Below are 452022 nucleotides of genomic sequence, written 5' to 3'. Positions count from 1 at the left end.
GGGGCCTGGGTGTTGGCGGTGGACGGCGCGTGCCAGTCCGTGGCGGGTGCCGCCGCGTGGGTGTGGTGGGCGGCGAGCGAGGTGAGGAACTGGCGGTGGCCGCCGTGGTCGCGGCGCAGGGTGGGCTGGGCGGTGACGGGCGGCAGGACGGTGTCGAGGATCGCCGGGACGAGGATCGGGTGCGGGCTGGCCTCGATGAACGCGGTGTGGTTCGCGGCGAGCGCCGTCAGGGTCGGGTGGAACTGGACCGGGTTGGCGAGGTTGTCGTACCAGTAGGCGGCGTCAAGGGTGGTGGTGTCCTCGACGAGTTCGCCGGTCAGCGTCGAGTGGAACGGAATGGCGGCCTGTTGGGGCGTGACGGCGCCGAGGTCGCTGAGGAGCCGGGCGCGCAGGGCGTGCATGTGCGGCGTGTGCGAGGCGTAGTCGACCGCGATCATCCGCGCGTCGATGTTCTCCGCCGCGCAGTGCGCGACGAGCGCCTCGGCCGACGGCGTCGTTCCGGCGACGATGGTGTGCTGGGGGCCGTTGAGCGCGGCGACGTGGAGGTCGCCGGTGAGGTCGAGGCGCGTGATGAGCGCCTGCGCGTCGGCGCTGCTGAGGGGGACGGACACCATGCGGCCGCTGTCGGTGATCGTCGTGAGGGCCTGGGCGCGCTTGGTGACGATCCGGGCGGCGTCATCGAGGGTGAGCGCCCCCGCGATGTGGGCGGCGGCGATCTCGCCCTGGCTGTGGCCGATGACGGCGTCGGGGCGGATGCCGTGGTGTTCCCACAGGCGCGCGAGAGCCACCATCAAGGCGAACAGCGTCGGCTGGATGACGTCGGCGGCGGTGGGGAGTTCGGGCGCGGCCAGGACGTCGTGCAGGTCCCAGCCGGTGTACGGCCGGAGCGCCTGGGCGCACTCGTCGATCGCGGCGGCGAACACCGGGGATTCGGCGATGAGCTGGACGCCCATCCCCGCCCACTGCGAGCCCTGGCCGGGGAACACGAACACCGTCCCGCCACCGCTCGGCAACGCCTCCGGGCCGAGGACCAGCGACCGGTGCGGCGTCCCGGCGGCCAGGGCGGCGAGGGTGGCCGACATCTCCGCGCGGTCGTCCCGGCCGGTGACGATCACGGCCCGGTGGTCGAACAGCGTCCGTCCGGCGAGGGGCGCGGCCAGGTCGGCCGGAACCAGCTCCGGGTCTGCGGCCAACCGGGCGTCGAGCCGGACGGCGGCCTCGCGCAGCGCCTCGGGCGTCGTCGCCGACAGCGGCAACGCGACGGCGGGCGTGCGCGGCTCGGCGGCCGGGACGTCTTCGGTGGGCGCGGGTGGCTCCTCCAGGATGAGGTGCGCGTTCGTCCCGCTGATGCCGAACGACGACACGGCGGCCCGGCGGGGGTGCCCGGTCTCCGGCCACGGCCGCGCCCGGTCGAGCAGCGCGACGTTCCCGGCGCTCCAGTCGACGTGCGGGGACGGCTCGTCCAGGTTCAGCGACTCCGGCAGCAGCCCGTGCCGCATCGCCTGCACCATCTTGATCACGCCCGCGACGCCGGCCGCCGCCTGGGCGTGCCCGATGTTCGACTTGATCGACCCGAGATGGAGCGGCAGGTCGGCCGGGTGCTGGCGGCCGTAGGTGTTGAGCAGGGCCTGCGCCTCGATCGGGTCGCCGAGCCGGGTGCCGGTGCCGTGCGCCTCGACGGCGTCCACCTGGTCGGCGGTGAGCCGGGCGTTCGCGAGCGCCAGCTCGATCACGCGCTGCTGGGACGGCCCGTTCGGGGCGGCGAGCCCGTTGCTCGCGCCGTCCTGGTTGACGGCCGAACCCTTGATGACCGACAGGACCCGGTGGCCGTTGCGCTGCGCGTCGCTGAGGCGCTCCAGCAGGAGGAGGCCGACGCCCTCGCCCCAGCCGGTGCCGTCGGCGGCGGCGGCGAACGGCTTGCAGCGACCGTCGGGAGCCAGGCCGCGCTGACGGCTGAAGTCCACGAACGGGGTCGGCGCGGCCATGATCGTCACGCCGCCCGCGAGCGCCATCGTGCACTCGCCCGACCGCAGCGAGTGCGCCGCGAGATGCATCGCGACCAGCGACGACGAGCAGGCCGTGTCGATCGTCACGGCCGGGCCCTCGAACCCGAACGTGTACGCGACCCGGCCCGACGCGACGCTGTTGCTGATGCCCGTCGACAGGTAGCCCTGGATCTCCTCGGGCGTCTCGATCAGCAGATGGGACCCGTAGTGGCTGGACAGCACGCCCGTGAACACCCCGACGCTCTGCCCGCGCAGCCGGGACGGGTCGAAGCCCGCGCTCTCCACCGTCTCCCAGGCCGTCTCCAGCAGGAGCCGCTGCTGCGGGTCCATCGCCAGGGCCTCGCGCGGGCTGATGCCGAAGAACGCCGCGTCGAACGTGTCGGCGTCGTGCAGGAAACCGCCCAGCCGGGTGTAGGTCGTGCCCGGATGGTCGGGATCGGGGTCGTACAGGTCGGTCGCCCAGCCGCGGTTCGTCGGGAACTCCGAGATCCCGTCCCGTCCTTCGGCCACCAGGTCCCACAGGTCGTCGGCCGAACGCACGTCGCCGGGGAACCGGCAGGCCATGCCGACGATCGCGATCGGCTCGTACTTCTCCGCCTCGACCTCACGGACGCGCTGCCGGGTGCGGCGCAGGTCGGCCGTCACGCGCTTCAGATAGTCCCGGATCTTCTCTTCGTTGGACATGGGGATTCCTCACGTGAAGGCGGGTCAGGAGAGGCCGAGCTCGTTCTCGATGACGTCGAAGATCTCGTCGTCGGTGGCGGAGGCGAGATCGCCGCCCGCGTCGTCGTCCGGCGCGTCGTCGGCGCCGGTCCACTTCCACAGCAGGGCTTCGAGCCGCGCCGTGACGGCGGACCGGTCCGCGTCGTCGGCGGGCACCTCCGCCAGCGCCGCGTCCAGGCCGTCCAGCTCGGCGAGAATCCCGGGCACCGAGCCCGCCGTGGGCGGCGCGAGTTGGGTGAGGAGTTGTGCGGCGAGCGCGGTGGGGGTGGGGTGGTCGAAGATCAGGGTGGGCGGGAGGCGGAGCTGTGTGGCGTTGTTGAGGCGGTTGCGCAGTTCGACGGCGGTGAGGGAGTCGAAGCCCAGGTCCTTGAACGGTTTGTCCGGGGCGATCGTGTGCGGCGCGGGATGGCCGAGGACCGCTGCGGCGTGCGACTGGACCAGGCCGAGGACGTGCCCGCGCTGCCGGTCCGCGGTGAGCCCGGACAGCTTCGCGGTGAGGTCGTCGGCCGCCGCGGCGCCTCCGCCGGACGCGGCGGAGACGGCGGTCCGGAGGGCCGCCGGGGCGAGGCCGCGCAGGAGGGGAGACGGGTGGTGCGCGGTCGTGGTCGCCGTGATGGGCGTGGCGACGGTGTGGGGTTCGTTGAGGCGGAGCGCGGTGTCGAGGAGTTCGAGGCCGTGCGCGTCGCTGAGCGGCGTGACGCCACTGCGGCGGAGCCGGGCGAGGTCGGTCTCGGTGAGGCCGGCGGTCATCCCGCTGGCCTGCTCCCAGAGCCCCCAGGCGATGGACGTCGCCGGTCGGTTCTGGGTGTGGCGGAGGTGGGCGAGCGCGTCGAGGTAGGCGTTGGCGGCGGCGTAGTTGGCCTGTCCCGGGTTGCCGAGTGTCCCTGCTGCGGAGGAGAAGAGGACGAAGGCGTCCAGGTCCTCGGTCTGCCGGTGCAGGTTCCAGGCCGCGTCCACCTTGGGACGGAACACCGTCGCGAGGTGCTCGGGCGTCTGGCCTTCGAGCGGCGCGTCCCGCAGGACTCCCGCGGCGTGGATGACGACCCGCAGCGGACGCTCGTCGGGGATCGTGGCGAGGAGGCCGGCGAGGGCGTCGGGGTCGGCGGTGTCGCACGCGGCGATGGTGACCTGCGCGCCGAGGCCTTCCAGCCTGGTCTTCAGCTCTTGCGCCCCCGGGGCCTGCGGACCCTTCCTGCTGACCAGGAGCAGATGGCGGGCGGGGTGCCGGGTCGCCAGGTGCTCCGCGACGAGGGAGCCGAGCGTGCCGGTGCCGCCGGTGATCAGCACGGTTCCGGGCCTCGCGGGCTGCGGGAGGCTGAGCGTGACCTTGCCGATGTGCTGGGCCTGCGAGAGCGTCCGGATGGCCTGCCGCGTCCGCGTGACGGGGTGGCTCGTGCAGGGCAGCGGGGTGAGGGTGCGCCGGTCGAAGTGGGTGCGGAGGAGCGTGAAGAGTTCCTGCACGCGGGCGGTGTCGGCGTCGATGATGTCGAAGGGCTGGTAGTGGATGTGGGGGTGGTGGGCGAGTTGCTGGGGGGTGCGGATGTCGGTCTTGCCCATTTCCACGAAGTGGCCGTGGGGGTTGAGGAGGCGGAGTGAGACGTCGATGTGTTCGTTGGCGAGGCTGTTGAGGACGATGTCGATGCCGTCGGGCGCGGTCTGACGGAACTGCTGTTCGTAGTCGGTGGCGCGGCTGTTGGCGATGTGGTCGTCGTCAAGGCCGAATTCGCGCAGGACGGGCCATTTGCGGGGGCTGGCGGTGGCGTAGATCTCGGCGCCGTGGAGTCGTGCGATCTGGAGCGCGGCCTGCCCGACACCGCCTGTCGCGGTGTGGATGAGGACTTTCTGGCCCTTCTTGAGGCCGCCGAGTGTCACGAGTCCGTAGTAGGCGGTGAGGAACGCGACGGGGATGGTGGCGGCCTGCGGGAACGTCCAGTCGTCGGGGATCTTCATGACCAGGCGGTGGTCGGTCGTCGCGACCGGCCCGATCCCGCCGCGCGAGAACATCCCGGTCACCCGGTCGCCCGGTTCGAGGGCCGTCACGTTCGCCCCGACCTCGATGACCGTTCCGGCCTCCTCGCCGCCGATCGGCGCCTTGGCGTTCACCATCCCCAGCGACACCAGGACGTCGCGGAAGTTCAGGCCGCCCGCGTGGGTGCGGATCCGGACGTCGTCCGGCCCGAGCGGCTCCTCGGGCGGGTCGGTCGGGGCCAGGGCGATGTCGTCCAGCGATCCGGTGCGGCCCGTGGTCACCAACTGCCAGCCGGAGTCGCCGGGCGGGATCAGGAACTCCTCGCGGCTGTTCGCCAGCCGCGCCTGGAACAGCGAGCCGTCGCGGGTTGCGAGCTGCGGCTCGTCGAGCGACCGGGCCGTGGCCAGGGCGCGCGGGAGCGCGTCGAGTTCCAGCCTGTCGACGTCCAGCAGGCGGAACCGTCCCGGGTGCTCGTTCTGCGCGCTGCGGGCCATGCCCCAGACCGCGGCCTGGGCGAGCGACGACTCGTCACCGTCGCCGGGAAGAACCTGGGCGCGCTGCGTGACCAGCGTGAGCGTGCTGTCGGAGAGCCGCTCGTCGGCCGCCCAGTCCTGGAGCAGCCGCAGCGCCGCGGCGGCCGTCGCCGTCACGCGCTCGGGGCAGCCGCAGCCGTCGCCGTGCGCGCAGGTGGCGGCGAACAGCGATGGGAGCGCGACCACCTCGGCGGGGGCGGTGCCGTCGAGGGCGGCGGCGAACTCGGCGAACCCGGCGTGGGACGTCGCCTCGGCGCCCTCGGGAGGCGTTCCGAGGAAGACCGCGTCCTCGACGGGTTCCGGCTCGGCGTCCGGCACCGGATGCCACGCCAGGTGGAAGAGGTCCGGCGCGGCCGGCGCATCGTCGGTGAGGTCGCCGGTCAGCGGACGCAGCGTGAGTTCCTCGACGGTCAGGACCGGCTGCCCGGCCGGGTCCGCGGCGTGCAGGCTGACCGTGTCGGGCCGCAGCGGGACGAGCGTGACGCGGAGGGTGTCGGCCCCGGTCGCGTGGAGCCGGACGCCGGTCCAGGAGAACGGCAGGCTGATCCCGCTGCCGTCCTGGTCGGTCGCCAGTGCGTGGAGGGCGGCGTCCAGGAGCGCGGGGTGGAGTCCGTAGTCGGTGGTGGAGGTGCCGGGCGGGAGCTGGACGTGCGCGTGCAGGGTCGTGTCGTCGCGGTGGAGTTCGCGGAGGTTCTGGAACGCGGGTCCGTAGGTGTAGCCCTGGTCGGCGAGGCGCTCGTAGAGGCCCGTGATGTCGACGGACACGCCATTCTCGGGCGCGGGCGGCTTCGTGGTGGCCGTTTCGGGAGCCAGGACGCCGGTCGCGTGCGTGATCCACGTGGATGCGTCGCTGTCCGGGCGGGAATGGACGGAGAAGGCGCGGCGTCCGTCCTCTCCCGGCGCGTCCACGGCCACATGGACCGTCCGCGCGGCGGTGAGCGTCAGCGGGGCCTGGAGCGTCAGCTCCTCGACGGCGGGGCAGCCGGTGGCGTGCCCGGCGTGGAGGGCGAGGTCGAGGAAGGCGGTGCCGGGGAGCAGCGGCGTGCCGTGGACGGCGTGGTCGGCGAGCCACGGCTGCGTTTCCCGGGTGAGGCGTGCCGTGGCCTGCCAGCGTCCGTCGGGCAGCAGGGCCTCGGTCGTCAGCAGCGCGTGGTCGGCCGGGCTCAGTCCCAGTTCCGTGGCGTCGCCCGCGCCGCCGGGCGGGGCGTCGAGCCAGTAGCGGGTGCGCTGGAACGGGTAGGTCGGCGGCGGGTCCCCGAGGCTGGACTTCGGGTTCGTCCATTCGACGCGCTTGCGGGTGCCGGCGTGCACCTGGGCCACGGCGGCGAGGAACGCGATGCCGTCGGGACGCCGGTGGTCGAGGACGGGCCGGACGGTCGCGTCGTCGAGGATCTGGTGGGTGAGCGTGGTGAGCGTCGGGCGGGGGCCGAGTTCGAGGTAGAGGGCGGGGTTGTGGGTGGTGTGGAGGTGGGTGAGGCCGTCGTGGAAGCGGACCGCGTTCCTGATCTGGTCGGTCCAGTAGGCGGGGTTGCTGAGTTGTTCGTCGGTCGCTGTGCGTCCGGTGAGGTTGGAGATGATCGGGATGGTGGTCGGGTGGTAGGTGAGGCTTTCGGCGACCTTCTGGAACTCGTCGAGCATGGGCTCCATGAGGGACGAGTGGAAGGCGTGGCTCACGACGAGTCGCTGGTGTTTGATTCCGTGCTCGTCCAGGACCGTGGCGAACTCTTCGAGGGCGTCGAGGTCACCGGACAGGACGGTCGCGGTGGGGGAGTTGACGGCGGCGACGGTGACGTCGTCGGGGAGCGGCGGCAGGTCGGCTTCGGGCGCGTGGACGGTGAGCATTCCGCCGCCGGGTGGGAGCGCGCTCATCAGGCGTCCGCGTGTGGCGATGAGGGTTGTGGCGTCGGTGAGGGTCCAGAGCCCGGCGAGGTGGGCGGCGGTGAGTTCGCCGAGGGAGTGCCCGATGAGGACGTCGGGTGTGATGCCGTGGTGCCGCAGGAGGTGGTGGAGGGCGACCTGCACGGTGAACAGGGCTGGTTGGGCGTAGGCGGTGTCGTTGATCAGGTCGTTGCCGGACAGGATTACGTCCTTGAGGGACGCGTCCAGGTGCGGGTCGAAGGCGGCGCAGACGGTGTCGAAGGCTTCAGCGAAAACGGGTGAGGTGTCGTAGAGGCCGCGTCCCATGCCGGGCATCTGGCTGCCCTGCCCGCTGAGCAGGTAGACGAGCCCGCCGTCCCGGACCTCGCCGGTGACCAGCGCAGGGTCGGGGTCACCGGCCGCGAGAGCGGCGAGGGCGCGTCCGAGTGCTTCCCGGTCGTCCCCGTCGGCGACGACGACGGCGCGCCGGTCGAACAGCGTCCGCGCGGCCAGGGGCGCGGCGAGTGCGGCGGGCGTCGCGTCCGGGTGCGCGGCGAGATGGGCGCCGAGGCGTGCGCCGACGGCCCGCAGCGCCTCGGGGGTCCGCGCCGACAGCGGCAGCGCGACCGGACCGCCGACGCCGCCGTCCGCGTCCGGCTCGGCTTTGGGTGGCGCTTCCAGGATGACGTGGGCGTTGGTCCCGCTGATCCCGAAGGACGACACGGCGGCCCGGCGCGGACGTCCGGTCTCCGGCCACGGCGTCGGCTCCACGAGCAGGGCGACGTGCCCCGCGCTCCAGTCGACGTGCGGGGACGGAGCGTCCACGTGCAAGGTCTTGGGGAGGACGCCGTGGCGCATCGCCTCGACCATCTTGATGATGCCCGCGACCCCGGCCGCCGCTTGGGTATGCCCGATGTTGGATTTGATGGACCCCAGGTAGGCCGGACGGTCGGACGTGTGGTGGCGTCCGTAGGTGCCGAGAAGGGCCTGCGCCTCGATCGGGTCGCCGAGCTTGGTGCCAGTGCCATGCGCCTCGACAGCGTCAACCTCGTCGGCGGTGAGCCCCGCGCTAGCGAGGGCCTGCTCGATGACGCGCTGCTGGGACGGCCCGTTGGGCGCCGAGAGCTGGCTGGTCGTCCCGTCCTGGTTGATCGCCGACCCGCGGACGATCGCGAGGACCCGGTGGCCGAGCCGCTCGGCGTCCGACAAACGTTCGAGCAGGACGAGCCCGACGCCCTCGCCCCAGCCCGTCCCGTCGGCGGCGGCGGCGAAGGACTTGCAGCGACCGTCCGCCGCCAGCCCGCGCTGCCTGCTGAACTCCAGGAACACCGAAGGCGTCGCCATCACGGTGACACCGCCCGCCAGCGCCATCTCGCACTCACCGGCCCGCAGCGCCCGCGCGGCCAGGTGCAGGGCGACGAGCGACGACGAACAGGCCGTGTCGACCGTCACCGCTGGCCCGTGGAACCCGAAAGCGTGCGCGATCCGTCCCGAAGCGACACTTCCGGCACTGCCCTGCCCGAGATACCCCTCCATCTCGGCGGGCGGCCGGACGATCCGCGCTCCGTAGTCGTGGTACATCACACCCACGAACACCCCGGTACTGCTATTACGAAGCCCACGAGGGTCGAGGCCGGCGCTCTCCGCGGCCTCCCAGGAGGCCTCCAGCAGAAGACGCTGCTGCGGGTCCATGGAAAGAGCCTCACGCGGATTGATCCCGAAGAACTCGGCGTCGAACTCGCCGGCCTCGTGCAGAAACCCACCGTGCCGCGCATAACTGGTATGAGGCACTTCAGGATCGGGATCATAAAGGGTGTCGACGTTCCACCCGCGGTCCTCGGGAAATTCCGACACCGCGTCCCGGCCGGCGGCGGCGAGCTCCCAAAGCTCCCCCGGCGAGGCGACACCGCCGGGATACCGGCAGGCCATGCCCACGATGGCGATGGGCTCGGACTTCTCCGACTCCAGCGCGCGCACCTGCTCCCGCGCATGGTAGAGGTCGTTGGTAGCCCGCCGAAGGTATTCGCGGAGCTTGTCCTCATGAGGCATGTGAATTTCCCCAAACGCAGCGCAAAAATACTCCTTCGGGGATCGTAAGGCCGTCCTCTTACAGGGCGCTTTGCCTGTACTAAAGCCCCCGAAAAACCACGAGCCCCCGCCTCCAAAACCCCCGAACGCCCAGGACCCCACCGCCGCCCCACGCATCCCCGCCGTACGCCCGGAGAAAGCCGCCCACCAAACACGCGCTACAGCACAATCCCCAACGCCCAATGAAGTACTGAAGTCAAAGGAAGCGGACCAAACCCGAGCGACTCAAGCAAACGAACCAACAAACCAAATCCGCTTTGTCAAACGAAGCGCACAGCCCTTACGAACACCCCGCAAACCCAAAAAGAACTCCCCGTCCCAGCCCGCGCGTCCCTCACAAGGACCGGCCCACGAACGAAAACCCCGCGCCTTCGCCCCTCCGGCCACACCCCGGTTCGCCGCCACAACGTCCAGTCGCCCGCGGGTCCGTGACACCAGAACGCCGCGTCGCTCACCGCAGCCCGACGTGCTCGCGCGAGATGCCCACGACGATCACCCACCCGCCGACCACCAAGCTGGCCGCGCCACGCCCCCCAGCGTCCCCAGCGCCCCCGCCCGACGGCCGCGACACCCGTCCGCCCGCGCCCCGCCCGTGAATGCGAGATCGCCATCTCCTCGGCCGCCGGCCGCCCGCCCGCCCGCCCGTCCGGCCGGCCGTCCGGCCGCCGATCGGCCCGCCCGCCGCACGCCCGCCGCCCGCGCTCTGCCCGTGAAACCGAGACCGCCGTGTGCTCGGCCGTCGGGCGTCCGCCCGCCCGCCGCGACGCCCGTCTGCCCGCGCCGTGCACGCGGATCCGAGACCGCCGTCTCCTCGGCCGTCCATCCGCCCGCCGCCTGCGTCATGCGCGTGGGTCCGAGACCGCCGTGTGTTCGGCCGTCGGCCGTCCATCCGCCCGCCGCGACGCCCGCCGAAACCCGGAACATCGTGTCGCTCGCCGTGCCTCCAGGTGCTTCCGCGACGCCTGCGATAGGCCCCTGACCTGGCGGGATGCGGGTTCTCCGTGGCGGGCGTTCCGCGGCTCGACGTGGTGAGCCGCGAACTCACATGGCCGGTCACGCGTGCCGCCCTCTCAAAGATCGGGTGCGGAGGTCGAAACAGAACCCTGACCTGCCGCCCCCCGCTGCCGCGGGGACGCTGTGGACACGCTGACTCGCCAGGCGACGAACCTGCCATCGGGCTACACTCTTCGCTGCTGTGTCGGGCCGGACTCCACAGACCCCCGGCCCCTCGCGAGCTGCTGCGAAGATTGCGAGAGCGATACAGTGTGCGATAGCAGGATCACTAGCGGATGATCATGCTGGATGGCGGGCTGGTGAAGAGTCGCCCGGTGGCAGGGGGATTCACCGGAAGTGAGCGCATAAGTGTCTGCAGAGGACCTCGAGAAGTACGAGACCGAGATGGAGCTGCAGCTCTACCGGGAGTACCGCGACGTGGTGGGCTTGTTCAGCTACGTCGTCGAGACGGAACGCCGCTTCTACCTCACCAACTCGGTCGACCTCCAGGTCCGGGACACCGAAAACGGCGAGGTCTTCTTCGAGGTAGCGATGCAGGACGCCTGGGTATGGGACATGTACCGCCCGGCACGCTTCGTCAAGAACGTCCGAGTAGTCACCTTCAAGGACGTCAACGTCGAAGAAATCGCCAAGAGCGACTTCGAACTCCCGTCCACCGACTGACCCGCCGCCATCACCCGAACCCACCCCACCCCAGGCCGCCCCGCGTCCCACTCCAGCCCAAGCCCAGGCCGTCCCGCGCCCACGCCGTCCCGCGCCTAGGCCGTTCCCGTGCTCAGACCGCCCGTGTCGGCCCGTCCTGGAGCCGTTCTCGCGCTCAGGCCCTCTCCGCGCCCCCACGGTCCCGCTGGCCGACGTCGGTCCGTGCCCGCGACGAACCGTGCCCACGACGATGACCCCGCGCTCAGGCTGTTCCGGCGCGAACGCCCCCCGGCGTCGGGCCGTGCCGCCACGGTCCTGCGTCCCCGCCGGCCGGTGTCAGGCCGCGCCCACACAGTCTTGCGTCCTCGCCGGCTGGCGTCGGGCCGCGCCCAGCTTGGCCGCGCCCGAGACGATGACCCCGCGCTCAGGCCGTTCCCGCGCAAAGGACGCCGAGTGGCGTAAGGGCCGCCCGGTGTCAGGCCGCGCCCACATGGTCCCGCGTCCCCGTCGGTCGGCGTCGGCCCGTGTCCGCGTCGGCCCGCCCCAGGCCGTTCCGGCCGTTCCGGCCGCTCAGGACGCCCGGCGCGGGTCGCGCCACGTGGTCTCGTGTCCGCCGCGCGGCCCGTGGACCCGTGCCCAGCCCGTCGTGCCGGTCGGCACGCGGTGCCGCAGCACGTAGCCGGGCACGTGCCGTGGGGCGGTGTCGGCCCGCGTGCGCGTCGGCCCGCCCCAGGCCGTTCCCGTGCCCGCGCCGACCCATGCTCAGGACGTTCCGGCCGCTCAGGCCAGCCCGCGTCGGGCTGCGCCAGCACGGTCCCGTGCCCCCGCCAGCCGACGTCGGTCCGCGCCCGCGTCGGCTCGCGCCCAAGCGTGCCCGTGCCCGCGTCGGCCTGTGCTCAGGCCGTTCCGGTGCAAAGACCGCCTGGCGTGGCGCAAAGGCCGCTCGGCGCCGGGCCGCGCCCACACGGTCCCGAGCCCCGGCCAGCCAACGTCGGTCCGTGTCCGCGTCGGCCCGCCCTAGGCCGTTCCTGTGCCTGCGTTGGCCCGTGCTCAGGACGTTCGGCGCTTAGGCCGCCCCGCGTCGGGCCGCGCCCACACTGTCCTGCGTCCCCATCGGCCAGTGTCGCGGGTCCGCGTCTGCGTCGGCCCGCCCCCAGGCTTGCCCGCGCCCGCGACGACCCGAGCTCAAGACGTTCCGACCGCTCAGGCCACCCGGCGTCGGGCCACGCCCGCGGTCCCGCGTCCCCGCCAGCCGGCGTCGGCCCGCGTGCGCGTTGGCGCGCCCCCAGGCTGTTCCCGTGCCCGCGCTGGCCCGTGCCCAGGACGTTCGGCGCTCGGGCCGCCCCGCGCCGAAGGCTTGCTGCGTTAGCGACGACCAGCGCTTAGGCCGGTTCCAGCGCTCAGGCCGCTCCGCATCGGGCCGCGCCCGCACGGTCCCGTGCCCCCGTCGGTCGGCGTCGTCGGCGCCTTGTCCGCGTCGGCCCGCCCCCAGGCCGTTCCCGTGCCCGCACCGACCCATGCTCAGGCCGTTCCGACCGCTCAGGCCGCCCGGCGCCGGGCCGCGCCCACGCGGTCCCGTGTCCGCCGCGCAGCCCGTGGACCTGCGCCCAGCCCGTCATGCCGACCGGCACGCGGTGCCGCAGCACGTAGCCGGGGCACGTGCCGTCGGCCGGTGTCGGCCCGCGTGCGCGTCGGCCCGCCCCAGGCCGTTCCCGTGCCCGCGCTGGCCCGTGCTCAGGACGTTCCGGGGCTCAGGCCGCCCCGCGTCGGCCCACACCCCAGGCTTGCCCGCGTTCGCGACGACCAGCGTTAGGCCTTCCGTCGCTCAGGCCGTTCCGGCGCAAACGTCGCCCGGCGTCAGGCTGCGCCCGCACGGACCTACGTCCCCGTCGGCTGGCGTGGGTCCGTGTCCGCGTTGGCCCGCGCGCCAGGCTTGCCCGCGCCCGTGACGACACGTGCTCAGGCCGACCCACGTGACGGCGGCCAACGCTGCTGGCCTCCACTCGGCGCACGGCGACGACTGCCGGACCATCTCGAGCTGAGAACTTCGTCGTAATGCTCTCGTACGTGAGCCTGCTGGGGGCGGTCGGGCGGCGAACTGTCGCGGGTTGAGCGGGAGAGTTCTCGCATTCTGAGGACGGGGACGCTCGGGGTGGGTGATGCGGCTGATGATGAGCGGCGCGCTGGTCATGCGTGGACTGCGGGACATGGGTGGCTTTCTTTGGTTCGTGGTGAGCGGGCGGGATGGGTTGGAGTTGCGGGCGGTCAGGAGCGGTCTTTGGCGAGGGCGGTGAGGCGCCAGCCTCCGGGTGTTCGTTCGACGAAGCCGCCTGCGGCGAGGAGGCCGAGTTTTGCGTTGACGGCGGTCAGGTCGAGGCCCGCGCGTGCGGCGAGTTGGGCGGGGCCTGCGGCGCCGCGGGCGGGCAGGGATTCGAGGACCGTTCGTGTCATCGGGTCCAGACGGTCGCGGGGGAGGACCGGGTCGCGCGGTGGGGGAGCCAGGTCGGCGCCGAGACGGCCGAGGGCCTCGATCACCTCTTCGGGGCGCGTGACGAGCAGCGCGGGCGGCGAATCGCGCAGCAGGCGGTGGCAGCCTTCGGACGCGCCTGACGTCACCGGGCCTGGGACGGCCATCACCTCGCGGCCGAGGCGTCGCGCCCAGGATGCGGTGTTCAGTGCTCCGCTCCGCCAGGCCGCCTCGACCACGACTGTGCCGCGCGTGAGCGCCGCGATGACCCGGTTGCGGACTAGGAACCTCGATCTGCGCGGCGTCGTTCCGGGTGGTGACTCGCTCACCAGCAGGCCACGGCTCGCGAGTTCGGCGAACAGTCCTTCGTGCGAGGCCGGATAGGGGACGTCCACGCCGTTGGCGAGGACCGCGAGCGTTGATCCGTCGGCGGCGAGTGCGCCGCGGTGCGCTGCCGCGTCGATGCCCATCGCGCCGCCGGAGACGATCGTCCAGTCCTTCTCGGCGAGCCGCGCGGCGAGTTCGGCGGCGATGCGCGTCCCGTAGGGCGTGGACGCGCGGGCGCCGACCATCGCGACCGACCGCAGGCACCCGTTGCGAAGGTCGCTGGGGCCGCGCAGCCAGAGCGCGTAGGGACGTTCGTCGCCGAGATCCTCCAGCGTCGTCGGCCACTCCGGATCGCCGGGACACACCAACCGGACGCCGAGCTGTTCGGCGATCGTCAGGTCCGCCTCGGTGTCCACGGTCGGCAGGCGACGGCGCCAGTGTTCGAGCCGTGTCACCGCCTTGTGCTTCTCCTCGCGGGTCTGCGCGATGCCGTCCGGGAGCGTCCCGTCGCGGATCGTCGCGAGCGCGCCCGGCGGTCCGCTCCAGTCGATGAGGCGGTTGAGCAGGCGGTCGCCGGGCTCGGCGAGGGCCGTCAGCGCGGCTCGTGCGATGCGCTCGTTCATGTGCCCTGTCCCATCCGTAGTGCCAGTGCTCCGCCGACGTCGTCGGCGTCGGGTTCGTCGCGGTCCGCCAGGTCCGCGATCGTCCAGGCGACGCGCAGGACCCGGTCCATGCCGCGTGCGCTGAGGCTTCCGTTCTGCAGCGCGTCGTCGATCGCGCGCATGGCGTCGGCGGACGGCGTGAAGCGGCGCCGCAGTTCGGGGCCCGGGATCTCGGAGTTCGAGCGCCATGGGGTGTCCGCGAGGCGTTTGGCGGTCCGGTCCCGTGCCGCCGCCACGCGTTCGGCGACCACGTCGCTGCTCTCGGCGAAGTCCAGGTCGTAGCGCAGTTCGGCGCGGCTCGCGGGCGAGAGTTCCAGTTTCAGGTCGACACGGTCCAGTAGCGGCCCCGACAACCGCGATTGGTACTTGCGGCGCAGCGCGGGAGCGCAGGTGCAGTCACGTCGGTTCGCCGCCGCGCACGGGCACGGGTTGGCCGCCAGGATCATCGTGAACCGGGCCGGGAACCGTGCCGTCCCTTCCGCTCGGGCGATCCGCACCTCGCCGTCCTCCAGCGGTTGCCGCAGGACGTCGAGGACGCCTTGCTTGAACTCCGCAGCCTCGTCGATGAACAGGACGCCGCGGTGCGCGAGGGACGCGGCTCCCGGCTGGAGAGACCGGCCGGACCCGCCGCCCACGAGCGCGGGCTCGCTCGCGGTGTGGTGCGGTGCGTGGAACGGCGGATGGGTGATCAGCGGTTGTCCGGGCGGCAGGGTGCCCGCCACGGAATGGATCGCCGTCACCTCCAGCGCGGCGTCCTGTTCCAGCGGCGGGAGGAGGGTCGGCAGCCGTTCGGCCAGCATGGTCTTCCCGCAGCCCGGCGGGCCGGAGAAGTAGAGATGATGGCCGCCCGCGGCGCTGATCTCCAGGGCGCGGCGTCCCTCGGCCTGACCCCGGACGTCCGCGAGGTCCACCCTCGGACGCCGATCGGGCGGACGCGCCGGCATGCCGTTCGGGACGGCCGGGAACGGCTCCGCCTCCTCGGGAGGCGGCGGTTCGTCCCGCAGGACGGCGAGCAGGCCGCGCAGCGTCTGCGCCCCGATGACCTCCAGGTCCGGCACCAGCTCCGCCTCGGCCTGGTTCGCCTTCGGCACGACGGCGGTGCGGCAACCGGCCTTCGTGGCGACCAGCAGAGCGGGCAGGATGCCCGGGACGGGGCGGACGCGGCCGTCGAGCCCCAACTCACCGATGACGACGAGTCCCGCGCATGAGCGCGGCGGAACCGCTTCGGCTGCGGCGAGCAGCACCAGCGCGATCGCCAGATCGAAAAGCGATCCCCGTTTCGGCATGCTCGCGGGGAAAAGGGACACTGTCACATGCCGGTTGGGCCATTCCTCGCCCGAGTTGAAGATCGCGGCGCGGACGCGGTCGCGGGACTCGCTCAGCGCGGTGTCGGGCAGGCCGACGAGATGCATGCCGGGGATGCCGCTCGTGATCGCGGCTTCGACGTCCACGACGAACCCCTCGACTCCGAGGAGGGACACCGATCGTGTTCTGGCGAGCGTCATGAGAACTCCTTGATCTTGAAGAGGGAAGCGGCGAGCTTGATCGAGACAGCCGCACAGGCAGACGGGTGGGCACGCGCAGGGCACCACGCGGAGCTGCGGTGCGCGTACCGGTCTCGTGGCAGACCGCGAATCCGCCCGCACGTGACCTACGGTGCGGTTCACACACGTGACCCCGCACGTGACCTCCGCACGTGGATCCACGTGGATCCGCGCGCTGGCTCCATGCGGTGGACTCGCTGAACCTCCCGCGTGGCTCAGGCGCGGCGAGTTGCGCTTGCACGTCGGTCGCGGACGAGGACCACGCGCGTGGGCCGGCGCGCGGACTGTGTGCGTGGGCTCCTGTGCGTGTTCCGTGCGTGGGCTTTCTGCGTGGGATTGGCGCGTGGTGGACATGGCGCTTGTGCGGCCGACTCAAGGCTGAGGGCGGTCTTGGTCCGTGCTTGGTGTCGGACCGCGGTGTGGGTCCTCGTGCACGCGGGGGTTGTCAGGGAGGCATGGCCGCGGGCTGGTTCGGACCGTCGTGGGGCGGGACGGGCGGGCGCATCAGCAGACCTCCTGGATGTGGTCGATCAGGAAGCCGTCGTCGTCCGCGCACAGCAGGCCGAGGACGTCGATCCGTACTTGTGTGATGGGCACCTGGTGCTCGGCGGCCCAGCGCTGGGTCAGGCGGCGCAGCCGTTCGGCCTTGCCGGCCGTGATCGCTTCCAGCGGGTGGCCGAAGCGCGCTCCGCTGCGCGTCTTCACCTCGCAGACCACGTAACGCCGCCCGTCGTGGGCGATGATGTCCAGCTCGCCCTCCGCGCACCGCCAGTTGCGGTCGAGGATGGTCCAGCCGAGGCGCGTCAGGTGCCGCATGGCGGCGATCTCGCCGCGTGCCCCCAGAACGTGCGCGGCGTTGGTCTTCGTTGACATCGCTCTCACCTCCGCCATCGACCCTTCCGAATCCAGTGCGCCGTCTCGAATAGAAAGTGGTTCTGGGGACAACTCGGCCCCAGGGTGGTTGAATTCGCGGCATATGGGTGGGTTTGGGTGTCGAGTGTCGTGCGGCATTCGGCAGGACGGCGGGGGAGCGGCGTCGGCGCTTGCAATCGGCGGCGAGAAAGATCAGCGTGGCCCTGTGACGACCGACGACGAGCCTGGACCGCTGTACCGAGAGCTGCGGGAGTTCGAGCGCCATCTCCGCTCGGAGCGCGGACTGTCGCCGCACACGCTCCGCGCGTACCTCGGCGACCTTCGCGACCTCGCCCGGCACGCCGACACGGTGGGGCTCGGCGGCCCGGACGAACTCGGTGTGGCCGTCCTGCGCGCCTGGCTCGCGCGGCAGCATGCCGACGGGATGTCCCGGGCGACGCTCGCGCGGCGGACGGCGGCCGTGCGCGCGTTCACCCGCTTCCTGCACCGGAAGGGTGTTCTCGCGGAAGATCCGGGCGTGCTGCTCGGTACACCGCGCCTGAATCGGGATCTGCCTTCGGTCCTGTCGCAGGACCAGGCCGCGCACCTTCTGGACACGGTGGAGGCTGAAGGGCCGCAAGGGTCGCGAGACCTTGCTGTCTTGGAGGTCTTCTATGCGACCGGCGTCCGTGTGAGCGAACTGTGCGGCATGGACATCGGCGACCTCGACACCGGCCGCAGAACCGTGCGTGTCATCGGCAAGGGCGACAAGGAGCGGACGGTCCCGATCGCGGAGACCGCCGTCCAGGCCGTGGAGGAATGGCTGCGCGCGGGACGTCCCGTCCTCGCCACCGAGCAGAGCGGCAACGCGCTGTTCCTTGGAGCGCGCGGCGGAAGGCTCCATGCGTCGATCGCACGGCGGATCGTCCACGCCCGGATCGCGGCGGCCGGCGACGTCCCCGATCTCGGTCCGCACGGCCTGCGGCACAGCGCCGCGACGCACCTGTTGGAGGGCGGAGCCGATCTGCGGAGCGTCCAGGAGATCCTCGGGCACTCGTCGCTCCGGACGACCCAGCTCTATACGCAGGTGTCCGTCGAACGTCTCAAGAAGGTTCACCGGCAAGCCCACCCGAGGGGCGCGGCGGACTCGTGATCGTCCCGCTGACCTGCGCGGGCTCGTCCAAGCTCCGTGCGCTGGCGGACTTACGCAGCGCCCTGCGCCCGAACGGGCCGAAGGGCTGTCGTCCTCGCAGGCCGCCGGGGCTTGCGCGGGAGCCCGCTACGGCGAACCGACAGCGCAGCCGGTGCGCGCATCGCCCGCCGTGCCGGTCGGTTGCCGCTGTTTTCGGTTAGCTGCGCTGTTGGCGCGACCTTGCCGACCTCCCTTCTCGTTTGCGTTGAGTGCTGGACGTGGCTAGATCGCGTCGTTGCGGCCGTGCGAGGAGACGACCGCCGCCGCGCCGCCTCCAGACGTCCGCCCGTGTAGTCACGTGCCCAGCACGTACGGGCGAGGGCGCGGCGAGGTCAGCGGGCCCGGCGCAGGCGCCGTTCGCGGGCCAGGTCGATGACCTGCGCGGGCGCGCGCCGCCGGACGAACGTCGCCCGAAGCCGCACCTGCCGCCACAGGAACAGCAGAACGAACGCCAGCAGCATCCCCGTCACCAAGGCGCCCCCGGTCGTCGCCGCGCGCAGCCCGGACCGAGCGGGACGCGAGGCCACAACGGCGTCCGGCGTCGGCGGCGCCGACCAGCGCGGAAGAAGACGCACCCGCCGCTGCACCAGGTCGAGCGGATTCAGGTAGACCGCCCCACGCCGCAACCCCCAGTGCAGGCAGGCCAGTGCGCAATGCGGCGGCAACGCGTCCTCGACCACGCCGATCCGCGACCCCGCCGAGACGACACCGCCCACCCGCACCGACGGGACGACCGGCAGATACGTCGTCCGCAACGTCCCATGGTTGATCGCGACGACGCCGCGCCCGGCGAGCCGCCCCGCGTAGGAGACCCGTCCCGCCCCGGCCGCGAACACCGGCAGACCGGGACGCGCCGCCAGATCGACCCCCCGATGCCCGGCGCCCCACGGGACGGCGGGCGGCGCGAACCCCCGGACGACCGCGGGAGCCGGCGGACCGAGCGGCCACCGCCACCCCCCGCCGTCGGCACCGGAGCCGGGCGACGCGGTCAGCAGGACCAGGAAGAACAACGCGAACGAAGTCATGAGGCCGAGCCTGCCGAGCCGCCCCACGCCCCCGCCACCGGTCGGCCGATCTGTGGATAACCCGCCTCCCGACCCGGCTGATTCCACTCGCACGGCGCTCATCCCATAGAATCGAGATACGGCTGCGTGGGTCCAGACCCGGGCGGCCGAATCCACGCGCTCACACGTCACCTGGTTCCGAGAGCCGGTGGGGTGCGATCCCTCGGTCCGCCCAGCGCGGTGGGGTCGTGCCGGAGCGCAGACCTAACCGAACCGCCCGGGAGAACGACCCGGGCCTCAGGAAGGAACAACGGGACATGGCACCCGTCGTCACGATGCGGCAGCTCCTGGAGAGCGGCGTTCACTTCGGCCACCAGACGCGTCGGTGGAACCCGAAGATGAAGCGCTTCATCCTCACTGAGCGCAACGGCATCTACATCATCGACCTGCAGCAGTCGCTGTCCTACATCGACCGCGCCTTCGAGTTCGTCAAGGCCACGGTCGCGCACGGCGGCACGATCCTGTTCGTCGGCACGAAGAAGCAGGCCCAGGAGGCCATCGCCGAGCAGGCCGCGCGGGTCGGGATGCCCTACGTCAACCAGCGCTGGCTGGGCGGCATGCTCACCAACTTCTCCACCGTCCACAAGCGGCTCACGCGGCTCAAGGAGCTGGAGGAGATCGACTACGACGACGTGGCCGGCTCCGGCATGACCAAGAAGGAGCTCCTCGGCCTTCGCCGCGAGAAGGACAAGCTGGAGCGCACCCTCGGCGGTATCCGCGACATGGCCAAGGTGCCGAGCGCCGTCTGGATCGTGGACACCAAGAAGGAGCACATCGCGGTCAACGAGGCCAAGAAGCTCGGCATCCCGGTCGTCGCGATCCTGGACACCAACTGCGACCCCGACGAGGTCGACTACCCGATCCCCGGCAACGACGACGCGATCCGCAGCGTCAGCATGCTGACCCGGGTGGTCGCCGACGCCGTCGCCGACGGTCTCATCGCCCGCGCGGGCGCCGCTACCGGCGGCGACGAGAAGCCCGCCGAGGCCGGGGCCGCCGCCGAGCCGCTCACCGAGTGGGAGCGCGACCTGCTGGAGAACAAGGAGCAGGCCCCCGCCGAGCAGCCGGCCGAGCAGCCGGCCGCCGAGGCCGAGGCCCCCGCCGCCCCGGCCGAGACCGAGACCGAGGCCGCCCCGGCTGAGGCCGCGGCCGAGGTCGAGACCGAGCAGCCCGCCGAGCCGGCCGCCGACGGCGCCGCCGAGCAGGCCTGACGACACGCGGTCCCCGGGAGCGATCCCGGGGACCGGTCGCCCACAGTCTTTCCACCACACAGAGACGAAAGAACGATGGCTGACTTCACCGCCGCCGACGTCAAGCGGCTCCGCGAACTGACCGGCTCCGGCATGATGGCCTGTAAAAACGCTCTCACCGAGGCCGAGGGCGACTTCGACAAGGCCGTCGAGATCCTGCGTCTCAAGGGCGCCAAGGACGTCGGCAAGCGTGCCGAGCGCACCGCCGCCAACGGCCTCATCGCGCAGTACTTCCAGGGCCAGGGCGACGGCGCCCTCCTGGAGATCAAGTGCGAGACCGACTTCGTCGCCAAGAACGCCGAGTTCATCGCGCTGGCCGACCGGCTCGTCGAGTTCGCGTCCACCAGCGGCGTCGCGGACGCGGCGGCCCTGCTGGCCGCCGAGATCGAGCCCGGCAAGACCGTCGAGGCCCTGGTCCAGGAGGCCAGCGCCAAGATCGGCGAGAAGCTGGAGATCGGCCGCCTCGCGCACTACAAGGGCGCGTACGTGGCGAGCTACCTGCACAAGTCCGACCCGTCCCTGCCGCCGACCACCGGTGTGCTGGTCGAGCTGGACAAGGAGAACGCCGAGGTCGCCAAGGACGTCGCGCAGCAGGTCGCCGCGATGTCGCCGAAGTACCTCACCCGGGACGACATCCCGGCCGAGGCGATCGAGAAGGAGCGGGCGCTCGCCGAGCAGCTCACCCGCGACGAGGGCAAGCCCGAGCAGGCGATCCCCAAGATCGTCGAGGGTCGGGTCAACGCCTACTTCCGCGACTTCGTCCTGCTGGAGCAGGCGTTCGTCAAGGACGGCAAGAAGACCATTGCCAAGGTTCTGGACGAGGCGGGCGTCAACGTCGTCCGTTTCGCCCGCTTCAAGGTCGGCCAGGCCTAGGTCCCCGAGTAACCGGGACCGATTTTTTCAGAACGCGACAGGGAGGCCGCCGACGTGCCGGAGAAGACCACCACTGACACGGCGGCGGCCTCGCCGTCCGCCCATGCCCCGCGTGCGGGCTGGAAGCGCGTTCTGCTGAAGCTGTCCGGCGAGGCGTTCGCCGGGGGGGACCCGCTCGGCATCGACCCGGCGGTCGTCCAGCACGTCGCCGAGGCCGTCGCCGAGGCCGTCCGGGACGGCGTGCAGGTGGCGGTGGTGTGCGGCGGCGGCAACATGTTCCGCGGCGCGCAGCTCGCCGAACGCGGCATGGACCGGGGCCGCGGCGACTACATGGGCATGATCGGCACCGTGATCAACTGCCTGGCGCTGCAGGACTTCCTGGAGAAGCTGGGCCTCGACACCCGCGTCCAGACGGCGATCACGATGAGTCAGGTCGCCGAGCCGTACATCCCGCGCCGCGCGATGCGCCACCTGGAGAAGGGCCGCGTCGTGATCTTCGGCGCGGGCCTCGGCCAGCCGTTCTTCTCCACCGACACCACCGCCGCGCAGCGCGCGCTGGAGATCGGCGCGGACGCGGTGCTCAAGGCGACGCAGGTGGACGGCGTGTACGACGCGGACCCGCGGAAGAATCCGGACGCGGTCAAGTTCGACCGGCTGGACTACGGTGAAGTCCTGCAGCGGGGCCTGAAGGTCATGGACGCCACGGCCATCAGCCTGTGCATGGACAACGCGCTTCCCATCGTCGTGTTCGATCTGATGGGGCAGGGCAACATCGTCCGGGCCGTTCGCGGTGAGAAGATCGGCACACTGGTCAGCCCGGCGGACGGCTGACCGCGTACGAGCGGGACATAAACGGACGACCAAGGTGAACCGGGAGTCGAAGTGATCGACGAGACCCTCCTCGAAGCCGAGGAGAAGATGGAGAAGGCGGTCGCGGTCGCCAAGGAGGACTTCCAGACCATCCGCACCGGACGCGTCACCCCCGCCATGTTCAACAAGATCACCGCGGAGTACTACGGCACGCCGACGCCGGTCAACCAGCTCGCGTCGTTCACGCTGCCCGAACCGCGGATGGTCGTCGTCCAGGTCTTCGACAAGTCGTCGTCCGCAGCGGTCGAGCGGGCGATCCGCGACAGCGACCTCGGTGTGAACCCGACCAATGACGGCAACGTCATCCGCGTCGTCTTCCCCGAGCTGTCGGAGGAGCGCCGGCGCGAGTTCATCAAGGTCGCGGGGACCAAGGCCGAGGACGCGAAGGTGTCCGTCCGCAACATCCGGCGGCGCGCCAAGGACACGCTGGAGAAGCTCGCCAAGGACGGCGAGGCCGGCGAGGACGACGTCCGTCGCGCGGAGAAGGAGCTCGACGACGCGACGCAGCGGTACGTGGCGCAGATCGACGAGCTTCTGGAGCACAAGAAGGCCGAGCTGCTCGAAGTCTGATGGACGTCGACAAGACCGGTGACCTTGTGACCACCCCTGCCGGGCCGGACGACGGAGCCGAGGCGCCCGCGCCGAAGAAGGGCGGGGGGCGGAACCTCCCGATCGCGTTCGTGGTCGGGATCTCCCTCGGCGCGCTCGTCCTGGTCTCCCTCTACACCGTGAAGGAGATCTTCCTCGCGGTGATGATCGTGTTCCTGTGCCTCGGGGCGCGGGAACTGGCCGACGCCCTCAAAGCGCGCGAGATCCAGGTGCCGTTCCCGCCGATCGTGGCGGGAATGGCGGCCTCGCCGCTGGCCGCGTACTTCTGGGACGCGAAAGGGCTGGTGGCGGTCGTCGCGCTCACCGTCCTCGCGGTGATGATCGCGCGGATGCTCGCGGGCAGCGACGGCTACGTCCGGGACATGACGGCCGGTGTGTTCGTGACCGGTTATCTGGTGCTGATGGGCGGGATCGTCGCGCTGCTGATGCGGCCCGACGACGGCGACCACCGGATCGTCATCTTCATCGCCACGACCGTCGCGAGCGACATCGGCGGGTACTTCGCGGGCACCTATCTCGGACGGCACAAGCTCGCGCCGAGGATCAGCCCGAAGAAGACCTGGGAGGGCGTCAGCGGCTCGGCGCTGACCTGCATGCTCGTCGCGACGTGGCTGATGTGGTGGTTGCTGGACGACCACCGGGTATGGCCGGGCGTGCTGGTCGGGCTCGCCGCCGTCGTCACCGCGACCGTCGGCGACCTCATGGAGTCGGTGATCAAGCGCGATCTCGGCATCAAGGACATGGGCAATCTGCTGCCGGGCCACGGCGGCGTCATGGACCGGCTGGACTCGCTGATCGCGACCGCGCCCGTCGTGTGGCTGCTGCTGGAGCTGTTCGTCCCGGCCTGATTTCTGTGGCCTTCGCGTCAGTACTTTCCGGCGGTCAGGAGACGATCCAGGACCGTCCCTGCTGGGCGAGACGGCGGATCAGCGCCTCCGAGCCCTCGCTCTTGGCGTAGCGGTGCTCCTCCCCGGTGATGGGGACGAGCCACAGCCACCGGACCGGGTCGCCGTCGAACGACAGGCCCGTCAGGCCGGGCGGGACGGGTCCGGCGAGGCGGCTCGGGTCGTCCAGGAGCAGGACGCCCTCCCAGGCCGTGTCCTCGCCGCCGAGCGGGAATGTCCGGGCCTCGTGGTACCACTTGACCACGTCGCCCGGGGCGAACCACGTCACCGAGCGCCACGGGTACTGCGCCAGCCACGGGAAGATGCTGCCCGCACGCCGGGCCGGTAGGGAGGTCGCCACCGCCAGCTCGATGCGCGCGTGCGGGGAGACGTCGTCCTCGTACAGCTCGATCGTGGGCATCCGCTGCCGGCTCATCCCGACGGTGCTCAGCACGGCGTGGTCGCGGTCGTGCTGCGGGGGACGCTCGCTGAGCCCGACCGTGGGGGCGGCGCCGCCGGTGAGCCCGCGTCCGACGTCGTGCCAGTAGTGCCCGCCGGGGCCGAGGCGCTGCAGGAGGTGGCCGAGCACCGACTGCTGGAAGTCGGCCCAGGACTCGTCGGACGCCACGTCGTCCCAGTGCCGCCGGGCCCGCTCGATCCTGACCTCGAACGCGTCGATCTCGTCGCTCAGCGGGAACGCGTAGGGGCTCTGCGCGGTCGCGCCGCGGCTGTAGCCGGGGATGCCGCGGCCGATGTCGGACCAGCCGGGGATGACGAACAGGGGCGCGCCGTCCTCCAGCACCGCGACACCGTCGCCCTCCTCGAACCAGACGACGTCCAGGTCGTCGCCGACGAGCGGGCCGCGTCCGGCGCGGGACCGGATGTGCGTGGCGGGCATGAGCGGGGCGAACCCGGCGTCGAGGCGGACCTGGTCGGGGCCCGCGGGGGCCTCCTCGTGGTTGGCCACCCAGACCGCGCCGACCACTTTGTCCTGCTTGTCCAGGAGGGACGCCGAGGTGACGATCCCGTCGCTCTCGATCACGAGACGACGGGCGCCGTACGGGCTGGTCTCCGTCCGGACGGCCCCCGCTTCGGCGCGCCGCGCCGAAGCGGTTCCCCTGCGCAATACCGACATGATCGAGACCTTAGCCCGCCCGGGGGCCCGTACGTGCCGGAACGTGCCCGGTCCCGGCCGCCGGCATGCCCGTTCGCGGCGGGGCGGGCGATGGCGCGGGCATCGGCGCGCGTTTGCGACACTGGACGGACCATGTCTTCCCTCACCGAACCCTCCGGCGGGTCCGCCACGCCCGCGAAGACCCCGGCCAAGCTGGTGTTCGCCGCGCCCCGGCGGGCCAAGCCGCCGCGGCACCTCGCCGACCTCAGCCTCGCCGAGCGCCGCGCGGCCGTCGCCGAACTCGGCGAGAAGCCGTTCCGCGCGGACCAGCTCTCGCGGCACTACTTCGCGCGCCTGGTGAACGACCCGGCCGAGATGACCGATCTCCCGGCGGACGCGCGGGAACGGCTCACCGGCGAGCTGCTGCCGCCGCTGCTGGACTCCGTCCGGGAACTGGCCTGCGACGACGGCCGCACGCTCAAGACGGTGTGGAAGGCGTTCGACGGCGTTCTGTTCGAGTCCGTCCTGATGCGCTACCCGGACCGGGCCACGATGTGCGTCTCCTCGCAGGCCGGATGCGGGATGAACTGCCCGTTCTGCGCGACGGGCCAGGCCGGGTTGACCCGCAACCTGTCCACCGCCGAGATCGTGGAGCAGGTGGCGGCGGGGGCGCGGGCGCTCGCGCGCGGACGCGTGGCGGGCGGTCCTGGACGCGTCTCCAACATCGTCTTCATGGGGATGGGCGAGCCGCTGGCGAACTACAAGGCCGTGCTCGGCGCGGTCCGGCGCATCACCGACCCGGCGCCCGCGGGCCTCGGGATCTCCCAGCGGTCGGTGACGGTGTCGACGGTCGGGCTCGTCCCGGCGATCGAGAAGCTGGCAGCCGAGGACCTGTCGGTCCGGCTCGCGGTCTCGCTGCACGCGCCGGACGACGAGCTGCGCGACGACCTCGTGCCGATCAACAACCGCTGGAAGGTCGCCGAGGTGCTCGACGCCGCGTGGGCGTACGCCGAGCGCAGCGGACGGCGGGTGTCGATCGAGTACGCGCTGATCAAGGACGTGAACGACCAGGCGTGGCGCGCGGACCTGCTCGGACGGCTGCTGCGCGGGCATCTCGTCCACGTCAACCTGATCCCGCTGAACCCGACGCCCGGGTCGAAGTGGACGGCGTCGCGCCCGGAGGACGAGCGCGAGTTCGTCCGCCGGCTCGAAGCGCACGGCGTCGCGGTCACGGTCCGCGACACGCGCGGACGGGAGATCGACGGGGCCTGCGGGCAGCTCGCCGCGCAGTCGGGGTGAGGCATCGGCCGCCGGTTCTGTCGCGTCACTGGCCGGATCCGGCCAGCCTAAAATCGGTGACGGAGACCTTGAAGAATTGTCAACATGCCCAAAGCGAGGCCTGTTCTCCCAGGTCGCGGGCCATGTGACGAATCTCGTTCGGTGGCCGTCCGGGCCTTCGGGGGCCGGTGAAAACGCCGTGCCGGAGTCGTTCGCATGCGATCCGCGTGTAACGCCTCACAGATCGTGGGTCCGCCCATGAACCTCCGCCGCCGAGATCCGTGAGTTCGCTTGCACGGGTGGTCCGCGTCACGCAAGGCTGTTCCCGTCGCCCGCTCGGACGACGGAAAGTGGTGTACGGGGCCACCGCTGAATCAGGCGAACACTGCTGAGGAGCCGGATGACGGCGATAGCGAGAAAGCGCCTGCCTGTGGTGATGCGCGGTTACGACCGCGCCCAGGTCGACGCTTTCATGGAGCGGATCACCCGTGCGCTGCGGGGCGAGAGGACCATGGCCGCCGACGAGGTGCGCGCGGCCCGGTTCGACGTCGTCGTGCGCGGATACGACCGGCGCGCGGTCGAAGCGCTGCTCGTGGAGTGCGCGACGGAACTGCGCGGCGGGCAGCCCGTGGGTACCGGTCGGCCGCGGCGCGCCGTGATCGAACCGGCCTCGCTGGCGAAGTGGATCCACAACATTCGGTTCACGGGCCATCGGGTGCGCGGCGGTTACGACGTGCGCGAGGTGGACGCGTTCCTCGACCGGGTCATCGCCGGGTTGCAGGGGGCGAAGCCTCCGCTGTCCCCGCGCGACGTGCGGGAGACGAAGTTCCCGGCCGTCCGGTTGCTGCCGAGCTACGACGAGCAGGAGGTCGACCGCTTCCTGGTGCAGCTCGCGGACGCGCTGGAGACTCACTGAAGTTATCCACAGCTTCAACGGACGCTTGGCGGCGCGTGCTCCGCTGCTGAACGCTGAGTGGCATGGACCACATCACCGCTCAGCGACGGCGGCTCGGCCGCCTGTTCTCCCTGCATCTCGTCCCCGAGGTCGTGGCGATCGTCCTGTCCCTGGCGCGGCCCGCGCTGCGGCTCCGCGCCGGGGCGGGGACGGCCGTGCGGCTCGGCGGCGCGCCGTCCCTGCCGCCCGGGGTGCCTCCGCCGGTGGCGGACGGGCGTCCGCTCGACCACCTCGCGACCCTCGACTGCGCCGCACTGGCATCGGTCGCAGTTCTGCCGGGTCTGCCGGCGAAAGGGTCGGCGTCCTTCTACTTCCGGGGGGCGCCGCCCCGTCCGTGGGGGCGTCCGGACGAACGCGACGGCTGGCGCGTCCTCACCGGAGCCCCGGCCGTGCGGGACGAAGCACCCGCACCGGGACTCGCGTTCGGCGTCATGCCGTTCCTGTCGCTGCCTTCACCCCGCGAGCTGCTCGTCCGCAGCCTGGATACCGTCTATGTGGGCTTCGCGCCTGTCTACGAGGAACTGCACAGGGCGTGGCACCGCAGCCTTTGGTACGACGAGCCCGCGCACCAGCTCGGCGGCTGGCCGAGCCTGGTCGAGGACAGCGGCTTCCTGCGCCGTCCGGACGACCCCGGCGACCGGCAGCTCCTTCTGCAGCTCGACAGCGACCCGCGCCTGGGCTGGTTCTGGGGCGAGCCCGGACGCCTGTTCTTCCACAACGACCCGAACGAGGCCCTCGCCGATGCGTGGCTGACCGTCCAGTCCGACTACAACCCGCGTCCCCACCGCCCCCGCGGCCGAAAGAAGACCGCACGCTGAACCCACCCAGTACACAACCCTCGGACCCGCACCCTCCGACCCGCGCCCACCGAGCCGTGCCGTCCGAGTCGCACTCTCTGAACCGCGTCCTCACCCGCCAACCTCACCCGCCAACCTCACCCGCCAACCTCACCCGCCAACCTCACCCGCCAACCTCACCCGCCAACCTCACCCGCCAACCTCGCGCTGTCCAAGCCAGCCAGGCCCGCCAGTACCGGCCGTGCGTGTGAAGTCCGCCGATGCCCAGGGTCGAAAGGTTGTCCGCTTGGTGGGTTGGTGGACGTGGGTGCGGGTGGGTGGTCGGGGGAGTGGGTGCGGGTTGGGGTGGGTGTGGCTGGTCGGTGTCTCCCCGTGTCGGCGGGGTTCGGCTACGGTGGTAGTCCACGGATCATGACGAGGATGCCGCCACCGTGAATCTGCAAGAGATGATCGTTTACCGGGACTCCCGGTCGCGGGTCATCGACAAGTATCTGATGTCGTATGAGGGTCGGGTCATCGCGGTGCGCAAGCATCCGGCGGTGCTCTTGCCTGCCGCGTCCGGTGCGGTGGGGTCGTTGTTGGCCTGTGCTGCGGTGTCGGCGTTCACTGGGTTCTGGCTCGTGTGGTGGTTGTGGTTGTTGTCGCTCGGGCACCTTGTGTGGCGTGTTCTCGGCTGGTCGATCGACTTCTTTCTCGTTACCGAGCATCGGGTCATGGCCGTTTCGGGGATTTTCAATCGGAACGTTGGCATGGCTCCGCTCAGCAAGGTCACCGACATCACGTTGGAACGGACGCCGCTCGGACGCATCCTCGGGTACGGGGACTTCGTCTTGGAAACCGCTGGGCAGTGGCAGGCGCTCAAGGCGGTTGGGTATGTCCCTTATCCCGAGCAGCTCTATCTCGAAGTGTCTTCAGTGATCTTCGGTGCGGTGGACGGCTCGCCGGACTGATCGTCCTTCCCCCGGGCGGGCGCGGGTACCGCCGCCGCGGGCGGCCAGGCCGCCGCCCGGTGCCGGGATGATGGTTGTGGCGCGGGTGCCCTCTCATGAGGCGGCACGCCTTCGCCGGGGCTTCGCCCGGCTGGGTGGGCAGGATTTTGGGGTAAAGCGATTCGGTATTGCGTCCGGCCGAATCTATGACGTTCGCTCTGGCGGCGGGGTCGCCTGGGGGAGTTCGGCTACGGGTTCGTCGTGAGAAAGACCGTGAATGGGGCGTGGGTCGTTTCTTCGCCGGTTGGTGCGGCGGTGACGGCCTGGGCGTGGAGATCGCGTTCAGCACGGTCCAGAGCGGTACAGAGAATGAACTCGGGTACCGTCCACCCGAGGAGAGCGGCGGCCTCGCTGAGCACCACATGTTGTTCGGCGGAGAGGCGGAACTCGACGGACTCGTCGGGGTGGAGAGCGGGAACCGACTCGGACATGGCCGGTCTCCTTCCTGGCAGCACCAAAATACGACGGGCGAATGACAGGAGCCATCCCCCGCCAGGACACCGTGCGGCGATTCAAGGGATACGTGCGTGACCGGTTCGCTGACCGCCGGATCGTGTGCCTGCGGGAGCTGCCGTTCTCGTCCTTCCCCGTGCCGCCGATGGCTTCGGCACTGCCTTCCCCGTCATGCCGCCGTCATGCGCGTTTCCCCGTCCTGACAACGTTCGGCGTGCTCGCCGAGATCCCGTCCCGCTTCGACTGTTCCTCGCCCGGCGTCCGGTCGCGGCGGCGGCTCGGCGCGCACGTCGCGTCAGCCTGGAGCGCATGCATTGCCATGCTCCGATCGGGGCCGGGCTTACCGGGGCGGCTGGGCGCTGAGCGACGGGTGGGGGCAGGCTCGCGGGTGATGCGGGTGATGCGGGTGATGCGGGTGATGCGGGTGATGCGGGTGATGCGGGTGGGGCGTGGGGTTATGGCTGGTTCAGCGCGGTGCTCAGGCGCTCGGCGTACTCGGCGGCCTCGGCTTCGGACGCGTACTTGTGGCGAGGCCAGAAGAAGCCGCGCAGGCCGTCTTTCGGGTTGCGCGGGACGACGTGGACGTGGAGGTGCGGGACGCTCTGGCTGATGCGGTTGTTGGCGGCGACGAACGATCCCGCGGCGCCGAGGGCCGTTTCCATCGCGGCGGCAAGCATTCGCGCATGCGTGAAGAAGGGGCCGATCTCGGTCTCGGGGAGGTCGACCAGCGTCTCGTAGTGCGTGCGCGGGACCAGGAGCGTGTGCCCTTTGAACAGGGGGCGTGTGTCCAGGAACGCGACCGCGTCGGGCGCGTCCAGTACTCGGTGCGCCGGCCGCTCTCCCCGGATGATCTCGCAGAACACACAACCGCTCATGAGCTGGATTCTCCGCCTTCGCGCGCTCCGCCGCCTGTCTCCACGCCGGACGAGTGCGGCTGCGGAAACCCGTCCGGTCGGAGCGGCGCTCGTTCGAGTCGCGGATGAGGCGTTCGCCGATGTGAGCTTGATGATCCGCTTACGCGGACGTCGATAGCGTCCCGGGACCATGCGCCTCGATGACGTCGGCTTCCGCTACCACCGGCGCGGTCCGTGGATTCTTCGTGATGTGACGCTCGAACTGGCTCCGGGACGGGTCGTCGAGGTGACCGGCGTCAATGGCGCGGGCAAATCGACCTTCCTCCGCTTGGTGGCAGGGCTGCGGCGGCCACGGCGTGGAAGGGTGACCGGACGTCCTCGGCGCGTCGGTTACGCGCCGGAGCGGTTTCCCGTCGCCCAGCCGTTCACCGTCCGGGCCTATCTGACGCACATGGCCGCTTTGCGCAAGCGGCGTGACGACGTCATCGGCGCATGGTCCGAACGGCTGGGGTTCGCTCATCTTCTCGATGTCCGGCTGCCCGAGCTGTCGAAGGGCAGTGCCCAGAAGGTCGGGCTCGCGCAAGCCCTGCTCCACGAGCCCGACCTGCTGATCCTCGACGAGCCGTTCGCCGGGCTCGACGCGAGGACCCGGGACGAGCTGCCCGCGCTGGTCGCCGAGCGGGCCGCCGACGGCGCGACCGTCGTCATCAGCGATCACCAGGGCGTGCTCGGCCCGATCCGCGATCGCGACCGTCTCCTGGTGGCCGATCGGACGATCCGCGTCCTTGACGCGGCCGAGAAGGCAGGGGAACCCGGGCGGGCTTCGCGTGGAGAACGGTACGCACGGCTCGAAGTGACCGTCGAAGAGGCACAGGCGGAGACTGTTGAAGAGGGTCTGCGTGCGGCGGGTCATCGAGTCCGGAGACTGTCGTGATCGCGCTCGTCCGGTTCGTCCTGCACGGTTATGTGCGGTCGTCGCGCGTCCTCTACGCGCTGGTCCCGGCGCTGCTGCTCGTGCTCGTCGTGCTCACGCAGGGGCCGTCCGGTCCGGACGGCCTTCGCCTGGCGACCGGGGGACTCGGCGACGTGCCGGCCTTCCTGTTCCCGCTCTGGGCCTGGACGGCGCGCACACTCATCGACACCCAGCCGGACGGGCAACGCGACCTGGCGGCCCTCGCCGTCCGCCGCCGCCACGTCGCCGATCTGGCGGCGGCCCTGCTCGCCAACCTCGTCCTCGGCGTCCTCGTGCTCGTCGTGCCGATGGCACAGGCGCGGAACGCGGGCGTGCCGGTCCCGGTCATGCTCACCGGGCTGGGCCTGGCGGCGCTGGCGTGCGCGGCGGCGACCGCTCTCGGGGCGTGGACGGCCCGCGTCATGATTCCCAGTCCGGCGGCCGGGCTGGTGAGCCTTCTGGGGCTGCTCACCGCCGCCGTCCTGCTGGGGCTCGGCCCGCTGCGCCGGCTCGCCGTCCCCCTGCTCGCCTGGGAGAAGGCCGCCCATGACGGCACCGAGGCGTTCACGCACGCGTTCCCCGGGATCGCGCTGCATCTCGTCCTGTGGACGGCCGCAGTCGCCGGTTCCTATCTGGTCGCCGTCCGCACGCGTCCATGAGTGCGGGCAGCTGGTCTTGTGCGGGCGGGGGGCGGGACGGAAGATGGGCGCATGAACGGCGCGCAGGAGTCGTTGCCGCGCGGCGCCCGGGGGTCCGGCGGCGAGTTCGTTCCCGACGTCACCGGCCGTCCGGTCTGGCGGTTGCTCCTGCGCGGGCTCGGCGTCTACCTGCCGGGCTGGCGACCGCCCGCCGGGGCCGTGCGGGTGCCCGACGGCGGTCCGGGCCCGCCCGCGTTCCTCGCCGACGACGCCGGGTTCGGCGTGCAGCTCGCGCGGCGGGCGCGCGGCCTGGAGCCGGATCGCGAGATCTACGTGCGGGGACGCGAGGATCCGAGCTTCGGGATCGTCATCGCGGGCCCCGCCGAGGCCGCCGGGACGCGCATCGTGGACGCCGCGGCGCTCGTCCGGTTCGCGCGGCGCCTCACGTTCGAGGAACTCGTCCGCGCCGACGACGCCGACTCGGTGCCGTACGCGGTGCGGGCCGCGCGAGCGGTGGAGAACGTCGTCCTGCTGGACCGGGCGGCGGGGATCGGGTTGTGCGCGGAGGTCGACGGACGGACGGGCGCCGCGTCGTGTCCGGTGTTCGTCCGGATCGGGCCGCCGCACGACCGGACGGTGCGCGCCTACGCCCTCGCGCCCCAGGCCGTCAGGTCCCACACCTGATGCGGCGGCAGGAGCCGTAGGCGCTGCGCGGCGGCGGCCGGGTCGAAGTACAGCTCGTCGTTCTCCAGCTCCAAACCCTGGTCGGGCGTCAGGACGGCGCACAGCAGCTCCTCGCGCGTCCGGACGGTCAGCAGCGGCCCGATCTGCGCGACCGCGCCGGTGCATTCGAACACCGTGCGCAGCAGGGCCTTGAGCGACGCCTCGTCCTCGGGGGCGCGGGCCAGCCCGGCGGGACGCGCGCCCGAGCGCAGGTCCGCGCCGGTCGAGATCAGCAGCGCCGTGAACGTTCCACCGAGGTCCTCGACGCGGCGTCCGCCGAAGAAGTAGCGGCGGCGCGCGGCGTTGTCGGCGCGGAACCGGATCTCCAGCCCGCTCGCCCGGACGGCCCGTTCGTACACCTCGGCGAGGATGTCGCGGACCTGGTCGTCGCGGGTCCAGAGCCGTCCGGTGGCGCGGACGGGCACGGCGGCGGGCGTGCGGCCGGTGACCGCGCCCGCGACGGCGTCGTCCAGTTCGCCCTCGGTGAGGCGGAGGAGTTCGGCGACGACGTCCTCGACCTCCTCCAGCGTGCGGGTGAGCGTGCGCTGGAGGTCGAGGATCTCGCCGCCGCCCCGGGCGAGGTCGGCGAGCCGGTCCAGCGCGGTGTCGACCTTGCCCTCGACGGCGCCGGTCCCGGCACGGTCCAGCGCGCGCACGGCGCCCTCCACCTCGCCGAGCTTGCGGCGCAGCGCGGCGAGCGTGACGCGCTGCTGCTCCAGGTCGTGCATCCGGCCCGCCTGCGCGCGGACGTACGCCTCGGCCTGCCGGACGAGTCCGGCCAGTTCGGCGACCTGCCCGGCGGTGTCGTCGACGCGCGAGCCCAGGCCGGGCAGGAGGTCGCGCTGGACCTTCGCCAGCTCCGCCGAGAGCCGCTCCCCGACGGTCGCGAGCGCGTCGTTCTGCCGGGTGACCTGGTCCTGGAGGGCGTCGATGCGCCGGACGTACGCGCGTTCGCGGTCGCGGCCCTGCCGTCCGGCGTACAGCTCCAAGGCCCCGACCGCGACGCACATCATCACCAGGACGATGGTCGTCATGCCGCTCCCTCGGAACCCGGATGATGCTCGCGACGCTAACGATCTTGAGTGACGTCCGGTACTTACGGAACGGCCTGATAACAGTGACCGTTTAGTCGAAAAGGTCCGTGGTATCAGTCGCAGCCCTCGAACTGCGGCACCGTCGTCGTCGCCCGCAGCCCGACCGGACCGAACCAAGTCCGCAGCAGGCGCGCGGCCGTGCCGTCCTGGTACATCGTCGTGATCGCCTTGTTGACGGCCTCGCAGCCGTCGATGTCCGCGCTGTTCAGCCCGACGCCGTACGGCTCCTCGGAAATCGGTGCGCCGACGATCCGCAGCGGCGTGCCCCCGTCGCGGGCCGCCTGCGCGGCGAGCCCGGCGAGGATGAGGTCGTCGGTGGAGACCGCGTCCAGTTCCCCGGACCGCAGCTTGCCCAGGCACTCGCCGTAGGTGTCGGCGCGGACGGACACGGCGGGCACGCCGCGCTCGCGCGTCACGCGCGGGAACGACACCGAGCCGGGCACCTCGCACAGCCGCCGGCCCTTGAGGTCCCGGACGTTCCGGATGCCGCTCTCGTCCTTGCGGACCAGAATGTCCTGGTGCGCCACGTAGTACGGCCCGCCGAAGAGCACCTTCGTCTTGCGCTCCGGTGTGATCGAGTAGCTGGCCACGACCATGTCCACCGCGCCCGACCGCAGCAGGCTCTCGCGGGTCGCGGACGTGACGGGCTTGAACGTCACCGTCCCGACGCCGAGGCGCCGCGCGATCTGCCGGGCGACATCGACGTCGAAGCCGCTGTAGGTGCCGCCGGTGCGCAGGCCGAGGCCCGGCTGGTCGGGGTTGACGCCGACGACCAGCGCGTCCTTGCGGGTGATCGAGTCGCCGTCGGCGCCCGCCACCGCGCAACCGGCGGTGGCGAGCGCGGCACCCGCCGCCAGGACGAGCGCCGTGATCCGCATCTGTCTCCTCCGCAAGGTCGTCACCGGTACTCCGCCAGCCGGGGCCGCACGCCCGCGAGGACGAGCGCCACGATCACCAGGCCCGCGACGGGCAGCCCGGCGTCCCAGTGCCGGGTGCCGCCGTCGCCGTCGCGGACGGCGTCGTCGAACGCCGTCCGGTGGATCCCGATCAGTTTCACCAAAGCCCGGTCGTACGTCGCGAAGTCGCCCGACGACGAGCCCGCCGCCGCGTCGAGCCGCGCCCGGACGGCCTCGTCCCGGCGGCCCGCCGCGACGAGGTCCCGGATGCGGCGGTCGTCGGCCTGGTAGGCCTTGTAGGTCGTCAGCACCGCGCCGAACGCCGCGTCCTGGCCGGGGACGCCGCGCCGCGCGGCCTCCGCGCCGAGGAAGCCGAGGAACCCGGTCCGCGCCGCCTGCCGCTGCACGGCCTGGTTGTAGGCGGCGAGGTTGCCCGCCTTCAGGTACAGGACGGACTGCGCCTTCGTCATGTACTGCTGCTCGTAGGTGTCGGCGCGCTCGGGGTCCAGGAGGAAGCGCGTCTGGTCGGCGTTGGCGCTGTTGCCGATCGCGCGCGCCCGCGACAGCGCGAGGACGGAGTCGAACCCGTCCACCTTGGCGCGCCGCAGGTCGGCGGCCTGGCCGGACAGCACGGCCGCGGCCGTCCCGGTGAGCGCGAGCGCGACGAGCGTCGCGAGCGCCAGCGCCGGGTTGAGCAGCCGCCGGAACCGGCGCGTGAGGAACACCTGAAGGACGACCAGCAGCGCCACCAGCAGCAGGCCCGTCACGACGACCGCGACGATCCCGGCGCGGACGGCCGCGCGCTCGTCCTCGTAGGTGTGCCGGACGAGCGTGCCGTCGTCCAGCGTCAGGTTGTAGGCCTTCGGCAGGACGTCCAGCTTCATCAGGTCGGTGGCCTGCCGGTACAGGTCGAGGACGCGCGACGACGGCGGCCCGGCGGTGTGCCCGGCCTGCCGGTCCAGCAGCAGCGCCTGCCCGGCGATCCGCTCGTACGCGCCGAGCGACATCACGACGGCCTGCGCGGTCGCGGCCTCGGACGGCTCGTCGGCGAGCTTGGCGGCCTGCAACAGCGCCGCCGCCGCCTTCGCGCGGTCCTGGTCGTAGCGGGCGAGGGCCTGGTCGCGGGTGACGCCGAGCCCCTGCGACCCGCCGATGAGCAGCGCCGTCGCGAGCTGGGCGTCCATGTCGGTGAGCTGGAAGTACAGGTCGCTGGTCGCGACGACCTGCGGTCCCGCGTCGTGCCCGATGACGCGCATGCCGTGCCGCGCGTCGGACACGGCGATCCACGTCGCCGCGAGCGTCGCGGCCAGCGCGACCACGACGAGCGCGGCGAGCGCGCGGATCCGCGCGGCGGCGGTGCGCGGCGCGAACCGGCGCGGCCCGGGACGGCGGCGCGGCTCCTGCCGGGTCGGGGGTGCCTGCTGGACGGCCGTCATCGGATCTCCCGGAGCGTGATCGTGGTCCAGGCGCCCACATGGATGCGGTCGCCGTCGCCGACCGGGACCTCGGCGTGGAACGGGACGGGGTCGGCCGATCCGTTCACGCAGGTCCGGTTCGTGGAACCCCGGTCGACGAGCGTCCAGCCGCCGGGCCGGGCGAGCAGCACCGCGTGCCGGCGGGACACGCCGGGGTCGCCGGGCGGCTCGCGCAGGTCGATCTCGGGGGTGTCGGAGCCGCCGCGCCGTCCGATGCGGACCTCGGGGCCGGTCAGCGGGATCGTCCGCTCCGGCGCGTGGGACGGGAACGCGAGGCCGCCGGTGTCGGGGCCGTCCCCGGCGCGGACGGTCGCGAAGTAGGCGGGGTCGGCGGCGACGACCGCGACCCAGCCGGCGGTGCGGGTGGGCGCGCCGCGTCCGGTCGCGAAGTCGTAGCCGCACGCCTCGCAGAACCGGTCCACGCCGGGCGTGCCGCAGTCCGGGCAGACGGGGGCCCGTGCGGGGGCGGCGCCGATCAGCTCGCCGCAGACGTCGCAGTAGTCGGCGGCGGCGGAGGTGTGACCGGCGGGGCAGACCGCCATCAGGCCCCGCCGCCGCGCGTCCGCACGGTCTTGGTGGACCGCGTGTCGAGCGACATCTCGTCGGCCTTGTCGACGTCGCGCTTCAGCCGGACGGTGCCGGTCGCGGCGTCCTCCACGTCCACGACCTTGCGCAGCAGCGCGGTGATCGGGTCGTTGCCGGCCTCGTCGGCGAGCTGGACGGCCCGGCCGAGCCGCGCCGTGGCGGTGGCGAGGTCGCCCTCCTCGCGGGCGCGCAGCCCCTGCTGGATGACGTCGGCGAGTTCGGCCTGGCCGGTGTAGTGGGCGACGCGCGGGTTGATGCGGGTGGACTCGGCCTCGTCGTCCGTCCACGCGGCGAGGACGTTCCCGGACGCGAGCACCTTCTCCTCCTGTCCGGCGCCGCCCGGCACGACGAGCTTCACCCACGCCGCGCGCAGTTCCTTGCCGACCTCGTTCGGGGCCACCTCGACGCAGACGTGGTAGTCGCGGCTCTCCGCGCCCCACGCGCCGAGCGGGTAGTCGCCCGCCTGCGGTCCGGACGGGACGCGCCGCCCGGTCAGGTCCTCCACCGACGGCATGACCTGCTTGACGAACGTCAGCGTCGCGGTCTGGGGCGTCCACACGCGCAGCAGGACGTCCGCGACGGCCTTGCCCATCGCCGCCTCGGTCATCGCCTGGAAGTCGGCGACCAGGTCCTGCGGGTCGGCGACGATGTCCACGCTCCCGAGCAGCGCCGACGCGACGCGGCGCAGCTCGGCGACCTTCCAGTCGGTGCCGACGCCCCGGCAGTCGCAGACGAACCGCCCGCCGCAGCGGAACAGGACGGCGTCCAGCTCCTCGTCCGTCTCGTGCTGGTTCTTGCCGTCGGTGAGCAGGATCGCGTGCCGGACGCCGTCCTGGTGGGCGTCGAACAGCTCGTCCGCGAGCCGCAGCCAGGAACCGATCGCCGTCCCACCGAACGCCTTCAGCTTGCGCAGGGCGGCGCGGGCCTTCGCGCGGGTCGCCTCACTGGCTTTCACCAGCTCGTTCGTCGCCGGGTACACCATGCGCGCGGTGTCGTTCCCCGCGACGATGGCGAAGTGCACGCCGTCGCGCAGCGTGTCCACGGCCGCGACCGCCGCGTCCACGGCCGACCGCAGCTTGGTCGCCGGGTACGCCATCGACCCGGACGTGTCGATGATGATCACCTCGGCGGCGGCCCCGGACGGCGCGGCCACCGCCCCGCCGCTCGCCTCCACCGACACGATCGCGTGGACCCGCGTCCCGCCCGCCGGGAGGTACTTGTTCTGGTCGACACTGATGTCGAACCGCGGCTCGCTCATGGGGCACCCGCTCCGTTCCTGGCGGTGACCGGCAGCAGGGTCACCGTGATGTTGTCGCGTCCGCCGGCCTCCAGCGCGTGCCGGACGAGCGTCCGGGCCGCCTCCAGCGGCGCGGCGTCGCCCGCGACGGCCGCGAGCCCGTCCGCCGCCGGGAAGTAGTTCCAGAGGCCGTCGCTGCACACGAGGACGGTCCCGGGCCGGTCGACGGCGAACGTCCGCACGTGCGGGGTGACCTGCTCGGCGTCCGCGCCGAGCCAGCCGGTGATCACATGGGCGTTCGGGTGCGCCTCGGCCTCGGCCTCGGTCAGCGCGCCGCGCGCCACCATGATCGCGGCCCACGAGTCGTCGTCGGTGAGCTGCCGGGACGGCCCGAGCACGTCGTCCCCGGCCGTCCCGCCGCCGGAGGCGAGCCAGTAGGCGCGGCTGTCGCCGACCCAGCCGACCGTCACCGTGCCGGGGCCGGTCACCGCCGACACGTAGGTGCACGACGGCGCCTCGTGCGGCGACGGGGCGAGCGCCGCGACGGCCTCGGCGGCGCGCAGCACGGCGGCGTGCGTCGCGGCCTCGGGGTCCTCGCCCGCCGCCAGCCGCGCGGCGAGCGCCGCCGACCCCGCCTCGGCGGCGGCCCGCGACGCCCGGTCGGGGTCGGGGGACGAGCCCACGCCGTCGCACACCACCGCCGCGAACCCGCCAGGTGACGGCACCAGCGTCAGGTAGTCCTCGTTGCGGCTGTGCCGGCGGCCCCGGTCGCTCACGCCCGCCGCGCCCGGCACCTCGACCTCGAAGTGGTCGCGCGCGGCGGGCTGTTTCAGCCCGCACACGCCGCAGTAGCCGTCGGCGTCCACGGCCGTGGCGGCGCAGCCCGCGCACGCCGGTGCGGTCGGCGCCGGGGGCGCCGCCGCGCCGCCCAGCCGGTGCCCGCACGCCTCGCAGAACTCGTCGCCGGAGTAGACGACCTCCGCGCAGGCGGGACAGAGCGCGTCCGCCGTCTTGCCCATGCCCTGTTCCTCCGTCACAGCAGCGTCCTCGGCCGGACCGCGTTGGCGGCGTCGATCAGCCCGCGCCGGTCCTCGCGGTCGCGGGTGTGCCGGGCGAGCGCCCGGTAGGTCTCCTCCAGGCGGCGGCGCAGCGGCTGCTCGGCCAGCGGCACGCCGAGCACCGAACCCTGCGCCGTCCCGCCGCGCCGGACGGTGCCGAGCGCGGCCTCCAGGACCTCGGCGGCGAGCCGGTCGCGGCGCCGCTCGTCCAGGTCCAGCGCGGCGAGCCGGTCGCCCGCGCCGATGAGCTCGGCGGGCGCGGGCTCGCCCTCGGGCCGTCCGCGCACGGCCGTCGCGACCGCCGCCGCCTGCGCGTGGACGTGCCGGATCGACGTGCGCGGCACCGAGTCCAGCACCGCGACCGCCGACGTCCGGTCGCCCGCCCGCAGGTAGACGCGGGCGAGGCCGAACGCGGCGTTGATATGGCCCTGATCGGTGCGCCACACCAGGTCGTAGAGGCGGGCGGCCTCGCGCGGCGCCGAGACCTCGCGGCAGTAGGCGAGCGCGATCTTCGGCGCGGCCTCGCCCGGCACCAGCCCGTAGAGCCGGTCGAAGCGCGGCTCGGCCTCGGCGAGCCGGCCCGCCGCCAGCAGCGCGACGGCCCGGTACCACTCGATGCGCCAGTCGCCGGGCAGCTCGTCGGCGACCTCGTCCAGGGCCGTCCACGCGCCCGCCGCGTCGCCCAGCTCGATCTTCACGCGGGCCAGCGTCAGCCGCACCTCGGGCGTCTGCCGGGGCGCCGCCGCGACGGCCGCCGCGAGCTGCGCGGGTTCGAGCGCGGTCAGGCCCGCGAGGAAACCGGCCGCCGGGTCCGCGCCGTCCACCAGCGGGACGGGCAGCGCGGCGGCGGCCTCGGCGGGCGCGACCGGCGGCAGCGCCGTCCCCGCGTCGCCCTCGGTGCCCGGCACCGTCCGCTCCGGGCCGAACAGCCCGGACGGCGCCGGACGCGGCCGGCCGTCCTCCACCGCCAGCACCTCGCGCAGCACGCCGGTGAGCTGCTCGGCCATCTCGGCGGCGTCCTGGAATCGCTCGGCCGGGTCGCGGTGCGTCGCGCGGCGCAGGAACCGGTCGAACGACTCGTGCCGCACCAGCAGCGGGACCTCCGCCCGCGCGGGAAGGCTCGTCGCGTACTTCCCGGTGTAGCCGCGGAAGGGGAAGCTGAGCACCGCGAGCGTCCGCCCGACGGTGTAGAGGTCGGACGTGACCGACGGCCCGACGTCGGAGATCTCCGGCGCCTGGTAGCCGACCGTCCCGTAGATCGCGCTGACCTGGTCGTCCACGCGCCGGACGCCGCCGAGGTCGATCAGCCGGAGCTGCTCCTCGGACTGGATGACGTTGTCGGGCTTGAAGTCGCAGTACAGCAGGCCCTGCGCGTGCAGGTACCCGAACGCCTGGAGCACTTCGAGCGCGTAGGCGATGGCCTGGCCGAGCGGGAGCGCGTCGGCGCCGGTCGCGCGCGTCGCCGACAGGATCTCCTTCAGCGACCGGCCGCCGACGTACTCCATGACGATGTAGCCGTCGCCCGCGTGCTGCACGAAGTTGTAGATCTTGACGATGTTGGGGTGCTCGACCTCGGCGAGGAACGCGCGCTCGGCCGCCGCCGCGGCCAGCGAGTCGACGTCGCCGGTGTCCAGCAGGCCCTTCAGCACCACCCACCGGTCGCTGACGTTGCGGTCCTTGGCGAGGTAGATCCAGCCGAGCCCGCCGTGCGCGAGGCAGCCGAGCACCTCGTACTGCCCGCCGACCAGGTCGCCCGCCACGAGCTTCGGCGTGAACGAGAACCGCGTCCCGCACTTCGGGCAGAAGCCCTCGGCGCGGCCGGGCCGGTCGCCGCGCCCCCGGCCGACCGGCTCGCCGCAGTTGCCGCAGAACCGCTTGTTCTCGGCGACCTCGGCGTCCGCGAGCACCGCCGTGGACGGGTCGCGGTAGGGGACGCGCGGCACCTCCACCAGGCCCGCGCCGAGCATCCCGCGCCGTCCGGACGACCGCGACGACCCGGTCCGCGCGCTGCCCGTCCGCACCGAGCCGGTGCCCCGGCTGCCCCGGGACGCGCCGCTCGCGGGCGCGCTGGCCACGGTCGGCGGCGCGGGCTCGGAGCCCTGGCCGGGCGGCATGCCGCAGACGTCGCAGTAGCCGTCGGTGATCGTCCCCGCGCAGCCCGGCACCGTGCAGCGCGGCGCGCCGGACGGGGCGGACCGCGTGGTCGGCGGCGCCGGAGTGCCGGAGGAAGGAGGCATACCGCATATGACGCAGTAACCGTCCTCAATGTTGCCCGGACAGCCCGGCTGGGTGCAGCGACTCAACGATCCGATCCCTTCGCCCGCGCGGAGACGGCCTCCTGATAGCCCGACAGCGCCACCGTCGCCCGCCGCAGGTCGCACGGCGCCGACCACAGCAGCTCCCGGGTCCGTGCGTACCGTCCGGCGAGGTCGGCGTCCTCGGCGTGGCCGAGCCTGGCCGCCTTCATCCGGTACGCCTCCAGCCGTCCGCGCAGCTCGTCGCGGCGCTCGGTGAGCCCGGCGGCCAGGTCGCGGGCCTCGCGGACGCGGCGCAGCGCGTCGGCGGCGGCGTCCTCCAACTCGGCGACGCGGTCGGTCAGCGCGCGCCAGCGGCCCGCCGCGCCGAGCCCCCGGACGGCCGCGCACCGGTCGGCGAGCGCGGCGGCCAGCGCCGGGACGTCGGGCGGCGGCGGCGCGGAGATCCTGGTGAGCACGTCGGCGCGGGTGCGGCGGGCGTCGTCCTCCTCGGCGCGGACGAGCGCGACCGCGTCGTCCAGCGCGGCGAGCCGGGCCGCCGCCTCGGCGCGCATCCGGACGGCGGCGCGCAGCCGGTCGCGCAATGCGGCGAGGTCGGCGCCCAGCCGGTCCAGCTCCGGGGGCGCCGTCGCCAGCGGGTCGGCGCGGACGGTCGCGGCGACGCGGTCCAGCTCGCCGGTCAGCCGCGCGGCCTCGGGGTCGCCGCCCAACTCGGCGGCCAGCGTGCCGACCTCGCGCCGCGCGGCCTCGGCGCGCTCCAGCGCGGGCAGCAGCGCCGACCACGCGCCGTCCACCGCCGCGACGCGCCGGACGACGTCCTCGTACAGCGCGGTCATCCGCTCGACGACGGCCGCCAGGGTGAGCGGGGGCGGGGGAGCGGCGAGCAGCGTCCGGTCGGCGAGCGGGACCTCGTGCTCGGGCGGCGCGACGGACGGCCCGGTCAGCAGCCGCGTCAGCTCGGCCAGCTCGGCGCGTCCCGGACGGCCGTGCCGGGCGCGCAGGTCCTCGGTGGCGCGCAGCGTCCGCGTGTACCGGTCGAACCAGTCCCACAGCTCGGCGGCGCGGGCGCGAATCTCCTCGCGCGCGAGGGCGGTCGCGCCGGTGACGGACGCTCCGGTCAGCAGCCGGTAACCGGGCTGCGCCTCCAGGTCCAGCAGGGCCGCGCTCACCCGGTCGCGCTCGTCGCGCTGGACGCGCAGGGCGTCGTCCACGGCGTCGCGGTCCAGGGGCGGGCGCGCGGCGGCCTCACTCACGCGACACACCCCCGTCGAACCCCGTCATCCGCAGATTTGCGGATTTTAGGGGGTCAGTGTCCCGTACGGCCGTGATCTGCTCAAGTAGGCCGTCCGTGCCCTGGGAAATGTCAGTACTCGAACATATAATCGAACCATGGCGAACGTTGCGACGCACCCCTCCGACCCGGCCGCCCGCCGGGTGAACGACAACGCGCTCACCGCCGCCGAGATCGCCTCGCTGGCGCTCTCCCTGGCCCACCTCGGCGCCGGCCCGCAGGCCGCGACCGCGCGCCGCGCCCTGCGCGCCCTCCTCGACGCCGAGGACGGCTTCGACGCGGTCGCCGCCGAGACCCTCGACACCCTCACGACGGCGCAGGACGCGGCCACGGCCGACCGCGCCCGCGTCATCGCCTCGGCCATCACCGAGCACCGCGTCGTCCGGCTCTGCTACGGCGACGCGGGCGCGAACGTCACGATCCGCGAGGTCGAGCCGGTGACGTGCCTCGTCCACCGCGACCACTGGTACCTGGTCGGGTGGTGCCGGATGCGGCGCGGCATCCGCGCGTTCCGGTTCGACCGGATCCTCGCGGTCGAGTCCACCGGGCTGCCCGCCCGGCCGCGCCGCGCCGACCACTACCTGCCGTTCCAGGGCCGCCGGGCGGCCTGACGGACTGCCGAGCCCCGGCCCGCGCGGGCCGGGGCTCCGCGGTCAGAGCAGGCCGGCGTACTGGCCGCCGTCCACCTGGATCGAGGCGCCGGTGACGAACGCGGCCTGCCGCGAGCACAGGTAGGCGACGAACGCGCCGAAGTCCTCCGGCGAGCCGGTCGTCCGCGTCGGCACCTCGCGGGCCGCCGCCTCCAGGTCGCCGTCCCAGAGCTGCCGCAGGCGGTCGGTCGCGTGCAGGCCCGGCTGGAGCGAGTTCACCGTGACGCCGTCGGCCGCGACCTCCCGCGCGAGTGTCTTCAGGAACGCCGTCGCCCCGGCCCGCGCCGTGTTGGACAGGATGAGGTTCGGGTTCGGCTGGCGCACCGCCACCGACGTGATCGCCACGATCCGGCCCCAGCCGCGCTCGCGCATCTCCGGGACGGCCGCGTGGCACATCGCGACCGTCGACATCAGGTTGAGGTCGAGGGCCGCGCGGTAGGCGTCCACGGGCGTCGCGGCGAAGCCGCCGGGGGGCGGGCCGCCCGCGTTGGTGACGAGGACGTCCACGCCGCCGAGCGCCGCGCGCGCCGCGGCCACGAACGCGGTCGCGCCCTCCGGGGTGCCGACGTCGGCGACGATCGGGTGGGCGTCCGGGCCGAGTTCGGCCGCCGCCGCGGTGATCCGGGCCTCGTCCCGGCCGCAGATCGCCACCCGGGCGCCCTCGGCGAGCAGCGCCCGCGCGCTGCCCAGCCCGAGTCCGCCCGACGCCGCCGCGACCGCCGCGCGGCGGCCGTTCAGTCCGAGATCCATGCCGGCCCGTCCCTTCGGAGATCGTTCCGAAATCCTAGGGGACGGCCTGATCAGCGCCGGAAGCGCGGCCGGGTGAATGCGTGTCAATTCACAAGTGGACTAAACTCTCAAAACTGGACAAATTTCGTTCACTCACGGTCCGTGGCGATGGGTCGACGCGCTGTGAAAATGCCCTGTTCGCCGGGTTTCTGAAGAATGTTTACCGTTGTTGGTTTTTGTCGTTAATCGTTGTCTTCATGGTATCGACAAATCATCGCCACGGCCATTGACTGGCCCTGTGTCGGGCGACACAATCTGATTGTTCCAATTAAATGTGGCGAAAAAGATAAAGGGTCGTTCCGGCCCGCCGCAGGGGAGCCTGTTATGACCGCAGACGAGCACGCCGCGGAGGTCGAGGCACTCCGTCGCCGCTTCCCCGGATGGGCCGTCTGGTACGGCCCCTACACGGGCCACTGGTGGGCGCTGCCGCCGCGCGGGAGCGCCGACCGGACGTTCGTGGAGGCCACGACCCCGCAGCACCTCATCGCCAGGATCGAAGGGACCGCGTCCACGGCAAGCCCGGTGGACCGGCCCCGCACACCGGACGCGCAGGTCCCGGCGCGTCCCCCCGCAGACCCCCGACGGGACGAGCGGCGCCCCTCGAACCTCCTCCGCATCGAGGGCGTCACACCGCCGCCGTCTCCTCGGGTCCCGGTGGTCGCGTGGCCGGGCGGCACCGAGAGGTGACCGCCGTTCCCCACCTCGCCACCGCCGCCGGATAGCCGTCACGGCCCGGGGCCGGGCACCCGCAGCGTTCCCCCTCCAGCGCACGGAACGCGGCGCGGACGCCGGCACCCACCGTCCACCCGGGCCGTGACGGCCGCTTCATAAAGGGCGCACCCGATAAAGGGTGCGCGGGGTGCCGGAAAATGCGTCCGGAACGGTCCTTTTCCGCTTTTTCCCGGGTCATCGGCGCCCTTCTGTCCGGCATTTCGGTCGGACCGGGTCGCGGGGCCGCCGGAACCGCCCGAGCCGGAAGACGCTACGCTGCGCCGATGGGGCCGGATCGACGCGGGGGATCCGGGGGACGGATCGGGAGCGACATGCGGCTGAAGGTCGGGCCGGGGGCCGCGCGCGGGACCCGCCGGACGGGCGCGGCGGCGGGGCTGGCCGCGCTGGTCCTGGCGCTCGGCGGATGCGGCGGCGGCGAGGGGCACAAGGCCGAGGCCGCGCCCGTCGCCGGAACGGTCGGCGGCGGCGAGGGCGAGCTGAACCTCGTCGTGCTGCCCGGCGACATCGAGAACGGCGGCACCGACCGCCGCGTCGACTGGGTCACCCCCTTCCAGGAGCGGACGGGCTGCACGGTGAGCTGGCGCACCGCCCGCGACGCCCAGGAGATGACCGACCTCGTGAGCAACCCGGCGCGGCGCTACGACGGCGTCCTCGCCCCGCCCGAGGTCGCGGGACGGCTCGTCGCGGGCCGCCAGGTCGCGCCGGTCAACACCGACCTCGTGGACGGCTACAAGAAGCTCGAACCGAAGCTGCGGAACCTGCTGCGCCAGGACGGGAAGGTCTACGGCGTCCCCTACACGTGGGGCTCCAACGTCCTGATGTACGACGCGCGGACCGTGGCGCCGCCGTCGAGCTGGGGCGCGGTGTACGACCCGGACCAGGCGCGGCGGTACGCGGGACGGCTCGTCATGCGCGACACCCCGCTCAGCGTCGCCGACGTCGCGCTGTACCTGAAGCAGCACGACCGCAAGCTGAAGATCAAGGACGTGTACTCGCTGTCGCCCCGGCAGCTCGCGGCGGTGCGGGGGATCCTGGCCAAGCAGCGGCCGAGCGTCCGCGCGTACTGGAAGACCCCGGCGTCGGCCGTGTCGGCGTTCGCGGCGGACGGCGCGGTGCTCGGCGTCGGGTCGCCCTACCAGGCGGACGTCCTCGGACGCGCCGGGCACGGCGTCCGCACGACCGACCCGGCCGAGGGCGTGACCGGCTGGGCGACCGCGTGGATGGTCGGCGCCCGCGCGGCGCACCCGAACTGCATGTACGAGTGGCTGCGGTGGACGGCGACGCCGGACGTCCAGCAGCAGGTCGCCGAGTGGTCCGGCGTCGCGCCCGCCAACCCGCAGGCGTGCTCGGGGGAGCGCGCCAAGTCCGGCTTCTGCGTCGCCTACCGCGTCGGGGACCGAGGCCGGCTCGACCGCATCGTCTTCGCCCGCACGCCCACGGCCGTCTGCGGCGGCGGCCCCGACAAGGGCGAGCGCAAGTGCACGGACTACATCGAGTGGACGCGCGTCTGGATCGAGGCCACCAAGCTGGGTTGATCGAAGTCCCGGCCTGCTGCGCTCGCGGACGGCTCAGGTCGGCTCTGAACGACCACGGGTCCCAGGGAAAGCAGTGCGGGCTCCGGCGAAGCCGGTCCCGTAGGACCGGCGAGCGCCGGAGCCCGCCTCGGCACGACCGGCCGCCCCCAGCCGGTGTACCGCACGGGTGGTCCCGGGCCTCCCCCCGAATGCCCGGGTCACCCTTCTTCCAGGAAAGTCCGCTGACCGCGTACGGTCACCGTCCGCCGCGCGACCGCCCGCCGCGTTCGCCGGGACGGACCGGCACCCGGCCCGCCGCGACGGACGGCCCGTCGGGGCCGCGGTCGGGGCGCCGGACGGTGAGGCCGGGCAGCATGGTCGCGCACTCGTCGCACGCGTAGACCCCGCCGCCGCCGGGGACGTGGCCCACGCGCACGCGCGGCCGCGGCCAGCGCTTGCGGCAGACGACGCAGGCGTCGCCGTGGCGCTGCGCGGCGTCCAGCCCGGTCGGGTCGAACCCCGGTTCGTGCGATGCGACCATCTGTCCCCTCCTCTCGCCGTCGCTGTCAGTGGTTTCCTTTATATGTCGCCCCAAGTGTTACCTCTGTTACGGCCCGTACAAGGTCCGGCAAAGTCCACGGTCGCGGGCGGCGGGCCGCACGGCGGGACAACGGCCGGTGACGTGCACGACAATGGGCACCGTGACGCCTCCTACCGACTTCAGCGCCGACCGCACCGCCGGCATCACCCCCTTGCCGCACGACGGCCCCCGCCGCACGCCCCGCGACGTCGTCGTGCTCGGCTCGACCGGCTCCATCGGCACCCAGGCCCTCGACGTGATCCGCCGCAACCCCGACCGGTTCCGCGTCGTCGCGCTGGCGGCGGGCGGCGGCCGGGTGGACCTGCTCGCCGAGCAGGCGCTGGAGTTCCGCCCGGACGTGGTGGCGGTCGCGCGGGCGTCCGCCGCCCAGGATCTCCAGCTCGCGTTCTACGCGGCGGCGAGCAAGGGCGGCTACGCGACCGGCGACCATCCGATCCCGAAGATCGTCGCCGGGCCGGACGCGGTCGCCGAGGCCGCGACGCTGCCGTGCGACGTCGTGCTGAACGGCGTGACCGGCGCGCTCGGGCTCGCGTCCACGCTCGCCGCGCTGGACGCCGGACGGACGCTCGCGCTCGCCAACAAGGAGTCCCTGATCGTCGGCGGCCCGCTGGTGAAGCAGCGTGCGCGCCCCGGGCAGATCGTCCCGGTGGACTCCGAGCACTCGGCGCTCGCGCAGTGCCTGCGCGGCGGCCGGGCCGAGGAGGTGCGGCGGCTCGTCCTGACGGCGAGCGGCGGCCCGTTCCGCGGCCGGACGCGCGCCGAACTGGCCGGGGTCACGCCGGACGAGGCGCTGAACCACCCGACCTGGGACATGGGCCCGGTCGTGACGATCAACTCGGCGACGCTGGTCAACAAGGGCCTGGAGGTCATCGAGGCGCACCTGCTTTTCGACGTCCCGATGGACCGCATCGGCGTGATGGTCCACCCGCAGTCGGTGATCCACTCGATGGTGGAGTTCACGGACGGGTCCACGCTCGCCCAGACCAGCCCGCCCGACATGCGGCTGCCGATCGCCCTCGGCCTGGACTGGCCCGACCGCGTCCCCGACGCCGCGCCGTCCCTGGACTGGACGGCCGCGCACACCTGGGAGCTGTTCCCGCTGGACGACGAGGCGTTCCCCGCGGTGGCGCTCGCGCGGCGCGCGGGCGGGCTCGGCGGGACGTTCCCGGCCGTCTACAACGCGTCCAACGAGGTGTGCGTGGAGGCGTTCCGCGCGGGACGGCTGCCGTTCACCGGGATAGTCGACACCATCGCGCGGGTAGTGGAGGAGCATGAGGCCGGGCGGACGGGCGCGGAACCGTCGCCCTCGCTGGACGACGTGCTCGCCGCCGACGCCTGGGCGCGGACCCGGGCCGGGGAGCTGACCGGGGCGGGCTGACCGGACGCCGCGCCGTCGGTCCCACGACGGAGGAGGCCCGATGGCCTACTTCTCGGGCGCGGTGGCGTTCGTTGTGGCGCTGCTCGCGACCGTCATGCTGCACGAGGGCGGCCACCTGCTGACCGCCAAGCGGTTCGGGATGAAGGCCACGCAGTACTTCGTGGGCTTCGGGCCGACGCTGTGGTCGTGGCGGCGCGGGGAGACCGAGTACGGCGTGAAGGCGATCCCGCTCGGCGGGTTCGTCCGGATCGTCGGGTACACGCCGCTCGAGGACGTCCCGCCGGAGGACCGGGACCGCGCGTTCTTCCGGCAGCCGCCGGGGCGCCGGGTGATCGTCATCGGCGCGGGCGTCGTCGTGAACTTCGTGTTCGCGTTCGTGCTGCTCATGGTGATGGCGATGACGGTCGGCGTCCGCGATCCCGGTACGGCGACCGCCACGGCCGACGCGATCAGCACGTGCGTGCCCGCCGACCTGTCGGGGAAGTGCGGGCCGGGGCGTCCGCCGTCGCCGGCGCTGGCGGCGGGGATGCGGGCGGGGGACCGGGTCGTCCGGTTCGGCGGACGGCCCGTGGCGGACTGGACGGACCTGCGCGACGCCATCGGCGACGCGCGGCCGGGGCAGACCGTGCCCGTGGTGGTGCAGCGGCCGGGCGCCGGGACGCTGACGCTGCGTCCCCGGCTCGCGGCGGTCGCGGGCGCGCCGTTCCTCGGCATGTCGGCGCGCGTCGTCGGCGCGGGCTGGGACCGGCGCGGACCGCTCGGCGCGGCGGAGTTCGCGGCGGACGCCGTCGGCGGCACCGTCCGGGCGATGGGCACGGCCCTCGCCGACCTGCCGAACGCGCTCCCGCGCCTGTTCTCGCCCGAGCGGGCGCGGACGCCGGGCGGCCAGGTCGGCAGCGTGGTCGGCGCGACGCAGGCGTCCGGGCAGATCTTCTCCGCGCACGGCTCGTGGCGGGAGAAGATCGCGCTCTACCTGTCGCTGGTCGTGTCGGTGAACCTCTTCCTCGGCGCGCTGAACGTCGTCCCGCTGCTGCCGCTGGACGGCGGGCACCTCGCGGTCGTCGCTTACGAGCGGATCCGCGCCGCCGTGAACCGCGCGCGGGGACGGCCCGACTCCGGGACGGTCGACCTGCGCCGCATCATGCCGCTGACGTATCTGGCGGTCATCGTGCTGGTGGGGCTCGGGGTACTGCTGATCATCGCGGACGTCGTGAATCCGCTGGCGGTGCCAGGGTGACCCTAAGGGACCGTAATCGGTCACTGTACGTTTCTGTGATGTCACCCCATTGGTCGGACGTCCGCGTCATGTCACGTCGGCGGGGAGCTTAGGGTTGAAGGGGCGAGCGGAGGAGAGGGATGAGCGTTTCACTGGGTATTCCGACGGTGCGCGGCGAGAGCGGGGGCACGAAAGAGCCTTCGGTTCCGCGTCGCGCGTCCCGTCAGATCATGGTCGGCAGCGTGCCGGTGGGCGGTGACGCCCCGGTCTCGGTGCAGTCCATGACCACGACGCTGACCGCCGACGTCAACAGCACGCTCCAGCAGATCGCGGAGCTGACCGCGTCCGGCTGCCAGATCGTCCGCGTCGCGGTCCCGTCGCAGGACGACGCGGACGCGCTCCCGGCCATCGCGCGCAAGTCGCCGATCCCGGTGATCGCCGACATCCACTTCCAGCCCAAGTACGTGTTCGCCGCGATCGAGGCGGGCTGCGCGGCCGTCCGGGTGAACCCGGGCAACATCAAGAAGTTCGACGACAAGGTCGGCGAGATCGCGCGGGCCGCGCGCGACGCGGGCGTCCCGATCCGCATCGGCGTGAACGCCGGCTCGCTGGACAAGCGGCTGCTGGAGAAGTACGGCAAGGCGACGCCCGAGGCGCTGGTGGAGTCCGCGCTGTGGGAGTGCTCGCTGTTCGAGGAGCACGACTTCCGCGACATCAAGATCTCGGTGAAGCACAACGACCCGGTCGTGATGATCGAGGCGTACCGGCAGCTCGCCGCCGCCTGCGACTACCCGCTGCACCTCGGCGTGACCGAGGCGGGCCCGGCTTTCCAGGGGACGATCAAGTCGGCCGTCGCGTTCGGCGCGCTGCTGTCGCAGGGCATCGGCGACACGATCCGCGTGTCGCTGTCGGCGCCGCCGGTCGAAGAGGTCAAGGTCGGCACGCAGATCCTCGAATCGCTCGGGCTGCGCCAGCGCGGGCTGGAGATCGTGTCGTGCCCGTCGTGCGGACGCGCCCAGGTGGACGTCTACACGCTCGCCGAAGAGGTGTCGGCCGGGCTCAAGGGCTTCCCGGTGCCGCTGCGCGTCGCGGTGATGGGCTGCGTGGTGAACGGTCCGGGCGAGGCGCGCGAGGCCGACCTCGGGGTCGCGTCCGGCAACGGCAAGGGCCAGATCTTCGTGCGCGGCGAGGTCGTCAAGACCGTCCCGGAGGCGCAGATCGTGGAGACGCTCATCGAAGAGGCGATGCGCATCGCCGAGGAGATGGGCATCGAGGTCGGCGAGGACGGTTCGGTGTCGGGTCCCGGCGCGGAGGTGACCGTGGGCTGATCCGCCCGCCGTCGCACCGCAGGTCCGGAACGTTCCGCCGTTCCGAGCCAGAGGCGGGCTTCGAGTGCCCTGCGGGACCGGCTTCGCCGAAGCCCGCGGTGCTCTCTCAGGGGGACACCCCTGAGACCCCTCGGCGCAGGCTCCGGTGTCATCGTCCGCAACGGACGATGACACCGGAGCCTTTGGTGTTTCCGCAGGTCGCGCTGCCCGGCCCCCGGGTCCGCCCGGGGGCCGTTTCGGTGGAATCCGGGTTCGCGGCTCACGGTACGGACTCGGTCGGGTCACGATCCCGCATCCCTTCGTTCCGGCCTCTGCCGCCACAAATGCCGGAATGACAAGGATCCTCCCGGAATGCGCATCGAGGTCCCTTCGCTCGGGGGCCGCGCAGGAGGAGGATTCGTGAAGAAGTTCGTCAGCGCCGCAGCGGTGGCGGGACTGAGCCTCACCGGGCTCGCCGGCGCCGCCGCGTCCCCCGCCCTGGCGGCTCCGGGCGGCGAACCGGCGGCCGGGCTCGCCTGGCACCCGTGCTCCGCGGACATCGTCGCCGCCGTCAAGCCGTACGACGCGCTGAGCAAGGTGAAGGTCTCCGAGACCATCCGCTGCGCGGAGCTGAAGGTCCCCCTGGACTACTCCCGTCCGAACGGCACCACGATCACGATCGAGGTGACCCGGACGCCGCACACCGGGTCCGGCCCGGCCAAGGGCGACCTCGTCGTCAACCCCGGCGGTCCCGGCGGCAGCGGCGCCCCCTTCGGCGCCCGCGTGTTCGCGCAGAACTCCCCGGCCATGCAGGCCGCCTACAACGTCATCGGGTTCGACCCGCGCGGCGTCGGCAGCAGCGTCCCCGCGCTGAGCTGCGACCCCGAGACCTACAACGCGCCGCGTCCGGCGTACGGGACCGGGGACCCCAAGTCGGTCGACGTCTGGCTGAAGCGGTCCAAGGACTACGCGGCCAAGTGCGCGGCGGCCGACAAGATCGGGCTGCTCGACCACGTCACGACGATCGACTCGGCGCGCGACGTGGAGTCGATCCGCAAGGCGCTCGGCAACAAGAAGCTCGACTACTACGGCGCGTCCTACGGGACGTACCTCGGCGCTGTCTACGCCACCCTGTACCCCGACAAGGTCGGCAAGATGGTGATGGACGGCGTCGTCGGCCCGAAGGGCGTCTGGTACCAGGCGAACCTCGACCAGGACGTCGCGTTCGACAAGAACATCGACTACTACTTCGGCTGGATCGCCAAGTACGACGCGATCTACCACCTGGGCGCGACCCAGGCCGAGGTGCGCGCGTTCTACTACGGCCTGCGCAAGAAGCTCGCGACCGACCCCGTCGAGCAGACGCTCGACGGCCAGGAGGTCGCGGTCGGACCCGACGAGCTGGACGACGTCGTCCAGAACGCGGCCTACCGGCGCAGCCAGGCCGTGTGGGGCACGTACGCGGCGGGCCTCGCGGCCTACAAGGCGGGCGACCTGGAGACGTTCGCCGGGACGTTCGGCGCGGGCACGACCGGCGGCGCGGACGACAACGGCTGGGCGATGTACCTCGCCACGCAGTGCACCGACGTCCAGTGGCCGCTGGACTGGAAGAAGTGGCAGCGCGACAACGACCGCATCAACCGCAGGCACCCGTTCCTGACGTGGAGCAACGCGTGGTTCAACGCGCCGTGCCTCACGTGGCGGGGCAAGGCGCGGACGCCCGTGGACATCGGCAAGGTCCGGAACTTCCCCGAGAACATCCTCATGTTCGAGGCGACGGACGACGCGGCGACCCCGTACGCGGGCGCGCTGGACATGCAGCGGCGGCTGCCGGACGCGCGGCTGGTCGTCCAGGACGGCGACCGCACGCACTGCATCGTCCACCGGGGCTCGGCGGCCGTGGACGCCTACTTCGACGCCTACTTCCTGACCGGGAAGCGGCCGGAGCGGCGGACCGTGCACGTGCCGCAGCTCGGTGACCCGGTGCCGCCGGGCGCGACGGCGGCGGCCAGGACGGCGGCGAAGACGGCGACGCTCCCGCCGAAGCTGGACGTCCTGCGCTGACGCGTCACGAGTCAGGGCCCCGGGTCATCCCGGGGCCCTGAAACGTTTCCGAAGATCACAGAGTTTCACGAAGTTCGTCACGATTGCGCATCGCTTGCCGCAGGACCCCCCGGGTGAACTGCCCAACTCGCCACAATCCTCTCGGTTTGCGCACTATCAGCGTCCGCGGCGCGCCCGGCCCCCGCTCGTCCCGGGCGCCCGCCGACAAGGGGGTTTCGTGAAAAGGCTCGTAGTGATCACCGCCGCCGCGGCGGTCGCGGTGGGCGGCCCGGCCGCCGTCGCCACCGCCGCCGCGCCCGCGGGCGCCCCGGCCCAGGCCGGGAAGGTGGCGTGGTCGGCCTGTCCGACCGACGTGACGGGCGGCTCCTACCTGAAGAACGCCGAGTGCGGCCAGGTGAGCGTCCCGCTCGATTACCGGAAGCCGAACGGGAAGAAGATCTCCGTCGCGGTGTCGCGTGTGAAGCACACGGCGAAGGACTACCAGGGCGTCCTGCTCGGCAACCCCGGCGGACCGGGCGGCGCCGGGCTGTACCTGTCCGGCGGGCTCGCGGCCTGGCTGCCGCCCGAGGTCGCCGCCAAGTACGACATCATCGGCTTCGACCCGCGCGGCGTCGAGTCGAGCAAGCCCGCGCTGTCGTGCGTGCCGAACTACTCCGACCCCGTCCGGCCGGACTACGTGCCGTCCGGCGCCAAGGACGAGAAGGTCTGGCTCGCCCGGTCGAAGAAGTACGCGGACGCGTGCGCGAAGAAGTACGGCTGGCTGCTGCCGTACATGCGGACGACCGACGCCGCGCAGGACATCGACGCGATCCGCGCGGCCCTCGGCGCCAAGCAGATCAGCTACTACGGCTTCTCCTACGGCACCTACCTCGGCTCCACCTACGCCACGCTGTTCCCGACGCACGTCAAGCGCATGGTGCTCGACGGCAACGTGGACACGCGCGAGGTCTGGTACAAGGGCCAGCTCAGCCAGAACGTCGCGTTCGAGCGCAACATGAAGCTCTGGTGGAGCTGGATCGCCAAGTACGACTCGATCTACCACCTGGGCGCGTCCGAGAAGGCCGTCGAGAAGAAGTACTACGCGATCCGCGCGGCGGCGAAGAAGAGCCCGATCGGCAAGAAGATCGGCCCGGACGAGCTGGACGACACCGTCCTCAGCGCCGGCTACAACACCGGGTACTACATCCCGTTCGCCGAGGCGCTGTCGGCGTGGGCGACCAAGAAGGACCCCGCCCCGCTGCTGGACTGGCTGTCGGAGGGCGGCGGCGACAACGGCTTCGCGGTCTACAACGCCGTCCAGGCCGTGGACGCCCCGTGGCCCGCGAGCTGGAAGACCTGGCATGACGACGCCACGCGCCAGTACGCGTCGGGCATCCGGTTCAACTCGTGGTCGAACACCTGGTTCAACGCGCCGATCCACTTCTGGCACGTCCAGGGCAAGAAGACATTCCCGGTCGGGTCGAAGAAGGCCCCGTCGATGCTGCTCGTGCAGTCCACGCTGGACGCGGCCACCCCGTACCCGGGCGGCCCGCAGATGCGCTCGCTGTTCCCGGCGGCGCGGCTCATCGCCGAGAAGGGCGGCAAGACCCACGCGAACACGCTGAACGGCAACGCCTGCCTCGACGACCGCGTCGCCGCCTACCTCACCAACGGCAGCCTCCCGGCGCGCAAGCCGGGCCGGACCGCCGACCTCGTCTGCGCGGCGCTGCCCGCGCTGAACGACCCGGTGCCGGGCGCGACGGCCAAGGCCGCCGTCGCCGACCTGCCGAGCAAGAACCTGCTCATCGGACGTCCGTAAGTTCCACGGCGCGGGCCGGTCACGGGATTCCGTGACCGGCCTGCTCTGTTTCCTTCGCATCTGTCGCGAATCGCGGGACTCGTCGCCTGTCCGGGACGCCGGACCGTCCACCGGTAGAAATCGACGGGTGCTGACCACCCTCGGCAAGGGCGCCCTCGGGGGCGCCGCCGCCTGCCTCGCCGCCGCCACCCTCACCTCCAGCCTCCCGGCCCGGGAGGGCACGGCCGCCGCCGGCGCCCCGCCCGCCGTGGCGTGGGCGCCGTGCCCGAACCAGGACCCCGTCGAGGGGACGCGGCTGCGCGGCCTCGACTGCGGGACGCTCCGGGTGCCGCTCGACCACGCCCGTCCCGGCGGCACGATGATCACGCTGGCGCTGACCCGGCTCCGGCACACCGCCGCGCGGAGCCAGGGCGTCGTCCTGCTCAACCGGGGCGGGCCCGGCGCGCACGGCCGCGACATGCCCGCCGACTTCCGCGTCGCGTTCGCGCCCGACGTCGTCGCGGCCTACGACTGGATCGGCTTCGACCCGCGCGGCGTCGGCGCGAGCCGGCCCGCGCTCGTCTGCGACACGTCCTACCTGAACCCCGGCAGGCCGCGCGCGGACACGCGTCCGGCGAGCACGGCCGAGGAGAACGCCTGGCGCGCCCGCGCCCGCGCCTACGCGCGCGACTGCGGGCGCCGGTACGCGCGCTACCTCCCGCACCTCGGCACGGCCGACTGGGTCGGCGACATGGACGCGATCCGGGCCGCGCTCGGCGCGTCCCGCGTCAACTACTTCGGCTACTCCTACGGCAGCTACCTCGGCGCGGTGTACGCGTCGCGCTACCCCGGACGGGTCGGGCGCTTCGTCCTGGACAGCGTCGTCAAGCCGAGCGGCGTCTGGTACGCCGACAACCTCGGGCAGAACGTCGCGTTCGAGAAGCGGATCCGGCAGTACTTCGCGTGGATCGCCCGCAACCGGAGCGTCTACCGCCTCGGCGGGGACGCCGAGGCCGTCCGGGCGTCCTACGAGAAGGCGCGGGCGCGGCTGAAGGCGCGGCCCGCGTTCGGGCTCGTCGGGCCGTCGGAGCTGGACGACCTGTTCCTCAACGACGGCTACACCCAGACCACCTGGAGCCGCCACGCGCACGCCCTGGCGGACTACCTGCGCGGCGACACCTCCGGGCTGCGGCGCGAGTGGAAGCCGCCGTCCCGGCTCGACCAGAACAACTTCGCCGTCTACACCGCCACGCAGTGCCGCGACGCGGCGTGGCCGCGCGACTGGCGCGTCTGGCACCGCGACAGCGTCCGGCAGTTCCGGCAGGGCTACCGGTTCGAGACGTGGGGCAACACCTGGTACAACGCGCCCTGCGCCTACTGGCCGCTCACCGGGGGGCCCGCGCCGGCGGTCGGCGGGACGGCGGCGCCGCTGCTCGTCCAGGCGTCCGACGACGCCGCGACGCCCTACGACGGCGCCGTCGAGACGCACGAGCGGTTCCCGAACTCGCGGCTGCTCGTCCAGGCGGGCGGCGGCGACCACGGCGTCACGCTCGGCGGCGACCGGTGCGTGGACGGCGTCGTGGCGGCCTACCTGCGCGACGGCACGCTGCCCCCGGCCGGGCCCGGCGTGGACGCCACCTGCACGGCGGGCCCGCCGCCCGCCGCGAGCCGGGCCGTCGCGCACTGACGATCGCCGACGTCATAGGCTTGACGTCGTGGTCATGACAGCGCTGAGGCCGCACGCGCCTCGGTTCCACCGGAGCCGGTGACGATGCGGATGCTGGGGTCGCCGCCGGTGCGGCTCCTCGACGACCGGTACCGCGACGACGTGCTCGCGCTGCTGGACGCCGACCCGGTCGCGAACGTGTTCGTCGGGTCGCGCGTCCACGCGGCCGGACTGGACCCGCGGCGCCTCGGCGCGCAGATGTGGGGCTACCTGCGCGAAGGGCGGCTCACGGCGGTCTGCTACGCGGGCGCCAACCTCATCCCGGTGAACGCCGGGGCCGCGGCCGTCCGGGCGTTCGCCGAGCGCGCCCACGCGCAGGGGCGCCGCTGCTCGTCCATCGTCGGGCCGGTGGACGCGGTCGGGGAGATGTGGGAGATCCTCGGGCCGTACTGGGGGCCGGCGCGGGCCGTCCGGGCGGCGCAGCCGGTGATGGCGACGTCCAGCCCGCCCCCGGTGCCGGGGGACCCCGCGCTGCGCCGGGTCACGATGGACGACTTCGACCTCGTCTACCCGGCCTGCGTGAAGATGTTCACCGAGGAGGTGGGCGTCTCCCCGAACGTCGGCGACGGCGGCGTGCTGTACCGGGCGCGGGTCGCCGAGCTGATCCGCGCGGGCCGCGCGTTCGCCCGGATCGAGGACGGCCGCGTCATGTTCAAGGCCGAGATCGGCGCCGTGACCCCGCGCGCGTGCCAGGTGCAGGGCGTGTGGGTGCCGCCCGAGCTGCGCGGACGCGGCCTGTCGGTCGCGGGCATGGCGGCGCTCGTCGAGGAGGCGCTGCGGACCGTCGCGCCGACCGTCTCGCTGTACGTCAACGACTACAACACGCGGGCGCGGGCCGCGTACCGCCGCGTCGGGCTGCGCGAGACCGGCACTTTCATGTCCGTTCTGTTCTGATCGGGGTAACGTCCGGGCGTGGACTTCCCCGCAGCACTGCGCGTCGCCGTCCACGAGTCCGGGCTCACCCTGGAGCGCATCCGGCACCGGCTGGCCCGGCGCGGCCTGACGGTGAGCGTCGCGACGCTCAGCCACTGGCAGCGCGGACGCACCCGGCCCCGGTCCCGGGCGGTCGTCGCCGCGCTGGAGGAGATCCTCGCGGTGGAGCCGGGCACGCTCACGGCCCGGCTGGACGACCCGGCCCCCGACTCGGCCGGGCTCTGGCCGGATCCGGACGGCTACACCCGGCTCGTCGCGCAGTTCGACCGGTCCGGCGACCGGCGCCTCGAGCGGCTGAGCGTCCACGACGTCCACCGGCTCGGCCCCGACCGGCGCGCCGCCGGGCTGACCGTGCGCGAGGTGCTGCGCTCCACCGGCGATGACGTGGACCGCGTCGTCTGCGTCCATCCCGTTCCCGCGGCGGGCGCCGAGCTGACCGGGCTGCGGTACTGCCGGCCGGGACGGGTCCGGGACGCGGGCGGCCTGCTCGGCTTCGAGCTGATCTTCGACCGGGTGCTCGGGCCGGGCGAGACCGCCGTCGTGGAGTACGGGCTGCGCCCCGCCGACCCGCGTCGGCGCGGCGGGACGGCGCGGCGCTACCGGCGCGTGTTCCCCCGGCCCGTCCGCGACTACCTCGCGATCGTCCAGTTCGACCCGGCGGTGCTGCCCGCCCGCTGCTACGGCTTCACCGCCGCCGACGGGCGCGCCCGGCACCCGCTCGGCGAGCTGTGGGTCGGGACGTCCGGCAGCGCCCACCTCGCGCTCGCCGACGTCCGGCGGGGGAGCGCCGGGCTGGAGTGGGAATGGGATTGACCGCATTCGCTTGGTTTCCGCAGGCCGCCGACTTACAGTGAGTGTCGACCGAGCAAGATCAGAAGTCAGGGGCCGTCGGGGGCCGGCCGGATTGGATCCGGAGGCCGAAGATGCACGCCACCAGCGAGCACGACCTGTCGCACGACCTGTCGCAGGCCCTGCGGCACGGCCCGTTCAACGCGGCGCTGCACGCCGCGATCCAGGCGCGCGGGCTCAGCCTGGAGGCCGTCCGGCGCCGGCTGGCCGCCGAGGGCGTCGCGATCAGCCTGTCCACGCTCAGCTACTGGCAGCGCGGCCGGACCCGTCCGGAGCGGTCGGACTCGCTGCGCGCGGTGCGCGGCCTGGAGACCATCCTCGACCTGCCGCGCCACTCGCTGGTGACGCTGCTGCGGCCGGTGCCCGAACGCAGCACGGGCGTGTGGCGGTCGCTGGAGGAACTGTGCCCCGAGCCGGTCGTCCGGGACCTGCTGGACGAGATCGGCGACCGGGGCGACCGCGGCGTCACCGGCCTCAGCCTGCACGACCAGTACACCCTCGGCCGCGACCGGCAGCTCGCCGAGAACCGCACCCGCGTCGTGTTCCAGGCCCAGCAGCGCGGCGTGGACCGGTGGGTCGCCGTCTACCACCACCCGCACGGGGCCGTCCCGTCGTCGCGGTGGGCGCGCGGCTGCCGGTTCGGGCGCGTCCGCGTGGACGAGACCAGCGGCCTCATCGCCGCCGAGCTGCTGTTCGACCGGGCGCTGCGGCGCGGCGAGACCTACCTGCTGGAGTACGGGTTCGGGTTCGAGGAGACCGGGCCGCCGATCACCGAGGAGGGGCGCGGCTTCCACACCCCGCAGCACGAGTACCTGATCGAGGTGCGGTTCCATCCGGCGATGCTGCCCGCCCGCTGCTACCGGAGCTGGCGGCCCGACGGGCAGTCGGACCTGCGCGACGACGCGGAGCTGCGGCTGTCGAGCTACCGCAGCGTCCACTTCATCGAATTCGGGATGCCTGCCGGGTACCACGGCATCCGCTGGGAGTGGGACTGAGTCACCGGACGAGCCGCGCCACCAGCCGGTCCAGCTCGGCGGCCGGGTCGTCGGTGAGGCCCGCGTGGACGGGTCCGGGCTGGACGACGGTGCTGCGCGGGGCCGTCAGCCAGCGGAACCGCGCGCCGGGGGGCTCGGCGGCGGCCTGCCCGGCCGCGTCGCCGCCGCGGCAGAGGGCGTCCACGCCGTCCAGCGAGCGGCGGACGGCGCCGAGGTCCAGGTCCGGGTCCAGGGCGCGCAGCCGGTCCCGGTCGGGTTCGGCGCGGCACGCGAGGTAGTCCAGCGCGCGGCAGTACAGGACGACGCCGACGTTGACGCCCTCGCCGCGCTCCTGGCACGGCACGACGCGCAGCGCCGCGTACTCGAAGACGGTGCTCACGCCGGACCCCCGAGCCGTCCCGGACGGTTCGCGCCGCGCCGGGGCGCCGTCCGGGGCCGGTTCGCGGCGGCGTCCAGGGACGGCAGCCATGTTCGGGGCTCGGCGGCGCGTTTCAGCAGGATCTCGACGTAGGCGTCGCGGACGGCGCCGGGTCCGTCGAAGCCGGGTTCGCCGTCCAGCCACGCGTCCGGGACGAGCGCCACGACGTCGCGCAGCAGGTCCTCGGTGATCTGCGGGGCGAACTCGGCCTCGGCCGCCGCCAGCTCGGTCGCGCGGGGCGCGAGGACGTGGTCGTCCACGTCGTAGGGGCCGCTGAACAACCGCGCCGCGTTCGCCCACGCGTGGTGGAAGATGAGGCTCGCGCCGTGGTCGATGAGCCAGACGTCGCCGTGCCAGACGAGCAGGTTCGGGTTGCGCCAGCTCCGGTCCACGTTGCCGATGAACGCGTCGAACCACAGCACCCGGGACGCGAACGCGGCGTCGACCTCCCAGCCGAGCGGGTCGAACCCGAACGAGCGCGGCAGGTAGTCCACGCCGAGGTTCCAGCCGGTGCTGGCCTTGAGCAGGTCCTGGACGTCGGGGTCGGGCTCGTGCCGTCCGATCAGCGGATCGAGGTCGATGACGACGAGGCGCGGCACGCGCAGGCCCAGCCGGCGGCCCAGCTCGCCCGCGACCACCTCGGCGACCAGCGCCTTGCGGCCCTGCCCGGCGCCGTGGAACTTCATCACATAGGTGCCGAGGTCGTCGGCCTCGACGATGCCGGGCAGCGATCCGCCCTCGCGCAGGGGCGTCACGTACCGGACAGCGGTCACGAGCGGCAGCACGCCTGCACGCTATCGTGCGGCGCGTGGAAGCCGCCGAGCTGGTCGATCTGTCGGTCCCGCTGCGCACGGGGATGCCGGTGTACCCGGGCGATCCGGAGGTGGCGGTCGCGTCGGCGCTGACCGTCGCTCGCGACGGCGTCAACGTGCAGCGGCTGCACCTCGGCTCGCAGTCCGGGACGCACGTGGACGCGCCGTTCCACATCGACGACGCGCTGCCCCGGCTCGACCAGCTCCCGCTGGAGCGGTTCGCGGGCCCGGCGGAGGTGCTGGACGCGCGCGGCCGGGAGCCCCGCGCGCCGATCGGCCCGGAGGCGCTGCCCGCCGGGCTGCGGCCGGGCGTCGTGCTGCTCGTGCTGACGGGCTGGTCGGAGCACTGGGGGACCGGGCGTTACCTCGCGCACCCCTATCTGGCGCCGGAGACGGCCGAGGCGATCGTCGCGGCGGGCGTCCGGACGGTCGGGATCGACGCGCTGAGCGTCGACCGCACCCCGCCGCCCGGCGACGACTCCTTCGACCTCGCCGCGCACCGCGTCCTGTGCGGCGCGGGCGCGGTGATCGCCGAGAACCTGACCCGGGTGGAACGGGTCGCGGTCGCGCGGGCGGCGGGCCGCAGCGCCGAGGCGCTGCTGTTCCCGCTGAGCCTGGCCGCCGACGGGTCCCCCGTCCGCGCCGTCGCCCGGCTCAGCGGATCATCCGGAAGCAGGTGAAGGTGGGGATGCGCCAGTACTCGCCGCGGCCCGCCTTCACCGCCGCGAGGATGAGGAAGACGTACTGCGCGATGACGTGGAAGAGGAACAGCGGGATGAGGGGGAGAAGCAGCAGGGGCGCGTCCAGCACGATCGCCAGCGGGATCAGGATGAGCAGCGGGACGAGGAGCTGGATCGTGACCGTGAGCCCGTAGTTCAGGGCCTGCGCGGCGTGGAAGCGGACGAAGCCGGACTCGCGGCGCTTGACGAAGTAGATGACGAGCGGCGCGATGAAGCCCATGACGAGCGAGCCGATGTAGACGCCGAGGGCCCAGTTGACGTCGTCGCCCGCGACCGTGCCGCGCGGGCCGCCGGGGTTGCCGGGCGGCCCGTAGCCGTACCGGGGGTCGTAGCCCTGCGGGGAGCCGTAGGAGTACCAGGGCGGGGGAGTGCCGCCGGGCGGCGGTTCGGCGTCGTGCACGGTGGGGTCCTTCCACAAGGGGACATGTCCGACGATCGTGGCATAACGTGCCAGCATGGCGACCGTTCTGGTGGTGGAGGACGACGCGGACGTCCGAGCCGCCCTCATCCGTGAACTGACCGCGCGCGGCCACGCGGTCCGCAGCGCCGGGACGGCGGTGGACGCGCTGCGCGAGGTCGCCGGGAGCCCGCCGGACGTGGTCGTGCTCGATCTCGGCCTGCCCGACCTGGACGGCGGCGCGGCGCTGCGGATGCTGCGCGGCGTGTCCGACGTGCCGGTCGTCGTCGCGACCGCCCGCGACGACGAGCCCGAGATGGTGCGGCTGCTGAATGCGGGCGCCGACGACTACCTCGTCAAGCCGTTCTCCGCCGAGCACCTGGTCGCGCGGCTGGCCGCCGTGCTGCGCCGCGCCGGCCGCCCCGGCGCCGCCGCCGACCTGCGCGTCGGCGGCCTGCTGCTGCGCCCCGACCGGCGGGAGGCGTCGCTGGACGGCGTCCCGCTCGAACTGACCCGCCGCGAGTACGACCTGCTGGCGTACCTGGCGGCCCGGCCCGGACGGGTCGTCGCGCGCCGCGAACTGCTCGCCGAGGTGTGGCGGCAGACCTACGGCGGCGACCAGACGATCGACGTCCACCTGTCGTGGCTGCGCCGCAAGCTCGGCGAGACCGCCGCCGCGCCGCGCTACCTGCACACCGTGCGCGGCGTCGGGGTGCGGCTGGCGGCGCCCGCGTCATGAGGCGGACGCTCGTCCTGGTCTCGCTCGCCGTCACGTCGATGGTGGCGCTGGCGTTCCTCATCCCGCTGGCGCTGACCGTCCGGGAGATCGCGCGGGACCGGGCGCTCGCCGACGCGGTGCGGGAGGCGGGGGAACTGCGCCGTCCGGTCGCGGCGGCCTGGTCGGGCGGCACCGGGACCGCCGACCGCGCCGCCCTGGCCCGCGCCGTCGCCGGGACGCGGGCGGGCGCGGCGCGGCACGCGGTCGTCCATCTGCCGGGCGGCCGGACGGTCCCCGGCGGTGTGCCCGGACGCGCCGGGGCCGCGCCGCTGGACGCGGTCGTCCGGACGGGCGTCGCCGACACCGTCCGGGTGCGCGGCGGTTACGCGGTGCTGGACCCGGTATGGCTCCCCGACGGCCGCACCGCCGTGGTCGAGGTGTTCGTCCCGGCGGGGACGGCTTCGCAGGGCGTCCCGGCGGCCTGGCTGGTGATCACGGCGGTCGCGGTGGCGCTGGTCGCCGGGTCCGTCGCGGTCGCCGACCGGCTCGGCCGCCGGATGATCCGCTCCACCCGGCGGCTCGCGGGCGCCGCGACCGCGTTCGGGGCGGGCGAGCTCGGCGTCCGCGTCGACCCCGACGGCCCGCCCGAGGTGGTCGAGGCCGCGCTGGCGTTCAACGCGATGGCCGACCAGGTCGTCCGGCTGCTCGCCGCCGAACGCGAGATGGCCGCCGACCTGTCGCACCGGCTGCGCACCCCGCTCGCCGCGCTGCGCCTCAACGCCGAGGCGCTCGGGGACGGCCCGGACGCCGCCCGCGCCCGCGCGTCGGTGGACCGGGTGGAGCGGGAGGTGGACGAGGTGATCCGGGCCGTCCGGCGGCCCACCGCGCGCGGGAACTGCGACGCGGCGGCCGTGCTGCGCGACCGCGTGGCGTTCTGGTCGGTGCTCGCCGAGGACGAGGGCCGGCCGCTCGCGCTGACCGGCGCGCCCGGTCCCGCGCCCGTCCCGCTGCCCGCCGCCGAGCTGGCCGCCGCCGTGGACGCCCTGCTCGGCAACGTCTTCCGGCACACCCCGGAGGGCACGGCCTGCGCGGTCGCGCTCGCGCACGGACCCGGCGGCGTCGCGATCACGGTCGCCGACGGCGGCCCCGGCATCGCCGACCCGGGCGCGGCGCTGCGGCGCGGCGCCAGCGGCGGCGGCTCCACCGGCCTCGGCCTGGACATCGCCCGCCGCGCCGCCGCCGCGACCGGCGGGCGGCTGGCCGTCGAGCGGTCCGCGCTCGGCGGCGCGCAGGTGCGGCTGGCGCTGCGGACCGGGTCGGTCGCGGCGCGGCGGCCCGGACGCTGGACGGCGTTTTGGGGAAGACATGGGCATGACCGTCCTTCGGGCGGGACACCCCAGCACATGTGAACCCACGCGCTCGCGGCCTGGTCGCGCTGCTGGCGGCCGGTGCCGTCCTCGTCGTCGGCTGGCCGCTGCTGAGCCGCGCGCTCGGCTCGTCCGCCGAGCCGCTGCGCGACGGGTCCCGCCTGACGCTCGGCTCCGGGACGACCGAGGCGCGCTTCGCGGTCGGCCCCGGCTGGTCGCTGCGCAAGTCCGGCAGCGACCCGGCCCAGTCCTACAAGCTGGAGCGGGCGGGGACCGACCTCGCGATCTCGCTCGTCGCGCCGCCCGCCGGGACGAGCCCCGGGCAGCTCTGGGAGGGGCTGCGCGACGTCGTGCGGATCGGCGATCCCGACGCGCGGCTCGGCGTCCCGCGTCCGTACCGGGACGGGCTGAGCGGCCCGCTGCAGGTCGGCGCCGACCTCGGCTCCGCGACCGTCCTGCCGCACCCCGACGGGACGGCGGCCGTCGAGGCGACCGTGCTCGGCGGGTCCCCGGACGACCTGGACGCCGCCGCGCGGGTCGTCGGGTCGCTGCGCTTCACCGGGACCGCGCGGTGACCGCGCCCGCCGTGCCGCTGCGGCGCGCGTCCCGGCCGGACGGGGTGTCGGTCGTCGCGCACGTCGCGTTCGGCGTCCTCGCGGCGGCGGGCCTGGTCGCGCTCTGGTCGCTGTACGCCGGGGCGATCACGGTGTTCCCCGGCGCGTTCGTGCTGGGCGTGGTGCTCCAGGGCGCGGTCGCGATGATCGGGTTCACGCTGCTGCGGCGGCTGCGGCCGATCCACGCGCCGCCGTTCGGGACGTCCCTGGCCGCGCTCGTGTGGGGCGCGACGGCGGCGAGCGGCGCGTCGGTGACCGCCAACGACGGCCTGCTCGCGGTGTGGGCGAAGGTCGGGTCGCTCGGCTTCTCGTCGGCGTGGGGCGCGGCGCTGTCGGCCCCGCTGAACGAGGAGCTGCTGAAGGCGGCGGGGATCGCGCTGCTCGCGCTCGCCGTCCCGCACGTCGTGCGCGGCCCGGTGGACGGCATGATCTTCGGCGCGCTGGCCGGGCTCGGGTTCCAGGCCGCCGAGAACGTGATCTACGGGCTCCAGGCGGTGCCGTTCGGCGGCGGCGTGGACCAGGGGGCGGCGGTCGTCCAGTCGTTCCTCGGCCGTGTGCTGATCACCGGGCTCGGCTCGCACTGGACGATGTCGGCCGTCGCGGGCGCGGGCGTCGGCTACGCGCTCATCGGGCGCCGCTGGACGGGCGCGGGCCTGATCCTCGCCGCGATCGCGATGCACTGGCTGTTCGACGCGCCGTTCCTGGCCTTCCTCGGCGGGACGGTCGCGAAGGTCGCCGTGAACTTCGTCGCGGCGGTCGTGCTGTACTTCGCCGTCCGGCACGGGTACCGGGTCCACGCGCGCCGGGTGCTGCCGCCGGAGGAGAGCGGGTCGCTGATCTCGCGCGGCGCGCGGCGGCGGGCGCGGCGGGAGACGCCGCCGGGGCCGGTCCGCGCCCGGCTGGTCGCCTACCAGGAGTGGCGGCTCGCGCAGATCGACCGGACGCGGCCGGGCCGCCGGCACGCCGTCGTCTAGCGGCCGATCGCGTCGCCGAGCAGCAGCCGGACCGCGTCGGCGGTGCCCGCCGCGCCCTCGCCGGTGGCCAGGCGGCGGACCGCGAGCCCGTAGAGCAGCGCGACGACGGCGGGCGCGTGCCGCTGCGGCTCGGCGACGCCGAGCGCGGTGAGGACGGCGGTGGCGAGCCGGTCGTAGGCGGCGACCGAGCGGGCCGAGGTCTCGCGGACGGCCGGGTCGCGCGCGGCGTGCAGGTGCAGTTCGAGGTTGGCGATCTGCTCGGGGCCGGTGGCGAACTCGACGATCGCCCTCTCGACCTCCTCGGCGGCCTGCGCGGGGTCGGCGCCGCTCGCGCGCAACTGCTCGACGCGGGCGCGGATGCGCTCGATCTCGTCGTCCACGAACGTCCGCAGCGCCTCGCGCAGCAGGTCGGACTGGCTCGGGAAGTGGTAGGTCAGCGAGCCGAGCGACACCCCGGCGGCGCGGGCGACCGCGCGGTTGGTCACGGCGCCGACGCCCTGCTCGCCGATGAGGCGGAGCGCCGAGGCGAGGATGCGGTCGCGGGGCTTCACCCGGCCAGTCTTCCATTCGCGTCTCGCCCCGGTCTATCGTTCGTACGAACGAACGACACGGGAGGGCGTATGGACGGGCTGGGCCTGGCCGCGCAGGCGGAACTGCTCGATCGGGGCGAGGTGTCGGCGAAGGAGCTGGTCACGGCGTCGCTGGAGCGCATCGACGCGCTGGCGGGGCTCGGCGCGTTCCGGGTCGTCCGCGAGCGCGCCGCCGCCGAGGCCGAGGAGGCCGACCGGCGGCGCGCCGGCGGCGAACGGCTCCCGCTGCTCGGCGTCCCGGTCGCGGTCAAGGACGACACCGACGTCGCGGGCGAGACGACCCCGTTCGCGATCCGCGCCGACCACCGGCCGAAGACCGAGGACGCCGAACTCGTCCGCCGGCTCCGCGCCGCCGGGGCGATCATCGTCGGGAAGACGACCACCTGCGAGGTCGGGCTCTGGCCGTTCAGCGAGTCGCCCGGCTTCGGGGCGGCCCGCAACCCGTGGAACCCCGACTATTCGCCGGGCGGCTCGTCCGGCGGGTCGGCGGCGGCGGTCGCGGCCGGGATGGTGCCCGCCGCCGTCGGCTCGGACGGCGCCGGGTCCGTCCGCATCCCCGCCGCCTGGACGCACCTCGTCGGCATCAAGCCGCAGCGCGGGCGCGTGTCCGGCTTCCCGCACCGCGAGCAGTTCCACGGCATCACCGTCCACGGGCCGCTGGCGCGCAGCGTCGAGGACGCGGCGCTGCTGCTGGACGTCCTGACCGGCAGCCGTCCCGAGGACGTCCACCGCCTCGACCCGCCGGCCGCGCCGTTCGCCGCCGCCGCGCGCCGCGACCCCGGACGGCTGCGCGTCGCGGTGTCGTTCAAGACCGCGTTCGGCGTCAGCGGGAGGCTGGACCCGCAGATCCGGGCGGCCGTCGAGCGGATCGCGCGGCGCCTCGCCGACCTCGGCCACGCGGTGTTCCCCGCCGACCCCGACTACGGGCTGATCGGGCTCGGGCTCGTCCCGCGCGGCACGGCGGGCGCGGCGGACTGGCTGGACGGCCTCACCGGCGCCCGCCCCGAGGCCCGCACCGCCGCCGAGGCGCGCCTGGGCCGGGTCGTCGGCCGCCGCATGCTCCCGCTCGCGCGGCGGCTCGACCCGTCGTTCCGGCGGCGCGCGGGACGGATCTTCCGGTACGCCGACGTCGTCCTCACCCCGACGACCGCGCAGCTCCCGCTGAAGGTCGGCGCGTTCGACGGCGCGGGCTACCGGCGGACGCAGTCGGGCGTCGCGGCGGCGTGCCCGTACGCGTGGCCGTGGAACGTCCTCGGCTGGCCCGGCGTGAACGTCCCGGCCGGGCTCAGCGACACCGGGCTGCCGATCGGCGCGCAGCTCCTCGGCCCCGACTCCGGCGAGGCGCTGCTGATCGCGCTCGCCGGGCAGCTCGAACGCGCCGAGGGCTGGACGGCGCTGCGTCCGCCCGACTCAGCGCAGCGCGTCGCGTGACAGCCGGTCGGCGCGCCGCGTCGTCTCGGGCAGCCGGTACTCGGGCGTGAGCGCGAGCGTCAGCGCGCACGCGGTGTCCAGGTCCATCCGGTGGCCGACGGACACGAACACCGGCTTGACGCCGTCCCGCGTGCGCAGGACGCGGCCGACCTCGGCGCCGTCCAGCAGCAGCGGCCCGCTGTCGCCGCGCCGCTCGCCCGGCGGCTCCCACTCGCCGACGAACGCGGTCTTCGCGACGCCGAACGCGGGCAGCCCGGTGAGCACGCCGACATGGCACGCCAGCCCGAACCGGCGCGGATGGGCGAGCCCGTAGCCGTCGCAGACCAGGACGTCCGGTGCCGCCGGGAGGCCGCGCAGCGCGTCGAGCAGCGCGGGCAGCTCGCGGAACGCGAACAGGCCCGGCACGTAGGGGAAGGCGGCCGTCCCGGTCGCGACGGACGACGCGACGACCTCCAGCGTCGCCGTCGCCAGCACCACGGCCGCCGCCGCGAGCGGGGCGCCGGTGTCGTGGCCGTCGCCCGCGTAGGACACGTCCAGCCCGGCGACCGTCGCGGGGCGGCGCGGCCCGGGGCCGCGCAGGTCGAGACGGGGGCGCAGCGCGTCCTGGACGGCCTCGGCCTCGGCGGGCGTGCGCGGCCACCCCGGCGGCTCGGCGATCTCCATGCCCCGGGACGTTACGCGAGCGCGGCGTACGCGGCGTCCAGCAGCGCGACCGCGCGCGGGTCCCCGGCGAGCTGCGGGCCCATCCGGTTCGGCAGGTAGGCGAACGCCAGCCCGGCCGCCGGGTCGCCGAGCCCGAGCGAGCCGCCCGCGCCGGGGTGCCCGAACGCCGTCGCGCGGCCCGCCGCCGGGACCGGCAGCATCGTCGCGGGACGCATGTAGCCGAGGCCGAACGACGAGTCCACGACGAGCGTCCGGTCCGGGCCGTGGGCGCGCGGGCGCAGCGCCTCGGCGAGCGTGTCCGGCTTGAGGATCCGCCCGGCGGACAGGTCGCGGTAGAACGCGGCCAGCGACCGCGCCGTCGCGGTCATGCCCGCCGACGGCCAGCCCGCCCGCAGCACGACCGGGTTGTTGAAGCCGCCCTTGCCGGGCATCGGCGCGCTGAGCGCCCGCACGAACATGCTCTCCGGATCGGTCATCGCTTTGCGCAGCTCGGCGAGGATCTCCGGGTCGTCGGTCGGGACGACGGGTCCCGCGTTCTGCTCGCCGCCCGGCGCGAGCCGCGCGGCCCGCGCGATGACGTCGTCCGGGGCGCCGACCCACAGGTCCAGGTCCCCGGCGAACTCGCGCCGCGCGTACGCGCCGACCGGCACCCCGGCGACCCGGCGGACGATCTCCCCGGCCAGCCAGCCGAAGGTGAGCGGGTGGTAGCCGTGGGCCGTGCCGGGCGTCCACTCGGGCTCCTGCGCCGCGAGGATCGCCGACGCGGCGTCGGCGTCGGCGGCCTCCTCGGCGCCCACCGGACGCGCGAACGCGGGCAGGCCGTCCTGGTGCGACAGCAGGTGCGCGGCGGTCGTGCCCTCCTTGCCGCGCTGCCCGTACTCCGGCCACCACGCCGTCACCGGGCCGTCCAGGTCGACGCCGCCGCGCTCGGCCAGGTGCAGCGCGGCCGTCGCCGTGACGGCCTTGGTGCACGAGAACGCGAAGCAGGGCGTCGACTCCTCCCAGGGGCGGCCGGTGCGCCGGTCCGCGCTGCCTCCCCACAGGTCCACGACCTTGCGGTCGCCCACGTAGACGGCGACGGCCGCGCCCAGCTCGCGGCCCGCCGCGAAGTTGCGCTCGAAGGCGTCCCGCACCGTCGCGAAGGCCGGATCGCAGAACCCTGTGACTGGCGACATGTCCGGTCCGTCCTCTCTGGAGGGTCGAAACCGAATCATGCTCGATCGGCGTCCGCCGGGACGACGCGGGGTCGGCTCAGAGATGCCCGAGCCGTCCGGCGGGCTCGGGCTCGGGGACGGGCGCGACGTGCCCCGGCCGCGTCCGCCCGAACTCCAGCGCGAGCAGCGCCGCCGCGACCGGCACGAGATCGGTCCAGGCGCGGAACAGCACGCAGCGCGGCTGATAGTCCGGCCGGAACTTGCGGTTGAACAGGAACAGCGACTCCACCGCGATCCACGGGTCCAGCAGGTGGATCGCCCTGTACCCGGCGCGCTCCAGCGGGTTTCGATCCTCGGTCTCCAGCAGCGTGCGGAACGCCGCGAAGTTCAGCGACACGACGTCCAGGCCCCGGTCGGCCGCGTACGCGAGGGTCTCGGCGATCAGCCGCTCGTTGACGCCGTTCGGGCCGCCGGGCCGCCGCCGCATCGCGTCCAGGCTGAGCGCGTTCCCGGCGCGGGCGTAGCGCTGGAAGCCGACCGGCTCGCCCGCGCGGTCGTAGGCGACGGCGACGACCGTGCCGGGGTGGCGGCCGGTCAGCAGCTCGTCCAGGTTCATCGAGAAGCCGCGCTCGGCGGCGCCGCCGAGGGACGAGCGGGCGACGTCCAGCAGCTTCCCGCGCAGCCCGGGGGACAGGTCCCGCTCGGCCAGCACCTCGGTCGTGACGCCCGCGTTCACCGACCGCTGGACGGCTTGGCGGACGTTGCGCATCCGCCGTCCGGTCAGCGCGAACCCGGCGGGCCGCAGCAGCACCTCGTCGCCGACGCCGATGGCGCGCAGGCCGTCCCACGCGGGGACCAGTTCGGGACGCGCGCCGAGCACCGCCGGACGCCAGCCCGACGTCCGGCACAGCTCCAGGAACGCCGCGATCGCCGCGCGGTGCGACGCGGGGTCGCCGACCGGGTCGCCGCCCGCCGCCGCGATGCCGAACAGCACGCGGTAACCGATCGCGGCGCGGCCGTCCGGGCTGAAGACGTAGGACTTGTCGCGGCGCAGCGCGAACGGCGCGAGCGTGTCGGACCCCGAGTGCGCGACGAGCAGCGCGACGCGGCGGCGTTCGGCGTCGTCGCCGGGCGCGGGAGCCGGGTCGGGCGCGAGCAGGGTCAGGACGAGCGCGAGCAGCCCGGCCCCGCCGAGCGTCGCGAGGACGCCCGGCAGCCAGTCCGCGCCCTCGATGTGCGCGCCGGTCGCGCCGAGCCCGGACGCCAGGTCGCGGCCCACGCTCCCGACCGCGACGCCGCCGACCAGCACCGCGCCGAGGGCCGTGCCGACGATGAGCGCGCCGCCGACGACCGCCGCCGTCCGGACCCGCGCCGGGTGCGGACGCACCGGATAGTCGGCGCGCCGCAGCCACAGCGCCACCAGGACGGCGGCGAGCAGCGGGCCGCGCCACGGCGCGTCGTCCCCGGCGAGCACCGCGACGAGTCCGAGACCGATCAGGGCGAGCACGCCGGCGAGCGCGGCGCGGCGGCGCAGCAGGATCCCGCGCGCGACGAGCAGCAGCGCGAGCGCGAGGACGACGGCGTGCGCGGGCGCCAGCGGCTCCCCGGTGACCAGCACCGACGCCCGGCGCAGCCAGCCGGGCGAGTCCGGGACGGCCGGGACGGCGAGGAGGACGGCGACCGTTCCCGTCCCCGCCCCGGCGGGCCAGACCGGTCCGGGCGGCTTCGCACGCTCCACCAGAGACACCTCCGACCGGCGCAACCGTGATCCCCGGGAACTCATTCCCCGTTTCGTACGTTAAGTCGCGCTCGCGGCGGCCGCTACGGTGATCCCATGAGCGGTTTCAGGCATGTGGTCGTGTTCCGGTGGAACGAGGGGACGACGGTCGAGCAGCAGGAGGATCTGGCGCGGCGGCTGCGCGCGCTCCCGGACGCGATCCCGGAGATCGCCGCGTACTCCGTCGGGCTGGACGCGGGCGTCAACGCGGCCAGCTACGACTTCGCGGTCGTCGCGGACTTCGCCGACCGGGACGCCTACCTCGTGTACCGGGACCACCCGGTCCACCGGGCGATCCTCGACGAGTTCGTCGCGCCGATCACGAAGGACCGCGCGGCCGTCCAGTTCGCGTTCTGACCGCGCCCGGCCGAGCGCCCGGCGCGCGGGCGCTCAGCCGAGCGCCCGCGCGTTCAGGATCGCGTCGCGCAGCGTCTGCGGCGCGGCGGCCTCCAGCAGCCGTGAGCCCCCGCCCAGCGGGACGAGCGCCCACCACGACCGGGTGGCCTTGCCGTACCAGACGCGGACGCCAGGGAACTGATCCTGCAGCCCGCGCACCGCCGCCGCCGTGGCGGCGGCGGTCGGCTCTTCGTCCAGACCTGCGGTGTCCCGCTCAGCCGTCATGTCGCCTCCCCCGTGTGCTCCTAGGTAACAGCGTTATCCGGACCCGAAACGTCACCGGTGTTCGGCGAAATGTGACGAACGACACGATCTCATCCCGAGCCCGCCCGTGCAGGCAGGACGCCGCGAAAAGCGGCGAAACAGCAGGAGAACGACGGTGTGCGGGACCGGCCGGACGGCTCGGGGCGCCTGTCCGTGCGCCCGTCAGCGTGCACGGACGCCGTCGAGGACGATCCCGAGATGGTGCTCGGCGAGCCGCGCGGCGTCCGTCCGCTCGTCCCGGCCGGCCCAGCGCACCGCCGCCCGCACCGCGTCGCGGATCATCCGGTGGGTCAGCCCGGGGTCGAGGTCGGCGCGGAACAGCCCGTCGCGCTGGCCCCGGCGGATCGTGTCGACCCACAGCGCCTCGATCTCGGCCTCCGACCGCGCGACGTAGGCGAACCGCGCAGTGCTCCGCAGGTGGTTCCAGTCGTTCTGCAGCACGGTGATCGCCGCGCGGTGCGGCTCCAGCGACGCGAACGCCGCGTGGACGAGCGCGGTGAGCGTCGCGCGGGCGTCCTCGCCCGCCTCCACGGCCGCGCGCGACGCCGCCGTGGTCTCCGCGAAGTACGCCGTCAGCAGCTCGTCCACGATCGACTCCTTGGAGTCGAAGTGGTGGTAGAGGCTGCCGGACAGGATCCCGGCCTCCTTGGCGATGTCGCGGACCGTCGTGGCCTGGAAGCCCTTCTCGGCGAAGAGGCCGGCCGCGAGGCGCACGAGGTGCTCGCGGCGGCGCGAGGCCAGGGCCGCGTCGCCGCGTCCCCGGCGGCGCCGCGCCGTGCCGGGACGCCCGGAGTTCGCAGTGGTCACCCGCGCCATTATGCCGGGGCATACCGGGCGCTTCGCTTGCTTCAGTGACCGGCCTCGCGGGCTCGGCGTCAGGGCTCGGCGGGCGGGTCGACGGGGAGCGGGAGGTCGCCGCCCGCCTCCGCCGCCGCGGCCAGCCGCTCGCGCAGCGCCCGCACCAGCGCGTCGCCCTGCTCGGTCAGCCGCTCGATGGCCGGGATCGCCAGCTCGTCGCGCGTCGCGTCGGCGAGCAGCGCGTCGTACTCGTGCGCGTCCCGGGTCAGCGCCTCCAGCCGGTGCTGCGCGCGCAGCGCATCGTCCGCCGCGACGGCCCGCTCGGCGTAGCGCTCCAGCGCCTCCACGCGGCGCGTCACCGCCCCGACCGACTGGTCCAGCTTCTCGCGCAGCGGACGCAGCGCCGCCTCGACCTCGGGGAACTCGTCCTCGACGGTGTCGGCGTCGCGCGCCGTCCGCAGCCGCGCCTGCCGGGCGAGGATCTGCGCGATCTCCCACTCCTGCCGGGGCAGCGTCACCGCGTTGTCGATCGCGTCGAGCAGCCCCTCCCGGTGCACCTCGGCGGTCAGGACGGTGTCGATCGCCCGCTGCGCCCGCGCCAGCAGCGCCAGCGCCGGGGCGTCCAGGTCCTCGGGGACGACGTACCGGTCCCGCCGCCGGTCCAGTTCGCGGGCGCGGCGGGCGTCCAGCGTCACGCCCGGCACGATCGCCCACAGCAGGACCGCGACCAGCGCCAGCGGCACCAGCCACGCGCCGAGCAGCGCCGCCGCCCCGGCGCCGAGCGCGAGCAGCGCCAGCGGCCCGAACCACACCAGCGGGCGCCCGCGCCGCACGATGCGGTCCAGGTCCGCGCGCAGCGTCGGGTCCGCGACCGGACGCGCCTCGCCCGGCAGCGCCCGCGCCGGAAGCCCGAGCGGGGCGCCCACCCGCTCCCAGTCCGACGCGACGTGCGTCTCGAACGCGAAGTCGGTGGGGGAGATCTCGACCTCGGCCGGGCCCGGCGGCAGCGGCCACGACCCGACCGGCTCCCCGCCGCCCGGCCCGGTGAACCGCACCCACCAGCCGCCCTTGGCCTCCGTGCACCGGTACCGGCCGGGCGCGACGTCGATCCCGACGAAGAACGTCCCGATGCCCGGCACCGTCTCCCCGGGCGCCGTCGCCGTCATGCCCGGCCCCCGGCCGGGTCGCCTGCTCGCGTCATCCGCCGCCCCCTCCGGAAGGCCCGTTGTCGCGCGCTGTCTCCGCCATTGTCCATCTCCGGGACGTACGGTCGCGGTTTCCGCCCCGTCCGTCCGGCGTGGCGCCGCTCACCGGGGGTGGAATACTCGCCCCGTGCGACCCGAACACGACCCCCGCGACGACCCGCCGTGGGCGATGCAGCTCGTCGTCCGCGTGGAGAAGGCGGACCCGCCCGGCCACGACGCGGTGTGCGCCGCCGCCGCGACGGCCGTCGCGCGGCTGCTCACCGACCCGCGCGCCGCCGCGCCGGACGGGGAGTGGCACGCGGCCGTCGCCGAGTGGGAGGCGCGGCGGATCCGCAAGGTCACCCGGCGGGCGCGCGGCGTCCGCTGGCCGCAGGCGCAGGAGTTGCCGGGCGTGACGGTGGTGTGCGGCGGCGCGGAGGTCCGCGCGTTCGTGCCGTCGCCGGTCGCCGACGTGCCGCCCGCGCTGGCGAAGCTCCAGGTGGCGGGGCTGGACCTGGAAGTCGGGGACGAGCCGCCCGTCCCGCCTGCGCCCTACGCGGCGATCGCTTTGAACCCCGGCGTGACGATCACGACGGGGAAGGCGGCGGCGCAGTGCGGGCACGCCGCCCAGCTCCTGCTGCGCGCGTTGCCCGGACGGAAACTGCGGGCCTGGACGGACGCGGGGACGCGCGTGCGCGTCGTCCACGGCGTCCCGTGGGAGACGTGCGTGAAGCGCTCGGCCGTGGCCGTCCGGGACGGCGGGTTCACCGAGGTCGCGCCCGGCACGATGACGGCCGTCGCCTGGCTGGAGACCTGACGGTCAGGGCTGCTCCGGCGGGTCGAGCAGCGTCTCGTCGGGGGACCGGCGCGGCGGCAGCGCCTGCGGACGGGTCGGCGCGGGGTCGTTGGACGGCAGCGGATGCGGCATCGTCCGGTCCTCCGGCGCGGGCGCGGGCGCGGGCTCGGGTCGCTGCTGGCGCCACTTGTTCATCGCGGCGAGCGCGAGTTCCTGCGTGCGGCCGGGCAGCACCGGCAGCGGCTGCTGCCCCGACGACCCGGCGGCGCGGGCCTTCACGCTGAGGCTGTAGGAGACGGCCAGCACCGCCGCGAACCCCGCCAGGTAGACCAGGTGCAGGCCGAGCGCGAGCCACTTGCCGTGGACCACGTCCAGCGCCGCGAACACGCCGTACCCGGCGGCCCAGGCGGCGAGCGCGGGCAGGAACCACACGTCGCGGCGGCGGGCCAGCGCGGCGGCGGCCACGAGGACGAGCGCGAACTGCACCGCCTTCACCGCGACCAGCGCGGGCAGCCCGAGACCGGACCCGACGTAGGCGCCGAGGTCGGCGCGGCGTCCGGCGACGTCCAGCGCGGTCGTCGCCAGGGTTGCGATGCCGAACGCCGCGAGGAAGACGCCGACCGGGTAGTGGAAGCGGTGCCAGTTCGCCGTGTCCTCGCGGGCCGGCGCCGGGGGCGCGGCGTCGGCGGGCGGCTCGGGGTAGGCCGGGGCCTCGGGGTAGGCGGGCGGCGCGGCGGCGGGCCGCGCCGGCAGCGGCTGGTCGGGCCGGGTCCAGTCCTGGTTCCCGCCGGCGCCCACGGTCATCGTGCCCCCATCCTCCGTGTACGTCAGTACGCGCAACTTACCGCGAACCGCATCGAATCGAATGCCTCGTCTCGGCCAGATCGGGCGAACCGGCTGCCGACCCGCCGCTGACCTGCCGGAAGTGCTTGCGTGGAGCCCGGCCAGGGGGGAGGCTGAGCCGTTGTCGGGCCATGCGGATTCCACAGGAGCGACAAGGGATGACGCCTGACGAAACGGGAACAGCCGCGCTGCTCAAGTCGCGGATGGAGTATCTGGAGATGCTGGGCGCCGAGCTGGCCGGGCGCGGGTTCCGCGTGCGGATCACGCTGCCCCGGGACCAGGCGCCGAGCCTGCACGTCACCAATCCGGACGCGTCGGCCCTCTCGGAGAACATTCTCGCGGAGGAAGGGCCGGACGGCTGGTGGTTCTGGTGGTCGTGGGCGGAGCGCATCGCGCCCGCGGCCGACGTGACCGTCGCGGCCGAACGGGTCGCGCTGGTGCTCGCCGTCCAGTGAACGACGTGGTCATGCAGCGACGCTCCGGTCCGTCCCGGGACGGGAGCTGCATGATCACGGTCGCCGAACGTCCCCGCTGACCCCCCGCCCCGGCCGCCGTCCGGATCCGGCAATCGTTGGCTTCGCGAACATATGCGAGGTCTCCCACCCATCGCCCCACCCGGCCCGGTCATGCCCGCACGCGACGTACTGTGACGGGCGTACGACCTCTTCGCCCAGGTGACGGGCCTGTTACTGGATTGTTACTGCCGACAACAAATTGGTCGGTTCGACCTCTGGCAATCCGCCGACGGGCGACATAAGTTGCCGGGTACAACATTCGGTCGCTGTGATCTCGATCACCGGCCGGTCCCACCCCTCCGGCCTTCGCGGCCGCCCCCAGAAAGGACCCGGGATCATGCGCAAGGGGATCCTCGGTTTCGCGGCCGTCTCCGTGGCCGCCGCCCTCTCGCTCACCGCGTGCGGCGACGACAAGGGCTCCGGCTCCGGATCGGACGCCGCTGCCAAGGGCAAGATCGGCGTGATCCTGCCCGACACCAAGTCGTCCGTCCGCTACGAGAGCTTCGACCGCCCGCTGCTGGAGAAGGCGTTCAAGGCCGCCGGCGTCAAGTACGACATCCAGAACGCCGAAGGCTCGACGCAGCGCTTCCAGACGATCGCCGACCAGATGATCACCAGTGGCGTGACCGTCCTGCTCGTGGACGGCCTGGACTCCAACTCCGCCGCCGCCGTCGAGCGCAAGGCGCAGTCGCAGGGCGTCAAGACGATCGACTACGACCGGCTCACCCTCGGCGGCGTCGCCGACTACTACGTCTCGTTCGACAGCGTGAAGGTCGGCGAGGAACTCGCCAAGGGCCTCCAGAAGTGCCTCGGCGACAAGAAGGCCAACATCGCCTACCTCAACGGCGCGGCCACCGACAACAACGCGACGCTGTTCGCCCAGGGCGCCCACAACATCCTGGACAAGGTGCCGAACTACACCAAGGTCGCCGAGCAGGCCGTCCCCGACTGGGACAACCAGAAGGCCGCGACGATCTTCGAGCAGATCTTCACCCAGCAGGGCGGCAAGATCGACGGCGTGCTGGCCGCCAACGACGGCCTCGGCAACTCGGCCATCTCGATCCTGAAGAAGAACGGCGAGGCCGGCAAGGTCCCGGTGACCGGCCAGGACGCGAGCCTCCAGGGCCTGCAGAACATCCTCGACGGCACGCAGTGCATGACCGTCTACAAGCCCGTCAACCAGGAGGCCGACGCCGCCGCCAAGCTGGCGCTGTCGCTGCTGAAGGGCGAGAAGGCCGCGACCAACAGCACGATCAACGACCCGCAGGGCAAGCGCGACGTCCCGTCGGTGTTCATCCCCGTGATCCCCACCTTCAAGGACGGGGTCAAGAAGGTCGTGGACGACGGCTTCGTCAACAAGGCCGACCTGTGCAAGGGCGCCTACGCCAAGAAGTGCGCCGACGCCGGGATCCAGTGACCCCACCCCCGCGCCGGTGAGCGCGCCCGCCCGCGCTCACCGGTGACGACCCCCGCCCGGCCTCGCGGCGGACCCCTCCGCCGAGGGGTCCGCCCGGGGCCACCGGACCGCAAGGAGGATCCGTGGCAGAGAACGGCGAACCCGTCCTGCGCCTGGCCGGAGTGAACAAGAGCTTCGGGCCGGTCCACGTGCTCCACGACGTGGACTTCACGCTGCGCCAGGGCGAGGTGATGGCCCTCGTCGGCGACAACGGCGCGGGCAAGTCCACCCTGATCAAGTGCATCGCGGGCATTCACCCGATCGACGGCGGCACCGTCGAGTTCGACGGCCGCCCGGTCCGGATCGACAGCCCGCGCGACGCCGCCGACCTCGGCATCGAGGTGGTTTACCAGGACCTCGCGCTGGCCGACAATCTCGACATCGTCCAGAACATGTTCCTCGGCCGCGAGCGCACGCGGGGCCTGGTCCTCGACGAGGACTCGATGGAGCAGGCCGCGCGCGAGACGCTCGCGCGCCTGTCGGTCCGGACCGTGAAGTCGGTCCGGCAGCAGGTCGCGAGCCTGTCGGGCGGGCAGCGGCAGACCGTCGCCATCGCCAAGGCCGCCCTGTGGGACTCCAAGGTCGTCATCCTGGACGAGCCCACCGCCGCGCTCGGCGTCGCGCAGACCCGGCAGGTCCTCGACCTCGTCCGGCGGCTCGCCGACACCGGCCACGCCGTCGCGCTCATCTCGCACAACATGATCGACGTGTTCGAGGTGGCCGACCGGATCACCGCGCTCTACCTCGGCCGCGTCGCGGCGGAGGTGCGGCGCGAGGACGTCACGACCGGGCAGGTCGTGGAGCTGATCACCGCGGGTCGGTCGGGCGACATCGGACTCGCCCCGGCCACCGCCGCAGAGACCATCTGATGGGGGACGCGATGTCCACTGACCTCCCTGCGAGCAAGGGGCCCGGCGTGAAGCTCGCCGACTCCGACTTCGCGGCCGACCACCGCACGGCCGACGTGCGGTCCGCCGTCGGCGACTACTGGCTGCGGGTGCGCTCCGGCGACCTCGGCGCCATCCCGGCCATCCTCGGCCTCGCCGGGCTGATCGTCCTGTTCACCGCGCTGCGGCCCGACACGTTCCTCAGCAAGGGCAACATCGCGAACCTGTCCACGCAGGCGCTGCCGGTGACGATCCTCGCGATGGGCCTGGTCTTCGTCCTGCTGCTCGGCGAGATCGACCTGTCGGCGGGCGTCGCGAGCGGCGTGTGCGCGGCCGTGATGGCCAAGCTCATCGTGGACTCCGGGCAGCCCTGGTACGTCGCGGTGATCGCGGCCATCGCCATCGGCATCGTCATCGGGACGGTGCTCGGCTGGCTGATCGCGGTGGTGCGGATTCCATCGTTCGTCGTCAGCCTCGCGTTCTTCCTCGGCCTCCAGGGCATCACGCTGCGGCTGATCGGCGAGGGCGGCACGGTGCCCGTCCACGACGACGTGATCGTCGCGCTCGCCAACAAGAACATGCCGCTCTGGCTCGGCTGGACGGCGGCCGTCGTGTGCGCCGTCGGCTACGCCGCGACGCAGCTCCGGCGCTGGCAGCGGCAGCGGTCGCGCGGCCTGGCGGCCAGCCCGGTCGAACTGGTCGCGGCGCGGGTCGCGGTGGTCGCAGTCGTGCTGCTGGCCGGGACGTACCTGCTCAGCCTGGACCGCGCGCCGAGCCCGCTCGTCACGCTGGCCGGGGTGCCGTGGGGCGTGCCGCTCGTGGCCGTCCTGCTGATCATCTGCACGTTCGTGCTCGGCCGGACGTCGTTCGGGCGCCACATCTACGCAGTCGGCGGCAACGCCGAGGCCGCCCGCCGCGCGGGCATCAACGTGACCCGGATCAAGATCTCGGTGTTCATGATCTCCTCGGCGCTCGCGGCGGTCAGCGGCATCGTCGCGGCGTCCCGGCTGAACTCGGTCGCCACCGACTCCGGCGGCGGGAACACGCTGCTCTACGCGGTCGGCGCGGCCGTCATCGGCGGGACGAGCCTGTTCGGCGGACGCGGCCGGGCCCGCGACGCCGTCCTCGGCGGCCTCGTCATCGCGATCATCGACAACGGGCTCGGGCTGCTCGGGACGAAGGCCTACCTCAACTTCCTCATCACGGGAGTCGTCCTGCTGCTCGCGGCCAGCATCGACGCCACCGCGCGCCGGCGCCGCTCGTCCACGGGACGGTGACGCGGGCCGCCAGGTTCGGGGACGGATCAGCCCGATCCGTCCCCGAACCGCCCGATGCTAGGCTCACCGGCCAGGATCGTGCGGCACGGTGGGAGCCCCTCGGAATGTCACACGCAACGGCGGTGCGACCCGTCCTGGACCTGCGCGGCATCGACAAGAGCTTCGGGCCGGTGCGGGTGCTGCACGACGTCGCGCTCACCGCCTACCCGGGCGAGGTCACCGCGCTCGTCGGCGACAACGGCGCGGGCAAGACCACGCTCGTCAAGGGGATCGGCGGCGTCCACGGGTTCGACGCGGGGGAGTACCGGTTCAACGGCGAGCCCGTCCGGCCGCGCAGCCCCCGCGACGCCGCCGCGCTCGGGATCGAGGTCGTCCACCAGGACCTCGCGCTCTGCGAGAACCTCGACGTCGTCGAGAACATGTTCCTCGGCCGGGAGCGCAGCAACGGCCTCGCGCTGGACGAGACGGCGATGGAGGAGGCCGCGCGGCGGACGCTCGCGAGCCTGTCGGTCCGGACGGTCGGGTCGGTGCGCCGCCGGGTGTCGGAGCTGTCGGGCGGGCAGCGGCAGACCGTCGCGATCGCCCGCGCGGTGCTGTGGGACAGCCGCCTCGTCGTGCTGGACGAGCCCGCCGCCGCGCTCGGCGTCGCGCAGACGCAGCAGGTGCTGGAACTCGTCCGGCGGCTCGCCGACAAGGGCCTCGCGGTCGTGCTCGTCTCGCACAACATGAACGACGTGTTCGCCGTCTCCGACCGGATCGTCGCGCTGTACCTCGGCCGGACGGCCGCGCAGGTCCGCACCGCCGACGTCACGCACCGGCAGGTCGTCGAGCTGATCACCTCCGGGCGCACCGGGGACCTCGGGCTGCCGGCATGAAGGCCGGGCCGTCGCCGGAGGAGATCCGCCGGCACAACCTCGGGACGCTGCTGCGGTTCGTCCACCTGCGCGGGCCCGCGTCGCGCGCCGTCCTCGCCGAGTCGCTGGGTCTGAACCGCAGCACGATCATGGCGCTGACGGCCGACCTGACGGCCGCCGGGCTGGTGCGCGAGGAGCTGCCGCGCCGACCCGGGCGCCGCGCCGGACGCCCGTCGCTCGTCGTGCGGCCCGAGTCCACCCGCGTGTACGTGCTGGCCTTCGACATCGGCGTGGACCGGCTGTCGGTCGCGCGCGTCGGGCTCGGCGGGACGGTCCTGGACCGCCGCAGCGCCGACCTCCCGCGCGGCCCCGTCGACCCCGCCGAGCTGGTGACCGCGCTCGCCGGGGCGGCCCGGACGCTCGTCCGCAAGGCGGGCCGGGACGCGGTGTGCGTCGGCGCCGGGGTCGCGTTCCCCGGCATCGTCCGCCGGTCCGACGACCGGGTCGTGTTCGGCCCCAACATCAAGCTGTACGACGTCGCGCTCGGCGAGATGCTCGCCCGCCGCCTCGCGCTCGGCGTGCCCGTGACGGTCGGCAACGACGCCGACCTCGGCGCGCTCGCCGAGCAGCTCCGCGGCGCGGGCGTCGGCTGCGAGAACATCGTCTACCTGCACGGCGACGTCGGCATCGGCGGCGGGATCATCGTCGGCGGGCGGCTGCTCGGCGGCGAGGAGGGCTTCGGCGGCGAGATCGGCCACATGATCGTCAACCCGGGCGGCCGGGCGTGCGCGTGCGGTTCGCGCGGCTGCCTGGACAGCGAGGTGGGGGAGCGGACGCTCCTGGACTACGCGGGCCGGGTGCAGCCCGACGGCCAGTCGGGGCGCGACGCCGTCCGCGCGGTCGTGGACGCCGCCGACCGGGGCGACGTCACCGCCCGCGAGGCCCTGCACCGCGTCGGGACGTGGCTGGGCTTCGCGGTCGCCAACCTCGTCAACGTGTTCAACCCCGGCATGGTGATCTTCGGCGGGACGCTGCGGGACGTCTACCTCGGCTCGGCCGCCCAGGTCCGCAGCATGGTCGCGACGGGCGCGCTGGCCGCCCCGCGCGACCGCGTGAAGCTGCGCACCGCCGAACTCGGCGACGACGCGACGCTCACCGGCGCGGCCGAGTTCGCGTTCGCCGACGTGCTCGCCGACCCGCTCCAGGTCCTCGCGCGGCTGCGGGAGCCCGAGGAGACGGCGCCCGTCCCCTGAGTCAGCCGGCGAACCCGCCGTAGCCGCCCCGGTAGAAGATCAGCGGGGTGCCGTCGTGGTGCCGGTCCAGCTCCAGGACGCGCGCGACGACGATCACGTGGTCGCCCGCGACGTGCTCCTGCTCCACCGCGCACTCGATCCAGGCGATGGCGCCGTCGATGACCGGGCTGCCGCCGGGGGCGCCGTCCCAGGTCAGCCCGTCGAACTTGTCGGCGCCGCGCGCGGCGAGCTGGCGGCAGACGTGCTCCTGCCGGTCGCTCAGGATGTTGACGCAGACCGTCGGCGCCGCGCGCAGCTTCGGCCACGTCGAGCTGGTGTGCGCGACGCAGAACGCGACGAGCGGCGGGTCCAGCGACACCGAGGTGAACGCGTTGGCGGCCAGCCCGGTCGGACGGTCCGTCGCGGGGTCCACGCCGGTGATCGCGACCACGCCGGTCGCGAACCGGCCGAGGATCGCCCGGAACCGCGCCTGGTCGATCGCGGTCACCGAGGCCTCCGTCCGGTCGCCGCGGCCGGGCGCGTCGCTCGCCGTCGCCGCCGTCCCGCCGTCGGCCATGTCGCTGCCCTCTTTCCCTCGTCGGCCCGTGCCCGGACGTGCGGGCGGTCCGTCGCCGGTGTCCGTCGTGACCATTGAAGCTTGACCATCTAAACCGGTCTTTCACCGGGTTCCTTACCGGTATGCCGGAATATGGGACCAAAGTCGCGGTCCGTCCTCGGTCCAACGGCCGAGGCGGGTCAAGGACGACGGACGTCCGCCGAGGTCGCGACGGGTACGCAGAGGTGCGCGCGGCCGAGGTCGGCGAGCGCCGCGCACAACGCCTGGGCGGCGCGTCCGGACACGGCCCGCACCCGCGCGGGCACGCGCGGCCCTTCGTGCAGGACGAACCACGCCGCCCACCCGATCGCGACGATCGCCCAGTAGGACGCGACCCGGTAGACGGCGACGGCCGCGGCGGCGGGCGCCAGCGTCGCCCCGAGCGCCACCAGCGACGCCGCCATGCTGCTCTCGATCGCGCCGAGCCCGCCCGGCAGGATCGGCAGGACGCTGCCCGCCGCCTGCGCCGCGAAGTAGACGATCGTCGCGGCCTCCGGCGTCACCGGGACGTCCACCGCGCGGGCCGCCGCGTACAGCGCGAGGATGTCGAACGCCCAGTTCAGGAGCGCGAGGACGAGCAATGCGCCCCAGTCGTAGCGGGTGGGCCGCAGCATCTGGAACCCGTCGCGCAGCCGGGCCGCCCAGGGCGCGACGCGGCGGTGGGACGTCGCGGCGCGCCAGACCCGTCCGGCGAGCGCGGCGAGCAGCGCGCGCGACCGGGGCCGCCACAGCGCGAGCCCCACGCCGGCCGCGCCCGCGCCGATCCCGGCCAGGCCCATGAGGGCGAACGCGCGGGCGTGCGGCTCGGCGACCAGCGCGGCCAGGCCGATGAGCGTGTAGGCGGACGTGGTGACGATCCCGCCGAGGATGATGACGGCGGTGGCCAGCCGCGCGGGCGCCCCGCCCCGCCGGAACTGGTGGAACGTGTAGACGACGCTGACCGCCGGTCCCGCCGGGAGCGTCGTCGACAGCGCGTTGCCCGCGTAGGTGATGGCCGCCGCGCGGCGCAGCGAGATCCGCAGGCCGCCGATCCGCAGCATCCGCCGCTGGAGCCGGGCGAACATCCCCATCGACGCGAGCGACGCGGCGACCACGACGAGCAGCCAGCCGGGCCGGGCGCGGGTCGCGGCCGTCCAGGTCGCGCCGACGTCGGGCAGCTCCTCGTAGACGAACGGCAGCGCGGCGATCAGGCCCGCGATCATCGTCCAGTGCAGGACGCGCGTGAACCGCGACGTCCGGCGCCGGGCCACGGGAGCGTCGGTCAAAGGCGGGGTGGCCGTCAGTGTCGTTTCGGTCATGGTCCGGTCACCTCGCAAGCTCGCCCGACGACGGCAACCCCTGTCGGTATCTGGTCATTCCCGTTCGGCGGTCAAGAAACCGTCACGTTCGGGGCGGCCGGGACGTGCTGTAGCTCACGTTGTCAGCGGGCTGACAGAGGCGGCCCGGATCTCGCGCGTCCGGCACAGGGCCGGTCCCGGGGCCGGTGCGTAGCGTGGGCGGCCCCGTCCCCTCGATCGGAGTCGCCGCCATGCCGACGCTCAGCCGCGACCGCGGCCTCACGCGCGCCGACCACGAGCGCATCGCCGCGGAGCTGGACGCGCTGCGCCGCGAGGTGACCGCGTCGCTCGGCGCCCGGGACGCCGCCTACATCCGGCGGCTCATCGCCGTCCAGCGCGGCCTGGACGCGGCGGGCCGCGTGCTCCTGCTCGCCGGACGCCGCCGTCCGCTGTGGATCGCCGGGACGGCCGCACTGACGGTCGCCAAGATCCTGGAGAACATGGAGATCGGGCACAACGTCATGCACGGCCAGTGGGACTGGATGCGCGACCCGAAGATCCACTCCACGACGTGGGAGTGGGACGCGGTGTGCCCGTCGTCGCAGTGGAAGCACTCGCACAACGTCGTCCACCACACCTACACCAACGTGCTCGGCAAGGACCGCGACGTCGGTTACACGATCCTGCGCGTCACGCCCGAGCAGGAATGGCACCCGGCCCATCTCGCGCAGCCGCTCTACAACGTCCTGCTGGCGCTGACGTACGAGTACGGGATCGCCGTCTACGACCTCGACCCCGACGCCGTCGAGGCGGGGGAGAAATCGCCGGAGGAGTTCGACCGCCAGGTCCACGAGATCAAGCGCAAGCTCGGCCGCCAGGCCGCCAAGGACTACCTGGTGTTCCCGCTGCTGGCGGGCCGGGGGTTCGTGCCCGCGCTGCTCGGGACGCTCACCGCGAACGTCCTGCGCAACGTCTGGGCGCACACGATCATCTTCTGCGGGCACTTCCCGGGCGACGTCGCGGTGTTCCCCGAGGAGCGGCTGGCGGACGAGACCAAGGGCGAGTGGTACGTCCGGCAGCTCACCGGCTCGTCCAACATCGAGGGCGGACGGCTGTTCCACATCCTCAACGGCAACCTCGGCTACCAGATCGAGCACCACCTCTTCCCGGACATGCCGAGCAACCGGCTCGCCGAGATCGCGCCGCGCGTGCGGGCGCTGTGCGGCAAGTACGACCTCCCGTACAACACCGGACGGCTGTCCCGGCAGGTCGCGAGCACCTGGGCGAAGATCATCCGGCTGTCGGCGCCGCCGCCGGGCGCGTGGCGGGCCCGGCGCGGAAAATAAGGGGAGACGCCGGGGGCGCCCGGGTTACCATCCGGGCGTGGCGATCGAAGCGGTGATCTTTGACTGGGGCGGCACGCTCACCCCGTGGCACGACGTCGACGTGGGGGCCCTGTGGCACGGCGTCTGCGCGTCCTCCGGCATCTCGGCCGAGCGGCTGGCGGAGGTCGCGGCGCGGCTGCACGCCGCCGAGGACGAGGTCTGGCGGCGCGCCCAGTCCGAGCACCGCAGCGGCACGCTGGACGAGGTGTTCGCGCTCGCCGGCGTCGAGCCGACCGAGGCCCTGCTCGCCGCCGACTACGACGCCTGGACGCCGCACACCTTCATCGACCCGGCCGCCCCGCCGCTGCTGCGCGCCCTGCGCGAGCGCGGCATCCGCGTCGGCATCCTGTCCAACACGCTCCGGTCCCGCGACTGGCACGAGCGGGTCTTCGAGCGCGACGGCGTCCTGTCGCTGATCGACGGAGCCGTCTACAGCAGCGAGATCCCCTACACCAAGCCGCACCGCGAGGCGTTCCAGGCCGCGCTGGACGCGGTCGGCGGGCCCGACCCGGCGGCGTGCGTGTTCGTCGGCGACCGCCCGTACGAGGACGTCCACGGCTCCCAGCAGCTCGGCATGCGCGGGGTGCTCGTCCCGCACAGCAGCGTCCCCGCCTGGGACTGCACGCCGGACGCGGTCATCGCCGAGCTGGGCGAGCTGCTCGGCCACATCGACCGCTGGTCGGCCTGACCCGCGTCAGGCCGTCACGTCCGGGCCGTCCGCGCGCGGCCGGCCCGCGACCCGCATCAGCTCCTCGACCTTCGCCGCGACCCGCGCCAGGTCCGCCCGCGCCACCGACGCGGCGGCCCGCGCGGCGAGCGCCTGGCGCCGCGCCTCGTCCCGTTCCGACCGGAGCCGGGCGATCTGCGCCTGGTAGGCGTCGCGCAGTTCGTCGAGCGCGCGTGCCTCTCCCATCACCATGCCGTGGTCCCTCCCCCGAAGTCCCTTCCTCCGACATTAACTCGCGGTGGGGACCGCGCGGTTCCCGGCCCGCCGCGCGGGACGCAGGCTTTGCGGGCGGCGGATCGGCGGGACGGCGCGCGGCACGGGCTCGTCCCTTTTTCCGAGAAATGCGACCGAAAGGCCCGGCCGACGGCGAAGCGCCGCGTCCGGAAACGCGGCGCATCGTCATTCCGTAATTTCGGTCAGAGGCAGAAGAGGCAATGGACGACCGCTTCTTCCGACTTTTTGGCCGCGTGCGTCGCGATGGCCTGGAGGGCGTCGGTGAGCGTGACCGGGGTGCCCAGTTCGATCACGGCCACGATTTCCCGGGACTCGGCGTGGACGATACCGCTCTTGAACGCCTTTTTCGGGTCCGCCGTCAGCTCCAGCTCGGGCTGCTGCTTGTTCGGCCCGTTCCACAGGGCGCGCTGCGGGTTCCGCTCCAGGACGGCGCTCGCGTCCGCGTGGGTCGGGTCCGTCAGCGCGCTCTGGAGCTTGAACGCCTCGGCCGAGTCCATCCCCACGCCGAACTTCTGGTAGAACCGGACGCTGACGCCCTGCGGAATCGTCGTCTTCTTGTCCCACTTCGGCTCGCCGTGCGAAGAAATGATGTAGGTCCCCATGCTGGTCTCCCGTCCTCGGCGACCGGCGACACGGCTCCCTGCGCGCGCCCGGTCGTCTGCGAGTATCCCCGCGCCCCTGTGCCCCGGCAATATGCCCGGAGGCTTTTTTCGTGAAAAAGGACGGACGATCTTTCTTCGGGTGCCGTCGTAACACCGTGCGAATAGCGCGTCAATGGCCGGAAAAGGCCGCGCGGTCAGGCGTCGGGCTCGCCGCCCGGCTGCGGCCGCGGCGCGAGCGACGCGGGCGGCAGCCCCGGGAACGCCCCCGTGGGCGGCGCCGTCGTGCCCGCGACCCGACGCCAGCGCACCGCGCGCCGCACCGCCTCCTGCATGGCGCCCGCCCCGAACGTCCGCACGGAGGCGTCGGCGGCGCCCGCCAGGCCCGCGTACCCGGCGACCACGCCGTCCTCCAGCAGCGCCGCGAGCCGCGCCGCCGACGTCGCCGACGTGGGTTTCGCGGGGAGCGCGTAGGCCGGGGCGGCGGCGGGCACCCGCGCCCCGAGCGCCGTGAGCCGCGCCGTCAGGGCGTCCCGCGCCGCGCGGTGGGCGTTCCACGCCGCGACCGCCGTGCCGCGCGCGGGACCGCTCAGCCGCGCGCCGAGCACGCCGTAGCCGTAGACCGCCGCGTGCTCGGCCTCCAGCGCCGCGCCCAGCTCGTCCGCGAGGCTCACGCCGGGCTCCCGAGCACGGCCGCGTGGCCCGCCTCGCACGCGCCGATCGACGCCAGCACCTGCGCCAGGCCCGGATCGGCCCGCGCCACCTCGGCCAGCCGGTCCCGCGCGGCCCGCGCCTCCGCCGCGCGCAGCTCCGCCAGCACCCGCGACCGTCCGGACGGCACGGTCGCCGGGGACGGCGACGGCACGGCCCCGCCCTCGCCCGCCCGGCTCCCCGAGCCCGGCACGTACAGCTTCCGGAGCGCCGCGAGATGGGCGCGGTGATGGTCGAGCACCGGGTCCAGGCGCGCGGCGGGCAGCGCGCCCGCCGTCCGCGCCGCCTCGTACAGCGCCACGAGGTCCTGCTCGGCCGCGATCGCGCCGACGAGCACCGTCACCTCCGCCCGGACCGCCGCCGGACGCTCGGGCTCGCGCGGCGCGCAGGCCGCCAGCGGCAGCGCCAGCCCGGCGCCGAGCACCGCGCGGCGGGCCACCGGGACACTCGCGTGCGGCACGGTTTCCCCTCGTCGGGCGGGTACGGGAGCGGCCCGGGGCGCTGCGCCGCCCGGACCGTCCCCAGCATTCCACACCCGCCGCGCCGGGGACGCGCCCGAAAGACCGACGGGGTCTCGGCGGGTCGATAGTCTTGACGGGCCGGTCACGACCGGCCCAGTGACACAAGTGAACGCCCGACGGACTTGAGGAGGTCCCATGAGCGCCCCTTCCGGCGACGACCGCGCTCAGCGGGGCCGCGGCGGAGGCCGTCCCACCCGGGACGAGGCCGCCGCCGAGATCACCCGCCTGCTGGAGCCCGCGGTCACGGCCGCGGGCTTCGATCTGGAGGAGGTGGACGTCCGGCCCGCCGGGCGCCGCCGGCTGGTCCGCGTCGTCGTGGACGCCGACGGCGGCGTCGCGCTCGACGACGTCGCCGAGCTCAGCCGCACCGCCTCCGAAGCGCTCGACGCGTCCGGCGTCATGGGCGCCTCCGCGTACGTGCTGGAGGTGACCTCGCCCGGCGTGGACCGTCCCCTCACCGAGCCCCGGCACTGGCGCCGCGCGGCCGGGCGCCTCGTCGTCGCGCCGCTCACCGACGGCGGCCAGGTCGAGGGGCGGGTGGTGAGCGCCGACGACGCGTCGGTCGTCCTCGACGTCGTCCCCGCCCGCAAGGGCGCCGCCCCCGCCCGCCGTGAGTTCGCCTACGCGGCGCTCGGCCGGGGCCGGGTCCAGGTGGAGTTCCGCCGCACGGACGAACCGGACGAGCCGGACGACCCCGCGGGCGAGGCCGCCGCAACGCGTTCTCCGGCCGAGCCGGACTAGAGGGGGAATCTCGTGGACATCGACATGACCGCCCTGCGGAGCCTGGAGAGCGAGAAGGACATCTCGCTCGAGGTGGCCGTCAAGGCGATCGAGGACGCCCTGCTGATCGCCTACCACCGCACCGAGGGCGCCGCCCCGCGCGCCCGCGTCGCGCTGGACCGGGCGACCGGGCACGTCACCGTGTGGGCGACGGAGCAGGACGACGAAGGCCAGGCCGTCCGGGAGTACGACGACACGCCGACCGGCTTCGGGCGCATCGCGGCGACGACGGCCAAGCAGGTCATCCTGCAGCGGCTGCGCGACGCCGAGGACGAGCTGACGTTCGGCGAGTACGCGGGCCGGGAGGGCGACATCGTCTCCGGCGTCATCCAGCAGGGCAAGGACCCGCGCAACGTGCTGGTCGACCTCGGCCGCATCGAGGCGATCCTCCAGCCGCAGGAGCAGGTGCCCGGCGAGCGGTACGAGCACGGCGAGCGGCTGCGCGCCTACGTCGTGCAGGTCCGCAAGGGCCACCGCGGGCCGTCCGTGCAGCTCTCGCGGACGCACCCGAACCTGGTGCGCAAGCTGTTCGCGCTGGAGGTGCCCGAGATCGCCGACGGGACGGTCGAGATCTCGGCCATCGCCCGCGAGGCCGGCCACCGCACCAAGATCGCGGTCCGGTCCCGCAAGGCGGGCGTGAACGCCAAGGGGGCCTGCATCGGCCCGCTCGGCAGCCGCGTCCGCAACGTGATGGCCGAACTGCACGGTGAGAAGATCGACATCGTGGACTGGTCGGACGACCCGGCGGAGCTGGTCGGCAACGCGCTGTCGCCCGCCCGCGTGTCGGCCGTGCAGGTCGTGGACGCGGACGCGCGGGTCGCCCGCGTGATCGTGCCGGACTACCAGCTCTCCCTGGCCATCGGCAAGGAGGGCCAGAACGCCCGGCTCGCCGCCCGGCTCACCGGCTGGCGGATCGACATCCGCGCCGACACCGAGGCGCCGGACGACGGCGGGACGGCATCCGACACGCCCGACACATCCGGCGCATCCGACACGGGCGTCGAACCAGGCGAAACGCGATCAACGACATCGGGAGACCATGCGACAGGTCCCGCCGACGCCTCGGCGCGGTAGACTCGACTCACGTGGCCGTGCGGTCCCGCAGCGTACCTGCGTGGGCTGCCGGGCACGCACGGCCAAAACCGAGCTGTTGCGCCTGGTGGTGGTCGAGGACGGCATCGTCCCCGACGTCCACGGGCGGCTGCCGGGACGGGGCGCACATCTGCACCCCGCCCTGGAGTGCCTCGAACTCGCCGAGCGGCGACGGGCCTTCCCCCGGGCGTTCCGCCTGGCGGGGCCCCTCGACGCCGGTCCGGTTCGGGCCCGGCTTGCGGCGACCGCCGCACGGCAGCAGGATGGCTGATCGAAAGTTCCCCGCGCTCGCGGGGTGTTCCGCGACGTCTAGCCGGAAGCAGGTCGAGATTGCGATGAGCACTCGATGAGCACGCCGCTATGAGTACGGCAAGGTAACGACGGTCCGGAGGCCCCACCCCCGGACCAGTAGGGAGTGCAGTGGCCAAGGTCCGGGTATACGAGCTCGCCAAGGAGTTCGGTGTCGAGAGCAAGGTCGTCATGGCCAAGCTCCAGGAGATGGGCGAGTTCGTACGTTCGGCGTCCTCCACGATCGAGGCGCCGGTCGTCCGCAGACTGACAGAAGCTTTCAACACGTCCTCCGGCAAGTCCGGAGCGAAGCCGGCCGGGAAGCGACCGCAGGGTCCGCGCCCGGCCGCACCGCGCCCCGGCCCGCCCGCCGCGGGCGGCGGCGGTGGCGAGGGAGCACGTCCGGCGCCGCGCCCGGCGCCCCGTCCGGCCGGTCCGTCCGGCCCGGCGGCCCCGTCCGGCGGCGCGCCCGCGCCCAAGCCGGGTCCGGCGGGCGGCGCCCGTCCGGGTCCGGCGCGTCCGGTGCCGCCCGCGCCGGGCATGCCGGCGACCCCGGCCGCGGCGGCCGGTCCGCCGGCGGCCCCGGAGGCGCCGGAGACCCCGGCGGCCCCGCCCGCGCAGACCCGCCCGAGCGGCGGCGAGCGCGGTGGTGAGCGCGGCGGTGACCGCGGCGGCGCTGCGGCGCCCGGCGGTCCGAAGCCGGGCCCGCGCAGCCCGAAGCCGGGTCCGCGGCCCAGCCCGCGTCCGGCGGGCGAGCGCGGTCGCGGCGGCGGTGCCCCGCGTCCGGGCAACAACCCGTTCAGCTCGACCAACACCGGGATGGGCCAGGCGCCCAAGCCCGGTCCGCGTCCCGGCCCCCGGCCCGCTCCGGGCGGTGAGCGGCCCGGCGCCGAGCGCGCCGGCGGTCCGCGTCCCGCGGCCGGTCGCGGTCCCGGCGGTCCCGGCGCGGGCGGTCCGCGTCCGGGCGGTCCCCGGCCGAGCCCCGGCGGCATGCCGCCGCGTCCGGCGGGCGGTCCGCGGCCGAGCCCGATGAACATGCCGTCCTCGCGGCCCGCGGGCGCCCCCGGGCGCGGTGCGGGCGGTCCCGGCGGCGGCGGTCGCGGCCCCGGCGGCGGCGGTCGTCCCGGTGGCGGCGGTGGCGGCGGCGGTCGTCCCGGTGGCGGCGGTCGTCCCGGCGGTGGCGGCGGCTTCGGCGGCGCCCGCGCGGGTGCGGGCGGCGGCGGTGGCGGTCGTCCCGGCGGCTTCGGCGGGCCCCGGCCCGGCGGCGGCGGTCGCGGTCGCGGCGGCACCCAGGGCGCCTTCGGGCGTCCCGGCGGACGCCCGACGCGGGGCCGCAAGTCGAAGAAGCAGCGGCGCCAGGAGTTCGACAACATGCAGGCGCCCGCGGCCGGAGGCATCTCCGCGCCGCGCGGCAACGGCAGGGCGATCCGGCTCCCGCAGGGCGCCACGCTGACCGACTTCGCCGAGCGGGTGGGCGCCAACCCGGCGTCGCTCGTCGCGATCATGATGCACCTCGGCAAGATGGTCACCGCGACGCAGTCGGTCGACACCGACGACCTGCAGTTGCTCGGGGCCGAGCTGGACTTCGAGGTCCAGGTCGTCAGCCCCGAGGACGAGGACCGCGCGCTGCTGGAGTCGTTCGACATCGAGTACGGCGAGGACGAGGGCGGCGAGGAGCACCTCGCGGCGCGTCCGCCGGTCGTCACGGTCATGGGTCACGTCGACCACGGCAAGACGCGGCTGCTGGACGCCATCCGCAACGCCAACGTCGTCGCGGGCGAGGCCGGCGGCATCACCCAGCACATCGGCGCCTACCAGGTCGAGACCGAGGTGGACGGCGAGGAGCGCAAGATCACCTTCATCGACACCCCGGGTCACGAGGCGTTCACCGCCATGCGCGCCCGCGGTGCCGACACCACCGACCTGGTGGTGCTGGTGGTCGCGGCCGACGACGGCGTGAAGCCGCAGACCACCGAGGCGATCGACCACGCCACGGCGGCCGGCGTGCCGATCGTCGTGGCCGTCAACAAGATCGACAAGGAGGGTGCGGACCCGCAGCGCGTGCGGGCCCAGCTCACCGAGTACGGCCTGGTGGCGGAGGAGTTCGGCGGCGACACCCAGTTCGTCGACGTGTCCGCCCGCGAGGGCATCAACATCGACGGCCTGCTGGAGTCGATCGTCCTCACCGCCGACGCGGCGCTGGACCTGAAGGCCAACCCCGACATGCCCGCCCAGGGTTCCGCCATCGAGGCGCACCTGGACAAGGGCCGGGGCGCGGTCGCGACGGTCCTGGTGCAGCGCGGCACGCTGCGGGTCGGCGACTCGATCGTCTGCGGCGTGGCGCACGGCCGCGTCCGGGCGATGCTGGACGAGAACGGCAACAACCTGGAGGAGGCCGGTCCGTCGCGTCCGGTGCTCGTCCTCGGTCTGACGGCCGTTCCCGGCGCGGGCGACAACTTCCTGGTCGTCGACGACGACCGGGTCGCCCGGCAGATCGCCGACAAGCGGACCGCGCGCAAGCGCAACGCCGAACTGCTGCGCAGCCGCAAGAGCAGCTCGCTGGAAGAGCTGTTCAAGGACCTGGAGCGCGGCGAGCGGGACGAGCTGCTGCTCATCCTCAAGGGCGACGTGTCCGGTTCGGTGGAGGCCCTGGAGGACTCGCTCCTCAAGATCGACGTGGGCGAGGAGGTCAGCCTGCGGGTCATCCGGCGCGGTGTCGGCGCGATCACGCAGGACGACGTCAACCTCTCGCTGGCGTCCGAGGGCGCGGTCATCATCGGCTTCAACGTCCGGCCGGAGCGCAACGCGCAGGAACTGGCCGACCGCGAGGGCGTCGACATCCGCTACTACTCGGTCATCTACCAGGCGATCGAGGAGGTCGAGGCGGCCCTCAAGGGCATGCTGAAGCCGGAGTTCGAGGAGGTCCAGCTCGGCACGGCGGAGATCCGCGAGATCTTCAAGGTGCCGAAGATCGGCAACGTCGCCGGTTCGATGGTCACCTCGGGCATCATCCAGCGCAACGCCAAGGCGCGGATCGTCCGGGACGGCGTCGTGGTCTCCGACAACCTCACGGTGTCGTCGCTGCGCCGCTTCAAGGAGGACGCGACCGAGGTCCGCGACGGCTTCGAGTGCGGTATCGGTGTCGGCTACAACGACATCAAGCTCGGCGATGTCATCGAGTGCTTCGAGATGCGGGAGAAGCCCCGCGCCTGATGCACGGCGAACGGGTTCCGGCCGCGTGCGGCCGGGACCCGTTCGGCTGATCGACCGGCGGGCGACGGCGCCCGCCGGCCGCGGGCGGCGCCCGCGGCGCTCCCCGGACGGCTCCGGGGTTCCGGCAGGGCGGGACGATCCGTCGCGTCCGTGCCGGTGACCGCGTTCCGTGACCGTCCCGGCGCGGGGCGCGGGAACAGGCGGCGTCCCCGCCGTCGTTCTCATTGACGAGACGGAACCCGAGGTGATCCGCCAGGTGTACGTGGGTGCGCTGACCATCGATCTGCTGCTCGGCGACGTCCGGTCGCTCAAGCAGAAACGGTCGGTGATCCGGCCCGTCATCGCCGAGGTGCGCAAGCGCTTCCCGGGGGTGGCGGTCGCCGAGACCGGGGCCAACGACCTGCACCGCCGGGGCGAGATCGGGATCGCGGTGGTCTCCGCCACCGCCGCCAACGCCGCCGAGGTGCTGGACGAGTGCGAGCGGACGGTCGCCGGACGCCCCGAGATCGAGGTGCTGTCGGTGCGCCGGCGCCTCTACACCGGCGAGGACTAGGTTCTGCGAGACCGAGAGAAGGAGTGCGATCATGGTGGACGCAGCGCGGGCGCGCAAGCTCGCCGACCGCATCCAGCAGATCGTCGCCGAGATGCTCGAACGGCGGATCAAGGACCCGCGGCTCGGCTTCGTGACCATCACCGACACGCGGATCACCCATGACCTGCGCGACGCGACGGTGTTCTACACCGTGTACGGCTCGGAGGCCGAGCGGGCGGAGACGGCGGCGGCGCTGGAGAGCGCGAAGGGCGTCATCCGCTCCGAGGTGGGGAAGCGGACCGGGGTCCGGCACACGCCGAGCATCACGTTCACGCTGGACGCGCTGATGGAGAACGCGGCCCACATCGACGATCTGCTGGCCCGCGCCCGCGCGCGGGACGAGGAGGTCGCGGCGGCGGCGCGGGGCGCGAGCCCGGCGGGCGACGCCAACCCCTACAAGGAGCCGGCGGACGCCGACGACCTGGACGACGACGACGGGGACGACGCGGACGGCCCCGCGGAACACCGGTCCTGATGCGCCGCACGATGCCGGGCTGCGGCGGGATGCACGCCACCGCGCCGGCCGTTGCGGGCGCCGGTGCGGGCGGTGCCAACGGCGGCCGACCGCACCACGGCGACGGCGTCCGCCGCTCCGGGCTGGACTGGGACGGCGCGGTCCGGCTGATCCGGTCCGCCGACGAGGTCGTCCTGGCGTGCCATGTGGTGCCCGACGGCGACGCGCTCGGCTCGATGCTGGCCCTGGCGCAGGCGCTGCGGGGCCTCGGCAAGCGCTGCACGGCGTCGTTCGGCGAGCCGTTCACCGTCCCGCACAGTCTTCGGTTTCTTCCGGGCCAGGAATTGCTGGCCGAGCCGTCGCGGGTTCCGGCGGTGCCCCGGCTGATGATCGCGCTGGACTCGGCGGGCCCGGAGCGGCTGGGCTCACTGGCCCGTCCGGCCCGCGCCGCCGCCGACCTCATCGTCGTGGACCACCACGCCACCGGCGCGGACTTCGGGACGGTCCGGCTGGTCGACCCGTCCTCGGCGGCGACGGCCGTGCTGGTGGACGAGCTGATCCGCCGCCTCGGCGCGCCGCTGACGCCGTCCATCGCCGAGGGCCTGTACGCGGGGCTGGCCAGCGACACCGGTTCGTTCAAGTACCCGTGCACGACGCCGCAGGTCCATGACCTGGCGGGTCGGCTGCTCGCGGTCGGCGTCCGGCCGGAGGAGGTCAGCCGCGAACTGTGGGACCGCGCCCCGTTCGGGTACCTCCAGGTCCTCGCGGGCGCGCTGACGCGGGCGCGGCTGGAGCGCGACGCGGCGGGCGGCATGGGCCTGGTGTGGACGACGATCGGGCAGGCCGACCGCGACGCCCGCGACGTCCCCTATGACCAGCTCGAAGGCGTCATCGACCAGCTCCGCCGCACCGACGAGGCCGAGGTCGCCGTCGTGCTCAAGGAGGACGACGCGGGCGACTGGTACGTCTCGACCCGGTCCAAGGGCCGGGTGGACGTGGGCCGGGCGTGCGCGCTGCTCGGCGGCGGCGGGCACCGCGAGGCCGCCGCCTACACCGCCTCCGGCGAACCGGAGGACCTCATCGACCGGCTGCGGTCCGCGCTGCGCGCCGCCGACGACACCCACCCCCCGGAGAACACCCCGTGACCGATCCCGACACCGCGTCCGGCCTCGTCATCGTCGACAAGCCCGGCGGCTGGACCTCCCACGACGTCGTCGCGCGGGTGCGGCGGCTGGCGCGGACGCGCCGGGTCGGCCACGCGGGCACGCTCGACCCGATGGCGACGGGCGTGCTCGTCGTCGGCATCGGGAAGGCGACGCGGCTGCTCGGGCATCTCGCGCTGACCGAGAAGGGGTACGACGCGACGATCCGGCTGGGCGCGACCACCAACACCGACGACGCCGAGGGCGAGATCACCGCGACCGCGTCGGCGGCCGAGGTCGGGGACGCGGCGCTGGCGGCGGGCGTCGCGGCGCTGACCGGGCGCATCGAGCAGGTCCCGCCGCAGGTCAGCGCGATCAAGGTGAACGGCGAGCGGGCGTACAAGCGGGCGCGGGCGGGGGAGGACGTGGCGCTGAAGGCCCGTCCGGTCACCGTGTCGGCGTTCACCGTCACGGCCGTGCGCCGGACGGACGACTTCCTGGACGTGGACGCGTCGATCGCATGCTCGTCCGGCACCTACATCCGCGCGCTCGCCCGCGACCTCGGCGCCGCGCTCGGCTGCGGCGGGCACCTGACGGCACTGCGCCGCACCCGCGTCGGCCCCTACCACCTGGACCGCGCCCGGACGCTGGACGAACTCGCCGCCGACCTGGCCGTCCTGCCGATCGGGGACGCGGTCGCGGCGGCGTTCCCGCGCCGGGACGTGTCCGCCGAGGACGCGCGCAAGGTCGTCCACGGCGGCAGGCTCCCGGCGGCGGGCATCGGCCCGGGCCCGGTCGGGGTGTTCGGCCCGGACGGGACGCTGCTCGCGCTGGTCGAGGAGCAGGGCCAGGGCGCCAAGCCGCTCGCTGTCTTCGCGGGCTGACCGCGCGGACCCGCTGTTACCGCCGAGTAAAATCCGGTGCGGCGGGGTCTTCGGGCGACCCCCTCGCTCGGCGTCCCGGGCCGCGCATGGCAGTCTGGAACCCGACACACGGCAGCAGTCCGACGCAGGGAGAGCATGGTGCGGCGCTGGAACGGCCTCGAAGAGGTTCCCGCCGACTGGGGCAGGTCGGTCGTCACCATCGGCGTGTTCGACGGCGTGCACCGCGGCCACCAGCGGATCGTCGGGGCCGCGGCCGACCTGGCGCGCGAGCGCGGGCTGAAGTCCGTCGTGATCACCTTCGATCCGCATCCGGACGAGGTCGTGCGGCCCGGCACGCATCCGCCGCTGCTCGCCACCACCCGCCGCCGGATCGAGCTGCTGGAGGGCCTCGGCACCGACGCGGTCGTCGTCGTGCCGTTCACGCACCGGCTCTCGCAGATGCCGCCGGACGAGTTCGTCCAGTCCGTCCTGGTGGACCGGCTGCACGCCGCGCACGTGATCGTCGGCGAGGACTTCCGGTTCGGGCACAAGGCCAAGGGCGACGTCCCGCTGCTCAAGGAACTGGGCGAGAAGTACGACTTCACCGCCGAAGGGGTGCCGCTCGTCGCGAACGGCGACACGATCTCCTCCACCTTCATCCGCGCCCGGCTGGACGCGGGCGACGTCGCGGGCGCGGCGGGGGCGCTCGGCCGGCCGCACCGGGTCGAGGGCGTCGTCGTCCGCGGCCACCGGCGCGGCCGGGCGCTCGGCTTCCCGACCGCGAACCTGGAGACGACGCCGCACGCGGCGATCCCGGCCGACGGCGTGTACGCGGGCTGGCTCGTGTGCGACTCGGCGCGCTACCCCGCCTGCCGGTGGCCCGCCGCGATCTCGATCGGGACGAACCCGACGTTCGAGGGCCCGGCCGAGCGCACCGTCGAGGCGTACGCGCTGGACCGTGACGATCTCGACCTGTACGGCGAGCACATGGCGGTCGACTTCCTCGCGCGCATCCGCGACACGCTGAAGTTCGACTCGGTGGACGCCCTGGTCGAGGAGATGCACCGCGACGTGGCGCAGGCACGCGATCTGACGGCCGGGAACGGAAGCTGACCAGGCACGACGCGGTCCTCACCGTCCGTGCGCTCGCCCGTTCGCCCGGCTCGGGCACCGTGGTACGGTGAAGAATCACCGGGCACGGGTCCGGTTGCGATGAGCTGCACCCTCATGCGGCTCGTCCGTTCCCCACGCACCATGCGGACGGCCTGCCCGTGGCAGGTCTCGATCTGCGGGTGACGATTTCATCGAAGGAGCCACGTGTCGCTCGACACCGCCACGAAGAACCAGATCATCGCCGAGTATGCGACCACTGAGGGTGACACCGGTTCCCCGGAAGTCCAGGTCGCGCTTCTCACCCGGCGGATCAACGACCTCACCGAGCACCTCAAGGCGCACAAGCACGACCACCACAGCCGCCGCGGCCTCCTGCTGCTGGTCGGCCGTCGTCGCCGGCTCCTGAAGTACCTGTCCAACAAGGACATCAACCGCTACCGAGCGCTCATCGAGCGACTCGGACTGCGTCGCTGACGCGCCGGGGGAGTGGCCATCGGGCCGCTCCCCCTTTACGTATGTCCGGTTGAGGACATACGTCCCCGGCGCGACGCCGGGATGGAACAACTCGACGACCAGACCCCGCGGACACCGTTGGTGCGGCCGGTCCTCGGTAGTGGCGTCCGGATCGCGACGATCCGGGTGCTTCGATCGAAGACCGGCACTGCGTGAAAGCCACGGGAAACGGCCGCGGGAACACCAGGAACCAGGAGGTTTCCCGTGACAGAAGCTCCGCGCATCGAAGGCGCACTGAGCACCGAGGCAGTGATCGACAACGGTCCGTTCGGGACCCGCACGATCCGCTTCGAGACGGGCCGGCTGGCCCGTCAGGCGGCCGGTTCGGCCGTCGCCTACCTCGACGACGAGACGATGGTCCTGTCGGCCACCACCGCGTCGAAGAAGCCCAAGGAGAACCTGGACTTCTTCCCGCTCACCGTCGACATCGAGGAGCGGATGTACGCCGCCGGGCGCATCCCCGGCTCGTTCTTCCGCCGCGAGGGCCGTCCGTCGGAGGACGCGATCCTCACCTGCCGGCTGATCGACCGGCCGCTGCGCCCGTCGTTCGTCAAGGGCCTGCGCAACGAGATCCAGGTCGTCGGGACGATCCTCGCCCTGCACCCCGACCACCTGTACGACGTCGTCGCGATCAACGCCGCGTCGCTGTCCACGCAGCTCGCGGGCCTGCCGTTCTCCGGCCCGATCGGCGGCGTCCGCGTCGCGCTGATCGAGGGCCGCTGGGTCGGGTTCCCGACCCACCCCGAGCTGGAGCGCGCGACGTTCGACATGGTCGTGGCGGGCCGCACGCTCGCCGACGGCGACGTCGCGATCATGATGGTCGAGGCCGAGTCCACCAAGGACACGATCAAGCTCGTCGCCGAGGGCGCCACCGCCCCCACCGAGGAGGTCGTGGCCGCGGGCCTGGAGGCGGCCAAGCCGTTCATCCAGGCGCTGTGCGCCGCGCAGAGCGCGCTGGCCGCCGAGGCCGCCAAGGAGACCGCCGAGTACCCGATCTTCCTGGACTACCAGGAGGACGTGCTGGAGGCCGTCTCCGCCGCCGTCAGCAAGGACCTCGCCGAGGCCCTCACGATCGCGGGCAAGCAGGAGCGCGAGTCGCGGCTGGACGAGATCAAGGCCGCCGCCGCCGAGCGCCTCGCGGGCGACTTCGAGGGCCGCGAGAAGGAGATCTCCGCCGCGTTCCGCGCCGTCACGAAGAAGCTGGTCCGCGAGCGGGTCGTCCGCGACGGGCTGCGCATCGACGGCCGCGGCGTGAAGGACATCCGGCAGCTCGCCGCCGAGGCGCACGTGCTGCCCCGGGTGCACGGCTCGGCGCTGTTCGAGCGGGGCGAGACGCAGATCATGGGCGTGACCACGCTCAACATGCTCCGCATGGAGCAGACGATCGACACGCTCAACCCCGACAAGACCAAGCGCTACATGCACAACTACAACTTCCCGCCGTACTCCACCGGGGAGACCGGCCGCGTGGGCTCGCCCAAGCGGCGCGAGATCGGGCACGGCGCGCTCGCCGAGCGCGCCCTGATCCCGGTGCTGCCGGCGCGCGAGGAGTTCCCGTACGCGATCCGGCAGGTGTCGGAGGCTCTCGGGTCCAACGGCTCCACCTCGATGGGGTCGGTCTGCGCGTCCACGATGTCGCTGCTGGACGCGGGCGTCCCGCTGAGGCAGATGGTCGCGGGCATCGCGATGGGCCTGATCCACGAGGGCGGCGAGTACGTCACGCTGACCGACATCCTCGGCGCCGAGGACGCGTTCGGCGACATGGACTTCAAGGTCGCGGGCACCCGTGACCTGATCACCGCGCTCCAGCTCGACACCAAGCTCGACGGCATCCCCGCGTCGGTGCTGGCGGCGGCGCTGCGGCAGGCCAAGGGCGCGCGGCTGGCGATCCTGGACGTGATGAACGAGGCCATCGAGGCGCCCGCCGAGATGAGCCCGTTCGCGCCGCGCATCATCACGATCAAGGTCCCGGTGGACAAGATCGGCGAGGTCATCGGCCCGAAGGGCAAGATGATCAACTCGATCCAGGACGACACCGGCGCCGACATCTCGATCGAGGACGACGGCACGATCTACGTCGGCGCGACCGACGGCCCGTCCGCCGAGGCGGCGCGGCAGGCGATCAACGCGATCGCCAACCCGCACATGCCCGAGGTCGGCGAGCGGTTCCTCGGCACGGTCGTGAAGACCACGACGTTCGGCGCGTTCGTGTCGCTGCTGCCCGGCAAGGACGGCCTGCTGCACGTCTCGCAGATCCGCAAGCTGCACGGCGGCGTCCGGATCGAGAACGTCGAGGACTTCATCAAGGTCGGCGACAAGGTCCAGGTCGAGGTCACCGAGATCGACCAGCGCGGCAAGCTGTCGCTGGTGCCGGTCGACGTGGTCGAGCGCGAGGCCGCCGCCAAGGCCGAGGGCGGCGACGCCCCCGCCGAGGCGCCGGAGGCCGAGGACGGCGGTGAGGCCCGCGCGCCGCGCCGCCGCCGCACGCGCCGTCCGGCCGACGACGGCGGGCAGCACAACTCCTGACCGCCGCGAGCGACGATCGGCCGGCCCGTCCGCAACCGGACGGGCCGGTCGGCCCGTTTCTCCCCTTCCGCCGATCACTTCGAGATTGCGAGAACGACGTGACGCAGTCCGCGCGGGCGCAGGAGCCCGGCACCACTGTGACGCTGCACCCCGGTGACGACGGCTCCGGCGCGGTCCGCCGCACGGTGCTGCCCGGCGGCCTGCGGATCATCACCGAGGCGATCCCGTCGACCCGGTCGGCGTCGTTCGGGATCTGGGCGGGGGTCGGCTCGCGCGACGAGACGCCCGAGGACGCCGGCGCGAGCCACTACCTCGAACACGTGCTGTTCAAGGGCACGCGGCGGCGGTCGGCGCTGGAGATCTCGGCGGCGCTGGACGCGGTCGGCGGCGACCTCAACGCGTTCACCGCCAAGGAGTACACCTGCTACTACGCGCGGGTGCTGGACGCCGACCTGCCGATCGCGGTGGACGTCGTCAGCGACATGGTGGCGGCGTCGCTGAACCGTCCCGAGGACGTCGAGGCCGAGCGCAACGTGATCCTCGAAGAGATCCACATGCGCGACGACGACCCGGGCGACCTCATCCACGACGAGTTCTCCACGGCGCTGTTCGGGGACGTGCCGATCGGCCGCCCGATCCTCGGCACGGTCGACTCGATCAACGCGCTGTCGCGGGACCGGATCCACGCCTACTACCGGCGGCACTACGTCCCGTCCCGGCTGGTCGTGGCGGCGGCGGGCAACGTGGACCACGACGCGGTGGTGCGCCTGGTGACGACGGCGTTCGCCGAGCTGCCCGGCGTGGAGGGCGACCTGCCCGCCGAGCCGCGCATCGGCGGCCCCGCGGTGCCGACGGCGCCGACCGTGCGGGTCGTGGACAAGGACACCGAGCAGGCGCACATCGTCCTCGGCACGGCGGGGCTGTGCCGCACCGACGACCGCCGGTTCGCGCTCGGGGTGCTCAACGCGGCGCTCGGCGGCGGCATGTCGTCGCGGCTGTTCCAGGAGGTCCGCGAGAAGCGCGGCCTGGCGTACTCGGTGTACAGCTACACCGCGCAGTACGCCGACACGGGCCTGTTCGGCGTGTACGCGGGCTGCCAGCCCGGCAAGGCCGACGAGGTTCTGTCGATCTGCCGGGACGAGGTCGCGCGCGTCGCCGAGACGTCGCTGACCGAGGAGGAGCTGGAGCGCGGCAAGGGCCAGCTCCGGGGCGGCATGGTCCTCGGGCTGGAGGACAGCGGGTCGCGGATGAGCCGGATCGGCAAGAGCGAGCTGGTGTACGAGTCGCTGCTGCCGGTCGACGAGGTGCTCGCCAAGATCGACGCGGTCACGCTGGACGACGTGCGAGAGGTCGGCCGCGACGTCCTGACGCGTCCGGGCGCGCTGACGGTCATCGGACCGTTCGGGGACCGCGACTTCACGCTCTGACCCGCGTATCCGGCCCGGCCGCCGGGTACGCGGTGATCATGAGAATTCTCATCCGGGTCGTGGTCACGGCCGTCGCGCTGTGGGTCGCGACGGCGGTCGTGGCCGGAGTGGACGTGACGGCGGGCAGCGGCGCCAAGCGCGCCCTGACCCTGCTCGTCGTCGCGGTGATCTTCGGCGTCGTCAACGCGGTGCTCAAACCGCTGATCAAGGTGTTCGGCTGCGCGTTCTACGTGCTGACGCTGGGGCTGTTCGCGCTGCTCGTCAACGCGGCGCTGCTGATGCTGACGAGCTGGATCGCCGACGAGCTGGACGTCCCGTTCCACGTCGAGTGGTTCTGGCCCGCGTTCTGGGGCGCGATCATCATCGGCGTCGTGAGCTGGCTGCTCGGCCTCCTCGTGCCCGAGAACGACCGGGACGACCGGTAGGCTCGTCTCCGGTCTGAGGTCGGGAGGACGCAGTGATCAAGGTCGGGGTGCTGGGCGCGCGGGGCCGGATGGGCGCCGAGGTGTGCCGGGCGGTCGAGGGCGCGGACGGCCTGGAACTGGCCGCCACCGTGGACGACGGCGAGGCGCTGGACGCGCTGGAGGCCGCCGACGTCGTCGTCGACTTCACCCATCCCGGCGTCGTCATGGACAACCTGCGCTGGTGCGTGGAGCACGGCCGGCACGCGGTGGTCGGGACGAGCGGGTTCGACCCCGCGCGGCTGGACGCGGTCCGGTCGTGGCAGACCGCGTCGCCGGGCGCGAACGTGCTGATCGCGCCGAACTTCGGGATCGGCGCGGTGCTGATGATGGACTTCGCGCGGCGCGCGGCTCCCTACTTCGAGTCCGTGGAGATCGTGGAGCTGCACCACCCGAACAAGAAGGACGCGCCGTCCGGCACCGCGTACCGGACGGCCGAGCTGGTCGCCGCCGCGCGTGCGGAGAAGGGCGTCGCGAAGTCGCCGGACGCGACCGAGTCGGAGCTGCCGGGCTCGCGCGGCACCGACGTGGACGGCGTGCGCCTGCACGCGGTGCGGCTGTCGGGCGCCATCGCGCACCAGGAGGTGCTGCTCGGCGGGCACGGCGAGCTGTTCAGCATCCGGCACGACTCGATGAACCGCGAGTCGTTCATGCCGGGCGTGCTGCTCGGGGTGCGGAAGGTCGCGTCCCTGCCGGACCGGCTGACGGTCGGCATCGAGTCGCTGCTCGACCTTTGATGGACTTCGACGCCGAGCCGTGGGACTACCTGGGCGCCGATGAGGCCGTCGACGTCGAGCACCCGGTCGTCCAGGCGCTCGCGGCGCGGCTGCGGACGGGAGACGACCGGGCGTTCGCCGCGGCGGCGTTCGAGTACGTCCGCGACGAGGTGACGCACTGCGTGGACGCGGGGGACCGGCGGGTCACCTGGCGCGCGTCCGACGTCCTGGAGCAGGGCACGGGCTTCTGCTACGCCAAGGCGCACGCGTTCGTCGCGCTGCTGCGGGCGGGCGGCGTGCAGGCGGGGCTGTGCTACCAGCGGTTGCGCGACGGCGACGGGTTCGTCCTGCACGGCCTGGCGGCGGCGCTGATCGACGACCGCTGGGTCCGGCTGGACGTGCGCGGCGACAGGCCGGGCGCCGCCGTCGAGTTCTCCGCCGAGGAGGACCGGCTGCTGTTCGTCCCGGACGCCGCGCTCGGCGAGCGCACCTACCCGACCGTGTACGCCGCGCCGCATCCGGTCGTCCTGGACGCGCTGCGCTCGGCCGACGACGCGCTGGTCCTCGCCGCGTCCGGACTGCCCGCCGAACTCTGACCGCGCCCCGCCGTGCCGGCGGCGGGGACGCGGCGGCCACAATGCGGGAATGGACGCTTCCTACGCCCGCACCCTCTGGCGGGTCATCGAACCGGTGCACATCATCAGCTACTTCGCTCCCGAGAGCGTCACGGCGGCCAAGGAGATCGGGCTGCGCGGCTACTGGATGGGCTACTTCGCGATGCGCGCCGCGCCGCTCGGGCCGGTCGGCCCGGGGGTGGTCGAGGCGACGTTCCATGGATTCCACCCCAAGCGCGTCCGGCGGGCCATTCCGGACGCCTGGACGTTCGCGGCGCACGCCGACGTGCTCACGGCCCGCTCGGCGGCGGCAGCGGCGGCGCTGCGCCGGGCGCTTCCGGAGGTCGACGGGCTCGCGCCGCCGATCACCGAACTGCTGCGGCGGGCGGTGGAGGCGGCCGACGGGACGGGCCGTCCGCTGTTCGCCGGGAACCGTGACCTGCCGTCCCCGGACGACCCGGTGGAGGCGCTGTGGCAGGCCGTCACGGCGCTGCGCGAGCACCGCGGGGACGGGCACGTCGCGATCCTGACGGCCGAGGGCCTGGACGGGCCGCAGTCCAACGTCCTCGCGTCGGCGGTGATGGGCTCGCCCGGCCAGTGGCTCAAGGACTCGCGCGGCTACTCCGACGACGAGTGGGACGCCGCGCACGCCGCGCTGGCCGAACGCGGGCTGCTCGCCTCCGACGGCACCGCGACCGAGGAGGGCCGCGCGTTCCGGCAGGCGATCGAGGACCGCACCGACGCCCGCGCGGCCGGACCGTACCGGGCGCTGGACGACCCGTCGGCGCTGTACGACGCGCTGCTGCCGGTGGCCGAGGCGGTCATCGCGACGGGCGAGATCCCGTTCCCGAACCCGGTGGGCGTGACGCGTCCGGCGTGAGTCAGGGCGGGGAGGCGGTCCGGGGGACCCCGGCGGCCTCGTAGGCGGCCTCCTCGTCCAGGGTCTCCTGGTCGAGGAGGGTCTGCGCGAGCGATTCGAGCTTCTCCCGGTTCGCCCGCAGGAGCCGCAGCGCCTCGGCGTAGCAGTCCTCCACGATCCGGCGGGTCTCCTCGTCCACGACGTCGAGCGTGCCCTGCGCGGCGTACTGCGCGCCGGGATCGGCGCCCTCGCCGGGCAGGACCGACAGCGGGCCGACCCGGTCGGACATGCCCCAGCGGCCGACCATGCCGCGCGCGATCCGCGTGACCTGCTCCAGGTCGGATTCCGCGCCGGTCGTGACGACGCCGAACACCAGTTCCTCGGCCGCCATCCCGCCGAGCGCCCCGATGATCCGGCCGCGCAGGTAGGTCTCGTCCCAGGCGTAGCGGTCGGCCTCGGGCGTGGAGACCGTCACGCCGAGCGCGCGGCCGTGCGGGACGATCGTGACCTTGCGGACGGGGTCCGCGCCCGGCAGCAGCATCCCGAGCAGCGCGTGCCCCGACTCGTGGTACGACGTGCGGCGCCGCTCGTCCGGCGGCATGACCAGCGCCCGCCGCGTGCCGAGCTGGATCTTCTCCAGCGCGGTGTTGAAGTCGGCCATGTCCACGCGGTCCTTGCCGCGCTTCACGGCCAGCAGCGCCGCCTCGTTGACGAGGTTGGCCAGGTCCGCGCCGGTCATGCCCGGGGTGATCCGGCCGACGGCGGTGAGGTCCAGGTCGGGGTCCAGCGGCACGTCGCGGGTGTGGACGCGCAGGATCTCGACGCGTCCGTCCAGGTCGGGCGGGGACACCGAGACCGTCCGGTCGAACCGGCCGGGCCGCAGCAGCGCCGCGTCCAGGATGTCCGGACGGTTCGTCGCCGCGATCACGACGACGCCCTCGGAGCCGGAGAACCCGTCCATCTCGGTCAGGACCTGGTTCAACGTCTGCTCGCGCTCGTCGTGGCCGCCGACCGACGCGCCGCTGCCGCGCGTCCGGCCGATCGTGTCGATCTCGTCGATGAAGATGATCGACGGGGCCGTCCGCCGGGCCTCGGTGAACAGCTCGCGGACGCGCGCCGCGCCGACGCCGACGACCATCTCGATGAACTCCGACGCGGCGGCCGAGTAGAACGGCACGTCCGCCTCGCCCGCGACGGCCCGCGCCAGCAGCGTCTTGCCGGTGCCGGGCGCGCCGGTCAGCAGCACGCCGCGCGGCACCCGCGCGCCCATCCGCCGGTACTTGCCGGGGTCGCGGAGGAAGTCGACGATCTCGGTCAGCTCCTCCTCGACCTCGTTGATCCCGGCGACGTCGGCGAACGTGGCGCGCTTCTCGTCCGGCGTGACGGGACGCGGTTGCCGGCCGAAGCCGCCCATCAGGCCGCCCCCGCCGCCGCCCCGCGACATGCGCCGCTGGATCCACACCAGCGCGACCACCCAGAGGCCCACGAACAGCAGGACGGGCAGCAGCGACAGCAGCAGGTTCGCCACGAGCCCCCGGTCCTGGCTGACCGGACGGGCCTCCACCACCACGCCCTTGGCCACCATCTGCCCGTAGACGTCGTCGTTGGCGAACGCGGGCCGCAGCGTCTCGAAGCTGTCGTAGGTGACGTGCGGGTCGTTCTGGCCGGGCACCTGCCGGGCGCGCTTCAGCCGGCCCTGGATCTGGAAGCCCTTGGTGTAGACGTCGCGGACGTTCCCGGCCGCCACCTGCTGCGTGAACGCCGTGTAGGGCAGGCTCTGGCGCTCGTGCCGTCCGGTGAGGTGCATCGACAGGTAGCTGAGGCCGAACACGACGGCGAGCAGCAGCCAGAAGAACATCGTGCGGTTGGGCCGGTAGCCGCGCCCGCGCGGGCCGTCGGGCGGCCGGTCGCCTCCGCCGGGGACGCCCTCGGACCGCCACGGGCGCTCGGGCCGCCGGTCCGGCGGCGCCGGCCGGCGCTTCTCCTGATCCCGCGGTGGCGTGGACGGCACCTCGAACTCCCCCGTACCCGGCACGAACACCCCCGACCGGATGATCGGGAACGTGCCCGCTCGATGCCGGGCGAAAACGCTCCGTCAGCGGACGGTGCCGGGCGGTGAGAAGCCGTACTCGGCGAACAGGCGTGCCGCGTCCGCGCCGGTCAGCCAGGTGAGGAACGCCGCCGCGCCGTCCTCATGGTCGCCTTTGACGACCGACGCGGCGAAGGCCGCGACGACGTTGTCGGCCGCCGGGATCGGCACGCTGTCGGCCGCCGCGCCCGCCGAGCGCAGGTCGGTGACGTAGACGAGCCCGGCGTCGGCTATGCCGGAGCGGACGCGGTCCAGGACGGCCCGGGAGCCGACCTCCTCGGCCGTCCACCGCACCGGCACGCCGGACCGGGTGAACACCTGCCGCGCGTACCGTCCGACCGGCGTCACGGCCGCGCCGACGACCACGCGCAGCCCCGGCCGGGCCAGGTCGGCGAGGCCCTGGAGGCGGCGGGGGTTCCCGGGCGCGACGGCGATCGTCAGGCCCGTGCGCGCGATGACGCGGCGGCGGCCGGTGAGCCGGTTCTCGGCGGCGTCCAGCGCGGTCTCGTCGCCGGTGACGAGCAGGTCGGCGGGCTCGCGGTCGGCGACCCGCCCGGCGACGTCGGCCGACGCGCCGAACCGGGCGTCGATCCTGACGCCCGGATGCGTCTGCCCGTACCGCGCGCCCAGCTCGCCGAACACCTCGGTGAGCGACGACGTCGCGAACACGGTCAGCGTCGTCGGCCCCGAAGACTCGCACCCCTGCGCGGCCCAGGAGAGCCCGCAGAGCAGCAGGACGAGGGCGGTCCGGCGACGGCGGGGGGAATCCGGCATATGGCGGCATCCTATGGGCTCCGCGAAAGCACCCGTCGTGTCAGTGAGGGTCGCTAGGGTCGGTGCCGCCGGTCCTAATCGTTTCGGAGGCCCCCCGATGCCGCTCGACCTCGTCGAGTCCCTGCCCGCCGACTGGCGCGCACGGCTCGAACCGCTGCTCGACCCGATCTCCACCGCCGCGCTGAGCGCGTTCGTGGAGCAGGAGTACGCGCAGCAGACCGTCTACCCGCCGCGCGAGGACCTGTTCAGCGCGTTCCGGCACTGCGCGTTCGACGACGCCCGCGTGCTCATCCTCGGCCAGGACCCCTACCACGGGCCGGGGCAGGCGCACGGGCTCAGCTTCTCCGTCCGGGAGGGGGTGCGGCTGCCGCCGTCGCTGCGCAACATCTACAAGGAGCTGGCCGCCGACCTGGACGTCCCGCCCGCGACGACGGGCGAGCTGGTCCCCTGGGCCGACCAGGGCGTCCTGCTGCTCAACGCGGTGCTGACCGTCCGCGCGGGCGAAGCGGGCTCGCACGCGGGCAAGGGCTGGGAGGACTTCACCGACGCCGCGATCCGGGCGCTCAACGACAAGCCCCGGCGCGTCGTGTTCGTGCTGTGGGGCGCCTACGCGCGCAAGAAGGCCAAGCTGATCACCGGCCCGCAGCACACCGTGATCGAGTCGGCGCACCCGAGCCCGCTCAGCGCGAAGGAGTTCTTCGGGACGCGTCCGTTCAGCGCGGTCAACAAGGCGCTGGCCGACGCGGGCGAGCCCGAGATCGACTGGAGCCTCTGAGCGCTCAGAGGGCGAGGCCGACCGCGAGCAGCGCGCCGTAGGCGATCTGGAGGCGGCCGGTCTCGCCGAGCACCGGGATGAGGAACGGGCCGTTCGCGCCCTGGAGCACCTTCTGCGTCGGCGGCACCGACAGCGGCGCCGACACCAGCGCGATCAGCGCCCACGGGTGGACGACGGCCAGCGCGACCACGAACAGGTACGGCAGCGCGGTGCAGATCGCGTAGAGGATGCGGGTGTTGCGGTCGCCGAGGACGACCGCGAGCGTCCGCTTGCCCGCGATCTCGTCGGTCGGGATGTCGCGGACGTTGTTGGCGACGAGCATCGCGCACGCCAGCAGCCCGATCGGCACCGCCGCCGCCCACGCCTCGGCGGGCAGCCGTTCGAGCTGGACGTAGGCCGTCCCGACGACCGCGACGAGCCCGAAGAACACGAACACCGAGATCTCGCCGAACGCGCGGTAACCGTACGGCCGCTTGCCGCCGGTGTAGAACCACGCGGCGAGGATCGCGAACGCGCCGACGAGCAGCAGCCACCACGTCGTCACGGCGGCGAGGACGAGCCCCGCGACGGCCGCGATCCCGAAGCACGCCAGCGCGGCGGCGAGCACGTGCTTGGGCTTGGCGACGCCCGACCCGACGAGCCGCAGCGGCCCGACCCGGTCGGCGTCGGTGCCGCGCACGCCGTCGCTGTAGTCGTTGGAGAAGTTCACGCCGACCTGGAGGATCAGCGAGACGACGGCCGCGAGCGCGGCACGCCACCAGACGGCGCCGTCCTCGCCCACCGCGACGCCGGTTCCGACGACGACGGGGACGAGCGAGGCGGGGAGGGTGCGGGGCCGCGAACCGGCGACCCACTGGGAGAGCGTGGCCACAGTTACCGCTTGTTTCGTTGGGGACGACAGGGGATCTACGCCGATTCTTCCGGACGCCCGGGACGGCTCGGACGCAGCCGCAGCGACAGGGCGAGGCCGCCCGCGAGGATCGCCGCCGTGACCAGGGACGCGTCCCGCGCGGCGGCGGCCAGGGCGCGGTCGGCGGCGCGGGCCTCGGCGGCGCGGCGCGGGTCGGCGTGCAGGTCCCGCGCGGACGTCCCGGCGCTGTGCCGCAGCTCGTGCGCGACGGCGGCGGCCCGCGCGGCCGGGACGCCCGCGTCGGCGAGCCGCGCGGTCACCGTCCGGCCGAGGCTCGTGGCGAAGACCGTCCCGATGAGCGCGATGCCGAGCGCGGCGCCGATCTGCCGGGCCGTGGACTGCGTCCCGGACGCCTGCCCGGACCGCTGCGGCGGCACGTCGGCGAGCGACACGTTCGTGAGCTGCGCGGCGGTCAGCCCGAGGCCGACGCCGTAGAGCAGCATCCAGGGCGCGACGCCGAGCCCGCCGGTGGACGGCGTGAGCGTCACCGCGAGCCCGAGGACGGCCGCGACCTCCAGCGCCATGCCGCCCTGCACGATGCGGTGCGGGCCGACGCGGCGGCCGAAGCGCCCGGCGGTCGCGCCGGACAGGAACGCTCCGAGGGCGAGCGGCAGCAGCGCCAGGCTGATCTGGACCGGGGACGTCCCGTGGACGCCGAGCAGGAACAGCGGCAGGACGAACACGATGCCCAGCTCGCCGACGTTGATCAGCGCGGACGCCAGGTTGCCGTGCCGGAAGTTCGGGATGCGGAAAAGCGCGAGGTCGAGCATGACGGGCCGTCCGGCCGCCGCGCGGGCCCGTTCCACCAGCAACAGCGCGGTGAGCAGCACGGTGCCGAGGACGAGCACGACCGGTACCGGCGACAGGCCCCGGTGCGGGGCGACGGCCGTCCACCAGCCGTAGGTCTGGCCCTCGATGATGCCCCAGACGAGCGCGCCGAGGCCGAGGGCCGACAGCGCGCCGCCCGTCCAGTCGATCTCGGCGAGCGGGCCGCGCGCGGTGGCGGGCCGGCCGCGCGTCTCGGGCATGAGCGCGAACGCCCCGGCGATCAGCGCGGCGCCGAGCGGGAGGTTGAGCCAGAACGCCCAGCGCCAGCCGCCGCCGGTCGCGAGCGCGCCGCCGAGCAGCGGGCCGAGCGCGGCCATGCCGCTGAGGATCGAGCCCCAGATCCCGAAGGCGACGTGCCGGTCGCGTCCGGTGAACAGCGTGTTCAGCGTGGAGAGGGCCGCCGGCATGATCATCGACGCGCCGACGCCCTGGACGGCCCGCGCCGCGACCAGCGCGCCGCCGCTCTGCGCGGTGGCGACGCCGAGGCTGGCGAGCGTGAAGACGAGCGTCCCGAGCAGGAACAGGCGGCGGCGGCCGAACAGGTCGCCCGCGCGGCCCGCCGGGATGAGCAGCGCCGCGAACACCAGCGAGTACACCGAGGTGATCCACTCGGCGCCGGCCGTGGTGAGCCCGAGGCCGTCCACCATCTGGGGGAGGAGGACGCCGACGATCGTGGCGTCCACGATGATCAGCGACACGCCCAGGCTGATGACGCACACCCCGAGCCAGCGGCGGCCCGATGGCGGCGCGACCGGGGCGGCGGGCGGTGTCAGGGTCGTCTCGGGCACGTCCCCACAGTACGGCCGGGCCTCCCGTGCCCCTCACCGACCCCGCGTTTCCTCCCGCTCAGAGCGCCGTGTGCAGGCGGACCTGGCGGACGGCCTCGCCCATGTCGAGCGTCCGGGCCGCGCCGTCGGGCGCCCAGCCCGCCGAGACGAGGAACCCGCGCACGATCGTGTCGCCCTCGAACGCCCAGGTCAGCAGCGTCGTGCAGCCGTCGTCGCGCAGGACGTCGGCGGTCGCGGAGAGCAGGCGGCTGCCGTGCCCGGCACGGGTGTGGAGCGGGTCGACGTGGAGCGCGAGCAGTTCGGCGACGGACGGGTCGCCGCCCGCGTCCTCGGCCGGGCCGTGCGCCGCGAACCCCGTGACGAGCCCCTCGGCGACCGCGACCAGCACGCGGTGGCGCGGTGACGGCGGACCGGTGATCGACTCCGCCCAGCGCTCCCGCCACGCCGTCCGGGCCGCGTCGCCGGTCACCTCGGCGAGGACGGCGGCGGGCAGCAGCTCCCGGTAGCCGTCCCGCCAGGACCGGACCTGGATCTCCGCGATCGCGGCGGCGTCGGCGCGGCGCGCGGGCCGCACGCCCACGTCGGGCCGGACGGGCGTCTGGGACATGCGGCCACCCTAGCGGCGGGGCGGCGCGGTCTCGTCCGGAGCGGCGCGGCGGGCGCGGTAGGCGCGGGTCTTGGTGCGGTTGCCGCACACCCGCATCGAGCACCACGTCCGGGACCGGTTCCGGGACGTGTCCAAGAATGCCCACGCGCACGCCGGGCAGATCTTGAGCCGTTGCCAGGTGCCGCCCGCGACCGCGGCCATGACGGCGGCGGCGAGGCGGGCGAGCGCGGTGGCGGCGCCGTCGCCGACCGGAACCAGCACCGGATCCGCGTCGCCGGGCACCGCGACGCGCAGCGGCAGGCCCGCGAGGACGGCGTCGAGCCCGCGTCCCGGCGCCGCGCCGTCGTGGTGGGCGCGCAGCGCGTCGCGCAGGCCCTCGCGGAGCGCGACGGCGGTGCGCAGGTCGGCGGGCCCGGCGGCGGTGCCCGGCGGAAGGAGGTTCTGGGAGCGCAGCCAGGCGGTGAGCCGGTCGGGGGCGGCCAGCTCGTCGGTGCCGGTCTCGGCGTCGAGCGTGTTGACGAAGTCCCGCAGCAGGAGCGCGGCGTCGGTGGCCGTCATCGTCCCGAGCCTACCAGCGGGAACACCGGCGATCTTGAAACGATGGTTGCCGACACCATCGTCCTGGTTTCACCGGTGTCCTCCGTGGTAGGAACGGACGCATGAAGGTGACGCACGTGGTGTTCGACTGCAATGACCTGGACGTCGTGGCCCGGTTCTGGGGCGCGCTGCTGGACCTGGAGACGACCCGGCGCGACGCGGACTGGCTCGACCTGGAACCGCTCGGCGACGACGGCCCGGTGCTGTCGTTCCAGCTCGTCCCGGAGGGCAAGGCCGTCAAGAACCGCGTCCATCTGGACCTCGACGTGCCCGACATCGCGGCGGCGGGGGAGCGCGCCCGCGCGCTCGGCGCGACCCCGGCGAGCGAGCCGATGGGCGAGAACCCGGCCCGTCCGTTCCAGGTCTGGTACGACCCGGAGGGCAACGAGTTCTGCCTCTGCACCGGATGAGGCGTCAGGCCAGCACGCCCGCGAACCGCCGCACGCCCTCGGCGATCTCGGCCTCCGACGCCGCCGCGCCCCAGCTCAGCCGCGCGTGCGGGCCGTCGGCCTCGGCCGGGAAGTAGGGGCGTCCCGCGCTGACCCGCACGCCGGCGCGCGCCGCGGCCTCGGCGACCGCGCGGTCGTCGGTCCCGGCGGGCAGCGGCACCCAGGCGTGCAGCCCGCCGGACGGACGGCGCGGCGCGGCCCCGAGTTCGCGCGCGACGGCCGTGAGCAGCGCGTCGCGGCGGGCCGTCAGCGCCGTGCCGACGGCCGCGAGATGCCGCGTCCAGCCCGGCGAGCCGACCAGCTCCAGCACCGCCTCCTGGAGCGGACGCGCCGGGAAGAAGTCGGTGACGAGCTGCGCCGACCGGATCCGCTCGGCGACCGGCCCCCGCGCGATGACCCCGGCGATCCGCACGCTCGGCGCGGTGACCTTGGTCAGCGACGCGATGTGGACGACGCGTCCCTCGGTGTCGGCGGTGACCAGCGGCGGCGGGACGGGCTCGGTGACGAAATGCCGCGCGTAGTCGTCCTCCACGACGAACGCCCCGGCCGCCCGCGCCACCGCGAGCACCCGCTCCCGCCGCGCCGACGGCATGACCGCGCCCGTCGGGTTGTGCAGCGTCGGCTGGCAGTAGACCGCCCGCGCGCCCGTCACGCCGAACGCCTCGGCGAGCAGGTCCGGGCGCAGGCCGTCGGCGTCGACCGGGACCGGCACCGGCTGGAGCCCGATCGTCCGCGCGAGCGCCAGCACGCCCGGATACGTCGGGGACTCGACCAGCAGCGGCGACCCCGGCGGCAGCAGCGCCCGCAGCACGGTCGCCAGCGATTGCTGCCCGCCGCCGGTGACGGTCACGTCGTCGGGCGTGAGGTCGGGGCCGGTGGCGCGGGCGAACCACGTCCGCAGCCCGGCGAGCCCGGCGGGCGGAGGCGCCTCCCAGGCGTCCGGGCGCCGCGCGGCGCGGCCCATCGCGGTCGCGAGCGCGCGGGACGGCTGGAGCGAGGCGTGCAGATAGCCGCCGCTGAGCCGGATCATGCCGTCCGGGACGGGGCTGACCAGCTCGCGGACGGTGCTCGCGTCGACCGTCCGGTCGCCGAGCGCGACGGCCTGCCAGCCGAAGTCGGGCGGGTCGGCGCGCGGCCGGGGCCGCTCGGCGACGAACGCGCCGCTGCCCGGCCGGGTCACGACCAGGCCCTCGGCGGCGAGCTGCCCGATCGCCCGCGTCACCGTGACCGGGCTGACGCGGTGCCGTTCCATCAGCGCGCGGCTCGACGGCAGCCGGGCGCCCGGACGCAGCGCGCGGATCTCCACCCGCAGCGCTGCGGCGAGGGACGCCCCACTGCTATCGTTTTTCATGAGAAATGATGATAGCGCTACCGACGACGGCCGGATAGCGGTCACCGGGACCGGCCTCGCCGCGCTCGGCGTCCTCGCGTTCTCCTTCACGTTCCCGGCCAACGTCCTCGCCCTGGACGGGCTGCCGCCCGCGCTCATCGGCGTCGGCCGCTGCGCCGTCGCGGCCCTGCCCGCCGGGCTGCTGCTGCTCGCCGTCCCCGGCCCGGCGCCCCGGCGCGGCGACTGGGCGGGCCTGCTCGTCGTCGTGGGCGGCGTCCTGCTCGGCTACCCGGTGCTGACCTCGCTCGCGCTCGCCCACGGCTCGTCCAGCGCGCACGCCGCCGTCATCATCGGGCTGCTGCCCGGCGCGACCGCCGTGTGCGCGCTCGTGCGCGGCGGCGAGCGGCCCTCGCGCGCGTTCTGGCTCGCCGCGGCGGCGGGCGCGGCCTGCGTCACCGGATTCGCGCTGGTCCGGGGCGGCGGCGGGCTCGGCGGCGCCGACCTGCTGCTGCTCGCGGCGCTGCTCGTCGGCGCCGCCGGATACGCCGAGGGCGGCCGGATCGCGCGCACGCTCGGCGGCCCGCGCGTCATCTCCTGGGCGCTCGTCCTCGCCGCGCCCGTCGCGCTCCCGGCGACGTTCGCGATGCTCGCCGGCACCGGCCCGCACTGGACCGGACGCACCGTCGCCGGGTTCGCCTACCTGGCGTTCGGCTCGTCGTTCCTCGGCTTCTTCGCCTGGTACGCGGGGATGGCGCGGACGGGCATCGCGCGCGCCGGGCAGGTCCAACTCGTCCAGCCGCTGCTGACGCTGGCGTGGTCGGCGCTGCTGCTCGGGGAGCACGTGGACGCGCTGACGGCGGGGGTCGCGGTCGCGGTGCTGGTGTGCGTCGGGGCCACGCAGCGGGCGCGGATCCGGCGGGCGCCCGTCCCCGTCCCGGCGGAACGGCTCGACGTCGCCGCCTGACGACGGCGGGGCTCGCGGACCCCGCCGCCTTCTTTCGGTTCCCGTCCGGCGGCCCGGAGGCCGCCCTTCTCAGTCGCGGACGATCTGCGCGAGGAGCGTCACGACGCCGACGGCGACCCCGATCGGGATCGCGGTGCCGGGCTTGACGACGGAGAAGACGGCCGCGCCCACGGCAGCCAGCAGGATGACCAGGGCACGGGTACTGAACAGAGGCGCCGGATCGCCCGCCTGCCGCCCCACGGGACGGCGACCGCGCAGCGCGCGGCCCCGGATCTCGTCCCGGCGGACGGTCCGCCGGTGCTCGGCGCGTCGGCCTGTCCGCCGCGCCTCGGTCTGGTTCGGTCCTCGCATTGGTCTGACGACCTCCATCCCTAACGGAGTCCCCGACGTTGAACGGGTTCCGTCTGCGACCAAGTGAACACCCTGCGTGTCCGGTTCGGTGGGCGACGTCCGGAACAATGACCGTTTCTTGATCGTTCGGGTTCCCTGTCCTGGGATGCCCCTGGGATCATCGCGGGATGCGGCGACGGGGGGAACGGCGCCGGCGGATCCTGCGCGGCGTCGCCTGGGCCGCCGTGTACGCGCTCGGGATGGTGCTGCTCGTCCCGTCCGGCGCGTGGATGTGGTGGCAGAGGCCGCCGTCCGCGTCGGGTACCGACGTGAACGCTTTGTGGGCGCGCCACCAGTGGGTGGGGGAGACGCACACCGACGCCGAGTACCGATCGTTCGCCGACCGACTCCGCCGCAACCGCATCACCGACGTCTACTTCCACGCGGGCCCGTTCGAGGCGGACGGCACCGTCCCCGAATCCCTTCACCGCAACGCCGCGGCCCTGCTGGCGGCGCTGCGCCGCTACGCGCCGGCCGTCCGGGCGCAGGCGTACCTCGGCCAGATCCGGATCGTGGACGGCCACGGAATCATCGACCTGGACGACCCGAACGTCCGCAGGAACGTCCTCGTGACGGACAAGAAGTTCCTGGACCTGGGCTTCGCCGGCATCCACTACGACTTCGAGCCGATCTACCCCGACGACACCGCGTTCCTGACCCTCCTGGACGACACGCGGGCGCTGACCAAGACCAGGGGACGGCTCCTGTCGGTGGCGATCGAGCAGAAGACACTGGACGACGCCGCGCAGCCGATCTTCAAGGCCCTGCTCCCGCGCACGGGCCGCTTCCACTACCCGCCCCGTCCGACGGCGACGTTCCTCCGCGCGGTGGCCGATCGCGCCGACCAGGTCGCCATCATGGCCTACGACACGCAACTTCCGACGAAATCCCTGGTCGGACTGCATTTCGCGAAACACGCGCAATGGACCCTCGACCTGATCGGCGACCGTACGACCGTGTTCCTGGGCGTCCCGACCTACCGGCCCGCGACCGGCTGGGCGGAGGACCTCCCGACGGCCCTGAGGGGCATAAGAAAGGGAATTGACGCCCTGGACAGGCGGCCGCGCAGGCCGTTCGGCGTGGGCATCTACGCCGACTGGACGACAGCAGAGAAAGATTGGCGAACGTACGAACGAGAATGGCCGGGCGAGAAACGCGCAGAACACCGGCCGATAGAGCAGAGCTGAGCCGAGGAACGCGTTCTCACGCGGGCGGGCGCCCGGCGGGGGGTTCCCGGGGGTCGCCGCCCCGGGAATCCAGTAACGGATGCTTTACCACGAACGATGCCTGAGTAGAGGGTCGCCGTCGTGTCCCCCCGAGCATGGCGGCGACCTTCCCATGTTCTGGCCCGCTCCGAACGGGCTGAGGGTCCCCGGCATGCGTCCGGACCGGTACCGTTCGGTGCATGGCACCGAGCACAACCGCGGACGCCCCGTTCGGGCGGATGCTGACCGCGATGGTCACCCCGTTCCTGCCGGACGGCGGGGTCGACTACGACGGGGCGGCGCGGCTCGCGACCCACCTGGTCGAGGAGCAGCGCCACGACGGCCTCGTCGTGAACGGCACGACGGGCGAGTCGCCGACGACGAGCGACACCGAGAAGGAGCGGCTGCTGCGCGCGGTCGTGGAAGCCGTCGGGGACCGCGCCGTCATTGTGGCGGGCGCCGGGACGAACCACACCGAGCACAGCCTCCAGCTCGCCCGGCAGGCCGAGGCCGCCGGAGCGCACGGGCTGCTCGTCGTGACGCCGTATTACAACAAGCCCCCGCAGGAGGGCCTGGTCCGGCACTTCACGGCCGTCGCGGACGCGACCGGCCTCCCGAACATGCTCTACGACATCCCGGGCCGCGCGGGCGTGCCGATCCAGGGCGACACGCTGCGCCGCCTCGCCGAGCACCCGCGGATCGTCGCGGTGAAGGACGCCAAGGCCGACCTGTTCGAGTCGTCGCAGGTGATGGCCGGCACCGATCTCGCGTTCTACTCCGGCGACGACCTGCTCAACCTGGCGTGGCTGTCGGTGGGCGCGGCCGGATTCGTGAGCGTCGTCGGACATGTCGTCGGGGCCGACCTGCATGAGATGATCGACGCCTACCGCGCGGGCGACGTGGCGCGGGCGCTGGCGATCCACCGGCGCCTGCTGCCGGTCGTCGGCGCGATCATGACCCGTACGCAGGGCGCCATCGCCGTCAAGGCAGCGCTGAACCTGCTGGGCCTGCCGGGCGGCGGCGCCGTGCGCGCACCGCTCGTGGAGGCCCCGCCGGAGTTCGCGGCGCGCCTGCGTGAAGACCTGATGATGGGGGGAGTCAAAGTGCCCGAGTCGAGCATTCCGGAGGTTGACAGGTGACCGCCGCGCGGCGGGCGCCGCGTCAAGAGGGGACCGGGACCGTTCCCGCCGTCCCCGCAGGGGGGCGCGCGTGAGCCACCCGCACCCCGAACTGTCCGCTCCGCCACCGCTGCCGCCGGAGGGACTGCGCATCGTCGCGCTCGGCGGCCTCGGCGAGATCGGCCGCAACATGACGGTCTTCGAGTTCGGCGGCCGGCTGCTGATCGTCGACTGCGGGGTCCTGTTCCCCGAGACCGAGCAGCCGGGCATCGACCTGATCCTGCCGGACTTCGAGTACATCCGGGACCGCCTGGACGACATCGAGGCCGTCATCCTGACGCACGGCCACGAGGACCACATCGGCGCCGTGCCGTACCTGCTGCGTGAGCGGCGCGACATCCGGCTCATCGGGTCGAAGCTGACCCTGGCGCTGCTGGAGGCCAAGCTCGCCGAGCACCGGATCAAGCCGGTCACCGACGTGGTCGTGGAAGGGCAGACCCGGGACCTCGGGCCGTTCTCCTGCGAGTTCCTGTCGGTGAACCACTCGATCCCCGACGCGCTGGCGGTCGCGATCCGCACGCCCGCCGGGCTGGTGCTCGCGACCGGCGACTTCAAGATGGACCAGTTGCCGCTGGACGGCCGGCTGACCGACCTCGGCGGCTTCGCGCGGCTCGGCGCCGAGGGCATCGACCTGCTCATGTCGGACTCCACGAACGCGGAGGTGCCGGGGTTCGTCACGAGCGAGCGCAACATCGGCCCGGTCGTGGACGAGGTGTTCCGCACCGCGAAGGAGCGGCTGATCGTCGCGTGCTTCGCGTCGCACATCCACCGCGTGCAGCAGGTCCTGGACGCGGCCGTCGCCAACGGGCGGCGCGTCTGCTTCGTCGGCCGCTCGATGGTCCGCAACATGGGCGTCGCCCGTGAACTCGGGTACCTGTCGGTGCCGGACGAGATCATGGTCGACGTCAAGGACCTGGAGAACGTCCCGCCCGACCGGCTCGTGCTCGTCTGCACCGGGTCGCAGGGCGAGCCGATGTCGGCGCTGTCGCGGATGGCCAACCGCGACCACCAGCAGATCCGGATCACCGACCGCGACACCGTGATGCTGGCGTCGTCGCTGATCCCGGGCAACGAGAACGCGGTCAACCGCGTGATCAACGGTCTGACGCGGTGGGGGGCGCGGATCGTCCACAAGGGCAACGCGCTGGTCCACGTGTCGGGGCACGCGTCGGCGGGCGAACTGCTGTACGTGCTCAACATGACCAAGCCCGGCAACTTCATGCCGATCCACGGCGAGTGGCGGCACCTGCGGGCGCACGCCAAGCTCGCGGCGGCCACGGGCGTCCCGGACGAGAACATCGTCATCGCCGAGGACGGCGTCGTCGTGGACCTGGTGGACGGGCAGGCGAGCATCGTCGGCGCCGTCCCGGCCGGGTACGTGTACGTGGACGGCCTGTCGGTCGGCGAGATCACCGAGACGTCCCTCAAGGACCGCCGGATCCTCGGCGAGGAGGGGTTCATCTCGATCGTGGTCGGGATCGACACCTCCAGCGGCAAGATCGTGGCCGGGCCGGAGATCCACGCGCGCGGCGCGGGGATCGGCAACGCGGACTTCGACGAGATCATCGATCGGATCGAGGCCGCGCTGAGCGAGGCCGGCGGCAAGGGCGTCAACGACCCGCACCAGGTCAGCCAGATCATCCGCCGCACGGCGGGCAAGTGGGTGAGCGAGAACTACCGGCGCCGCCCGATGATCATCCCTGCGGTGGTCGAGGTCTGAGCCGCGCGCCCCGGGCGTACGACACGCCCGGGGCGCGCGTCCTGCCGCGGAACCGGCGTGTCTCTTGGTTAGGCTCGTCAGCATGGCCACACGTGCGTCCGGTGGGGCGAAATCCTCCTCGCGTGCCGGGGCCGAGCAGGCCCGGGGCAGAACGGGCGGCGACCGGCCGCCCGCACCGCGCCGCACGAACGGCGGCGCGGCGAAGGCGGGGGCCAAGAAGCCCGCCGCCAAGAGCACCGCGCCCAAGAAGGCTCCGGCCAAGGGCGGCGCGAAGGCCGGTGCGAAGGCCGGTGCGCCGCGCAAGGCGCCCGCGAAGGGCCGCGCGCCCGCGCCCGATCCGGTGCCGAATCTGTTCCTCGCGTTCTTCGGGCTGCTGTTCAAGCTCTACCACCTGGCCGCCGTCGCGGTCGGGTCCCTGTTCCGCGCGTTCGGCAACGGCGCGCGCAACCTCGACACCGAGCACCGGCGCGACGGCCTCGGGCTGGCGCTGCTCGGCTCGGCGATCGTGCTCGCGTCGGTCACGTGGTGGACGCCGCGCGGCGTCGTCACCGTGGCGCTGGAGCAGGTCGTGCGCGGCGGGATCGGGATCCTCGCGATGGGCGTGCCCGTCGTGCTCGCGGTCCTCGCGTGGCGGACGCTGCGGCACCCCGACACCAACGAGGACACCGGACGCGTCGCGATCGGGCTGACCGCGCTGCTCGTCGGCGTGGTCGGCGTCGTCCACGTCGGCTCGGGCCTGCCGTCGCCCGCCGACGACATGACCGGCGTCCGCGACGGCGGCGGCGTGCTCGGCTGGCTGGTGTCGGCGCCGCTGGTCGCCGCGCTGAGCGGGTGGGTCGCGGTGCCGCTGCTCCTGCTGCTGTCGGGGTTCGGGCTGCTGGTCGTGACGGCGACGCCGATCGCGCGCGTCCCCGAACGCCTCGCCGACCTGTGGGCCGTCGCGACCCTCCAGGGACGCACCGGCACGCCCGCCGACGCCGAGGAGGACGCCGAGGCGAAGCCCAAGCGCCGCCGCCGGTCTCGTGGCGGCGACGACGGCGAGGAGGGCGTCGAGCGCGGCGAGCACACCCGCCCCTACGACACGCCGCTGCTGGACGAGGACGCGCCGCGCCGGGGCGCCCCGCGCGACCTCGCCGACGACCTGTTCGAGCCGGACCCGTTCGGCGCGCCGCCCGAGCCGCCCGCCGAACCCCTCGCCGAACCCCCCGCCGACCTGCTGCCGCCCGATCCGATGGAGGACGCGCCGCCGCCGCGCCCGCCCGTCCCGGACCCGACGCCCGCGCCGCGCCGCACCGAGCAGCTCCCGCTGTCGTCGTCGGGCGAGATCTACGAGCTGCCCGCGCCGGGGGCGCTGCGGCCCGGCAGCGTCGTCAAGCCGCGCACCAAGGCCAACGACCAGGTCGTGAACTCGCTCACCGGCGTGCTGGAGCAGTTCAACATCGACGCGCAGGTCACCGGCTTCACCCGCGGCCCGACGATCACCCGGTACGAGATCGAGCTGGGCCCGGCGGTCAAGGTCGAGAAGATCACCGCGCTGACCCGCAACATCGCCTACGCGGTGAAGAGTTCCGAGGTCCGGATCATCTCCCCGATCCCGGGCAAGTCGGCGATCGGGGTGGAGATCCCGAACGTCGACAAGGACATCGTCAGCCTCGGCGACGTGCTGCGCTCGCCCGCCGCGACCGGCGAGCACCACCCGATGGTCGTCGGGCTCGGCAAGGACGTCGAGGGCCGCACGGTCGTGGCGAACCTCGCGAAGATGCCGCACATCCTCATCGCGGGCGCGACCGGCGCGGGCAAGTCGACGTGCATCAACGGGCTCATCACGTCCGTGCTCATGCGCGCGACGCCCGACGAGGTCCGCATGATCCTGGTCGACCCCAAGCGCGTCGAGCTGACGATCTACCAGGGCATTCCCCATCTCATCACCCCGATCATCACCAACCCGAAGAAGGCCGCCGAGGCCCTCGAATGGGTCGTGGGGGAGATGGACCGGCGCTACGACGACCTCGCCGCGTCCGGGTTCCGGCACATCGACGACTTCAACAAGGCCGTCCGGGCGGGCAAGCTCACCGCGCCGCCCGGCAGCGAGCGCGTCTACACGCCGTACCCGTACATGCTGGTCATCGTGGACGAGCTGGCCGACCTCATGATGGTCGCGCCGCGCGACGTGGAGGACTCGGTCGTCCGCATCACCCAGCTCGCCCGCGCCGCCGGGATCCATCTCGTGCTCGCCACGCAGCGCCCGTCGGTGGACGTCGTGACCGGCCTCATCAAGGCCAACGTGCCGTCCCGGCTGGCGTTCGCGACGTCCTCGCTGGCCGACAGCCGCGTCATCCTCGACCAGCCGGGCGCGGAGAAGCTCGTCGGGCAGGGCGACGCGCTGTTCCTGCCGATGGGCGCGAGCAAGCCGATGCGGCTGCAGAACGCGTACGTGTCGGAGAAGGAGATCCACGAGGTCGTCGAGCACTGCAAGACGCAGATGCAGGCGGTCTACCGGGAGGACGTCACCGAGACGTCCGGCCCGAAGAAGGAGATCGACGAGGACATCGGCGACGACCTCGACCTCCTGCTCCAGGCGATCGAACTGGTCGTGTCCACGCAGTTCGGTTCGACGTCGATGCTCCAGCGGAAGCTGCGCGTCGGGTTCGCCAAGGCCGGCCGCCTCATGGACCTCATGGAGAGCCGCGACATCGTCGGCCCCAGCGAGGGCTCCAAGGCGCGGGACGTCCTCGTCAAGCCCGACGAGCTCGCCGGCGTGCTCGCGGACGTGCGCGGATCGGCCTGAGACGCCGCTCCGACGCACGGCGGACATGTTCCGTCGGTACGCCCGTGGGCGGATTGATGCGAAATCTTGGCCGGTTGAGAACGTGTCGGGCGTCGCACAGCGGGCATGGCCGTTTCTAGACTGGTGTCCAACCGGAGTGCCGGGAGGGAGAACTCACGTGGGTATCGGTGAGACCTTGGCGGAAGGACGGGAACAGGCCGGTCTCACGATCACCGAGGTGAGTCTCCGGACCCGCGTCCGCGAGAGCGTGATCCGCGGCATCGAGCGCGACGACTTCGCGGCCTGCGGCGGCGACTTCTACGCCCGCGGCCACATCCGCACCATCGCCCGCGTCGTCGGCGTCGACCCCGAGCCGCTCGTCCGCGCGTTCGACGACGCGCATGGCGGCGCGCCGCAGCCGTCGTCGGCGTCGGGAGCGTGGGAGACCGATCGTCCGCTCGTGCCGTTCCGCGAGCGCCGCGGCCCGAACTGGAGCGCGGCGATGGCGATGGCGTTCGCGGCGCTGGTCGTCGTGGGAGGCGTCCAGTTCTTCGGCGGGCGCGGCGGCGAGCACGCCGCGCGGCAGGTCGCCGAGCGGCCCGCCCAGGCGGCGGCGTCCCCGCACCGGCAGCAGCCCCGCCGCGCCGGCGACCCGGTGGCGGCGGCGCCGCGCAAGAACGTCGAGCTGCGGCTGAAGGCGCGCCGCGCGACGTGGGTGAACGTCCGGGGCGACAAGGGCCGCACCCTCTTCAGCGGGACGCTGCGCAGCGGGACCGTCCGGGAGTGGAAGGCCAAGAAGAAGATCAGCGTCCTCATCGGCAACGGCGGCGGCGTCCGCCTCACGGTGAACGGCAAGGACCTCGGCACGCCCGGGCAGAGCGGAAACGTCGTCCACCTGGACTTCACGCCGTCCGACCCCGAAGCCGCGTGAGGTAGGGGCGGGCTCGGGTCCGTCCGGCGGCGCGGGGCCGTTACCTTAGGGGCATGCCCACACGCCGCACCGTCTCCCTCGTCACGCTCGGCTGCGCCCGCAACGAGGTCGACTCCGAAGAGCTGGCCGCCCGCATGGAGGGCGCCGGCTGGGATCTCACCGAGTCCGCCGAGGGCGCCGACGTCGTGGTGGTGAACACCTGCGGGTTCATCGAGGCCGCGAAGAAGGACTCCATCGACACGCTGCTGGCCGCGCACGACTCCGGCGCGAAGGTCGTCGCCGCCGGGTGCATGGCCGAGCGGTACGGCGCCGAGCTGGCCGCCGCGCTGCCCGAGGCGGACGCGGTCCTCGGCTTCGACGACTACGCCGAGATCGGGCCGCGGCTGGACGACGTTCTCGCGGGCCGCCGCCGGGACGCCCACACCCCGCGCGACCGCCGCACGCTGCTGCCGATCAGCCCGGTGGAGCGGCGCGCGTCCGACGTCGCGGTCCCGGGCCACGGCGAGCTGCCCGACGGCCTGGCGCCCGCGTCCGGCCCCCGCGTCCTGCGGCGGCGGCTCGGCGGCGGGCCGGTCGCGCCGCTGAAGCTGGCGTCCGGCTGCGACCGGCGCTGCACGTTCTGCGCGATCCCGGCGTTCCGCGGCGCGTACGTGTCGCGGCCCCCGGCGGAGGTGCTGGAGGAGGCGCGCTGGCTGGCCGCGCACGGCGTGCGCGAGGTCGTGCTCGTCAGCGAGAACTCCACGTCCTACGGCAAGGACCTCGGGGACCTGCGCGCGCTGGAGAAGCTGCTGCCGGGCCTGGCGGAGGTCGACGGCATCGAGCGCGTCCGCGTCAGCTACCTCCAGCCCGCCGAGCTGCGCCCCGGGCTCATCGAGGTCATCGCCGGGACGCCCGGCGTCGCCCCCTACTTCGACCTGTCGTTCCAGCACGCGAGCGGCCTGGTGCTGCGCTCGATGCGGCGCTTCGGCGACCGTCCGCGCTTCCTGGAGCTGCTGGACCGGATCCGCGACCTCGCGCCCGAGGCGGGCGTCCGGTCCAACTTCATCGTCGGGTTCCCCGGCGAGACCGAGGACGACTTCGCCGAGCTGGCCGCGTTCCTGGAGGACGCCCGGCTCGACGCGGTCGGCGTGTTCGGCTACTCCGACGAGGACGGCACCGAGGCCGCGTCCCTGCCCGGCAAGGTCGACCCCGACGAGGTCGCGCGCCGCACGGCCGAGCTGACCGACCTCGCCGACGAGCTGACCGCCCAGCGCGCCGAGGACCGCGTCGGCACCGAGCTGCGCGTCCTGGTGGAGGACAAGACCGACGACGGCGCGTTCGAGGGACGCGGCGAGCACCAGGCGCCCGAGGTGGACGGCACGGTGCTCGTGCGCGGTACGGGCCTCGCGCTCGGCGACCTCGCGACCGTCCGGGTGACGGGCAGCGACGGCGTCGATCTGGTCGCGGACCTCGCGTGACGCCGGGCTCCCCCCGGCCGGACGGTCCGCCGAGCCTCTACAACGTCGCCAACCTCCTCACGATCGTCCGCATCGCCCTGGTGCCGCCGTTCCTGTGGCTGCTGCTCATGGACGGCACGGGCTGGCGGCTCGCCGCGTTCGCGGTGTTCGCGGTCGCGTCCGTCACCGACAAGATCGACGGCGATCTGGCGCGCAAGCACGGCCTGGTCACCGACTTCGGCAAGATCGCCGACCCGATCGCCGACAAGGCGCTGACCGGCGCGGCGCTCATCGGGCTGTCGGCGCTCGGCGAGCTGTGGTGGTGGGTGACGATCGTGATCCTGGTCCGGGAGGTCGGTATCACGCTGCTGCGGTTCGTCGTCCTCCGCCACGGGGTGATCCCGGCGAGCAAGGGCGGCAAGCTCAAGACGATGCTCCAGGTCCTCGCGATCGGGTTCTTCATCCTGCCCGGCCCGCTGGACCCCGTCCGGTTCGTCCTGATGGGCGCGGCCGTGGTCGTGACGGCGGTGACGGGCGCGGACTACCTCGTCCAGGCCTGGCGGCTGCGCCGGGCCGCCCGCGCCGCCTGACGCCCGCGAGTATCTTCGACGCCGTGGACCACCGACAGGCGGGAGTGCCGATGCGCGTCGAACTGCTCACGATCGGGGACGAGCTGCTGATCGGCGACGTGGTCAACGGCAACGCGGCCTGGCTCGGCCGGCGGCTCGCCGACCACGGCGTGGACGTGACGCGCGGCGTGGTCGTCGGCGACGAGCTGGACGTCATCGTGGCGGCCGTCGAGAGCGCCCTGCGCCGGGCGGACGTCGTCATCACGACCGGCGGCCTCGGCCCGACCTACGACGACCTCACGCGGGAGGCGCTGGCGAAGGCGGCGGGCGCGGCGCTCGTCCGCGACCCCGCGCTGGAGCGGCGGCTGCGCGAGCGCGTCGCGGCGGCCGGGCGGACGCTGGAGCCGATGGCGCTGCGCATGGCCGACGTCCCCGAGGGCGCGCGCGTCCTGCCGAACTCCGAGGGCAGCGCGCCGGGGCTGCGGATCGAGCTGGGAGGCGGCGTGGTGTACGCGCTGCCGGGTGTCCCGCACGAGATGCGGACGCTCGTGGACGCGACCGTCCTGCCCGAGCTGGAGGAGCGCGCGGGGCTCCCGGCGGTCGCGCGGCGCACGCTGCGGACGGCCGGGATCTGGGAGTCGGTCGTCGCGACGCGGCTCGCGCCCGTGGAGCGGATGGACGGCGTGCGGCTGGCCTACCTGCCGTCCCCGGGCGAGGTCCGGATCCGGATCACGGCGGCGGGCGCGGACCCCGGGGCGCTGCTGGCCGAGGCGGAGCGGGCCGCGCGGGACCTGCTCGGCGACTGCGTGTACGGGACGGGCGACGAGTCCCTCGACCGGGTCGTCCACCGCCTGCTGGCCGAGCGCGGCGCGACCGTCGCGACCGCCGAGTCGCTGACCGGCGGGCTGATCGGGGCGGAGCTGACCGCGATGCCCGGTTCGTCGGCGACCTACGCGGGCGGCGAGGTGGTCTACGCGACGGAACTGAAGCACCGGCTGCTCGGCGTCCCCGCCGAACTCCTGGAGCGGCACGGGGCCGTCCACCCGGACGTGGCCGCGCACATGGCCGCCGGCGTCCGGGACCGAATCGGCGCGGACTACGGCCTCGCCGTCACCGGAGTGGCCGGTCCGGACCCCCAGGACGGGCGGCCGGTCGGCACGCTCCACGTCGGCGTGGCCGGACCCGGAGCGGAACCTGTCGTGGTCAGTCCGCGACTCCCGGTGGCGGCGGGCGGCCCCGAGGCCCGGGGCGTGGTGCGGCGGATGACGGTCGTCCAGGCCCTTGAACTGCTCCGGCGCACGATTCTCGGGCTTGACGCCGAGCCGGGAACCCAGCACGCTCGTAAAGATCCGGAAGAGTAGGGCTGATTACAGCGTTACGTTCCGAGCGAACACGAAATCGACGGTCTGCCATGCCCACCCTCCGGGCGGGTACGGTGGAAGCGGTAGATGGTCCGAACTGAGGGAGGGAGCGAGACGATGGTCCTGCTTCGCCAGCTGCTCGGTGACGTACTGCGGCAGCTGCGGCTGCGCCAGGGACGCACCCTCCGCGAGGTGTCCGCGGCGGCACGGGTTTCCCTCGGATACCTGTCCGAGGTCGAGCGAGGGCAGAAGGAAGCCTCGTCGGAGCTGCTCGCGTCGATCTGCAAGGCGCTGGGCGTGCCCTTGTCGCACGTCCTGCGCGAGGTCGCGGACGCTCTGGCCCTCGCCGAGCTGCAGCACGAGCCGGTGATGGCGGGTGCGCCCGAGCACGAGCGGCTCACCGAGAAGATCCCGGCCACGCCAGAGGAGATCACCGGCGAGTTCCGCGCCGACATGGTGGCCGCCTGACGGGGGTCGCACGTGGGGTACCCGGGACGGTGCGTCGTGCGCCGTCGCCCGGGTCCGTCCCGCCCGTGTGGGCGGTCTCACGCGTATGCACGGCATATGCGGGCAGGTCTGACGTTGATAACGGACGGACCGGTTACGACGGAGGGAGTCCCACGATGGCGGCGATCAAGAGCCCGCTGAGCGAGTCGGCGCAGAAGGTGACGGGGGACGCGCTGCAGGGGGCGCTGGTCGATCTGGTCGATCTGTCCCTGTACGCCAAGCAGGCGCACTGGAACCTCACCGGCCGCAACTTCAAGGTCGTCCACGAGCACCTGGACGAGATCGTCGATCTCGCCCGGCAGGCGCAGGACGACGTCGCCGAGCGCGCGGTCGCGATCGGCGTGAACCCCGACGGCCGGGCGCGCACCATCGCCGACCGCACCGAGATCCCCCAGCTCGAAGCGGGGTATCTGGAGGACGACAAGGCCGTCGCGGCGGTGACCGACGCCCTGGCGCAGATCATCGCGCGGTTCCGCGAGCGCGTCGCCGCGACCGACGAGCCCGACCCGATCACCCAGGACCTTCTGATCGGCATCACCGCGAGCCTTGAGAAGCAGCACTGGATGTTCCAGGCCCAGTCCTGATCATCGGCTCGCACGGCCCCGGCCCCGACAGGGCCGGGGCTTCAGGGCGCCTGGCAGGCGGGGCACCAGAAGGTGACGCGTTCGCCCACGTCCGACGCCTGGTCGGCGCGGCGGACGGGCGTGCCGCAGCGGCGGCAGGGGCGCCCGGCGCGGCCGTAGACCCAGTGTTCGCGGCCCGGCCGGCGGTCGCCGGTGGTGATGTGGCCGTGGCGGTCCTTGTTGGCGTCCAGGAGGCGGTGGGAGAGGTCCACGACGGCCGGGAGGTCCGGGACGTCCCGGAGCGCCGTCCACGGGTTCACGCCGCGCAGGAACAGGATCTCGGCCTTGTAGACGTTCCCGATCCCGGCCAGCAGCCGCTGGTCCAGCAGCGCCTCGCCGATCGCACGCTCGGGCGCGGCCAGCAGGTTCCGGACGGCCTCGTCGGCGAGCGCAGGCCCCCATGCGGTGTCGAGCAGGTCGGGTCCGAGATGGCCGACGACGCGGGGCTCCGCGGCCGTCGGAAGCAGATCGAGCCTGCCCAGCGACGTCCCGACCGCCAGGGCGTCGCGGGTGCCGAGCACCAGCCGGACCCGGTGGCCGCGCGGCGGGGCGCCGGCGGGGCCGACGTGGAACCGGCCCTCCATCAGCAGGTGGACGTGGATCGTCAGCCCGCCCGACACGCGGATGAGCAGGTGCTTGCCGCGCGACGCGACGGACAGGACCGTCCGGCCGCGCAGGTCGGCGGCGGCGTGGCGCGGGACGCGCAGTTCGGCGCGCGTCAGCGCGTGCCCGGTGAGCGCCGCGTCCAGGTGCGCGGCGGTCAGCCGGACGGTGTCGCCTTCGGGCACGTCAGAGGAAGGACGGGCTTTCCCAGGCGGCGGGGTCCTCGGTCAGCTTCTGGACGGCGTCGGGCAGGCGCCCCTCGGCGATGTGCTGGAGCGACACGGTCTCCAGGATGCCGCGCTCGCTGGCGCGCAGCGCGATCCACACCTCCTGGAGCGAGCGGGCCGGACCCTGGTACCCGACGTGCTCGGGGCGCTCGCCCCGGACGCCGAGCAGCGGCCCGTCGATGGCGCGGATGATGTCGGCGAGCTTGATGTCCCCGGCGGGCCGGGCGAGCCAGTAGCCGCCCTCCGGGCCGCGCTGGCTGCGCACCAGGCCGGAACGGCGGAGCTGGCCGAGGATGTTCTCAAGGAACTTGGGCGGGATCTGCTGCGCCTCCGCGAGCTGGACCGCGGTCACCGGACGGTCTCCGGCGACGGACAGTTCGGCGGCGGCGCGCAGCGCGTAGTCGACCCGGGCGGACAATCGCATGCTCGTATTATCCCTTGTCGATCTGACTGGTCTGGCTTACCTCCCCGCCAAGGGCCGGTGCGGTCCGGCGCCCCCGTGGCCGGACCGCAGGTCAGCGGGCTTTACGCGGCGGTAAGTTCGAGCAACTCGGCGGCGGCGCGGGCGTTGGCCGCGGCGGCCCCGTAGGTGGCCACATGGACGGTCCCCTCGGGCCGCCAGACGGGCAGGCCCATCTCCACGAGGACGGCGTCCGGACGGGCCGTGAGCAGCGCGGACGCGAGGGCGCGCTGCCCCGCGTGCCGGTGCGCGTCCCGCAGGACGATCACCAGCCCGCGTCCGTGGGCACGTTCCACCAGCCCGGCGGCCTCGGCGGGGGAGCCGTCGGCCCGGACGGCGTCCGGCGCGAACGGCCCGAGGCCCCACGGCGTCGGCCCGACCGCGATGTTGCCGTCCGCCGACAGTTCCACGACGAGCGGCGGCGCGGCGAAGACCGGGAGCGTCCCGGTGACGCGGAGGGCGCGGCGGGCGGCGTCCAGCCCGGCGGCCCGGTCCGGCCGCGCGGCCGGCGCGCCCGGCGGCCGCCGCAGCGCCTCGGTGCGGGACGCGGCGTCGGCGAGCCGTTCCAGCGGCAGCCGTCCGGTCCGGACGGCCCCGGTGATCGCCGCGAGGACGGCCCGCACCGAGTCGGCGTGCTCGCGCGGCCCGAGGCACAGCAGGTCCGCGCCCGCCAGCAGCGCCCGGACGGCCGTCTCGGGGATCCCGATCGCGCCGCTCGCGCCCTCCATGTCCAGGGCGTCGGTGACGATCACGCCCCGGTAGCCGAGGTGCTCGCGCAGCAGCCCGGTGATCACGGCGGGGGAGAGGGTCGCGGGCACGCCGCCGGTGATCGCGGGTAGGTCCAGATGCGCGGTCATCACGGCCCGCGCGCCCGCCGCGATGGCCGCGCGGAACGGCACCAGCTCGCGCCGGTCGAGCAGGTCCAGGTCGGCGTCCACGATCGGGACGCCGAGATGGGAGTCCTCGACCGTCGCGCCGTGGCCGGGGAAGTGCTTGGCGCACGCCGCGACGCCCGCCTCCTGCGTCCCGGCGACGGCGGCCGCGGCGTGCCGGGCGACCAGCTCGGGGTCGGAACCGAACGACCGGGTACCGATGACCGGGTTCGCGGCGGCGGTGTTGACGTCCACCGACGGCGCGAAGTTGACGTTCACCCCGACGGCGGCCAGTTCCGCGCCGAGCGACCGGTAGACGCGGCGGGTGAGGTCCGGGTCGTCCACGGCGCCGAGCGCGGCGTTGCCCGGATAGGGGCTGGCCGCCACGTGCCCGCCGAGCCTGGTGACGTCGCCGCCCTCCTCGTCGATCGTGACGATCGGGGCCGCGACCTCGCGCAGCCGGGCCGTCAGCGCCGCGAGGGCGTCCGGCCCGGGGACGTTGCCGTTGATCGCGAACAGCGTGACGCCGCCGAGGCCGCGCTCCAGCTCGTCCAGGAGCCAGCGCGGGGCGGTGGCGCCCGCGAAGCCCGGCAGCAGCGCGGCGCGGGCCAGCCGGGACACCTCCTCGCTCATCCCTTCACCGCCCCGGCGGTCAGCCCGGACACCATGCGGCGCTGGATCGCGAGGAAGAACACGATGACGGGGAGCGTGAGCAGCGTGGACGCCGCCATGATCGAGCCCCAGGCGTTCCCGCTGTGCCCGAAGAAGTACTGCATCATGATCGGCAGGGTCGCCTTGTCCTGGTCGTCGAGGAACGTGAACGCGAAGAGGAACTCGTTCCAGGCGGTGATGAAGGAGAAGATGCTGGTGGCGACCAGTCCGGGCGCGACGAGCGGCAGCAGGACGCTGAAGAAGACCCGGACCGGCCCGGCGCCGTCCAGCGCCGCCGCCTCCTCCAGCTCCTTCGGGATCGCCGCGACGAACCCGCGCAGCAGCAGCACCGCGAACGGCACCGAGAACCCGACGTAGACCAGGGCGAGGCCGCTGAGGCTGTTCAGCAGGTCCAGCCGCCGCAGGTCCAGGAACAGCGGGATGACCAGCGCCTCCAGGGGCGCCATCTGGACGATCAGCAGCAGCACCAGGAACGTCGTCCGGAAGCGGAACCGGAACCGGGCGACGGCCGTCGCCGCGAGCAGCGCCAGCAGGCCGGACGCCACGACGGTCACGAGAGCCAGCACCAGGCTGTTGCGGAAGTACGTCCAGAAGGACACCTCCGCGACCGGGTTGCCGAGGACGTCGCCGAAGTGCCTCAGCGTCGGGTGCAGCGTGATCGGCTTCGGCGTCGCGCTGAAGATGGCGTCGTCGGGCTTGAACGCGGTCGACACCATCCAGAAGACGGGGAACACCGCGAGCGCGAACACGACGAGCCCGAGGACGTTGAACCCCGCCGCGCGCAGTTTCCGCCGCCTCATGCCGTCTCCCCCTGCCGGACCATGACCCGCACGTACACCGCCGTGACGACGAGCAGGATCAGCGTGAGCACCACCGCGATGGCCGAGCCCATGCCGAGCTTGGGGTTCAGCGAGCCGAACGCCTCGGAGTAGGCGTAGAGCGACAGGTTGAAGGCGTCCCGGTTGGCGAGGCCGGACATGACGAACAACTGCGTGAACACCTTGAAGTCCCAGATCACCGACATGACGATCAGCACCATGAAGATCGGCTTGAGGAGCGGGACGGTGATCGTCCAGAACGACCGCCACGGGCCCGAGCCGTCGACGCGCGCCGCCTCGTACAGCTCGTCCGGGACGCTCTTCAGCCCGGCCAGCACGGACACCGCGACGAACGGGCACGCCTGCCAGACCACGCAGACCGTCAGCACGGTGTAGGTGGACAGCGGCGTCGCGAACCAGTTGTAGTCGGCCCAGCCGCCGCCGACGAGGGCGTCGGGGAGCCGGTCCAGCAGCCAGTTCACGAGGCCGCCGGTCGTCCCGAACAGCCAGGAGAAGATGATCGCGGCGGTGACCGGCGGCGTCGCCCACGCGACCAGCACGCCGCCCGCGACCAGGTTGGCCATGCGTCGGCCGAGCCGGTTGAGCAGCAGGCCGATGAGCGTGCCCACGGTCATCGTGAGCGTCACGGCGACGGCCGCGAACAGGACGGTGTGGCGGAGCGTCTGCCAGAAGAACGGGTCGGCGAAGATCGTCCGGAAGTACTCCAGGCCGACGTTCTCGGCGGGCTCGCCGCGGAGCTGCCGGTTGCCGATCTTCTGCAGCGACATGACCCCGATCTGGCCGATCGGCCAGAGCATCAGCACGGCGATCACGGCCAGCGCGGGCAGGATCAGCAGATACGGCCCGGGGCGGAGGCGGCGGGAGCGCGCCGGACCGGGCGGATCGCCCCGGTCCGGCGCCTTCCCCACCGCGGACGCGGTGTCGAGCATCTCGTCCCCTTACGGGTTGAGGAGCGTGTTGGCCTGCTCGTCGGCCTTCTTCAGCTCGTCGTCGATCGGCTTGCCCTGGACGATCGCCTTCAGCATGTTCGGGACGACCTTCTTGCTCTGCTCGAACTCGCCCCAGCCGGAGCTGATCGGCGCGAACTTGGTGTTGGCGGCGATGTCGGTGAAGACGCCGAGCCTCGGGTCGGAGAACCGGACGTCCGAGCGCATCGAGGAGAACCCGCTGATGTCGGCCCACGCGGCGGCGTTCTTGGCGTTGTTCAGGACGGTGGCGTAGTCGAACGCGGCCGTCGCCGCCTTGGTGTCCTTCCAGACCGCGACGTCCGAGCCGCCCGCGAGCGCCGGGGCGTTGCCGCCGTTCTTCGCCGGGATCGGGAAGACGGCCCACTTGTCGGCGTTCTTCGGCGCGATCTTCTTCATCTGGGCGTAGGCCCAGCTCCCGTCGATGTACATGCCGAGCTTGCCGAGCGCGAAGTCGGTCTGCGGGCCCTGCAGCTCGTTCTTGCCGACGTACTTCTCGGGCGCGACCTTGTCGGTCGTGATCAGGCCCGTGTAGTACGAGACGGCGTCCTTGACCTGCGGGGACGTGAACTGGCCGACCCACTTGCCGCCCTGCTTGGACGCGATGTCGCCGCCGTCGCCCCAGACGAAGCTGAGCAGCGCGTTGGTCTGGTCGGTCGGGACGCCGATGCCGGGGACCTTCTGCGCGTCCTGGATCTTCTTGGCGGCGGCCGTCAGCTCGGCCCAGTTCTTGGGCGGGGTGATGCCGGCCTTGGTGAACCAGTCGGTGCGGTACCAGACGCCGCGCACGCCGCCGTACCAGGGGAGCGCGTAGGTCTTGCCGTCCGCCTTGTCGTTCTCCAGGGCGGTCTTGTTGAGCTTGCCCGCGTCGGCCCAGCCCGCGACCTGGTCGCTGATGTCGAGGAGGTTGCCCTGCTCGATGTGGGACTGGACGTCGGTGTTGCCGAGTTCGGTGACGTCCGGTCCCTCGCCGCCGGCGGCGGCCTTCTGGAACGTCGTCGCGACCTGCGGCCACGGGACGTACTTCACCTGGACGTCGGTGTTCGGGTGCTTCTGCCGGAACTCCGTCTCGACCTGGTCGAGGAACTTGGTCTGCTCGGGCGTGCCGTCGCCCATCATCCAGACCTTGAGCCGCGCGGGGTCCTTGCCCGTGTCCGCGCCGTCCTTCTTGTCGCCGCCGCAGGCCGAGGCGGCCAGGGCGATCGCGACCGTCGTCGCCGCGATCCTGGTGTATTTCACTGGGGGTTCCTTTCCGGCATCGCCCGCCCGGCCTGCGGTGCTTCGTGCCCCGGCGCGGAGAACCCGTAGGGTCCAGCCATGCCGTGCACGCCGTCGCACCGCTCGCGGGCGCCCTGCTCGCCAGTGGCGCTCGGTGCGCCTCCCCCGGGGAACCGGGTCGGGCGCCTGGGGCGTAAACTAACAAGAAAGTTTCCTATTTAAAACGGCTCGTTAGCGGATTGAGACATCGAGGTGGTCGAAGCATGACCCGACGGCCCGGAACGCCGCGTTTGCTGCGCGAGCTGAACGACCGCGCCGCGCTGGACCTGCTGCTCAGCCGCGGACCGCTCACGCGGGCGCAGATCGGCGAGCACACGGGGCTGTCGAAGGTCACCGCGTCGCAGCTCCTCGCGCGGCTGGAGGAGCGCGGGCTGGTCGAGGTCGCGGGCGAGCAGGCGGGCGGCCGGGGGCCCAACGCCGCGCTGTACGCCGTCGTACCGTCGAGCGCCTACGTGGCGGGGCTGGAGGTCGGGCCGGACGGGGTGACGGCCGGCGTCGCCGACATCACCGGCCGGGTCGTCGCGCAGGTCACCGTCGACCCGAACGGGACGGACGCGCCCGCGCCGCTCGTCCACGACGCCGTCGTCAAGGCGTGCGCGTCGGCGGACGTCGCGGTGGGACGGCTCAGCGCGTTCGTCATCGGGACGCCCGGCGTCGTGGACCCGCGTTCGGGCGACGTCCAGTTCGCGTTCGACCTGCCCGGCTGGCACGCGGGCGTGCTCGCGGCGCTGCGCTCGGACCTGCGCGCCCCCGTGACGCTGGAGAACGACGTCAACCTCGCCGCGCTCGCCGAACGGGCGTACGGGGCGGCGGCGTCCGCCGAGGACTTCGCGCTGGTGTGGCTGGACCGCGGCATCGGCCTGTCGGTGATGCTCGGCGGACGGCTGCACCGGGGCCGGTTCGGCGGCGCGGGCGAGATCGGCTACCTGCCCGTCCCGGGCGCGCCGCTGCCCGTGGGCACGGCCCGCCGCGCGCCCGGCGCCGCCGAGGGCGTCACCGAGTCCACCTCCTGGGGCATCCCCGCGCTGGCGGGCGGCTACGGCTCGCTGGTCGGCGCGGACGCGGTGCGCCGCCTCGCCCACGAGCACGGCTTCACCGAACCGACCGCCGTCGCCTGCGTCCGCGCCGCCGCCGCGGACGAGTCGCGCGGCGGCCCGTTCCTCGACGAGCTGGCCGACCGCATCGCCTACGGCGTGACCTCGGTGAACATCGTGCTGGACCCGGGCCTGGTCGTCCTGTCCGGCCGCCTGGGCGTCGCCGGCGGCCGTCCCCTCGCCGCCCGGATCGAACGCGTCGTCGGCCGCATCAGCCCGACCCGCCCCGCCGTGGCCGTCAGCGAGGTGGACGGCCCGCCCGTCCTGCGCGGCGCCCTCCACGCCGCCGTCGAACAGGCCCGCGACGAAGTCTTCGCCTCCTGACCCGCCGACCTCGCACACCGCCCAGCCGCCGCGCGTGCGCGCCGAACTCGCCGCACGCGCGGACGCGCGGGCGTGCGGAGCTTGTCGCCTGAGCGTGCCCTTGCGCGGCAGGGCGGGCGGAGCTCGTCGCGTGCGTGCGCGTGCGCATGTGTGCGCGTGGGCGTGGCAGGGCGGGCGGGTTGTGGAGGGGTGATGCCGGGCGCCGCCGTGCGGGGGCGGCGGCGCGCGGGTTACTTCTGCGGCTGCGGTGCCGTGGTGGTGGCGGGTGCGACGCGCCGTGGGTCGTGCAAGGCGCGGTCCAGGACGGTCCTGTTGATGATTTCGCGCTTGCGTCGTTGCGCGGCGGCCCAGCGTGCCGTCGGTGTCATGGCGACTCCTGATTTCCGCGGCGGGCTTTCCCCGTCCCGCCGCAAACCCCGTATGACCTCCATCGTCCCAGCTCCTTCTGGCACGCCGGATCCACCCAGAGGACGAGTTCGCGGTGCGACCTTCGGCCGACGCCCGGGGCCGGGGAACGCGGGGCGCGTCCGCGCGCGTTACCTTCGGGGCTAGGCGGGTCCGCGCGGCCGGAGGTGCGCGGCTCGTCGGTCCTCCCGGCGCCGCGCGGGGAGGCCGCCTGGACCCGGCGAGGAGGACGCATGGCTCTGCGGGAGCGTCTGCGCAGGTTGGCGCAGCGGCCGGGTAGCGCGGACATTGGGCCGCTCCAGGCCGTCGTGGCGGCGGCGGGACGCCGTGAGGACGACGTCCGCGCCCTCGACGACGCCGCGCTCACCGCCGCCGTCGCCGAGCTGCGCGGGACGGGCCTGCGCGCCGACGCCGACCTCGCCGCGTTCTGCGCGCTCGGCCGGGAGGCGGCGCGGCGCACGCTCGGCGAGCGGCCGTTCGACGTGCAGCTCGTCGGTGTCCTGGCGCTGCTGTCCGGACGGGTCGCCGAGATGGCCACCGGCGAGGGCAAGACGCTGGCCGGGGCGCTCGCCGCCGCCGGGCACGCGCTGCGCGGACGGCGCGTCCACGTCCTGTCGGTCAACGACTACCTCGCCCGCCGCGACGCCGAGTGGATGCGCCCGCTGCACGCGCTGCTCGGCATGACGTCCGGCTGGGTCGTGCAGGAGTCCGCGCCCGACGAGCGCCGCGCCGCCTACGCCGCCGACATCACCTACGCGCCGGTCAGCGAAGCGGGGTTCGACCTGCTGCGGGACCGGCTCGCCACCGACCCGGACGAGCTGGTCCTGCCCGAGCCCGGCGTCGCGCTCATCGACGAGGCGGACTCGGTGCTGGTGGACGAGGCGATGGTCCCGCTCGTCCTCGCCGGGAACACCGACGACGATCCGACCCCGGCCGACCTCGCGGCTTCCCCCGACCAACCGACCCCGACCGACCTCGCAGTATCCCCCGACCAACCGACCCCGACCGACCTCCCGGGCTTCCACGCCGAGCTGGTGCGGCGGCTGCGGCCCGGCCGCGACTACACGACGGACGAGGAGGCGCGCAACGTCCAGCTCACCCCGGTCGGCGCCCGCGAGGTCGAACGCGCGCTCGGCGGCATCGACCTGTACGCGCCCGCGCACCTGCCGGCGCTGACGGCCGTCAACCTCGCCCTGCACGCCGAGGCGCTGCTGCACCGCGACGTCGACTACATCGTCCGGGACGGCGCCGTGAAGCTGATCAGCGAGTCGAAAGGCCGCGTCGCGCTGCTCCAGCGCTGGCCGGACGGCCTGCACGCGGCGGTCGAGGCCAAGGAGCGGCTCGCGGCGTCGCCCGGCGGGGAGATCCTCGACTCGATCACCGTCCAGGAGATGATCGGCCGCTACCCGGTGCGGTGCGGCATGACGGGCACCGCGCTCGCCGTCGCCGGGCAGCTTCGCGAGTTCTACGAGATGGACGTGGTCGTCGTCCCGCCGAACCGGCCCCGGATCCGCGTGGACGAGCCCGACCGCCTCTACGCCACCGCCGAGGACCGCGACGTCGCCGTCGTGGAGGTGATCGCCGGCGCGCACGCCGCCGGACGGCCCGTGCTGGCCGGGACGCCGGACGTCGCGGCGTCCGAGCGGCTCGCGCGGCGGCTGCGGCGGGTCGGGCTGGACCCGGTCGTCCTCAACGCCAAGAACGACGCCGCCGAGGCCGCGATCATCGCCGAGGCGGGCGCGTTCGGGGCGATCACCGTGTCCACGCAGATGGCGGGGCGCGGGACCGACATCCGGCTCGGCGGCGCGGACGGCGCCGACCGCGACCGGACGGTCGGCGCGGGCGGCCTGCTCGTCGTCGGGACGGGCCACTACCACAGCAGCAGGCTGGACGATCAGCTCCGCGGCCGGGCCGGACGCCAGGGCGACCCCGGCGGCTCGGTGTTCCTCACCGCGCTCACCGACGACCTCGTCACCCGCTACGCGCCCGGCCAGACCCACGACGGCCCGGCCGGCGACGACGGGCTGGTCACCGGCAAGGGCGCGCACTGGATCGCCGGCCACGCCCAGCGCGTCGCCGAGGGCGTCGACCTGGAGATCCACCGCAACACGTGGCGGTACAACCACCTGATCGGGTTGCAGCGCGCCGACGTCCTCGCCGAGCGCGACCGCGTCCTGCGCGGCGACGCGGCCGACGCCCTGATGCGCGACCGCGCCGCCGCCCACCACCGCGAGCTGGCGGACGCGGCGGGGGAGGACGCGGTCGCGGCGGCGGCCCGTCAGCTCGTCCTGTTCCACCTGGACCGTGCCTGGTCGCGCCATCTGGCCTACCTCGCCGACCTGCGCGAAGGCATCCACCTGCGGTCGCTCGGCCGGGGCCTGGATCCGCTGGTGGAGTTCAACCGCGAGGCCGTCCCGGCGGGCAAGCGCCTGCTCGCCGACGCCCGGGACGCCGCCGTCGAGGCGTTCGCGGCGCTGCCGCCGGACGCGGACCTGTCGGCGGCGGGCGTCCGGCGTCCCACCGCGACCTGGACGTACATCGCGCACGACAACCCGTTCGGGACGATGGACGACCGCGCCTTCCGCGGTCTCGTCGCGATGTTCACCGGCCGCCGGGGCCGCTCGACGTGAGCGGCCCCGGACGGGCGGGTCAGCGCAGGTCGAACCGGTCGAGGTTCATGACCTTGTCCCATGCGGCGACGAAGTCCGTCACGAACTTCTCCCGCGCGTCGTCGCTCGCGTAGACCTCGGCGAGCGCCCGCAGCTCGGAGTTCGAGCCGAACACCAGGTCGGCGCGGCTGCCCGTCCACCGGACGGCGCCGGACGCGTCCACGGCCTCGAACGCGTCGGCGTCCCCGGACGTCGGCCGCCACGTCGTCCCGAGGTCCAGCAGGTTGACGAAGAAGTCGTTCGTCAGAGCGCCGGGCCGGTCGGTGAGCACGCCGAGCGACGACCCGCCGTGGTTCGCGCCGAGGACGCGCAGGCCGCCGACGAGCACCGTCAGCTCCGGCGCGCTCAGCGTCAGCAGGTTCGCCCGGTCGACCAGCAGGTACTCGGCGGGCAGCCGCTGGTCCTTGCCGCGGTAGTTGCGGAAACCGTCGGCCGACGGCTCGATCGCGGCGAAGGACTCGACGTCGGTCTGCTCCTGCGACGCGTCCGCGCGGCCGGGCGCGAACGGCACCGTGACGTCCTGCCCGGCGGCCCGCGCCGCCTGCTCGACGGCCGCCGCGCCGCCGAGGACGATCAGGTCCGCGAGCGAGAGCCGCTTGCCGCCGTCCTGCGCGGCGTTGAACTCGTCCTTGATCCCCTCCAGCGTGCGGAGGACGACCGCCAACTCGTCGGGGTCGTTGACCTCCCAGGAGTTCTGCGGTTCGAGGCGGATCCGCGCGCCGTTGGCGCCGCCGCGCTTGTCGCCGCCCCGGAACGTCGACGCCGACGCCCACGCGGCCTTGACGAGCTGGGACACCGTGAGGTCGGTGGCGAGGACGCGCGACTTCAGGTGCGCGATGTCGGCGTCGTCGACGAGCGGGTGGTCCACGTCGGGGAGCGGGTCCTGCCAGACCAGCGTCTCGTCCGGGACCTCGGGGCCGAGGTAGCGCACGACCGGGCCCATGTCGCGGTGCGTCAGCTTGAACCAGGCGCGGGCGAACGCGTCGGCGAACGCGTCGGCGTCGGCGGCGAACCGGCGCGAGATCGGCTCGTAGATCGGGTCGAACCGCAGCGCGAGGTCGGTGGTCAGCATGGTCGGGGCCTGCCGCTTGGACGGGTCGTGCGCGTCGGGGACGGTCCCGGCGCCCGCGCCGTCCTTCGGCCGCCACTGCCACGCGCCCGCCGGGCTCTTGAACTGCTCCCACTCGTAGGCGAACAGCGTCTCGAAGAAGCTGTTGTCCCAGGTCGTGGGGGTGGGCGTCCAGATGCCCTCCAGCCCGCTGGTGATCGCGTCGGCGCCCTTGCCGGTGCCGTAGGAGTTCTTCCAGCCGAAGCCCTGCTCCTCGATCGGGGCGCCCTCGGGCTCGGGGCCGACGTGGTCGGCGGGGCCCGCGCCGTGCGTCTTGCCGAACGTGTGGCCGCCCGCGATCAGCGCGACGGTCTCCTCGTCGTTCATCGCCATCCGGCGGAACGTCTCGCGGATGTCGCGCGCGGCGGCGACCGGGTCGGGGTTGCCGTTCGGGCCCTCGGGGTTGACGTAGATCAGGCCCATCTGGACGGCGCCGAGCGGGCTCTCCAACTGGCGGTCGCCGGAGTAGCGCTCGTCGCCGAGCCAGGTCGTCTCCGGGCCCCAGTAGACGTCCTCCTCGGGCTCCCATACGTCCTCGCGTCCGCCCGCGAAGCCGAAGGTCTGGAACCCCATCGACTCCAGCGCGACGTTCCCGGCGAGGACCAGCAGGTCCGCCCAGGAGAGGCTCTGGCCGTATTTCTTCTTGACCGGCCACAGCAGGCGGCGTGCCTTGTCGAGGTTGCCGTTGTCGGGCCAGCTGTTGAGGGGGGCGAAGCGCTGCTGGCCGGATCCGGCGCCGCCGCGTCCGTCGCCGATGCGGTAGGTGCCCGCGCTGTGCCACGCCATCCGGATCATGAAGGGGCCGTAGTGGCCGAAGTCGGCGGGCCACCAGTCCTGGGACGTCGTCAGGACCTCGGCAATGTCCCGCTTCACGGCGGGCAGGTCGAGTCCGCTGAAGGCCGTCGCGTAGTCGAAGTCCGCGCCGAGCGGGTTCGCGACCGCCGGGTTCTTGGCGAGGATCTTCAGGTTGAGCCGGTTCGGCCACCAGCCGCGGTTGCCGCCGCCCTGGACGGGCTCGGGGGCGCGCTCGTGCGCGACCGGGCAGCCGCCCGCGCTGTCGGTGTTCGTCTGGTAAACGTCGCCTTCGTTCTCGGACATGCCGTTTCCCTTCCGGGGGCGGGGGTGGTCGCGGGGTCAGGAGCCCCGCGGTGTGGAGCAGTCGGGGCACAGGCCCCAGTAGATGACCTCGGCCTCGTCGATCGAGTAACCCCGGTCGTCGGACGCCATCAGGCAGGGCGCCGCGCCGACCGCGCAGTCCGCGTCGGCGATCGCGCCGCACGACCGGCACACGACGTGGTGGTGGTTGTCGCCGACCCGTGCCTCATAGCGGGCCAGCGAGCCGTTCGGCTGGATGCGCCGCACCAGCCCCGCCTCCGTCAGCGTGTGCAGGGAGTCGTACACGGCCTGGTGGGAGACCTTCGGCAGATCCCTGCGGACGGCGGCGATGATCGTGTCCGTGTCGGCGTGCGGATGGGCGTCCACCGCGCCCAGCACCGCCACCCGGGGACGGGTCACCCGCAGCGCCGCCGCGCGCAGCATCCGCTCGAAGTCCGAGGTCGTGGCCATGACCCCAGCCTGCGGCATAATCTTGAATGAGTCAAGAAAACGGGATGAACTCCTCAGCCGCGCAGCCGCAGCCCGCGCGGGGTCGGGTGGAAGCCCGCGCTCTCCAGCGCGCCCGCGAGCGGGGAGTCGTTGATCGACGTGCCGTCGGCGCGCTCGACCGTCAGCTTGCCGAGCGCCCCGTCCCGGACGGCCAGCGCCAGCGCGTCCACCGCCGGTTGCAGGGTCTCCCGGTCGTCGGTCCAGGTCAGGAGGGTCTTGCCGCCGCGTTCGACGTACAGGACGAGCCGTCCGTCCACCAGCACGACGAGCGCGCCCGCCTTGCGGCCCGGCTTGTGGCCGGACACGGCCTCGCCCGCCCGCCCGGGCCACGGCAGCGCCGCGCCGTAGGCGTTCGCGGGGTCGGCGGCGGCCAGGACCAGCGCGCGGCGGGCCGCGTCGCCCGGCGGCGGCGTCTCCCACAGGGCGCCGAGGTCGGCGGGCGGCCCCGGATCGGCGGCCGGACGCAGGGCGCGCAGCCGGTCCACCGCGCCGGGCAGCGCGAACTGCGCCGCGCCGAGCCCTTCCACGAAGTAGCCGCGCCGGCAGCGGCCGCCGTCCTCGAACGCGCGCAGCACCGGGTAGACGGCCGCGAACCCGCCCGGCGTCCGCTCCGCCGCGACCGCGCCCCGGATCACGATGCCGTACCGCTCCAGCAGGGCCTCGGCGAGCGCGTGGGCGCGGGGCGTCGCCGCCGTCGCCCGCTCCGGGACGGCCCACCAGCGCCCGGCGGCCGTCGGCGGGCCCGTCCGCGACGGCAGCACCGGTCTCCCGCGCCGCGACGGGCGGGCGCGGTGCGCGGGACGTCCCGCGCCGATCGCCGCCCGCAGCGGGGCCAGCGTGTCGTTGGTGAGCCGTCCCGACCACACCAGGTCCCACAGGGCGGCCAGCAGTTCCTGGTCGTTCACCTGCGGCCGCACCCGCTCGGACAGGGCGCGGAAGAACAGCGCGCCGCCCTCGCCGAGGACGTCCAGCACCGCCTGGTGGACGGGCGTCAGCGTGATCTCGCCCGGATCGGGGAGCAGCAGCGGCGCGGTGTCCGCCAGGTACAGCGCCACCCAGCCGTCCCCGCCGGGCAGGCCGCCCTGACCGGCCCAGACGACCTCGCCCGCCGAGGTCAGCCCGTCCAGCAGCGCCGGGGTGTAGCCCGGCACCCGGGACGGCAGGATCAGCGACTCCAGCGCCGACGCCGGAACCGCCGCGCCCTGCAACTGCTCGACGGCCTGCACGAGCGCGTCGATCCCGCGCAGCCGCGAACCCCCGGACACGCCATGCCAGACCGGGAGGAAGCGGCCGAGCGCCTCCGGCGGCGACGGCTCCACCTCGGCGCGCAGCCGTGCCAGCGACCGGCGGCGCAGCGTCCGCAGCACGCCCGCGTCGCACCACTCGCCGGCCAGCGGGCCGCGCGCCGCCTCCACCGGCAGGAACTCGCCCGCCACGACGCGTCCCGCGCCCGCCAGCCGCCGCAGCGCCTCGACGACGACCGCGACGCCGAGGCCGAACCGCTCCGCGACCTCCTCCGCGCGGAACGGGCCGTGCGTCCGGGCGTGCCGGGACACCAGATCGCCCAGCGGATCGTCCACTACCTCGAGGAACGCCTCGGGGACGCCGACCGGGAGCGGGGCGCCGAGCGCGTCCCGCAGGCGCCCGGCGTCCTCGATCGCCGTCCAGCGCTCCGCGCCGCCCACCCGCACCCGGATCACCCGCCGGGACGCCTCCAGCTCCACCAGCCACGCCGCCGGATCGGCGGCCGACCGCGCCGCCGCCTCCGCCGTCGTCAGCGGGCCGAGGGCGCGCAGCAGGTCCGCGACGCCCTCCAGGTCGCGGGCGCGGCGGTCCTCGGCGAGACGTTGCAGCTCGCGTTCGGTGTCCGCGACGACCTCGGCGTCCAGCAGCTCGCGCAGGTCGGCCTGGCCGAGCAGTTCGGCCAGCAGCGCCGAGTCCAGCGCGAGGGCCTGCGCGCGGCGCTCGGCGAGCGGCGAGTCGCCCTCGTACATGAACGCGCCCACGTAGTGGAACAGCAGCGACCGCGCGAACGGCGACGGCTGCGGCGTCTCCACCTCGACCAGCCGCACCTTCCGGCCCGCCAGATCCCGCAGGACGTGGACGAGGCCCGGGACGTCGAACACGTCCTGGAGGCACTCGCGCATCGTCTCCAGCACGATCGGGAACGACGGGTACCGGCTCGCGACCGACAGGAGCTGCGCCGCCCGCTGGCGCTGCTGCCAGAGCGGCGTCCGCCGGTCCGGACGGCGGCGCGGCAGCAGCAGCGACCGGGCCGCGCACTCGCGGAACCGGGCCGCGAACAGCGCCGAGCCGCCCAGCTCGTCCACCACGATCCGCTCGATCTCGTCGGGGTCGAAGACGGCGAGGTTCAGGCTCGGCGGCTCGTCCATGTCCGGAATGCGCAGCACGATCCCGTCGTCGGCGTGCATGGCCTGCGCGTCCACGCCGTAGCGCTCGCGCAGCCGGCCCGCGATCGCGAGCGCCCACGGCGCGTGGACCCGGCCGCCGAGCGGGGAGTGGACGACCATCCGCCAGTCGCCCAGCTCGTCGCGGAAGCGCTCCACCACGAGCGTCCGGTCGTCGGGGACGTGGCCGGTCGCCTCCCGCTGCTCGGCCAGGTAGGCGACCAGGTTTCCGGCGGCTCGCTCGTCCAGGCCCGCCGCCGCTACCCGCTCCCGCGCCTTCTGCTCGGGCAGCCCGGCCAGCTCGCGGGTGAACGCGCCGAGCGCCCGGCCCAGCTCGGCCGGACGGCCCTGCGCGTCGCCGTGCCAGAACGGCAGCTTGCCCGGCCGGCCCGGCGCGGGCGACACCAGCACCCGGTCGGGCGTGATGTCCTCGATGCGCCACGAGCTGGCGCCGAGGACGAACACGTCCCCGACGCGCGACTCGTAGACCATCTCCTCGTCCAGCTCGCCCACGCGCGAGGACTTCTCGCCGACCAGGAAGACGCCGAACAGGCCCCGGTCGGGGATCGTCCCGCCGCTGGTCACCGCGAGCCGCTGCGCGCCCGGACGGTCCCGCAGGACGCCCGTCACCCGGTCCCACACCAGGCGGGGCCGCAGCTCGCCGAACTCGTCGCTCGGGTAGCGGCCCGCCAGCATGTCCAGCGTGGCCTCCAGCGCCGAGCGCGGCAGCGTCGCGTACGGGGCGGCGCGCTTCACGACGGTCTCCAGCTCGTCGACCGTCCACTCGTCCAGCGCGACCATCGCGACGATCTGCTGGGCCAGCACGTCCAGCGGGTTGCGCGGGTAGCGCAGCTCCTCGATCTCGCCGGACCGCATCCGCTCGGCGACCACGGCCGTCTGCACCAGATCGCCCCGGTACTTCGGGAAGATCACGCCGCGCGACACCGCGCCGACCTGGTGCCCGGCCCGCCCGACCCGCTGCAGGCCGCTCGCCACCGACGGCGGCGACTCCACCTGGACGACGAGATCCACCGCGCCCATGTCGATGCCCAGCTCCAGGCTGGACGTCGCGACGACGGCGGGCAGCCGGCCCTGTTTCAGGGCGTCCTCGATTCCGGCCCGCTCCTCCTTGGAGACCGAGCCGTGGTGGGCGCGGGCGATCTCGGCGGGGACGCCGCGCGCCGCGCCCGCCTGCGCCATCGTCTCGGCCGGGGAGCGGGCGGCGCGCGCCACGTCGGCCGGGCCGATCTTCGCGAGCCCCTCGCCCTCGGGGGCCGTCGCGCGCTCGAACGCCAGCTCGTTCAGCCGTCCGCACAACCGCTCGGCCAGCCGCCGCGAGTTCGCGAACACCAGCGTGGAGCGATGCTGCTCGATCAGGTCGAGGACGCGGTCCTCCACGTGGGGCCAGATGCTCCGCTGCCGGGGGTCGGCAGCACCCGCGTCGTCGGTGAACGCGCCGATCTCGCCCATGTCCTCCACGGGTACGACGATGTCGAGCGCGAACTCCTTGTCCGCCGGGGGCTGCACCGTCCGCGCCGGGCGCGCTCCGCCGAGGAACGCCGCCACCTCGTCCACCGGGCGCACCGTCGCCGACAGCCCGATGCGCTGCGCGGGACGTTCCAGCAGCGCGTCCAGCCGCTCCAGCGACAGCGCCAGATGCGCGCCGCGCTTGGTGCCCGCGACGGCGTGGACCTCGTCCACGATCACCGTCTCCACCCCGCGCAGCGCCTCCCGCGCCTGCGCGGTGAGCAGCAGGAACAGCGACTCCGGTGTCGTGATCAGAATGTCGGGCGGACGGGTCGCGATGCGCCGCCGCTCGTCGGCCGGGGTGTCGCCGGACCGGATCCCGACCGTGATCTGCGGTTCGGGCAGGTCCAGGCGCCGCGCCGCCTGCCGGATGCCGGTGAGCGGGGCGCGCAGGTTGCGCTCCACGTCCACCGCGAGCGCCTTCAGCGGCGACACGTACAGGACGCGGCACCGGTGCCGCGGGTCCTCCGGGACGGGCGCGGACGCCAGCCGGTCCAGCGACCACAGGAACGCCGCCAGCGTCTTGCCGGACCCGGTCGGCGCGACCACGAGCGTGTTCTCGCCCGCCGCGACCGACGTCCACGCGCCCTCCTGCGCCGCCGTGGGCGCGGCGAAGGCCCCCGCGAACCACGCCCGGGTCGCGGGGGAGAAGCGTTCGAGCACGTCAGCCGTCATGCCCCCATCCTGCCTCGCGGGTCCGACAGAACGGCGGGACGGGGCGGTCCCGGCCTCGGCTACCGTGGGGCCGTGCGCCTCACACAGTTCTGGGAACGGATGGACCGGCAGTTCGGCGCGAGCTATTCCCGGAGCGTCGCCAAGGACCACGTCCTCGCTGAGCTGGGCGGCCGCACGATCGACCAGGCGTTCGCCGACGGCGAGTCGGCCAAGGCGATCTGGGCCGCCGTTGTCGCGTCCTTCGACGTGTCGTACGACCTGCGCTGACGCCCGCTCAGCCCGCGATGCGGTGCGGGACGAACGACGACGTGTCGTCGGTGATCAGGCCCGCCGTCTCGCGGATCCCGAGGCCCGCGGCCTCGTCCGCCACCATCCACGCACCGAGCACCGGGTGTTCACCGTCGAAGTCCGGCAGCGGGTGGAACTGCTGGAAGACGTACCCCTCGCGGCCGTACTCGCCGTCGGTGCGCTGCTCCCGTCCGTCCGGCGTCACGATCCGCATGCTCGCGCCCTCCCGGCCCAGCAGCGGCTTCTGGACGTAGGACGCGAGGTTCCCCGGTGTGTTCAGGTACGCGGGCAGCAGGTTCGGATGGCCGGGGAACAACTCCCACAGCAATACCAGCAGAGCCTTGTTCGACAGGACCATCTTCCAGATCGGCTCGATCCACGCCGTCGGCGCCTGCGGGACGTTGCGGCCGAACGGCTCGGCGACGATCCACTCCCACGGGTAGAGCTTGCACAGCGTGCGGATCTCGTCCTCGGCCAGGTCCACGAACCGGCCCCGGCCCGCGTGCCAGCCGACGTCCTCCATCGCGATGCCCGTGCCCGTCAGGCCCGCCTCCTCGGCGGTCTCCTGGAGGTAGGCGATCGTCATGACCTCTTCGCCGGTCTCGTCCTCGGTCGTCCACGCGAAGTGGACGGGGCCCGGGCCGAGGGACATCTCCTTCCAGCGGTCCACCAGCCGCTCGTGGATCGAGTTCCACTGGTCGTCGCCCGGATGGACGTCCTGCAGCCAGTACCACTGGACGACCGAACTCTCGACCAGGGACGTCGGGGTGTCGGCGTTGTACTCCAGCAGCTTCGCCGGGCCGGAGCCGTCGTAGCAGAGGTCGAACCGGCCGTACAGGTGCGGGTCGCGGCGCCGCCACGACGCCTCGACCAGCGGCGCCACCCAGTCCGGGATGCCGAGGACGTGGTAGCGGCCGGTCGTGACGACGTGCTCCACCGCCTGGAGGCACATGCGGTGCAGCTCCTCGACGGTCTCTTCCAGGGCCAGTACTTCGTCCATCGAAAAGACGTAGTTCACCGACTCGTCCCAGTACGGACGGGCGAGGTGCGGGGGATGGGCCGTCTCGTGGAACGCCAGGCCGTGCTCTTCCACCTTCTCGGCCCAGCCCGCACGGGGGACCGACCGTTCGCGCCGCATCGGTCAGCTCCCGCTCTTGCCGTGGCCGCCGAACCCGCCGCGGCTCAGCGTCCTCCCCGAGCCGGACTTGATCTTTCCGCCGCTCGGCCCGCGCACACTGCCGCCCGTGACGAACCCGTTGCTCCCGCGCCTGCCGCCGTAGTACCAGAAGTAGCGGCCGTACCCGACCGTCCCGTTGTCGATGTCCGAACGGTTGCAGTACGAATCCGGGACGCTGCGGTAGCCGCTCTTGGTGTTGGTGAACCCGCCGCTCGAACCGCGGTCCACGCACCACGCGGTCGTGGACTTCGAGCTGCACGCCACGAGCGTCAGGGACAGGGCGCTCACCATGCCGATCTTCACGGCGCGGGAGCTGAGCCTGCGGGCCGGGTCCTGTTCAGGGGGCAACGGACGTTCCTTACTGCGAGGGGACGTGGTCCCTTCGACGGGGCCGGACCCCGTTCCGGTTCACTCCGGTACGGGCAGATGAGCGTACAGATCCATCGGATCGACCGTCTCCGGCAGATCGCTGACCTGGCCGTCGCCGACCTCCACGACCCGCCACGCACCGTCCCGGCGCTGCGCCAGGTCGGTGGTGATGAACCGGCAGCCGAGCGCCCGGACGGCGGGCGCCACGTCCATCAGGTCCGGCTCGGGTTCGACTCCGGGACTGTCGGGATGCGGCCCCACGAGCACGGGCTCGCCGTCCACCCACCACACGCGCGACTCGCCCGCCCCGTCGAACTCCTCGAACTCGCGCACGACGACGCCGCCCGCGAGGAACTCGTCCTGCAGCGCGACCATCTCGGCCACCACCGCGCGCAGCGCCGCGGCGTCCTTCACCTCCGGGACGAAGCAGGCCGCCTCCCATTCGTGCTTGCGGGACTTGACGTAGTCCTTCACGACCGCCGGCCCGGGGCGCAGGGGACGCACCAGGTCCGTCAGGTCGCCGACGTCGCCGCCGGGGGACAGCGGACGCCACACGCTGGCCGGGGTGATGCCCGCGAACGTGTCGTGCCAGCCCGGCAGCTCGTGCGCGCGCCGGTAGTCGTCGGGGTGGGTGAGCAGGGTCGTCCCGCGTCCGCGCAGGGCCTCGGCCAGGGCGGCGTACGCGTCGCCCGTCAGCATCCAGCCTCGGTACCAGGCCGGACCGAGGTCGCGCGGCACCGCGCGGACGGCGGCCGTGGCGTCGCCCCGGACGAGCGCGTCGTGGTCGATGAGGGCGATCTCGCCGTAGTGGTCCCGGACGGCGCCGGCCTCGCGGGCGAAGTGCCGGTCGACGAGCCGGGGGCGGAGCGGATCGCCGCAGAAGAGGACGGTCAGCGTCATGTTTCGGAACCCTCCGGGGACCGCGCAGGACTGCGCCAGCGTACGGCGTCGGACCGCCTGATGCACGGAGATTCCCGGGTGAATCAGTACACGCGGCCATGATCGAACGAATGTTCGGTACGCTGGTCGCGGCGCGCGACGTTATCCACAACCGCCCCGCCGACTCGAAACTGTCGGCGGCTCCTCGTAACGTCGCCTCCGACACCGCCGCCACGGGCGGGGCGAGAGCCACCGGGCCGGCGACAGCAACAGACGAAGGGGCAGACATGGCAGCGAACGACCGGGAGAAGGCTCTCGAAACCGCCCTCGCCCAGATCGAGCGGCAGTTCGGCAAGGGCTCGGTCATGCGGATGGGCCAGGAGACGCGCGCCCCGGTGGAGGTCATCCCGACCGGCGCGATCTCCCTCGACATCGCGCTCGGCATCGGCGGCCTGCCGCGCGGGCGCGTGGTGGAGGTCTACGGGCCGGAGGGCTCCGGCAAGACGTCCATCGCCCTGCACGCGGTCGCGAGCGTCCAGCGCAAGGGCGGCATCGCGGCGTTCGTGGACGCCGAGCACGCCCTGGACCCCGAGTACGCCGGCAAGCTCGGCGTCGACATCGACGCCCTGCTGGTCTCCCAGCCCGACACGGGCGAGCAGGCGCTGGAGATCACGGACATGCTGATCCGCTCCGGCTCGATCGACATCGTCGTCATCGACTCGGTCGCGGCGCTCGTCCCCCGCGCCGAGATCGAGGGCGAGATGGGCGACAGCCACGTCGGCCTCCAGGCCCGGCTGATGTCGCAGGCGCTCCGCAAGCTGACCGGCGCGATCAACCAGACCCGCACCACCGTGATCTTCATCAACCAGCTCCGCGAGAAGGTCGGCGTGATGTTCGGCTCGCCCGAGACCACGACCGGCGGCAAGGCGCTGAAGTTCTACGCCTCCGTCCGGCTGGACGTGCGCCGCATCGAGACGCTCAAGGACGGCACCGAGGCGGTCGGCAACCGCGTCCGGGTGAAGGTCGTGAAGAACAAGATGGCGCCGCCGTTCCGGGTCGCCGACTTCGACCTGCTCTACGGCCAGGGCATCTCCCGCGAGGGCGGCCTGATCGACCTCGGCGTCGAGCACGGCTTCGTCCGCAAGTCGGGCGCCTGGTACACCTGCGACGGCGACCAGCTCGGCCAGGGCAAGGAGAACGCCCGCAACTTCCTGAAGGCCAACCCGGACATGGCCGACGGGATCGAGAAGCGGATCAAGGAGAAGCTGGGCATCGGGCCCAAGGTCGACAAGGAGGCGGCGGAGACCACCGAGGCCGCCAAGCCGGTCGACGCCCCGGCCGTCCCGGCGCCCGCCACGGGCCGCAAGGGCCGCACCGCCAAGGCCGCCCCGGCTGCCACGGCCGCCCCTGCGGCCACGGCTGCCCCGGCCGAATCCTGACGCCCGATCCGCCGAGAAGGGTGACGTCCGACGGTCGGCTGAGCGATGATCCCTGATGCGGGGCGGCGGCGCCCTTCCCGGTCCCGCCTCGGCGGCGGCCGGACCTTCCCCGATGGCGCCGCCGCTCACGACGTCCCCGGGACACGCCCATGACGACCGACGAACCACCCGTCCCCGACGACCCGACCCGCAAGGTCCGGCTCACCGAGAACGCGTCCGCAACGAACACGGGCTCGGAACCGCCGGACGCGGCGGACGCACGTTCGCAGGACCCGAGCTACGGGGACACAGAGGACGCGGGGGACGCGGAGGGCGCGGGGGACACGGTCGCGGAATGGAGCCCGGCGGGCGGAAGCCCGTTCGCCGATCTCGGTCGCGGCCCGCGCCCCGTGGAGAACCCGTTCGGCCATCTGGCGCCTCCGTCGCGTCCGGGGGCGGGCGGCGAGTCGCCCTTCGCGCATCTGGCGAAGCCAGCCGGTGAACGTCCGGACCCGTCCGCGAGTCCGTTCGCGCACCTGACCGGCGCGGGCGGGACGACCGCACCCGAAGGGGACGGGTCATCCGCGCCCCCGGAGACGGACGCCGAGGCGTCGTCTCCCGTGGCGCCCGGCACGGCGGCGGACCGGGCGGGCGGGGGGCCGTTCGAGCATCTCCGGTCCGCGGAGGAAGAAGCCCGGCGGCGCGGCGGCCCGGACAATCCGTTCGGTCATCTGGCGCCGCGCGGCGGCGCCTCATTCGGCACGGGCGCACGCACGCGCCGCAGCGGAACACAGAAGCGTTCAGGAGAACGGCGCACATCGTCCGCGCGGCGGAACGCCGGGGACGACGACCGGACGCGAGGCCCGGCCGGAAGCGAGACCGGTGACCCGGACGAGTCGAGGGGCCGCCCCGAAGCCGCTGGCCACGTCGAACCCGAACGCCGAACTCCGCCCACGGACCGTCCCGACGGCGAGCCCCAAGACCAGAACGAGCGCACGCCCCCACGCGCCGCCGGACGCCAGCGCGCCCCAAGCCCACAGCGCGCTACCGCGTCCCAGAGCGCCGCTGAAACGCGTCACGACACTGAGCCGCCGGACGATCCCGGATCGCAGAGCGATACCGGTCCACAGCGCGATGCCGGGTCGCAGGGCGCCGCTGGGACGGGCCGCGACGCTGAGCCGTCGGGCGGTGCCGGGGCGCAGAGCGATGCCGGGTCGCGGGGTGGTGCGGGGGGTCGCGGTGGTGCCGGGCGTCGGCGTGGTGCTGGGGGTCGGCGTGGTGGCGGGTGGGATGGCGACGCGTCTTCGCGTGAGAGTGAGCGGCAGGGTGGGAGTGATGCTGAGGGTCGGGGGGCGGCGCGGGCTAAGCCGGCTGATCCGGAGGCTCGGGCGCGTGAGATCTGTTTGCGGTTGCTCGCTGCCGCGCCGCGTACCCGTGCGCAGCTTGCCGACGCGTTGCGGCGCAAGGACGTCGAGGACGACGTGGCCGAGGGTGTTCTCGGGCGGTTCACCGATGTCGGGCTGATCGACGACAAGGCGTTCGCGCAGGCGTGGGTGCGCTCGCGGCACGCGGGGCGGGGGCTCGCCCGCCGGGCGCTGGCGGCGGAGCTGAGGCGGCGCGGCGTCGACTCCGAGACCGTCGGGGAGGCCGTCGAGGAGCTGGATCCGGACGAGGAGGCGCGCACGGCCCGTGCCCTGGTCGACCGCAAGCTCAGGACGACCCGCGACGTCGACCCCGTGAAGCGCACCCGGCGTCTCGTCGGGATGCTCGCCCGCAAGGGGTATCCGCCGGGGACGGCCTACCGCGTCGTCCGCGAGGCGCTCGAAGCCGAGGGGACGGACGTGCCCGAGGGCCTCGACCACCTCGACTGACCGCGCGCGGGAGCGCCCTCGGGTGCCTCGTCGGCGACCGGTCCGCGCCTGGGCGGAAGCGCAGGCGGACGGTGTCGGCCGGACGCGCCGGGTTCCGCTGCCGACGGCGTCCGAGGCCGGGCGTCGCTCGCGTGCGGACTCCGCCGCCGGGGAGTGCGCTGCGTGCGGTGGGCAGGTCGGCGGTGGATCGCCGGGCCCGCGCGCGTGCGCGTGGCGGTGGCGGGGCGGCGCGTGGCCGGGGGCGACCGAAGCCGCGCGCGTGCGCGTGGCGGCCGTTCGCGCTGCGCCGCGACAAGTCCTACGTCACCGAAGCCGCGCGCGTGCGCGTGGCGGTCTGACCGGCGAGCTGCGCACTGTTCGGAGGGCGCCGGGCCCGCGCGTGTGCTCGTGGCGGGCGGTCGGCGCCGGTCCCGGGTGGGGCGGCGGGGCCGGGAGTCGATGCCCTCGGGCGTCAGCCCAGGTCCAGGGCGGGGACGTCGCGGGGCTCGAAGCCGAGCGTCTGCCCGTAGAAGGACAGCTCGGCCTCCAGGGCGGCCCGGACGGTCTCCTCGCGCTGGAAGACGTGGCTCTCGTCCGCGAACGTCAGGCGGGCATGGCGTACCTTCTTGTCGGCCAGGGCCTCGGCGAACTTCTCGGACTGGGCGGCCGGCACGACCGGGTCGTCCAGGCCGTGCAGCAGCAGGATCGGGCACGCGTTCGACTCGACGCGCTGCAGCGGCGACCGCTCGTCGTAGGCCCGCTCGAACCCCGGCAGCGGCCCGATCAGCCCGAACAGGTACTGGGACTCGAAGTCGTGCGTCGTCGCGGCGAGGTCCTTCGGGTCGCCGACGCCGGCGTAGGCGGTCGCGGCCTTGAAGACGTCGGTGGCGGTCGCGGCGGCGAGCGCCGTCCAGCCCGACCCGCGGATCGCGAGGCGGCCCGGGTCGGCGAACCCGGCGTCGGCGAGGGCGCGTGCGGCGGAGACGGCGTCCTCGACGTCCACGACGCCCCATTGGCGCCGGGTGCGCTCCCGGTAGGTGCGGCCGTGGCCGGTCGAGCCGCCGTAGTTGACGTCCACGACGCCGATGCCGCGGCTCGTGAAGTAGGCGCGGGCGAGGTCGAGCCGCCGCGACGCGCGCCGCGCCGGCCCGTCGTGCACGAACACGACGTACGGCGGACGCTCGTCCGGCGGCCCGTCGACGGCGGGGTTGGCGGGCTCGTAGACGTAGGCGTGGACGGCGCGGCCGAATGTCCCGTCGAGGCGATCCTCGCGCGGCGGGGGCAGGTAGGCCGCGTCGGGCAGCTCGTCCAGCTCGGTGCGCAGCACCTCGGCCGTCCCGGTCGCGGTGTCGACGCGGACGAGCGACGTCGCGATCCCCGGCCCGCCGCCGATCCCGACGACCGTGGTCCCCGACGCCGACAACGACATCGCCCAGTCGTCGTACCCGAGGTCGAGGTCTTCGAGGTCGAGCGTGTCGGGGTCGTACAGGCCGAGCCGCTGGTCGCCCTCGCCGTGCAGGACGGCGAGCCGCCCGTCGGCGAGCAGCGCGTACGGCATCCCGCCGAGCTGCCAGGGCGCGTCGGCGAACTCCTCCTCGGCCGGGTAGAGCGCCTGCGGCGACTCCCCGTACAGGCCGACCTGGTAGACGTTCCACCAGCCGGGCCAGTCCGACACGACGTAGAGCGCCTGGTCGCTCGCCCACACCGGCGCGAGCGCCGACTCGGTGAGGCCGCCCTTCACGGTGCGCGGCGTGACGGCCTTGCCGTCCTCGATGGCGGCGACGCGGACCTCGGTGCCGTCCCACGGCATCCGGGGGTGGCTCCACTGCACCCAGGCGAGGTGCCCGCCGCCCGGCGACGGCGTCGGCGACGCGAAGAAGTGCGGGCCGGTCACGAGTTCGCGGATCGCGCCGGGGTTCTCGGCGGCGGAACCGTCCAGCGGCACCGCGACGATCGCGCGCCGGATCCCGTCGGGCGTGTGGCCCTCGCAGACGCACCAGATCTCGGTCTCATCGGGAGACAGCACATAGTCGGCGTAGCGCAGGCCGGCCGGACGCGCCGGTTCGGGCGTCAACGGGCGCGGTTCGGCGTCGCCGGGGCCGAGCAGGCGCAACCGCTGGTCGTCCGCGTGCGAGAAGACGAGGGAATGGCCTGATTCGGAGGCGATCGGCAGATAAGAACGGCCACCGTATTCGTGGACGCGCGTGCAGGCGTTCCACGGAGCGGGCAGGAGTTCGACCGGACGGCCGTCCTCGGCCAGATGCATGACCGTGGTCCGGCCGCCCTCGGCGGGACGGGTCTCCTGCCACCACACGCGGGGACCCGAAACGGTGGGGAAACTGAGGCGCAGCCGGGCGCGGGCGACGTCGGCGGCGGAGATGGGGGAGGGCCAGGAGCCGTAGGGGAGGGTCGCACGAGCGGTCATATGCGAATGGTCCCGCATCGGGGGATCGGTTGGGGCCATGACGGGGCAGTTGACCTCCAAAAGAAACAAGCCTCGCGAGCGGGAGGGTCTCAGACTCCCGTGACGATCTCCGCACCCGTCACGCGCGTCCCGCCGAGCACGGCGGCGATCTCCCGCACGGCCGCGCGGCCCGCCCGGTTCGCCCCGATCGTGCTGGCGGACGGCCCGTACCCGAGCAGGTGGACGCGCGGGTCGGCGGCCACGCGGGTGGTGAGCGCGCCGTCCAGCGCGACGCCGCCGCCCGGCCCGCGCAGGCCGAGCGGAGCGAGGTGGTCGAGCGCGGCGCGGAACCCGGTGGCCCACAGGATCACGTCGGCGTCGAAGGCGGTGCCGTCGGCCCAGACGACGCCGTCCGGGACGACGCGCGCGAACATCGGCCGCCGGACGAGCACGCCGCGTTCGATGCCGTCGCGCACCTCGGGCGTCAGCGCGAGCCCGGTCGCGCCGACGACGCTGCCCGGCGGGAGCCCGGCGCGGACGCGTTCGGCGACGCGGCCGACCGACGCGCGGCCCGCCTCGGCGTCGAACGGCCCGTCCCGCCACACCGGCGGACGGCGGGTGACCCACGCCGTCGCGGCGGCCACGCCGGCGATCTCCAGCAGCGCCTGGACGCCGGACGCGCCGCCCCCGACGACGAGCACGCGCCGTCCGGCGAACGCGTCCGGCCCCCGGTAGTCGGCGGTGTGGAGCTGACGGCCCCGGAACGTCTCGCGGCCGGGGTAGTAGGGCCAGAACGGCCGCTCCCACGTCCCGGTCGCGTTGATCAGCGCGCGGGCGCCGTACGGGCCGTCGGACGTGCCGAGCAGCAGCCGTCCGTCCGGTTCGCTCGTGACCTGGGTGACGTCCACCGGGCGCCGGACGTCGAGGCCCGTCTCCCGCTCGTACCGGCCGAAGTACTCGGCGACGACCTCCGACGCGGGCCGGGACGTGTCCGGTGTGCCGAGCGGCATCCCCGGCAGATCGTGAATGTGGTGCGTGCGGCCGAGCGTGAGCGTCGGCCAGCGGTGCCGCCACGCTCCACCGGGGCCGTCCGCGTGGTCGAGCACGACCGACGACAGATCCGAGCGGCGCAGGAAGTAACCCGCCGAGAGGCCCGCCTGTCCCGCGCCGATCACGGCGACGTCCACGTCCATGCCGTCGGAAACCGAAGGGGGCGCCGCCGGATTCCCCGGCGGCGCCCCACGGCTCAGTCGGCTCCGGTGGTCGTCCCCGTCGCGGACATGCCCGGTGCGGGCGGCGCGCCGCCCGCGCCCATCGTCTTGGCGGACGTCCGGTGGCTGCCGCGGCTGCGCCGCTCCAGCCAGACCGCCAGCCGGCTGATCGCGAGGTTCAGCGCGATGTAGATGACGCCGACGACGATCCCCGCCTGGAGGATGTTGTTGTGGAAGTTCGGCGGAATCTCGCGGAACGCCTGCTTCAGCAGCTCCGGATAGGCGATGATCACGCCGATCGCCGTGTCCTTGAGCAGGACGACGATCTGCGCCACGATCGCCGGCATCATCACCGTCACGGCCTGCGGCAGCAGGATGCGCCGCAGCACTCCGCTCTTGCGCAGGCCGATCGCGTACCCGGCCTCGGCCTGCCCCTTCGGCACCGCGTTGATCCCGGCCCGGACGATCTCGGCGAACACCGAGCCGTTGTACATGACCAGACCGAACACCACGGCGGCGAACGCCGGGACGGTGACCGTCCCCGCGTTGATCTCCACGCCGAAGATCGAGAAGAAGTTGTCGACCAGGACCCGCTGAAGGGTCCCGAACGACGACTCGGCGATCGCCGGGCTGATCTTGTTGGGCAGGAAGAACGCCAGGAAGATCAGGATCAGCAGCGGCATCGCGCGGAAGAACTCCACGATGACGCCGCAGGGAACGCGGATCCACCAGTGGTCCGACAACCGCCCGATGCCGAACAGCGCGCCGAAGATCAGCGCGAGCACGGTCGCGACGGCCGCCGCGCCCAGCGTGTTCTTGAGTCCGGGCAGGATGAAGTTGCGCCAGATCTCGCCTTTGAGGAACGGGCTCCACAGCTCCCCGGCCCACTGCCCCTTGGCGTCCATCCGCCACACGAACACGGCGACGAGGGCGAGGAGCAGCAGGGACGCGACGACCGTGATGATCCGGTTGCGGGCCCGGGCGCGCGGCCCGGGGAGGTCGAAGAGGACTCCGGCGCTCATCGGGCCACCGCCGTTCGCTTGGCCAGCCAGCCGAAGAAGTACCCGGTCGGAAGGACGAGGATGAGGAACCCGGCGGCGACCCCGAGGAACAGGGGGATCGCGCCGCTGGTGAAGGACGGCAGGTCCAGCAGCGTCTTCATCACGGTGACCACCTCGCCATAGCTTGCCGCCGTCGCCACCGTCGTGTTCTTGATCATGGCGATGAACACGCTGCCGAGCGGGGCGATGACGGCCCGGAACGCCTGCGGCAGGATGATCGTCCGCAGCGACTGGGAGAACGTCAGGCCGATCGACCGCGCCGCCTCGGCCTGGCCGATCGGGACGGTGTTGATGCCCGACCGCAGCGACTCGCAGACGAACGCCCCGGTGTAGCCGGACAGGCCGAGCACCGCCCACCAGTAGTAGGTCGTGCCGCTGTCGTTGGAGAACGTCAGCCCGAGGGTGTCGTTCAGTCCGAGGGAGCACATGATCAGCACGAGCGTGAGCGGCGTGTTGCGGACGATGTTGACGTAGCCGGTCCCCGCGGCCCGCAGGACCGGGACGGGCGAGACGCGGAAGCTCGCCAGGACCGTCCCGATGACCAGCGAGAACACCCCGGCGAGCGCGGCCAGCCGGATCGTCGCCCAGAAGCCCTGGAGGATGACGTCGATGTTGTCGAAGAACGGGCCGAAATCGAACAGGTCGGAGAGTGACATGGCGTTCCAGCGGGTGAAGGCCGCACCGGCGCGCGCCCGCCGCGGATCGGGCGGGGCGCGCCGGGACGGCGGGCCTCAGATCCGGATCAGGCGCAGGCGTCGAACTGAGGCACGGTGGTCGTCGGCTTCAGGCCGGTCCCGCCGAAGTACTTGTCCAGCAGGGTCTTGGCCGTGCCGTCGGAGTACATCTTCGTGATGGCGTCGTCGACGGCCTTGCAGGTCTCGGTGTCGCCCTTCCTGATCCCGACGCCGTACTTCTCGTCGGTGAACGGCTGGTTGATGACCTTGAACGAGCCCTTCTGCTGGCTCGCGAACCCGGCGAGGATCAGGTCGTCGGTGCTGACGGCGTCGACCGCGCCGGTCTTCAGCTTGGCGGCGCACTCGGAGTAGCCCGAGGCGTCCACGAGGTTGACGCCCTTGATGTTGAGCTTGCCGTCCGGCGGCGGCTCGGTGACGCGGCGGAACGAGTTCGACCCGGCCGCCTTGCAGAGCTTCTTGCCCTTGAGGTCCTGCGGCTTGGCGATGGTGTTGTCGTCCGCGCGGACCATCGTGTCCTGGTGCGCGATGTAGTACGGGCCGCCGAACGTGATCTGCTGCTTGCGCGCGTCGGTGATGGAGTAGGTCGCGACGACGAGGTCGACCTGGCCGCCGCCGAGGAAGGACTCGCGGTTCTCCGACCGGGCCTCCTTGAACGTGATGCCGCTTTCCGGGACGCCGAGCTGCTTGGCGATGTACCGGGCGACGTCCACGTCGAATCCCTCGAAGGTGCCGTCCGGCTTCTTCAGCCCGAGGGCGGGCTGGTCGTACTTGATGCCGATCGTGATCTTCTTGGAGTCCTTGGCCTTCTGGACGACGGATTTGGCGTCCGTCTTCTCCGAGTCGCTGCCGCAGGCGGTCACGGCCATCGACAGGGCGGTCGCCGCGCCGATGAGGGCGCCGAAACGACGAAGTCGCATGCTTTCGCTACCTTTCACTTCTGTCGGCTTGCCGACGAGTCACGCGGGGGCTTCGCGGGCTCAGTGGGTCAGGATCTTGGACAGGAAGTCCTTGGCGCGGTCGCTGCGCGGATTGGTGAAGAACTCCTCCGGGGAGTTCGCCTCCACGATCTGACCGTCGGCCATGAAGACCACCTGCTGCGCGGCGCGCCGCGCGAAACCCATCTCGTGGGTGACCACGATCATCGTCATGCCGTCGCGCGCGAGCCCGGTCATGACGTCGAGCACCTCGTTGATCATCTCGGGGTCGAGGGCCGAGGTGGGCTCGTCGAACAGGATGACCTTGGGGCGCATGGCCAGGGAGCGCGCGATCGCCGCGCGCTGCTGCTGCCCGCCCGAGAGCTGCGCCGGGTATTTCTGCGCCTGATTGGCGATCCCGACGCGGTCGAGCAGTTCCATCGCTCGTTTCTCGGCCGTCTCCTTGCTTTCCTTGCGCACCTTCAGCGGCCCGAGCGTGACGTTCTCGAGGATCGTCTTGTGGGCGAAGAGGTTGAACGACTGGAAGACCATGCCGACGTCCGCGCGCAGCCGCGCGAGATCGCGGCCCTCCTGCGGGAGGGGCTTTCCGTCGACGAGAATCGTGCCGGAGTCGATGGGCTCCAGCCGGTTGATCGACCGGCAGAGAGTCGATTTACCGCTGCCGGACGGGCCGATGATGACGACGACCTCGCCCCGGGCGACGGTCAGATTGACGTCCCGCAGGACGTGCAGTTCCCCGAAGTGCTTGTTGACGTCCCTGACCTCGACCAGGGGGCCGTCCGCCCGGTCCGTGCCGCCGGGCACGGACGGTTCCGCCCCGCCTTTGCTGTCCGTCATGCCGGGTGACTCTACGGGACGGGTATTACCGGGCAGGCCACCAAGGGGTCCCGATCCGATCACGAATCCGCACGTCGGCGCCCTTCGACGTGTATTCGAGAGGGACACTTTACGATTTCTTGGTGTTGTGGCCGGCGGAGAACCGGGGCGCGCCGGGGCCGCCGCGCCGCGTACCCTGGACCGGTCATGAGTGCCCCTGTCGAGAGCGGCCCCCGCACGTACGAGATCCGTACCTACGGGTGCCAGATGAACGTCCACGACTCCGAACGGCTGTCCGGCCTGCTGGAGGACGCCGGTTACGTCCGCGCGGGAGACGGCTTCGATCCGGACGTCGTGGTGTTCAACACCTGCGCCGTCCGCGAGAACGCCGACAACCGCCTGTACGGCAACCTCGGGCGGCTGCGCCCGGTGAAGGCGGGCCGCCCCGGGATGCAGATCGCCGTCGGCGGCTGCCTCGCGCAGAAGGACCGGGACGCGATCGTCGCCCGCGCGCCCTGGGTGGACGTCGTGTTCGGCACGCACAACCTCGGTGCCCTGCCCGTCCTGCTGGAGCGTTCGCGCGTCCAGGAAGAGGCGCAGGTCGAGATCGAGGAATCGCTCGTGACGTTCCCCTCGACGCTGCCGACGCGCCGCGAGTCGCCCTACGCGGCCTGGGTGTCGGTGTCGGTGGGCTGCAACAACACGTGCACGTTCTGCATCGTCCCGTCGCTGCGCGGCAAGGAGCGCGACCGGCGGCCGGGGGAGATCCTGGCCGAGGTGCGCGCGCTCGTCGCCGAGGGCGTCCTCGAGATCACGCTGCTCGGCCAGAACGTCAACGCCTACGGCAGCGGGTTCGGCGCCCTGGCCGCCGCGCCGGAGGACGTCCGCGCGATGACCGGCGGCGGTCAGTCGGCGTTCGCCGGGCTGCTGCGCGCGTGCGGGGACGTCCCCGGGCTGGAGCGCGTCCGGTTCACCTCGCCGCACCCGAAGGACTTCACCGACGACGTCATCGCCGCGATGGCCGAGACGCCGAACGTCGTGCCGTCGCTGCACATGCCGCTCCAGTCCGGGTCGGACGCGGTGCTGCGCGCGATGCGCCGCTCCTACCGGCAGGACCGCTACCTCGGCATCATCGAGAAGGTGCGGGCGGCGATCCCGGACGCGGCGATCACCACCGACATCATCGTCGGGTTCCCCGGCGAGACCGACGCCGACTTCGAGGAGACGCTGCACGTCGTCCGGGAGGCGCGGTTCGCGAGCGCGTTCACGTTCCAGTACTCCAAGCGGCCCGGCACGCCCGCCGCGACGATGGACGGGCAGGTGCCCAAGGAGGTCGTCCAGGAGCGCTACGAGCGGCTGATCGCGCTCCAGGAGGAGATCTCCTGGGCGGAGAACCGGCGGCTGCTCGGCCGGACGCTGGAGGTCCTGGTCGCCGAGGGGGAGGGCCGCAAGGACGGCGCGACCCGGCGCCTGTCGGGACGCGCGGCCGACAACCGGCTCGTCCACTTCCGCGCGCCCGACGAGCCCGTCCGGCCCGGGGACATGGTCACCACCGAGATCACCTACGCGGCGCCGCACCACCTGGTCGCGGACAAGCCCGCCGCGGGCGTCCGGCGGACGCGGGCGGGCGACGCGTGGGAGGCGCGCCGGGCCGCGCCGCAGGGCGTGGTGCTCGGGATGCCGTCGGTGGGCCGTCCCGCTCCGGCGCCCGCCACCGGCTGCTCGACCTGCCCCTGATGCTGACGTCGGCGGCGGTCTGCCCGCATCCGCCCGTGCTCGTCCCGGAACTGTCCGGCGCGGCGCCCGGCGACGCCCTGCCCGCGCTGCGCGCCGCGTGCCGCGACGCGGTCGCCCGCCTGTCCGGCGATCTGCTGGTCGTCGTGGGAGGCGGCGAGCGGACGCGCACGCACGAGGCCGACGCGTCCGGGACGCTGCGCCCCTACGGCCTCGACCTGGTGATCGGCGACGCCGCGACGCCGGAGCTGCCGCTGTCGCTCACGGTCGGACGCCGGCTGCTCGGCCGCGCGCCCGACCTCTACCAGGAGATCGCCTTCGACGCGCCGCCCGGCGAGTGCCTGCGGGTCGGCGCGGCCCTCGCCCAGCGGGCCGACCGCGTCGCGCTGCTCGTGCTCGGCGACGCGTCCGCGAGCCGGTGGGAGCTGGCGCTCGGCGACGCCGACGGGCGCGCCGGGCCGTTCGACACGGCGGTGGCCGACGCGCTCGGCGCGGCCGACGCCGCCGCGCTGGCGGCGCTCGACCCCGCGACCGCGCGGGCGGTGCGGTCGGCGGGCCGAGCGGCCTGGCAGGTCCTCGCCGGAGCCGCCGGTACGGCGCCCCTCCACGGGGAGCTGCTGGCCGCGATGGCGCCCTACGACGTCACCTACCTGGTCGCGTCCTGGACGTCCTGAGCGGTCAGGTGCCGCGCGTGTCGTTCCGGCTCCCGGAGCGCTCCTGGGTGCCGATGTAGTCGTTGGCCTTGTTCTGCACCTTGTCGGTCTTGTCGGCGTACTTGCCGCCGGTCCTCTTGTCGATCATGTCGCCGCCGCGTTCCACGCCCTGCCGGGCCTTGGCGGCGTTCTTCCCGAGCATCTCCTTGACCTTGTCCATGAACGGCATGGGGTCCTCCGATCGTCGGGTCCGGTGGCGGCGGGACGGGGGTCCCGGCGCCCGTTCGGTCCGTCCCCTCCCCGATGGCGTCACAATTAAGCGCGTGGCAGCACCTGACGTGATCGCCGTCGTCGGCCCCACGGCGTCCGGAAAGTCCGACCTGGCCGTCGAGCTGGCGCTGCGCCTCGGCGGCGAGGCGGTCAACGCGGACTCGATGCAGCTCTACCGGGGCATGGACGTCGGCACCGCGAAGCTCACCCCGGCCGAGACGCGCGGCGTGCCGCACCATCTGCTGGACGTGTGGGACGTCACCGAGACCGCCAGCGTCGCCGAGTACCAGAAGCTCGCCGCCGACGCGATCGAGGACGTCCGGGCGCGCGGGCGGACACCGGTCCTGGTCGGCGGGTCCGGCCTCTACGTGCGCGCCGCGCTGGACCATCTGGAGTTCCCCGGCACCGACCCGGCCGTCCGCGCCCGGCTGGAGGCGGAGCTGGCCGAGCACGGCCCCGGCGTCCTGCACGAGCGGCTGCGCGGCCTGGACCCGGCGGCGGCGGACGCGATCCTGCCCGGCAACGGCCGCCGCGTCGTCCGGGCGCTGGAGGTCGTGGAGATCACCGGACGGCCGTTCAGCGCGACGCTCCCCGCGCACCGGTACCGGTTCGACGCCGTCCAGATCGGGCTGAGCGTCCCGCGTCCCGAGCTGGACGAGCGGATCGCGCTGCGCGTCGGACGGATGTGGGACGCGGGCCTGGTCGACGAGGTCCGGCGGCTGGAGCGGGCCGGGCTCCGCCGGGGCGTCACCGCGAGCCGCGCGCTCGGCTACCAGCAGGTGCTCCGGTTCCTCGCGGGCGAGTGGACCGAGGAGCACGCCAGGGACGAGACGATCCGGCTCACGCGGCGGTTCGCGCGCCGCCAGGAGTCGTGGTTCCGGCGCGACCCGCGCGTGCGGTGGCTGCCCTACGACGCCCCCGACCTGGTCGACCGCGCCCTGGCCGCCGCGTGACGCCTACGATCGGGACATGCGTTTTCTCAAGGGCCACGGGACCGAGAACGACTTCGTCATCCTGCCCGATCCGGACGGCGAGCTGGAGCTGACGCCGTCGTTCGTCGCCCGGCTGTGCGACCGCCGCGCGGGGATCGGGGCGGACGGCGTGCTGCGCGCCGTCCGGGCGAAGGCCGACCCCGAGGCCGCCGGCCAGGACGCCGAGTGGTTCATGGACTACCGCAACGGCGACGGCAGCGTCGCCGAGATGTGCGGCAACGGCGTCCGGGTCTTCGCGCGGTACCTGGTCGACGCGGGCCTGGCCGAGCCCGGCGAATGGAACGTCGCGACCCGCTCGGGCCCGCGCCGAGTGGCGCTCGGCGCGGACGGCGACGTCCGCGTGGACATGGGCGTCCCCGACTACTTCGGGACGAGCGTCGCCACCCTCGGCGACCGGGAGTTCCCGGGCGTCAGCGTGTCGATCGGCAACCCGCACCTGGCGTGCCGCGTGGACGAGCCCGTCGCCGTCCTGGACCTCGGCACCGCGCCCGGGTTCGACCGGTCGGTCTACCCGCACGGCGTGAACGTGGAGTTCTTCCGTCCGGTCGGCGACCACCACGTCGAGATGCGCGTCCACGAGCGCGGGGCGGGCGAGACCCGGTCCTGCGGGACCGGGACGGTCGCGGTCGCCGTGGCGGCGGCGCTCGGGCTCGCGGGCGCCGAACCGGTGCCGCCGGGCCGCTGGACGGTCGACGTCCCCGGCGGCCGGGTGACCGTCACCTTGACCGAGGGGACGGCCTTTCTCGCAGGTCCGGCCGTTCTCGTGGCCGAGGGCGAGGTCGATCCGGCGGCCCTGTCCACAAGCTGAGACGGAGGTCCCGGCAGAGACGGGACCTCGGTCCCTCCGCGCCGGGACCCGGGCCGCGTAACTTCAGTCGTGCACACCCTCTGGTGGAAGGCCCCCGGAACACGGGATGGGAGCCCCGGGTTCCGGCGGAGCCGAGGGTCGGTGGCGACCTTCTTGGCGGGGGGCGGCCACCGGCCCTCCTGCCACCGGCGGGAAGGCCCGGTCAGCTCGCGAGCGGCAGGCCGCTGAGCGGGAGCCGCGCGCTGACGAGCGTGCCGCCGCCGGGAGCGGGACCGATCGTGCAGGAACCCCCGAGTTCGGCCGCGCGCTCGCGCATCGAGGACATGCCCACCCCGGCGCTCTGGCGGCCGTGGACGCCGACGCCGTCGTCGCCCACCGAGACGTGCAGGTCCCCGTTCAAACTCAGCCGGACGACCGCCGTGTCGGCCTTGGCGTGCCGGTAGACGTTGGTCAGCGCCTCCTGGACGATCCGGTACGCCGCCACCTCGGCGGCGGCGGGGAGCCGGTCGAGGTCGCCGTCCACCTGGACGTCCACGTGCGGGCCGTCGCCGGTCGAGACGACGCCGCCGAGCGCGCGGATCGCCCCGGCGAGGCCGAGGTCGTCCAGCGCGGGCGGGCGCAGGCCGTAGACGAGGTCGCGGATGTCGCCGATCGCCTGGCCCATCGTGGTGCGCAGGTCCTCCAGCAGCCCGTCGGCGGCGTCGGGATCGTTGCGCAGCGTGATGCGGGCGGCGTCCACGGTCATCGCGATGCTGGCGAGGGTGGGGCCGAGGCCGTCGTGCAGGTCGCGGCGCAGCCGCCGCCGCTCCTCCTCGCGGGTGCGCAGGATGCGCTCGCGGGAGCGCTGGACGTCGATGGCGAGCCGGGTCGCGCTGGCCAGTTCGGCGAGGTTGCGGGCGAGGACGGCGGCGATGCGCGGGTCGTTGCGCCGCGTCACCCCGACGACGAGCCGGCCGACCGGTTCGCTGTGCCAGACCAGCGGCACCGACTGGGCGCGCTCGCCCGGGTCGCCGCAGGTCACCGAGACCGTCTGCCCTTCGCGGTCCACGACCTCCAGCAGGACGCCGGTCGCGTGCAGGGCCTCCTTGACGGTCGTCGCGGCGGTGGCGAGCGCGGCGCGCGGGTCGGAGATGCTCTGCAGCCGCCGGTTGAGCCGGTCGGCGATGCGGTAGGGGTCGCGTTCGCCGTGCATGAGCCGGTCCACGGCGCGCTGGAGCCGCCGCCGGGCGGGCTCGAACACCGCGCCCGCCGCGATCGCGCCGACCAGGCCCGCGACGGGCAGGTGGTCGGCGGCGACCTGGCTTGCGACGGCGACCAGCGCGAAGTAGACGCCGGTGATGACGGCGACGAGCCCCGCGTAGACGAGCGTCCGGCTGAAGACCAGGTCGATGTCGTACAGCCGGTACCGGGTGATGGCGATGGCGATGCACAGCGGGACGGCCGCGATGACGAAGTCGCGCGTGGCGTCCCCGATCGGCACGGCCTCGCCGATGAACGTGATGCCCTGCGCGAAGACGCCGGGGTAGATCACCCAGGCGATCTGCCGCCGCACGTCCGGGGTGGACCGGACGAACCGGATGCCGAGCGCGAGGAAGCCGAGCGCGAGCGGCCCGAGGATCGCGGCGCTGATCAGGAACGGCAGGTCCTGGAACGGGTAGACCCACACGCCGTGGTCGTACTGCCGGACGCCCGGGTGGACCGTCAGGTGGACGCAGACGATCACCGGGACCGCGCAGGCCACGGCGAGGACGGGCCGGAACCAGCGGGAGACGAGCCGTCCGTCGGGGAAGATCAGCGGCAGGACGAGCGTGAGCGCGTAGGTGTCGAGCGCCCACAGCCACGTGCTCACCCAGTGGACGAACCCGGCGCCGGGCACGTGGTGCTCGGCCATGAAGGGCGCGAGGTTCAGCAGCAGGACGTACACCGACGCGCACAGGCCCGAGCCGAGCATGAGCCAGCCGACGCGCAGGTTCGGCCGGTGCCGCAGCAGGAGCGCCGCGACGGGCGTCCAGAACAGCGCGATGACGATCTCCGGATGCCACCACACGAGCCGTCGCGGGTCATGGACCCAGTGGCCGAGGATCAGCGCCGCCGCGACGGCGCCGACGGCTGCGGCGGCGATGACCAGGGCCGCGCGTGCGGTCCTCGACCGGTCGACCACGGTGCCCATGCGCGCTCCCCGAAAGAAAAAAGTAAATGAATCGTAAAGCTTGCGGGCGGGTGCCATGGTCGCCACGGGCGTCCGCCCTTGGACAGGACAGCGTGGTGTGGCGTGCGGGACGGGGTCAGCCGCGTGCGGCGCGAAGGTCGGGACGCGGCAGCGCGCCCACGCCCGTCGCCAGTTCGTCCGGCGTGATGTCGCCGAGGACGACGGTCTGGAGCAGGAATCCGTGCATCAGCGCGAACATCGTCTTGCCGACCGCGACGTGGTCGGTGCCGGGCGGCAGCGCGCCGGTCTCGGCCAGCCGCGCCGCGTAGGCGATCCACAGGTCGCGGAGCATCGCCATCGTCTCGCGGGCGTGGTCGCCGAGCCCGGGTTCCGACAGCACGAGCGCCCACGCCTGCGGGGCGAGGCGCAGCGGCCCGCCCTCGCGCGCCAGCTCGGCGATGCGCGGCCCGATGGCGGCGATGACCGCGGGGAGCGGGGCGGGCGGGTCCTGCGTGATGAGCGGGACGAACGTGGCGTTCATCGCGGCGCTGGTCTCGGCGGTGATCGCCTTGATTAGTTCATCTTTGCTCGGGAAGTAGCGGTAGACCGCCCCGGCGGACAGGCCGGACTCGCCGAAGATGTCCTGCATCGACGTCTCGTGCAGGCCCTTGCGCAGGAAGCAGGCCAGCGCGGCGTCCAGGATCTGGCGCCGGCGGCGTTCGCGGTGCGCGGCGCTGACCTTGGGCATGAGCGGAATGTAGAACGAGCGTCCGTTTCTTGACAAGCCGAACCGCCCGGTGCCACGCTGGGGACAGTAAAGAGAAGGAACGTTCGCTTTTATTTGGAAGTGATCATGCAGTCCTCCCCGGCCCTCCGGGCCGTCGGCGTCGGCCTCCTCGGCGCCGTCCTGCAGATCGTCATGGTGGTCGCGTTCGCCTGGCCCGCCGCCCGCACCGCCCCGCGCGACGTCCCGATCGTCGCCGCCGGGCCGGGCGCCGCCGCCGTCGCGCAGCGGCTGGAGCGCGAGCGGCCCGGCGCGTTCGACGTCACGACCGTCCGGGACGAGGCCGCCGCCCGCGCCGCGGTCACCGGCCGCGACGCCTACGGCGCGCTCCTCGCCGGGCCGTCCGGCGTGCGGGTGCTCGTGGCGTCCGGCGCCTCGCCCGTCGTCGCGCAGCAGCTCGAGCAGATCGCCCAGCCCGCCCAGGCGGGGGCGTCCGCGCGCGTCGAGGACCTCGCGCCGCTCCCGGCGAGCGATCCGCGCGGCGCGGGGTTCGGCGCGCTCGTCCTGCCGCTCATCATGTCGGGCATCGGGGCGTCGGTCCTGTTCACGTACGCGCTGCGGTCCGCCGCGTGGCGCGCCGCCGGAGTCGCGGTGTTCGCCGTCGCCGGCGGGCTCGCCTCGACCGCGCTCGCGCAGGGCTGGCTCGGCGTGCTGTCCGGCCCGTACGCGCCCGTCGCGGCGTGCACCGCCCTCGCTGTCGCCGCCGTCGCGGGTACCGTCACGGGCCTGGCGTCGTTCGGGCAGGCCGGGCTCGGCGCGGGCGCGCTGACGTTCCTGCTGCTCGGCAACCCGCTGTCGGGCGCGGCGTCGGCGCCCGAGCTGCTGCCCGAGCCGTGGGGCGCGATCGGCCAGTGGCTGCCGCCCGGCGCGGCCGTCACGCTGATCCGCTCGGCGGCGTTCTTCGACGGCAGCGGCGCGGGCCGTCCGCTCGCGATCCTCGCGGGCTGGGCGGTCGCGGGCCTGCTCCTGCTCGCCGCCGGTGCCGTCCGCGCCCGCGCCGCCGAGCACGAGCCCGTCCACGCGGCCTGACGGGCACAGCGCACGGCGGGACGGGACGGTCTTTACGCAGTCCAGCGATCCACCCCATCATTCCGTGACCAGGCGGTAGCATTTCGTTACCGTCCTGTGGGTGAAGGGGAGGGATGGGGAGCTTTCTGCTGCGCCGGCTCGCGGGGCACACGGTGCTGGCGCTCGTGGCCGTGAGTTTCGCCTACCTGCTCGCGGCGGCGGCGCTGCACCCGTGCGAGCGGTCCGCGCCGCCGCCCGCCGCGTCCGCCGGGACGTACCGGGGCGCCGACGAGCCGCTCGTCGGGCGCTACCGCGCGTGGGCGACCGGCGTGCTGCACGGCGACTTCGGGCGCACGCTGGACGGCGAGCCCGTCGCGGGCGAGCTGTGGCGGCGCCTGTGGGTCAGCGCGCGGCTGCTGCTCGCCGGGACCGTCCTCGGCTGCGCGGGCGGCGTCCTGCTCGGGGTGTACGCGGCGGCCCGCCGGGACGCCGCGCCCGACCGGCTCATCACCGCCGGGACGTTCCTGCTGCTCGCCGTGCCCGTGTTCGTCCTGGCCGTGCTCGCGCAGCTCGCCGCGACGGAACTGGACGAGGCCACGGGCGTCCGGGTCGTCGCGTGGGCCGGGGAGCCCGGCGGGACGTTCGGCGCCCTCGGCCGCACCGCCGACGGCCTGCGCCACCTCGCGCTGCCCACCGCGGTCGTCGCCCTCTCCCAGCTCGCGGTGTACTGCCGCTACCAGCGCGGGATGACGCTGGACGTCCTCGACGCCGACCACGTCCGCACCGCCCGCGCCAAGGGGCTGCGCCGCCGGGACGCGCTGCTGCGCCACGGCCTGCGCGCCGCGCTCGTCCCGATGACGACCTACTTCGCCTACACGGCGGGCCTCGCGCTGCTCACGGGCGTGTTCACCGAGCGGGTCTTCGGGTGGCACGGCCTCGGCGAGTGGGTCGTCACGGCGATCGTGCGCGGGGACGTCAACGTCGTCGCCGCCGCCAACTGCGTCGCGGCCGTCGCGGTGGTGCTCGCGGGCCTGGCGTCCGACGCGGTGCGCTGCGTGCTCGACCCCCGGGTCCGGACGCCGGCGCCGTGACCCGCCGCCTGCCGGGCAACCGCCGCACGACGGCCGGGGCCGTGCTGCTGTCCGCGCTGTTCCTCGCCGCGTTCCTCGGCCCGCTCGTCGCGCCGTGGGACGGCGAGCGCATCGACTACTCGGCGTTCCGCGCGCCGCCGTCGGCCGCGCACTGGCTCGGCACCACGCAGAGCGGACGCGACGTCCTCGCGCTCACGTTGCAGGGCGTGCGGACGTCGCTGCTCGTCGGGCTGCTCGTCGCCGTGCTGTCCACCGGGTTCGCCGCCGTCGTCGGGATGACCGCCGGGGTGCTCGGCGGCTGGGCGGACCGGCTGCTCATGTTCGGCGCCGACCTGCTGCTCGTCCTGCCGTCGTTCCTGGCCGTCGCGGCGCTGTCGCCGTCGCTCGGCGGCGGGCCGGGGCTGGTGCCGCTCATCGCCGCGTTCCTGTGGATGATCACCGCGCGGATGGTGCGGGCGATGACGCTCTCACTGAACCGGCGCGACTACGTGCGCGCCGCGCGGTACCTCGGCGTCGGGCCGGTCCGGGTCGTCGTGCGGCACATCCTGCCGCACCTGGCGTCGCTGCTGATCGTGGACGCCGCGCTGAACGTCAGCCTCGCGATCGTCACCGAGAGCGGCCTGGCCTACCTCGGGTTCGGCGCGCAGCCGCCGCGGGTGTCGCTCGGCACGCTCCTCGCCGACGCCCGCGCCGCCGCGCCCGGCTACCCGTGGCTGTTCGCGGCGGCGGCCGGGCCGCTCGTGCTGATCGTCCTCGCCGTCAACCTGCTCGGCGACGGCCTGCGCGACGCCCTCGACCCGGCGACCGCGAGGTGCCGGTGAGCGTCCTCGACGTCCGGGACCTGCACGTCACCTACCCGCCGGACCGCCACGCCGTCCGGGGGCTGGACCTGAGCGTGGCCGGGGGCGAGATCGTCGGCGTGGTCGGCGAGTCCGGGTCGGGCAAGTCGGCGCTCGCGCTCGCCGTCCTCGGCCTGCTGCCGCCGGGCGCGCGGGTGCGGGGGTCGGTGCGGCTGCGCGGCGCGGAACTGCTCGGCCGGTCCGACGCCGAGCTCGCGCGGGTGCGGGGCCGCGACCTCGCGATGGTGTTCCAGAACCCGCTGTCGGCGCTCACCCCCGCGCATCCGGTCGGCGACCAGATCGCCGAGACGATCCGGCTGCACGCGGGCGCGACCCGCCGCGCCGCCCGCACCCGCGCCGCCGAACTGCTCGACCTCGTCGGGATCCCGGACGCCCCGCGCACCGCCCGCGCCCACCCGCACGAGCTCTCCGGCGGGATGCGGCAGCGCGTGATGATCGCGATGGCCGTCGCCAACGACCCGGTCGCGATCGTCGCGGACGAGCCCACGACCGCGCTCGACGTGACCGTCCAGGCCCAGATCCTCGACGTGCTGCGCGTCGCGCGGGACGCCACCGGCGCCGCGATCGTCCTCATCACCCACGACCTCGGCGTCGTCGCCGAGGTCGCCGACCGCGTCGTCGTGCTGTACGCGGGACGGGAGGCCGAGTCCGGGCCCGTCCGCGACGTGTACCGGCGCCCGCGGATGCCGTACACGATCGGGCTGCTCGGGTCGCTGCCGCGCCTGGACGGCGCCGCCCGGCCCGCGCCGATCCCCGGCGCCCCGCCGCCCGCCGGGGGACCGCCCGCGCCGTGCGCGTTCCGGCCCCGCTGCCCGGTCGGCGGCCCGGCGTGCGACGCGGCGACGCCCGAGCCGGTGCTCGTCGGCATCGGGCACCGCGTGGCCTGCGCGGACCCGGCCGCGACGCTCGACCCGGCCCGCGTGTTCCCGCCCGCGCCGTCCGCGCCGCCGCGCCCGCCGCGCGACCGGCGCCCGGCGGTGCTGCGCGTGACGGGGCTCGTCCGGCACTTCCCGCCGCGCCGGACCCGGCCGTGCGGACGGCCCGTCCGGGCGGTGGACGGCGTCACGCTGGAGGTCGGCGCGGGCGAGACGCTGGGGCTCGTCGGCGAGTCCGGCTGCGGCAAGACGACCGTGCTCATGGAGATCCTGCGGCTGGACCGTCCGCAGCACGGCCGGATCACCGTCCTCGGCCGCGACACGGCGGCGCTGACGGCGTCGTGCCGCCGCGCGCTGCGCCGCGACCTCCAGGTCGTGTTCCAGGACCCGCTGTCCTCGCTGGACCCTCGGATGCGGGTCCGCGCGATCCTGGCGCAACCGCTGCGCACCCACCGCGTCGCGCGGGCCGCCGTGCCCGGACGCGTCGCCGAGCTGCTGGACCTCGTCGGGCTGGAGCCCGCGCTCGCCGACCGGTATCCGGGCGCGCTGTCGTCGGGCCAGCGGCAGCGCGTCGCCATCGCCCGCGCGCTCGCGCTGGAACCCCGGCTGGTGCTGCTGGACGAGCCGGTCGCGTCGCTCGACGTGTCCGTCCAGGCCCAGATCATGGACCTGCTCCAGGACCTCCAGGCCCGGCTCGGCCTCGCGTACGTGTTCGTGTCGCACGACCTCGCGGTCGTGCGCCGCATGGCCGACCGCGTGGCGGTCATGTACAACGGGCGGATCGTCGAGCAGGGCGCGGTCGGCGCGGTGTACGGGTCCCCGGCGCACCCGTACACGCGGGCGCTGCTGGACGCGGTCCCGGTGCCCGACCCGTCCGGGCGGGACGCGCGGCGCCGGACGCTGCGCGGCGATCCGCCGGACCCGTCCGCGCCCGTCGCGGGCTGCCGGTTCCGTCCGCGCTGCCCGGCGTTCGCGGCGCTGGACGCCGAGACGCGGCACCGCTGCGAGCACGACGAACCGCAGGCCGTGCCCGTCCCCGGGGCCGACCAGGACGCGGCCTGCCACCGCGTGCCCCGGTGAGGGCCCGGACCCTCCTGGCCGTCGCTCCGCTGCTGGTCGCCCCGCCCGGCGGCTGCGGGGAGGCCGCCGGGCCGCCGCCCGTCCCGCCGCCGGCCGACGTCAACCCGGCCCCGCGCGCCGAGGTCCGGACGGGCGGGACGCTGCGCTGGCCGCTGCCGGAGTTCCCCGTCCAGTGGAACGTGAACCACGCCGACGGGCACCGGAGCGCGGTCGCCACGGTGGTCCGGGCCGTCCTGCCGGTGCTGATGCGCTCGGACGCCCGCGCCGTCGCGCATCCGGTGCCGGAATACCTGCTGTCGGCGCGGGTGACGCGGCTGCGTCCCCGGCAGGTCGTGACGTACCGGCTGAATCCGGCGGCCCGCTGGTCGGACGGCCGCAGGCTCGGCGTCGCCGACTTCGCCGCGCAGGCCCGCGCGCTGTCGGGCGCCGACCCGCGCTTCCGCGCCGCGACGGTCACCGGGTACCGGCGGATCGCGCGGGTCGAGGCGGGGCCGGCGCCCGGCGAGGTGCGGGTCGTGTTCGCGCGTCCGTACGCCGACTGGCGCGGCCTGTTCAGCCCGCTCTACCCGGCGTCGCGGACGGCGACGCCCGACGCGTTCGACCGGGCCTGGACGAACCGGTTCCCCGTCACCGCCGGGCCGTTCCGCGTCGCGCGGATCGACCGGACGCGGCAGACCGTCGCGCTCGTCCGCGACCCCGCCTGGTGGGGCCGGCCCGCCCGCCTCGACCGGATCGTGTTCCGCGCGCTGGACGCCGCCGCGCTGCCCGGCGCGTTCGCCGGCGGCGAGATCGACCTGCTCGACGTCGGGACGGACGCGGCGGCGCTGCGGCGCGTCGCGTCGGTGCCGGGCGCGGCGGTGCGGCGCGCGGCCGGGCCGGACTGGCGGCACCTGACGCTGAACGCCGCCCGTCCGGCGCTGGCCGACGTGCGGGTGCGGCGCGCGGTGTTCGCCGCGCTGGACCGCGCCGCGCTCGCGCGGGCCGACCTCGCCGACCTCGACTGGCCTGTCCAACCGCTCGGGAACCACTTCCTCATGCCCGGCCTGCCCGGCTACCGCGACAACGCGCCGCCGCACGACCCGGCCGCCGCGCGCCGGCTGCTGGACGCGGCCGGCTGGCGCCGCCACGGCCGCTACCGGACGCGCGCCGGACGGACGCTCGCGCTGCGGTTCGTCCTCCCGGCGGGCGTGCCCGGCGCCGAGCCGGAGGCCGAGCTGACGCGGGCGATGCTAGGGAACGTCGGGATCCGGGTCGACGTCCGGATCGTCCCGGCGGACGACCTGTTCGACCGGTACGTGGCGCCGGGCGCGTTCGACGTCGTCCCGTTCACCTGGCTCGGGACGCCGTTCCCCGCGTCGGCGATGCGCGCGGCGTTCGCGCGTCCGTCCGGCGACGGCGTGCTCCGGAACTACGCCCGGCACGGCACCGCCGCGATCGACCGGGCGATGGACCGCGCGGCGGCGTCGGCGGGCGACCCCCGCCGCGCCCGCGCCTTCCTCGACCGGGCCGACCGGCTGCTGTGGCGCGACGCGACGGTCCTGCCGCTCTACCGGCGCCCGCAGATCGTCGCGGTGCGGCGCGGCCTGGCCAACCTCGGCGCGAACGGCTTCTCCGAGCCCGCCTACGAGGACATCGGCTTCACGCGTCCCTAGGGGAAGTCGAGCGGGACGCCCTTGCGGTCGCTGGTGTAGCGGGCGTTCCAGACGTACAGCCTGATCTCGTCCGGGCGCAGGCCGGGGCGGACGGGCAGGTCGGTCGCGATCCGGACGAGGTAGGAGGCCCCGGCGGGGATCATCGTGTCCCCGTCCTCGGCCTGCGGGGCCGCCGCGCCGCCGAGGCGCGCGATGACCGCGCTGTGGTTCGGCAGCGTGCACATCGACGTGGGGATGCCCGGCTGCGGCATGCACCGGGAGCGGTAGTGCGCGTCCACCTGCGAGCGCGGCAGGAACAGGTCGGCGGGGTAGTCCAGCAGGACGGGACGGCGCTGCGTGTTCGTGAGCACGTAGTCGGCGTAGGCGTACCGCGAGCCCCGCGCGGCCTTCTCGGCGGTCTTCGGGGGCGTCGCGGTGACGCTGGCCCGCGCCGCGCCGAGCGCGTAGCCGTACCCCTCGGGGGTGTTGAAGGTCTGCGCCGGGCCGGTGGCGGGCTTGCGGGCCGCCGGGAGGCCGCCGGGTCCCGAACCCTGCCCGGCGAGCGACGGGGGCGGGGACGTCGCCGGGCCCGCGTCGGCGCCCGGCCGCAGCCAGACGATCACGCCCGCGACCGCCGCGATGCCGACGACGCCGGTGACCGCGCCGGCGAGGCCGAGGCGTCCGGCGCCGCCGCCCTGCTTGCGGCGGCGGTGGGAACTGCGGGGACCGGGCGGGGTGGTCGGCGTGGGCATGGTGGTTCCCGTGCTCCCTCAACTGGCGTCCGGAACAGGGCTGGACACGATACCGGAAGTCCGGATCGGCGGGTGAAGTGCTGTTAAGTGATAAATACGGCGGCGATTCTCCACGCCCAAGGATGAAAGCGCCGGTCAGTCGGCCAGGGCGCGGGCGAGCGCCAGGACGTCGGACACGATGAGGTCGACGCCTGCGGGCGGGTCGACGGGCCGCGCGTCCGGCCCCCACTCGTGCGGACGCGGGAGGTAGGCGGTGCGGAAGCCGGTCCCGGCCGCGGCTTCGAGGTCGTCGGGGTGGCAGGCCGTCAGCAGGATCCGGCGCGGCTCGACGTCCAGGAGTTCGGCGGCCCGGCGGTAGACGCGCGGGTCGGGCTTGAACGTCCCGGCCAGCTCCGCCGACAGCACGCAGTCGAACCGCAGCCCGGCGCGCTTGGCCAGGCGCGTGAGCAGGCCGACGCCGCCGTTGGACAGCGTGCCGGTGACGAGCCGTCCCGCGTGCAGCCGCTCCAGGCCCGGCGCCGCGTCGGGCCACGGGCGCAGCCGGTGCCAGGCCCGGACGAGCCCGGCGCGGTCGGCGTCGCCGAATCCGGTCACGCCGTGGTCGGCGAGCGCCGCGTCCAGCGTGAACCGGTGCAGGGCGTCGGTGGAGCGCAGGGACACGTCCCCGGCGAGCGCCCGGTGGATCGCGGGCCGGTAGTGCCGCCGCCACGCGGTCGTGACGGCGGGCCAGTCGGCCTCGACCCCGGCGGCGGCCCCGGCGTCCGTCAGCTCTCCGGCCACGCTCGTCCACCAGTCGGTCAGCGTGCCGAAGACGTCGAACAGGACGACGTCGATGTCCTTCGGTTCCACGTACGCCCTTTCAGAGCAGCGCGGCGCGACCGAGGCCGCGCAGCGACGCGTCCAGCACCTGCGCGGTGTGCGCGACGGCGATGTCGGTGCCCTGGCGGCGCAGGGCGGTCGCGATCTGGAGCGAGCAGCCGGGGTTGGCGGCGACGAGCAGTTCGGCGCCGGTCGCGCGGACCGTCCCCGCCTTGCGGTCGCCGAGCTGCGCGGCGGCCTCGGGCTGGAACAGGTTGTAGGTCCCGGCCGAGCCGCAGCAGACGTCCGGGTCGGCGATCTCCCGGACGGTCAGCTCCGGGATCCCCGCGAGCAGCCGCCGGGGCTGGCTGCGGATCCGCTGCGCATGGGACAGGTGGCACGCGTCGTGGTAGGCGACGGTCGCGGGCACCGGGTGGCGTTCGGCGCGCGGACCCAGCTCGTCCACGAACTCGGCGAAGTCGCGGGTCTTGGCCGCGACCGCCGCCGCGCGCCGCGCCCACGCGGGGTCGCCCGCCAGAACGTCCGCGTACTCCTTCATGGACGACCCGCAGCCCGCCGCGTTCACGACGACGACGTCCACGGACTCGAACGTCTCGATCGTCGCGCGGGCGAACGCGGCGGCCTCTTCGGCGCGTCCGGAGTGCAGCGACAGCGCGCCGCAGCAGCCCTGGTCGCGCGGGATGACGACGTCGCAGCCCTCCAGCGCCAGCACGCGCGCGGTCGCCGCGTTGACGCCGGGGAAGAACTCGCCCTGCACGCAGCCGGTCAGCATCCCGACGGTCGCACGCCGTCCGCCGCGCGCCGCGACGCGCTCGGGCAGCCGGGGCGCCGGGCCGAGCGGCGGCGCGAGCCGTTCCATCGCGGCCAGCGTCGGCGAGATCCGCTCCAGCACGCCGCTGCGGCGCACCAGCGCGGGCAGCCCCGACCGCTGGTAGAGACGCAGCGGCCCGCGCACGGCCCGCAGCCGCCGCCGGTAGGGGAACAGCCGGAACACCGCCTCGCGCAGGACGCGTTCGCGCAGCGGCCTCGGGTGCTCGTCCTCCACCTCGGCGCGCGTCGTCTCGATGAGCCGGTCGTACTGGACGCCGGACGGGCACGCCGTCACGCACGCCATGCACCCGAGGCACTGGTCGAAGTGCTGCACCATCGGCGCGAGCGGAGCGCCCTCCTCGCGCTGGGCCATGAGGTGGATGCGCCCGCGCGGGGAGTCCATCTCCTCGCCCCACAGCACGTACGTGGGACACGTCGGAAGACAGAACCCGCAGTGGACGCAGTCGCCCAGCAGGTTCTGCCTGTCGCGCGGCGTCTCGGCGTCCATCAGATTCCTCCCGCGAAACGCCCCGGGGACAGCCGGTGCTCCGGATCGAACTGGTCCTTGACGCGCCGCATCAGCGCCAGTGCCGGGACGGAGCCCCAGACGTCCACGGCCGCGCGGACGTCCTCGGGCGCGAACCGCACGACCGCCCCGCCGACGCCGCGCAGCGCCGCCAGGACGTCCACGACGCGTTCGGGGGCCGTCCCGGCGGGCAGCCCGGCCCAGCCGTGGCCGCTCGCCGACCAGGTCAGCGCGGCGGTCTCCGCGTGCGGGCCGGTGAGCAGGTCCTTCAGCGACGCGGGCGGGACGGACGTCTCGACGAGCGTGGAGCCGTCCGGGTAGGCGCCCCAGCCGTCCGGGGCGGTCGCCGCGACCGTCCCGCCGATCAGGGACGCGACGCGGTCGGCGCGCGCGGGCAGCGCCTCGGCGACGCCCTCCAGCAGGACGTCCACGCGGTACCCCGCGCCGGGCGTCGTCGCGCACTCGATCGCCGCCGCCGCTGCCTGGCCGTGCAGCACCGCGTGGACGGCGTCGTACGCCTCCGCCGCGCTGCCGTAGGTCTGGGAAACGAACGCGCGAGCGGCGGGCAGCGGGTGCAGCCGGAACGTCGCGGACACGATCAGGCCGAGCGTGCCGAACGAGCCCGCGAACAACCGTCCGAGGTCGTAGCCCGCGACGTTCTTCACGACCTTGCCGCCCGAGCGCGCGACCGTCCCGTCCGCCCGGACGATCGTCAGCCCGATGACGAGATCGCGCGGCGTCCCGTAGAGCAGGCGCAGTGGCCCGGCGGCGCCCGCCGCGACCGTCCCGCCGACCGTGCTCCCCGGCGGCGCGCCGTCGAGCGCGAGCCGCTGGCCGTGCTCGGCGAGCGCCGCGTTCAGGACGTCCAGCGGCACCCCGGCCTCGGCCGTCACCACCAGGTCGCCCGCCGCGTGCTCCACGATCCGGTCGAGGCGCCGCGTGTCCACGAGCAGGTCGCAGCGGGCGGGCGGCGGACCCCAGTCCAGGCGGGTCTCGCCGCCGCGCGCGACGACCGCGAGCCCGTGGCCGGCCGCCGCGCGCAGCAGCGCCGACGCCTCCTCGACCGTCGCGGGGGCGGCGACGAACCGGGGGGCGACCCCGAGCACGCCCTCTTCGGGTGCGGCGGGGCGGACGTCGGCGCACGCCCCGGCCAGCGCGTCCAGCGCGTCCATCAGAACAGCTCCGCCTTCCCCTCGGCGACCAGCGGATGCGGGCCCTTGCGCACGCCCGGGACCTCCCCGCACAGCCGGGGCGTCGGGAACACCTTCCCCGGGTTGCACAGGCCCGTCGGGTCGAATCCGCACCGGACCATCTGCATGGTGTCCAGGTCCTCGGCGGTGAACATGCGCGGCATGTAGCGGGCCTTGTCCACGCCGACGCCGTGCTCGCCGGTGATCGACCCGCCGTGCTCCACGCACAGGTCGAGGATCGCGCCGGACACCTCCTCCGCGCGTTCGGCCGCGCCCTCCTCGGCGTCGTCGAACAGCACGAGCGGGTGCAGGTTGCCGTCGCCCGCGTGGAACACGTTCGCGACGCGCACGCCCGACGCCGCCGACAGCGCGTCGATCCGGGCGAGGACGCCGGGCAGCGCGGTGCGCGGGATCACGCCGTCCTGGACGAGGTAGGCGGGGCTGATCCGGCCGACGGCGGCGAACGCGGACTTGCGGCCCGTCCAGATCAGCGCGCGCTCGGCGTCGTCGGCCGCGACCCGGACCTCGAACGCGCCCGCGTCCCGGCACAGGCGCTCGACCTGGTCGAACTGGTGGGCGACCTCGCCGTCCGGGCCGTCCAGCTCCACGATCAGCACCGCGCCGGCGCCGTCGGGATAGCCGCAGCCGACGGCGGCCTCGGCGGCCTCGATCGCGAGCGCGTCCATCATCTCGATCGCGGCGGGAACCACGCCCGCGCCGATGATCGCCGACACGGCCGTCCCGCCGGCCTCGATGGAGTCGAACGCGGCCAGCAGCGTCCGGACGGTCTCGGGCACCCGCGTCAGCTTCACCGTGATCTTGGTGGTGATGCCCAGCGTGCCCTCGGCGCCGACGAACACGCCGAGCAGGTCGTAGCCCGGCCCCTCGCCGAGCTGGACGATCTCGCCGTCCGGCGTGACGACCTCGCACGCGAGCACGTGGTGCGCGGTGAAGCCGTATTTGAGGCAGTGCGCTCCGCCCGAGTTCTCCGCGACGTTCCCGCCGACCGAGCAGATCTGCTGGCTGGACGGGTCCGGCGCGAAGTAGTACCCGTGCGGCCGGACGGCCCGCGACACGTCCAGGTTGATCACGCCGGGCTCGACCACGGCCCGCTGGTTCGGGATGTCGATCTCCAGGATGCGGCGCATCCGGGACGTCACGATCAGCACGCCGTCGGTGCGGGGGAGCGCGCCGCCCGACAGGCCCGTCCCCGACCCGCGCGCCACGTACGGGACGCCCTCGGCCGCGCACGCCCGCACGATCGCCGCCACCTGCTCCGCCGACTCCGGCAGCACCACCAGGCCCGGCGCCGCCCGGTGGGTCGTCAATCCGTCGCACTCGTAGGTGCGCAGCCGCACCGGATCGCCGATCACGGCGTCCGGGCCGAGGAGCGCCGCGCACCGCGCGGCCAGCCGATCCAGCGAAGTGCTCATGCTCGCCTTCCGGGGGGCTTGCGGACGCCCGGCCGCCCGCGACGGGGCGGCCGGGCGGCTCGGCCTTACGGGAAACGCACGTACGCCGGCGTGGTGAGGAACTCGGAGTACTCGTCGGCGAGCGTGACCTCCTTGAACAGGGCCACCGCCTGGTTGTAGCGCGGCTCGTTGAACGCGTCGCCCAGCTCGGTGCGGATCTTGGCCAGCTCCTCGTCGAGGATCTGCTCCACCCACTCCTTGGTGATCTTCTGGCCCTCGGCGGTGACGACGCCGTTGTAGATCCACTGCCAGACCTGCGAGCGGGAGATCTCGGCGGTCGCCGCGTCCTCCATCAGGTTGTGGATCGCGACGGCGCCCGCGCCGTCCAGCCAGGTCGCGAGGTAGCGCAGCGCCACGTCGACGTTGCCGCGCAGGCCCGCCTCGGTGATGTCGCCCGGCGTGGCCTTGATGTTCAGCAGGTCGGCCGCCGCGACCTTGACCTCCTCGCGGAGCCGGTCGCGCTGGTTCGGCTTGTCGCCGAGGACGCCGTCGAACACCTCGCGGCACACCGGGACGAGGTCGGGGTGCGCGACCCACGAACCGTCGAAGCCGTCGCCCGACTCGCGCGTCTTGTCCGCCCGGACCTTCTCCAGCGCGACCTTGTTCACCTCGGCGTCCTTGCGGGACGGGATGAACGCCGCCATGCCGCCGATCGCGTGCGCGCCGCGCTTGTGGCACGTGCGGACCAGCAGCTCGGTGTAGGCGCGCATGAACGGCGCCGTCATCGTGATCGCGTTGCGCTCGGGCAGGACGAAGTCCGCGCCCCGGTCCCGGAACTTCTTGATCACCGAGAACAGGTAGTCCCAGCGGCCCGCGTTCAGGCCCGCCGAGTGGTCGCGCAGCTCGTAGAGGATCTCCTCCATCTCGAACGCGGCCGGGATCGTCTCGATGAGGACGGTCGCGCGGATCGTGCCGCGCGGGATCTCCAGCTCGTCCTGCGCCAGGTTGAAGACGTCGTTCCAGAGGCGGGCCTCCAGGTGGCTCTCCATCTTCGGCAGGTAGAAGTACGGGCCCTTGCCCTTGGCGAGCTGGCGGCGCGCGCAGTGGAAGAAGTAGAGCGCGAAGTCGAACAGCGACCCGGAGATCGGCTCGCCGTCCACCAGGACGTGCTTCTCCTCCATGTGCCAGCCGCGCGGCCGGACGACGATCGTCGCCAGCTCCTCGTCGGCCTTGAGCGCGTAGGACTTGCCCGACTTGGCGTCGGTGAAGTCGATCGTGCGGTCGAGGGCGTCGCGCAGGCTGAGCTGCCCCTCGATCATGTTCGTCCAGAGCGGGGTGTTGGCGTCCTCGAAGTCGGCCAGCCAGACCTTCGCGCCGGAGTTGAGCGCGTTGATGGTCATCTTGCGGTCGGTCGGGCCGGTGATCTCGACGCGCCGGTCCTCCAGGCCCTTGCCGGGCTCGTTCACGCGCCAGGAGTCGTCGGCGCGGACGGCCGCGGTGTCGGGCAGGAAGTCCAGCGTGCCGCCCGCCGACAGCCGCTCCTGCCGCTCCGCGCGGGCCTTCAGGAGTTCCTTGCGGCGGGCGCCGAACTCGCGGTGGAGGACGGCGACCAGGTCGAGCGCCTCGGGGGTGAGGATCTCGTCGTAGCGATCCCCGAGGGGGCCGGTGACCTCAAGCCCGTCGCGTGCAGCCATCTTCCCTGCCCTTTCGTATAGCGAAATTTCACTTCTGTTATGTGGAGAACGGTACTCGGGGCGGTACGGCGGGGTCAAAGGCCCCCATCCCTCCCGGACCTCCCCGTGCGCCCGGCCGCTAATCGGATGGCCCGGCATCACCCCAGCGTGAGACCATCCGGGGGAAGAGACAGCCGCCCCGCGGCGTTACCAGAGGACATATGACTCAGACTTTCAACGAAGACTTCGAGCCCCTGACCGGCGAGCTCGACCTCGACGACCGCCGCGCGCTGCGCCGCGTCGCCGGGCTCTCCACCGAACTGACCGACGTCACCGAGGTCGAGTACCGGTCCCTGCGGCTGGAGCGCGTCGTCCTCGTCGGCGTCTGGACCGACGGCACCGCCGAGCAGGCCGACAACTCGCTGCGCGAACTGGCCCTGCTCGCCGAGACCGCCGGCTCGGAGGTCCTGGAGGGGCTCGTCCAGCGCCGCTCCCGGCCCGACCCCGCCACCTACATCGGCTCCGGCAAGGCCGCCGAGCTGCGCGACGTCGTCATCGCGACCGGTGCCGACACCGTCATCTGCGACGGCGAACTGGCCCCCGGCCAGCTCCGCCACCTGGAGGACGTCGTCCAGGTCAAGGTCATCGACCGGACCGCCCTCATCCTCGACATCTTCGCCCAGCACGCCAAGAGCCGCGAGGGCAAGGCGCAGGTCGAGCTGGCCCAGCTCGACTACCTGCTGCCGCGCCTGCGCGGCTGGGGCGGCAACCTGTCGCGCCAGGTCGGCGGCCGCGCGGCGGGCGGCGTCGGCATCGGCGGTCGCGGCCCCGGTGAGACCAAGATCGAGCTGGACCGGCGGCGCATCCGCACCCGCATGGCCAAGCTGCGCCGCGAGATCGCCGAGATGTCCAAGTCCCGCGACACCAAGCGCGGCGAGCGGCGGCGCAACGCCGTCCCCGCCGTCGCCATCGCCGGGTACACCAACGCCGGCAAGTCGTCCCTGCTCAACCGGCTCACCGGCGCCGGGGTCCTGGTGGAGGACGCCCTGTTCGCCACCCTGGACCCGACCGTCCGGCGCGCCGAGACCGAGAGCGGGCGGACCTACACGCTCGCCGACACCGTCGGGTTCGTCCGGCACCTGCCCCACCAGCTCGTCGAGGCGTTCCGCTCGACGCTGGAGGAGGTCACCGACGCCGGGCTCGTCCTGCACATCGTGGACGGCTCCGACCCCGAGCCCGAGGCGCAGCTCGACGCGGTCCGGGAGGTGTTCCGCGAGATCGGCGCGGACCGGCTGCCCGAACTCGTCGTCATCAACAAGGCCGACGCGGCCGACGACCTGACGATCGCGCGGCTGCGGCGGCGCGAGCCGGGCAGCATCGTCGTGTCCGCGCGGACCGGCGCGGGCATCGCCGAACTGCGCGCCGCGATCGAGGAGAACCTGCCGGGCCTGGAACACGAGGTGCACGTGCTCGTCCCGTACGGGCGCGGCGACCTCGTCGCGCGCGTCCACGAGCGCGGGGAGGTCCACTCGGCCGAGCACCTCGCCGAGGGGACCGCGCTGCACGCCCGCGTCCCGGCCGCGCTCGCGGCCGAATTGGCGCCGTTCGAGGCGCTCGCCGCGACCTGATCCGCGCACGGAACGGCCCGGCCCGGTTTTTCCCCGGGCCGGGCCTGTTTCCGATCGGTGACATCTTCCCGATTCCGCTTGACCCCGCGACGGCCCTCCGTAAGGTGAACAACGGATTCCGCACGGTCGTCGTGGTGGTCACCTCACCCGTCCGCGGCCGGTGCCCTCCGTCCCACCGGACGGGGCGGCCCGTGATGAGGAAGGTAGCCCGTGAAAGTCGCGCCGCGTCGCCGGTTCCGGCACCCTTCCTCGCGGCGCGCGCGATCCTTCGCACCGGGAACCCGTGCCGTCGCGCGGTCGTTCTCCGGCCAGAGGTTGTCGGCCGGGCCCTCAGTACACTACCGTGACGAAACCGATATCTACGGTCTCGTTGCTCGTGGTGGTCGGCCGACCGCCCGTCCCTCCAATGGTGGTCCGCCGGCACCCAGTCGGCGCTCCGGATCGAGAGCAGGTGGCCCTCTCATGGCAGGTCCCGGATCGAGAGCGGGCGGCGTCCTCCACCTCCCGCCGGTCACGTCCCCCGCGCGCCGCGGCGCCCTGCCTCCCTCCGGCCGGTGATGTCATGACGGTACGGCTGTTGACGAACATCGGCAGGCTCTGGACGGGCACCGACGTCTGCAGCAACGCCGCCGTCCTCATCCACGACGACCGGATCGTCTGGGCCGGGCCCGCGTCGGACCTGCCGCAGAGCGTCCCCGGCATCATCGACGACATCGTCGACGTCGACCATGTGGAGAACCTCGGCGGCGGCCTGGTCACGCCGGGCCTGATCGACGCCCACTCCCATCCCGTCTACGCGGGCAACCGCTGGGCCGAGCTGGCGATGCGCACGAGCGGGTCGTCCAACTCGGCGATCACGGCGGCGGGCGGCGGCGTGAACTCCACCGTCACCGTGACGCGCGGGACGGATCCGTGGACGCTGTGCAACGGCGTCCGGGAGCGGCTGCGGCAGTGGATCCTCGCGGGCACCACGACCGTCGAGGCCAAGACCGGCTACCACCTCACCCGCGACGGCGAGCTGGCCGACATCCGGATGCTCCGGTCGCTGGAGAGCGAGCCGTCGATGCCCCGGATCCACGCGACGTTCCTCGCCGCGCACATCCTGCCGCCGGAGTTCTTCGGCCGGCGCCGCGACTACATCGAGGCCGTCCGGCTGTGGGCGGGCGACGCCGCGCAGGCCGGGGCGGACTCCATCGACGTCTACTGCGACGAGGGCCATTTCAGCGCGGAGGAGGCCCGCGCTCTGCTGCTCACCGGCAAGCGCGCCGGGCTGAAGGCGCGGATGCACGCCTGCGCCCACGAGCGCGTCGGCGGCGCGCAGGTCGCGGCCGAGGTCGGGTGCGCGTCCGCGGACCTGCTCACCGAGGCCACCGACGACGACATCAAGGCGCTCGCGCACGCCGGGGTCACCGCGACGGTCTGCCCCGGCAGCGGGCTCAACACCTCGCGTCCGCCCGCGCCGGTGCGCGCGATGCTCGACCGCGGCGTGACCGTCGCGCTCGGCACCGACCACAACCCCGGCCAGTGCGGCATCACGTCGATGCCGCTGGTCATCGGCCTCGCCGTCGCCCGGTACCAGATGTCGGTGACCGAGGCGCTGCGGGCGGCGACGCTCGGCGGCGCGGCGGCACTGCACGCCGGGGACCGCGGGTCCCTCGCGCCAGGGATGATGGCCGACATCGTGCTGTGGGACGCCGACCACGAGGGCGCGTTCGCCTGGTCGTTCGGGTTGCGGGCGCTGCGGGTGTGGCGCGGCGGAGTTCCGGTCCAGCCGTAACCAGCCGGAAATCTCCCGTTTGGGTACTCTCCCTCCATGGGAAGTGCCCGGCGGACCGGGGTCGCCGTCATCACCGATTCGACCGCCTACCTGCCGCCGGGGCTCGCCGAGCGCCACGGCGTGACGATCGTCCCGCTGCAGATCGCCGTGGGCGGCACCGTGCGCGACGAGAACGACATCACGACCGCCGAGGCCGCGCAGGCGCTGCGCGAGTGGCGGCCGGTGACGACGTCGCGTCCGGCGCCCGAGCGGTTCGCCGACACCTACCGGTCGGTGGGGGAGAGCGGCGCCTCCGCGATCGTGTCGGTGCACCTGTCGGCGGAGATGTCGGGGACGGTGGAGGCCGCGCGGCTCGCCGCCGCGTCCGCGCCGGTTCCCGTCCAGGTCGTGGACTCGGGGACGATCGGGCTCGGCCTCGGCCTCTCGGCTCTCACCGCCGCTGCCGCCGCCCTGCGCGGCGCGTCGGCGTCGGAGGCCGCGTCCGCCGCCCTGCGCCGGGCGGACGAGTCGCGTTCGCTGTTCTACGTGGACACGCTGGAGCACCTGCGGCGCGGCGGGCGGATCGGGGCGGCGGCGACGCTGCTCGGCTCGGCGCTCATGATGAAGCCGCTGCTCGGGATCGAGGACGGGCGGATCGCGCCGCTGGAGAAGGTGCGGACGTCGGCGCGGGCGCTGGCGCGGCTGGAGGAGCTGGTGGTCGCCGAGGCGGGGGACCGGCGGGTGGACCTCGGGGTGCAGCACCTGGCCGCCGCTTCCCGGGCCGAGGCGCTGGCCGCGCGTCTTCGGGCGCGTCTGCCCGGTGTCGAGGACATCTACGTCGGCGAGGTCGGGCCGGTGATCGGGGCGCACGTGGGGCCGGGGATGCTCGGCGTGGTGGTCGCGCCTCAGCTCTGAGTTATCCACAGTTCTTTTTCATGGTGGCGCCGCCGGTTTCCGGCTACTTAGCGTGCTGGTCATGCGACTTCCTGAACGTCTGCGATCCGCGCTTCCTCCGTCCGGGCTGCTGCGCTCGGGGCCCGAGCCGCCGGGGCGCGCCCTCGGATCCGGCGGCGCACGTGTGCTGATCGTGGCCGGGGCGCTGGCCGTGGCGGTCGCCTGCGGGTACCTGTGGCTGGCACGTCCCCGGGCGGAACCGGACCGCGCGCCGCCCGCCGTGCCGTCGGCGGCGGTGGCGCTGGTCTCGTCCGCGCCGTCGTCGCCGGCGGGCCTGCTCGTCCACGTCCTCGGCAAGGTGCGGCGTCCCGGCCTGGTGACGCTGACCGCGGGAGCGCGGGTCGCGGACGCGATCCGGGCCGCCGGGGGAACGCGTCCGGGCGCGACGACGGGCGCGCTGAACCTGGCGCGCCCGGTCGTGGACGGTGAACAGATCCCGGTGGGCGTGCCAGGGGCGTCCCCGCCGCCGCCCGTCTCCGGCCCCGCTCCGCCGGGCGCCGCTCCCTCGGGCGCCCCGGTCGACCTCAACACGGCGACGTCCGACGACCTGCAACGCCTGCCCGGCGTCGGCCCGGTCCTGGCCGCCCGCATCCTCGCCTACCGCACCGAACACGGCTCCTTCCGCTCGGTCGACCAGCTCCAGGAGGTGTCGGGCATCGGCCCCCGCCGCTTCGCCGACCTGAAACCCCAGGTCCGAGCATGAAGGAGCCACAGGACCCGAGCCCCGACCCGTCCGACGCCGAGCCCATCGCGTCGGGGGACGGCGGTGCCGCGCCTCGCGGGGCGGACCTGCGGTTGGTGCTTCCGGCGGTGGCCGTGTGGGGGACGGCCGCGCTGACACTCGGGGCGAGCGGCGCGGTGGTCTGGGGCGTCGTGGTCGTCGCGGTCGCCGGGGGAGCGGCGCTGCTCGTCCGGGGGCGCCGCGCGGGGCGGGTGACGGCCGGGACGCTGCTCGTCTGCGTGGCGGCGTCGGCGGCCGGGGTGGGCGTGCGGGTCGCGGTCGTCCGGTCCGGGCCGGTGCGCGACCTGGCGCGGCACGGTGCGCGGGCCGTCGTGGACGCCGTCGTCACGGGCGATCCGGTCGAGCGACGGCGTCCGGGACGAGTGACGTTCATCGTCCGCGCCCGCGCCGAGGCCGTGACGCGGGACGGACGCCGCGTGCGGGTGCGCGTCCCGGTGCTGCTCCTCGCGTCGGACGGGCGCTGGGCCCGGACGGGGCCGAGCGTCCGGGTGCGGCTGGCCGGGCGGTTCACCGAGCCGCGCGGCGGCGACCTGACGGCGGCGGTCGTGATCGTCCGGGGGCCGCCCACGGTGCTGCGCGGACCGTCCGCGCCGCAGCGCTTCGCGGGGGCGATCCGGTCCCGCCTGCGCGCGGCCGTCGCGCGGCTGCCGCCCGACCAGCGCGGCATCCTCCCCGCGATGGTCGTCGGGGACGTCTCGGGCCTCGATCCACGGCTCGCCGCCGACTTCCGCACGGCCGGGCTGACGCACCTGCTCGTCGTGTCCGGAGCGAACCTGGCGATCGTCATCGGCGCGGTCCTCGCCCTCTGCCGCCTGGCCGGCGTGGGCCGCCGGATCGCACCGGTCCTGGCGGCGGGCGCGGTGCTGCTGTTCGTCCTGGTGGCACGCCCGGAGCCGAGCGTCCTGCGCGCGACGGTGATGGGCATGGTCGGCCTGGTCGCGCTGCTCGGCGGCCGAAGCCGTCAGGGTCTGCCCGCGCTCGGCGCGGCGGTGATCCTGCTGGTGCTGCTCGACCCGTCGCTCGGCCGGTCGGCGGGGTTCGCGCTGTCCGTCCTCGCGACGGCCGGCCTGCTCGTGCTCGCACCGGGCTGGCGCGACCGGCTTCGGCGACGCCTGCCCGGTCCGGTCGCGGACGCGGTGGCCGTCGCGGCGGCGGCCGAGGTGGCGGTCGCGCCGGTGCTCGTCCTCATGTCGGGCGAGCTGAGCGTGCTGTCGGTGGCGGCGAACCTGCTCGCCGCACCGGCCGTCGCACCGGCGACGCTTCTGGGAGCCGTGGCGGCACTGACCGCGCCGGTCGCACTGCCGCTAGCGCGCCTGGTCGTCGTCCCGGCGGGGTTCGCGGTCGGCTGGGTCGCGTTCGTCGCCCGGACGGCCGCGCGCCTGCCCCACGCGTCCGTCCCCTGGCCGACCGGTCTCGCGGGCGCGGCCGGTCTCGTCGCCGCGATGGCGGCGGGCTTGCTGGTGATCCGCTCACCCCGCCTCCGGGTCGCCGCGGCCGGAATCGCGGCGGGCCTGCTCCTCGGCGTGATCCTCCTGCGCCTGGTGTCCCCGGGCTGGCCGCCGCCGGGCTGGCGGATGGTCGCATGCGACGTGGGCCAGGGCGACGCGCTCGCCCTGGCGGCGGGACCGTCCCGCGCGGTGGTGATCGACGCGGGCCCCGACCCCCGCGCGGTGGACGGCTGCCTCGACCGCCTGGGCATCAAGGACGTCCCACTGCTCGTCATCACCCACCCGCACGCCGACCACATCGACGGAATCCCGGGAGTCAGAGCAGGACGAACAACGCACCTACTCCTGACCACCCCACGCGACCCAGGCCGCACAGCACGACTCACCGGCGGGCTGGCGACAACACGGGCGATGCCCGGCCAGACCTGGCGCATCGGAGACCTGACCCTGACCGTCCTGGCGCCACCATCCGCCGAACCGGCCCTGCTCCCGTCCGACGACGGAACCACGATCAACAACGCGAGCGTGGTGCTCCTGGCACGCAGCCCGAACTTCAGCGCCCTCCTCCCCGGCGACATCGAGGAGGACGCCCAACGCGCCCTGACTCCCGCGATCCCACCCGTCGACGTCCTGAAAGTCCCGCACCACGGCTCCCGCAGCCAAGACCGCACCTTCCTGGCCGCAGCCGGGGCACGCCTCGCCCTGATCTCCGTAGGCCGCGACAACGACTACGGCCACCCGGCCCCCACGACCATGAACCTGCTCCGCGACCTGCACGCCCGCACCTACCGCACCGACCAGGAAGGAGACATCGCGATAGCCCGCGCGAAGACCGGACTCGTCGAGGTATCGCGACGCTGAACCCCGCACGATGCCCTTTCCCTCACACCACGTGCGGTGACCACGCGCGACCGGTGGTGCTCGTGCCACGACGGGTGGCCATGCTGCGATGGTGACCATGCTTGTTGGGAGGAGCGCGTTTCTCGGCGCAGGCTTCGATCTTCAGGGATGAGTAGATGAGACATAGGCTTCGGGGTTCTGAGGCTGAAGGCTTTGTCGTTCTGGAGGTCGCGTGGTGACGAGGCTGGTTCTCGGCTATCTCGGCGCTCAGATCGACTTGACGATCGAGGATGCGCCCGGCGCGGATGCGGCACTTGAGTTCCTGTCCAGCCATTTCACGGTGGACGAGGTACTGGGTGACGCGGATGTCTCGGCGTTCGCCGAGGTTCGTGTCACGGCTGGGACGGGACCGCAGCCGGGCTCACCGGGGCGAGGGGCGGTCGAAGAGGTGTTCGTGCGTGAGAGTGCGAGCGAGTTCTTCACGATTCCCGCTCGGCGTGTTCGTGACGGGGATGTCGAGTACATCGACTGCACGAAGACCGGTACCCGGTTCGTCCTTGATTCGCGGCGGGGGAGCGTGGATGTCGCGCTCGGGCCGGACGGAGCGATGGATCTCGTGGAACTGCTGCGGGATCTTGTCCTGAAGCATCATGAGAACAACGGAGCGGTGGTGTTGCATGCCACGGCTGCCGTGCGCGATGGACGGGCCGTCCTCATCGCCGGTGCCAAGGGGGCGGGGAAGAGCACGCTGTTGCTGGAGTTGGTGGAGCACCACGGTTACCGGATCATGAGCGGCGACAAGACGGTGCTCATCGAGCGGGACGGCGGGGCGCTCGTCGTCGCCGGTTGGCCGGATTATCCGCATCTCGGCTATCACACGATCATGAAGTATCCGGGTCTGGCGGAGATCGCGGGACTTCCCGCGGACTATCGGCCGCCGGAAGCGAGTGCGTTCTCTCCGTTCGGCAAGGTCGCGGTCAATCCCGTTGGATTTCGCGAGCGGTTCCCCGGAGTGCCGTGCGGGGCGGAGTTGCCGGTGGCTGCTCTGCTGAGTCCGGCGATCGGTCCCGGCGAACGGACCTCGGTCACGCCGGTCGCCTCGGTGGCCGGACCGCGTATCGAGGAACTGCGGGAGGTCGCCGAATCCGCGTTCGACGGTGCGCACGCCGCGTGGCATTCGTTTGTGCCCGATCGGAGGGGTGGGCACGTGGTGGGTCGCGAGCGGATCCTTGCCGCGCTCGCCGCCGTCCCCGCGTGGCGCGTCCGCGGCCGGGGCGACCTTTCCGGCGTCGCGCTGCCGGATGTGCTCGCCGGGGGAGGCGGCGCGTGACGGTGTTGGCGGATTCGAAGGCGGTCCCGGTCCCGCTGGCGTTGGTGACCAGGTCGCGGCTCCTGCGGCCTTTTGAGCCGGTGGGGGCGCCTGGTCGGTGTGGTCGCCGGGTTCGTCGGGCGATGGTCTGGTTGTGAGTGGATTCGTTAGGACGTGGTGCGGAGGGTTTTGGCCAGTTCGGCGGGGGTGAGGCGGCGTGAGCCGACGTAGTAGATGACCGACGTCGCGGGGATGTCGCTCTTCCAGTCCGGGTTGACCAGGAGTGCGTCTCCCGCGCGGGCGGCGAGCATGGTCGCGCCGTAGGTGCGGCCGAGGACGGTCTGGCAGTGCTCGACCGGGACCGCTCCAAGTGATTCCGGCAGGCGCACCGAGTAGGTGTCCGCGCCGCCGTGGCTCATGAGTTCGGTGTAGACCTCGGAGATGCCCGGGTCTTTCAGTTCTTCGGTGATCATGCGCGGGCTGTGCCACTGGACGCACTGGAGCTTCTCGTCCACGTAGCGCATCCGCTGCGCTCGGGTGATGTCGCGCAGCGCGACGACCATGTGCGCGTTCGACGCGACGTGGTCGGCGGTCACCGCCACGGCCAGGGCCTCGTTGTCGTCGCGGGCGTCGATCAGGATGCTGTGGGCGCGTTGCACTCCGGCGCGCCGCAGGACGTCGTCGTCGGTCAGGTCGCCCCGGACGAACAGGACGTCGCGGTCGGGCATCGGGTGCGCCGGGACGTCGTCCCACGCGCACAGGACGACCTTGCGCGCGTGGTCGGCGAGCAGTTCGTCCACCATCGGCTCGGTCCGGCCGGGCGTGTAGCCGAGCACGACGAAATGATCCGAGACGTCCACCGTGACGGCGCCCTGCATCCTGCGTCCCCTCGCTTGTTCCAGTAGCGTCGCGAGCCGCGCGAACACCGTCGTGAGCGCCGCGATCCCGCCGACGATCACGAGAACGCCGACCACGCGTCCCGCCGCCGACGAAGGCGAGACGTCGCCGTACCCGACGGTCGAGGCGGTGACGACGAAGTACCACCAGTAGGTCTCTGGGCGGACGATCTCGCTGCCGGACGGCTCGGCGAGCGCCATCAGCGGCCAGCTCGCGAAGAAGACGCCGCCGAAGACGAGCGCCGGCGTCCACCACGAGACCCGGCCCCGCACACGCGCCCACAGTCGGGTCACCAGGACCAGCACAGCGCCTCCCACTCCCGCGCCCAAGTCCCGACACCCTAGCCGGACGAATCCCCACAAGTCCCCTGATTCTCGACAACCCCCCGTCCCCACCAGCCCGAACGTCCCCGGCCCGAACGTCCCCAGTCCGAACGGCTCGGCCCGAACGGCTCGGCCTGGACGTCCCCTGCCTGGACGTCCCCGGCTTGAACGCCCCGGGCCTGGACGGCCCGCTCTGGATGGCCCGGCTTGGATGGCCCGGCCTGAACAGCCCGGCTTGAGCAGCCCGGCTTGAGCAGCCTGGCCGGAACAGCCCGGCTTGAGTAGCTCGGCTGAGTAGCTCGGCTGAGTGGCTCGCTTGGACGGTCGCGGGACGATGCGGACGGCTGGGAGGGTGTGGGCGTGGCATGCTGGGCGCATGGCGCCGGAGGCTCTTTCGTTGATCGTCGGGGACGAGGAACTGCTCGTGGACCGGGCCGTCGGTGAGGTGGTCGCGGCGGCCCGCGCGGTCGACGGTGAGACCGAGGTCATCGACCTCGGTGCGGGCGGGCTGGAGCCCGGACGGCTCGCCGAGCTGACGTCGCCCTCGCTGTTCGGCGGGGCCAAGGTGATCGTGCTGCGGGCCGCGCAGGACCTCGGCAAGGATCTGTCGGCCGAAGTCCTGAAGTATGCGAAGAATCCGGCTGAGGACGTGTATCTCGTCGCGGTGCATCACGGCGGCGCCAAGGGCAAGGCGTTCGCGGACGGGCTCGCCAAGGCGGGCGCCCGGAAGATCGCGTGTCCCAAGGTCACCAAGGCCGGCGAGCGGGTCGACTTCATCCGCACCGAGATCCGCCGCGTGGGCGGGAAGATCTCCGCCGACGCGGCCCGGACGCTGCTGGACGCCGTCGGCAACGATCTGCGCGAGCTGGCGGGCGCGTGCAGCCAGCTCGTCGCCGACACCGGCGGACGGGTGGACGACGCCTCCGTCGCCCGCTACTACCAGGGCCGTGCCGAGGTCAGCGGGTTCAACGTCGCGGACAAGGCCGTCGAGGGCAACCTCGGCGAGGCGCTGGAGCAGCTCCGCTGGGCGCTGGCGACCGGCGTGCCGCCGGTGCTGATCGTGAGCGCGCTGGCGCAGGGCGTCCGGGGGCTGGCCAAGGTGGGCGGGGCGCCGCGCGGCGCCCGCGCCGCGGGGCTGGCCAAGGAGCTGGGCATGCCGCCGTGGAAGATCGAGCGCGTCCAGCGGCAGTTGCGCGGCTGGTCGGGGGACGGGGTGGCGCGCGCGATGACGGCCGTCACCGAGGCGGACGCGGCCGTCAAGGGCGGCGCCGCGGACCCGGCGTACGCGCTGGAGAAGACGGTCTCGACGATCGTGGCGGCCCGTAACGCCCGCTGAGCCGCCTATGCTTCCTGCATGACAGGACAGCGATCGCAAAAGTCGAGCGGTTATCGGGAGCGGAACTCCACGGCGGAGCGGGCTCTCGACATTCTGCAGCTCTTCGACGACGACCGGCTCGTCGTCGGCGGACAGGAGGTCGCCGACGCGCTCGGCGTCGCGCGGTCCACCGCCTACCGCTACCTCCAGAGCCTTTCGGCGGCGGGCTTCATCGAGGAGCACCGCCCCGCCGGGTACCGGCTCGGCCCGCGCGTGTTCGAGCTGGCCCGCCTCGCCCGCAAGGGCCTCGGGCTGTCGGAGATCGCCCGGCCGCTGATGCGCGAGCTGGTCGAGGAGGTCGGCGAGACGGTGCTGCTGACGCGCCGCGCGGGCGCGTCCGTGGTGTGTCTCGAACGGGAGGAGACGGGCCATCCGGTGCGGCTCTCCTACGAGCGCGGCCACGTCCTGCCGATCAACGCGGGCGCGTCGGCGCTCGTCCTGCTGGCGTGGGCGACGGAGGAGGAGGTCGCCGACGTCGTCGCCAAGCACGGCCTGCCGAGGTTCACCGGCGCGACCGTCACCGACGAGGGCGTGCTGCGCGAGCGCCTGGCGCGGATCCGCGTTGACGACGCGGCGGTGACGCGCGGCGAGCTGGACGCCGACGTCCTCGGCGTCGCCGCCCCGATCCGGGACGTGGACGGCGCGGTCGTCGCGGCGGTCAGCATCGCGGCGCTGTCGCACCGGGTGCCGGACGAGCGGGTCCCCGAGGTCGTCACCGCCGTCCGCGGGACCGCCGGGAAGATCAGCGACCGTCTGGCCGTCCTCGCCTCCTGACTTTTTACCCGAGCCCCTGAGCCCCGGATTCGGACATCTTCCCAGGTCAGAGTATGTCTCGTATGTTAGGAACTGAGTTCTTCAAAGTAGGACTGTGAGGTAGGTAACTTGCAACCCTTGCCCTGACCTGCTCCGACTTGCATAATTCAGGACCACTGTCCCAGTTATCGGGACAGTGTCCGAGGAGGAGGATCAGATGGGGCTCCGTCTGTTGCAGCAGTGGAAGCCGGCCCTGGCGGTCGCATTGGTCGCCGGGGTCGCAGCCGCCTGTGGGGGTTCGGGCGGGACGGACGAGACCGCCACCAAGGCCGCCGAAGCCGCCAAGACCCGCCTGGCGAACAACCCGGCGCTGAGCGCGATGGTCGCCGCCGCGAACAAGGAGGGCGCGCTCAACCTCAACTGGGGACTGGACGGCCGCAGCACCCTCAAGAACCTGACCGACGCCTTCAAGACGGCGTACGGCCTGAACATCAAGGTCACGCTGACCCCCCAGCAGAACATGCCGACCAACGCCGGCAAGCTGGCGCAGGAGTACAAGGCGGGCAAGCCCTCCTCGACCGACGCCTTCCTCGGCAACCCGGAGTCGACGTTCGGCGTCGGGCCGAAGGGCCAGGACGCCCTGAAGAAGATCGACTGGGCGAAGACGGCCCCCTGGACCAAGGGCCTCGCCAACTCCGACGACACGGCGCTGACGTGGGTGGACCAGATCCCCGGCTTCACCTACAACACGACGCTGATCCCGAAGAACGAGGTCCCGAAGAGCGCCCAGGACATCCTGAAGCTCACCAAGCCGATCGCCAGCACCCCCTACGCCGCGCAGTTCAACGCGCTCGGCGCCAAGCAGGCGATGGGCGCGGACGGGGTCCGGGCCTACCTGCGCAGCTTCAAGCCGAAGGGCTACCTCGGGTGCGGCGAGCTGAACCGCATCGCGTCCGGTGAGTTCGCGGGCCTGTGGGTCTCCTGCGGCGTCAACATCGGCGACATCTTCGCCGCGCAGGGCGCGCCGATCGCGACGACCGTCCTGAAGGACGCCGCCATCATCTCGACCCGCTACGTGGCGATCCCGAAGAACTCGGCGCACCCCAACGCCGCCGAGCTGTGGGCGACCTGGCTGCTCACACCCGAGGCGCAGCAGATCATGTACAAGGGCGACTTCAACGACAACCCGCGCCTGCCGGGCAGCAAGACCGCCAAGCAGATCGCCGGGTACGAGGCGCAGGGCGTCAAGTTCACCAAGCTGGACTACGAGTTCGCCGCCGCCAACCCCGACCTCTACAACGCCCGCTTCAAGGGGGAGCTGATCAAGCTCCTGACGGGCAAGTGACCGCGACCGCGCTGCGGGAGCCGCCCGCCGTCGCCGCCGAGCCCGTGCGGCAGCGGCGGCGGCCGGCCGCGACGGGCCTCCTCGCGGTCGTCATCACGGTCCCCGCACTGGTGATCGTCGGGCTGCTGGGCGTGGTCGTCTACCTGGGGTTCCGCGCCCACGGCACGCCGGACGGCGCGCTGACGACCGGCAACTTCACCGTCCTGTTCGGCGACGCCGAGGTCTGGTCGGTCGTCCGCAACACGGTCGTGTACGTGCTGGTCACCGTGGGCGTGGCGCTGTTCTTCGGGACGGCGCTCGCCCTCCTTGTGGAGCGTTCCGATTTCGGCTGGGGACGGACGATCGCCACCGCGATGGTGCTGCGCATCCTCGTCCCCGGCTTCTTCACCGCGATGGGCTGGATCTTCCTGTTCCACCCGCGCATCGGCGCCGTCAACCAGTGGCTGATGGAGTGGTTCCACCTCAGCCGCGCGCCGGTGAACATCGTGTCGCTCGTCGGCATGGGGTTCGTCGAGGGCCTGGCGCTGTCGGCGCTGGTGTTCGGGATGGTGTCGGCGAGCCTCGGCGCGCTCGACGGGTCGCTGGAGGAGGCCGCGCGGGCGTCCGGCGCGGGCCCGCTGCGGGTGCTGTTCCGGGTGACGCTGCCGCTGGTGCGGCCCGGCCTGCTCGGCGCGGGCCTGTTCGCCGGGACGATCGCGGTGTCGTCCCTCGACATCCCGCTGATCATGGGCCTGTCCAACCGGACGTACGTGTTCAGCAGCTACCTGTACGTCGCGACGAACCCGTCCGCCGGGACGCCCGAGTACGGCGTCCCGGCCGCGTTCAGCGCCGTGATGATCCTGCTCGGCGTCGCGTTCTCGCTCTGGTACCAGCGCGTGCTGCGGTCCGGGCGCAAGTACCAGGTCGTCGCGGGCAAGGGGCACCGGCCCGCGCGGATCCGGCTCGGCCGCTGGCGGTGGGCCGCGTGGCTGTTCGTCGGCGGGTACTTCCTGTGGTCGACGATCCTGCCCGTCCTCATGGTCGTGTGGATGTCGCTGCTGCCGTTCGTCCAGAAGCCGTCGGCGGCGGCGTTCAAGGTCGCGTCGCTGGACAACTACCGGCAGCTCGACTGGTCCTTCGTGGAGCGCGGGCTGACCACGACGCTGAAGCTGATGGTCGTCGCGCCGACGCTCGCCGTCCTGATGAGCCTCGCGTTCTCGTTCGTGGTCGTCCGGGCGCGGCGCCGCTACCGGATGGTCTACGACCTCGTCGCGTTCCTGCCGCAGGCCGTGCCGACCACCGTCTTCGCGTTCGGCGCGATGATCGCCGCGCTCTACTGGACGCGCGGCTGGTACGGCCTGTACGGGACGCTCGCGCTGCTCGTCGGCGTGACGGCCCTGACGCAGATCGCGTTCGGCACCCGCATGTTCAACGCGGGCCTCCTGCAGATCCACGTGGAGCTGGAGGAGGCGGCGGCGATGTCGGGGGCGTCGTCGTGGACGGCGCTGCGCCGCGTCACGCTGCCGCTGCTGCGCCCGGTCGTCACCTACACCTGGCTCTGGCTCGCGCTGCTGAGCCTGCGGGACCTCACCGTCCCGACCCTCATCGGAGGACAGGACACGCTCACGCTGTCGGTCGCGTCCTGGACGTTGTTCAACAGCGGCCAGGTGGGCGCGTCGTCGGCGCTGACGCTGCTGATGATCCTGTTCATGACGCCGGTGGTCGTCCTGTTCCTCCTGCTCACCCGCAAGAACGAAGGGAAGGCCCCCGTATGACGGGCACGCCGCTGGCGGTCGAGGGACTGCGCAAGGGGTTCGCCGATCGCGACACCGTCGTGAAGGCGATCGACGACGTCGGCTTCGAGGTGAAGGAGGGGGAGGTCTACACGCTGCTCGGCCCGTCCGGCTGCGGCAAGACCTCCACGCTGCGGACGGTCGCGGGCCTGGAGCGCCCGGACGAGGGCCGCATCGTCATCGACGGGACGGTCGTGACCGGCGACGGCGTGTTCGTCCCGCCGAACCGGCGCGACATCGGCATGGTGTTCCAGAGCTACGGCATCTGGCCGCACATGTCGGTGTTCGAGAACGCGGCGTTCCCGCTGCGGGTGGCGCGGCCGAAAGTGCCGAAGAAGGAGGTCGCGGCGCGGGTGGAGAGCGCCCTGGCCGCCGTGCACCTGGCGGGCTTCGAGGGACGCAACGCCACCCAGCTCTCCGGCGGCCAGCAGCAGCGGCTCGCGCTCGCGCGGGCGCTCGTGCGGCGGCCGAAGCTGCTGCTGCTGGACGAGCCGCTGTCCAACCTGGACGCCAAGCTGCGCCAGGCGATGCGGGCCGAGCTGGCGTCGCTCCAGCAGGAGACCGGCATCACGACGCTGTTCGTCACGCACGACCAGGACGAGGCGCTGAGCATGTCGTCGCGGATCGCGGTGATGCAGGCGGGGCGGATCGTCCAGGAGGGCCGGCCGCGCGACATCTACCAGCGGCCGGAGACGCGGTTCGTGGCGGACTTCGTCGGGACGACGAACTTCCTGCCCGGCCGGGGCGCGGACGGCGCGCGGGTCACGACCGACGTCGGGGACTTCGCGGTGAAGGACGCGCCGCACGCGCCGGGGGACGACGTGCTGCTCGCGGTGCGCCCCGAGTCGGTGCTGCTGCACCTGTCCGAGCCGTCCGGGACGCCGAACGTGCTGCGCGGACGGGTGGACCGGGTCATGTTCGTCGGCGAGGCGGTGGACTGCCACATCCGCGTCGGCGAGGCGGTCTGGGTCACCCGGCAGGACCCGCATCTGGCGGCCGTGTCCGGCGACGAGGTGTGGCTCGAACTGCCGGCCGACAAGATCGCGGTGCTGGCCTGACGGCGACGGCCCGGGGCGAGGTGCCCCGGGCCGTCGCCGTCAGCGGGCCCTCACTGCACCGGCTGGTAGTCCGGCCCGCCGTCGCGCAGCAGCCGGTCGGCCTCGGCGTAGATCTCCTCGGCGGGCAGCCCGAAGTCGATCGACTTGCGGAACGGCTGCCGGACGTCGCGCTCGATCCGCAGGTAGACCTCGTTGCGGTTGCCCTCGGGGTCGAAGAAGTAGATCCCGAAGGCGTTGCCGTGGGTGACCTCCTGCTGGACCTCGACGCCCTCCTCCTCGAACCGGCGGTGGAACGTGCGGATGTCCTCCAGCGACTGGACGCGCCAGGAGATCTGGTGCGTCTGCTTGGCGCCGGGCGCGGCGGTGCGGCCCTTCTGCAGGACGAACTCGTGGTGCTCCTCGTGCGGGCGGGCGCTGAAGAAGACGATCCCGAGGTCGGCGTCCTCGTCGGTGACGGTCAGGCCGAGGACGCGCTCGTAGAAGTCCCGCATCTTCGGGAGGTCGTCGACCCAGAGTCCCGTGTGGCCGAGTTCGGCGATGGCCATGCTGGCTCCTTGTCTCGATTGTCAGGAACATGATCCTGCTTAATGGGACAAGCCTAGTCGAGGGGGTCCGGACGATCTAGAGCTAGCGTGTCGCGAATAACAGGATGTATGCTCTGCAAATCAGGACAGAGACAAGGAGTCGGGGATGCGATTCGTTGCGTATCGGGACGAGGACGGCGCCGAGGCGCTGGGCAGGCTCGACGGGGACCGGGTGCACCGGCTGCACGACGTGCGCCGGATCGACCATGAGGTCACGTCCGAGAGCCTGCGGGACGCGTCCGCCGACGGCGCGGGCACGCCCCTCGACGGCCTGGAGCTGCTGCCCGTGGCGCGGCCCGGCAAGATCTTCTGCGTCGGGCTGAACTACCGGTCGCACATCGCGGAGACCGGCCGCGAGCTGCCGACCTACCCTGTGCTGTTCCCCAAATTCGCGTCCAACCTCATCGGGCACGGCGCGGCGATCACGCTGCCGCCCGAGTCGGAGCAGGTGGACTACGAGGCGGAGCTGGCGGTCGTCATCGGCCGCGGGGGCCGGCGGATCGCGCGCGAGGACGCGTTCGACCACGTCCTCGGCTACACGATCTGCAACGACGTGACGATGCGAGACTTCCAGTACAAGACGCACCAGTGGACGCAGGGCAAGGCGTGGGACGACTCCACCCCGCTCGGCCCCGTCCTCGTCACCCCGGACGAGCTGGACCCCGGCAGGCTCGCGATCTCCCTGCGGCTGAACGGCGAGGAGATGCAGTCGTCCACCACGGACCTGCTGATCTTCGACATCCCCGAGCTGATCGCGGTGACGTCGCAGTTCACGCGGCTGGAGCCGGGCGACGTCATCCTCACCGGCACGCCGGGCGGCGTCGGGTTCCGGCGCGACCCGCAGGTCTTCCTCGCCGACGGCGACGTGGTCGAGGTCGAGATCGAGGGCATCGGCGTCCTGCGCAACCCGGTGCGGGCCGAGGCGTGAAGCCCGTGGACGTCCGGATCCTGTGCCCCGGGAACAACTGGATGAACATCGGCGGCCTGCTCGCGAACGGGATGGGCGGCTACCGCAGCCCGCTGCCGGACGGCTCCACGATCGCGGCCGTCACCGGCACCCCGCCCGCGCTGCTCGGCATGGACGGCCCGCGCCTGGTCGCGGAGGGCCGCTTCCAGTTCGGGATCACCACGCCGACCTGGGCGCTCGCGATGGCGCGGCTCGGCCGCGGCCCCTACGCCGAGCCGCTGCCGGTGAAGGCCGTCGCGGCGTTCGCGCACGACGACCGGCTCGCCCTCGCCGTCCGCCGCGAGACCGGGATCACGAGCCTGCACGAGATCGCCGCCAAGCGGCTGCCGCTGAAGGTCTCGATGCCGGGCCGGGAGATGGGCCACCCCGCGCGCTGGGTGATGGACGAGATCCTCGCGCAGTACGGCTTCTCCGAGGAGGACTTGCTGAGCTGGGGCGGGACGCGCCTGGACGACCGGCCGCGCGCCCAGAACGCCCCCGACGTCGTCCCCGCCGACCCGTCCTTCGACGCCGTCTTCGACGAGGCGATCATGACGATGCGGTGGCGGAAGCTCACCACCCAGTACGACCTGCGGTTCCTGCCGCTGGACGACGACGTCCTCGCCCACTGCACCGCGATGGGGATGCCCGCCGGCGTCATCGAGAAGGACCGGCTGCGCGGCGTGGACGCCGACGTCCCGGCGATCGACTTCTCCGGCTGGGTCCTGTACTGCGCCGACGACCTGCCCGACGAGCTGGCCTACCTCGCCGTCCGCGCGCTGGACGAGCAGAAGGGCGCGATCTCGGCGCGGTTCACCGGCCCGACCCGCCCGCTGACGAGCCCGGTGAACCTGCGCGAGTGCTGCCGCGACCTGCCCGTTCCGCTGCACCCGGGCGCCGAGGCGTACTACCGCGAGCAAGGAGCACTGACATGACGAACGTCCGCGAGCGGTTCGAGACGTTCCCGTTCGACGTCCCGGCCCGGATCTTCGAGCGCCGCGAGGACCTGCTGCTCGCCGAGCCGGTCCCGTCCGCCGACGGGCGCAAGCGGCACCGCGACCACCCGCCGCTTCAGGTCGTCCACTTCCCGCCGGAGTACGTGGCGCAGCCGTTCGCGCACCCGCGCGGCGTCTACGAGAGCGAGTTCCTGCGGCTGGAGTGGCAGACGATGAACAACCGCCAGCCGTTCTACCACCGCAACTGCGACGTGGACGAGATGTCGTACCAGGTCACGGGCGTGCGGACGCTGATGACCGACCTCGGGAGCATCGACCTGCACCCGGGCGACTTCTCGCGGCTCCCGGTCGGCGTCGCGCACGACAACTACGGCCGCGAGGACATCCACATCCTGTTCTACGTCCCCGGTCCGGTGGCCGAGGCGCTGCCGCCCGCCCGGACGGCCGAGGTCGTGATCCCGCCGTTCGAGGGCTGGGAGCCGGTCATCACCAACGAGCTGATCACCGAGTGCCTCGGCGGGACCGGCCACGACATCGTCATGGCCCCGGTGGACGAGCTGACGCTGCTGGAGCAGGGCAAGAGCGAGGGCGAGCGGCTCCAGGTCCTGCACCCGGACGCGACCGCGCCCGGCACGACCTGGCTCTACACCTCGCGGGACGTGTGGATCGGCCGGACGTACGCGGCGTCCGGCGACGGCCTGACCTACCGGCGCCTGCGCAATGCCGAGGAGATCCAGTACCAGGTCAACGGGCACCGGCACCTCGTGACGCAGCGTGGAACGGTCCGGCTGGAGCCGGGCGACTTCGTGCGGATCCCGGTCGGCGTGGCCGCCACGAGCATCCACGACGGGCCGAGCGCGCACATCACGCTCGTGTCCGGCCGCGAGCTGCCGCAGGTCGCCGAGACCGCGCGGACCGCCGAGCGGCTGGACGCCCCCGCGATCGAGGCCCTGCGATGACCGCGATGCTCGCCGCCCGCGCGCACGCCGGCGCGGACGCCCTGGCGCTGGAGAAGATCGCCGTGCCCGAGCCGAGGCCGGGCGACGTCCTGGTCCGCGTCGCGTCCGCCGGACTCGCGCCGAGCCTGATGAAGCTGCTCGCGCGCGGCTCGTTCCGGCATCTGCCGAGCACGCCCGGCCACGAGATCGCCGGGACGGTCGCCGCCGTCGGCCCGGACGCCGACGCGTCGCTGGTCGGCAAGCGCGTGCGCGTCCACCCCGGCCTGTCCTGCCGCGACTGCGCCTACTGCCGCACCGACCGCGAGCAGATGTGCGCGTCCGCCGCGATGCTCGGGTCCGGCGCGCACGGCACCGGGCCGATGCCGCTGTACGAGCGGTACCACGACGGCGGGCTCGCCGAGTTCGTCCGCGCGCCCGCCTGGCTCGTGGACGTCCTGCCCGACCGCGTCGGCTTCGACGTCGCCGCGAAGGTGCAGGACTTCGGGAATGCGCTGCGCGCCGTCCGCACCGCCGACCTGCCGCCCGGCGGGACGCTCGTCGTCACCGCCGCGACCGGCACGATGGGCACCGCGACGGTCAAGCTCGCCCCGCACCTCGGCGCGTCCCGGCTGATCCTGGTCGGACGGTCCGCCGAGCGCCTGGCCGCCGTCGCCGCGATCAGCCCGCTGCCCGCGCGGACCGTCGCGCTGGACGGACTCGGCGCGGACTGGGAGACCTCCGGCGGGCTCACCCGGCGGCTGCTGGACCTCGCGCCCGGCGGCGCCGACGCCGTCGTGGACTACCTCCCGCACGGCGCGGGCACCGGCCAGGCCACCGCCGCCCTCGCCACCGGCGCGACGCTCGTCGCGATGGGCGGCAACCGCTCGCCGTTCCCGCACACCGCCCGCGACCTGCAGCACCACTGCTGGCGCGTCGCCGGGACGCGCGGCTGCACGCGCGCCGACACCGCCGCCGTCCTGGACCTGCTCGGCTCCGGCGCGCTCACCGCCGACGAGCTGATCACGCACCGGTTCCCGCTCGCCGACGTCGGCGCCGCGCTCACCGCGCTCACCGGCCGGACCGAGCCGATCTGGATGGCGGTGGTGAACCCGTGACCGCCGACCTCGCGATCCGCGCGACCCGCGCGCTCGCCGCCGCCGGGCAGGCCGACATGGTCTGGGGCCACGCCGCCGTCCGCGACCCGGACGGACGCGGCATCTGGATCAAGGCGCCGGGCTGGGGCCTGGAGGAGGTGGACGCCGACCGCGTCCAGCTCGTCTCCTTCGACGCGGACGTCCTCGAAGGCGAGGGCAAGCCGCACAAGGAGTGCCACATCCACCTGGAGATCATGCGGCGGCGGCCCGACGTCACCTGCACGGTCCACACCCACGCGCAGGCCGCCGTCGCGTTCGCCGCGCTGGACACGCCGCTGCTCCCGATCTCCCACGAGGGCGCACTGTTCGGCGGCGCGGACGTCCCGCGCTTCACCCGCACGGGCGGCCTGGTGGAGAACCCCGGCCTCGGCCGGGCGCTCGCCGAGACGCTCGGCGACGCGCCCGCCGCGCTGATGCCCAAGCACGGGCTGGTCGCGGCCGGGACGAGCGCCGGCGCCGCCGTGATGCACGCCGTCCTGCTCGACCGCGCGTGCCAGACCCAGCTCATGGCCATGGCCGCCGGGCCGGTCCGGGTCTTCTCCGACGCGGCGGAGGCCGCCGCCAAACGCCTCCAGTGCTGGCCGCCGGGACAACTCGACGCCGGCTGGAACTACCTCGACCGAAAGGGCTCCTCCCGATGACCGCCATCACCGTGACCACCGCCGACGGGCCGATGGACGTGCACGTCGCCCGTCCGGACACGCCCAACGGACGCGCCGTCGTCGTCCTCCAGGAGGCGTTCGGCGTCAACGCCCACATCCGCGACATCGCGCGGCGGTTCGCCGAGCGCGGCTACCTCGCCGTCGCCCCCGACCTCTTCCACCGGACGAACACCGGTGAGATCGGGTACGACCAGCACGCCGAGGCGATGGGGCTGATCGGCAGGCTCGGGCCGGACGAGATCATCACCGACGTCCGCGCCGTCGTGGACCGGCTGGAGAGCACCGAGGACGTCGCCCGTCCCGACATCGCCGTCGTCGGGTTCTGCTTCGGCGGGCGCGCCGCGTTCACCGCCGCGACCGCGCTGCCGTCCCTCGGCGCGGCCGTCGTGTTCTACGGCCCCGGCATCGCCGCCGGCCCGTTCGCCGTGCTCGACCGCGCCGCGTCCATCACCGCGCCGCTCCTGCTGCACGTCGGCGCGGACGACCCGACGATCCCGGCCGAGCACGTCCAGGCCATCGACGCCGCGCTCGACAAGGCGGGCGTGGACTACGAGCAGCACGTCTACGCGTCCGCCGGGCACGCCTTCGCCTGCGACGCCCGCCCCGCGATGTACCGCGCGGACGCCGCCGCCACCGCCTGGGACCGCACGCACGCGTTCCTGGCCGAGCGCCTCCGGGTGACGCGATGACGCCACCGCCCGTCCTGATCGTCGGCGCCGGGCCGGTCGGGCTGACCGCCGCGAACCTGCTCGCGGCGCGCGGCGTCCCGCTCGTCCTCGTCGAGCGCAACCCCGCGACCAGCGACGAGGCCAAGGCCATCAGCCTGGACGACGAGTCGCTGCGCACGCTCCAGGCCGCCGGGCTCGCCGAGACCGTGCTGGAGATCGTCGTCCCCGGCACCGGCACCCGCTACTACGACCGCAAGGGCCGTCCGCTGTTCCACGCGCGCGGCCCCGAGCCCTACCGGCTCGGCTACACGTTCAAGAACCAGTTCGCGCAGCCCGAGCTGGAGAAGGTGCTGCTGGACGCGCTGCGCGGACGGCCCGGCGTGGACGTCCGGTTCGCGACCGAGCTGGCCGACGTCAAGGAGTCCGGCCAGGGAGTGACCGCGACGCTGCGCTCCGCCGACGGCGACGCGTCCCTGGACGTGAGCTGGGTCCTCGGCTGCGACGGCGGGCGCAGCACCATCCGCGAACTCCGGAACATCGACATGACCGGGACGAGCCACCACGACGTCTGGCTCGTCGCCGACACCACCGGCGACTACCACGACGAGCGCTACGGCATGCACCACGGACGGCCCGACCGGCCCACCGTGATCGTCCCCGGCCGCGACGGCCGCTGCCGCTACGAGTTCCGCCTGTACCCCGGCGAGGGCGACGGCGGCACCCGGCCGGACTTCGCGACCATCGAACGGCTCGTCCGTCCCTACCGGTCCATCACCCCGGACCAGGTGGAGCGCTGCACGAACTACACGTTCAACGCGGTCGTCGCCGACCGCTGGCGCGACGGACGGTGCTTCCTGCTCGGCGACGCGGCGCACATGATGCCGCCGTTCGCCGGGCAGGGCCTCAACTCCGGCGTCCGCGACGCCGCCAACCTCGTCTGGAAGATCGCCGAGGTCTGGCACGGCCGCGCGGACGAGGCGCTGCTCGACACCTACGAGCCCGAGCGGCGCCCGCACGCCACCGCGATGGTCGAGTTCTCCGAGCGGCTCGGCCGGGTCGTCATGACGACGAGCCCGGCGCGGGGCGCGCTGCGGGACGCGACCGTCCGGACGCTGCTGGCCACGCCGTGGGGCCGCCGCTACCTCGGCGAGATGCGGTTCCGGCCGCGCGCCGTCCACGCGGCCGGGTTCGTCGCGGGCCGGCACCGGCTCACCGGGACGCAGCTCCCGCAGCCGCGCGTGCTCGTCCCGCCGAGCCTGCACCCGCGTCCGCTGGACGAGGTGCTCGGCGACGGGCTCGCGCTGCTCGGGGTGAACGTCGCGCCGGCCGCGTGGGACCGCGTCGCGCGCGAGCTTCCGCTCGACGGCCTCGCGCTCGTGGACGTCGCGCTGGACGAGCGGCTGCCCCGTCCGCACCCCGGCCGCCGCGCCGTCGCGGACGCCGACGGACGCCTCCAGGCCGCGCTGGCGAGCGCCCGGGGCGGGTTCGTGCTCGTCAAGCCGGACCGGTACATCGCGGCGGTGTTCCCCCCGCTCCAGGCGAGCGTGGCGGCGCCCCTGCTCGCCCTGTGCGCGCGGGACACGGCCGGCGCGGAGCGCCGCGCCGGCTAGCCCGGCACGTGCGCGCGGACCGCGGCCAGCAGGTCCGCGCACGCGGGATCGGTCCGGCCGGGGACGTGGACGGCGTGGTAGGGGACCGGCGGAAGATCGGTGATCTCCCGCCGGACCAGCCCCGGCGGCGTCCGGACGCACCCGTTCACCACGGCCGGGCCGACGCCGAGCGCGGCGAAGTGGAGCAGCAGCGGCCAGCCCGCGGCCTCGACGGCGACCGTCCACGGCACGTCGGCGGCGCGCAGCGCGCGTTCCAGCGCGACCCGGTGCGGGCCCGGCGCGGGCGGGACGACCAGCGCCGACCCGGCCAGGTCGCGCAGCTCGACGGCGGTGCGCGCGGCCAGCGGATGGTCCGGCGGCACCACCAGCACCTGCGGGTACCGGGCGAGCGGGACGGCCTCCAGGTCGGCGGGCAGGACGTCCAGCACCGCGACGCCGACGTCCGCGCGGCCCGTCCGGACGGCGGCGAGCGTGCGCGCCCGGTCGCCGTTCAGCAGCCGCAGCCCCGGCACCGCCCGCACGACCTCGCCGAGCAGGTAGAGGTAGGCGCCCTCGCCCGCGGCGAGCACCGGGCGCCGCGCCGGGGCGGTGCCGCGCAGTTCGGCGAGGAACCCGCCGACCCGCGCGTCCAGCTCCCGCGCGAACCGCGCGACCTGCTCGCCCTCGTGGGTCAGCGCGAGCGTCCGCCCGCGCCGGACGTACAGCGGAGGCCCAGCGACGCCGCGAGCCGCGCCACCTTCGCGTGCAGCGACGGCTGCGAGATCGACAGCTCCGCCGCCGCCCGCGTGAAGTTGCGGTGCTCGGCGAAGACGGCGAACGCGGCCAGCGCGTCGGTGGACACCCGGTCCAGATCCATAGGCTGAGCCTATAGTTCGACAGGCTTTATCTAGTTCTCTTCGAGTCTTCGGCCCGCGACGCTGGACGCCATGAACACCAACGCACTGGGCATCGACTTCGGCCGCGTCATCATGGGCGGCGCGCACGCCACCGGAGAGCAGGACACGGTCTTCCTCGACGGCACCCTGGAGGACGCCCTCGCCTCGCCCGCCATGCCCGGAATGTGGGAAGCGGTGCCGCGGCTCGTCGCGCTGTTCGACGGACGCGCCTGGATCATCTCCAAGTGCGGCGACCGGATCCGGCAGCGCACGCTCGCCTGGCTCGACCGCCACGACTTCCACGCCCGGACCGGGCTGGACCCGGGGAACGTCCGGTTCTGCCGCCGACGGCCGGAGAAGGCGGTGCACTGCGCGGACCTCGGGATCACGCACATGATCGACGACCGTCCGGACGTGCACCGCGCGCTGGAGGGGATCGTCCCGCACCGCTACCTGTTCGGGCCGCAGCGCCGTCCGTCCGCGCTGCCCAACCCGCTGACCTGGGCGGACGCCGAAACGATGATCACTGCGGCAGTGCGAGGAAGCGGGGCGGAACAGCGGCCACCAGCCACACGCCGTTCGCGCTGACCCGGAACTCGTGGCCATCGGCCGCCATCCCGGCCGCGTCCACCGTGAGGACCACCGGACGGCCCCGGCGCGTCCCGACCCGCTCGGCCGTGGCCCGGTCGGGCGACAGGTGGACCGCGTGCCGTCCCATCGGGAGGAGGCCGTCGCGGCGGATGCCGTCCAACGCGCGCCGGACCGTCCCGTGGAACAGGACGGGCGGGGGAGCGGCCACCGGCAGGCCCAGCTCGACCGGCACCGAGTGCCCCTGGTTCGCGCGGATCCGCAGGCCCGCCGCGTCCAGCGCGTAGCGGCCCTTGGCGTCGGACGCGACGACGGCGTCCAGCTCGGCGCGGGTCACCGGGAAGCCGTGCCGGGCGGCGGCGGCCAGCAGCGCGGCCACGTCCGTCCAGCCCGAGGCGTCCAGGACGAGCCCGATCGCCTCCGGCCGGTGCCGCAGGTGGCGGCCGAGGAAGCGGGAGATCGCGACAGTCCGGTCGTCCACGGCGTCCCTTGCGGAAACGGCGAAGCCGCGGCCCGCGGGCCGCGGCTTCGCCGGAAGCGCCTACTTCGCCAGCGCGGCGGCCTGCTTGGCGATGGCCGACTTGCGGTTGGCGGCCTGGTTCTTGTGGATCACGCCCTTGCTCACGGCCTTGTCGAGCTTGCGGGCGGCCTGCTGCTGCGCGGCGACGGCCTTCTCGACGTCACCGGCGTCGGCGGCCTCGCGGAACTTGCGGATGGCCGTCTTCAGCTCCGACTTGACGGCCTTGTTGCGCAGCCGAGCCTTCTCGTTCTGCTTGTTCCGCTTGATCTGGGACTTGATGTTAGCCACGTCGTAGTGCCTCAGCCTTGGTCGTAGAGATTTCGCCTGCCGCTGGCGCCGGTCAGGCATCCAACGAATGAGAACGGGGGCGGACGGTGCCCCCCAGGGCACGACTACGCCACACGCAGACGCACAGCCTACCAATGGCGGACGCTTAACTCGAACCGGAGCCGCTGCACGGACCATCCCGGGCCGCGTGGGACTATGGAGAACGGCGACCTGCGTCGCCGCGACCCCAATCCCATCTGTGATTTTGCGAACGGACCCCGGTGGCAGCGCCTGAGCCGAACACGACCGACCCCGCGATCATCCGCAACTTCTGCATCATCGCGCACATCGACCACGGCAAGTCGACGCTCGCGGACCGGATGCTCCAGCTCACCGGGGTCGTCGAGGAACGCCAGATGCGCGCTCAGTACCTCGACCGCATGGACATCGAGCGCGAGCGCGGCATCACGATCAAGAGCCAGGCCGTCCGGCTGCCCTGGACCCACGGGGACCGCGAGCACATCCTGAACCTGATCGACACGCCCGGCCACGTCGACTTCTCCTACGAGGTGTCGCGGTCGCTGGCGGCGTGCGAGGGCGCGGTGCTGCTGGTGGACGCCGCGCAGGGCATCGAGGCGCAGACGCTCGCGAACCTGTACCTGGCGCTGGAGGCCGACCTCCACCTGATCCCGGTCCTCAACAAGATCGACCTGCCGGCCGCGCAGCCGGAGAAGTACGCCGAGGAACTGGCCGGAATCATCGGCGGCGATCCGGCGGACGTGCTGCGCGTCTCGGGCAAGACCGGCGAGGGCGTCCGCGAGCTGCTGGACCGGATCGTCGAGACCGTCCCGGCCCCGGTCGGCGACCCCGACGGCCCGGCCCGCGCGCTGATCTTCGACTCGGTGTACGACACCTACCGGGGCGTCGTCACCTACGTCCGCGTCATCGACGGCCACCTGTCGCGCCGCGAGAAGAGCCTGATGATGTCGACCGGCGCCGCGCACGACACGCTGGAGGTCGGCGTCATCTCGCCCGAGCCCAAGCCGGTGGGCGGGCTCGGCGTCGGCGAGGTCGGCTACCTCATCACCGGGGTGAAGGACGTCCGGCAGGCGCGGGTCGGCGACACCGTGACCGGCGCGTCCCGGCGGGCCCCGGTCTCGCTCGGCGGGTACCGCGACCCGAAGCCGATGGTGTTCTCCGGCCTCTACCCGATGGACGGCGACCAGTACCCGGACCTGCGCGACGCGCTCGACAAGCTGCGGCTGAACGACGCCGCGCTGGTGTACGAGCCGGAGACGTCGGCGGCGCTCGGGTTCGGGTTCCGCTGCGGCTTCCTCGGGCTGCTGCACATGGAGATCGTCCGGGAGCGGCTGGAGCGCGAGTTCGGCCTGACGCTGATCTCCACCGCGCCGAACGTCGTCTACCGGGTGGTGATGGAGGACGGCACCGAGCACACCGTCACCAACCCGAGCGAGTTCCCCGAGGGCAAGATCGCCACGGTCTACGAGCCGGTCGTGAAGGCGACGCTGCTGTCCCCGAGCGAGCACATCGGCGCGATCATGGAGTTGTGCCAGGGGCGGCGCGGCGTGCTGCTCGGCATGGACTACCTCTCGGAGGACCGCGTCGAGATCCGGTACACGCTGCCGCTCGCCGAGATCATCTTCGACTTCTTCGACCAGCTCAAGTCGCGGACGCGCGGGTACGCCTCGCTGGACTACGAGCCGAGCGGCGAGCAGGAGTCCGACCTCGTCAAGGTGGACATCCTGCTCCAGGGGGAGTCGGTGGACGCGTTCAGCCAGATCGTCCACAAGGAGAAGGCCCGCGACTACGGCCTGATGATGACGTCCAAGCTCAAGGAACTGATCCCCCGGCAGCAGTACGAGGTGCCGATCCAGGCGGCGGTCGGCGCCCGGATCATCGCCCGGGAGAACATCCGCGCCATCCGCAAGGACGTCCTCGCCAAGTGCTACGGCGGCGACATCTCCCGCAAGCGCAAGCTGCTGGAGAAGCAGAAGGAGGGCAAGAAGCGGATGAAGACGATCGGCCGGGTCGACGTCCCGCAGGAGGCGTTCGTCGCCGCGCTCTCCACCACCGAGCCCGCCGAGAAGACCAAGAAGTGACGGAGTCCCCTCCCGCGCCGGGAGGGGAGTCTCACTTCAGCAGCGGCCAGGCGAGGACGGCCGGGACGCGCCGGAACTCGCCCTTGTTCGCGGCCCGTCCGGCGTAGACGAGGAACACGAACAGCGCGACGGTGAACAGCACCGGGATCCAGACCAGGATGCCGATGAGCTGGGAGAGCAGCAGGCCCACGATCCAGACGACCGCGCCCGCGACGCCCATGTTGAGGCCCTGCGCGGCGTGCCGGCGGACGAACGGGCTGCGGATCCGGCCGAAGTAGACGATCGCCGGCGCGAGCGCGCCGATCACGAACTGGCCGATGTAGGCCATGAGCGCCCAGTTCAGCTCGTGGGCGTCGGCCGGTCCCTGGTCGACCGGAGGCGGCGGCTGGGGCTGCCGGCCCTGCTGCTGCGGGGGCGGCTGCTGCCAGCCCTGCTGCTGCGGAGGCTGCTGCCACTGCTGCGGCGCCTGCTGGTGCGGCTGCTGCCACTGCTGCTGTTGCGGGGGCTGCTGCCAGGGGCCGGGGCCGGGCTGCGGAGGAGGCCCGTAGGCCATGCGCGACGTCCTCTCTGGGGTGGCCGGGATGTCCGGTACGAGTATGACGGTTCGCCGCGCGCGTTGGTTCGCGGCTAGAAGAAGCGCCACGGCGCGCCGGACGGGTCGGGATGCTCCAGCGTGAGCCCGGCGAAGCGCCGCGCGTCGTCGCCGGACCGGCTCAGGCTCAGCCCGAGGCCGGGCAGCAGCACCTGCGCGTGCCGCTCGGCGACGTCGTGCCCGAGGTCGCGGAACAGCGTGACGACGTCCGCGGCGGGCTCGTGCAGGAGGTCGATGCCGTCCAGGCGGAACCGCAGCTCGGGGTTGCCGCCCCAGCCCGCCGGGCGGTTGCCGAAGATCGTCCGGACGCGTTCGGTGCCGTCCGGGTCGTGCATGCAGCCGACCCCGAGGTGGCCGCGCCCGACCCGGACGGACCGGTAGCCGCTGTACCCGCAGATGAACGCGCCCGCCGGATCGGGGGAGCCGAGCCGGGCGGCGACCGCGTCCAGGGCGCACCACGCCTCGTCCGGTCCGGCGGTGAACAGGACGTCCGCCTCGGGCAGGACGGCGCCGCGCTCGGGCTCCAGCGTCACCACGTACGGCGGGACGTTCCCCGGGTACCGGGCCGGGTCGGGTTCGCGCAGCGTGACCAGGCCCTCCCAGGAGACCGGGTCGTCCACCGCGAACCACGCGACGTCGGCCTCGACGCCGAGATCGGTGAACGCGCGATCGGTGACGGCCTGCTCGACCCGTTCGCGGAGGGCGGCGGCGTCGGCGGCGAGCCGGCCCCGCCACCAGGCGGGCTCGCGGCCGTGCGGGCCGTCCCAGGTGACGCCGGATCCCGCCAGGGGGAGGCGGTCGCGGCCGTCCTTGTCGTCGATGATCTCGCAGTGCCAGCCGTCGTGCCGCCCGAGCAGCAGCACCCGCGCCGGTACCCGTCCGTACCGGGGTGCTCCGAAATCCACCCGGTGACCTTATCCGGCGGGACGTGCCGCACCGGGCCGGACACGAAACCCGGGACGAACGCCGGGCGTGTCCCGGATCGTCGGGGGGCGGCGACGCGACACGGCGCACGTCCCGTCCCGCGCGCGGACCTCCGGGTACGGTCGGACTCCGGACTGCGGCCGATGCCGCCTGACTGCCCGGGAGGTGCCCGCGATGACGTCCGCCGACCAGGTGCTGCGCTCGGCCCGTGAACGGGAGCTGGTCGGCGCGGCCGTCCGGGCGCTGCGGGCCGCGGCGCCGTTCGGGTGGGAGCGGCTCGGGCTGGAGTTCCGCGCCACGGTCGTGATCGACAGCGTGCTGTTCGAGATCCGCGACGCGCACGGCCGCAGCCGGACCGCGATGCCGCCCGGCCAGGCCGTCGGGAAGATGGACGAGCTGCGCCGCCGCATGTACCGGCGCGGCAAGGGCGCGTGGTTCACCGCCCGGCTGGACGTGGAACGTTCCGGACGGTTCAGCGCCGAGTTCGACTACGACGGCGAGCCGGACTTCTCGCCCCCGCTCACCGGCGACGTCTACCGCCTCGACCTGGACCGCTTCCCGCGCGCCGCCGAGCACATCCCCGGCTGGCTGCGCGCCCGCCTCGCCGGGTCCTGACCGGTCCCGACCACCCGCCGCCGCACGGCAGACTGGGAGGATGCCCGCCACCCTTCCCGACGGCGACGCCGTGCCCGCGAGCGGGGACCTGCCCGCCGCCGCGCTGGACGGCCTCGGCTCCCGGCCGCTGGCGTTCTACGTCCACGTCCCGTTCTGCGTCACCCGGTGCGGCTACTGCGACTTCAACACCTACACGGCGACGGAGCTGGGCGAAGGGGCGACCCGGGAGTCCTACGCGGCGACGGCGGCGGCCGAGGTGCGGCTGGCCCGCCGCGTCCTCGGGGACGCCGCGCCGCCCGTCTCGACCGTGTTCGTCGGCGGCGGCACCCCGACGCTGCTGCCGCCGCGCGACCTCGGCGCGGTCCTCGCCGCGATCGACGCCGAGTTCGGGCTGGCGCCGGGCGCGGAGGTCACCACCGAGGCCAACCCCGAGTCGGTGGACCGCCGCTACCTGGACGAACTGCGCGCGGAAGGGTTCACGCGCGTCTCGTTCGGGATGCAGAGCGCCCGGGAGCATGTGCTGCGCGTCCTGGACCGGACGCACACGCCCGGCCGCGTCCCGCAGGTGGTCGAGTGGACGCGCGCGGCGGGGTTCGAGCACGTCAACCTCGACCTGATCTACGGGACGCCCGGCGAGACCGACGACGACTGGCGCGCCTCGCTGGAGGCCGCGCTCGCCTGCGGTCCCGACCACGTGTCGGCGTACGCGCTGATCGTGGAGGACGGCACCCGGCTCGCCGCCCGCGTCCGCCGGGGCGAGATCGCCGCCCCCGACGACGACGCGATGGCCGACCGCTACCTGCTGGCCGACGAACTTCTGACCAAACACGGCCTGACCTGGTACGAGATCTCCAACTGGGCCGCGTCGGACGACGCCGCCTGCCGCCACAACGTCCTGTACTGGACGGGCGCGGACTGGTGGGGCGTCGGGCCGGGCGCGCACTCGCACGTCGGCGGGACGCGGTGGTGGAACGTCAAGCACCCGGCGGCGTACGCGGCGCGGCTGGCCGACGGGAGCACGCCCGCGCACGCCCGCGAGATCCTGGCCGGCGACGACCGCCGGCTGGAGCGGATCATGCTGGAGCTGCGGCTCGCCACGGGCTGCCCGGCGGACCTGCTGGACGCGGCGGCGGTGCGCCGGGCGATCGGGGAGGGGCTGGTCGAACCCGGCCCGTGGGAGCAGGGACGCGCCGTCCTGACGCTGCGGGGGCGGCTGCTCGCGGACGCGGTCGTCCGCGACCTGACCTAGCCCGTCACGAAGTCGATCAGCTCCTCGACGCGGCCGAGCAGCGCGGGCTCCAGGTCGGTGTAGTCCGACACGCGGCCGAGGATGCGCTTCCACGCCGCGCCCGTGTCGTCGCCCCAGCCGAGCGCGGCGACGACGCCGTCCTTCCACGGGATGCCGCGCGGCACGTCCGGCCAGGCGCGGATGCCCACGGCGGACGGCTTCACGGCCGCCCAGATGTCGATGAACGGATGGCCCGTCACGAGGACGTCCGGCGACGTGATCTGCGCCGCGATCCGGCTCTCCTTGGACCCGGCGACGAGATGGTCCACGAGGACGCCGAGGCGGCGGCCCTCGCCGGGATCGAACTCCTCGACGATGGCGGGCAGGTCGTCCACGCCGCGCAGGAACTCCACGACGACGCCCTCGACGCGCAGGTCGTGGCCCCAGATCTTCTCGACCAGCTCGGCGTCGTGCAGGCCCTCGACGTAGATGCGGCTCTCGCGCGCCACCCGCGCCCGCAGCCCCCGGACGGCGACCGACCCGGACGCCGACCGCGCCGCGCCCGCCGGTCCGGGCGCGGGCCGGACGAGCGTGACGGGCCGTCCGTCGATGAGGAATCCGGCCTTGGTGAGCGGGAAGACGCGCCGCTTGCCGAACCGGTCCTCCAGCGTGACGCCCAGCTTGTCGCAGCCGACGACGGCACCGCAGAAGCCACTGTCCGGATCCTCCGCGACAAGCCCAATTTCCGCTGGTATCTCGGGAATCTGGCCCTTGCGGGGGAGTCGCCAGTCGCCCGCGAGGACGTCGTCGCCGTAGTCTCTGCTCCGCACGGATCCGCACTCTAACGAGGACGAGACGCCCCGGCACCTTCGGCCGACCCCGCGCGGGCCGTACACTTGGCACTCCAAGGTAAGGAGTGCCAGTACGGGGCAGGGGAGGTGACCACGTGCTCGACGACCGGAAACTCGCGGTCCTGCGGGCCATTGTCGAGGACCACGTCTCCACCAACGAGCCGGTCGGCTCCAAGGCTCTGGTGGACCGCCACAACCTCGGCGTGTCGTCGGCGACCATCCGCAACGACATGGCCGTCCTGGAGGACGAGGGCTACATCGCCCAGCCGCACACCAGCGCGGGCCGCGTCCCGACCGACAAGGGCTACCGGCTGTTCGTGGACCGGCTGTCCACGATCAAGCCGCTGTCGTCGGCCGAGCGCCGCGCGATCGAGACGTTCCTCGGCGGCGCCTACGACCTCGACGACGTCGTCGGCCGGACGGTGCGGCTGCTCGCGCAGCTCACCCGCCAGGTCGCGGTCGTCCAGTACCCGTCGCTGTCGCGGTCGACGGTCCGGCACGTGGAGCTGGTGCCGGTCGCCGAGAACCGGCTGCTGCTCGTCGTGATCACCAACACCGGCCGGGTGGAGCAGCGGGTGATCGACGCGCACGGCGTGACGGCCGAGGAGTCGATCGGCCGCCTGCGCACCCTGCTCAACACCTGCCTGGACGGGTGCGGGCTCGGCGACGTCGCGCACGCCGTGGCGAATCTGCCCGACCAGCTTCCGGCCAACGAGCGCCCGCTCGCGGCGGGAGTGCTGTCGGTGCTGCTGGAGACGCTGGTGGACAAGGCCGACGAGAAGATCGTCTTCGGCGGCGCCGCCAACCTCGCCCACATGGACTTCTCGCAGGGCCTGCGCGAGGTGCTGGAGGCGCTGGAGGAGCAGGTCGTGCTCATGCGGCTGCTCGGCGAGACCGGCGATTCCTCTACTGTTACCGTGCGGATCGGCACGGAGAACCCCGACGCGGGGTTCCGCTCGACCTCCGTCGTCGCCGCCGACTACGGCGTGGGCGACATCACCCTGGCCCGGCTCGGAGTGCTCGGGCCGACACGGATGGACTACCCCAGCACGATGGGAGCGGTACGGGCAGTGGCACGCTACGTCGGACAGATTCTGGCGGGTTCGTAAGTGGCCAACGACTACTACGCGACCCTCGGCGTCCGGCGGGACGCCAGTCCGGACGAGATCAAGAAGGCCTATCGCCGGCTCGCCCGGGAACTCCACCCGGACGTCAACCCGGACCCGGAGACCCAGGAGAAGTTCAAAGAGGTCACGCAGGCCTACGAGGTGCTCTCCGACCCGCAGAAGCGGGAGATGTTCGACATGGGCGCCGACCCGTACGCGCGGGGCGGCGGCGCGGGCCCCGGCGGGTTCGGCGGCGCCGGGTTCCCGTTCAGCGACATCATGGACGCCTTCTTCGGCTCCGCCACCCAGCGCGGCCCGCGCAGCCGCGCCCGGCGCGGCCGGAACGCCACGCTGCGCGTCGAGCTGGAGCTCTCCGAGGCCGCGTTCGGCACCACGCTGGAGCTGAACCTCGACACGGCCGTCGCCTGCGGCACCTGCCGGGGCGAGGGCGCCGCGCCCGGCACCCACCCCGAGACCTGCTCGACCTGCCAGGGACGCGGCGAGGTGCAGCAGGTGCAGCGCTCGTTCCTCGGCCAGGTCATGACGGCCCGTCCGTGCCCGGCGTGCGGCGGTTTCGGCAGCGTCATCCGGCACCCGTGCCCCGAGTGCTCGGGCGACGGACGGGTCCGCACGCGCCGTCCGGTCAAGGTCAAGATCCCGGCGGGCGTCGAGAACGGCATGCACATCCAGCTCGCCGGGGAGGGCGAGGTCGGCCCCGGCGGCGGCCCGCCCGGCGACCTGTTCCTGGAGATCGTCGAGAAGCCGCACCCGATCTTCAACCGGGAGGGCGACGACCTGCACTGCACGGTCGAGATCCCGATGACGGCGGCGGCGCTCGGCACGTCCGTCACGCTGGAGACCCTGGACGGCGCCGAGGAGATCGACATCCGGCCGGGCACCCAGTCCGGGCAGGTCATCACGCTGGCGGGGCGCGGCGTCCGGCACCTGGACGAGAACGGCCGCGGCGACCTCAAGCTCCACGTGACGGTCGAGACGCCGAACCGGCTGGACGACGAGCAGGAGGCCCTGCTGCGGCGCCTGTCCGAACTGCGCGGCGAGGAGCGGCCCCCGGGCAAGTTCTCGCCCGCCCAGCGCGGCGTCTTCTCCCGCCTCAAGGACGTCTTCAACCAGCACTGAGCACCCGCGCGGCCCGCCGGGAGCGCGGGCCGCGCGCAGGAGGAGGGACGGCCGTGACGGCTCCGGTTTTCCTGGCGGAGGCCGGGGCGCTCGACGCCGACCGCGTCGTGCTGGACGGCCCGGAGGGGCGGCACGCGGCCACCGTGCGGCGGCTGCGCGCCGGGGAGCGCGTCGACCTCACCGACGGCGCCGGGATCCTCGTGGAGGGCGTCGTCGCGGCGGTGGCCAAGGACGCGCTGACGGTCGAGGTCCACGTCCGCCGCGCCGTGCCCGAGCCCGTGCCCCGGCTCGTGGTCGTCCAGGCGCTGCCCAAGGGCGAGCGCGGCGAACTGGCCGTCGAGACGATGACCGAGGCCGGCGTGGACGAGATCGTCCCGTGGGCGGCCGAGCGGTGCGTCACCCGCTGGAAGGCCGAACGCCGCGACAAGGCCCTCGGCCGGTGGCGCTCGACCGCCCGCGAGGCCGCCAAGCAGGCCCGCCGCGCCTGGCTGCCCGCCGTCGCCGACCTGGCGACCACCGCCGACGTCGCCGCGCGGCTCGAACGGGCGTCGGCCGCCGTCGTCCTGCACGAGGAGGCCGCCGCGCGGCTCAGCGCCGCCGCGCCCCCGCCGGACGGCGAGATCGTCGTCGTGGTCGGCCCCGAGGGCGGCATCGCCGACACCGAGCTGGCGGCGTTCGCCGCGGCGGGCGCGGACCCGGTGCGGCTCGGCCCGACGGTCCTGCGGACGTCCACGGCGGGCGTCGCGGCACTCGCCGTCCTCGCCGCGCTCACCGGACGCTGGTAGGCGTCAGGGCGCGCCGGGCGCGCCTCCCGAACCGTCGTTGTTGCTGCTCGCGGGCTCGGTCGGCGCCGTCGTCGGGGACTGCGTCGCGGGCGGCGGGGTCGTCTGCGTGACCGGCGGGGTGGTCGGCGGCGTCGTCGGCGCGGCCGGGGTCGGTGTCGGGCACGGCTCGTGCCGCCGCGGCTGGGCGGTCTTCTCCGCGCGGGTCTTCTTCGCCGGGTCGACGGTCGGCGACGGCGGCGGCACGGGCGGGCACGTCGGCGCGCCCGTGGACGAGGCCGTCGTCGGCGGCCCGGTGAAGCTCGGCGTCCCGAGGGCCGGCTGCCCGTCGGACGGTTGCAGCGACGTCCCCGGCGACCCCGGCACCTGGCCGGGCACCACGCCGTCGCGGACCGCGTTGCCGCCGTGCTTGGCGGGGCCGCTCATGCCCGCCTGGATGAACCCGATGGTCTGCGGGGCCGCCGTCACCCCGAACCCGGCGACCGCGACGGCCGCCGCCACGGCGATCGCCGGACGCACCCAGCCGCCCGCCAGCCACGGCACGCCGAACCGGCGCAGCCGCCGCTCGGCGACGCGCTCCCGGACGCGTTCCAGCCCGTCACCGGACGGTTCGACACCCTCCGCCTCCGCCTGCAGGGCGCGGCGCAGGATCTCGCCGAGCTCGTCGTCGCGGTCGGTGGTCATGTGAACTGCTCCAGTACGTTGCGCATCGCGGCCATTCCGCGCGCGGTGTGGCTCTTGACGGCCCCCCGGGAGATCCCCATCGACTGGGCGATCTCCGCCTCGGACAGGTCGGCGTAGTACCGAAGCACCAGCGCCTCCCGCTGGCGGGCGGGCAGCCGGTGCAGCGCGTCCACGACGGCCGAGCGCTCCAGCTCGCCGATGGCCCCCGCCTCGGCGCTCGGCGCGTCGGGCAGCCCTTTCGGCGCGTACTTCTCCACGACCGCCCGGTGCCGGAGCACCGACCGCGACCGGTTCACGACCGACTGGCGCAGGTAGGACAGCGCCTTGTCGGGATCGCGCAGGCGGCGCCAGCCGCCGTGCATCGCGACGAAGGCGTCCTGGACGACCTCCTCGGCCGTCCCGAGGTCCCGGACGAGCATGGCGGCGAGCCGAACCAGCGCGCGGTAGTTGGCGCTGTAGAGCGCGGTCACCGCCTGGTCGGCGTCCCAGACGACGGACATCGCGCCCGTCGTCGTTCCCATTGCCACGAGGGTCTCGGTCACGTCTGTGGGACGCGCGCCCTCGTCGTCCGGTTTACGGAAGGGCATCTCCTGCCTTGCCTCGGTCACCTGTCCGCCGCTTCAGACGCGGCGTCAGGACGGTCGGCGCCACATCGTGGATGGGTGTTCCCTACCGGTTCAGATGGGACGGTGGCGAGCCGGGGGGAACGTCTGAGTTGCCAACCCTAAAGGGTCAGGACCCGTGTTGCGGGCCAACCGCCGCGGCTTGATCCACGTGTCCCCGGGGCGAGCGCGGCACGTCTCCGGCGCCCGCCGCTAGGATCCGGCGTGTATCCGTGGGAGGAGAGGGATGACGGACTGCCTGTTCTGCAAGATCGTCTCGGGGGACGTGCCCGCCGAGATCGTCCGCGAGTCCGAGCGGGCGGTGGCGTTCCGGGACATCAACCCGCAGGCGCCGACGCACGTCCTCGTCATCCCGCGCGAGCACCACCCGAACGCCGCCGCGCTGGCCGCCGCCGACCCCGCGTCCCTGGCCGCCGTCGTGAACCTGGCGCAGGAGGTCGCGGTGGACGAGGACGTCGCGGGCAAGGGCTACCGGATCGTCTTCAACACCGGGCCCGAGGCCGGGCAGACGGTCTTCCACGTCCACGCCCACGTGCTCGGCGGACGCGGCCTGAACTGGCCGCCCGGCTGACCGCCGTTCCGGTGCCGGGCCCCCGGCCGCGCGCGTGAAAACGCGAAGGCGCACGGCGGGCCCCGCCCGGTAGCATGGAGGCGACAGGCGTTCCTCCAGCACAGAAGGCAGGTCGGAGAGGCCGCAAGGCCGGCTGATGGTCCACTCAACTCACAGGCGCGACGACCGCGCCGGCGAGCGCTCGCAGCTCAAGATCGTGGTGCCGGACGACCATTCGATGGTGAGCCTGCTGGGCTCCCGGGACGAACTGCTCCACGCCGTCGAGCGCGCCTTCAGCAGCGACATCCACGTGCGCGGCAACGAGATCACCGTGACCGGCCCGGCCGCCGAGACCGAACTGGTCGGACGGCTGTTCGCCGAACTGATCGAACTGCTGCGCAGCGGCACCCAGATCACCCCCGACGCCGTCGAGCGGAGCGTGGCGATGCTGCGCGACACCGGCGGCGAGCGCCCGGCCGAGGTGCTGACCCTCGACATCGTGTCGAGCCGGGGCCGCACGATCCGCCCGAAGACCCTCAACCAGAAGCGCTACGTCGAGGCCATCGACCGGAACACGATCGTGTTCGGGATCGGCCCGGCGGGCACCGGCAAGACCTATCTCGCGATGGCCAAGGCCGTCCGGGCGCTCCAGGACAAGAAGGTCAACCGCATCATCCTCACCCGGCCGGCGGTCGAGGCGGGGGAGCGGCTCGGCTTCCTGCCCGGAACGCTCTACGAGAAGATCGACCCGTATCTGCGCCCGCTGTACGACGCGCTGCACGACATGGTCGACCCCGACTCGATCCCCCGGCTGATGTCGGCGGGCACGATCGAGGTCGCGCCGCTGGCCTACATGCGCGGCCGGACGCTCAACGACTCGTTCATCATCCTGGACGAGGCGCAGAACACCTCGCCCGAGCAGATGAAGATGTTCCTGACCCGGCTCGGCTTCGGCTCGAAGGTCGTCGTGACCGGCGACGTCACGCAGGTCGACCTGCCGTCGGGGCAGCAGAGCGGGCTGTCGGTCGTCCAGGGCATCCTCGAAGGCGTGTCCGACATCGACTTCTGCCGGCTGACCAGCCAGGACGTCGTGCGGCACAAGCTCGTGACCGAGATCGTCGACGCCTACAACCGGTTCGACGAGACGCGGCTGCCGGATGTGAACCGGCCGCCGGCGCGCAGGCGGGGGCGCTAGGTGACGATCGAGGTGCTCAACGAGTCGGGCGCCGACGCCGACGAGAAGCGGCTCGGCGAGCTGGCCCGGCACGCGCTGGACGCGCTGCGCGTGCATCCGCTGGCGGAGCTGTCCGTCCTGCTGGTGGACGAGGACGTCATGACCGAGCTGCACGTCAAGTGGATGGACGAGCCCGGCCCGACCGACGTCCTGTCGTTCCCGATGGACGAGCTGCGTCCCGGCCACGCCCCCGACGAGGACGACGAGGACGATCCGGCGCTGCTCGGCGACGTCGTGCTCTGCCCGGCGGTCGCCGCGCGGCAGGCCGCCGAGGCGGGCCACTCCACGGCCGACGAGCTGGAGCTGCTGACCGTCCACGGCATCCTGCACCTGCTCGGGTACGACCACGCCGAGCCCGCCGAGCACAAGGAGATGTTCGGGTTGCAGGCGGAGCTGCTGGCGTCGTGGCGGGAGGCGCGGCGGCGGCCGTGAGCACCGCATGAGCACCGCACAGGGCTGGCTGGTGGCGCTGGCCGTCGTCCTCATCGGACTGGCGGGGCTGCTGGCGAGCGCGGAGACGGCGCTGATCCGCGTGTCGCGGGTCAGCGTGGCCGAGCTGGTGCGCGAGGGGCGGCGCGGCGCGGACCGGCTGGCGGAGGTCGTCGGGGACCCGGCGCCCTACCTCAACATGTTCCTGCTGATGCGGATCGGCTGCGAGGTCGTCGCGACGGTCGCCGTCGCGGACCTGTGCATCGAGTGGCTGGACGACACCTGGCGCGCCTACGTCGTGGCCGCCGCGATCATGGTGCTGGTCAGCTACGTCGCGATCGGCGTCGGCCCGCGCACGCTCGGGATCCAGCACGCGCCGCGCGTGGCGCTGGCGGGCGCGGCGCTGATCCGCCCGGTGAGCCGGGTGTTCGGGCCGCTGCCCCGGCTGCTGATCCTGCTCGGGAACGCGCTGACGCCCGGCCGGGGCTTCCGCGAGGGCCCGTTCGCGACCGAGGCGGAGCTGCGCGACCTGGTCGACCTCGCCGAGCAGCGCAGCCTGATCGAGCCGGACGAGCGCGAGATGATCCACTCGGTGTTCGAGCTGGGCGACACGCTCGTCCGCGAGGTCATGGTCCCGCGCACCGACATCGTGTTCATCGAGCGGGGCAAGTCGTTGCGGCAGGTCATGTCGCTGGCGCTGCGCAGCGGGTTCTCGCGGATCCCGGTCGTGGGGGAGAACGAGGACGACGTCGTCGGGCTCGCCTACCTGAAGGACATCGTCCGCCGGACGCAGGAGAACCGCGACGGCGAGCTGACCGAGCGGGTCGAGTCGGTGATGCGGCCCGCGAGCTTCGTCCCCGACAGCAAGCCGATCGACGAGCTGCTGCGCGAGATGCAGGCCAAGCAGATGCATCTGGCGATCGTCATCGACGAGTACGGCGGCACGGCGGGCCTGGTGACGATCGAGGACATCCTGGAGGAGATCGTCGGGGAGATCGCCGACGAGTACGACGTCGAGGCGCCCCGGATCGAGGAACTGCCGGACGGCGCGGTGCGCGTCACCGCGCGCCTCCCGGTGGAGGACCTGGCGGAGCTGTTCGGCGTCGAGATCGAGGGCGAGGACGTCGACACGGTCGGCGGGCTGCTCGCGCACGCGCTCGGCCGCGTCCCGATCGAGGGCGCGACGGCGACGGTCGCGGGCCTGTCGCTGCGCGCCGAGAGCATCGCGGGCCGCCGCAACCGCATCGGGACCGTCCTGGTCCGGCGTCTCCCCGGCGCCTAGACCCGCGCGGCTAGCGGGTCGTGCGGAGGGCGCCGTCGGGGCCGGCGACGAGCACGGGGGCCTTGGGGCCGAGGTCGCGGACGGCCGCGACGTCGCTTTCGGCGGGCGCGTCCGCCGCGGTGACGAGCGCGGCGGCCTCCAGGTCGTCGGCGCCGCTGGACACCGCCATCGCCACCGCGACCTGCAGCGCCGTCAGCTTCAGCGACGGCAGGTCCACGCTGGTCCCGGCGTAGGTGCGGCCGGTCTCGTCGCGGACGGCGGCGCCCTCGGCCGCGCCCGTGCGCGCCCGCGCGGACCGGGCCAACGTGATGATCTTGGTGTCCTCGGCGGAAAGCTCGCTCACGGGGACAAGCCTAGACGGGACGGGTCCGCAAGTCGCTCGCAAGTGCCCGCCAACCGACCGGCGTGACGATTCCGGCGTCAACGGAACGCCGGAAGGATCATCATGTCGGGTCTGCTGTACCGTCTCGGGAGGGCCGCCGCGCTGCGGCCCTGGCGGTTCGTCATCGGCTGGGTGCTCGTCGTGGGGGCCGTCGCCGGGATCGCGGCGGCCGTGGGGGGTTCGACGCACGACGACTACCGGCTCTCGGGCACCGGCGCGCAGCGCGCCACGGACCTGCTGACCGAGCGGTTCCCCGCGCTGTCGGGCGCGGACGCCCGGGTCGTCGTCCACACGCGGACGGGCACGGTCGACGCGGCACGGGTCGCGGCGGCGCAGAAGAGGATCGCGGCGCTGCCGAACGTGTCGTCGGTGGAGGTCGCGCCGCCCGCGCCGGGCGGACGGACGCAGCTCGTGACCGTCCGCTACGACCGCAAGGTGACCGATCTGGAGCCCAAGGAGACGCTGGACCGGCTCAAGGGCGCCACGACGGACCTGACCGCGGCCGGAGACCAGGTCGAGTTCGGCGGGCAGGTCCCCGAGAACGTGACGGCCCCGAACGGCGTCGCGGAGATCGTCGGCATCGTCGCCGCGCTGATCATCCTGCTGCTGGCGTTCGGGTCGGTGGTCGCGGCGGGGCTGCCGCTGGTGGTGGCGCTGGCCGGGCTCGGCGTCGGCGTCACCGGGATCTCGCTGCTCGCGGCCGTCACCGACATCGCGACGACCGCGCCGACGCTGGCGGTGATGACGGGCCTCGGCGTCGGCATCGACTACGCGCTGTTCATCCTGACCCGGCACCGGGAGGGTCTCGGCGCGGGGCTGGACGTCCCGGAGTCGGTGGGCCGCGCCAACGCGACGGCCGGGCTGTCGGTGCTGTTCGCCGGGTTCACCGTGCTGCTCGCGCTGTGCGGGCTCGTCCTGTCGGGCGTCCCGGTGTTCATGACGATGGGGTTCGCGACCGGGCTCGTCGTCGCGGCGACGGTCGCGAGCGCGCTCACCCTGCTGCCCGCCGTGCTGGGGCTGGCGGGCCGCCGGGTGCTGCGCCGCCGCGACCGGGCCGCCGGGACGGTCACCGGCGCCGACGCCCGCTGGGTGCGCGGCTGGGCGGACCGGATCGGGCGCCGTCCGCTCGTCTGGCTGATCGCGGGCGGCGCGCTCATGCTGACGCTCGCCGCGCCCGCGCTCGGGATGCGGACGTGGCCGAGCGACGCCGGCAGCGAGCCGGAGTCCAGCACCGTCCGCAAGGCCTACGACCTCGTCGCGGCCGGGTACGGGGAGGGCGCGAACGCGCCGCTGCTCGTCGCGGTCGACCTGAACCGGACCGGCCGGACGGCCGTCGACGGCCTGGACGCCCGCCTCGCCCGCGTGCCGGGCGTCGCGTCCGTCGCCAAGCCGCGCACGTCGCCGGACGGCACCGCCGCCGTCATCGTCGTCACGCCCCGCTACGGCCCGCAGGACGCCCGCATGACCGGCCTGGTGGACCGGATCCGCGCCGACGTCCTGCCGCCGGGCGCCGACGTCACCGGCCTCACCGCCGTCTACGTGGACCTCAGCCGGGTGCTCGGCGACCGGCTGTGGCCGGTGATCGGCGCGGTCGTGGCGACGTCGTTCGTCCTGCTGCTGATCGTGTTCCGGTCGCTGCTCGCGCCGCTCAAGGCCGCCGTGCTGAACCTGCTGTCGATCGGCGCGGCCTACGGCGTCCTGACGGCGGTGTTCCAGTGGGGCTGGGGCGCGAAGCTGCTCGGCCTGCCGCACGGGGTGCCGGTGTCCAGCTTCATCCTGCTGCTGATGTTCGCGGTGCTGTTCGGGGTGTCGATGGACTACGAGGTGTTCCTGCTGTCGCGCGTCCGGGAGGAGTGGAAGCGGACGGGCGACGCGCGCGGCGCGGTCCGGACCGGCCTGGCGTCCACCGGCCGCGTCATCACCAGCGCCGCGCTGATCATGGTGGCGGTGTTCCTCGGGTTCGCAGCGGACCCGTCGCTGGTGATCAAGCAGATGGGCCTCGGGCTCGCGGTGGCCGTGGCGCTGGACGCGACGGTCGTGCGGCTCGTGCTCGTCCCGGCGTCGATGACGCTGTTCGGCCGCGCGAACTGGTGGCTGCCCGCGCCGCTGGCCCGGATCCTGCCGGAGTTCGACCCGCACGGCGGCGCCGCCGAGCCCGCGCCCGCGACGCCGGAGCCGTCGCGGGTGTGAGATCCCTCGCCGCACGGGACGCGGCCCACCTCCATCGTCGTAGGCTGGCCGCGTCATGGCGAACGTGCGCGTGCTCGGGCCCTTCGGGGCGACGATCGGGGAGACGCGGGCCGATCTCGGCGGCCCCCGGCAGCGGTCGGTGCTGGCCCGGCTCGTCGCGGCGGGCGGAGAACTGGTCACCGCCGACCGGCTGATCGCCGATCTGTGGCCGGGGGAGGCGCCGCCGCGCGCCGCCGCCGGCCTCCAGTCGTTCGTGTCGCACCTGCGGCGGGCGCTGGAGCCGGACCGTCCGCCGCGCACGCCCGCCCGCGTCCTCGTCACCGCGCCGCCCGGCTACGCGCTGCGGCTCCCCGGCGACCAGGTGGACGCGTGGCGCTTCGCGGCGCTGACCGACCGCGCCGGGACGCACCTCGCGGCGGGGGAGGGCGAGGCTGCCCTGCACGCCGCCCGCGCCGCGCTCGCCGAGTGGCGCGGCCCCGCCTACGCCGAGTTCGCCGACCTGCCGTGGGCCGCCGCCGAGGCGGCAAGGCTGGCGGAGCTGCGGCTGCTGGCCGTGGAGCGCCGGGCGGGGGCGCTGCTGGCCGTCGGGTCGGCGGCCGAGGCCGTCCCGGACCTGGAGGCCCACACCGCCGCGCACCCGCTGCGCGAGGACGCGTGGCGCCTGCTCGGCCTCGCCCTCTACCGCGCCGGACGGCAGGGCGACGCGCTCGCCGCGCTGCGCCGCGCCCGCGCCGTCCTCACCGAGGAACTGGGCGTGGACCCCGGGCCCGCGCTGCGCGAGCTGGAGCGCGACATCCTCGCGCAGTCCCCGGAGCTGGCGCCCGCGCGGCCCGCGCTGACCGTCGTCACCGGGACCGTCCGCCGGGACGGGACGTTCGTCGGCCGCGCCGCCGAACTCGACCGGCTCGCCGGCGCGGCCGAGCGCGCCCGCGCGGGCCGCTGCACGCTGGTGCTCGTCGCCGGGGACGCGGGCATGGGCAAGACCGCCCTCACCGAGCGGTTCGCCGGGACGCTGACCGGCTGGACGCGGGCGTTCGGCCGCGCGCCCGAGACCGGCGGGGCGCCCGCCGCGTGGCCGTGGGCGGAGCTGCTGCGGTCGCTGGCCGCCGACGCGCCGCCCGGCGCCGACCTCGCGGCCCGGCTCGCGCCGCTGCTGGACGACGTCCCGTCCGGCGGCGACGCCCAGACCGGCCGGTTCCGGCTCAACCTCGCCGTCGCCGCCTACCTCGACGGGCTCGCCGCGCGGACGCCGCTGCTGCTCGTCCTGGACGACCTGCACTGGGCCGACGACGAGACGCTGACGCTGCTCACCGAACTGCCCGGACGGCTGCGGGACCGTCCCGTCCTGCTGGTCGGCGCGTATCGCGGCACCGAGATCCCCGCCCGGCTGGCGACCGCGCTCGCCGCCCTCGCCCGGCACGAGCCGCACCGGCTGGACCTCGCGGGCCTGTCGGCGGGCGAGACCGCCGAACTGCTGCGCGCCGCGTGCGCGACCCGGCTGGACGCCGACGCGGTGACCGTCATCGCCGAGCGGACCGGCGGCAACCCGTTCTTCGCCCGCGAGACCGCCCGGCTGCTGGACGCCGAGGGCCCGGACGCCGCCGCCCGCGAGGTCCCCGCCGGGGTCGGCGACGTGCTGCGCCGCCGCGTCGCCCGGCTGCCCGGCGCGGCCCAGCACGTCCTGCGCGTCGCGGCCGTCGCGGGCCGGGACGCCGACCTGGACGTCCTCGCCGACGCGTGCGGCGCCGACGAGGACGCGCTGATCGACACGGTCGAGGCGGGGCTGGCCGCCGGGCTCGTCACCGAACCGGGGCCGGGGCGCGTCCGGTTCGCGCACGCGCTCGTCCGGGACACGCTGCTCACCGGCCTGTCGCAGGCCCGCAGGACCCGGCTGCACGGCGTGCTCGCCGCAGCGCTGGAACGCCGCCGTCCCGGCGACTCCGCCGCGCTCGCCCACCACCATCTGGCCTGGGGCGGCGATCCGGGCAAGGCCGTCCGCTACGCGCGGCTGGCCGCCGAGGCGGCCGAGGCGCGGTTCGCGCACGCCGCCGCCGCCGAGCTGTGGTGCCGCGCGGCCGACCTGCCCGGCGACGTCCGCGACCGGCTCGACCTGGAGGCCGCCGCGATCCGCGCGTCCGCGCTGGCCGGCAAGGTCGAGGACGCCCGCGCCCGGCGGCAGGCCGCGCTGCCCGCCGCCCTCGCGCTCGGCGACCCGGTCGTCCTCGCCCGCGTCCTCGTCGCGTTCGTCACCCCGACCCTGTGGACGACCCACGTCTACGGGACGGTCGACGCCGAGATCGTCGCGGCCGTCGGCCGGGCCCTGGACGCGCTGCCCGCCGCCGCCGGAGCCCTGCGCGTCCGGCTGCTCACGGTGCTGGCGATGGAGACCGAGGGCGAGCCCGGCGACACCGGCCCGCGCGCCGCCGGTGAGGCCGTCGCGCTCGCCCGCGACCTCGGCGACCCCGAACTGCTCGCCGTCGCGCTGAACGGGCGGTACCTCAACAGCTACCAGGACGCCGCGCAGCGCGAGGACCGCTGGGAGATCGCCACCGAGCTTCGCGCGCTCGCCGCCGGGCACGGGCTGCCCGCCTACGAATGCCTCGCGCACCTGCTGCTGCACCAGACCGCCGTCGCCCGGCTGGACCTCGCCGCCGCCGCCGAGCACGCCGCCGCTGGCCGCCGCCTGTCGCGCGAGTACGGGCTGCCGCTGCTGGAGGCGCTCGGCGGCTGGCACCGGGGCCTCGCCCACGTCGTCGCCGGACGCCTGGACGACGCCGAGCGCGAGTACGTCCGCACCGGCGAGCACACCGCCCGCAGCACGGTGTGGAACAGCGCGCGAGGCATGCAGATGGCCGCGCTGTTCGGCATCCGGCTCGTCCAGGGCCGCGTCGCCGAGACCGCCGACGCGGCGGGCTGGCTCGCCGCCGAGTGGCCGCACGTCGGCGCAGTCGCCGACATCCAGGCGCTCGCCCTGCACGCGCGCGGCCGGACCGCCGACGCGCGCCGCGTCGCCGCGCGGGCGGGCCGCATCCGCCACGACTACCTCCGGGACCTGTCGCTCGCCCTGCGGGGCCTGCGGGCGCTCGCGCTCGGCGACCGCGCGACGGCCGCCGCCGTCCACGCCGACCTGCTGCCCTACCGGGACCAGCTCGCGGGCGGCGCGTGCGCGGTCGTCGCGGTCGGGCCGGCCGCGCAGATCCTCGGCGACCTCGCGGTGTTCCTGGACCGCCCGGACGAAGCGGCCGCGCACTACCGCGCCGCCGCGCGCGTCGCCGCGACCGTCGGATCGGCGCACTGGGAGCGCCAGGCGGCCGAGGCGCTCCGCGCGCTGGGCGTCCCGGCGGCCTGATGGACGATGCGTCCACCGGCGTGGGCGACAATTGACAGGTGACAGCGCTGGGAGACATCACCGAGACGCCCGCCGGCTTCCGCTCCGGGTTCGCCTGCTTCGTGGGACGGCCCAACGTGGGCAAGTCGACGTTGATGAACGCCCTCGTCGGCACGAAGGTCGCGATCACGAGCAGCCGCCCGCAGACGACCCGCCGCGCGATCCGGGGCATCGTCCACCGTCCGGACGCGCAGCTCATCGTCGTCGACACCCCGGGCCTGCACAAGCCCCGGACGCTGCTCGGCGAGCGGCTGGACAGCCTGGTGCGCTCCACGCTCACCGAGGTGGACGTCATCGGCTTCTGCGTCCCCGCCGACCAGCCCGTCGGGCCCGGCGACACGTTCATCGCGCGGGAGCTGGCGAACGTCGGCAGGACGCCGGTCGTCGCGATCGTCACCAAGACCGACCTCGTGCCCCGGGAGCGGGTCGCCGAGCAGCTCGTCGCCGTCGGCGGGCTCGGGACGTTCGCCGACATCGTCCCGTGCTCGGCCCGCGACGGCTTCCAGGTCGGCCTGGTCGCGGACCTGCTCATCGGCCACCTGCCCGAGGGCCTGCCGCTGTACCCCGAGGGCGACCTGACCGACGAGCCCGAGCAGGTCCTCATCGCCGAGCTGATCCGCGAGGCCGCGCTGGAGGGCGTCCGCGACGAGCTGCCGCACTCCATCGCCGTCCTGGTGGACGAGATGGAGCCGCGCGCGGGCCGCGACGACCTCACCGACATCTACGCGCACCTGTACGTCGAGCGGTCCAGCCAGAAGGGCATCGTCATCGGGCACCAGGGCGCGCGGCTGAAGGAGGTCGGCGCGGCGGCGCGGCGGCAGATCGAGGCGCTGCTCGGCACCCGCGTCTACCTGGACCTGCGCATCAAGGTCCTCAAGGACTGGCAGCGCGATCCGAAGCATCTGCGCCGTCTCGGGTTCGACGACTGAGCCGGTCGCCGAGCGGACGGACGGCCGCGAACAGCACCAGCAGCACCGCCGCGCCGAGCGCCACGTACCAGCCGTAGCCGAGTTCGACGGTGTAGGAGCCGAACGGCGAGTCGCGGCGGAGCAGGTCGCGGCGGGCGCGGTCCAGCCGCAGGACGAACAGCAGGCAGCCGAGCGCCGACAGGGCGCCGGGCACGGTCGCGAGGGCGCCGATCCGCGCGTCCCGGCCCGCCAGCCCCCACGCGATCATGAGGACGGCGGCGAGCGCCAGCACGGGGACGACGAGGACGGTGCCGTCGGCGTCGATGCCCGCCGCCGTGCCCGCGTCGCGGCGGATCTCGCGGCCGAAGAAGTCGACGCTGTAGGTCGCGGTCACCCACGGCAGGAACGCCGCGACGAGCATCACCGCCGCCGCGACCAGCGCGAGCACCGACCACACGGCCGTCCCGCGCCGGACCGGTTCCGGCCGGGCCCGCTGGACGCCCGCGGGCGCCGGCCACGGTCCGTGCGGCTCCTCGGGGGGCAGGAACTCGGGCCGCTCCGGGGGCGCGAGATCACCGGTCATGGCACTCCTTGCCGGGACGGGCGGGCCGGGCGCCCGCGCGGACGAGAGGAGACGGCGGGACGGCGCGCGGCCCGGCTCTGACGTATTGTGCCCGATGCGGCACGTACGGTGAGCACGCGACCCGCGCCGTCCCTCCGGCCGGGTCTACGCTTCGGTGGTCCGGGCTCCCGCCCGGCGCGGATCCGGCAGGAGGGAACAGCCGATGACACTCGCTCACTCCCTCACGTTTCCCCGCCCCGGCGCCGTTCGCACCCGCGCGGGCGGCCGGTGAGCGCGCCGCGCCGGACGGCGCTGGTCCGCGCGCCCGGCCCGCGCCTGGCCGACGGGCTCGTGTCCTTCGCGGAGCGGCGGACGGTGGACGTCGACCTCGCCCGTCGTCAGCACGACGCCTACACCGACGCGCTGCGCGCCGCGGGCTGGAAGGTCCGGGCCGTCGCGTCCGCCGACGCCTGCCCGGACGCGGTGTTCGTCGAGGACGCGCTGGTCGTGAGCGGGGACGTCGCCGTCCTCGGCCGCGCCGCCGCGCCGTCGCGCGCCGGGGAGGCCGCGGGCGCCGAGCGGGCCGCGCGCGACCTCGGCCTGCGCGTCGAGCGGATCGAGCCGCCCGGCACGCTCGACGGCGGGGACGTCCTGCAGACCGATCGGGCCGTCTACGTCGGACTGAGCACTCGCACCAACGAGGACGGCATCTGCCAGCTCGCGCGGCTGCTCGGCGGCCGTCCCGTCGTGCCCGTCCGGGTGACCGGGGCGCTGCACCTGAAGTCGGCGGTGACCGCGCTGCCGGACGGGTCGCTCATCGGCCTGCCCGACGCGGTCGACGCCACCGCGCTGCCCTGCCTGCGGGTGGCGCCCGACCCGGCCGGCGCGCACCTGGTCGTCCTCGGCCCGGGCCACGTCCTGCTGGCCGCCTCGGCGCCGCGCACCGCCGCCCGGCTCGCCGCCGACGGATTGCGCGTCACCGCGGTCGACATCAGCGAATTCGAAGCCCTCGACGGCTGCGTCACCTGCCTTTCGGTGCTCGTGCCCTGACCCGCAGTCGCGGTGAGTTCTTCGTCATTCGTTCGTAACAACGCGGTCGCGACCCGGAAATGTTTTTCCGGAGACTTGGCACAGGAAACAATCCGACCGGGACTGTTCTGTGAGGAGTCGATAGTTGCGCAAGCCATTTCTGCGCCCGTTGGCCGCAGTGCTCCTGCTGCCCGTGGCAATGCTCACGGGATGCGGCGGGGATTCCAAGGACGGATCGTCGGGCGGCGGCGCCGGCGGCAACACCGTCAAGGTGGGGATCCTGCATTCGCTGAGCGGCACCATGTCGATCAGCGAGGTCACGGTCAAGAACTCCGAACTCATGGCCATCGACGAGATCAACGCCAAGGGCGGGGTGCTCGGCAAGAAGATCCAGCCGGTGGTCGAGGACGGCGCGTCCGACTGGCCGACCTTCGCGCAGAAGGCGCAGAAGCTCATCAAGAAGGACAAGGTCGCCACGGTGTTCGGCGGCTGGACGTCCGCCAGCCGCAAGGCGATGCTCCCGGTCTTCGAGCGGAACAAGGCGCTGCTGTGGTACCCCGTCCAGTACGAGGGACTGGAGAGCAGCCCGTACATCTTCTACACCGGCGCGACGACCAACCAGCAGATCGTCCCGGCCCTGGACTACCTCAAGGAAAAGGGCAAGAAGCGGATCTACCTGGTCGGCAGCGACTATGTCTTCCCGCGCACCGCGAACAAAATCATCAAGGCGTACGCCAAGGCCAACGGAATGACGATCGTCGGTGAGGAGTACACCCCGCTCGGCCACACCGAATACAGCACGCTCGTCAACAAGATCGGCACGGCGAAGCCGGACGCGGTCTTCAACACGCTGAACGGCGACAGCAACGTCGCGTTCTTCAAGCAGTTCAAGAGCGCCGGATTCGACGCGGCCAAACTCCCGGTGATGTCGGTGAGCATCGCCGAGGAGGAGGTCAAGGGCATCGGCGTCGCCAACATCTCGGGGCAGCTCGTCGCCTGGAACTACTACGAGACGACCCCGGGCGCGGTGAACGACGCGTTCGTGAAGGCGTTCCAGGCCAAGTACAAGGGCGCCGTCACCTCCGACCCGATGGAGGCCGGGTACAACGCCGTCCACCTGTGGGCCGCCGCCGTCCAGAAGGCCGGGACGACCGACGTCGCCGCCGTGAAGAAGGCCGCCGCCGGCATCTCGCTGGACACCCCCGAGGGCAAGGTCACGATCGACGGCGAGAACCAGCACGTCTACAAGACCGCGCGGATCGGCGTGATCCAGCCCGACGGCCTCATCAAGGAGGTCTGGTCGTCCGGCAAGCCGATCAAGCCCGACCCCTACCTCAAGACCTACCCCTGGGCGACCGGGCTGTCCTGACCGGCGCGGGCCCCCGGCACCCCGCCGGGGGCCCGCGGCACGGACCTGCGGCGCGTTCGAGGAGGCGGCATGGAATCACTGCTCAACCAACTGCCGGTCGGCCTCAGCATCGGTGCGGTGCTGCTGCTGATCGCGCTCGGCCTGACGTTCACGTTCGGCCAGATGGGCGTCATCAACATGGCGCACGGCGAGTTCATCATGGCCGGCGCGTACACGGCCTACATGCTCCAGGACTGGTTCCACGGCCAGGCCGTGATCGTCGCGCTGCCGGTGGCCTTCGTGGTCGCCGGGACGCTCGGCTGGATCCTGGAGCGCGCGGCGATCCGGCACTTCTACGGTCGTCCGCTCGACACGCTGCTGCTCACCTGGGGCGTCAGCCTCGTCCTGCAGCAGGCCGCGCGCGACCTGTTCGGCGCCCCGAACGTGCAGGTCACCGCGCCATCCTGGCTGTCGGGACGGGTCGAGCTGCTCGGCGGCAACCTGCCCTACGCGCGGCTGTTCATCATGGGGCTCGCGGCGGCGTGCGTCGTCGGGATCTGGGCCTACATGAACCGGTCCCGGCAGGGCCGCCGGATGCGGGCCGTCATGCAGAACCGGGAACTGGCCGCCGTCAGCGGCGTCGCGACCGGCCGCGTGGACCAGCTCACGTTCTTCATCGGCTCGGGCCTCGCAGGCGTCGCCGGGGTGGCGCTGACGCTCATCGGCCCGGTGGGGCCGTCGCTCGGCACGTACTACATCGTGGACGCGTTCCTCGTCGTCGTCGCGGGCGGCCTCGGCCAGCTCCGCGGCGCGGTGATCGCCGCGCTCGCGCTCGGCATGCTGAACTCCTACGGCGAGTTCTGGACGGACGCGAGCCTCGCGAAGGTCATCGTCTTCGTGGTCATCGTCGGGTTCCTGCAAGTTCGTCCGCAGGGGCTGTTCGTCCTCCGCTCGCGGGCGCTGACATGAGCGCGCGGCTGCGCGGCTACGCGCTCTTCGCCGGCGTCGCGGCGCTGTTCCTGGTCGTCGCGCCGCTCGCGCTGCCCGCCTTCCGGCTGGACGAGTTGGCCAAGTACCTGTGCTTCGCCATCGCCGCGCTCGGCATCGGCCTCGCTTGGGGCCAGGGCGGGATGCTCACGCTCGGGCAGGGCGTGTTCTTCGGGCTCGGCGGCTACGCGATGGGCATGTACCTCAAGCTCCACGACGCGGACGGCGACCTGCCCGACTTCATGGTGTGGAGCGGCGTCGAGAAGCTTCCGGCGCTGTGGAAGCCGTTCGAGAGCCCGGTGTTCGCCGTCGCGGCCGTCGTGCTCGTGCCGGTCGTCATCGCGACGCTCCTCGGCGTGCTCGTGTTCCGGCAGCGGGTGCGCGGCGCGTACTTCGCGATCCTCACGCAGGCGCTCGCCGCCGCGTTCGTGATCCTGCTGGTCGGGCAGCAGGGCCTCACCGGCGGGACGAACGGGCTGACCAACTTCTACGACTTCTTCGGCCAGGACCCGGAGGCCGACGCGACCCAGCGGCGGATGTACTTCGTCGCGGCGATCGTCCTCGGCGTCCTGTACCTGCTGGCGCGGCAGCTCGTGAAAAGCCGGTTCGGGCGGCTGCTCGTCGCCGTCCGCGACGGCGAGGACCGCGTGCGGTTCCTCGGCTACAACCCCGCCACGGTCAAGACGATCACGTTCGCGATCTCGGCGGGCATGGCGGGCATCGCGGGCGCGCTGTTCGTCCCGGTGGTCGGGATCATCTCGCCGTCGCTGCTGGACGTCGTGCCGTCGCTGGAACTGGTCGTCGCCGTCGCGATCGGCGGCCGGTACACGCTGGCGGGCGCGGTGCTCGGCGCGGTGGCCATGAACTACGCCAAGACGTCGTTCAGCGAGCAGTGGGCGGACGGCTGGCTCTACCTGGAGGGCGCGTTGTTCATCGGCGTCATGACCCTGGCGCCGCGCGGCGCGGTCGGGGTGTACGAGCAGGTCAGGGACGCGATCGCGCGCCGCCGCAAGCCCGTCCCCGCCCCGTCGACCGCCTCGGAGGTGCCCGCATGACGGCGTTGCTGGAGATTCGCGGTCTCGAAGTCGTCTTCGACGGGTTCCGGGCGCTCGGCGGGGTCGACCTGACCGTCGAGCAGGGGGAGCTGCGGTTCCTCATCGGGCCGAACGGCGCGGGAAAGACGACGCTCATCGACGTGGTCACCGGGCTGACGAAGCCCGCCGCCGGGACGGTCCGGTTCGCCGGGACGGAACTCGGCGGGCTCCGCGAGCACAAGATCGTCCGGCTGGGGATCGGGCGGACGTTCCAGACCTCGGTGGTGTTCGAGGAGCTGACCGTCGTGGAGAACCTCGACCTCGCCGCCGGGTTCCGCCGGCCGCTGCCGACCCTGCTGCGGCAGCGGCGCGGCGTGTCCGACACGGTCGCGGCGGCGCTCGACACGATCGGGCTCGGCGACCTCGCGGACCGTCCGGCGGGAGTCCTGTCCCACGGGCAGCGGCAGTGGCTGGAGATCGGGATGCTCATCGCGCAGAAGCCGCGCCTGCTGCTGCTGGACGAGCCCGTCGCGGGCATGAGCCGCGACGAGCGCGACCGCACCGGCGAACTGCTCACCGAGATCGCCCGCGACCACACCGTCGTGGTGGTCGAGCACGACATGGAGTTCCTGCGCCGCTACGCGTCCCAGGTGACCGTCCTGCACGAGGGGAAGGTGCTGGTCGAGGGCGACGTCGCGACCGTCCAGGCCGACCCGCGCGTCCAGGAGGTCTACCTCGGCCGCACGAAGAAGGAGGCCGCGTGAGCGAGCCGGAGGCGCGCGCCGCGCGCTGGACTGAGGAGCGCGCGCAGCGAGGAACGAGCGAGCACGCGACGAGGGAAGCGCGCGGCATCGGGCGCGCCGAAGGTGAGCGGAGAACATGACGGCGCTGTTGGAGGTCAGTGGGCTGGAGGCGGCGTACGGGCGGGCGCGGGTGCTGTTCGGGGTGGACGCCGAGGTCGAGGCGGGCAGCCTGCTGTGCGTCATGGGGCGCAACGGCGTCGGCAAGACGACGCTGCTCAACGCGATCATGGGCGTGCTGCCGCCGACGGGCGGACGGGTCGTCTTCGACGGCGAGGACGTCACCCGCCTGCCCACCCACGAGCGCGTCCGGCGCGGCATGGGGTACGTCCCGCAGGGCCACGAGACGTTCCCGCAGCTCACCGTCGCCGAGAACCTGCAGGTCACGCTGGACGCGACCAAGCACCGCGACCGGACGGCCATCGACGCGGCCCTGGACGTCTTCCCCCGGCTGAAGGAGTTCCTCGGCCGCCGCGCCGGGTTCCTGTCCGGCGGCCAGCAGCAGCAGCTCGCGATCGCGCGGGCGCTGGTGACCCGGCCCCGGCTGCTGATCCTGGACGAGCCGACCGAGGGCATCCAGCCGTCCATCGTCGCCGAGATCGAGGCGGCGATCGAGCGGCTGCACCGGGAGGACGGCCTCGCGGTGCTGCTGGTGGAGCAGTACCTGGAGCTGGCGCTGCGCCTGGCCGACGCCTTCGTGATCATTGAGGGCGGTGTGGTGCGGCGGGCGGGCGGCGCCGAGGATCTGCACGACGACGAGGTGAAGCGCTTGCTCGCCGTCTGAAAAGTGGCTAATCTCACGTTCGGGTCCGTCGCCGGTACGGGCGGCAGGACCCACCAACGTGCGAACGGCCGGGAAGAGGCGATGCCCTCCCGGCCGTTCTGTTGTGCGACGGCCCGCGGTTCCGGCGTCTCACGATCCGGACGGCGTTACCGCGCGCCGGTCCGCGTCTGTTAGTTTTGCGGTTGTGTTGCGTGAGCTGCTCCTCCTTAGTGGCCGCAGCGGGGGTCCATAACAGGCCGGCCCCCTCGCTGCGGGACCGCAACGTGCCGTGACGTGGTCGTCGGCCGCAGGATCCGAGCAGAGGGAATCCACCCATGTATCCGCAGCAGAAGCCGTCCGGCATGCCGTTCCAGCGCTACCGCCCGTTCACGCCGGTCGCCCTCCGGGACCGCACCTGGCCGGACCAGGTGATCACCGAGGCCCCGCGCTGGTGCGCCGTGGACCTGCGCGACGGCAACCAGGCCCTGATCGACCCGATGGATCCCCAGCGCAAGCTGCGCATGTTCGAGCTGCTGGTCCGCATGGGCTACAAGGAGATCGAGGTCGGGTTCCCGGCGGCCAGCCAGACCGACTTCGACTTCGTCCGGCAGATCATCGAGGAGGACCGGATCCCGGACGACGTGGTCGTCCAGGTCCTGACGCAGGCCCGCCCCGAGCTGATCGAGCGGACGTTCGAGGCGGTGCGCGGCGCGAAGCAGGCGATCGTCCACCTCTACAACTCGACCAGCACGCTGCAGCGGCGCGTGGTGTTCGGCCTGGACCGCGACGGCATCACCGCCATCGCCGTCGAGGGCGCCAAGCTGTGCAAGAAGCTCGCCGAGGACATGGGCGACACCGAGATCTACTTCCAGTACTCGCCGGAGTCGTTCACCGGCACCGAGCTGGAGTACGCGGTCGAGGTCTGCGACGCCGTCAACGACGTGTGGAAGCCCACGCCGGACCGCAAGGTGATCATCAACCTGCCCGCGACCGTCGAGATGGCGACGCCGAACGTCTACGCCGACTCGATCGAGTGGATGCACCGCAACCTGGCCTACCGGGACTCGGTCGTCCTGTCCCTGCACCCGCACAACGACCGGGGCACCGCCGTCGCGGCGGCCGAGCTGGGCTACATGGCCGGCGCGGACCGCATCGAGGGCTGCCTGTTCGGCAACGGCGAGCGCACCGGCAACGTCTGCCTGGTGACGCTGGGGCTGAACCTGTTCACGCAGGGCGTGGACCCGCAGATCGACTTCGCCGACATCGACGAGATCCGCCGGACGGTTGAGTACTGCAACCAGCTGCCCGTCCACGAACGCCACCCCTACGGCGGCGACCTCGTCTACACCGCGTTCTCCGGCTCCCACCAGGACGCGATCAACAAGGGCTTCGACCACCTGCGCCGGGACGCCGACGCCGCCGGGGTACCGGTGGAGGAGTTCCCGTGGGAGGTCCCGTACCTGCCCATCGACCCGCACGACGTGGGCCGCACCTATGAGGCGGTCATCCGCGTCAACAGCCAGTCCGGCAAGGGCGGCGTCGCGTACATCATGAAGACCGAGCACGCGCTGGAGCTGCCGCGCCGCCTCCAGATCGAGTTCTCCCGCGTCGTGCAGCAGTACACCGACGGCGAGGGCGGCGAGGTCACGCCCGAGCGCATGTGGGAGATCTTCGAGGACGAGTTCCTGGCGGGCGGCCCCCGGATCGGCCTGCTGGCGCACCGCACGACGTCCCGCGTGGACGAGAAGGACGCGCTGAACTGCGACGTCCGCCTGGACGGCGAGATCCGCGAGATCGAGGGCGTGGGCAACGGCCCGGTGTCGGCCTTCGAGGACGCGCTGGCGGGCATCGGCGTCCGCGTCCACGTCCTGGACTACGCCGAGCACGCGATGAGCGCCGGCGGCGACGCCCGCGCCGCCGCCTACGTCGAGTGCGACGTGGACGGCACGTCGGTGTGGGGCGTCGGCATCGACGGCAACATCGTCACCGCGTCGCTGAAGGCGATCCTGTCGGCCGTCAACCGCGTGGCCCGCGCCGACCAGTCCTGACCCCGAACGGCACGTCACGCCCGGTTCGCCGGGCGTGACGTGTTTTCAGGGGGTCAGCATTCCGCGCAGGGCGTGGTCCAGCAGGCGGTCGGCCTGCTCGGCGGACTGGGCGCGGGTCCAGGCGGCGGCCGTGGTCAGGGCCAGCACGTCGGCGGGCGTGACGTCGGGACGGACGGCCCGTGCCGCACGCGCGTGGGCGAGTAGTCGTTCGGTCAGCGCGGTCATGCGGGCGCAGTCGTCGTGCAGTTCCGACGCCTCGTTGTCCAGGCCCGCCGCCAGCATCTCGGCGAGCCCGCCGTAGAGCGCGGCGTGCTCGGCCATCGCCCGGATCCAGGCCGCCAGCGCGGGGCCGGGCGGCTCCTCGGCGAGGCGGTCGCCGCGCGCGAAGAGCGCGTCGTGCCGGTCGCGCAGCAGCGCGCGGGCGAGGGCGCGGCGGTTGGGGAAGTGGCCGTAGAGCGTGCCGATCGCCACGCCGGCGCGGCGGGCGACGGGCTCCAGCGGAGCGCCGGTGCCGAGTTCGCGGAAGGCGGCGTCGGCGGCGTCCAGGAGCTTTTCGACGTTGCGGCGCGCGTCGGCGCGGACGCGGCGAGCGGGCATGGCTTGTCCCTTGTTAAGTCGAGGGTCCCTCGATATGTTTTCCCGAGGCACCCTCAGTTTAGCGACGGAGTACCCCCATGATCCTTGTGACCGGCGCGACCGGCTCCATCGGACGGCATCTCGTCCGGCGGCTCACAGCGGACGGCACGCCCTTCCGGGCGCTCGTCCGCGACCCCGCGCGGGGCGACGACCTCGGCTGCGCCCACGTGACCGGCGACTTCGACCTCCCCGAGACCCTGCCGCCCGCCCTGGACGGCGTCGAGCAGATGTTCCTCAACGCGGGCGGCGCCGTCCCGGCCGACGGCGAGCAGCCCATGGTCCGGCAGCAGAAGGCGATGATCGACGCGGCCCGCCGCGCCGGGGTCCGCCGGATCGTCAAGGTGTCGGTGCTGGGCGCCCGGGAGGGCGGACGGCTCGCGCAGGGCGCGCACTGGGAGATCGAACGGCATCTCGCGGCGTCGGGGATCCCGGCGGCGGTGCTGCGGCCGGGCGGGTTCATGCAGAACTTTCGGACGGGCGCGGGCGCGTTCACCGCCGACGGCGACCTGCTCGGCGCGTACGGCGACGGCCGCGTGGCCTATGTGGACTGCCGGGACATCGCCGACTGCGCGGCGGCGCTGCTGCACGACCCGTCCCGCACCGGCACGTTCGTCCTGACCGGCCCCGAGGCCCTGACGCACGACGAGATCGCGGCCGAGCTGAGCCGCGCGCAGGGCCGGACGGTCCGCTACGTCGACCTGCCGCCGGACGAGTTCGCCGCGACCCTCACCCGCCAGGGGCTCCCCGCCGCGTTCGCCGCCGACGTGGCCGCGCTGTTCGCCGAGGTCGCCGCGGGTTCGCAGGACACGGTGACCGGCACCGTCCGCGACCTGACCGGCCGTCCGCCCCGGGACTTCGCGAGCTTCCTCGCCGCCTGAGCGGTCAGCGCGGACGGTTCAGGACGTGGTGGACGAGTTCGCGCAGCGGCCCGCTGAGCTGGCTCTCGCCGACCGTCGCGCTGGTGCCGTCGATGTCGATGTCGTACTGGTACTGGTCCGGGATCCGGCCGGGCGGGGACAGCGCGCCGAGGTCGACGCGGTCCACCAGCCCGGCCAGCACCGGATCACGGGCGCTGTCGGATTCGCCGTGCCGTTCGATGCCCGCGAAGCCTCCGCTCCGCACCACCCGCACCTTCACGACGCCTCCTCGCCCCCGGGGTCAAATGCGCACGCCGACCTTCGACCAGCCTTCCTTGACGGCCTTGGTCTCGGCGGCGGTGTCGCCGTAGAGACGGGCGGCCGTGGCCGCGGTCGCGCCGGCGAACGCCTTGAAGTCCGCCGTGCTCGTCAGTTTCCCTCCCGTCAGGGTCTCATACCAGATCTTCCCCGCCTTCTCCCAGGCGTTGCCGCCGATGGCGGTCGCGACCAGGTAGAAGGCGTGGTTCGGGATGCCGGAGTTGATGTGGACGCCGCCGTTGTCCCGATACGTCTCGACATAGTGGGCCATGTCGCCGGGCTGGGGGTCCTTGCCGAGGTTCGGGTCGTCGTAGGCGGTGCCGGGCGCCTTCATCGACCGCAGCGCCGTGCCGTGGACGCCGTCGGCGAGCAGGCCCTCGCCGATGAGCCAGTCGGCCTTGTCGGCGGTCTGCTTGAGGTGCCACTGCTTGACCAGCGACCCGAACACGTCGGACATCGACTCGTTCAGCGCGCCGGACTGCCCGTAGTACTCCAGGTTGGCGGAGTACTGGGTGACGCCGTGGGTCAGCTCGTGGGCGCTGACGTCGAGGGGGCCGGTGAAGTCCTTGAACAGGCGGCCGTCGCCGTCCCCGTAGACCATCTGGGAGCCGTCCCAGAAGGCGTTGTCGTAGTCCTTGCCGTAGTGGACGGTCGACAGGAGCTTCAGCCCCGCGCCGTCGATCGAGTTGCGCCGGTAGGCGGCCTCGTAGAAGTCGAACGTCACGCCCAGCCAGTCGTAGGCGTTGTCGGCCGACTTGTCGCCGGTCGCGGGACCGCCCTCGGTGCGGACGGTCTTGCCCGGCGTCTCCTCGCGGTGCCCGGCGTCGGCGATCGTCCGGTTCGGGACGAAGTCCTCGTTGGGGGCGGCGGCCTCGGCGGGGAACATCCGCCGTTCGGTGCGCGCTCCCGAGCTGAGGACGAGCGTGCGACGGGCGATGTCGCGCAGTTCGGGGTCGTCGGCGGAGGCGACGCGGTCCAGGATGTGCGGCGGCACGATGGTGCATCTCATGGCTCCACGTTGACACTTTCTTCTGACACGGGCCAGTGACTCGCCCTCACTCGCACGTCCTGTACCGGTCACCTAACGTGATCGTCAGAGTGTTTCGCCGGGAGTGCCCGGGATCATCCATCGGGATCGGTGCGGAAGAATGAAGCCGTGACCCTGTACCGCGACGAAGGCGTCGTCCTGCGCACCCAGAAGCTGGGCGAGGCCGACCGCATCGTCACGGTGCTGACGCGGCGCGGCGGACGGATCCGCGCGGCGGCCAAGGGCGTCCGCAAGACCAAGTCCCGGTTCGGGGCCCGGCTGGAGCCGTTCACCCACGTCGACCTCCAGCTCTACGAGCGGCGGTCCCTCGACCTGATCACGCAGGCCGAGACGCTGCGTCCGTACGGTGAGGGCCTCGTCACCGACTACCCGCGCTACACGGCGGGCACCGCGATGCTGGAGACGGCCGAGAAGCTGACCAGCGAGGAGGGCGAGCCCGCGCTGCGGCAGTTCCTGCTGCTGGTCGGCGGGCTGCGCACGCTGGTGGAGCGCGCGCACGACCCCCGGCTCGTCCTGGACGCGTTCCTGCTGCGGTCGCTGTCGGTGGCGGGCTGGGCGCCCGCGCTGGACGAGTGCTGCCGCTGCGGCGACCGGGGCGGGCTGCGCGGCTTCGCCATCGCGGCGGGCGGCGCGGTGTGCGCGCGGTGCCGCCAGCCGGGCGCGGCGACGCCCGCGCCGCCGACGTTCGCGCTGATGCTGGCGCTGCTGCGCGGCGACTGGGAGTACGCCGACGGCAGCGAGCCGCGCCACCGCGCCGAGTGCAGCGGTCTGGTCGCCGCCTATCTTCAGTGGCATCTGGAGCACGGGATCCGCTCGCTGCGCCACGTGGAGCGCGAGGACTCCGCCGCGTCCCGGCCGGGACGCGGGACGACCGAAGACGATCCGAACGACCGGGAGCCTGTGTGAGAAGGGCCGTTTCGCCGCCGTACCCGCATCCGGACGGCGCCCAGCCGCCGAAGATCCCCGCCGAGCTGGTGCCGCGCCACGTCGCCATCGTCATGGACGGCAACGGCCGCTGGGCGAAGGAGCGGGGGCTGCCGCGCACCGAGGGCCACCGGCGCGGCGAGGACGCCCTGTTCGACGTGATCATGGGCGCGATCGAGCTGGGCGTCCCGTACGTGTCGGCGTTCGCGTTCTCCACCGAGAACTGGCGGCGGTCGCCGGACGAGGTGAAGTTCCTCATGGGCTTCAACCGGGACGTCATCCGCCGCCGCCGCGACCAGCTCCACGAGGTCGGCGTGCGGGTGCGCTGGGCCGGACGGCGGCCGAAGCTCTGGCGCAGCGTGATCAAGGAGCTGGAGTCCGCCGAGGAGATGACGCGCGACAACGACGTCCTCACGCTCCAGTTCTGCGTGAACTACGGCGGCCGGGCCGAGATCGTGGACGCGGCGGCGGCCATCGCGCGGGACGTCCGGGACGGCAAGCTCAATCCGGACCGCCTCAATGAGAAGGTTTTCGCCCGTTATCTGGACGAGCCGGACATTCCGGATGTCGATCTCTTTCTCCGGTCGTCCGGCGAGCAGCGGATCTCCAACTTCCTGCTCTGGGAGTCCGCCTACGCCGAGATGGTCTTCCTCGACACGCTCTGGCCCGACTTCGACCGCCGCCACCTGTGGCACGCGTGCGAGATCTACGCGTCCCGCGACCGGCGCTACGGGGGAGCGGTGCCCAATCCGGTGGAGCCGTCGGCCGCGCGGCCCTGACCCAGTCGCTAATTCCTACTTGAATAGTTTGCATTTCGCGCGTGCGCTGCATACGTTCGTCACATGACGTCACCGGTGCTGGACCCCGTCCGCCGGACGCGGTCCCCGCGGATCAAGCCCGTCGCCGGCCTGATCGGCGCCGAGGTCTGTCGGCTGCGCCTGGCCGGCGGGCCCGACCGCGCGACCGTCGCCGTCCTGCGCGACGCGCTGCTGCGCCACCGCGTGCTGTTCTTCCGCGGCCAGGACGACCTGGACGAGGCCGGGCTCACCGCCTTCGCCGCCCTGCTCGGCACCCCGGAGACCGTCGCGGACGCCGAGCCGGGCGGCACCGCGTTCCACACCGTCGAGTCCTACGCGTCCCGGCCGCCGAAGGCCGTCCTGCTGCACGCCCTGGACGTCCCCGCGCACGGCGGCGACACCGTCTGGGCCAACACCGTCGCCGCCTACGACGCGCTCCCGGCCGAACTGCGCGACGTCGCCGACCGGCTGTGGGCGCGGCACGCGCGCGGCGGACGCGAGGCCGAGCACCCGCTCGTGCGCGTCCATCCCGCGACGGGGGAGCGGTCGCTGCTGCTCGGCGGGTTCGCGCGCGCCATCGCCGGGCTCAGCGCGGAGGCCGACTCCGAGGCGCTGATCCGGCTGTTCCAGGACCAGGTCGTCCGGCTGGAGAACACCGTCCGGTGGCGGTGGGCGCCGGGCGACGTCGCGCTCGCCGACAACCGCGCCACACAGGTCCGCGTCGTGCGGGACTTCGGCGACGCGCCCCGGCGGCTGCGCCGGATCACGCTCGCGGGGGAGACGCCGGGGCCGGTCCGCGCCCGGCCGCCGCGCCGCTGATCGGGCGGCGGGACGGCCCGTGCCGTCCCGCCGCGAAGGTCAGACGAGGGCCGCGTCCAGCGTGATGGTCGTGCCGGTGAGGGCCTTGCTGACCGGGCAGTTCTCCTTGGCGCCCTGCGCCGCCGCAGCGAAGTCCTCGGCGGAGATGCCGGGGACGCTCGCCCGGACGGTCAAGACGATGCCGGTGATGCCCTCACCCGGCTGGAACGTCACGTCGGCGCGCGTGTCCACCGACGCCGGCGGCGTCCCCGCCCCGGCCAGCGCGTGCGACAGCGCCATCGAGTAGCACGTCGAGTGCGCCGCCGCGATCAGCTCCTCCGGGCTGGTGCGGCCGCCCGGGTCCTCCGCGCGCGACGCCCACGTGACGTCGTAGACGCCCAGCCCGGACGAGTCCAGTGAGACCTTCCCCTCGCCGCCCATCAGCGGCCCTTCCCAATGCGCGTTCGCGGTACGTGTCGTAGCCATGCGCCGATTCTTCCGCATCGCAGGTCACGAACGGCGCGCGACGCACTCCCCGCACGTCCCGAACACCTCGACGGTGTGGGTGATCTCCACGAAGCCGTGCTCGGCGCCGATCGCGTCCGCCCAGGACTCGACGGCGGGCCCGGCGACCTCGACCGTCCGGCCGCACTCGCGGCACACCAGGTGGTGGTGGTGCTCCTCACTGCGGCACGCCCGGTAGACGGCCTCGCCGTCGTCGGTGCGCAGGACGTCCACCTCACCGGCGTCGCTGAGCGCCTGGAGCGCCCGGTAGACGGTGGTGAGACCGATCTTGGAGCCGTCGGCCCGCAGATCGGCGTAGATGTCCTGGGCGCTGCGGAACCCCTCGCGGTCGGCCAGCGCCTGCCGTACCGCGTCGCGGCGGGTCGTCGTCATCCCCCGAGAACCTCCGGTTCGGCGTCCATGCTCACGTCCCGGACGTCCACGCGCCTCGAGGCGCGCGCGTCCCGTGCGGCGGCCGACGCCGTGCGGCGGCGGCGCAGGACGGTCCCCGTGCCCACCGCGGCCAGGAAGACCGCGAGCGCGAGCAGCACGATGGACGGCCCCGGCGCAAGATCGTACTCGTACGAGCCCGCCAGTCCCGTCACCGCCGACAGTACACCGGCGGCCATCGCGGTCAGCATCGTGCCGAGGAAGCCCCGCGCGACCTGCTGCGCGGCGGCCACCGGCACGATCATCAGGGCGCTGACCAGCAGCAGCCCGATCGCCCGCATCGAGATCACGACCGTCACGGCGGCGGTCGCGGCGATGAGGACGCTGAGGAACCGGACCGGCAGCCCGGCGGCGCGGGCCAGGTCCTCGTCCTGGCAGAGCAGGAACAGCTCCCGGCCGAAGATCGCGAGGATCGCCAGGACGGCCGCCGACAGCCCCGCCACGACGTACAGGTCGGTCGCGGTGACGCTGCTGATCGACCCGAACAGGTACGACTGGAGGCTCACCTGCCCGCCCTCCCGGCCGGTGAGGACGACGCCGCCCGCGAGCCCGCCGTAGAACAGCACGGCGAGCGCGACGTCCGCGCCGCTGCGGCTGCGGGCGCGCAGCGCCTCGATCGCGACGGCCCCGAGCACCGACACCGCCAGCGCCGCGAGGACGGGCGAGGACCCGGTCACGAGGCCGATCCCGATCCCGGTGAGCGCGATGTGGCCGATGCCGTCGCCGAGCAGCGACATCTTGCGCTGGACGACGAACGTCCCGATCGCGGGCGCGGTGAGCCCGATGAGGATCGCCATCGCGAACGCGATCCGCATGAAGTCGAGCTGGAACATCTCCATCAGGCGGTCTCCTCGGCGGCGACGCGGCCGTGCTCCAGGCGGACAGTCCGGGTGACGAGCGGGGCGAGCGGGCCGAGTTCGTGCGCGACGAGCACGACCGTCCGGCCGCCCGCGACGAGCCCGGCCAGCACGGCGGCGAGGGCGCTCTGGCTGCCCGCGTCGACGCCCGCGGTGGGCTCGTCAAGGACGAACGCGTCCGGCTCCCCGGCGAGGGCGCGGGCGATGAGCACGCGCTGCTGCTGGCCGCCCGACAGCAGGTGCGCCGAGTCGCGGGCGCGTCCGGCGAGCCCGACGGCGTCGAGCGCGCGGTCGACGGCGGCGCGGTCGGCGGTCCGGTCGGCGGGGCGCCAGCGGGACCGGCGGGCGACGCGCCCGGACGCGACGACCTCGCGGACCGTCGCGGGCACCCCGCCGCCCATCGGCAGCCGCTGCGGGACGTAGCCGACGCGGCGCCAGTCGCGGAACCTCGCGGGCGGCGTCCCGTAGATCTCGGTGCGGCCCGCGGCGAGCGGCAGCAGCCCGAGCAGGGCCTTGACCAGCGTGGACTTGCCCGCGCCGTTCGGGCCGAGCAGCGCGACGACGTCCCCGGCGGCGACGCGCAGGTCCACGCCGTCCAGGACCGCGCGGCCCTCGCGCCGGACGACGCCGCCGGTCATCGCGAACGGGACATCGGTCACGGGCACCCCAGGGCGGAGCGGAGGACGGTCAGGTTCGAGCGCATCACGGAGAGGTAATCGTCGTCCGACCCCCGCCTGATTCCCTCCAGCGGGTCCAGGACGGCCGTCCGCGCCCCGGCCGCGCGGGCGAGCGCGGCGGCGACCTTCGGGCTGGCCAGGGTCTCGGTGAACACGGTCGTGGCGCCCGTCGCGCGGACCAGCGCGGCGAGGTCGGCCAGGCGGCGCGGCGACGGCTCGGCGGCCGGGTCCACGCCCGCGACCGGCACCTGCCGCAGGCCGTAGCGGGCGGCCAGGTAGCCGAACGCGGCGTGCGCGGTGACGATCGTCGTGCGGGCGCAGCGTCGCAGGCCCGTTCTGAACGCTGTGTCCAGGGCGGTGAGCTGCCCGGCGAGGGTCTTGGCACGGTCCCGGTAGGCGGGGGCGTGCGCGGGGTCGGCGCGGGCGAGGCGCTCGCCGACCGCCGTCGCGAGGACGGCCATGCGGCTCGGGTCGAGCCACAGGTGCGGGTCGGTGCCTTTGCCCTCGGGCGCGGGCAGCAGCGGGACGAGCGCGGCGGCGTCGAGCGCGCGGCGCCCGGCCTGGTGCCGGACGGCGTCGTCCACAGCGGGCTGGAGGCCCTTGACGTAGACGGTGAGGCGGGCCTTCTTCACGTGGCCGATCTGCTTCGGCGTCAGTTCCAGGTCGTGCGGCTCGGCGCCGGGCCTGGTCAGGGTGCTGACCGCGACGTCGGGGCCGCCGACGCGGGAGGCGAGGAAGGCCATCGGGTAGAAGGCGGCGAGCACGTCCGCGCGTCCGCCGGTGCCGCCGTCGCCGCACGCCGTCAGCCCGGCGGCGGCCAGCGCCAGGGCGGCGGCGAGCACGGCGGGACGGGTCCGGGAGGCGGGCATTCCTCCAGTATGGACGAAGATGAAAATGGTTGTCAAAATCGGGCGAAACCAGGCATTCATTCGTCCTGCGGGAGGATGGCCGGATGATCGCGATCACGCGCTACCGCGTGCCCGAGGCGGACGCGCCCGGCTTCGCCGCCGAGATGACCGCCGTGCTGGAGACCCTCGCCGCCTGCCCCGGCCACCGCTCGGGGCGCCTCGGGCGGACCGTGGACGACCCGTCGCTCTGGGCTCTCGTCACCGAATGGGACGGCGCCGGATATTACCGCAGGGCCCTCGGCACCCCCGGCCTGCGCGCCCGGTTCATCCCCCTGTCGGCGCTTGCGGTGGACGAACCCGGTGCGTACGAGGTCGTCGCGTTTTCCTGAGCGGGCGCGTCCCGGACCGGTCAATGGCCGGGAAAGACGCGCGTCCGCCCGTTTGCCCCGGTGCGCCGTCGGTGATCACCGCCCTAGCTGATCATGGACGGCCAGGGAGACGTGATGCGCAATGCGGTGGTCCTCGGAGCGACGTGCAGCGTGGCAGCGGTCCTCGTCGTCGGGCTCCGGCCGTCCGCCGCGGGGACCCCGGGCGGGCCGTCCGCCGCGCTGAACCACGCCGCGCGCACCACGGTCGTCGCCTACCGGGGCGTCCGGGTGCCGGTCCCGGCGGGCTGGACCGTCCACCGGCTCGACCGGGAGCCGACGCGCTGCGTGCGCTACGACGTCGACGCCGTCTACGTCGGGCGCCCCGGCTCGTCCGCCGAGCCCGACTGCCCCGCCCGCGTCATCGGCGGCGCCGCCGCCCTGCACGTCGAGCCGCTGGACACCGCCGGCCTGCGCCGGCGCGGCCCCGTCCGGCCCGACCGCCTCGCGCGCTACGCCGTCCGCGCCACGCCCGAGCACCTGACCCGGGTGGCGCTTCCCGAAGCGGGCGTCACCCTGTCCGGCGTCTACGGCACCGACCCCGCCCCCCTCCAGGACGCCATCCGCCGCACCCGCCTGACCCCCTCCTGGAGCCCCGACCCCCCCACCGCACAACCAGCGGGGGAGCCCGCCCCAGCCGCGCGCGAGACGTCCGCCGCGCAACCCGCCGCGCAGCCGGGGGAACCGCCCGCCGCGCCGTCGACCACCCCACGCGCAACCTCCGCCGCGAAGCCCGTCACCCAGGCCGCGGCAACGCCCGCCGCCGCGCCGAGCGGCAAGAGCGCCGCGACGCCACGAAAGCCTGTCGCGCAGCCTGGCACCGCGCCGGGCAGGCCCGCCGCGACGCCGCCGCCGAAGCCCCGCGCCCGGCCCGCCGCCGCGCCGGGCGGCGAGTCTGCCGCGACGCCGCCAAAGAAGCGCGGCGCCGCGTCGGGCGGCAAGCCCGCTCCGACGCCGTCGCGGAAGCCTGCCGCGCGGCCTGGTGACGTGCCGGGCGGTAAGCCTGTCGCGCGGCCGGGCGCCGCGTCCGCCGGACGACCTGGCGCCGCGTCGGGTGGGAAGTCGTCCGCGACGTCGGCGGGGAAGACCGCCGCGCGGCCCGGTACCGGGTCCGCCGGGAGGCCCGGGGCCGCGGCGGGTGGGAGGCCTGTGGCGGGGACGTCCGTTGCGCGGCCCGGTGGGAAGCCTCGGGCCGGTGGGGGCGGGACTTCGGCGGGTGAACCCGTTGTGCGGGGCGGCGGAGCGGGGAAGGTTGTCGGCGAGCCGGTGCGGGCCGTCCAGGAGAGCGCGCGGCCGCACTGGGTGCGGGGACGGGCGTTCGACACGTGCGCGGCACCGAGTCTCGCGACCATGCGCGCCTGGCGGACGGCCTATCGCATCGCCAACATCTACATCGGCGGCGTGTCGCGCGGGTGCGCGCAGCCGCACCTGACGCGCGCCTGGGTGCGGCGCGTCCGGGCGCTCGGGTACCGGCTGATCCCGACCTATGTCGGGCCGCAGGCGCCCTGCACCCGCTATCGGGCGCGGTTCACGCGCGGCGACGCGCGCGCCGAGGGCGCGGGCGCGGCGGCCGACGCCGTCCGCCGGGCGCGGGCGCTCGGCATCCCCGCCGGCAGCCCGATCTACGCCGACCTGGAGGACTACGACAGCGGCGACGCGTCCTGCCGGACCGCCGTGCTGGACTTCGTCGAGACCTGGACGCGCACACTGCGCGCACACCACTACGTCGCGGGCCTCTACAGCAGCGCGGCGTCCGGAATCCGCGACATCGGGCGGGCGCCGCGCACGCGAGCCAAGCCGCCCGTGGTCTGGTTCGGCCACTGGGACGGCCGTCCGTCGGTCTACGACAGCCGCTACCTGAACCGCGCGTGGTGGCCGCCGCACCGCAGGATCAAGCAGTACCGGGGATCGCACCGCGAACGCCACGGCGGCGTCGCGCTCCGGGTGGACGCCAACGCGGTGGACGGCCGGGTTTACTGAGGAGCGTCCGCGTTCCGGGGTGCCCTAAGCTGGGCACCAGGTCACCGGACGCAGGCACGGCCGCGTCCGCGTCGACGCTCGACCGGGGATGGAACTCGCCCCGCGCCCGCGGGGAACACCGACAGACCCGCCGACCGCCAGTTGGATGGAGAACACGTTATGGCACGCCGTTCCGACGTGATGGACGCGATCGTCAACCTCGCCAAACGCCGGGGTCTGGTCTACCCGTCGAGCGAGATCTACGGCGGTCTGCGCGCGTCGTGGGACTACGGCCCGCTCGGCGTCGAGTTGAAGAACAACGTCAAGCGCCAGTGGTGGAAGTCGATGGTGCAGGGCCGCGAGGACATCGTCGGCCTGGACTCCTCGGTGATCCTCGCCCGCGAGGTGTGGGAGGCGTCCGGCCACGTCAACGCCTTCGTGGACCCGCTGACCGAGTGCCAGTCGTGCCACAAGCGCTTCCGCGCCGACCACCTGGAGGAGGCGTTCGAGGAGAAGCACGGCCGCGCCCCGGCCGCGCTCGCCGACATCACCTGCCCGAACTGCGGCGTCAAGGGCGCGTTCACCCAGCCCCGCATGTTCAACGGCATGCTGAAGACCTACCTCGGCCCCGTCGAGGACGAGTCGGGCCTCGCCTACCTGCGTCCCGAGACGGCGCAGGGCATCTTCATCAACTACCTCAACGTGCAGCAGTCCGCGCGCCGCAAGGTCCCGTTCGGCATCGGCCAGATCGGCAAGTCGTTCCGCAACGAGATCACGCCGGGCAACTTCATCTTCCGGACGCGCGAGTTCGAGCAGATGGAGATGGAGTTCTTCGTCCGTCCGGGCAGCGACGAGGAATGGCACCAGTACTGGATCAACGAGCGTTACCAGTGGTACCTGGACCTCGGCATCACCAAGGACAACCTGCGGCTGTTCGAGCACCCGGCCGAGAAGCTGTCGCACTATTCCAAGCGCACGGTGGACGTCGAATACCGCTTCGGCTTCATCGGCAGCGAGTGGGGCGAGCTGGAGGGCGTCGCGAACCGCACCGACTACGACCTGACGACGCACTCCAAGGCGTCCGGCACGGACCTGTCGTTCTTCGACCAGGAGTCGGGCGAGCGGTTCGTCCCGTACGTCATCGAGCCGGCGGCGGGCGTGGACCGCTGCACGCTGACGTTCATGATGGACGCCTACGCCGAGGACGAGGCCCCGAACGCCAAGGGCAAGCCGGAGAAGCGGACCGTCATGCGCCTCGACCGGCGGCTCGCCCCGGTCAAGGTCGCGGTGCTGCCGCTGTCGCGCAACACCGACCTGTCGCCGAAGGCCCGCGACCTCGCCGCGCAGCTCCGCCGGAACTGGAACGTCGAGTTCGACGACGCGAGCGGCATCGGCCGCCGCTACCGCCGCCAGGACGAGATCGGCACCCCGTTCTGCGTCACCGTCGACTTCGACACGCTGGAGGACGACACGGTGACCATCCGCGAGCGCGACACGATGAGCCAGGAGCGCATCGCGATCTCGCAGGTCGAGGGCTTCCTCGCCGCCCAGCTCGTCGGCTGCTGAGCCCGGGCGTCCCCGGGACGCCGGCTCCGCCGCCGGATTTGAGTACCCGTACTCAGGCGACCGGGAACGCCGTCCGCCAGCCTTGTCTTATGACGAAGCGCGAGCGGGCGGCGGCCCTGGTGGCGGGCGGTTACGCGGTAGTGGTGGTCGCCGTGGCGATCGACGCGGCGGTCGGGCTGAGAACCGACGATTCCGGGCTCAGCGCCCTCGGGCTGCTGCTCGTCACCCTGCCGCTGGGCGCGGTCGTGACCGGGGTGACGGACGCCCTTTTCGGTGCTTCCCTCGATGGCCTCAAGCCCGGACTTCCGGTGCTGATGATGGTGGCGAGCGGGTTCGCGCAGGCGTGGTTGTTGCGGCTCGTCGTCGGGGGGCTGTGGATTCGGCGTGGGCGCTGAGGCTTCCGTTCGTGGGGGAAGCCTCAGCGCTTTCGTCTGTCGGGGTGGGACAGGGACGCGGGTTACATCAGGCCGGGCCGGCGCTCCTCTTCTTCGGCCCGGATCACCTGCATGACCGCGTTGATCAGCGCCAGGTGGGTGAACGCTTGCGGGAAGTTGCCGAGCTGGCGGCCCGTGTGCGGGTCGATCTCCTCGGCGTAGAGCTGGAGGGGGCTGGCGTAGGACAGCAGCTTCTCGCACAGCGTCCGCGCGCGGTCCAGCTCGTTGATCATGACGAGCGTGCTCACCATCCAGAACGAGCAGATGGTGAAGGTGCCCTCCTCCGACTCGAACCCGTCGTCGGTCTCGGTGGCCCGGTACCGCAGGACGAGGTCGTCCTCGGTCAGCTCGTCGGCGATCGCGAGGACGGTCTCCCGGACCCGCTTGTCGTCGGCGGGCAGGAAGCCGAGCAGCGGGATGAGCAGCGCCGACGCGTCCAGCGCGTCCGCGCCGTAGTGCGCGACGAACACGCCCCGCTCGTCCACCGCGTTGGCGAGGACGTCGGCGTGCATCTCGTCGGCCGCGCGCTGCCAGCGCTCGGCGCGGCCGTGGTCGCCGCGGATCCGCGCCAGCCGCGCGCCCCGGTCGGCCGCGACCCAGCAGAACACCTTGGACGACGTGAAGTGCTGCGGCTCCCCGCGCACCTCCCACATGCCGCAGTCGGGCGTCCGCCAGTTCTCCAGCGCGTCCTCGACCTGCTTCACGACGATCTTCCAGAGCCGGTCGTCGAGGCGGTCGCGCTTGCGCACGAACATGTAGATCGACCCGATGATGGCGCCCCACACGTCGTGCTGCGCCTGCATGTAGGCCTCGTTGCCGATGCGCACCGGACGGGCGTTGTCGTACCCGCTGAGGTGGTCGAGCGTGGACTCGGGGAGTTCTTCCCGTCCGTCCAGGCCGTACATGATCTGGAGCTTGCCCTCGGCGGCCTCGGCGACGTCGGTGATGAAGTAGAAGAAGTCGTTGGCCTCCCAGTCGTAACCGAGGGTGTAGAACGCCCACAGCGCCATCGTGGAGTCGCGGATCCACGTGTAGCGGTAGTCCCAGTTGCGGTCCCCGCCGGGCGTCTCGGGCAGCGAGGTCGTCGCCGCCGCCGCGACCGCTCCGGACGGCCCGAACGTCAGCCCCTTGAGCGTCAGCGCGCTGCGCTGCAGGTGACTGCGCCACGGGTGGTCGGGGAACTGGCCCCGGTCCAGCCAGTGCTGCCAGTGGTGGACGGTCCACACCAGCCGCTCGTGCGCCTCGGCGTAGTCGGCGGGCGGCGCGTGCTCGCTCCACGACAGCGCGACGAACCGCGCGTCGCCCTGCTTGAGCAGCGTCCGGGACGTGGCGAGCGACCCCTCGAACCCGACGTTCAGGTCGGTGTTGAGCCGCAGGTTGATCCCGTTCCCGCGCGCCACGGCCTCGTGGTAGCCCTGCCCGGTGTGCTCCCAGCGGGCGGGCGTGAGCCCGTAGTCGAACACCGGCATGCAGTCCAGGCGGATCTGCGCCTGGCCGTTCACGCACCGGATCATGCGCAGCAGCACATGGTCGGCGTCGTAGTCCGTCGGCGCCCGCCGGTGCGTGTGGGACCGCTCCGTCTCGTGGTGCCACGGGCCCATGAGCAGGGCGTCGGTGACGACGACCCACCCGCCGTGGAGCCACCAGGTGGTCTCCATCACCATCGTGCCGGGGATGTAGCGCTGGGCTGCGGGCACCTCGACACCGGCGGGACCGAGCCGGAAGTATCCCGCGTCACGGTCGAGGATGGACCCGAACACGCTCGGCGAGTCCATCTTCGGCAGGCACATCCACTCGATGTTCCCGCTCGGCGCGACCAGGGCCGTCGTCTCGCAGTCGGACAGGAACCCGTAATCGGCGATCGGGGCGAACGGATCCCCCGCCCGGCCACCGGCGACCATCGGCCTCACAACCTCACCTCCTTGATCCATCATTCCCTTTCGGTGGCGATGCGCACGCCGTCCCGGCACGTGATCTGTGCCCTGATCGATGGCGGATCGCCGCTAGTGGAATAGACCACTACAGGTGGTCTGACCTGGTCTTTTTCTGGCTGGGGCGGGGGGCGGGCGGGAGATCCGCGCCACGCGGGTACAGTCCCCGCCAACGGGAGACCGGGTCCGCGGCCGGGCCACCGCGATGAGGCGGCGTGCCGGACACGGGCGTCAGGTCCCCCCGATTGGTCATCATCGGAGCGAGAAGGAGCTCCCCGTGCCAAAGTTCGTGTACGACTTCACTGAGGGCAACAAAGACCTCAAGGACCTGCTGGGCGGCAAGGGCGCCAACCTGGCCGAGATGACCAACCTGGGCCTGCCGGTTCCCCCCGGCTTCACCATCACGACCGAGGCGTGCCGGCACTACCTGGAGCACGGGACCGTTCCGGCCGGGCTGCAGGACGAGATCGACGCCCATCTGGCCGCTCTGGAGTCGTCGATGGGCAAGCGGCTCGGCGACCCGTCCGACCCGCTGCTGGTGAGCGTGCGGTCCGGGGCGAAGTTCAGCATGCCGGGGATGATGGAGACCGTCCTCAACATCGGGCTGAACGACGACTCCGTCCTCGGACTCGCGGCCCAGGCGGGGGACGAGCGCTTCGCCTACGACTCCTACCGGCGCCTCATCCAGATGTTCGGCAAGACCGTCCTGGACATCGACGGCGAGCTGTTCGAGGACGCGATCGAGGCGGCGAAGAAGGCGCGCGGCACCACCGACGACGCCGGGCTCACCCCCGACGACCTGCGCGGACTCGTGGCGACCTTCAAGGGGCTCGTCCGGGACGAGGCGGGCCGCGAGTTCCCGTCCGACCCGCGCGAGCAGATGGACCTGGCCGTCAAGGCCGTCTTCGACTCGTGGAACGCCGAGCGCGCCATCCTGTACCGGCGGCAGGAGCGCATCCCGGTCGACCTCGGCACCGCCGTGAACATCTGCTCGATGGTCTTCGGCAACCTCGGCCTGGACTCGGGCACCGGGGTGGCGTTCACGCGCGACCCCGCGTCCGGGCAGCAGGGCATCTACGGCGACTACCTCCAGAACGCGCAGGGCGAGGACGTCGTGGCGGGCATCCGGAACACGGTTCCGCTGACCGAGCTGGAGACGATCGACAAGGCGTCCTACGACCGGCTGCTCCAGATCATGGAGACGCTGGAGAACCACTACCGCGACATGTGCGACATCGAGTTCACGATCGAGCGCGGCAAGCTGTGGATGCTCCAGACCCGAGTAGGCAAGCGGACCGCCGCCGCGGCGTTCCGCATCGCCTGCCAGCTCCTGGACCAGGGGCTCATCGACGCCGACGAGGCCGCCCAGCGCGTCACCGGCGACCAACTCGCGCAGCTCATGTTCCCGCGCTTCGACGACGCGCGGCTCGACGGCGTCACCCGGCTCACCCGCGGCATGAACGCCTCGCCGGGCGCGGCCGTCGGCACCGCCGTCTTCACCTCCGAGCGGGCCGTCGAGCTGGCCGGACGCGGCGAGGACGTCATCCTCGTGCGCCGCGAGACCAACCCCGACGACCTGGCCGGCATGGTCGCGGCGCGCGGCGTGCTCACCTCGCGCGGCGGCAAGACCTCGCACGCCGCCGTGGTCGCGCGCGGCATGGGCAAGACGTGCGTGTGCGGCGCGGAGGAGCTGGAGGTGGACGTCAAGGCCGGGACGCTCACCGCGCCCGGCGGGATCGTCGTCCGGGAGGGCGACGTCGTGTCGATCGACGGGACGTCCGGCGACGTCTACCTCGGCGAGGTGCCGGTGCGGCACTCGCCGGTCGTCCAGTACTTCGAGGGCGAGCTGTCGGCCGAGGACGGCGGCGAGCTGGTCGCGTCCGTCGACCGGCTCATGGCGCACGCGGACGCGGCGGCACGGCTGAGCGTCCGCGCGAACGCCGACACCCCCGAGGACGCCGCGCGGGCGCGCCGCTTCGGCGCCCAGGGCATCGGCCTGTGCCGGACCGAGCACATGTTCCTCGGCGACCGGCGCCAGCTCGTGGAGCAGCTCATCCTCGCCGAGGACGGCGCCGAGCGGCAGGCGGCGCTGGACGCCCTCGAACCGCTCCAGCGGGAGGACTTCACCGGGATCTTCGCGGCGATGGACGGGCTGCCGGTGACGATCCGGCTCATCGACCCGCCCCTGCACGAATTCCTCCCCGATCTGACGGACCTGGCGGTCAAGGTGGCCCTCGCGGGCGACGCGGCCGACCCGAAGGACCGCCGGCTGCTGGAGGCGGTCCGTCGGCTGCACGAGCAGAACCCTATGCTGGGTTTGCGAGGTGTGCGGCTCGGTTTGGTGATTCCCGGACTTTTCGCTATGCAGGTGCGGGCGATCGCCGAGGCCGCCGCCGACCGGCGGAACGCGGGCGGCGACCCCCGGCCGGAGATCATGATCCCGCTGGTGGGCGCGGTGCAGGAGCTGGAGGCCGTCCGGGAGGAGGCCGAGAAGGTCCTCGCCGACGTCGCGGCCGAGACCGGCGTGGACGTCCCGGCCCTGATCGGCACGATGATCGAGCTGCCCCGGGCCGCGCTGACCGCCGGGCAGATCGCCGAGGCAGCCGAGTTCTTCTCCTTCGGCACCAACGACCTCACCCAGACGACGTGGGGCTTCTCCCGCGACGACGTGGAGGCGGCGTTCTTCTCGCGCTACCTCGACCTCGGGATCTTCGGCGTGTCCCCGTTCGAGACGCTGGACCGCGACGGCGTCGGACGGCTCGTCCGCATCGCCGCCGAGGAGGGGCGCCGGGCGCGGCCGGGCATCAAGCTCGGCATCTGCGGCGAGCACGGCGGCGACCCCGACTCCGTCCACTTCTGCCACGAGGTCGGCCTGGACTACGTGTCCTGCTCGCCGTTCCGCGTGCCGGTGGCGCGGCTGGAGGCGGGCCGCGCCGCGATCGAGGCGGTCGGCAGCGACCACCGCTGAGCGTCGGTCACCCGGCCGCCCCGGCGGCCGGGTGACACAAATCCGGTCGAACCAGGTGCCCGCACGCGTGAACCGGCAACGGTCCGGCGCTCGTCTGACTACCGTGGCGAGTGCGATGACGATGGAGATCGAGACACCGGACCCGGACCGGTGGGACGACGAATCCGGGCCCCCCGACAGCGGACGCAAGAAGAAGCGGCGGCGGCCCCGGTCGCGCGTGTTCGGCATCAGCATGATCATCATAGCGGCGGTGCTCGCGACGGTCGTGCTGACGCCGCTCGCGGTGTGCTGGCGCGTCTGGTACCAGGCCCGGCAGGACGAGCGGCCCCGCTCGGACACGATCATCGTGCTCGGGGCCGCGCAGTACAACGGCGTCCCGTCGCCGACGCTGAAGTGGCGGCTCCAGCACGCGCTGGACCTGTGGCGGCTCGGCGTCGCGCCGCGCATCGTCACGGTCGGCGGGAAGGCGCCCGGCGACAACTACACCGAGGCCGAGTCGGGACGGCGCTGGCTCGTCGAGAAGGGGCACGTCCCGGCCGACCGGGTGGTGGCGGTGCCGTCCGGGCGCGACACGCTCCAGAGCTTCCAGGCGCTCGGACGCGTCTACAAGCAGCGGCACTGGTCGTCCGGCGTGATCGTCACCGACCCGTGGCACGGGCTGCGCTCCAAGAAGATGGCCGAGGACAACGGGATCACGGCGGCGTCGTCGCCGACGCGCAGCGGGCCGAGCGTCCAGACGCGCGACACCCAGTACCGCTACATCGTCCGCGAGACCGGGGCCTACCTGTCGTACGTCCTGCTCGGCAAGAGCGTCCGCGTGCCGGGCGAGACGACCGGGAACGCCCCGATCACCGACCCCGCGGAGCAGTCGCCCCGGCCCCGCTAGGCTGGGCAGGACCATGAACGACTACTCCGACCGCGACCGGCGGCGTTGGGCGCCCGAACCGCCGAAGCGGCGGGGCCGGGGCGCGTTCGAGCGGGACCGGGCGCGGGTGCTGCACAGCGCCGCGCTGCGCCGGCTCGCCGCCAAGACGCAGGTCGCCTCGCCCGGCGCCGAGCCCGAGAACAACGTCCAGAGCCTGCGGACGCGGCTCACGCACTCGCTGGAGTGCGCCCAGATCGGACGGGAGCTGGGCCGCGCGTTCGGCTGCGATCCCGACGTCGTGGAGACGGCCTGCCTGTCGCACGACATCGGGCATCCCCCGTTCGGCCACAACGGCGAGGCGGCGCTGGACGAGGTCGCGCGCGGCTGCGGCGGGTTCGAGGGCAACGCGCAGAGCCTGCGGGTGCTGACGCGGCTGGAGCCGAAGTCGTTCGCGCCGGACGGCCCGCCCCTGCACGGCCGCAGCGTGGGCCTCAACCTGACGCGCGCGTCGCTGGACGCGGCGATGAAGTACCCGTGGTCCCAGGCGAACGCCGTAAATGGGAAATTTGGCGTCTACCAGGACGACATGGACTACGCCGGGTGGATCCGCGAGGGCGCGCCCGACGACCGCACGTGCTTCGAGGCGCAGGTCATGGACTGGAGCGACGACGTCGCCTACTCCGTCCACGACCTGGAGGACGCGTTCGTCGCCGGGCACATCGACGTCGCGCTGCTGGCCGACCCCGCCGAGCGCCGGGCCGTCGCGGCGACGGCGGTCGAGCTGTACTGCACGGAACGGTCCGGCGAGGGGCCGCATCCGGTGCCGCGCGCCCGGCGTCCCGAGCGGGCCGCGTCGCCGCTCGTCGCCGAGCCCGCCGAGCTGGAGGAGCGGTTCACGGCGCTGCTCGCCGAGTCGTACTGGCCGGAGCGCTACGACGGCACGGCCCGCTCGCTCGCCGCGCTGAAGAACCTGACCAGCTCGCTGATCGGCCGGTTCTGCCTGGCCGCCGAGAAGGCGACCCGGCACGAGTTCGGCGACCGGCGGCTGACGCGGTACGGGGCGGAGCTGATCGTCCCGCGCGCGCAGCGGCTGGAGTGCGCGGTGCTCAAGGGGATCACGGCGCACTACGTCTGGATCAGCCACGAGCGGGAGCGGGCGCGCCAGCGGGAACTGGTGCTGGAGCTGGCCGACCTGATGCTCGCGGGCGCCCCGGCGACGCTGGACCCGGCCTTCCGGGAGGCGTTCACGGGCGCGGCGGACGACGCGGCGCGGCTGCGGGCCGTCATCGACCAGATCGCGTCGCTGACCGACACCTCGGCCATCGCCCGGCACGCCGCGCTGACGGCCGGACGGAACGCGACGATCATCGCGGCGACCTGAGTCGTTCGCCGTTTCCCGGGGCGGGTACCGTCGGTCACGATGGTGGCCCGGGCGATCTCCAAGGCGGTGCCGCGCCGGGCGCGCGGCGCCGTGACCTCGGCGTTCGCCGTCCACGGGCTGATCTCGGCGGCGTGGCTGCCGCGCATCCCGCAGATCAAGGAGCACCTCGGGCTGGGCGCCGGGGTGTTCGGCGTGGCGCTGCTCGGCGCGCCGCTCGGGGTGGCGTGCGCCGTCCGGGCGGCGGGCTGGTGCGTGGCGCGGTGGGGGAGCCGGGCGGTGGTGCTCGGGGCCGGGTCGGTCGCGTCGGTCGCCCCGTTCCTGGTCGCGCTGAGCGGGAACCTCGGGTGGCTGCTGGCCGCGCTGCTGCTGTTCGGCGCGTCGCTCGGGTTGATGGACGTGGCGATGAACGCGCAGGGTGTCGCGGTCGAGCGGGCGTACCGGCGGCCGATCATGTCGGGGCTGCACGGGTCCTACAGCGTCGGGGCGCTGGCGTCGGCGCTCGCGGGGTCGGCCGCCGCGCAGGCGCGGGTGCCCGTGCCCGTGCATCTGGCGGTGGCGTCGGCGGTCGTTCTCTGTCTGCTCTGGACGTTCTGCCGTCCGCTTTTGGACCGTTCCGCCGAGGTGCCCTCGGTGGCGTCCGGCCCGCCGCGTTCGGTGCGGGCGCACCGGGCGGCGCTGTTCATGCTCGGTGTCATCGCGCTCTGCTCGTTCGTGGGGGAGGGCGCGATGGGCGACTGGAGCGCCGTCTACCTGCGCGAGACGCTCGGGACGGGCCCCGGGGCGGCCGGCCTCGGTTACGCCGGGTGCGCGGTCGCGATGACGGCGGGCCGCGTCGCGGGCGACCGGGTGGTGGCGCGCTTCGGCGCGGTCGCGGTGCTGCGCGCCGGCTCGCTGGTCGCGGCCTGCGGCCTCGGCGCGGGCCTGCTGGCGCGGGATCCGGTGGCGGCGGTCGCCGGGTTCACCCTGTTCGGGCTGGGCGTCGCGGTGGTCGCCCCGGTGACGTTCAGCGCGGCGGGCAACCTGCCGGGCGTGCCCGCCGCGGCCGGGATCTCGCGGGTGACGGCGCTCGGTTATCTCGGGCTGCTGGGCGGCCCGCCGGTGATCGGGTTCGTCGCCGAGGGGGTCGGGCTGGGGTGGGCGCTGGGCGTCCCGGTGGTGCTGGCGGGGACGATCGCGGTGCTCGCCGGAGCCGTGTCGTCCGCCGGCCGGTGACCTTCCGTACTGATCGTTTTTTCCCCGGGGTAACCGCTCGTGCACATGTGGCGCTCGGGTAAGGTCTGGGCGAGTGAGCACTCTGCAGCGTTCGAGACCGGTCAAAACGGTCAAAACGCTGTCCGATTACCGGACATTCGCCCGCGAACTCCTGACGTTCGGTTTCGTCGGGTTCCTGGGCACGGTGATCACCATCGGGGGCGCGAACCTGCTGCGCCACGTGCTCGGCGGCGGGCCGCTGACGAGCGTGATCGTCCCGACCGTCGCCTCGACGATCACGTCGTACGTGCTCAACCGGCACTGGACCTTCCGCCACCGTGACAGTGACGGGACCGGACGCGAGTTCGCCCTCTTCTTCGGCCTCAACGGCGTCGGCATGGTCATCCAGGTGCTCTGCACCGGCTTCACCTACTACGTCCTGAACCTGCACGGCAGCGTCTCGTACAACGCGGCGCTCGTCGCCGGGATGGCGCTCGGCTCCTGGTTCCGCTACTGGTCCTACCGGAAATGGATCTTCACTCCGGCCGTCGTGTGACGGACCCGCGGCTGGAACGGGACTGGCCCGCGCACCGTCCGGCCGTGTTCGGCGCCGCGTACCGCATCACGGGCAGCGTCGCGGACGCCGAGGACGTCGTCCAGGACACCTGGCTGCGCGCCGCGTCCCGCGACCTCGGCGACGTCCGCGACCTGCGGGCCTGGCTCGTCACCGTCGCCGCGCGCCGCGCCCTGGACGTGCTGACGTCCGCCCGCGCCCGCCGGGTGGACTACGTCGGGCCGTGGCTGCCCGAACCCCTGCTGACCGGGCCGGACGCCGCCGAACCCGTCCTGCTGGACGAGACGGTCGGCACCGCGATGCTCGTCGTCCTGGAGGAGCTGACGCCGGCCGAGCGGGTCGCGTTCGTGCTGCACGAGGCGTTCGCGATTGATCACGCGCGGATCGGCGCGGTGCTCGGACGGTCCGCCGCCGCGTGCCGGCAGCTCGCCGCGAGCGCCCGGCGCAAGGTCGGCGCGCGGCACCGTCCGGCCGCGCCCGCCGCCGAGCGCGACCGGGTGCTGGCGCGGTTCCGCGCGGCGTACGAGAACCGCGACGAGGCCGCGATGCTCGCGCTGCTGGACCCGGACGCGACCCTGACCACCGACGGCGGCGCCGCCGAGGGCCTGTTCGCCGCCCGCAAGGTCATTTCCGGGACGGAGCGCGTCGCGCGGGTGCTCGTGCGGGTGGCGCGGCGCAACACGCTGCTGCTGCGCCCGGCGGAGATCAACGGCGAGCCCGGGTTCGTCATCGTCCGGGACGGGCGCGTGGTCGGCGTCGACACGGTCACCGTCGCGGACGGGCGGATCGTCGCCTACCGGCGCGTCCTCAACCCCGCGAAGCTCCGGCACCTTTTTCGCTGAGGGACCTCACGTTCGGGCGGGCCGTGTCGTCTCCATGGTGAGACCCCCTTGAAGGAGGAGAACGATGGGACGACGGCTCGATTTCGGACACGCGGCGGGCGACGTGTACCGGGCGTTCATCCAGGCCGACCGGGCGCTGCTCGACGGACCGCTCGACAACCGGCTCTACCACCTGGCCAAACTCCGCGCGTCGCAGATCAACCAGTGCGTGTTCTGCGTGGACATGCACGTCCGCGAACTGAAGGAGGCGGGCGAGAGCGACGACCGGCTGTTCCAGCTCGTTGTCTGGCGCGAGTCCGAACTGTTCGACGCGCGGGAACGCGCGGTGCTCGCCTACACCGAGGCCGCGACCCGCCTCGGCGACGACGGCGTCCCGGACGACGTCTGGGACGAGGCCGCCCGGCACCTGGACGAGAAGGAGCTCGGCGCGCTGGTGGGGGCGGTGGCCCTGATCAACGCGTTCAACCGGATCGGGGTACCCACCCGGAACCGTCCGCCGGCCCGCACGTCCTGACGCTCCCGGTGCCGGGCGGGCCGGTGGTTCAGCGGCCGGCGGGGACGATGTCCTCGACCTGGGCGTGCGCTTCGGCGAGGACGGGTGCGAGGTCCTGGCCGGTGCCCTGGGAGAAGATCACGTGGTCGACGCCGGCCTCGGCGAGGCGCCCGATCGTGTCCACGGCGTTCTGCACCGAGCCGTCGGTGACCGTGAGGGACGTCTTCTCGATGTCGGCGTAGTCGCGTCCTTCGGCGTCGCAGTGGGCGCGCAGGACGTCGAGCTTGCGGGGCAGTTCCTCGGAGTCGAAGAGGTTGCAGGCGTCGGCGTACTTGGCGACGAAGCGCAGCGTCTTCTTCTCGCCCGCGCCGCCGATGAGGACCGGCGGGTGCGGGCGCGACACCGCCGCCGGGACGTTCAGCGGCCGGTCCGCCCGGTAGTGCTCGCCCGCGAACGGCTTCTCGTCGCCCTTCCACATCTGGTGGGCGAGCCGCAACGCCTCTTCGAGCTGCTCGAACCGCCGGGCGACGGGCGGGAACTCGAACCCGTAGCCGCGCGACTCCTCGTCGTTCCACGCGGCGCCGATGCCGAGGTAGGCGCGTCCGCCGGACAGGACGTCGAGCGTCGTGACGGTCTTCACCAGCAGCGCGGGGTTCCGGTAGATGACGCCGGTGACCATCGTGCCGAGCTTGATCCGCTCGGTCGCGGCGGCGGCGTAGCCGAGCGTGGTGTAGGCCTCCAGCATCGGCTCGTCGGGCGCGCCGACCTGGTGGATCTGGAAGAAGTGGTCCATGACCCAGAGCGACTCCAGCCCGCCCTGGTCGGCGTCGCGGGCGACGCGGGCGAACTCGGGGCCGATGCGGTCGCCGAAGGAGGTGAAGCTGGGCACTTGCAGACCGACGCGCATGCGCGTTCCTCTCTGAACGGCCGACGTGAGGTGACGGGCTCCACTCTGCGACCTGGAGTGCGCTCCAGGTCAAGCCCGTCGCCGGGGGACGTTCCCGCTTGACCTGGAGCGCACTCCAGCACAAGGGTGGGCACGTGACGTCCTACACCCCCGGTGAGACCGCGCAGAAGAGCGGCTTCTCCCTCGACACGCTGCGCTACTACGAGAAGATCGGCCTGCTGTCGGACATCGCGCGGGACGCGGCGGGCCGCCGCGTGTTCACCGACCACGACCTCACCTGGCTGCACATGATCCGCTGCCTGCGGGAGACGGGCATGCCGCTCGCCGAGATGGTCCGGTACGCCGAGCTGACGCGCGGCGGCGAGGGGACGGTCGCCGCGCGGCTGGAGCTGCTGCGCGACCACGACCGGCGGGTCGAGGCGGAGATCGCCAAGCTGCGCGACCAGCAGCGGCAGATCCAGTGGAAGATCACGCTCTACAGCGGGACGCTGGAGGACGTCTGCTCGGTCGGGCGCACGGCGGTGCCCGCCGAGGCGGCGGGCGCGTCGGCCGGGGTCTGAGCGCGGGCGATCGCCTCGCCCGCGCGGAGCCTGCGGCGCAGGACGGCCGAGTCCGGCGCCGTCGCGGTGACCAGGACGCCCGGCCCTGCCAGCGGCAGCACCGCGAGGCCGTCCTCGGCGTGCGGCTCGCGGCACAGGCCGCCATCCACGAGCAGGACGCTGCCGACCGTCCGGGCGCCGTCCAGCACGGCCGCCGACCCGTACACGGCCGGGTCGTCCAGGACGAGTTCGTGCCGCAGCAGCGGACGCCCGTCGCAGGTCACGTCGAACCGGCTCACATGCCGTCCGGGCGCCTCGCCGTGCCGTCCGAGGACCAGTTCCTCGCGCCAGCGCAGCGCGGCGCCCGCCGCCAGCTCGACCACGGCCGCCGCGCGGTGGCGGCAGCCCCGCGCCGCGACGGTCGGCTCGGGCGCGTAGTCGAGCCGTCCGCCCGCGCCGACCGACGCGCGGACCGTCATGCGCGACTCCCCGGCGCCGGGCAGCGCCAGCGTCGTCGCCGCCGACCGGATCGCGAGCGCGGCGCCCGGCCCGACGGCCAGCTCCAGTTCCAGGTCGTCCCCGCCGAGCGGGCTCGCCGCCGCGCCGACCAGGTACACGGCGTCGGCCGTGGCGCGGACGGCGAGCGGCCCGTCCGAGCGCAGCCGCGTCAGCCGGGTGCGGCCGGACGCGTCGGCCTCGGCGGTCACGGCGGCGCGCGGCGCGTAACCCCGCGTCACGAGGCCGCCGCGTGCGCCGCGCCGACGGCCGCGCGGACCCAGCGCGCGATCTCGGTCGCGGCCGGGTCCGTCCGCAGCGAGTTGAGGACGACCGGACGCCCGTCGCGCACCCGCGCCGCGTCCGAGGCCATGAGGTCCAGGTCGCTGCCGACGAACGGCGCCAGATCGGTCTTGTTGATGACCAGCAGGTCGGCGGCGGCGACGCCGAGCCCGCCCTTGCGCGGGACGTCGTCGCCGCCCGCCACGTCCAGCACGAAGATCTGCCGGTCCGCCAGGCCCCGGCTGAACAGCGCGGTCAGGTTGTCGCCGCCGCTCTCGATGATCACCAGTTCCAGGCCGGGGTGCCGCGCCTCCAGCGCGTCCACCGCGTCCAGATTGGCGGAGATGTCGTCGCGGATCGCGGTGTGCGGGCACGCGCCCGTCCGGACGGCCGTGATCCGGTCGTCGGACAGCACGGCCTCGCGCCGCAGGAAGTCGGCGTCCTCGGTCGTGTAGATGTCGTTGGTGACGACGGCGAGGTCCAGCTCGTCGCGCAGCGCCCGGCACAGCGCGGCGGTCAGCGCGGTCTTGCCGCTGCCGACCGGCCCGCCGATGCCGAGCCGCAAGGCACGCCCGTGCGTCGGCGCCGCGTCGTGGACGTCGTGTCCGTGTCCGAAATGGCCGCCCATAACGTCCTCCTTCAGGATTCGAAAAGCCGCAGATTCGCGCGCGCGTGCCGTTCGGCGTCCAGGTCGAGCACCGGAGCGGACGCGGCGGGCAGCTCCGCCCACGGCCGCCCGGCGTATCCGGCGGCCTCGGCCGCCACGGCGTCCATCACGTCCGCGAGCCCGGCCAGCGCCGCGTGGACGGCGAGCGGATCGAGGCCGAGCAGCCGGACCGCCGCCGACGCCCCGCCGCTCACCGCGCCGAACACCGCGACCGACGCCGTTTCGCGCGGCCCGCCGCCCGCCACCGCCGTCGCGGCGCCGAGCACGACCGGATGGTGCGGCCCGACCGGGACCAGCGCGTCCAGCACCGGCGACGGCCACGCCGTCCGCACCGCCCGCAGCAGCGACCGCCCCTGCGCCCGCGCCGCGCGCCGCTGCGCCGGGGACGGCGTCCGCGCGTCCGCCTCGCCGTCCAGCACCGCCCACCCGCCACCTGCGTCCGCGCCGGCGGCGTGGGTGTTCGCGGCGACGGCCAGGGCGGCGGTGACCAGGCCGGACGTCGCCAGGCGTCCGCGCAGGAACGCGACGAGCCCGGGAACGTCGGTGATCGCGCCCGCCGTGACGGCCGGCTCCACGCCGCCGGAGTGGGCGTGGCCGCCGGCCGGGAGGCGGGCGTCGGCGAGCAGCAGGAGGGCGGCGTCCATCAGAAGAGGAAGTACCGCTGGGCCATCGGCAGCTCGGCGGCGGGCGCGGGTTCGATCTCCTCGCCGTCGATCGTGACGGTGAACGTGTCGGCGTCCACGCGGATGTCGGGCAGCGCGTCGTTCAGCGGCAGATCGGTCTTCCCCAGCCGCCGCGTGTCCTTGACGGGCACGAACGCGCGCCGCACCGCGGGCAGCCGCTCGGCGAGGCCGTCGTCGAGCGCGGCGGGCGACACGAAGTGCAGGGACGTCGCGGCGGCGGCCGAGGGGGCGGCGCCGAACATCGGACGCGGCAGCAGCGGCTGCGGCGTCGGGATCGAGGCGTTCGCGTCGCCCATCGCCGCCCAGGCGATCATGCCGCCCTTCAGGACGACGTGCGGCCGGACGCCGAAGAACGCCGGGTCCCACAGCACGAGGTCGGCCAGCTTGCCGGGCTCCACCGACCCGATCTCGCCGTCCAGGCCGTGCGCGATCGCCGGGTTGATCGTGTACTTGGCGACGTAGCGGCGGGCGCGCAGGTTGTCGGCCGGGCCGTCGCCGGGCAGCGACCCGCGCCGCCGCTTCATCGCGTGCGCGGTCTGCCAGGTCCGCAGGACGGTCTCGCCGATCCGTCCCATCGCCTGCGAGTCCGAGCCGATGATCGAGATCGCGCCGAGGTCGTGCAGGACGTCCTCGGCCGCCATCGTCGTCGGCCGGATCCGGGACTCGGCGAACGCCAGGTCCTCGGGCACCGACGGGTTCAGGTGGTGGCACACCATGAGCATGTCGAGGTGCTCGTCCAGCGTGTTGACGGTGTGCGGGCGCGTCGGGTTCGTCGAGGACGGCAGCACGTTCGGATGCGACGCGACCGTGATGATGTCCGGCGCGTGCCCGCCCCCGGCGCCCTCGGTGTGGTAGGCGTGGATGGACCGTCCGGCGATCGCACCGAGCGTCGACTCCACGTATCCGGCCTCGTTCAACGTGTCGGAGTGCAACGCGACCTGCACGCCGGACGCGTCCGCGACGCGCAGGCACGCGTCGATCGCGGCGGGCGTCGATCCCCAGTCCTCATGCAGCTTGAACCCGGACGCGCCCGCGCGGAGCTGCTCCCACAGCGCGTCCGCCGACACCGTGTTGCCCTTGCCGAGCAGCGCGACGTTGACGGGCCAGCCGTCCAGCGCCTCCAGCATTCGGTGCAGGTACCAGACGCCCGTGACCGTCGTGGCCTTCGTGCCCTCGGCCGGCCCCGTGCCGCCGCCGATCAGCGTCGTCACGCCCGCGCCGAGCGCCTCGGGCAGGAGCTGCGGGGCGATGAGGTGGACGTGCGAGTCCACCGCGCCCGCCGTGAGGATCCTCCCGTTTCCCGCGAGGACCTCGGTGGTCGGGCCGATGACGAGATCGGGGTGGACGCCGTCCATCGTGTCGGGGTTGCCGGCCTTGCCGAGCGCGACGATCCGTCCGTCGCGGATCCCGACGTCGGCCTTGATGATCCCCCAGTGGTCGAGGACGACCGCGCCCGTGATGACCAGGTCCAGCGCGCCCTCGGCGCGGGTGGCCGTGGCCTGGCCCATCGACTCGCGGATGACCTTGCCGCCGCCGAACACCGCCTCGTCGCCCGCGCCCGCAGGTCCCCGGCTGCGGTCCTCGGTGACCTCGACGAACAGGTCGGTGTCGGCGAGCCGGATCCGGTCCCCGGCCGTCGGGCCGTACAGCTCGGCGTAGCGGGCGCGCGTCAGCTCAGCCATCCAGGCCACCGCCCGCGCGCAGGCCCGGGACGACGCGGCGCCCGCCGAGCGGGACGAGCGCGACCTCGGCCGTCATGCCCGGCTCGAACCGCACGGCCGTGCCCGCCGGGACGTCCAGCCGGGTGCCGCGCGCCGCGTCCCGGTCGAACTCCAGCGCCGGGTTCGCGGCGGCGAAGTGGTAGTGCGAGCCGACCTGGACGGGCCGGTCGCCGGTGTTGGTCACGGTGAGCGTCACCCGGGGGCGTCCGGGGTTCAGCTCGACGGGCGCGTCGCCCGTCACGATCTCTCCTGGAACCACGCCGGCGCTCCTCACGGGATCGGACGGTGGACGGTGACGAGCTTGGTGCCGTCGGGGAACGTCGCCTCGACCTGGACGGAGTCGAGCATCTCCGGGATGCCCTCCATCACGTCGTCGCGGGTGAGGACCGTCCGGCCGGACTCCATCAGCTCGGCCACCGAACGTCCGTCGCGGGCGCCCTCCAGCAGGTGGACGGCGATGATCGCGGTGGCCTCGGGGTGGTTCAGCGGCAGCCCGCGCGCCTGACGCTCCCGGGCCACGCGCGCGGCCACATGGATCAGCAGGCGCTCCTGCTCGTGGGGTGAGATCAGCACCCGCCCGACGCTAGTGTGCGCTGACCTGCGGCGGAATGGCGCGATCGCCTATTTAACAGGCTTTTCACATCGGAAACACGACCGTCATTCGGGTGCCCGGCGATGAATTTCGGCCCGCCGGAAGGTCGTGAGAGGCAGGGTAAGGAGTGAAGATGACGACCTACGTACTGATCCACGGCGCCGGAACCGATTCCTGGTACTGGAACCGGGTCGCGCCGCTGCTGCGGGAGCGCGGCCACGACGTGGTGGCGCCGGACCTGCCGTGCGACGACGAGACGGCGGGCCTCGCCGCGTACACCGACGCGGTCGTGGACGCCGTCGGCGACCGCACCGGCCTGGTCCTGGTCGCGCAGTCGATGGCGGGCTTCACGGCGCCGCTCGTCTGCGAGCGCGTCCCGGTGGACCTGATGGTGCTGGTCGCGGCGATGGTGCCCGCGCCGGGGGAGACGGCGGGGGAGTGGTGGGACAACACCGGCCAGCCCGCCGCGCGGCGCGAGTCGGACGAACGCGCCGGCCGCGACCCGGACGCCCCGTTCGACGTCGAGACCGGCTTCCTGCACGACCTCCCGCCCGAGGTGCGCGCCGAGGCGCTGGCGCGGCCCGAGCGCGGCCAGGCCGGACGGCCGTTCCGCGACCCGTGGCCGCTGGAGCGCTGGCCGGACGTCCCGACGCGGTTCCTGCTCTGCCGCGACGACCGGCTGTTCCCGGCCGCGTTCCAGCGCCGCGTCGTCGGTGAGCGGCTCGGGATCGTCCCGGACGAGATGGACGGCGGCCACCTCCCCGCCCTGGCCCGGCCCGCCGAGCTCACGGAACGGCTGGAGGCGTACCGGACGAGTCTCTGAAATCACGAGCGGACGGGCGGGAGTGTCGGCGCGCGACATTAGACTCCGTGGTCGTGGCAGGCCGGATTCGCAATGAGGACATCGCGCTCGTTCGCGAGCGGTCGTCGATCGCCGACGTGATCGGGGAGCATCTGCAGCTTCGCAACGCGGGCGGCGGCAACCTCAAGGGGCTGTGCCCGTTCCATGACGAGAAGTCCCCGTCGTTCAACGTGACGCCGGGACGCGGCCTGTACTACTGCTTCGGCTGCGGCGCGGGCGGCGACGTCATCAAGTTCGTCCAGGAAATGGAGCACCTGTCGTTCGGGGAGTCCGTCGAACGGCTCGCGGGCAAGGCGGGCATCCGCCTCCGCTACGAGGAGGGCGGCTACACCCAGCGGCAGGACGGCGGGCAGCGCGCACGGCTCATCGAGGCGCACCGCGTCGCGGCCGAGTTCTACGCCGAGCGGCTCACGTCGCCCGAGGGCGAGATCGGCCGCCGGTTCCTGTCCGAGCGCGGCTTCGAGGCCGCCGACGCGGCGCGGTTCGGGGTCGGGTTCGCGCCCCGCGAGTGGGAGGCCCTGGTCCGCCACCTGCGCGGACACGGCTTCACCGACCGCGAGATGATCGGCGGCGGGCTGGTCCGCGAGGGCCGGCGCGGGCCGATGGACCGGTTCCGGGGACGGCTCATCTGGCCCGTCCGGGACCTGTCCGGCGACGTCATCGGGTTCGGCGCGCGCAAGCTGTTCGACGACGACGAGGGCCCGAAGTACCTCAACACCCCCGAGTCGCCGCTGTTCCACAAGGGCTCGGTGCTGTACGGCGCCGACCTGGCCAAGAAGGAGATCGCGCGCCGTCGCCAGGCCGTCGTGGTCGAGGGCTACACCGACGTGATGGCGTGCCACCTCGCGGGCGTCACCACCGCCGTCGCGACCTGCGGGACGTCCTTCGGCGACGAGCACATCAAGATCCTGCGGCGCCTCCTCATGGACCAGGACGAGTTCCGCGGCGAGGTCGTCTTCACCTTCGACGGCGACTCGGCGGGCCAGAACGCCGCGCTGCGGGCCAGCAAGGACGAGCACAAGTTCGTCACGCAGACGTTCGTGGCCGTCCAGCCGGACGGCCTGGACCCGTGCGACCTGCGGATCCGGCACGGCGACGCGGCCGTCCGCGACCTGGTGGCGTCCCGGACGCCGCTGTTCGAGTTCGCCGTCCGCGCCCGCATCGAGCAGTACGACCTGGACACGGCCGAGGGGCGGCTCGCCGCGCTGGACGCCGCCGCGCCGATCGTCGCGGGCATCAAGGACCGGTCGCTGCGCCAGATGTACGCGGTCAGCCTGGACCGCTGGCTCGGGATCATGGACGAGCAGTTCGTGATGCGCCGCGTCCGGGAGCTGTCGGTGCGGGAGAACGCGCGGGCGGCGCGTGCGCCCGAGGCGGCCGCCGCGCCCCCGCCGCCGCGTCCCGAGTACGACCCGAACGATCCCGAGGTGCTGCGCGAGCGGGAGCTGCTGAAGCTGGCGCTCCAGCGCCCGGCGGTGCTCGGCCCGCTGTTCGACGGGCTCCCCGCCGACGCGTTCCTCGCCCCGCCGCACCAGGCGGTGCGCGCGGTGATCGCGACCGCGGGCGGCTCGGCCGCCGCCGCCGACCCCGCCGACTGGGGCGCCCGGCTCCGCGACATCGCGCCGAACGACCAGGTCAGAGGGCTGATCACGCAGCTCGCGGTGGAGCCCGTGCACAGCTCCCAGGATTCGGGTGACCGATATGCCACCGAGCTGCTGGCCCGAATTCAGGAACGCCAGCTCACCCGGCAGATCGCGGACGTCAAGGCTAAACTCGGGCGGCTGAATCCGGTCGAGCGTCCCGACGATTACAACCGCCTCTTCGGTGATCTTGTGGCGCTTGAGCAGCAGAGACGGGTGTTGCGCGAGCGCGGGCTTGGAAGCCAGTAAGGCAAGGGACTCCGAAATGGGTCCTGTGATCTGGCCCCTTCATCGCGCAGACTAGAGGTGTGGGCCTTTCGGTGCTGACTGGCGAAGCGCCATCTCTCGACCAGGTGGCGGATCTCGTCGCGCGCGGCAGGGAACAGGGCGGTATCACCGTCGAGGACGTCGCCGCCGCGATCGACCGCTCGGAACTGCCGGACGACTCGCTGGAGCGCGTCGTCCGCCTGCTCGCGGAACAGGGGGTGGACGTCCTCGAAGCCCCGCCGGACGTCGAGGACGCACCGCGCGCGAGCGACGGACGGGCGCCGACCAGCGACCTGGTCCGGATCTACCTGCGGGAGATCGGCCGCGTTCCGCTGCTGACGGCGGAAGAGGAAGTGGAACTGGCGAAGTCGATCGAGGCGGGGCTGTTCGCCGCGGACAAGCTGGCGCACATCGCCGTCGCGTCCCCCGGGGAACGGCTGGAACTCCAGCAGCTCGCCCGGGACGGCAACCGGGCGAAACAGCGGCTGACCGAGGCGAACCTGCGGCTCGTCGTCTCCATCGCGAAACGGTACGTGGGGCGGGGAATGCTGTTCCTCGACCTCATCCAGGAGGGGAATCTCGGGCTCATCCGCGCGGTCGAGAAATTCGACTACACAAAGGGTTTCAAATTCTCCACCTATGCCACCTGGTGGATCCGGCAGGCGATCACCCGCGCCATAGCCGACCAGGCGCGGACGATCCGTATTCCGGTGCACATGGTCGAGACGATCAACAAGCTCGTCCGGGTGCAGCGCGCCCTGCACCAGGAACTCGGCCGGGAGGCGACGCACGAGGAGATCGGCCGGGAGATGGGGCTGCCGCCCGCGCGGGTGGCGGAGATCCAGCGGATCTCGCAGGAGCCGGTGTCGCTCCAGTCGCCCATCGGCGAGGAGGACTCCGACCTCGGCGACTTCATCGAGGACTCCGACGCCGTCGTCCCGATCGAGGCCGCCGCGTTCATCCTGCTCCAGGACCAGCTCCGCGACATCCTCCAGACGCTGTCCGAGCGCGAGCAGCGGGTGATCCGGCTGCGGTTCGGGCTGGCCGACGGGCATCCGCGCACGCTGGAGGAGGTCGGCCGGGAGTTCGGGGTGACGCGCGAGCGGATCCGGCAGATCGAGTCCAAGACGCTCGCGAAGCTGCGCCACCCGTCCCGCGCGCAGCTTCTGCGCGAGTACCTGGAGTGACGGCCCGGCCCGTCCGGGCGCCGGACGGGCCGGGACCGTTCCCGCCGATACCTGGCCGACTGCGGCACGAACCCGTCCCAGCATGGCGATGCGCTCCGGGAGGGATTACCGTGGGCGCATGCTGATCGTCACGACCGACGGGCTCGCCGGCTACGTCATCCGCAACGTGCTCGGCGAGGCGCTGGGGACGTCCGTCCACGTCGATCACGGTCCGGGCGCCCCCACGCCGCCGCCCGGCTCCCCGAGCAGCGCGACGTTCCGCGTCGCGGGGGAGGGCCTCGGCGGGACGCGCCGCGCGGCGGTCGAGCGGCTGGCCGAGGACGCGCACCGCAAGGGCGCGAACGCGGTCGTCGGCATGTGCTTCGAGACGGTCCCGCTGTCGGGCGGCGGCCACGAGGTGTGCGCGTACGGGACGGCCGTGTGGGCGGAGCCGCAGCACGGCGCGCCGCCCGCGCAGCAGCAGCCGCCGCAGCACCAGCAGAACTACTCCCACCACAGCCAGAACGTGCAGTACACCGAGCCGCAGCCGGGCGGGCCGCCGATGGCCGCCCGCAACCTGACGATCGGGCTGCACGACCAGCCGCGCTGACGCGGGCGAAGTTCCCTCGGGTGGCGTAGCTCACGATGCCCACTTCTTGACGCGGTGAGGTTAGCCTTGGCTAAGTTGGCTCGGCTGTTCCCCACCCGTCCTGGAGTCCCCCATGCGCGTCGCCCCCTACCTCGCCGCCACCGGCGTGGCCGCCGTCTCGATGACCCTGCTCGCGGCCTGCGGAGACGGTGACGGGGGGAAGACCAGGGCGGGCGCCATCGCCGTCACCGCGACCGACAAGTCCTGCTCGGTCGCCAAGACCGACCTGACGGCGGGCAAGGTGACCTTCGAGATCACCAACAAGGGCTCGGAGGTCAACGAGTTCGAGGTGCTGCGCCCGGACGGCTCCATCCTCGCCGAGCGCGAGAACATCGGCCCCGGCACCAAGACCGACTTCGTCACCAAGCTGAACCCCGGCTCCTACACGCTGCTGTGCAGCGCGGGCCAGACCGGCAAGGGGCCGACGACGACCGTCACCGTCACCGGCAAGGCCGCCGGCGCCGGGGACCCGCGCCTCGCCACGGCCGCCGCCGAGTACAAGACCTACGTCCTCGCGCAGGTCAACGACAGCTACACCCGCACCGAGGCGTTCGTCGCGGCCGTCAAGGCGGGCGACGTCGCCAAGGCCAAGGAGCTGTACGCCCCGTCGCGGATCGGCTGGGAGTCGGTCGAGTCCGTCGCGGAGAAGTTCGGCGACCTCGACCCGCGCATGGACGCCCGCGAGGCCGACCTGAAGCCCGAGGAGCGCAAGAACTGGTCCGGCTGGCACCTGCTGGAGAAGGCGCTCTGGAAGGACGGCTCGGTCAAGGGCAAGGAGAAGTACGCCGACCAGCTCCTGAAGGACCTCGGCGAGGTCCGCACCCGGCTGAACACGCTCACGCTCGACCCGGTCAACGACATGGCGGCGGGCGCCAAGAGCCTCATGGACGAGGTCGCCACCGGAAAGGTCACCGGCGAGGAGGAGGCGTTCAGCCACACCGACCTCGTGGACTTCAAGGGCAACGTGGACGGCGCCAAGAAGGTCTACGACCTGCTCAGGCCGATCGTCCGGGAGCGCGACGCCGCGCTGGCCGCCGACCTCGACGGCGGGTTCAAGGACGTCTACGACCTCCTGGCCAAGCACGAGAAGAACGGTTCCTACGTCTCCTACGACACGGTCGGCGAGGCCGACCGCAAGGCGCTCTCCGACGCGGTGAACGCGCTCGGCGAGCCGCTGTCCAAGCTCGCGAAGGTGGTGGCGGGATGACCGGAGAGATCGAGAACGGCACCGAGAGCAACACCGAGGGCGACACCGGGACGGAACGCCGGCGCGAACGCATGTCGCGCCGGTCCATGCTGGGCCTGTCGGGCACCGGCCTCATCGCGGGCGCGGCGGCGGGCGTCGGCCTGGACCGCACCGCGTTCGCCAAGGAGGGACGGCCGGTCTCCACCGAGGCCGTCTCCTTCTACGGCGGGCACCAGGCGGGCATCGCGACGCCCGTCCAGGACCGGCTGCACTTCGCCGCGTTCGACGTCATGACCGGCGACCGGGCCAAGCTCGTCCGGCTGCTGAAGGAGTGGACCGAGGCCGCCGCCGCGATGACGGCGGGCCGCCCGGTCGGCGACGGCGCGGTCGGCGGCCTGTCGGTCGCCCCGCCCGACGACACCGGCGAGGCGCTGGGCCTGCCCGCGTCCCGGCTCACGCTGACGATCGGGTTCGGCCCCGGCCTGTTCGAGAAGGACGGCAAGGACCGCTTCGGCCTGCGCGCCAAGCGCCCCGCGCCGCTGGTCGACCTGCCGCACTTCCCCGGCGACAACCTCGACCCCGCGCGCAGCGGCGGCGACATCGCCGTGCAGGCGTGCGCGGACGACCCGCAGGTCGCCGTGCACGCCATCCGCAACCTCGCCCGCATCGGGTTCGGGACGGTCGCGATCCGCTGGTCGCAGCTCGGCTTCGGCAAGACGTCGTCCACGACGCCCGACGCGCAGACCCCGCGCAACCTGTTCGGCTTCAAGGACGGCACCGAGAACATCGCGGGCACCGACGCCGACCTGCTCGGCAAGCACGTGTGGGCCGGGCGCGGCGACGGCGCGCCGTGGATGGCGGGCGGCTCCTACCTCGTCGCGCGGCGCATCCGGATGCACATCGAGATCTGGGACCGCACGCCGCTCGGCGAGCAGGAGGACATCATCGGCCGCGACAAGGGCGAGGGCGCCCCGGCGGGCGCGGCCCGCGAGCACGACCCGGTCGTGCTGGAGCGGCTGAAGCGCGACTCGCACGTCCGGCTCGCCCACCCCGGCAGCAACGGCGGGGCGCGGATCCTGCGGCGCGGCTACTCGTTCACCGACGGCACCGACGGCCTCGGACGCCTGGAGGCGGGCCTGTTCTTCCTCGCCTACCAGCGCGACCCCCGGACGGGCTTCGTCCGGATCCAGCAGTCCCTGGCGTCCGACGCGATGAACGAGTACATCCAGCACGTCGGGTCCGGGATCTTCGCGTGCCCGCCCGGCGTCCGCAAGGGCGGCTACTGGGGCGAGACCCTCTTCGCCTGACGGGACGGACGCTCAGTGCTGCCCGGCGCGCTCGGAACGGATGCGGGAGACCACGTCGCCCGCCGCCGTCCGGACGGCCTCCAGCTCGGTGAGGTAGGCCCAGTAGTCGGGGTGGGCGCCGCGCAGGCCGTCCGGGGCGCGCTCCAGCCGCGCGACGAGACCGTCCAGCACCCGCGCGTGGTGCGGCGCGGCGCCGCCCGGCTGCGCCATCGCGAGGCGCTGCGCGTCCCGGACGGCGAACCGCGCGGTCTCGGCCGCGCCCTCGGGGTCGGCGGCGACGGCGGCCAGCTCGGCGACCCGTCCGGTGACCTGGCCGGCGCGGCGGTCGGCGGCGTTCAGCTCGGTGCGCGCGGCGGTCAGCGACCGCTGCGCGTCGCGCCAGCGCGCCGCCGCGACCTGCCCGGCGGCCTCGTCCAGCCGCTCGCGGGCGCGCGCGACGCCCGCCTCGATCGCCTCCGGCGCGCCCTTCAGGTCCCGCCAGCAGCCCTCGGCGTACTCGCGCAGCAGCGTCCGCATCGCGTCCCGGACGGGCCCGGACCGCCCCGCGACGACGTCGACCCGCGTCCGGACCGAGGCGAGGGCGTTGCGCGTCCGCTCGGCCTCCTTCGGCAGGTCCTCGGCGGCCTCCCGGACGGCGGCGGCGCGGCGGGCGACGTCCTCGGCGGCGGTGAGCGCGCCGTCCAGCCCGAGCCCGCCGAGGCCCGCCGAGCCGAGCCGCGCCAGATCCGCGCGGACGCCCTCCAACTCGGCCTCCGCGGCGGCGGCGTCCAGCCCGGCGGCACGCGCCGCGGCCACCGCGGCCTCGGCGGCGGCCGCGGCGTCGCGCGCGGCCGTCAGCCGGGGCGGGAGCCGGTCGAGGGCGGCCTCCAGCCGGGACAGCGCGGCGGCGATCGTCCCGCCGAACCGCTCCAGCCGCGCGTTCATCTCCGTCATGCGGTCGGTGACGGCCCGGAACGCCCGCTCCATGCCGTCCCACTCGGCGGGGGAGCGCGGCCGTCCGTCGAACGGATGCGCGTCCACCACGGCGATGTAGGCCGCCGACGCGGCCGTCGCGGCCTCGCCGAGCGCCGCGAACTCCCGCTCGGCGGGCGCGGCGGCGGCCCTGTCGAGGTCGGCGAACACCGTCAGCCGCCCGCGCAGGTACCGCTCGGCCTGGTCCATGTCGTAGAAGGCGGCCGCCGCCGCCTCCTTCGCCGTGTTCGCCGCCGTCTCGGCGGGCGACACCCGGTTCCGCCGGTCGCCCCGCACGCCGGTCTCCTCTCTGCCGCCTCCAGTCTCCCGCAGCCGGGCGGGAGCGGGCACCGGGAGGGCCGCCGACGGGCTCGACCGGGCCGCCGTTCGGCGCGGACGGGAACGGATACCATCGCTGCTACGTCGGTACAAGAGGGACGCCGCCCGGCGTACCGTACGTCACGTCATCATGGAGGCACAGTGGGTGTCAGTCTGACCAAGGGCGGAAACGTCTCGCTCACCAAGCAGGCGCCGGGCCTCGCGGCCGTCACGGTCGGCCTCGGGTGGGACCTCCGCACCACGACCGGCACCGACTTCGACCTCGACGCGTCGGCGCTCGTCCTGGACGCGTCCGGCAAGATCCTCACCGACCAGCACTTCGTCTTCTTCAACAACCTGCGCTCCCCGGACGGCGGCGTCGAGCACACCGGCGACAACACGACCGGCGCGGGCGAGGGCGACGACGAGCAGATCAACGTCAACTTCGGCGCGCTGCCCGACAACGCCGAGCGGGTCGCGTTCGCCGTGTCGATCTACGACGCCGACTCGCGCGGCCAGAACTTCGGGCAGGTCCGCAACGCGTTCATCCGCGTCGTGAACCGCACCGACCGCGCCGAGCTGGCCCGCTACGACCTCACCGAGGACGCGTCCACCGAGACCGCCATGGTGTTCGGCGAGCTGTACCGCAGCGGCGGGGACTGGAAGTTCCGGGCCGTGGGTCAGGGGTACGCCTCGGGTCTGGCCGGAATCGCCACCGACTTCGGCGTCAACCTCTGACCGGACCGAGCGACAGGAGTCGATCATGGGAGTATCGCTCGCCAAGGGCGGCAACGTCTCGCTGACCAAGGCCGCCCCGAACCTCACGCGCGTGTCGGTCGGGCTCGGCTGGGACGTCCGGGCGACGACCGGCGCCGACTTCGACCTGGACGCGTCCGCGCTGCTCCTGAACGGCTCCGGCAAGGTCATCTCCGACCACCACTTCGTGTTCTTCAACAACCTGCGCAGCCCCGACGGCTCGGTCGAGCACACCGGCGACAACCTCACCGGTGAGGGCGAGGGCGACGACGAGTCCATCAACGTGGACCTGTCGGCCGTGCCCGCCGAGTGCGAGCGCATCGTCTTCCCGGTCTCGATCTACGACGCGGAGAACCGCGGGCAGAGCTTCGGCCAGGTCCGCAACGCGTTCATCCGGATCGTCGACCGCTCCGACGACAACGAGCTGGCCCGGTTCGACCTCACCGAGGACGCGTCCACCGAGACCGCCATGGTGTTCGGCGAGCTGTACCGGCACGGCGGCGAGTGGAAGTTCCGCGCCGTCGGCCAGGGCTACGCCTCCGGTCTCGCCGGGATCGCCCTGGACTTCGGCGTCAACGTCGGCTGACCGCCGGCCGCGCAGCCCGCCCCGCATCGACAGAAACCAAGGCCATGATCCTTCGCACCTTCCGGTGGTCGTTCCTCCTCACCCTCGTCGGCCTCGCCGTCGCCTTCGTGTACGACAAGGGGAGCGGGCTCGCGCTCGTCGCCGTCCTGGCGATCCTCGAGGTGTCGCTCTCGTTCGACAACGCCGTGGTCAACGCCAAGGTCCTCGACCGGATGGCGCCGTTCTGGCAGAAGATCTTCCTGACCGTCGGCATCGCGATCGCGGTGTTCGGCATGCGGCTGCTGTTCCCGCTCGTCATCGTCGGCGTCACCGCCAAGCTCGGCCCGGTCGAGGCATTCGACCTGGCGCTGAACGATCCGTCGCGTTACCACCACCTGATGAACGACGCGTACCCGATGATCGCGGCGTTCGGCGGGATGTTCCTGCTGATGCTCTTCCTGGACTTCGTGTTCGAGGAGCACGACGTCCGGTGGCTCGAATGGGTGGAGAAGCCGCTCTCCCGCATCGGCAAGCTCGACCAGCTCTCCGTCGTCGTCGCGGGCGGCTCGCTCGCGCTGGTCGCGGGCCTGTGGGCCGAGCACTCCGGCGAGGTGATGATCTCCGGCGTCCTCGGCATGGTCACCTACATCCTCGTCAACGGCCTCGGCGAGCTGTTCTCCGAGCCCGAGGACGTCGCCGAGGAGGCGGCCGACGACGCCCCCGCCCGGTCCGGCGGGCCGTCCGCGCTGGCGCTGGCGACCGGCAAGGCCGGCTTCTTCCTGTTCCTCTACCTGGAGGTCCTGGACGCGTCGTTCTCCTTCGACGGCGTCATCGGCGCGTTCGCGATCAGCACCGACCCGATCATCATCGCGCTCGGCCTCGGCATCGGCGCGATGTACATCCGGTCGCTGACCGTCTACCTCGTCCGCAAGGGCACGCTGCACGAGTACGTCTACCTGGAGCACGGCGCCCACTGGGCCATCGGCGCGCTCGCCGCGTGCATGCTCGTCAGCATCGCCCACCACGTCCCCGAGTGGCTGACCGGCGGGCTCGGCGCGGGCCTGATCATCGCGGCGTTCGTCAGCTCGGTGCTGCGCAACCGGACGTCGGACGCCCCGACCGTCCAGGTCGGCCCGGGCGCCGACGAGGACAACCTCCATTCGACCGGGGTCTGACCCCGCCTGATCCCCCCGCGAGCGAAGGAGCCGACGATGTCGATCTCGCTGCAGAAGGGCCAGCGCGTGTCGCTGGCCAAACCCGGCGGCGGCGCGCTGAGCCGCGTCCGGATGGGCCTCGGCTGGGACGCCGTCGCCAAGCGCGGCCTGTTCGGCAAGGGCAAGTCGCAGAACATCGACCTGGACGCGTCCTGCCTGCTGTTCGACGCGAGCCGCAACCTCGCCGACGCGGTCTGGTTCCGCCAGCTCCGCAGCAAGGACGGGTCCGTCCTGCACACCGGCGACAACCTGACCGGTGAGGGCGCGGGCGACGACGAGGTCATCAACGTCGACCTGGCGTCCGTTCCGGAGAACGTGACGCAGCTCGTGTTCACCGTGAACTCCTTCACCGGCCAGGACTTCTCGCAGATCGCCAACGCGTTCTGCCGTCTCGTGGACGAGACCACCGGCCAGGAGCTGGCCCGCTACGACCTGACCGGCGCGGGCCGCCACAACGCGCAGATCATGGCGAAGGTGACGCGCGACGGCGCGGGCTGGGCGATGACGGCGATCGGGGCGACCGCGACCGGCCGCACCTTCCAGGACCTCCTCCCGGCGGTGTCGGCGCACCTGTAGCGATCGGGCGCGGCTCCCGGGCCGGCGGGCGGCCCGGCGTTCCCCGTTCACGGGGGCCGCCGGGCGCCTGACCTCGGCCTCGGCACCTTTACCCTGATATCTGCCCGATCAGGGCGGGAGCGTTCGACCCGGGGGGACCCACGTGCATGCGGCACTTTGACCATATTGATGCGGCGCTGCGCAAGCACCTGTTCTTCCGGCATCCCCGACGCTTCGACCGGCACGACGACCCGGCCGTCCTCGCGGTCGCGCTCGGCGCCACGCTCTACAGCCCGGCCGTCCGGCCGAACCTGGCCGACGACATCGGGAAGGCGGCCCGCGCCGGGGTGACGAGCCTGGTCGTGTGCCTGGAGGACTCCATCGCCGACGCGGACCTGCCCGCCGCCGAGGAGAACGCCGTCCGGCAGCTCCGCGCGCTGCACGCGGGCGCTCTCGGCGGCGAGGCGGAGGCGCCGCTGCTGTTCCTGCGCGTCCGGCACCCGTGCCAGATCGGGGACCTCACCGCCCGGCTCGGGGACGCCGCCGAGCTGATCACCGGGTTCGTCCTGCCGAAGTTCACCGCCGCGACGGGCGGCGCGTACCTCGACGTGCTCGCCGAGACCGGGGAGCGCACCGGGCGGCGGCTGCTGGCCATGCCGGTGATCGAGAGCCGCGACGCCGTCCACGTCGAGACCCGCCGCGCGATGCTCCGGGACGTCGCCGAACTGCTCGCCAAGCACCGCGACCTCGTCCTCGCCGTCCGGATCGGGGCGACCGACCTGTCCTCGGCGTACGGGCTGCGGCGCCCGCCGGACCTGTCGATCTACGACATCGCGCCGGTCGCGGGCGCGATCTCCGACATCGTCAACGTGCTCGGCCGCGCCGACGGGACGGGCTTCGTCGTCACCGGCCCCGTCTGGGAGTACTTCTCGGCGGGCGAGCGGATGTTCAAGCCGCAACTGCGCGAGTCCCCGTTCCTCGCCCAGCGCGCCGCGCCGCTGCGCCGCAGCCTGATCGTGTCGGACGTGGACGGCCTCATCCGCGAGGTCCACCTCGACAAGGCCAACGGCCTGACCGGCAAGACGGTCATCCATCCGTCGCACGTGTCGCCCGTCCACGCCCTGTCGGTCGTGACGCACGAGGAGTACTGCGACGCCGCCGACATCCTCGGCGTCGCCGGGGGCGGCGCGATGGCCAGCGCGTACGCCAACAAGATGAACGAGGCCAAGCCGCACCGCGCGTGGGCCGAGCGGCTGATGCTGCGCGCGCGGGTGTTCGGCGTGGCGGCGGAGGGGGTCACCTTCGTGGAACTGCTCGACGCGGCGGGGAGCCGGTGAGCGGGCGCGGCCGGTGGCCGGGCGAGTGGGTCGCGCACCGGCTCGGCGTGCGGACGGTCGACGGCGCCGCGCCCGGCGGCGTCCGGCTCGGCGAGCTGACCGGGCTCGCCGTCCGCCGCAACCCGCGCCGCGCGCACCTGCTCGTGTCGGGGGTGCTCGGCAAGCACGTCCCGGCCGATCCCCGGATCGTCCACGGCGCGGGCCTGCTGCTCGGCGAACTGGTCCGGCTGCGGCTGCGCGGCCGGGAGAGCACCGCCGGCCAGTACGGGCCGCTGCTGGCGAACGCGCTGCACGGCACGCGCGGGTCGGCGGCGGCGCTGCGCGACCGGCTGCGCGAGCCGAAGGGCGCCGTGGACGCCGTCGTCCTCGGATACGCCGAGACCGCGACCGCGCTCGCGCACTCGGCCGCCGACGCGCTCGGCGGCGCCACCTACCTGCACTCGACGCGCCGCCACGTGCCCGGCGTCGTCCCCTACGGCGGGTTCGAGGAGGAGCACAGCCACGCGACCGGGCACCTGCTGCTGCCCGCCGACCCGTCCCTGCTGGACCGGGACGTGCCCCTGGTGCTCGTGGACGACGAGATGTCCACCGGCCGGACCGCTTTCAACACTCTGCGGGCGCTGCACGCCGTCCGGCCCCGCGACCGGTACGTCCTCGCGTCCCTGGTGGACGTGCGCGGCGAGGCGGACCGCGTCCGGATGCGCAACCTCGCCGGGGAGCTGAACGCGGGCATCGACGTCGTCACGCTCGCGACGGGCCGCGTGGAGCTGCCGCCCGGCGTGCTGGACGCCGCGCAGGCCGTCGTCGCGGAGATGTCCGGCCGCGACCGCGCGCCCGACTTCCGCGTGGACCACGGCGCGGTGCGGGTCGGGCTCGGCTGGCCGCCGGGCCTGCCCGAGGGCGGACGGCACGGCTTCGCGCCCGCCGACCGGCGGCGCCTGGAGAAGGAACTCGCGCCGATGGCGGCCGTGCTGGCGTCCGCGCTGCCCGCCGGGGCGTCGCGGGTGCTCGTCCTCGGCACCGAGGAGTTCATGTACGTGCCGCTGCGGCTCGCCGAGGCACTGGCCGACGCGCTGCCGTGGACGACCGTCCGGTTCTCCACGACGACGCGCTCGCCCGTCCTCGCGGTGGACGACCCCGGCTACGCCATCCGCACCCGCCTGGTGTTCCCCGCGCACGACAACCCGCCGGACGGCGCGACGAAGCGCTACGCCTACAACGTCGACCCGGGCGGCGACCCGTCCCGCGCGTTCGACGCGATCGTGCTGCTCGTGGACGACCAGGGCGACACGCCCGACCTCGTGGACGGCCTGCTCGCCGTCCTGCGCACCCTCGCCCCCGTCGTCCTGGCCGCCGTCCCCGGAGCCCGCCCATGAACCGGCCGCCCGACCACGCCCCCCATGACCCCCACCCGAACCGGCCGCTGCGCGGTCCGGAGTTCGGCAGTTACGCGGCCGAGGAGGTCGGCTGGCTGCTCACCGACCTGTCCGGTGCGGCGCTGGAGGCGCCCACCGAGGACCGTGAGGCAGCGATCCAGGCGGGCCGCGCCCACTACGCCGAGTCGCTGCCGATCGAGTACCGGCCCGGCGCCGCGTACCGGAAGCTGTTCGAGGAGGCGCTGGACGCGTCGGCGGACCGGCTCGCGCACGCCGTGGGCCTCGTCGGGGAACTGGTGCTGGACGCGCGCGGGCCGGGGGCCGTGCTCGTGTCGCTGGCGCGCGCCGGGACGCCCGTCGGGATCCTGCTGCGCCGCTGGGCGCGGTTCGCGCACGGGCTCGACCTGCCGCACTACGCGATCAGCATCGTCCGGGACCGGGGGATCGACGCGGTCGCGCTGGACCACCTCGCCGCGCACCACGACCCCCGCTCGGTGATCTTCGTGGACGGCTGGACGGGCAAGGGCGCCATCGCGCGCGAACTCGCCGCCGCGCTAAACGGAACAATGTTCCGGCCGGATCTGGCCGTCCTCGCCGACCCCGGGCGCTGCACGCCGCTGCACGGCACCCGCGACGACTTCCTCGTCCCGTCGGCGTGCCTGAACTCGACCGTGTCCGGGCTGGTCAGCCGGACGGTCCTCAACCGTTCCCTGATCGGGCCGGGCGACTTCCACGGCGCCAAGTTCTACGCCGAACTGGCCGCCGAGGACGTCTCGGCCCGGTTCCTCGACGCCGTCACGGCCCGCTTCCCGGCCGTGGCGGGCCGGGTCGCCGCCGACGCCCCCGCGCTGCTCGCCGCCGACCGGTCCGCCGACTGGTCGGGCTGGGCGGCCGTCCGGCGCATCGCGGCCGAGTACGACGTGACCGACCTGAACCTCGTCAAGCCCGGCGTGGGGGAGACGACGCGGGTGCTCCTGCGGCGCGTCCCGTGGAAGGTCCTCGCACGCGCCGACGCGGGCGCCGAGCTGGCGCACATCCGGCTGCTCGCCGACGAGCGCGGCGTCCCGGTGGTCGAGGTGCCGCCGGACGCGCTCCCGTACGCCTGCGCCGGCCTGATCCATCCGCGGTTCGCGGGAGGCGCGGCGCAGTGACCGTCCTCGTGTGCTCCGACCTGGACCGGACGCTCATCTACTCCACCGCCGCCTTCGGCAACGGCCCCCTGCCGGAACTGGAGTGCGTGGAGATCTACGACGGCGCGCCGCTGTCCCACATGACCAGGACCGCCGTCCGGGAACTGGCCGCGCTCGCCGCCGAGACCGTGTTCGTGCCCGTCACGACCCGCACGCCCGAGCAGTACCGCCGCGTCCGGCTGCCCGTCGCGCCGGCCTACGCGATCTGCGCCAACGGCGGGCACCTGCTCGTGGACGGCGTGGACGACGCCGCCTGGTCCGCCGCCGTCCGGTCCCGCGTCGCCGCCGGGGCAGCCCCGCTCGCCGAGGTCGCCGCGCGGCTCTCCGGCGGGGACTTCGTGCTGCGCCGCCGCACCGCGTCCGATCTGTTCGCCTACGCCGTCGTGGACCGCGCCGCGCTCCCCGCCGGCTGGATCGACGACCTCGCGGGCTGGTGCGCCGAGCGCAACTGGCGCACCTCGCTCCAGGGCCGCAAGGTCTACTGCCTGCCCGCCGGGCTCACCAAGGCCGCCGCCGCGGCCGAGGTCGCCCGCCGCACCGGCGCGACGGTGACGCTCGCGGCCGGTGATTCGCTTCTCGACCGTGACCTTCTGGACAGCGCGGACGCCGCCGTCCGCCCCGCCCACGGCGAACTCCACACCGCCGGCTGGACGGGCGCGGACGTCACCGCCGCCGCCGGGATCCTGGCCGGGGAGGAGATCGTCGGCTGGTTCCGGACGCGCGCCGCCCGGGAGATCGCCCGAAGGGACTCGCGCGTTACGCGCGATCCGTAGAGAATCGCGGTAAATCATCCGGAAGCCGAACGGGGGTTCGCGCGCTGTTCAGGGACGTCCGGCCGATCGGCGACGAGACCGCGCTGTGGGACTCCGCGGCGCGGGTTCTGGACGCCAACTGGACGGGACGCGCGACCGCCCCGTCCCCCGGCCTCTACCCCCACCAGTGGGGCTGGGACTCGTTGTTCGTCGCTCTCGGCCTCGCCCGGCACCGCCGCGACCGCGCCGAGCAGGAGCTGCTGTCGCTGTTCGCGGGCCAGTGGTCGGACGGGTTCGTCCCGCACATCGTGTTCAACGACGACCTGCCGCGCGCCGCGTACTACCCGGGGCCCGAGCTGTGGCGCAGCGCCGCCGACCCGCGTGCGCCGCGCGCCGTCCGGACGTCCGGGCTGATCAACCCGCCGCTGCACGCCCTCGCCGCGCTGCGCCTGCGCGACGGCGAGCGCGGCCGTTCGTTCCTCGCGCGGCTCTACCCGGCGCTGGCGGCCCATCACCGCTACCTCGCGTCCGTCCGGGACCTGGACGGCAGCGGGCTCATCGCGATCTGCCACCCGTGGGAGTCGGGGCAGGACAACAGCCCGGCGTGGGACCGTCCGCTCGGGGACCTGCGTCCGCCGCCCGCCGCGTACGCGCCGTCCCATCCGCTGCACGGCCCCGCCACCGGAGAGGACCACGATCGGTACGCGTGGCTCGCGGCCGTCCTGCGGGACGCCGGGTACTCGCCCGGCCACCTGCGGGACGAGCATCCGTTCGCGGTGCAGGATCCGCTGGTCAACGGCACCTACCTGGCGTCGTTGCACGCGCTCGCGGAGATCGCCTCGCTTGTCGGGGCGGATCCCGTCCCGCACCGGGAGGCCGCCGGGCGCGTCCACGCCGCCCTGCTGGAACGCCTGTGGGACCCCGCCACCGGGTGCTTCCGCGCGTACGACCTGCGCGGCGGACGGCCGCTGCCCGTCGTCACGATCGCGACGTTCGGGCCGCTGCTGGACCCCGACCTGCCCGCGCCGATCCTGCGGCGCCTCGCGGACCTGCTGCTGTCCTCGCGGTTCGCCGGGGCCGCCGGGTATCCCGTGCCAGCGTGCGACGTCCAGGCCCCGGCGTTCGACCGGGGCGGGTACTGGCGCGGGCCGACGTGGATCAACACCAACTGGCTCGTCTGGCACGGCGCCTGCCTCCAGGACCTGCCGGTCGTCGCGGAACTGCTGCGCGGGGCGACGCTGCGGCTCGTCCGGCAGTCCGGGTTCCGCGAGTTCTTCGACCCCTTCGACGGGACGGGACGCGGCGGCCACGACCACAGTTGGTCGGCGGCGCTCGTCCTGGACCTCCTCGGCGCGCGGTGATCGCCTACCGTGTGGGCATGCGCTTGTCCCGGCACCGTCTGCCCGCGTCCGCCCGCGACGTCCTCGCCCTGGAGCGGGGGGAGCGCGTGCTGGCCTTCGCGCCCACGCGGGGCGGCTCGCACGTCGTCGCGACGTCCACCGCCCTGCACCTGCCGGTCGTCTCCGGCGGGACGGCGCGGATCCCGTGGGAGCGGATCGAGCAGGCGTCGTGGCGGGACGGGCGGCTGCGCGTCCAGGAGATTTTGGGCGGCCCGGAGCACGAGATCGGGCTCACCGACGCCGGATCGGTGCCGGAGACGGTCCGCGAGCGCGTGACGTCCACCGTCGTCGTGAACCACCAGGCGCCGCTGCCCGGCGGCGGCTCGGTGCGGATCGCGGGCCGCCGCCCGGCGACGGGGGGCGAGGTGCGGTGGTCCCTGCAGTTCGACGCCGGGGCCGACCCGAGCGACCCGGGGCTGCGCGCCCAGGCCGAGCAGATCCTCACCGAACTGCGCGAACGCACCGGCCTCTGAGGATCAGGCCGGCGGCACCGCGACGGGCCCGGGGGCGTCGTCGTGCCGGTGCCGGAGCGCGTCGGCCTTCTCCTTCGCGGCCCCGGCCAGGCCGGCGCCGCGCTCCTTCAGCGTCCCGGCCGTCTCCCGGACGGTCGGGCTGCCCGAGAACTTCGCCCAGCCCGTCCTGATCTGCTCGTACCGCTCGCGTCCGGCCTTGGCCCCGAGGACGTACCCGACGGCGGCTCCGGCGAGGAACGTGGTGCGGATCTTCATGTCCACCTCCGCTCGACTGCCCTGCCCACCCGTCCCTACCCGCCCCGGCCCGCTCCATCCCGCGCCCGCCGGATATGCGTGCGCGAACCGCTCGCGGGATGCGCTAACCTAATCGTGCCCGCAGGGGACCGCAGGTCCCGCAGGCAGAAGCGATCCCGCGTAGCTCAATTGGCAGAGCAGCCGGCTGTTAACCGGCAGGTTATTGGTTCGAGTCCAATCGCGGGAGCTGACACTCACGACGAGAACTTCGGTCCTGTCGGTCATCGGCCGACAGGACGCGCAGACCATCAGCAGACCCCTCCCTGGGCACAGGGAGGGGTCTGCTGCTGTTCGTGCTGCGCATGCGCCGCCCGCGTGGACGTCCCCGCGGGGTGGTGCCGGGCACGGACAGAGCGGGCTTAGCGCGGCGTCTTCCCAGCCGGCACAGACCACCGCCGACCCCCAGCGCTCGTTCGAAGTCGCCGCAACGCTCGCCGTCGCCGCACTGACGCGCGACCAGCTCACCGCCGCCCGGCAGCTCCGGAAGGCCATGGCGGCGGTGCTGGTGGCATGACGGGACGTGTGCTGGGAGCGTGGAGCACTTGGTCCTGTCCCGCCAGTTCGACCGCGGCGTCGATGCAACGACCGTTCGGAACCACGCGACGTGCCCTTGTGGGGTTGTGGCAGACGCGTGGTCAGGTAGCGCGGATCCGGAAGGACTCGATGCGGTCGTTCATGAACGAGCCGACCCATCCTTGCAAGGTGCAGCCGCAGGGGTTGTGCTGCTCCCAGATGTCGTAGTCGCCCTGCTGAAGCGACAGGTCGTAGCCGGCGACATGGTTGCAGTCGTTGTAGGAGTTGAAGCCCGAGATTTGGTTCGTCCAGTCGTCATAGACGTTGATGACGTAGCCCTGGGCATCGCACGGGCCGTATTTGCCGAGGACACGGGTCAGCTTGGGCGGATTGTTGTTGGCGTTCCAGAACCATTCCATGAGCAGCGTGTCCGACGCCGCGCTCTCTGTCATGCCCGCCCGGCGGGTCGCGGTGGCCATGTCGTCGGCGCACTTGTGGGAGAGGACGGGGGACGCCTTCCCCGGAGCCGCCTTGCCGACGACCATCACGCAGTACCGGCCGGACTGGTCGTTCGCTGTCGCCGCCGTCGCCGTTCCGGCGCCGGCGAACAAGGGGAGGAACCCCAGCAGAAGCGCTGCGACGTGCTTCTTTCGCATGTCAGAAACCCTTTCCATGCCACCGGCGGGCGGTTCCCCGCCGGATTCGCTGCGCACAGAGCGCCGACCTTGATTTTGGGCCATTGCGCACGGCCAGGGAAGGAAAGTGCGATGACGATTAGTGATTGACACATAATGGAACGTTTATCGTCGCAGGCAAGTCGGGTCTGCCGGGGGAGTTGAGGTGTCCCGTCCGGCCGAATCCTTCCGATTCTGGACTTAGGTTTCCGGATATGGCGTCATGTTCGGATCAGCTCTTCCGCCGGGCCGGCTCGGCTCTTGAAGGACGACCGTCCGTGGAGGCGTCGAGAAGGGGGCCGGGCATGGCAGCCCAACCGGTTGACGGCTTCGACTTCGCGTACGTCGGGCTTGACGGCGTCGATGATGGACGACCACGGCAGGGGGAGAACGACGGGAGCAGGCGGCGGGTCTGCTGGCCGCATGGCGCAGGCTGCAGCCCTGGTCGTCCGCGGGGGCCATGAAGCGGATGCGACCTGCGACGGCGTTTCGCCGGATGCGCTTGATGAGAGCAGCGTGGACCCTGCGATCCGGACATGGGATGTGTCCGCGCACCGGGCGCGCGATAAATGGTTCGCCTGGGCGTGGCCGGGCCCTTAGCATGCCGTCGAACAGAGCAGCCCGCGGTGGTTCTGCGCATGGTGTCATCAACGGCAGGCACGTGATTTTCGATATGGACATGCGCTCGGCGGCGACCGTGCATCAGCTTCGGCTGTTCCTGGTCCTCGCGGAGGTACTGCACTTCGGCCGGGCGGCGGCCCGGCTGTACATGAGCCAGCCCGCGCTGAGCCGTCAGATCCAGGTGCTCGAGCAGCGGCTCGGCGTGCCGCTGGTCGAGCGGGGACGTCGTGTGCGGCTCACTGCGGCGGGGCGGCTTCTGCTGCCCAAGGCGCTGGCGGTTGTGGAGGCGATGGACGATCTCCAGCGGACCGCCGCCGAGCAGGAGCGCTCGGTGCGCGGACGGCTGGTGGTCGGCACGGTCGGCGCGGAGGCGGCTATGCCCTACACCCGTGCCGTTCTGGACCGGCTCCGTGAGAGCAACGCGGGCTTGGCGGTCGAGACCCGGCTGCTGAGTTTCGTCGACCAGTTCCGGGCCCTGGAGGCGGGCGAGGTCGACGTGGTGTTCGCCCGGCCGCCCGTTCCGGACGGCATCGAGTCATTCACCCTGTCGGTGGAGGGCCGGATCGCCTGCCTTTCCGCAGACAGTCCGCTGGCGGATCGTCCGTTCCTGAAAACGGTGGATCTGGCTGATCTCCCGGTGGTGTCCTTCCCTGCCGACTGCCCGCAGGAGTGGCGAGAATTCTGGTCGGCGCTGCCACGTCCCCATGACGGGACGGTCCATTATGGGCCGGTCGTGCGCGACATCGAAGGCCTGATGCTCACCGTCGCCTCCGGGCACGCGATGGCGTTCCTGCCCGCCGCCGCGCGGACGATGTTCCCCCGCCCCGGGGTCGTCTATCTCGACGTCGTCGACCTGGAGCCGTGCACCGCCGCCCTGACCTGGGCGGCGCGCAACCGGGACAACCCCAATGTGGCAATGTGGCGGCGATCCGGCTGGCGGCCCTGGGACGTCGATGACCCTCTTCATCGGCGGCGGGGTCGGTGTCTCGGCCGTGGACCGTGGTGTTCTGGTCAGGGGTGGGCGCCGGTCTCGGCGAGAAAGTCCTGGAGGATCTGCGCGAGGCGTTCGGGCTGGTCCTCGGGGATGAGCGTCGCGCTGTCGGCGACCTCGATCAGGCGGCCCTGCGGGAGGAGTTCGGCGAGGCGCCGGCCGTGGTCGCGCGGCATCATGCCGTCCTGCTCTGCCCACACGACCAGCGCCGGACGGTCGAACGTGCGCAGCGCCTCGCTCCAGGCCAGCAGCGTGCGGCGCGGCGGGGCGCCGGTGCCGAAGGCGCGCAGGTCGCGTCGGATGGCGCGGCTGCGGCGGGCGGGCTCGAACCAGGCGTCCAGGACGTCGTCCGGGATGCGGGTGCGGCTGAGGACGCCCCAGGTCCTTCGGCCGTGCCGGAACAGCGGCGTGCGCAGGAGCTGCATGAGCAGCCACGTCCCGCCGGGCGCCCGGATCAGCAGGGCGGCGGGCCGCACCTGCGGCGGCGGGAAGTTGTCGAAGGCCTCGCACGCGACGAAGACCATCCGGCCGACGCGGTCGGCGCGGCCGAGCGCGACGACGAACTGCGGGCCGCCCCAGTCGTTCATCACGAGCGTCACATCTTGCAGGTCCAGGGCGTCCAGGAAGTCCGCCAGGATCTTCGCCTGGCCTCCCTGCGACAGGTCGGTGCCGGGCCGCATGGGCGTGCGGTGGCCGCCGAGCGGCAATGTCGGCGCGATGCAGCGGACGCCGTGCAGCAGCGGTATCACCTTGCGCCACTGCAGGTGGTTCATGGGGAAGCCGTGGGTCAGCACGACGACCGGGCCGGGCCCGCCGGTGTCGGTGTAGTCGATGGGTCCCGCCGGGATCTGGACGGTGGGCATGCGCACACTCCCTTGAACGATCGTTCAAGTCAGGACTACCATGATCGGCACGCAGAGGGAAGAGGTGGAGGCATGGCCGGGTCCAAAGGTGACACTCGCGAGCGCATCGCCAGGGCGGCCGGCACGCTGTTCCGGCGGCAGGGGTACAGCGCCACCGGGCTCCAGCAGATCGCCGCCGAGTCCCGGACGCGCATCGGGTCGATCTACCACTTCTTCCCCGGCAAGGACGCCCTCGCCGAGGACGTCGTCCGTACCGGCGGCGCCGCCTACGGCGCGATGGTGCTCGCCCTGCTGGAGAACGGCCCCGATGACCCGGTCGAAGCGCTCGGCGCGGCGTTCGCGCAGGCGGCCGACGACCTGGCCGCGTCCGACTACGCCGACGCGTGCCCGATCGCGACGATCGCCCTAGAGGTCGCCAGCACGAACGATCCCCTGCGCCGCGCGACGGCCGACGTCTTCACCGCCTGGCTCGACGCGCTGGCGTCCTGGTGCCGACGAATCGTCACCGATCCCGACGCCGCCCACGACCTGGCGACCGCGATCCTGACGTCCTTGGAAGGCGCCTTCATCCTGAGCCGAGCCCTGCGCGACCCCGCCCCTCTCCTGGCCGCCGGCCGCTCCCTCACCCGCCTGGCAACGGCAATGCGCACCGACTGACCCGGCCCACGGCGCGACCGTTCGCCCGGGCCTCGTTCAGCCCGCGTCCATGCCCGGCGTGGCGTCCGCAGGGGTCCGGGGTCAGCGCGCCGCTTCGTGGACGGCGACGACTTCGTAGAGGTGGTCGTCGTGTTCGGCCAGTTCGCGGGCCTTCTCGATGTGGACGCGGCACTGCGGGTCGGTCAGCATCGCCTTCCAGGCGTCGGGAGTCGTCCACTGGGCGTAGTTGACGACGCGCAGGCCGTCGGCGCTGGCGTGGAAGTTGGCCGAGTGGAAGCCGGGCATCTTGGCGATGTGGTCCTCGGTGGCCCGCAGGAGGACGTCGAGCAGGGCCTGCTGCTTGTCCGGGGTCGTGGTGAACACGTTGATCATCGTGGTGAGTCCGGAGTCCTTCTGGATGGTGGTCATGATGACGTCCTCCTTCGGGGAGCCCCTGCTCAGCCCGTCGTGGATGCGGGACGGCCGGGGATCGGCGTGTCTCCCGACACATTGCCCCGTGGACGATGATACGTCAAGACCTTGACATCAAGTCTCGTCGGTCAGGGACTCGGCGCAGGTGTAGAGGGCGCTCAGGAGGTGGGCGCGTTGGCCGGCCGTCAGGGTCGCGACCATCCGTTCCTCGACTGCCAGGACGTCGCCGGCCGCCGCTTGTACGGCCTGCCGTCCGGCGTCGGTGAGCGTGACGGGCCGTGCCCGGTGGGGGACCTCGGCGACGTGCACCAGGTCGCGGCTGCGCAGATCGGTGAGGATCTGGTGCATCGCCTGGCGGCTGACGAACGCGCGCCTAGCCAGTTCGGCCGCCGAGGCGCCCGGGTGGCGGAGCGCCACCTCCAGGCACGCGTACTGGGCCACCGTCAGGTCGTGGGGCGCCAGCGCCGTGGTGAGCGCCGTGCGCAGCACGGCGTCGACCATCTTCAGCACATAGCCGGGCCGCTGCTCAAGCGGCCGGGATCCGCTCGCGTTGTCCATGTCAATAGCTTGACATATGACCGCGACCTGGGGGCCTCGGGGTGGGAGTGCGCCGAGGGTCGGCCAGCCGGGTCGAGCAGCGCGGCGCCGGGCGCGGTCGCTGTCCGTCCGGGCTCGCGCAGCGGACTGCCCCGACCGTCCACGAGCGGCCTGACCTGTCGTCCGAGTAGAGGTCGGCGGCGTCATCCGGCCGGTGCCTGCGTACGCCATTCTGCGCGAACGTCTGGAGCCGCGCGGGCGATCGGCCGGGTGAAGGACGAGGCGACCGCAGCGGAATTCGCCGCCCGCGTCTATCTCGACGCCGACGATTTCGCGGCGGCGCTGCCCATTTTCCTGCGCGCCGGGGAACTGGAGGAAAGCAGCGGCGACCCGAGACGCCGGGTCCGGGGCGGTGCACTCGTGCTCACCTGCGGCCGATGCCCGCGGATTCCGCGTACGGCCCTGCCGCCGGGCCGGGAGCGCGGGTAGCCCCGGCAACGCCCGGAGAAGCTCATGCGCGGCATGGGCGGGGTCCGTGGTGCGATGCCGGTGCTTCGGTTCTCTTCGGTCGTGCTCAATCGGGCGTCCGTGTGAACGCTTTCATTGGTCCGGTGAGTTGTCCACGAACCTTTCCGGTCGCCGGGGCCGCGTAAGGGAGGACTTGCCTCTTGCAGGGGTGAGATTTTCGTGACAGCCCCAGGTGAATGAATGTGTCGCCATCGCGGCGCGTACCGTCTATGCTGCGATCAAACCCCGCTTGGAAGGATTTCCGCATGGCACAGAAGGTCAAAGTCCTCCTCCTTGACGACATCGACGGAGGCGAGGCGGACGAGACCGTCGGCTTCGGGCTGGACGGCGCGTTGTACGAAATTGACCTGAGCGACAAGCACGCCACCGAACTCCGCGACATCCTGGAGCCGTTCGTCCGGCACGCGCGCCGGGCGCGTCCGAAGAACGCCCAGGGTGTGCGGCCTGCGCGGACGCAGTCGAACCGTGACCGGTCCGCCGAGATCCGGGAGTGGGCCAGGTCGCGCGGCCTCCAGGTCAACGACCGCGGCCGTATCCCGGCGACCGTGATCGAGCAGTACGAAAACGCCCATTAGGGTCGGCCGGTAGATTGGCCACCGGCCGTCCCGTGGCCGGTCGCGCCGAATTGGACGCTGCCGCCCGGCGGTGATCGAGCCGTGTGCGCATGGCGCGATCACCGGCCGGCGTTGAAGTACCGGTCGGTGAATTCGCTGGTCACGCTTATGCGCCACCGGCCCGGAGATCACGCGCGCCTTTGTCGCCGGCGCCGGGACGGCTCCCCGGCGGCGTTGCCGCGCGCCGAACTCGACAACGCGGCCGACGACGATCGCCGGTCCGGCGGGCCGCCCCCGGGACGGCCCGCCGGGCGTCAGGCGTCCCGGCGGAGCAGCGCGACGGTCCCCACGGCGAGCGCGGCGGCGGCCCACGCGGCGAGGACGGCGAGCCCCTTCCACGGCCCGATCGCCAGGCCGTCCACGTGCAGCGACCGTACGGCGAGCCCCGCGTTCATCGGCGTGATCTGTTCCAGATGCCGCCGCCAGGCCGGGTCCCGGACGAGCGGGACGAGCACCGGCGACAGATAGAACAGCCCGAGCACGAGCCCCGACGACGCCGCCGCGTCCCGGACCGCGCACGCGACCCCGAGCGCGAGCAGCGCGACCAGCACGAGAAAGAGCACCGAGCCGGCCGCCGCGCGCAGCACCGCGCCGGAGAGGGCGAGGTCGAGGCCGAGCCACCGTCCGGCCAGCAGGGCGCCCGCCGCCGCGACGGTCCCGGCCAAAGCGACCGGCCCGCCGAGCACGACGGCCTTGGCGGCGAGCACGGCGCCCCGGCGCGGCGTCGCGGCGAACGTCGTGCGGATCATGCCGGTCGCGTACTCGGCGCCGACCGGCAGGGCCGCGAGGACCGCGATGACGGCCGGTCCGAGGTCGAGGCCGGCGAGGGCCGTCCGGCCCGGGTCGGCGCCCGCCTTCGCCGCCCCGGCGGCGACCGCGCCGAGGCCGACGATCACGACGACCAGCACGACCGGGGCGAGCAGGACCCCGCCGCCGGTGCGGAGTTTCGTCCATTCCGCGTGCACGGCCCGCCTCACGCGTCCCTCCGGCGCAGCAGAATGACCGCCGACCCGAACGCCAATGCCGCCCACCCGCAGAGCACCGCGAACCCCACCCACGGGGCGAGCGGGTAATAACCGGCGGCGGGTGTGTAGTTGCTCCACACGTGCCCGTAGCGAGGAAGCGTCTGCTGCACCGCGAACCCCGCAGCGGGGCTGACCCGCAAAACCCAGTTCGCGGCCCCGGACGGCAGCACGGCGCTCATCGCGAGGATGTACGGGATGACGATCAGGACGACGATGCCCGTCACCGCGACCGCGCCGCGCCGCAGCACCGTCCCGGCGCCGAGCGCCAGGATCGCGGCGGCGGCCAGCAGCAGCCCGGTGCCCGCGACGGCCCGGACCTCGGTGAGCGCGGGCACGGTGAAGATCGCGTAGCCGTCGGCCCGGACGCGGTGCTCCCCGACCCGGACCGCGACGAGCGCGGCGGCCGTCCCGACCGTGAACGCGACCGCCCCGAGCACGACGGCCTTCGCCGCGAGCACCCGGCCGGGATGCGGGCTCGCGGCGAGCGTCGTGCGGATCATGCCGCGCCGGTACTCGGCGGTCATGGCCGTCGCCCCGAGGACGGCGAGCGCGATCAGCCCGGCGAACGCGCCGACGAGGAACGCCTCGACCGGGAAGGCGTTGCCGAGCGCCGGGCCGCCCACGAGCGGGGCGATGTCCCCGGCGCCGGTCAGGGTGAACGTCCCGCCCGCCGTCCGGAGCCCCGGCCGCATCTCGGCCCGCATCCCCGGGCCGTAGGGGTCGCCGCCGAGCTGCTCGTCCCGCCACGCGCCGCCGAACGCCCCGCGCGCGTCCACATGGTCGAAGACGGCGGTGGCGACGGCCGGGTTCTCGGTCACCGAACGCCCGCTCGTGCGGAAGGACGCCGGGGACGTCGCGAACATCCCCGTTTCGACGACGCCCGAACGAACCCGCGCGGTACCGATCGTCGTCCAGCGCACGCCGTCGGCGGACTCGGACCCGGTGACGAGCGCGCCCGTCCGGACGAGCCGAAGCCAGCGCGGCCCGGAGCCGGGCCGACCGGCCCGGTCGTGGGTGAAGTCGTGCTGCATCCGCGTCCCGTGCGCGCCGGTGAGCAGGACGGCGGCGTAGGACGACCCCGGCCGCGTCCCCGCCTTCACGAGGATGCCGCCTTTCGCCCACGGCATGGCGCCCGCGCCGTCCGCCCCGGTGAGAGAGGCGAGACGCACGGTGAGGCTTCCATCACCACTGAGCGTCCGGTGGACGAAGAAGAACGCGTCGCTCACCGCCTCCCCGCCCGGCCCGGTCGGCAGCGGCGGCACCGGGCCGTGCGGCAGTTTGGTGCCGCCCGTGCCGAGCAGCCCGACCAGGACGGTCGCGAAGAAGGCGATCAGGACGGCGGCGACCCAGCCCCGGACGGTCCGGAACTTCGTCCACTCCGCGTGCAGGAGCCGGGCGAAGACCGTCACAGCGCGGCCCCCCGGTACTCGACGGCGTCGCGGGTGAGGGCCATGTACGCCTCTTCGAGCGTCGCGCGGTGCTCGGCGACCTCGGAGAACGGGACGCGCTCCGCGCCGAGCACCGCCACGACGCGTTCCGCCGCGAGGCCCGCCGCCGACAGCGCGTCGTCCCGGACGGTCACGGCGGCCCCCGCGCGCTCCAGCGCGTGCGCCGCGTCCGCCGGCGCCGTGGTGCGCACGAGGACCCGTCCGCCGCCGGCGGTCGCGAGAAGGTCCGCGACGTCCGCGTCGGCGAGGACCCGGCCGCGCCCGACGACCACCACATGCCGGGCGATCCCCTGCAACTCGCCCATGAGGTGCGTGGACACCAGCACCGCGCGGCCCTCGGCGGCCAGCGTCTCGAGCAGTCCCCGGATCCAGACGAAGCCTTCGGGGTCCAGGCCGTTGAAGGGCTCGTCCAGCAGGACGGCGCGCGGATCGCCGAGCAGCGCGGCGGCGATCCCGAGGCGCTGGCGCATGCCGAGCGAGTAGCCGCCCGCCCGGCGCCGCGCCGCCTCGGTCAACCCGGCGAGCGCCAGGACCTCGTCCACCCGGCGGGCGCCGAGGCCCTGCGAGTGCGCGAGCCACAGCAGGTGGTCGCGGGCGCGGCGGCCCGGCTGGAGGGCCCCGGCGTCCAGCAGCGCACCGACGTGCGTCAGCGGACGCGGCAGGCTTCGGTACGGCCGCCCACCGATCAGGGCCGTCCCGGCGTCCACGGTGTCCAGTCCGAGGATCGCGCGCAGTGTCGTGGATTTCCCGGCCCCGTTCGGGCCGACGAAGCCGGTGACCCGTCCGGGGGTCACGGCGAAGGTCATGCCGTCCAGCGCGAGGGTGCGCCCGTAGCGCTTGCGCAGATCGGTGACCTCGATGGTCGCGTCGTTCATGCCGGAGAGGTTCGCGCCGTGGTCGTAACGCGGGCCGAACGACGGCCGTCACACCGCTGTTAGGCGCATCGGTGCATTCTGGACGGCATGCGTACGGTCAGGCAGCGTTTCACCGCGCTCTACAGCGCCGTGTTCCTCGGCTCGGCGGCGGTGCTGCTGCTGATAGCGAACGTGGTGGCGTCGAACCGATCCGCCGCCGTACGGACGGCGCCGGACGGTTCAGCGTCCGTGCCGACCGTCCGGCTCGCCGAGGCGCAGGCGCGGATCGCCACGTTGCAGGCCCAGCTCAACGCGCAGGAGGCCGACACCGCCCGGCGGCTCGTCGTCGGATCGGTGGTCGCGCTGGCCGTGATGGCGCTGGCGTCGCTCGTGCTCGGCCGGTTCGTCGCGGGCCGCGTCCTGCGCCCGCTGCGCGCGATGACGGCCGCGACCCGCCGCATCTCGGCCGACAACCTGCACGAACGGCTCGCCGTGCGCGGTCCCGACGACGAGGTGAAGGGCCTCGCCGACACGATCGACGCGCTGCTGCACCGGCTGGAGGGGGCGTTCGCGGCCGAGCGCCGGTTCGTCGCCAACGCGTCCCACGAGCTGCGGACCCCGCTGGCGACGATGCGGGCCTCGCTGGACGTCGCCGCCGCGAAGCCGGGCCGGGTTCCCCAGACCGTCGCCCTCGCCGACCGGCTGCGCACCGAACTCGACCAGATGGACCGGCTGCTCGAAGGGCTGCTCATGCTGGCCCGCGCGCAGAACGGCGACCTGCCGGAACGGACGGCCGTCGTACTGGGGCGGGTCGTGTCCAGCGCCCTCGATGCCCGCGCGGACGAAATCGCGGCACGAGGGTTGGACGTTCAGGCCACGGGCGACGACGTGCGCGTCCGGGGCAACCGCACGCTCCTGCTGCGCATGGCCGACAACCTCATCGACAACGGCATCCGGCACAACGACCCGGGCGGTTGGATGCGGGTCGCTGTGAGCGGCGACGCAACGAAGGCCGTCCTTGTGGTGGAGACTGGCGGACGGGAGCTGGACCCCGCGCGGGTCGCCGAGCTGGGCCGTCCCTTCCGCCGCCTCGGCGGGGACCGGATCGGGGCGGGCAGCGGGCTCGGGCTGTCGATCGTCCGCGCCGTCGCCGCCGCGCACGGCGGCGCGCTGGAGCTGCGCGCCCGGCCCGGCGGCGGGCTCCGGGCCGAGGTCGCGCTGCCCGCCGGGACGCCGGCGTGAGGGTGCTCGTGGTCGAGGACGCGCGGACGCTCGCCGACGTCGTGGCCGAGGGCCTGCGCGACCAGGGCATGGCCGTGGACGTCGCGCACGACGGGTTGGACGCCGCCGTGAAACTGGACGTCAACGCCTACGACGTCGTCGTCCTGGACCGGGACCTGCCCGGTATCCACGGCGACGCCCTCTGCCGGATCATCACCGAACGACATGAGCGCGTCATGGTGCTGATGCTGACGGCGGCGGCGTCGCCGGGAGACCGGGTGAGCGGGCTCGGCCTCGGAGCCGACGACTACCTCACCAAGCCGTTCCACTTCCCGGAGCTGGTGCTGCGCGTCCGGTCGCTGGCGCGGCGCCAGCCGTCCGCGCGGTCCCGCACGCTGCGCGCGGCCGGGATCGAGCTGGACCCGCTGCGGCGCCTCGCGACCCGCGACGGGCGGCACCTCGATCTTTCGGTCAAGGAGTTCGCGGTCCTGGAGGCCCTGCTGCGCGCGAGCCCGGCCTTCCTCAGCACCGAGGACCTGCTCGAACAGGTCTGGGACGAGAACGCCGACCCGTTCACCAACACGGTCACGGTGACCGTCGGCCGCCTGCGCCGCAAGCTCGGCGAGCCCCCGGTGGTCAGGACGACGCCGGGCGTCGGCTACCGGGTCCTCGGGGCGGCCGACGAGAATGTCGGAGGCGGCCGGTAGCTTGGAGTGACTGAAAGATCACTTCGAGCGACGGGGGTGCCGCCGTGACCGGCTACGGGTTCCACGCCTCGCACGAGCAGTTCGGCCCGGGGGAGCTGCTCGACGCCGTGCGCGCCGCCGAGCAGGCGGGCTTCACGGCCGCGATGTGCTCGGACCACTTCGCGCCGTGGAGCGCCCGGCAGGGACATTCCGGGCACGCCTGGGCGTGGCTCGGGTCGGCGCTCGCCCTGACGCGGTTCCCGATGGGCGTGGTCGCCGCCCCCGGCCAGCGCTACCACCCGGCCGTGTTCGCGCAGGCCGCCGCGACGCTCGCCGAGATGTACCCGGGACGGCTGTGGGTCGCGCTCGGCACCGGGCAGGCGCTCAACGAGCACATCACCGGGGACCCGTGGCCCGCGAAGGACGTGCGGGAACGGCGGCTGGCCGAGTGCGTCGCGATCGTCCGGGCCCTGTTCGACGGCGAGACCGTCTCGCACCACGGGCTCGTCCGGGTGGACCGGGCGCGCCTGTGGACGCTGCCGGAGACGCCGCCCGCCCTGGTCGGCGCGGCGGTCACGCCCCGCACGGCCGCGTGGACGGCGTCCTGGGCGGACGGGTTCATCACCGTCAACCAGCCCGGCGACGCCCACGCCGACGCGCTGCGCGCCTACCGGGACGCGGGCGGGCGCGGCCCCGCGACCCTCCAGGCGCACGTGAGCTGGGCCGACGCCGAGGACGCCGCCCTCGCCAACGCGCACGACCAGTGGCGCGAGGCGATCTTCGGGAGCACGGTCGGCTGGGACATCCCGCTGCCCGAGCAGTTCGCCGAGGCGGCGCAGTTCATCGACCCGGAGCAACTGCGGCCGCACGTGCACGTCTCGGCGGACCTCGCGGCCCACGCGGCGTGGCTCGCGGCGCAGGCCGCGCACGGGTTCGACCAGGTGATGATCCACCAGGTCGGACGAGATCAGCGCGCGTTCATCGACGCGTTCGGGGAGCGGGTCCTGCCGGAGCTGGCGTCATGAGCCCCCCGCCCCTCGGCGCCTACGCGTTCCTGTCCGACTGCCGCACGGCCGCGCTGCTCGGCCCGGACGGCGCCGTCGAGTGGTGGTGCGCGCCCCGGTTCGACGCCCCGGCGGTGTTCAACCGGATCCTCGACCGGCGGATCGGCGGGGCGTTCGAGCTGCTGGTCGAGGGCGCGGGGGAGCCGTCGCGGCGGTACGTCGGCACGTCGCTGGTGCTGGAGAGCCGGTGGGAGGGCCCGTCCGGGACGGTCGTCGCGCGCGACTTCCTCGCCGTCCGCGCTCCGGAGGCCGGGGACGGTCGCGGCATCGTCCCGGTCGGCGTGCTCGTCCGGCGGGTGACGTGCGAGCAGGGCACGGCGCGGATCCGGGCGCGAGTGTGCGCGACGCCCGACCACGCGCGCACGCCGCCGCGCTGGACCGCCGTGGACGGCGCGCTGGCCGAGAGCGCGTCGGGGCTGGTGCTCGGCGGTGACCCCGCGCCGGTCCTGCGCGGCGAACCGTGCCTGGACGTCGTGCTGGACGAGGGCGACGTCGCCGAACTGCGGCTGGCCTACGGCGATCCCGCGCTCGCCCGCGCCCCCGCCGGGCCGCTGCTGGACGCCACGCTCGGCGCCTGGGAGGCGTGGTCGTCCCGGTCCGGGTACGACGGCGTCGGCGCCGAGCACGTTCGGCGCAGCGCGGTCGTCCTGCGCGGCCTGCTCGACAGCGAGAGCGGGGCGCTGCTCGCGGCGCCCACCGCGTCGCTGCCCGAATGGCCCGGCGGGGAGCGCAACTGGGACTACCGGTACGTCTGGCACCGGGACGCGGCGCTCGTCGTGCTCGTCCTCCTGCGGCTCGGCCATCCCGAGGAGGCGGGCCGGTACTTGCGGTTCCTGCTGCGCAACTGGTCGTCCGAGCACGGCCACCTGCGGCCCATGCTGACGCTGGACGGCGGGATGCGCGTCGCCGAGGAGACGCTCGACCATCTGGAGGGGTACGCCGGGTCCCGTCCGGTGCGGATCGGGAACGAGGCGTTCGATCAGGTCCAGCTCGACGTCTACGGGCAGGTGCTGGACGCGGCGCTCGTCTACCAGCAGGTTGCCGGGGACCTCACCCCGGACGAGGCCGCCGGGCTGTTCGCCGTCGTGGACGCCGCGTGCGCCCGGTGGCGCGAGCCCGACCACGGCATCTGGGAGGTGCGGACCCGGCTCCGGCACTGGACGAGTTCGAAGCTGTACGCGTGGGTGTGCCTGGACCGGGGCGTCCGGCTCGCCGCCGCGCTCGGCGACGAACGCCCGCCGCTGGACCGGTGGCGCAGCGAGCGCGACGCCGTCCGCGAGAGCCTGCTCACCCACGGCTACCACCCCGGCGTCGGCGCGTTCACGCAGGTCTACGGCGAACCGGAGCTGGACGCGTCCCTGCTGCGGCTGCCGCTGCTGGGGTTCCTCGACGGCCGCGACCCGCGCGTCCGCGCCACCCTCGACCGGATCGACGAACGCCTCGGCGAACCCCTCGCGGGCGGCGGCCGGCTGATCCACCGCTACGACCCGGGCGCCACCGGCGACGGCCTCGACGGCCCGGAGGGCGCGTTCCTGCTCTGCTCGTTCGACATGGTGTCGGCGCTCGTCCTCGCGGGCCGGACGGACGACGCGCGCCGCCGCTTCGCCGCCCTGTGCCCGCGCGGCGGTCCGCTCGGGCTGTTCGCCGAGGAGATGACGGGGGACGGAACGATGCTCGGCAACTACCCGCAGGCGTTCACGCACCTGGCGCTGATCGAGGCGGCCCTGAACCTCGACGCAACGGACGGCGCCGAAGCCCTTCACACCTGGGCGAAGGATGCGGAGTGAGGTCAGACGCCGTACCGCTCGGGTTTGGGGGAGCGGGACATCAGGGCCGCCGCTGCTTCGCGCACGTCCAGGTCCTCGTTCACCACCGCCGCGACCGTCTCGGTGATCGGCATCTCCACGTCGTGCTCGCGCGCCAGCGCCAGGACCGAGCCCGCCGACGTCACGCCCTCGGCGGTCTGCCGGGTCACCGCGACGACCTCGTCCACGCTCATCCCGCGCCCGAGGTTCTCGCCGAACGTGCGGTTGCGGCCGAGCGGCGACACGCACGACGCGACCAGGTCCCCGAGGCCCGCGAGGCCCGCGAACGTGTGCTCGGCCGCCCCGAGCGCCGCGCCGAGCCGCGCCATCTCGGCGAGGCCGCGCGTCATCAGCATCGCCTGGGTGTTGTGTCCGAGGCCGAGGCCGACGGTCGCGCCCACGCACAGCGCGATGACGTTCTTGACCGCGCCGCCCAGCTCGCAGCCGACGACGTCGTCGACCGTGTAGACGCGGAACGACGTCGTCATGCACGCCTCCTGCACGCGCCGCGCCGTCGCCGCGTCCGCGCACGCCGCGACGGCCGCGCCCGGCTCCCCGCGCGCGACCTCGGGGGCGAGGTTCGGGCCGGACACGACGGCGATCCGTCCCGGCGGCGCGCCCGTCACCTCGCCGATCACCTCGGACATGCGCCGTCCGGTGCCGCGCTCGATGCCCTTCATCAGGCTGATCAGCACGGCGTCCGCAGGCAGCAGCGGCGCCCAGTCGGCGAGGTTGCCGCGCAGTGTCTGCGCCGGGACGGCCAGCGCGACGAGCGCGGCCCCGTCCAGCGCCCGCGCCGGGTCGGTCGTCGCGGTGATCCCGTCCGGCAGCGCGACGCCCGGCAGGTACACGGGGTTCTCGCGTCGCTCGTTGATCGCCGTGACGATCTCCGCGCGCCGCCCGCACAGGGTCACCGCGCAGCCCGCCTCGGCGAGGAGCAGGGAGAACGCCGTCCCCCACGACCCCGCGCCGAGCACGGCGGCCCGCGTCGCGTCGTTCACGGACGTCGCCTAACCGGCGGCGCCGCCGTCCAAACGTCCGGGGTCGTCCTCCAGCGCGAGCAACTGCCGGATGATGTCCAGCGACTTCGCGGCGTGCTCGCGGAGTTCGTCGTCCAGGCCGGTGAACCCGTCGACGGCCCGGGCGAGCGCCGCGCACGCGTCCGGCAGGCGTCCCACGTCGGCCAGGCACAGGCCGGCGGCGTGCAGCGCGGACGCCTCGCCGTGCCGGTCGCCGGCGTCCCGGTGCAGCGCGGCGGCCCGGTCCAGGACGGTCAGCGCCTCGTCTTTGGCCCCGGCGGCGAACAGCGCCCGCCCCCACTCGTAGGTGGCGGTGCTCTCGGCGGCGCGGTCCCCGGAGTCGCGCAGGGCCTCGACGGCGGCGGCGTAGGAGAGCGCGGCGCCCGGTTCGTCGCCGCGCCCGCGCTGCGCGAGCGCCAGGTTGGACAGCGCGACGCCCTCGCTGTACCGGTCGCCGGTCTCCCGGTACGCCGCGACCGCCTCTTGGGACGCGCGGATCGCCTCGGCGTGCCGCTCGATCCTGCCGAGCGCGACGCCGAGGTTGGACAGCGCCGCGCCCGCGCCGTGCCGGTCGCCGATCCGCCGGTGCAGCGCGGCGGCCTTGCGGTGGACGGCGACCGCTTCGTCCGGCCGTCCCGTCCGGTCCAGCGCGGCCCCGAGGTTGCCGAGCGCGAGCGCGTGGCCCTGCCGGTCGCCGGCGGCGCGGCACAGCCGGACGGTCTCGCGGCACACGGCGATGGCCTCGTCCACGCGTTCGAGCCGCAGCAGGGCGCCGCCGAGGTTGCTGAGCGCCGTCCGCACGCCGAGGTCGTCGCCGCGCGTCCGGGCGAGGTCGGCCGAGCGGCGGAACGCGGCGACGGCCTCGCCGGACCGTCCGGTCGCGTCCAGGACGAGCCCGACGCTGTTGGCCGCCACCGTCTCGTGGTGCCGGTCGCCGACCCGCTCGGCCGTGTCGCGCGCCAGCACCGCCAGCGTCTCCCACTCGGCGAGGAGCCTGCGCCGCTCCAGGTAGCGGGCCAGGTTCAGCGACAGCAGCAGCGTGAAGGACGGCTTGCGCGCGGACGCGGCGAACGCGGCGGCCGACAGGTTCGGCAGCTCGGCGTCCAGCCACGCGAACGCCTCCGCCCGGGACGCGAAGCCCCGCGCGCCCGGGTCGTCGGCGGCGAGCGGGTTGACGTGGGCGAGCGCCTTCTCGGTGGTCGCGAGGTAGTGGTCGAGGAGGCGGTCCCAGGCGCCGGCCGCGCCGTCCTCGGCGCGGTGCGGTCCGGCCGTCTCGGCGGCGTAGAGCCGGACGAGGTCGTGCATCCGCCACCAGCCGGGCGCCGTCCACGGCTCGATCAGGTGCGCCTCGGCGAGTTCCTCCAGGTCGCGGCGGGCGGAGCGCTCGTCCGTCCCGGCGAGCACGGCCGCCGCCGCCGTGGACACGCGCGGCCCCCGGTTCACCGCGAGCAGGCGGAACAGGCGCCGCTGACCGTCAGGCAGGGCCCGGTAGGACAGGTCGAACGCCGCGCGCACGGCCCGCCGCCGGTACTCCAGCTCGTTGAGCCGCGTGTGCTCGGCCTCCAACTGCGCGGCCATCTCGGCGAGCGGCTTGGCCGGACGCGCCGCCAGCAGCGCCGCCACGATCTCCAGCGCGAGCGGCAGCCCGCCGCACCGGCCCGCGATCCGCCGCGCGTCGTCCGGGTGGTCGGCGACGCGCGTGTCGGCGGGGCCGCGCCGCAGCGCGACGAGACGGCGGAGCAGTTCGACGCCGTCGTCGTCGCCGAGGACGTCCAGGTCCAGCAGCCGTCCGGGCAGTTCGGCCAGCGCGTGCCGGGACGTCACCAGCACCGGGCCCCGGCCGGGCAGCAGCCGGTCGACCGGCGTGGCGGGCGCGGCGTTGTCCAGGACGACGAGGACGGGCCGGCCGCGCTCGGCGTACGCGCCGAGGACCGTCCGGTACAGCCGCTCCTTGTCGTCGTCGCCCGGCGGGATGTGCTCGTCGGGGACGCCGAGGGCGCGCAGCAGGCTCGCCAGCGCCCGCGCCTCGTCCAGCCGCTGCCGCGGGTCGTAGCCGTGCAGGTCGATCATCAGGACGCCGCCGGGGAACCAGCCGCGCTCGGTCGCCGCGTGCGCGGCCTGCACCGCCAGCTCGGTCTTGCCGACCCCGCCCATCCCGGCGACCGCGGACACGCGCACGACGCCCGCGCCGCCGCCCCGGGGGTCGATCAGGTCCAGCACCTCGGTGAGGACGGCCGCGCGTCCGACGAACTCCGCGCCGCGCGCCCGCACGCCGCCGAGCCCCGCCGGGACGGTCGGCGGCAGCCGCAGCGTGACGTCCCGCGCCTGGACGACGGGCCCGATCGCGACGCCGTCGAACGTGTTGCCTTCCATGCCCAGACCCTAGGAACACCGCGCGTCCGGGGCGGCCGATTGGCCGGGGCCGGACGCCGTGCCACGATCTTGTCGGACGAAAGGAGCCGTCATGGGACACCCCGCGTTCGGGCGCCTGGAGATTCTGCTGGGCGAGTGGCGGATGGAGGCCGTCGTCGGTGGCCGGTCGATGGGCGTCGCCCGCACGCACTTCGCGTGGACCGAGGACGGCGCGTTCCTGCGCCAGCACACCGAGGAAGCCGAGGCGTTCGACCCGGACTGGGCGGCGCGCTCGCCGCTGCCGGTGACGTCCCTGATCGGCCTGGACGACACGGCCGACGCGTTCACGATGCTCTACGCCGACGCGCGCGACGTGTTCCGCGTCTACCGGTTCGACGTGCGCGACGGCGTCTGGACCATGAGCCGGGACGCCGCCGGCTTCAACCAGCGCTTCTCCGCCGTGTTCGACGCGGACGGCCGCACGATCTCGGGCGCCTGGGAGGGCTCGCCCGACGGCACGTCTTGGACCAAGGACTTCGACGTCCGCTACACCCGCGCGTCCTGACGGCGGACGGCGAACTGGTCCGCGACCGCGTCCCGGAGATCATCCGAGCATCCGGCGCCGAGCCCGTCACGGATGCGGCGGAACACGAGCGGAGGCTGCGCGACAAGCTGCGCGAGGAGGCCGACGATGCGGACCTGCCCGGCGAACTCGCGGACGTCCTGGAGGTCGTCCACGCGCTCGCCGCCGCCCACGGCCTCACCCCGGCCCGCCTAGAAGAACTTCGCACCGCCAAGACCGCCGAACGCGGCGCCTTCACCGCCCGAACCATCTGGACGGGCAACACCCCCTGACATCCTGTCCGGCGACTCCCGGTCAGGGTTCGGTGGGGAGCCAGCGGGTGAGTTTTTCGCGGGCCAGGGCGGCGTCCACGTGCCAGAGTTTGAGGCTCGGCTCCCATTTCGCGCCGACGAGGCGCTTAACGTCGTCCTTCTCGGCGTAGGGGACGTCGAGGTAGCGGCGTCCGTCGCGGACGTCGCCGGGGCGGACGCCGTCGGCGGTGCGCGGGGGCGGGGTGCGGGCGGGGCGGTCCATGCGGGCCCGGTCCACGATGCGTCGGACGCGTTCGCAGGCCGCCGGGTCGGTGAGGCGCATCATCAGGTCGGTCGAGCCGGTGTGCGCCAGCAGGTTCAGCGAGCCGTGCCACAGGACGGCGTCGTCGAGGATCAGGACCTTCTCGTGCATCCGCTCGCGCGTCCGCACCTCGCAGCCGGCCGCGCGGAGGCGTGCCACGAGCGGTTCGTCGCGCGGCGCGGGGTCGCGGGTGTGGACGGTCACGCGCACGCCCTCGGCCGTCCGGGCCGCGAGCCTCGGCAGCCAGCGGCGGACGGCCTCGGCCGCGAGGAACGCGCAGTACACGTCGATGCCGGAGCGGGCCCGCGCGATGTCCCAGGCGACGGCGCGCGGGACCTCGTCGGCGGGGAAGAACGCGGGGCGCCGCAGCTCGTCCTCGTCCAGGCCGCCGAGGTCGGCCGCCGACCGGACGGGTACGAGGTCGTCCACCGGGATCCGCTGCGCGTGCGCCTCCAGGTGGCGCAGCATGAGCGCCGCCTCGCCGCCCGGGGGCAGGTTCCGGCGCAGGAACGCCGTGTTCGCGACCACGACCAGGTGGTCCTGTGCCCGGCTCAGCGCCACGTTCAGCAGGCGCGACGTGTGCGACGCCAGTCCGGTGCCCTCGTAGAAGTACCCGAGCTGCCGCCCGGCGCCGGCCACCGTGTCGATCACGACGAGGGGCCGCTGGCTGCCCTGGAAGCGGTGGACGGTGTCGACCAGCCCGTCGTACTCGGCCCCGAACCGGTAGGTCAGGCTCCTGCCGAGGTGACGCTTCTGGTCGTTGTAGGGGACGATCACGGCGAGGAAGTCGGTGGGCGGCGGCCCGTCGCGGTGCCGTCGGGCGGGCAGCACGGCGTCATACTGGAGGCCCCGGACCAGCTCGTGGATCGCGGCCTCGTGCACCGCGTTGGCGCGGTGGGCGCCGCGGACGCCGGGGTCGCCGATCCGGCGGTCGGACGTGTCGACGAGCACGAGCGGACTCTCCACCAGCGACGGCGGCAGGCCGCTCGCCTCCCTGCGGCCCGTGGCGAGCGGCGCGTCGGGGTAGGCCACCGCGTTGACGACCGCGCAGATCGCCCGCCGCATCCGGTACTGCTCGTTCAGCGCGACGAGGCGCGCGTCGGGCCGGACGCGGCCGTCCGCGCCGACGAGCCCGGCCGCGTGGAAGGCGTCGCGGTCCATCCAGGTCCGCGAGTGCTCCCGGTCCGCCGCGGGCGCTGTCCGCGCGGACGAGCCGCGCGTCACGGCGGGAAGCTGCCGGAAGTCGCCGGCGATCACGACGCGCTTGGCCGCCAGACCCGCCGCGAACCACGCGGACGGAAGGTCCACCATGCCCGCCTCGTCCAGCACGACGACGTCGGCGTCCAGCAGCCGGCGCGACTGCACGGCCTTCGCGACCGTCGTGCCGAGGACGCGGCACCGCCCCCGGACCGCCTCGGCGATCTTCTGCCGGTCGCGTCGCAGGCCCTCCAACCGCTCGTTCGCGCGGGTGACGGCGTCGCGCAGCCGCGCCGCGCCCGGGACGCCGCGCAGCCGCTCGGCGAGGGCGGCGTACGCCCGCTGCGCCGCCGCGTGCTCGGCCGCCAGCGGCTGCCGGGCCGCCATGTGCCGGACGAGCTCGCCGCGCAGTTCCTCGGCCGCGCGCCGGTGTTCGGCGAGCCGGGCGCGCAGCGCGGCGAGCCGTTCCTCCTTGCGGCGCGCGAACAGTCCGCTCGGCACGCCCTCGGCGGCGATCCGCCGGGCCACGTCAGCGGCGGCGTGCTCGGCGGCGTCCGCCTCGCGTCGCACGACAGCGCTCCAGCCTGCGTGCTCGTCGAGCCGTTCCCGCAGGTCGCGGACGGTGATCGCGAGCCCTTCGGCCTCGTCGTGCCGCGCGAGGTCCGCCCGCATCGTCGTCAGCCGCTCGGTCTCCGCCGCGATCCGCCGGTCCAGGTCCGCGCCGAGACGTTCGGCGATCCGCTCCGGGACGATCCACTCCCCGTACGCGGCGGCCAGGGACGGGACCGCGATGTCGCCGGCCCGCTGCACGAGCCCGGCGTCGAATCCGTCCTCGTCCTCCAGCAGCTTGCAGACGCGCTCCAGGGCCTGGTCGACGGCCACGTGCGTGGGCGCGAGGAACAGGACCTTGAGCCCCTGCCGGTGCGAGCCCTCCACGATGCGGCTCACGACGTCGGTCTTCCCGGTGCCCGGCGGCCCCCAGACGAAGGTCGCCTCGCTCGCGAGGGCCTGCTCGACGGCGGCGCGCTGCCGCGCGTTGAGCCGCCCCGGATAGCCGCGGACGAACCGGTCGGGGGTGGCGCACCGGGCGGTGGCCGGACGTCCCCGCCCGATGATCCATCCGGCGGCCGTGAGGTTCAGCGAGCCGTCGCCCGCCCGTTCGAGACGCTCGGCGAGGGTCTCCAGGCCGCCGGTCTCGTCCTCGATCAGCTCGGCGGCGCCCGGTCGCGCGCCGAGGTCACCCTCGGTGCGCACGCTGACCGCGTCGCCGGGCAGCTTCGTGGCCTCGGCCCGCGCCCAGCGCCGGCCGGCGGCCTTTTCCCGGACGAGCAAGTCCTTGCCCGTGAAGTCGGTGTTCCAGTTCCGGCAGGAGAAGAGGTAGCCGCGCCGGTCGCCGTCTCGACCGTCGATCCGGCCGTCCCGCAGGAGCACCCTGGTCGCCGCCGGCGCCTCATCGGCGAGAACGGCCTCGATCTCGGCCCGTACCGCCCGCAGCAGGTCCTTGACGGGAAACGGGAGCCGTTCGTCCGCCAACCCGGCCTCCTCCGCTCGTGGTCGGAGACCGAATTTACTCCGCTTCCTGACGGTTCTCATCGGTCTTGGACACAGCGGGCGATGGGCCCGAGGGCCCAGCGTCGGACCCGGGACGGCGGGCTCGGGTCGTCTCGGCGGGATGAGGCGCTGGACCCTGGGCGCCCGGTGGCCGCGTTCCTAGCATCGTCGCCGAAGGGTCCGGCGTGGTTCACCCTCCGGCGGCGCCGGACGCGCGGACCTCCCGCACCACCGGACGTGAGGACGTGGGCGATGTGAGGACCTGTTCGGATCGGGGAGCGGGCGTCGTCCAGTACGCGGCGCTCCTCGTGGTGGCCGGGGGACTGGTCGGCGCGCTCGCCGCGACCGACGTCCCGGCGACCGTGGAGACGCACGCCGGACGGGCCCTGTGCGCGATGTTCCGAACGGACTCCGGCTGCGGCGGCGCGAAGCCGAAGACGCACGTGCCCGCGACCTTCACGGTGAACAAGGCGACGACGACCGGCGGAACGGACTGCCGGGTCGACGGCGGACGGCAGGATCCGTGCCTCCAGCCGATCGACTGGGGCGAGAAGATCAGCGACACCGACAGCACGGAGAAGGGCAACGAGGACATCCTCGATTCCAAGCTGCTCGCCGACTGCGGAGCCGTCACCAATGACGACGACACCCGTACCGAAGAGGAAAAGGCGAAGGCGAAGGCGAACGCCGAGAAGAACGGCACCGGTAAGACCAAGCACCTGGACGCCTGCACGTTCGAGCCGGACGGCGACCTCGGCACCTTCTGGCGCTGGGACGACATCGGCCAGCCGGTGACCAACTGCCCGCACGGCGATTTCCACCCGACGACCAACACCACCGGGATCCTCTCCTGGAACCAGACCTACAGCACCGAGATCTCCCACGAGAAGACGACCGGCTGGAGCATCTCCGTCGGCCCGCTCAGTTTCGGCGACACCAAGACGACGACCGACAGCCATACCAACACCGCGACGACGAGCACGTCGCTGTCGGTGGACGTCCCGCCGGGCCGGAAAGTGGCGCTCACCGGCGGCGTCGAATACCGCCGGGTGCGCGGACGCTTCCGGCTCAACTACGACACCCGCGTCAACGGCCATTACATCTGGTACGCGAACTACGTCGAGCTGGCCGTACCGACCGGGCGGACGCAGGTGGGCATGGAAGACCTGACCTGCGACCAGAAATTCATGAACGGGCGCTGAGAGCGGAGGCGACAATGCGTCCAGATCGCGGCGCGACGGGCGTCCAGTACGCGGCGCTCCTGCTGGTGGCGGCCGGTATCGCGGGGGTCGTCGGGACGGGGACGATCCCGGACAAGGTGGAGGAACCAACGGGACGAGCCCTCTGCGTGCTCTTCAACTGCACGAGCACCCCGCCCCGCCACGTCACTGCGGTGGCGGCGAACCCCTCCGCATTGCCGACGCACCGGAAGGGGACGGACTTCAGCGAGTGCCTGGTCGACGGAACCCGCCAGATCCCCTGCCTCGAACCCGTCGACTGGGGCCCGAAGATCAGTGACACCGACAGCACGGAGAAGGGGAACGAGGACATCCTCGATTCCAAGCTGCTCGCCGACTGCCAGGGCCTCACGCCGCCGGGCGACCGGAATCCCGACCAGAAGAAGGAGGACAAGAAGAACAAGGAATGGGCGAAGCAGAACGGCACCGGAAAGGTCGGCGACCTCGACTCGTGCACGTTCGAGCCGGACGGCGACCTCGGCACGTTCATGAAGTGGAGCGTCTCCGGCGTGCCGGTGAACAACTGCACGCCCGGCGCGACCGCCGACATCAAGAGCACCACGACCGACGGCGAGGGCCGCAGCACCGCGCACAGCGAGACGGTCGGGACGTCGGTCGGGTTCACCGGCTCGGTGACGCTGAAGAGCGACAAGCCCGTCCTCGGGGAAACGCTGAGCCTGGACATCAGCGCGGGATTTGAGAACAGCGAGTCCCTCACCGAGACATGGACGAAGACCGTCACCGTCAGCAACGGCGAGACGATCATCGTGAAGCCCGGCTACAAGGCCGTCCGGACGGTCGGCGTCGAATACCGGCGCGTGCGCGGACGCGTCCGGTTGAACTACGGCACCCGCGTCAACGGCCATTACATCTGGTACGCCAACTACGTCGAGGCATGGGTCCCGACCGGCTACACCGAGCAGGGCCAGGACCAGGTCCCGTGCGACAAGACGCTGATCAACGGCGTCTAACCGGCCCGCGACCGCGCGTGGGCGGCGAGCGCGGCGGGCAGCCAGCCGCGCGCGGAGAGCTCGTCCACCAGCCGCAGGTAGGCCGCGTCGAACCGGCCCGGCGCGTGCGGGTCGATCGTCGCCCGCACGCGCACCATCGCGGCGGCGACGTCGGCGAGCCGGCGGCCGGGCGACAGCGCCCAGGCCGCGAGGACGGCCGCGCCGAGCGCCGGTTCGGGCCGTTCCGGCAGCGTCACCGGACGCCCGAGGATCGACGCCCGCAGCGAGCACCAGTACGCGCTGGCCGTGGCGCCGCCGGTGAACGTCAGGTCCCCGTCCACCGGCGCGCCGAGCAGGTCGAGATAGTCGAGGCACAGCCGCTCGATGTATCCGACGCCCTGGAGCAGGGACGCGTACCGGTCGTCCGGCCCGACGTCGCCGAGCACGAACCCGCGCGCGGACGGGGCCGCGAACGGGAACCGCTCCCCGGCCGAGGCCAGCGGATAGGCGAGCGCCCGCGCGGGCTCGTGCCGCGCCGCGCGCCGGTCCAGCGCGGCGAGGTCGCGGCCGGGGAAGTCGCGGGCGAGGACGCCGCCACCTGCGCCGGACGCCCCGCCGGGCAGCCAGCCGCCGTCCGGCCCGCGATGGGAGTAGACGACCCCGGACGGGTCCTGCACCGGAGCCGCCGCCACGCCCTTGAGCACGAGCGTCGTCCCGAGCGCGGAGTTCCACGAGCCCGCGCCGACCCGTCCGGACGCGAGCAGCGCCGCGCAGCCGTCCGTCGTCCCGGCGACGACCGGAACCCCGACCGGCAGGCCGGTGTCCAAGGACCCCGCCGCGCCGACCGCGCCGATCACGGTCCCGGGACGCACCAGTTCCGGCAGCGCTTGAGCGGGCACCCCGAGAGCGTCGAGAACCTCGTGCGGCCAGCGGACGTCCCGCGTGTGCGCGCCGGTCTTCAGCGCGCCGTTGACGTCGGACGGCACCGCGTGCCCCACGAGACCGCGGTTCACGACGTCCGCCGGATGCGCCGCGACTCCGGACGGATGCCGGTCCAGGAGCCACAGCAGTTTCGGCAGCGCCCACGCGGCGTGCATCCGCCGGTACCCGAGCGCGTCCCACACCGCACGGCCCACGTCGTTGACCCGCCCGACGTACGCGGTCGCGCGCGTGTCGTCGTACATCAGGGCGGGCGTCAACGGACGGCCGTGCCGGTCGGTCAGCAGGATCGTCCCGGACGTCCCGTCCACGGCCACGGCACGCACCGAACCGGCGGGCACCGAACGCAGAGCGAGACGGCACGCCTCGGCAGCCGCAGTCCACCACGCGGCAGGGTCCTGCTCATGGCGCGGACCGTCGCGCACTCCGCTCAGCGGTCGCGCGCCGTGCCCGGCGAGCGCGCCCGAGGCGGTGACGGCGACCGCCCGGACGCCCTGCGTCCCGACGTCCACGCCGAGGAAGACGTCCATCGCGCCCGATTATTCCTCGGTGTGCGGCGACCTCCCGGCGGCGACCTCGGCGAGCAGATCCTCCTCGGAGTCGCCCTTGCGCCAGTAGCCGGTGAACGTCACCGTCCGCCGGTCCAGCCCGCGCTCCCCGACGAGATGGCGGCGCAGCGCGCGGACGGTCCCGGACTCGCCCGCGATCCACGCGTAGTCGGGCGTCGCGAACGCGGCGGCGGGGACGGCCTCGACCAGCGCGTCCGTCGCGCCGCGCACGAGCCACCGGACGTCGGCGTCCGCGCGCGTCGCAAGCTCCTGGCGGTCGTCGGAGTGGCGGACCTCGATCCACACGTCGGCGGCCGTCCCGGCGGCGAGGTGCTCCAGGATCCCGCCGATCGCGGGCAGCGCGGTCTCGTCGCCCGCGAGCAGGATCCGCGCGGCGCCCGGCGGCGGACGGAAGTCCACGCCCGCGTTGTCGGGCTCGGTCGGCCCGAGGACGGTCACGCGGTCGCCGGGCTGCGCCAGGCACGCCCACCGCGACGCGGGGCCGGTGTCGCCGTGCAGCGCGAAGTCCACGTCGAGTTCGCCGGGCCGCTGCGCGCGGACGGTGTAGGTCCGCATGACCGCCCGCTCGCCGGGGTCGAGGCCGCGCCACGCCGCGAACCAGTCCTCGTCGGCGACCGGGACGACCGGGGCGGCCTGGTGCCGGTGCGGCAGGAACAGTTTGATCCGCTGGTCCCGGCCGCCGGACGCGAGGCCGTCCACCCCGGCGCCGCCGAACGTGACGCGCCGCATCGTCGGCCCGAGCCGGAAGGTCCGCAGGACCCGCAGATCGAAGAACCCGTACGTCATGCCACCTTCTTCGCGGTGCGGACGGCCGTGGCCAGGCGTTCCAGCAGCGGAGCGGCGCCCGCGTAGGAGAAGCGTGGCTCGGCGTCCCACGGGTGGACCTGGCCGGCGCGCACGGCGGGCAGCCGCTTCCACGTGGCCTTGGATTCGAGGTCCTTGGGCTGGAGGGACTGGGTGCGGGCGTCGAGCAGGATGACGTCGGCCTTGTACTTGTCGGCGTTCTCCCAGCTCAGGTGCTCGAAGTAACCGTCCTTGTCGACGTTGTCGGGCTGGATCATCCCCACGCCGAGCTGCTTGAAGTAGATGAGGTCGCTGTTCTTGCCGGGGCTGGACGCGTAGAACAGGTTGGCGTTCGCCGCCGCCGCGAGCACCGTGATGCCGGGGTTGGCGCGCACCGCGTCCCGCACCGCCTGGACGGCCTTGTCGAACCGCGCCTTGGCGGCCGTCACCGCCGGAGACCGCGTGTCGGCGCCGAGCGCGCGGGCCAGCGCCGCGTAGTGCTCGATCGGAGTCGGCAGCGGCACCGCGCCGGTCGCGATCCCGGCGGACGGCGCCAGCTTGTAGATCTTGTCCTTGCTCTCGTGCGGGACGTAGAACAGGTCGGGCTGGACGAACACGTGGTCGACCAGCAGCTCGGGGCGCAGCGCGGCGTACTTCTCGATGTTGAACTCGCCGTAGGCGTTGCCGATGATCGTGACCTTGTTCACGTCGACCTCGCCGACCTGCGGGTCGCGGCTGCCGTCCTTGCGCTTGGCCGGGCCGTAGACCCCGACGATCTGGTCGACGACGCCGAAGTCGTGCAGCGCGGCGGCGGCCCCGACGTAGGCGACGACGCGCTTGGGCCGCGCCTTGAGCGAGATCTTCGTCCCCCGGTCGTCGGTGAACGTCCAGCCCGCGCCGCCGGAGGCGCCGGAGCCGCCGTCGCCGCAGGCGGCGAGGAGGGCGGCGAGGGTCAGGCCGCCGCCGGCGGACAGCAGGCCGCGGCGGGTGAGGTGTGCGGGCATGGTGCGTTCCAATCTCGTGCCGATCCCGGGACCCGGTACGGACCCCGGATGGCGAGTTAGGTTAGCCTAAGCTAAAACTGATCACCACGGGCAGCCCCCTCGGAGCACCATGTCGTCCCTCGTCCCGTCCGTGCGCGCCCCCGCCGCCGGACCCGCCGCCGCGCTGGCGGTGCTCGCCGCCGTCGTCGCGCTGAGCCTCGCGGTCGGCGCGCGCCCGCTCGCGCCCGCCGACGTGTGGGCCGGCCTCACCGATCCGGCGTCGCCCGCCTACACCGTCGTCCACGACATGCGGCTGTCGCGCACGCTGCTCGGCCTGCTCGCCGGGACGGCCCTCGGCCTCGGCGGCGCGGTCATGCAGGCGCTCACCCGCAACCCCATCGCCGACCCGGGACTGCTCGGGATCAACGCGGGCGCGTCCGCCGCCGTCGTGAGCGCGATCTCGCTGCTCGGCGTGACGTCCTTCCTCGGGTACGTGTGGTTCGCGTTCGCGGGGGCCGGGATCGTCGCGGTCCTGCTCTACGCGGTCGGCGGCGGACGCGGCGCGACGCCCGCCCGGCTCGCGCTCGCCGGGGCCGCGCTCAACGCCGCGCTGTACTCGTACGTGAACGCCGTCGAACTGCTCGACACCGCCTCGCTCGACAAGATGCGGTTCTGGACGGTCGGCTCCCTCGCCGCCGCGCAGGGCTCCACGATCTGGCGGGTGCTGCCGTTCGTGCTGGTGGGGACGGTCTTGGCGCTGGCGCTCGCCCGGCCGCTCAACGCGCTCGCGCTCGGCGACGACACCGCGCGCGGCCTCGGCGCCGACCCGCGCCGCGCCCGGCTCGCCGCGATCGTCGCGATCACGCTGCTGTGCGGGTCCGCGACGGCCGCGTGCGGGCCGATCGTGTTCGCGGGCCTGATGGTCCCGCATCTGGTCGGCGCGCTGACCGGGCCGGACCTGCGCCGCCTCTTCCCGTACTGCGCGGTCCTGGCGCCCGCAGTGCTGCTCGGCGCGGACGTCATCGGACGCGTCGTCGCCCGGCCGTCCGAACTCCAGGTCGGCGTCGTCACGCTCGTCGTCGGCGGGCCGTTCTTCCTCTACTTCGTCCGGCGGCGCACATGACCGTCGTGCGCTCTGGAAACGTCGCGGTCCGGTTCCGTCCGCGTGCCCTGGCGGTGACGCTGCTCTGCCTCGCGGGCGCGGCCGTCCTCGCGATCGTCATGATCGGCAGCGGCGACTACCCGATCGGGTTCGGCGCGGTCGTGCGCGTGCTGGCCGGGCACGGCGACCCGGCGGACGCGTTCATCGTTCGCGAACTGCGGCTGCCGCGCGCCGTCACCGCGCTCGCCGTCGGCGCCGCGCTCGGCCTCGCCGGGGCGGTGTTCCAGTCGCTCGTCCGCAACCCGCTCGGCAGCCCGGACATCCTCGGCTTCGGGCAGGGCGCGGCCACCGGCGTCCTCGCGACGATCGTGCTGACCGGCGCGGGCGGGCTCGCGGTCGCGGGCGGCGCGGCGGCGGGCGGCGCGCTCGCCGGGATCGCGATCGCGCTGCTGGCCGGACGCGGCGGACTGCACGGCCAGCGGCTCGTCCTCGTCGGCATCGGCGTCGCCGGGATCCTCACCGGCATCAACGGCTACCTCATCACCCGCGCGCAGATCATCGACGCCGCGCGGGCCGCGCTGTGGCTCACCGGCAGCCTGGACGGCCGGGACCTCGGTGACGCCGGGCCGCTGCTCGTCGCCCTCGCGGTTCTTGTCCCGCTCGTGCTGGCGTTCGGCGCGCGTCCGCTGCGGATGCTGGAGATGGGCGACGACGCGGCGCGCGGGCTCGGCGTGCGGGTCCGGGCCGTCCGGGGCGGGGCGCTGGCGGCGGCGGTGCTGCTCGTCGCGTTCGCCGCCGCGGCGGCCGGGCCGGTCGCGTTCGTCGCGCTCACCGCGCCGCCCCTGGCCCGCCGCCTCACCCGCGCGGCCGGGCCGAACCTCGTCGCGTCGCTGGCGATGGGCGCGCTGCTGCTGGTGGCGAGCGACCTGGCCGGGCAGCGCCTCGTCCCCGGCCACCAGGTGCCGGTCGGGGTCGTGACGGGCCTGCTCGGCGGCGGGTACCTCGTCTGGCTGCTGGTCATCCAACGCAAGTCCGGAAGGATCTGACATGAACGCGCGGCTGCGCGGCGAGGCGCTGACCCTCGCCTACGACCGGCGGACGATCGCCGAGAACCTCGACGTCGCCGTCCCGGACGGCTCGTTCACCGTGATCGTCGGCCCGAACGCGTGCGGCAAGTCGACGCTGCTGCGCGCTCTCGCCCGCGTGCTGAAGCCGGCGGCGGGCGCCGTCCTGCTCGACGGGCGGGCGGTCGCCGACTGGCCCGCGCGCGAGCTGGCCCGGACGCTCGGCCTGCTGCCGCAGTCGCCGATCGCGCCCGAGGGCATCACCGTCGCCGACCTCGTCGCGCGCGGCCGGTACCCGCACCAGGGCCTGCTGCGGCAGTGGTCGCGCGAGGACGAGACGGTCGTCGCCGAGTCGATGACGGCGACCGGCGTCGCCGCGCTCGCCGACCGGTCGGTGGACGAGCTGTCGGGCGGCCAGCGCCAGCGCGCCTGGATCGCGATGGCGCTCGCGCAGCGCACCCCGATCCTGCTGCTGGACGAGCCCACGACGTTCCTCGACATCGCCCACCAGATCGACATCCTCGATCTCTGCGCCGACCTGCACGAACAGGGACGGACGGTCGTCGCCGTCCTGCACGACCTGAACCACGCCGCCCGGTATGCGACGCATCTCATAGCGATGGCGTCCGGCCGGGTCGTCGCGGCGGGGCCGCCCGCCGAGATCGTCACGTCCGCGCTGGTCGAGGACGTGTTCGGACTGCCGTGCCAGGTGATCGACGATCCGGAGACGGGGACGCCGCTGGTCGTCCCGGCGGCGCGGCGGCGGACGGCGGCCCCGGCGAAATAGTTGTAGTACTACGATGGTTAGGTGAGCAAAACCATTTAGGGAGCGCCGATGCCCGATCTCAGTCCGCGCCGTCGCCTGCTCGTCCTCGCCCTCTGCTGCTCCAGCCTCCTGATCGTCAGCCTCGACAACACGATCCTCAACGCCGCGCTGCCCGCGCTGCGCCGCGACTTCGACGCCTCGATCTCCGGGCTCCAGTGGACGATCGACGCCTACCTGATCGTCCTCGCGTCCCTGCTCCTGCTGTCGGGCGCCACCGCCGACCGCGTCGGCCGCCGCCGCGTCTTCCGGACCGGGCTCGTCCTGTTCACGATCGGGTCGCTGCTGTGCAGCCTCGCGCCGGGCCTCGGCTGGCTCGTCGCGGCGCGCGTCGTCCAGGCCGTCGGCGGGTCGATGCTCAACCCCGTCGCGATGTCGATCATCACCAACGTCTTCGCCGAACCGCGCGAACGCGCCCGCGCCATCGGCGTGTGGGGCGCGGTCGTCGGCGTCAGCATGGCCGCCGGGCCGATCGTCGGCGGGCTGCTGGTGGACGGCGTCGGCTGGCGCGCGATCTTCTGGCTCAACCTGCCGATCGGGATCGCCGCGTTCGTCCTGACCGGACGGTTCGTCCCCGAGTCCCGCGCCGCGCGGCCGCGCCGCCCCGACCCGCTCGGCCAGGCGGGCGCGATCGTCCTGCTCGGCGGCCTGTCCTACGCGATCATCGAGGGGCCGGGCCTCGGCTGGACCGATCCGCGCGTGCTCGGGGCCGCCGTCGCGGCGCTCGCCGCGCTCGCCGGATTCGTCGTCCACTCCCACCGCGCGCCCGAACCGCTCATCGACCCGCGCTTCTTCCGCAGCCTCCCGTTCAGCGGCGCCACGCTCATCGCCGTCTTCGGGTTCGCCGGATTCGCCGGGTTCATGTTCCTCAGCAACCTGTACCTCCAGGGCGTCCGGGGCATGTCCGCGCTGCACGCCGGGGTCTACCTGCTGCCGATGGCCGCGCTGAGCGCGCTGCTCGCCCCGCTGTCCGGACGGCTCGTCGGAACGCGCGGCCCCCGGCTCTCGCTCCAGATCGCGGGCGCGGCCCTGCTCGCGTCCGGCCTGCTGTTCGCCCTGTTCGACGCCGCCGCGACGACCGGGCTCCTCCTGACGGCGAACGTCCTGTTCGGGATCGGCTTCGGGATGCTCAACGCGCCGATCACCAACACCGCCGTCGCGGGCATGCCGCGCTCGCAGGCCGGGGTCGCGGCGGCCGTCGCGTCCACCAGCCGCCAGGTCGGCCAGGCGCTCGGCGTCGCCGTCGTCGGCGCGGTCGTCACCGCCGGGACGGTCGCGGGCGGCGTGTCCGCCGACTTCTCCGCCGCCGCCCGCCCGGCATACTGGGTGCTCGCCGGCTGCGCGACCGCGGTCCTCGTCCTCGGCACCGTCACCACGGGACGCCGTGCCGAGCGCACCGCCGTCCGCACCGCCGCGCTGTTCGAACCGTCCCCGACCCCGGTGAAGGCCACGTGACCGCTCCGCAGCCCGACGAACTCGACCCCGCGACGCGCGCGTGGCGGAACCTGCGCGTCCTCTTCCAGGAGCGCAACGACATGCGCCGCGAGGTGACCGAGGAACTCGGCATGAGCTTCTTCCGGATCAAGGCGCTGCGCCGGATCGCCCGCGAACCCCGCACGCTGCGCGACCTCGCCGTCGAACTCGCGACCGACCGGCCCTACACGACGCTGCTCGTGGACGACCTCGCCGAACGCGGCCTGGTCGAGCGGGAGCCCAATCCGGCCGACCGCCGGTCCAAGATCGTCACCGTGACGGAGGCCGGCCGGGCGGTCGCGGCCCGCGCCGAGGAGATCCTCGGCACCCCGCCGCCCGTGCTGCGCGCCCTGCCGCCCGAGGACCTGGCCGCGCTCGACCGCATCGCCGCACGGCTCGTCGGGGAGGACTGACCGCGCGTCAGGACGGACGGCTGTTGCCCGCGTCGGTGTCCATGCGCGCCCAGTCGGCCTCCCACAGCCGGTACCGGACGCGGTCGCAGCGCGTCCGCAGCGTCCAGTACACCAGCCCGAACGGCACCACCGCGCCGAGCCCGCCGACCACCCCCGCGTACGCGGCGTCGGTCACCGTGCGGCTGTGCGGACGCGGCCGGACGGTCGGCATGCCGTCCCGGTCCATCCAGACCAGACGGCGCTCGCCGACCTCGGCGTCCTTCCAGGCGGGGAGCGTGCCGGTGCGGCGCTGCCCGTCCGGGCCCGTCCAGACGCCCTGCACGGTCTCGTGGACGTACCGGTCGCCCGTCGTGCCGAGCCCGCCCGTCGCGGTGACCGTCACCGGGACCCGCGTGCGGCCCGCGCGCTCGGCCCGTTCGGCGTCGCGGCCCGCGACGTAGGCCCAGCCGCCGAGCCAGAGGGCCGTCGCCGGGACGATCACCAGGGCGAACAGCAGCAGCGCGGCGGCGCAGTACTGCTGGACGCGGTCGATGTGGCGGAGCAGGGGACTGCGGGTGAACCCGAGCGCGCGGCGGAACCGTCCGCGCCGGACCCGCCGCAGCGCCCGCCGCGCGCGGCGCCGCTCCGGACCGTCACCGGAAAAACGCATCGCCCTCACCTCCCCGGGGGCTCTCCCGGTAAGAGGCATGTTGCCTACTTCTCCCAGAGTATTCCGAACGACGTCGAACGAACAGGCCCGGCGGACCGGGGACCGTGCCCTGGGCGGCGCGCACCGGCGCGGGTCAGGCGGCGGCGGTGCGGCGGATGCGGCGGCGGCGCCGCAGTCTCGGCGCGGGGACGGCCACCGGGACGGTGTGCTCCCGCACGAACGCGCCCACCTCGTGCAGCGCCGCCAGCCCCTCGGGGACGAGATCGGCGAACACCTGGAAGACGTGGACCTGCCCCTCCCACACCTGGAGGCGGCACGGCACGCCCGCGGCGGACAGCTTCGCGGCCATCAGCTCGGCGTCGGGCAGCAGCATCTCGGTCGACCCGACCTGGATCAGCACCGGCGGCAGCCCGGACAGGTCGGCGTTCACCGGCGAGAGCGCCGGGTCCAGCGGCACGACGCCCTCGGTGAGCAGCTCGGCGAGCCGCCGCACCCGGCGCGCGGGCAGGTAGGCGTCGGTCCGCGCGTTCGGGTGCGCGGCCTTGGCGGTGTGGTCCAGGTCGGTCAGCGGGGCCATCGCGACGATCGCGGCCGGACGGGGCAGCCCCTCTTCCATCGCCCGCAGTGTCGCCGCGAACGCGAGGAACCCGCCCGCCGAGTCGCCCGCGACGACGATCCGCGCCGGGTCGTGGCCCTGCTCCAGCAGCCAGCGGTAGGCGTCCACGCAGTCCCGCACCGACACCGCGAGCGGCGCCGCCGGGAGCTGCCGGTAGGCGACCGACAGCACGGACGCGCCCGCCGCCGCCGAGATCCGCGCGACCATCCGCCGGTGCGTGCGCAGCCCGCAGCAGAAGAAGCCGCCGCCGTGGAAGTACAGGACGACCCGGTCGTCGGCGGCGCGCGGCGCCCGCACCCACTCGGCCCGGACGTCCCCGGCCTTGATACGTTCCACCCGCGCCCAGCGCGGCGTCGGCAGCGCGACCGGGGCGGCGAGGTCCAGCGCGAACGCCGGGCGCAGCGCACGCTGCCCGAGCGGCCACAGCGCGAGGACGGGGGCGGCCGTGAGCTTCAGCCCGCGAGCGGTGAGCCGGGCGCGGACGGTCGTCCCCGGCCTGTGTTCCACGAGCGGATCCATCGGCGTTCTCCCCCGTGAGCGGACGGGCCCTGACCCCTCGGTCAGCCGGATCGCAAGCCTGAACCCGCTGTCACGAGCCTGTCAAGAGCTGATCGCCGGACGGCCGGGACGCCGGGACCTCCGCGCGGCGGCCGGGTGCGGCCAGCGCGACCACCGCGCCGAGCGCGCACAGCGCCGCCGAGATCCAGAAGATCTCCTGGTACTCGGTCCGCAGCGCGTCCTGGAGCTTCTGCGTGTACGTGGCGAGCGCGGCGTTGTACTCGCTCTTGGACAAGAAGAACGGCAGAGGCGGCTGGAGATGCGCCGTCAGCGTGTGGAACCGGCGCAGGCCCCAGGCCGTCAGCGCGGAAATGCCGAGCAGCATCCCCATCATCCGCGCGACCACCACGGCCGCCGAGGCGATCCCGAACTGGGCGGCCGGAACGGTCCGCAGCACGGCCGAGGACACCGGCGCGATCACCAGGCCGAGGCCGAGTCCGGTCACGACGAGATCGACGGCCATGCGGGGGAGCGGGCCGTAGGACGCGGCCGTCATGTCGGCGGGCCAGTTCGCGATGAGCGCGTACCCGCCCGCCGCGACGGCCATGCCGACGACGAGCGGCGTGCGCTCGCCGATCCGTGCGGTCACCAGGCCGCCGAGCACGGCCGCCACCAGAAGGGCGCCGAGGAACCACGCCAGCCGCAGCGCGCCGCCGAGCGCGTCCTCGTTCAGCAGCGTCTGCGCGACGAGCTGCACGTCCACCAGCGTGACGATCAGCGCCGCGCCGGACAGGAAGCTCACGCCGAGCGTCGCGAACAGCGGGCCGCGCCGGGTGCCGGCGAGGTCGAGCAGCCGCGTCCGGGCGCGGATCTCCCACAGGACGAACAGCGCGAGCACGACGGCGCCCGCGACCAGCGTCGGGACGCCCCAGGACGGCAGCGCGGACTCGTCCGGCGCCGGGTTGTAGACGCCGACGACCAGCAGGCCGAGCCCGGCCGCGAGCAGCACGCCGCCGACGACGTCGATGCCGGGCCGGTCGGCGGGCTCGGGCCGTCCGTTCGGGACCGTGAAGTGGACGGCGACCAGCGCCAGCACGACCACCGGCACGTTGATCCAGAAGATCAGCCGCCAGCTCGCCGCGCTCGCCAGCGCCGCCCCGTACAGCGGGCCGAGCGCGCTGCCGAGCTCCTGCGCGGACCCGATCGCGCCGAGCACGACCGGACGGCGCTTCTCCTCCCACAGATCGCCCGCGAGCGCCATCGTCACCGGCAGCAGCGCGCCGCCCGCCATGCCCTGGACGGCGCGTCCGATCGTCATGACGAGCACGCCGTGCGGCGCCGCGGCCAGCGCGGTCACCACCGAGCCCGCCGCGAACACCACCAGGCACGCCTCGATGACGCCACGCCGGCCGAGCCGGTCCGACAGGCGGCCGAGCAGCGGCATCGCGGCGACGTAGCCGAGCAGGAACCCGGTCACGACCGGCGTGATCCGCTCCAGGTGGTCGACCGGGAGCTTCAGCTCGCGCAGGACGGTGACGAGGATGGTCGTGACGACGTAGGCGTCCAGCGCGGCGACGAGGACCACCGCGCCGCCGACGCCGATCGCCAGCCGCCGCCGCTCCATCACTTGGGCGCCGAGAACTTGTACGGCTTGTCGAACTCGGTGAAGTCGATCGTGAGCTTGCCGGTGCCGCCCTTGGCGCCGGGCAGGTCGCCCGTGACGCGCAGGAGGCGGTGGGTGCCGTCGCCGATCCAGACCTTCCCGGTCACGTCCTTGTCGATGCCCGGGATGAGGCCCGCGAGGACGCCCTTGGGCAGCGTCCCGCGCACCCGGTGCGCCTGCTCGCCGTTCACCTTCTCGGTGCCCTCCACCTTCGGCCCGGCGACGGAGGTGAGCAGCTTGGCCAGCCCGCGGTTCGGGTCGAGGACGGCGGACGGGTCGTACAGCGTCGCGGCCATCGTCTTCGGGACCGTCCGCCAGCCGCCCGTGACGGCCTTGAGGTAGAAGCTCTGGCCGACGGACACGATCCGCATCTCGACGACCTGGCTGGACTGGGCGATCTGGAGCGTGCCGTCCGCGTCGCCGCTCTTCAGCAGCTTCATCTCGCCGCCCCGCACGATCACCTGCGGCTCGCCGTCGGTGGTCAGCTTGAACCCGATGCTGGACAGCCCGGACATCGTCTGCGCCGCCTGCCGCAGCGTCCCGGAACCGTCCGGCTCGTTCGCGGTGCCGTTCCCGCCGTCGCCGCCGCCGGAGCAGGACGTGACCGTGACCAGGGAGATCAGCAGTGCGGCGGCGCCGGTGAAGCGGCTTCGGAGTCTCGACATGGCCGGGACCTTACCGGCCGGTCGTGTCCCGCGTCACTCCGCGTGAAGGACGATGCGGGGTCATCCTCAAGGGCTACCCCGGCGGCTCGTCAGGGGCGGCGGGCCGGGTGGCCCACCGCTCCGCGACGTAGGGCGGGTGGGACTTGAACCCACGACGGGCGGATTATGAGTCCGCTGCTCTGACCGGCTGAGCTACCGCCCCAGCAACTGTTCCCTGACCTGCGTGGACAGTACGACGGACCCCCGTCGCGCCGGAGCACATGGGTCAGCGAGCAGAGTATTCCGAACCCCGAGGGCTCTTGCCGAGTCTAGGAGACCGGAACCTGACGGCGCCATCCGGTGGATCCCCGGCTATTGCGCACCAGAGGACGGAAAAACTGTCGGACCCGCGTCGTACCGTGGTAGGCGGGTTCAGGGGAAGGGGGCCGGCCTTGAAACTGCTCACCGCTACCAAGATCACACAGGGGTACCGGCAGAACGACTTCGACTGGTGCGTCGAAGGGGAACTCGTGCACATCGGGGTCGTGTGCGCGCGGGACGAGGGGGATCCGGACGGCGGCTGCGGGTGCGGGCGCGCGTTCGCGGGGCTCAACTCCCATCGCGCGACGACGACCGCGATGGTCCGGGAGGTGCCGGGGTTCGCCGAGGAGGACTATACGGAGGCGGTGCGCAGCAGCCTCGAACAGCAGGGGTACGACGCGTCCAACGCCGAGCACGAGGCGGCCGGGCTGCGGGCGCTCGTCCGCGACTGGCCGGTGGGGGCGATCGTGGAACGGAGGCTGGACGAGATCGTGGTGCGCCAGGTCGCCCGTCCCTGACCGTCCCGTACAGTGCGGAACATTGTTCCGGAACGGAAGGAGGCGGGCGGATGCTGGTCGCGTTCTCGGTGACCCCGCTCGGCACCGGCGAGGACGTCGGCGAACTGGTCGCGGAGGCGGTGCGGGTGGTCCGCGCGAGCGGCCTGCCCAACCGCACCGACGCGATGTTCACGACGATCGAGGGCGAGTGGGACGAGGTGATGGCCGTCGTGAAGGCCGCCACCGACGCGGTCGCCGCCCGCGCGCCCCGCGTCAGTCTCGTGGTGAAGGCCGACCTTCGGCCCGGGACGACGGGCGCGCTCGACGCGAAGGTCGCCACGATCGAACGCCACCTCGCCGACTCCTGACCCGCCTCGGGCGGGAGGCCGGTCGGTCGGGGCGTCCGGCCTGCGTCAGGCGGGCAGGAGCAGGCTGGTCAGGTGGGCGGGGAAGTCGGGGTCGGGGCGGAGGCCGCGGAAGACGACGCGGGACCAGATCGTCCCGATCACCGCGTCGGCCAGCAGGAGCGGGTCGGCGGCGGGCGGCAGTTCGTTCCGCGCCACCGCGCGGGCGAAGACGGGGTGCTCGGGGCCGAGGCGCGTCGCGAAGAACGCGCGGACGTGGAACGCCAGTTCGGGGTGCTCGGCCGCCGCGCCGAGGATCGCGAGCGCCGCGTCGGCGGCGGGCGGCGTCGTGAGCAGGTCCAGGAAGGCGCGCGCCAGCGCGGCGAGGTCGGCGGCGAGCGAGCCCGCGTCGGCGACGCGCAGGTCCAGCGGCATCTCGCGGTCCAGCGCTGCGCCGACCAGCGCCGCCTTGGACGGCCACCAGCGGTAGATCGTCGTCTTGTTGACGCCCGAGCGCGCGGCGGCGCCCTCGATCGTCAGGCCCGCGTACCCCCGCTCGGCGAGCAGGGCGAGGACGGCGTCGAAGATCGCCGAGGCGTTGCGTGGCGGCATGGCCGCAGCCTAGCGAGAACGCCACGCAACGTTGCGTCGCGCCGCCGGGCTCAGCCGTGCGGGAGTGGCGCTGCGACCCGTTCATGCCGTCGTGTCGCCCGCACGCGCCGGGCGCATCGGCACCTGTGGGCCGCCACCGCCGCGTTGCCGAGCGGATCGGCCAGGTCCCAGCAGCCGCGCCGTCAGCCCGTGTGCCGCCGGGCTCAGCCGTGCGGGAGTGGCGCCGCGACCTGTTTGTCCTGCCATGTCGGCCCGTGCGAGCGCAGGGCGACCGGTGCGCCGGCGATCTCGGCCGCCGCCTCGGCTGCGTCGCCGAGCGCCGCGTAGACCGGACGGGCCCGCAGCAGCCGTGCTGTCAGTTCCCGCGCGGGGAGGGCGGGGAGCCGTGTGACGTGTTCGGGGCCGCTTGGCGCGGGCCAGGTGTAGGCGGTGCAGCGCAGGAGGTCGGGGCGGCGGGCGGCGACGTCGAGGTGGGTGACGGCAAGGGCGTCCATGCCGCCGCAGGCGTCGATCGCGTAGCGGAGCGCCACCTCGTCCAGGTGGCCGACGCGGAAGACGCCCTGCCAGGGGCCCGTGCCGTTGTGCGGGTCGGGGAGGGCGGCGGTCAGCGCCGGGTCCTCGGTGACGAACGGGCCCGGGCCGTGGCGTGTCGCGTAGGCGCGCAGGACGCCCAGGCGGACGGCGTCCGCGCCCGCTTCGGAGAGAAGGGTCTCGGCGTTGGCGAACGTTGTCGTGGACCAGGTCGTGTAGGGGTCGAAGCCGTGGTTCTCGTCCAAGAGGACGCCCTGCGCGCCCTCGAACACCACCGGACCCGAGCGCAGCAGCTCGGGCAGGAACGAGGAGTCCACCTGCCGCACGCGCGTGCCGAAGGCCAGGAACGCCGCCGCGCAGTCCTCGACCGGCGGGACGGGCGCGCCGCCGGGGAACTCGGCGTAGTACCGGTCGCGCAGCAGGGCCAGGAGACGGCGCAGCCGGGCGGGGGAGCGGCAGTCGGCGGCGCGCGGCGCGTCGTCCGGGCGGGCCAGGGCGTAGGCGGCGGTCTCGCCGACGCCCATGCCGCAGGAGCCGTGGCGTCCCGCGCCGCGCGCCGTCTCGCGCGCCCGGTTCAGCGCCCGGTGGTACGGCGTGGTGAGCAGGGCGGCGGCGTCGACGGTCAGCCGGTCGAGCGCGTCCGGGACGCCCACGGACGCCAGATGCGCGGCCTCGGCGGCGAGGGCCAGCGGATCGACCAGCATGAACCGCGACAGGTGCGTCCGCACGCCGGGCGTGAACGTGCCCGAGCCGAACTGCGCGAACGTGTGGTGGCGTCCGTCCGGCGTCACGACGTTGTGCGCGGCCTGCGCGCCGCCGTTGAACCGGACCACCGCCGCGACCGGCTCCGTCGCGCAGAGCCGGTCGACGACGGTGCCCTTCCCGGCGTCGCCGAACCCGAGGTCGACGACGATGACGTGCGGCGTCACAGCCGGGTCGTGGCGGCGGGGCCGGCGCCGGGGTCGAGTCCGGCGGGCGCGGACGACCGGACGACCGCCCCCCGCGACGCGTCCAGCCGCGCCAGCGCCCGCGACACGGCCGGGCCCGCCGCCGACCCCTGCTCGGCGAGGTGGTCGAGGCCAGCCGCGAGGTCGATGGCGTCCTCGCCGAGCCCGACGGTCAGCGCGATCGTCTCGCAGACGGCCTCCGGATCGTCCAGGTAGAGGACGTTCTGGCCGAGCAGGTCCTGCCAGAAGTCGCGCAGCCGCCGGTCATTGGTGTGGAACGCGCCCTCGGGGATGATGAAGTACAGGTCGTAGAGGCGCTGCACCTCGCGGATCGTCTCCTCGATCGGGACGTCCGCGCCGAGGCGGGTCCCGATCACCTTCGACACCTCGCGCGCCTTGACCTGCGGATACGCCAGCTCGTCCCCGATGAGGAACAGGTAGCCGCGCTTCCCGCGCTTCTCGAAACAGTCCAGCGCGGTGTGCCGGGCCATGAAGTGCAGGGCCAGCTCGTACGACTCGCGCATCTGGCCGCCGCCCCCGCCCTCCAACAGGATGCGGCCGAGGTCGTCGTCCATGCGGTTGTCGGCCTCGAACTGGCCGATCTGGAGCGGCGCGCGGTCGCAGGTCGCGTCGCCGACCGCTCCGAACAGGATGTGCGGGTCCGTGACGTAGCCCTTGCGCAGCAGCAGGCCGAGCAGCCCCGGGAGCTTCTGCTGAAGGGCGCGCGGGACGGCGCCCATCGAGCCCGTCACGTCGAACAGGACGCCGATCGCGAGCGAGTCGGGGTGGTCGTCGGAGTCGCGGCTCTCCCGCAGGACGACGCCCTTCGGGTCGAGCGACGGGTGGGTGCGGGCCGCGCCCGAGTCGCTGTAGGCGAACGCGCTCGCGCCGGTGGACCGGCGGTAGTTCTCGGCGGCGGTGTAGACGTCGGTGGACCAGTGTCCGCTTCCCATGGGGGTCTCCTTCTGTCAGGGCATCGTGAACGGGCGGAACCGGCGGGGGCCGTAGAGCCGTTCGAGGATTTCGTCCAGTTCGCCGAGCAGGCGCCAGGCGTCGTCCGGACGGGCCGTGGGCGCGGGCAATGCGCAGCCGCGCGCGAACCGGACGAGCGCGTCCGGCGCCGCGTCGCCCATCAGTTCGGTCATGCAATGGGTGGCGAGGTAGATGTCGGTGGCCGGAGTGGCGGGCCGCTTCCCGGTGACTTCCGGCGGGTACCGATCGGCGTAGCGGGCGACCAGCGCCGGGATACGGCCGCCGTCGGTGGTGCTGTAGCACCAGTCCACGAGCACGACGCCGTGGTCGGCCGGGTGGATCAGGACGTGCTCGGGCAGCACCGCGCCGTGCACGACGCCCGTCCGGTGCGCGAACCCGAGCCCGACGAGCAGCCGCCGCCACATCCACGCGACGTCGCGGGCGTCCAGGCCGCCTGGATACGCGGCGCGGACGTCGGCGAGCGTGACGAACCCGTCCAGCCGGGCGAGCGCGTTGACGCGGCGGTCCGCACCGGTCGCGGCGTCGCGGTGCCGGAACGATTCGACCAGGCGCGGCACGTACGCGCGGTATTTACGCTCACCGCGCGCGAGCCGGCGCAGCGCGGCGGCCTCCCGTTCCAGCAGGTCGGAGTCGGACGGGTCGCGCGGCATCTTCAGCAGGACGTCGCCCGCCTCGTACAGCGCGCAGAGATCGCCGCGCGCGGCGAGCGGGCCGAGCCGGTAGGTGCGCTTCGGCGTCGTCAGGACTTCGCCGTGGTAGCTCCGCCACAGGTCGCCGAGCCGGACGAAGCCGTGCCGGTCGCCGCCGCCGGGCGCGTCCGGGTGCAGGACGCGGGCCAGCCGCCGGTAGACGCGCGCCGCCTCGGCCTCGTCCGCGCCGAACACCGCGCGCGGATCGCGCGCGCGGTCGAGCAGCCGCAGGGCCTCGGGGACGGTCATCGGACCTCGTCCTCCCGGCCCGGCCGCAGCAGCGCGGGGTGCAGCAGCCGCGCGTCGCCCGCCCGGTAGAGGCGCGGACGGGGGCCGCCGCGCCGTCCGGGGGCGTCGGAGGTGCCGCCGGTGCCCGCCACGAACCCCGGGACGGACAGGACCTTCCGGTGGAAGTTGCCCGCGTGCAGCTCCTCGCCCCACACCGCCTCGTAGACGGCGCGCAGGTCGGGGATCGTGAACTCGGCGGCGCAGAACGCGGTGGCGAGCGGCGTGTACTCCAGCTTGGCGCGGGCGCGCTCCAGGCCGTCGGCGAGGATCCGCGCGTGGTCGAACGCGAGCTTGCGCGTCGTGCCGGGCGGCTGCGCGCCGGTCTCGGTGAGGCGTAGGTCGGCGACGGGCGTCCAAGCGGCGTCGGCGGCGTCCCCGCCCGCCGCCGGGTCGGGCAGCTCGGGCGCGAACGCGAGGTAGGCGACGGAGACGATCCGCATCCGGGGGTCGCGGCCCGGAGCGCCGTAGGTGCCGAGCTGTTCGAGGTGGACGCGGGCGAGGGCGCCGTCGCCCGCGGCGAGGCCGGTCTCCTCGCCGAGTTCGCGGACGGCGGCGTCGGGCAGGTCCTCGCCGTCGGCGACGACGAACCCGCCCGGCAGCGCCCACTGCCCGGCGAACGGCGGGTGGCCGCGCCGGACGAGCAGCACGGCGAGCGCGCCGTCGCGGATCGTCAGCGCGACGACGTCCACGGTCACCGCGACGGGGTCGTAGGCGCGCGGGTCGTAGGACGCGAGGAAGTCCGCGTCGTCCATGTCGTTCTCTCCTTGAGTCTAACTCGATCTGAGAACAACATAGCGGCCGGATGTGACGGATGTCCAGCCCGGTCCCCGCTGGCGGCGGAACAAGATCAATGACACGGTGGAGACGCCGCAGGCCGTACTTTCCAGGAGGAACCGCGTGTCCCTTCGTACGCTTCGACTCCCGGCCCTCACGCTCGCCGCCGGAACCGTCCTGGCCGCCGCGCTCGCCGCGCCGTCGGCCGCCCGCGCGCCGGACAAGCAGCCCGTCGCGACCGGCTACGGCGGCGCCGTCGCGACCGTCGACCTCGACGCCAGCCGCAGCGCGCTGGAGGTCCTGCGCCAGGGCGGGAACGCCCTGGACGCGGCCGTCGCCGCCGCCGCGACGCTCGGCGTCACCGAGCCGTACGTCGCCGCGATCGGCGGGGGCGGCTACCTGACCTACTACGACGCGCGGACCCGCACCGTCCACACGTTCGACGGCCGCGAGACCGCGCCGCGCGCGATGCGGCAGGACGCGTTCGTGGACCCCGCGACCGGCAAGGCCCTCCCGTTCGACGAGGCCGTGACGAGCGGGCTCAGCGTCGGCGTCCCCGGCACGGTCGCGCAGTGGGACCGCGCGCTGCACGCCTACGGCAGCCGCAGCCTCGGGACGCTGCTGCGCCCCGCCATCCGCGTCGCCGAGCACGGCTTCACCGTGGACCAGGAGTTCCACGACCAGACGGCGATCAACCAGGCCCGGTTCGCCGACATCGTCCCGACGCGCAAGCTGTTTTTGCCGGACGGCAAGCCGCCCGCAATCGGAACAACGTTCCGGAACCCCGAGCTGGCCGCGACCTACCGCGAGCTGGCGCGGCGCGGGCCGTCCTGGCTGTACGGCGGGGAGCTGGGCCGCGAGATCGCCGCCACGGCCGCCGCGCCGCCCGTCGACCCGAAGGCGACGCGGAAGGTCCGTCCCGGCTTGATGACGACGGCCGACCTCGCCGCCTACCGGGCGCTCGCGAAGGACCCGACGCACGTCACCTACCGGGGGCTGGACGTCTACGGCATGGCGCCGTCGTCGTCCGGCGGCTCGACGGTCGGCGAGGCGCTGAACATCCTGGAGAACTTCAAGCTGAGCCCGAAGGACCCGGTCGCCGCGCTGCACGCGTACCTGGAGGCGTCCAAGCTGGCCTTCGCCGACCGGGGTCGGTACGTCGGCGACCCGGCGCAGGTGGACGTCCCGCTGAGGCAACTGCTGTCCAAGGGCTTCGCCAAGGAGCGCGCCTGCCTCATCGACCCGGCGAAGGCCGCGACCGCGCCCGTCCCGCCCGGCACACCGGACGGCTCCTACGGCGGCTGCGCGAAACCGGCCGCGGCCAAGGCCCCGCTCACCTATGAAGGCCCGCAGACGACCCACCTCGTCGTGTCCGACCGGTGGGGGAACGTCGTCGCCTACAACGTGACGATCGAGCAGTTCGGCGGCAGCGGGCTGACCGTCCCCGGACGCGGGTTCCTGCTGAACAACGAGCTGACCGACTTCACCCTCCAGCCGCCCGCCCCCGGCGCCGCGCCCGACCCGAACCTGCCCGGCCCCGGCAAGCGGCCCCGCAGCAGCATGGCGCCGACGATCGTCCTGGACCACGGCCGGCCGAAGCTCGCCGTCGGCACGCCCGGCGGGTCCACGATCATCACGACCGTCCTGCAGATCCTGCTGAACCGGCTCGACCTCGGCATGACGCTCCCCGAGGCCCTGGCCGCGCCCCGCGCGACACAGCGCAACACCCCGCAGGTGTTCGCCGAGCCCGCGTTCATCGACCGCTACGGCAAGGCACTCGCCGCACTGGGCCACGACGTGCAGCTCTACCAGAGCCCGCCCGTCGGAACGATCGGCGCCGCCACCGGCCTCGAATTCCTGCGCCCCGGTCTCGTCCAGGCCGTCGCCGAGCCGGTCCGACGCGGCGGCGGCAGCGCCCTGGTAGTCCACCCAGCACGCTGACGGACGCCGGCCGCCTCCGGGCGGTCGGCGCCGCCTGAGCAGAATCCGCCGGGCGCGGTGCCGGCCCGGGTCGTGCCCGGGTGGGCGCCGCCGTCCGGGCAAGGCCCGCCGGGCGCGGTGTCGGACGCCGGTCGCGTTCAAGCAGGCTTCGCCGGGCGCGGTTGTGCCCGGGCGGGCGGCGGAGCCTGGGCCCGTCCGCCGGGAGTCGTGACGGACGCCGACCGTGTCCGGGCGGGGGCGCGACCTGGCCAGGGCCTACGGGCGTGGTGTCGGACGCCGGTCGTGACTGGGCGGGGGCGGTGTCTGGGCAGGATCGCGTCCGGTGCGGTGGCGGAGGCTGGGCCCTTTGGGGCGGCTTCGGGTCGTGGCGGAGGGGAAGGACTCCGGGCATGGCACGGGCGTACGTTCAGGTGACGACCACGACCGACTCACGGGGCGAGGCGGCGGAGCTGGCGCGCTCGGCGGTGGCCGAGCGGCTCGCGGCGTGCGCGCAGCTCGTCGGTCCGATCGCTAGCACGTACTGGTGGGAGGGGGCGATCGAGTCCGCCGAGGAGTGGCTGGTGCTGTTCAAGACCACCGCCGACCGGTTCGACGAGCTGGCGAGCCTCATCACCGAGGTCCACTCCTACGACAGCCCGGAGATCATCGCGACGCCGATCTCGGCGGGCAGCCTGGACTACCTCGCCTGGATCGCCGAGCAGACCGAGCAGGCGCCGGGCGACGACGAGGAGGGCACGCCCGTTCCCGTCCCCGAATGACCGGTGGTGCCGCAGTAAGTCATCGGTTACCGTGCAGGGGTGGACGAAGACTACGGGCTGTTCGGTCCCGGATCGGTGACCTGGCACGTCATGGGCGAGCCGGTGCTGATCGTCGGCGGGATCCGCGCGCTGCTGCTCCAGGCGCTGCACCCCCGGACGATGTGGGGCACCGCGCAGAACTCCGAGCTGATGAACCCGAGCGCGGCGTGGTCGCGGCTGGCGCGGACGGTCGAGTTCGTCCGCGTCCGCACCTACGGGACGACCGCCGAGGTCGACCGGATCGGGCGGCGCGTCCGGAACCTGCACTCCCGCCTCACCGGCGTCGACCCGCGTACCGGATCAACGTTCCGGATCGACGAGCCGGAGAACCTGCTCTGGGTCCACCTCGGCGAGGTCGACTCCTACCTGGACATCGCGCGCCGCGCCGGGGTGCCGCTCACCGCCGCCGACGCCGACCAATTCGTGGACGAGCAGCGCCGCGCCGCCGCCGTCGTCGGGCTCGACCCGGCGGACGTCCCGGCGAGCGTCGCCGAGATGCGCGACTACTACGCGATGATGCGCGGCCACATCTTCGCGTGCGACGAGGCCCGCGCGGGGCTGCGCCGGATGTTCAACCCGGCGGTGCCGCGCCGGATGCTGCCGCTGAAGCTGGCGGTCCCGCCGCTCGGGACGTTCGTCGTCTCGACGCTCCCGCGCTGGGCGCGCCGGATGTACGGGCTGCCGGGGCTGCCCACGTCCGACCTGGCCGCGACGCTGGCGCTGAAGGGGCTCTACCGGACGTCCCAGGTCGTCCCCGAGCGCTACCGGTACTCGCCGGACGCGCGGCGCGCCCGCGACCTGACCCGCGCCCGCTGACCTGCGCCCGCGACCTGATCCGCGCCGGCTGGTCCGCGCCGGCTGGTCCGCGCCGGCTGGTCCGCGCTGGCTGGTCCGCGCCGGCTGGCGGCGGGCGCCCCCTGCGCCCGCCGCCCGAGCGGATCACACGTCGGCCGTGACCTCGGCGAACGTCTCGGCCTTCGGCCCGTCGGGGACGGGCCGGGTGCCGTGCCGGGGGAGCAGCAGCGCCGGGACGATCAGCACCGCCGTCAGCCCGAGCGCCACCCAGAACGGCTCGTGGAACGCCTCGGCCAGCAGCGGCGCGATGCGCTCGCGGACCGCGTCCGGCACCGCGCCGAAGCCGTCACCGCCGCCGCCCGGGACGCGGTCGGCGATCCCGCGCGACAGCAGCACCGCCAGCAGCGCCGACCCGAACGACCCGCCGAGCTGCATGAGGATGTTCAGCGAGCTGGTCGCACGGGCCACCGAGCGCTGCGGGAGCGTCGCGATGGCCGAGCTCATCGTCGGCATCATGGTCGAGCCGAGGCCGAGGCCCCGCACGAACAGCATGCTCGCGAGCAGCGCGTAGGACGTGTGGTCGGACACCTGCGTGAGCCCGACCGTGCCGAGGACGAGCAGCACGATCCCGACCGGGACCACGCGTCCGGCCCCGATCCGGTCGGTGAGCTGCCCGGCGAACGGCATCGCCAGCGCCGCCCCGATGCCCTGCGGCGCGATCAGCAGGCCCGCCGCGAACGCGCTCTCGCCGCGCGCCGTCTGGTAGTAGAGCGGGAGGAGCAGCAGCGAGCCGATGAGCGCGACGCCGACGAGCAGCACCGCGAGGGAGGCGTTGGCGAACGTCCGGTCGGCGAACAGCCGGACGTCGATCAGCGCCCGCTCGCCCCGCGCCAGGCTGTGCGCGACGAACAGCGCGATGAGCACCGCGCCCGCCGCAGCCCAGCCGAGGACGGCCGCGTTCCCGAACCCGCCGTGGCTGCTCGCGTTGGACAGCCCGTAGATCAGCAGCGCGAACGCGGGCGGGAGCAGGAGCAGGCCCCGCAGGTCGAGCTTGGTCCGTCCGGCCGAGCCCCCGGAGCCGGCCGGGACGCGCCACCAGGCGAGCGCCAGCGCCAGCGCGCCGATCGGCACGTTGACGAGGAAGATCCAGCGCCAGTCGGTGTTGTCGACCAGCCAGCCGCCGAGCGCGGGGCCGAGGATCGGGCCGAGCAGCATCGGCACGCCGACGATGCTCATGACCCGTCCCATCCGGCGCGGCCCGGCCGCGACGGACAGGATCGCCATTCCGGTCGGCATGAGCATCCCGCCGCCGAGCCCTTGCAGGACGCGGAACGCGATGAGCGACTCGATGTTCCACGCCGCCCCCGACAGCGCGGATCCGGCGACGAACAAGACGATCGAGGTCATCCAGACCCGCCGTCCGCCGAACCGGTCGATGGCCCAGCCGGTCAGCGGGATGACCGTGCCGAGCGCGAGCATGTAGCCGGTGACCACCCACTGGATCGTGGACAGGCCGGTGTCGAAGTCTTTGCCGAGCGTCTGGAGCGCCACGTTGACGATCGTGGTGTCGAGGATCGCCATGATCGTCCCGGCGACGATGACGAGGCCGAGGACGAGAACGCCGCGGTCGAGCCGGTCCGATCCGGCCTGCGGCGGGGGTGGGCTTTCGGACATGGTGAGCCCCCTTTTCGGTGCGCCCCGTGATCCCCGCGTGGGGGGAAGCCTTGAACTTCAAGGTATTGGCAGTGCACCACGAAATATGTTGAACTTCAAGTCATGAGCGCTCCGTTCTCTTCCCCACCGCCGCCGGACGAGGACGTCGTGACGCTGATGCGGCTGCTCGGCCGCATCATGAAGGCGGCCAAGAAGCACGGCGGTCCCGGCGGGCCGCCCGAACTCGTCCAGCGCGCACGGGACGCGGGGCTCGCGCCCCGGCACATCCCGGTGATGGTCACGCTCGCGATGTTCGGGTCCGCCGCCGTCGGGGAGCTGGCCGGGCGCATCGGCCTGGAACCCGCCACCACCAGCCAGCTCGTCGGCGAACTCCAGCGCGCCGGGCTCGTCACCAAGGAGGCGGACGAGCGGGACCGCCGCCGCACCGTGATCAGCGTCGCCGCGCCCTGGCGCCCGGTCGTCGAGGAGTTCGCGCGGACGAAGCTGACCGCCGCGCGCCGCACGATGGACGCCCTGACCCCGGTCGAGCGCGAGCACTTCCTGCGCGGGCTCCGGCTGCTCGCCGAGGCGCAGGACGAAGTGCTGGCCGAGACGCCGCCCGCGGACCCGCCGCCGTGCCCGCTGGACCCCCCGGCCTGAGGGGTCAGCCGCGTCGCATGAGCCGTCCGACGGCCGCCATCAGCTCGGTGGACATCGCGTCGCCCTTGCCCTCTTCGGCGCCCTCGGCGACGCAGTGCCGGACGTGCCCGTCCAGCAGCCCGAGCGCCACCTTGTCCAGCGCCGCCTGGACGGCCGAGATCTGCGTGAGGATGTCGATGCAGTACCGGTCGTCCTCGACCATGCGGTCGATGCCGCGCACCTGGCCCTCGATCCGGCGCAGCCGCGTCTGGAGCTGGTCCTTGGTGGCGGTGTAGCCGCGGATCGGGGTCTGGCCGGTCGTCATCGTCGTCCTCGCAATCGTGCCGGGCGGGCCGTGCGCGCCCCGTCGCCGCCGGTCGCCACCAGCCGCCATCCTATGCGGCTAAGCCCGGTTTCCCGCTGATCGCGAAGACCCGCCGGGGTCAGCCCGGCGGGACGTTCCAGGACGCGATCACCGGCCGGCCGTGCTCGTCGCCGAGCCGGGAGACCGTGCCGGTGTCCAGGGCGAACAGCCGGCCGAGCGCCGGATCCAGGCCGAGCCAGCGCGCCGTGAGGACCCGCAGGACGTGCCCGTGCGCGACGAGCGCCACGTCCCCGTCGGCCAGGACCGGACGGCAGCGCGCGAGGACGGCGTCCACCCGCGCGCCGACCCGCTCGACGGTCTCGCCGGGGTGGTCGGCGTCGCCGGGGATCACGCCGTCGTCCCAGAGATACCAGCCGGGACGGGTCTCGCGGATCTCCGCCGTCGTGATGCCCTCATAGCCGCCGTAGTCCCATTCCCACAGGTCGGGGTCGACGGCGTCCACCGTGAGCCCGGCCAGCTCGGCGGTCCGGCGGGCGCGTCCGGCCGGGCTGGCGATCACGCGGACGGCCGCGTCCAGCCCGGCGGCCTTGCGCAGCGACCGCGCCTGCTCCTCACCGCGCTGGGTGAGCGGGACGTCGGTGCGCCCGGTGTGACGTCTGTCCCGGCTCCACGCGGTCTCGCCGTGCCGGAGGAGGATCAGTTCGCCCATGGAGGCCACTCTAGGGCGCGGCGGTCACGACGCGAGCACCACCTCCAGCGGTGTGCGCTCCAGCCCGTGCGCGTCGGCGACCGGACCGTAGACGATCCGTCCCGCGTGCGTGTTCAGGCCGAGGGCGAGCGCGGGGTCGGCGCGCAGCGCGTCCCGCCAGCCGAGGTCGGCGATCCGCAGCGCGTACGGCAGCGTGACGTTCGTGAGCGCGTAGGTGGACGTGTTGGGCACCGCGCCCGGCATGTTCGCCACGCAGTAGAACACCGAGTCGTGGACGCGGTACGTCGGGTCGTCGTGCGTCGTGGGACGCGAGTCCTCGAAGCAGCCGCCCTGGTCGATCGCGATGTCCACGAGCACCGATCCGGACTTCATGTGCGCGACGAGGTCGTTCGACACGAGCTTCGGGGCCTTGGCGCCCGGGATCAGCACCGCGCCGATCACGAGGTCGGCCTCGCGGACCTCCCGGTCGAGCGTGTAGGCGGTGGACGTGAGCGTCCCGAGCCGCCCCTGGTAGGCGGCGTCGATCTCGCGCAGCCGGTTGACGTTCACGTCCATGATCGTGACCGACGCGCCCATCCCGACGGCGATCCGCGCCGCGTTCAGCCCCGCCACGCCGCCGCCGATCACCGCGACCCGCGCGGGCGCCACCCCCGGCACCCCGCCGGGCAGCACGCCCCGGCCGCCGTTGAACTTCATCAGGTTGTAGGCCCCGACCTGGGCGGCGAGCCGTCCGGCGACCTCCGACATCGGGGCGAGCAGCGGCAGCGAGCCGTCCGCGAACTGGACGGTCTCGTACCCGATCGCCGTGACGCCCGCCGCCAGCAGCGCGTCCGTGCACTCCCGCGACGCCGCCAGGTGCAGGTAGGTGAACAGCGTCTGGCCCGGCCGCATCCGGTGGAACTCGGGCGCGATCGGTTCCTTGACCTTGAGGATCAGGTCGCCCTCGGCCCACACCGCGTCCGGCCCGTCGACGATCTTGGCCCCGGCGCCGGCGAACTCGGCGTCGGCGACCGCCGAGCCTTCGCCCGCACCGCCCTCCACGAACACCTCGTGCCCGTGGCGCGTCAGCTCGTGGACCCCCGCCGGGGCGATCGCCACCCGGTACTCGTGGTTCTTGATCTCGCGCGGAACGCCGATCTTCATAGCCCCTCCAACCGTCTCCCGGACTATGCCCCGCGACGGCGGCGGGCAGTCAGGGCAGCCACTCGTCGGCGATCGCGACCGTGAGCTGCTCCAGCAGGGGACCGGCGTGCCGCATGGAACGGCCGACGTCCCGCTCGATGTCGGCGAGCGCGTAGACGGCCTGGATCCGGCTGCGGCGCAGTTGCTCCCCGGTGAGGCCGCGCCGTCCGGTGACCGCGACGACGGGCGTCCCCGACCGCGCCGCCGACCGCGCCACGCCCGCCGGGGTCCGGCCGCGCAGCGTCCGCGTGTCGAGCGCGCCCTCGCCGGTCACGACCAGCCGCGCGCCGCGCGCCCGTCCGGCGAACCCGAGCAGGTCGAGCAGGAACCCCGAGCCGGGCCGTGGTGTCGCTCCGAGCAGCGCCATCGCCGCGAACCCGGCGCCGCCGCCCGCGCCCGCGCCGGGCCGGTCCCGGGCCGACCGGCGGACGGCCGCCTCGGCGACGTCGGCCCAGCGCCGCAGGCCCGCGTCCAGCGTCCGGACGCCGTCGCGGCCCGCGTCGGTCTCCGCGCCCGCCTCCCGCGCCGCCGCGGGCGTCCCGGACCGGCCGAGCAGCACGCCGGACACGTCCCCGGCGAGGACGAGTTCCACGCGCGACAGGTCCGGCAGGCCGCGCAGGTCGACGGCCTGCAGGGACCGCAGCGCCGCGCCGCCGGGCGGGAGTTCGCGTCCGGCGGCGTCCAGCAGCCGTCCGCCGAGGCCCTGCACCAGCCCGGCGCCGCCGTCGGCGGCGGCGCTGGCGCCGAGCGCCAGCACGATCCGCCGCGCGCCCCCGCGCAGCGCGTGCCCGAGGAGCTGGCCCGCGCCGAGGCTCGTCGCGGTGAGCGGCCGGGGCCGGCCGCCGGGGAGCAGGCGCGGCGCGCACGCCTCGCCGAGGTCCACGACGGCCGTGTCACGGTCCACGGCCAGCACCGCGCGCACGGGACGTCCGGCGGGCCCGCTGACCTCGGTCTCCACCCGCCGCCAGCCCGCCGCGAGCGCCGCCTCGGCGAGGCCGTCGCCCGCGGACGGGACGGGCAGTTCGACCACCGGGACGTCCGGCCGGACCCGGCGCAGCCCGGCGGCCAGGTGCCGGGTCACGGCGGTGGCCGACAGCGAGCCCTTGAAACGGTCGGAGGCCAGCAGGACGTGTCCGCGGCCGCCGGGTCCGGGAGTGTTGTCCGCGGACGCCACACCACAGCCTTTCGCACCGAGCGGAGGGCGGGCGTGAACGCCTTCCCTCCGTTTATGTCATCTCGGTGCTATTCCACACCCAGGACCTCCTCCACGATGTTCAAACCGAAGTAGAGGATGAAAACGATCGAGACGATCCACAGCAGCACGCCCGCCTCGCGCGGCCGGCCCCGGGCGATCTTGATGAGCGTGTAGGAGACGATGCCCGCGCCGATGCCGTTGGTGATCGAGTACGTGTAGGGCATCACGACGATCGTCAGGAACGCCGGGATCGCGAACCCGAGGTCGGACCAGTCCACCTTGGCGACCCGCGTCATCATCAGCGCGCCGACCAGGACGAGCGCGGGCGCGGCGGCCTGGGCGGGGACGACGGCGGCCAGGGGCGTCAGGAACAGCGTCAGCGCGAACAGCGCGCCGGTCGCGAGGTTGGCCAGTCCGGTCCGCGCGCCCTCGCCGACCCCGGCGGCCGACTCCACGAACACCGTGTTGGCCGACGAGCTGGTCACGCCGCCGAGCGCGGCCGACAGGCCGTCCACCGACAGGATCCGGCCGAGCCGGGGCACCTGGCCGCGCTCGTCCACGAGCCCGGCCTCGTCGCTGATGCCGAGGATCGTGCCCATCGCGTCGAAGAACCCCGACAGGACGAGCGTGAACAGCACGACGAGCGCGGTGAGGACGCCCGCCTCGGCGAAGCCGCCGAACACGTCCACCTTGCCGAACAGCCCGAAGTCGGGCGCGGAGAAGTAGCGGTCGGGCAGGTCGGGGGTGACCGTGCCCCAGGACCCCGGCCCCTTCGCGGGGATGTGCGCGTTCTTCTGGACGACCACCGCCACGACCGTGGCCACGACGATCCCGATGAGGATCGCGCCCGGCACCCGCCGCACGTACAGGACGATCATCAGCAGCAGCGCCAGCACGAACACCGCCGACGGCCAGGTGGCGAGGCGTCCGCCGATCCCGAGCGTGAGCGGCGGGCTGGTCGCGCTGGACGTCGTGAACCCGCCGTCCACCATCCCGACGAGCGCGATGAACGCGCCGATGCCGACCGCGATCGAGTGCTTGAGCGCCAGCGGGATCGCGTTCATGATCAGTTCCCGGACGCCGGTGACGGCCAGCAGGACGATCACCAGGCCCTCCAGGACCACCAGGCCCATCGCCTCCGGCCACGTCATGTGCGGCGCGGCCTGGAACGCGACGACCGCGTTGATGCCGAGCCCGGCGGCCAGCGCCATCGGCGCGTTCCCGACCAGGCCCATGATCACCGTGGCCACCGCCGCCGACAGGGCCGTCATCGTCGTGAGCTGCGGGATCGACAGGACGTGCCCGTCGATGTCCTTGGCCCCGCCGAGGATCAGCGGGTTCAGCAGGATGATGTACGCCATCGCGAAGAACGTCGTGATCCCGCCGCGGACCTCGCGGGCCACGGTCGTGCCGCGCGCCGTCAGCTCGAAGAAGCGGTCCACGGGGCCGCGCCCGCCGAGGGGCGGCGGCTCGGCCGCGCTGGGCTGGGACATCGGGAGCGCTCCAGGTCAGAGTCGGGAAAAGAACCGGCACACACTAACTTCCCGTGCCGGGTTCCGGCCGAACCGGCGTCCCCGTTCCCGTCCGGCCGGAACCGGTGGTTCACCCGCCCCGGTACGTCGAGTAGCCGTGGGCCCCGAGCGCCAGCGGGACGTGGTGGTCCTCGCCTCCGTCGGCCGCCGTGAAGATGATCCCGATCTCGGGGTAGAAGGTCGGCTCGCCCAGCTCGGCGAAGTACGCCCCCGATCCGAACCGGAGGCGGTAGGTGCCGGGCGGGGTCCCGGCGTCCGGATCGCGGGGGGCGGCGCTCCACCGGCCGTCCTCGGCGGTCGCGCCCTCCGCCACCGGCTCCCAGGTGTCATTGTCGTAACGATCGAGCCGGACCGGCAGGCCCGCGGCGGGCCGCCCGCTCCGGGTGTCGAGCACGTGCGTGGAAACGGTCATGGCGCCAGTACAGCAGCACTCGGGGTGCCGATCCGACTGCCGTCGGCGACCCGTCCGCTATAGCCTTCGGTGGTGCGTATGTGAGAGACGACGGAAGGGCCACGGATGGATCGGGAGACCCTCGGGCAGCGCATCCGCGCGCTGCGGATCCGGCAGGGCATCAGCCAGGCTCAGCTCGCCTATCCCGAGCTGTCCGACAGCTACATCTCGCTCATCGAGAGCGACAAGCGGATCCCCGCGCCGAGCGTCGTCGACCTCCTCGCCGGGAAGCTCAACTGCTCGGCGACCTACCTCGTCAGCGGGGTCAGCGAGGACGTCGTGGACGAGTTGCGCGTCACGCTCGACTACGCCGAGATCGCGCTGCGCAACGGCGCTCCGGGGGAGGCCCGCGCCCGGTTCTCCGACGTCCTGGCCAGCAGCGACGCCGTCGCGCTCCCGGACATGCTGCGGCAGGCCCGGTGGGGCCACGCGCTGGCGCTGGAGGCGGCCGGGGAACTGGACGCGGCCGTCGAGGAGCTGCGGTCCCTCGCCGACGAGCTGCCGGTCGACGGCGACCTCGCGCAGTGGTCGCGGCTGCACGTCGCGCTGAGCCGGTGCCTGCGCGAGCGCGGCGAGCTGGGCGAGGGCGTCCGGGTCGCCGAGGACGCGCTGCGCCGCCTCATCGCCGCCGGGGCCGACTCGACCGACGCGGCCGTCCGGCTCGGCGCCGCGCTGCTCGCGGCGTTCGTGGAGCGCGGCGACCTGGTGCGGGCCGGGCAGCTCGCCGACCAGCTCGTGGAGCGCGCCGAGCGGGTGGGCGGGCCGGGCGCCCGGCTCGCCGCCTACCGGGAGGCCGCGCACGTCGCCGAGATCCGCGGGGACTACGAGGCCGGGGTCGCGCTCGCCGAGCGGGCGCTGCTCAGCGCGGGCGAGGAGGAGGACCCGCGCGTCGTCGCCCGCGTCCGGATCACCTACGCGTCGCTGCTGCTGCGGGCCCGTCCGGCCGAGGCCGGGCAGGCCCGCGACCTGCTCGCCAAGGTGCGCGGGGAGATCGGCGTCGGCGAGGCGGGGGAGGTGCTGGTCGCGACGTGCCTGACCGAGCTGGCCCGCGCCGAGACCGCGCTCGGCCGGCCGAACGAGGCCGTCGCGCTCGCCGAGGAGGCCCTGGACCTGCTCGGGGACACGCCGCGCCGCGCGACGGCGTGGGCGCTGACGGTCCTCGGGGAGGCGTGCGTCCGGCTCGGACGGCGCAACCGGGCCGTCGAGGTCCTGACGCGGGCGGCCGAGCACCTGGAGCGGCTGGAGTCGTCCCGGGAGGCCGCGCGGACGTGGTTCGACCTCGCCGAACTGCTCGCCGAGACCGGCGCCGACGACACGCCCCGCCTGGACGCCTACCGCCGCGCGCTGACCTCGGCAGGGATCTGAAACCGACCATCGGGAAGGGCTCAGTAGGGTGGGAGAGCCTCTGTTCCACCGTAGAAATCCGGCCCTTCCATGATCTCTCGCATGCCCCGTCCGCGCCGTCTGGCCGCGCTCGGTCTCACCGCCGCCGCGCTCTCGGGGGCCGGGGTCGCGTTCGCGGCCCCGGCGTCCGCGCACACCCGGCTGGTGTCCAGCACGCCCGCCGACGGCGCGTCCGTGGCCGCCCCCGCGCAGGTCACGCTGACGTTCAGCGACGAGATCCGGGTCGCGCAGGTCGTGGTGAAGGACGCCGGCGGCGCGCAGGTCCAGGACGGCGCCGCCGCCCGCGCGGGCACGACGGTCACGCAGAAGCTCAAGGCCGCCGTCCCGCCGGGCGCCTACACGGTCGCCTACCGGGTCGTCGGCGCGGACGGGCACCCGGTCACCGCCGAGTCGCCGAGCTTCGTGGTCGCCGGCGGGGACGCGCCGCCGGCCCTGAGCCCGGCGGAGAGCACGGGGCAGCCCTCCGCAGCGGACAAGCCCGCCGCGAAGGACTCCGGCGGGCCGAGCTGGGCGTGGATCATCGGCGGCGGCGTGCTCGGCATCCTCATCGGCGTCGGGATCGTCGTGCGGGCCAAGCGCCGCCACCCGGTGGACGCGGGAGGCCGCGCCGATGGCGACGACTAGCCGTCCGGCGGCGGCGCGCGAGGGAGTCCCGGCGGTCGTCCGGGCCGCCGCGCTGGCGTCCGCCGCCGCCATCGCGACCCTGGTCGTGGCGCTCGTGGCGGGGGGCGCGGCCACCGAGAAGGTCATCCCCGGCCTCGGCGACGCGGGCGCCGCGACGCGGTGGGGGCTGCCGTTCGCGCGGCTCGTCATGAACCTGGCCGCGTCGCTGACCGTCGGGGCGCTGCTCGCGGCCGTCGTGCTGCTGCCGATGAACGCCCGCCGCGCCGGGAAGCGCGGCAAGGGCGCCGAGCCGGGCGCCGCGCCGCTGACGGCCGACGCGATCGGCTACCTGCGCGCCGCGTCCTGGTTCGCCGCGACCTGGGCGGCGGCGGCGGGCGCCACGCTCGTCCTGACGGTCTCCGACGTGCTCGGGCAGCCGGCCCTGGACGTCCTCACCGGCAACGAGCTGAGCAGCTACGTCGGGTCGCTGACGCAGGGTCGGGCGCTCATGCTCGTCGTCCTGCTCGCGGTCGTCGTGGCGCTGCTCGCCTGGACGACCACCACCCCCGGCGCGGCGGCCGGGCTGCTCGCGCTCGCGGTGGTCGCGGTACTGCCGCCGCCGCTCACCGGGCACTCGGCGTCGGCCGCCAACCACCAGGTCGCCACGACCGGCGTCGCGCTGCACGTCGTGGCGATCGCGCCGTGGGTGGGCGGGCTCGCGATCGTCGGCGTCCACGCCCTGACCGGCCGGGACGGGCTCGGCGTCATGACCGCGCGGTTCAGCCGGATGGCGCTGTGGTGCTACGTCGTCGTCGGCGCCAGCGGCATGATCAACGTGATCGCCCGGCTGCCCGACCCGGCCGAACTCGTCACGACCAGCTACGGGCGGCTGGCCCTCGGCAAGATCGTCGCGTTCGCGCTGCTCGGCGCCGTCGGCTGGTACCACCGGGAGAGGACCGTCCCGGCGGTCGAGGCCGGCCGGCCCCGCGCGTTCGCCCGGCTCGCCGTCGCCGAGGTCGCGATCATGGCGGCGACGACGGGGCTGGCCGTCGCGCTCGCCCGGTCCGCGCCGCCCGCGCCGACGACCGAGGAGTCGGGCGTCGAGACGCTGCTCGGCTACGCGATGCCGCCGCACGTGACGGCGTCCCGGCTCGTCACGCTCGGCGTCTTCGACCTGTACTTCGCGGCGCTCGTCCTCGTGCTCGGCGGCGTCTACCTCGCGGGCGTCGTGCGGCTGCGGCGGCGCGGCGACCACTGGTCCCTCCCGCGCACGGCGGCGTGGCTGGTCGGGCTGGTCAGCATCCTCGCGGTGACGCAGACGGGCGTCGGACGGTACGCGCCGATCCTGTTCAGCGTCCACATGGCGCAGCACATGGTCCTCAACATGCTGACGCCGATCTTCCTGGTGGCGGGCGCGCCGATCACGCTGGCACTGCGCGCCCTGAAGCCCGCGCGGGTGCGCGGCGACCGGGGGCCGCGCGAGTGGCTGACGATCGCGCTGCACAGCCGGTTCACCGCGCTGGTCACCCATCCGGCGGTGGCGACGATCCTGTTCGTGGCGAGCACGTTCGTCCTGTACTTCACGTCGCTGTTCGAGACGCTGATGCGCAGCCACCTCGGGCACATCGCGATGATGACGCACTTCCTGCTGACGGGCCTGCTGTTCTTCTGGGTCCTGATCGGGGTGGACCCGGCGCCGCGCAAGCTGCCCTACCCGGGACGCATCCTGCTGCTGTTCGTCACGATGCCGTTCCACGCGTTCTTCGGCATCGCGCTCATGAACCTCGGCGAACCGCTCGCGCGCGGCTGGTACACGGCGGTGCATCCGGCGTGGGGGACGTCGATCATCAAGGACGAGCACACGGCGGGCGCGATCGCGTGGGCCTTCGGGGAGGTCCCGACGTTCATCGTCCTGATCATCCTGGCGTTCCAGTGGTTCTTCGACGACCAGCGCCGGGCCCGCCGGGAGGACCGCAGGGCCGACCGCGCGCAGGAGGCCGGGGGCGATCCCGCCGACGACGAGCTGGCCGTCTACAACGCGCGGCTCGCCCGGCTCGCCGAGCAGGACCGCGAGCGCTGACCCCCCGCGCGGGGGAGGGCCCCTGCCGTCCGATCTGCGAAAATAGCGGCATGCGTCGGGTTTTCCGGAGCGTCGTGGCGCGGGAGACGTGGCGGCGGTGGGCCTACCTCGTCGTCGGCGGGGCCCTGCTGCTGCCCTACTTCATGCTCGCGATGACGGTCTTCGGCCCGATCCCGATGGCCGAGGCCCCGAAGACGGTGCTGATCCTGCTCGCCTGCCCGGTGGCGGGGGCGTTCGTGACCGGGCTCGTCCCGGCCGTGCGGCTGCTGGAGGGCACGGCCGTCCGGGAGCTGGTCGGCGGGCCGCTCGTCGCGCTGCCGCCGTCCGCCGCGCGGTCGACGGGCACCCGCGTCCGCACCGGCGCGTGGTTCACGCTGCACCTGTTCACCGGGTTCGTCGTCAGCGGGCTCAGCCTCGCGGTGCCGCCGTTCGGGGGTGCGCTGCTGCTCACGGCGTTCGTCGACTGGGACCTGCGGAGCTACCTCGGCCCGTTCGGCGGCGGCCCCCTGCGACCGCTGCTCGTCCCGATCGGGCTGGGGTGCCTGGCGGGCGTCATGGCGGTGATCGTCGTCGCCGGACGGCTGACGGCCGCGTTCGCGCCCCGGTTCCTCGGCCCGTCGCCCGCCGAGCGGCTCGCCGACCTGGAGGCGGCGGCGGTCCGGCTCGCCGAGCGCAACCGGCTGGCGCGCGAGCTGCACGACTCGGTCGGGCACGCGCTCAGCGTCGTGACGCTCCAGGCGGCAGCGGCGGGCCGCGTCCTCGCCGCCGACCCGGCGTTCGCCAAGGAGGCACTGAGCGCGATCGAGGAGTCCGCGCGGACGGCCCTGGAGGATCTCGACCACGTCCTCGGGCTGCTGCGCGACGACGGCCGTCCCGCCGCGACCGCGCCGCAGAAGACGCTGGACGACCTGCCCCGGCTGCTGGAGCAGACCCGCATCGCGGGCGTGACGCTGGACGCCCGGGTCGATCCTGACCTCGCGCGCGTCCCGGCGGCGGTGTCCCGCGAGACCTACCGCATCGCGCAGGAGTGCCTGACGAACGCGCTCAAGCACGCCGGTCCGGTGCCGGTCCGGTTCCGGCTGGAACTGCGCGGGGACCGGCTGGAGCTGGCGGTCGGCAACCCGCTCGCCGAACCCGGGCACCGTCCGGGCGCGTCCGGGGGCCGGGGCCTCGCCGGGATCCGCGAACGCGTGACCGTCCTGCGCGGCACGCTCGCGGCGGGCCCGGACGGCGGACGCTTCGAGGTGGCCGTCTCGCTGCCGGTAGGTTCGCACGCATGACGATCTCGGTCCTGCTGGTGGACGACGAACGCCTCATCCGCGCGGGCCTCGCCGCCATCATCGGCGCCGAGCCCGACCTGACCGTCGCGGGCGAGGCCGACGACGGCGCCGAGGTCCTGGACGCCGTCCGGCGGCTGCGGCCCGACGTGGTGCTGATGGACGTCCGGATGCCCCGGCTGGACGGCATCGAGGCCACCCGGCGGATCCTCGCGGCCGTCCCGGACCCGCCGAAGATCATCGTGGTGACGACGTTCGAGAACGACGAGTACGTCTACGACGCGCTCAAGGCCGGCGCGGACGGCTTCCTGCTCAAACGCGCCCGCCCGGACGAGATCCTGCAAGCTGTCCGGATGGTCGCGGGCGGCGACACGCTGCTGTTCCCCGCCGCGATCCGCGCCCTGGCCGCCGCGCACGCCCCCCGCGCCGACGCCGCCGACTGGCACGCCCGCCTGACCGAGCGCGAGGCCGACGTCCTGCGGCTCATGGCGCGCGGCCGGTCCAACGCCGAGATCGCCGCCGAACTGTTCGTCAGCCCCCAGACGGTCAAGACGCACGTCGGCAATCTCCTCGCCAAGCTCCAGGCCCGCGACCGCACGCAGGCCGTGATCCTCGCCTACGAGACGGGCTTCGTCGTCCCGCGCTGAACCGTCCCCCGGCCGGATCAGCCCGCGATCCTCGATCGGCTCTTACGCACCATTTACCTCGGGCTCGTTACAAAGGTGACAGCAGTGAGGGACGACTCGATCGGGGGACCATGAACGCCGTAACCCTGTCCGACCTGCGAAAACCACGCACGTTTCCGGCCGTTTCGGTGCTCATGCCCACGCACCGGGGGGCGCGCCGCGCCCGCGCGGACCAGATCCGGCTCCGCAACCTGCTCACCGAGGTCCGGCGCCGTCTCCAGGCGGACGCGCGCGTCGCGCCCGGCGCGGTGGACGAGGTCGTGCGCGGGCTGGAGGCCGCCGCCGGGGAGGCGGACCTGCGGCACGCCGAGGACGGGCTGGTGCTGTTCGCGACGCCGGACGGCGAGCACCACGCGTTCATGATCGACCAGCCGGTGGACGAGCGGGTCGTCGTGGACACCACGTTCGCGACCCGCGACCTGCTCGCCGCCGACGCCCGGCGGCCGAGCTACTGGATCCTGTCCCTGTCGGACCGGTGCGCCCGGCTGTGGGACGGCCGCGACGGCGACCTGGCCGAGCACACCGGCGACGGGTTCCCGCTCGACGGCGAGGCGCCCGACGAGCAGCGGCCCGGCGCGGCGGAGGAACGGCACCGGCAGGTCGTCCGGGACGCCGTCCACCGGCTGGAGGCCGTGCTGACGCGCGACGCCCGGCCGGTGCTCGTCGCCGGGGTCACCCGCCACCAGGCGGTGTTCGACGAGCTGGCCGGGCCGCAGATCACGATCGCGGGCCGGGTGGACGGCGCGCACGAGGGCACGCCCGCCGCCGTCCTCGCCGAGCTGGCGCAGCCCGTCCTGCACGCCTACGAGGACCTGCGGGAGGTCGCCGTCCTCGCCGAGCTGGAGGCGGCGCGCGGGCTCCAGCGCTACGCCGCCGGGCTCCAGGAGGTCGCGCGGCTGGTCGAGGCGGGCCGCGCCGAGCACCTGGTCGTGGAGCGCGGCTACTACGCCCCGGCGGTGCGGACGGACGGCGAGGTCGTCCCGGTCGACGGCCCGCCCGGCGCCCTGCGCGGCGCGGACGTGGTGGACGACCTGGTCGACGACCTCATCGAGACCACGCTGGAGTACGGCGGCGAGGTCACGTTCGTCTCCGACGGCTTCCTCGTGGACCACGACCGGATCGCGGCGGTCGTCCGGTTCTAGGTCAGCCCCGGGTCAGCCAGCGCGCCCCGATGTCGCCGAGCACCGACCGCATCGCGAGGACCGCGACGCCGAGCGTCAGCACGGGCGCGACGACCCAGCGCTCCACCTTGCCGTCCGTCACCGGGACGAGCGGGACGTCCAGCCGCCACGGGATCGGCCACAGCAGCGGGCAGCCGCGCGGCGTCAGGCAGTCCCCGGCGAGGTGGGCCAGGCAGCCGAGCGCGACGGCGTAGCCCGCGAAGCCCATGTCGAGGTCGTGCATGAGGTAGACGGCGAGCCCGGCGAGGACGCAGTCGGCGATGGCCGACTGCGGCTCCTTGCCCTCGAAGTCCAGCCCGATGCCGCGCAGCCCGAACCCGACGATGACGAACAGCGCCGCCCACCAGCCGTAGACGAAGTGGGTGGCGAGCCACGTCATCGCGAAGCCCATGAGGACGGCGAACAGGATCGAGTGGGTGCCCTGCCGGTGCCCGCCGGACACCTTGCCGACGTACTTGCAGAACACCTTGGTGATCGGGCCGAACGTGTTGGCGATGCGCCCGTTGTGGTGGTCGATGTCGGGCAGCAGCGCGGCCCCGGCGCACACCACCGCTCCCGCGAGGAGCTGCTTGGCGGACAGGTCCACCGCATGGCTTCCCAGCAGCTTCTCGCTCCCCAGCACCGGCGCGGCGGCCAGCCACGCGAGCGCGCCGCTGAGCGCGTGGGTCTTTCCCATCATCTGTGTCGATCACCGCTTTCGCCCCGATCCGGCCACGCCGGACTCTAGCCCGCGCAAAGGCTGCGCAACGGGCGGCGCGCCGATGGTGGATCGCACGGATCAGACGGGGGATGCGACCCCCGGGTTCCCGGCCGCGTCGTCGTGCCGGCGGCGGGCGGCGAGCACCGCGCCGACGTTGGCCTCGGCCCAGTCGGCGACGGCCCGGATCGGCGCCTGGAGCGAGCGGCCGAGCGGCGTCAGGGCGTACTCGACGCGCGGCGGGATCTCGGCGAAGACCTCCCGGGCGACGAGCCCGTCGCGCTCCAGCACCCGCAGCGTCTGGGTGAGGACCTTCGGGGTCACGCCGCCGACACGGTCGCGCAGCGCGGTGAAGCGCAGCGGCCCGTCGTTCAGCAGGAGGACGACGAGGACCGACCACTTGTCCCCGATGCGGTCCAGGACCAACCGGGTCGGGCAGTCGGGGTCGAAGGCGTCGCCCATCAGTCCGTTGACGTCCATGGTTTCTCCAAGGTGCTCTCGGCACGTTGAGGTAATCAGTATCCGATGGATACCGTCAAGCTCACGCGCAACTTTCTAAGGAGACGGCCATGAAAATCCTGCTGATCGGGTCCACCGGAATGATCGGGTCGCGCATCGCCGCCGAGGCGCGGAGCCGGGGCCACGAGGTCACGGGCGCGACACGGCGCGGCACCGACGGCGTGGTCCTCGACATCGCCGACGAGTCCCGCGTCGCCGACCTGGCCAAGGACAAGGACGCCGTCGTCGTCGCGGTCACCCCGCCCCGCGACGGGACGCCGCCCGCCCCGTACCTGCTCGCCGTGGGCCGCGCGCTGCTCGGCGGCGTGCGCGCGGCGGGCGCCGGACGGCTCGTCGTCGTCGGCGGCGCGGGCAGCCTGGAGGTCGCGCCGGGCCTGCGCCTCGTGGACACCCCCGACTTCCCGGACGTCTACAAGTCCGAAGCCCTCGCCCATGCCGAACTCCTCGACCTCATCCGCGCCGACGCCGCCGACGTGGACTGGACCTACGTCTCGCCCGCCGCCGAGATCGAGCCCGGCGAGCGCACCGGCCACTACCGGCGCGGCGGCGACGAGCTGATCGTGGACGCCGACGGGAACAGCCGCATCAGCGCCGAGGACTTCGCGCTCGCGCTCGTGGACGAACTGGAGACCGTCCAGTCCCACCGGGGGCGCATCACGTTCGCCTACTGACCGGCGGGCAGCAGCCGCCAGTCGGCGGACGCCTTCCCCGGACGGTAAGGGGAATCCAGCCGTTTCGCCACGATCGCGGCGAGCCCTTCCCGGCGCGCGGCGTCCAGCACCGCCGCGCCCGGGTCGTCCGCCCCGGGGAACCGGGGCGCGGTCCGGTGCCGGGCGCCGTCGAGGGCGAGATCGTCCAGCCGCGCCCGGCGCTCGCGGTACGGGACGTCCAGGAGCGGGCGGCCGTCCAGGTGCAGCAGGTCGAAGATCAGGTACAGCTCGGCGCCGGCGACGCGGGCGACCTCGCCGTCCAGCAGGGCCGTCCGGACGCCGAGCGCCCCGCCGAGCGCCGACCCGACCCCCGGCGGGGCCTCGGCCGGACGGCCCCGCGCGTCGGTGCAGCGTGTCCGTCCGCCGCTGATCCGGGCGAGCAGCCGCCGCCCGCCCCAGGCGAACTCGTACGCCCAGGCGTCCTCGTCCTTCGGCAGCCGTTTGCGCTCCTGCGCGAGCATCGGGAGCAGGCCCTCGGGCGGCGGCTCGGCGTCGGGGTCGGTGGGCGGGTCCATCCGGTGGATCATCCAGTTGTCGCCGCGCGTCCGGAACAGCACGTAGCGGCCCTGGACGCGCGTGCCGTGGAAGACGACCTTCACCTCGCGGTCGGTCCACTTCTCGGTCTCGTACGTCCCGCGATCCCACAGCAGGGACTTGCCCGCGCCGTACTCGCCCGCCGGGATCTCGCCCTCGAACGCCGCGTACTCCAGCGGATGGTCCTCGGTGTGGACGGCCAGCCGGTTCTCCCCGGGATCGGACGGCACGCCCTTCGGCACCGCCCACGACACGAGCACCCCGCCGCGCTCCAGCCGCAGGTCCCAGTGCAGGCTGCGCGCGTGGTGCTCCTGGATCACGAACGTGTCGTCGTCGCCGTGGGGGAGCGGCGCCTCGCCCGGGACGGGTTCGGGCGTGCGGCCCGCGTCCCGGCGGCGCCGGTACTCCGCGAGCCGGTCGTCGCCTGCCTTCTTCGTCACGGCCCGGGTCCTACCCGGCGGATCACCGCAGGAACAGGCCGTACTCGGCGACGTCCTCGGTGATCGCGGGCGGCAGCGCGACCACGGCCGCCATCTCCTCCGCCGACATGAACCCGCCCGTCTCGGCCCGGACCCGGGCGATCCGCTCGGCCAGCTCGGCGGTCACGCCCGGCAGCAGCGTCAGCACCTCGGCCGGGGCGTGGTTGACGTCGATGAGCCCGCCGTCCTTGTACTGCCGGGGCAGGTCCGGCCGGCCGATGCGCAGCTCGCGCGCCAGCCGGGGGTCGGACGCCGCCAGCTCCCGCGCCTTGTCGCGCAGGACCCGCTGCCGCCGCACGCGCTCCACGACCACGTCGTTGCCGACCCCGGCGAGCCCGTCGGGGTCGAACACCTGGCGGCGGATCAGGAACGCGTGCGCGCAGCCCACGATCGACAGCAGGAACGTGAACGGGCCGAGCAGCGTCCCCGTCAGGACCATCAGCGCGAACACCGTCCCGTACACCGCCGTGGACACCAGCAGGTGCGCGGTGCGCCGCCACAGCAGCGCCGCCCCGAACGTGAACGGCGTCAGGAAGCCGAGCGACAGGAACGGCAGCGCCGCCCAGGTGACGCTGAGCGCCGCCCGTCCCTCGGACATGCTGTCGGACGGGACGCGCGGCTCGTAGGGCTCCGGAACGTTCACGATGCTCTCCCGGGCGGACGGGGCGGGTGGCCGGGGCGGGTGGCCGGTCAGGGCAGCGTGAGGATCTCGTGTCCGTCGTCGGTCACGACCAGGGTGTGCTCGAACTGCGCGGTGCGGCGGCGGTCCTTGGTGACGACCGTCCAGCCGTCGTCCCACATGTCGTAGTCGAACGAGCCGAGCGTCAGCATCGGCTCGATCGTGAACGTCATGCCCGGCTCGATGAGCTTCGTGGCGCGCGGGTCGTCGTAGTGCGGGACGACGAGCCCGGAGTGGAACGTGGTGCCGATGCCGTGGCCGGTGAAGTCGCGGACGACCCCGTACCCGAACCGCTTGGCGTAGGACTCGATGACGCGCCCGATGACGTTCAGCGCCCGCCCCGGCCGGACCGCCCGGATCCCGCGCATCATCGCCTCGTGCGTGCGCTCCACCAGCAGCCGGGACTCCTCGTCCACGTCGCCGCACAGGAACGTGGCGTCGGTGTCGCCGTGGACGCCGTCCACGAACGCCGTGATGTCGACGTTGACGATGTCGCCGTCGCGCAGCACGGTGTCGTCGGGGATGCCGTGGCAGATGACCTCGTTGATCGAGGTGCACAGCGACTTGGGGTAGCCCCGGTAGCCCAGCGTGGACGGGTAGGCGTCGCGGGCGAGCAGGAACTCGTGGCCGATGACGTCCAGCTCGTCGGTCGTGACGCCGGGCCGGACGTGCCGACCGACCTCCTGGAGCGCCTGCGCCGCGATGCGGCCCGCGACGCGCATCCGCTCGATCGTCTCGGGGGTCTTGACGTCCGGCTCACCGGTTCTGGGAGTCTTCTTCCCGACGTACTCCGGCCGCGGGATGTGCGCGGGCACCTTCCGGAGGGGGGAGACACGGCCGGGCCGGAGAAGGTGCGTCGTCATGGTCTTGGAGTGTAGTCAGCATGGACGGGGCACGAATGGCTGTGTCCGCGTGAGCAACGGCGCGATCGGAGGGCCCATGAACGACCCGAGCGGAGCCGGGGACGGCGACTGGTGGTTCTGCCTGCGGCACATGAAGGTCGAGCACGGGCCGGGGTGCCCGGACAAGGACCGGATGGGCCCCTACGCCACCGAGGCGGCCGCCGCGGACGCGCTGGAGCAGGCGCGCCGCCGCAACGAGTCGTGGAACGCGGCCGACGAGGACTAGTCGCCGACCGTCGGCCCGCTGACGGTCTCCAGCAGCCGCGCGAGGCGGTCGCGCAGGCCGGGCCGCCGCGCCGGCGCGGCCTCCCCGGCGGCGGCGCTGACGAGGTGCTGGGCGCCGTCGAAGGTCAGCATCGGCTGGTCGGCCGGGACGGTCAGCGCCTCGTGCGCGAGCCCGCCGAGTTCCCGGTCGCCCTCGCCGAGGGCGAGGATCGTGGCGCCGGTGCGGCGCGCGTCGTCCACCCGTTCCAGCAGCGGGACGGGCGCCTCCCCGGCGGCGACGACGAACAGCGTCTCGCCGCGCCGGGCCGCCGCCAGCCGCTCCAGCCCGACGCGCAGGTGGGCGGGCGCGTCCGGCGGCGGCGACCAGCGCACGAGCGTGGGGGACAGGCCCGGCAGGTCGCTCAGGCGGCTCTCGTCGTCCAGGTGGGCGGCCAGGTGCCAGGGTTCGCCCGCCGGCGTGCCGACCAGCAGCAGCCCGCCCGGCGTGCGGGCGCTGCCGCGCAGCGCCCGGCCGAACTCGCGGGCGCGGCCGAGCCAGCCGGTGGCCGCCAGCACCTCGCGCAACATCATGACCTGGTCGCCGTCCACGGACCCCATCGTGCCGTACCGGAACGCGCCGTCAGGGTGGTTTCGCGATACCCCGGGCGGCGGGGCCGCCTGTCCCGCCGGTAAGGACGGTTTGGCAGACTCGGGATCATGACTGAGCAGCGCAAGTCCCCCCACGACCTGCCCGACGTGAGCGGCCTGACGATCGGCATCCTCGGCGGCACCGGCGACCAGGGCAAGGGGCTCGCCCGCCGGTTCGCGCTCGCCGGGCACCGGGTGCTCATCGGGTCGCGCCGGCCCGAGCGGGCGCAGGAGGCCGCCGGCGACCTCGGCGGGGACCTGCCGGTGAGCGGGGCGGAGAACGCCGTCGCGGCCCGCGAGTCCGACGTCGTGATCATCGCGGTGCCGTGGGACGGGCACCGCGCGACGCTGGAGTCGGTGCGCGCCGAACTGGCCGGGAAGATCGTCGTGGACTGCGTGAACCCGCTCGGCTTCGAGAAGGGCAAGGGCATGTACGCGCTGCCGGTCGAGGAGGGCAGCGCCGCGCAGCAGGCCGCCGCGCTGCTGCCCGACAGCCGGGTCGTCGCGGCGTTCCACCACGTCTCGGCCGTGCTGCTGCTGGATCCCGAGGTGGACGCGATGGACCTCGACGTCCTGGTCCTCGGCGACGACCGTGACGCGACCGACACTGTTCAGGCGCTCGCGGGCCGCATTCCGGGGATGCGCGGGATCTACGGGGGCAAGCTGCACAACGCTCACCAGGTGGAGGCGTTCACCGCCAACCTCATCTCCATCAACCGCCGCTACAAGGCGCACGCCGGACTGCGCGTGACGGACGTCTGATCCCGCGCCGACCGGACGCAGGCGTGGTTCACTGGTGTTTGCCGCGTTTGTCGCCTTTCGTTCATGCGAAGGAAGGGGGAGTCCGTCCGTGCGTCACGGGGAAGTAACGGGAGCGCCAGCGGACTTCCACGCGTCAGAGTGGTGGTGTGGACAGGGACGCGTTCTCCGCGTCCGGCGACGCCGCCCCGGTCGCGGATCCGGGGATCCCATCGGTGTTCCGCCGCCCACCGGCCGCCGTCGCGGCCTACGATCGACCGGTCGGACAGGGACAGGGGACAGGTGACCCATGAGGCATAACCATTCGGCGGATCCGTGGAGCGCGTTCCTCGCGCCGCGGCGGCGCGGCGAGGGGCTCGCGTCGGGAGCCACCGGTGTCTCGCGGTCCGAGCCGGGCGAACCGGGCGGTCCGCGCGGCGAGGGCGGCGAGTCCGACGCGTCGGGCGGTTCGCGCCCGAGGCCGGAGGACCCCGACCCCGCACAATCGCGCCGCCGGGTGCTGGACCAGCTCGCGTCCGGCCACGGCGCGCAGACCTTCGCCGAGATCTGCCGGGGCACCGGCCTGCGCCTGCTGGACGTCGCCGACGCGGTCGAGCGGCTGCGCGACGACGGCATGGTGGCGGTCGAGCACGCGGGCGGCCCGGCCACCGCGGACGAGGTCGTCCGGATCGTGCGGGGCCGCGCCGCGGGATGACCGGCTATCTCGTCACGATCTCGCTGAGCTGCCTGGTCGGCGTCGCCGAACTGGTCAGCCGCTACCGGGACCGTCCCGTCGCGCTGCTGCGCGTCGTGAGCACCTGGGTCTACGTCCTGATCAACGGCGGCGCCGGGGCCGCGTCGCTGCTGCTCATGCGCACCTACGGCTGGAAGTTCGGCGTCCACTCGCCGTCGGTCGTCGGCGCCACGCAGGTGCTCGTCGCGAGCCTCGGCTCGATGATGGTGTTCCGCAGCGCGGTGTTCACCGTCCGGGTCGGGGACGAGGACGTCGCCGTCGGCCCGAGCACGCTGCTGACGTCGCTGCTGGCCGCCGCCGACCGGGGCGTGGACCGGATGCAGGCCAGCACGCGCGCCGAGGTCGCCGGGCAGATCATGCGGGGCGTCTCGTTCGCGCTGGCGCAGCTCGCGCTGCCGACGTACTGCCTCGGCCTGCTCCAGAACGTGTCCGCCGAGGACCAGCAGGCCCTGCGGACGGCCGTGGACGCCCTGGCCGGCAGCGACATGACCGACCGGCAGAAGGCGCTGAACCTCGGCCTGCTGCTGATGAACATCGCCGGGCCGGACGTGCTGCGCGCCGCCGTCCGGACCCTGGCCGAGGAGATCAAGAGAACGCCCGAGGTCCCCGAGCCCCGGGAGGGGGAGCTGCCCGCCGGACAGCTCCCCGCGCCCGCGCCCTGAATCAGTGGTAGGAGTGCTCGGGGCCGGGGAACGTCCCGCCCACGACCTCGCGCGCGTACTCGGTGGCGGCGGCGCCGAGCACCGCGTCCACGTCGGCGAACTTCTTGACGAACTTGGCGGTGCGCGGCGTCAGCCCGGCCATGTCCTGCCAGACGAGGACCTGCGCGTCGGTGCCCGCGCCCGCCCCGATCCCGATCGTCGGGATCGACAGCGCGGCGGTGACCTCCCGCGCGACCTCCTCGGGCACGCACTCCAGGACGACCGAGAACGCGCCCGCCGCCTCCAGCGCCTTGGCGTCCGACATCAGCTCGGCGGCGGACTCGCCGCGCCCCTGGACGCGGTAGCCGCCGAAGACGTTGACGGACTGCGGGGTCAGGCCGAGGTGCCCCATCACGGGGATCCCGGCCGCGACCATCGCCTCGATCTGCGGGGCGACGCGCCGGCCGCCCTCCAGCTTGACGGCGTGCGCGCCGCCCTCCTTGAGGAACCGCGCGGCGTTCGTCAGCGCCGTCGGGACGTCGGCCTGGTAGGAGCCGAAGGGGAGGTCCGCGACGACGAGCGCCCGCTGCGACCCCCGTACGACGGCGGCGGTGAGCGGGATCAGGTCGTCCACGGTGACCGGGATGGTGGAGTCGTAGCCGTAGACGACCATCGCGGCCGAGTCCCCGACGAGCAGGACGGGGATGCCCGCCGCGTCGAACACGCGGGCGGTCTGCGCGTCGTAGGCGGTGAGCATGGGCCACTTCTCGCCCCGCTGCTTGGCGAGGGCGATGTCGCGGACGGTGACGCGCCGTCCGCCCGTCCCGCCGTAGAGCGCGGACGGCTGGCCGGTGCCGATTGCAGAAGACATGAAGATACCTCCGGTCTTGAGGCGCCACGGTGGCGTACCCAGACCTGAACGATCGTGCCACTAACAGAACGATTCGGGTACCCCCGTCGATTCCAGGAAGACAACGTGGGGGTTCGCAAAAGGCCGTAAACGCGCGCTTCCAGGGCGGTAAGCGTGGTCTTCTCCCCTCCGCCCGTCAGATGCTCCATACTGACGCGGAGGACAGGTCCGACGACTGGCTGTGGGAGCGCGTCAGGTGAAATCCGTCATGGCCCCGCGCGGCGATGCGCCCACCGACGACTCGGCCTCGCGGACGCTCGTGCTGGGCGTCGACGGCGAGCGCCGGATCGTCCAGTGCGGCCCGAACGCCGAGCAGGTGGTCGGGCGCAGACCGGCGGAGCTGATCGGCCGCCCGGCGGCCGACCTGGTCGACGGGGACGCCAAGGCCGATCTGGAAGCCCTGCTGGAGGGCATCACCGCGCGCCAGGAGCGCACCGCCGTCCTGTCCGTGCGGCGCGGGGAGGCGGGCACGACCGACGCGGTCGTCACCGCGCAGCCGATGGTCGCCGAGGACTCCGCCGGAGCGCCGTCGGGGCTGCTGTTCGTCCGGGTCGCGCTGCCGCCGAGCGAGCGCTACCAGGACCCGGCGCGCATGCGCCGCGCGCTGATGGACGACCAGCTCACCCGGTTCGGCGCCTCGCTCGACCTCGACCAGAGCGCACGCGGGCTCGTGGACGTCGTCGTCCCGCACTACTGCACCTACGCCGAGGTCCTGGTCCTGGAGAGCCTGGTCGCGGCCGACGAGGTCCACGCCGAGAGCGGTGCGGCGGTGCTGCGGCGCCTCGCGGTCACGTCCGACGACGGCAACGAACTGTGGACCGCGACATTCCCGGAAGGGGAGGTTCTGGTCTTTCCGGACGGGACGCCCTACCGGGACGTGCTGGAGACCGCGCGGCCCGTCCACCTGCCCGTCCTGGACGCCGACGCGGCCCGCGAGATCGCCGGACGGTGGCGCCGCGCCCCGGCCGAGGAACTGCTGACCGGCGTGTCGATGGTCCTGCTGCCGCTCGTCGCGCGGGACACCCTGCTCGGCTTCATCGCCTGCTCCCGCATCCCGGGCTTCCGCCGGTTCGACGCCTACGACGTCGAGATCGGCATGGAGTTCGCCAACCGCGCCGCGATCGTGGTCGACAACGCGCGCCGGTTCAGCCGCGAGCGCGCCACCGCGCTCGCGCTCCAGCGCAGCCTGCTGCCGACCGGGCTGTCGGCGCCGTCGCCGGTCGAGGTCCGGCACCGCTACCTGCCGGGCAGCAAGCTGGTCGAGGTCGGCGGCGACTGGTACGAGTCGATCGCGCTGCCGGGCGCGCGGGTCGCGCTGATCGTCGGGGACGTCGCGGGCCACGGCGTGAAGGCCGCCGTCACGATGGGACGGCTCCGCACGGCCCTGCACACGCTCGCGAACCTGGAACTCCCCCCGGCCGACGCGCTGCACGTCATGCATGAGCTGATGATCGAGCTGGGCGAGCAGGAGCCGCACTTCGCGACGTGCCTGTACGCGGTGTACGACGCGACGTCGGGGACGCTGGAGATCGCCTCGGCGGGCCATCTGCCGCCGCTGCTGGTCGCGCCGGACGGCACCAACGAGTACCTGACGATCCCGCCCGCGCCGCCGCTCGGCGTGGCGGGCGGCGCGGCGATCGAGAGCCGCGAGTTCGCGGTCGAGGACGGCAGCGTCTTCGTCATCTACACCGACGGCCTGGTGGAGAACCGGGGCCGCGACATCGACGACGGCCTGGCCCGGCTCCAGAGCGTCTTCGGTGTGGACACCGCGACGCGGCCGATGGAGGAGATGGCCAAGGCGATCCTCGCGGGCGTCTACGCCGACCAGCACCGCGACGACATCGCCGTGCTGATCTCGCGGCTGCGGCGCCTGCCCGAGGACCGGTTCGCGTCGTGGGTCGTCCCGTCGGAGCCGGCGGCGGTGCGCCGGGCGCGCGGGTTCGTCCGGACGCAGCTCGACGCGTGGGGCCTGTCGGACCTCGTCTACAGCACCGAGCTGCTGGCCACCGAGCTGATCACGAACGCGATGCGGTACGCCAAGGACGCCAAGGGCCCGATCGAGTTGCGGCTGCTCTACGAGCGGTCGCTCGTCTGCGAGGTGCTGGACGGGTCGGCGGCGCTGCCCCGGCTCCGGCACGCCGACGACGACGAGGAGGGCGGGCGCGGCCTGCTCGTGGTGAGCCAGCTCGCCGACCGGTGGGGCACGCGCCGGACGGCGGCGGGCAAGGTCGTGTGGTGCGAGCAGGCGGTGCCGGGGCAGGACGAGAAGGACGACGAGCCCGTCCCGTCCTGGCCCGGGGAGAACCACCACCGCGAGTAGCGGGGCACTGCCGGGTCACTGCCGCGTCACTGCCGCGTCACTGCTCCGACGGCTCCCGCCACCGGTTGGTGATGGGGAGCCGCCGGTCGCGGCCGAAGTTCTTCGCCGTGATCTTCGGCCCCGGCGGGTACTGGCGGCGCTTGTACTCCGCGAGGTCCACCAGCCGGATGATCCTGTCGACCAGCTCCGGGTCGTGCCCGGCGTCGATGAGCGCGTCGTGGCCGAGGTCGCGTTCGACGTAGTCCACGAGCAGCGGGTCCAGCTCGTCGTAGGGCGGCAGGCTGTCGACGTCGCGCTGGCCGGGCCGCAGCTCCGCCGACGGCTCCTTGACGATGATCTCGTCCGGGATCGGCTCGTCGGGGAACGGGTGCAGGAACGGCACGTCCGACCCGACGGCGGTGTTCCGCCACCGCGCGAGCGCCCACACGCTGGTCTTGACGAGGTCCTTGATCGGCGCGAAGCCGCCCGCCGAGTCGCCGTAGAGCGTGGAGTAGCCGGTCGCCAGCTCGCTCTTATTGCCGCCGGTGAGGACGAGGTGGCCGTGCTCGTTGGACAGGCCCATCCAGACGTTCGCGCGGATGCGGGCCTGGAGGTTCTCGGCGGCCAGGCCGTGCAGGTCGAGTTGCTCCTCGAACGCCGCGACCATGTCGGCGATCGCGACCGTCCGGGCGTTGAGGCCCTGCCGCTTGACCAGTTCCTCGGCGTCGCTCACCGAGTGCGAGGTGGAGTAGCGGCTCGGCAGCAGGACGACGTGGACGTTCTCCGGCCCGATCGCGTCGGCGGCGATCGTCGCGACGAGCGCCGAGTCGATCCCGCCGGACAGGCCGAGGATCACCGAGCGGAAGCCGTTCTTGCGGACGTAGTCGCGGGTGCCGGTCACGAGCGCGCCGTAGATCTCGGCGGGGTCGTCCAGCGGCTCGAAGACCTCGGCGGGCTCGGGGCCGGCGGCGGCGGGCGCGGCGGCGTCCAGGGCGTACCGGTCGATGGTGATCGTCGTGCCGTCGCTGTCGTCGTGGGACGTCGCGGGCGTGCCGTCGGACGCGGCGGGCAGGTCCAGGTCGGTGACGAGCAGGTGCTCGACGAACTGGGGCGCGCGGGCCAGCAGCGCGCCGTCGGGGCCGACGACGACCGAGTCGCCGTCGAAGACCAGCTCGTCCTGGCCGCCGACCGCGTTGACGTAGGCGAGCGCGCAGCCCGCCTCGCGCGCCCGCTTCGCGCACAGGTCGAGCCGGACGTCGTCCTTGTTCCGCTCGTACGGCGAGGCGTTGAGGGCCAGCAGCAGGCCCGCGCGGGCGGCCCCGGCGGCGCTCGCCGGGCCGCCGTCCTGCCAGAGGTCCTCGCAGACGATCGTGGCGACGTCCACGCCGTGCAGCCGCACGACCGGGAGCCGGTCGCCCGGGACGAAGATGCGGTACTCGTCGAACACGCCGTAGTTCGGCAGGTGGTGCTTGGCGGACCGCACCGCGACCTCGCCCCGGTGCAGCCACGCGGCGGCGTTGAGCGGCGCCCCGGCGGGCTGGCCGAGGCGTCCGCCGGTGGCGTCGGCGCGGCGGTCCAGGTAGCCGGTGACGACGGGCAGCTCGCCGAGCCCCTCGTCGGCGAGCCGCCGCGCGACCCGCTCCAGCGCCCGCCGGGACGCCGTGACGAACGACCCGCGCAGCGCCAGGTCCTCGACGGGGTAGCCGGTGAGCATCATCTCGGGGAACAGGACGAGGTGGGCGCCGCGGTCGGCGGCGCGCCGCGCCCATTCCACGATGAGGCGGGCGTTGCCGTCGAGGTCGCCGACGGTCGGGTTCACCTGCGCGAGAGCGATCCTGAGCTGAGGCACACGATCAGCCTAGATCACCGGCCCCCGGTATCGTCAAACTGACGAGAAGTGGCGGCGGCGGATCGCCGGGGCGAGCGCGAGCTGGCCGAGCGCGGCGGCCAGGCCGAGGCCCCCGGACGTCAGCCACAGCACGGGCGCGCCGAGGCCGAGGAGCTGGGTGCCGCCGAGCGGCGCGACCAGGTACCCGCCCGCCCACGCGACGCCGTACGCGGCGTTGTACCGGCCGCGCAGGTGCGGCGGGGCGAGGTCGGCGACGACGGCCTGGAGGACGGCCGAGGACACGATCTCCCCGCACGTCCACAGCAGCACGGTGACGATGTAGCCGGGCAGCGAGTCGACGAGCGCGGTCAGCCCGATCCCGACCCCGGCGAGCGCGTTCCCGGCGACCAGCACGCGGGAGTGGTCACGGCGGGCCAGCCAGGTGTTCACCACCGGCTGCACGACGACGATCAGGACGCCGTTCGCCGCGACGGCCGCTCCGTACGCGCCGGGGCCGAGACCGTCCGCCCGCATCGCCAGCGGCATCGTCGTCATGCTCTGGAGGATGACGAACACGTAGATCGCGGAGAGCCCGACGTAGGCCACCAGGACGCGGTCGCGCAGCACGTCGGCGAAGCCGCCGCCCGCGTCGTCGCGGGTCCGCTCCGGACGGGTCTCCGGGACGGCCCGCCACACCAGCAGCCCGTACGCCGCGCAGGTGAGCGCGTCGATCCAGAACAGCAGCAGGTACCCGTGCGCGGCCAGCACGCCGCCGAGGACCATCGCGGTCGCGAAGCCGAGGTTGACGGCCCAGAACAGCAGCCCGAACGCGCGCGGCCGGTCGTGCGGCCCGATGACGTCGGCGACGACGGCCGCCGACGCGGGCCGGTGCATGTCGAGGAAGAACCCGCAGGCCAGCGCCGCCGCGATGATCGACGGGATGCCGTCCGCGTACCCGACGGCCAGCATCGCCGCGCCCGCGCCGACCGTCCCGCCCGTCAGCGTGACGCGGCGGCCGACGCGGTCGGCGAGGTAGCCGCCCGCGAGCTGCCCGGCGAGCGACCCGGCGCCCAGCACGGCGACGACCGCGCCCGCCGCGCCGACCGACAGGCCGCGCGCGGTGACGAGGTAGAGCCCGAGGAACGGCTCGACCATCGTGCCGAGCCGGTTGATCAGGGTCCCGGCCCACAGCACCCAGAAGACGCGCGGGAGGCCGCCGATCCGGGGCGCGAGGAACGCGGCGAACCGGCCGGGAGGGGCGGGGGAGTCGAGGGAGGCCACGTCCGCGATCCTGCGGGGCGGCCGGGTTCCCGCCCAACTGATTTAGCCTGGACTGAAAGGAGGAGGCCGGGGTGATCGAGTTCGGTTTCGCGCCGGGGGACGTGGCGCGCGTCCGGTTCGCGTTCTCCCCGCTCTGGGAGGCCGTGCGGAGCCTGCGCGTGCTCGCCGACCCGTCCGGGCACGCCCTGCACCTGCCGTGGGTCCGGACGGTCGCGCCGAAGCTGCGCGGCCTGGACCTCGCGCCGCTGCGCGCCCTGATCCCGCCGGCCGGGTACATCCCCGACTTCCTCACCCCGCCGCCGGGGAGCCCGCTGCCCGACTTCGCGGCCGAGCTGGCGCGGGTCGCCGCGACGCCGCCCGCGACCGTCGCCGAGGAGATCGGCGAGTTGGAGCCCGTCCGGGCGGCGCGGGCCGCCCGCGCCGCGCTCGCCGCCGACCCCGCCGCGACGCTCGACCGCGTCACCGGGCTGCTGGAGCGGTACTGGGAGATCGCGCTCGCGCCGTCCTGGGAGCGCGTCCGGGACCTGCTGGAGGGCGACGTCCTGCGCCGCACCCAGGCGCTCGGCGTGCGCGGCGCCGAGGGCGTGTTCGCCGACCTGCACCCCGGCGTCGCGTGGCGCGACGGCGTCCTCACCGTGGACCGCGAGTGGGACTACCGCGTCCCGCTGCTCGGCCGGGGCCTGCTGCTCGTGCCGAGCGCGTTCGTCTGGCCGCAGGTGTCGGTCATGATCCCGCCCTACCAGCCGATGCTCAGCTACCCGCCGGTCGGCGTCGGGACGCTCTGGGAGACCGCCCCCGCCGCGCCGCCGGACGCGCTCGCCGCGCTGATCGGCCGGGGCCGCGCGGCCGTCCTCGCGGCGATCGCGACGCCCGCCGCGACGACCGACATCGCGCGCCGGCTCGGCGTGACGCCCGGCGCGGTCAGCCAGCACCTCGGCGTCCTGCGCGCCTGCGGGCTCGTCACCGGGCACCGGCTCGGCCGCCGCGTCCTGTACGCGCGGACGGCGGCGGGCGACGCGCTCGCGGCGGCCGGGGACTGAGCCGTCAGAGCGCGACGGACGACAGGTCCGCCCAGAGGTGGTCCAGGTACCGGCCGGACTCGCCGAGCCAGTCCAGATGCGCGCGGGGCGCCTCGCGCAGGACGCGGGCGACGCGCTCCACGGCGGCGCGGTCCTCCGGCGCGCAGTCCACGGCGTCCAGCGTGCCGGGCATGCCGCGCGCGGCCCGCGCGACCTGCTCGGTCCGCGCCTCGATGCGGTCGGCGACGGCCGCGCCCGCCTCCTGCGGGCCGAGCCCGTACGCGGCCGACAGGACGGTCAGGAGGTTGTGGACGTCGCCGTCCTTGGTCTCGCGCGGATAGGACGCGACGTCGTTGCACCAGGCCATGACGTCGGCCGTGCCCTCGATCAGCGTCGTCCAGCACGGCGTGCCGAGCACCGGGCGCGGCAGCTCCACGCCGAGCACCGGCTCGATCAGGTCGAACAGGAACGGAGCCGCCGCGCGCCGCCGCAGCTTCGGGTACGCGCGCGGCGTGGGCAGGTCGCCCATCCGGCGGTCGACGGCCTCCTGCGCGCAGCCCGTCCGGTGGTCCTCCAGATGGGACACGAAGCGGCGCCGCCACGTCCGGCTCATCTGCGGGCCGGTCTCCCGCCACAGCTCGGCCAGCGACTCCTCCAGCGGGCGCGCACCGGGCCGGGCCGCGCCGCGCCGCAGCGCGCCGAGCAGGTCGGCGTAGAGCGAGTGCACCGCGTTGGCGCTGCGGCCGACGGGATCGGTGTCGGTGAGGTCGTCCAGGGCGAACGCCCAGACCGTCCAGCGCGCGAACAGTTCGACGCGGTCGGCGGGCGCGGCCGGGAACAGCCGGACGGCCAGCCGTTCGCAGCGCGCCAGCGGCCGGACGCCCGCGCCGAGCCCCCGGGCGCGCGTCCAGTCCTCCAGGCGCTCGGCCAGGGCGTGCGCGTCGGCGCGCGGGACCACCGGACCGGCCGGTGCGGTCACGCGGTCGCCGAGCGAGTGCAGCAAGGAGGAGACGTCCACAATGTTGATCATGGTAAGGAGCGGTCGTGGACCGGCGCCGCGATCGCCACGTCAAGTTCCGGGAAAGGGAACGGGGGACGGGCGGCTCCGCGCCCCCGCCCTTCGCCTCCGGCCACGGACCGTGGCAGAGTGCGTTGATCTTCGTGATCCGAAGGAGGCTCCCTATGCCCGGACGCAGACCCGTCCGCACCGCGCTCGGCGCGGCCCTCACCGCGCTGGCCCTGGCCGCCGGGGCAACCGCCTGCGGCGGCGACGACTCCGCCACCGTCCAGGGCGCGCACCTCGTCAAGAAGGGCGCGCTCACCACCTGCACGCACCTGCCGTATCCGCCGTTCCAGTCCGAGCAGGGCGGCAAGGTCGTCGGGTTCGACGTCGACCTGATCGACCTCGTCGCGAAGAAGCTGGGCGTGACGCAGAAGATCGTGGACACGCCGTTCGAGACGATCAAGACCGGCTCGGCGCTCAACGCCGGCAAGTGCGACCTCGCGGCGGCGGGCATGACGATCAAGCCGGACCGCGCCCGGTTCCTCACCTTCAGCACGCCGTACTTCACCGCGACGCAGGCGCTGATGGGCAAGAAGGGCCAGCGGTACGGGACGCTCGCGGAGGTGAAGGACGCGGGCGTGAAGGTCGGCTCCCAGGCGTCCACGACGGGCGAGGAGTACGCGCGCTCGCAGAAGCTCGACACGGTCTCGTTCAAGGACTCGGCGTCGCTGCTCAACGGCCTGCGCACCGGCCGCGTCAACGTGATCATCGAGGACTACCCGGTGATCCAGGGCTGGCTGAAGGACCCCGCCAACGCCGCCTACGGACTGGACGGCAACTACGACACGGGCGAGAAGTACGGGTTCGCCGTCCGCAAGGACCAGAACCCCGGCCTCGTGAAGATCATCGACCAGGTGATCGCGACGGCCCGCGCCGACGGCTCCTACCGGCGGATCTACGAGAAGTGGATCGGCCCGATGCCCGCGGGGAGCTGACCGTGGCCACCGGACCCACCGCGGCCCTGCGCGCGGGCGCGGCGCGGCGCCGTCGCCGCCGGCTCGTGCGCGGCGCCGAGTACGCCGCGTTCGCCGCCGTCATCGCGCTGCTCGCCGTCCTCGCCGACTGGAACTCGCTGCGGACGAACTTCTTCAACACCGACGTCATCGGCGGCCTGTTCCCCGACATCATCACCGTCGGGCTGCGCAACACCGTCCTCTACACGGCGATCGGGTTCGTCCTCGGCCTGGCCGCCGGGCTGCTCATCGCGCTGATGCGGCTGTCGTCGGTGCTCCCGTACCGCTGGTTCGCCGTCGCGTACGTCGAGGTGTTCCGGGGCCTGCCCGCCCTGCTGATCTTCATCTTCGTCGGCGTCGGCGTCCCGCTGGCCTTCCCCGGGACGAACCTGCCGGGCGGCGTCTACGGGCAGGCCGGGCTCGCGCTCGCGCTCGTCTCGGCCGCCTACATGGCCGAGACGATCCGGGCGGGCATCGAGGCCGTCCCGCGCGGCCAGATGGAGGCGGCGCGCTCGCTCGGCATGTCGCACGGACGCGCGATGCGGACGATCATCATCCCGCAGGCGCTCCGGACGGTGATCCCGCCGCTCACCAACGAACTCGTCCTCCTGTTCAAGGACTCGTCGCTGGCGCTGTTCATCGGCGTGTCCCTCGGCCAGCGGGAACTCGCCAAGTTCGGGCAGGACCTCGCGAGCGAGAAGGGCAACACCACCCCGATCGTCGTCGCCGGACTCTGCTACCTGCTCATCACGATCCCGCTGGGCCACCTCGCCCGGCGGCTGGAGACACGGCGGCGCGGGGAGGCGCGATGAACGCGATCGAGATCACCGGGCTGCGCAAGGCGTTCGGGGACGAGGAGGTCCTGCGCGGGATCGACCTGACCGTCGCGGCGGGGGAGGTGGTGTGCGTCATCGGCCCGTCCGGATCGGGCAAGTCGACGCTGCTGCGCTGCGTGAACCTGCTGGAGGAGCCGACGGCCGGGACGATCCTGGTCGACGGCGCCGAGATCACCGACCCCGACGCCGACCTCGACGCGCTCCGGCGCGGCATCGGCATGGTCTTCCAGCAGTTCAACCTCTTCCCGCACCTCACCGCCCTGGAGAACGTGATGGTCGCGCCGATGAAGGTTCTGCGGCGATCACGTGACGAAGCGGAGCGCATCGCACGCGAACATCTCGCCCGCGTCGGGCTCGCCGACCGCGCGGACGCGTTCCCGCGGCGGCTGTCGGGCGGCCAGCAGCAGCGCGTCGCGATCGCGCGGGCGCTCGCGATGGGCCCCGACGTCATGCTGTTCGACGAGCCCACGTCCGCGCTGGACCCCGAACTCGTCGGCGACGTCCTCGGCGTCATGCGCAAGCTCGCCGAAGCGGGGATGACCATGCTCGTCGTCACCCACGAGATGAGCTTCGCCCGCGAGGTCGCCGACCGCGTCGTGTTCCTGGACGGCGGCGTCATCGTGGAGTCCGGACCCGCCGCGCAGGTCATCGCCGAGCCCCGGATGCCGCGCACCCGCGAGTTCCTAGCCCGCGTCCTGGACCCCGCGTCGGCGGTGGATCCGGGACGCGCGTCCGACTCGTCCGCTGACAGCGGAACCGGCCTCGGTAAGGGGTAGCGCACCCGTCCGCCGGTGTGGCGCGGGCCGTTCGTATGGCAAAGTTTGTCCTAGTCGCGCCCGGGTTGCGCACCGCGTCCCGCGGGGCGGGTCCGGGCCGCCGGAACGGACGTAACGTCGCGGTAACAGCGGCGGGGCATACTGCAAGCGAGGCGTACCTGTCGGCACCAGCGCCACGTCATCGGGGGTCCCGGCCCCGCGTTAGGCCCGGAGGCCGCGCGGGAAGGGGCCGGGGGACCGGTGAGCGCCGGCCGGCACCGCACCACCGAGGGAGAAGGCATTGGACCGTCAGCAGGAGTTCGTGCTCCGCACGCTGGAGGAGCGCGACATCCGCTTCATCCGGCTGTGGTTCACCGACGTTCTCGGCTTCCTGAAGTCCGTCGCCGTCGCACCCGCGGAACTGGAGGGCGCCTTCGGCGAGGGCATCGGGTTCGACGGGTCGGCGATCGAGGGCTTCGCGCGCGTCTACGAGGCCGACATGATCGCCAAGCCGGACCCGTCGACGTTCCAGGTCCTGCCCTGGCGCAGCGAGAGCCCCGGCGTCGCCCGCATGTTCTGCGACATCCTCATGCCGGACGGCACGCCGAGCTTCGCCGACCCCCGGTTCGTGCTGAAGCGGACGCTCGCCCGCGCCGCCGACCTCGGCTTCACCTTCTACACCCACCCCGAGGTCGAGTTCTTCCTCCTGTCGGACCGGCCCGAGGACGGCCGTGAGCCCACCCCGGTGGACTCGGGCGGCTACTTCGACCACACCCCGCACAGCTCCGCCCACGACTTCCGGCGCAACGCGATCACGATGCTGGAGGCCATGGGCATCTCGGTGGAGTTCAGCCACCACGAGGGCGCGCCCGGCCAGCAGGAGATCGACCTGCGCTACGCCGACGCCCTCACCACCGCCGACAACATCATGACGTTCCGGCTCGTCATGAAGGAGGTCGCGCTCGAACAGGGCGTGTACGCCTCGTTCATGCCGAAGCCGTTCACCGAGCACCCCGGCTCGGGCATGCACACCCACCTGTCGCTGTTCGAGGGCGACCGCAACGCCTTCTACGAGCCCGGCGCGGAGTTCCAGCTCTCCAAGGTCGGCCGCGCGTTCATCGCGGGCCTGCTGCGGCACTCCGCCGAGATCACGGCCGTCTGCAACCAGTGGGTGAACTCCTACAAGCGGCTGTGGGGCGGCGTCGGGTCCACGGCGGGCGCGGGCGGCGAGGCGCCGTCCTACATCTGCTGGGGGCACAACAACCGGTCCGCGCTCGTGCGCGTCCCGATGTACAAGCCGCACAAGGGCCACGCGACGCGCGTCGAGTTCCGCTCCCTCGACACCGCCGCCAACCCCTACCTCGCGTTCGCGGCCATGCTCGGCGCCGGGCTGAAGGGCATCGAGGAGGGCTACGAGCTGCCGCCGGGCGCCGAGGACGACGTCTGGGCGCTCACCCCGGCCGAGCGCCGCGCGCTCGGCATCGAGCCGCTCCCGCAGGACCTGGACGACGCCATCCACGCGATGGAGCACAGCGAGCTGATGGCCGACGTGCTCGGCGAGCACGTCTTCGACTTCTTCCTCCGCAACAAGCGGCAGGAGTGGGAGGAGTACCGGCGCGAGGTGACCCAGTTCGAGCGCAAGCGGCTGATCAGCATCCTGTGACGGCGCGGCCGGAACGGGCCGATTTGAGATCGGCTCGTAGTGCCCTCCGGCCGTCCGTACGGGGCTTCCCGGGTTTACCGTTGACGCCGTGAGCGAGTCGTGGACCTCTGAACGCCGTCCCTCCCTGACCGGTCGCCTGGCGCGGCTCGGCTTCACCGACGCCGCCCGGGCGGAGCGGTTGCTGGCCGAGGCCGACCGCGGCCCCGGCACCCTGCCGGGCGACGAGCTGATCGGCGCGCTCGGCGGCACCGCCGACCCCGACCTCGCGCTCGGCGGCCTGCTGCGGCTGTTCGCCGCGGCGGACGAGCGCGGCCTCGGCGGGGCGCTGCGCACCGCGCTCGGCGCCGAGCCCGACGTGCGGGACCGGCTGCTGGCCGTCCTCGGCGTGAGCGACGCCCTCGCCGACCACCTCGCCCGCCACCCCGGGCACTGGTCGGTCCTGCGCGCGACGCCCGCCGACTTCCCCGCGACGACCGGGCAGGGCGCGCTGCCGGGCGACGACGACGTCGAGCCGTCCCGGGAGCTGCGGGCCGCCGAACTGCGCGCCGCGCTGCTGCGGGCCGTCGGCGCCGACCCCGCCGCCCCCGACCCCGTCGCGTCCGGGTCGGGCGGCGACACGCTCGTCGCGCTGCGCGCCGAGTACCGCCGCCAGCTCCTCGCGCTCGCCGGGCTCGACCTCACCGGCGCCGCCGAGGTGTCCGGCGTCGCCGCCGACCTCGCCGACCTCGCCGCCGCCGCGCTGGCGGCCGGGCTCGCCGTCGCGCGCGCCGAGGTGCCCGAGCACGCGTCCTGCCGGCTCGCCGTCATCGGCATGGGCAAGGCGGGCGGACGGGAGCTGAACTACGTCAGCGACGTCGACGTCATCTTCGTGGCCGAGGCCGCCGACGGCGTCGAGGAGGACGCCGCGCTGCGCGTCGCCACCCGGCTCGCGTCGGCGATGATGCGGGCGTGCTCGGCCAGCACCGTCGAGGGCTCGCTGTGGGAGGTGGACGCGGCGCTGCGGCCCGAGGGCAAGGCCGGGCCGCTCGTCCGGTCCCTGAACAGCCACCGCGCGTACTACGAGCGCTGGGCCAAGACGTGGGAGTTCCAGGCGCTGCTGAAGGCCCGTCCGCTCGCGGGCGACCCCGGGCTCGGCGAGCGCTACCTCGACACGATCACGCCGCTGGTGTGGAAGGCCGCCGAGGGCGAGAAGTTCGTCGAGGACGTCCAGGACATGCGCCGCCGCGTCGAGGCCGACCTGCACCGGCGCTCCGCCGAGGCCGAACGGCAGCTCAAGCTCGGCCCCGGCGGGCTGCGCGACATCGAGTTCGCCGTGCAGCTCCTCCAGCTCGTCCACGGCCGCGCCGACGAGTCGCTGCGCAGCCCCACCACGCTCGACGCGCTGGACGCCCTGTCGGCCGGCGGGTACGTCGGCCGCGACGACGCCGCCGCGCTCGCGTCGGCCTACCGGTTCCTGCGCCGCGTCGAGCATCTCGTCCAGCTCCACCACCTGCGGCGCACCCATCTCGTCCCCGACGACGAGGCGGACCTGCGGCGGCTCGGCCGCGCGCTCGGGCTGCGCGCCGAGCCGGTCGGGGAGTTCACCGCCCTGTGGCGGCGGCACGCCCGCGAGGTCCGCCGGATCCACGAGAAGCTGTTCTACCGGCCGCTGCTGCGCGCCGTCGCCAAGCTGCCGGGCGAGGAGGCCCGGCTGACGCCCGACGCGGCGCGGACGCGGCTCGTCGCGCTCGGCTACCACGACCCGGCGGGCGCGCTGCGGCACATCGAGGCGCTGACGTCCGGGGTGTCGCGGCGCGCGTCGATCCAGCGGACGCTGCTGCCGGTCATGCTCGGCTGGTTCGCCGACGCCCCCGACCCCGACGCCGGGCTGCTGGCGTTCCGAAAGGTCAGCGACGCGCTCGGCGCCACGCCCTGGTACCTGCGGCTGCTGCGCGACGAGGTCACGGTCGCCGAGCGGATGGCGCGCGTCCTCGGCACCAGCCGGTACGCGACCGACCTGCTCCTGCGCGCTCCCGAGGCCGTCACGATCCTCGGCAGCAAGGCGGAGCTGACACCCCGGCCGCTCGCGGCGCTGCGCGGCGAGGCCCTCGCGGCCGTCCGGCGGCACACCGGGTCGGACGGGGCCCCGGGCGGCAAGGCGGGCGGGGCGCTGCCCGCCGAGGACGCGGTCGCGGCGGCGCGCGGCGTCCGGCGGCGCGAGCTGTTCCGCGTCTCGGTCGCCGACGTGCTCGGCCTCACCGACATCGAGACGGTCGGGGAGTCCCTGACCGACATCACGACCGTCACGCTGGAGGCCGCGCTCCAGGCCGCCACCAGCAAGATCGAGATGGAGCGCCGGGCGCCGCTGCCGACCCGGCTCGCCATCGTCGCGATGGGACGGTTCGGCGGCCACGAGATGGGCTACGGCAGCGACGCCGACATCATGTTCGTCCACGACCCGCTGCCCGGCGCCGACGACGCGGACGCGGGCCGCGCCGCGCACGCCGTCGCCGAGGAGACGCGCCGCCTCCTGGCCCTGCCCGCCGCCGACCCGCCGCTGGAGCTGGACCCGAACCTGCGCCCGGAGGGACGGCAGGGGCCGCTGGTCCGCTCGCTGGCGTCCTACGCCGCCTACTACGCGCGCTGGTCGGCGCCGTGGGAGAGCCAGGCGCTGCTGCGCGCGGACCCGCTGATCGGGGACGCGGACCTGAACGAGAGGTTCCGCGCCCTCATCGACCCGATCCGCTGGCCCGAGGACGGCATCGACGACGACGCGCTCCGCCAGATCCGGCGGCTGAAGGCGCGCATGGAGTCCGAGCGGCTGCCGCGCGGCGTCGAGCGTCGCCTGCACATGAAGCTCGGGCCCGGCGGCCTGTCCGACGTCGAGTGGGTCGCGCAGCTCCTCCAGCTCCAGCACGCCTGGGAGGTGCCCGCGCTGCGCACGACCCGGACGCTGGCCGCGCTGGACGCCGCCGTCGCCGCGCACCTGCTCGACGCGTCCGACGCCGAGGCCCTGGCCGACGCCTGGCGGCTGGCGTCCCGGCTGCGCGGCGCGATGATGCTCGTGCGCGGACGCGCGTCCGACCTGCTGCCGACCGACCACCACAACGAGCGCACGTCCATCACCCAGATGCTCGGCTACGCGGCCACCGGCGAGCTGCTGGAGGACTACCGCCGCCGCGCCCGCCACGCCCGCGCGGTCGTGGACCGCGTCTTCTACGGCGTCGAATAGGCGAAGGGCGCCCCGGGGGGTCTCCCGGGGCGCCCCTGCGGCGGTTCAGGCGGCCGACGAGCTTCGCGACGTCGCCGGAGCCGTGCTCTGGTGCTGGCGGAGCCGCGTCAGCGCCTTGCCCGGCAGCCCCGACAGGCGTGCCGGGCACCGGTGGTAGGCGAGCCACGCCAGGCCCAGCGACGCGCCGATCAGGCCCATCCCGACGACCGCGTCCAGCACGTAGTGGTTCGCGGTCGAGAGGATCACGAACAGCGTCGTCGCCGGATACAGCAGCGCGGCGACGCGCACCCACCGGCGCGAGGCCAGCCTCGCGACCACGAACCCGCACCACAGCGCCCAGCCCGCGTGCATCGACGGCATCGCCGCGTACTGGTTGGTGAGCGTCCCGGACGCGTCGCTGGCGTACAGCCCGAGCGAGTGCAGGGCCGTCACCGGGTCCACGAAGCCTTCGGCGTGCAGGAAGCGCGGCGGCGCGAGCGGGTACAGCCAGAAGCCGAGCAGCGCGACGGCCGTCGCGGTGATCAGCGACGTCCGCAGCCACCGGTAGTCGGCCGGACGGCAGCGCCACACCCACACCACCACCGCGAGCGTGATCACGAAATGCGCGGTGGCGTAGAAGATGTTGGCGGTGCGCGCCAGCCAGGGGAGGTGCAGCAGCGTCTGGTTGAGTCCCAGTTCGACGTCGATCCCGAGGAACCGCTCGAACCGCAGGATCTGCTCGGCGTGCCGGAAGGCGGGGGCGGTGCCGTCCGACACGAGCACGAGCCGGGTCAGGGTATAGCCCGTGTAGAAGACGGCGATGAGGAGCAGCTCGCGCCAGACGGCGGGAGCGGCGGCCGGGCCGGGCCGGGTGTCGCGGTCGCGACCGCCGGGCCGGGGCTGGCCTCTGGGGGGTGCTGGGGCGGTTTGGGCCATGTTACCTATCTTTGCCGTGGGGTCACCGGCTTGAGATCACCGCGACGGACGGTCTTCATCTCAGCCTTGAGTAGTAGGTCGCTGAGGCGGCGTCCGGACCTTCGGTGGAGGCGGCCTGGACCCCTCGGTGGGGCGGGCCGTCCCCGGCCCGGCGAACGCGGTGCTCACACGGCTCCCTCCGCCGCCGCGGGGGGATGCGGCGACGCACGGCACCTACCCGATCGGTCGTCGATCATGACGGCCCGGGTCAGGGGAGCGCGGGGAGGACCTGTTCGACCGCCGTCGGTTCGCGGAGCGCCGTGCCGACCGTGCAGTACCGCTCGTGGACGCGGTGCGCGACGGCCGCCAGCACCTCGGCGGCCTTCTCGTCGCCCTCGGGCAGCTCCACGTCGTAGGTCAGGGTGATCGTCCCCAGCCGGTTGGACGCGACCTTCTCGGCCGACACCGTCGCGGCGAGCCGCACCATCCGGTGCCCGCGCTGCGCCGTCAGCGGCTCCACGGTGACCAGCTCGCAGCCGCCGAGCGCGGCGAGCAGCAGTTCGACCGGGCTGAACACCCCGGCCTCGTCGGGCGCGCCGATCGCGACCCGCGCGCCCCGGTCGTTGACGGCCTCGAACCCGTCCTCGGTGCGCCGCACTTCCACGCCGGCCATGAGATCTCCCTTGATCGTCCTCGCCCCGGGCACAACGCGTCCCCGCCGCGTGGTCTTCCCGCCGGACGGCCGGTGTTCCCTTCGTCACTCCGGCCGCGCGGGAAACGGAGAAGGGCCGCCTGCCGTCACGGCGGGCGGCCCCGAAGGCGCCGAGAACGCGTTTCCGGCGGACGCCCCGGCACGGGACGTCCGCCGGCTGATCACACGTCGAAGTAGATCTCGAACTCGTGCGGGTGCGGGCGGAGCCGGATTGGGTCGATCTCGAACTCGCGCTTCATGGTGATCCAGGTCTCCACGAGGTCGGGGGTGAACACGCCGCCCTCCAGGAGGTAGTCGTGGTCGTCCTCCAGCGCCGCGAGCACGGCCTCCAGCGACCCCGGCACCTGCGGGATCGCGCGGGCCTCCTCCGGCGGCAGCTCGTAGAGGTCCTTGTCCACGGGCTCGGCGGGCTCGATCTTGTTCTTGATGCCGTCCAGCCCGGCCATCAGCATCGCCGAGAACGCCAGGTACGGGTTGCAGGACGGGTCCGGAACGCGGAACTCGACGCGCTTGGCCTTCGGGTTCGACCCGGTGATCGGGATCCGGATGCACGCCGACCGGTTGCGCTGGGAGTACACGAGGTTCACCGGCGCCTCGAAGCCCGGGACGAGCCGGTGGAACGAGTTCACCGTCGGGTTCGTGAACGCCAGCAGCGACGGGGCGTGCCGCAGCAGGCCGCCGATGTAGTACCGCGCGTTGTCCGACAGGCCCGCGTAGCCGACCTCGTCGTAGAACAGCGGCGAGCCGTCCTTCCACAGCGACTGGTGGACGTGCATGCCCGAGCCGTTGTCGCCGAAGATCGGCTTCGGCATGAACGTGACGGCCTTGCCCGCCGCCCGCGCCACGCTCTTCACGACGTACTTGTAGAGCATGAGGTTGTCGGCGGTCTTCAGCAGCGTGTCGAACCGGAAGTCGATCTCCGACTGGCCCGCCGTCCCGACCTCGTGGTGCTGCATCTCCACGTGGATGCCCACGTTGAGGAGCTGGGTCACCATCTCCGAGCGCAGGTCGGTGTAGTGGTCCATCGGCGGGACGGGGAAGTACCCGCCCTTGTACGGCGGCTTCGCCCCGAGGTTGCCGCCCTCCTCCTCGCGCCCGGTGTTCCACGCGCCCTCGATCGAGTCGAGGAAGTAGTAGCCCGCGTTCTGCTTCGTCTCGAACCGGACGTCGTCGAAGATGTAGAACTCCGCCTCCGGCCCGCAGTAGACCGTGTCGGCGATGTTCGTGCCGCGCAGGTAGTCCTGGGCCTTGCGGGCGACGTTGCGGGGGTCGCGGCTGTAGGGCTCGCCGGTCAGGGGGTCGTGCACGAAGAAGTTGAGGTTCAGCGTCTTGTGCTGGCGGAAGGGGTCCACCACGGCGGTCGCGGGGTCCGGGAGCAGGAGCATGTCCGACTCGTGGATCTCCTGGAAGCCGCGGACGGACGAGCCGTCGAACATCAGCCCGTCGGTGAACACGTTCTCGCCGAAGCTCTCCACCGGGAACGTGAAGTGCTGCATCTTGCCCGGCAGGTCGACGAACCGGCAGTCGACGAAACGCACTTCCTCGTTGCGGATGAAGCTCAGAACCTCATCGGCACTGCTGAACATTCAGCCTCCTTGGGGCGCTCTTGGGCTGGATCCCAGGCTAGGCGCACGGCCGTTTCCCGGCCGTGTCTGATGTGTATCCCCTGTGTTACATATCACGTCGTGACTTCGATCACGGCTTCTTCGTCCGAGAAAGGACGGCGGCGCGAGGCGGGCGGCTCCGGTCCGGGCAGGCCGCGAATCAGCCATACCCCGGAGCAGATAGCGTATTCCCATGAGCAGTGACGGGCGGCGCGGCGCCACGCCGCGATGGACGCAGACCTGGCTGACCGGCACCCGGTCGGCGGGTGTCGACCTCGGCGAGCCCGGGGAACGGCTCGGGTTGCCCGTGAGCGGAAGCGGCTCGGCCGCCGGCTACGGCCGCCGACTCGGCGCGCTGTTCGTCGACTGGGCGCTGTCGCTGCTCGTCGCCAGCCTGCTCACCCGCGCGTTCGACCTGGAGCCCTCGCAGCGCAGTCTCGTGACGCTCGCGGTGTTCGCCGTCCAGGCGTGGGTGCTGACGGGCCTGCTCGGCGTCACGATCGGCAAGCGGCTGTTCGGCGTCCGGGTCGTCCGGCTGGACGGGCGCCCGCTCGGCCTCGGCTGGGGCCTCGCCCGCGCGGTGCTGCTCATCGCGGTCGTCCCCGCGCTCATCTGGGACCGCGACCAGCGCGGCCTCCACGACCGAGCAGCGAACACCGTTGTCATCAAGGGGTAGCGACCCCCCTGGAACCCCCCGCCGGGCGCGCACGCAGCATCCTCGCTCGCAGAGCTCGCTGCGGTGCAGCCTGCACGCTCGCGTTCTCCCGCGGACTCGCTGGCGCTCGCCCGCGTGAGAACGCGTTCCCCGGCTGGGGCGCGGGAGGCGTCAGCGGGTCTTGGGCTTGGGGCCGCGGGGCATGCGGGCGCCCTTGGGGATCGGGCCCTTCGGCATCTGCATCGAGCGCGGGAGCGCCTGGAGGCGGCCGTTCAGCTCCGCCACCTGCGGCTTGGTGAGGTTGCGGGGGAGCTTCATCAGGTGGCGCTGGAGCTTGGCCACCGGGATCTGGCCCTCGTCGTCGCCCACCTGGATGTCATAGATCGGCACCTGCTGCGCGGCGCGGGCGATGCGCTTCTTCTCCGCGCCGAGCAGCGCGCCGACGCGGCTGCGCGGCCCCTCGGAGACCAGGACGACGCCCGGACGGCCCACGGCCCGGTGCACCATGTCGAGGCTGCGGTTGCCCGCGACGGCCTCGGTGACCGACCAGCCGCCGCGCATGTTGTTCAGGATCGCCGCGGCGGCGCCCGGCTGCCCGGCGATCACCTTGTACTGGGCGCGCTGCGCGAGCTGGCCGAACACGACCACGCCGACCGCGAACGCCGCGAGCAGCGCCAGCGGGACGAACAGCCAGAGCTGCCCGGCCAGCAGCCCGATGAGGACGACGACGGCCAGCGTGCCGAGGGAGGCGGCGGCGACGATCGGCAGGGCCTTCGGGTCCGTCTGGCGCAGGATCTTGGCGACCATGCGGATCTGCTGCAGGCGTCCCGGATTCTCCTGAACCCCGTCCACGGGCTTTTTCGACATGCGCCCAAGGATAGTCGCGCGCCGCCGCGCGCCGCGCCGCCGCCCGCCGCCGGGTCAGGCCCCGCGCGCCGCGACCGCCTGCTGGTAGAGCCGTCCCGCGCGGTAGCTGGACCGCACCAGCGGCCCGGACATGACGCCCGCGAACCCGATGCTCTCGGCCTCGGCGGACAGCTCCACGAACTCCTCCGGTTTCACCCAGCGCTCCACCGGGTGGTGGCGCGGCGACGGCCGCAGGTACTGCGTGATCGTGATCAGTTCGCAACCGGCGTCGTGCAGGTCGCGCAGCGCCTGCGACACCTCCTCGCGGGTCTCGCCCATGCCGAGGATGAGGTTGGACTTGGTCACCAGGCCGTCCGCGCGGGCCCGCGTGATGACGTCCAGGGAGCGCTCGTACCGGAACCCCGGCCGGATCCGCTTGAAGATGCGCGGCACGGTCTCCACGTTGTGCGCGAGCACCTCGGGACGGGAGCCGAACACCTCGGAGAGCTGCGCCGGGTCGGCGTTGAAGTCGGGGATGAGCAGTTCGACGCCGCAGCCGTCCACCGCCGCGTGGATCTGCCGGACGGTCTCGGCGTACAGCCAGGCTCCGCCGTCCTCCAGGTCGTCGCGGGCGACCCCGGTCACCGTGGCGTACTTCAGGCCCATCGACGCGACGGACTCGGCGACGCGGCGCGGCTCGTCGCGGTCCAGCGCGGCGGGACGGCCGGTGTCGATCTGGCAGAAGTCGCAGCGCCGCGTGCACTGGTCGCCGCCGATGAGGAACGTGGCCTCGCGGTCCTCCCAGCACTCGTAGATGTTGGGACAGCCCGCCTCCTGGCAGACGGTGTGCAGGCCCTCGGACTTCACCAGGCGCGTCAGCTCGCGGTACTGCGGGCCGGTCTTCAGCCGGGTCTTGATCCAGTCCGGCTTGCGCTCGATGGGGGTCTGGCTGTTGCGGGCCTCGATGCGGAGGAGCTTGCGTCCCTCAGGTGTCGCCGTCGTCACCGCTCCAGACTACGTCGCCCGCCGAGGTCACCGTCACCTCGGCCGTCATGTACCGATGGGGACTCGATTGGCCGCTTTTCTCCCCTGAGCACCGGGGATCTCTCTAAGGTGACTCCCTGTCGTCACGCCGACCCCCGCTATTCCACGCCGCAGGAGGACCACCGTGGGCCTTGCCATGTCGTTTCTCAGGGTGCCGCCCGTGCTGGACGGCGCGGCGGATCCCGCCGTCGTCGCGCGGCGGCTGTTCGGCGCGGGCGGCGCGCGTCCGGCCGGGACGGCGCTGGACCTCGGTGGAGCGTGGCAGGCCGTCCACTACCTGCTCACCGGCGACCCGTGGGACGGCCCGCAGCCCGAGGGCGACGTGGTGTGCGGCGGCCGGCTGCTGACCGAGGACGGCGCCGACGAGCTCGGCCGCGACGTCATCTACCTGGAGCCCGCGCGGGTCGCGCCGATCGCGGCGTACCTGGCGGCGACGCCGTTCGGCGCGGTCGCGGGACGGTTCGACCTGACGGCGATGAAGGCGGCGCACGTCCAGGACGCCGACGCGTTCGACGACGGCGTCCTGGACCGCGTGCTGGCCCCGGCGTACGCCGCGCTCGGCCGGTTCTTCGGGCAGGCGGCGGACGCGGGCGAGGCCGTCTACAAGGCGATGGAGGAGCGCCCGGCGCGCTGAGCGGCGGCGTCGACCTGCGCGACGGTGCGGTGCAGCGTCCCGGCCGCGCCGAGGACGGCGGCGAGATGGCGCTCCACCAGCGGCAGCACCTCGGCGACCGGGACGCGGCGGCCCGTCTCGCGGGTGAGGTTGGTGGAGCCCGCGTCCCGGATCCCGCACGGGACGATCCGGTCGAACCAGCTCATGTCATTGTCACAGTTGAGCTGGAAGCCGTGCATGGCCACGCCGCGCGACACCCGGATCCCGATGGAGCCGATCTTGCGGTCCGGCGTGCCGGGCACCCAGAGCCCGCTGCGGCCCTCGACCGTGACGGTCTCCAGCCCGAACTCGGCGCACACCGCCATCATCATGCGCTCCAGCAGGCGGACGTAGGCGACGACGTCCACCGGATCGGTCAGCTTGACGATCGGGTACCCGGTGAGCTGCCCCGGCCCGTGCCAGGTGATCTTGCCGCCGCGGTCCACGTCCACGACCGGTGCGCCCGCGTCGCCGAACGGGCGGTCCGCCGCCTCGGTGCGCTTGCCGGCCGTGTAGACCGGACGGTGCTCCATCAGCAGGACGGTGTCGGGCAGCAGGTCGTCGGCCCGCAGCGCGTGGGTGCGGCGCTGGAGGGCCCAGCCGTCCTCGTACGGGACGGCGGCGTCCCCGAACCCGGCGTGGACGACGATGAGGTCTTCGGCGGCGGAGGCCGGGGATCGCCCGGCCGTCTCGCGTGCGTCCAGTTGTGTCACGACGTCCAGACTATGCCCCGCCCGTGAGCAGGCGCGGGACGATCGGAGTCTCCTTCGCGCCGCCCGTTCCGTCCGGTTCGATCCGGTACGCCCGCGCCTCGTCGCGGAACGACACCGCCTGGACGAACTCGGTCCCGACATAGTGCAGCGCGACGGACTCCTCGGCGGCGTACCCGGCGGGCAGCGTCCCGTCCCCGACGAGCCGGTGCAGCAGCGGCCGGCGGCGCGGCTCGCTGTCGTAGTGGACGCCGCACGCGTACGGCAGGAACCCGAGCCCGTCGGTGAGCGCCGTCAGCTCCGGGCCGAACGAGTCGGTGTTGCCGCCCTCGTGCCAGCACAGCGCGCCCGCGCTCTGCCCCGACAGCACGACGCCGCGCTCCCACGCCTCGCGCAGGACGTCGTCGAGGCCGTGCAGCCGCCACAGCGCCAACAGGTTCGCGACGCTGCCGCCGCTGACGTAGATGAGGTCCTGGGAGAGCAGGTGCGCCCGGACGTCGGCGGTGTTCGGCATCGGGAACAGCGCGAGATGGCTCACCTCGGCGTCCAGCCGGGAGAACGCCTCGTAACAGGTGCCGAGGACCCGGTCGTCGTCGCCCATCGCGGTCGCGAGGAAGCAGACGCGCGGCCGGTCCTGGCCCGTCAGGTCCGCCGCGTACCGCAGCAGCGGGCTCGGCCAGATGCCCTCGCGCTCGTCCCTGCGGAACGAGCCCCCGCCGATGGCGAGGATGTGCGGCTGCCCGTCGGTGCTCATCGCTGTGTTCTCCGTTTCTCTGCTGCCGTGCGTCAGGGGTCCTCGTCACGCTAGGACCGTCGTGCCCGGACGTATCCGCCTTTAGGAATTCTTGACGAGAACGCCGGACGCGTCGGGGACCGCGCCCCGCCGCTACGCTCGGGGCATGGCGAAGATCCCCTCGGCGGCCGTGGCCGCCTCCGGTCTCATCGGCGGTTATGCCGCCGCCCGTTTCACCCGCCGCCGCGAGCTGGGCGGGGTCGTGCTCGCCGCCGCCGGCGCGTGGTGCGCGCGCGAGTGGACGCGCGCCGCCGGGCCGAAGGGCGCGGCCGGGCTGCTGACCGTGTACCTCGCGGGGTTCGGCGGGTCGCACCCGCTCGCGAAGAAGGTCGGCGCGTGGCCCGCCGTGCTCGGCGCCGCGGCCGTGTCGGCGGGAGCGTCGTACGCGGTCGCCGACCGGCGCGGCTGACCGCAGAAACGCGGACGCCCCCGCCGGAGACCGGCGGGGGCGTCGTGCGGAACGCTCAGAGGCCCAGCTCGGCCTCGAAGTTGCCCTCCTCCAGACGGTGCTTGACCGTCCCGAGGAAGCGGGCGGCGTCGGCGCCGTCGATGAGCCGGTGGTCGTAGGTCAGCGCCAGGTAGACCACGGACCGGACGGCGATGACCTCGCCCAGCGCCGGGTCGTCGATGACGGCCGGGCGCTTCACGACCGCGCCCGTGCCGAGCATCGCCACCTGCGGCTGGTTGAGGATCGGCGTGTCGAACAGCGCGCCCCGGCTGCCGGTGTTGGTCAGCGTGAACGTGCCACCCGACAGCTCGTCCGGGCTGACCTTGTTGGTGCGGGTCCGCTCGGCGACGTCGGCGATCCGCTGCGCGAGGCCGCCCAGGTTGAGCTGGCCCGCGTTGTGGATCACCGGGACCATCAGGCCGCGCTCGGGGACGTCCACCGCGATGCCGACGTTCTCGACGTCGTGGTAGGTGACCTCGTCGGTCTCGCTGTTGATGACGGCGTTCAGCTTCGGGTGCGTCTTCAGCGCCTCGATCGCCGCCAGCGCGAAGAACGGCAGGAACGACAGCTTGACGCCCTCGCGCGCCGCGAAGTCGGCCTTGGCCCGGTCGCGCAGCCGCGCGATGCGGGTGATGTCCGCCTCGACGACCGTCGTGAGCTGGGCCGAGACCTGCAGCGACTCCACCATCCGGCGGGCGATCGTCTGCCGGATCCGCGACATCTTCTCGGTCGTGCCGCGCAGCGCGAGCTGCTCGGCGGGCGCCGTCGCCGGGGCGGGCGCGGACGGCGCCGGACGCGCGGCGGACGCCGCCGGAGCCGGGGCGGCCGGGGCCGCGGCGGGCGCCTGCTGCCGCGTGCGGGCGGCCTCCAGGACGTCCTGCTTGCGGATCCGCCCGCCGACGCCGGTGCCCTCGACCGTGCTCAGGTCCACGCCGTGCTCGCCGGCGAGCTTGCGCACCAGCGGCGTCACGTACGGGCCGTCGCCGGACGGGGCCTCGGGCTTCGGAGCCTGCGCCGGAGCCTGCGCCGCAGGGGCGGGCGCGGGAGCCGGGGCCGGACGCTGCGCGACCGGGGCGGGTTCGGGCGCCGCGGGCGGCTGCTGCACCGGCGCGGGCTGGGCGGGCGGCCACGCCGACGGCGGCGGGGCCTGCTGCGCCGGGGCCGGGGCGGGCTCGGGCTCGGGCTCGGGCTGCGCGGCCGGGGCGGGCGGCGCGGCCTGCTCGGGCTGCTCGGCCTGCTCGGCGGCGGGCGCGCCGCCGCCGGACGGGGCGTCGCCCTCGTCCCCGATGACCGCCAGTTCGGCGCCGACCTCGACGGTCTCGTCCTCGGCGACGGTGATGCTGGTCAGGATGCCCGCGGCGGGCGAGGGGATCTCGGTGTCGACCTTGTCGGTCGACACTTCGAGAAGCGGCTCGTCGGTCTCGACGCGCTCACCCTCCTTCTTCAACCAGCGGGTGACGGTGCCCTCGGTGACGCTCTCGCCGAGCTGGGGCATGGTGACGGAGACCGGCATGGCTCTCTGCGACTCCTTCGAATGACTGTGCCGGCGTTCAGCCGTGCACGTGCAATGGCTTGCCGGCGAGAGCCAGGTGTGCCTCGCCGACCGCTTCGGACTGGGTCGGATGGGGATGGATCAGCGAGGCGACCTCGCTCGGCAGGGCTTCCCAGTTGTAGATGAGCTGCCCTTCCGCGATGAGTTCGCCGACACGTGCCCCGACCATGTGCACGCCGAGGACGGGACCGTCCACGGCCGCGACGACCTTGACCTCGCCCTGCGTCCCGAGGATCTTGCTCCGGGGGTTGCCGGCGAGGTCATAGGTCACCTCGTTGATCTCGTGTCCGCGCTCCCGCGCCGCCGCGGTGGTGAGTCCCACCGAGGCGACCTCGGGGTCGGAGTAGGTGATGCGCGGCACGCCGTCGTAGTCGATCGGACGGGGGCTGAGCCCGCCGAGCCGTTCGGCCACGAGGACGCCCTCGGCGAAGCCGACGTGCGCGAGCTGCGGCGTCGGGACGAGATCCCCGACGGCCGAGATGGTGGGGACGTTCGTCCGGCAGAACTCGTCCACGGTGACGAAGCCGCGGTCGGTCGCGACGCCCGCCGTCTCCAGGCCGATCCCGGCGGAGAGGGGGGCGCGGCCGACGGCGACCAGGAGCAGTTCGGCGTCGAGCGCGGTGCCGTCCTCCAGCGCGACCGAGACGCCGCCGGGGGTGGGCTTGACGCCGGACACCTTCGTCCCGAGGCGGAAGCCGATGCCGCGCTTGCGGAAGGCGCGCTCCAGCCGCCGGGAGGACGACTCCTCCTCCAGCGGGAGCAGGTGGGGCAGGGCCTCGACGATCGTGACGTCCGCGCCGAACGACTTCCACACGCTGGCGAACTCGACGCCGATGACGCCGCCGCCGAGCACGATCACCGACGCCGGGATGCGGCCGAGGCGCAGGGCGTGCTCGCTGGAGATGATCCGCTCGCCGTCGATCGTCAGGCCGGGCAGCGAGCGCGGCTCGGACCCGGTGGCGAGGACGACGTGCCCGGCGGTGAGGGTGCGGTCGCCGTCGCCGCCCGTCACCCGGACGGTCGTGGGGCCGGTCAGGGTCCCGGTCCCGGCGACGACGTCGATGCCCCGGCTCTCGATCAGCCCGGTGAGGCCCTTGACGGTGCTGGAGACGACCTTGTCCTTGTAGGCGTCCACGGCGGCGATGTCGACGCCCTCGAACACCGCCTTCACGCCCACGGCGGCGGCGTCGCGCGTCTGGTCGGCGACCTCGGCGGCGTGCAGCAGCGCCTTGGTCGGGATGCAGCCGCGGTTCAGGCACGTCCCGCCGAGCGCGTCGCGCTCCACCAGCGCCACGGAACGCCCGAGTTCGGCCGCGCGCAGAGCGCACGCGTACCCACCGCTGCCGCCGCCCAGGACCACGATGTCGTAGGCGCCGCCGTCCACCACCGAGCAGACCCCCTCAGTTTCTCCCGGTATCCGCGCTCAACCTATGGGTTCGGAACCCCGTGCGGGACCGGAAACGTCGCACGGGGAACCCGCCGGAACCCTTAGAGGATTCCGGCGGCCACGTCCTCGGCGATCTGTACCAACGTACGCGTCGCGGCGCCGGTGCCGCCCTTCGGGGTGTACCCGTAGGGCTCGCCCCGGTGGAACGACGGCCCGGCGATGTCCAGGTGGGCCCAGCGGACGCCGTCCGGCACGAACTCCTTGAGGAACACGCCCGCGACCAGCATCCCGCCCCAGCGCTCGCCGCTGATGTTGGCGAGGTCGGCGACGGGGGAGTCCAGGCCCTTGCGCAGTTCGGCCGGGAGCGGCATGCCCCACGCGGCCTCGCCCGCGCGGGTCGCGGCGGCCACCACGCCCTCGCGGACGGCGTCGTCGTTGGCCATGACGCCCGTCGTGCGGGTGCCGAGCGCGACGAGCTGGGCGCCGGTGAGCGTGGCGACGTCCACGATGAGGTCGGGGTCGTCCTCGGCGGCGCGGACGAGCGCGTCGGCCAGCACGAGGCGTCCCTCGGCGTCGGTGTTCAGCACCTCGACCGTGGTGCCGCCGTAGATCGTGAGGACGTCCGAGGGCCGCTGCGCGGTGCCGCTCGGCATGTTCTCGGCCATCGCCATGTAGCCGACGACGTTCACGGCCGGCTTGAGCGCCGCGATGGCCGCGAGCGCGCCGAGCACCGCGCCCGCGCCGCCCATGTCGGACTTCATCCAGTCCATGCCCTCGGCGGGCTTGAGCGACAGGCCGCCGGAGTCGAACGTGATGCCCTTGCCGACGAGCGCGAGCGTCCGCGTCGCGCCCGGGGCGGTGTAGGCGAGCCGGACGAGCCGGGGCGGGTTCGCCGAGCCCTGCCCGACGCCGGTGATGCCGCCGAAGCCGCCCTCGGCGAGTTCCCGCTCGTCCAGGATCTCGACGGCGAGGCCCGTCTCGGCGGCGATCTCACGGGCCTTGGCCGCGAAGTCGTCCGGCGACAGGTGGGACGGCGGGGTGTTGACCAGGTCCCGCACGAGCGCCACCGACCGCGCGAGGATCCGGGCGCGCTCGACGGACGCCGCGTGGCCCGTGTCGCCCGCGACGACGATCTCGGCGACCGGGTCCTTGGTCTCGCCCGTCCGGAACGTCGTGAACGCGTAGGCGCCGAGCAGCGCGCCGGACGCGACGGCCTCGGTCTCGGCCGCGCCGCTCGCGGGCAGCGCGACGAGGACGCGCCGGACGCCCGCCAGCGACCGCACCGCCGCGCCCGCCGCGCGCCGCAGCGCCTCGGCGTCGGGGTCGGCGCCGAGGCCCGCCGCGACGACGAGCCGGGCCGGGACGGCGCCGAGCGTCGGCAGCCGGGTCAGCTCCCCGGCCTTGCCGGTGGCGCCGAGTGCGGTGAGGCCCGCGGCGAGCCGTCCGCCGAGCGCGGCGTCGAGCGCGTCCGCCGCCGGGTGCGCGCCGGGACGGGCCGCGTCCGCCGTGTCGCCTGGGGTGACGCCGATCACGATCGCGTCGACGTCGAGGTCGGCCGAAGCTTCGCTGTCAAGGCTGATGCTGGTCACGTGGGTTGATGTTAGTCCCACCCGGCGTCCCGTTTCTCCTTCGGGATCAAGGTCCGCCCGCGGCCTGCGTCACGAGGGCGGCGGTCGCGGCGATCTCCACGAGCGCGCCGAGGACGTCGCCGGTGACGCCGCCGAGCCGCCGCCGGGCGTGCGCGAGCACGGCCAGCGCGGCGCCCACCGCCGCGACGACGGCGAGCGCGGCGTGGACCGGACGGCCCGTCGCGAACCCGGTCGCGGCGGCGGCGGCGAGGACGGCGCCGGACACGGCCAGCGCGGCGCGGGTGCGGACCGTCCCGGCGACGAGCGCCCCGAGCCCGCCGGGCCGCGCGGACGGGACGGCCGTCCGGCACGCCCAGGGCAGCGCGAGCCGTCCGGCGACGGCCGCGACCAGCGCCGCGACCGGGGGCTGCGGGGCCGACGCCAGCGCCGCCGTCTGCGCGCCGAGCGTGAGGACCAGCGTCACGACGCCGAACGGCCCGATGTCGGACCGCTTCATGATCGTCAGCGCCTCGGCGGCCGGCTTGGCGCTGCCGAGGCCGTCGGCGAGGTCGGCGAGACCGTCCAGATGCAGCGCGCGGGTCAGTGCGGCGGACGCGGCGACGGCGAGCACGGTACCAAGCAACCGCGACAACCCCGCCAGATCCGCGAGGAGCAGCACCAGCGCGGCGCCGCCGCCGACGATCACCCCGACGAGCGGGGCGACCAGCATCGCGACACGGGCGGCGTCCCGGTCGACCCGCCCCGCACGCACCGGAACGACCGTCAACAACGTCACCGCCAGCCGCACTCCAGCGCTCAAGAGGCCCCCGGGCTCGCCCGCGGTGGGCGGCGTCGGCGCGGTCATGGCAGGTCCAGGACGCGGCCCGCGACGACCAGCGCGACGTCCTCGGACGCGTCGGCCAGCCGTCGGTTCAGTGTGCCGAGCAGGTCGCGGAAGGCCCGTCCGGACGCGGTCGCGGGCACCACCGACAGGCCCACCTCGTCGCTGACCGCGATCACGCGTGCGGCCGTGTCGCGCCACGCCGCGACCAGGTCGTCGATGCGGGGCGCGGCGGCGGGGGCGGGGTCGTCCCAGGCGTCCGCCGCGTCGATCGCGCCGGTCAGCCAGGAGCCGAGGCCGTCCACGAGCACCGCGCCGCGCGCCGCGCGCAGCACGGCCGCGACGTCACCGGTCTCGGCGGTCGTCCACCAGGACGGGCGGCGCTCGCGGTGCGCGGCGATCCGCGCGGCCCACTCGGGGTCCCCGGCGCCGGTCCGGCCGGTCGCGACGTAGGTGACGTCCGGCTCGGCGGCCAGGCGCAGCTCCGCCTCCGCCGACTTGCCCGACCGGGCGCCGCCGAGCAGCAGCGTCCGGTGCGGCGCGGGCGCGGGGTCCAGCCAGTGCCGCAGGCGGCGGTCCAGCTCGGCGGGGGAGCGCGTCCGGTGGTCGCGGTGGACGGCCAGCACCCGCGTCGCCGCCGTCACCGCTCCCGCCCGGCGCAGCAGCCCGAGGTGTTCGGGACGGTCCGCCAAGTCGAGCAGGACGGCCCCGTAGACCGTCCCCGGCGACGGCTCGGGCACCGCGCCCGGACCGGCGGCGACGAGCAGCACGCCGCCGCCGGGCGCGTCCGCCTCGAACCCGCCGGGCACGGCGCGGTGCGGCAGGCCGTCGAGCGGCACGCCGTCCACCAGCACGTTCAACGCCGCGCGGGCTTCGCCGACCGTCCGCAGCGCCGCGCACGACGCGCAGCGGCAGCCCGCCGCCGGCCACCCGCCGGGGGCGGCGTCCCCCAGAACCTCGATTCGCATGGTGATCAGAGACTCTAGGCGGGTGCGCTCGCCCGCCGGACGAACGGTTAGTCTCACCGCGACGGGGTGGCGGATCGAGCGGAGGGCGGCGGGATGGCCTGGAGCTGGAAGCTGGAGAAGGCGGACGGGCAGGACGCCGGGACGGCGGAGGAGACCTTCCCGACCCGGTCCGACGCCGAGTCGTGGCTGGGCGAGAGCTGGCGGGAGCTGCGGGCGGGCGGCGTGGAGCGGGTCGTGCTGCTGGACGACGGCGCGGCCGTCTACCCGATGTCCCTGGACGAGGCGTGAGCTCCGGCCGGGCGGCGCGCCCGCCCGGCCGGAGCGGTCCCGGTCAGGGCCGCTGACGCGGGCTGACCGTCTTGGCGGGGTCGCGGATCACGACGTCGCCGAGGATGTCGTCGATGCGGGCGAGGACGTCGGCGTCCAGCTTCACCCCGGCCGCGCGCACGTTGTCGCGGACCTGCTCGGGACGCGACGCCCCGACGATCGCCGCCGACACGTTCGGGTTCTGGAGCGTCCACGCCACCGCGAGCTGCGCCATCGTGAGCCCGAGCTCGTCCGCGACGGGCTTGAGGTTCTGGACGCGGGTGAGCAGGTCGTCGTTCAGCATCCGGCGGATGAAGTCGGCGCCGCCGTTCTCGTCGGTGGCGCGCGAACCGGCGGGCGGCGCCTGCCCCGGCTGGTACTTGCCGGTCAGGACGCCCTGCGCGATGGGCGACCACACGATCTGCCCGATGCCCTCCCGCTCGCACAGCGGGACGACCTCGTCCTCGATGACGCGCCACAGCATCGAGTACTGCGGCTGGCTGGAGACGATCCGGTCGAAGCCCATCTCGTCGGCGATCTTCAGCGCCCGCTCGATCTCCTCGGCCCGCCACTCCGAGACGCCGACGTACAGCACCTTGCCCTGCCGGACGAGGTCGTCGAAGGCGCGCAGGGTCTCTTCGAGGGGGGTCTCGTAGTCGAACCGGTGGGCCTGGTAGAGGTCCACGTAGTCGGTGCGGAGCCGCCGCAGGGATCCGTGGATCGACTCGAAGATGTGCTTGCGCGACAGCCCCCGGTCGTTCGGGCCGGGGCCGGTCGGCCAGTACACCTTGGTGAAGATCTCCAGGCCCTCGCGCCGCTGCCCGTCGAGCGCCCGGCCGAGGACCTCCTCCGCGCGGGTGCCCGCGTAGACGTCGGCGGTGTCGAACGTGGTGACGCCCTCGTCGAGGGCCGCCGCGACGCACGCGCGCGCGGCGTCCTCCTCGACCTGTGAGCCGTGGGTGAGCCAGTTGCCGTAGGCGATCTCGCTGATCTTGAGGCCGCTGCGGCCCAGGTGTCGGAACTCCATGGACCGCACCCTAGAACGCGGACGCGGGCCGTCAGGCGGCGGGACGCTCCCCGAGCTTCACCTGCGGCGCGGGCTGGCGCAGCCGCCGGATCTGCATCGCGCGCAGCGCCGCGTACATGCCGATGCCGCGCGTGCTCTCGTCCGGGAAACGCCGCGCCGCGAGCTTCTTGACGCCGAGGTTCAGCGTGAAGCCCTCCACGAACACGGCGAGCAGCAGCACCGGCGGCGCGAACAGCCCGAACAGCCGCGCCGCCGGAATCGGCAGCAGGCTGAGGACGACGATCGCGAACAGCACGTACATGAGGTACGAGCCGATCGTCCGCCGCGAGTCCACGTAGTCGCGGGCGAGGCGCCGCACCGGGCCCTTGTCGCGCTTGAGGAGGTACTTGTCGTCGCCGCGCGCCATTCCCTCGCGCATCCGCACGCGCTCGGCGGCCTGCCGCTCGCGCACGCGCTTGTACGCCTCCTTGCGGTCGGCGGGCGGCGCGGTGATGGGCTGGAGGCGCTTCTTCTGCGCTTCCGACCGCTTGGGCGTGGGGCGCCCCTTGCCTCCCGGCTTTGCGACCTGAGGAGGATCTTCGGGGGCTTCCTGGGTACGACGTCCGAACACGAGGATCAGCCTACCGGCTGCGAACATCGTGACCGCCTCGCGCGTTAACGCGTAGGGTGATAGAAGCCCAGCAGTGGCCATTGAGCCCAGTTTGCGACTGGGCAGCACACGAAGGGACCGGCGCCGGCGCGATGAGCGTGATGAAGAGAATGTCGATGATCTTCAAGTCCAAGGCCAACAAGGCTTTGGACCGCATGGAGGATCCGCGCGAGACACTGGACTACTCCTACCAGCGCCAGCTTGAGATGCTCCAGAAGGTCCGGCGGGGCGTCGCCGACGTGGCCACCTCCCGCAAGCGGCTGGAGCTGCAGATCAACCAGCTCGAACAGCAGCAGAACAAGCTGACCGAGCAGGGCAAGAAGGCACTCCAGGTCGGCCGCGAGGACCTGGCCCGCGAGGCGCTGACGCGCCGCGCCGGCCTGGACTCCCAGCTCGGCGACCTGCGCGCCCAGTACCAGCAGCTCCAGGGCGAGGAGGAGAAGCTGACCCTCGCCTCGCAGCGGCTGCAGGCCAAGGTCGACGCCTTCCGCACCCGCAAGGAGACGATCAAGGCCACCTACACGGCCGCCGAGGCGCAGACCAAGATCAACGAGGCGTTCAGCGGCATCTCCGAGGAGATGGGCGACGTCGGCCTCGCGATCCAGCGCGCCGAGGAGAAGACCGAGACCATGAAGGCCCGCGCCGGGGCCATCGACGAACTGCTGGAGTCCGGCGCCCTGGAGGACTTCTCCGGCCCGCGCGACGACATCCAGGCCGAGCTGGACCGCATGGGCTCGGGCCCCGGCGTCGACGTGGAGCTGGAGCGGCTGAAGGCCGAGCTGGGCCAGGCGCCCGCGCCCAAGCAGCTCAACCCCGGCCAGCAGCAGGCCCACGGCCAGCAGGCCGCGTCCCCCCAGCAGGTGCAGTGGCCGCAGCAGCCCGGGGGTGGGCAGTGATCGTCCGGATCATGGGCGAGGGGCAGCTCGACGTCGCCGACGGCGACCTCGCGGCGCTCAACGCGCTGGACGACCGGCTCGAAGCCGCCATCGACACCGGCGACGAGTCGACGTTCCGCACGGCGCTGAAGGAACTGCTGGAGAACGTCCGGACGGTCGGCAAGCCGCTGCCGCCCGACAGCCTGGAGCCGTCGGAACTGATCCTCCCGCCGGTGGACGCCGCCATCGACGAGGTGCGGCAGATGCTCGGCGACGAGGGACTGATCCCGGACTGAACCGGGGACCCGCCGGCCCCGCGCCGGTGGAACGACGCGGCCCGCGCGGTCGCCGGGACGCCCGTCGTCCCGGCGCGCGGCAGGCCGCGGGCGGCCCCGTCCCGTGTGGGACGCGGGGGCCGCGAAAGGGGGGATGAGGGATGGCACGCACCCGCTACGCGCCGGACCGCGGGCTGACGTCCCGCATGCTGGTGACGATGTTCCTGCTGGGGCTGGTGTACGTCGCGTTCGTCGGCGCCTTCTTCGTGCTGGTGCCGAAGTGGGGCGTGATCGCGCTGGTCGTCGCCGCCGTGTTCCTGTTCGCGCAGTACTTCCTGAGCGACAAGCTCACGATCTTCGCGATGCACGGCCGCGTGGTGTCGCCGGAGGAGGCGCCCGAGCTGCACGGCGTCATCGACCGCATCTGCGCGCTGTCGGACGCCCCCAAGCCCCGCGTGGCCGTCGCCGACACCGACGTGCCGAACGCGTTCGCGACCGGGCGCAACCAGAAGAAGGCCGTCGTCTGCGTGACGACCGGGCTGCTGCGGCGGCTCGACCCGGTGGAGCTGGAGGGCGTCCTCGCGCACGAGATGGCGCACGTCGCGCACCGGGACGTGGCCGTCATGACGGTCGCGTCGTTCCTCGGGATCTGCGCCGGGCTGCTGACCCGCTTCGGCCTGGAGGCCGGGCTGTGGGGCGGCTTCAACCGGCGCGACAACGACCAGAACACCGGGCTGATCCTGCTCGCGGTCGTCGCCGTCAGCGCGGTGGCGTACGCGATCAGCTTCGTCCTGACCCGCGCGCTGTCGCGGTACCGGGAGCTGTCGGCCGACCGGGCGGCGGCGCTGCTGACCGGGCGCCCGTCCGCGCTGGCGAGCGCGCTGACCAAGGTGACCGGCGAGATGGCGCGGATCCCGAGCCGGGACCTGCGCTCCGCCGAGCCGTTCAACGCGTTCTTCTTCGCCCCGGCGTTCAGCAAGGGCGCCAGCGTCGCGACGCTGTTCTCCACGCACCCGTCGCTGGAGAAGCGGCTCGCGCAACTGCAGAAGATCTCCGGCCAGCTCGGCCGAGGGGAGTGACATGGGGTTCCTGGACGCGCTGCTCGGCCGGTCCAAGCCGGCCAAGCCCGACCTGGACCGGCTGTTCGGGCTGTCCACGGCGGCGGTGACGCTGGAGGCCGCGGCCGGGTTCACCCCGACCGGGCTCGGCTCGGTGAGCTTCCGCGCGGCCGAGGGCGGCGCGTTCGCCCGGCTCCAGCGCGACGTCCAGGACCTGCTGGACGCCGACCAGGGGCCGCGCGTGGAGATCAGCGAGGACTCCTACGGCTACACCTGGATCCTCGCGACGCACGACCCGTCGGACGTGGCGGGCCTGGTCACCGACCTGCACGCGGTGAACTCCACGCTGGAGACCAACGGCTTCGGGCCGCACCTGCTGTGCTCGCTCGTCGGGTTCCGGGGGCCGGACGGGCAGCGCCTCGGGCTCGTCTACCTCTACAAGCGCGGCACGTTCTACCCGTTCGCGCCGCTGCCGGGAGACCGCCGCGACAACGCGCTGGAACTCCAGGTGCGCGGCGCGGTCGGCGCCGACCTGCCGTTCGAGGACGACCTCGGCCGCTGGTTCCCCGTCTGGGGCGCCCCCGGCCTGTGAGCGCTCACGACGGGCCGCGCTGGCCGCACGAGGCGTACTGCGCCGCGACCGAGGCCGAGATCGCGGCGTACGCGGCGGCGCTGGCGGACGCGCCGCCCGGCCTGGACGTCCCGTCCTGCCCGGGGTGGACGGCCGCCGAGCTGACCCGCCACCTCGGCGGCGTGCACCGCTGGGCGCGCGGCCTCGTCGCGACCAGGGCGCAGGAGGCCGCCGGGCGCCGCGAGATGGGCGTGACCTGGCCCGACGACGACGCCGACCTCGGCCCGTGGTTCGCCGAAGGAGCCCGTGACCTTCTCGCCGTGCTGCGCGACACCGCCCCGGACGAGCCCGTCTGGACGTGGGGGGACGGCGGCACGGCCGGATGGTGGGCGCGCCGGATGCTGCACGAGACGGCCGTCCACCGCTGCGACCTCGACCTCGCGCTCGGCCGGACGGCGCGCGTCCCCGCCGGCGTCGCGGTCGACGGCGTCGGGGAACTGCTCGGCAACCTGCCCGCCGCCGCCGTGTTCAGCCCGCGCGTCAAGGAACTGCGCGGCGCCGGGACATTGACGTTCGCCGCCGCCGACGCCGGGGCCCGCTGGAACGTGCGGTTCACCCCGGACGGCTTCACGGCCGAGCGCGCGGACGGGCCCGCCCCCGCCGACGCGACGGCGTCCGTCGCGGGCGCCGCGGCCGACCTCTACCTGTTCGCGTGGGGCCGCCGCGCCCCCGGCGACCCGGCGCTCGCGTTCGGCGGCGACGCCGCGCTCGTCGCGCTGTTCGCCGAGAACGCGGGCGTCGGGTAGGGGACCGGCGGACGCGCCTACGGCAGGGCGAGCATCCGATCCAGGGCCGCGCGGGCGTAGTGCGCGGTCTCCGGATCGACCTGGATGCGGTTGACGACCTCGCCGCGCGCCAGCGACTCCAGCGACAGCACCAGGTGCGGCAGGTCGATCCGGTTCATCGTGGAGCAGAAGCAGACCGTCTTGTCGAGGAACATGACGTTCTTGTCCGGGTGGGCGTTCGCGAGCCGCCGGACGAGGTTCAGCTCCGTCCCGACCGCCCACGACGAGCCCGCCGGGGCCTCCTCGATCGCCTTGATGATGAACTCGGTCGAGCCGACGAGGTCGGCGGCCGTGACGACCTCGTGCTGGCACTCGGGGTGGACGAGCACGTTCACGCCCGGCACCCGCGCGCGGACGTCGTTCACCGAGTCGAGCGAGAACCGTCCGTGCACCGAGCAGTGCCCGCGCCACAGGATCATGCGGGCGTCGCGCAGCGCCCCGTCCGGCAGGCCCCCGCCCGGCCGGTGCGGGTTGTAGACGACGCAGTCCTCCAGCGCGAAGCCCAGCTCCAGGACGGCGGTGTTGCGGCCGAGGTGCTGGTCGGGCAGGAACAGGACCTTCGAGCCCCGCGCGTACGCCCAGTCCAGGGCGCGCTTGGCGTTGGACGACGTGCAGACGACGCCGCCGTGCCGTCCGACGAACGCCTTGATGTCGGCCGAGGAGTTCATGTACGTCACCGGGACGACGTCGCCCGCGATCCCGGCGTCCTCCAGCGCCTCCCAGCACTCCTCGACCTGGTCGAACGTCGCCATGTCGGCCATCGAGCACCCGGCGGCGAGGTCGGGCAGGACGACCTGCTGGTGGTCGGCGGTGAGGATGTCGGCGGACTCGGCCATGAAGTGGACGCCGCAGAACACCACGTAGGGCGCCTCGGGACGGTCGGCGGCGAGCCGCGCGAGCTTGAACGAGTCGCCGGTGACGTCGGCGAACTGGATGACCTCGTCGCGCTGGTAGTGGTGGCCGAGGACGAACACGCGGTCGCCGAGGGCGGCCTTGGCGGCTCTGGCGCGCTCCACGAGATCCGGGTCGGAGGCGGGCGGCAGCTCGCCGGGGCAGTCGACGCCGCGCTCGCTCGCCGGGTCGGCACCGGTCCCGAGGAGCAGCAGCGCCGGGAGGTCGGTCGGGGTCGGTTGGTCGGGGGCGAGATCAACAGGGCGAGGGTCCTGCACGGGGGTGGTCACGGGAGTCTCCCTCCTGCGACGTGACTTATCGTCGCTCTGACGACTAATCAAAGCACACGAACCGGCATATCCCGTCCGGCGGGGCGGTGTGCGACCGCCCACACCCGCCCCGGAACGGGGGCGAACGCGACGTGAAACACTGGTGGACGAAGGGAATGGGCGTACTGCGAGGTACGTTGTTCTTCGAGAAGAGGCGTGGCCACGCGTCCCACGAACAGACAGGGCGCCGCCCGGGCGGGCGGCCCGCAGCGAGACCCGGGAGCTGAACAATGACGGTTTCGAGCGAGACGACGCAGGACACCGCGCAGGGCGTGATCCTCACCGCCGCCGCCGCCGAGAAGGCCAAGGGCCTTCTTGAGCAGGAGGGCCGGGACGACCTGGCGCTGCGCGTCGCGGTCCAGCCCGGCGGCTGCTCCGGCCTGATCTACCAGCTCTTCTTCGACGAGCGCGAGATGGACGGCGACCAGGTCCAGGACTTCGACGGCCTGAACGTCCGCGTGGACCGGATGAGCGCCCCGTACCTGACCGGCGCCACGATCGACTTCGTGGACTCGATCGAGAAGCAGGGCTTCACGATCGACAACCCGAACGCGTCGGGCTCCTGCGCCTGCGGCGACTCCTTCAACTAGGACGAGCGCGGCCGAGGGCGGTTCCGGAGCGGGCTCCGGGCCGCCCTTGCGCATGCGCGGGGAGGGACCGGAGATCACCGGGTCGGTACGCTAAGGGCGTTTGTGCCCACCCGACCCGCCGACGAGGAGAGCGACGCAGTGCGCATCGCCGTCACCGGCTCCATCGCCACCGACCACCTGATGACCTTCCCGGGCCGGTTCACCGACCAGCTCGTGCCCGACAGGCTCGACCGCGTCTCCCTGTCCTTCCTGGCCGACGAACTGGTGATCCGCCGCGGCGGAGTCGCCGCGAACATCTGCTTCACGATGGGCGTGCTCGGGCTGCGGCCCGTCCTCGTCGGGTCGGTCGGCGACGACTTCGCCGACTACCGGTCCTGGCTGGAGCGGCACGGCGTGGACACCGAGTCCGTCCACGTGTCCGAGCTGAAGCACACCGCCCGGTTCCTGTGCACCACCGACGACGACCAGAACCAGATCGCGACCTTTTACGCGGGCGCGATGAGCGAGGCCCGCGACATCGAGATCGGGCCCATCGCGGACCGGACGGGCGGGCTCGACCTCGTCCTGGTCAGCCCCAACGACCCCGAGGCGATGCTGCGGCACAGCGACGAGTGCCGCGCCCGCGGCATCCCGTTCGCCGCCGACCCGTCCCAGCAGCTCGCCCGGGTGGGCGGCGAGGACGTCCGCCGGCTCGTGGACGGCGCCGCCTACCTGTTCACCAACGAGTACGAGAAGGCGCTCTGCGAGGAGAAGACCGGCTGGTCCGACGCGGACGTGCTGTCGCGCGTCGGCGTCCGGATCACCACCCTCGGCGCCAAGGGCGCGCAGATCGACCGGGCCGGTGAGGAGGGCGTGCACGTCCCGGCCGTGATGGTCGAGAACGTCGTCGACCCGACCGGCGGCGGCGACGCGTTCCGCGCCGGGTTCCTGTCGGCCGTCCACTGGGGGCTGCCGCTGACGCGCGCCGCGCAGGTCGGCAACGTCGTCGCGGCCTACGTCCTGGAGACGGCCGGCCCGCAGGAGTACACGATCACGCGGGACGGGTTCCTCGACCGCCTGACCGGCGTGTACGGCGCGGACGCGGCGGCCGAGATCGCCCCGCACCTGCCCGCCTGACACCGGAGGTCCCCGGGCGGGCGCGGCCCGCCCGGGGCGCCGGTCAGTACGTGCGGCGGATGTGGAAGCCCCAGCCGCGCGGCAGGGTCTCCTCCCACACGAAGTCCTGCGACTTCATCCGGCACCACGCGGGCACGTCGGTGCGCGCGGCGACGTCGTCGGCGAGCACCGCGATGATCGCGCCCACCGGGACCTCCCGGATGCGCTCGGCCAGCATGATGATCGGGATCGGGCACTTGCGGCCCAGCGCGTCGATGACGAGCGCCGGCGGCGGCCCGGCCGGCGCCTCCGGCACGGGGGCCGGGAGCGGCTCGGCGGCCTCCCGGCGCGTGCGGCCTCGGAACCTCATGGAAGCGTCCGCCTCCCTGTGTCGGCGTGGAACGGGACGTCGGCGCGGACCGCGCGGCCCCGGCGGCGGACCGCGCTCATACGCCGCCCACCCCCGCCGACCTGCGCAGGCGGGTCACGGTAGCGGGAAGGACGGCCAGGAACCGGTCGACGTCGCCGGCCGTCGTGCCGTGCGGCAGCGACACCCGGACGTTGCCGTGGGTGAGCACTCCCATCGCCTCCAGCACGTGACTCGGTCGCAGCGTATCGGCCGTGCACGAACTTCCCGACGAAACCGCGAATCCCAGCCGGTCGAGTTCGGTCAGCAGCGCCTCGCCCGCCACATAGAGGCAGGAGAACGTCACCAGGTGCGGCAGGCGCGCGACCGGATCCCCGACCACTTCCACGTCCTCGATCGTACGCGCCACCTCGGTCCTGATGCGCTCCACCAGCGCGGACAGGCGCGGCCCCTCCGTCGCGCGCGCCGCGTGCAGCGCCGTCAGCGCGGCGGCGGCGGCGACGGCGCCGGGCACGTTCTCAAAGCCCGGCACCCGGCGCGCCTCGCGCTCGTCATCGGGCAGCGGGGAGCGCCACCGCGTCCCCTTGCGGACGGCGAGGACGCCGACGCCCGGCGGCCCGCCCCACTTGTGCGCGCTCGCGGTGAGCAGCGACCACCCGGCCGGGACGTCGACACGCCCGGCCGACTGCGCGGCGTCCACCAGCAGCGGCACGCCCGCCGCGCGGCACGCCGCCGCGACCTCGGCCACCGGCTGGACGGTCCCGACCTCGTGGTTCGCCGACTGCAGGCACGCCAGCGCCGTGTCCGGCCGCAGCGCGGACGCGAACGCGTCCGCGTCCACCCGTCCCGCGCGGTCCACCCCGACGACCGTGACCTCGCCGCCGTCGGCCTCGTGCCGCTCGGCCGTGTGCAGGACGCTGGAGTGCTCGACCGCGCTCACGACCAGGTGCCGTCCGACGCGCCGCCGTCCGCCGAGCGCGCCCAGCATCCCGAGATGGACGGCCTGCGTGCCGGACGTGGTGAACACGATCTCGTCCGGGCGTGTCCCGAGGACCCCCGCGACGTCCGCCCGTGCTCGGTCCAGCGCGAGCCGCGACCCGCGCGCCGCGCCGTACAGCCGCGCGGGGTCGGCCCACGCGCCGTCCAGCGCGCCGAGCAGCGCGGTGCGGGCGGCGGGGAGCAGCGGTTCGCTCGACGCCGCGTCCAGGTAGACGCCCGGCCGGTCGGCGTGCGGGCCGTGAGTAGCCACGCGAGAACACTAACCGGCACCCGATCGGGGCCCGGCGCGACCCTCGCGCTAGTGTGTCCCTCGCACGTGTGACAACTGATCTCTCCGCCCGGACGACCGGGCGTTCATCCGTGGGGAAGGCAATCCGTGAGTCCGACCCGCTCTAGGGAGCGGCGTACGCCTGTGCGCAGTCGCCGCGCTTTGAAGGGCGCCGGCGCGCTGGGCCTGCTGGCGCTGACCGCCACCGGCTGCAGCGGCGAGGCGTCCCGTCTCGGGATGCCCGAGCCGATCAGCGACCAGGCCGAGCGCATGCTGAAGCTCTGGCAGGGCTCCTGGATCGCGGCGTTCACCGTCGGCGCGGTCGTGTGGGGCCTGATCATCTGGGCGGTGCTGTTCCACCGCAAGCGCTCCGAGGACCTCCCGCCGCAGGTGCGGTACAACCTGCCGATCGAGATCCTCTACACGGCGGTCCCGTTCGTCATCATCGGCGTGCTGTTCTTTTACACCGCGCGCGACGAGAACTACGTCGAGAAGACCACGAACAACCCGAAGGTCACGGTCGACGTCACCGCCTTCCAGTGGAGCTGGCAGTTCGACTACAAGGAGAAGGTCGGCGGGCAGGAGCAGACGGTCGCGTCCGTGGTGGGCACCCCGGTGAACCCCAACGGTCCCGCGCCGCGCAAGCCCGTGCTGACCATTCCGACGGGCGAGACGGTCCGCGTGCGGCTCCACTCCAACGACGTGATCCACTCGTTCTGGGTCCCGGCGCTCCTGTACAAGAAGGACGTCATGCCCGGCTTCACGAACGAGTTCGAGTTCACGGCGAAGAAGACCGGCACCTACGAGGGCCGCTGCGCCGAACTGTGCGGCGTGGACCACAGCCGGATGCTGTTCCAGCTCCGCGTCGTGACGCCTGAGCAGTACCAGACGTACATCAACAATGCCAAGGTCCAGGCCAAGGTTGCGGGGGGTGCCCAGTGACGGCGGTCAGTCACGCACCGAGCGCGCCGATCGCCGCGTCGCGGACGACCAAGGGGCGCCTGATCGCCTCCTGGATGTCGTCCACCGACCACAAGGTGATCGGCTACCTCTACCTCATCACGTCCTTCGTGATGTTCCTGATCGGCGGCGTGCTCGCGCTGCTGATGCGCGTCGAGCTGTTCAAGCCGGGGCTCCAGTTCCTCAGCAACGAGCAGTTCAACCAGCTCTTCACCATGCACGGCACGATCATGCTGCTGATGTTCGCGACGCCGCTGTTCGCGGGCTTCGCCAACGTCATCATGCCGCTGCAGATCGGCGCGCCGGACGTGGCGTTCCCGCGCATGAACATGCTGGCGTACTGGCTGTTCCTGTTCGGCAGCATCATCGTCATCGCCGGGTTCCTGACGCCGGGCGGCGCGGCCAGCTTCGGCTGGTTCGCCTACTCGCCGCTGTCGGACTCGGTGCGCTCGCCGGGCATCGGCGGCGACATGTGGGTCATGGGCCTCGCGATGTCGGGCTTCGGCACCATCATGGGCGCCGTCAACTTCATCACGACGATCCTGTGCATGCGCGCCCCCGGCATGACGATGTTCCGGATGCCGATCTTCACCTGGAACATCCTGCTGACCTCGATCCTCGTGCTGCTGGCGTTCCCCGTCCTCGCGGCGGCGCTGCTGGCGCTGGAGGCCGACCGCAAGTTCGGCGCGCACGTGTTCGACGCCTCGCACGGCGGCGCGCTGCTCTGGCAGCACCTCTTCTGGTTCTTCGGCCATCCAGAGGTGTACATCATCGCGTTGCCCTTCTTCGGCATCGTGACCGAGATCCTGCCGGTGTTCAGCCGCAAGCCGCTGTTCGGCTACGTCGGCCTGGTGTTCGCGACGATCAGCATCGCGGGCCTGTCGATCACCGTGTGGGCGCACCACATGTTCGTGACCGGCCAGGTGCTGCTGCCGTTCTTCTCGTTCATGACGTTCCTCATCGCGGTGCCGACGGGCGTGAAGTTCTTCAACTGGATCGGCACGATCTGGCGCGGGCAGCTCACGTTCGAGTCGCCGATGCTGTGGTCGATCGGGTTCCTCGTGACGTTCCTGTTCGGCGGCCTGACCGGCGTCATCCTCGCGTCGCCGCCGATGGACTTCCAGCTCTCGGACTCCTACTTCGTGGTGGCGCACTTCCACTACGTCGTGTTCGGGACGGTCGTGTTCGCGATGTTCGCGGGCTTCTACTTCTGGTGGCCGAAGTTCACCGGCAAGATGCTGAACGACACGCTCGGCAAGGTGCACTTCTGGCTGCTGTTCATCGGCTTCCACGGCACGTTCCTCGTCCAGCACTGGCTGGGCGCCGAGGGCATGCCGCGCCGGTACGCCGACTACGCCAAGGAGTTCCAGGGCCTGAACGAGCTGTCCAGCGTGTTCTCGTTCATCCTGGCGATCTCGCTCCTGCCGTTCTTCTACAACGTGTACATCACGGCGAAGAAGGGCAGGCGCGTCGAGGTCGACGACCCGTGGGGCTACGGCAACTCGCTCGAATGGGCGACGTCCTGCCCGCCGCCGCGGCACAACTTCAACTCGATTCCGCGGATCCGCTCCGAGCGGCCCGCGTTCGACCTCCACCACCCGCACGTCGGGGCGAAGTCCGTGACGGCCGGGACGAAGGGAGAGTAGTCCGATGCGCGTTCAGGCGTTCATGTTCTACGGGTGCGCGATCTTCTTCCTCGTCACCGACGTCGTCTACTGGCTGTGGTCGGGGGACTGGACGGGCACCACGGCGATGGCGCTGGCGGTCGGCCTGGCCGGGCTGATCGGCTTCTACATCCACTTCACGATCCGGCGGCTGGAGAACTCCAACGGCGGCCCGCTCTACGAGGACGACCCCGAGGGCGAGATCGCGGACGCGGCCGGCGAGCTGGGCTTCTTCAGCCCGCACAGCTGGTGGCCGCTGTTCGTCGGGATGTCGGCGGCGGCGATCGCCCTCGGCGTCGTGTTCGGGTGGTGGCTGGTGTTCCTCGGCGTCGCGGCGATCCTGATGTCGACCATCGGATTCGTCTTCGAGTACTACCGGGGACACTTCGCCCACTAGTCGGCAAAGACACTCCCAGGGGGCCGGTGTTTCGCGTTCTTCGCGAGCATCGGCCCCCTTCTTGCTGGGCAAGATCGCTGGCACCAAGGGGTGACAACGGGGGAGTTGACGGTGCGAGTCGGCGTCTCAGCAGGGAAGGGAAAAGGCCGCTGGGCCACCGCGGCGGCGATGGGGGGCGTTCTCGTGGCGGGGACGGCCGGCTGCGCGGGAACGAAGGTCGTCCGGGGCGATCTGCTGGAACTGGCGGTGTCGCCCGCGCAGAGCGGCGGCGCGGCGGTTCCGCCGGACCGTCCGATCAGCGTGCGGGCCAAGAACGGAACGGTCCAGAACGTGACCGTCACGTCGGCGGGCGAGCAGATGATCGGGGAGGCGTCCCCGGACCGGACGAGCTGGCGGTCGCGCTGGACGCTGACGCCGAGCGCGGACTACCAGGTCACGGTGACGGGCCTCGGCCGTGACGGGCGCACGCGCACGATCACGAGCAAGTTCCGGACGGCGAAGGCCGGGCCGTCGCTGGCGTCCTCGCTGGAGGCGCCGAACAACCGGGAGACGGTCGGCGTGGGCATGCCGGTCATCCTCAACTTCGCGAGCCCGGTGAGCGACAAGGCGGCCGTCGAGCGGGGGCTGGAGATCCAGTCCAGCAAGCCCGCGGAAGGCGCCTGGCACTGGTTCGGGGACCAGACCGTGGTCTTCCGCACGCGCCAATACTGGCCCGCGCACACCGACGTCACGTTCCGCACGCATCTGGCGGGCGTCCGCGTCGCCAAGAACCTGTGGGGCGGCAAGAACCAGACGGTGCGGTTCCGGGTCGGCGACGAGCACATCAGCAAGGCGAGCGCGAAAAGCCACTACATGGTCGTCATGAAGAACGGCCGCAAGGTGCGTCGCATTCCGGTGAGCATGGGAATGGGCGGGTCGCGGGAGCACACGACGACCAACGGCGTCCACCTGACGATGGAGAAGGAGAACCCGGTCGTCATGGACTCGTCCACGACGGGCTGCGGACCCGGCTGCCCCGGCTACTACCGGCAGACCGTGTATTCGGCGGTGCGCATATCCAACAGCGGCGAATACGTCCACGCGGCGCCGTGGTCGGTGGGCTCGCAGGGCAACAGCAACGTCAGCCACGGATGCGTCAACGCCAGCGACGAGAACGCGGCCTGGTTCTACCGCTTCTCCTACCGCGGCGACCCGTACACGATCACCGGGACGAGCCGGGAGCTGGAGCCGGACAACGGCTGGGGCTACTGGCAGCTCTCCTGGACGAAGTGGATGAAGGGCAGCGCGCTCAACAAGTCGTCGCAGACGGGCCCGAGCGCGGGCGCGCCAGCGGCGGAGGCGGGCGCGAACGCCGGGGGCGGCGGGGCGCCGGCCGGGTCGGAGGCGGGCGCGGTGTCGCGTCCCCCGGCCTGATCGAGAACTCCGGGGGCCGCCCCCGTTCGCCCGCCGTCAGCGGTGGGCGAACGGGGGCGGTTCCGCGTCGTGGTGCAGCCGGGACCAGGAGCGCGCCATCGCGATCCGCTCGGGGCCGGACGGATGCGTCATCCACAGCAGCCGTTCGAGGACGTCCGGGCGGAGGTCGTCGATGTTGCGGACCGACAGCTCGTGCTGCATCTCCACGAACGTCGCCGGGTCCCGGGTGAGGTCGAGGGCGTGCGCGTCGGCGCGGGCCTCGATGCGGCGGCTGACGAGGTTCTCGGCGGGCGCGGCGAGCTGCGTCCCGGCGGCGACGAGCGCGAGCACGAGCGCGATCGCGCGCGGATCGGCGACGGCGCGGCCCGGCGCGGGCGGGTCCAGCCCGGCGCGGCGCAGCAGGCGCGGCGACGACAGCAGCACGGCGAGCAGGCACACGCCGCCCGCGACGGCGAGCCCGCCGACGAGCGTCCCGTACAGGACGTCGCCGTGCTTGGCGTGCCCCAGCTCGTGCGCGACGATCGACCGGATCTGCGCGGGCGGCGACGACAGCAGCGTGTCGTAGACGACGATCCGCCGCGTCGACCCGAACCCGGACACGTAGGCGTTGAGCGTGGTCGTGCGGCGGGACGCGTCGGCGACGAGCACGTCCTTCACCGGCACGCCGTCCCGCGACGCCATCGCCATGAGGTCGGTGCGCAGTTCCCCGGTCGGGAGCTTGTGGAACGAGTTGAACAGCGGCTCGACGGCGACCGGGTAGGCGAACGAGCCCGCCACGACGAGCAGGAACGCGCCGAGCGCCGCGCCCGTCCACCAGTAGCGCGGGAAGCGCCGCAGCAGCGCGAACAGGGGCAGCAACGCGACCGTGTAGATCACCCAGGTGACGGCGAGGGACTTGCCCTGGTCGGCGAGCCACGCCGGGACGGCCTGCGTGGACAGCCCGTACCGGTCCAGGACGTCGTGGCTCCACCACCGGAACGGCAGCCCGACCAGCCGCAGCACGGTCGTCAGCACGACCACGCCGAGGAGCACGCGCAGCGGCCACGGGCGGACGCGGGCGGCCGTCGCGCGCAGCAGCCGCGCGCCGAGCGGCGTCAGCCCGAGGACGAGCACCGCGAGCAGGCCGAGGCCGAGCGAGAGGTAGGCGGGCGGGTTGATCGCGGCGTCGAACGCGCGGGCGCGGGCGACCTCGGGGGCGGAGAAGTCCAGGGCGGGGTCGGGCCGGACGTGCGGCGCACCGCCCGGCAGCGTCCGCCACGGCGTGCTCGCGGCGAGGACGGCGGCGACGGCGAGCAGCAGCAGCGCGGCGGCGACGGCGGCGGCGATCCGGGGACGGCGCGTGTCCGGTCCGCTCAACGCAGTTCCTTCCGCAGGTAGTCGCGCCACGCGGCGGTGAACCCGGCCCGGCTCGTCCCGAGGACGTCGCGCAGCGCGGCGCCCTCGTCGCGGCGTCCGGCGGCGCGGTAGAGCCGGACGAGCGTCGCCTCACCGTACCGCTCGGCGATCATGCGGCAGGCGAGCCACGCCTCCTGGTAGGACTGCGCGAGGTCCGCGGAGCCCGAGCCGAACGCGGCGCGGGACGGGAGCGAGCCCGGGACGCGTCCGGCGCGCACGTCGGCGGCCAGTTCCCCGGCGGCGGCCCGGACGGAAACCTTCGCGTCCCGGTACCCCACGTAGTCGGCGAAGCCCTCGATGAGCCACAGCGGGGTGCGGCCGTCGTGCGCGCCGCCGGTCGCGACGTGCGTCAGCTCGTGGGTGAGGACGACGCGGCGGCCGAGCGGGTTGAGCCGGGCGAACGTGCCGGGCGCGATGAGGACGCGGTCGTCGCCGGGCGAGCCGTCGGCGCCGGGCGCGACGGTCGCGAGCGCGGCGATCTGGCCGAGGTCCTGGTCGTCGCCGGCGAGCGCGGCGGCCACGGCGGGCTGCGCGGGCGCGAGGGCGACGACGCGGCGGGCCCAGTCGCGTCCGGTCACGGCGGTGACGGCGGGCACGGCGCGGTCGAGCAGCCCGGCGATCTGGTCGAGCCCGGCGGCGTCCCCGACGACGAGGCTGGACGCGCCGCGCACGACGGTGAGCGGGCCGCCGTCCCAGATCTCGGGGGCGTCGCCCGCGCCGGACCCGGTGATCGTCCAGGCGCCGGACCGGGACGCGAACGTCAGGTGGCGCTCGCGGACGACGTCGGCGCGGTCGTAGCCGGCGAACCGGTACCGGACGGCGACCGCGACGGTCGTCCCGTCGGCGCTCTCGTAGTGCTCGCCCCAGGTCGCGAGGGGCAGGCGGCGCAGGTTGTCGAAGACGCGACCCTGGGCGTCCCGGAACGCGGCGGGCGCGGACGCGACGGTGGCGAGGAAGCGGGCGCGGTCCCCGGCGCGGACGGCGGCGGCCCGGTTGGCGAGGACCGTCCGGACGTCGGCCGGACGCGGCGCGCGGGCGGCGGCGGGGCTCGGCGCGGCCACCGGCGCCGGGCGATCGTGCCCGCGCGCGGCGAACGCGTACGCCGCGAGCAGGCACAGGACGACGCAGAGCCCCGCGCCGAGGGCGATCCGCCGTCGGGCGGACGCCGGGCGCGGGGCCCCGTCGCCGGGATCGTCCGTCATGCGGGCGATCCTAGTGAGCTTCACCGAAGGTCCGGCTCACCGCCGGTAGTTCGGATAGCCGTACCCGACCACCGAGCCGGTGTCGCGGGTCTCCTTGCGGACGGCGTTGCCCGCGTTGCCCTCGACGGTGTCGATCGTGCCGTTCCGGTTGTCCTTGACGACCATCCCGACGTGCTCGATGCCGTCGATGGAGCCGCCGCCGTTCCAGTCGAAGAAGACGATCGCGCCCGGCTTGGGCTTGGTGCCCCACCGGCCGTTCTCCTTGAACCAGTCGGCGTGCTCGACGGTCCACGCGTCCGACCCGAACTGGTCGGTGAACCCGATCTTCTCGCCGACCCAGGACACGAACATGTCGCACCAGTTCGCGCCCCGGTAGGCGCCGACCGAGCCGCCGTCGCGGCGGACGGTCTCACGGGCGCGGTCGGTGGTCATGTACCAGTCCTGGAACTTGGTGTTCCCGTGGCGGCTCTCGGAGACGCCGACCTGGGACTCGGCGAGCCGGATGGCGTCGTGCGCGGTGGGCCGTCCGGTGCTCGGCGCCTCGGTGCCGCCGTCGCCCTCGTCGGAGGGGGCGTCGGCCTTCGGCGCTTCGGTCTTCGGGTCGTCCTGCCGGACCCTCCGCTCCTGCGGGAGCCCCACCGGGCCCCCCTTGGGCTGGACGGCCGTCCCGGCGACCGACAGGGCGCCCTGCGGGGCGTCCTTGCCGGGAACCGGCACGGCGGCCTGCGCCGTCGCGGCGACGGTGCCGACGAGCGCGGCACCCGCCACCAGTGCGCCGGTCGTGCGCGCGGCGACGGTGAGCGGACGGGGTTTGCGATGCTTGCCGTTCATGAGCGGGTCTACTCCTCGCTTCCATGACCGCCTGCCGGGTTAGCTGACGGGTTCGGGCGTGGAAGCCGCCCTACGGCCCGTGACGGGCCGATTCACCCCGGATGAGGACACAGTGGGTCCCCGGCTCCGCGGGAACGCCGGACGGGCGTTCCCGCGGACTCGGCGGTGGGCGCGCGGGTGCGCGCCCGATGATGGTTCTGGGCTGTTCCTCCGGGCGTCTTCCGCCGGGAGAGGGGCCGGGAACGGCCCCGGATGAGGATGCGCTGTCGCGTCACGGGACGCGCGGTCTGCGCACGGCCCCTCGCGGGGCGGTGGGATCAGTCCGCGCCGGTGGTCCCGAGGACGGAGCCGCGCGCGGCGGTCCGCTCATGAACGCCGGTCCCCGGCACGGCCGGGGGCGCGGTGCCCGCCGGTGCGGCGGGTCTGGGGGAGAGGTCGGACGGTGCCGTGATCGGAGCACGGCGGGACGTGGTGACAACTCTGCTGGACAGGGTCGCTCCTTCTTCCAGACGCCTGCCGGGTTAGCTGTCGGGTTCGGGCGTGGAAGCTGCCCTACGGCCCCCGAGAGGGCCGATTCACCCCGTGCCGCGCGTCCCGGTGCGGGATCGTGCGCGGCGGATGGGTCCCCGGTTCCGCCATCGCGGATTCGGCGCTGCCGCTTCGCCGGGACGGGCGTGATGGGGCCCGTGGAGTCCGCAGGTTCCTGCGGGGGACGAGCGGCGCTGACATGTGGTCGTGGACGGCGCTGAACCGTCCGGGCCGGAAGCCCGTTGCTGGCCGTCGTGACGCGCTCTCGGCGCCATGCACGCGTCGGGCGTGCGCACGCGGCCGGGCCGGCCGTCCTGCGGGGCGCGGCGGCTGGTGGGCGCCGCACCGGGGCCGCGGCACGTGGAACGTGTCGTGACCTGCGCCGATGACTGGCTGACACCGACAAGTGGCACTCAAGGTACCAAACGCCCCAGGAAAGGCAAATCTTCCACAAAAACAGCGACGGCCCAGGTCAGAGTACCTGGGCCGTCGGTCGTCCGGGGTGGGCCGTCAGGGACGTCCCGCGCCGTAGTAGCCGGGCATGGACGACAGCGGCACGATCTTGACCACGGTGCCGGTGTGCGGCGCGTGAATGATCTTCCCGCCGCCGACGTACATGCCGACGTGGCCGAGGCTGTTGAAGAACACCAGGTCACCGGCCTGGAGGTCGCTCTGCGAGACGCGCTTCGTCGCGGCCCACTGGCTGTTCGTCGTCCGGGTGATGTTGACGCCCGCCGCGCCCCACGACCGCATCGTCAGCCCCGAGCAGTCGTAGGAGTTCGGGCCGGCGGCGCCGTACACGTACGGCTTGCCGAGCTGGGCGTAGGCGAAGTTCAGGGCCGCCCGCGCGCTGCCGGACGCCGGTCCGGTGTACGTCCCGCCCGCCCCGGTGCCGGGCTTGTCGTTCTTGACGCCGAACTTCGCCAGGATCTTCTTCTGCTGGGCGAGCTGCTTGTCGACGTTCTGCTTCTCTTTACGGGCGTCCTTCGTCTTGGACGTGTAGTCGTCGTAGGCCTGCTGGGCCTGCTCCTGCTCGCGCTTGAGACGCTGCACGGCCGCGACGTACTGGGCCAGCTCGGCGTCGCGGTTCTGCGACAGGTGGGTCAGGATGGACGACTGGTCCAGGATGGCCTGCGGGTCCTTGCTCCCCACGAAGCCGGCGAGCCCGTCGGTGTCGCTGTTCTTGTACGCCGTCGCGGCCAGTTCGGCGATGTGCTGGCGCTCCTTCTCGAACGCCTGCTCCTCGGCCTTGCTCGCCTTGCGCGCCGCGTCGAGCTTCTTCTTCGCGGCCTTCAGCCGTTCGGTGGCCTGGTTGTAGCGCTCGACGGCCGCGTCGGACTTCTCGTTGAGCTTCTCGATCTTCTTCTTCGTCTCGGCCTCGGTGGGCTTCGGCGCCGCGTGCGCGGTCATCGGAAGCGGCAGGGAGAAGGCGACCGCCAGGCAGGCGGCGGCCGTCAGACGGCGCTTGCGGCCTCTCCGGCGTGTGTCCGGCGCGCTCCGCGTCACCACGGAGCCCCGGGTGAGATCGTCTTCGGCCACGGTTCGGCTTGCCCCTCTCGATCCACGACGTCAGCGGCCGACCCTAGCGAGACCCCACACCACCTACAACCGATTCCTCACTAATAACCAAAAATCAAGCCAATTGTCCGCGAGTGGTGATCACATGATCACCACTGGTGACGACCCGCAGCTCGAAAGCGGTGGCGGTCAGGCCCGGCCGAGGCGGCGCAGCAGCAGCCGGGACGGCGCCGGACGGGCCCCCGCGCGCCGTGCCGCGTCCGCCACCTCGCGGTCCGCCGAGACCACCACGACGGCCCGTCCCGGCGGCTCGGCCCGGACGAGTTCGCCGATCAGCTCGTCCGCCGTCGTCCCGGGTGGACTGAACTTCACCCGCACCCCGCGCGGCGCCGAGATCGGCACCGGCGCGTCGAGTTCGGCTCCGTCGAACACGCAGGTCACCTCGGCGCGCGTCTGGGCCGCCAGGCCGCCGAGGCCCGACAGCAGCCGGGCGCGCTGGTCGGCCAGCGGCAGCCCGCCGTAGCCGGTCTTGGTGACGTTGTAGCCGTCCACGACCAGATGGACGCGGGGTAGCGCGAGCAGCCGGTCGAGCAGTTGCGGATCGTCGTCGGCGAGGGCGCGGCCGGGCAGCGACGCGGGCGTCGGCGGACCCGGGTCGAGGCCGCGCACGGCGTCGGCCGGACGTTCGATCAGCGTCGGCAGCGCCAGCTCCCGGCGCAGGCCCTGCGCGGCGTCCACCAGGGCGTCCAGCAGGACCCGCAGCCGGACCTCGTCGGCGTTGCGGCCCTCGCGCGCCGCGCGCCGCGCCGCCTCCACGGCCGCCTCGGCGCGCTCGGTCCGGACCCGCATCCGGCGCAGCTCCTTGTCGGCCGCCGCCGCCGAGTCGCGCGCCGTCGCCCGCTCCGCGCCCGCCTCGGTCGCGAGCGTCTCGGCCCGCGTCTGCTCGGCCTTCAGCCGCAGCCGCGTCTCGTGCAGCCGGCGGCGCAGGTCGGCGTTCTCGGTCTTGGCCGCGCGCAGCTCGGCGCGCAGCCGCTCGGACTCGGCGGCCCGCTCGGCGCGCGCCGCCGCCAGCTCGGCGCGCAGCGCCTCCAGCTCGCGCGCCGCCGCCCGCTCGCGCGACTCGTCCCGGGACGCCGCCAGTTCCGCGTGGACGGCGTCGACCGCGTCCGTCCAGTCCGCCGGGCGCAGCAGGTACGCCAGCGCCGCCACCTGCACCGGATCGGCCGCGGGCGGGCGCTCCCCGGCCTCGACCGCCGCGACCAGCTCGGGCTGGGCGCCGCGCAGCGCCTCGGCGACCCGGCCCCGGAAGTCGGCGTCGCCCTCCAGGACGGCCGCGATCGCCGACCCGCCGAGCTTGCGGCGCTTGCGGCGCTCGAACCGGGCGAACGGGCGCAGCCGCGCCGGGACCGCGTCGGCCGGCAGGGCGCCGAGGACCTCGGCCGCGGCCTCCACGACGCGCTGCCGGACGGCGTCGGGCAGCGGACGGTCCAGCCGTCCCTCCGCATCCGGACCGCTGTCGATGATCCCGCTCCTCTCGGACCCGCCACCGGTGCGCTGAGTACTTCCCGGCGGTGGCACCTGCTAACCGGGAAGTGAACACCCTAGCGCCGCCGTCGGCGACCCCCGATTCCGCATGTCGGCGGCCCGCCGCGCCGCACGGACGGCCGTTTGTCGGTGGCGTCCTTTACCGTCGCCGTCATGCCGCCTGCGAAAGCCCTTCCGCCCGTGCCGAGCGGCGTCCAGGGCACTCTGGACGACCTCGGGACCCCCCTCGCCGACGTCACGTTCGTCGTCGTGGACCTGGAGACCACCGGGGGATCCGCGCGGGACTCGGCCATCACCGAGATCGGCGCCGTGAAGGTGCGCGGCGGCGTGGAACTCGGGGAATTCGGGACGCTGGTCGACCCGGGCGCGCCCATTCCGCCGTTCATCACCGCGCTCACCGGCATCACCCAGCAGATGGTGTACGCCGCGCCGCGCATCGCCGAGGTCCTTCCCGCATTCCTGGAATTCGCGCGGGGCTGTGTTCTCGTCGCGCATAACGCGCCGTTCGACATCGGTTTCCTGAAGGCGGCGTGCGCCGAGCGGGAACGGCCGTGGCCGGGCTTCCCCGTCGTGGACACCGTGGACCTCGCCCGCCGCGTCCTCACCCGCGACGAGGTCCCCAACTGCAAGCTGGAGACGCTGGCCCGGCACTTCCGCGCCGCGACGACCCCGAACCACCGCGCGCTGGACGACGCCCGCGCCACCGTGGACGTCCTGCACGGCCTCATCGAGCGGCTCGGCTCGTTCGGCGTCACGTCCCTGGAGGAACTGCGCGGCTTCGCCAAGGCCCCGACGCCCGAGCAGCGCGGCAAGCGGCACCTGGCCGACGACGTCCCGAGCGCGCCCGGCGTCTACCTGTTCGAGGACGCGCGCGGCGAGGTGCTCTACGTCGGCAAGAGCGGCGACCTGCGCAGCCGCGTCCGCAGCTACTTCACCGGCTCGGAGACCCGCTGGCGCGCCCGCGAGATGGTCGGGCTGGCCGAGCGCGTCCGGCCCATCGTGTGCGCGACGGGGCTGGAGGCCGAGGTCCGCGAGCTGCGCCTCATCGCCGCGCACAAGCCGCGCTACAACCGGCGGTCCAAGTTCCCCGAGCGCGTCGTGTGGCTGAAGCTGACCGTGGAGCCGTTCCCGCGCCTGTCGATCGTCCGGGAGCGGCGCCCGGACGGCGCCGCCTACCTCGGGCCGCTCGGCTCGCGCCGCCAGGCCGAGGAGGCGAGGGCGGCGCTGCACGAGGCCGTCCCGCTGCGCCAGTGCACGCAGCGGCTCACGCTCGCGCTGGTGGAGCGCGGCAAGGCCCAGACCTGCGCGCTCGCCGACCTCGGCCGCTGCGGCGCGCCCTGCACCGGCCACGAGACGCCCGAGCGGTACGCCGGGCACGCCGCCGCCGTGCGGTCGGTGTTCGCGGGGGACGTGCGTCCCGTGGCCGCCGCCGCGACCGCCCGCATCGACCGGCTCGCCGTCGAACTGCGCTACGAGGAGGCCGCCGCGCAGCGCGACCGGCTCGCCGCGTTCGTCCGCGCCGCGTCCCGCGCGCAGCGGCTCGGCGCCCTCGCGGGCTGCGCGCAGCTCGTCGCGGCCCGGCCCGCCCCCGGCGGCGGCTGGGAGGTGTCGGTGGTCCGGCACGGGCGCCTGGCCGCCGCCGGGACCGTTCCGCGCGGCGCCCACCCGCGCCCGTACGTGGACGCCCTCATCGCGACCGCCGAGACCGTCCTGCCCGAACTCGGCGCCGGGCCTGACGCCATCCCCGCCGGGGCGGAGTCGGGCGGTGCGGGCGCGGAGGAGATGGAGTGCGTCCTGCGGTGGCTGGACGGCCCCGGTGCCCGCCTGGTCGAACTGGACGGCGTCTGGACGTGCCCCGTCCACGGCGCCGAGCGGCTGCGCGCCCGCATCGACCGGGCGTACGCGCCCGTCGAGCCGTCCGCGCCCCGGCCCCGGCGCCCACTAAGGTGACGGGATAAATCCGTCGATGGGGGAGGACGTCCCAGATGGCGCTGCCGCTGTACGACAGCCAGCCCGCCCGCCGGGTGCCCTGGGCTACGTACCTGCTGGTGGCCGTCAACGTCGTCGTGTACCTGTTCACGCCGATGGCCAGCTTCGCCACCTGGTACGGCGGCGACAGCGGCGTCCGCGAGTGCCGGGCGACCGAGTTCACCCTCCACTACGGCGCGATCCCGCACGAGCTGACGACCGGGAGGCAGCAGCCCGCGCCCGCCGACGTCGTCCAGCGCTGCGGCGAGACCACCTTCGCCAAGCGGCCGTGGACGTCCGCGTTCACCTCGATGTTCCTGCACGCCGGGGCGCTGCACCTGCTCGGCAACCTCGTCGCGCTGTTCGTCATCGGCATGGGCGTCGAGGACCGGCTCGGACGGCTCCGCTATCTGCTCAGCTACCTGCTGTTCGGGCTCGTCGCCGTCTACGGGTTCGCCTACACCTCGCCGGACTCGGGCGTGCCGCTCATCGGCGCGTCCGGCGCCATCGCGGGCGTGTTCGGCGCCTACCTGGTGCTGAACCCGCGCGGACGGATCGTCAGCCTCGTCCCGCCGATCGTCGTGCGGCTGCCCGCCTGGGTGCTGCTCGGCACCTGGTTCGGCCTGCAATGGCTGTCGCTCGGCGACACCGAGAGCAACGTCGCGTTCGTCGCGCACATCTACGGGTTCGTCGCCGGGGCGCTGTTCGGGCTGCTCGCGCGCCGCGCGGGGCCGTCCCGGCGCGCCGTCGGCCTCGCCCGCGGCTAGAGTCTCGGACGGATCCGTCTACCGGGAGGGCCGTCCGTGGTCACCGCCATCGTTTTCGTCAAGGCCGAGGTCGCGCGCATCCACGAGGTCGCCGAGGCGATCGCCGCGCTGGACGGCGTCAGCGAGGTCTACTCGATCACCGGGGAGCACGACCTCGTCGCGATCGTCCGCGTCCGCCGCCACGACGACCTGAACGACGTGATCCCGGGCCGGCTCAACAAGGTCCCGGGCATCCGCGGCACCGAGACCCACATCGCGTTCCGGACGTACTCCCAGCACGACCTGGAGGCGGCGTTCTCGCTCGGCCTGCCCGAGTAGGCGCTCAGCCCCGCAGCGCCTGAGCCGTCGACACCCAGCGGTCGAGCAGGGCGGTCACCGCGCCGGAGTCGACCGACGCCGCCGCACGGCCGTAGGCGTCGCCGAGCGCGGCCGTGAGGCCCGGCGCGGCCGGGACGCCCTCGAACGCGACCATCACGGCCGCCGCGTTCAGCAGCACCATGTCGCGCACCGGGCCGGGCGCGCCCTCGAACACCTCGCGGGCCACCCGCGCGTTGTAGGTCGCGTCCGCGCCGCGCAGGTCGCCCGGACGGGCGGGCGCGATGCCGAGGTCGGCCGGGTCGAAGACCGTCTCGGTGCTCGTGCCGTCCCGCACGACCCAGACCGTGGACGTGCCCGTCGTCGTCAGCTCGTCCAGGCCGTCGTCGCCCCGGAACACCAGCGAGCTGTTCCCGCGCTCGGCGAACACGCCCGCGACGATCCCCGCCATCCGCGGATGGAACACCCCGACCGCCTGCGCCGCCGGACGCGCCGGGTTCGTCAGCGGCCCGAGGAAGTTGAAGACCGTCGGCGTGCCCAGCTCCTTGCGCGGACGCGCCGTGTGCCGGAACGCCGGGTGGTAGAGCGGCGCGAAGCAGAACGTGATGCCGACCTCGGCCGCCACGCGCGCGGTGGCCTCGGGCGCCAGGTCCAGCGGGACGCCCAGCTCCTCCAGCAGGTCCGCCGCGCCGCACGACGACGTGGAGGCCCGGTTGCCGTGCTTGACGACCGTAACCCCGGACGCCGCTGCGACCACCGCCGCCATCGTCGAGATGTTCACCGTGTGGGCCTGGTCGCCGCCGGTGCCGACGAGGTCGGCGATCGGGCCGGGCACCGTGATCGGGGTGGCGTGCGCGAGCATCCCGTCGGCGAGGCCGGAGACCTCCGCGACCGTCTCGCCCTTGGCGCGCATCGCGACCGCGAAGCCGCCGATCTGCACGTCCGTGGCCTCGCCCGACATGATCTGGCGCATCGCCCAGGACGTCTCCTCGCTCGACAGCGAGTCGCCGTCGATCAGGGCGCCGAGCAGGGCGGGCCACGTCGTCCGCGCTTCCATGTGCGTGGTCCTCCCGGGGATCGTTACAGGACCGGCAGACGGCTCGCCGCGCGGCGCCGCATGAGGTCGGCGACCGAGCGCGCCACGGCCATCGGGTCCAGCGGGAGCGCGACGACCGCGTCCGCGCGCGACCAGGTGGCGAGCCAGCCGTCGTCGCGGCGCGCGATGATCGCGAGCACCGGCGGGCAGTCGTAGACCTCGTCCTTGGCCTGCCGGCACACGCCGAGCCCGCCCGCGGGCTGCGCCTCGGCGTCCACCACCACGACGTCGATGCCGCCCTCGTCCAGCCGCGCGACGACGGCGGGCTGGGTCGCGACCTCGACGTACTCGACGGCCGGGAGGTCCGCGGCGGGGCGGTGGCCGATCGCGAGGCGGACCTGCGCGCGGACGTTCGCGTCGTCGCTGAAGACGAGGACCTTCATCGGGCTCTCCGGGGCGGTGCTCATGGCACCGAAGGGTACCGGAGCGGTGTCGCGCGCACGAGACGCGCTTCACACGTTAGCTAGCGGGGCCTATCGGATATACCGGTTGATGTCGCCGACGTCCGCCACGTCCCGCGCCGCGCCGCCGCAGGGGCGGCCCGCCGCCGTGTCCGAATCGTGGCCTGTCCGCGCCGCACCCCGTCCGCGCCCGTCCGCCGGGGCCGGGAACCCCTGGTGCGACGGCCCTCCCGGCGTTTCGGGGCCGTCCGCGCGGCGACCGCGCGGACACGCTCGAAGTGCGCTGGAGGGGGGTCATGCGCGGGTCGCCGACCGGGTGACGTAATAATGCTGCCCGTGGCAACGGCATCCGCGATAGAGACAACACCGCACGCTCGGGAGAATCGTCCCATTCTGGTCAGCGTGGGGACGATCGTCTGGCTGTCGTCCGAGCTGATGTTCTTCGCGGCGCTGTTCGCGATCTACTTCACGATCCGCTCTGTGACGATCGGCCAGGACGGCTCCCACGCATGGCCGGGAGCGGACCTCAATCTCCCGCTTTCCGCTGTGAACACCACGATCCTGGTCCTGTCCTCGGTGACGTGCCAGATGGGCGTGTTCAAGGCGGAGAGCGGCAAGGTCGGGCGCGACGGCGGCCTCCTCAACGTGAAGCGCTGGGGACTGCGCGAGTGGTACGTCCTCTCGTTCCTCATGGGCGCGTACTTCGTCGCCGGGCAGGCGTACGAGTACTACTCGCTCGTCACCAAGGACGGCCTGACGCTGTCGTCCTCGGCGTACGGGACGGTCTTCTACATGACGACCGGCTTCCACGGGCTTCACGTGACAGGCGGGCTCATCGCGTTCCTGTTCGTACTGGGACGCACCTACGCCGCCAAGCGATGGACGCACGAGCAGGCGACGAGTGCCGTGGTGGTCTCGTACTACTGGCACTTCGTGGACGTGGTCTGGATCGGCCTGTTCGCGACCATCTACCTGCTCGACCTCCACTGACCAACGACGACAAGACCCGAACGGGGATTTCCGTGAAAAGGTTCACCGCATGGCGACGGCGCCCCTGGGCGGGCTACGCCGTCGTGCTGGCGGCCCTGGCGGCGATCGGCGTCATCTACGCCGGCTTCTCGCCCCGGGCCGACCGCGCCGAGGCGGCGAACGCGACCCAGGCGGCCGCGGACCTGAAGAACGGCCAGCAGCTCTTCAACAAGAACTGTGCGAGCTGCCACGGCCTGAACGCCGAGGGCACCAAGGACGCCAAGGGCCACGCGATCGCGCCGAGCCTGCTCGGCGTCGGCGCCGCGGCCGTCGACTTCCAGGTCTCCACCGGCCGCATGCCCGCGATGAACCCGGGCGCGCAGATTCCTCGTAAGAGGCCGATCACGGACTTCGACACCACGATCAAGACCGACTACGAGGACCCGGCCAAGCGCAAGGCGGCCGAGGAGCAGAAGGCGCGGGCCGAGAAGAACCTCGCGGACCTGCGCAACTACATCACCTCGCTGAGCGCCCAGCCCGGCCCCGGTATCCCGGCCGGTTCCGAGGTGGACCCGAGCAAGGGCAACGTCGCGCTCGGCGGCAAGCTGTTCCGCACCAACTGCGCCCAGTGCCACAACTTCACCGGCCAGGGCGGCGCGCTGACGGGCGGCAAGTACGCCCCCGAGCTCTCCAAGAGCGACGTCACGCCCACCCAGATCTACGAGGCCATGCTGACCGGCCCGCAGGCGATGCCGGTGTTCAACGACACCACGCTCACCCCGCAGGACAAGCAGGCGATCATCGCCTACCTCGTCCAGACGCGCGAGGAGCCCAACCCGGGCGGCAGCGGCCTCGGCCGCATCGGCCCGGTGACCGAGGGCCTCGCGGGCTGGCTGGTCGGGATCGGCCTGCTGGTGCTGGCCGCCATGTGGATCACCGCGAAGAAGCCGAAGAAGCTGAAGAAGTCATGAGCGACAACAACGAGACCGAGCCCGTCCCGGAGGGGACCGCGCCGCAGCGGACCGGTGCGACGCCGTCGCCCGCGCAGGACGCGCGCCTCCTCGCCCAGGACGACATCTCGGCGCCCGCCGGTATCGGCGAGGAGATCGACGAGCAGGCGGCCAAGCGCGCCGAGCGCATCGTCGCCACGTTCTTTCTGCTGGCGTTCGCCGCCAGCGTCGGGTTCCTGGTGTACTTCATCGGCTGGAGCGGCCGGCACGGCGGCATGCACGGCGTGGACCGGGCGCGCGAGTCGAACCTGTGGTTCGGCGGCCTGATGGCGCTGTCGTTCCTCGCGATGGCCTTCGGCGTCACCATCTGGGTGCGGCGCCTGATGACCAGCAAGCCGATCATCCAGGAGCGGCACGCGATGAACGTCGGCGCGGAGGACCGCGCCTCGTTCACCGCCGCCTTCCTGGAGGGCGCGCAGGACAGCGGGATCACCAAGCGCCCGCTGCTGCGCCGCACGCTGCTGCTGGCCGCCGCGCCGCTCGGCATCGCGCCGCTGTTCCTGCTGCGCGACCTCGGCCCGCTGCCGGAGAAGAAGCTGCGGCACACCTACTGGGCCGACGCGATCCGCAAGGCGAAGGCCGAGGGCAAGAAGGGCGTCCGCCTCGTCGTGGACGGCACCAACCAGCCGCTCAAGGTCAGCGACTTCAACAGCCCCGGCGGGATGATCACCGTCCTGCCCGAGGGCATCGAGGAGAACCTGCCCGAGGACGAGGTGCTGACGCAGACCGCCAAGGTCGTCACCATCCTCCTGAACATCCCGGCCGACGAGTTCAAGCCCGTCAAGGGCCGGGAGAACTGGCACGTCAACGGGATCGTGGCGTACTCCAAGATCTGCACGCACGTCGGCTGCCCCGCGGCCCTGTACGAGCAGACCACGCACCACATCCTGTGCCCGTGCCACCAGTCCACGTTCGACGCCACCGACGGGGCGCGGGTCGTGTTCGGCCCGGCGGCGCGTCCCCTGCCGCAGCTCCCGCTGAGCGTGGAGGACGGCTACCTCGTGGCCACCTCGGACTACACCGAGCCGATCGGCCCGAGCTTCTGGGAGCGCGGATGAGCGAGGCCACAGCCCCGAAGGCGGTCGAAGGACCGCTGAACTTCCTGGACGACCGCCTGGGGTCCACCGGTTTCCTCAACCGGAACCTCAAGAAGGTCTTCCCGGACCACTGGTCGTTCATGCTGGGCGAGATCGCCCTCTACTCCTTCATCATCCTGCTGCTGACCGGGACGTTCCTGACGCTCTGGTTCAAGCCGAGCATGATGGAGGTCGTGTACGACGGGTCGTACACCAAGCTCAACGGCGTGAAGATGTCGGAGGCCTACGCCTCGACGCTGCACATCACGTTCGACGTGCGCGGCGGACTGCTCATGCGGCAGATCCACCACTGGGCCGCGATCCTGTTCATGGCGTCGATCCTGGCGCACATGCTGCGGGTGTTCTTCACCGGCGCGTACCGCAAGCCGCGCGAGCTGAACTGGCTCATCGGCATCACGATGTTCGTCCTCGGCATGCTGGAGGGCCTGTTCGGCTACTCCCTGCCGGACGACCTGCTGTCGGGCACGGGCCTGCGGATCACGCAGGGCGTGCTGGAGTCGATCCCGGTCGTCGGGACGTACGGGTACATGTTCCTGTTCGGCGGGGAGTTCCCCGGCCAGGACATCGTGCCCCGGCTGTTCACGCTGCACATCCTGCTGATCCCGGGCCTGATCCTCGGCCTGGTGACGGCGCACATGATGATCATGTGGCACCAGAAGCACACCGCGATGCCGGTCAAGAACCAGACCGAGGAGCAGGTGTACGGCTACCCGTTCTACCCGGTCTTCATGGCCAAGACGGGCGCGTACTTCCTGTTCACCTTCGGCGTCCTGGCGCTGCTCGGCACGTTCGCGCAGATCAACCCGATCTGGCTGTTCGGCCCGTACGACCCGGGCGCGATCTCCGCGGGCTCCCAGCCGGACTGGTACATGGGCGTCCTCGAAGGCGCGCTGCGCATCATGCCGAACTGGGAGATCACGGCCTGGGGCCACACGCTGAGCCTCAACGTGCTGATCCCGGCGCTGGTCCCGCTCGGGATCATCTTCACCGGCGCGGCGCTGTGGCCGTTCATCGAGGCGTGGGTGACGGGCGACAAGCGTCCGCACCACGTCAACGACCGTCCGCGCAACGCGCCGGTCCGCACGGCGGTCGGCATGGCGGCCGTGACGTTCTACGGCCTGCTGTGGGTCGCGGGCGCCAACGACGTCGTCGCCGACAAGTTCCACGTGTCCCTGTACGCGACCACCTGGTTCTTCCGGGTCACGTTCTTCATCGGACCGGTCATCGCGTACGTCATCACCAAGCGCTTCTGCCTCGGCCTCCAGCGCAAGGACGCCGAGACCGTCGCGCACGGGGTGGAGAGCGGCACGATCCTCATGTCGCCGGACGGCAAGTTCTCCGAGCGGCACGAGCCGGCGCGGGACGAGCAGCGCGCGGTGCTGCTGTCGAAGGAGACCGCGCGTCCCGAGGCCCCGGCGGTGGACGCCAACGGCGTCCCGGCGCCGAGCACCAAGGGCCCGGTCGGGCACCTGCGGTCGCGGCTCCAGCGCGCCTGGACGTTCGACGACATCCCGGTCGAGGAGCACGAGCACGGCCACGAGGTCGAGGGCGGGCGCAGGCCCGAGCAGATCGAGCACTGACGCCTTCGTCGCGGGCGCGGCCCGCCACCGGACTCCGGTGGCGGGCCGCGCCGTATTCTGAGGGCCGATGACCAGGACTCTCGTCGTGACGAACGACTTCCCGCCGCGTCCGGGGGGCATCCAGGCGTTCGTCCACAACCTCGCAGTCCGCCGTCCGGCGGGTTCGGTGGTCGTGTACGCGCCGGCGTGGGAGGGCGCGGCGGCGTTCGACGCGGCGCAGCCGTTCCCGGTGGTGCGCCATCCGACGTCGCTGATGCTGCCCGAGCCGGGCGTGCTGCGGCGCGCGGCGCAGATTTTGCGGGCGGAGGGCTGCGACTCGGTGCTGTTCGGGGCGGCGGCGCCGCTCGGGCTGCTGGCCCCGGCGCTGCGGGCGCGGGGCGCGCGGCGGCTCGTCGGGCTGACGCACGGGCACGAGGCGGGCTGGGCGGCGCTTCCGGTCGCGCGGCGGCTGCTGCGCCGGATCGGCGACGGGACGGACGCGCTGACCTACCTCGGCGAGTACACGCGGTCGCGGCTGGCGCGGGCGCTGTCGGCCGGGGCCGCCGCGCGGCTGGCGCGCCTGGCCCCGGGCGTGGACGAGACGCTGTTCGCGCCGGGCGCGGGCGGCGCGGAGATCCGCAAGCGGCATGGGCTGGCGGGCCGCCCGGTGGCGGTGTGCGTGTCCCGGCTGGTGCCGCGCAAGGGCCAGGACACGCTGATCCGGGCGTGGCCGCGCGTCCGCCGCGCGGTGCCGGACGCGGCGCTGCTGCTGGTCGGCGGCGGCCCGTACCGGCGCGACCTGGAGCGGCTGGCGGACGCGGCGGGCGTCCGGTCGTCGGTCGTGTTCACCGGGTCCGTCCCGTGGGAGGAACTGCCGGCGCACTACGACGCGGGCGACGTCTTCGCGATGCCGTGCCGGACGCGCCGCCGGGGCCTGGACGTGGAGGGCCTCGGCATCGTGTACCTGGAGGCGGCCGCGACGGGCCTGCCGGTGGTCGCGGGCGACTCGGGCGGCGCACCGGACGCGGTGCTGGACGGCACGACGGGCGTGGTGGTGCCGGGCCGCTCGTCGGAGGCCGTCGGGGACGCGGTGGCGGGGCTGCTCGCCGACCCCGTCCGGGCGCGTGCGCTGGGGGCGGCGGGCCGGGCGTGGGTGGAGCGCGAATGGCGCTGGGACGTGCAGGCCGCACGCCTCGGCGCACTCCTCGCCGACTGACTTCACCCCGTTTGGGCTATATGTAACGTTATGTTCTTCGCGGCCCCGACCGGAGCGCGCCGATGGGCGCTCCCGTCGCCGGATCGGTGCCGCACGGGTGGCAGGATGCGAGGCATGGCGGACGTCGAGGACATGTGGCGGCCGGTCGCCGGCGAGGCGGTCGGCTGGCTCGCGGAGATGGATCCGGAGCACTGCTACTCGGGGTTCGAGCCCCCGGGACGGCCCGATTCCGTCTGGCTGCTGCACGCGATGTACGTGTGGCGCGACGGCCTGGTGACGACGACCCACGACGACGTCTACCGCTCGGTCCGCGCGGCGGGCCTGGCCGGAGCCGACGGCGCCGAGGCCGAGGTCGGCGAGCTGCTGGAGGACGCCGTCGTCACCGGCAGCAGGCTCGGCCGCAGCGGGCACCCCGGGCCGGGCTGGCGGCGGCTGCGCTGGTCGGAGCTGGCGGCGGGGTTCGGCGGCCCGGTCGTCCCGGACGGCGAGTACCCGGGCCACCGCTGCCTGCGCCAGGCGCACCCGACCGGGAGCTGGTCGGCGGCCGTGGAACCGCCCGCCGAGGGCTGCCTGGACCGGGAGGGCTGGCGGCGGCTGACCGGCGTCCTCGCCCGGCACAGCCCGGACGGCCCCGACACACGCTGCCTGGCCTACTACTGCCCGCTCGTCACCGCCGACTGGGACCGGGAGACCGTGTACGCCGGACGGGTCGCCGACGCGGCGGACCTGTACGACCATCCGGCGATGACGAGCTGCCCGTCCAACCTGTGGGCGGCGGACCGCTCCTGGGTCGTCTACTGCGACTGGGACCTGTGGGGCACGAAGATCGTCGGCCCTCGCGCGCTCATCGAGGACCTGCTCGCCGATCCCGAGCTGGAGGCGCTGCGCCTGCCCTGGACGGTCTGACGGCCGAGCCGTGTCCGGCGTCCGAGACGCCGGACACGGCTTCCGCGGACCGGTCCGGCGCAGGGCGGGGTCTGCGGGGAGCCGGATCGGGCCGGCCCGTGACCGTCGTTCGGGCGGCCGGGGAGCCCGGCTCCGTCGGCCGGTCCGGTTCCGACGCTAGGCCCGGTCCGCGCGGACTCCGGCGCTCTTAAGGCCCCGTTAAGGACATCATCAGGCGCTGTTGAGCCCCCGCCGTGCGGCGCGCACGAGCCCGGCCGCGACGGCGAGCAGCGCGGCGAGCGCGAGCGCGATGACGGCGAGGCCGCGGCCGGCGAGCGCGGCGGCGAGCTGCGGCCCCGCGCTGGCGCCGACGAACATCAGCGCGGTGAACAGGGAGATGGCCGGCGCCCGGTGCGCGCCCGCCCGGGACCCGATGAGGTCGATCATCCCGGGCGCGGTGACGCCGATCCCGGCGGTGACGGCCATGAGCAGCAGCGCGAGCACGGCCGTGCCGGGGGCGAGCAGGCCGATCAGGGCCGTCCCGGCGGCGGCCAGGAGCAGCGCGCCGGCCGTGCGGGCGACCGGGTCGAGCCGGGCGAGCCGGGGCGTCGCGAGCGGAACCGCGAGGATCACCGGCAGCGCGCTGGCGCGCAGGCCGAGCAGCCCGTCGGTGCCGGTGAGCTGGAGCGCGGTGTAGATCGCGACGAACGAGCCGAGCACGACCGGCACGGCGAGGTAGAGCATCCGCAGGCCGGGCGCGGCGAGCAGGCGCGGCATCGCCCGGTACGCGGCGGCGGGGGAGGCGCCGGGACGCGGGACGTCCGGGAGCAGGACCGCCCGCAGGGCCAGCGCGGCGACCGCGAACAGCGCGGTGCCGAGGCCGAAGAACGAGCGCCAGCCGAGCAGCGCGAGCATTCCCTGCGCCGTGAGCTGCCCGATGACGGCGGACGACAGGAACCCGGTGGTCATCGCGGTGACCGTCAGCAGGCGGCGGTGCGGGGCGACGCGCTCGCCGACGTAGGCCATCGCGACGGGCGGGAACGCGCCGATCGTGACGCCCTGGAGGACCCGCAGGACGAGCGCGGCGGCGAGCCCCGGCGCCAGCGCGACGAGCGCGGTGGTGACGGCCGTGGCGGCGACGCCCGCGACCATGACGCGGCGCTGGCCGAGGCGGTCCGAGAGCGGGCCGAACAGCAGGAACCCGGCCGCGTAGCCGAGGCCGAACGCGGTGACGAGCCAGGTGAGCGGGCCGGGCCGGGTGCCCCAGTCGTCGGCGGCGGCGCCGAACAGCGGGATCGCGCCGTAGAGCTGGGACGTGGCGAGCAGGGCGGTGGCGGACAGGACGGCGGCGGTGCGTCCGAACGGCGCGACGGCCGCCGGGCGGGAGGCGGGCCTGGGGGGCGCGGTGGTGGTCATGGCGGGAACGCTAGCCAACCAACCGGTTGGAAGTCAACCAACCGGTTGGAAGCGCTACACTCGGCCGCATGCCGAAGCAGACCGATCCGCCGCTCACCGGAGCCGCCGCCACCCGCGCCGCGCTGCTCGCCGCCGCCCGCGCGGAGTTCGCCGAGCACGGCGTCGCCGGCGCCCGCGTCGACCGGATCGCCGCCCGCGCGGGCGTCAACAAGGAGCGGATCTACGGCTACTTCGGCAACAAGGAGAAGCTGTTCGACGCCGTCATGGAGATCGCGCTGGACGAGGTCGCCGAGGTCGTGGCCTCGCCCGGCGACGACCCCGTCGAGTACGTCGGCGGCATGTTCGACGTGTACCTGCGGCGTCCCGACCTCGTCCGGCTGCTGATGTGGGAGTCGCTGCACCACCGCGACGGGTCGCTGCCCGAGCAGCGCTGGCGCGAGGAGCGCTGCCGCGTCAAGGCCGACGAGATCGCCGCGCGGCTCGGCCGGGAGCCGTCCCGGGCGGACGCGCGGCTGCTCCTGACGCTGAAGGGCCTCGCGCTGCTGCCGCTCGCCCTGCCCCGGCTCGCCGAGCTGATGGGCCTCGGCCTGGACGACCCCGAAGAGCTGGCCGCGATGCGCGACCACGTCACCGCGTTCGCCCGCGCGGCCCTCGCCGCCCCGCCCGCCTCCGGGGACGCCGCGGGCGGGTCCGTAGGATCGTGACCATGGACATCGTGATCGCGGGCGGGCACGGGAAGATCGCGCTGCGGCTGGCGCGGCTGCTGACCGCCCGGGGCGACGCCGTGCGCAGCCTGATCCGCAACCCCGACCACGCCGAGGACGTCGCCGCGACCGGCGCCGAGGCCGTCGTCGCGGACCTGGAGACGACTCCGGCCGACGAGCTGGCAGAGCGCATCGCGGGCGCCGACGCCGCCGTCTTCGCCGCCGGGGGCGGTCCGGGCAGCGGAGTCGCGCGCAAGGACACCGTGGACCGGGGCGCCGCCGTCCTGCTCGCCGAGGCGGCCGAGAGCGCCGGGGTGCCGCGGCTCGTCCAGATCTCCGCCATGGGCGTGGACCGGGCGCCGTCCCCGTCCGCGGGCGACCAGTGGGCCGCCTACGTCGCCGCCAAGCACGCCGCCGAGGTGGACCTGCGCTCCCGCGACCTGGACTGGGTGATCGTCCGTCCGGGCCGGCTCACCGACGACCCCGGCACCGGCCGCGTCACGCTCGCCGACCCGGACGCGGGACGCGGTGACGTGACGCGCGACGACGTGGCCGCCGTCGTCGCCGCGCTGCTCCCGTCACCCGTCCGCCACCGCACGCTTGACCTGCTCGGCGGCGAGACCTCGATCGAGGAAGCCGTGTCGGCCCTGGGCTAGCCGTAGATCGACTCGATCTCGTCGGCGAAGTCCTTCATGACGGCGTGGCGGCGGACCTTGAGGCTCGGGGTCATGTGGCCCGCCTCCTCGCTGAAGTCGACGCCGAGGATCCGGTACTTCTTGATCGCCTCGGCGTGCGAGACGGACTTGTTGGCGTCGGCGACGGCGGCGTCGATCGCGGCGACGACGTCCGGGTCGGCGCGCAGTTCGGCGACGGTCATCGCGGCGGGCTTGCCGTGGCGCTCCTTCCACGGGCCGAGCGCCTCCTCGTCCAGCGTGATCAGCGCGCTGATGAACTTGCGGCCGTCGCCGACGACGAGGCACTGGCTGATCAGCGGGTGGGCGCGCAGGCGGTCCTCCAGGGGCGCGGGCGCGACGTTCTTGCCCGCCGCCGTGACGAGGATCTCCTTCTTGCGGCCGGTGATCCGCAGGTAGCCGTCGTCGTCGAGGGCGCCGAGGTCGCCGGTGCGGAACCAGCCGTCCTCGACGGCCTCCTTGGTCGCGGTCTCGTTGTTCCAGTAGCCCTTGAGCGTGTTGACGCCCCGGACCAGGACCTCGCCGTCGTCGGCGATCCGGATCGTCACGCCGGGGATGGCCTGGCCGACGGTCCCGATCCGCAGCGCGCTCGGACGGTTCACCGTCGCGGGCGCGGTCGTCTCGGTGAGGCCGTAGCCCTCCAGGATCGTGATGCCGACGCCCCGGAAGAAGTGCCCGAGCCGCTCGCCGAGCGCCGCGCCGCCCGACACCGCGTACTGGACGCGCCCGCCGACGGCCGCGCGCAGCTTGCCGTAGACGAGCACGTCGAACACCTTGTGCCTGGCGCGCAGCGCGAGCCCCGGACGGCCGTCCTGGAGCGCCCGGCTGTAGGCGATCGCGGTCTCGGCGGCGGCGTGGAAGATCTTGCCCTTGCCGTCGGCGGCGGCCTTCTGCTCGGCGCCGTTGTAGACCTTCTCGAACACGCGGGGGACGGCGAGCAGGAACGTCGGCCGGAAGGACGCGAGGTCGGGCAGCAGGCTCGGGATGTCGCTGTGGGCGAGGACGATCCCCGCCTCGATCGTCGCGACCTCGATCAGCCGCGCGAACACGTGCGCGAGCGGCAGGAACAGCAGCGTCGAGCTGCCCGCGACGGCGACCTCGGCCATCGCGCCCTGGATGGCGTTCCGGGACGTCGCGACCAGGTTGCCGTGCGTCAGCTCACAGCCCTTGGGACGGCCCGTGGTGCCCGAGGTGTAGACGAGCGTGGCCACGTCGTCGTAGGCGGGAACGCGGCGGCGCTCCTCGACGGCCGCGTCGGCGACGTCCGCCCCGGACGTCGTCACGTCGGCGAGGTCGCCCGCGTCGATCGTCCAGACGTGCTCCAGGCCCGGCAGCCGGTCACTGGCCTGCGCGACGGTCGCGCGGTGCTGCTCGGTCTCGGTGAACACCGCGCGGGCGCCGGAGTCGCCGAGGATCCACTCGACCTGCTCGGCCGAGGACGTCTCGTAGATCGGGACGACGACCGCGCCGGCCGTCCAGATCGCGTAGTCCAGGACCGTCCACTCGTAGCGGGTGCGCGACATCAGGCCGACCCGGTCGCCGGGCTCGATCCCGGCCGCGATCAGGCCCTTGGCCACACCGGTGATCTCGGCGGCGAACTCGCGCGCGGTGACGGCGCTCCAGCCGGTCGCGGTCCGGCGGCGCAGCACGATCGCGCCGGGTGTCGCGGCGGCCCGCGCGAACGGCGAGTCGGTCAGGTTGGTGGTGCCGGGCACCTCCGCCAGGGCGGGGACGCTGAACTCGCGCACGGCCACTCCTCAAGGATTTGTCACTGCGGGGCGGGGAAGACGGTACCGGTTCCTCACTCGCCGATGGTACCCGCGAGTAGCAAGCAGTCCGCGCGGCGCTTAACGGAGCGGCAAAGTCACGTCCGGCCTCCCCGGTCCGGAAGATCGGCTCGCCTACCCTCGTCCCGGTGGAGCCGGACGCCGGGGAGGGGCCGTGCTGGAAGTGCTCGCCCTCACACCGGACGACGCGCGGGCCGCGCAGGACGGCGGCGCGGACCGGATCGAGGTCGCGGCCGACCTGGTCACCGGGGGCCTGACCCCCGACCCCGACGTCGTCGCGCGCATCCGGGACGCCACCGCGCTCCCGATCCGCGCCGTGCTCCGCGCCAACGCGGGCCTGCGCACGAGCCCGGCCGAGCTGGACCGGCTGCGCCGCGCCGCCGCGTCCCTGGCCGCCGCCGGGGCGGACGGGTTCGCGTTCGGCTTCCTCGGCGCGGACGGCCTGGTGGACGTCCCCGCCGTCACCGCCCTGGCCGCCGCCGTCGCGCCCCGGCCGTGGACGTTCCACCGCGTCGTCGACCACGCCGCCGACCCGGCCCGCGCCTGGGAGCAGGCGTGCGCGCTCGCCCGCCTGCCGGGGACCGCGCCGGACGCCGTCCGCACGGCGGGCTCGCCGCGCGGCGTGGACGCGGGCCTGCCAGTCCTCGCCCGCCGCGCCGCCGAGCGCCCGGCGGTGCCGGTCCTCGCGGGCGGCGGGCTGCGGCGGCGGCACGTCGCGGCGCTGGCCGCCGCCGGGGTCGCCGCGTTCCACGCCGGGACGGCCGTCCGCCGCGACGGCTCCCTGGACGCCCCGGCCGACGCCGCGCTGGTCGCCGAGTGGCGGGCGCTGGTCCGCGCGGCGACCGGCGGGTGAACCGGACGCCCGGACGCGCACTACATTCGATTCATGCGGATCCATGTGGTGAGCGACGTCCACGGGCGGGCCGACGCGCTCGCGCGCGCCGCCGACGGGGCCGACGCGCTCATCTGCCTCGGCGACCTCATCCTGTTCATCGACTACGACGACCACGCCCAGGGGATCTTCGCCGAGCTGTTCGGCCAGGACAACGCCGACCGGCTCATCGAGCTGCGCACCGGCAGGCGGTTCGCCGAGGCCCGCGACTTCTCCCGCGCGCTGTGGGAGTCGCTCGGCGGGGACGCCTGGCCGCACATCGAACGAGCCGTCCGCGAGCAGTACAAGCGGCTGTTCGAGGCCATGCCCGAGCCCGCCTACCTGACGTACGGGAACGTGGACGTCCCCGGTCTGTGGGCCGAGCACCTGCGGCCCGGCCACCACGTCCTGGACGGGCAGGTCGCCGAGATCGGCGGGCTGCGGTTCGGGTTCGTCGGCGGCGGGCTGCGCACCGAGTACCGCACCCCCTACGAGCTGGACGACGACGCCTACGCGGCCAAGGTCGAGGCGCTCGGCGCGGTGGACGTCCTCTGCACCCACATACCGCCGGACGTCCCGGACCTGCTGTACGACACCGTCGCGCGGCGGTTCGAGCGCGGCAGCCGGGCGCTGCTGGACTTCATCGAGCGGACGCAGCCGAGGTACGCGCTGTTCGGGCACGTCCACCAGCCGCTGGCCCGGCGGCGGCGGATCGGGCGGACCGAGTGCGTCAACGTCGGGCATTTCCGCGCCCGCGGGATGCCGTTCGCGCTCTCGGTGTGAAAGATAGGACCCCGGACAGGCGATGAGGCCGGAGGGACGGCAGGCAATGGCGGAGCGGACGAAGTCCACGACCCTGATCGACGCGGCGCCCGAGACGATCATGGCGGTGATCGCCGATCTCGGCGACTACCCGGCGTGGGCGAGCGGGATCCGGAGCGTCGAGATCGACGCCACCGGTGCGGACGGGCGGGCCGAGCGCGCCCGGCTCACCTTCGACGGCGGCCCGTTCAGCGACACGGTCGGGCTGGAGTACACCTGGGACGGCGACCGGTCGGTGACCTGGCGGCTCGTGGACTCGGGCACGGTCGTGACGGGCCTGCACGGCTCCTACACGCTCGCCCCGGCGGGCGGCGGCACCGAGGTCACCTACGAGCTGGCGGTGGACGTCCGGGTGCCGATGATCGGGATGGTGAAGCGCAAGGGCGAGAAGCGGATCATCGACTCGGCGCTGAAGGGGCTGAAGCGGCACATCGAGAGCGCATAGACCGCCGCGAGTAAGAGCTTCGTTACCGGCACGGGGCGATACCGTTTCGCGGCGTCGACACGTGGAAAATGTTCTGGTGACCGAGCAGCAGCCAGGCGACGTCCCCGGAGCGGCGGTGCGGCCCCTCCACGTCCTGCGGCGGCGGTGCGCGGGCGGCGCGAGCCGGCCCGCCCGTCGCCGGTGACGTGCGGAGCCCGGCCGCCGCCGGGGCGCCGCGCATCGCGACAGGGGCGTCCGCATGCCGATACTGCCCCGTGGCGCGCGGTGCCGCGCGGCGGACCGTCCGTGCGGCGGGCCGGTCGCGGCCGGTGGCGGCGCCGGGCGTCGCCACCGCGTTCGAGCGGACCCCGGGCGGTCGGGCGCCCGGTCCGGCGGAGCCTTCCTCGCGGACCGGACGGGGCGGCCCGCGTGCCGCCGCGCCCCGCGACGGCTCCCCGATCGGGTAGTGCGCCGATCCGCTGGGGAGAAGACAGTGGAGGAGGAGCGTCCATGGGCCTGACGATCGGTGTCGATGTCGGCGGAACGAAGGTGGCCGCGGGAGTGGTCGACGACGACGGCGCGATTGTGGAGAAGGTGCGGCGTCCGACCCCCTCCACCGACCCCGAGGAGACCGCGCACGTCATCGCCGAGGTGGTGGACCTCCTCGCGGGCAAGTACCCGGACGTGTCGGCGGTCGGGCTCGGGACCGCGGGGTTCGTCGACGAGGACCGTTCCACGGTGCTGTTCGCGCCGAACCTCGCCTGGCGCGACGAGCCGATCAAGAAGAAGGTCGAGGGCCTGGTCGGGCTCCCGGTCGTCGTGGAGAACGACGGCAACGCCACCGCCTGGGGCGAGTCCCGCTACGGCGCCGGACGCGGCCAGGACTTCATGGTCTGCATCACGCTCGGCACCGGCATCGGCGGCGGCATCATCGTGGACGGCGAGCTGAACCGGGGCCGGTTCGGCATCGGCGCGGAGTTCGGCCACTTCCGCGTCGTGCCCGACGGGCGCCGCTGCGGCTGCGGCAACCGGGGCTGCTGGGAGCAGTACGCGAGCGGGAACGCGCTCGTCCACGAGGCCCGCGACCTGGCACGGGTCGCGCCCGCGATGGCCGGCCGGCTGCTGGAACTCGGCGAGGGGAGCCCCGAGCGCATCCACGGTCCGCAGATCACCCAGGCGGCGCGGGAGGGCGACGCCGCCGCGCTGGAGTGCTTCAAGACCGTCGCGCAGTGGACCGGGCAGGGCCTCGCCGACCTCAGCGCCATCCTGGACCCGGGCGCGTTCGTCATCGGCGGCGGGCTGTCGGAGGCGGGGGACCTGCTGCTCGACCCCGTCCGGGACGCGTTCGGCGCGGCGCTCACCGGACGCGGGCACCGGCCGCTGCCCGACATCCGCATCGCCGAACTCGGGCCCGCCGCCGGGATCGTCGGCGCGGCGGACCTGGCCCGCATCTGACCGGCGTGCCGTCCGTCCGGGTCCTCGGCTACAACGTGCGGTCCCTGCGCGACGACCCCGAGGCCGTCGCGCGGGTGATCCGCGCCCTGGACCCGGACGTGGCATGCCTGCAGGAGGTCCCGCGCTTCGGCGACTGGTGGCTCCGGCGGCGGTGGCTGGCGCGGGCCTGCGGGATGCGGGTCGCCGCCGGGCGCCGGGCCTGCGGGCTCGCGGTGCTGGCGGCGCCGCGCGTCCGCCGCGTCGCCCGCGAGTTCCATCTGCTGACGCGCGTCCCCGGCCTGCACCGGCGCGGGCTGGCCGTCGCGGTGCTGGAGGCCGGCGGCGCGCGGTTCGCCGCCGCGAGCACCCACCTCGACCTGCGGCCCGAACCGCGTCTCGCGCACGTCCGGGAGGTCCTGCGGCTGCTGGACCGGGCGGCGGACGTCCACCACGCGCCCGTCGTGCTGTCCGGGGACGTCAACGAGGAGCCCGGCGGGCCGTCCTGGACGCTGCTGAGCGCGGACCTGCGCGACGCCCACGCCGTCGCCCCGGCGGGGGAGGGCGCGACGTTCCCGGCGCGCGACCCGCACCGGCGCATCGACGGGATCTTCGCCGCCGCGCCGTTCGGGATCACCGGCTGCGGCGTCCCCGGCGACCCGGCGCTCGCGCGCGACTACCCGCTCGCGACCGACCACCGTCCGGTTCTGGCCGACCTCACGCTGCCCGGTGAGACGCCGCCCGGTTAGACGACCGCGCCGCCGTCGGGGTCGCGCGGCTCGTCGCCCATCCGCAGCACGAGCGTCACGAACCCGCCGATGAACGCGGCCACCGCGAGGAACGCCGCCCAGCCGGGGACCTCCCAGTCCAGCAGGACGGTGACCAGCAGGTACAGCGGGCCGCCGACCAGCGCGATCCACGCGCCCTTGGTCACCGGGTCGGCCTGCGGCAGCGGCCCCGGATGCGGCGGGACGAAGTGGCCGTCGTCGTCGGCGGGCGGGAACTCCTCCTCGTCCTCGTCGGCGGGACCGAGCACGCGGGCGCGCGGGAGGCGGCCCGCGCGGTCGTCGCCGGGCGGGCCGGACGGCTCGCGCAGGTCCTCCTCGTCCGGCCAGGGCACCCGCTCGCCCTCGGGCACCTCGGCGTCGAAGCCCGCGACGATCTCGGCCCAGATGGCGTCCTCGTCGCGGACGGCCGCGCCGCCGACCTCGGGGTCGGGCTCGGGGTCGGGCGCGGCGGGCAGCGCCCCGGCGGGCTCGGGCGGCTCGGCGCCGCCCGCGTCGCGCAGCCGGGTCAGATGGACGCGCAGGACGCCCTCGGCGGTCGGTTTCATCGCGACGTCCACGAACAGCCGGTCCAGCGGTTCGCCGTCGCCGGGCTGGGGGGCGTCGGTTGCGACGTCCGGCAGGACCGGGCCGGCGTCGCCCGCGCCGCCGCCCGTCGCGTACGCCGCCACGCCCGCGTCGCGCAGCGCCGCCAGCATCGCGTCGGCCAGGTGCGGCGCGAGATCGACGAGCGGCGCGTAGGCGTCCGCGGTAAGTCCGTTGCCTCGGCGATTCACGGGGCCGGTTCCTCCGTCGATTCCGCGGCGACCGCCAGCACCGGCATGGTTCGGCCCTCCGCTCCGCACAGAAAAGATGTGTCCCACGGTATGCGCTGAGCCGCCCGGGACAACCCCCCGGGGCGACGAACCCATAGCCGCGTCCTTTCCGAGCCTACGTTCCCGCGCGGGCCGCCGGGACGGCGAACGCCGCGCGCTCGGGCGGAGGCCGTTGGGAGCGCCGGGACGGGGATGGGAAGATGTCCCCTCAACCCCCTGGCGCGAGGGGGCCGTGACGGTGTGCGCCGCGACCCCGGGCGGGCGGAGGAAGGTGTCGGAATGCTGTGGTTCTGGATCCTGCTGAGGATCGTCCTGTCGCCGATCCTGTACGTCGTGTGGCGGCCGAGGAACGCCGGGGTCCGCAACGTTCCGAAGCGCGGCCCGGCGCTGCTGGTGAGCAACCACCTGTCGTTCGCCGACCACTTCTTCGGCCCGCTCCCGGTGATGCGCCGGATCTTCTTCATCGGCAAGGCGGACTACTTCACCGGCGCGGGCGTGAAGGGCCTGCTCAGCAAGGCGTTCTTCACCGCCGTCGGCGTCGTCCCGGTCGACCGGACGGGCGGGAGCGCCGCCGAGGCCGCGCTGGACACGGGCCTGCGGATCCTGCGCGAGGGCAAGCTGCTCGGCATCTACCCCGAGGGCACCCGCGCCCCCGACAACCGGCTGTACCGGGGCAAGACGGGCGTGGCGCGGCTGGCGCTGAAGTCGCGGGTCCCGGTCGTCCCGATGGCGATGATCAACACGTTCGAGCTGATGCCGCCCGGCAGCCGGGCGCCCAAGGTCGGCGTGCGGCCGGGCGTCCGGTTCGGGAAGCCGCTCGACTTCTCGCGGTACTACGGCCAGGAGGACGACCGCGAGGTCCTGCGCAAGATCACCGACGAGATCATGCAGGCGATCCGCGCGCTGTCGGGCCAGGAGTACGTCGACCGGTACGCGGCGGAGGTCAAGGCGGAGCTGGAGGGCCGGACGCCGCGCCCCTCCGATGACGACGACTGACGCCCGCGCCCCGGGCGGGCTGGAGTCGGCCCTGTGGCGGGCCGTGGCGGTGTACCGGTGGCTGGCGCTGGCGTACGCGGCCGCGATGATCGTCCGGAACCAGGGCGAGTACGCGCGTCCGGCGGGCGGCTGGGCGGTGCTCGCGGTCATGGTCGTCTGGACGGCCGCCGCGACCGCCCTGTTCGCCGACGGACGGCGGCGCGGCCCGGCGCTGCTCGCCGCCGACATGGCCGTCGCGCTCGGCTGCCTGCTCGCCACCGCCTACGTCGAGACGTCCGCCGGGATCGCCGCCGGACGCCCCACCCTGCCGGTCTCCTGGGTCGCCGCCGCCGTGCTGGCGTGGGCCGTGCAGGGCGGACGGCGCTGGGGCGTCGCGGGCGCCGGGATCCTCGCGGCCGGGAACGCGCTGCTGCACGTCCTCGCCGGGTCCGAGGGCCCGCACGGCACCGCGATGTTCAACGGGATCGTGCTGCTGTTCCTCGCCGGGCTGGTCGTCGGGCACGTCGTCCGGCTCGCCCGCGAGGCCGAGGCGCGTCTGGCCCGCGCGGTCGAGCTGGAGGCGGCCACCCGCGAGCGGGAACGGCTCGCGCGCGGCATCCACGACTCGGTGCTCCAGGTCCTCGCGATGGTCCGCCGCCGGGGCGCCGAACTCGGCGGGGAGGCCGCCGGGCTCGGCCGCCTCGCCGGGGAGCAGGAGGCCGCGCTGCGCGCCCTCATCGGCGCCGCCGCGCCCGCCCCGCCCGCCGGGACCGCCGACCTCGGCGCGCTGCTCGCCGCGCACGGCTCCACGACCGTGTCCGTCGCGGCGCCCGCCACGCCGGTGCCGCTGCCCGCCGCCGTCGCCCGCGAGATCGACGCGGCCGTCGCCGCCGCGCTCGACAACGTCGCCCGGCACTGCGGGCCGTCCGCGCCCGCGTGGGTGCTGCTGGAGGACGACCCGGACGCCGTCGTCGTCAGCGTCCGCGACGACGGCCCCGGCATCGAGCCCGGCCGCCTGGACGCGGCGCAGGAGGCCGGACGGCTCGGCGTCGCCCAGTCGATCGTCGGCCGCGTCCGGGACCTCGGCGGGACGGTCGAGATCGCGTCGGCGCCCGGCGCCGGGACGGAGATCGAGATCAGCGTGCCCCGGCACGCCCGCGCTCGCGCCCGTAAGGTGGGGCCGTGACCGATCTGCCCCCCGGCCCGCTGCGCGTCATGGTCGTGGACGACCACCCGATGTGGCGCGACGCCGTCGCCCGCGACCTCGCCGAGGCCGGGCACGAGATCGCCGCGACGGCCGGGGAGGGCCGCGCGGCCGTCCGGATCGCCGCCGCCGCCCGTCCCGACGTCGCCGTCGTGGACCTCCAGCTCCCCGACATCAGCGGCGTCGAGGTGACGCGCCACCTGGTCGCCGCCGACCCGCCCGTCCGGGTGCTCGTGCTGTCGGCGAGCGGCGAGCAGCAGGACGTCCTGGACGCCGTCAAGGCCGGCGCCACCGGCTACCTGCTGAAGTCGGCGGGACGCGAGGAGTTCCTCGACGCCGTCCGCCGCACCGCCGCCGGCGACGCCGTCTTCACCCCCGGGCTCGCCGGGCTCGTCCTCGGCGAGTACCGCCGCCTGGCCGCCGCCCCCGCCGGGCCCGACGCCGACACGCCGCGCCTCACCGACCGCGAGACCGAGGTGCTGCGGCTCGTCGCCAAGGGGCTGAGCTACAAGCAGATCGCGGCGCGGCTCGTCCTGTCGCACCGGACCGTCCAGAACCACGTCCAGAACACGCTGCGCAAGCTGCAGCTCCACAACCGCGTCGAGCTGGTGCGGTACGCCATCGAACGCGGCCTGGACCAGGACGGCTGAACCGGCTCCCTACCGGCTCGTACTCCCTTCCCTTCACCCGTCCACGCACTATCGTCCAGGTGAGGGGCGGTGTGACGCGGACCACTTCGCACCGCGATGCGTAGGAGGGAGCACGGTGGCTGAAGAGGGAATGCGCGTCGGAGTGCTGACGGGAGGCGGGGACTGCCCCGGCCTGAACGCCGTCATCCGCGCCGTCGTGCGCAAGGGCGTCCAGGTCTTCGGATACGAGTTCGTCGGCTTCCGGTCCGGCTGGCGCGGCCCGCTGGAGGGCGACACGGTCGCGCTCGACGTGCCGGCCGTGCGCGGGATCCTGCCGCGCGGTGGAACGATCCTCGGCTCGTCCCGTACCAACCCGGTCAAGGTGGACGGCGGCATCGAGCGGATCAAGGACAATCTCGCCGGGCTCGGCGTGGACGCCCTGATCGCGATCGGCGGCGAGGACACGCTCGGCGTCGCCCAGCACCTGCACGAGAACGGCGTCCACGTCGTGGGCGTCCCGAAGACCATCGACAACGACCTCAACGCCACCGACTACACGTTCGGCTTCGACACGGCCGTCAACGTCGCCATGGAGGCCATCGACCGGCTCCACACCACTGCCGAGAGCCACCACCGCGCGCTGATCTGCGAGGTCATGGGCCGGCACGCGGGCTGGATCGCGCTGCACGCCGGGATGGCGGCGGGCGCGAACGTCATCCTCATCCCCGAGCGGCCGTTCGACATCGAGCAGGTCGTCGAGTACGTCGAGAGCCGGTTCCGCACCCGGTACGCGCCGATCATCGTCGTGTCCGAGGGCGCGCACCCGATCGACGGGCAGATGCAACTCCAGACCGGCGAGCTGGACGCGTTCGGGCACGTCCGGCTCGGCGGGATCGGGCAGCGCCTCGCCGACGAGATCGAGAAGCGCACCGGCAAGGAGGCCCGCGCGACCGTGCTCGGGCACATCCAGCGCGGCGGGACGCCGAGCGCGTTCGACCGCGTCCTCGCCACCCGGTTCGGGCTGTCGGCGATCGACGCCGTCCGGGAGGGCGCGTTCGGGACGATGGTCGCGCTGCGCGGCACCGACATCGTCCGGGTGGGGCTGGAGGAGGCGGTGAAGGAGCTGAAGACCGTCCCGCCGGAGCGGTACGCCGAGTCCGAGGTGTTCTTCGGCTGAGCGGCGGGTCCCCGCCGGGACACGCCCGGCGGGGAACATCCGCGCCGGTCGCGGCATTGGGGGAAGTGGGCCACACTGGACCCCGCCCCCTTTTCGGTTCGCGCTGGAGGATTCCCCCATGACGACGCTCGACACGGCGCCCGCCGACGCGGTGCGGGAGAACGCGCCGGTCGACGGTGAGCCGTGCGTCCTGATCAAGCTCGGCGAGGTCGTCCTCAAGGGCAAGAACCGCGAGCTGTTCGAGCGGCGCCTCGCCGACAACATCCGCGCGGCCGTCCGGCCGATCGCCCGGGTGGACGTGATCCGCAGGCACGGCGTGTTCATCGTCCGCACCAAGGACGCCGACGTCGCCACCGTCGACCGGCTCGCCGCCCGGATCGGCGACGTGATGGGCATCGTCTGGGCGCACCGCGCCTGGCGCGTCGGCAAGGACGTCGCGAGCGTCGAGCGCGCCGCGCTGGAGCTGATGGACGGCCTGACCGGCTCGTTCGCCGTCCGCTCGCGGCGGCGCGACAAGCGGTTCCCGATGACGTCCACCGAGCTGGACCGCCACGTCGGCGGGCAGCTCGCCGACGCCTACGGCCAGCCGGTCCGGCTCAAGAACCCCGACCACACGCTGTCCATCGAGGTCGACCGGGACGAGGTGTTCGTCTTCTCCGGCGGGCTGCCCGGCCAGGGCGGGCTCCCGGTGGGCATGAGCGGGCGCGCGCTCGTCCTGATGTCGGGCGGCATCGACTCGCCGGTCGCCGCGTACCGGATGATGCGGCGCGGCCTGCGGGTCGACTACCTGCACTTCTCCGGGATGCCGTTCACCGGGCCCGAGTCGATCTACAAGGCGTACGCGCTGGTCCGCGAGCTGGACAAGTTCCAGGGCGGCTCGCGGCTGTTCGTCGTGCCGTTCGGCAAGGCGCAGCAGCAGATCAAGTCGTCCGGCGCGGACCGGCTCGCGGTCATCGCGCAGCGGCGGCTGATGCTGCGCACCGGCGAGCTGCTCGCGCGGCGGCTCGGCGGCGGCGCGCTGATCACCGGGGACGCGCTCGGCCAGGTGTCCAGCCAGACGCTCGCCAACATCACCGCGCTGGACGACGCCGTGGAGCTGCCGATCCTGCGCCCGCTCGTCGGCATGGACAAGATCGAGATCATCGAGCAGGCGCGGCGGGTCCGCACCCTGGAGATCTCCGAGCTGCCCGACGAGGACTGCTGCACGATGCTCGCGCCGCGCCGCGCCGAGACCCGCGCCAAGATCGACGACCTGCGGCAGATCGAGAAGCGCCTGGACGTGGGCGAACTCGCTGAGCAGCTCGCCGCGTCGGTGCAGGAGCACCGGCCCGTCTACGGCGACGCGGGCACGGCCTAGCGCATCCGGGAGTCGGCCGGTCGCGGCGGTTCGGGGCCGTCGGGCCCCGCCAGCGCGACCCGTTCGATCCGGACGATCCGGAACCGCCGCCCGGCGGCCTCGATGCCGTTGCGGCGGCTGCCGTCGTCCAGCAGCGCGGCGGCGTAGGCGTACTCGGCGCGCGCGGTCGGGTCGGGCGCCTCAATCGCCGGGACGACGTGCCGGAAGTACGTCGCGAGGGCCGCCCGCGCCCGGCCGGGCAGGTCGTGCAGGCGTCCGCTCGGGTGCCAGCGGTCCGCGCGGCGCTCGGCGACGGTGAACATCGGGCCCAGCGCGACCGGCGTCCGGTACGCCCGGGACGGCTCGCGGCCCGCCCGCGTCAGCGCGGCGAGCAGCGGGCCGCGCAGGTCGTCGGCGCCGGGGTCGTCGCGCAGCACGTCCCACGGCCGCGCGGGCGGCACCGGGAACACCTCCGGACGCGGGTCGGGGTCGCTCGGCCGGGGCGGTTCGGGGCCGTCCGGGCCGGTCCGGACGAACTGCTCCACCCGGACGACCCGGAACCGCGACCCCGCCGCGCCGATCTCGTCGTCCGGCGCCGTGCGCAGGTGGCGGGCCGCCGCCAGGTACGCGGTCGCCTCCTCGTAGCTGAGCCCGAGGAGCGCGGCGCGGTCGGCGAGGACGTCGGCGAGCAGTTCGCGGGCGCCGCCGGGCAGCGGGTCGCACGCGCCGACGACGCGCCACCCGTCCCCGGTCCGCTCGGCGGGCGCGAACAGCGGCCCGACGGCGACCAGGTCCGGGTAGGCGACGGCGGCCCGGCACGCGTCGGCGAACCGCACCGCCGCGACGGGATCGAGGCGGTCGAGGTCGTCGGGGAACAGCCTGCCGCCGGCGTCGCCGTCGCCTGTGGTCATGCCGAGCATCATCCCCGCCGGGCGCGGGTTTGGCGAGTGGTTCAGACCAATTCCGGGCGGATTCGGCCATCGTCGCGCCGGCGCCGGACGGGTACCACCAGCACAACCAGGCCCGCTGCGAGCAGCGCCAGCCCGGCGAGCGCGAGCCCGCCGAGCCGTTCGCCGAGGACGGCGACGCCGAGCAGCGCCGCGACGGCCGGCTCGGCGAGCGTCAGCGTCGTCGCCGCGGCGGCCGGGGTGCCGCGCAGGCCCCGCGCGAACAGCGTGTACGCGACGGCGATCGTGATCAGCGACAGGTACGCGGTGATCGCCAGGCCCGTCCCCGACAACAGCCACGCCGGGCGCTGCACGGCGAGCGCGGGCAGCAGGACGAGCGCCGCGCCGCCGAACAGCACGCCGGTCACCGACCGGCCGTCGGCGCCCGCCCCGACCAGGCGGCTGATGATCGTCGTGTAGCCGGCGTAGACGAGCCCGCACAGCAGCGCGAGCGCGACTCCGCCCGGCTCGGCGCCCGCCCCGGCGCCCGCGCCGACGAGCAGCGCGCAGCCCGCGACGGCGCCCGCCGTGGACGCGTACCAGCGGCCCGTCAGCCCGTGCCGCTGGAACAGGCCCGCGAACGCGGGGGCGCTGCCGACCGCGACGACGGTCGCGACGGCGACGCCGGTCCGTCCGACGGCGGTGTAGTAGGCGGTCTGGTACCCGGCGGTGCACAGGACGCCGAGGACGAGCGTCGCCCGGGTCCGCCCGCCCCGGCGCAGCAGGGCGCCGAGCGCGGCGCGGCGCGAGCCGGTGGCGGCGACGGCGAGCAGCACCAGCCCGCCGAGCGCGACCCGCAGGGACGACACCGCGACCGGCGAGGTGGCGGCGGGCGCGAGCGTGGACACCGGCCCGGCCGTGCCCCACAGGCAGGCGGCGAGCAGGATTTCGGCGGTGCCTCGGGGCAGCGCGGACGTGCTTTGGGACATGTGGAGACCTGACTCCTGGACTCGAATCGGAAGGGTGATCCGTGTCCGGGGCGGGTCTCAGAGCAGGACTCGAAGGGCCGTCGGCGCGGGACCGCGCGAGGCCGAGGGGACCGCACCCCGGATCAGGAGTCCGGCGGTCCGCAGTTCGGAGTCCAGTAGGCCATGCCCCGACGATACCCGCGCCGCGCCGGTGGTCGGCGCGGCGCGGCGGCGCGTCAGGCCGGGACGGCGTCCGGGGCGGTCGTCAGCGTGCGGCCGACGACGGGCGGCAGCGTCCGCACGAGCTTGGCCAGCTCGCGCAGGTCGCCGTTCACGAGGGCCTGCGGGCCGTCGCACAGCGCGGTCTCCGGGTGCGGGTGGACGTCGATGATCACGCCGTCCGCGCCGACCGCGATGGCCGCCCGGGTCAGCGGGAGCACGAGGTCGCGGCTGCCGCCCGAGTGCGACGGGTCCACGATCACCGGCAGGTGCCCGAGCCGCTGCGCGACCGGGACGGCGGAGATGTCGAGGGTGTTGCGGGTGGCCTTCTCGAACGTCCGGATGCCGCGCTCGCACAGGACGATGTCGAGGTTGCCGCGCTGCGCGACGTACTCGGCGGCCATCAGCCACTCCTCGATCGTGCCGTTCATCCCGCGCTTCAGCATGACCGGCTTGCCGGACTCGCCCGCCGCCTGGAGCAGCGCGAAGTTCTGCGCGTTGCGGGTGCCGATCTGGAGCATGTCGGCGTAGGACGCGACGAGTTCGACGTCCGCGGCGTCCACGACCTCGGTCACCACCGGCATCCCGGTCTCGGCGCGGACGTCGGCGAGGATCTTCAGCCCGGCCGCGCCGAGGCCCTGGAACGCGTACGGCGACGTCCGGGGCTTGAACGCGCCGCCGCGCAGCAGCGTCGCGCCCGCCGCCTGCGCCATCTGCGCGGCGGCCAGGGTCTGCTCGGGCGTCTCGACCGCGCACGGGCCGGCGATCAGCGTCATCGTGCCGGGGCCGATCGGGACGCCGCCCACCCGCACGACCGTCCGCTCGGCGTGGTGCTCGCGGCTGACCAGCTTGTACGGCGCGGAGATCCGGACGACGTCGGCGACGCCGCGCTGGCCGCGCAGGTTGAGCGTGCCGAACCGGGTCACGTCACCGACCAGCCCGACGATGGTGCGTTCCACGCCCCGGCTGACGAAGGCGTCCCCGCCCGCCCGCTCGACGAGCGCGACGACGCCCTGGATGTCTGCCTCGGTGGCCCCCGGGGCCATGACGACGACCATGCTGGTTCCTCTTCTCTGCGCACGCCGGTGCGGCGGGCGCGGGGTGGGTGCCGGGGGGCGGTCCCGGAACGACGAGAGCCCCGGGCCGCGTGGCCCGGGGCTCTCGCCTGGTGGTCTGTCAGCGCGACGTCTGGCAGACCAGCCCTCCGGACCGGTCGTACCAAAAGAAATAGCTCACGTCGCGCATGCGGCTCAGCGTAGCCGATCACGAAGGGACCGGGGGACCGGGGGCCGAATATGGCTCAGCTCACCCCGGATGGCAGGATGGCGCGCGACATGGCGCCCTCCGATGAGCCCTCCAGCGACGGACCGAGCGACGGGTCCGGCGGCGAGCCCGAACGGCTTCCGCCCGGCCAGTACGTCCCGCGCGGCTTTCCCGTCCTGCACTACGGCCCGGTGCCGAAGTTCCGGCCGGACGTCTGGGACCTGCGGGTCTTCGGCGCCACCGCGACCGGCGGGCAGTACGCCTGGACGTGGGAGCAGTTCGACGCCCTGCCGCGCACGACCGTCGTCGCCGACTTCCACTGCGTCACCAAGTTCACGATCCCCGACAACCGCTGGGACGGGATCCCGGGCACCGCGCTCGCCGAGATGGCGCCCCCGCACCCGGACGTCACGCACGTCATGGTGTGGGCGGAGTACGGCTACAGCGCCAACGTCCGCATGAGCGACTTCCTCGACGCGGGCACGCTGCTCGCCACCCACCGCGACGGGGAGCGGCTGACCGCCGACCACGGCTTCCCGGTCCGGCTCGTCGTGCCGCGCCTGTACGCGTGGAAGAGCGTCAAGTGGGTGCGCGCCGTCGAGTACATGATCGGGGACCGGCGCGGCTTCTGGGAGGAGCGCGGGTACCACAACGTCGGCGACCCGTGGGCTGAGCAGCGCTACTCCTACCAGGAGGATCCGGGCGACTCTCCGCCGCCCTGAGCCCGGTGCGCGGCGAGATCGCCTGCGAAGCCGGGTCCGGTGGGGTTACGGTCGGTCCTCATGGTCGCACCGTCCGTCCTCGACTTCGCCGGGTACGGCGCCGCGCTGCTCGGCGGCGGCGCGCTCGGCCGGTGCGCGCTGCGCCGGACCGCCCGCAGGCCCCCCGTCCCGGCGCCCGACGACGCCACCGCCGCCGCGCTGCACACGCTGCTGCGCGCCGCGCCGCCGCTGCGCGCCGGGCTGACCCGGGCGTCGGCGCGGCGGGCCGCCCGGCCGCTGCGGCACCTGCTCGGCGCAGAAGCCGTCGCGATCGTCGGCGCGCGGCCCGACGGCGACGCCGAGCCCGACGACGGCGACGGCGGCGGCCCGGACGGCGGACGGCTGCTGGTCTGGGACGGCACGGGCGCCCACCTGCACGCGGGCGAGGCCTTGGCGGACGCGCTGCCGGTGCTCGGGTCGGGCCGGCCGCGCGTCCTGCCGCCCGAGGCGCTGGACTGCGACGTCCCGCTCTGCCGGATCCGCGTCGGCGTCATCGCCCCGATCGCGGTGGACGGCCGGGTCGCGGGCGCGCTCGCCGTCTACGGCCGGACGGCGGCGCCCGGCCGGGTGCGGGCCGTCGGCGAGGTCGCGCGCTGGCTCGGCAACCAGCTCGAACTCGCCGACCTCGACCTCGCGCGGACGCGCGCCGCCGAGGCCGAGATGCGGGCGCTGCGGGCGCAGATCTCGCCGCACTTCGTCTACAACTCGCTGACGACGATCGCCTCGTTCGTCCGGACCGATCCCGAGCGGGCGCGCGAGCTGCTGGTGGACTTCGCCGACTTCGCCCGCTACTCGTTCCGCAACCCGCGCGACTTCACGACGCTGGCCGACGAACTGCGCTCCATCGACCGGTACCTGCTGCTGGAGCGGGCGCGGTTCGGGGAGCGGCTGCACTTCACGGTCGAGGTCGCGCCGGAGGTGCTGCCGGTGGAGGTGCCGTTCCTGTCGCTGCAACCGCTGGTGGAGAACGCGATCCGGCACGGGATGCACGGGGCGTCCGGGGCCGTCCACATCGAGATCGTCGCCCGCGACGCCGGGTCGGAGGCCGCGATCACGGTCGAGGACGACGGCGTCGGCATGGAGCCGGGACGGCTTCGCGAGATCCTCGCCGGCGGGACGCGCGAGCGCGGCGGCGGGGGCGGCATCGGCCTCGCGAACGTGGACGAGCGGCTCCGCCAGGTCTACGGCGACGAGTACGGTCTCGTCGTCGAGACGGCCCGGGGCGCGGGCACGCGGGTGCGGCTGCGCGTGCCGAAGTTCCGCCCGGCGATCTTTCCCGGCTGAGGCGATCCGACCGCTTACGTGGTGGAACCGATTGCGAACGGAACGTGATCGGTGCAATCTCTTCCCATGCTGCGCGTCCTGGCCGTCGACGACGAGGTCCCCGCTCTGGAGGAGCTGACGTACCTGCTCCGCGACGACCCGCGCGTCGGCGACGTCACCGGGGCGAGCGAGGCGGCGGCGGCGCTGCGCGGGCTCAGCCGGATGCTCGCGGCGGGGGAGCGGCTGGACGCGGTGTTCCTCGACGTCCGGATGCCGGGCCTGGACGGGCTGGACTTCAGCCGCCTGCTCACCGGGTTCGCCGACCCGCCGAAGGTCGTGTTCGTGACCGCGCACGACGACTTCGCCGTCACCGCCTACGAACTCGGCGCGGTGGACTACCTGCTCAAGCCCGTCCGGCCGGAGCGGCTGGCCGAGGCGGTGCGGCGGGTCGCCGACGCGGTCGGCGCCGCGGACGGGCCGCCGGGCGAGGACGACGACGAGCTGATCCCGGTCGACCTCGGCGGCCGGACGCGCCTGGTGCCCCGCAAGACCGTCACGCACGTCGTCGCGCACGGCGACTACGTGCGCCTTCACACCGCCGGGGCGCACTACCTCGTGCGGATGCCGCTGGCGTCGCTGGAGCGCCGCTGGGAGGAGGCCGGGTTCGTGCGCATCCACCGCAGCACGCTGGTGTCGTCCGCGCACATCACCGAGCTGCGGTTCGACGGCGGCCGGGCGCTCGTGCAGGTCGGGGACGAACTGCTGCCGGTCAGCCGCCGCCACACCCGCCAGGTCCGCGACCTGCTCGTGCGCGGGTTCCGCACCGCCGAGCCCGCCGGTGATCTGGATGGCTGAGCGGCGGACGGCGGTCCGGGCGCGTCCGGCGGCGCGGCCGGACGCGGCGGCGCTGGCCCGGCCGCTGATCCGCGCGCAGCTCCGGTCCGCGCTCGGCACGGCCGCGCTGGTGGTCGCGGTGCTGGCGGCGCTGCCGGTCGTCCGGACGCTCGGGAGCGGGGCCGTCCCGGCGTGGGCGCCGCTCGCGCTCGGCGCGCAGCCGGTGTGGATCCTCGCGGCGGCGCGGCAGCTCCGGCGGGCCGAGCGGATCGAGCGCGCGTTCCCGCGTCCGCCGCGCCGGTGACGGGCCGCGCGTGATCGCGGTCGCCGCGTTCGCGGTGCCGGTCGCGGTGCTCGCCCTGGCGGTGCTGCTCGGCGGCCCGCGCCCGACCGCCGACGTGCGGCTGGCGGCCCGGCCCGTCCGGCCGCTGTGGAACGCGGCGGCGATCAGCGGGGAGTACGTGTCGGCGGCGGCGTTCCTCGGGACGGCCGGGCTCGTCCTCGCGCACGGCCCCGACCTGCTGTGGCTTCCCGCGGGGGCCACCGCCGGGTACGTGCTGCTGCTGACGTTCGTCGCCGGCCCGCTGCGCCGGTCCGGGGCGTTCACGCTGGCCGACTTCGCCGAGTGGCGGTTCGGGTCGCCCGCCGTGCGGCGGCTCGTGTCGGCGTGCGTGTGCTGCGTCGGGTGGTTCTACCTGCTGCCGCAGTTCCAGGGCGCCGGGCTGACGCTGCGGGTGCTGACCGGCGCGCCGGAGTGGACGGGCTGGGCGCTCGTGGCGGCGACGTCGCTGGGGCTCGCCCTGACGCGGACGGTGCGGGGGGCCACGTCCGTCCAGGCCGTCCAGTTCTGGGTGAAGTTCGGCGCGGTCGCGCTGCCGGTCGCCGCGTTCGCCGCGCTCGGGCCGCGCCTGGCCGCCGACGGACGGCCCGCCGCGCCGCGTTTCGAGCACGCGACGTCCGTGCACGTCAGGACGGGCGCGCGGGTGCTCGTCCCGGCCGACGTCCGGGTCGTCGCGACCGGAACCGTGGACGGCGTGCGCCGCCGGGACGGCCGGATCGTCCTGCGCGCGGGCGCCCACACCGTCGCCGACGGGACGCGGCTGGACTTCCCGGCGGGCGCCCCGGTGCCGCGTCCGGCGGGCCGGGCCCGGTGCGCGCCGCACCCGCTCTACACGGCGTACTCGGCGCTGCTCGGCGTCCTGCTCGGCACCGTCGGCCTGCCGCACATCCTCATGCGCTTCTACACCGACGCCGGGGGCCGCGCCGCCCGCCGCACGGCCGCGCTCGTGCCCGGCCTGCTCGCGCTGTTCTCCCTGTTCCCCGCCCTGTACGGGGTGCTCGGCCGCGTCTACACGCCTGAACTCCTGCTGTCGGGCGACACCGACGCGGTGATCCTCACGCTGCCCGCCCGGGTCGCGCCGGGCGCGGCGGGCGCGGTGCTGACCGGCTGCGTCGCGGCGGGGGCGTTCGCGGCGTTCCTGTCGACGTCGTGCGGCCTCGTCGCGGCCGTCGCCGGGACGGCCCGCGCCGCCCGCCGGACGCTCGTGTTCCGCGGCGGGGCCGTCGCCGCGCTCGCCGTGCCGCTCGCCGTCACGGCGCGCGGCGCCCCGCACGGCACCGCGAGCCTGGTCACGGTCGCGCTGACGGTGTCGGCGTGCTCGCTGTGCCCGCTGCTCGTCCTCGGCATCTGGTGGCGGGGCCTCACGTCCGCCGGGGCGTGCGCGGGCCTGGCCGTCGGGGGCGGGTCGGCGGTGGCGGCGGGGACGGTCGCGCTGGCGGGCGTCCCGCTGCCGGGGCCGCTCGGCGCGGTGGTGGAGCAGCCCGCGCTGGTGCTGGTGCCGCTGGCCGCCGGGGTCATGGTCGTCGTGTCGCTGCTGGATCGGCGGGCCGTCCCGGCGCGTGCCGACCATGCGCTGGCACGGCTGCATCTGCCCGACGACATCGTCGTGCGCTGAACGGTCCGTTCGGGTGACCGTTCGTCGCGTGAAACCGACCGCTCGTCGTGTGGCTACGGAACGTATGGCGATGACTACCCACCGTTTACCGAGCCTTGTGGTGCAAGGGTCCCGATCGGTATCCGTCTCCCTCTAGTGTTCTCAGTGGCGGCAGTCGCCACGGGAGGTCACTCCGGTGCAGCGGCGCCCCACACAGGACAACACTGGAGATCCGCGCCGTGAGCGATCACGCCGGGTCAGTCGCCGCATTCCGTACCGGGGGGGTGGGATGCGGTGACCTCGCGGCCCAGGCCGCCGCTGAACAGTCGGGGGGTTGTTCAGCGGCGCCTGGGCCTTCTTCTTGCGCCCGGCCGCGCCGCGTCGGGCCGCCCCGGGTCAGGCGTCGCGCAGGCGCTTGAGGACGTCGATGTCGGCGCGGTGCGGCTCGGCCCCGCGGCCCGGCGTCTCGATGACGAACGGCACGCCCGCGGCCTCCGGGTGCCGCAGCAGCTCGCCGAACGGCTCCGCGCCGATCTGACCGGCGCCGATGTTCTCGTGCCGGTCCTTGGCCGAACCGCAGGCGTCCTTGGAGTCGTTGGCGTGGACGAGCTTGAGCCGTCCCGTCCCGACCGTCGCGACGAGCGCGTCCAGGGTCGCCGCGACGCCGCCCGGCGCGGCCAGGTCGTGGCCCGCCGCGAAGGCGTGGCAGGTGTCCAGGCACACGCCGAGCCTCGGATGCCGGTCCAGCCGCTCGAAGAACGGGCCGAGGTCCTCGACACGGGCGCACAGCATCGCGCCCTGCCCGGCCATCGGCTCCAGCAGCAGGTCCGGGCCGTCGCCCGGGATCTCGTCCAGCAGCGGCAGCACGTGCGCGCGGACCTGGTCCATCGCGGCCTCGTAGCTCTGGCTGACCGCCGAGCCGGTGTGGACGACGACGCCGCGCGCCCCGATCGCCCGGCCCCGCTCCAGCGAGTGCCGGACGGTCGCGATGGACTTGGCGAGCGTCTCGGCGCTCGGCGACCCGAAGTTCACCAGATAGGGCGCGTGGACGAAGACCGGCAGGCCCTCCTCCCGCAGCCGGGCGTCCTCGGCGGGCTTCCCGGCCGGCAGCGCCCACCCGCGCGGGTTCGCCACGAACACCTGGACGGCCTCCGCGCCGATCTCGGCGGCGTACTTCAGCCCGCCGGACGCGAGCCCGCCCGCCACCGGAACATGCCCCCCGATGGGGCTGAAAGGAGAGGTCATAGCGTCGGCGAGCTTAGCCGCTCACCTGGTCAGCCGTAGACGGTGATCACACCGCCGCGCGCGGCCCGGGAGTCGGGGATCGGCGTCTGGCCGATGACGCGGTCGCCGACGCGGGTGCCGATGCGCATCCGGAAGCCGGAGCTCTCGATGGCGCGGCGGGCGTCGTCGAACGACTTGCCGATCACCGACGGGACGGGGACCTTGTTGCCCTCGTCCCCCTTCCCGTCGTTGCAGAACCAGTTGCCGATCAGGCAGTCGCGCGGCGTCACGTACAGGGTGACCCGGTCGCCGCGCGAGACGCCCGAGCCGGGCGCCGGGTCCTGGCCGACGACGGTCCCGCCGGGCTTGCCGTCCTGCTTGCGGTCCTGCGTCTTCACGTCCAGGCCCATCGCCGTCAGCGCGTTCTTCGCGTCGCCGGTGGACCAGCCGGTGAGGTCGGGCACGGTCATCCCGCTGCTCATGACGAGCGCGACCGGCTGGTCGGTGGAGACCTTCGTCCCGGCGGTCGGCCTGGTGCGGATCGCGCGGCCCTTCGCGATCGTCTCCGACGGCAATGAGCTGACCCCGCCGACGCGGAAGCCCTTGCTCTCCAGCAGGTCGCGGGCGTCGGACTCGGTGCGGCCCTTGACGTCGGGGACCTCGCGCGGCACGTGGCCCTTGGAGACGTGCAGGGTGATCGTCATGCCCTGGGACACGCGGGCGCCGGGCGCGGGGTCGGTCGCGGCGACCTCGCCCCTGTCCACGCGGTCGCTGTAGACGGTGTCGCCCTGCCGCACCGCGAGGCCGTGGCCGCGCAGCTCCTTGGTCGCGGCGGCCGGCTTCATCCCGATGATCTCTTCGGGGACGTGGTCGTACTGCCCCGAGAACTGGTACCAGACGGCCCAGCCGAGCACGATCGCGGCGACGGCGGCCACCGCGACGATCGCCCAGCGGCGGCCGGACCCGCCGAACGCCCCGCCGCGCGGCGGGGGGCCGGCCGGGGCGCCGTCGGCCGGGTCCAGGACGGCGGTGCGCCCGTCGCCAGGAGGCGGCGCGGGAGTCTGCAGGACGGCCGTCGCGCCGGGCTCGGACGCCGCCAGCCGCGCGTCGAAGTCGGGCGCGAGCCCGCCGTGGACCTCGGCGACGGTCGCGAGGAAGGCGTTGGCGTCCTGCGGGCGGTCGGCGGCGTCGCGGGCGGTGGCGCGGGCGACGAGCGCGTCGACCGGCGCGGGCAGCCCGGGGACGAGCTCCGACGGCGCCGGGACGGTCCCGTTCGCGTGCTGGTAGGCGACCGCGAGCGGCGTGTCGCCCTCGTAGGGGAGCCGCCCGGTGAGCAGCTCGAACAGCAGGACGCCCGCCGCGTACACGTCGCTGCGGACGTCGGCGTGCCCGGTCAGGACCTGCTCGGGCGCGAGGTACCCGACCGTCCCGATGATCAGCCCGGTGCGGGTCATCCGGCCGGCCGTCTCGGCGCGGGCCAGCCCGAAGTCGGCGACCTTGACCTGCCCGTCGGCGGCGATCAGGACGTTCTCCGGCTTGACGTCCCGGTGGACGAGCCCGGCCCGGTGCGCGGCGCCGAGCGCGGCCAGCACCGGCTGCATGATCTCCAGCGCCGCGCGCGGCCCGAGCCGCGTCCGCTCGGTGAGCAGGTCGCGCAGGGTGCGGCCGTGGACGAGTTCCATGACGAGGAAGACGTGCTCGCCGTCGGTCCGCTGGTCGTAGACGGCGACGACGTTCGGGTGCGACAGCGCGGCGGCGGCCTTGGCCTCGCCGATGAAGCGGCGGACGAACTCCTCGTCGGCGGCCAGGTGCGCGTGCATGACCTTGATCGCGACCGTCCGGTCGAGCCGGAGGTCGCGCGCGACGTAGACGGTCGCCATGCCGCCGCGGGCGATCCGCGACTCGATGCGGTACCGCCCGTCGAGCACCGTCCCGACGAGGGGGTCCGCGGTCGAGGTGTCCATCGGATCGAGTTTATGCGGGATCCCGAAAACCTCTCATCACCCCAGAGGATGAGTCCGCGCGGGCCGCCGCGTACGACTCAGGTTCCAGGCCGTCCCTCGAACGGCGACGACGCCTGCGCGTAGCGGCGCCGGGGGATCCGGCCCGCCAGCTTCGCCAGGCGTCCGGCCTCGACGGCGTGGCGCATCGCGCGGGCCATGAGCGCCGGGTCCTGCGCGCGGGTGACGGCCGTGGCGAGCAGCACCGCGTCGCAGCCCAGCTCCATCGCCAGGGCGGCGTCGCTGGCGGTGCCGATCCCGGCGTCCAGGATCACCGGGACGCCCGCCGCCTCGACGATCAGCTCGATGTTGTGCGGGTTGCGGACGCCGAGCCCCGAGCCGATGGGGGAGCCGAGCGGCATGACGGCCGCGCAGCCCGCCTGTTCGAGCCGCCGCGCGAGCACCGGGTCGTCGTTGGTGTAGGGCAGGACGGTGAACCCGTCGGCGACGAGCTGTTCGGCCGCGTCGACCAGTTCGAGGGGGTCGGGCAGGAGCGTCCGCTCGTCGGCGATGACCTCCAGCTTCACCCAGGACGTTCCGAGCGCCTCGCGGGCCAGCTTCGCCGTCAGCACCGCCTCGCCCGCCGTGAAGCAGCCCGCCGTGTTCGGCAGGACCCGCACGCCGCACTCGCGCAGCACGTCCAGCACCGAGCCGTGCGCGGACGGGTCCACGCGCCGCATCGCGACCGTCGTCAGCTCGGTGCCCGACGCCGTCAGCGCGTCCCGCAGCACGGCGAGGCTCGGCGCGCCGCCGGTGCCGGTGATGAGCCGCGAGCCGAACGCCTCGCCCGCGATGACCAGCGGATCGTCCATGATCGTCATCCTCCCTGCACGGCGGTCAGCACTTCCAGGCGGTCGGCGTCGGCGAGCGCGGTCGCCGTCCACCGCGAGCGGCCGACGACCTCGTCGTTCAGCGCCGCCGCCACCCCGGCCGCGGCGGCGGTGACGAGCGCGACGGCGTCGGCGACGGTCGCGCCGGCCGGCAGCTCGCGGGGCTCGCCGTTCACGAAGATCCTCATGCGCGCACCTCGAAGCGGTCCGGGACGAACGGGCGGCCGATCTCGGGGACGTCGCCGTCCAGCAGCGCGGCGGTGAGGATGTCCGCGCTGACCGGGGCGAGCAGGATCCCGTTGCGGTAGTGGCCGGTGCCGAGGACGAGCCCCGGCAGCGCCGCCGGGCCGAGCAGCGGCGCGTTGTCCGGCGAGCCGGGCCGCAACCCGGCGCTGACCTCGGCGAACTCCAGTTCGGTGACGCCGGGGACGAGGTCGCGGGCGTCGCGCAGCAGCTCCCACACGCCGCCCGCCGTGACCCGCGTGTCGAAGCCCAGCTCCTCCTGGGTGGCGCCGACGACGACCTCGCCGTCCGCGCGCGGGACCAGGTAGACCGCCGAGCCCCGCACCAGGCCGCGCAAGGTGCGCGTGAGGAACGGCCCGGACGTCCGCAGCCGCAGCACCTGCCCCTTCACCGGCCGGACGGGCGGCACCGCGCCCGGCGGCAGCCCGCCGATCGCGCCCGACCACGGCCCGGCGGCGAGCAGGACCCGGTCGGCGGGCAGCGCGGTCCCGTCGTCCAGCCGGACGCCCGTCGCGGCCCCGCCGGTCACGATCACCTCGGCCGCGCGCCGCCGGACGACCCGCACGCCCAGCCGCCCGACGGCGGCCAGCAGCGCCGGGACGAGCCGCCGGGGGTCCACCGAGCCGTCCTCGGGGGCGAGGAGCCCGCCCCGGACGCCGGGCGCGAGCAGCGGCTCCAGGCGCCGCGCCTCGCGTCCGGTGACGGTCTCGGCGGGCAGGCCCAGCGACTCCTGGAAGCGGCGCGCGTCGTCCAGGCGGGCGAGGTCGTCGGCGTCGAAGGCGACCTGGAGCGAGCCGTCGCCGCGAAAGCCCGTGGACAGGCCGGTCGCGTCCTCCAGCTCGGCGGTGAACGCCGGGTAGAGGTCGCGGGACGCCAGCCCGAGCCGCAGCAGTTCCTCCTCGCCGTAGGCCAGCTCGCCGAGCGGGGCGAGCATCCCGGCGGCGACCGAGGTGGCCCCGGCGCCCGGCGCGGGGTCGATCAGCGTGACGGCGGCGCCCCGCGCGGCGGTCCGCCAGGCCGTGGCGAGGCCCACGACGCCCGCGCCGATGACGGCGATGTCCATGCGCGCTCCCTTCGCCGGCATGATCCGGATCAGGTCCCGACGGTCGGCGGCCCCGCGCCCGCAGCGCGTCCCAGCCGCCCTCTCAGCCCGGTCGTGCCGGACTCCCGTGCTTTGTCCAGTTTTACTGTACGGCGGGGTGCGGGCCGCCGGGACCGGCGCGGTTAGGGTGCCGGGCATGGACCGAGTGATCATCGTGGGCGGCGGGCTGGCCGGGACGCGCGCGGCGGAGGCCCTGCGCGCCCGGGGATTCGCGGGCGCGCTGACGCTCGTCGGGGCCGAGGCGCGGCGTCCCTACGACCGGCCGCCGCTGTCCAAGGCCGTCCTCGCCGGGGACGCCGACACCAGCGAGCTGACGGCCGACTGGGACGCGCTGCGCTGCGACCTGCTGCTCGGCGAACGCGCCACCGGCCTGCGTCCCGCCCCCGGACGCGGCGGCACCCTCGCGACGACGGCCGGGGACCTCCCGTTCGACGGGCTCGTGATCGCGACCGGCGCGGTGCCCGTCCTGCTGCCCGGACCCGGCCGCCAGCACGTCCTGCGCACCCATGAGGACGCCCACGAGCTGCGCGGCCACCTCCGCCCCGGCGCGCGGATCGTGATCGTCGGAGCGGGCTGGATCGGCGCGGAGGTCGCGACGGCCGCCGCGAAGAAGGGCTGCCGGGTGACGGTGGCCGAGGCGGGGGAGGCGCCGCTCGTCCAGGCGCTCGGCGCGGACCTCGGCGCCCGCACCGCCCCCTGGTACGCGGCGGCGGGCGTGGAGCTGCGGACGGGTGTGCGCGTCGCGTCCGTCGAGGACGACGGCCTGCTGCTCGCCGGCGGGGAGCGTCTCGCCGCCGACGCCGTGGTCACCGGGATCGGCGTCCGGCCCGAGGTCGGCTGGCTCGACGGATCCGGACTCGACGTCGAACTCGGCGTCCTCGCCGACCCGTCCCTGCGCGCCTCGATCGGCGGCGTGCCCCGGCCCGACATCGTGGCCGTCGGGGACTGCGCGGCCTGGTGGTCCAACCGCCACGGCCGCCGCGTGCTCGCCGAGCACTGGGACGCCGCGCTCAACGCCCCCGAGGTCGCCGCCGCGACCCTGCTCGGCGCGGACGCGGTCTACGACGCGATCCCGTACTTCTGGTCCGAGCAGTTCGGGCACATGGTCCAGTACCTCGGACGGCACGAGGACGCCGAGCGCCGGATCGACCGGGGCGACCCGGCGGGCCCGTCCTGGTCGACGGTCTGGCTCACCGGGGACCGGGTCGACGCCGTCCTCGCGGTCGACCGGCCGCGCGATCTCGTGCAGGCGCGGCGCCTCATGGCCGCCGGGACGCCCGTGGACCCGGTCATCGCCGCCGATCCGGACATTCCGCTCCGGCAGGCCGTCCGGGTCCGACCGTCGTGACGCCGGGTTTGAGCGCTCTTCGGACGTGGTAGCAAGGGGGCGTGACGCAGACGCACGCTACCGTTGACAAGGTCATCGACCCCCGCACCGACGCCCTGGTCGGAGAGTGGCTCTCCCTCCAACAGACCGCCGAGAGCCTCGGCATCCGGCCGAACCGCGTCCGCCAGCTCCTCAGCGAGCGCAAGCTCCTCGCCGTCCGGCGGGACGGCGGGCCCGTGGTGCCCGCCGCCTTCCTCCGCGACGGCCAGGTCGTCAAGGGCCTCTCCGGCACGCTCACGCTGCTGGCCGACGCGGGGTTCGACGACGAGGAGACGCTGCGCTGGCTGTTCACCGCCGACGACACGCTCCCCGGCACGCCCGTCCAGGCGCTCGCCGAGAACCGCGGGACGGAGGTCCGCCGCCGCGCCCAGGCCATGGCCTTCTGAGCGGGGCGCGCCGAGCCTGAGAGGATGGCGCGGGCCGGCCGGCCCGCGCCGTCCGCAGGAAAGGAAACCCCCGCTCCCGTGTCCAGGCACCTGCCCTCCGAGCGCGCCGTCGCGCTGCGGGCCCGGCTCGACCGCGCCCGCCTCTACCTCTGCACCGACGCCCGGGAGGGCCGGGGCGACCTGCCCGCGTTCCTGGACGCCGTCCTCGCGGGCGGCGTGGACGTCGTGCAGCTTCGGCAGAAGGGCCTGGAGGCGCGGCGGGAGATCGCCCACCTGGAGGTCTTCCGGGCGGCGTGCGACCGGCACGGCGCGCTGCTGGCCGTCAACGACCGCGCCGATATCGCCCACGCCGTCGGCGCGGACGTCCTGCACCTCGGCCAGGACGACCTGCCCGTCGCCGCCGCCCGCGCGATCGTCGGCGCCGACATCCTGGTCGGGCGCTCCACGCACGCGCCCGCCGAGGCCGACGCGGCGGCCGCCGAAACCGGCGTCGACTACTTCTGCACCGGCCCCGTCTGGCCCACGCCCACCAAGCCCGGCCGCGCCGCGCCCGGCCTCGGGCTGGTCGAGCACGCGGCGGCCCGGAACCCGGCCCGCCCGTGGTTCGCGATCGGCGGCATCGACGGCGACCGGCTCGGCGCGGTGCTGGCGGCGGGGGCGCGGCGGATCGTGGTCGTCCGCGCGCTCACCGAGGCCGCCGACCCCGGCAAGGCCGCGGCGGAGCTGGCCGCCGCACTGCCTCCGGCGTGATCACAAGTGCCGACGTGACGAAGGCCGCGTGAACATCTGCCCCACCCGCGCACGCCGCGCTCCGCGATGACCGACAATGGAGCCATGAGCAGTGGACCCGAGGTCCCCGACGACGACCGCACCGTCGAGCAGGACGACGAACTCGTGATCCTTCCCGACGTCACGTCCGACGAGACCGACGTCGGCTGGGGCGAATGGCGCGGCGACGCCTCCGACGACGACCGGCTGCTCGCGGACCGGCCCCCGCACTGGTAGGCCGGACGGGTCAGACCAGGATCCCGATCACGAACCCGAGCGCGACGACCGTCGCGAGCGCCACCATCATCCGCCACCGGTAGCGGGGGATGCGGGTCGGGCGCGGCCTCGGCTCGGGCGCCCGGTCGTCGCGCAGCGCCCGTGCCAGCGCCGCCGCGCTCGGCCGCGCCGCCGGGTTCTTGTCCAGGCAGCGCAGCGCCAGGTCGCGCAGCGGGCCGTCCAGGGTCCCGAGGTCGGGGCGGCGGGCGGCGATGCGGCGCGCGGCGCCCGGCCCGGTGCCGAACGGCGGCCGTCCGGTCGCGGCGAACACGAGCGTCGCGGCCCAGGCGAACACGTCGGCGGGGGCGCCGACCGGCTCGTCCTCGATCTGCTCGGGCGCCAGGTAGGCGGGGTCGCCGGGCGGCGGGACGCCGAGGCCCGCGAGCCTGGTCCCGTCCGGGCCGAGCAGCACCGCGCGCGGCCCGCACCCGCCGTGGACGAGCCCCGCCCGGTGCACCGACGCCAGGCCCGCCGCCGTGCGCAGCGCGAGGTCGCGCAGCGCCGCCCCGGCCAGCGGCCCACCGGCGGCGACGGACGCCGCGAGCGACGGGCCGTCCACGAACTCCGTCACGACGAACGCGCGGCCCTCGCTGACGCCGGCGTGCAGGACGTGCGCGACGTGGCGTCCGGTGACGTCCTGGAACGCGGCGGCCCGGTTGCGCGCCCGTCCGGCCGCGCGTCCCTCGCCCCGCAGCCGCCGGACGGCGACCGCGGCGCCCTCGGGGGAGCGGCCGAGGAACGTCTGGTCGTCCAGCCGTCCCGACAGGCGGTAGCGCCCGATGCGGCGCGGGTCGTCCGGGCCGAGCGGAACGCCCCGCTCGCGCGGCCCGCGCTCGGGGCGCGGCACCGCGTGCAGGCGGCGGGGGGCCGACCGCCGGGAGGAATCGTGCGGCACAGGACACTCCGGCTGCGGGGGGACGGGAGATCGGGCTTATTTGTACCGTGCCCGGCCGCGCCCCGGCAGCCGAACCCCGATGATCATCGGCAGGACGCGCCGCCCCGGCCGAACGCCCCGGTCAGCGGCAGGTCCCGGGACGACGCGCCGACCGCGACCCGGTAGCAGCCGGGCGCGACCTTCCACGCGTCCGCGCCGGTGTCCCAGTACGCCAGCGACCGGTCGTTCAGCGGGAACGTGACGGTCGCGCTCCGCCCCGGCGCCAGCGCCACCTTCTTGTAGCCCTTGAGCTGGCGCGGCGGCTGCGGGACGGACGCCCGCGACGGCAGCCCGAGGTAGAGCTGAGGCACAGCCGTCCCCGCGCGGGCGCCGGTGTTGGTCACCGTGACCTGCACGCCGCTCGGTGACACCTTCAGGTCTCCGTAACGGAAGGTGGTGTACGACAGGCCGTGCCCGAACGGGTAGCGCGGCGTTATGCCCTGGGCGTCGTAGTGCCGGTACCCGACGTTCACGCCCTCGCTGAAGACGGCCTTCTTGCCGGTGCCGGGGACGGCGGGCGCGTCCTTCTCGTCCACCGGGAACGTCAGCGGGAGGCGTCCGGACGCGTCCACGTCGCCGTAGAGGACGCGCGCCAGCGCCGTCCCCGCCTGCTGCCCCGGGTACCAGGCCGCGACGATGCCCCGGACCCGGTCCGCCCACGGCATGAGCACCGGCCCGCCGGTCTCCAGCACGACGATCGTGTTCGGGTTGGCGGCGGCGACGGCGGAGATCAGCGCGTCCTGGTCGCCGCGCAACGCGTCGCCGCAGCGCAGCGTCAGGCAGGACCGGTCGATGAACTCGCCCTCGCTGTCGGTGGCGAACACGATCGCGACCTTCGCCTTTCGCGCCGCCTCGGCGGCGGCGCGCGTGTCCCGGCCGTCGGCGTAGGTCACGGACGCGCCGGCCCGCGCGGTGATGCCCCGCTCCGGCGAGACGGACGAGAACGGCTGCACGCGCGCCGACCCCGCCCCGCTGATCGTGTCGCGCGCGCCGTGGCCGATCAGCGCGACCGGGTCCCCGGCGCGCAGCGGCAGGACGCCGCCGGAGTTGCGCAGCAGCGTGATCCCGGCCTCCTCGATCTCCCGGGCGGCGGTCTCGCTCGCCGTCCGGTCGACGCGGGCCAGGTCGTTGGGGTGGGCGTCGCGGTCGAAGACGCCGAACGCGAACATCGTCCGCAGGATCGCGCGGGTGTGGCCGTCGATCGCCGCCTGCTCCACCTTGCCCTGCGACACGGCCCGCTTGAGCAGCCACGCGTTGTACTTCGCGCCGATCGGCAGCTCCATGTCCAGGCCGTTGTTCGCCGAGCCGACCTCGCTCTGCACGGCCGTGTGGTCGGACGCGGTGAACCCGGTGAAGCCCCACTCGCCGCGCAGGATCCCGTTGAGGACGCCGCCGTCCTCGCACGCCCAGCGCCCGTTCACCTTCCCGAACCCGCACATGACGGTCGCCGCACCGCCGTCGCGGACGGCCGCCTCGAACGGGGGCAGGTAGATCTCGCGGATCGTGCGCTCGTCCACCGTCATGTCCAGGGACAGCCGGTCGGTCTCCTGCGTGTAGACGGCGAGGTGCTTCACCGACGTCATCACGCCCTGCCGCTGCGCGCCCTCCACCCACGGCGCGGACAGGCTCGCCGACAGGTACGGGTCCTCGCCGAAGCCCTCGAAGGACCGGCCGTCGCGCGGCGTGCGCAGGACGTCCACGGTCGGCCCGAAGATCACGTCGTTGCCCCGGTGCCGCGCCTCCCACGCCACCGTCGCGCCGTAGCGGGCGGCGCCGGACGGGTCGAAGCCGGCGGCCAGCGCGATCGGGGCGGGCAGCGCGGTGGCGTTGCCCTGCCGGACGCCCGCCGGGCCGTCCGCTATGTAGAGCGGCGGGACGCCGAGCCGCGCGATCCCCGCGTTGGTGTCGGCGTGCGCGCCGTCCCAGAACCCGCCGAGCGGGCCGCCCAGCGGGTCGTCGGACGACAACAGCGCGATCTTCTCGTCGTCGGTCATCTTCGCGAGGACGAGCCCGGCCCGCCGGTCGGGCGCCAGCGACCGGTCGCACCACGGGCGCTCGGCGACGTTCCCGCAGCGCGTGTCCGTGCGCGCAGCCGACGGGACGGCACCGAACGCCAGCGCGCCCCCGGCCAGCGCGGCGACGAGCCCGCCGGCCGGGACGCGGCGGATTCTCACGGCCGGTCCTCGACCTCGACGCCGAGCGAGTTCAGCGCGAACGCCGTGAGCTGGTAGAACCCGACGAGCAGCACCAGCTCGATCAGCTCCCGCTCGTCGAAGCGCGCGGCGAGGGCGGCCCAGGTGGCGTCGCCGACCGTCCCGTCGGCGTGCAGCTCGTCGACCGCCGCCACGACGGCCCGGTCGCGCTCGTCCCACGGGTGCGCGTCCAGGTCGAGGCGCAGCGCGGCGATCTCGTCCTCGGTCAGGCCCTCCCGGCGGCCGAGGGCGCTGTGGTGGACCCACTCGTACTCGCTCCGCCGGTGGTGGGCGACGCGCAGGATGGCCATCTCGCGGACGCGGCCGTCCAGCAGCCCGTCGGTCAGCAGCTTGGTGCCGAGGCCGAGCCAGGCGCGGAACAGCTCGGGGTGGCGGGCGAGCGTGGTGAAGACGTGGAGCGGTCCGGTCGCGGACACGACGGCCCGCAGCTCGTCGTTCCACGCCTCTTCGGGGAGCGGGGGGATGCGGGGCATGTCCCATTTTTGCCACCGATCGGTGGCGCGATGCTAGCCCACCGGGGAATTGTGGCCGGATCGTGCCATTTCAGGCGTTGCGGGCGATCGCCGCCACCGCCAGCTCCGACAGCGCCGCCTGCGCGTCCGCCGCGATCGGCGCGTCCACCAGGACCGCCGCCGCCTCGCCCGCGTACCGGTCGATCAGCGCCTCGCAGGCGGCCAGCCCGCCGGTCTCGGTGATGATCGTGCGCAGGGCGTCCACCCCGGAGACGTCCAGCGCCGGGTCGCCGAGCAGCCGCCCGACCGTCGCGGCCTGCGCCGGGGTCGCCCGCTCCAGCGTGAGCGCGACCAGGACCGTCCGCTTGCCCTCGCGCAGGTCGTCGCCCGCGGGCTTGCCCGTCTCGGCCGGGTCGCCGAACACGCCGAGGACGTCGTCGCGGAGCTGGAACGCGATGCCGACGGGCATCCCGTAGCCGGTGAGCGCGTCGCGGACGTCGTCCTCGCCCCCGGCCAGCGCCGCGCCGAGGTGCAGCGGGCGCTCGATCGTGTACTTGGCGCTCTTGAACTCGACGACGCGCAGCGCCTCGGCGACGGACGCCCGTCCGCGCGCCCCGACCATGAGGTCCAAATACTGGCCGCACATGACCTCGGTGCGCATGAGGTCGTAGACACGGCGCCCGCGCGCGAGGCGGTCGTCGGCGAGGCCGCTGGTCTCGAACATCTCGCCGGACCACGCCAGGCACAGGTCGCCGAGGACGATCGCCGCGCCCTCCCCGAACGCGGCGGCGCCGGACCAGCCGCCCCGGGCGGCGAGCGCCTCGAACCGGCGGTGCGCGGACGGCTGGCCGCGCCGGGTGTCGCTGGAGTCCATGACGTCGTCGTGGATCAGCGCGCTCGCCTGGAGCAGTTCCAGGGACGCGGCGGCGTCGAGCAGGCCGGGCTGGGCGCCGTCGCCGCCCGCCGCGCGCCAGCCCCAGTAGCAGAACGCCGGACGCAGGCGCTTGCCGCCGGCGAGCAGGGCGTCCAGGGCGTCCAGCAGGCCGGTCAGCTCCGCGCCGATCGCGAGCAGGCCGGGTCGCTGCCGGTCGACGAAGGCCGCGAGCGCGTCGTCGATCTCCTTGCGGACGCGGCTGAGGGGCATGCCGGGAATCGTATACAGAATGGGCTCTTAGTACATAGAGGGGTAAGTCGTGAGATTAGCGATAATAAGGCTAATGGTGGTTTTGCCGGGACGGGACGCCGCCCCCGCTCCGGCGGGCGCTCGCGGTAGTCTGAAGCCATGCCCTCCGCGCGCACCGACCGAGCCCCCACGATCCGTGAACTCCTCGCCGCCGGCGGCCGGACGTTCTCGTTCGAGTTCTTCCCGCCGAAGACCGAGCCGGGCATGCGCAACCTGTGGCGCGCCATCCGCGACCTGGAGTCTCTCGGCCCGTCGTTCGTGTCGGTGACCTACGGCGCGGGCGGCGGCACCCGCGACACCACCGTCGACATCGTGGAGCGCATCGCGACCGAGACGACGCTCACGCCCGTCGCGCACTTCACCGCCGTCAACCACACGCTCGCCGAGCTGCGGCACCTCGTCGGACGGCTCGCCGACGCGGGCGTCCGCAACGTCCTCGCCCTGCGCGGCGACCCGCCCGGCGACCCGCTCGGCCCGTGGGTCAAGCACCCGGAGGGCCTGGAGTACGCGGGCGAGCTGGTCCGGCTGATCCGCTCCTACGGCGACTTCTGCGTCGGCGTCGCGGCGTTCCCGTACAAGCACCCGCGCTCGCCCGACATCGAGAGCGACACGCGGTACTTCGTCCAGAAGTGCCGGGCCGGGGCCGACTACGCCATCACCCAGATGTTCTTCCGCGCCGACGACTACTTCGCGCTGCGCGACCGCGTCGCGGCGGCGGGCGGCGACGTGCCGATCATCCCGTGCGTCATGCCGGTCACGCAGCTCAGCACGATCGAGCGGTCCGAGCAGCTCTCCGGGGCGCCGTTCCCGCCCGAGCTGCGCGCGCGGTTCGAGGCCGTCGCGCACGACCCGGAGGCCGTCCGCCGGCTCGGCGTGGAGCACGCCGCCGAGATGTGCCGGACGCTGCTCGACCAGGAAGCGCCCGGCATCCACTTCGTCACGTTCAACCGCTCGACGGCGACCCGCGAGGTCTACGAGCTGCTGGAGGCCGACCGGTACGCGGCCAGCGGCAGCGCCCCGCCCATCACCGCGTAGGGCGGGCCGCCGCCGGGGAACGCGAACCCGGTCAGCAGATCCGTCAGGCCGACGGAACGGTACAAATTACGCGCGGGCGAGTCCGGGTCGAGGTCCAGGGTGGACAGCACCACCGTGGCCTCCTCTCGTCCCTCGCACAGCGTCGTCAGCAGCTTGCGCCCGAGGCCCCTGCCCTGCGCCTCCGGACGGACGTGCAGCTCCGCCACCTCGAACGAGTCCGCCATCCACCGGTCGGCCAGCTCCGGGCCGCCGCGCCGCTCCAGCTCCCGGTGCACGACGTCGTGCCACCACTGCCCGCCGCCGCCGTGGAAGCCGTAGGTGAACCCGGCGATCCGCCCGCCGAGCACCGGGAACCGCACCGGGTCCTCGGCGACGAGCGCCCGGAACCGCGGGTACCGCGCGTGCCGCGCCATGATCGTGTTACGGCCGGGGAGCTGGTCGTCGGGCGGGCGCATCGCGGCGGCGTACACGCGCAGAATCGGGTTCAGCCGCCGCTGGAACGCCCGCTCGTCCAGCTCGCGGAGCTTCGGGTCCTTCACCCGTCCGAGCCTAGACGGACGGGACGGTCCGCGCGGTCGCGACGAGGCGGTCGTAGACGTCCCAGAGGATGTGGTCGGCCGCACGGCGCAGCGCGGCCTGCCGCGCCTCCAGCTCGGCGCCCCACGTGCGCGCCTCGGGGCCGAGCCAGGCGTCGGTGCTCCCGAACGTCCGGACGGCCGGGTCCAGGGCCGTCCGGACGCGGTCCACGCTGCCGTAGGCGTCCACGTAGGCCTGGTAGAGCGTCCGGTACTCGGGGTTCGGGCGCTCGCCGGGCGGCAGCTCGGCGGCGGCGATCGCGTCCAGCGGCGGCGGCAGGCTGCCGGGCGGCGGCGGGACGCTCATCGCGCCGTCCCGGCGGGCGTGCCGGAGAGATCGAGTTTGGCGAGCGCGGCCTGCGACTTCGCGCTCAGCGGCGCCCCGGTCAGGACGGCGACGGCGGCGGACCCGGCGCCGTCGCGGCGGGCGTCGGCGAGGAACGCCCGCATCCAGGCGGCGTCGATCGTCGTGTGGTGGCTGGCGACGCCCAGCGACTCGCGGATCGCCGCGAGCCTCCCCTGGTCGCCGCCCGCGCCCGCCACGAGCGCCGCGACGCCGGACGGCCCCAGCCGCTCGTACAGGCCCTCGGCGTAGTCGGGGTCGCCGGCGTTGGCCTTCAGGTGCGTCCAGACGTCGGCCGGGACGCCCTCGCCCCGCTCCAGCGCCGTGCGCAGCGCCCCGGCGTCGCCGCGCGCCGCCTTGAGGGCGTCCGCGCGCGTCGGGAAGTCGCCGAGGTCGCCCGCGCCGTGCGGAGTGACGGCGTGGACGGGGGACAGACGCGGGACGTCCGGCGCCGGGGTGTGAGCGCCGCCGCCCGACCCGCCGCTGCCGCCGCCGGACCTCGGCGCGGGCGCGGCGGGCGGCGTCCCGATCCCGCCGGCCGGGTCCGGATGGGTGATCGCGAAGCTGTAGCGGCGCGACAGCATCCCGAACTGGGCGGTCAGCCAGACCGCGACCTCCTCGGCCTCCCGGTAGCCCGTCGCCGCGCCGCCCGGCGGCGGCCGGTGCCCCGCGAGCCACCCGGCGATCGCCGACCGCGCGTCCTGCACCTGGCGGACGAGATGGTCCAGCGCGGGCGGGTCGATGGCCCGGAAGTCCGGATCGCGCCGGGCCGCGGCCCGCATGTCCGTCATCGCGCCCTCCGTGCAGCCTCGGTCAACTCCCCAGAATCACACGCGTCTCACGCACTGTCGAGGGCCTTGCGGACCGATTCGGGATCCCGCGCGACCACGGCGGCCACGTCCGTCACGACGATCGGCCGCTGGATCAGGACGGGGTGCTCCACCATCACCGCGATCCACTGCGCGCGGTCGTGTTCGAGGTCCTTCAGGCCCAGTTCCTTCGCGACGGGCTCGCCCAGCCGGGCGGCGTCCCACGGCTCCAGCCCGGCGGCCGTCAGCACCCGGTCCAGCTCGTCGGCCGTCGGCGGCGCGTCCAG

At 73.8% G+C, this 452022-nt stretch carries 427 protein-coding genes, 2 tRNA genes, 1 pseudogene and 2 riboswitches (2 of these 432 running past the window's edge); of the genes and pseudogenes, 245 read left to right on the top strand and 185 right to left on the bottom strand.

Annotation, left to right across the window (positions count from 1 at the left end; translation table 11 throughout):
* A protein-coding gene (locus tag BTM25_RS29975; protein WP_146059062.1) for a type I polyketide synthase crosses the window boundary here: on the bottom strand, window positions 1-2690 show its 5' portion. It extends 13066 nt beyond the left edge of the window; 2690 of the gene's 15756 nt are visible here — the first part of the coding sequence; its start codon is at window positions 2688-2690; the stop codon falls past the left edge of the window.
* A gap of 24 nt (window positions 2691-2714) precedes the next feature.
* The gene (locus BTM25_RS15680; RefSeq protein WP_103563646.1) at window positions 2715-9137 is read right to left on the bottom strand and encodes a type I polyketide synthase; all 6423 of its coding nucleotides are present in this window, start codon (window positions 9135-9137) and stop codon (window positions 2715-2717) included.
* A 1401-nt stretch (window positions 9138-10538) separates the two neighbouring features.
* On the opposite strand from BTM25_RS15680, the gene BTM25_RS15670 reads away from it, so the two are divergent.
* The gene (locus BTM25_RS15670; RefSeq protein ID WP_103563644.1) at window positions 10539-10853 is read left to right on the top strand and encodes a DUF2469 domain-containing protein; all 315 of its coding nucleotides are present in this window, start codon (window positions 10539-10541) and stop codon (window positions 10851-10853) included.
* Window positions 10854-13097: 2244 nt separating this feature from the next.
* Here the strand turns inward: BTM25_RS15670 and dprA are convergent.
* The 3 genes from dprA to BTM25_RS15650 form a co-directional block, all read right to left on the bottom strand.
* A complete protein-coding gene (gene dprA / locus BTM25_RS15660) occupies window positions 13098-14249 on the bottom strand; it encodes a DNA-processing protein DprA (protein ID WP_103563642.1) in 1152 nt (383 codons plus the stop codon).
* Window positions 14246-15793, bottom strand: coding sequence for a YifB family Mg chelatase-like AAA ATPase (locus BTM25_RS15655; protein WP_103563641.1), 1548 nt, complete (start codon window positions 15791-15793; stop codon window positions 14246-14248). Before BTM25_RS15655 ends, dprA begins: the two co-directional genes overlap by 4 nt.
* 543 nt (window positions 15794-16336) lie before the next feature.
* Entirely contained in the window at window positions 16337-16705 is a 369-nt protein-coding gene (locus BTM25_RS15650) for a YraN family protein (RefSeq protein ID WP_103563640.1), read from the bottom strand.
* Window positions 16706-16910: 205 nt separating this feature from the next.
* Between BTM25_RS15650 and BTM25_RS15645 the strand changes: the two genes are divergently transcribed.
* Complete coding sequence (locus tag BTM25_RS15645; RefSeq protein WP_235828435.1) at window positions 16911-17837, top strand: tyrosine recombinase XerC; 927 nt, start codon at window positions 16911-16913, stop codon at window positions 17835-17837.
* 371 nt (window positions 17838-18208) lie between these two features.
* On the opposite strand, the gene BTM25_RS15640 is transcribed toward BTM25_RS15645, so the two are convergent.
* Window positions 18209-18901, bottom strand: coding sequence for a murein hydrolase activator EnvC family protein (locus tag BTM25_RS15640; protein WP_103564658.1), 693 nt, complete (start codon window positions 18899-18901; stop codon window positions 18209-18211).
* 296 nt (window positions 18902-19197) lie between these two features.
* Here BTM25_RS15640 and rpsB point away from each other — a divergent pair, with 296 nt between their 5' ends.
* From rpsB to BTM25_RS15615, 5 genes are all read left to right on the top strand, one after another.
* A complete protein-coding gene (gene rpsB, locus BTM25_RS15635) occupies window positions 19198-20151 on the top strand; it encodes a 30S ribosomal protein S2 (RefSeq protein ID WP_103563638.1) in 954 nt (317 codons plus the stop codon).
* A 75-nt stretch (window positions 20152-20226) separates the two neighbouring features.
* The gene (gene tsf / locus BTM25_RS15630; RefSeq protein ID WP_103563637.1) at window positions 20227-21063 is read left to right on the top strand and encodes a translation elongation factor Ts; all 837 of its coding nucleotides are present in this window, start codon (window positions 20227-20229) and stop codon (window positions 21061-21063) included.
* Window positions 21064-21117: 54 nt separating this feature from the next.
* Entirely contained in the window at window positions 21118-21894 is a 777-nt protein-coding gene (gene pyrH / locus BTM25_RS15625) for a UMP kinase (protein WP_103563636.1), read from the top strand.
* Window positions 21895-21945: 51 nt separating this feature from the next.
* The gene (gene frr, locus BTM25_RS15620) at window positions 21946-22503 is read left to right on the top strand and encodes a ribosome recycling factor (RefSeq protein ID WP_103563635.1); all 558 of its coding nucleotides are present in this window, start codon (window positions 21946-21948) and stop codon (window positions 22501-22503) included.
* Window positions 22503-23390: a phosphatidate cytidylyltransferase gene (locus BTM25_RS15615; protein WP_103563634.1), complete on the top strand. Its 888-nt coding sequence runs from the start codon at window positions 22503-22505 to the stop codon at window positions 23388-23390. The genes frr and BTM25_RS15615 overlap by 1 nt, the downstream gene beginning before the upstream one ends.
* Window positions 23391-23424: 34 nt before the next feature.
* On the opposite strand, the gene BTM25_RS15610 is transcribed toward BTM25_RS15615, so the two are convergent.
* A complete protein-coding gene (locus tag BTM25_RS15610) occupies window positions 23425-24561 on the bottom strand; it encodes a suppressor of fused domain protein (protein ID WP_103563633.1) in 1137 nt (378 codons plus the stop codon).
* 132 nt (window positions 24562-24693) lie between these two features.
* Between BTM25_RS15610 and rlmN the strand changes: the two genes are divergently transcribed.
* From rlmN to BTM25_RS15590, 4 genes are all read left to right on the top strand, one after another.
* Window positions 24694-25839 (top strand): 23S rRNA (adenine(2503)-C(2))-methyltransferase RlmN, encoded by a 1146-nt coding sequence (gene rlmN, locus BTM25_RS15605; protein WP_103563632.1) that lies wholly within the window; start codon window positions 24694-24696, stop codon window positions 25837-25839.
* A gap of 379 nt (window positions 25840-26218) precedes the next feature.
* The gene (locus tag BTM25_RS15600; protein WP_103563631.1) at window positions 26219-26734 is read left to right on the top strand and encodes a DivIVA domain-containing protein; all 516 of its coding nucleotides are present in this window, start codon (window positions 26219-26221) and stop codon (window positions 26732-26734) included.
* Between the two features lie 62 nt (window positions 26735-26796).
* Window positions 26797-27591 (top strand): DUF1963 domain-containing protein, encoded by a 795-nt coding sequence (locus BTM25_RS15595; RefSeq protein WP_103563630.1) that lies wholly within the window; start codon window positions 26797-26799, stop codon window positions 27589-27591.
* A 410-nt stretch (window positions 27592-28001) separates the two neighbouring features.
* Window positions 28002-28520, top strand: a complete 519-nt coding sequence (locus BTM25_RS15590; protein WP_328589641.1) for a PH domain-containing protein — start codon at window positions 28002-28004, stop codon at window positions 28518-28520.
* A gap of 227 nt (window positions 28521-28747) precedes the next feature.
* On the opposite strand, the gene BTM25_RS15585 is transcribed toward BTM25_RS15590, so the two are convergent.
* Window positions 28748-28990, bottom strand: a complete 243-nt coding sequence (locus BTM25_RS15585; RefSeq protein WP_103563629.1) for a type II toxin -antitoxin system TacA 1-like antitoxin — start codon at window positions 28988-28990, stop codon at window positions 28748-28750.
* 477 nt (window positions 28991-29467) lie between these two features.
* A complete protein-coding gene (locus BTM25_RS15580; protein WP_103563628.1) occupies window positions 29468-29887 on the bottom strand; it encodes an HIT family protein in 420 nt (139 codons plus the stop codon).
* A 169-nt stretch (window positions 29888-30056) separates the two neighbouring features.
* Between BTM25_RS15580 and BTM25_RS15575 the strand changes: the two genes are divergently transcribed.
* From BTM25_RS15575 to BTM25_RS15565, 3 genes are read left to right on the top strand one after another with little or no spacing between them, the layout of a single operon-like run.
* Entirely contained in the window at window positions 30057-30800 is a 744-nt protein-coding gene (locus BTM25_RS15575) for an ATP-binding cassette domain-containing protein (RefSeq protein WP_103563627.1), read from the top strand.
* Complete coding sequence (locus BTM25_RS15570; protein ID WP_103563626.1) at window positions 30797-31477, top strand: hypothetical protein; 681 nt, start codon at window positions 30797-30799, stop codon at window positions 31475-31477. Before BTM25_RS15575 ends, BTM25_RS15570 begins: the two co-directional genes overlap by 4 nt.
* A 51-nt stretch (window positions 31478-31528) precedes the next feature.
* Entirely contained in the window at window positions 31529-32140 is a 612-nt protein-coding gene (locus tag BTM25_RS15565) for a hypothetical protein (protein ID WP_103563625.1), read from the top strand.
* Here the strand turns inward: BTM25_RS15565 and BTM25_RS15560 are convergent.
* The 8 genes from BTM25_RS15560 to BTM25_RS15525 all read right to left on the bottom strand — a co-directional run bounded on the left by BTM25_RS15560 (window position 32101) and on the right by BTM25_RS15525 (window position 42032).
* Window positions 32101-33213, bottom strand: a complete 1113-nt coding sequence (locus BTM25_RS15560) for a hypothetical protein (protein WP_103563624.1) — start codon at window positions 33211-33213, stop codon at window positions 32101-32103. The two genes, BTM25_RS15565 and BTM25_RS15560, sit on opposite strands and share 40 nt — an antisense overlap.
* A 113-nt stretch (window positions 33214-33326) precedes the next feature.
* The gene (locus tag BTM25_RS15555) at window positions 33327-34151 is read right to left on the bottom strand and encodes a glutamate ABC transporter substrate-binding protein (RefSeq protein ID WP_103563623.1); all 825 of its coding nucleotides are present in this window, start codon (window positions 34149-34151) and stop codon (window positions 33327-33329) included.
* A gap of 20 nt (window positions 34152-34171) precedes the next feature.
* Complete coding sequence (locus BTM25_RS15550; RefSeq protein ID WP_103563622.1) at window positions 34172-35605, bottom strand: hypothetical protein; 1434 nt, start codon at window positions 35603-35605, stop codon at window positions 34172-34174.
* Window positions 35602-36186, bottom strand: a complete 585-nt coding sequence (locus BTM25_RS15545; protein WP_103563621.1) for an FHA domain-containing protein — start codon at window positions 36184-36186, stop codon at window positions 35602-35604. The genes BTM25_RS15550 and BTM25_RS15545 overlap by 4 nt, the downstream gene beginning before the upstream one ends.
* Complete coding sequence (locus tag BTM25_RS15540; RefSeq protein WP_103563620.1) at window positions 36186-37487, bottom strand: vWA domain-containing protein; 1302 nt, start codon at window positions 37485-37487, stop codon at window positions 36186-36188. The genes BTM25_RS15545 and BTM25_RS15540 overlap by 1 nt, the downstream gene beginning before the upstream one ends.
* Entirely contained in the window at window positions 37484-38503 is a 1020-nt protein-coding gene (locus BTM25_RS15535) for a PP2C family protein-serine/threonine phosphatase (RefSeq protein WP_103563619.1), read from the bottom strand. Before BTM25_RS15535 ends, BTM25_RS15540 begins: the two co-directional genes overlap by 4 nt.
* On the bottom strand, window positions 38500-40761 hold the full coding sequence (locus BTM25_RS15530; RefSeq protein ID WP_268877665.1) for a serine/threonine-protein kinase: 2262 nt from the start codon (window positions 40759-40761) through the stop codon (window positions 38500-38502). The genes BTM25_RS15535 and BTM25_RS15530 overlap by 4 nt, the downstream gene beginning before the upstream one ends.
* Before the next feature lie 62 nt (window positions 40762-40823).
* Window positions 40824-42032, bottom strand: a complete 1209-nt coding sequence (locus BTM25_RS15525; protein ID WP_103563617.1) for a hypothetical protein — start codon at window positions 42030-42032, stop codon at window positions 40824-40826.
* 136 nt (window positions 42033-42168) lie between these two features.
* On the opposite strand from BTM25_RS15525, the gene BTM25_RS15520 reads away from it, so the two are divergent.
* On the top strand, window positions 42169-42681 hold the full coding sequence (locus BTM25_RS15520) for a helix-turn-helix transcriptional regulator (RefSeq protein WP_103563616.1): 513 nt from the start codon (window positions 42169-42171) through the stop codon (window positions 42679-42681).
* Between the two features lie 42 nt (window positions 42682-42723).
* On the opposite strand, the gene BTM25_RS15515 is transcribed toward BTM25_RS15520, so the two are convergent.
* A complete protein-coding gene (locus tag BTM25_RS15515; protein ID WP_103563615.1) occupies window positions 42724-43470 on the bottom strand; it encodes an SDR family oxidoreductase in 747 nt (248 codons plus the stop codon).
* Between the two features lie 363 nt (window positions 43471-43833).
* Here BTM25_RS15515 and BTM25_RS15510 point away from each other — a divergent pair, with 363 nt between their 5' ends.
* Window positions 43834-44196, top strand: a complete 363-nt coding sequence (locus BTM25_RS15510) for a hypothetical protein (protein WP_103563614.1) — start codon at window positions 43834-43836, stop codon at window positions 44194-44196.
* A 356-nt stretch (window positions 44197-44552) separates the two neighbouring features.
* Window positions 44553-45776, top strand: a complete 1224-nt coding sequence (locus BTM25_RS15505) for an extracellular solute-binding protein (protein ID WP_103563613.1) — start codon at window positions 44553-44555, stop codon at window positions 45774-45776.
* 235 nt (window positions 45777-46011) lie between these two features.
* On the opposite strand, the gene BTM25_RS15500 is transcribed toward BTM25_RS15505, so the two are convergent.
* On the bottom strand, window positions 46012-46296 hold the full coding sequence (locus BTM25_RS15500) for a hypothetical protein (protein ID WP_103563612.1): 285 nt from the start codon (window positions 46294-46296) through the stop codon (window positions 46012-46014).
* 151 nt (window positions 46297-46447) lie between these two features.
* Here BTM25_RS15500 and dxr point away from each other — a divergent pair, with 151 nt between their 5' ends.
* The 9 genes from dxr to BTM25_RS15455 all read left to right on the top strand — a co-directional run bounded on the left by dxr (window position 46448) and on the right by BTM25_RS15455 (window position 58601).
* Window positions 46448-47734 carry a 1-deoxy-D-xylulose-5-phosphate reductoisomerase gene (gene dxr / locus BTM25_RS15495; RefSeq protein ID WP_103563611.1) on the top strand — a complete coding sequence of 429 codons (1287 nt, stop codon included), beginning with the start codon at window positions 46448-46450 and terminating at the stop codon, window positions 47732-47734.
* 40 nt (window positions 47735-47774) lie between these two features.
* Complete coding sequence (locus BTM25_RS15490; RefSeq protein WP_103563610.1) at window positions 47775-48971, top strand: M50 family metallopeptidase; 1197 nt, start codon at window positions 47775-47777, stop codon at window positions 48969-48971.
* A 119-nt stretch (window positions 48972-49090) separates the two neighbouring features.
* A complete protein-coding gene (gene ispG, locus BTM25_RS15485) occupies window positions 49091-50278 on the top strand; it encodes a flavodoxin-dependent (E)-4-hydroxy-3-methylbut-2-enyl-diphosphate synthase (RefSeq protein ID WP_268877664.1) in 1188 nt (395 codons plus the stop codon).
* A 399-nt stretch (window positions 50279-50677) separates the two neighbouring features.
* Complete coding sequence (locus BTM25_RS15480; RefSeq protein WP_168212121.1) at window positions 50678-52321, top strand: alpha/beta hydrolase; 1644 nt, start codon at window positions 50678-50680, stop codon at window positions 52319-52321.
* Window positions 52322-52538: 217 nt separating this feature from the next.
* Window positions 52539-54119 carry an alpha/beta hydrolase gene (locus BTM25_RS15475; RefSeq protein WP_235828433.1) on the top strand — a complete coding sequence of 527 codons (1581 nt, stop codon included), beginning with the start codon at window positions 52539-52541 and terminating at the stop codon, window positions 54117-54119.
* Window positions 54120-54246: 127 nt separating this feature from the next.
* Window positions 54247-55785, top strand: coding sequence for an alpha/beta hydrolase (locus tag BTM25_RS15470; protein WP_103563607.1), 1539 nt, complete (start codon window positions 54247-54249; stop codon window positions 55783-55785).
* A gap of 90 nt (window positions 55786-55875) precedes the next feature.
* The gene (locus BTM25_RS15465) at window positions 55876-56718 is read left to right on the top strand and encodes a GNAT family N-acetyltransferase (RefSeq protein ID WP_103564655.1); all 843 of its coding nucleotides are present in this window, start codon (window positions 55876-55878) and stop codon (window positions 56716-56718) included.
* Between the two features lie 18 nt (window positions 56719-56736).
* Window positions 56737-57570 carry a helix-turn-helix domain-containing protein gene (locus BTM25_RS15460; protein ID WP_103563606.1) on the top strand — a complete coding sequence of 278 codons (834 nt, stop codon included), beginning with the start codon at window positions 56737-56739 and terminating at the stop codon, window positions 57568-57570.
* 110 nt (window positions 57571-57680) lie between these two features.
* A complete protein-coding gene (locus BTM25_RS15455; RefSeq protein ID WP_103563605.1) occupies window positions 57681-58601 on the top strand; it encodes a hypothetical protein in 921 nt (306 codons plus the stop codon).
* Window position 58602: 1 nt separating this feature from the next.
* Here BTM25_RS15455 and BTM25_RS15450 read toward each other — a convergent pair whose 3' ends face one another.
* Complete coding sequence (locus tag BTM25_RS15450; RefSeq protein WP_235828432.1) at window positions 58603-58980, bottom strand: DUF3037 domain-containing protein; 378 nt, start codon at window positions 58978-58980, stop codon at window positions 58603-58605.
* Window positions 58977-59804 (bottom strand): HipA family kinase, encoded by an 828-nt coding sequence (locus BTM25_RS15445; RefSeq protein WP_103563603.1) that lies wholly within the window; start codon window positions 59802-59804, stop codon window positions 58977-58979. Before BTM25_RS15445 ends, BTM25_RS15450 begins: the two co-directional genes overlap by 4 nt.
* A gap of 14 nt (window positions 59805-59818) precedes the next feature.
* On the opposite strand from BTM25_RS15445, the gene BTM25_RS15440 reads away from it, so the two are divergent.
* Entirely contained in the window at window positions 59819-60511 is a 693-nt protein-coding gene (locus BTM25_RS15440) for a cyclase family protein (RefSeq protein ID WP_103563602.1), read from the top strand.
* On the opposite strand, the gene BTM25_RS15435 is transcribed toward BTM25_RS15440, so the two are convergent.
* Window positions 60486-61028, bottom strand: coding sequence for a DUF4870 domain-containing protein (locus BTM25_RS15435; RefSeq protein WP_103563601.1), 543 nt, complete (start codon window positions 61026-61028; stop codon window positions 60486-60488). The two genes, BTM25_RS15440 and BTM25_RS15435, sit on opposite strands and share 26 nt — an antisense overlap.
* Between BTM25_RS15435 and BTM25_RS15430 the strand changes: the two genes are divergently transcribed.
* From BTM25_RS15430 to BTM25_RS15415, 4 genes are read left to right on the top strand one after another with little or no spacing between them, the layout of a single operon-like run.
* Window positions 61027-61707: a response regulator transcription factor gene (locus tag BTM25_RS15430; protein ID WP_103563600.1), complete on the top strand. Its 681-nt coding sequence runs from the start codon at window positions 61027-61029 to the stop codon at window positions 61705-61707. The two genes, BTM25_RS15435 and BTM25_RS15430, sit on opposite strands and share 2 nt — an antisense overlap.
* A complete protein-coding gene (locus BTM25_RS15425) occupies window positions 61704-63095 on the top strand; it encodes a sensor histidine kinase (RefSeq protein ID WP_103563599.1) in 1392 nt (463 codons plus the stop codon). Before BTM25_RS15430 ends, BTM25_RS15425 begins: the two co-directional genes overlap by 4 nt.
* On the top strand, window positions 63092-63628 hold the full coding sequence (locus BTM25_RS15420; RefSeq protein WP_235828431.1) for a hypothetical protein: 537 nt from the start codon (window positions 63092-63094) through the stop codon (window positions 63626-63628). Before BTM25_RS15425 ends, BTM25_RS15420 begins: the two co-directional genes overlap by 4 nt.
* Entirely contained in the window at window positions 63625-64641 is a 1017-nt protein-coding gene (locus tag BTM25_RS15415; protein WP_103563598.1) for a PrsW family glutamic-type intramembrane protease, read from the top strand. Before BTM25_RS15420 ends, BTM25_RS15415 begins: the two co-directional genes overlap by 4 nt.
* On the opposite strand, the gene BTM25_RS15410 is transcribed toward BTM25_RS15415, so the two are convergent.
* Window positions 64638-65192 (bottom strand): TetR/AcrR family transcriptional regulator, encoded by a 555-nt coding sequence (locus BTM25_RS15410; RefSeq protein WP_103563597.1) that lies wholly within the window; start codon window positions 65190-65192, stop codon window positions 64638-64640. The two genes, BTM25_RS15415 and BTM25_RS15410, sit on opposite strands and share 4 nt — an antisense overlap.
* A 69-nt stretch (window positions 65193-65261) precedes the next feature.
* On the opposite strand from BTM25_RS15410, the gene BTM25_RS15405 reads away from it, so the two are divergent.
* Window positions 65262-66662, top strand: coding sequence for an amidase (locus BTM25_RS15405; RefSeq protein ID WP_103563596.1), 1401 nt, complete (start codon window positions 65262-65264; stop codon window positions 66660-66662).
* Here BTM25_RS15405 and BTM25_RS15400 read toward each other — a convergent pair.
* The 3 genes from BTM25_RS15400 to BTM25_RS15390 form a co-directional block, all read right to left on the bottom strand.
* The gene (locus BTM25_RS15400) at window positions 66642-67325 is read right to left on the bottom strand and encodes an endonuclease V (protein ID WP_103563595.1); all 684 of its coding nucleotides are present in this window, start codon (window positions 67323-67325) and stop codon (window positions 66642-66644) included. The two genes, BTM25_RS15405 and BTM25_RS15400, sit on opposite strands and share 21 nt — an antisense overlap.
* A gap of 11 nt (window positions 67326-67336) precedes the next feature.
* Window positions 67337-68500 (bottom strand): serine hydrolase domain-containing protein, encoded by a 1164-nt coding sequence (locus BTM25_RS15395; protein WP_103563594.1) that lies wholly within the window; start codon window positions 68498-68500, stop codon window positions 67337-67339.
* Window positions 68501-68576: 76 nt separating this feature from the next.
* Window positions 68577-70217 carry a bifunctional lysylphosphatidylglycerol flippase/synthetase MprF gene (locus tag BTM25_RS15390; RefSeq protein WP_103563593.1) on the bottom strand — a complete coding sequence of 547 codons (1641 nt, stop codon included), beginning with the start codon at window positions 70215-70217 and terminating at the stop codon, window positions 68577-68579.
* 96 nt (window positions 70218-70313) lie between these two features.
* Here BTM25_RS15390 and BTM25_RS15385 point away from each other — a divergent pair, with 96 nt between their 5' ends.
* The gene (locus tag BTM25_RS15385) at window positions 70314-70613 is read left to right on the top strand and encodes a Dabb family protein (RefSeq protein ID WP_103563592.1); all 300 of its coding nucleotides are present in this window, start codon (window positions 70314-70316) and stop codon (window positions 70611-70613) included.
* 33 nt (window positions 70614-70646) lie between these two features.
* Here BTM25_RS15385 and BTM25_RS15380 read toward each other — a convergent pair whose 3' ends face one another.
* The 3 genes from BTM25_RS15380 to BTM25_RS15370 all read right to left on the bottom strand — a co-directional run bounded on the left by BTM25_RS15380 (window position 70647) and on the right by BTM25_RS15370 (window position 72880).
* Window positions 70647-70877, bottom strand: a complete 231-nt coding sequence (locus BTM25_RS15380) for a hypothetical protein (protein ID WP_103563591.1) — start codon at window positions 70875-70877, stop codon at window positions 70647-70649.
* 201 nt (window positions 70878-71078) lie between these two features.
* Window positions 71079-71732, bottom strand: coding sequence for a TetR/AcrR family transcriptional regulator (locus BTM25_RS15375; RefSeq protein ID WP_103563590.1), 654 nt, complete (start codon window positions 71730-71732; stop codon window positions 71079-71081).
* A 59-nt stretch (window positions 71733-71791) separates the two neighbouring features.
* Complete coding sequence (locus tag BTM25_RS15370; protein WP_103563589.1) at window positions 71792-72880, bottom strand: hypothetical protein; 1089 nt, start codon at window positions 72878-72880, stop codon at window positions 71792-71794.
* A gap of 166 nt (window positions 72881-73046) precedes the next feature.
* Here BTM25_RS15370 and BTM25_RS15365 point away from each other — a divergent pair, with 166 nt between their 5' ends.
* A complete protein-coding gene (locus BTM25_RS15365; protein ID WP_103563588.1) occupies window positions 73047-73715 on the top strand; it encodes an aminoacyl-tRNA hydrolase in 669 nt (222 codons plus the stop codon).
* A gap of 3 nt (window positions 73716-73718) precedes the next feature.
* On the opposite strand, the gene BTM25_RS15360 is transcribed toward BTM25_RS15365, so the two are convergent.
* The gene (locus BTM25_RS15360; protein WP_103563587.1) at window positions 73719-74498 is read right to left on the bottom strand and encodes a hypothetical protein; all 780 of its coding nucleotides are present in this window, start codon (window positions 74496-74498) and stop codon (window positions 73719-73721) included.
* A 197-nt stretch (window positions 74499-74695) separates the two neighbouring features.
* Between BTM25_RS15360 and BTM25_RS15355 the strand changes: the two genes are divergently transcribed.
* The 6 genes from BTM25_RS15355 (at window position 74696) to BTM25_RS15330 (ending at window position 80779) form a co-directional block, all read left to right on the top strand.
* A complete protein-coding gene (locus tag BTM25_RS15355) occupies window positions 74696-74992 on the top strand; it encodes a hypothetical protein (protein WP_235828429.1) in 297 nt (98 codons plus the stop codon).
* A 397-nt stretch (window positions 74993-75389) separates the two neighbouring features.
* Window positions 75390-76469 (top strand): sugar ABC transporter substrate-binding protein, encoded by a 1080-nt coding sequence (locus BTM25_RS15350; protein WP_103563586.1) that lies wholly within the window; start codon window positions 75390-75392, stop codon window positions 76467-76469.
* Window positions 76470-76591: 122 nt separating this feature from the next.
* On the top strand, window positions 76592-77377 hold the full coding sequence (locus BTM25_RS15345) for an ATP-binding cassette domain-containing protein (protein WP_103563585.1): 786 nt from the start codon (window positions 76592-76594) through the stop codon (window positions 77375-77377).
* 11 nt (window positions 77378-77388) lie between these two features.
* Complete coding sequence (locus BTM25_RS15340) at window positions 77389-78672, top strand: sugar ABC transporter permease (protein WP_235828428.1); 1284 nt, start codon at window positions 77389-77391, stop codon at window positions 78670-78672.
* Between the two features lie 104 nt (window positions 78673-78776).
* A complete protein-coding gene (locus tag BTM25_RS15335) occupies window positions 78777-79547 on the top strand; it encodes an ATP-binding cassette domain-containing protein (RefSeq protein ID WP_103563583.1) in 771 nt (256 codons plus the stop codon).
* A complete protein-coding gene (locus BTM25_RS15330) occupies window positions 79544-80779 on the top strand; it encodes an ROK family transcriptional regulator (protein ID WP_103563582.1) in 1236 nt (411 codons plus the stop codon). The genes BTM25_RS15335 and BTM25_RS15330 overlap by 4 nt, the downstream gene beginning before the upstream one ends.
* Window position 80780: 1 nt before the next feature.
* On the opposite strand, the gene BTM25_RS15325 is transcribed toward BTM25_RS15330, so the two are convergent.
* Together BTM25_RS15325 and BTM25_RS15320 are read right to left on the bottom strand one after the other, a co-directional pair.
* Window positions 80781-81410 carry a flavin reductase family protein gene (locus BTM25_RS15325; RefSeq protein ID WP_235828427.1) on the bottom strand — a complete coding sequence of 210 codons (630 nt, stop codon included), beginning with the start codon at window positions 81408-81410 and terminating at the stop codon, window positions 80781-80783.
* Window positions 81411-81514: 104 nt separating this feature from the next.
* Window positions 81515-82672 (bottom strand): lysylphosphatidylglycerol synthase transmembrane domain-containing protein, encoded by a 1158-nt coding sequence (locus BTM25_RS15320; protein WP_103563580.1) that lies wholly within the window; start codon window positions 82670-82672, stop codon window positions 81515-81517.
* 230 nt (window positions 82673-82902) lie between these two features.
* Here BTM25_RS15320 and BTM25_RS15315 point away from each other — a divergent pair, with 230 nt between their 5' ends.
* Both BTM25_RS15315 and BTM25_RS15310 read left to right on the top strand, forming a co-directional pair.
* Window positions 82903-83997 (top strand): fatty acid desaturase family protein, encoded by a 1095-nt coding sequence (locus tag BTM25_RS15315; protein ID WP_103563579.1) that lies wholly within the window; start codon window positions 82903-82905, stop codon window positions 83995-83997.
* Window positions 83998-84034: 37 nt separating this feature from the next.
* Window positions 84035-84724, top strand: a complete 690-nt coding sequence (locus BTM25_RS15310) for an HAD family hydrolase (RefSeq protein ID WP_103563578.1) — start codon at window positions 84035-84037, stop codon at window positions 84722-84724.
* A 6-nt stretch (window positions 84725-84730) separates the two neighbouring features.
* Here BTM25_RS15310 and BTM25_RS15305 read toward each other — a convergent pair whose 3' ends face one another.
* The 4 genes from BTM25_RS15305 to BTM25_RS15290 form a co-directional block, all read right to left on the bottom strand.
* Window positions 84731-84955, bottom strand: coding sequence for a hypothetical protein (locus tag BTM25_RS15305; RefSeq protein ID WP_103563577.1), 225 nt, complete (start codon window positions 84953-84955; stop codon window positions 84731-84733).
* A 224-nt stretch (window positions 84956-85179) separates the two neighbouring features.
* Window positions 85180-85599, bottom strand: coding sequence for a putative adhesin (locus BTM25_RS15300; protein ID WP_103563576.1), 420 nt, complete (start codon window positions 85597-85599; stop codon window positions 85180-85182).
* Between the two features lie 194 nt (window positions 85600-85793).
* Window positions 85794-86270 (bottom strand): DUF4439 domain-containing protein, encoded by a 477-nt coding sequence (locus BTM25_RS15295; protein ID WP_103563575.1) that lies wholly within the window; start codon window positions 86268-86270, stop codon window positions 85794-85796.
* Entirely contained in the window at window positions 86267-86767 is a 501-nt protein-coding gene (locus BTM25_RS15290) for a hypothetical protein (protein ID WP_103563574.1), read from the bottom strand. The genes BTM25_RS15295 and BTM25_RS15290 overlap by 4 nt, the downstream gene beginning before the upstream one ends.
* Before the next feature lie 196 nt (window positions 86768-86963).
* On the opposite strand from BTM25_RS15290, the gene rimP reads away from it, so the two are divergent.
* From rimP to BTM25_RS15210, 16 genes are all read left to right on the top strand, one after another.
* Window positions 86964-87569, top strand: a complete 606-nt coding sequence (rimP, locus tag BTM25_RS15285) for a ribosome maturation factor RimP (protein WP_103563573.1) — start codon at window positions 86964-86966, stop codon at window positions 87567-87569.
* Between the two features lie 24 nt (window positions 87570-87593).
* The gene (gene nusA, locus BTM25_RS15280) at window positions 87594-88682 is read left to right on the top strand and encodes a transcription termination factor NusA (protein WP_205648189.1); all 1089 of its coding nucleotides are present in this window, start codon (window positions 87594-87596) and stop codon (window positions 88680-88682) included.
* A gap of 40 nt (window positions 88683-88722) precedes the next feature.
* Complete coding sequence (locus BTM25_RS15275; protein WP_235828426.1) at window positions 88723-88971, top strand: YlxR family protein; 249 nt, start codon at window positions 88723-88725, stop codon at window positions 88969-88971.
* A 149-nt stretch (window positions 88972-89120) separates the two neighbouring features.
* Complete coding sequence (gene infB / locus BTM25_RS15270; protein WP_103563570.1) at window positions 89121-92201, top strand: translation initiation factor IF-2; 3081 nt, start codon at window positions 89121-89123, stop codon at window positions 92199-92201.
* Between the two features lie 244 nt (window positions 92202-92445).
* On the top strand, window positions 92446-92754 hold the full coding sequence (locus BTM25_RS15265) for a DUF503 domain-containing protein (RefSeq protein ID WP_235828425.1): 309 nt from the start codon (window positions 92446-92448) through the stop codon (window positions 92752-92754).
* Between the two features lie 31 nt (window positions 92755-92785).
* Window positions 92786-93268 (top strand): 30S ribosome-binding factor RbfA, encoded by a 483-nt coding sequence (rbfA, locus tag BTM25_RS15260; protein WP_103563569.1) that lies wholly within the window; start codon window positions 92786-92788, stop codon window positions 93266-93268.
* The gene (locus tag BTM25_RS15255; RefSeq protein ID WP_103563568.1) at window positions 93268-94392 is read left to right on the top strand and encodes a DHH family phosphoesterase; all 1125 of its coding nucleotides are present in this window, start codon (window positions 93268-93270) and stop codon (window positions 94390-94392) included. Before rbfA ends, BTM25_RS15255 begins: the two co-directional genes overlap by 1 nt.
* Complete coding sequence (gene truB / locus BTM25_RS15250; RefSeq protein ID WP_103563567.1) at window positions 94389-95273, top strand: tRNA pseudouridine(55) synthase TruB; 885 nt, start codon at window positions 94389-94391, stop codon at window positions 95271-95273. The genes BTM25_RS15255 and truB overlap by 4 nt, the downstream gene beginning before the upstream one ends.
* Before the next feature lie 138 nt (window positions 95274-95411).
* Window positions 95412-96365: a bifunctional riboflavin kinase/FAD synthetase gene (locus tag BTM25_RS15245; protein WP_103564651.1), complete on the top strand. Its 954-nt coding sequence runs from the start codon at window positions 95412-95414 to the stop codon at window positions 96363-96365.
* Window positions 96366-96569: 204 nt separating this feature from the next.
* Window positions 96570-96839 carry a 30S ribosomal protein S15 gene (gene rpsO / locus BTM25_RS15240; RefSeq protein WP_103563566.1) on the top strand — a complete coding sequence of 90 codons (270 nt, stop codon included), beginning with the start codon at window positions 96570-96572 and terminating at the stop codon, window positions 96837-96839.
* 261 nt (window positions 96840-97100) lie between these two features.
* Entirely contained in the window at window positions 97101-99404 is a 2304-nt protein-coding gene (locus BTM25_RS15235; protein ID WP_103564650.1) for a polyribonucleotide nucleotidyltransferase, read from the top strand.
* 98 nt (window positions 99405-99502) lie between these two features.
* The gene (locus BTM25_RS15230) at window positions 99503-100831 is read left to right on the top strand and encodes a M16 family metallopeptidase (protein ID WP_103563565.1); all 1329 of its coding nucleotides are present in this window, start codon (window positions 99503-99505) and stop codon (window positions 100829-100831) included.
* A gap of 38 nt (window positions 100832-100869) precedes the next feature.
* Complete coding sequence (locus BTM25_RS15225; RefSeq protein ID WP_103563564.1) at window positions 100870-101256, top strand: phage holin family protein; 387 nt, start codon at window positions 100870-100872, stop codon at window positions 101254-101256.
* 32 nt (window positions 101257-101288) lie between these two features.
* Window positions 101289-102029 carry a 4-hydroxy-tetrahydrodipicolinate reductase gene (gene dapB / locus BTM25_RS15220; RefSeq protein ID WP_103563563.1) on the top strand — a complete coding sequence of 247 codons (741 nt, stop codon included), beginning with the start codon at window positions 101289-101291 and terminating at the stop codon, window positions 102027-102029.
* Entirely contained in the window at window positions 102029-102604 is a 576-nt protein-coding gene (locus BTM25_RS15215; RefSeq protein ID WP_103563562.1) for a transglutaminase-like domain-containing protein, read from the top strand. Before dapB ends, BTM25_RS15215 begins: the two co-directional genes overlap by 1 nt.
* Before the next feature lie 49 nt (window positions 102605-102653).
* Window positions 102654-103502: an SCO6745 family protein gene (locus BTM25_RS15210; protein ID WP_103563561.1), complete on the top strand. Its 849-nt coding sequence runs from the start codon at window positions 102654-102656 to the stop codon at window positions 103500-103502.
* Window position 103503: 1 nt separating this feature from the next.
* Here the strand turns inward: BTM25_RS15210 and ftsH are convergent, their stop codons facing one another.
* A complete protein-coding gene (gene ftsH, locus BTM25_RS15205; protein ID WP_103564649.1) occupies window positions 103504-105492 on the bottom strand; it encodes an ATP-dependent zinc metalloprotease FtsH in 1989 nt (662 codons plus the stop codon).
* A gap of 84 nt (window positions 105493-105576) precedes the next feature.
* The gene (locus BTM25_RS15200) at window positions 105577-106344 is read right to left on the bottom strand and encodes a substrate-binding domain-containing protein (protein WP_103563560.1); all 768 of its coding nucleotides are present in this window, start codon (window positions 106342-106344) and stop codon (window positions 105577-105579) included.
* 97 nt (window positions 106345-106441) lie between these two features.
* Between BTM25_RS15200 and BTM25_RS15195 the strand changes: the two genes are divergently transcribed.
* The gene (locus BTM25_RS15195; protein ID WP_103563559.1) at window positions 106442-107119 is read left to right on the top strand and encodes a uracil-DNA glycosylase; all 678 of its coding nucleotides are present in this window, start codon (window positions 106442-106444) and stop codon (window positions 107117-107119) included.
* Window positions 107120-107123: 4 nt separating this feature from the next.
* On the opposite strand, the gene BTM25_RS15190 is transcribed toward BTM25_RS15195, so the two are convergent.
* From BTM25_RS15190 to BTM25_RS15175, 4 genes are read right to left on the bottom strand one after another with little or no spacing between them, the layout of a single operon-like run.
* Window positions 107124-107990, bottom strand: coding sequence for a 1,4-dihydroxy-2-naphthoate polyprenyltransferase (locus tag BTM25_RS15190; RefSeq protein WP_103563558.1), 867 nt, complete (start codon window positions 107988-107990; stop codon window positions 107124-107126).
* A 35-nt stretch (window positions 107991-108025) separates the two neighbouring features.
* Window positions 108026-109645, bottom strand: a complete 1620-nt coding sequence (locus tag BTM25_RS15185) for an MFS transporter (RefSeq protein WP_168212120.1) — start codon at window positions 109643-109645, stop codon at window positions 108026-108028.
* A gap of 58 nt (window positions 109646-109703) precedes the next feature.
* On the bottom strand, window positions 109704-110252 hold the full coding sequence (locus tag BTM25_RS15180; protein WP_103563557.1) for a GNAT family N-acetyltransferase: 549 nt from the start codon (window positions 110250-110252) through the stop codon (window positions 109704-109706).
* A 9-nt stretch (window positions 110253-110261) separates the two neighbouring features.
* Window positions 110262-110810 carry a CGNR zinc finger domain-containing protein gene (locus BTM25_RS15175; RefSeq protein WP_103563556.1) on the bottom strand — a complete coding sequence of 183 codons (549 nt, stop codon included), beginning with the start codon at window positions 110808-110810 and terminating at the stop codon, window positions 110262-110264.
* A gap of 101 nt (window positions 110811-110911) precedes the next feature.
* Here BTM25_RS15175 and BTM25_RS15170 point away from each other — a divergent pair, with 101 nt between their 5' ends.
* Window positions 110912-111259 carry a VOC family protein gene (locus BTM25_RS15170; RefSeq protein WP_103563555.1) on the top strand — a complete coding sequence of 116 codons (348 nt, stop codon included), beginning with the start codon at window positions 110912-110914 and terminating at the stop codon, window positions 111257-111259.
* 4 nt (window positions 111260-111263) lie between these two features.
* On the opposite strand, the gene BTM25_RS15165 is transcribed toward BTM25_RS15170, so the two are convergent.
* Window positions 111264-112649, bottom strand: coding sequence for an aminotransferase-like domain-containing protein (locus BTM25_RS15165; RefSeq protein ID WP_103563554.1), 1386 nt, complete (start codon window positions 112647-112649; stop codon window positions 111264-111266).
* Between BTM25_RS15165 and BTM25_RS15160 the strand changes: the two genes are divergently transcribed.
* A complete protein-coding gene (locus BTM25_RS15160) occupies window positions 112648-113592 on the top strand; it encodes a DMT family transporter (RefSeq protein ID WP_103563553.1) in 945 nt (314 codons plus the stop codon). The two genes, BTM25_RS15165 and BTM25_RS15160, sit on opposite strands and share 2 nt — an antisense overlap.
* Window positions 113593-113661: 69 nt before the next feature.
* Here BTM25_RS15160 and BTM25_RS15155 read toward each other — a convergent pair whose 3' ends face one another.
* Complete coding sequence (locus BTM25_RS15155) at window positions 113662-113943, bottom strand: hypothetical protein (RefSeq protein ID WP_103563552.1); 282 nt, start codon at window positions 113941-113943, stop codon at window positions 113662-113664.
* A gap of 167 nt (window positions 113944-114110) precedes the next feature.
* Here BTM25_RS15155 and BTM25_RS15150 point away from each other — a divergent pair, with 167 nt between their 5' ends.
* The 10 genes from BTM25_RS15150 to BTM25_RS15105 all read left to right on the top strand — a co-directional run bounded on the left by BTM25_RS15150 (window position 114111) and on the right by BTM25_RS15105 (window position 126240).
* Entirely contained in the window at window positions 114111-115169 is a 1059-nt protein-coding gene (locus BTM25_RS15150; protein WP_235828424.1) for a glycoside hydrolase family 18 protein, read from the top strand.
* A gap of 218 nt (window positions 115170-115387) precedes the next feature.
* Entirely contained in the window at window positions 115388-116326 is a 939-nt protein-coding gene (gene dapA, locus BTM25_RS15145; RefSeq protein WP_103563551.1) for a 4-hydroxy-tetrahydrodipicolinate synthase, read from the top strand.
* Window positions 116327-116396: 70 nt separating this feature from the next.
* A complete protein-coding gene (locus tag BTM25_RS15140; RefSeq protein ID WP_103563550.1) occupies window positions 116397-118085 on the top strand; it encodes a ribonuclease J in 1689 nt (562 codons plus the stop codon).
* An 82-nt stretch (window positions 118086-118167) separates the two neighbouring features.
* Complete coding sequence (locus BTM25_RS15135; protein ID WP_103563549.1) at window positions 118168-120873, top strand: DNA translocase FtsK; 2706 nt, start codon at window positions 118168-118170, stop codon at window positions 120871-120873.
* A 136-nt stretch (window positions 120874-121009) separates the two neighbouring features.
* A complete protein-coding gene (locus tag BTM25_RS15130) occupies window positions 121010-121783 on the top strand; it encodes a helix-turn-helix domain-containing protein (protein WP_328589640.1) in 774 nt (257 codons plus the stop codon).
* Between the two features lie 53 nt (window positions 121784-121836).
* The gene (rimO, locus tag BTM25_RS15125) at window positions 121837-123240 is read left to right on the top strand and encodes a 30S ribosomal protein S12 methylthiotransferase RimO (RefSeq protein ID WP_103563547.1); all 1404 of its coding nucleotides are present in this window, start codon (window positions 121837-121839) and stop codon (window positions 123238-123240) included.
* On the top strand, window positions 123237-123809 hold the full coding sequence (pgsA, locus tag BTM25_RS15120; protein WP_103563546.1) for a CDP-diacylglycerol--glycerol-3-phosphate 3-phosphatidyltransferase: 573 nt from the start codon (window positions 123237-123239) through the stop codon (window positions 123807-123809). Before rimO ends, pgsA begins: the two co-directional genes overlap by 4 nt.
* A 23-nt stretch (window positions 123810-123832) precedes the next feature.
* Window positions 123833-125149 (top strand): CinA family nicotinamide mononucleotide deamidase-related protein, encoded by a 1317-nt coding sequence (locus tag BTM25_RS15115; RefSeq protein ID WP_235828422.1) that lies wholly within the window; start codon window positions 123833-123835, stop codon window positions 125147-125149.
* A gap of 117 nt (window positions 125150-125266) precedes the next feature.
* Window positions 125267-125617, top strand: a complete 351-nt coding sequence (locus BTM25_RS15110) for a helix-turn-helix domain-containing protein (RefSeq protein ID WP_103563544.1) — start codon at window positions 125267-125269, stop codon at window positions 125615-125617.
* A gap of 155 nt (window positions 125618-125772) precedes the next feature.
* Window positions 125773-126240 (top strand): Dps family protein, encoded by a 468-nt coding sequence (locus BTM25_RS15105; protein ID WP_103563543.1) that lies wholly within the window; start codon window positions 125773-125775, stop codon window positions 126238-126240.
* Window positions 126241-126281: 41 nt separating this feature from the next.
* On the opposite strand, the gene BTM25_RS15100 is transcribed toward BTM25_RS15105, so the two are convergent.
* From BTM25_RS15100 to BTM25_RS15075, 6 genes are all read right to left on the bottom strand, one after another.
* Window positions 126282-127067, bottom strand: a complete 786-nt coding sequence (locus tag BTM25_RS15100; protein ID WP_103563542.1) for a DNA-formamidopyrimidine glycosylase family protein — start codon at window positions 127065-127067, stop codon at window positions 126282-126284.
* A gap of 1 nt (window position 127068) precedes the next feature.
* Window positions 127069-127533, bottom strand: a complete 465-nt coding sequence (locus BTM25_RS15095) for an RrF2 family transcriptional regulator (RefSeq protein WP_103563541.1) — start codon at window positions 127531-127533, stop codon at window positions 127069-127071.
* A 101-nt stretch (window positions 127534-127634) separates the two neighbouring features.
* Entirely contained in the window at window positions 127635-129074 is a 1440-nt protein-coding gene (locus tag BTM25_RS15090; protein ID WP_103563540.1) for a glycoside hydrolase family 3 protein, read from the bottom strand.
* Window positions 129071-129913 (bottom strand): carbohydrate ABC transporter permease, encoded by an 843-nt coding sequence (locus tag BTM25_RS15085; protein WP_103563539.1) that lies wholly within the window; start codon window positions 129911-129913, stop codon window positions 129071-129073. Before BTM25_RS15085 ends, BTM25_RS15090 begins: the two co-directional genes overlap by 4 nt.
* Entirely contained in the window at window positions 129910-130881 is a 972-nt protein-coding gene (locus BTM25_RS15080) for a carbohydrate ABC transporter permease (protein ID WP_103563538.1), read from the bottom strand. The genes BTM25_RS15085 and BTM25_RS15080 overlap by 4 nt, the downstream gene beginning before the upstream one ends.
* 9 nt (window positions 130882-130890) lie before the next feature.
* Window positions 130891-132156: an extracellular solute-binding protein gene (locus BTM25_RS15075; RefSeq protein ID WP_103563537.1), complete on the bottom strand. Its 1266-nt coding sequence runs from the start codon at window positions 132154-132156 to the stop codon at window positions 130891-130893.
* Window positions 132157-132398: 242 nt separating this feature from the next.
* On the opposite strand from BTM25_RS15075, the gene BTM25_RS15070 reads away from it, so the two are divergent.
* On the top strand, window positions 132399-133613 hold the full coding sequence (locus tag BTM25_RS15070; protein ID WP_103563536.1) for an ROK family transcriptional regulator: 1215 nt from the start codon (window positions 132399-132401) through the stop codon (window positions 133611-133613).
* 638 nt (window positions 133614-134251) lie between these two features.
* Window positions 134252-136648, top strand: coding sequence for a preprotein translocase subunit SecA (locus BTM25_RS15060; RefSeq protein WP_103563534.1), 2397 nt, complete (start codon window positions 134252-134254; stop codon window positions 136646-136648).
* A gap of 19 nt (window positions 136649-136667) precedes the next feature.
* On the opposite strand, the gene katG is transcribed toward BTM25_RS15060, so the two are convergent.
* From katG to BTM25_RS15045, 3 genes are read right to left on the bottom strand one after another with little or no spacing between them, the layout of a single operon-like run.
* On the bottom strand, window positions 136668-138893 hold the full coding sequence (gene katG, locus BTM25_RS15055; RefSeq protein ID WP_103563533.1) for a catalase/peroxidase HPI: 2226 nt from the start codon (window positions 138891-138893) through the stop codon (window positions 136668-136670).
* A 36-nt stretch (window positions 138894-138929) separates the two neighbouring features.
* Window positions 138930-139361 carry a Fur family transcriptional regulator gene (locus BTM25_RS15050; RefSeq protein WP_103563532.1) on the bottom strand — a complete coding sequence of 144 codons (432 nt, stop codon included), beginning with the start codon at window positions 139359-139361 and terminating at the stop codon, window positions 138930-138932.
* A 53-nt stretch (window positions 139362-139414) separates the two neighbouring features.
* Window positions 139415-144010 carry an ATP-dependent helicase gene (locus BTM25_RS15045; protein WP_103563531.1) on the bottom strand — a complete coding sequence of 1532 codons (4596 nt, stop codon included), beginning with the start codon at window positions 144008-144010 and terminating at the stop codon, window positions 139415-139417.
* A 72-nt stretch (window positions 144011-144082) separates the two neighbouring features.
* Between BTM25_RS15045 and BTM25_RS15040 the strand changes: the two genes are divergently transcribed.
* Window positions 144083-144277 carry a DUF3046 domain-containing protein gene (locus BTM25_RS15040; RefSeq protein ID WP_103563530.1) on the top strand — a complete coding sequence of 65 codons (195 nt, stop codon included), beginning with the start codon at window positions 144083-144085 and terminating at the stop codon, window positions 144275-144277.
* Window positions 144278-144284: 7 nt separating this feature from the next.
* Here BTM25_RS15040 and BTM25_RS15035 read toward each other — a convergent pair whose 3' ends face one another.
* Genes BTM25_RS15035 through BTM25_RS15025 form a run of 3 tightly spaced genes read right to left on the bottom strand, consistent with a single transcriptional unit; the run spans window position 144285 to window position 146744 of the window.
* A complete protein-coding gene (locus BTM25_RS15035; protein WP_103563529.1) occupies window positions 144285-145436 on the bottom strand; it encodes a glutathionylspermidine synthase family protein in 1152 nt (383 codons plus the stop codon).
* Between the two features lie 3 nt (window positions 145437-145439).
* Complete coding sequence (locus BTM25_RS15030) at window positions 145440-145823, bottom strand: hypothetical protein (protein ID WP_235828421.1); 384 nt, start codon at window positions 145821-145823, stop codon at window positions 145440-145442.
* A 60-nt stretch (window positions 145824-145883) separates the two neighbouring features.
* On the bottom strand, window positions 145884-146744 hold the full coding sequence (locus BTM25_RS15025) for an ATP-grasp domain-containing protein (protein WP_103563528.1): 861 nt from the start codon (window positions 146742-146744) through the stop codon (window positions 145884-145886).
* Between the two features lie 266 nt (window positions 146745-147010).
* Here BTM25_RS15025 and recA point away from each other — a divergent pair, with 266 nt between their 5' ends.
* Window positions 147011-148162, top strand: coding sequence for a recombinase RecA (recA, locus tag BTM25_RS15020; protein WP_103563527.1), 1152 nt, complete (start codon window positions 147011-147013; stop codon window positions 148160-148162).
* 1376 nt (window positions 148163-149538) lie between these two features.
* On the top strand, window positions 149539-150012 hold the full coding sequence (locus BTM25_RS15015) for a regulatory protein RecX (protein ID WP_407923400.1): 474 nt from the start codon (window positions 149539-149541) through the stop codon (window positions 150010-150012).
* 451 nt (window positions 150013-150463) lie between these two features.
* Here BTM25_RS15015 and BTM25_RS15010 read toward each other — a convergent pair whose 3' ends face one another.
* The 6 genes from BTM25_RS15010 to BTM25_RS14985 form a co-directional block, all read right to left on the bottom strand.
* Window positions 150464-152416, bottom strand: a complete 1953-nt coding sequence (locus BTM25_RS15010) for an alpha/beta hydrolase family protein (RefSeq protein WP_103563525.1) — start codon at window positions 152414-152416, stop codon at window positions 150464-150466.
* Window positions 152417-152505: 89 nt separating this feature from the next.
* Entirely contained in the window at window positions 152506-153588 is a 1083-nt protein-coding gene (locus BTM25_RS15005; RefSeq protein ID WP_103563524.1) for an NAD(P)-binding domain-containing protein, read from the bottom strand.
* Window positions 153589-153641: 53 nt separating this feature from the next.
* A complete protein-coding gene (locus BTM25_RS15000) occupies window positions 153642-154628 on the bottom strand; it encodes an amino acid ABC transporter permease (RefSeq protein ID WP_103563523.1) in 987 nt (328 codons plus the stop codon).
* The gene (locus BTM25_RS14995) at window positions 154625-155323 is read right to left on the bottom strand and encodes an amino acid ABC transporter permease (protein WP_103563522.1); all 699 of its coding nucleotides are present in this window, start codon (window positions 155321-155323) and stop codon (window positions 154625-154627) included. Before BTM25_RS14995 ends, BTM25_RS15000 begins: the two co-directional genes overlap by 4 nt.
* 86 nt (window positions 155324-155409) lie before the next feature.
* Window positions 155410-156279: a glutamate ABC transporter substrate-binding protein gene (locus BTM25_RS14990; RefSeq protein ID WP_103563521.1), complete on the bottom strand. Its 870-nt coding sequence runs from the start codon at window positions 156277-156279 to the stop codon at window positions 155410-155412.
* A gap of 60 nt (window positions 156280-156339) precedes the next feature.
* Complete coding sequence (locus BTM25_RS14985) at window positions 156340-157134, bottom strand: amino acid ABC transporter ATP-binding protein (RefSeq protein ID WP_103563520.1); 795 nt, start codon at window positions 157132-157134, stop codon at window positions 156340-156342.
* A 186-nt stretch (window positions 157135-157320) separates the two neighbouring features.
* Here BTM25_RS14985 and miaB point away from each other — a divergent pair, with 186 nt between their 5' ends.
* Both miaB and BTM25_RS14975 read left to right on the top strand, forming a co-directional pair.
* On the top strand, window positions 157321-158850 hold the full coding sequence (gene miaB, locus BTM25_RS14980) for a tRNA (N6-isopentenyl adenosine(37)-C2)-methylthiotransferase MiaB (RefSeq protein ID WP_103563519.1): 1530 nt from the start codon (window positions 157321-157323) through the stop codon (window positions 158848-158850).
* A complete protein-coding gene (locus BTM25_RS14975; RefSeq protein ID WP_103563518.1) occupies window positions 158850-159521 on the top strand; it encodes a class III extradiol ring-cleavage dioxygenase family protein in 672 nt (223 codons plus the stop codon). The genes miaB and BTM25_RS14975 overlap by 1 nt, the downstream gene beginning before the upstream one ends.
* A 4-nt stretch (window positions 159522-159525) precedes the next feature.
* On the opposite strand, the gene BTM25_RS14970 is transcribed toward BTM25_RS14975, so the two are convergent.
* Entirely contained in the window at window positions 159526-159729 is a 204-nt protein-coding gene (locus BTM25_RS14970; protein ID WP_103563517.1) for an antitoxin, read from the bottom strand.
* 109 nt (window positions 159730-159838) lie between these two features.
* Here BTM25_RS14970 and miaA point away from each other — a divergent pair, with 109 nt between their 5' ends.
* Together miaA and dapF are read left to right on the top strand one after the other, a co-directional pair.
* The gene (miaA, locus tag BTM25_RS14965; RefSeq protein WP_205648187.1) at window positions 159839-160723 is read left to right on the top strand and encodes a tRNA (adenosine(37)-N6)-dimethylallyltransferase MiaA; all 885 of its coding nucleotides are present in this window, start codon (window positions 159839-159841) and stop codon (window positions 160721-160723) included.
* A 16-nt stretch (window positions 160724-160739) separates the two neighbouring features.
* Window positions 160740-161570, top strand: a complete 831-nt coding sequence (gene dapF / locus BTM25_RS14960; RefSeq protein ID WP_103563515.1) for a diaminopimelate epimerase — start codon at window positions 160740-160742, stop codon at window positions 161568-161570.
* A gap of 202 nt (window positions 161571-161772) precedes the next feature.
* On the opposite strand, the gene BTM25_RS14955 is transcribed toward dapF, so the two are convergent.
* Both BTM25_RS14955 and BTM25_RS14950 read right to left on the bottom strand, forming a co-directional pair.
* Complete coding sequence (locus BTM25_RS14955; RefSeq protein WP_103563514.1) at window positions 161773-163740, bottom strand: sensor histidine kinase; 1968 nt, start codon at window positions 163738-163740, stop codon at window positions 161773-161775.
* A gap of 115 nt (window positions 163741-163855) precedes the next feature.
* A complete protein-coding gene (locus BTM25_RS14950; protein WP_103563513.1) occupies window positions 163856-164467 on the bottom strand; it encodes a TetR/AcrR family transcriptional regulator in 612 nt (203 codons plus the stop codon).
* A 105-nt stretch (window positions 164468-164572) separates the two neighbouring features.
* Here BTM25_RS14950 and BTM25_RS14945 point away from each other — a divergent pair, with 105 nt between their 5' ends.
* From BTM25_RS14945 to BTM25_RS14925, 5 genes are all read left to right on the top strand, one after another.
* Complete coding sequence (locus tag BTM25_RS14945; RefSeq protein WP_103564645.1) at window positions 164573-165532, top strand: hypothetical protein; 960 nt, start codon at window positions 164573-164575, stop codon at window positions 165530-165532.
* Between the two features lie 113 nt (window positions 165533-165645).
* Window positions 165646-166602 carry an ABC transporter permease gene (locus BTM25_RS14940; protein WP_103563512.1) on the top strand — a complete coding sequence of 319 codons (957 nt, stop codon included), beginning with the start codon at window positions 165646-165648 and terminating at the stop codon, window positions 166600-166602.
* Window positions 166599-167423 (top strand): ABC transporter permease, encoded by an 825-nt coding sequence (locus BTM25_RS14935; protein WP_103563511.1) that lies wholly within the window; start codon window positions 166599-166601, stop codon window positions 167421-167423. Before BTM25_RS14940 ends, BTM25_RS14935 begins: the two co-directional genes overlap by 4 nt.
* The gene (locus BTM25_RS14930) at window positions 167420-169417 is read left to right on the top strand and encodes a dipeptide ABC transporter ATP-binding protein (RefSeq protein WP_103564644.1); all 1998 of its coding nucleotides are present in this window, start codon (window positions 167420-167422) and stop codon (window positions 169415-169417) included. Before BTM25_RS14935 ends, BTM25_RS14930 begins: the two co-directional genes overlap by 4 nt.
* The gene (locus BTM25_RS14925; protein WP_103563510.1) at window positions 169414-171069 is read left to right on the top strand and encodes an ABC transporter family substrate-binding protein; all 1656 of its coding nucleotides are present in this window, start codon (window positions 169414-169416) and stop codon (window positions 171067-171069) included. The genes BTM25_RS14930 and BTM25_RS14925 overlap by 4 nt, the downstream gene beginning before the upstream one ends.
* Here the strand turns inward: BTM25_RS14925 and BTM25_RS14920 are convergent.
* The 6 genes from BTM25_RS14920 to aceB form a co-directional block, all read right to left on the bottom strand.
* Window positions 171066-171800, bottom strand: coding sequence for a hypothetical protein (locus tag BTM25_RS14920; protein ID WP_103563509.1), 735 nt, complete (start codon window positions 171798-171800; stop codon window positions 171066-171068). The two genes, BTM25_RS14925 and BTM25_RS14920, sit on opposite strands and share 4 nt — an antisense overlap.
* Window positions 171801-171935: 135 nt before the next feature.
* Complete coding sequence (locus BTM25_RS14915; protein ID WP_103563508.1) at window positions 171936-172649, bottom strand: haloacid dehalogenase type II; 714 nt, start codon at window positions 172647-172649, stop codon at window positions 171936-171938.
* Window positions 172650-172659: 10 nt separating this feature from the next.
* Window positions 172660-173937, bottom strand: a complete 1278-nt coding sequence (locus BTM25_RS14910) for a (Fe-S)-binding protein (protein ID WP_103563507.1) — start codon at window positions 173935-173937, stop codon at window positions 172660-172662.
* On the bottom strand, window positions 173937-175127 hold the full coding sequence (locus BTM25_RS14905; RefSeq protein WP_103563506.1) for an FAD-binding oxidoreductase: 1191 nt from the start codon (window positions 175125-175127) through the stop codon (window positions 173937-173939). Before BTM25_RS14905 ends, BTM25_RS14910 begins: the two co-directional genes overlap by 1 nt.
* Window positions 175127-176578, bottom strand: coding sequence for an FAD-linked oxidase C-terminal domain-containing protein (locus tag BTM25_RS14900; protein WP_103563505.1), 1452 nt, complete (start codon window positions 176576-176578; stop codon window positions 175127-175129). The genes BTM25_RS14905 and BTM25_RS14900 overlap by 1 nt, the downstream gene beginning before the upstream one ends.
* Before the next feature lie 65 nt (window positions 176579-176643).
* On the bottom strand, window positions 176644-178251 hold the full coding sequence (aceB, locus tag BTM25_RS14895; RefSeq protein WP_103563504.1) for a malate synthase A: 1608 nt from the start codon (window positions 178249-178251) through the stop codon (window positions 176644-176646).
* Between the two features lie 200 nt (window positions 178252-178451).
* Here aceB and hflX point away from each other — a divergent pair, with 200 nt between their 5' ends.
* From hflX to BTM25_RS14865, 6 genes are all read left to right on the top strand, one after another.
* A complete protein-coding gene (gene hflX, locus BTM25_RS14890) occupies window positions 178452-179858 on the top strand; it encodes a GTPase HflX (RefSeq protein ID WP_103563503.1) in 1407 nt (468 codons plus the stop codon).
* A 562-nt stretch (window positions 179859-180420) separates the two neighbouring features.
* Window positions 180421-181635, top strand: coding sequence for an imidazolonepropionase (gene hutI / locus BTM25_RS14885; protein ID WP_103563502.1), 1215 nt, complete (start codon window positions 180421-180423; stop codon window positions 181633-181635).
* A 36-nt stretch (window positions 181636-181671) separates the two neighbouring features.
* Complete coding sequence (locus BTM25_RS14880) at window positions 181672-182529, top strand: DegV family protein (RefSeq protein WP_103563501.1); 858 nt, start codon at window positions 181672-181674, stop codon at window positions 182527-182529.
* 61 nt (window positions 182530-182590) lie between these two features.
* Window positions 182591-183271: a ComEA family DNA-binding protein gene (locus BTM25_RS14875; RefSeq protein ID WP_103564643.1), complete on the top strand. Its 681-nt coding sequence runs from the start codon at window positions 182591-182593 to the stop codon at window positions 183269-183271.
* Complete coding sequence (locus tag BTM25_RS14870) at window positions 183268-185619, top strand: ComEC/Rec2 family competence protein (RefSeq protein ID WP_235828419.1); 2352 nt, start codon at window positions 183268-183270, stop codon at window positions 185617-185619. The genes BTM25_RS14875 and BTM25_RS14870 overlap by 4 nt, the downstream gene beginning before the upstream one ends.
* A 211-nt stretch (window positions 185620-185830) precedes the next feature.
* Entirely contained in the window at window positions 185831-186928 is a 1098-nt protein-coding gene (locus BTM25_RS14865; protein WP_103563500.1) for a hypothetical protein, read from the top strand.
* A 146-nt stretch (window positions 186929-187074) separates the two neighbouring features.
* Here BTM25_RS14865 and BTM25_RS14860 read toward each other — a convergent pair whose 3' ends face one another.
* Window positions 187075-188109 (bottom strand): ion channel, encoded by a 1035-nt coding sequence (locus BTM25_RS14860; RefSeq protein ID WP_103563499.1) that lies wholly within the window; start codon window positions 188107-188109, stop codon window positions 187075-187077.
* A 394-nt stretch (window positions 188110-188503) separates the two neighbouring features.
* Between BTM25_RS14860 and holA the strand changes: the two genes are divergently transcribed.
* From holA to BTM25_RS14835, 5 genes are all read left to right on the top strand, one after another.
* Complete coding sequence (gene holA / locus BTM25_RS14855) at window positions 188504-189463, top strand: DNA polymerase III subunit delta (protein WP_103563498.1); 960 nt, start codon at window positions 188504-188506, stop codon at window positions 189461-189463.
* Between the two features lie 18 nt (window positions 189464-189481).
* Window positions 189482-190276, top strand: coding sequence for an IclR family transcriptional regulator (locus tag BTM25_RS14850; RefSeq protein ID WP_103563497.1), 795 nt, complete (start codon window positions 189482-189484; stop codon window positions 190274-190276).
* 196 nt (window positions 190277-190472) lie between these two features.
* On the top strand, window positions 190473-191600 hold the full coding sequence (locus tag BTM25_RS14845; protein ID WP_103563496.1) for an ABC transporter substrate-binding protein: 1128 nt from the start codon (window positions 190473-190475) through the stop codon (window positions 191598-191600).
* The gene (locus BTM25_RS14840; protein ID WP_103563495.1) at window positions 191597-193354 is read left to right on the top strand and encodes an ABC transporter permease; all 1758 of its coding nucleotides are present in this window, start codon (window positions 191597-191599) and stop codon (window positions 193352-193354) included. The genes BTM25_RS14845 and BTM25_RS14840 overlap by 4 nt, the downstream gene beginning before the upstream one ends.
* Window positions 193351-194430, top strand: a complete 1080-nt coding sequence (locus tag BTM25_RS14835; protein WP_103563494.1) for an ABC transporter ATP-binding protein — start codon at window positions 193351-193353, stop codon at window positions 194428-194430. Before BTM25_RS14840 ends, BTM25_RS14835 begins: the two co-directional genes overlap by 4 nt.
* A 50-nt stretch (window positions 194431-194480) precedes the next feature.
* Here the strand turns inward: BTM25_RS14835 and BTM25_RS14830 are convergent, their stop codons facing one another.
* Window positions 194481-194975: a VOC family protein gene (locus BTM25_RS14830; protein ID WP_103563493.1), complete on the bottom strand. Its 495-nt coding sequence runs from the start codon at window positions 194973-194975 to the stop codon at window positions 194481-194483.
* Between the two features lie 145 nt (window positions 194976-195120).
* On the opposite strand from BTM25_RS14830, the gene BTM25_RS14825 reads away from it, so the two are divergent.
* The 7 genes from BTM25_RS14825 to BTM25_RS14795 are packed head-to-tail and all read left to right on the top strand — an operon-like array spanning window position 195121 to window position 201948.
* Window positions 195121-195942: a fumarylacetoacetate hydrolase family protein gene (locus BTM25_RS14825; RefSeq protein WP_103563492.1), complete on the top strand. Its 822-nt coding sequence runs from the start codon at window positions 195121-195123 to the stop codon at window positions 195940-195942.
* A 5-nt stretch (window positions 195943-195947) separates the two neighbouring features.
* Complete coding sequence (locus BTM25_RS14820; protein WP_103563491.1) at window positions 195948-196895, top strand: TAXI family TRAP transporter solute-binding subunit; 948 nt, start codon at window positions 195948-195950, stop codon at window positions 196893-196895.
* Entirely contained in the window at window positions 196892-197875 is a 984-nt protein-coding gene (locus tag BTM25_RS14815) for a hypothetical protein (protein WP_103563490.1), read from the top strand. The genes BTM25_RS14820 and BTM25_RS14815 overlap by 4 nt, the downstream gene beginning before the upstream one ends.
* On the top strand, window positions 197872-198969 hold the full coding sequence (locus BTM25_RS14810) for an alcohol dehydrogenase catalytic domain-containing protein (protein ID WP_103563489.1): 1098 nt from the start codon (window positions 197872-197874) through the stop codon (window positions 198967-198969). The genes BTM25_RS14815 and BTM25_RS14810 overlap by 4 nt, the downstream gene beginning before the upstream one ends.
* Complete coding sequence (locus BTM25_RS14805) at window positions 198966-199649, top strand: class II aldolase/adducin family protein (protein WP_235828418.1); 684 nt, start codon at window positions 198966-198968, stop codon at window positions 199647-199649. Before BTM25_RS14810 ends, BTM25_RS14805 begins: the two co-directional genes overlap by 4 nt.
* Window positions 199646-200359: a dienelactone hydrolase family protein gene (locus tag BTM25_RS14800; RefSeq protein ID WP_103563488.1), complete on the top strand. Its 714-nt coding sequence runs from the start codon at window positions 199646-199648 to the stop codon at window positions 200357-200359. Before BTM25_RS14805 ends, BTM25_RS14800 begins: the two co-directional genes overlap by 4 nt.
* Entirely contained in the window at window positions 200356-201948 is a 1593-nt protein-coding gene (locus BTM25_RS14795; RefSeq protein ID WP_103563487.1) for a bifunctional 3-(3-hydroxy-phenyl)propionate/3-hydroxycinnamic acid hydroxylase, read from the top strand. Before BTM25_RS14800 ends, BTM25_RS14795 begins: the two co-directional genes overlap by 4 nt.
* Here the strand turns inward: BTM25_RS14795 and BTM25_RS14790 are convergent.
* Both BTM25_RS14790 and BTM25_RS30355 read right to left on the bottom strand, forming a co-directional pair.
* Window positions 201945-202517, bottom strand: coding sequence for a LysR family transcriptional regulator substrate-binding protein (locus BTM25_RS14790; RefSeq protein ID WP_235828417.1), 573 nt, complete (start codon window positions 202515-202517; stop codon window positions 201945-201947). The two genes, BTM25_RS14795 and BTM25_RS14790, sit on opposite strands and share 4 nt — an antisense overlap.
* Window positions 202518-202618: 101 nt before the next feature.
* Window positions 202619-202804 carry a helix-turn-helix domain-containing protein gene (locus BTM25_RS30355; protein WP_235828416.1) on the bottom strand — a complete coding sequence of 62 codons (186 nt, stop codon included), beginning with the start codon at window positions 202802-202804 and terminating at the stop codon, window positions 202619-202621.
* Window positions 202805-202874: 70 nt separating this feature from the next.
* Between BTM25_RS30355 and BTM25_RS14785 the strand changes: the two genes are divergently transcribed.
* Entirely contained in the window at window positions 202875-203411 is a 537-nt protein-coding gene (locus BTM25_RS14785) for an HAD family hydrolase (protein WP_103563486.1), read from the top strand.
* Here the strand turns inward: BTM25_RS14785 and BTM25_RS14780 are convergent.
* Window positions 203347-203892: an RNA 2'-phosphotransferase gene (locus BTM25_RS14780; RefSeq protein ID WP_103563485.1), complete on the bottom strand. Its 546-nt coding sequence runs from the start codon at window positions 203890-203892 to the stop codon at window positions 203347-203349. The genes BTM25_RS14785 and BTM25_RS14780 overlap by 65 nt on opposite strands.
* Window positions 203893-203952: 60 nt before the next feature.
* On the bottom strand, window positions 203953-204219 hold the full coding sequence (rpsT, locus tag BTM25_RS14775; protein WP_103563484.1) for a 30S ribosomal protein S20: 267 nt from the start codon (window positions 204217-204219) through the stop codon (window positions 203953-203955).
* A gap of 260 nt (window positions 204220-204479) precedes the next feature.
* Between rpsT and lepA the strand changes: the two genes are divergently transcribed.
* A complete protein-coding gene (gene lepA / locus BTM25_RS14770; RefSeq protein ID WP_103563483.1) occupies window positions 204480-206318 on the top strand; it encodes a translation elongation factor 4 in 1839 nt (612 codons plus the stop codon).
* A gap of 31 nt (window positions 206319-206349) precedes the next feature.
* On the opposite strand, the gene BTM25_RS29640 is transcribed toward lepA, so the two are convergent.
* Together BTM25_RS29640 and BTM25_RS14755 are read right to left on the bottom strand one after the other, a co-directional pair.
* Window positions 206350-206871 carry a DUF4870 domain-containing protein gene (locus tag BTM25_RS29640; RefSeq protein WP_168212119.1) on the bottom strand — a complete coding sequence of 174 codons (522 nt, stop codon included), beginning with the start codon at window positions 206869-206871 and terminating at the stop codon, window positions 206350-206352.
* A gap of 74 nt (window positions 206872-206945) precedes the next feature.
* On the bottom strand, window positions 206946-207815 hold the full coding sequence (locus BTM25_RS14755; RefSeq protein WP_103563480.1) for a hypothetical protein: 870 nt from the start codon (window positions 207813-207815) through the stop codon (window positions 206946-206948).
* 193 nt (window positions 207816-208008) lie between these two features.
* Here BTM25_RS14755 and BTM25_RS14750 point away from each other — a divergent pair, with 193 nt between their 5' ends.
* Window positions 208009-208449, top strand: coding sequence for an antitoxin YezG family protein (locus tag BTM25_RS14750; RefSeq protein ID WP_103563479.1), 441 nt, complete (start codon window positions 208009-208011; stop codon window positions 208447-208449).
* A 40-nt stretch (window positions 208450-208489) separates the two neighbouring features.
* The gene (gene hemW, locus BTM25_RS14745; protein WP_103563478.1) at window positions 208490-209698 is read left to right on the top strand and encodes a radical SAM family heme chaperone HemW; all 1209 of its coding nucleotides are present in this window, start codon (window positions 208490-208492) and stop codon (window positions 209696-209698) included.
* Here the strand turns inward: hemW and BTM25_RS14740 are convergent.
* Window positions 209695-210507: a DUF3097 domain-containing protein gene (locus BTM25_RS14740; protein ID WP_103563477.1), complete on the bottom strand. Its 813-nt coding sequence runs from the start codon at window positions 210505-210507 to the stop codon at window positions 209695-209697. The two genes, hemW and BTM25_RS14740, sit on opposite strands and share 4 nt — an antisense overlap.
* A 116-nt stretch (window positions 210508-210623) precedes the next feature.
* Between BTM25_RS14740 and hrcA the strand changes: the two genes are divergently transcribed.
* Genes hrcA through BTM25_RS14725 form a run of 3 tightly spaced genes read left to right on the top strand, consistent with a single transcriptional unit; the run spans window position 210624 to window position 213556 of the window.
* Window positions 210624-211637: a heat-inducible transcriptional repressor HrcA gene (gene hrcA / locus BTM25_RS14735; RefSeq protein WP_103563476.1), complete on the top strand. Its 1014-nt coding sequence runs from the start codon at window positions 210624-210626 to the stop codon at window positions 211635-211637.
* Window positions 211638-212771 carry a molecular chaperone DnaJ gene (gene dnaJ / locus BTM25_RS14730; protein WP_103563475.1) on the top strand — a complete coding sequence of 378 codons (1134 nt, stop codon included), beginning with the start codon at window positions 211638-211640 and terminating at the stop codon, window positions 212769-212771.
* Window positions 212772-212824: 53 nt separating this feature from the next.
* Window positions 212825-213556: a 16S rRNA (uracil(1498)-N(3))-methyltransferase gene (locus BTM25_RS14725; protein WP_103563474.1), complete on the top strand. Its 732-nt coding sequence runs from the start codon at window positions 212825-212827 to the stop codon at window positions 213554-213556.
* Window positions 213557-213559: 3 nt separating this feature from the next.
* Here the strand turns inward: BTM25_RS14725 and BTM25_RS14720 are convergent, their stop codons facing one another.
* Window positions 213560-214237: a hypothetical protein gene (locus tag BTM25_RS14720; protein ID WP_103563473.1), complete on the bottom strand. Its 678-nt coding sequence runs from the start codon at window positions 214235-214237 to the stop codon at window positions 213560-213562.
* Window positions 214234-214758: a SigE family RNA polymerase sigma factor gene (locus tag BTM25_RS14715; protein ID WP_103563472.1), complete on the bottom strand. Its 525-nt coding sequence runs from the start codon at window positions 214756-214758 to the stop codon at window positions 214234-214236. Before BTM25_RS14715 ends, BTM25_RS14720 begins: the two co-directional genes overlap by 4 nt.
* A gap of 328 nt (window positions 214759-215086) precedes the next feature.
* On the opposite strand from BTM25_RS14715, the gene BTM25_RS14710 reads away from it, so the two are divergent.
* The 4 genes from BTM25_RS14710 (at window position 215087) to BTM25_RS14695 (ending at window position 218355) form a co-directional block, all read left to right on the top strand.
* Window positions 215087-215431, top strand: a complete 345-nt coding sequence (locus BTM25_RS14710; RefSeq protein WP_103563471.1) for a histidine triad nucleotide-binding protein — start codon at window positions 215087-215089, stop codon at window positions 215429-215431.
* 136 nt (window positions 215432-215567) lie between these two features.
* Window positions 215568-216605 carry a PhoH family protein gene (locus BTM25_RS14705; protein WP_103563470.1) on the top strand — a complete coding sequence of 346 codons (1038 nt, stop codon included), beginning with the start codon at window positions 215568-215570 and terminating at the stop codon, window positions 216603-216605.
* Window positions 216606-217076, top strand: a complete 471-nt coding sequence (ybeY, locus tag BTM25_RS14700) for an rRNA maturation RNase YbeY (protein ID WP_103563469.1) — start codon at window positions 216606-216608, stop codon at window positions 217074-217076. It begins immediately after the preceding gene.
* 7 nt (window positions 217077-217083) lie between these two features.
* Window positions 217084-218355: a hemolysin family protein gene (locus tag BTM25_RS14695; RefSeq protein WP_103563468.1), complete on the top strand. Its 1272-nt coding sequence runs from the start codon at window positions 217084-217086 to the stop codon at window positions 218353-218355.
* A 10-nt stretch (window positions 218356-218365) separates the two neighbouring features.
* Here the strand turns inward: BTM25_RS14695 and BTM25_RS14690 are convergent, their stop codons facing one another.
* Entirely contained in the window at window positions 218366-218698 is a 333-nt protein-coding gene (locus BTM25_RS14690; RefSeq protein ID WP_103563467.1) for a cytidine/deoxycytidylate deaminase family protein, read from the bottom strand.
* A 102-nt stretch (window positions 218699-218800) separates the two neighbouring features.
* On the opposite strand from BTM25_RS14690, the gene BTM25_RS14685 reads away from it, so the two are divergent.
* The 3 genes from BTM25_RS14685 to era are packed head-to-tail and all read left to right on the top strand — an operon-like array spanning window position 218801 to window position 225244.
* On the top strand, window positions 218801-220927 hold the full coding sequence (locus BTM25_RS14685) for an MMPL family transporter (RefSeq protein WP_103563466.1): 2127 nt from the start codon (window positions 218801-218803) through the stop codon (window positions 220925-220927).
* Between the two features lie 55 nt (window positions 220928-220982).
* A complete protein-coding gene (locus BTM25_RS14680; protein ID WP_103563465.1) occupies window positions 220983-224276 on the top strand; it encodes a BTAD domain-containing putative transcriptional regulator in 3294 nt (1097 codons plus the stop codon).
* 38 nt (window positions 224277-224314) lie between these two features.
* A complete protein-coding gene (gene era / locus BTM25_RS14675; RefSeq protein ID WP_103563464.1) occupies window positions 224315-225244 on the top strand; it encodes a GTPase Era in 930 nt (309 codons plus the stop codon).
* On the opposite strand, the gene BTM25_RS14670 is transcribed toward era, so the two are convergent.
* A complete protein-coding gene (locus BTM25_RS14670) occupies window positions 225189-225806 on the bottom strand; it encodes a hypothetical protein (RefSeq protein ID WP_103563463.1) in 618 nt (205 codons plus the stop codon). The two genes, era and BTM25_RS14670, sit on opposite strands and share 56 nt — an antisense overlap.
* A gap of 267 nt (window positions 225807-226073) precedes the next feature.
* Between BTM25_RS14670 and ddaH the strand changes: the two genes are divergently transcribed.
* From ddaH to leuA, 8 genes are all read left to right on the top strand, one after another.
* Complete coding sequence (ddaH, locus tag BTM25_RS14665; protein ID WP_103563462.1) at window positions 226074-226835, top strand: dimethylargininase; 762 nt, start codon at window positions 226074-226076, stop codon at window positions 226833-226835.
* A gap of 178 nt (window positions 226836-227013) precedes the next feature.
* Window positions 227014-228183: an urea ABC transporter substrate-binding protein gene (gene urtA / locus BTM25_RS14660; protein ID WP_103564640.1), complete on the top strand. Its 1170-nt coding sequence runs from the start codon at window positions 227014-227016 to the stop codon at window positions 228181-228183.
* Window positions 228184-228252: 69 nt separating this feature from the next.
* A complete protein-coding gene (gene urtB / locus BTM25_RS14655) occupies window positions 228253-229131 on the top strand; it encodes an urea ABC transporter permease subunit UrtB (RefSeq protein WP_103563461.1) in 879 nt (292 codons plus the stop codon).
* Window positions 229128-230204, top strand: a complete 1077-nt coding sequence (gene urtC, locus BTM25_RS14650; protein WP_103563460.1) for an urea ABC transporter permease subunit UrtC — start codon at window positions 229128-229130, stop codon at window positions 230202-230204. Before urtB ends, urtC begins: the two co-directional genes overlap by 4 nt.
* Window positions 230201-230947: an urea ABC transporter ATP-binding protein UrtD gene (gene urtD / locus BTM25_RS14645; RefSeq protein ID WP_103563459.1), complete on the top strand. Its 747-nt coding sequence runs from the start codon at window positions 230201-230203 to the stop codon at window positions 230945-230947. The genes urtC and urtD overlap by 4 nt, the downstream gene beginning before the upstream one ends.
* Complete coding sequence (locus tag BTM25_RS30705) at window positions 230944-231066, top strand: hypothetical protein (RefSeq protein WP_268877662.1); 123 nt, start codon at window positions 230944-230946, stop codon at window positions 231064-231066. Before urtD ends, BTM25_RS30705 begins: the two co-directional genes overlap by 4 nt.
* Window positions 231063-231767: an urea ABC transporter ATP-binding subunit UrtE gene (gene urtE, locus BTM25_RS14640; RefSeq protein ID WP_103563458.1), complete on the top strand. Its 705-nt coding sequence runs from the start codon at window positions 231063-231065 to the stop codon at window positions 231765-231767. Before BTM25_RS30705 ends, urtE begins: the two co-directional genes overlap by 4 nt.
* 314 nt (window positions 231768-232081) lie before the next feature.
* Window positions 232082-233794 carry a 2-isopropylmalate synthase gene (leuA, locus tag BTM25_RS14635; RefSeq protein ID WP_103563457.1) on the top strand — a complete coding sequence of 571 codons (1713 nt, stop codon included), beginning with the start codon at window positions 232082-232084 and terminating at the stop codon, window positions 233792-233794.
* A 45-nt stretch (window positions 233795-233839) separates the two neighbouring features.
* Here leuA and BTM25_RS14630 read toward each other — a convergent pair whose 3' ends face one another.
* On the bottom strand, window positions 233840-234391 hold the full coding sequence (locus BTM25_RS14630) for a TetR/AcrR family transcriptional regulator (protein ID WP_103563456.1): 552 nt from the start codon (window positions 234389-234391) through the stop codon (window positions 233840-233842).
* Window positions 234392-234468: 77 nt separating this feature from the next.
* Between BTM25_RS14630 and BTM25_RS14625 the strand changes: the two genes are divergently transcribed.
* Window positions 234469-235308 carry an SDR family oxidoreductase gene (locus BTM25_RS14625; RefSeq protein WP_103563455.1) on the top strand — a complete coding sequence of 280 codons (840 nt, stop codon included), beginning with the start codon at window positions 234469-234471 and terminating at the stop codon, window positions 235306-235308.
* 4 nt (window positions 235309-235312) lie between these two features.
* Here the strand turns inward: BTM25_RS14625 and BTM25_RS14620 are convergent, their stop codons facing one another.
* Together BTM25_RS14620 and BTM25_RS14615 are read right to left on the bottom strand one after the other, a co-directional pair.
* On the bottom strand, window positions 235313-235567 hold the full coding sequence (locus BTM25_RS14620) for a protealysin inhibitor emfourin (protein ID WP_235828414.1): 255 nt from the start codon (window positions 235565-235567) through the stop codon (window positions 235313-235315).
* A 21-nt stretch (window positions 235568-235588) separates the two neighbouring features.
* The gene (locus BTM25_RS14615) at window positions 235589-236614 is read right to left on the bottom strand and encodes a M4 family metallopeptidase (RefSeq protein ID WP_103563454.1); all 1026 of its coding nucleotides are present in this window, start codon (window positions 236612-236614) and stop codon (window positions 235589-235591) included.
* A gap of 147 nt (window positions 236615-236761) precedes the next feature.
* Here BTM25_RS14615 and recO point away from each other — a divergent pair, with 147 nt between their 5' ends.
* From recO to BTM25_RS14600, 3 genes are all read left to right on the top strand, one after another.
* Window positions 236762-237559, top strand: a complete 798-nt coding sequence (gene recO / locus BTM25_RS14610; protein WP_103563453.1) for a DNA repair protein RecO — start codon at window positions 236762-236764, stop codon at window positions 237557-237559.
* Window positions 237556-238356: an isoprenyl transferase gene (locus BTM25_RS14605; protein ID WP_103563452.1), complete on the top strand. Its 801-nt coding sequence runs from the start codon at window positions 237556-237558 to the stop codon at window positions 238354-238356. The genes recO and BTM25_RS14605 overlap by 4 nt, the downstream gene beginning before the upstream one ends.
* Before the next feature lie 63 nt (window positions 238357-238419).
* Window positions 238420-239193: a TauD/TfdA dioxygenase family protein gene (locus tag BTM25_RS14600; protein ID WP_103563451.1), complete on the top strand. Its 774-nt coding sequence runs from the start codon at window positions 238420-238422 to the stop codon at window positions 239191-239193.
* 39 nt (window positions 239194-239232) lie between these two features.
* Here BTM25_RS14600 and BTM25_RS14595 read toward each other — a convergent pair whose 3' ends face one another.
* From BTM25_RS14595 to BTM25_RS14575, 5 genes are read right to left on the bottom strand one after another with little or no spacing between them, the layout of a single operon-like run.
* Window positions 239233-239658 (bottom strand): OsmC family protein, encoded by a 426-nt coding sequence (locus BTM25_RS14595; RefSeq protein WP_103563450.1) that lies wholly within the window; start codon window positions 239656-239658, stop codon window positions 239233-239235.
* A 24-nt stretch (window positions 239659-239682) separates the two neighbouring features.
* Window positions 239683-240069 (bottom strand): Fur family transcriptional regulator, encoded by a 387-nt coding sequence (locus tag BTM25_RS14590; RefSeq protein WP_103563449.1) that lies wholly within the window; start codon window positions 240067-240069, stop codon window positions 239683-239685.
* On the bottom strand, window positions 240066-240965 hold the full coding sequence (locus BTM25_RS14585) for a metal ABC transporter permease (RefSeq protein ID WP_205648117.1): 900 nt from the start codon (window positions 240963-240965) through the stop codon (window positions 240066-240068). Before BTM25_RS14585 ends, BTM25_RS14590 begins: the two co-directional genes overlap by 4 nt.
* The gene (locus BTM25_RS14580; RefSeq protein ID WP_103564638.1) at window positions 240965-241621 is read right to left on the bottom strand and encodes a metal ABC transporter ATP-binding protein; all 657 of its coding nucleotides are present in this window, start codon (window positions 241619-241621) and stop codon (window positions 240965-240967) included. The genes BTM25_RS14585 and BTM25_RS14580 overlap by 1 nt, the downstream gene beginning before the upstream one ends.
* 17 nt (window positions 241622-241638) lie before the next feature.
* Complete coding sequence (locus BTM25_RS14575) at window positions 241639-242529, bottom strand: metal ABC transporter substrate-binding protein (protein ID WP_103563447.1); 891 nt, start codon at window positions 242527-242529, stop codon at window positions 241639-241641.
* A gap of 83 nt (window positions 242530-242612) precedes the next feature.
* Between BTM25_RS14575 and BTM25_RS14570 the strand changes: the two genes are divergently transcribed.
* The 4 genes from BTM25_RS14570 (at window position 242613) to BTM25_RS14555 (ending at window position 246853) form a co-directional block, all read left to right on the top strand.
* Entirely contained in the window at window positions 242613-242897 is a 285-nt protein-coding gene (locus BTM25_RS14570) for an antibiotic biosynthesis monooxygenase family protein (RefSeq protein ID WP_103563446.1), read from the top strand.
* Window positions 242898-243011: 114 nt separating this feature from the next.
* On the top strand, window positions 243012-244913 hold the full coding sequence (locus BTM25_RS14565) for a DUF1906 domain-containing protein (protein WP_146059059.1): 1902 nt from the start codon (window positions 243012-243014) through the stop codon (window positions 244911-244913).
* A 159-nt stretch (window positions 244914-245072) separates the two neighbouring features.
* Window positions 245073-246458 (top strand): glycine--tRNA ligase, encoded by a 1386-nt coding sequence (locus BTM25_RS14560; protein ID WP_103563444.1) that lies wholly within the window; start codon window positions 245073-245075, stop codon window positions 246456-246458.
* 89 nt (window positions 246459-246547) lie between these two features.
* Window positions 246548-246853, top strand: a complete 306-nt coding sequence (locus BTM25_RS14555; RefSeq protein WP_103563443.1) for an SCO4225 family membrane protein — start codon at window positions 246548-246550, stop codon at window positions 246851-246853.
* 62 nt (window positions 246854-246915) lie between these two features.
* Here the strand turns inward: BTM25_RS14555 and BTM25_RS14550 are convergent, their stop codons facing one another.
* On the bottom strand, window positions 246916-248793 hold the full coding sequence (locus BTM25_RS14550) for a glycoside hydrolase family 15 protein (protein WP_103563442.1): 1878 nt from the start codon (window positions 248791-248793) through the stop codon (window positions 246916-246918).
* Window positions 248794-249100: 307 nt separating this feature from the next.
* On the opposite strand from BTM25_RS14550, the gene ppdK reads away from it, so the two are divergent.
* The 7 genes from ppdK to BTM25_RS14515 all read left to right on the top strand — a co-directional run bounded on the left by ppdK (window position 249101) and on the right by BTM25_RS14515 (window position 257158).
* Window positions 249101-251791 carry a pyruvate, phosphate dikinase gene (ppdK, locus tag BTM25_RS14545; protein WP_103563441.1) on the top strand — a complete coding sequence of 897 codons (2691 nt, stop codon included), beginning with the start codon at window positions 249101-249103 and terminating at the stop codon, window positions 251789-251791.
* A gap of 115 nt (window positions 251792-251906) precedes the next feature.
* On the top strand, window positions 251907-252677 hold the full coding sequence (locus tag BTM25_RS14540; RefSeq protein WP_103563440.1) for a YdcF family protein: 771 nt from the start codon (window positions 251907-251909) through the stop codon (window positions 252675-252677).
* Window positions 252678-252690: 13 nt separating this feature from the next.
* Window positions 252691-254037 (top strand): deoxyguanosinetriphosphate triphosphohydrolase, encoded by a 1347-nt coding sequence (locus BTM25_RS14535; RefSeq protein WP_103563439.1) that lies wholly within the window; start codon window positions 252691-252693, stop codon window positions 254035-254037.
* 39 nt (window positions 254038-254076) lie between these two features.
* The gene (locus tag BTM25_RS14530) at window positions 254077-255249 is read left to right on the top strand and encodes an MFS transporter (protein WP_103563438.1); all 1173 of its coding nucleotides are present in this window, start codon (window positions 254077-254079) and stop codon (window positions 255247-255249) included.
* A 73-nt stretch (window positions 255250-255322) separates the two neighbouring features.
* Window positions 255323-255784, top strand: a complete 462-nt coding sequence (locus BTM25_RS14525) for a GtrA family protein (protein ID WP_235828413.1) — start codon at window positions 255323-255325, stop codon at window positions 255782-255784.
* Window positions 255781-256644: an RNA polymerase sigma factor SigJ gene (sigJ, locus tag BTM25_RS14520; protein WP_235828412.1), complete on the top strand. Its 864-nt coding sequence runs from the start codon at window positions 255781-255783 to the stop codon at window positions 256642-256644. The genes BTM25_RS14525 and sigJ overlap by 4 nt, the downstream gene beginning before the upstream one ends.
* Window positions 256645-256708: 64 nt before the next feature.
* Complete coding sequence (locus tag BTM25_RS14515) at window positions 256709-257158, top strand: carboxymuconolactone decarboxylase family protein (protein ID WP_103563436.1); 450 nt, start codon at window positions 256709-256711, stop codon at window positions 257156-257158.
* A 28-nt stretch (window positions 257159-257186) separates the two neighbouring features.
* Here the strand turns inward: BTM25_RS14515 and BTM25_RS14510 are convergent, their stop codons facing one another.
* The gene (locus tag BTM25_RS14510; protein ID WP_103563435.1) at window positions 257187-258044 is read right to left on the bottom strand and encodes an LLM class F420-dependent oxidoreductase; all 858 of its coding nucleotides are present in this window, start codon (window positions 258042-258044) and stop codon (window positions 257187-257189) included.
* A 134-nt stretch (window positions 258045-258178) separates the two neighbouring features.
* Between BTM25_RS14510 and BTM25_RS14505 the strand changes: the two genes are divergently transcribed.
* Window positions 258179-258604, top strand: a complete 426-nt coding sequence (locus BTM25_RS14505) for a MerR family transcriptional regulator (protein ID WP_103563434.1) — start codon at window positions 258179-258181, stop codon at window positions 258602-258604.
* On the opposite strand, the gene BTM25_RS14500 is transcribed toward BTM25_RS14505, so the two are convergent.
* Genes BTM25_RS14500 through BTM25_RS14475 form a run of 6 tightly spaced genes read right to left on the bottom strand, consistent with a single transcriptional unit; the run spans window position 258520 to window position 263004 of the window.
* Window positions 258520-259320, bottom strand: coding sequence for an urease accessory protein UreD (locus tag BTM25_RS14500; protein WP_103563433.1), 801 nt, complete (start codon window positions 259318-259320; stop codon window positions 258520-258522). The genes BTM25_RS14505 and BTM25_RS14500 overlap by 85 nt on opposite strands.
* Entirely contained in the window at window positions 259317-259988 is a 672-nt protein-coding gene (gene ureG, locus BTM25_RS14495; protein WP_103563432.1) for an urease accessory protein UreG, read from the bottom strand. Before ureG ends, BTM25_RS14500 begins: the two co-directional genes overlap by 4 nt.
* 11 nt (window positions 259989-259999) lie before the next feature.
* Window positions 260000-260671, bottom strand: a complete 672-nt coding sequence (locus BTM25_RS14490; protein ID WP_103563431.1) for an urease accessory protein UreF — start codon at window positions 260669-260671, stop codon at window positions 260000-260002.
* Window positions 260671-262392, bottom strand: coding sequence for an urease subunit alpha (locus BTM25_RS14485; RefSeq protein WP_103563430.1), 1722 nt, complete (start codon window positions 262390-262392; stop codon window positions 260671-260673). The genes BTM25_RS14490 and BTM25_RS14485 overlap by 1 nt, the downstream gene beginning before the upstream one ends.
* A complete protein-coding gene (locus BTM25_RS14480; RefSeq protein ID WP_103563429.1) occupies window positions 262385-262690 on the bottom strand; it encodes an urease subunit beta in 306 nt (101 codons plus the stop codon). Before BTM25_RS14480 ends, BTM25_RS14485 begins: the two co-directional genes overlap by 8 nt.
* Before the next feature lie 11 nt (window positions 262691-262701).
* A complete protein-coding gene (locus tag BTM25_RS14475; RefSeq protein WP_103563428.1) occupies window positions 262702-263004 on the bottom strand; it encodes an urease subunit gamma in 303 nt (100 codons plus the stop codon).
* A 152-nt stretch (window positions 263005-263156) separates the two neighbouring features.
* On the opposite strand from BTM25_RS14475, the gene BTM25_RS14470 reads away from it, so the two are divergent.
* From BTM25_RS14470 to efeB, 6 genes are all read left to right on the top strand, one after another.
* A complete protein-coding gene (locus BTM25_RS14470; protein WP_103563427.1) occupies window positions 263157-263846 on the top strand; it encodes an alpha/beta fold hydrolase in 690 nt (229 codons plus the stop codon).
* Window positions 263847-263899: 53 nt separating this feature from the next.
* The gene (gene dnaG / locus BTM25_RS14465; RefSeq protein WP_103564636.1) at window positions 263900-265774 is read left to right on the top strand and encodes a DNA primase; all 1875 of its coding nucleotides are present in this window, start codon (window positions 263900-263902) and stop codon (window positions 265772-265774) included.
* A gap of 71 nt (window positions 265775-265845) precedes the next feature.
* Window positions 265846-266979, top strand: coding sequence for an RNA polymerase sigma factor RpoD (rpoD, locus tag BTM25_RS14460; protein WP_103563426.1), 1134 nt, complete (start codon window positions 265846-265848; stop codon window positions 266977-266979).
* Between the two features lie 118 nt (window positions 266980-267097).
* Window positions 267098-267568 carry a YbjQ family protein gene (locus BTM25_RS14455; RefSeq protein ID WP_103563425.1) on the top strand — a complete coding sequence of 157 codons (471 nt, stop codon included), beginning with the start codon at window positions 267098-267100 and terminating at the stop codon, window positions 267566-267568.
* A gap of 112 nt (window positions 267569-267680) precedes the next feature.
* The gene (gene efeO, locus BTM25_RS14450; RefSeq protein ID WP_103563424.1) at window positions 267681-268814 is read left to right on the top strand and encodes an iron uptake system protein EfeO; all 1134 of its coding nucleotides are present in this window, start codon (window positions 267681-267683) and stop codon (window positions 268812-268814) included.
* Window positions 268811-270100: an iron uptake transporter deferrochelatase/peroxidase subunit gene (efeB, locus tag BTM25_RS14445; protein ID WP_103563423.1), complete on the top strand. Its 1290-nt coding sequence runs from the start codon at window positions 268811-268813 to the stop codon at window positions 270098-270100. Before efeO ends, efeB begins: the two co-directional genes overlap by 4 nt.
* Before the next feature lie 12 nt (window positions 270101-270112).
* Here the strand turns inward: efeB and BTM25_RS14440 are convergent, their stop codons facing one another.
* On the bottom strand, window positions 270113-271348 hold the full coding sequence (locus tag BTM25_RS14440; protein ID WP_235828411.1) for a molecular chaperone DnaJ: 1236 nt from the start codon (window positions 271346-271348) through the stop codon (window positions 270113-270115).
* 183 nt (window positions 271349-271531) lie between these two features.
* Between BTM25_RS14440 and BTM25_RS14435 the strand changes: the two genes are divergently transcribed.
* From BTM25_RS14435 to BTM25_RS14390, 10 genes are all read left to right on the top strand, one after another.
* Window positions 271532-272107, top strand: a complete 576-nt coding sequence (locus tag BTM25_RS14435; protein ID WP_103563422.1) for a TerD family protein — start codon at window positions 271532-271534, stop codon at window positions 272105-272107.
* 25 nt (window positions 272108-272132) lie between these two features.
* Window positions 272133-272711 carry a TerD family protein gene (locus tag BTM25_RS14430; protein ID WP_103563421.1) on the top strand — a complete coding sequence of 193 codons (579 nt, stop codon included), beginning with the start codon at window positions 272133-272135 and terminating at the stop codon, window positions 272709-272711.
* A gap of 44 nt (window positions 272712-272755) precedes the next feature.
* Window positions 272756-273865, top strand: coding sequence for a DUF475 domain-containing protein (locus BTM25_RS14425; protein WP_103563420.1), 1110 nt, complete (start codon window positions 272756-272758; stop codon window positions 273863-273865).
* 36 nt (window positions 273866-273901) lie between these two features.
* Window positions 273902-274480 carry a TerD family protein gene (locus tag BTM25_RS14420; protein WP_103563419.1) on the top strand — a complete coding sequence of 193 codons (579 nt, stop codon included), beginning with the start codon at window positions 273902-273904 and terminating at the stop codon, window positions 274478-274480.
* Between the two features lie 146 nt (window positions 274481-274626).
* Window positions 274627-275796: an HpcH/HpaI aldolase/citrate lyase family protein gene (locus tag BTM25_RS14415; RefSeq protein ID WP_103563418.1), complete on the top strand. Its 1170-nt coding sequence runs from the start codon at window positions 274627-274629 to the stop codon at window positions 275794-275796.
* Window positions 275793-277172, top strand: a complete 1380-nt coding sequence (locus BTM25_RS14410) for a phosphoribosyltransferase family protein (RefSeq protein ID WP_103563417.1) — start codon at window positions 275793-275795, stop codon at window positions 277170-277172. Before BTM25_RS14415 ends, BTM25_RS14410 begins: the two co-directional genes overlap by 4 nt.
* Window positions 277169-278323 (top strand): cysteine protease StiP family protein, encoded by a 1155-nt coding sequence (locus BTM25_RS14405; protein WP_103563416.1) that lies wholly within the window; start codon window positions 277169-277171, stop codon window positions 278321-278323. Before BTM25_RS14410 ends, BTM25_RS14405 begins: the two co-directional genes overlap by 4 nt.
* Window positions 278320-279135, top strand: coding sequence for an HAD family hydrolase (locus tag BTM25_RS14400; protein ID WP_103563415.1), 816 nt, complete (start codon window positions 278320-278322; stop codon window positions 279133-279135). The genes BTM25_RS14405 and BTM25_RS14400 overlap by 4 nt, the downstream gene beginning before the upstream one ends.
* A gap of 44 nt (window positions 279136-279179) precedes the next feature.
* A complete protein-coding gene (locus BTM25_RS14395; protein WP_103563414.1) occupies window positions 279180-280475 on the top strand; it encodes an MGH1-like glycoside hydrolase domain-containing protein in 1296 nt (431 codons plus the stop codon).
* 17 nt (window positions 280476-280492) lie between these two features.
* On the top strand, window positions 280493-280987 hold the full coding sequence (locus tag BTM25_RS14390) for a hypothetical protein (RefSeq protein ID WP_103564634.1): 495 nt from the start codon (window positions 280493-280495) through the stop codon (window positions 280985-280987).
* A 3-nt stretch (window positions 280988-280990) separates the two neighbouring features.
* Here the strand turns inward: BTM25_RS14390 and BTM25_RS14385 are convergent, their stop codons facing one another.
* Window positions 280991-281242, bottom strand: coding sequence for a YtxH domain-containing protein (locus tag BTM25_RS14385; protein ID WP_168212116.1), 252 nt, complete (start codon window positions 281240-281242; stop codon window positions 280991-280993).
* Window positions 281243-281395: 153 nt separating this feature from the next.
* On the opposite strand from BTM25_RS14385, the gene BTM25_RS14380 reads away from it, so the two are divergent.
* Window positions 281396-281468 (top strand) — tRNA-Asn (locus BTM25_RS14380).
* A gap of 448 nt (window positions 281469-281916) precedes the next feature.
* On the opposite strand, the gene BTM25_RS14375 is transcribed toward BTM25_RS14380, so the two are convergent.
* Window positions 281917-282450, bottom strand: coding sequence for a hypothetical protein (locus BTM25_RS14375; protein WP_103563412.1), 534 nt, complete (start codon window positions 282448-282450; stop codon window positions 281917-281919).
* A 478-nt stretch (window positions 282451-282928) separates the two neighbouring features.
* On the opposite strand from BTM25_RS14375, the pseudogene BTM25_RS30940 reads away from it, so the two are divergent.
* Window positions 282929-283984 (top strand): annotated as a pseudogene (locus tag BTM25_RS30940) (LysR family transcriptional regulator); the annotation flags it as partial.
* Window positions 283985-284100: 116 nt separating this feature from the next.
* Here BTM25_RS30940 and BTM25_RS14365 read toward each other — a convergent pair.
* On the bottom strand, window positions 284101-284943 hold the full coding sequence (locus tag BTM25_RS14365; protein ID WP_103563411.1) for an alpha/beta fold hydrolase: 843 nt from the start codon (window positions 284941-284943) through the stop codon (window positions 284101-284103).
* Window positions 284944-285015: 72 nt separating this feature from the next.
* Here BTM25_RS14365 and BTM25_RS14360 point away from each other — a divergent pair, with 72 nt between their 5' ends.
* Window positions 285016-285600, top strand: coding sequence for a TetR/AcrR family transcriptional regulator (locus BTM25_RS14360; protein ID WP_103563410.1), 585 nt, complete (start codon window positions 285016-285018; stop codon window positions 285598-285600).
* An 81-nt stretch (window positions 285601-285681) separates the two neighbouring features.
* Here BTM25_RS14360 and BTM25_RS14355 read toward each other — a convergent pair whose 3' ends face one another.
* Entirely contained in the window at window positions 285682-286008 is a 327-nt protein-coding gene (locus BTM25_RS14355) for an antibiotic biosynthesis monooxygenase family protein (protein WP_103563409.1), read from the bottom strand.
* A 117-nt stretch (window positions 286009-286125) separates the two neighbouring features.
* Window positions 286126-286569 carry a MarR family winged helix-turn-helix transcriptional regulator gene (locus BTM25_RS14350; RefSeq protein WP_103563408.1) on the bottom strand — a complete coding sequence of 148 codons (444 nt, stop codon included), beginning with the start codon at window positions 286567-286569 and terminating at the stop codon, window positions 286126-286128.
* A 249-nt stretch (window positions 286570-286818) separates the two neighbouring features.
* Between BTM25_RS14350 and BTM25_RS14345 the strand changes: the two genes are divergently transcribed.
* The gene (locus tag BTM25_RS14345) at window positions 286819-287037 is read left to right on the top strand and encodes a hypothetical protein (protein WP_103563407.1); all 219 of its coding nucleotides are present in this window, start codon (window positions 286819-286821) and stop codon (window positions 287035-287037) included.
* Window positions 287038-287321: 284 nt separating this feature from the next.
* Window positions 287322-287651, top strand: a complete 330-nt coding sequence (locus BTM25_RS14340; protein ID WP_103563406.1) for a histone-like nucleoid-structuring protein Lsr2 — start codon at window positions 287322-287324, stop codon at window positions 287649-287651.
* Window positions 287652-287944: 293 nt separating this feature from the next.
* Here the strand turns inward: BTM25_RS14340 and BTM25_RS14335 are convergent, their stop codons facing one another.
* From BTM25_RS14335 to BTM25_RS14325, 3 genes are read right to left on the bottom strand one after another with little or no spacing between them, the layout of a single operon-like run.
* Window positions 287945-288667 (bottom strand): ABC transporter permease subunit, encoded by a 723-nt coding sequence (locus BTM25_RS14335; protein ID WP_103563405.1) that lies wholly within the window; start codon window positions 288665-288667, stop codon window positions 287945-287947.
* Window positions 288664-290124, bottom strand: coding sequence for a DUF1349 domain-containing protein (locus BTM25_RS14330; protein WP_103563404.1), 1461 nt, complete (start codon window positions 290122-290124; stop codon window positions 288664-288666). Before BTM25_RS14330 ends, BTM25_RS14335 begins: the two co-directional genes overlap by 4 nt.
* Window positions 290121-291038 carry an ABC transporter ATP-binding protein gene (locus BTM25_RS14325; RefSeq protein WP_103563403.1) on the bottom strand — a complete coding sequence of 306 codons (918 nt, stop codon included), beginning with the start codon at window positions 291036-291038 and terminating at the stop codon, window positions 290121-290123. Before BTM25_RS14325 ends, BTM25_RS14330 begins: the two co-directional genes overlap by 4 nt.
* Window positions 291039-291125: 87 nt before the next feature.
* On the opposite strand from BTM25_RS14325, the gene BTM25_RS14320 reads away from it, so the two are divergent.
* From BTM25_RS14320 to BTM25_RS14305, 4 genes are read left to right on the top strand one after another with little or no spacing between them, the layout of a single operon-like run.
* Complete coding sequence (locus BTM25_RS14320; RefSeq protein WP_103563402.1) at window positions 291126-292259, top strand: sensor histidine kinase; 1134 nt, start codon at window positions 291126-291128, stop codon at window positions 292257-292259.
* Window positions 292256-292945, top strand: a complete 690-nt coding sequence (locus tag BTM25_RS14315) for a response regulator transcription factor (RefSeq protein WP_205648116.1) — start codon at window positions 292256-292258, stop codon at window positions 292943-292945. The genes BTM25_RS14320 and BTM25_RS14315 overlap by 4 nt, the downstream gene beginning before the upstream one ends.
* Window positions 292946-292989: 44 nt before the next feature.
* Entirely contained in the window at window positions 292990-293949 is a 960-nt protein-coding gene (locus tag BTM25_RS14310) for a TIGR03885 family FMN-dependent LLM class oxidoreductase (RefSeq protein WP_103563401.1), read from the top strand.
* Window positions 293946-295775, top strand: coding sequence for a glycoside hydrolase family 15 protein (locus BTM25_RS14305; protein ID WP_103563400.1), 1830 nt, complete (start codon window positions 293946-293948; stop codon window positions 295773-295775). The genes BTM25_RS14310 and BTM25_RS14305 overlap by 4 nt, the downstream gene beginning before the upstream one ends.
* A gap of 2 nt (window positions 295776-295777) precedes the next feature.
* Here BTM25_RS14305 and BTM25_RS14300 read toward each other — a convergent pair whose 3' ends face one another.
* Both BTM25_RS14300 and BTM25_RS14295 read right to left on the bottom strand, forming a co-directional pair.
* Window positions 295778-296794: an NAD(P)H-dependent glycerol-3-phosphate dehydrogenase gene (locus BTM25_RS14300; protein WP_103563399.1), complete on the bottom strand. Its 1017-nt coding sequence runs from the start codon at window positions 296792-296794 to the stop codon at window positions 295778-295780.
* 9 nt (window positions 296795-296803) lie between these two features.
* Window positions 296804-299185: an ATP-binding protein gene (locus BTM25_RS14295; RefSeq protein WP_103563398.1), complete on the bottom strand. Its 2382-nt coding sequence runs from the start codon at window positions 299183-299185 to the stop codon at window positions 296804-296806.
* Window positions 299186-299276: 91 nt separating this feature from the next.
* Between BTM25_RS14295 and BTM25_RS14290 the strand changes: the two genes are divergently transcribed.
* Together BTM25_RS14290 and BTM25_RS14285 are read left to right on the top strand one after the other, a co-directional pair.
* On the top strand, window positions 299277-299729 hold the full coding sequence (locus BTM25_RS14290) for a hypothetical protein (RefSeq protein ID WP_103563397.1): 453 nt from the start codon (window positions 299277-299279) through the stop codon (window positions 299727-299729).
* On the top strand, window positions 299687-300019 hold the full coding sequence (locus BTM25_RS14285) for a nucleoside triphosphate pyrophosphohydrolase (RefSeq protein ID WP_235828409.1): 333 nt from the start codon (window positions 299687-299689) through the stop codon (window positions 300017-300019). Before BTM25_RS14290 ends, BTM25_RS14285 begins: the two co-directional genes overlap by 43 nt.
* A gap of 22 nt (window positions 300020-300041) precedes the next feature.
* On the opposite strand, the gene BTM25_RS14280 is transcribed toward BTM25_RS14285, so the two are convergent.
* A complete protein-coding gene (locus BTM25_RS14280; RefSeq protein ID WP_235828408.1) occupies window positions 300042-303029 on the bottom strand; it encodes an AAA domain-containing protein in 2988 nt (995 codons plus the stop codon).
* A gap of 272 nt (window positions 303030-303301) precedes the next feature.
* Between BTM25_RS14280 and BTM25_RS14275 the strand changes: the two genes are divergently transcribed.
* The gene (locus tag BTM25_RS14275) at window positions 303302-304249 is read left to right on the top strand and encodes a hypothetical protein (protein WP_146059058.1); all 948 of its coding nucleotides are present in this window, start codon (window positions 303302-303304) and stop codon (window positions 304247-304249) included.
* Between the two features lie 14 nt (window positions 304250-304263).
* Window positions 304264-305256, top strand: a complete 993-nt coding sequence (locus tag BTM25_RS14270; protein WP_103563394.1) for a hypothetical protein — start codon at window positions 304264-304266, stop codon at window positions 305254-305256.
* On the opposite strand, the gene BTM25_RS14265 is transcribed toward BTM25_RS14270, so the two are convergent.
* From BTM25_RS14265 to BTM25_RS14255, 3 genes are read right to left on the bottom strand one after another with little or no spacing between them, the layout of a single operon-like run.
* Entirely contained in the window at window positions 305253-306704 is a 1452-nt protein-coding gene (locus BTM25_RS14265; protein ID WP_103563393.1) for an FGGY-family carbohydrate kinase, read from the bottom strand. The genes BTM25_RS14270 and BTM25_RS14265 overlap by 4 nt on opposite strands.
* A 9-nt stretch (window positions 306705-306713) precedes the next feature.
* The gene (locus BTM25_RS14260; protein ID WP_103563392.1) at window positions 306714-307529 is read right to left on the bottom strand and encodes a siderophore-interacting protein; all 816 of its coding nucleotides are present in this window, start codon (window positions 307527-307529) and stop codon (window positions 306714-306716) included.
* Entirely contained in the window at window positions 307526-308530 is a 1005-nt protein-coding gene (locus tag BTM25_RS14255; protein ID WP_103563391.1) for an ABC transporter substrate-binding protein, read from the bottom strand. Before BTM25_RS14255 ends, BTM25_RS14260 begins: the two co-directional genes overlap by 4 nt.
* A gap of 109 nt (window positions 308531-308639) precedes the next feature.
* Here BTM25_RS14255 and BTM25_RS14250 point away from each other — a divergent pair, with 109 nt between their 5' ends.
* From BTM25_RS14250 to BTM25_RS14230, 5 genes are read left to right on the top strand one after another with little or no spacing between them, the layout of a single operon-like run.
* Window positions 308640-309632 carry a FecCD family ABC transporter permease gene (locus BTM25_RS14250; protein ID WP_103563390.1) on the top strand — a complete coding sequence of 331 codons (993 nt, stop codon included), beginning with the start codon at window positions 308640-308642 and terminating at the stop codon, window positions 309630-309632.
* Window positions 309629-310657, top strand: coding sequence for a FecCD family ABC transporter permease (locus BTM25_RS14245; RefSeq protein WP_103563389.1), 1029 nt, complete (start codon window positions 309629-309631; stop codon window positions 310655-310657). Before BTM25_RS14250 ends, BTM25_RS14245 begins: the two co-directional genes overlap by 4 nt.
* 1 nt (window position 310658) lies before the next feature.
* Window positions 310659-311462 carry an ABC transporter ATP-binding protein gene (locus tag BTM25_RS14240; protein ID WP_103563388.1) on the top strand — a complete coding sequence of 268 codons (804 nt, stop codon included), beginning with the start codon at window positions 310659-310661 and terminating at the stop codon, window positions 311460-311462.
* A 48-nt stretch (window positions 311463-311510) separates the two neighbouring features.
* Entirely contained in the window at window positions 311511-312953 is a 1443-nt protein-coding gene (locus BTM25_RS14235) for an MFS transporter (protein ID WP_103563387.1), read from the top strand.
* On the top strand, window positions 312950-313384 hold the full coding sequence (locus BTM25_RS14230; RefSeq protein ID WP_235828407.1) for a MarR family winged helix-turn-helix transcriptional regulator: 435 nt from the start codon (window positions 312950-312952) through the stop codon (window positions 313382-313384). Before BTM25_RS14235 ends, BTM25_RS14230 begins: the two co-directional genes overlap by 4 nt.
* A 7-nt stretch (window positions 313385-313391) precedes the next feature.
* Here the strand turns inward: BTM25_RS14230 and BTM25_RS14225 are convergent, their stop codons facing one another.
* The 5 genes from BTM25_RS14225 to BTM25_RS14205 all read right to left on the bottom strand — a co-directional run bounded on the left by BTM25_RS14225 (window position 313392) and on the right by BTM25_RS14205 (window position 317677).
* The gene (locus BTM25_RS14225; protein ID WP_103563386.1) at window positions 313392-314033 is read right to left on the bottom strand and encodes an Rv1733c family protein; all 642 of its coding nucleotides are present in this window, start codon (window positions 314031-314033) and stop codon (window positions 313392-313394) included.
* Between the two features lie 133 nt (window positions 314034-314166).
* Window positions 314167-315168, bottom strand: coding sequence for an alpha/beta hydrolase (locus tag BTM25_RS14220; protein WP_103563385.1), 1002 nt, complete (start codon window positions 315166-315168; stop codon window positions 314167-314169).
* A gap of 70 nt (window positions 315169-315238) precedes the next feature.
* The gene (locus BTM25_RS14215) at window positions 315239-316771 is read right to left on the bottom strand and encodes an MFS transporter (RefSeq protein WP_235828532.1); all 1533 of its coding nucleotides are present in this window, start codon (window positions 316769-316771) and stop codon (window positions 315239-315241) included.
* Window positions 316771-317475, bottom strand: coding sequence for an LppX_LprAFG lipoprotein (locus tag BTM25_RS14210; protein ID WP_103563383.1), 705 nt, complete (start codon window positions 317473-317475; stop codon window positions 316771-316773). The genes BTM25_RS14215 and BTM25_RS14210 overlap by 1 nt, the downstream gene beginning before the upstream one ends.
* A 128-nt stretch (window positions 317476-317603) precedes the next feature.
* A tRNA-Ile gene (locus tag BTM25_RS14205) sits at window positions 317604-317677 on the bottom strand.
* 229 nt (window positions 317678-317906) lie between these two features.
* Here BTM25_RS14205 and BTM25_RS14200 point away from each other — a divergent pair.
* Both BTM25_RS14200 and BTM25_RS14195 read left to right on the top strand, forming a co-directional pair.
* Entirely contained in the window at window positions 317907-318293 is a 387-nt protein-coding gene (locus BTM25_RS14200; RefSeq protein ID WP_103563382.1) for a DUF7715 family protein, read from the top strand.
* A gap of 50 nt (window positions 318294-318343) precedes the next feature.
* Window positions 318344-318640 carry an MTH1187 family thiamine-binding protein gene (locus BTM25_RS14195; protein ID WP_103563381.1) on the top strand — a complete coding sequence of 99 codons (297 nt, stop codon included), beginning with the start codon at window positions 318344-318346 and terminating at the stop codon, window positions 318638-318640.
* Between the two features lie 45 nt (window positions 318641-318685).
* On the opposite strand, the gene BTM25_RS14190 is transcribed toward BTM25_RS14195, so the two are convergent.
* The 5 genes from BTM25_RS14190 to BTM25_RS14170 form a co-directional block, all read right to left on the bottom strand.
* Window positions 318686-319228, bottom strand: a complete 543-nt coding sequence (locus tag BTM25_RS14190) for a TetR/AcrR family transcriptional regulator (protein ID WP_103563380.1) — start codon at window positions 319226-319228, stop codon at window positions 318686-318688.
* A gap of 203 nt (window positions 319229-319431) precedes the next feature.
* Window positions 319432-320688 (bottom strand): adenylosuccinate synthetase, encoded by a 1257-nt coding sequence (locus BTM25_RS14185; RefSeq protein ID WP_103563379.1) that lies wholly within the window; start codon window positions 320686-320688, stop codon window positions 319432-319434.
* Window positions 320685-321659: a hypothetical protein gene (locus BTM25_RS14180; RefSeq protein ID WP_103563378.1), complete on the bottom strand. Its 975-nt coding sequence runs from the start codon at window positions 321657-321659 to the stop codon at window positions 320685-320687. The genes BTM25_RS14185 and BTM25_RS14180 overlap by 4 nt, the downstream gene beginning before the upstream one ends.
* A gap of 15 nt (window positions 321660-321674) precedes the next feature.
* Window positions 321675-322637, bottom strand: coding sequence for a molecular chaperone DnaJ (locus BTM25_RS14175; RefSeq protein ID WP_103563377.1), 963 nt, complete (start codon window positions 322635-322637; stop codon window positions 321675-321677).
* Window positions 322634-323428, bottom strand: coding sequence for an NUDIX hydrolase (locus BTM25_RS14170; protein WP_103563376.1), 795 nt, complete (start codon window positions 323426-323428; stop codon window positions 322634-322636). Before BTM25_RS14170 ends, BTM25_RS14175 begins: the two co-directional genes overlap by 4 nt.
* Window positions 323429-323573: 145 nt before the next feature.
* Here BTM25_RS14170 and ggt point away from each other — a divergent pair, with 145 nt between their 5' ends.
* The 3 genes from ggt to BTM25_RS14155 all read left to right on the top strand — a co-directional run bounded on the left by ggt (window position 323574) and on the right by BTM25_RS14155 (window position 327004).
* The gene (gene ggt / locus BTM25_RS14165; RefSeq protein ID WP_103563375.1) at window positions 323574-325391 is read left to right on the top strand and encodes a gamma-glutamyltransferase; all 1818 of its coding nucleotides are present in this window, start codon (window positions 323574-323576) and stop codon (window positions 325389-325391) included.
* A gap of 389 nt (window positions 325392-325780) precedes the next feature.
* Window positions 325781-326149, top strand: coding sequence for a divalent-cation tolerance protein CutA (gene cutA / locus BTM25_RS14160; RefSeq protein ID WP_103563374.1), 369 nt, complete (start codon window positions 325781-325783; stop codon window positions 326147-326149).
* 39 nt (window positions 326150-326188) lie between these two features.
* Window positions 326189-327004: an oxygenase MpaB family protein gene (locus BTM25_RS14155; RefSeq protein WP_235828406.1), complete on the top strand. Its 816-nt coding sequence runs from the start codon at window positions 326189-326191 to the stop codon at window positions 327002-327004.
* Window positions 327005-327127: 123 nt separating this feature from the next.
* Here the strand turns inward: BTM25_RS14155 and BTM25_RS14150 are convergent, their stop codons facing one another.
* A complete protein-coding gene (locus tag BTM25_RS14150; RefSeq protein ID WP_103563373.1) occupies window positions 327128-328657 on the bottom strand; it encodes an MDR family MFS transporter in 1530 nt (509 codons plus the stop codon).
* Window positions 328658-328759: 102 nt separating this feature from the next.
* Here BTM25_RS14150 and BTM25_RS14145 point away from each other — a divergent pair, with 102 nt between their 5' ends.
* Window positions 328760-329296: a MarR family winged helix-turn-helix transcriptional regulator gene (locus BTM25_RS14145; RefSeq protein ID WP_103563372.1), complete on the top strand. Its 537-nt coding sequence runs from the start codon at window positions 328760-328762 to the stop codon at window positions 329294-329296.
* A gap of 4 nt (window positions 329297-329300) precedes the next feature.
* Here the strand turns inward: BTM25_RS14145 and BTM25_RS14140 are convergent, their stop codons facing one another.
* The 6 genes from BTM25_RS14140 to uraH all read right to left on the bottom strand — a co-directional run bounded on the left by BTM25_RS14140 (window position 329301) and on the right by uraH (window position 334630).
* The gene (locus BTM25_RS14140) at window positions 329301-329600 is read right to left on the bottom strand and encodes a metal-sensitive transcriptional regulator (protein WP_103563371.1); all 300 of its coding nucleotides are present in this window, start codon (window positions 329598-329600) and stop codon (window positions 329301-329303) included.
* A 118-nt stretch (window positions 329601-329718) separates the two neighbouring features.
* A complete protein-coding gene (locus BTM25_RS14135) occupies window positions 329719-330309 on the bottom strand; it encodes a histidine phosphatase family protein (protein WP_103563370.1) in 591 nt (196 codons plus the stop codon).
* A gap of 24 nt (window positions 330310-330333) precedes the next feature.
* The gene (gene ald, locus BTM25_RS14130) at window positions 330334-331452 is read right to left on the bottom strand and encodes an alanine dehydrogenase (protein ID WP_103563369.1); all 1119 of its coding nucleotides are present in this window, start codon (window positions 331450-331452) and stop codon (window positions 330334-330336) included.
* Between the two features lie 49 nt (window positions 331453-331501).
* Window positions 331502-332665: a glycerate kinase gene (locus BTM25_RS14125; protein ID WP_103563368.1), complete on the bottom strand. Its 1164-nt coding sequence runs from the start codon at window positions 332663-332665 to the stop codon at window positions 331502-331504.
* Window positions 332666-332733: 68 nt separating this feature from the next.
* Window positions 332734-334179, bottom strand: a complete 1446-nt coding sequence (locus BTM25_RS14120; RefSeq protein WP_103563367.1) for an NCS2 family permease — start codon at window positions 334177-334179, stop codon at window positions 332734-332736.
* Window positions 334180-334288: 109 nt separating this feature from the next.
* Window positions 334289-334630: a hydroxyisourate hydrolase gene (uraH, locus tag BTM25_RS14115; protein WP_103563366.1), complete on the bottom strand. Its 342-nt coding sequence runs from the start codon at window positions 334628-334630 to the stop codon at window positions 334289-334291.
* A 105-nt stretch (window positions 334631-334735) separates the two neighbouring features.
* Between uraH and BTM25_RS14110 the strand changes: the two genes are divergently transcribed.
* The 6 genes from BTM25_RS14110 to BTM25_RS14085 all read left to right on the top strand — a co-directional run bounded on the left by BTM25_RS14110 (window position 334736) and on the right by BTM25_RS14085 (window position 341861).
* Window positions 334736-336034 (top strand): helix-turn-helix domain-containing protein, encoded by a 1299-nt coding sequence (locus BTM25_RS14110; RefSeq protein WP_103563365.1) that lies wholly within the window; start codon window positions 334736-334738, stop codon window positions 336032-336034.
* Between the two features lie 81 nt (window positions 336035-336115).
* Window positions 336116-336697, top strand: a complete 582-nt coding sequence (locus BTM25_RS14105; protein ID WP_168212115.1) for a copper resistance CopC family protein — start codon at window positions 336116-336118, stop codon at window positions 336695-336697.
* Complete coding sequence (locus BTM25_RS14100) at window positions 336684-338756, top strand: cytochrome c oxidase assembly protein (protein ID WP_103563363.1); 2073 nt, start codon at window positions 336684-336686, stop codon at window positions 338754-338756. The genes BTM25_RS14105 and BTM25_RS14100 overlap by 14 nt, the downstream gene beginning before the upstream one ends.
* A gap of 50 nt (window positions 338757-338806) precedes the next feature.
* Entirely contained in the window at window positions 338807-340036 is a 1230-nt protein-coding gene (locus tag BTM25_RS14095) for a sensor histidine kinase (RefSeq protein WP_103563362.1), read from the top strand.
* Window positions 340033-340680 carry a response regulator transcription factor gene (locus BTM25_RS14090; RefSeq protein ID WP_103563361.1) on the top strand — a complete coding sequence of 216 codons (648 nt, stop codon included), beginning with the start codon at window positions 340033-340035 and terminating at the stop codon, window positions 340678-340680. The genes BTM25_RS14095 and BTM25_RS14090 overlap by 4 nt, the downstream gene beginning before the upstream one ends.
* A 173-nt stretch (window positions 340681-340853) precedes the next feature.
* Window positions 340854-341861, top strand: a complete 1008-nt coding sequence (locus BTM25_RS14085) for a baeRF3 domain-containing protein (RefSeq protein ID WP_235828405.1) — start codon at window positions 340854-340856, stop codon at window positions 341859-341861.
* A gap of 1 nt (window position 341862) precedes the next feature.
* Here BTM25_RS14085 and BTM25_RS14080 read toward each other — a convergent pair whose 3' ends face one another.
* On the bottom strand, window positions 341863-342579 hold the full coding sequence (locus BTM25_RS14080; protein ID WP_205648115.1) for a metal-dependent hydrolase: 717 nt from the start codon (window positions 342577-342579) through the stop codon (window positions 341863-341865).
* A gap of 99 nt (window positions 342580-342678) precedes the next feature.
* Window positions 342679-343077: a winged helix-turn-helix transcriptional regulator gene (locus BTM25_RS14075; protein WP_103563359.1), complete on the bottom strand. Its 399-nt coding sequence runs from the start codon at window positions 343075-343077 to the stop codon at window positions 342679-342681.
* Window positions 343078-343166: 89 nt separating this feature from the next.
* Between BTM25_RS14075 and BTM25_RS14070 the strand changes: the two genes are divergently transcribed.
* Entirely contained in the window at window positions 343167-343787 is a 621-nt protein-coding gene (locus BTM25_RS14070; RefSeq protein WP_103563358.1) for an NAD(P)-dependent oxidoreductase, read from the top strand.
* Here BTM25_RS14070 and BTM25_RS14065 read toward each other — a convergent pair.
* The 3 genes from BTM25_RS14065 to map are packed head-to-tail and all read right to left on the bottom strand — an operon-like array spanning window position 343781 to window position 346381.
* Window positions 343781-344800, bottom strand: coding sequence for a DNA polymerase ligase N-terminal domain-containing protein (locus BTM25_RS14065; protein ID WP_103563357.1), 1020 nt, complete (start codon window positions 344798-344800; stop codon window positions 343781-343783). The two genes, BTM25_RS14070 and BTM25_RS14065, sit on opposite strands and share 7 nt — an antisense overlap.
* A gap of 22 nt (window positions 344801-344822) precedes the next feature.
* Window positions 344823-345482 carry a ComEA family DNA-binding protein gene (locus tag BTM25_RS14060; protein ID WP_103563356.1) on the bottom strand — a complete coding sequence of 220 codons (660 nt, stop codon included), beginning with the start codon at window positions 345480-345482 and terminating at the stop codon, window positions 344823-344825.
* A 47-nt stretch (window positions 345483-345529) separates the two neighbouring features.
* Window positions 345530-346381 (bottom strand): type I methionyl aminopeptidase, encoded by an 852-nt coding sequence (gene map, locus BTM25_RS14055; RefSeq protein ID WP_103563355.1) that lies wholly within the window; start codon window positions 346379-346381, stop codon window positions 345530-345532.
* A 76-nt stretch (window positions 346382-346457) separates the two neighbouring features.
* On the opposite strand from map, the gene BTM25_RS14050 reads away from it, so the two are divergent.
* Window positions 346458-346646 (top strand): hypothetical protein, encoded by a 189-nt coding sequence (locus BTM25_RS14050; RefSeq protein ID WP_103563354.1) that lies wholly within the window; start codon window positions 346458-346460, stop codon window positions 346644-346646.
* On the opposite strand, the gene BTM25_RS14045 is transcribed toward BTM25_RS14050, so the two are convergent.
* On the bottom strand, window positions 346643-347242 hold the full coding sequence (locus BTM25_RS14045; RefSeq protein ID WP_103563353.1) for a hypothetical protein: 600 nt from the start codon (window positions 347240-347242) through the stop codon (window positions 346643-346645). The two genes, BTM25_RS14050 and BTM25_RS14045, sit on opposite strands and share 4 nt — an antisense overlap.
* 99 nt (window positions 347243-347341) lie before the next feature.
* On the opposite strand from BTM25_RS14045, the gene npdG reads away from it, so the two are divergent.
* The 3 genes from npdG to BTM25_RS14025 all read left to right on the top strand — a co-directional run bounded on the left by npdG (window position 347342) and on the right by BTM25_RS14025 (window position 349426).
* Window positions 347342-348034 (top strand): NADPH-dependent F420 reductase, encoded by a 693-nt coding sequence (gene npdG, locus BTM25_RS14040; protein WP_103563352.1) that lies wholly within the window; start codon window positions 347342-347344, stop codon window positions 348032-348034.
* Between the two features lie 286 nt (window positions 348035-348320).
* On the top strand, window positions 348321-348725 hold the full coding sequence (locus tag BTM25_RS29210; protein WP_146059057.1) for a hypothetical protein: 405 nt from the start codon (window positions 348321-348323) through the stop codon (window positions 348723-348725).
* Window positions 348722-349426, top strand: coding sequence for a hypothetical protein (locus BTM25_RS14025; RefSeq protein ID WP_103563349.1), 705 nt, complete (start codon window positions 348722-348724; stop codon window positions 349424-349426). The genes BTM25_RS29210 and BTM25_RS14025 overlap by 4 nt, the downstream gene beginning before the upstream one ends.
* A gap of 1 nt (window position 349427) precedes the next feature.
* Here the strand turns inward: BTM25_RS14025 and panB are convergent, their stop codons facing one another.
* Window positions 349428-350276 carry a 3-methyl-2-oxobutanoate hydroxymethyltransferase gene (gene panB, locus BTM25_RS14020; RefSeq protein WP_103563348.1) on the bottom strand — a complete coding sequence of 283 codons (849 nt, stop codon included), beginning with the start codon at window positions 350274-350276 and terminating at the stop codon, window positions 349428-349430.
* A 235-nt stretch (window positions 350277-350511) separates the two neighbouring features.
* Between panB and BTM25_RS14015 the strand changes: the two genes are divergently transcribed.
* The gene (locus tag BTM25_RS14015) at window positions 350512-352635 is read left to right on the top strand and encodes a SpoIIE family protein phosphatase (RefSeq protein ID WP_235828404.1); all 2124 of its coding nucleotides are present in this window, start codon (window positions 350512-350514) and stop codon (window positions 352633-352635) included.
* Window positions 352636-352672: 37 nt separating this feature from the next.
* On the opposite strand, the gene BTM25_RS14010 is transcribed toward BTM25_RS14015, so the two are convergent.
* Together BTM25_RS14010 and BTM25_RS14005 are read right to left on the bottom strand one after the other, a co-directional pair.
* Window positions 352673-354463 (bottom strand): NAD+ synthase, encoded by a 1791-nt coding sequence (locus tag BTM25_RS14010; protein ID WP_103563346.1) that lies wholly within the window; start codon window positions 354461-354463, stop codon window positions 352673-352675.
* Window positions 354464-354496: 33 nt separating this feature from the next.
* Window positions 354497-355723, bottom strand: coding sequence for an MFS transporter (locus BTM25_RS14005; RefSeq protein ID WP_205648113.1), 1227 nt, complete (start codon window positions 355721-355723; stop codon window positions 354497-354499).
* Window positions 355724-355794: 71 nt separating this feature from the next.
* On the opposite strand from BTM25_RS14005, the gene BTM25_RS14000 reads away from it, so the two are divergent.
* Window positions 355795-356763 (top strand): ArsR/SmtB family transcription factor, encoded by a 969-nt coding sequence (locus tag BTM25_RS14000; RefSeq protein ID WP_103563345.1) that lies wholly within the window; start codon window positions 355795-355797, stop codon window positions 356761-356763.
* A 4-nt stretch (window positions 356764-356767) separates the two neighbouring features.
* Here the strand turns inward: BTM25_RS14000 and BTM25_RS13995 are convergent, their stop codons facing one another.
* The gene (locus BTM25_RS13995; protein ID WP_235828403.1) at window positions 356768-357772 is read right to left on the bottom strand and encodes a terpene synthase family protein; all 1005 of its coding nucleotides are present in this window, start codon (window positions 357770-357772) and stop codon (window positions 356768-356770) included.
* A gap of 152 nt (window positions 357773-357924) precedes the next feature.
* On the opposite strand from BTM25_RS13995, the gene BTM25_RS13990 reads away from it, so the two are divergent.
* From BTM25_RS13990 to BTM25_RS13970, 5 genes are all read left to right on the top strand, one after another.
* Window positions 357925-358740, top strand: a complete 816-nt coding sequence (locus tag BTM25_RS13990; protein ID WP_103563344.1) for an ABC transporter substrate-binding protein — start codon at window positions 357925-357927, stop codon at window positions 358738-358740.
* Window positions 358741-358742: 2 nt separating this feature from the next.
* Window positions 358743-359570 (top strand): amino acid ABC transporter permease, encoded by an 828-nt coding sequence (locus tag BTM25_RS13985; RefSeq protein ID WP_205648112.1) that lies wholly within the window; start codon window positions 358743-358745, stop codon window positions 359568-359570.
* Window positions 359567-360370, top strand: coding sequence for an amino acid ABC transporter ATP-binding protein (locus BTM25_RS13980; RefSeq protein ID WP_103563343.1), 804 nt, complete (start codon window positions 359567-359569; stop codon window positions 360368-360370). The genes BTM25_RS13985 and BTM25_RS13980 overlap by 4 nt, the downstream gene beginning before the upstream one ends.
* A 280-nt stretch (window positions 360371-360650) precedes the next feature.
* On the top strand, window positions 360651-362012 hold the full coding sequence (gene glnA / locus BTM25_RS13975) for a type I glutamate--ammonia ligase (RefSeq protein WP_103563342.1): 1362 nt from the start codon (window positions 360651-360653) through the stop codon (window positions 362010-362012).
* 88 nt (window positions 362013-362100) lie between these two features.
* The gene (locus tag BTM25_RS13970) at window positions 362101-365223 is read left to right on the top strand and encodes a bifunctional [glutamine synthetase] adenylyltransferase/[glutamine synthetase]-adenylyl-L-tyrosine phosphorylase (RefSeq protein ID WP_103563341.1); all 3123 of its coding nucleotides are present in this window, start codon (window positions 362101-362103) and stop codon (window positions 365221-365223) included.
* A 45-nt stretch (window positions 365224-365268) separates the two neighbouring features.
* Here the strand turns inward: BTM25_RS13970 and BTM25_RS13965 are convergent, their stop codons facing one another.
* The 3 genes from BTM25_RS13965 to glnA (BTM25_RS13955) all read right to left on the bottom strand — a co-directional run bounded on the left by BTM25_RS13965 (window position 365269) and on the right by glnA (BTM25_RS13955) (window position 368415).
* A complete protein-coding gene (locus BTM25_RS13965; RefSeq protein ID WP_103563340.1) occupies window positions 365269-366138 on the bottom strand; it encodes a phosphatase PAP2 family protein in 870 nt (289 codons plus the stop codon).
* A 247-nt stretch (window positions 366139-366385) separates the two neighbouring features.
* Window positions 366386-366790 carry an OsmC family protein gene (locus tag BTM25_RS13960; RefSeq protein WP_103563339.1) on the bottom strand — a complete coding sequence of 135 codons (405 nt, stop codon included), beginning with the start codon at window positions 366788-366790 and terminating at the stop codon, window positions 366386-366388.
* A 200-nt stretch (window positions 366791-366990) separates the two neighbouring features.
* Entirely contained in the window at window positions 366991-368415 is a 1425-nt protein-coding gene (glnA, locus tag BTM25_RS13955; protein WP_103563338.1) for a type I glutamate--ammonia ligase, read from the bottom strand.
* A 211-nt stretch (window positions 368416-368626) separates the two neighbouring features.
* On the opposite strand from glnA (BTM25_RS13955), the gene BTM25_RS13950 reads away from it, so the two are divergent.
* Window positions 368627-369109, top strand: a complete 483-nt coding sequence (locus tag BTM25_RS13950) for an RDD family protein (protein WP_103563337.1) — start codon at window positions 368627-368629, stop codon at window positions 369107-369109.
* Window positions 369110-369259: 150 nt separating this feature from the next.
* Here BTM25_RS13950 and BTM25_RS13945 read toward each other — a convergent pair whose 3' ends face one another.
* The gene (locus BTM25_RS13945) at window positions 369260-369955 is read right to left on the bottom strand and encodes a DUF4191 domain-containing protein (RefSeq protein ID WP_103563336.1); all 696 of its coding nucleotides are present in this window, start codon (window positions 369953-369955) and stop codon (window positions 369260-369262) included.
* A 54-nt stretch (window positions 369956-370009) separates the two neighbouring features.
* Entirely contained in the window at window positions 370010-370939 is a 930-nt protein-coding gene (gene lipA / locus BTM25_RS13940) for a lipoyl synthase (protein WP_103563335.1), read from the bottom strand.
* 175 nt (window positions 370940-371114) lie between these two features.
* Here lipA and BTM25_RS13935 point away from each other — a divergent pair, with 175 nt between their 5' ends.
* Entirely contained in the window at window positions 371115-371612 is a 498-nt protein-coding gene (locus tag BTM25_RS13935; RefSeq protein ID WP_235828402.1) for a YfbM family protein, read from the top strand.
* Here the strand turns inward: BTM25_RS13935 and lipB are convergent.
* Both lipB and BTM25_RS13925 read right to left on the bottom strand, forming a co-directional pair.
* On the bottom strand, window positions 371579-372334 hold the full coding sequence (gene lipB / locus BTM25_RS13930; RefSeq protein WP_407923399.1) for a lipoyl(octanoyl) transferase LipB: 756 nt from the start codon (window positions 372332-372334) through the stop codon (window positions 371579-371581). The genes BTM25_RS13935 and lipB overlap by 34 nt on opposite strands.
* A 19-nt stretch (window positions 372335-372353) precedes the next feature.
* A complete protein-coding gene (locus BTM25_RS13925) occupies window positions 372354-373094 on the bottom strand; it encodes a Type 1 glutamine amidotransferase-like domain-containing protein (RefSeq protein WP_103563332.1) in 741 nt (246 codons plus the stop codon).
* A gap of 145 nt (window positions 373095-373239) precedes the next feature.
* Between BTM25_RS13925 and BTM25_RS13920 the strand changes: the two genes are divergently transcribed.
* A complete protein-coding gene (locus BTM25_RS13920; protein WP_103563331.1) occupies window positions 373240-373542 on the top strand; it encodes a hypothetical protein in 303 nt (100 codons plus the stop codon).
* Between the two features lie 55 nt (window positions 373543-373597).
* Here the strand turns inward: BTM25_RS13920 and sucB are convergent, their stop codons facing one another.
* From sucB to BTM25_RS13895, 5 genes are all read right to left on the bottom strand, one after another.
* Entirely contained in the window at window positions 373598-375094 is a 1497-nt protein-coding gene (gene sucB / locus BTM25_RS13915; RefSeq protein ID WP_103563330.1) for a 2-oxoglutarate dehydrogenase, E2 component, dihydrolipoamide succinyltransferase, read from the bottom strand.
* 37 nt (window positions 375095-375131) lie between these two features.
* Window positions 375132-376520, bottom strand: a complete 1389-nt coding sequence (gene lpdA / locus BTM25_RS13910; protein WP_103563329.1) for a dihydrolipoyl dehydrogenase — start codon at window positions 376518-376520, stop codon at window positions 375132-375134.
* 101 nt (window positions 376521-376621) lie between these two features.
* On the bottom strand, window positions 376622-378109 hold the full coding sequence (locus BTM25_RS13905; RefSeq protein WP_103563328.1) for a leucyl aminopeptidase: 1488 nt from the start codon (window positions 378107-378109) through the stop codon (window positions 376622-376624).
* A 46-nt stretch (window positions 378110-378155) separates the two neighbouring features.
* Entirely contained in the window at window positions 378156-378953 is a 798-nt protein-coding gene (locus BTM25_RS13900) for an adenosylcobinamide-GDP ribazoletransferase (protein ID WP_103563327.1), read from the bottom strand.
* Complete coding sequence (locus BTM25_RS13895) at window positions 378950-379897, bottom strand: bifunctional adenosylcobinamide kinase/adenosylcobinamide-phosphate guanylyltransferase (protein WP_103563326.1); 948 nt, start codon at window positions 379895-379897, stop codon at window positions 378950-378952. Before BTM25_RS13895 ends, BTM25_RS13900 begins: the two co-directional genes overlap by 4 nt.
* Before the next feature lie 66 nt (window positions 379898-379963).
* On the opposite strand from BTM25_RS13895, the gene BTM25_RS13890 reads away from it, so the two are divergent.
* The gene (locus BTM25_RS13890) at window positions 379964-380185 is read left to right on the top strand and encodes a hypothetical protein (RefSeq protein ID WP_407923383.1); all 222 of its coding nucleotides are present in this window, start codon (window positions 379964-379966) and stop codon (window positions 380183-380185) included.
* A gap of 43 nt (window positions 380186-380228) precedes the next feature.
* On the opposite strand, the gene BTM25_RS13885 is transcribed toward BTM25_RS13890, so the two are convergent.
* Window positions 380229-381230, bottom strand: coding sequence for an aldo/keto reductase family protein (locus BTM25_RS13885; RefSeq protein ID WP_103563324.1), 1002 nt, complete (start codon window positions 381228-381230; stop codon window positions 380229-380231).
* Between the two features lie 31 nt (window positions 381231-381261).
* Window positions 381262-381840: a DUF3043 domain-containing protein gene (locus BTM25_RS13880; protein ID WP_235828400.1), complete on the bottom strand. Its 579-nt coding sequence runs from the start codon at window positions 381838-381840 to the stop codon at window positions 381262-381264.
* A 131-nt stretch (window positions 381841-381971) separates the two neighbouring features.
* On the opposite strand from BTM25_RS13880, the gene BTM25_RS13875 reads away from it, so the two are divergent.
* The 5 genes from BTM25_RS13875 to BTM25_RS13855 all read left to right on the top strand — a co-directional run bounded on the left by BTM25_RS13875 (window position 381972) and on the right by BTM25_RS13855 (window position 385464).
* Window positions 381972-382775, top strand: a complete 804-nt coding sequence (locus tag BTM25_RS13875; RefSeq protein ID WP_103563323.1) for a PspA/IM30 family protein — start codon at window positions 381972-381974, stop codon at window positions 382773-382775.
* Window positions 382772-383050, top strand: a complete 279-nt coding sequence (gene pspAA / locus BTM25_RS13870) for a PspA-associated protein PspAA (protein WP_103563322.1) — start codon at window positions 382772-382774, stop codon at window positions 383048-383050. Before BTM25_RS13875 ends, pspAA begins: the two co-directional genes overlap by 4 nt.
* Before the next feature lie 140 nt (window positions 383051-383190).
* On the top strand, window positions 383191-384108 hold the full coding sequence (gene htpX, locus BTM25_RS13865) for a zinc metalloprotease HtpX (RefSeq protein ID WP_103563321.1): 918 nt from the start codon (window positions 383191-383193) through the stop codon (window positions 384106-384108).
* A 1-nt stretch (window position 384109) separates the two neighbouring features.
* Window positions 384110-384679 carry a PspA-associated protein PspAB gene (gene pspAB, locus BTM25_RS13860; RefSeq protein WP_103563320.1) on the top strand — a complete coding sequence of 190 codons (570 nt, stop codon included), beginning with the start codon at window positions 384110-384112 and terminating at the stop codon, window positions 384677-384679.
* Window positions 384676-385464 carry a maleylpyruvate isomerase family mycothiol-dependent enzyme gene (locus tag BTM25_RS13855; protein ID WP_168212114.1) on the top strand — a complete coding sequence of 263 codons (789 nt, stop codon included), beginning with the start codon at window positions 384676-384678 and terminating at the stop codon, window positions 385462-385464. Before pspAB ends, BTM25_RS13855 begins: the two co-directional genes overlap by 4 nt.
* A gap of 17 nt (window positions 385465-385481) precedes the next feature.
* Here BTM25_RS13855 and nadA read toward each other — a convergent pair whose 3' ends face one another.
* The gene (gene nadA, locus BTM25_RS13850; RefSeq protein ID WP_235828398.1) at window positions 385482-386684 is read right to left on the bottom strand and encodes a quinolinate synthase NadA; all 1203 of its coding nucleotides are present in this window, start codon (window positions 386682-386684) and stop codon (window positions 385482-385484) included.
* A gap of 269 nt (window positions 386685-386953) precedes the next feature.
* Here nadA and BTM25_RS13845 point away from each other — a divergent pair, with 269 nt between their 5' ends.
* Together BTM25_RS13845 and BTM25_RS13840 are read left to right on the top strand one after the other, a co-directional pair.
* The gene (locus tag BTM25_RS13845; protein WP_103563318.1) at window positions 386954-387313 is read left to right on the top strand and encodes a HesB/IscA family protein; all 360 of its coding nucleotides are present in this window, start codon (window positions 386954-386956) and stop codon (window positions 387311-387313) included.
* Between the two features lie 138 nt (window positions 387314-387451).
* Window positions 387452-388429, top strand: coding sequence for a carbohydrate kinase family protein (locus tag BTM25_RS13840; protein WP_103563317.1), 978 nt, complete (start codon window positions 387452-387454; stop codon window positions 388427-388429).
* A gap of 43 nt (window positions 388430-388472) precedes the next feature.
* Here BTM25_RS13840 and BTM25_RS13835 read toward each other — a convergent pair whose 3' ends face one another.
* The gene (locus tag BTM25_RS13835; RefSeq protein ID WP_103563316.1) at window positions 388473-388778 is read right to left on the bottom strand and encodes a sulfurtransferase TusA family protein; all 306 of its coding nucleotides are present in this window, start codon (window positions 388776-388778) and stop codon (window positions 388473-388475) included.
* 76 nt (window positions 388779-388854) lie between these two features.
* Window positions 388855-390024: a cysteine desulfurase family protein gene (locus BTM25_RS13830; RefSeq protein ID WP_103563315.1), complete on the bottom strand. Its 1170-nt coding sequence runs from the start codon at window positions 390022-390024 to the stop codon at window positions 388855-388857.
* A 162-nt stretch (window positions 390025-390186) separates the two neighbouring features.
* Between BTM25_RS13830 and ctaC the strand changes: the two genes are divergently transcribed.
* The 4 genes from ctaC to BTM25_RS13810 all read left to right on the top strand — a co-directional run bounded on the left by ctaC (window position 390187) and on the right by BTM25_RS13810 (window position 394476).
* Window positions 390187-390984, top strand: coding sequence for an aa3-type cytochrome oxidase subunit II (gene ctaC / locus BTM25_RS13825; protein WP_168212113.1), 798 nt, complete (start codon window positions 390187-390189; stop codon window positions 390982-390984).
* On the top strand, window positions 390981-392648 hold the full coding sequence (gene ctaD / locus BTM25_RS13820; RefSeq protein WP_103563313.1) for an aa3-type cytochrome oxidase subunit I: 1668 nt from the start codon (window positions 390981-390983) through the stop codon (window positions 392646-392648). Before ctaC ends, ctaD begins: the two co-directional genes overlap by 4 nt.
* 4 nt (window positions 392649-392652) lie before the next feature.
* The gene (locus BTM25_RS13815) at window positions 392653-393063 is read left to right on the top strand and encodes a cytochrome c oxidase subunit 4 (protein WP_103563312.1); all 411 of its coding nucleotides are present in this window, start codon (window positions 392653-392655) and stop codon (window positions 393061-393063) included.
* 168 nt (window positions 393064-393231) lie between these two features.
* Window positions 393232-394476: a L,D-transpeptidase gene (locus BTM25_RS13810; RefSeq protein WP_103563311.1), complete on the top strand. Its 1245-nt coding sequence runs from the start codon at window positions 393232-393234 to the stop codon at window positions 394474-394476.
* 36 nt (window positions 394477-394512) lie between these two features.
* Here the strand turns inward: BTM25_RS13810 and BTM25_RS13805 are convergent, their stop codons facing one another.
* The 5 genes from BTM25_RS13805 to BTM25_RS13785 all read right to left on the bottom strand — a co-directional run bounded on the left by BTM25_RS13805 (window position 394513) and on the right by BTM25_RS13785 (window position 401528).
* Entirely contained in the window at window positions 394513-395832 is a 1320-nt protein-coding gene (locus BTM25_RS13805; protein ID WP_103563310.1) for a M48 family metallopeptidase, read from the bottom strand.
* The gene (locus tag BTM25_RS13800) at window positions 395829-397073 is read right to left on the bottom strand and encodes a gluzincin family metallopeptidase (protein WP_103563309.1); all 1245 of its coding nucleotides are present in this window, start codon (window positions 397071-397073) and stop codon (window positions 395829-395831) included. The genes BTM25_RS13805 and BTM25_RS13800 overlap by 4 nt, the downstream gene beginning before the upstream one ends.
* 36 nt (window positions 397074-397109) lie before the next feature.
* Window positions 397110-397904: a CHAP domain-containing protein gene (locus BTM25_RS13795; RefSeq protein WP_103563308.1), complete on the bottom strand. Its 795-nt coding sequence runs from the start codon at window positions 397902-397904 to the stop codon at window positions 397110-397112.
* Between the two features lie 13 nt (window positions 397905-397917).
* Window positions 397918-398062, bottom strand: a riboswitch (cyclic di-AMP (ydaO/yuaA leader).
* 337 nt (window positions 398063-398399) lie between these two features.
* Window positions 398400-398566: riboswitch (cyclic di-AMP (ydaO/yuaA leader) on the bottom strand.
* A 376-nt stretch (window positions 398567-398942) separates the two neighbouring features.
* The gene (locus BTM25_RS13790; RefSeq protein ID WP_235828397.1) at window positions 398943-399971 is read right to left on the bottom strand and encodes a C40 family peptidase; all 1029 of its coding nucleotides are present in this window, start codon (window positions 399969-399971) and stop codon (window positions 398943-398945) included.
* Between the two features lie 168 nt (window positions 399972-400139).
* Window positions 400140-401528, bottom strand: coding sequence for an NYN domain-containing protein (locus BTM25_RS13785; RefSeq protein WP_235828396.1), 1389 nt, complete (start codon window positions 401526-401528; stop codon window positions 400140-400142).
* Window positions 401529-401648: 120 nt separating this feature from the next.
* Here BTM25_RS13785 and BTM25_RS13780 point away from each other — a divergent pair, with 120 nt between their 5' ends.
* From BTM25_RS13780 to BTM25_RS13770, 3 genes are read left to right on the top strand one after another with little or no spacing between them, the layout of a single operon-like run.
* Window positions 401649-403445: a DEDD exonuclease domain-containing protein gene (locus tag BTM25_RS13780; RefSeq protein ID WP_103564621.1), complete on the top strand. Its 1797-nt coding sequence runs from the start codon at window positions 401649-401651 to the stop codon at window positions 403443-403445.
* Window positions 403446-403480: 35 nt separating this feature from the next.
* A complete protein-coding gene (locus BTM25_RS13775) occupies window positions 403481-404230 on the top strand; it encodes a rhomboid family intramembrane serine protease (protein ID WP_103563307.1) in 750 nt (249 codons plus the stop codon).
* A 36-nt stretch (window positions 404231-404266) separates the two neighbouring features.
* A complete protein-coding gene (locus tag BTM25_RS13770) occupies window positions 404267-404548 on the top strand; it encodes an Lrp/AsnC family transcriptional regulator (protein ID WP_103563306.1) in 282 nt (93 codons plus the stop codon).
* A 4-nt stretch (window positions 404549-404552) separates the two neighbouring features.
* Here the strand turns inward: BTM25_RS13770 and trpD are convergent, their stop codons facing one another.
* Both trpD and BTM25_RS13760 read right to left on the bottom strand, forming a co-directional pair.
* On the bottom strand, window positions 404553-405602 hold the full coding sequence (trpD, locus tag BTM25_RS13765; protein WP_103563305.1) for an anthranilate phosphoribosyltransferase: 1050 nt from the start codon (window positions 405600-405602) through the stop codon (window positions 404553-404555).
* A 23-nt stretch (window positions 405603-405625) separates the two neighbouring features.
* Window positions 405626-406048: a response regulator transcription factor gene (locus BTM25_RS13760; RefSeq protein ID WP_103563304.1), complete on the bottom strand. Its 423-nt coding sequence runs from the start codon at window positions 406046-406048 to the stop codon at window positions 405626-405628.
* 321 nt (window positions 406049-406369) lie between these two features.
* On the opposite strand from BTM25_RS13760, the gene ctaE reads away from it, so the two are divergent.
* The 6 genes from ctaE to BTM25_RS13730 all read left to right on the top strand — a co-directional run bounded on the left by ctaE (window position 406370) and on the right by BTM25_RS13730 (window position 412799).
* A complete protein-coding gene (gene ctaE, locus BTM25_RS13755) occupies window positions 406370-407032 on the top strand; it encodes an aa3-type cytochrome oxidase subunit III (RefSeq protein ID WP_103563303.1) in 663 nt (220 codons plus the stop codon).
* 32 nt (window positions 407033-407064) lie between these two features.
* On the top strand, window positions 407065-407982 hold the full coding sequence (gene qcrC / locus BTM25_RS13750) for a cytochrome bc1 complex diheme cytochrome c subunit (protein WP_103563302.1): 918 nt from the start codon (window positions 407065-407067) through the stop codon (window positions 407980-407982).
* Window positions 407979-409079 (top strand): cytochrome bc1 complex Rieske iron-sulfur subunit, encoded by a 1101-nt coding sequence (qcrA, locus tag BTM25_RS13745; RefSeq protein WP_103563301.1) that lies wholly within the window; start codon window positions 407979-407981, stop codon window positions 409077-409079. The genes qcrC and qcrA overlap by 4 nt, the downstream gene beginning before the upstream one ends.
* A complete protein-coding gene (qcrB, locus tag BTM25_RS13740; protein ID WP_103563300.1) occupies window positions 409076-410698 on the top strand; it encodes a cytochrome bc1 complex cytochrome b subunit in 1623 nt (540 codons plus the stop codon). The genes qcrA and qcrB overlap by 4 nt, the downstream gene beginning before the upstream one ends.
* 67 nt (window positions 410699-410765) lie before the next feature.
* Window positions 410766-411893 (top strand): glycosyltransferase family 4 protein, encoded by a 1128-nt coding sequence (locus BTM25_RS13735; RefSeq protein ID WP_103563299.1) that lies wholly within the window; start codon window positions 410766-410768, stop codon window positions 411891-411893.
* Window positions 411894-412007: 114 nt separating this feature from the next.
* Complete coding sequence (locus tag BTM25_RS13730) at window positions 412008-412799, top strand: hypothetical protein (protein ID WP_103563298.1); 792 nt, start codon at window positions 412008-412010, stop codon at window positions 412797-412799.
* Between the two features lie 210 nt (window positions 412800-413009).
* On the opposite strand, the gene BTM25_RS13725 is transcribed toward BTM25_RS13730, so the two are convergent.
* Window positions 413010-414194 (bottom strand): MFS transporter, encoded by a 1185-nt coding sequence (locus tag BTM25_RS13725; RefSeq protein WP_103563297.1) that lies wholly within the window; start codon window positions 414192-414194, stop codon window positions 413010-413012.
* Between the two features lie 68 nt (window positions 414195-414262).
* On the opposite strand from BTM25_RS13725, the gene BTM25_RS13720 reads away from it, so the two are divergent.
* A complete protein-coding gene (locus tag BTM25_RS13720; RefSeq protein ID WP_103563296.1) occupies window positions 414263-414898 on the top strand; it encodes a TetR/AcrR family transcriptional regulator in 636 nt (211 codons plus the stop codon).
* Window positions 414899-414900: 2 nt separating this feature from the next.
* Window positions 414901-415554, top strand: coding sequence for an NAD(P)H-binding protein (locus BTM25_RS13715; protein ID WP_103563295.1), 654 nt, complete (start codon window positions 414901-414903; stop codon window positions 415552-415554).
* Here the strand turns inward: BTM25_RS13715 and BTM25_RS13710 are convergent.
* Window positions 415551-417338, bottom strand: a complete 1788-nt coding sequence (locus tag BTM25_RS13710) for an AMP-dependent synthetase/ligase (RefSeq protein ID WP_103563294.1) — start codon at window positions 417336-417338, stop codon at window positions 415551-415553. The genes BTM25_RS13715 and BTM25_RS13710 overlap by 4 nt on opposite strands.
* A 193-nt stretch (window positions 417339-417531) precedes the next feature.
* Here BTM25_RS13710 and BTM25_RS13705 point away from each other — a divergent pair, with 193 nt between their 5' ends.
* The 5 genes from BTM25_RS13705 to BTM25_RS13680 all read left to right on the top strand — a co-directional run bounded on the left by BTM25_RS13705 (window position 417532) and on the right by BTM25_RS13680 (window position 421674).
* Window positions 417532-418230, top strand: coding sequence for a copper homeostasis protein CutC (locus BTM25_RS13705; protein ID WP_103563293.1), 699 nt, complete (start codon window positions 417532-417534; stop codon window positions 418228-418230).
* 33 nt (window positions 418231-418263) lie between these two features.
* Window positions 418264-419031 carry a metallophosphoesterase family protein gene (locus tag BTM25_RS13700; protein ID WP_103563292.1) on the top strand — a complete coding sequence of 256 codons (768 nt, stop codon included), beginning with the start codon at window positions 418264-418266 and terminating at the stop codon, window positions 419029-419031.
* A gap of 46 nt (window positions 419032-419077) precedes the next feature.
* On the top strand, window positions 419078-419515 hold the full coding sequence (locus tag BTM25_RS13695) for an SRPBCC family protein (protein ID WP_103563291.1): 438 nt from the start codon (window positions 419078-419080) through the stop codon (window positions 419513-419515).
* A gap of 489 nt (window positions 419516-420004) precedes the next feature.
* On the top strand, window positions 420005-420949 hold the full coding sequence (locus tag BTM25_RS13685) for an ROK family glucokinase (RefSeq protein ID WP_103563289.1): 945 nt from the start codon (window positions 420005-420007) through the stop codon (window positions 420947-420949).
* A gap of 5 nt (window positions 420950-420954) precedes the next feature.
* Window positions 420955-421674 carry an endonuclease/exonuclease/phosphatase family protein gene (locus tag BTM25_RS13680; RefSeq protein WP_103563288.1) on the top strand — a complete coding sequence of 240 codons (720 nt, stop codon included), beginning with the start codon at window positions 420955-420957 and terminating at the stop codon, window positions 421672-421674.
* Here the strand turns inward: BTM25_RS13680 and BTM25_RS13675 are convergent.
* Window positions 421671-422486 (bottom strand): hypothetical protein, encoded by an 816-nt coding sequence (locus BTM25_RS13675; RefSeq protein ID WP_103563287.1) that lies wholly within the window; start codon window positions 422484-422486, stop codon window positions 421671-421673. The genes BTM25_RS13680 and BTM25_RS13675 overlap by 4 nt on opposite strands.
* A gap of 318 nt (window positions 422487-422804) precedes the next feature.
* On the opposite strand from BTM25_RS13675, the gene BTM25_RS13670 reads away from it, so the two are divergent.
* The 5 genes from BTM25_RS13670 (at window position 422805) to thiI (ending at window position 427867) form a co-directional block, all read left to right on the top strand.
* Complete coding sequence (locus BTM25_RS13670; protein ID WP_103563286.1) at window positions 422805-423521, top strand: lysophospholipid acyltransferase family protein; 717 nt, start codon at window positions 422805-422807, stop codon at window positions 423519-423521.
* Window positions 423508-424686 (top strand): MacS family sensor histidine kinase, encoded by a 1179-nt coding sequence (gene macS / locus BTM25_RS13665; RefSeq protein WP_103563285.1) that lies wholly within the window; start codon window positions 423508-423510, stop codon window positions 424684-424686. Before BTM25_RS13670 ends, macS begins: the two co-directional genes overlap by 14 nt.
* A gap of 29 nt (window positions 424687-424715) precedes the next feature.
* On the top strand, window positions 424716-425354 hold the full coding sequence (locus BTM25_RS13660) for a response regulator (protein WP_103564620.1): 639 nt from the start codon (window positions 424716-424718) through the stop codon (window positions 425352-425354).
* A gap of 130 nt (window positions 425355-425484) precedes the next feature.
* A complete protein-coding gene (locus tag BTM25_RS13655) occupies window positions 425485-426510 on the top strand; it encodes a 6-phosphofructokinase (protein ID WP_103563284.1) in 1026 nt (341 codons plus the stop codon).
* 118 nt (window positions 426511-426628) lie between these two features.
* The gene (gene thiI, locus BTM25_RS13650; protein WP_103563283.1) at window positions 426629-427867 is read left to right on the top strand and encodes a tRNA uracil 4-sulfurtransferase ThiI; all 1239 of its coding nucleotides are present in this window, start codon (window positions 426629-426631) and stop codon (window positions 427865-427867) included.
* Here thiI and BTM25_RS13645 read toward each other — a convergent pair.
* The 3 genes from BTM25_RS13645 to aroF all read right to left on the bottom strand — a co-directional run bounded on the left by BTM25_RS13645 (window position 427864) and on the right by aroF (window position 430978).
* Window positions 427864-428757, bottom strand: a complete 894-nt coding sequence (locus tag BTM25_RS13645; protein ID WP_146059056.1) for a DUF5954 family protein — start codon at window positions 428755-428757, stop codon at window positions 427864-427866. The genes thiI and BTM25_RS13645 overlap by 4 nt on opposite strands.
* Window positions 428758-428798: 41 nt before the next feature.
* On the bottom strand, window positions 428799-429722 hold the full coding sequence (locus tag BTM25_RS13640; protein WP_103563281.1) for a DMT family transporter: 924 nt from the start codon (window positions 429720-429722) through the stop codon (window positions 428799-428801).
* Between the two features lie 215 nt (window positions 429723-429937).
* Entirely contained in the window at window positions 429938-430978 is a 1041-nt protein-coding gene (gene aroF, locus BTM25_RS13635) for a 3-deoxy-7-phosphoheptulonate synthase (RefSeq protein ID WP_103563280.1), read from the bottom strand.
* Window positions 430979-431254: 276 nt separating this feature from the next.
* Here aroF and BTM25_RS13630 point away from each other — a divergent pair, with 276 nt between their 5' ends.
* From BTM25_RS13630 to BTM25_RS13610, 5 genes are all read left to right on the top strand, one after another.
* On the top strand, window positions 431255-431905 hold the full coding sequence (locus tag BTM25_RS13630; protein WP_103564619.1) for a sulfite oxidase-like oxidoreductase: 651 nt from the start codon (window positions 431255-431257) through the stop codon (window positions 431903-431905).
* A gap of 60 nt (window positions 431906-431965) precedes the next feature.
* Window positions 431966-433228, top strand: a complete 1263-nt coding sequence (locus tag BTM25_RS13625) for a histidine kinase (protein ID WP_103563279.1) — start codon at window positions 431966-431968, stop codon at window positions 433226-433228.
* A gap of 66 nt (window positions 433229-433294) precedes the next feature.
* Entirely contained in the window at window positions 433295-434062 is a 768-nt protein-coding gene (locus BTM25_RS13620; RefSeq protein ID WP_103563278.1) for a LytR/AlgR family response regulator transcription factor, read from the top strand.
* Window positions 434055-434345: a hypothetical protein gene (locus tag BTM25_RS13615; protein WP_103563277.1), complete on the top strand. Its 291-nt coding sequence runs from the start codon at window positions 434055-434057 to the stop codon at window positions 434343-434345. The genes BTM25_RS13620 and BTM25_RS13615 overlap by 8 nt, the downstream gene beginning before the upstream one ends.
* Window positions 434346-434355: 10 nt before the next feature.
* Complete coding sequence (locus BTM25_RS13610; RefSeq protein WP_205648111.1) at window positions 434356-435996, top strand: sodium:solute symporter family transporter; 1641 nt, start codon at window positions 434356-434358, stop codon at window positions 435994-435996.
* Window positions 435997-436371: 375 nt separating this feature from the next.
* On the opposite strand, the gene BTM25_RS13605 is transcribed toward BTM25_RS13610, so the two are convergent.
* The 5 genes from BTM25_RS13605 to thiO form a co-directional block, all read right to left on the bottom strand.
* Window positions 436372-437220 carry a deoxyribonuclease IV gene (locus BTM25_RS13605; protein ID WP_103563276.1) on the bottom strand — a complete coding sequence of 283 codons (849 nt, stop codon included), beginning with the start codon at window positions 437218-437220 and terminating at the stop codon, window positions 436372-436374.
* A gap of 29 nt (window positions 437221-437249) precedes the next feature.
* The gene (pknB, locus tag BTM25_RS13600) at window positions 437250-439163 is read right to left on the bottom strand and encodes a Stk1 family PASTA domain-containing Ser/Thr kinase (protein ID WP_103563275.1); all 1914 of its coding nucleotides are present in this window, start codon (window positions 439161-439163) and stop codon (window positions 437250-437252) included.
* A gap of 77 nt (window positions 439164-439240) precedes the next feature.
* Complete coding sequence (locus tag BTM25_RS13595; protein WP_205648110.1) at window positions 439241-440020, bottom strand: thiazole synthase; 780 nt, start codon at window positions 440018-440020, stop codon at window positions 439241-439243.
* Window positions 440017-440217, bottom strand: a complete 201-nt coding sequence (gene thiS, locus BTM25_RS13590) for a sulfur carrier protein ThiS (protein ID WP_103563274.1) — start codon at window positions 440215-440217, stop codon at window positions 440017-440019. Before thiS ends, BTM25_RS13595 begins: the two co-directional genes overlap by 4 nt.
* Complete coding sequence (gene thiO, locus BTM25_RS13585; protein WP_103563273.1) at window positions 440214-441335, bottom strand: glycine oxidase ThiO; 1122 nt, start codon at window positions 441333-441335, stop codon at window positions 440214-440216. Before thiO ends, thiS begins: the two co-directional genes overlap by 4 nt.
* 175 nt (window positions 441336-441510) lie before the next feature.
* Between thiO and BTM25_RS13580 the strand changes: the two genes are divergently transcribed.
* From BTM25_RS13580 to BTM25_RS29635, 4 genes are all read left to right on the top strand, one after another.
* Entirely contained in the window at window positions 441511-442722 is a 1212-nt protein-coding gene (locus BTM25_RS13580; RefSeq protein ID WP_103563272.1) for an NAD(P)/FAD-dependent oxidoreductase, read from the top strand.
* A 41-nt stretch (window positions 442723-442763) separates the two neighbouring features.
* On the top strand, window positions 442764-443147 hold the full coding sequence (locus BTM25_RS13575; protein WP_103563271.1) for an Rv2175c family DNA-binding protein: 384 nt from the start codon (window positions 442764-442766) through the stop codon (window positions 443145-443147).
* Between the two features lie 78 nt (window positions 443148-443225).
* Window positions 443226-443897, top strand: coding sequence for a thiamine phosphate synthase (gene thiE / locus BTM25_RS13570; RefSeq protein WP_235828394.1), 672 nt, complete (start codon window positions 443226-443228; stop codon window positions 443895-443897).
* 84 nt (window positions 443898-443981) lie between these two features.
* Entirely contained in the window at window positions 443982-444152 is a 171-nt protein-coding gene (locus BTM25_RS29635; protein WP_168212112.1) for a hypothetical protein, read from the top strand.
* Between the two features lie 10 nt (window positions 444153-444162).
* Here BTM25_RS29635 and BTM25_RS13565 read toward each other — a convergent pair whose 3' ends face one another.
* From BTM25_RS13565 to BTM25_RS13550, 4 genes are all read right to left on the bottom strand, one after another.
* Complete coding sequence (locus tag BTM25_RS13565; protein ID WP_103563269.1) at window positions 444163-445086, bottom strand: protein kinase domain-containing protein; 924 nt, start codon at window positions 445084-445086, stop codon at window positions 444163-444165.
* 83 nt (window positions 445087-445169) lie between these two features.
* Window positions 445170-447299, bottom strand: a complete 2130-nt coding sequence (locus tag BTM25_RS13560; protein WP_103563268.1) for a glycoside hydrolase family 3 C-terminal domain-containing protein — start codon at window positions 447297-447299, stop codon at window positions 445170-445172.
* On the bottom strand, window positions 447296-447811 hold the full coding sequence (locus BTM25_RS29970; protein ID WP_103563267.1) for a carboxymuconolactone decarboxylase family protein: 516 nt from the start codon (window positions 447809-447811) through the stop codon (window positions 447296-447298). The genes BTM25_RS13560 and BTM25_RS29970 overlap by 4 nt, the downstream gene beginning before the upstream one ends.
* Window positions 447812-447881: 70 nt before the next feature.
* Window positions 447882-448934 carry a polyprenyl synthetase family protein gene (locus BTM25_RS13550; protein ID WP_103563266.1) on the bottom strand — a complete coding sequence of 351 codons (1053 nt, stop codon included), beginning with the start codon at window positions 448932-448934 and terminating at the stop codon, window positions 447882-447884.
* A gap of 138 nt (window positions 448935-449072) precedes the next feature.
* Here BTM25_RS13550 and metF point away from each other — a divergent pair, with 138 nt between their 5' ends.
* Entirely contained in the window at window positions 449073-450008 is a 936-nt protein-coding gene (metF, locus tag BTM25_RS13545) for a methylenetetrahydrofolate reductase [NAD(P)H] (RefSeq protein ID WP_103563265.1), read from the top strand.
* Here metF and BTM25_RS13540 read toward each other — a convergent pair.
* The 4 genes in view from BTM25_RS13540 to BTM25_RS13525 are tightly spaced (at most 47 nt apart) and all read right to left on the bottom strand, a layout consistent with a single transcriptional unit that may run on beyond the window.
* Window positions 449945-450547, bottom strand: a complete 603-nt coding sequence (locus BTM25_RS13540) for a GNAT family N-acetyltransferase (RefSeq protein WP_103563264.1) — start codon at window positions 450545-450547, stop codon at window positions 449945-449947. The genes metF and BTM25_RS13540 overlap by 64 nt on opposite strands.
* 10 nt (window positions 450548-450557) lie before the next feature.
* The gene (locus BTM25_RS13535) at window positions 450558-450890 is read right to left on the bottom strand and encodes a hypothetical protein (RefSeq protein WP_103563263.1); all 333 of its coding nucleotides are present in this window, start codon (window positions 450888-450890) and stop codon (window positions 450558-450560) included.
* Window positions 450887-451717: a hypothetical protein gene (locus BTM25_RS13530; RefSeq protein WP_103563262.1), complete on the bottom strand. Its 831-nt coding sequence runs from the start codon at window positions 451715-451717 to the stop codon at window positions 450887-450889. Before BTM25_RS13530 ends, BTM25_RS13535 begins: the two co-directional genes overlap by 4 nt.
* Before the next feature lie 47 nt (window positions 451718-451764).
* On the bottom strand, window positions 451765-452022 hold the 3' portion of the coding sequence (locus tag BTM25_RS13525) for an arsenate reductase family protein (RefSeq protein ID WP_103563261.1). The gene runs 99 nt beyond the window's last position; the window shows 258 of its 357 coding nt (coding positions 100-357); the start codon falls outside the window, past its right edge; its stop codon occupies window positions 451765-451767.

The organism is Actinomadura rubteroloni (genome assembly GCF_002911665.1).
Taxonomy (GTDB): domain Bacteria; phylum Actinomycetota; class Actinomycetes; order Streptosporangiales; family Streptosporangiaceae; genus Spirillospora; species Spirillospora rubteroloni.
The sequence above is the reverse complement of the archived record's forward strand: the minus strand, read 5'-3'. Positions and strand labels throughout refer to the sequence as shown.

What these genes read in the sequence shown, in the direction of transcription:
- BTM25_RS15680 (WP_103563646.1), bottom strand. Translation starts at nt 9,137, where the DNA reads ATGCCTCATGAGGACAAGCTCCGCGAATACCTTCGGCGGGCTACCAAC.
- dprA (WP_103563642.1), bottom strand. Translation starts at nt 14,249, where the DNA reads ATGAACGAGCGCATCGCACGAGCCGCGCTGACGGCCCTCGCCGAGCCC.
- BTM25_RS15655 (WP_103563641.1), bottom strand. Translation starts at nt 15,793, where the DNA reads ATGACGCTCGCCAGAACACGATCGGTGTCCCTCCTCGGAGTCGAGGGG.
- BTM25_RS15650 (WP_103563640.1), bottom strand. Translation starts at nt 16,705, where the DNA reads ATGTCAACGAAGACCAACGCCGCGCACGTTCTGGGGGCACGCGGCGAG.
- BTM25_RS15640 (WP_103564658.1), bottom strand. Translation starts at nt 18,901, where the DNA reads ATGACTTCGTTCGCGTTGTTCTTCCTGGTCCTGCTGACCGCGTCGCCC.
- rpsB (WP_103563638.1), top strand. Translation starts at nt 19,198, where the DNA reads ATGGCACCCGTCGTCACGATGCGGCAGCTCCTGGAGAGCGGCGTTCAC.
- tsf (WP_103563637.1), top strand. Translation starts at nt 20,227, where the DNA reads ATGGCTGACTTCACCGCCGCCGACGTCAAGCGGCTCCGCGAACTGACC.
- BTM25_RS15615 (WP_103563634.1), top strand. Translation starts at nt 22,503, where the DNA reads ATGGACGTCGACAAGACCGGTGACCTTGTGACCACCCCTGCCGGGCCG.
- BTM25_RS15610 (WP_103563633.1), bottom strand. Translation starts at nt 24,561, where the DNA reads ATGTCGGTATTGCGCAGGGGAACCGCTTCGGCGCGGCGCGCCGAAGCG.
- rlmN (WP_103563632.1), top strand. Translation starts at nt 24,694, where the DNA reads ATGTCTTCCCTCACCGAACCCTCCGGCGGGTCCGCCACGCCCGCGAAG.
- BTM25_RS15600 (WP_103563631.1), top strand. Translation starts at nt 26,219, where the DNA reads ATGACGGCGATAGCGAGAAAGCGCCTGCCTGTGGTGATGCGCGGTTAC.
- BTM25_RS15595 (WP_103563630.1), top strand. Translation starts at nt 26,797, where the DNA reads ATGGACCACATCACCGCTCAGCGACGGCGGCTCGGCCGCCTGTTCTCC.
- BTM25_RS15585 (WP_103563629.1), bottom strand. Translation starts at nt 28,990, where the DNA reads ATGTCCGAGTCGGTTCCCGCTCTCCACCCCGACGAGTCCGTCGAGTTC.
- BTM25_RS15580 (WP_103563628.1), bottom strand. Translation starts at nt 29,887, where the DNA reads ATGAGCGGTTGTGTGTTCTGCGAGATCATCCGGGGAGAGCGGCCGGCG.
- BTM25_RS15575 (WP_103563627.1), top strand. Translation starts at nt 30,057, where the DNA reads ATGCGCCTCGATGACGTCGGCTTCCGCTACCACCGGCGCGGTCCGTGG.
- BTM25_RS15565 (WP_103563625.1), top strand. Translation starts at nt 31,529, where the DNA reads ATGAACGGCGCGCAGGAGTCGTTGCCGCGCGGCGCCCGGGGGTCCGGC.
- BTM25_RS15560 (WP_103563624.1), bottom strand. Translation starts at nt 33,213, where the DNA reads ATGACGACCATCGTCCTGGTGATGATGTGCGTCGCGGTCGGGGCCTTG.
- BTM25_RS15555 (WP_103563623.1), bottom strand. Translation starts at nt 34,151, where the DNA reads ATGCGGATCACGGCGCTCGTCCTGGCGGCGGGTGCCGCGCTCGCCACC.
- BTM25_RS15550 (WP_103563622.1), bottom strand. Translation starts at nt 35,605, where the DNA reads ATGACGGCCGTCCAGCAGGCACCCCCGACCCGGCAGGAGCCGCGCCGC.
- BTM25_RS15545 (WP_103563621.1), bottom strand. Translation starts at nt 36,186, where the DNA reads ATGGCGGTCTGCCCCGCCGGTCACACCTCCGCCGCCGCCGACTACTGC.
- BTM25_RS15540 (WP_103563620.1), bottom strand. Translation starts at nt 37,487, where the DNA reads ATGAGCGAGCCGCGGTTCGACATCAGTGTCGACCAGAACAAGTACCTC.
- BTM25_RS15530 (WP_268877665.1), bottom strand. Translation starts at nt 40,761, where the DNA reads ATGCCTCCTTCCTCCGGCACTCCGGCGCCGCCGACCACGCGGTCCGCC.
- BTM25_RS15520 (WP_103563616.1), top strand. Translation starts at nt 42,169, where the DNA reads ATGGCGAACGTTGCGACGCACCCCTCCGACCCGGCCGCCCGCCGGGTG.
- BTM25_RS15515 (WP_103563615.1), bottom strand. Translation starts at nt 43,470, where the DNA reads ATGGATCTCGGACTGAACGGCCGCCGCGCGGCGGTCGCGGCGGCGTCG.
- BTM25_RS15510 (WP_103563614.1), top strand. Translation starts at nt 43,834, where the DNA reads ATGACCGCAGACGAGCACGCCGCGGAGGTCGAGGCACTCCGTCGCCGC.
- BTM25_RS15505 (WP_103563613.1), top strand. Translation starts at nt 44,553, where the DNA reads ATGCGGCTGAAGGTCGGGCCGGGGGCCGCGCGCGGGACCCGCCGGACG.
- BTM25_RS15500 (WP_103563612.1), bottom strand. Translation starts at nt 46,296, where the DNA reads ATGGTCGCATCGCACGAACCGGGGTTCGACCCGACCGGGCTGGACGCC.
- dxr (WP_103563611.1), top strand. Translation starts at nt 46,448, where the DNA reads ATGGGCACCGTGACGCCTCCTACCGACTTCAGCGCCGACCGCACCGCC.
- BTM25_RS15490 (WP_103563610.1), top strand. Translation starts at nt 47,775, where the DNA reads ATGGCCTACTTCTCGGGCGCGGTGGCGTTCGTTGTGGCGCTGCTCGCG.
- ispG (WP_268877664.1), top strand. Translation starts at nt 49,091, where the DNA reads ATGAGCGTTTCACTGGGTATTCCGACGGTGCGCGGCGAGAGCGGGGGC.
- BTM25_RS15465 (WP_103564655.1), top strand. Translation starts at nt 55,876, where the DNA reads ATGCTGGGGTCGCCGCCGGTGCGGCTCCTCGACGACCGGTACCGCGAC.
- BTM25_RS15455 (WP_103563605.1), top strand. Translation starts at nt 57,681, where the DNA reads ATGCACGCCACCAGCGAGCACGACCTGTCGCACGACCTGTCGCAGGCC.
- BTM25_RS15430 (WP_103563600.1), top strand. Translation starts at nt 61,027, where the DNA reads ATGGCGACCGTTCTGGTGGTGGAGGACGACGCGGACGTCCGAGCCGCC.
- BTM25_RS15435 (WP_103563601.1), bottom strand. Translation starts at nt 61,028, where the DNA reads ATGCTGGCACGTTATGCCACGATCGTCGGACATGTCCCCTTGTGGAAG.
- BTM25_RS15425 (WP_103563599.1), top strand. Translation starts at nt 61,704, where the DNA reads ATGAGGCGGACGCTCGTCCTGGTCTCGCTCGCCGTCACGTCGATGGTG.
- BTM25_RS15405 (WP_103563596.1), top strand. Translation starts at nt 65,262, where the DNA reads ATGGACGGGCTGGGCCTGGCCGCGCAGGCGGAACTGCTCGATCGGGGC.
- BTM25_RS15400 (WP_103563595.1), bottom strand. Translation starts at nt 67,325, where the DNA reads ATGGAGATCGCCGAGCCGCCGGGGTGGCCGCGCACGCCCGCCGAGGCC.
- BTM25_RS15395 (WP_103563594.1), bottom strand. Translation starts at nt 68,500, where the DNA reads ATGTCGCCAGTCACAGGGTTCTGCGATCCGGCCTTCGCGACGGTGCGG.
- BTM25_RS15385 (WP_103563592.1), top strand. Translation starts at nt 70,314, where the DNA reads ATGAGCGGTTTCAGGCATGTGGTCGTGTTCCGGTGGAACGAGGGGACG.
- BTM25_RS15380 (WP_103563591.1), bottom strand. Translation starts at nt 70,877, where the DNA reads ATGACGGCTGAGCGGGACACCGCAGGTCTGGACGAAGAGCCGACCGCC.
- BTM25_RS15375 (WP_103563590.1), bottom strand. Translation starts at nt 71,732, where the DNA reads ATGGCGCGGGTGACCACTGCGAACTCCGGGCGTCCCGGCACGGCGCGG.
- BTM25_RS15370 (WP_103563589.1), bottom strand. Translation starts at nt 72,880, where the DNA reads ATGACGGCGACGGCGCCCGGGGAGACGGTGCCGGGCATCGGGACGTTC.
- BTM25_RS15360 (WP_103563587.1), bottom strand. Translation starts at nt 74,498, where the DNA reads ATGACCGTGGGCGCCGGCGGGAACCAGGACTGGACCCGGCCCGACCAG.
- BTM25_RS15355 (WP_235828429.1), top strand. Translation starts at nt 74,696, where the DNA reads ATGACGCCTGACGAAACGGGAACAGCCGCGCTGCTCAAGTCGCGGATG.
- BTM25_RS15350 (WP_103563586.1), top strand. Translation starts at nt 75,390, where the DNA reads ATGCGCAAGGGGATCCTCGGTTTCGCGGCCGTCTCCGTGGCCGCCGCC.
- BTM25_RS15340 (WP_235828428.1), top strand. Translation starts at nt 77,389, where the DNA reads ATGTCCACTGACCTCCCTGCGAGCAAGGGGCCCGGCGTGAAGCTCGCC.
- BTM25_RS15335 (WP_103563583.1), top strand. Translation starts at nt 78,777, where the DNA reads ATGTCACACGCAACGGCGGTGCGACCCGTCCTGGACCTGCGCGGCATC.
- BTM25_RS15330 (WP_103563582.1), top strand. Translation starts at nt 79,544, where the DNA reads ATGAAGGCCGGGCCGTCGCCGGAGGAGATCCGCCGGCACAACCTCGGG.
- BTM25_RS15325 (WP_235828427.1), bottom strand. Translation starts at nt 81,410, where the DNA reads ATGGTCACGACGGACACCGGCGACGGACCGCCCGCACGTCCGGGCACG.
- BTM25_RS15320 (WP_103563580.1), bottom strand. Translation starts at nt 82,672, where the DNA reads ATGACCGAAACGACACTGACGGCCACCCCGCCTTTGACCGACGCTCCC.
- BTM25_RS15315 (WP_103563579.1), top strand. Translation starts at nt 82,903, where the DNA reads ATGCCGACGCTCAGCCGCGACCGCGGCCTCACGCGCGCCGACCACGAG.
- BTM25_RS15305 (WP_103563577.1), bottom strand. Translation starts at nt 84,955, where the DNA reads ATGGTGATGGGAGAGGCACGCGCGCTCGACGAACTGCGCGACGCCTAC.
- BTM25_RS15300 (WP_103563576.1), bottom strand. Translation starts at nt 85,599, where the DNA reads ATGGGGACCTACATCATTTCTTCGCACGGCGAGCCGAAGTGGGACAAG.
- rimP (WP_103563573.1), top strand. Translation starts at nt 86,964, where the DNA reads ATGAGCGCCCCTTCCGGCGACGACCGCGCTCAGCGGGGCCGCGGCGGA.
- nusA (WP_205648189.1), top strand. Translation starts at nt 87,594, where the DNA reads ATGACCGCCCTGCGGAGCCTGGAGAGCGAGAAGGACATCTCGCTCGAG.
- rbfA (WP_103563569.1), top strand. Translation starts at nt 92,786, where the DNA reads ATGGTGGACGCAGCGCGGGCGCGCAAGCTCGCCGACCGCATCCAGCAG.
- BTM25_RS15255 (WP_103563568.1), top strand. Translation starts at nt 93,268, where the DNA reads ATGCGCCGCACGATGCCGGGCTGCGGCGGGATGCACGCCACCGCGCCG.
- BTM25_RS15225 (WP_103563564.1), top strand. Translation starts at nt 100,870, where the DNA reads ATGAGAATTCTCATCCGGGTCGTGGTCACGGCCGTCGCGCTGTGGGTC.
- BTM25_RS15215 (WP_103563562.1), top strand. Translation starts at nt 102,029, where the DNA reads ATGGACTTCGACGCCGAGCCGTGGGACTACCTGGGCGCCGATGAGGCC.
- BTM25_RS15210 (WP_103563561.1), top strand. Translation starts at nt 102,654, where the DNA reads ATGGACGCTTCCTACGCCCGCACCCTCTGGCGGGTCATCGAACCGGTG.
- BTM25_RS15200 (WP_103563560.1), bottom strand. Translation starts at nt 106,344, where the DNA reads ATGCCGGATTCCCCCCGCCGTCGCCGGACCGCCCTCGTCCTGCTGCTC.
- BTM25_RS15195 (WP_103563559.1), top strand. Translation starts at nt 106,442, where the DNA reads ATGCCGCTCGACCTCGTCGAGTCCCTGCCCGCCGACTGGCGCGCACGG.
- BTM25_RS15180 (WP_103563557.1), bottom strand. Translation starts at nt 110,252, where the DNA reads ATGTCCCAGACGCCCGTCCGGCCCGACGTGGGCGTGCGGCCCGCGCGC.
- BTM25_RS15175 (WP_103563556.1), bottom strand. Translation starts at nt 110,810, where the DNA reads ATGACGGCCACCGACGCCGCGCTCCTGCTGCGGGACTTCGTCAACACG.
- BTM25_RS15170 (WP_103563555.1), top strand. Translation starts at nt 110,912, where the DNA reads ATGAAGGTGACGCACGTGGTGTTCGACTGCAATGACCTGGACGTCGTG.
- BTM25_RS15160 (WP_103563553.1), top strand. Translation starts at nt 112,648, where the DNA reads ATGAGAAATGATGATAGCGCTACCGACGACGGCCGGATAGCGGTCACC.
- BTM25_RS15165 (WP_103563554.1), bottom strand. Translation starts at nt 112,649, where the DNA reads ATGAAAAACGATAGCAGTGGGGCGTCCCTCGCCGCAGCGCTGCGGGTG.
- BTM25_RS15155 (WP_103563552.1), bottom strand. Translation starts at nt 113,943, where the DNA reads ATGCGAGGACCGAACCAGACCGAGGCGCGGCGGACAGGCCGACGCGCC.
- BTM25_RS15150 (WP_235828424.1), top strand. Translation starts at nt 114,111, where the DNA reads ATGCGGCGACGGGGGGAACGGCGCCGGCGGATCCTGCGCGGCGTCGCC.
- dapA (WP_103563551.1), top strand. Translation starts at nt 115,388, where the DNA reads ATGGCACCGAGCACAACCGCGGACGCCCCGTTCGGGCGGATGCTGACC.
- BTM25_RS15135 (WP_103563549.1), top strand. Translation starts at nt 118,168, where the DNA reads ATGGCCACACGTGCGTCCGGTGGGGCGAAATCCTCCTCGCGTGCCGGG.
- rimO (WP_103563547.1), top strand. Translation starts at nt 121,837, where the DNA reads ATGCCCACACGCCGCACCGTCTCCCTCGTCACGCTCGGCTGCGCCCGC.
- BTM25_RS15110 (WP_103563544.1), top strand. Translation starts at nt 125,267, where the DNA reads ATGGTCCTGCTTCGCCAGCTGCTCGGTGACGTACTGCGGCAGCTGCGG.
- BTM25_RS15105 (WP_103563543.1), top strand. Translation starts at nt 125,773, where the DNA reads ATGGCGGCGATCAAGAGCCCGCTGAGCGAGTCGGCGCAGAAGGTGACG.
- BTM25_RS15095 (WP_103563541.1), bottom strand. Translation starts at nt 127,533, where the DNA reads ATGCGATTGTCCGCCCGGGTCGACTACGCGCTGCGCGCCGCCGCCGAA.
- BTM25_RS15090 (WP_103563540.1), bottom strand. Translation starts at nt 129,074, where the DNA reads ATGAGCGAGGAGGTGTCCCGGCTGGCCCGCGCCGCGCTGCTGCCGGGC.
- BTM25_RS15085 (WP_103563539.1), bottom strand. Translation starts at nt 129,913, where the DNA reads ATGAGGCGGCGGAAACTGCGCGCGGCGGGGTTCAACGTCCTCGGGCTC.
- BTM25_RS15080 (WP_103563538.1), bottom strand. Translation starts at nt 130,881, where the DNA reads ATGCTCGACACCGCGTCCGCGGTGGGGAAGGCGCCGGACCGGGGCGAT.
- BTM25_RS15070 (WP_103563536.1), top strand. Translation starts at nt 132,399, where the DNA reads ATGACCCGACGGCCCGGAACGCCGCGTTTGCTGCGCGAGCTGAACGAC.
- BTM25_RS15060 (WP_103563534.1), top strand. Translation starts at nt 134,252, where the DNA reads ATGGCTCTGCGGGAGCGTCTGCGCAGGTTGGCGCAGCGGCCGGGTAGC.
- katG (WP_103563533.1), bottom strand. Translation starts at nt 138,893, where the DNA reads ATGTCCGAGAACGAAGGCGACGTTTACCAGACGAACACCGACAGCGCG.
- BTM25_RS15050 (WP_103563532.1), bottom strand. Translation starts at nt 139,361, where the DNA reads ATGGCCACGACCTCGGACTTCGAGCGGATGCTGCGCGCGGCGGCGCTG.
- BTM25_RS15045 (WP_103563531.1), bottom strand. Translation starts at nt 144,010, where the DNA reads ATGACGGCTGACGTGCTCGAACGCTTCTCCCCCGCGACCCGGGCGTGG.
- BTM25_RS15035 (WP_103563529.1), bottom strand. Translation starts at nt 145,436, where the DNA reads ATGCGGCGCGAACGGTCGGTCCCCCGTGCGGGCTGGGCCGAGAAGGTG.
- BTM25_RS15025 (WP_103563528.1), bottom strand. Translation starts at nt 146,744, where the DNA reads ATGACGCTGACCGTCCTCTTCTGCGGCGATCCGCTCCGCCCCCGGCTC.
- recA (WP_103563527.1), top strand. Translation starts at nt 147,011, where the DNA reads ATGGCAGCGAACGACCGGGAGAAGGCTCTCGAAACCGCCCTCGCCCAG.
- BTM25_RS15010 (WP_103563525.1), bottom strand. Translation starts at nt 152,416, where the DNA reads ATGACCGCTCGTGCGACCCTCCCCTACGGCTCCTGGCCCTCCCCCATC.
- BTM25_RS15005 (WP_103563524.1), bottom strand. Translation starts at nt 153,588, where the DNA reads ATGGACGTGGACGTCGCCGTGATCGGCGCGGGACAGGCGGGCCTCTCG.
- BTM25_RS15000 (WP_103563523.1), bottom strand. Translation starts at nt 154,628, where the DNA reads ATGAGCGCCGGAGTCCTCTTCGACCTCCCCGGGCCGCGCGCCCGGGCC.
- BTM25_RS14995 (WP_103563522.1), bottom strand. Translation starts at nt 155,323, where the DNA reads ATGTCACTCTCCGACCTGTTCGATTTCGGCCCGTTCTTCGACAACATC.
- BTM25_RS14990 (WP_103563521.1), bottom strand. Translation starts at nt 156,279, where the DNA reads ATGCGACTTCGTCGTTTCGGCGCCCTCATCGGCGCGGCGACCGCCCTG.
- BTM25_RS14985 (WP_103563520.1), bottom strand. Translation starts at nt 157,134, where the DNA reads ATGACGGACAGCAAAGGCGGGGCGGAACCGTCCGTGCCCGGCGGCACG.
- miaB (WP_103563519.1), top strand. Translation starts at nt 157,321, where the DNA reads ATGAGTGCCCCTGTCGAGAGCGGCCCCCGCACGTACGAGATCCGTACC.
- BTM25_RS14975 (WP_103563518.1), top strand. Translation starts at nt 158,850, where the DNA reads ATGCTGACGTCGGCGGCGGTCTGCCCGCATCCGCCCGTGCTCGTCCCG.
- BTM25_RS14970 (WP_103563517.1), bottom strand. Translation starts at nt 159,729, where the DNA reads ATGCCGTTCATGGACAAGGTCAAGGAGATGCTCGGGAAGAACGCCGCC.
- dapF (WP_103563515.1), top strand. Translation starts at nt 160,740, where the DNA reads ATGCGTTTTCTCAAGGGCCACGGGACCGAGAACGACTTCGTCATCCTG.
- BTM25_RS14955 (WP_103563514.1), bottom strand. Translation starts at nt 163,740, where the DNA reads ATGGGCACCGTGGTCGACCGGTCGAGGACCGCACGCGCGGCCCTGGTC.
- BTM25_RS14950 (WP_103563513.1), bottom strand. Translation starts at nt 164,467, where the DNA reads ATGCCCAAGGTCAGCGCCGCGCACCGCGAACGCCGCCGGCGCCAGATC.
- BTM25_RS14945 (WP_103564645.1), top strand. Translation starts at nt 164,573, where the DNA reads ATGCAGTCCTCCCCGGCCCTCCGGGCCGTCGGCGTCGGCCTCCTCGGC.
- BTM25_RS14940 (WP_103563512.1), top strand. Translation starts at nt 165,646, where the DNA reads ATGGGGAGCTTTCTGCTGCGCCGGCTCGCGGGGCACACGGTGCTGGCG.
- BTM25_RS14920 (WP_103563509.1), bottom strand. Translation starts at nt 171,800, where the DNA reads ATGCCCACGCCGACCACCCCGCCCGGTCCCCGCAGTTCCCACCGCCGC.
- BTM25_RS14910 (WP_103563507.1), bottom strand. Translation starts at nt 173,937, where the DNA reads ATGGACGCCGAGACGCCGCGCGACAGGCAGAACCTGCTGGGCGACTGC.
- BTM25_RS14905 (WP_103563506.1), bottom strand. Translation starts at nt 175,127, where the DNA reads ATGGACGCGCTGGACGCGCTGGCCGGGGCGTGCGCCGACGTCCGCCCC.
- BTM25_RS14900 (WP_103563505.1), bottom strand. Translation starts at nt 176,578, where the DNA reads ATGAGCACTTCGCTGGATCGGCTGGCCGCGCGGTGCGCGGCGCTCCTC.
- aceB (WP_103563504.1), bottom strand. Translation starts at nt 178,251, where the DNA reads ATGGCTGCACGCGACGGGCTTGAGGTCACCGGCCCCCTCGGGGATCGC.
- hflX (WP_103563503.1), top strand. Translation starts at nt 178,452, where the DNA reads ATGACTCAGACTTTCAACGAAGACTTCGAGCCCCTGACCGGCGAGCTC.
- hutI (WP_103563502.1), top strand. Translation starts at nt 180,421, where the DNA reads ATGACGGTACGGCTGTTGACGAACATCGGCAGGCTCTGGACGGGCACC.
- BTM25_RS14880 (WP_103563501.1), top strand. Translation starts at nt 181,672, where the DNA reads ATGGGAAGTGCCCGGCGGACCGGGGTCGCCGTCATCACCGATTCGACC.
- BTM25_RS14875 (WP_103564643.1), top strand. Translation starts at nt 182,591, where the DNA reads ATGCGACTTCCTGAACGTCTGCGATCCGCGCTTCCTCCGTCCGGGCTG.
- BTM25_RS14870 (WP_235828419.1), top strand. Translation starts at nt 183,268, where the DNA reads ATGAAGGAGCCACAGGACCCGAGCCCCGACCCGTCCGACGCCGAGCCC.
- holA (WP_103563498.1), top strand. Translation starts at nt 188,504, where the DNA reads ATGGCGCCGGAGGCTCTTTCGTTGATCGTCGGGGACGAGGAACTGCTC.
- BTM25_RS14850 (WP_103563497.1), top strand. Translation starts at nt 189,482, where the DNA reads ATGACAGGACAGCGATCGCAAAAGTCGAGCGGTTATCGGGAGCGGAAC.
- BTM25_RS14845 (WP_103563496.1), top strand. Translation starts at nt 190,473, where the DNA reads ATGGGGCTCCGTCTGTTGCAGCAGTGGAAGCCGGCCCTGGCGGTCGCA.
- BTM25_RS14835 (WP_103563494.1), top strand. Translation starts at nt 193,351, where the DNA reads ATGACGGGCACGCCGCTGGCGGTCGAGGGACTGCGCAAGGGGTTCGCC.
- BTM25_RS14830 (WP_103563493.1), bottom strand. Translation starts at nt 194,975, where the DNA reads ATGGCCATCGCCGAACTCGGCCACACGGGACTCTGGGTCGACGACCTC.
- BTM25_RS14825 (WP_103563492.1), top strand. Translation starts at nt 195,121, where the DNA reads ATGCGATTCGTTGCGTATCGGGACGAGGACGGCGCCGAGGCGCTGGGC.
- BTM25_RS14815 (WP_103563490.1), top strand. Translation starts at nt 196,892, where the DNA reads ATGACGAACGTCCGCGAGCGGTTCGAGACGTTCCCGTTCGACGTCCCG.
- BTM25_RS14810 (WP_103563489.1), top strand. Translation starts at nt 197,872, where the DNA reads ATGACCGCGATGCTCGCCGCCCGCGCGCACGCCGGCGCGGACGCCCTG.
- BTM25_RS14800 (WP_103563488.1), top strand. Translation starts at nt 199,646, where the DNA reads ATGACCGCCATCACCGTGACCACCGCCGACGGGCCGATGGACGTGCAC.
- BTM25_RS14795 (WP_103563487.1), top strand. Translation starts at nt 200,356, where the DNA reads ATGACGCCACCGCCCGTCCTGATCGTCGGCGCCGGGCCGGTCGGGCTG.
- BTM25_RS30355 (WP_235828416.1), bottom strand. Translation starts at nt 202,804, where the DNA reads ATGGATCTGGACCGGGTGTCCACCGACGCGCTGGCCGCGTTCGCCGTC.
- BTM25_RS14785 (WP_103563486.1), top strand. Translation starts at nt 202,875, where the DNA reads ATGAACACCAACGCACTGGGCATCGACTTCGGCCGCGTCATCATGGGC.
- BTM25_RS29640 (WP_168212119.1), bottom strand. Translation starts at nt 206,871, where the DNA reads ATGGCCTACGGGCCTCCTCCGCAGCCCGGCCCCGGCCCCTGGCAGCAG.
- BTM25_RS14750 (WP_103563479.1), top strand. Translation starts at nt 208,009, where the DNA reads ATGACGTCCGCCGACCAGGTGCTGCGCTCGGCCCGTGAACGGGAGCTG.
- hemW (WP_103563478.1), top strand. Translation starts at nt 208,490, where the DNA reads ATGCCCGCCACCCTTCCCGACGGCGACGCCGTGCCCGCGAGCGGGGAC.
- BTM25_RS14720 (WP_103563473.1), bottom strand. Translation starts at nt 214,237, where the DNA reads ATGACCACCGACCGCGACGACGAGCTCGGCGAGATCCTGCGCCGCGCC.
- BTM25_RS14715 (WP_103563472.1), bottom strand. Translation starts at nt 214,758, where the DNA reads ATGGGAACGACGACGGGCGCGATGTCCGTCGTCTGGGACGCCGACCAG.
- BTM25_RS14710 (WP_103563471.1), top strand. Translation starts at nt 215,087, where the DNA reads ATGACGGACTGCCTGTTCTGCAAGATCGTCTCGGGGGACGTGCCCGCC.
- BTM25_RS14705 (WP_103563470.1), top strand. Translation starts at nt 215,568, where the DNA reads ATGGTCCACTCAACTCACAGGCGCGACGACCGCGCCGGCGAGCGCTCG.
- BTM25_RS14695 (WP_103563468.1), top strand. Translation starts at nt 217,084, where the DNA reads ATGAGCACCGCACAGGGCTGGCTGGTGGCGCTGGCCGTCGTCCTCATC.
- BTM25_RS14685 (WP_103563466.1), top strand. Translation starts at nt 218,801, where the DNA reads ATGTCGGGTCTGCTGTACCGTCTCGGGAGGGCCGCCGCGCTGCGGCCC.
- BTM25_RS14680 (WP_103563465.1), top strand. Translation starts at nt 220,983, where the DNA reads ATGGCGAACGTGCGCGTGCTCGGGCCCTTCGGGGCGACGATCGGGGAG.
- BTM25_RS14670 (WP_103563463.1), bottom strand. Translation starts at nt 225,806, where the DNA reads ATGACCGGTGATCTCGCGCCCCCGGAGCGGCCCGAGTTCCTGCCCCCC.
- urtA (WP_103564640.1), top strand. Translation starts at nt 227,014, where the DNA reads ATGCTCACGGGATGCGGCGGGGATTCCAAGGACGGATCGTCGGGCGGC.
- urtB (WP_103563461.1), top strand. Translation starts at nt 228,253, where the DNA reads ATGGAATCACTGCTCAACCAACTGCCGGTCGGCCTCAGCATCGGTGCG.
- urtC (WP_103563460.1), top strand. Translation starts at nt 229,128, where the DNA reads ATGAGCGCGCGGCTGCGCGGCTACGCGCTCTTCGCCGGCGTCGCGGCG.
- urtD (WP_103563459.1), top strand. Translation starts at nt 230,201, where the DNA reads ATGACGGCGTTGCTGGAGATTCGCGGTCTCGAAGTCGTCTTCGACGGG.
- urtE (WP_103563458.1), top strand. Translation starts at nt 231,063, where the DNA reads ATGACGGCGCTGTTGGAGGTCAGTGGGCTGGAGGCGGCGTACGGGCGG.
- leuA (WP_103563457.1), top strand. Translation starts at nt 232,082, where the DNA reads ATGTATCCGCAGCAGAAGCCGTCCGGCATGCCGTTCCAGCGCTACCGC.
- BTM25_RS14630 (WP_103563456.1), bottom strand. Translation starts at nt 234,391, where the DNA reads ATGCCCGCTCGCCGCGTCCGCGCCGACGCGCGCCGCAACGTCGAAAAG.
- BTM25_RS14625 (WP_103563455.1), top strand. Translation starts at nt 234,469, where the DNA reads ATGATCCTTGTGACCGGCGCGACCGGCTCCATCGGACGGCATCTCGTC.
- BTM25_RS14615 (WP_103563454.1), bottom strand. Translation starts at nt 236,614, where the DNA reads ATGAGATGCACCATCGTGCCGCCGCACATCCTGGACCGCGTCGCCTCC.
- BTM25_RS14600 (WP_103563451.1), top strand. Translation starts at nt 238,420, where the DNA reads ATGACGTCACCGGTGCTGGACCCCGTCCGCCGGACGCGGTCCCCGCGG.
- BTM25_RS14595 (WP_103563450.1), bottom strand. Translation starts at nt 239,658, where the DNA reads ATGGCTACGACACGTACCGCGAACGCGCATTGGGAAGGGCCGCTGATG.
- BTM25_RS14590 (WP_103563449.1), bottom strand. Translation starts at nt 240,069, where the DNA reads ATGACGACGACCCGCCGCGACGCGGTACGGCAGGCGCTGGCCGACCGC.
- BTM25_RS14585 (WP_205648117.1), bottom strand. Translation starts at nt 240,965, where the DNA reads ATGGAGATGTTCCAGCTCGACTTCATGCGGATCGCGTTCGCGATGGCG.
- BTM25_RS14580 (WP_103564638.1), bottom strand. Translation starts at nt 241,621, where the DNA reads ATGACCGGCGGCGTCGTCCGGCGCGAGGGCCGCGCGGTCCTGGACGGC.
- BTM25_RS14575 (WP_103563447.1), bottom strand. Translation starts at nt 242,529, where the DNA reads ATGCCCGCCTCCCGGACCCGTCCCGCCGTGCTCGCCGCCGCCCTGGCG.
- BTM25_RS14570 (WP_103563446.1), top strand. Translation starts at nt 242,613, where the DNA reads ATGATCGCGATCACGCGCTACCGCGTGCCCGAGGCGGACGCGCCCGGC.
- BTM25_RS14565 (WP_146059059.1), top strand. Translation starts at nt 243,012, where the DNA reads ATGCGCAATGCGGTGGTCCTCGGAGCGACGTGCAGCGTGGCAGCGGTC.
- BTM25_RS14560 (WP_103563444.1), top strand. Translation starts at nt 245,073, where the DNA reads ATGGCACGCCGTTCCGACGTGATGGACGCGATCGTCAACCTCGCCAAA.
- BTM25_RS14555 (WP_103563443.1), top strand. Translation starts at nt 246,548, where the DNA reads ATGACGAAGCGCGAGCGGGCGGCGGCCCTGGTGGCGGGCGGTTACGCG.
- BTM25_RS14550 (WP_103563442.1), bottom strand. Translation starts at nt 248,793, where the DNA reads ATGGTCGCCGGTGGCCGGGCGGGGGATCCGTTCGCCCCGATCGCCGAT.
- BTM25_RS14540 (WP_103563440.1), top strand. Translation starts at nt 251,907, where the DNA reads ATGACGATGGAGATCGAGACACCGGACCCGGACCGGTGGGACGACGAA.
- BTM25_RS14535 (WP_103563439.1), top strand. Translation starts at nt 252,691, where the DNA reads ATGAACGACTACTCCGACCGCGACCGGCGGCGTTGGGCGCCCGAACCG.
- BTM25_RS14530 (WP_103563438.1), top strand. Translation starts at nt 254,077, where the DNA reads ATGGTGGCCCGGGCGATCTCCAAGGCGGTGCCGCGCCGGGCGCGCGGC.
- BTM25_RS14515 (WP_103563436.1), top strand. Translation starts at nt 256,709, where the DNA reads ATGGGACGACGGCTCGATTTCGGACACGCGGCGGGCGACGTGTACCGG.
- BTM25_RS14510 (WP_103563435.1), bottom strand. Translation starts at nt 258,044, where the DNA reads ATGCGCGTCGGTCTGCAAGTGCCCAGCTTCACCTCCTTCGGCGACCGC.
- ureG (WP_103563432.1), bottom strand. Translation starts at nt 259,988, where the DNA reads ATGGGCGGCCATTTCGGACACGGACACGACGTCCACGACGCGGCGCCG.
- BTM25_RS14490 (WP_103563431.1), bottom strand. Translation starts at nt 260,671, where the DNA reads ATGGACGCCGCCCTCCTGCTGCTCGCCGACGCCCGCCTCCCGGCCGGC.
- BTM25_RS14485 (WP_103563430.1), bottom strand. Translation starts at nt 262,392, where the DNA reads ATGGCTGAGCTGACGCGCGCCCGCTACGCCGAGCTGTACGGCCCGACG.
- BTM25_RS14470 (WP_103563427.1), top strand. Translation starts at nt 263,157, where the DNA reads ATGACGACCTACGTACTGATCCACGGCGCCGGAACCGATTCCTGGTAC.
- BTM25_RS14455 (WP_103563425.1), top strand. Translation starts at nt 267,098, where the DNA reads ATGCTGATCGTCACGACCGACGGGCTCGCCGGCTACGTCATCCGCAAC.
- efeO (WP_103563424.1), top strand. Translation starts at nt 267,681, where the DNA reads ATGCGCGTCGCCCCCTACCTCGCCGCCACCGGCGTGGCCGCCGTCTCG.
- efeB (WP_103563423.1), top strand. Translation starts at nt 268,811, where the DNA reads ATGACCGGAGAGATCGAGAACGGCACCGAGAGCAACACCGAGGGCGAC.
- BTM25_RS14430 (WP_103563421.1), top strand. Translation starts at nt 272,133, where the DNA reads ATGGGAGTATCGCTCGCCAAGGGCGGCAACGTCTCGCTGACCAAGGCC.
- BTM25_RS14425 (WP_103563420.1), top strand. Translation starts at nt 272,756, where the DNA reads ATGATCCTTCGCACCTTCCGGTGGTCGTTCCTCCTCACCCTCGTCGGC.
- BTM25_RS14420 (WP_103563419.1), top strand. Translation starts at nt 273,902, where the DNA reads ATGTCGATCTCGCTGCAGAAGGGCCAGCGCGTGTCGCTGGCCAAACCC.
- BTM25_RS14415 (WP_103563418.1), top strand. Translation starts at nt 274,627, where the DNA reads ATGCGGCACTTTGACCATATTGATGCGGCGCTGCGCAAGCACCTGTTC.
- BTM25_RS14405 (WP_103563416.1), top strand. Translation starts at nt 277,169, where the DNA reads ATGAACCGGCCGCCCGACCACGCCCCCCATGACCCCCACCCGAACCGG.
- BTM25_RS14390 (WP_103564634.1), top strand. Translation starts at nt 280,493, where the DNA reads ATGCGCTTGTCCCGGCACCGTCTGCCCGCGTCCGCCCGCGACGTCCTC.
- BTM25_RS14385 (WP_168212116.1), bottom strand. Translation starts at nt 281,242, where the DNA reads ATGAAGATCCGCACCACGTTCCTCGCCGGAGCCGCCGTCGGGTACGTC.
- BTM25_RS14375 (WP_103563412.1), bottom strand. Translation starts at nt 282,450, where the DNA reads ATGCGAAAGAAGCACGTCGCAGCGCTTCTGCTGGGGTTCCTCCCCTTG.
- BTM25_RS14365 (WP_103563411.1), bottom strand. Translation starts at nt 284,943, where the DNA reads ATGCCCACCGTCCAGATCCCGGCGGGACCCATCGACTACACCGACACC.
- BTM25_RS14360 (WP_103563410.1), top strand. Translation starts at nt 285,016, where the DNA reads ATGGCCGGGTCCAAAGGTGACACTCGCGAGCGCATCGCCAGGGCGGCC.
- BTM25_RS14355 (WP_103563409.1), bottom strand. Translation starts at nt 286,008, where the DNA reads ATGACCACCATCCAGAAGGACTCCGGACTCACCACGATGATCAACGTG.
- BTM25_RS14350 (WP_103563408.1), bottom strand. Translation starts at nt 286,569, where the DNA reads ATGGACAACGCGAGCGGATCCCGGCCGCTTGAGCAGCGGCCCGGCTAT.
- BTM25_RS14340 (WP_103563406.1), top strand. Translation starts at nt 287,322, where the DNA reads ATGGCACAGAAGGTCAAAGTCCTCCTCCTTGACGACATCGACGGAGGC.
- BTM25_RS14325 (WP_103563403.1), bottom strand. Translation starts at nt 291,038, where the DNA reads ATGAACGACGCGACCATCGAGGTCACCGATCTGCGCAAGCGCTACGGG.
- BTM25_RS14320 (WP_103563402.1), top strand. Translation starts at nt 291,126, where the DNA reads ATGCGTACGGTCAGGCAGCGTTTCACCGCGCTCTACAGCGCCGTGTTC.
- BTM25_RS14305 (WP_103563400.1), top strand. Translation starts at nt 293,946, where the DNA reads ATGAGCCCCCCGCCCCTCGGCGCCTACGCGTTCCTGTCCGACTGCCGC.
- BTM25_RS14295 (WP_103563398.1), bottom strand. Translation starts at nt 299,185, where the DNA reads ATGGAAGGCAACACGTTCGACGGCGTCGCGATCGGGCCCGTCGTCCAG.
- BTM25_RS14290 (WP_103563397.1), top strand. Translation starts at nt 299,277, where the DNA reads ATGGGACACCCCGCGTTCGGGCGCCTGGAGATTCTGCTGGGCGAGTGG.
- BTM25_RS14270 (WP_103563394.1), top strand. Translation starts at nt 304,264, where the DNA reads ATGCGTCCAGATCGCGGCGCGACGGGCGTCCAGTACGCGGCGCTCCTG.
- BTM25_RS14265 (WP_103563393.1), bottom strand. Translation starts at nt 306,704, where the DNA reads ATGGACGTCTTCCTCGGCGTGGACGTCGGGACGCAGGGCGTCCGGGCG.
- BTM25_RS14260 (WP_103563392.1), bottom strand. Translation starts at nt 307,529, where the DNA reads ATGACGTACGGGTTCTTCGATCTGCGGGTCCTGCGGACCTTCCGGCTC.
- BTM25_RS14255 (WP_103563391.1), bottom strand. Translation starts at nt 308,530, where the DNA reads ATGCCCGCACACCTCACCCGCCGCGGCCTGCTGTCCGCCGGCGGCGGC.
- BTM25_RS14250 (WP_103563390.1), top strand. Translation starts at nt 308,640, where the DNA reads ATGTCGTCCCTCGTCCCGTCCGTGCGCGCCCCCGCCGCCGGACCCGCC.
- BTM25_RS14245 (WP_103563389.1), top strand. Translation starts at nt 309,629, where the DNA reads ATGACCGTCGTGCGCTCTGGAAACGTCGCGGTCCGGTTCCGTCCGCGT.
- BTM25_RS14240 (WP_103563388.1), top strand. Translation starts at nt 310,659, where the DNA reads ATGAACGCGCGGCTGCGCGGCGAGGCGCTGACCCTCGCCTACGACCGG.
- BTM25_RS14235 (WP_103563387.1), top strand. Translation starts at nt 311,511, where the DNA reads ATGCCCGATCTCAGTCCGCGCCGTCGCCTGCTCGTCCTCGCCCTCTGC.
- BTM25_RS14225 (WP_103563386.1), bottom strand. Translation starts at nt 314,033, where the DNA reads ATGCGTTTTTCCGGTGACGGTCCGGAGCGGCGCCGCGCGCGGCGGGCG.
- BTM25_RS14220 (WP_103563385.1), bottom strand. Translation starts at nt 315,168, where the DNA reads ATGGATCCGCTCGTGGAACACAGGCCGGGGACGACCGTCCGCGCCCGG.
- BTM25_RS14215 (WP_235828532.1), bottom strand. Translation starts at nt 316,771, where the DNA reads ATGGAGCGGCGGCGGCTGGCGATCGGCGTCGGCGGCGCGGTGGTCCTC.
- BTM25_RS14210 (WP_103563383.1), bottom strand. Translation starts at nt 317,475, where the DNA reads ATGTCGAGACTCCGAAGCCGCTTCACCGGCGCCGCCGCACTGCTGATC.
- BTM25_RS14195 (WP_103563381.1), top strand. Translation starts at nt 318,344, where the DNA reads ATGCTGGTCGCGTTCTCGGTGACCCCGCTCGGCACCGGCGAGGACGTC.
- BTM25_RS14190 (WP_103563380.1), bottom strand. Translation starts at nt 319,228, where the DNA reads ATGCCGCCACGCAACGCCTCGGCGATCTTCGACGCCGTCCTCGCCCTG.
- BTM25_RS14180 (WP_103563378.1), bottom strand. Translation starts at nt 321,659, where the DNA reads ATGGGAAGCGGACACTGGTCCACCGACGTCTACACCGCCGCCGAGAAC.
- BTM25_RS14175 (WP_103563377.1), bottom strand. Translation starts at nt 322,637, where the DNA reads ATGACCGTCCCCGAGGCCCTGCGGCTGCTCGACCGCGCGCGCGATCCG.
- BTM25_RS14170 (WP_103563376.1), bottom strand. Translation starts at nt 323,428, where the DNA reads ATGGACGACGCGGACTTCCTCGCGTCCTACGACCCGCGCGCCTACGAC.
- cutA (WP_103563374.1), top strand. Translation starts at nt 325,781, where the DNA reads ATGGCACGGGCGTACGTTCAGGTGACGACCACGACCGACTCACGGGGC.
- BTM25_RS14150 (WP_103563373.1), bottom strand. Translation starts at nt 328,657, where the DNA reads ATGTCCGAAAGCCCACCCCCGCCGCAGGCCGGATCGGACCGGCTCGAC.
- BTM25_RS14145 (WP_103563372.1), top strand. Translation starts at nt 328,760, where the DNA reads ATGAGCGCTCCGTTCTCTTCCCCACCGCCGCCGGACGAGGACGTCGTG.
- BTM25_RS14140 (WP_103563371.1), bottom strand. Translation starts at nt 329,600, where the DNA reads ATGACGACCGGCCAGACCCCGATCCGCGGCTACACCGCCACCAAGGAC.
- BTM25_RS14135 (WP_103563370.1), bottom strand. Translation starts at nt 330,309, where the DNA reads ATGGGCGAACTGATCCTCCTCCGGCACGGCGAGACCGCGTGGAGCCGG.
- ald (WP_103563369.1), bottom strand. Translation starts at nt 331,452, where the DNA reads ATGAAGATCGGCGTTCCGCGCGAGATCAAGAACCACGAGTACCGGGTG.
- BTM25_RS14120 (WP_103563367.1), bottom strand. Translation starts at nt 334,179, where the DNA reads ATGTCCCAGCCCAGCGCGGCCGAGCCGCCGCCCCTCGGCGGGCGCGGC.
- uraH (WP_103563366.1), bottom strand. Translation starts at nt 334,630, where the DNA reads ATGACCGTTTCCACGCACGTGCTCGACACCCGGAGCGGGCGGCCCGCC.
- BTM25_RS14110 (WP_103563365.1), top strand. Translation starts at nt 334,736, where the DNA reads ATGGATCGGGAGACCCTCGGGCAGCGCATCCGCGCGCTGCGGATCCGG.
- BTM25_RS14105 (WP_168212115.1), top strand. Translation starts at nt 336,116, where the DNA reads ATGCCCCGTCCGCGCCGTCTGGCCGCGCTCGGTCTCACCGCCGCCGCG.
- BTM25_RS14100 (WP_103563363.1), top strand. Translation starts at nt 336,684, where the DNA reads ATGGCGACGACTAGCCGTCCGGCGGCGGCGCGCGAGGGAGTCCCGGCG.
- BTM25_RS14095 (WP_103563362.1), top strand. Translation starts at nt 338,807, where the DNA reads ATGCGTCGGGTTTTCCGGAGCGTCGTGGCGCGGGAGACGTGGCGGCGG.
- BTM25_RS14090 (WP_103563361.1), top strand. Translation starts at nt 340,033, where the DNA reads ATGACGATCTCGGTCCTGCTGGTGGACGACGAACGCCTCATCCGCGCG.
- BTM25_RS14085 (WP_235828405.1), top strand. Translation starts at nt 340,854, where the DNA reads ATGCCCACGCACCGGGGGGCGCGCCGCGCCCGCGCGGACCAGATCCGG.
- BTM25_RS14080 (WP_205648115.1), bottom strand. Translation starts at nt 342,579, where the DNA reads ATGATGGGAAAGACCCACGCGCTCAGCGGCGCGCTCGCGTGGCTGGCC.
- BTM25_RS14075 (WP_103563359.1), bottom strand. Translation starts at nt 343,077, where the DNA reads ATGGACGTCAACGGACTGATGGGCGACGCCTTCGACCCCGACTGCCCG.
- BTM25_RS14070 (WP_103563358.1), top strand. Translation starts at nt 343,167, where the DNA reads ATGAAAATCCTGCTGATCGGGTCCACCGGAATGATCGGGTCGCGCATC.
- map (WP_103563355.1), bottom strand. Translation starts at nt 346,381, where the DNA reads ATGACGACGCACCTTCTCCGGCCCGGCCGTGTCTCCCCCCTCCGGAAG.
- BTM25_RS14050 (WP_103563354.1), top strand. Translation starts at nt 346,458, where the DNA reads ATGAACGACCCGAGCGGAGCCGGGGACGGCGACTGGTGGTTCTGCCTG.
- BTM25_RS14045 (WP_103563353.1), bottom strand. Translation starts at nt 347,242, where the DNA reads ATGGGGTCCGTGGACGGCGACCAGGTCATGATGTTGCGCGAGGTGCTG.
- npdG (WP_103563352.1), top strand. Translation starts at nt 347,342, where the DNA reads ATGACTGAGCAGCGCAAGTCCCCCCACGACCTGCCCGACGTGAGCGGC.
- BTM25_RS29210 (WP_146059057.1), top strand. Translation starts at nt 348,321, where the DNA reads ATGAGGCATAACCATTCGGCGGATCCGTGGAGCGCGTTCCTCGCGCCG.
- BTM25_RS14025 (WP_103563349.1), top strand. Translation starts at nt 348,722, where the DNA reads ATGACCGGCTATCTCGTCACGATCTCGCTGAGCTGCCTGGTCGGCGTC.
- panB (WP_103563348.1), bottom strand. Translation starts at nt 350,276, where the DNA reads ATGTCTTCTGCAATCGGCACCGGCCAGCCGTCCGCGCTCTACGGCGGG.
- BTM25_RS13995 (WP_235828403.1), bottom strand. Translation starts at nt 357,772, where the DNA reads ATGATCAACATTGTGGACGTCTCCTCCTTGCTGCACTCGCTCGGCGAC.
- BTM25_RS13990 (WP_103563344.1), top strand. Translation starts at nt 357,925, where the DNA reads ATGCCCGGACGCAGACCCGTCCGCACCGCGCTCGGCGCGGCCCTCACC.
- BTM25_RS13980 (WP_103563343.1), top strand. Translation starts at nt 359,567, where the DNA reads ATGAACGCGATCGAGATCACCGGGCTGCGCAAGGCGTTCGGGGACGAG.
- BTM25_RS13965 (WP_103563340.1), bottom strand. Translation starts at nt 366,138, where the DNA reads ATGGCCCAAACCGCCCCAGCACCCCCCAGAGGCCAGCCCCGGCCCGGC.
- BTM25_RS13960 (WP_103563339.1), bottom strand. Translation starts at nt 366,790, where the DNA reads ATGGCCGGCGTGGAAGTGCGGCGCACCGAGGACGGGTTCGAGGCCGTC.
- glnA (WP_103563338.1), bottom strand. Translation starts at nt 368,415, where the DNA reads ATGTTCAGCAGTGCCGATGAGGTTCTGAGCTTCATCCGCAACGAGGAA.
- BTM25_RS13950 (WP_103563337.1), top strand. Translation starts at nt 368,627, where the DNA reads ATGAGCAGTGACGGGCGGCGCGGCGCCACGCCGCGATGGACGCAGACC.
- BTM25_RS13945 (WP_103563336.1), bottom strand. Translation starts at nt 369,955, where the DNA reads ATGTCGAAAAAGCCCGTGGACGGGGTTCAGGAGAATCCGGGACGCCTG.
- BTM25_RS13935 (WP_235828402.1), top strand. Translation starts at nt 371,115, where the DNA reads ATGTCGTTTCTCAGGGTGCCGCCCGTGCTGGACGGCGCGGCGGATCCC.
- BTM25_RS13925 (WP_103563332.1), bottom strand. Translation starts at nt 373,094, where the DNA reads ATGAGCACCGACGGGCAGCCGCACATCCTCGCCATCGGCGGGGGCTCG.
- BTM25_RS13920 (WP_103563331.1), top strand. Translation starts at nt 373,240, where the DNA reads ATGGCGAAGATCCCCTCGGCGGCCGTGGCCGCCTCCGGTCTCATCGGC.
- sucB (WP_103563330.1), bottom strand. Translation starts at nt 375,094, where the DNA reads ATGCCGGTCTCCGTCACCATGCCCCAGCTCGGCGAGAGCGTCACCGAG.
- BTM25_RS13900 (WP_103563327.1), bottom strand. Translation starts at nt 378,953, where the DNA reads ATGACCGCGCCGACGCCGCCCACCGCGGGCGAGCCCGGGGGCCTCTTG.
- BTM25_RS13895 (WP_103563326.1), bottom strand. Translation starts at nt 379,897, where the DNA reads ATGCGAATCGAGGTTCTGGGGGACGCCGCCCCCGGCGGGTGGCCGGCG.
- BTM25_RS13885 (WP_103563324.1), bottom strand. Translation starts at nt 381,230, where the DNA reads ATGGAGTTCCGACACCTGGGCCGCAGCGGCCTCAAGATCAGCGAGATC.
- BTM25_RS13875 (WP_103563323.1), top strand. Translation starts at nt 381,972, where the DNA reads ATGAGCGTGATGAAGAGAATGTCGATGATCTTCAAGTCCAAGGCCAAC.
- htpX (WP_103563321.1), top strand. Translation starts at nt 383,191, where the DNA reads ATGGCACGCACCCGCTACGCGCCGGACCGCGGGCTGACGTCCCGCATG.
- pspAB (WP_103563320.1), top strand. Translation starts at nt 384,110, where the DNA reads ATGGGGTTCCTGGACGCGCTGCTCGGCCGGTCCAAGCCGGCCAAGCCC.
- BTM25_RS13845 (WP_103563318.1), top strand. Translation starts at nt 386,954, where the DNA reads ATGACGGTTTCGAGCGAGACGACGCAGGACACCGCGCAGGGCGTGATC.
- BTM25_RS13835 (WP_103563316.1), bottom strand. Translation starts at nt 388,778, where the DNA reads ATGAGGTTCCGAGGCCGCACGCGCCGGGAGGCCGCCGAGCCGCTCCCG.
- BTM25_RS13815 (WP_103563312.1), top strand. Translation starts at nt 392,653, where the DNA reads ATGCGCGTTCAGGCGTTCATGTTCTACGGGTGCGCGATCTTCTTCCTC.
- BTM25_RS13810 (WP_103563311.1), top strand. Translation starts at nt 393,232, where the DNA reads ATGGGGGGCGTTCTCGTGGCGGGGACGGCCGGCTGCGCGGGAACGAAG.
- BTM25_RS13800 (WP_103563309.1), bottom strand. Translation starts at nt 397,073, where the DNA reads ATGACGGACGATCCCGGCGACGGGGCCCCGCGCCCGGCGTCCGCCCGA.
- BTM25_RS13795 (WP_103563308.1), bottom strand. Translation starts at nt 397,904, where the DNA reads ATGAACGGCAAGCATCGCAAACCCCGTCCGCTCACCGTCGCCGCGCGC.
- BTM25_RS13780 (WP_103564621.1), top strand. Translation starts at nt 401,649, where the DNA reads ATGCCGCCTGCGAAAGCCCTTCCGCCCGTGCCGAGCGGCGTCCAGGGC.
- BTM25_RS13775 (WP_103563307.1), top strand. Translation starts at nt 403,481, where the DNA reads ATGGCGCTGCCGCTGTACGACAGCCAGCCCGCCCGCCGGGTGCCCTGG.
- trpD (WP_103563305.1), bottom strand. Translation starts at nt 405,602, where the DNA reads ATGGAAGCGCGGACGACGTGGCCCGCCCTGCTCGGCGCCCTGATCGAC.
- BTM25_RS13760 (WP_103563304.1), bottom strand. Translation starts at nt 406,048, where the DNA reads ATGAGCACCGCCCCGGAGAGCCCGATGAAGGTCCTCGTCTTCAGCGAC.
- ctaE (WP_103563303.1), top strand. Translation starts at nt 406,370, where the DNA reads ATGCTGCCCGTGGCAACGGCATCCGCGATAGAGACAACACCGCACGCT.
- qcrA (WP_103563301.1), top strand. Translation starts at nt 407,979, where the DNA reads ATGAGCGACAACAACGAGACCGAGCCCGTCCCGGAGGGGACCGCGCCG.
- qcrB (WP_103563300.1), top strand. Translation starts at nt 409,076, where the DNA reads ATGAGCGAGGCCACAGCCCCGAAGGCGGTCGAAGGACCGCTGAACTTC.
- BTM25_RS13735 (WP_103563299.1), top strand. Translation starts at nt 410,766, where the DNA reads ATGACCAGGACTCTCGTCGTGACGAACGACTTCCCGCCGCGTCCGGGG.
- BTM25_RS13730 (WP_103563298.1), top strand. Translation starts at nt 412,008, where the DNA reads ATGGCGGACGTCGAGGACATGTGGCGGCCGGTCGCCGGCGAGGCGGTC.
- BTM25_RS13725 (WP_103563297.1), bottom strand. Translation starts at nt 414,194, where the DNA reads ATGACCACCACCGCGCCCCCCAGGCCCGCCTCCCGCCCGGCGGCCGTC.
- BTM25_RS13720 (WP_103563296.1), top strand. Translation starts at nt 414,263, where the DNA reads ATGCCGAAGCAGACCGATCCGCCGCTCACCGGAGCCGCCGCCACCCGC.
- BTM25_RS13715 (WP_103563295.1), top strand. Translation starts at nt 414,901, where the DNA reads ATGGACATCGTGATCGCGGGCGGGCACGGGAAGATCGCGCTGCGGCTG.
- BTM25_RS13700 (WP_103563292.1), top strand. Translation starts at nt 418,264, where the DNA reads ATGCGGATCCATGTGGTGAGCGACGTCCACGGGCGGGCCGACGCGCTC.
- BTM25_RS13695 (WP_103563291.1), top strand. Translation starts at nt 419,078, where the DNA reads ATGGCGGAGCGGACGAAGTCCACGACCCTGATCGACGCGGCGCCCGAG.
- BTM25_RS13685 (WP_103563289.1), top strand. Translation starts at nt 420,005, where the DNA reads ATGGGCCTGACGATCGGTGTCGATGTCGGCGGAACGAAGGTGGCCGCG.
- BTM25_RS13670 (WP_103563286.1), top strand. Translation starts at nt 422,805, where the DNA reads ATGCTGTGGTTCTGGATCCTGCTGAGGATCGTCCTGTCGCCGATCCTG.
- macS (WP_103563285.1), top strand. Translation starts at nt 423,508, where the DNA reads ATGACGACGACTGACGCCCGCGCCCCGGGCGGGCTGGAGTCGGCCCTG.
- BTM25_RS13660 (WP_103564620.1), top strand. Translation starts at nt 424,716, where the DNA reads ATGGTCGTGGACGACCACCCGATGTGGCGCGACGCCGTCGCCCGCGAC.
- BTM25_RS13655 (WP_103563284.1), top strand. Translation starts at nt 425,485, where the DNA reads ATGCGCGTCGGAGTGCTGACGGGAGGCGGGGACTGCCCCGGCCTGAAC.
- thiI (WP_103563283.1), top strand. Translation starts at nt 426,629, where the DNA reads ATGACGACGCTCGACACGGCGCCCGCCGACGCGGTGCGGGAGAACGCG.
- BTM25_RS13645 (WP_146059056.1), bottom strand. Translation starts at nt 428,757, where the DNA reads ATGACCACAGGCGACGGCGACGCCGGCGGCAGGCTGTTCCCCGACGAC.
- BTM25_RS13640 (WP_103563281.1), bottom strand. Translation starts at nt 429,722, where the DNA reads ATGTCCCAAAGCACGTCCGCGCTGCCCCGAGGCACCGCCGAAATCCTG.
- aroF (WP_103563280.1), bottom strand. Translation starts at nt 430,978, where the DNA reads ATGGTCGTCGTCATGGCCCCGGGGGCCACCGAGGCAGACATCCAGGGC.
- BTM25_RS13630 (WP_103564619.1), top strand. Translation starts at nt 431,255, where the DNA reads ATGGCGCCCTCCGATGAGCCCTCCAGCGACGGACCGAGCGACGGGTCC.
- BTM25_RS13625 (WP_103563279.1), top strand. Translation starts at nt 431,966, where the DNA reads ATGGTCGCACCGTCCGTCCTCGACTTCGCCGGGTACGGCGCCGCGCTG.
- BTM25_RS13620 (WP_103563278.1), top strand. Translation starts at nt 433,295, where the DNA reads ATGCTGCGCGTCCTGGCCGTCGACGACGAGGTCCCCGCTCTGGAGGAG.
- BTM25_RS13615 (WP_103563277.1), top strand. Translation starts at nt 434,055, where the DNA reads ATGGCTGAGCGGCGGACGGCGGTCCGGGCGCGTCCGGCGGCGCGGCCG.
- BTM25_RS13605 (WP_103563276.1), bottom strand. Translation starts at nt 437,220, where the DNA reads ATGACCTCTCCTTTCAGCCCCATCGGGGGGCATGTTCCGGTGGCGGGC.
- pknB (WP_103563275.1), bottom strand. Translation starts at nt 439,163, where the DNA reads ATGGACACCTCGACCGCGGACCCCCTCGTCGGGACGGTGCTCGACGGG.
- BTM25_RS13595 (WP_205648110.1), bottom strand. Translation starts at nt 440,020, where the DNA reads ATGACGATCATGGACGATCCGCTGGTCATCGCGGGCGAGGCGTTCGGC.
- thiS (WP_103563274.1), bottom strand. Translation starts at nt 440,217, where the DNA reads ATGAGGATCTTCGTGAACGGCGAGCCCCGCGAGCTGCCGGCCGGCGCG.
- thiO (WP_103563273.1), bottom strand. Translation starts at nt 441,335, where the DNA reads ATGGACATCGCCGTCATCGGCGCGGGCGTCGTGGGCCTCGCCACGGCC.
- BTM25_RS13580 (WP_103563272.1), top strand. Translation starts at nt 441,511, where the DNA reads ATGGACCGAGTGATCATCGTGGGCGGCGGGCTGGCCGGGACGCGCGCG.
- BTM25_RS29635 (WP_168212112.1), top strand. Translation starts at nt 443,982, where the DNA reads ATGAGCAGTGGACCCGAGGTCCCCGACGACGACCGCACCGTCGAGCAG.
- BTM25_RS29970 (WP_103563267.1), bottom strand. Translation starts at nt 447,811, where the DNA reads ATGCCCCGCATCCCCCCGCTCCCCGAAGAGGCGTGGAACGACGAGCTG.
- BTM25_RS13550 (WP_103563266.1), bottom strand. Translation starts at nt 448,934, where the DNA reads ATGCCCCTCAGCCGCGTCCGCAAGGAGATCGACGACGCGCTCGCGGCC.
- metF (WP_103563265.1), top strand. Translation starts at nt 449,073, where the DNA reads ATGCCCTCCGCGCGCACCGACCGAGCCCCCACGATCCGTGAACTCCTC.
- BTM25_RS13535 (WP_103563263.1), bottom strand. Translation starts at nt 450,890, where the DNA reads ATGAGCGTCCCGCCGCCGCCCGGCAGCCTGCCGCCGCCGCTGGACGCG.
- BTM25_RS13530 (WP_103563262.1), bottom strand. Translation starts at nt 451,717, where the DNA reads ATGACGGACATGCGGGCCGCGGCCCGGCGCGATCCGGACTTCCGGGCC.